Origin of the sequence: Nesterenkonia maliinae, from assembly GCF_051262655.1 — a bacterium.
In the GTDB taxonomy this organism is placed as follows: domain Bacteria; phylum Actinomycetota; class Actinomycetes; order Actinomycetales; family Micrococcaceae; genus Nesterenkonia.
The window spans coordinates 1-389,302 of record NZ_JBIMEY010000003.1 but is presented as its reverse complement, the minus strand read 5'-3'; the positions used below and the strand labels follow the sequence as shown (position 1 = coordinate 389,302).

General features: G+C 67.8%; 365 protein-coding genes, 12 tRNA genes, 1 other RNA gene and 2 riboswitches. Of the genes, 227 read left to right on the top strand and 151 right to left on the bottom strand.

Annotation, left to right across the window (positions count from 1 at the left end; translation table 11 throughout):
* Positions 1 to 89 precede the first annotated feature (89 nt).
* Positions 90 to 166 (top strand) — tRNA-Pro (locus tag ACHAA4_RS08775).
* 75 nt (positions 167 to 241) lie between these two features.
* On the opposite strand, the gene ACHAA4_RS08770 is transcribed toward ACHAA4_RS08775, so the two are convergent.
* Entirely contained in the window at positions 242 to 625 is a 384-nt protein-coding gene (locus ACHAA4_RS08770) for a hypothetical protein (protein ID WP_435773787.1), read from the bottom strand.
* A gap of 140 nt (positions 626 to 765) precedes the next feature.
* Here ACHAA4_RS08770 and ACHAA4_RS08765 point away from each other — a divergent pair, with 140 nt between their 5' ends.
* Positions 766 to 1,458 (top strand): hypothetical protein, encoded by a 693-nt coding sequence (locus tag ACHAA4_RS08765; RefSeq protein ID WP_435773786.1) that lies wholly within the window; start codon positions 766 to 768, stop codon positions 1,456 to 1,458.
* 83 nt (positions 1,459 to 1,541) lie between these two features.
* The gene (locus ACHAA4_RS08760) at positions 1,542 to 2,093 is read left to right on the top strand and encodes a TetR/AcrR family transcriptional regulator (RefSeq protein ID WP_435773785.1); all 552 of its coding nucleotides are present in this window, start codon (positions 1,542 to 1,544) and stop codon (positions 2,091 to 2,093) included.
* A gap of 42 nt (positions 2,094 to 2,135) precedes the next feature.
* Here ACHAA4_RS08760 and aceB read toward each other — a convergent pair whose 3' ends face one another.
* Positions 2,136 to 3,737, bottom strand: coding sequence for a malate synthase A (gene aceB, locus ACHAA4_RS08755; protein ID WP_435773784.1), 1,602 nt, complete (start codon positions 3,735 to 3,737; stop codon positions 2,136 to 2,138).
* A 129-nt stretch (positions 3,738 to 3,866) separates the two neighbouring features.
* On the opposite strand from aceB, the gene ACHAA4_RS08750 reads away from it, so the two are divergent.
* Positions 3,867 to 4,649 carry an IclR family transcriptional regulator gene (locus ACHAA4_RS08750; protein ID WP_435773783.1) on the top strand — a complete coding sequence of 261 codons (783 nt, stop codon included), beginning with the start codon at positions 3,867 to 3,869 and terminating at the stop codon, positions 4,647 to 4,649.
* Here the strand turns inward: ACHAA4_RS08750 and ACHAA4_RS08745 are convergent.
* The 3 genes from ACHAA4_RS08745 to ACHAA4_RS08735 are packed head-to-tail and all read right to left on the bottom strand — an operon-like array spanning position 4,630 to position 8,249.
* Positions 4,630 to 5,892, bottom strand: coding sequence for a DUF4032 domain-containing protein (locus ACHAA4_RS08745; RefSeq protein WP_435773782.1), 1,263 nt, complete (start codon positions 5,890 to 5,892; stop codon positions 4,630 to 4,632). The genes ACHAA4_RS08750 and ACHAA4_RS08745 overlap by 20 nt on opposite strands.
* Before the next feature lie 9 nt (positions 5,893 to 5,901).
* Complete coding sequence (otsB, locus tag ACHAA4_RS08740) at positions 5,902 to 6,711, bottom strand: trehalose-phosphatase (protein ID WP_435773781.1); 810 nt, start codon at positions 6,709 to 6,711, stop codon at positions 5,902 to 5,904.
* A gap of 2 nt (positions 6,712 to 6,713) precedes the next feature.
* Complete coding sequence (locus tag ACHAA4_RS08735) at positions 6,714 to 8,249, bottom strand: alpha,alpha-trehalose-phosphate synthase (UDP-forming) (RefSeq protein WP_435773780.1); 1,536 nt, start codon at positions 8,247 to 8,249, stop codon at positions 6,714 to 6,716.
* 212 nt (positions 8,250 to 8,461) lie between these two features.
* Between ACHAA4_RS08735 and ACHAA4_RS08730 the strand changes: the two genes are divergently transcribed.
* The 3 genes from ACHAA4_RS08730 (at position 8,462) to ACHAA4_RS08720 (ending at position 11,180) form a co-directional block, all read left to right on the top strand.
* The gene (locus tag ACHAA4_RS08730) at positions 8,462 to 9,313 is read left to right on the top strand and encodes a DsbA family protein (protein WP_435773779.1); all 852 of its coding nucleotides are present in this window, start codon (positions 8,462 to 8,464) and stop codon (positions 9,311 to 9,313) included.
* 53 nt (positions 9,314 to 9,366) lie between these two features.
* Positions 9,367 to 9,439: transfer RNA gene (locus tag ACHAA4_RS08725), tRNA-Thr, on the top strand.
* A gap of 73 nt (positions 9,440 to 9,512) precedes the next feature.
* Positions 9,513 to 11,180 carry an MDR family MFS transporter gene (locus ACHAA4_RS08720; protein WP_435773778.1) on the top strand — a complete coding sequence of 556 codons (1,668 nt, stop codon included), beginning with the start codon at positions 9,513 to 9,515 and terminating at the stop codon, positions 11,178 to 11,180.
* Between the two features lie 202 nt (positions 11,181 to 11,382).
* Here ACHAA4_RS08720 and ACHAA4_RS08715 read toward each other — a convergent pair whose 3' ends face one another.
* On the bottom strand, positions 11,383 to 11,688 hold the full coding sequence (locus ACHAA4_RS08715; protein WP_435773777.1) for an AzlD domain-containing protein: 306 nt from the start codon (positions 11,686 to 11,688) through the stop codon (positions 11,383 to 11,385).
* Positions 11,685 to 12,395 (bottom strand): AzlC family ABC transporter permease, encoded by a 711-nt coding sequence (locus tag ACHAA4_RS08710; protein WP_435773776.1) that lies wholly within the window; start codon positions 12,393 to 12,395, stop codon positions 11,685 to 11,687. Before ACHAA4_RS08710 ends, ACHAA4_RS08715 begins: the two co-directional genes overlap by 4 nt.
* A 121-nt stretch (positions 12,396 to 12,516) precedes the next feature.
* Between ACHAA4_RS08710 and ACHAA4_RS08705 the strand changes: the two genes are divergently transcribed.
* The 3 genes from ACHAA4_RS08705 to ACHAA4_RS08695 all read left to right on the top strand — a co-directional run bounded on the left by ACHAA4_RS08705 (position 12,517) and on the right by ACHAA4_RS08695 (position 15,507).
* The gene (locus ACHAA4_RS08705; protein ID WP_435773775.1) at positions 12,517 to 13,215 is read left to right on the top strand and encodes an SDR family oxidoreductase; all 699 of its coding nucleotides are present in this window, start codon (positions 12,517 to 12,519) and stop codon (positions 13,213 to 13,215) included.
* Positions 13,216 to 13,277: 62 nt separating this feature from the next.
* Positions 13,278 to 13,351: transfer RNA gene (locus ACHAA4_RS08700), tRNA-Val, on the top strand.
* A gap of 101 nt (positions 13,352 to 13,452) precedes the next feature.
* Positions 13,453 to 15,507 (top strand): threonine/serine exporter family protein, encoded by a 2,055-nt coding sequence (locus ACHAA4_RS08695; protein WP_435773774.1) that lies wholly within the window; start codon positions 13,453 to 13,455, stop codon positions 15,505 to 15,507.
* 83 nt (positions 15,508 to 15,590) lie between these two features.
* Here ACHAA4_RS08695 and ACHAA4_RS08690 read toward each other — a convergent pair whose 3' ends face one another.
* Entirely contained in the window at positions 15,591 to 16,289 is a 699-nt protein-coding gene (locus ACHAA4_RS08690) for a uracil-DNA glycosylase (RefSeq protein ID WP_435773773.1), read from the bottom strand.
* Positions 16,290 to 16,390: 101 nt separating this feature from the next.
* Between ACHAA4_RS08690 and ACHAA4_RS08685 the strand changes: the two genes are divergently transcribed.
* On the top strand, positions 16,391 to 16,624 hold the full coding sequence (locus ACHAA4_RS08685) for a DUF3263 domain-containing protein (RefSeq protein WP_435773772.1): 234 nt from the start codon (positions 16,391 to 16,393) through the stop codon (positions 16,622 to 16,624).
* Positions 16,625 to 16,680: 56 nt separating this feature from the next.
* Positions 16,681 to 17,307 carry a LytR C-terminal domain-containing protein gene (locus ACHAA4_RS08680; protein ID WP_435773771.1) on the top strand — a complete coding sequence of 209 codons (627 nt, stop codon included), beginning with the start codon at positions 16,681 to 16,683 and terminating at the stop codon, positions 17,305 to 17,307.
* Between the two features lie 27 nt (positions 17,308 to 17,334).
* On the opposite strand, the gene ACHAA4_RS08675 is transcribed toward ACHAA4_RS08680, so the two are convergent.
* Positions 17,335 to 18,528 carry an acyl-CoA dehydrogenase family protein gene (locus ACHAA4_RS08675; RefSeq protein ID WP_435773770.1) on the bottom strand — a complete coding sequence of 398 codons (1,194 nt, stop codon included), beginning with the start codon at positions 18,526 to 18,528 and terminating at the stop codon, positions 17,335 to 17,337.
* Between the two features lie 152 nt (positions 18,529 to 18,680).
* Between ACHAA4_RS08675 and ACHAA4_RS08670 the strand changes: the two genes are divergently transcribed.
* Complete coding sequence (locus ACHAA4_RS08670) at positions 18,681 to 20,432, top strand: AMP-binding protein (protein WP_435773769.1); 1,752 nt, start codon at positions 18,681 to 18,683, stop codon at positions 20,430 to 20,432.
* Between the two features lie 138 nt (positions 20,433 to 20,570).
* The gene (locus tag ACHAA4_RS08665) at positions 20,571 to 21,077 is read left to right on the top strand and encodes a MarR family winged helix-turn-helix transcriptional regulator (RefSeq protein ID WP_435773768.1); all 507 of its coding nucleotides are present in this window, start codon (positions 20,571 to 20,573) and stop codon (positions 21,075 to 21,077) included.
* A 9-nt stretch (positions 21,078 to 21,086) separates the two neighbouring features.
* On the opposite strand, the gene ACHAA4_RS08660 is transcribed toward ACHAA4_RS08665, so the two are convergent.
* From ACHAA4_RS08660 to ACHAA4_RS08650, 3 genes are read right to left on the bottom strand one after another with little or no spacing between them, the layout of a single operon-like run.
* Positions 21,087 to 21,863, bottom strand: a complete 777-nt coding sequence (locus ACHAA4_RS08660; RefSeq protein WP_435773767.1) for an enoyl-CoA hydratase-related protein — start codon at positions 21,861 to 21,863, stop codon at positions 21,087 to 21,089.
* Between the two features lie 3 nt (positions 21,864 to 21,866).
* Positions 21,867 to 22,820 (bottom strand): 3-hydroxyisobutyrate dehydrogenase, encoded by a 954-nt coding sequence (gene mmsB, locus ACHAA4_RS08655; protein WP_435773766.1) that lies wholly within the window; start codon positions 22,818 to 22,820, stop codon positions 21,867 to 21,869.
* A 3-nt stretch (positions 22,821 to 22,823) separates the two neighbouring features.
* Positions 22,824 to 24,320 (bottom strand): CoA-acylating methylmalonate-semialdehyde dehydrogenase, encoded by a 1,497-nt coding sequence (locus ACHAA4_RS08650; RefSeq protein WP_435773765.1) that lies wholly within the window; start codon positions 24,318 to 24,320, stop codon positions 22,824 to 22,826.
* Positions 24,321 to 24,487: 167 nt separating this feature from the next.
* Between ACHAA4_RS08650 and ACHAA4_RS08645 the strand changes: the two genes are divergently transcribed.
* Positions 24,488 to 25,261 carry an SDR family NAD(P)-dependent oxidoreductase gene (locus ACHAA4_RS08645; RefSeq protein WP_435773764.1) on the top strand — a complete coding sequence of 258 codons (774 nt, stop codon included), beginning with the start codon at positions 24,488 to 24,490 and terminating at the stop codon, positions 25,259 to 25,261.
* 62 nt (positions 25,262 to 25,323) lie between these two features.
* On the opposite strand, the gene ACHAA4_RS08640 is transcribed toward ACHAA4_RS08645, so the two are convergent.
* Complete coding sequence (locus ACHAA4_RS08640; protein ID WP_435773763.1) at positions 25,324 to 26,580, bottom strand: 4-hydroxybenzoate 3-monooxygenase; 1,257 nt, start codon at positions 26,578 to 26,580, stop codon at positions 25,324 to 25,326.
* Between the two features lie 137 nt (positions 26,581 to 26,717).
* On the bottom strand, positions 26,718 to 27,461 hold the full coding sequence (locus tag ACHAA4_RS08635) for an IclR family transcriptional regulator (protein WP_435773762.1): 744 nt from the start codon (positions 27,459 to 27,461) through the stop codon (positions 26,718 to 26,720).
* A 135-nt stretch (positions 27,462 to 27,596) separates the two neighbouring features.
* On the opposite strand from ACHAA4_RS08635, the gene ACHAA4_RS08630 reads away from it, so the two are divergent.
* The 6 genes from ACHAA4_RS08630 (at position 27,597) to pcaC (ending at position 32,588) form a co-directional block, all read left to right on the top strand.
* Positions 27,597 to 28,340 (top strand): IclR family transcriptional regulator, encoded by a 744-nt coding sequence (locus tag ACHAA4_RS08630; RefSeq protein WP_435773761.1) that lies wholly within the window; start codon positions 27,597 to 27,599, stop codon positions 28,338 to 28,340.
* Between the two features lie 107 nt (positions 28,341 to 28,447).
* Positions 28,448 to 29,245, top strand: coding sequence for a protocatechuate 3,4-dioxygenase subunit beta (gene pcaH, locus ACHAA4_RS08625; protein ID WP_435773760.1), 798 nt, complete (start codon positions 28,448 to 28,450; stop codon positions 29,243 to 29,245).
* 1 nt (position 29,246) lies between these two features.
* Complete coding sequence (gene pcaG / locus ACHAA4_RS08620; RefSeq protein WP_435773759.1) at positions 29,247 to 29,828, top strand: protocatechuate 3,4-dioxygenase subunit alpha; 582 nt, start codon at positions 29,247 to 29,249, stop codon at positions 29,826 to 29,828.
* Positions 29,829 to 29,865: 37 nt separating this feature from the next.
* Positions 29,866 to 31,305 carry a lyase family protein gene (locus ACHAA4_RS08615; protein ID WP_435773758.1) on the top strand — a complete coding sequence of 480 codons (1,440 nt, stop codon included), beginning with the start codon at positions 29,866 to 29,868 and terminating at the stop codon, positions 31,303 to 31,305.
* Positions 31,298 to 32,209 carry an alpha/beta fold hydrolase gene (locus tag ACHAA4_RS08610; RefSeq protein ID WP_435773757.1) on the top strand — a complete coding sequence of 304 codons (912 nt, stop codon included), beginning with the start codon at positions 31,298 to 31,300 and terminating at the stop codon, positions 32,207 to 32,209. Before ACHAA4_RS08615 ends, ACHAA4_RS08610 begins: the two co-directional genes overlap by 8 nt.
* Positions 32,202 to 32,588 carry a 4-carboxymuconolactone decarboxylase gene (gene pcaC, locus ACHAA4_RS08605; protein ID WP_435773756.1) on the top strand — a complete coding sequence of 129 codons (387 nt, stop codon included), beginning with the start codon at positions 32,202 to 32,204 and terminating at the stop codon, positions 32,586 to 32,588. The genes ACHAA4_RS08610 and pcaC overlap by 8 nt, the downstream gene beginning before the upstream one ends.
* A gap of 66 nt (positions 32,589 to 32,654) precedes the next feature.
* Here pcaC and ACHAA4_RS08600 read toward each other — a convergent pair whose 3' ends face one another.
* Positions 32,655 to 33,860: a lipid II:glycine glycyltransferase FemX gene (locus ACHAA4_RS08600; RefSeq protein WP_435773755.1), complete on the bottom strand. Its 1,206-nt coding sequence runs from the start codon at positions 33,858 to 33,860 to the stop codon at positions 32,655 to 32,657.
* A 317-nt stretch (positions 33,861 to 34,177) separates the two neighbouring features.
* Here ACHAA4_RS08600 and groL (ACHAA4_RS08595) point away from each other — a divergent pair, with 317 nt between their 5' ends.
* Entirely contained in the window at positions 34,178 to 35,815 is a 1,638-nt protein-coding gene (gene groL / locus ACHAA4_RS08595) for a chaperonin GroEL (RefSeq protein WP_435773754.1), read from the top strand.
* Positions 35,816 to 35,892: 77 nt separating this feature from the next.
* On the opposite strand, the gene ACHAA4_RS08590 is transcribed toward groL (ACHAA4_RS08595), so the two are convergent.
* The 6 genes from ACHAA4_RS08590 to ACHAA4_RS08565 form a co-directional block, all read right to left on the bottom strand.
* Positions 35,893 to 36,183, bottom strand: coding sequence for a WXG100 family type VII secretion target (locus ACHAA4_RS08590; protein WP_435773753.1), 291 nt, complete (start codon positions 36,181 to 36,183; stop codon positions 35,893 to 35,895).
* A 175-nt stretch (positions 36,184 to 36,358) separates the two neighbouring features.
* Entirely contained in the window at positions 36,359 to 37,921 is a 1,563-nt protein-coding gene (locus ACHAA4_RS08585) for a sensor histidine kinase (protein ID WP_435773752.1), read from the bottom strand.
* Between the two features lie 61 nt (positions 37,922 to 37,982).
* The gene (locus ACHAA4_RS08580) at positions 37,983 to 38,711 is read right to left on the bottom strand and encodes a response regulator transcription factor (RefSeq protein ID WP_106123625.1); all 729 of its coding nucleotides are present in this window, start codon (positions 38,709 to 38,711) and stop codon (positions 37,983 to 37,985) included.
* Between the two features lie 97 nt (positions 38,712 to 38,808).
* Positions 38,809 to 40,467: a DNA repair helicase XPB gene (locus tag ACHAA4_RS08575; protein ID WP_435773751.1), complete on the bottom strand. Its 1,659-nt coding sequence runs from the start codon at positions 40,465 to 40,467 to the stop codon at positions 38,809 to 38,811.
* Positions 40,460 to 42,718: a helicase-associated domain-containing protein gene (locus ACHAA4_RS08570; RefSeq protein ID WP_435773750.1), complete on the bottom strand. Its 2,259-nt coding sequence runs from the start codon at positions 42,716 to 42,718 to the stop codon at positions 40,460 to 40,462. The genes ACHAA4_RS08575 and ACHAA4_RS08570 overlap by 8 nt, the downstream gene beginning before the upstream one ends.
* A 1-nt stretch (position 42,719) precedes the next feature.
* Positions 42,720 to 42,986 (bottom strand): hypothetical protein, encoded by a 267-nt coding sequence (locus tag ACHAA4_RS08565; protein WP_435773749.1) that lies wholly within the window; start codon positions 42,984 to 42,986, stop codon positions 42,720 to 42,722.
* A 125-nt stretch (positions 42,987 to 43,111) separates the two neighbouring features.
* Here ACHAA4_RS08565 and ACHAA4_RS08560 point away from each other — a divergent pair, with 125 nt between their 5' ends.
* Positions 43,112 to 43,495 (top strand): cold-shock protein, encoded by a 384-nt coding sequence (locus ACHAA4_RS08560; protein ID WP_106123621.1) that lies wholly within the window; start codon positions 43,112 to 43,114, stop codon positions 43,493 to 43,495.
* A gap of 2 nt (positions 43,496 to 43,497) precedes the next feature.
* A complete protein-coding gene (locus ACHAA4_RS08555; RefSeq protein WP_435773748.1) occupies positions 43,498 to 43,980 on the top strand; it encodes a DUF3027 domain-containing protein in 483 nt (160 codons plus the stop codon).
* A 20-nt stretch (positions 43,981 to 44,000) separates the two neighbouring features.
* Here ACHAA4_RS08555 and serC read toward each other — a convergent pair whose 3' ends face one another.
* Positions 44,001 to 45,116 carry a phosphoserine transaminase gene (serC, locus tag ACHAA4_RS08550; RefSeq protein WP_435773747.1) on the bottom strand — a complete coding sequence of 372 codons (1,116 nt, stop codon included), beginning with the start codon at positions 45,114 to 45,116 and terminating at the stop codon, positions 44,001 to 44,003.
* 176 nt (positions 45,117 to 45,292) lie between these two features.
* Here serC and ACHAA4_RS08545 point away from each other — a divergent pair, with 176 nt between their 5' ends.
* From ACHAA4_RS08545 to ACHAA4_RS08490, 12 genes are all read left to right on the top strand, one after another.
* Complete coding sequence (locus ACHAA4_RS08545; RefSeq protein WP_435773746.1) at positions 45,293 to 46,021, top strand: iron-dependent transcriptional repressor DtxR; 729 nt, start codon at positions 45,293 to 45,295, stop codon at positions 46,019 to 46,021.
* A 460-nt stretch (positions 46,022 to 46,481) separates the two neighbouring features.
* A complete protein-coding gene (locus ACHAA4_RS08540; protein ID WP_435773745.1) occupies positions 46,482 to 47,477 on the top strand; it encodes a C40 family peptidase in 996 nt (331 codons plus the stop codon).
* Between the two features lie 251 nt (positions 47,478 to 47,728).
* Entirely contained in the window at positions 47,729 to 48,229 is a 501-nt protein-coding gene (locus tag ACHAA4_RS08535; RefSeq protein ID WP_435773744.1) for an HNH endonuclease, read from the top strand.
* A complete protein-coding gene (locus ACHAA4_RS08530; RefSeq protein ID WP_435773743.1) occupies positions 48,213 to 48,962 on the top strand; it encodes an NTP transferase domain-containing protein in 750 nt (249 codons plus the stop codon). Before ACHAA4_RS08535 ends, ACHAA4_RS08530 begins: the two co-directional genes overlap by 17 nt.
* Positions 48,963 to 49,010: 48 nt before the next feature.
* Entirely contained in the window at positions 49,011 to 49,325 is a 315-nt protein-coding gene (locus ACHAA4_RS08525; protein ID WP_435773742.1) for a DUF6457 domain-containing protein, read from the top strand.
* Between the two features lie 17 nt (positions 49,326 to 49,342).
* The gene (locus ACHAA4_RS08520) at positions 49,343 to 50,587 is read left to right on the top strand and encodes a molybdopterin molybdotransferase MoeA (RefSeq protein WP_435773741.1); all 1,245 of its coding nucleotides are present in this window, start codon (positions 49,343 to 49,345) and stop codon (positions 50,585 to 50,587) included.
* Positions 50,575 to 51,411, top strand: a complete 837-nt coding sequence (fdhD, locus tag ACHAA4_RS08515; protein ID WP_435773740.1) for a formate dehydrogenase accessory sulfurtransferase FdhD — start codon at positions 50,575 to 50,577, stop codon at positions 51,409 to 51,411. The genes ACHAA4_RS08520 and fdhD overlap by 13 nt, the downstream gene beginning before the upstream one ends.
* Complete coding sequence (locus tag ACHAA4_RS08510) at positions 51,408 to 53,801, top strand: FdhF/YdeP family oxidoreductase (RefSeq protein WP_435773739.1); 2,394 nt, start codon at positions 51,408 to 51,410, stop codon at positions 53,799 to 53,801. The genes fdhD and ACHAA4_RS08510 overlap by 4 nt, the downstream gene beginning before the upstream one ends.
* Before the next feature lie 180 nt (positions 53,802 to 53,981).
* The gene (locus tag ACHAA4_RS08505; protein ID WP_036473143.1) at positions 53,982 to 54,185 is read left to right on the top strand and encodes a cold-shock protein; all 204 of its coding nucleotides are present in this window, start codon (positions 53,982 to 53,984) and stop codon (positions 54,183 to 54,185) included.
* Positions 54,186 to 54,415: 230 nt separating this feature from the next.
* A complete protein-coding gene (locus tag ACHAA4_RS08500) occupies positions 54,416 to 55,765 on the top strand; it encodes a TrkH family potassium uptake protein (protein WP_435773738.1) in 1,350 nt (449 codons plus the stop codon).
* Positions 55,758 to 56,456: a potassium channel family protein gene (locus ACHAA4_RS08495; RefSeq protein ID WP_435773737.1), complete on the top strand. Its 699-nt coding sequence runs from the start codon at positions 55,758 to 55,760 to the stop codon at positions 56,454 to 56,456. Before ACHAA4_RS08500 ends, ACHAA4_RS08495 begins: the two co-directional genes overlap by 8 nt.
* A gap of 42 nt (positions 56,457 to 56,498) precedes the next feature.
* Positions 56,499 to 57,779, top strand: a complete 1,281-nt coding sequence (locus ACHAA4_RS08490; protein WP_435773736.1) for an endo-1,4-beta-xylanase — start codon at positions 56,499 to 56,501, stop codon at positions 57,777 to 57,779.
* 11 nt (positions 57,780 to 57,790) lie between these two features.
* Here ACHAA4_RS08490 and ACHAA4_RS08485 read toward each other — a convergent pair whose 3' ends face one another.
* On the bottom strand, positions 57,791 to 58,897 hold the full coding sequence (locus ACHAA4_RS08485) for an alkene reductase (RefSeq protein ID WP_435773735.1): 1,107 nt from the start codon (positions 58,895 to 58,897) through the stop codon (positions 57,791 to 57,793).
* 142 nt (positions 58,898 to 59,039) lie between these two features.
* Between ACHAA4_RS08485 and ACHAA4_RS08480 the strand changes: the two genes are divergently transcribed.
* Positions 59,040 to 59,561: a hypothetical protein gene (locus tag ACHAA4_RS08480; RefSeq protein WP_435773734.1), complete on the top strand. Its 522-nt coding sequence runs from the start codon at positions 59,040 to 59,042 to the stop codon at positions 59,559 to 59,561.
* Between the two features lie 73 nt (positions 59,562 to 59,634).
* Here ACHAA4_RS08480 and ACHAA4_RS08475 read toward each other — a convergent pair whose 3' ends face one another.
* Together ACHAA4_RS08475 and ACHAA4_RS08470 are read right to left on the bottom strand one after the other, a co-directional pair.
* Positions 59,635 to 59,784 (bottom strand): hypothetical protein, encoded by a 150-nt coding sequence (locus ACHAA4_RS08475; RefSeq protein ID WP_435773733.1) that lies wholly within the window; start codon positions 59,782 to 59,784, stop codon positions 59,635 to 59,637.
* Positions 59,785 to 59,951: 167 nt separating this feature from the next.
* Positions 59,952 to 60,027, bottom strand: a tRNA-Arg gene (locus ACHAA4_RS08470).
* A 195-nt stretch (positions 60,028 to 60,222) separates the two neighbouring features.
* Between ACHAA4_RS08470 and ACHAA4_RS08465 the strand changes: the two genes are divergently transcribed.
* A complete protein-coding gene (locus ACHAA4_RS08465) occupies positions 60,223 to 60,822 on the top strand; it encodes a TetR/AcrR family transcriptional regulator (RefSeq protein WP_435773732.1) in 600 nt (199 codons plus the stop codon).
* The gene (locus ACHAA4_RS08460; protein WP_435773731.1) at positions 60,819 to 62,015 is read left to right on the top strand and encodes an SGNH/GDSL hydrolase family protein; all 1,197 of its coding nucleotides are present in this window, start codon (positions 60,819 to 60,821) and stop codon (positions 62,013 to 62,015) included. The genes ACHAA4_RS08465 and ACHAA4_RS08460 overlap by 4 nt, the downstream gene beginning before the upstream one ends.
* Here the strand turns inward: ACHAA4_RS08460 and ACHAA4_RS08455 are convergent.
* Positions 61,971 to 62,699, bottom strand: a complete 729-nt coding sequence (locus tag ACHAA4_RS08455) for a hypothetical protein (RefSeq protein ID WP_435773730.1) — start codon at positions 62,697 to 62,699, stop codon at positions 61,971 to 61,973. The two genes, ACHAA4_RS08460 and ACHAA4_RS08455, sit on opposite strands and share 45 nt — an antisense overlap.
* Before the next feature lie 99 nt (positions 62,700 to 62,798).
* Here ACHAA4_RS08455 and ACHAA4_RS08450 point away from each other — a divergent pair, with 99 nt between their 5' ends.
* The 3 genes from ACHAA4_RS08450 (at position 62,799) to sucD (ending at position 67,675) form a co-directional block, all read left to right on the top strand.
* A complete protein-coding gene (locus ACHAA4_RS08450; RefSeq protein WP_435773729.1) occupies positions 62,799 to 65,492 on the top strand; it encodes an ATP-dependent helicase in 2,694 nt (897 codons plus the stop codon).
* Positions 65,493 to 65,566: 74 nt separating this feature from the next.
* Complete coding sequence (gene sucC, locus ACHAA4_RS08445) at positions 65,567 to 66,745, top strand: ADP-forming succinate--CoA ligase subunit beta (protein ID WP_435773728.1); 1,179 nt, start codon at positions 65,567 to 65,569, stop codon at positions 66,743 to 66,745.
* Positions 66,746 to 66,760: 15 nt separating this feature from the next.
* The gene (sucD, locus tag ACHAA4_RS08440; protein ID WP_435773727.1) at positions 66,761 to 67,675 is read left to right on the top strand and encodes a succinate--CoA ligase subunit alpha; all 915 of its coding nucleotides are present in this window, start codon (positions 66,761 to 66,763) and stop codon (positions 67,673 to 67,675) included.
* An 81-nt stretch (positions 67,676 to 67,756) separates the two neighbouring features.
* Here the strand turns inward: sucD and ACHAA4_RS08435 are convergent, their stop codons facing one another.
* The 3 genes from ACHAA4_RS08435 to ACHAA4_RS08425 form a co-directional block, all read right to left on the bottom strand.
* A complete protein-coding gene (locus ACHAA4_RS08435; RefSeq protein ID WP_435773726.1) occupies positions 67,757 to 68,209 on the bottom strand; it encodes a pyridoxamine 5'-phosphate oxidase family protein in 453 nt (150 codons plus the stop codon).
* 104 nt (positions 68,210 to 68,313) lie between these two features.
* Positions 68,314 to 69,450, bottom strand: a complete 1,137-nt coding sequence (locus ACHAA4_RS08430) for a VIT1/CCC1 transporter family protein (protein WP_435773725.1) — start codon at positions 69,448 to 69,450, stop codon at positions 68,314 to 68,316.
* Between the two features lie 59 nt (positions 69,451 to 69,509).
* Entirely contained in the window at positions 69,510 to 70,403 is an 894-nt protein-coding gene (locus ACHAA4_RS08425; RefSeq protein WP_435773724.1) for an inositol monophosphatase family protein, read from the bottom strand.
* 65 nt (positions 70,404 to 70,468) lie between these two features.
* On the opposite strand from ACHAA4_RS08425, the gene ACHAA4_RS08420 reads away from it, so the two are divergent.
* A complete protein-coding gene (locus ACHAA4_RS08420) occupies positions 70,469 to 71,608 on the top strand; it encodes an App1 family protein phosphatidate phosphatase (protein ID WP_435773723.1) in 1,140 nt (379 codons plus the stop codon).
* A gap of 83 nt (positions 71,609 to 71,691) precedes the next feature.
* Here ACHAA4_RS08420 and ACHAA4_RS08415 read toward each other — a convergent pair whose 3' ends face one another.
* Entirely contained in the window at positions 71,692 to 72,924 is a 1,233-nt protein-coding gene (locus tag ACHAA4_RS08415; RefSeq protein ID WP_435773722.1) for a glycosyltransferase family 4 protein, read from the bottom strand.
* 117 nt (positions 72,925 to 73,041) lie between these two features.
* Between ACHAA4_RS08415 and ACHAA4_RS08410 the strand changes: the two genes are divergently transcribed.
* Together ACHAA4_RS08410 and ACHAA4_RS08405 are read left to right on the top strand one after the other, a co-directional pair.
* The gene (locus ACHAA4_RS08410) at positions 73,042 to 73,794 is read left to right on the top strand and encodes a TSUP family transporter (RefSeq protein WP_435773721.1); all 753 of its coding nucleotides are present in this window, start codon (positions 73,042 to 73,044) and stop codon (positions 73,792 to 73,794) included.
* A 49-nt stretch (positions 73,795 to 73,843) separates the two neighbouring features.
* Positions 73,844 to 75,202, top strand: a complete 1,359-nt coding sequence (locus ACHAA4_RS08405) for a cell division protein PerM (protein ID WP_435773720.1) — start codon at positions 73,844 to 73,846, stop codon at positions 75,200 to 75,202.
* Between the two features lie 12 nt (positions 75,203 to 75,214).
* Here the strand turns inward: ACHAA4_RS08405 and ACHAA4_RS08400 are convergent, their stop codons facing one another.
* Positions 75,215 to 75,640 carry a hypothetical protein gene (locus tag ACHAA4_RS08400; RefSeq protein ID WP_435773719.1) on the bottom strand — a complete coding sequence of 142 codons (426 nt, stop codon included), beginning with the start codon at positions 75,638 to 75,640 and terminating at the stop codon, positions 75,215 to 75,217.
* Positions 75,641 to 75,714: 74 nt separating this feature from the next.
* On the opposite strand from ACHAA4_RS08400, the gene purN reads away from it, so the two are divergent.
* Positions 75,715 to 76,293 (top strand): phosphoribosylglycinamide formyltransferase, encoded by a 579-nt coding sequence (gene purN / locus ACHAA4_RS08395; RefSeq protein ID WP_435773718.1) that lies wholly within the window; start codon positions 75,715 to 75,717, stop codon positions 76,291 to 76,293.
* Here purN and ACHAA4_RS08390 read toward each other — a convergent pair.
* A complete protein-coding gene (locus tag ACHAA4_RS08390) occupies positions 76,280 to 77,347 on the bottom strand; it encodes a hypothetical protein (RefSeq protein ID WP_435773717.1) in 1,068 nt (355 codons plus the stop codon). The genes purN and ACHAA4_RS08390 overlap by 14 nt on opposite strands.
* A 169-nt stretch (positions 77,348 to 77,516) precedes the next feature.
* Between ACHAA4_RS08390 and ACHAA4_RS08385 the strand changes: the two genes are divergently transcribed.
* The 5 genes from ACHAA4_RS08385 to ccsB all read left to right on the top strand — a co-directional run bounded on the left by ACHAA4_RS08385 (position 77,517) and on the right by ccsB (position 82,634).
* Positions 77,517 to 78,218, top strand: coding sequence for a histidine phosphatase family protein (locus ACHAA4_RS08385; protein ID WP_435773716.1), 702 nt, complete (start codon positions 77,517 to 77,519; stop codon positions 78,216 to 78,218).
* Between the two features lie 204 nt (positions 78,219 to 78,422).
* Complete coding sequence (locus tag ACHAA4_RS08380) at positions 78,423 to 79,097, top strand: TlpA family protein disulfide reductase (protein ID WP_435773715.1); 675 nt, start codon at positions 78,423 to 78,425, stop codon at positions 79,095 to 79,097.
* Positions 79,097 to 79,888, top strand: a complete 792-nt coding sequence (locus ACHAA4_RS08375) for a cytochrome c biogenesis CcdA family protein (protein WP_435773714.1) — start codon at positions 79,097 to 79,099, stop codon at positions 79,886 to 79,888. Before ACHAA4_RS08380 ends, ACHAA4_RS08375 begins: the two co-directional genes overlap by 1 nt.
* Positions 79,888 to 81,570, top strand: coding sequence for a cytochrome c biogenesis protein ResB (gene resB / locus ACHAA4_RS08370; RefSeq protein WP_435773713.1), 1,683 nt, complete (start codon positions 79,888 to 79,890; stop codon positions 81,568 to 81,570). Before ACHAA4_RS08375 ends, resB begins: the two co-directional genes overlap by 1 nt.
* Positions 81,570 to 82,634, top strand: coding sequence for a c-type cytochrome biogenesis protein CcsB (gene ccsB, locus ACHAA4_RS08365; protein WP_435773712.1), 1,065 nt, complete (start codon positions 81,570 to 81,572; stop codon positions 82,632 to 82,634). Before resB ends, ccsB begins: the two co-directional genes overlap by 1 nt.
* Before the next feature lie 27 nt (positions 82,635 to 82,661).
* Here ccsB and ACHAA4_RS08360 read toward each other — a convergent pair whose 3' ends face one another.
* Positions 82,662 to 83,009: a DUF4229 domain-containing protein gene (locus tag ACHAA4_RS08360; protein WP_435773711.1), complete on the bottom strand. Its 348-nt coding sequence runs from the start codon at positions 83,007 to 83,009 to the stop codon at positions 82,662 to 82,664.
* A 61-nt stretch (positions 83,010 to 83,070) separates the two neighbouring features.
* Between ACHAA4_RS08360 and ACHAA4_RS08355 the strand changes: the two genes are divergently transcribed.
* Positions 83,071 to 83,613, top strand: a complete 543-nt coding sequence (locus tag ACHAA4_RS08355) for a PLD nuclease N-terminal domain-containing protein (RefSeq protein WP_435773710.1) — start codon at positions 83,071 to 83,073, stop codon at positions 83,611 to 83,613.
* Positions 83,614 to 83,643: 30 nt separating this feature from the next.
* Here the strand turns inward: ACHAA4_RS08355 and ACHAA4_RS08350 are convergent, their stop codons facing one another.
* From ACHAA4_RS08350 to ACHAA4_RS08335, 4 genes are all read right to left on the bottom strand, one after another.
* On the bottom strand, positions 83,644 to 84,519 hold the full coding sequence (locus ACHAA4_RS08350; RefSeq protein ID WP_435773709.1) for a 1,4-dihydroxy-2-naphthoate polyprenyltransferase: 876 nt from the start codon (positions 84,517 to 84,519) through the stop codon (positions 83,644 to 83,646).
* Positions 84,520 to 84,649: 130 nt separating this feature from the next.
* On the bottom strand, positions 84,650 to 85,963 hold the full coding sequence (locus ACHAA4_RS08345) for an AMP-binding protein (RefSeq protein WP_435773708.1): 1,314 nt from the start codon (positions 85,961 to 85,963) through the stop codon (positions 84,650 to 84,652).
* 1 nt (position 85,964) lies between these two features.
* The gene (locus tag ACHAA4_RS08340; protein WP_435773707.1) at positions 85,965 to 86,282 is read right to left on the bottom strand and encodes a hypothetical protein; all 318 of its coding nucleotides are present in this window, start codon (positions 86,280 to 86,282) and stop codon (positions 85,965 to 85,967) included.
* 73 nt (positions 86,283 to 86,355) lie between these two features.
* The gene (locus ACHAA4_RS08335; protein ID WP_435773706.1) at positions 86,356 to 86,631 is read right to left on the bottom strand and encodes a hypothetical protein; all 276 of its coding nucleotides are present in this window, start codon (positions 86,629 to 86,631) and stop codon (positions 86,356 to 86,358) included.
* Between the two features lie 380 nt (positions 86,632 to 87,011).
* Here ACHAA4_RS08335 and ACHAA4_RS08330 point away from each other — a divergent pair, with 380 nt between their 5' ends.
* Complete coding sequence (locus tag ACHAA4_RS08330; protein WP_435773705.1) at positions 87,012 to 90,017, top strand: FAD-binding and (Fe-S)-binding domain-containing protein; 3,006 nt, start codon at positions 87,012 to 87,014, stop codon at positions 90,015 to 90,017.
* 111 nt (positions 90,018 to 90,128) lie between these two features.
* Here the strand turns inward: ACHAA4_RS08330 and ACHAA4_RS08325 are convergent, their stop codons facing one another.
* From ACHAA4_RS08325 to ACHAA4_RS08315, 3 genes are all read right to left on the bottom strand, one after another.
* Positions 90,129 to 90,431: a histone-like nucleoid-structuring protein Lsr2 gene (locus ACHAA4_RS08325; protein ID WP_435773704.1), complete on the bottom strand. Its 303-nt coding sequence runs from the start codon at positions 90,429 to 90,431 to the stop codon at positions 90,129 to 90,131.
* A 405-nt stretch (positions 90,432 to 90,836) separates the two neighbouring features.
* Positions 90,837 to 91,799 carry an acyl-CoA thioesterase gene (locus ACHAA4_RS08320; protein WP_435773703.1) on the bottom strand — a complete coding sequence of 321 codons (963 nt, stop codon included), beginning with the start codon at positions 91,797 to 91,799 and terminating at the stop codon, positions 90,837 to 90,839.
* Positions 91,800 to 92,001: 202 nt separating this feature from the next.
* Positions 92,002 to 92,982 (bottom strand): 1,4-dihydroxy-2-naphthoyl-CoA synthase, encoded by a 981-nt coding sequence (locus ACHAA4_RS08315; RefSeq protein WP_435773702.1) that lies wholly within the window; start codon positions 92,980 to 92,982, stop codon positions 92,002 to 92,004.
* A gap of 167 nt (positions 92,983 to 93,149) precedes the next feature.
* Between ACHAA4_RS08315 and ACHAA4_RS08310 the strand changes: the two genes are divergently transcribed.
* Together ACHAA4_RS08310 and ACHAA4_RS08305 are read left to right on the top strand one after the other, a co-directional pair.
* Complete coding sequence (locus tag ACHAA4_RS08310; RefSeq protein WP_435773701.1) at positions 93,150 to 93,809, top strand: TenA family protein; 660 nt, start codon at positions 93,150 to 93,152, stop codon at positions 93,807 to 93,809.
* Between the two features lie 12 nt (positions 93,810 to 93,821).
* A complete protein-coding gene (locus ACHAA4_RS08305) occupies positions 93,822 to 94,856 on the top strand; it encodes a DUF2332 domain-containing protein (RefSeq protein ID WP_435773700.1) in 1,035 nt (344 codons plus the stop codon).
* A 69-nt stretch (positions 94,857 to 94,925) separates the two neighbouring features.
* On the opposite strand, the gene ACHAA4_RS08300 is transcribed toward ACHAA4_RS08305, so the two are convergent.
* The 3 genes from ACHAA4_RS08300 to ACHAA4_RS08290 are packed head-to-tail and all read right to left on the bottom strand — an operon-like array spanning position 94,926 to position 98,679.
* On the bottom strand, positions 94,926 to 95,753 hold the full coding sequence (locus ACHAA4_RS08300; protein ID WP_435773699.1) for a class I SAM-dependent methyltransferase: 828 nt from the start codon (positions 95,751 to 95,753) through the stop codon (positions 94,926 to 94,928).
* Positions 95,750 to 98,020, bottom strand: a complete 2,271-nt coding sequence (locus ACHAA4_RS08295) for a S9 family peptidase (protein ID WP_435773698.1) — start codon at positions 98,018 to 98,020, stop codon at positions 95,750 to 95,752. Before ACHAA4_RS08295 ends, ACHAA4_RS08300 begins: the two co-directional genes overlap by 4 nt.
* Positions 98,021 to 98,052: 32 nt before the next feature.
* A complete protein-coding gene (locus ACHAA4_RS08290; protein ID WP_435773793.1) occupies positions 98,053 to 98,679 on the bottom strand; it encodes a response regulator in 627 nt (208 codons plus the stop codon).
* Positions 98,680 to 98,867: 188 nt separating this feature from the next.
* Between ACHAA4_RS08290 and ACHAA4_RS08285 the strand changes: the two genes are divergently transcribed.
* Together ACHAA4_RS08285 and ACHAA4_RS08280 are read left to right on the top strand one after the other, a co-directional pair.
* Entirely contained in the window at positions 98,868 to 100,787 is a 1,920-nt protein-coding gene (locus ACHAA4_RS08285) for a sensor histidine kinase (RefSeq protein WP_435773697.1), read from the top strand.
* A gap of 86 nt (positions 100,788 to 100,873) precedes the next feature.
* Positions 100,874 to 101,977, top strand: a complete 1,104-nt coding sequence (locus tag ACHAA4_RS08280) for a fatty acid desaturase family protein (RefSeq protein ID WP_435773696.1) — start codon at positions 100,874 to 100,876, stop codon at positions 101,975 to 101,977.
* 186 nt (positions 101,978 to 102,163) lie between these two features.
* On the opposite strand, the gene ACHAA4_RS08275 is transcribed toward ACHAA4_RS08280, so the two are convergent.
* A complete protein-coding gene (locus ACHAA4_RS08275; RefSeq protein ID WP_435773695.1) occupies positions 102,164 to 103,081 on the bottom strand; it encodes a phosphatase PAP2 family protein in 918 nt (305 codons plus the stop codon).
* A 21-nt stretch (positions 103,082 to 103,102) separates the two neighbouring features.
* Positions 103,103 to 104,638 carry an alanine/glycine:cation symporter family protein gene (locus ACHAA4_RS08270; RefSeq protein ID WP_435773694.1) on the bottom strand — a complete coding sequence of 512 codons (1,536 nt, stop codon included), beginning with the start codon at positions 104,636 to 104,638 and terminating at the stop codon, positions 103,103 to 103,105.
* A gap of 105 nt (positions 104,639 to 104,743) precedes the next feature.
* On the opposite strand from ACHAA4_RS08270, the gene ACHAA4_RS08265 reads away from it, so the two are divergent.
* Positions 104,744 to 105,496 carry an MBL fold metallo-hydrolase gene (locus ACHAA4_RS08265; protein WP_435773693.1) on the top strand — a complete coding sequence of 251 codons (753 nt, stop codon included), beginning with the start codon at positions 104,744 to 104,746 and terminating at the stop codon, positions 105,494 to 105,496.
* A 39-nt stretch (positions 105,497 to 105,535) separates the two neighbouring features.
* On the opposite strand, the gene ACHAA4_RS08260 is transcribed toward ACHAA4_RS08265, so the two are convergent.
* Complete coding sequence (locus ACHAA4_RS08260; RefSeq protein WP_435773692.1) at positions 105,536 to 106,504, bottom strand: phosphatase PAP2 family protein; 969 nt, start codon at positions 106,502 to 106,504, stop codon at positions 105,536 to 105,538.
* 43 nt (positions 106,505 to 106,547) lie between these two features.
* Here ACHAA4_RS08260 and ACHAA4_RS08255 point away from each other — a divergent pair, with 43 nt between their 5' ends.
* The 3 genes from ACHAA4_RS08255 (at position 106,548) to ACHAA4_RS08245 (ending at position 110,177) form a co-directional block, all read left to right on the top strand.
* A complete protein-coding gene (locus ACHAA4_RS08255; protein ID WP_435773691.1) occupies positions 106,548 to 107,636 on the top strand; it encodes an o-succinylbenzoate synthase in 1,089 nt (362 codons plus the stop codon).
* Complete coding sequence (gene menD, locus ACHAA4_RS08250) at positions 107,633 to 109,552, top strand: 2-succinyl-5-enolpyruvyl-6-hydroxy-3-cyclohexene-1-carboxylic-acid synthase (RefSeq protein ID WP_435773690.1); 1,920 nt, start codon at positions 107,633 to 107,635, stop codon at positions 109,550 to 109,552. Before ACHAA4_RS08255 ends, menD begins: the two co-directional genes overlap by 4 nt.
* A gap of 184 nt (positions 109,553 to 109,736) precedes the next feature.
* Positions 109,737 to 110,177, top strand: a complete 441-nt coding sequence (locus ACHAA4_RS08245; protein WP_435773689.1) for an SRPBCC family protein — start codon at positions 109,737 to 109,739, stop codon at positions 110,175 to 110,177.
* Between the two features lie 24 nt (positions 110,178 to 110,201).
* On the opposite strand, the gene ACHAA4_RS08240 is transcribed toward ACHAA4_RS08245, so the two are convergent.
* The gene (locus ACHAA4_RS08240) at positions 110,202 to 111,578 is read right to left on the bottom strand and encodes an isochorismate synthase (RefSeq protein WP_435773688.1); all 1,377 of its coding nucleotides are present in this window, start codon (positions 111,576 to 111,578) and stop codon (positions 110,202 to 110,204) included.
* Between the two features lie 60 nt (positions 111,579 to 111,638).
* Between ACHAA4_RS08240 and ACHAA4_RS08235 the strand changes: the two genes are divergently transcribed.
* Both ACHAA4_RS08235 and ACHAA4_RS08230 read left to right on the top strand, forming a co-directional pair.
* Entirely contained in the window at positions 111,639 to 112,367 is a 729-nt protein-coding gene (locus ACHAA4_RS08235; RefSeq protein WP_435773687.1) for a demethylmenaquinone methyltransferase, read from the top strand.
* A 21-nt stretch (positions 112,368 to 112,388) separates the two neighbouring features.
* Positions 112,389 to 113,441, top strand: coding sequence for a polyprenyl synthetase family protein (locus ACHAA4_RS08230; RefSeq protein ID WP_435773686.1), 1,053 nt, complete (start codon positions 112,389 to 112,391; stop codon positions 113,439 to 113,441).
* A gap of 1 nt (position 113,442) precedes the next feature.
* Here ACHAA4_RS08230 and ACHAA4_RS08225 read toward each other — a convergent pair whose 3' ends face one another.
* Together ACHAA4_RS08225 and ACHAA4_RS08220 are read right to left on the bottom strand one after the other, a co-directional pair.
* Positions 113,443 to 113,952 (bottom strand): HIT family protein, encoded by a 510-nt coding sequence (locus tag ACHAA4_RS08225; protein ID WP_435773685.1) that lies wholly within the window; start codon positions 113,950 to 113,952, stop codon positions 113,443 to 113,445.
* Positions 113,949 to 114,401, bottom strand: a complete 453-nt coding sequence (locus ACHAA4_RS08220; RefSeq protein ID WP_435773684.1) for a hypothetical protein — start codon at positions 114,399 to 114,401, stop codon at positions 113,949 to 113,951. Before ACHAA4_RS08220 ends, ACHAA4_RS08225 begins: the two co-directional genes overlap by 4 nt.
* A gap of 99 nt (positions 114,402 to 114,500) precedes the next feature.
* Between ACHAA4_RS08220 and ACHAA4_RS08215 the strand changes: the two genes are divergently transcribed.
* On the top strand, positions 114,501 to 115,940 hold the full coding sequence (locus tag ACHAA4_RS08215) for an FAD-dependent oxidoreductase (RefSeq protein ID WP_435773683.1): 1,440 nt from the start codon (positions 114,501 to 114,503) through the stop codon (positions 115,938 to 115,940).
* A 93-nt stretch (positions 115,941 to 116,033) separates the two neighbouring features.
* Here ACHAA4_RS08215 and ACHAA4_RS08210 read toward each other — a convergent pair whose 3' ends face one another.
* Positions 116,034 to 116,915, bottom strand: coding sequence for a M48 family metalloprotease (locus tag ACHAA4_RS08210; protein WP_435773682.1), 882 nt, complete (start codon positions 116,913 to 116,915; stop codon positions 116,034 to 116,036).
* 275 nt (positions 116,916 to 117,190) lie between these two features.
* Between ACHAA4_RS08210 and ACHAA4_RS08205 the strand changes: the two genes are divergently transcribed.
* Positions 117,191 to 118,426, top strand: a complete 1,236-nt coding sequence (locus ACHAA4_RS08205; RefSeq protein ID WP_435773681.1) for a Na/Pi symporter — start codon at positions 117,191 to 117,193, stop codon at positions 118,424 to 118,426.
* A gap of 162 nt (positions 118,427 to 118,588) precedes the next feature.
* Positions 118,589 to 118,888, top strand: a complete 300-nt coding sequence (locus ACHAA4_RS08200) for a hypothetical protein (protein WP_435773680.1) — start codon at positions 118,589 to 118,591, stop codon at positions 118,886 to 118,888.
* 101 nt (positions 118,889 to 118,989) lie between these two features.
* Here ACHAA4_RS08200 and ACHAA4_RS08195 read toward each other — a convergent pair whose 3' ends face one another.
* On the bottom strand, positions 118,990 to 119,478 hold the full coding sequence (locus ACHAA4_RS08195) for a YajQ family cyclic di-GMP-binding protein (RefSeq protein ID WP_241465439.1): 489 nt from the start codon (positions 119,476 to 119,478) through the stop codon (positions 118,990 to 118,992).
* A 171-nt stretch (positions 119,479 to 119,649) separates the two neighbouring features.
* On the opposite strand from ACHAA4_RS08195, the gene ACHAA4_RS08190 reads away from it, so the two are divergent.
* A complete protein-coding gene (locus ACHAA4_RS08190; protein WP_435773679.1) occupies positions 119,650 to 120,867 on the top strand; it encodes a cobalamin-independent methionine synthase II family protein in 1,218 nt (405 codons plus the stop codon).
* Positions 120,868 to 120,945: 78 nt separating this feature from the next.
* On the opposite strand, the gene ACHAA4_RS08185 is transcribed toward ACHAA4_RS08190, so the two are convergent.
* On the bottom strand, positions 120,946 to 122,313 hold the full coding sequence (locus ACHAA4_RS08185) for a GntR family transcriptional regulator (protein ID WP_435773678.1): 1,368 nt from the start codon (positions 122,311 to 122,313) through the stop codon (positions 120,946 to 120,948).
* Between the two features lie 206 nt (positions 122,314 to 122,519).
* Between ACHAA4_RS08185 and ACHAA4_RS08180 the strand changes: the two genes are divergently transcribed.
* Positions 122,520 to 122,604: transfer RNA gene (locus ACHAA4_RS08180), tRNA-Tyr, on the top strand.
* Positions 122,605 to 122,771: 167 nt separating this feature from the next.
* Complete coding sequence (trxA, locus tag ACHAA4_RS08175; RefSeq protein WP_435773677.1) at positions 122,772 to 123,158, top strand: thioredoxin; 387 nt, start codon at positions 122,772 to 122,774, stop codon at positions 123,156 to 123,158.
* 77 nt (positions 123,159 to 123,235) lie between these two features.
* Here the strand turns inward: trxA and ACHAA4_RS08170 are convergent, their stop codons facing one another.
* Positions 123,236 to 124,330 (bottom strand): DNA-3-methyladenine glycosylase family protein, encoded by a 1,095-nt coding sequence (locus tag ACHAA4_RS08170; RefSeq protein ID WP_435773676.1) that lies wholly within the window; start codon positions 124,328 to 124,330, stop codon positions 123,236 to 123,238.
* A 139-nt stretch (positions 124,331 to 124,469) separates the two neighbouring features.
* Between ACHAA4_RS08170 and ACHAA4_RS08165 the strand changes: the two genes are divergently transcribed.
* From ACHAA4_RS08165 to ACHAA4_RS08140, 6 genes are all read left to right on the top strand, one after another.
* Positions 124,470 to 126,026: a pyridoxal-phosphate dependent enzyme gene (locus ACHAA4_RS08165; RefSeq protein WP_435773675.1), complete on the top strand. Its 1,557-nt coding sequence runs from the start codon at positions 124,470 to 124,472 to the stop codon at positions 126,024 to 126,026.
* Entirely contained in the window at positions 126,023 to 127,180 is a 1,158-nt protein-coding gene (locus tag ACHAA4_RS08160) for a cystathionine gamma-synthase (protein ID WP_435773674.1), read from the top strand. The genes ACHAA4_RS08165 and ACHAA4_RS08160 overlap by 4 nt, the downstream gene beginning before the upstream one ends.
* A 4-nt stretch (positions 127,181 to 127,184) precedes the next feature.
* Positions 127,185 to 127,811 carry an MOSC domain-containing protein gene (locus tag ACHAA4_RS08155; protein ID WP_435773673.1) on the top strand — a complete coding sequence of 209 codons (627 nt, stop codon included), beginning with the start codon at positions 127,185 to 127,187 and terminating at the stop codon, positions 127,809 to 127,811.
* Between the two features lie 405 nt (positions 127,812 to 128,216).
* Positions 128,217 to 130,289 carry a DEAD/DEAH box helicase gene (locus tag ACHAA4_RS08150; protein ID WP_435773672.1) on the top strand — a complete coding sequence of 691 codons (2,073 nt, stop codon included), beginning with the start codon at positions 128,217 to 128,219 and terminating at the stop codon, positions 130,287 to 130,289.
* Positions 130,290 to 130,430: 141 nt separating this feature from the next.
* Positions 130,431 to 130,502: transfer RNA gene (locus ACHAA4_RS08145), tRNA-Thr, on the top strand.
* A 99-nt stretch (positions 130,503 to 130,601) separates the two neighbouring features.
* Positions 130,602 to 130,678, top strand: a tRNA-Met gene (locus ACHAA4_RS08140).
* A 130-nt stretch (positions 130,679 to 130,808) separates the two neighbouring features.
* Here ACHAA4_RS08140 and ACHAA4_RS08135 read toward each other — a convergent pair.
* From ACHAA4_RS08135 to nirD, 3 genes are all read right to left on the bottom strand, one after another.
* Positions 130,809 to 132,935, bottom strand: coding sequence for a DEAD/DEAH box helicase (locus ACHAA4_RS08135; RefSeq protein ID WP_435773671.1), 2,127 nt, complete (start codon positions 132,933 to 132,935; stop codon positions 130,809 to 130,811).
* Positions 132,936 to 133,239: 304 nt separating this feature from the next.
* Positions 133,240 to 134,001, bottom strand: a complete 762-nt coding sequence (locus tag ACHAA4_RS08130) for a sirohydrochlorin chelatase (RefSeq protein WP_435773670.1) — start codon at positions 133,999 to 134,001, stop codon at positions 133,240 to 133,242.
* Between the two features lie 10 nt (positions 134,002 to 134,011).
* Entirely contained in the window at positions 134,012 to 134,407 is a 396-nt protein-coding gene (gene nirD / locus ACHAA4_RS08125; RefSeq protein WP_435773669.1) for a nitrite reductase small subunit NirD, read from the bottom strand.
* A 261-nt stretch (positions 134,408 to 134,668) separates the two neighbouring features.
* Between nirD and nirB the strand changes: the two genes are divergently transcribed.
* Genes nirB through ACHAA4_RS08110 form a run of 3 tightly spaced genes read left to right on the top strand, consistent with a single transcriptional unit; the run spans position 134,669 to position 139,397 of the window.
* Positions 134,669 to 137,422 (top strand): nitrite reductase large subunit NirB, encoded by a 2,754-nt coding sequence (nirB, locus tag ACHAA4_RS08120; RefSeq protein WP_435773668.1) that lies wholly within the window; start codon positions 134,669 to 134,671, stop codon positions 137,420 to 137,422.
* On the top strand, positions 137,419 to 138,234 hold the full coding sequence (gene cobA, locus ACHAA4_RS08115) for a uroporphyrinogen-III C-methyltransferase (RefSeq protein WP_435773667.1): 816 nt from the start codon (positions 137,419 to 137,421) through the stop codon (positions 138,232 to 138,234). Before nirB ends, cobA begins: the two co-directional genes overlap by 4 nt.
* Positions 138,234 to 139,397 (top strand): uroporphyrinogen-III synthase, encoded by a 1,164-nt coding sequence (locus tag ACHAA4_RS08110; protein WP_435773666.1) that lies wholly within the window; start codon positions 138,234 to 138,236, stop codon positions 139,395 to 139,397. Before cobA ends, ACHAA4_RS08110 begins: the two co-directional genes overlap by 1 nt.
* Before the next feature lie 25 nt (positions 139,398 to 139,422).
* Here ACHAA4_RS08110 and ACHAA4_RS08105 read toward each other — a convergent pair whose 3' ends face one another.
* The 3 genes from ACHAA4_RS08105 to ACHAA4_RS08095 are packed head-to-tail and all read right to left on the bottom strand — an operon-like array spanning position 139,423 to position 144,643.
* Positions 139,423 to 140,952, bottom strand: a complete 1,530-nt coding sequence (locus tag ACHAA4_RS08105; RefSeq protein WP_435773665.1) for an FAD-dependent oxidoreductase — start codon at positions 140,950 to 140,952, stop codon at positions 139,423 to 139,425.
* Positions 140,949 to 143,213 (bottom strand): molybdopterin oxidoreductase family protein, encoded by a 2,265-nt coding sequence (locus ACHAA4_RS08100; protein ID WP_435773664.1) that lies wholly within the window; start codon positions 143,211 to 143,213, stop codon positions 140,949 to 140,951. Before ACHAA4_RS08100 ends, ACHAA4_RS08105 begins: the two co-directional genes overlap by 4 nt.
* Positions 143,213 to 144,643 (bottom strand): MFS transporter, encoded by a 1,431-nt coding sequence (locus ACHAA4_RS08095; protein ID WP_435773663.1) that lies wholly within the window; start codon positions 144,641 to 144,643, stop codon positions 143,213 to 143,215. The genes ACHAA4_RS08100 and ACHAA4_RS08095 overlap by 1 nt, the downstream gene beginning before the upstream one ends.
* A gap of 205 nt (positions 144,644 to 144,848) precedes the next feature.
* Here ACHAA4_RS08095 and ACHAA4_RS08090 point away from each other — a divergent pair, with 205 nt between their 5' ends.
* The 7 genes from ACHAA4_RS08090 to ACHAA4_RS08060 all read left to right on the top strand — a co-directional run bounded on the left by ACHAA4_RS08090 (position 144,849) and on the right by ACHAA4_RS08060 (position 150,073).
* Entirely contained in the window at positions 144,849 to 145,109 is a 261-nt protein-coding gene (locus ACHAA4_RS08090; RefSeq protein WP_435773662.1) for a hypothetical protein, read from the top strand.
* A complete protein-coding gene (locus tag ACHAA4_RS08085) occupies positions 145,110 to 145,589 on the top strand; it encodes an FAS1-like dehydratase domain-containing protein (RefSeq protein ID WP_435773661.1) in 480 nt (159 codons plus the stop codon). It abuts the gene before it with no gap.
* A complete protein-coding gene (locus ACHAA4_RS08080; protein WP_435773660.1) occupies positions 145,586 to 146,089 on the top strand; it encodes a MaoC family dehydratase in 504 nt (167 codons plus the stop codon). The genes ACHAA4_RS08085 and ACHAA4_RS08080 overlap by 4 nt, the downstream gene beginning before the upstream one ends.
* A 164-nt stretch (positions 146,090 to 146,253) precedes the next feature.
* Positions 146,254 to 147,114, top strand: a complete 861-nt coding sequence (locus tag ACHAA4_RS08075) for an ABC transporter substrate-binding protein (protein ID WP_435773659.1) — start codon at positions 146,254 to 146,256, stop codon at positions 147,112 to 147,114.
* A 5-nt stretch (positions 147,115 to 147,119) separates the two neighbouring features.
* Positions 147,120 to 147,914 carry an amino acid ABC transporter permease gene (locus ACHAA4_RS08070; RefSeq protein WP_435773658.1) on the top strand — a complete coding sequence of 265 codons (795 nt, stop codon included), beginning with the start codon at positions 147,120 to 147,122 and terminating at the stop codon, positions 147,912 to 147,914.
* 14 nt (positions 147,915 to 147,928) lie between these two features.
* Complete coding sequence (locus ACHAA4_RS08065) at positions 147,929 to 148,765, top strand: amino acid ABC transporter ATP-binding protein (RefSeq protein WP_435773657.1); 837 nt, start codon at positions 147,929 to 147,931, stop codon at positions 148,763 to 148,765.
* A gap of 129 nt (positions 148,766 to 148,894) precedes the next feature.
* On the top strand, positions 148,895 to 150,073 hold the full coding sequence (locus ACHAA4_RS08060; protein WP_435773656.1) for a UDP-N-acetylmuramate dehydrogenase: 1,179 nt from the start codon (positions 148,895 to 148,897) through the stop codon (positions 150,071 to 150,073).
* Positions 150,074 to 150,211: 138 nt separating this feature from the next.
* On the opposite strand, the gene asd is transcribed toward ACHAA4_RS08060, so the two are convergent.
* The 7 genes from asd to ACHAA4_RS08025 all read right to left on the bottom strand — a co-directional run bounded on the left by asd (position 150,212) and on the right by ACHAA4_RS08025 (position 156,539).
* The gene (gene asd, locus ACHAA4_RS08055) at positions 150,212 to 151,420 is read right to left on the bottom strand and encodes an aspartate-semialdehyde dehydrogenase (RefSeq protein ID WP_435773655.1); all 1,209 of its coding nucleotides are present in this window, start codon (positions 151,418 to 151,420) and stop codon (positions 150,212 to 150,214) included.
* A 37-nt stretch (positions 151,421 to 151,457) separates the two neighbouring features.
* Positions 151,458 to 152,357 carry a dihydrofolate reductase gene (locus ACHAA4_RS08050; RefSeq protein ID WP_435773654.1) on the bottom strand — a complete coding sequence of 300 codons (900 nt, stop codon included), beginning with the start codon at positions 152,355 to 152,357 and terminating at the stop codon, positions 151,458 to 151,460.
* Positions 152,354 to 153,175, bottom strand: coding sequence for a thymidylate synthase (locus tag ACHAA4_RS08045; RefSeq protein ID WP_435773653.1), 822 nt, complete (start codon positions 153,173 to 153,175; stop codon positions 152,354 to 152,356). Before ACHAA4_RS08045 ends, ACHAA4_RS08050 begins: the two co-directional genes overlap by 4 nt.
* 106 nt (positions 153,176 to 153,281) lie before the next feature.
* The gene (locus ACHAA4_RS08040; RefSeq protein WP_106121773.1) at positions 153,282 to 153,617 is read right to left on the bottom strand and encodes a GNAT family N-acetyltransferase; all 336 of its coding nucleotides are present in this window, start codon (positions 153,615 to 153,617) and stop codon (positions 153,282 to 153,284) included.
* Between the two features lie 94 nt (positions 153,618 to 153,711).
* Positions 153,712 to 154,722 (bottom strand): NUDIX hydrolase, encoded by a 1,011-nt coding sequence (locus ACHAA4_RS08035; protein ID WP_435773652.1) that lies wholly within the window; start codon positions 154,720 to 154,722, stop codon positions 153,712 to 153,714.
* A 32-nt stretch (positions 154,723 to 154,754) separates the two neighbouring features.
* Positions 154,755 to 155,789 carry a mycothiol synthase gene (mshD, locus tag ACHAA4_RS08030; RefSeq protein ID WP_435773651.1) on the bottom strand — a complete coding sequence of 345 codons (1,035 nt, stop codon included), beginning with the start codon at positions 155,787 to 155,789 and terminating at the stop codon, positions 154,755 to 154,757.
* 39 nt (positions 155,790 to 155,828) lie between these two features.
* Positions 155,829 to 156,539, bottom strand: a complete 711-nt coding sequence (locus ACHAA4_RS08025; protein WP_435773650.1) for a response regulator transcription factor — start codon at positions 156,537 to 156,539, stop codon at positions 155,829 to 155,831.
* A 166-nt stretch (positions 156,540 to 156,705) separates the two neighbouring features.
* Here ACHAA4_RS08025 and ACHAA4_RS08020 point away from each other — a divergent pair, with 166 nt between their 5' ends.
* From ACHAA4_RS08020 to ygfZ, 4 genes are all read left to right on the top strand, one after another.
* On the top strand, positions 156,706 to 157,548 hold the full coding sequence (locus ACHAA4_RS08020; protein ID WP_435773649.1) for a hypothetical protein: 843 nt from the start codon (positions 156,706 to 156,708) through the stop codon (positions 157,546 to 157,548).
* Between the two features lie 17 nt (positions 157,549 to 157,565).
* On the top strand, positions 157,566 to 157,700 hold the full coding sequence (locus ACHAA4_RS08015; RefSeq protein WP_435773648.1) for a hypothetical protein: 135 nt from the start codon (positions 157,566 to 157,568) through the stop codon (positions 157,698 to 157,700).
* A 60-nt stretch (positions 157,701 to 157,760) separates the two neighbouring features.
* Entirely contained in the window at positions 157,761 to 158,396 is a 636-nt protein-coding gene (locus ACHAA4_RS08010) for a nitrobindin family protein (protein ID WP_435773647.1), read from the top strand.
* 85 nt (positions 158,397 to 158,481) lie between these two features.
* A complete protein-coding gene (gene ygfZ, locus ACHAA4_RS08005; RefSeq protein ID WP_435773646.1) occupies positions 158,482 to 159,645 on the top strand; it encodes a CAF17-like 4Fe-4S cluster assembly/insertion protein YgfZ in 1,164 nt (387 codons plus the stop codon).
* Between the two features lie 23 nt (positions 159,646 to 159,668).
* Here ygfZ and ACHAA4_RS08000 read toward each other — a convergent pair whose 3' ends face one another.
* The 3 genes from ACHAA4_RS08000 to ACHAA4_RS07990 all read right to left on the bottom strand — a co-directional run bounded on the left by ACHAA4_RS08000 (position 159,669) and on the right by ACHAA4_RS07990 (position 162,779).
* Positions 159,669 to 160,403, bottom strand: coding sequence for a hypothetical protein (locus tag ACHAA4_RS08000; RefSeq protein WP_435773645.1), 735 nt, complete (start codon positions 160,401 to 160,403; stop codon positions 159,669 to 159,671).
* Entirely contained in the window at positions 160,393 to 161,424 is a 1,032-nt protein-coding gene (locus tag ACHAA4_RS07995) for a 6-phosphofructokinase (RefSeq protein WP_435773644.1), read from the bottom strand. Before ACHAA4_RS07995 ends, ACHAA4_RS08000 begins: the two co-directional genes overlap by 11 nt.
* A 140-nt stretch (positions 161,425 to 161,564) precedes the next feature.
* Positions 161,565 to 162,779, bottom strand: a complete 1,215-nt coding sequence (locus ACHAA4_RS07990; protein ID WP_435773643.1) for a pyridoxal phosphate-dependent aminotransferase — start codon at positions 162,777 to 162,779, stop codon at positions 161,565 to 161,567.
* 175 nt (positions 162,780 to 162,954) lie between these two features.
* Between ACHAA4_RS07990 and ACHAA4_RS07985 the strand changes: the two genes are divergently transcribed.
* The 7 genes from ACHAA4_RS07985 (at position 162,955) to rplL (ending at position 167,185) form a co-directional block, all read left to right on the top strand.
* Positions 162,955 to 163,027 (top strand) — tRNA-Trp (locus tag ACHAA4_RS07985).
* A 38-nt stretch (positions 163,028 to 163,065) separates the two neighbouring features.
* The gene (secE, locus tag ACHAA4_RS07980) at positions 163,066 to 163,371 is read left to right on the top strand and encodes a preprotein translocase subunit SecE (protein ID WP_106121781.1); all 306 of its coding nucleotides are present in this window, start codon (positions 163,066 to 163,068) and stop codon (positions 163,369 to 163,371) included.
* Positions 163,372 to 163,477: 106 nt separating this feature from the next.
* On the top strand, positions 163,478 to 164,362 hold the full coding sequence (gene nusG / locus ACHAA4_RS07975) for a transcription termination/antitermination protein NusG (RefSeq protein ID WP_435773642.1): 885 nt from the start codon (positions 163,478 to 163,480) through the stop codon (positions 164,360 to 164,362).
* Positions 164,363 to 164,603: 241 nt separating this feature from the next.
* Entirely contained in the window at positions 164,604 to 165,035 is a 432-nt protein-coding gene (gene rplK, locus ACHAA4_RS07970; RefSeq protein ID WP_036473227.1) for a 50S ribosomal protein L11, read from the top strand.
* A gap of 109 nt (positions 165,036 to 165,144) precedes the next feature.
* Entirely contained in the window at positions 165,145 to 165,849 is a 705-nt protein-coding gene (rplA, locus tag ACHAA4_RS07965) for a 50S ribosomal protein L1 (protein WP_435773641.1), read from the top strand.
* 379 nt (positions 165,850 to 166,228) lie between these two features.
* Positions 166,229 to 166,747 carry a 50S ribosomal protein L10 gene (rplJ, locus tag ACHAA4_RS07960; protein ID WP_435773640.1) on the top strand — a complete coding sequence of 173 codons (519 nt, stop codon included), beginning with the start codon at positions 166,229 to 166,231 and terminating at the stop codon, positions 166,745 to 166,747.
* 60 nt (positions 166,748 to 166,807) lie between these two features.
* Positions 166,808 to 167,185 carry a 50S ribosomal protein L7/L12 gene (gene rplL / locus ACHAA4_RS07955; protein WP_435773639.1) on the top strand — a complete coding sequence of 126 codons (378 nt, stop codon included), beginning with the start codon at positions 166,808 to 166,810 and terminating at the stop codon, positions 167,183 to 167,185.
* A 108-nt stretch (positions 167,186 to 167,293) separates the two neighbouring features.
* Here rplL and ACHAA4_RS07950 read toward each other — a convergent pair whose 3' ends face one another.
* Together ACHAA4_RS07950 and ACHAA4_RS07945 are read right to left on the bottom strand one after the other, a co-directional pair.
* Entirely contained in the window at positions 167,294 to 167,761 is a 468-nt protein-coding gene (locus ACHAA4_RS07950) for a hypothetical protein (protein ID WP_435773638.1), read from the bottom strand.
* Complete coding sequence (locus tag ACHAA4_RS07945) at positions 167,758 to 169,137, bottom strand: PspC domain-containing protein (protein ID WP_435773637.1); 1,380 nt, start codon at positions 169,135 to 169,137, stop codon at positions 167,758 to 167,760. Before ACHAA4_RS07945 ends, ACHAA4_RS07950 begins: the two co-directional genes overlap by 4 nt.
* Before the next feature lie 137 nt (positions 169,138 to 169,274).
* Here ACHAA4_RS07945 and ACHAA4_RS07940 point away from each other — a divergent pair, with 137 nt between their 5' ends.
* The 42 genes from ACHAA4_RS07940 (at position 169,275) to glmM (ending at position 206,458) form a co-directional block, all read left to right on the top strand.
* The gene (locus tag ACHAA4_RS07940; protein WP_435773636.1) at positions 169,275 to 170,696 is read left to right on the top strand and encodes an ATP-binding protein; all 1,422 of its coding nucleotides are present in this window, start codon (positions 169,275 to 169,277) and stop codon (positions 170,694 to 170,696) included.
* Positions 170,689 to 171,354, top strand: coding sequence for a LuxR C-terminal-related transcriptional regulator (locus tag ACHAA4_RS07935; protein ID WP_435773635.1), 666 nt, complete (start codon positions 170,689 to 170,691; stop codon positions 171,352 to 171,354). Before ACHAA4_RS07940 ends, ACHAA4_RS07935 begins: the two co-directional genes overlap by 8 nt.
* A gap of 393 nt (positions 171,355 to 171,747) precedes the next feature.
* Positions 171,748 to 175,266 (top strand): DNA-directed RNA polymerase subunit beta, encoded by a 3,519-nt coding sequence (gene rpoB, locus ACHAA4_RS07930; RefSeq protein ID WP_435773634.1) that lies wholly within the window; start codon positions 171,748 to 171,750, stop codon positions 175,264 to 175,266.
* A gap of 62 nt (positions 175,267 to 175,328) precedes the next feature.
* Positions 175,329 to 179,216 (top strand): DNA-directed RNA polymerase subunit beta', encoded by a 3,888-nt coding sequence (locus tag ACHAA4_RS07925; protein WP_435773633.1) that lies wholly within the window; start codon positions 175,329 to 175,331, stop codon positions 179,214 to 179,216.
* 425 nt (positions 179,217 to 179,641) lie between these two features.
* Positions 179,642 to 180,016, top strand: a complete 375-nt coding sequence (gene rpsL / locus ACHAA4_RS07920) for a 30S ribosomal protein S12 (RefSeq protein ID WP_036473238.1) — start codon at positions 179,642 to 179,644, stop codon at positions 180,014 to 180,016.
* Positions 180,016 to 180,486 carry a 30S ribosomal protein S7 gene (gene rpsG, locus ACHAA4_RS07915; protein ID WP_106121792.1) on the top strand — a complete coding sequence of 157 codons (471 nt, stop codon included), beginning with the start codon at positions 180,016 to 180,018 and terminating at the stop codon, positions 180,484 to 180,486. The genes rpsL and rpsG overlap by 1 nt, the downstream gene beginning before the upstream one ends.
* An 18-nt stretch (positions 180,487 to 180,504) precedes the next feature.
* Positions 180,505 to 182,619: an elongation factor G gene (fusA, locus tag ACHAA4_RS07910; RefSeq protein WP_435773632.1), complete on the top strand. Its 2,115-nt coding sequence runs from the start codon at positions 180,505 to 180,507 to the stop codon at positions 182,617 to 182,619.
* A gap of 239 nt (positions 182,620 to 182,858) precedes the next feature.
* The gene (gene tuf / locus ACHAA4_RS07905) at positions 182,859 to 184,049 is read left to right on the top strand and encodes an elongation factor Tu (RefSeq protein WP_435773631.1); all 1,191 of its coding nucleotides are present in this window, start codon (positions 182,859 to 182,861) and stop codon (positions 184,047 to 184,049) included.
* Positions 184,050 to 184,629: 580 nt separating this feature from the next.
* The gene (gene rpsJ / locus ACHAA4_RS07900; protein ID WP_022871716.1) at positions 184,630 to 184,938 is read left to right on the top strand and encodes a 30S ribosomal protein S10; all 309 of its coding nucleotides are present in this window, start codon (positions 184,630 to 184,632) and stop codon (positions 184,936 to 184,938) included.
* 21 nt (positions 184,939 to 184,959) lie between these two features.
* On the top strand, positions 184,960 to 185,622 hold the full coding sequence (gene rplC / locus ACHAA4_RS07895; RefSeq protein ID WP_207169880.1) for a 50S ribosomal protein L3: 663 nt from the start codon (positions 184,960 to 184,962) through the stop codon (positions 185,620 to 185,622).
* A 5-nt stretch (positions 185,623 to 185,627) separates the two neighbouring features.
* On the top strand, positions 185,628 to 186,242 hold the full coding sequence (gene rplD, locus ACHAA4_RS07890; protein WP_106121922.1) for a 50S ribosomal protein L4: 615 nt from the start codon (positions 185,628 to 185,630) through the stop codon (positions 186,240 to 186,242).
* Positions 186,239 to 186,547 carry a 50S ribosomal protein L23 gene (rplW, locus tag ACHAA4_RS07885; RefSeq protein WP_106121796.1) on the top strand — a complete coding sequence of 103 codons (309 nt, stop codon included), beginning with the start codon at positions 186,239 to 186,241 and terminating at the stop codon, positions 186,545 to 186,547. Before rplD ends, rplW begins: the two co-directional genes overlap by 4 nt.
* Positions 186,548 to 186,585: 38 nt before the next feature.
* Positions 186,586 to 187,422, top strand: coding sequence for a 50S ribosomal protein L2 (gene rplB / locus ACHAA4_RS07880; protein WP_435773630.1), 837 nt, complete (start codon positions 186,586 to 186,588; stop codon positions 187,420 to 187,422).
* 12 nt (positions 187,423 to 187,434) lie between these two features.
* A complete protein-coding gene (rpsS, locus tag ACHAA4_RS07875; protein ID WP_036473245.1) occupies positions 187,435 to 187,716 on the top strand; it encodes a 30S ribosomal protein S19 in 282 nt (93 codons plus the stop codon).
* Positions 187,717 to 187,783: 67 nt separating this feature from the next.
* Positions 187,784 to 188,149, top strand: coding sequence for a 50S ribosomal protein L22 (gene rplV, locus ACHAA4_RS07870; RefSeq protein ID WP_036473246.1), 366 nt, complete (start codon positions 187,784 to 187,786; stop codon positions 188,147 to 188,149).
* Positions 188,149 to 188,967 (top strand): 30S ribosomal protein S3, encoded by an 819-nt coding sequence (rpsC, locus tag ACHAA4_RS07865; RefSeq protein WP_036473247.1) that lies wholly within the window; start codon positions 188,149 to 188,151, stop codon positions 188,965 to 188,967. Before rplV ends, rpsC begins: the two co-directional genes overlap by 1 nt.
* A complete protein-coding gene (rplP, locus tag ACHAA4_RS07860) occupies positions 188,967 to 189,383 on the top strand; it encodes a 50S ribosomal protein L16 (RefSeq protein ID WP_036473248.1) in 417 nt (138 codons plus the stop codon). Before rpsC ends, rplP begins: the two co-directional genes overlap by 1 nt.
* A 2-nt stretch (positions 189,384 to 189,385) precedes the next feature.
* Positions 189,386 to 189,673, top strand: coding sequence for a 50S ribosomal protein L29 (gene rpmC, locus ACHAA4_RS07855; RefSeq protein ID WP_106121797.1), 288 nt, complete (start codon positions 189,386 to 189,388; stop codon positions 189,671 to 189,673).
* A 2-nt stretch (positions 189,674 to 189,675) separates the two neighbouring features.
* Positions 189,676 to 189,948 (top strand): 30S ribosomal protein S17, encoded by a 273-nt coding sequence (gene rpsQ / locus ACHAA4_RS07850; protein ID WP_435773629.1) that lies wholly within the window; start codon positions 189,676 to 189,678, stop codon positions 189,946 to 189,948.
* A 412-nt stretch (positions 189,949 to 190,360) separates the two neighbouring features.
* Positions 190,361 to 190,732, top strand: a complete 372-nt coding sequence (gene rplN, locus ACHAA4_RS07845; RefSeq protein ID WP_106121799.1) for a 50S ribosomal protein L14 — start codon at positions 190,361 to 190,363, stop codon at positions 190,730 to 190,732.
* A gap of 3 nt (positions 190,733 to 190,735) precedes the next feature.
* Positions 190,736 to 191,071 carry a 50S ribosomal protein L24 gene (gene rplX, locus ACHAA4_RS07840; RefSeq protein WP_106121800.1) on the top strand — a complete coding sequence of 112 codons (336 nt, stop codon included), beginning with the start codon at positions 190,736 to 190,738 and terminating at the stop codon, positions 191,069 to 191,071.
* Complete coding sequence (rplE, locus tag ACHAA4_RS07835; protein ID WP_435773628.1) at positions 191,071 to 191,646, top strand: 50S ribosomal protein L5; 576 nt, start codon at positions 191,071 to 191,073, stop codon at positions 191,644 to 191,646. Before rplX ends, rplE begins: the two co-directional genes overlap by 1 nt.
* Before the next feature lie 114 nt (positions 191,647 to 191,760).
* Positions 191,761 to 192,159 (top strand): 30S ribosomal protein S8, encoded by a 399-nt coding sequence (gene rpsH / locus ACHAA4_RS07830; RefSeq protein WP_036473257.1) that lies wholly within the window; start codon positions 191,761 to 191,763, stop codon positions 192,157 to 192,159.
* A 20-nt stretch (positions 192,160 to 192,179) separates the two neighbouring features.
* A complete protein-coding gene (gene rplF, locus ACHAA4_RS07825; RefSeq protein WP_435773627.1) occupies positions 192,180 to 192,716 on the top strand; it encodes a 50S ribosomal protein L6 in 537 nt (178 codons plus the stop codon).
* A gap of 3 nt (positions 192,717 to 192,719) precedes the next feature.
* Positions 192,720 to 193,091 carry a 50S ribosomal protein L18 gene (gene rplR / locus ACHAA4_RS07820; RefSeq protein ID WP_106121803.1) on the top strand — a complete coding sequence of 124 codons (372 nt, stop codon included), beginning with the start codon at positions 192,720 to 192,722 and terminating at the stop codon, positions 193,089 to 193,091.
* Positions 193,088 to 193,849, top strand: a complete 762-nt coding sequence (gene rpsE / locus ACHAA4_RS07815) for a 30S ribosomal protein S5 (protein ID WP_435773626.1) — start codon at positions 193,088 to 193,090, stop codon at positions 193,847 to 193,849. The genes rplR and rpsE overlap by 4 nt, the downstream gene beginning before the upstream one ends.
* Positions 193,846 to 194,082, top strand: coding sequence for a 50S ribosomal protein L30 (rpmD, locus tag ACHAA4_RS07810; protein ID WP_435773625.1), 237 nt, complete (start codon positions 193,846 to 193,848; stop codon positions 194,080 to 194,082). The genes rpsE and rpmD overlap by 4 nt, the downstream gene beginning before the upstream one ends.
* Before the next feature lie 2 nt (positions 194,083 to 194,084).
* Positions 194,085 to 194,579, top strand: a complete 495-nt coding sequence (gene rplO / locus ACHAA4_RS07805; RefSeq protein ID WP_435773624.1) for a 50S ribosomal protein L15 — start codon at positions 194,085 to 194,087, stop codon at positions 194,577 to 194,579.
* 161 nt (positions 194,580 to 194,740) lie between these two features.
* Positions 194,741 to 196,048 carry a preprotein translocase subunit SecY gene (gene secY / locus ACHAA4_RS07800; RefSeq protein WP_435773623.1) on the top strand — a complete coding sequence of 436 codons (1,308 nt, stop codon included), beginning with the start codon at positions 194,741 to 194,743 and terminating at the stop codon, positions 196,046 to 196,048.
* Complete coding sequence (locus ACHAA4_RS07795; RefSeq protein ID WP_435773622.1) at positions 196,045 to 196,614, top strand: adenylate kinase; 570 nt, start codon at positions 196,045 to 196,047, stop codon at positions 196,612 to 196,614. The genes secY and ACHAA4_RS07795 overlap by 4 nt, the downstream gene beginning before the upstream one ends.
* Positions 196,611 to 197,453: a type I methionyl aminopeptidase gene (map, locus tag ACHAA4_RS07790; protein ID WP_435773792.1), complete on the top strand. Its 843-nt coding sequence runs from the start codon at positions 196,611 to 196,613 to the stop codon at positions 197,451 to 197,453. The genes ACHAA4_RS07795 and map overlap by 4 nt, the downstream gene beginning before the upstream one ends.
* A gap of 289 nt (positions 197,454 to 197,742) precedes the next feature.
* Entirely contained in the window at positions 197,743 to 197,964 is a 222-nt protein-coding gene (gene infA, locus ACHAA4_RS07785) for a translation initiation factor IF-1 (protein ID WP_036473267.1), read from the top strand.
* A 62-nt stretch (positions 197,965 to 198,026) separates the two neighbouring features.
* Positions 198,027 to 198,143 carry a 50S ribosomal protein L36 gene (gene rpmJ / locus ACHAA4_RS07780; RefSeq protein WP_036473268.1) on the top strand — a complete coding sequence of 39 codons (117 nt, stop codon included), beginning with the start codon at positions 198,027 to 198,029 and terminating at the stop codon, positions 198,141 to 198,143.
* Between the two features lie 215 nt (positions 198,144 to 198,358).
* Entirely contained in the window at positions 198,359 to 198,727 is a 369-nt protein-coding gene (gene rpsM / locus ACHAA4_RS07775) for a 30S ribosomal protein S13 (RefSeq protein WP_106121810.1), read from the top strand.
* A gap of 63 nt (positions 198,728 to 198,790) precedes the next feature.
* Positions 198,791 to 199,192, top strand: a complete 402-nt coding sequence (rpsK, locus tag ACHAA4_RS07770; RefSeq protein ID WP_036473271.1) for a 30S ribosomal protein S11 — start codon at positions 198,791 to 198,793, stop codon at positions 199,190 to 199,192.
* Positions 199,193 to 199,310: 118 nt separating this feature from the next.
* Positions 199,311 to 200,327: a DNA-directed RNA polymerase subunit alpha gene (locus ACHAA4_RS07765; protein ID WP_106121812.1), complete on the top strand. Its 1,017-nt coding sequence runs from the start codon at positions 199,311 to 199,313 to the stop codon at positions 200,325 to 200,327.
* Between the two features lie 77 nt (positions 200,328 to 200,404).
* Positions 200,405 to 200,971 (top strand): 50S ribosomal protein L17, encoded by a 567-nt coding sequence (rplQ, locus tag ACHAA4_RS07760; protein ID WP_435773621.1) that lies wholly within the window; start codon positions 200,405 to 200,407, stop codon positions 200,969 to 200,971.
* 83 nt (positions 200,972 to 201,054) lie between these two features.
* Positions 201,055 to 201,933, top strand: a complete 879-nt coding sequence (truA, locus tag ACHAA4_RS07755; RefSeq protein ID WP_435773620.1) for a tRNA pseudouridine(38-40) synthase TruA — start codon at positions 201,055 to 201,057, stop codon at positions 201,931 to 201,933.
* Between the two features lie 229 nt (positions 201,934 to 202,162).
* Positions 202,163 to 203,626 carry a sugar porter family MFS transporter gene (locus ACHAA4_RS07750; RefSeq protein WP_435773619.1) on the top strand — a complete coding sequence of 488 codons (1,464 nt, stop codon included), beginning with the start codon at positions 202,163 to 202,165 and terminating at the stop codon, positions 203,624 to 203,626.
* Between the two features lie 367 nt (positions 203,627 to 203,993).
* Complete coding sequence (gene rplM, locus ACHAA4_RS07745) at positions 203,994 to 204,437, top strand: 50S ribosomal protein L13 (RefSeq protein ID WP_106121816.1); 444 nt, start codon at positions 203,994 to 203,996, stop codon at positions 204,435 to 204,437.
* Positions 204,438 to 204,474: 37 nt separating this feature from the next.
* Positions 204,475 to 204,972 (top strand): 30S ribosomal protein S9, encoded by a 498-nt coding sequence (rpsI, locus tag ACHAA4_RS07740; RefSeq protein WP_435773618.1) that lies wholly within the window; start codon positions 204,475 to 204,477, stop codon positions 204,970 to 204,972.
* Between the two features lie 133 nt (positions 204,973 to 205,105).
* On the top strand, positions 205,106 to 206,458 hold the full coding sequence (gene glmM, locus ACHAA4_RS07735; protein ID WP_435773617.1) for a phosphoglucosamine mutase: 1,353 nt from the start codon (positions 205,106 to 205,108) through the stop codon (positions 206,456 to 206,458).
* Positions 206,459 to 206,580: 122 nt separating this feature from the next.
* On the opposite strand, the gene mscL is transcribed toward glmM, so the two are convergent.
* From mscL to coaA, 3 genes are all read right to left on the bottom strand, one after another.
* Positions 206,581 to 207,111, bottom strand: a complete 531-nt coding sequence (gene mscL / locus ACHAA4_RS07730) for a large conductance mechanosensitive channel protein MscL (RefSeq protein ID WP_435773616.1) — start codon at positions 207,109 to 207,111, stop codon at positions 206,581 to 206,583.
* Between the two features lie 85 nt (positions 207,112 to 207,196).
* Positions 207,197 to 208,132, bottom strand: a complete 936-nt coding sequence (locus ACHAA4_RS07725) for a M15 family metallopeptidase (RefSeq protein WP_435773615.1) — start codon at positions 208,130 to 208,132, stop codon at positions 207,197 to 207,199.
* 71 nt (positions 208,133 to 208,203) lie between these two features.
* Positions 208,204 to 209,256, bottom strand: a complete 1,053-nt coding sequence (gene coaA / locus ACHAA4_RS07720) for a type I pantothenate kinase (RefSeq protein ID WP_435773614.1) — start codon at positions 209,254 to 209,256, stop codon at positions 208,204 to 208,206.
* 23 nt (positions 209,257 to 209,279) lie between these two features.
* Between coaA and glmS the strand changes: the two genes are divergently transcribed.
* From glmS to tsaD, 8 genes are all read left to right on the top strand, one after another.
* Positions 209,280 to 211,151, top strand: coding sequence for a glutamine--fructose-6-phosphate transaminase (isomerizing) (gene glmS, locus ACHAA4_RS07715; RefSeq protein ID WP_435773613.1), 1,872 nt, complete (start codon positions 209,280 to 209,282; stop codon positions 211,149 to 211,151).
* Positions 211,152 to 211,254: 103 nt separating this feature from the next.
* Complete coding sequence (locus ACHAA4_RS07710) at positions 211,255 to 211,605, top strand: holo-ACP synthase (protein ID WP_241465366.1); 351 nt, start codon at positions 211,255 to 211,257, stop codon at positions 211,603 to 211,605.
* 2 nt (positions 211,606 to 211,607) lie between these two features.
* Positions 211,608 to 213,092, top strand: coding sequence for an NAD(P)H-hydrate dehydratase (locus ACHAA4_RS07705; RefSeq protein WP_435773612.1), 1,485 nt, complete (start codon positions 211,608 to 211,610; stop codon positions 213,090 to 213,092).
* A gap of 45 nt (positions 213,093 to 213,137) precedes the next feature.
* The gene (gene alr / locus ACHAA4_RS07700) at positions 213,138 to 214,400 is read left to right on the top strand and encodes an alanine racemase (protein WP_435773611.1); all 1,263 of its coding nucleotides are present in this window, start codon (positions 213,138 to 213,140) and stop codon (positions 214,398 to 214,400) included.
* Complete coding sequence (tsaE, locus tag ACHAA4_RS07695; RefSeq protein ID WP_435773610.1) at positions 214,397 to 214,999, top strand: tRNA (adenosine(37)-N6)-threonylcarbamoyltransferase complex ATPase subunit type 1 TsaE; 603 nt, start codon at positions 214,397 to 214,399, stop codon at positions 214,997 to 214,999. The genes alr and tsaE overlap by 4 nt, the downstream gene beginning before the upstream one ends.
* Before the next feature lie 17 nt (positions 215,000 to 215,016).
* Positions 215,017 to 215,784, top strand: a complete 768-nt coding sequence (gene tsaB / locus ACHAA4_RS07690) for a tRNA (adenosine(37)-N6)-threonylcarbamoyltransferase complex dimerization subunit type 1 TsaB (RefSeq protein WP_435773609.1) — start codon at positions 215,017 to 215,019, stop codon at positions 215,782 to 215,784.
* Positions 215,781 to 216,359 (top strand): ribosomal protein S18-alanine N-acetyltransferase, encoded by a 579-nt coding sequence (rimI, locus tag ACHAA4_RS07685; protein WP_435773608.1) that lies wholly within the window; start codon positions 215,781 to 215,783, stop codon positions 216,357 to 216,359. Before tsaB ends, rimI begins: the two co-directional genes overlap by 4 nt.
* The gene (gene tsaD, locus ACHAA4_RS07680) at positions 216,356 to 217,486 is read left to right on the top strand and encodes a tRNA (adenosine(37)-N6)-threonylcarbamoyltransferase complex transferase subunit TsaD (RefSeq protein WP_435773607.1); all 1,131 of its coding nucleotides are present in this window, start codon (positions 216,356 to 216,358) and stop codon (positions 217,484 to 217,486) included. The genes rimI and tsaD overlap by 4 nt, the downstream gene beginning before the upstream one ends.
* A gap of 54 nt (positions 217,487 to 217,540) precedes the next feature.
* Here the strand turns inward: tsaD and ACHAA4_RS07675 are convergent, their stop codons facing one another.
* Positions 217,541 to 218,704 (bottom strand): glutamate--cysteine ligase, encoded by a 1,164-nt coding sequence (locus ACHAA4_RS07675; protein ID WP_435773606.1) that lies wholly within the window; start codon positions 218,702 to 218,704, stop codon positions 217,541 to 217,543.
* Between the two features lie 171 nt (positions 218,705 to 218,875).
* Here ACHAA4_RS07675 and ACHAA4_RS07670 point away from each other — a divergent pair, with 171 nt between their 5' ends.
* Entirely contained in the window at positions 218,876 to 220,684 is a 1,809-nt protein-coding gene (locus ACHAA4_RS07670) for a glycoside hydrolase family 3 N-terminal domain-containing protein (RefSeq protein ID WP_435773605.1), read from the top strand.
* 4 nt (positions 220,685 to 220,688) lie between these two features.
* Here ACHAA4_RS07670 and ACHAA4_RS07665 read toward each other — a convergent pair whose 3' ends face one another.
* Complete coding sequence (locus ACHAA4_RS07665) at positions 220,689 to 221,978, bottom strand: class I SAM-dependent methyltransferase (RefSeq protein ID WP_435773604.1); 1,290 nt, start codon at positions 221,976 to 221,978, stop codon at positions 220,689 to 220,691.
* A 228-nt stretch (positions 221,979 to 222,206) separates the two neighbouring features.
* Here ACHAA4_RS07665 and ACHAA4_RS07660 point away from each other — a divergent pair, with 228 nt between their 5' ends.
* From ACHAA4_RS07660 to ACHAA4_RS07645, 4 genes are all read left to right on the top strand, one after another.
* The gene (locus tag ACHAA4_RS07660; protein WP_435773603.1) at positions 222,207 to 223,355 is read left to right on the top strand and encodes a siderophore ABC transporter substrate-binding protein; all 1,149 of its coding nucleotides are present in this window, start codon (positions 222,207 to 222,209) and stop codon (positions 223,353 to 223,355) included.
* A 179-nt stretch (positions 223,356 to 223,534) separates the two neighbouring features.
* A complete protein-coding gene (locus ACHAA4_RS07655) occupies positions 223,535 to 224,632 on the top strand; it encodes an ABC transporter permease (protein WP_435773602.1) in 1,098 nt (365 codons plus the stop codon).
* Positions 224,629 to 225,732, top strand: coding sequence for an iron chelate uptake ABC transporter family permease subunit (locus tag ACHAA4_RS07650; protein WP_435773601.1), 1,104 nt, complete (start codon positions 224,629 to 224,631; stop codon positions 225,730 to 225,732). Before ACHAA4_RS07655 ends, ACHAA4_RS07650 begins: the two co-directional genes overlap by 4 nt.
* Positions 225,729 to 226,499: an iron ABC transporter ATP-binding protein gene (locus ACHAA4_RS07645; RefSeq protein WP_435773600.1), complete on the top strand. Its 771-nt coding sequence runs from the start codon at positions 225,729 to 225,731 to the stop codon at positions 226,497 to 226,499. The genes ACHAA4_RS07650 and ACHAA4_RS07645 overlap by 4 nt, the downstream gene beginning before the upstream one ends.
* 161 nt (positions 226,500 to 226,660) lie before the next feature.
* Here the strand turns inward: ACHAA4_RS07645 and ACHAA4_RS07640 are convergent, their stop codons facing one another.
* The 8 genes from ACHAA4_RS07640 to ACHAA4_RS07605 all read right to left on the bottom strand — a co-directional run bounded on the left by ACHAA4_RS07640 (position 226,661) and on the right by ACHAA4_RS07605 (position 232,033).
* Positions 226,661 to 227,239: a DUF3618 domain-containing protein gene (locus tag ACHAA4_RS07640; protein ID WP_435773599.1), complete on the bottom strand. Its 579-nt coding sequence runs from the start codon at positions 227,237 to 227,239 to the stop codon at positions 226,661 to 226,663.
* Entirely contained in the window at positions 227,236 to 227,595 is a 360-nt protein-coding gene (locus ACHAA4_RS07635; protein WP_435773598.1) for a phage holin family protein, read from the bottom strand. The genes ACHAA4_RS07640 and ACHAA4_RS07635 overlap by 4 nt, the downstream gene beginning before the upstream one ends.
* Positions 227,596 to 227,696: 101 nt before the next feature.
* On the bottom strand, positions 227,697 to 228,467 hold the full coding sequence (locus ACHAA4_RS07630) for a hypothetical protein (protein ID WP_435773597.1): 771 nt from the start codon (positions 228,465 to 228,467) through the stop codon (positions 227,697 to 227,699).
* A 227-nt stretch (positions 228,468 to 228,694) separates the two neighbouring features.
* Positions 228,695 to 229,798, bottom strand: a complete 1,104-nt coding sequence (locus tag ACHAA4_RS07625; RefSeq protein WP_435773596.1) for a YihY/virulence factor BrkB family protein — start codon at positions 229,796 to 229,798, stop codon at positions 228,695 to 228,697.
* A gap of 61 nt (positions 229,799 to 229,859) precedes the next feature.
* Positions 229,860 to 230,156, bottom strand: a complete 297-nt coding sequence (locus ACHAA4_RS07620) for a DUF4235 domain-containing protein (RefSeq protein ID WP_435773595.1) — start codon at positions 230,154 to 230,156, stop codon at positions 229,860 to 229,862.
* Positions 230,157 to 230,200: 44 nt separating this feature from the next.
* Complete coding sequence (locus tag ACHAA4_RS07615; protein WP_435773594.1) at positions 230,201 to 230,593, bottom strand: DUF3618 domain-containing protein; 393 nt, start codon at positions 230,591 to 230,593, stop codon at positions 230,201 to 230,203.
* Positions 230,580 to 230,990: a phage holin family protein gene (locus ACHAA4_RS07610; protein ID WP_435773593.1), complete on the bottom strand. Its 411-nt coding sequence runs from the start codon at positions 230,988 to 230,990 to the stop codon at positions 230,580 to 230,582. The genes ACHAA4_RS07615 and ACHAA4_RS07610 overlap by 14 nt, the downstream gene beginning before the upstream one ends.
* Positions 230,991 to 231,271: 281 nt before the next feature.
* Positions 231,272 to 232,033, bottom strand: a complete 762-nt coding sequence (locus ACHAA4_RS07605; protein WP_435773592.1) for a DUF2382 domain-containing protein — start codon at positions 232,031 to 232,033, stop codon at positions 231,272 to 231,274.
* 755 nt (positions 232,034 to 232,788) lie between these two features.
* On the opposite strand from ACHAA4_RS07605, the gene ACHAA4_RS07600 reads away from it, so the two are divergent.
* Both ACHAA4_RS07600 and ACHAA4_RS07595 read left to right on the top strand, forming a co-directional pair.
* Positions 232,789 to 233,505, top strand: a complete 717-nt coding sequence (locus ACHAA4_RS07600; protein ID WP_435773591.1) for a TetR/AcrR family transcriptional regulator — start codon at positions 232,789 to 232,791, stop codon at positions 233,503 to 233,505.
* 519 nt (positions 233,506 to 234,024) lie between these two features.
* Complete coding sequence (locus ACHAA4_RS07595; protein WP_435773590.1) at positions 234,025 to 235,437, top strand: MFS transporter; 1,413 nt, start codon at positions 234,025 to 234,027, stop codon at positions 235,435 to 235,437.
* Between the two features lie 84 nt (positions 235,438 to 235,521).
* Here ACHAA4_RS07595 and ACHAA4_RS07590 read toward each other — a convergent pair whose 3' ends face one another.
* Entirely contained in the window at positions 235,522 to 237,453 is a 1,932-nt protein-coding gene (locus ACHAA4_RS07590; RefSeq protein WP_435773589.1) for a BglG family transcription antiterminator, read from the bottom strand.
* A 140-nt stretch (positions 237,454 to 237,593) separates the two neighbouring features.
* On the opposite strand from ACHAA4_RS07590, the gene ACHAA4_RS07585 reads away from it, so the two are divergent.
* The 5 genes from ACHAA4_RS07585 (at position 237,594) to ACHAA4_RS07565 (ending at position 243,341) form a co-directional block, all read left to right on the top strand.
* Positions 237,594 to 237,941, top strand: coding sequence for a PTS sugar transporter subunit IIB (locus ACHAA4_RS07585; RefSeq protein WP_435773588.1), 348 nt, complete (start codon positions 237,594 to 237,596; stop codon positions 237,939 to 237,941).
* Positions 237,938 to 238,210 carry an HPr family phosphocarrier protein gene (locus ACHAA4_RS07580; protein WP_435773587.1) on the top strand — a complete coding sequence of 91 codons (273 nt, stop codon included), beginning with the start codon at positions 237,938 to 237,940 and terminating at the stop codon, positions 238,208 to 238,210. Before ACHAA4_RS07585 ends, ACHAA4_RS07580 begins: the two co-directional genes overlap by 4 nt.
* Entirely contained in the window at positions 238,210 to 239,868 is a 1,659-nt protein-coding gene (gene ptsP / locus ACHAA4_RS07575) for a phosphoenolpyruvate--protein phosphotransferase (protein WP_435773586.1), read from the top strand. The genes ACHAA4_RS07580 and ptsP overlap by 1 nt, the downstream gene beginning before the upstream one ends.
* Positions 239,869 to 240,026: 158 nt before the next feature.
* On the top strand, positions 240,027 to 242,063 hold the full coding sequence (locus ACHAA4_RS07570; RefSeq protein ID WP_435773585.1) for a PTS mannitol transporter subunit IICBA: 2,037 nt from the start codon (positions 240,027 to 240,029) through the stop codon (positions 242,061 to 242,063).
* A 135-nt stretch (positions 242,064 to 242,198) separates the two neighbouring features.
* On the top strand, positions 242,199 to 243,341 hold the full coding sequence (locus ACHAA4_RS07565; protein ID WP_435773584.1) for a mannitol-1-phosphate 5-dehydrogenase: 1,143 nt from the start codon (positions 242,199 to 242,201) through the stop codon (positions 243,339 to 243,341).
* Between the two features lie 118 nt (positions 243,342 to 243,459).
* Here ACHAA4_RS07565 and ACHAA4_RS07560 read toward each other — a convergent pair whose 3' ends face one another.
* The 4 genes from ACHAA4_RS07560 to ACHAA4_RS07545 all read right to left on the bottom strand — a co-directional run bounded on the left by ACHAA4_RS07560 (position 243,460) and on the right by ACHAA4_RS07545 (position 248,105).
* Entirely contained in the window at positions 243,460 to 245,346 is a 1,887-nt protein-coding gene (locus ACHAA4_RS07560; protein ID WP_435773583.1) for an acetyl/propionyl/methylcrotonyl-CoA carboxylase subunit alpha, read from the bottom strand.
* Positions 245,347 to 245,437: 91 nt separating this feature from the next.
* On the bottom strand, positions 245,438 to 246,082 hold the full coding sequence (locus ACHAA4_RS07555; RefSeq protein WP_435773582.1) for a Maf family protein: 645 nt from the start codon (positions 246,080 to 246,082) through the stop codon (positions 245,438 to 245,440).
* Positions 246,079 to 246,507 carry an acyl-CoA carboxylase epsilon subunit gene (locus tag ACHAA4_RS07550; RefSeq protein ID WP_435773581.1) on the bottom strand — a complete coding sequence of 143 codons (429 nt, stop codon included), beginning with the start codon at positions 246,505 to 246,507 and terminating at the stop codon, positions 246,079 to 246,081. The genes ACHAA4_RS07555 and ACHAA4_RS07550 overlap by 4 nt, the downstream gene beginning before the upstream one ends.
* 14 nt (positions 246,508 to 246,521) lie before the next feature.
* Positions 246,522 to 248,105 (bottom strand): acyl-CoA carboxylase subunit beta, encoded by a 1,584-nt coding sequence (locus ACHAA4_RS07545; protein ID WP_435773580.1) that lies wholly within the window; start codon positions 248,103 to 248,105, stop codon positions 246,522 to 246,524.
* Positions 248,106 to 248,284: 179 nt separating this feature from the next.
* Between ACHAA4_RS07545 and ACHAA4_RS07540 the strand changes: the two genes are divergently transcribed.
* The 10 genes from ACHAA4_RS07540 (at position 248,285) to ACHAA4_RS07495 (ending at position 260,315) form a co-directional block, all read left to right on the top strand.
* Positions 248,285 to 249,316: an SDR family oxidoreductase gene (locus ACHAA4_RS07540; protein ID WP_435773579.1), complete on the top strand. Its 1,032-nt coding sequence runs from the start codon at positions 248,285 to 248,287 to the stop codon at positions 249,314 to 249,316.
* Positions 249,317 to 249,390: 74 nt separating this feature from the next.
* A complete protein-coding gene (locus ACHAA4_RS07535) occupies positions 249,391 to 250,464 on the top strand; it encodes a biotin--[acetyl-CoA-carboxylase] ligase (protein ID WP_435773578.1) in 1,074 nt (357 codons plus the stop codon).
* 200 nt (positions 250,465 to 250,664) lie between these two features.
* Positions 250,665 to 251,240 (top strand): PH domain-containing protein, encoded by a 576-nt coding sequence (locus ACHAA4_RS07530; protein ID WP_435773577.1) that lies wholly within the window; start codon positions 250,665 to 250,667, stop codon positions 251,238 to 251,240.
* Positions 251,233 to 252,780 (top strand): adenylate/guanylate cyclase domain-containing protein, encoded by a 1,548-nt coding sequence (locus tag ACHAA4_RS07525; protein WP_435773576.1) that lies wholly within the window; start codon positions 251,233 to 251,235, stop codon positions 252,778 to 252,780. Before ACHAA4_RS07530 ends, ACHAA4_RS07525 begins: the two co-directional genes overlap by 8 nt.
* Before the next feature lie 120 nt (positions 252,781 to 252,900).
* On the top strand, positions 252,901 to 253,680 hold the full coding sequence (locus ACHAA4_RS07520; protein WP_435773575.1) for a PP2C family protein-serine/threonine phosphatase: 780 nt from the start codon (positions 252,901 to 252,903) through the stop codon (positions 253,678 to 253,680).
* 116 nt (positions 253,681 to 253,796) lie between these two features.
* On the top strand, positions 253,797 to 254,855 hold the full coding sequence (locus tag ACHAA4_RS07515; protein ID WP_435773574.1) for a baeRF2 domain-containing protein: 1,059 nt from the start codon (positions 253,797 to 253,799) through the stop codon (positions 254,853 to 254,855).
* Positions 254,856 to 255,116: 261 nt separating this feature from the next.
* Positions 255,117 to 255,413 carry an Asp-tRNA(Asn)/Glu-tRNA(Gln) amidotransferase subunit GatC gene (gene gatC, locus ACHAA4_RS07510; RefSeq protein ID WP_435773573.1) on the top strand — a complete coding sequence of 99 codons (297 nt, stop codon included), beginning with the start codon at positions 255,117 to 255,119 and terminating at the stop codon, positions 255,411 to 255,413.
* Positions 255,414 to 255,421: 8 nt separating this feature from the next.
* On the top strand, positions 255,422 to 256,978 hold the full coding sequence (gatA, locus tag ACHAA4_RS07505) for an Asp-tRNA(Asn)/Glu-tRNA(Gln) amidotransferase subunit GatA (protein ID WP_435773572.1): 1,557 nt from the start codon (positions 255,422 to 255,424) through the stop codon (positions 256,976 to 256,978).
* 8 nt (positions 256,979 to 256,986) lie between these two features.
* The gene (gene gatB / locus ACHAA4_RS07500) at positions 256,987 to 258,507 is read left to right on the top strand and encodes an Asp-tRNA(Asn)/Glu-tRNA(Gln) amidotransferase subunit GatB (protein WP_435773571.1); all 1,521 of its coding nucleotides are present in this window, start codon (positions 256,987 to 256,989) and stop codon (positions 258,505 to 258,507) included.
* Between the two features lie 254 nt (positions 258,508 to 258,761).
* Positions 258,762 to 260,315 carry an alanine/glycine:cation symporter family protein gene (locus ACHAA4_RS07495; protein WP_435773570.1) on the top strand — a complete coding sequence of 518 codons (1,554 nt, stop codon included), beginning with the start codon at positions 258,762 to 258,764 and terminating at the stop codon, positions 260,313 to 260,315.
* A 173-nt stretch (positions 260,316 to 260,488) separates the two neighbouring features.
* Here ACHAA4_RS07495 and ACHAA4_RS07490 read toward each other — a convergent pair whose 3' ends face one another.
* The 3 genes from ACHAA4_RS07490 to ligA all read right to left on the bottom strand — a co-directional run bounded on the left by ACHAA4_RS07490 (position 260,489) and on the right by ligA (position 264,266).
* Positions 260,489 to 260,989, bottom strand: coding sequence for a GNAT family N-acetyltransferase (locus ACHAA4_RS07490; RefSeq protein WP_435773569.1), 501 nt, complete (start codon positions 260,987 to 260,989; stop codon positions 260,489 to 260,491).
* 71 nt (positions 260,990 to 261,060) lie between these two features.
* Positions 261,061 to 261,936, bottom strand: coding sequence for an inositol monophosphatase family protein (locus ACHAA4_RS07485; RefSeq protein WP_435773791.1), 876 nt, complete (start codon positions 261,934 to 261,936; stop codon positions 261,061 to 261,063).
* 2 nt (positions 261,937 to 261,938) lie between these two features.
* Positions 261,939 to 264,266, bottom strand: coding sequence for an NAD-dependent DNA ligase LigA (ligA, locus tag ACHAA4_RS07480; RefSeq protein WP_494337969.1), 2,328 nt, complete (start codon positions 264,264 to 264,266; stop codon positions 261,939 to 261,941).
* A 34-nt stretch (positions 264,267 to 264,300) separates the two neighbouring features.
* Between ligA and ACHAA4_RS07475 the strand changes: the two genes are divergently transcribed.
* Positions 264,301 to 265,227 (top strand): fructosamine kinase family protein, encoded by a 927-nt coding sequence (locus ACHAA4_RS07475; protein WP_435773568.1) that lies wholly within the window; start codon positions 264,301 to 264,303, stop codon positions 265,225 to 265,227.
* Positions 265,228 to 265,250: 23 nt separating this feature from the next.
* On the opposite strand, the gene ACHAA4_RS07470 is transcribed toward ACHAA4_RS07475, so the two are convergent.
* On the bottom strand, positions 265,251 to 265,838 hold the full coding sequence (locus ACHAA4_RS07470; RefSeq protein ID WP_435773567.1) for an arsenate reductase/protein-tyrosine-phosphatase family protein: 588 nt from the start codon (positions 265,836 to 265,838) through the stop codon (positions 265,251 to 265,253).
* Positions 265,839 to 265,881: 43 nt separating this feature from the next.
* Here ACHAA4_RS07470 and ACHAA4_RS07465 point away from each other — a divergent pair, with 43 nt between their 5' ends.
* Positions 265,882 to 266,760, top strand: a complete 879-nt coding sequence (locus ACHAA4_RS07465; RefSeq protein ID WP_435773566.1) for a CPBP family intramembrane glutamic endopeptidase — start codon at positions 265,882 to 265,884, stop codon at positions 266,758 to 266,760.
* 115 nt (positions 266,761 to 266,875) lie between these two features.
* Here ACHAA4_RS07465 and groL (ACHAA4_RS07460) read toward each other — a convergent pair whose 3' ends face one another.
* Complete coding sequence (gene groL, locus ACHAA4_RS07460) at positions 266,876 to 268,471, bottom strand: chaperonin GroEL (protein WP_435773565.1); 1,596 nt, start codon at positions 268,469 to 268,471, stop codon at positions 266,876 to 266,878.
* A 73-nt stretch (positions 268,472 to 268,544) separates the two neighbouring features.
* Positions 268,545 to 268,841 carry a co-chaperone GroES gene (gene groES, locus ACHAA4_RS07455; RefSeq protein ID WP_058887472.1) on the bottom strand — a complete coding sequence of 99 codons (297 nt, stop codon included), beginning with the start codon at positions 268,839 to 268,841 and terminating at the stop codon, positions 268,545 to 268,547.
* Between the two features lie 341 nt (positions 268,842 to 269,182).
* Between groES and guaB the strand changes: the two genes are divergently transcribed.
* Together guaB and ACHAA4_RS07445 are read left to right on the top strand one after the other, a co-directional pair.
* Positions 269,183 to 270,721: an IMP dehydrogenase gene (guaB, locus tag ACHAA4_RS07450; protein WP_435773564.1), complete on the top strand. Its 1,539-nt coding sequence runs from the start codon at positions 269,183 to 269,185 to the stop codon at positions 270,719 to 270,721.
* A 13-nt stretch (positions 270,722 to 270,734) separates the two neighbouring features.
* A complete protein-coding gene (locus ACHAA4_RS07445) occupies positions 270,735 to 271,877 on the top strand; it encodes a GuaB3 family IMP dehydrogenase-related protein (protein WP_435773563.1) in 1,143 nt (380 codons plus the stop codon).
* Between the two features lie 119 nt (positions 271,878 to 271,996).
* Here the strand turns inward: ACHAA4_RS07445 and ACHAA4_RS07440 are convergent, their stop codons facing one another.
* Positions 271,997 to 275,086: an ExeM/NucH family extracellular endonuclease gene (locus tag ACHAA4_RS07440; protein WP_435773562.1), complete on the bottom strand. Its 3,090-nt coding sequence runs from the start codon at positions 275,084 to 275,086 to the stop codon at positions 271,997 to 271,999.
* Positions 275,087 to 275,377: 291 nt separating this feature from the next.
* On the opposite strand from ACHAA4_RS07440, the gene ACHAA4_RS15370 reads away from it, so the two are divergent.
* Entirely contained in the window at positions 275,378 to 275,539 is a 162-nt protein-coding gene (locus tag ACHAA4_RS15370) for a DUF8730 family Cys-rich protein (RefSeq protein WP_494337968.1), read from the top strand.
* A gap of 81 nt (positions 275,540 to 275,620) precedes the next feature.
* Here ACHAA4_RS15370 and ACHAA4_RS07435 read toward each other — a convergent pair.
* A tRNA-Ser gene (locus ACHAA4_RS07435) sits at positions 275,621 to 275,705 on the bottom strand.
* A 141-nt stretch (positions 275,706 to 275,846) separates the two neighbouring features.
* Between ACHAA4_RS07435 and gluQRS the strand changes: the two genes are divergently transcribed.
* Positions 275,847 to 276,779: a tRNA glutamyl-Q(34) synthetase GluQRS gene (gene gluQRS / locus ACHAA4_RS07430; RefSeq protein WP_435773561.1), complete on the top strand. Its 933-nt coding sequence runs from the start codon at positions 275,847 to 275,849 to the stop codon at positions 276,777 to 276,779.
* Positions 276,780 to 276,843: 64 nt separating this feature from the next.
* On the opposite strand, the gene ACHAA4_RS07425 is transcribed toward gluQRS, so the two are convergent.
* A complete protein-coding gene (locus ACHAA4_RS07425) occupies positions 276,844 to 277,821 on the bottom strand; it encodes a zinc-binding dehydrogenase (RefSeq protein ID WP_435773560.1) in 978 nt (325 codons plus the stop codon).
* 214 nt (positions 277,822 to 278,035) lie between these two features.
* Between ACHAA4_RS07425 and ACHAA4_RS07420 the strand changes: the two genes are divergently transcribed.
* The 4 genes from ACHAA4_RS07420 to ACHAA4_RS07405 all read left to right on the top strand — a co-directional run bounded on the left by ACHAA4_RS07420 (position 278,036) and on the right by ACHAA4_RS07405 (position 281,150).
* Entirely contained in the window at positions 278,036 to 279,733 is a 1,698-nt protein-coding gene (locus tag ACHAA4_RS07420; protein ID WP_435773559.1) for an alpha-keto acid decarboxylase family protein, read from the top strand.
* A gap of 41 nt (positions 279,734 to 279,774) precedes the next feature.
* Positions 279,775 to 279,871: signal recognition particle sRNA small type (gene ffs, locus ACHAA4_RS07415), an RNA gene on the top strand.
* Between the two features lie 91 nt (positions 279,872 to 279,962).
* The gene (locus ACHAA4_RS07410; RefSeq protein WP_435773558.1) at positions 279,963 to 280,586 is read left to right on the top strand and encodes a hypothetical protein; all 624 of its coding nucleotides are present in this window, start codon (positions 279,963 to 279,965) and stop codon (positions 280,584 to 280,586) included.
* 36 nt (positions 280,587 to 280,622) lie between these two features.
* Positions 280,623 to 281,150, top strand: a complete 528-nt coding sequence (locus ACHAA4_RS07405; RefSeq protein ID WP_435773557.1) for a LytR C-terminal domain-containing protein — start codon at positions 280,623 to 280,625, stop codon at positions 281,148 to 281,150.
* Between the two features lie 60 nt (positions 281,151 to 281,210).
* Here ACHAA4_RS07405 and ACHAA4_RS07400 read toward each other — a convergent pair whose 3' ends face one another.
* Positions 281,211 to 281,666, bottom strand: coding sequence for a hypothetical protein (locus ACHAA4_RS07400; RefSeq protein ID WP_435773556.1), 456 nt, complete (start codon positions 281,664 to 281,666; stop codon positions 281,211 to 281,213).
* Positions 281,667 to 281,877: 211 nt separating this feature from the next.
* Between ACHAA4_RS07400 and aceA the strand changes: the two genes are divergently transcribed.
* Positions 281,878 to 283,245, top strand: a complete 1,368-nt coding sequence (aceA, locus tag ACHAA4_RS07395) for an isocitrate lyase (RefSeq protein ID WP_435773555.1) — start codon at positions 281,878 to 281,880, stop codon at positions 283,243 to 283,245.
* 28 nt (positions 283,246 to 283,273) lie between these two features.
* On the top strand, positions 283,274 to 283,933 hold the full coding sequence (locus ACHAA4_RS07390; RefSeq protein WP_435773554.1) for a hypothetical protein: 660 nt from the start codon (positions 283,274 to 283,276) through the stop codon (positions 283,931 to 283,933).
* Between the two features lie 120 nt (positions 283,934 to 284,053).
* Here ACHAA4_RS07390 and ACHAA4_RS07385 read toward each other — a convergent pair whose 3' ends face one another.
* The 3 genes from ACHAA4_RS07385 to ACHAA4_RS07375 are packed head-to-tail and all read right to left on the bottom strand — an operon-like array spanning position 284,054 to position 287,200.
* A complete protein-coding gene (locus ACHAA4_RS07385) occupies positions 284,054 to 284,974 on the bottom strand; it encodes a glycine betaine ABC transporter substrate-binding protein (RefSeq protein WP_435773553.1) in 921 nt (306 codons plus the stop codon).
* Positions 284,975 to 285,032: 58 nt separating this feature from the next.
* A complete protein-coding gene (locus ACHAA4_RS07380; RefSeq protein WP_435773552.1) occupies positions 285,033 to 285,980 on the bottom strand; it encodes an ABC transporter permease in 948 nt (315 codons plus the stop codon).
* Positions 285,977 to 287,200: a quaternary amine ABC transporter ATP-binding protein gene (locus tag ACHAA4_RS07375; RefSeq protein ID WP_435773551.1), complete on the bottom strand. Its 1,224-nt coding sequence runs from the start codon at positions 287,198 to 287,200 to the stop codon at positions 285,977 to 285,979. Before ACHAA4_RS07375 ends, ACHAA4_RS07380 begins: the two co-directional genes overlap by 4 nt.
* Before the next feature lie 183 nt (positions 287,201 to 287,383).
* Between ACHAA4_RS07375 and ACHAA4_RS07370 the strand changes: the two genes are divergently transcribed.
* The 5 genes from ACHAA4_RS07370 (at position 287,384) to ACHAA4_RS07350 (ending at position 294,137) form a co-directional block, all read left to right on the top strand.
* Positions 287,384 to 288,913 carry a helix-turn-helix domain-containing protein gene (locus ACHAA4_RS07370; protein ID WP_435773550.1) on the top strand — a complete coding sequence of 510 codons (1,530 nt, stop codon included), beginning with the start codon at positions 287,384 to 287,386 and terminating at the stop codon, positions 288,911 to 288,913.
* A gap of 123 nt (positions 288,914 to 289,036) precedes the next feature.
* Entirely contained in the window at positions 289,037 to 289,807 is a 771-nt protein-coding gene (locus ACHAA4_RS07365) for a LamB/YcsF family protein (RefSeq protein ID WP_435773549.1), read from the top strand.
* The gene (locus ACHAA4_RS07360) at positions 289,804 to 291,624 is read left to right on the top strand and encodes a 5-oxoprolinase subunit B/C family protein (RefSeq protein ID WP_435773548.1); all 1,821 of its coding nucleotides are present in this window, start codon (positions 289,804 to 289,806) and stop codon (positions 291,622 to 291,624) included. Before ACHAA4_RS07365 ends, ACHAA4_RS07360 begins: the two co-directional genes overlap by 4 nt.
* Positions 291,621 to 293,405: an acetyl/propionyl/methylcrotonyl-CoA carboxylase subunit alpha gene (locus ACHAA4_RS07355; RefSeq protein WP_435773547.1), complete on the top strand. Its 1,785-nt coding sequence runs from the start codon at positions 291,621 to 291,623 to the stop codon at positions 293,403 to 293,405. The genes ACHAA4_RS07360 and ACHAA4_RS07355 overlap by 4 nt, the downstream gene beginning before the upstream one ends.
* Before the next feature lie 54 nt (positions 293,406 to 293,459).
* The gene (locus ACHAA4_RS07350; RefSeq protein WP_435773546.1) at positions 293,460 to 294,137 is read left to right on the top strand and encodes a GntR family transcriptional regulator; all 678 of its coding nucleotides are present in this window, start codon (positions 293,460 to 293,462) and stop codon (positions 294,135 to 294,137) included.
* A 52-nt stretch (positions 294,138 to 294,189) separates the two neighbouring features.
* Here ACHAA4_RS07350 and ACHAA4_RS07345 read toward each other — a convergent pair whose 3' ends face one another.
* The 4 genes from ACHAA4_RS07345 to ACHAA4_RS07330 form a co-directional block, all read right to left on the bottom strand.
* A complete protein-coding gene (locus ACHAA4_RS07345) occupies positions 294,190 to 295,041 on the bottom strand; it encodes an FHA domain-containing protein (protein WP_435773545.1) in 852 nt (283 codons plus the stop codon).
* Between the two features lie 33 nt (positions 295,042 to 295,074).
* Positions 295,075 to 295,317 carry a hypothetical protein gene (locus ACHAA4_RS07340; RefSeq protein WP_106121881.1) on the bottom strand — a complete coding sequence of 81 codons (243 nt, stop codon included), beginning with the start codon at positions 295,315 to 295,317 and terminating at the stop codon, positions 295,075 to 295,077.
* A 137-nt stretch (positions 295,318 to 295,454) separates the two neighbouring features.
* On the bottom strand, positions 295,455 to 296,183 hold the full coding sequence (locus tag ACHAA4_RS07335) for a spermidine synthase (protein ID WP_435773544.1): 729 nt from the start codon (positions 296,181 to 296,183) through the stop codon (positions 295,455 to 295,457).
* A gap of 61 nt (positions 296,184 to 296,244) precedes the next feature.
* Positions 296,245 to 298,113: an ABC transporter ATP-binding protein gene (locus ACHAA4_RS07330; RefSeq protein WP_435773543.1), complete on the bottom strand. Its 1,869-nt coding sequence runs from the start codon at positions 298,111 to 298,113 to the stop codon at positions 296,245 to 296,247.
* Between the two features lie 521 nt (positions 298,114 to 298,634).
* Between ACHAA4_RS07330 and ACHAA4_RS07325 the strand changes: the two genes are divergently transcribed.
* The 3 genes from ACHAA4_RS07325 to ACHAA4_RS07315 all read left to right on the top strand — a co-directional run bounded on the left by ACHAA4_RS07325 (position 298,635) and on the right by ACHAA4_RS07315 (position 301,742).
* On the top strand, positions 298,635 to 299,831 hold the full coding sequence (locus ACHAA4_RS07325) for an NRAMP family divalent metal transporter (RefSeq protein ID WP_435773789.1): 1,197 nt from the start codon (positions 298,635 to 298,637) through the stop codon (positions 299,829 to 299,831).
* Positions 299,828 to 300,652: a putative hydro-lyase gene (locus tag ACHAA4_RS07320; RefSeq protein ID WP_435773542.1), complete on the top strand. Its 825-nt coding sequence runs from the start codon at positions 299,828 to 299,830 to the stop codon at positions 300,650 to 300,652. The genes ACHAA4_RS07325 and ACHAA4_RS07320 overlap by 4 nt, the downstream gene beginning before the upstream one ends.
* 148 nt (positions 300,653 to 300,800) lie before the next feature.
* Positions 300,801 to 301,742 (top strand): SDR family oxidoreductase, encoded by a 942-nt coding sequence (locus ACHAA4_RS07315; protein WP_435773541.1) that lies wholly within the window; start codon positions 300,801 to 300,803, stop codon positions 301,740 to 301,742.
* Between the two features lie 160 nt (positions 301,743 to 301,902).
* On the opposite strand, the gene ACHAA4_RS07310 is transcribed toward ACHAA4_RS07315, so the two are convergent.
* The gene (locus ACHAA4_RS07310) at positions 301,903 to 303,183 is read right to left on the bottom strand and encodes an MFS transporter (RefSeq protein WP_435773540.1); all 1,281 of its coding nucleotides are present in this window, start codon (positions 303,181 to 303,183) and stop codon (positions 301,903 to 301,905) included.
* A 104-nt stretch (positions 303,184 to 303,287) separates the two neighbouring features.
* On the opposite strand from ACHAA4_RS07310, the gene ACHAA4_RS07305 reads away from it, so the two are divergent.
* From ACHAA4_RS07305 to ACHAA4_RS07295, 3 genes are read left to right on the top strand one after another with little or no spacing between them, the layout of a single operon-like run.
* Positions 303,288 to 304,649 (top strand): 5-oxoprolinase subunit C family protein, encoded by a 1,362-nt coding sequence (locus tag ACHAA4_RS07305; protein ID WP_435773539.1) that lies wholly within the window; start codon positions 303,288 to 303,290, stop codon positions 304,647 to 304,649.
* Between the two features lie 60 nt (positions 304,650 to 304,709).
* The gene (locus ACHAA4_RS07300) at positions 304,710 to 305,717 is read left to right on the top strand and encodes a DUF368 domain-containing protein (protein WP_435773538.1); all 1,008 of its coding nucleotides are present in this window, start codon (positions 304,710 to 304,712) and stop codon (positions 305,715 to 305,717) included.
* 2 nt (positions 305,718 to 305,719) lie between these two features.
* On the top strand, positions 305,720 to 306,163 hold the full coding sequence (locus tag ACHAA4_RS07295) for a hypothetical protein (protein ID WP_435773537.1): 444 nt from the start codon (positions 305,720 to 305,722) through the stop codon (positions 306,161 to 306,163).
* On the opposite strand, the gene ACHAA4_RS07290 is transcribed toward ACHAA4_RS07295, so the two are convergent.
* The 5 genes from ACHAA4_RS07290 to ACHAA4_RS07270 form a co-directional block, all read right to left on the bottom strand.
* Positions 306,111 to 306,731, bottom strand: coding sequence for a hypothetical protein (locus ACHAA4_RS07290; RefSeq protein WP_435773536.1), 621 nt, complete (start codon positions 306,729 to 306,731; stop codon positions 306,111 to 306,113). The genes ACHAA4_RS07295 and ACHAA4_RS07290 overlap by 53 nt on opposite strands.
* A 38-nt stretch (positions 306,732 to 306,769) precedes the next feature.
* Entirely contained in the window at positions 306,770 to 307,009 is a 240-nt protein-coding gene (locus ACHAA4_RS07285) for a hypothetical protein (RefSeq protein ID WP_435773535.1), read from the bottom strand.
* A 121-nt stretch (positions 307,010 to 307,130) separates the two neighbouring features.
* Positions 307,131 to 307,313 (bottom strand): hypothetical protein, encoded by a 183-nt coding sequence (locus ACHAA4_RS07280; RefSeq protein WP_435773534.1) that lies wholly within the window; start codon positions 307,311 to 307,313, stop codon positions 307,131 to 307,133.
* Positions 307,314 to 307,328: 15 nt separating this feature from the next.
* Positions 307,329 to 308,390 carry a glycosyltransferase family 2 protein gene (locus ACHAA4_RS07275; RefSeq protein ID WP_435773533.1) on the bottom strand — a complete coding sequence of 354 codons (1,062 nt, stop codon included), beginning with the start codon at positions 308,388 to 308,390 and terminating at the stop codon, positions 307,329 to 307,331.
* A 204-nt stretch (positions 308,391 to 308,594) separates the two neighbouring features.
* Positions 308,595 to 309,299, bottom strand: a complete 705-nt coding sequence (locus ACHAA4_RS07270) for a class I SAM-dependent methyltransferase (RefSeq protein ID WP_435773532.1) — start codon at positions 309,297 to 309,299, stop codon at positions 308,595 to 308,597.
* Between the two features lie 116 nt (positions 309,300 to 309,415).
* Between ACHAA4_RS07270 and ACHAA4_RS07265 the strand changes: the two genes are divergently transcribed.
* From ACHAA4_RS07265 to ACHAA4_RS07245, 5 genes are all read left to right on the top strand, one after another.
* Entirely contained in the window at positions 309,416 to 310,126 is a 711-nt protein-coding gene (locus ACHAA4_RS07265; RefSeq protein WP_435773531.1) for a M23 family metallopeptidase, read from the top strand.
* Between the two features lie 24 nt (positions 310,127 to 310,150).
* Entirely contained in the window at positions 310,151 to 311,422 is a 1,272-nt protein-coding gene (locus tag ACHAA4_RS07260; protein ID WP_435773530.1) for an FAD-dependent oxidoreductase, read from the top strand.
* Positions 311,423 to 311,466: 44 nt separating this feature from the next.
* Positions 311,467 to 311,597: riboswitch (glycine riboswitch) on the top strand.
* A 1-nt stretch (position 311,598) separates the two neighbouring features.
* A riboswitch (glycine riboswitch) is annotated at positions 311,599 to 311,724 on the top strand.
* 36 nt (positions 311,725 to 311,760) lie between these two features.
* Positions 311,761 to 314,724, top strand: a complete 2,964-nt coding sequence (gene gcvP, locus ACHAA4_RS07255; RefSeq protein ID WP_435773529.1) for an aminomethyl-transferring glycine dehydrogenase — start codon at positions 311,761 to 311,763, stop codon at positions 314,722 to 314,724.
* The gene (gene gcvT, locus ACHAA4_RS07250) at positions 314,721 to 315,902 is read left to right on the top strand and encodes a glycine cleavage system aminomethyltransferase GcvT (RefSeq protein ID WP_435773528.1); all 1,182 of its coding nucleotides are present in this window, start codon (positions 314,721 to 314,723) and stop codon (positions 315,900 to 315,902) included. The genes gcvP and gcvT overlap by 4 nt, the downstream gene beginning before the upstream one ends.
* A 24-nt stretch (positions 315,903 to 315,926) precedes the next feature.
* On the top strand, positions 315,927 to 317,426 hold the full coding sequence (locus tag ACHAA4_RS07245) for an L-serine ammonia-lyase (protein ID WP_435773527.1): 1,500 nt from the start codon (positions 315,927 to 315,929) through the stop codon (positions 317,424 to 317,426).
* A 49-nt stretch (positions 317,427 to 317,475) separates the two neighbouring features.
* On the opposite strand, the gene ACHAA4_RS07240 is transcribed toward ACHAA4_RS07245, so the two are convergent.
* Both ACHAA4_RS07240 and ACHAA4_RS07235 read right to left on the bottom strand, forming a co-directional pair.
* The gene (locus tag ACHAA4_RS07240; protein ID WP_435773526.1) at positions 317,476 to 318,717 is read right to left on the bottom strand and encodes an acyl-CoA dehydrogenase family protein; all 1,242 of its coding nucleotides are present in this window, start codon (positions 318,715 to 318,717) and stop codon (positions 317,476 to 317,478) included.
* A gap of 262 nt (positions 318,718 to 318,979) precedes the next feature.
* Positions 318,980 to 319,657: a sensor histidine kinase gene (locus tag ACHAA4_RS07235; protein ID WP_435773525.1), complete on the bottom strand. Its 678-nt coding sequence runs from the start codon at positions 319,655 to 319,657 to the stop codon at positions 318,980 to 318,982.
* A gap of 73 nt (positions 319,658 to 319,730) precedes the next feature.
* On the opposite strand from ACHAA4_RS07235, the gene ACHAA4_RS07230 reads away from it, so the two are divergent.
* A complete protein-coding gene (locus tag ACHAA4_RS07230; protein WP_435773524.1) occupies positions 319,731 to 320,387 on the top strand; it encodes a hypothetical protein in 657 nt (218 codons plus the stop codon).
* A gap of 183 nt (positions 320,388 to 320,570) precedes the next feature.
* The gene (locus ACHAA4_RS07225; protein ID WP_435773523.1) at positions 320,571 to 321,266 is read left to right on the top strand and encodes a response regulator; all 696 of its coding nucleotides are present in this window, start codon (positions 320,571 to 320,573) and stop codon (positions 321,264 to 321,266) included.
* Positions 321,267 to 321,277: 11 nt separating this feature from the next.
* Here the strand turns inward: ACHAA4_RS07225 and thiD are convergent, their stop codons facing one another.
* From thiD to ACHAA4_RS07180, 9 genes are all read right to left on the bottom strand, one after another.
* Positions 321,278 to 322,102, bottom strand: a complete 825-nt coding sequence (gene thiD / locus ACHAA4_RS07220) for a bifunctional hydroxymethylpyrimidine kinase/phosphomethylpyrimidine kinase (RefSeq protein ID WP_435773522.1) — start codon at positions 322,100 to 322,102, stop codon at positions 321,278 to 321,280.
* A complete protein-coding gene (locus ACHAA4_RS07215) occupies positions 322,095 to 322,673 on the bottom strand; it encodes an MFS transporter (RefSeq protein WP_435773521.1) in 579 nt (192 codons plus the stop codon). Before ACHAA4_RS07215 ends, thiD begins: the two co-directional genes overlap by 8 nt.
* Positions 322,674 to 322,706: 33 nt before the next feature.
* A complete protein-coding gene (locus tag ACHAA4_RS07210) occupies positions 322,707 to 323,246 on the bottom strand; it encodes an NUDIX hydrolase family protein (protein WP_058887432.1) in 540 nt (179 codons plus the stop codon).
* Positions 323,247 to 323,300: 54 nt separating this feature from the next.
* A complete protein-coding gene (locus tag ACHAA4_RS07205; RefSeq protein ID WP_435773520.1) occupies positions 323,301 to 324,059 on the bottom strand; it encodes an AMIN-like domain-containing (lipo)protein in 759 nt (252 codons plus the stop codon).
* A gap of 35 nt (positions 324,060 to 324,094) precedes the next feature.
* Positions 324,095 to 325,924, bottom strand: a complete 1,830-nt coding sequence (locus ACHAA4_RS07200; protein ID WP_435773519.1) for a TspO-related membrane protein — start codon at positions 325,922 to 325,924, stop codon at positions 324,095 to 324,097.
* 52 nt (positions 325,925 to 325,976) lie between these two features.
* Positions 325,977 to 326,630, bottom strand: coding sequence for a DedA family protein (locus tag ACHAA4_RS07195; protein ID WP_435773518.1), 654 nt, complete (start codon positions 326,628 to 326,630; stop codon positions 325,977 to 325,979).
* Positions 326,627 to 327,646, bottom strand: a complete 1,020-nt coding sequence (locus tag ACHAA4_RS07190; RefSeq protein ID WP_435773517.1) for a pseudouridine synthase — start codon at positions 327,644 to 327,646, stop codon at positions 326,627 to 326,629. Before ACHAA4_RS07190 ends, ACHAA4_RS07195 begins: the two co-directional genes overlap by 4 nt.
* Before the next feature lie 34 nt (positions 327,647 to 327,680).
* A complete protein-coding gene (locus ACHAA4_RS07185) occupies positions 327,681 to 328,367 on the bottom strand; it encodes a VOC family protein (RefSeq protein WP_435773516.1) in 687 nt (228 codons plus the stop codon).
* A 79-nt stretch (positions 328,368 to 328,446) separates the two neighbouring features.
* Positions 328,447 to 333,423 (bottom strand): DNA glycosylase AlkZ-like family protein, encoded by a 4,977-nt coding sequence (locus tag ACHAA4_RS07180; RefSeq protein WP_435773515.1) that lies wholly within the window; start codon positions 333,421 to 333,423, stop codon positions 328,447 to 328,449.
* Positions 333,424 to 333,660: 237 nt separating this feature from the next.
* On the opposite strand from ACHAA4_RS07180, the gene ACHAA4_RS07175 reads away from it, so the two are divergent.
* Entirely contained in the window at positions 333,661 to 334,317 is a 657-nt protein-coding gene (locus ACHAA4_RS07175) for a dihydrofolate reductase family protein (protein WP_435773514.1), read from the top strand.
* A gap of 30 nt (positions 334,318 to 334,347) precedes the next feature.
* Here the strand turns inward: ACHAA4_RS07175 and ACHAA4_RS07170 are convergent, their stop codons facing one another.
* Both ACHAA4_RS07170 and ACHAA4_RS07165 read right to left on the bottom strand, forming a co-directional pair.
* Positions 334,348 to 335,037: an NADPH-dependent F420 reductase gene (locus ACHAA4_RS07170; protein ID WP_435773513.1), complete on the bottom strand. Its 690-nt coding sequence runs from the start codon at positions 335,035 to 335,037 to the stop codon at positions 334,348 to 334,350.
* Positions 335,030 to 335,488, bottom strand: coding sequence for a 23S rRNA (pseudouridine(1915)-N(3))-methyltransferase RlmH (locus ACHAA4_RS07165; RefSeq protein WP_435773512.1), 459 nt, complete (start codon positions 335,486 to 335,488; stop codon positions 335,030 to 335,032). Before ACHAA4_RS07165 ends, ACHAA4_RS07170 begins: the two co-directional genes overlap by 8 nt.
* A 36-nt stretch (positions 335,489 to 335,524) precedes the next feature.
* On the opposite strand from ACHAA4_RS07165, the gene ACHAA4_RS07160 reads away from it, so the two are divergent.
* Entirely contained in the window at positions 335,525 to 335,995 is a 471-nt protein-coding gene (locus ACHAA4_RS07160) for a GNAT family N-acetyltransferase (protein WP_435773511.1), read from the top strand.
* Between the two features lie 3 nt (positions 335,996 to 335,998).
* On the opposite strand, the gene ACHAA4_RS07155 is transcribed toward ACHAA4_RS07160, so the two are convergent.
* Complete coding sequence (locus tag ACHAA4_RS07155) at positions 335,999 to 336,133, bottom strand: hypothetical protein (protein ID WP_435773510.1); 135 nt, start codon at positions 336,131 to 336,133, stop codon at positions 335,999 to 336,001.
* Positions 336,134 to 336,273: 140 nt separating this feature from the next.
* Complete coding sequence (locus tag ACHAA4_RS07150) at positions 336,274 to 337,233, bottom strand: thermonuclease family protein (RefSeq protein ID WP_435773509.1); 960 nt, start codon at positions 337,231 to 337,233, stop codon at positions 336,274 to 336,276.
* A gap of 172 nt (positions 337,234 to 337,405) precedes the next feature.
* Between ACHAA4_RS07150 and ACHAA4_RS07145 the strand changes: the two genes are divergently transcribed.
* Together ACHAA4_RS07145 and ACHAA4_RS07140 are read left to right on the top strand one after the other, a co-directional pair.
* Positions 337,406 to 337,750 carry a hypothetical protein gene (locus ACHAA4_RS07145; protein WP_435773508.1) on the top strand — a complete coding sequence of 115 codons (345 nt, stop codon included), beginning with the start codon at positions 337,406 to 337,408 and terminating at the stop codon, positions 337,748 to 337,750.
* The gene (locus ACHAA4_RS07140; protein WP_435773507.1) at positions 337,750 to 338,394 is read left to right on the top strand and encodes a DedA family protein; all 645 of its coding nucleotides are present in this window, start codon (positions 337,750 to 337,752) and stop codon (positions 338,392 to 338,394) included. The genes ACHAA4_RS07145 and ACHAA4_RS07140 overlap by 1 nt, the downstream gene beginning before the upstream one ends.
* A 197-nt stretch (positions 338,395 to 338,591) precedes the next feature.
* Here ACHAA4_RS07140 and ACHAA4_RS07135 read toward each other — a convergent pair.
* The 3 genes from ACHAA4_RS07135 to tadA all read right to left on the bottom strand — a co-directional run bounded on the left by ACHAA4_RS07135 (position 338,592) and on the right by tadA (position 339,827).
* Positions 338,592 to 338,679, bottom strand: a tRNA-Ser gene (locus ACHAA4_RS07135).
* Between the two features lie 85 nt (positions 338,680 to 338,764).
* On the bottom strand, positions 338,765 to 339,316 hold the full coding sequence (locus ACHAA4_RS07130) for an adenine phosphoribosyltransferase (RefSeq protein WP_435773506.1): 552 nt from the start codon (positions 339,314 to 339,316) through the stop codon (positions 338,765 to 338,767).
* A gap of 10 nt (positions 339,317 to 339,326) precedes the next feature.
* Entirely contained in the window at positions 339,327 to 339,827 is a 501-nt protein-coding gene (gene tadA, locus ACHAA4_RS07125) for a tRNA adenosine(34) deaminase TadA (protein ID WP_435773505.1), read from the bottom strand.
* Between the two features lie 67 nt (positions 339,828 to 339,894).
* Between tadA and upp the strand changes: the two genes are divergently transcribed.
* The 3 genes from upp (at position 339,895) to ACHAA4_RS07110 (ending at position 342,084) form a co-directional block, all read left to right on the top strand.
* On the top strand, positions 339,895 to 340,530 hold the full coding sequence (gene upp / locus ACHAA4_RS07120; RefSeq protein WP_036473377.1) for a uracil phosphoribosyltransferase: 636 nt from the start codon (positions 339,895 to 339,897) through the stop codon (positions 340,528 to 340,530).
* A gap of 248 nt (positions 340,531 to 340,778) precedes the next feature.
* Positions 340,779 to 341,570 carry a winged helix-turn-helix domain-containing protein gene (locus tag ACHAA4_RS07115; RefSeq protein ID WP_435773504.1) on the top strand — a complete coding sequence of 264 codons (792 nt, stop codon included), beginning with the start codon at positions 340,779 to 340,781 and terminating at the stop codon, positions 341,568 to 341,570.
* A gap of 7 nt (positions 341,571 to 341,577) precedes the next feature.
* Positions 341,578 to 342,084: a SixA phosphatase family protein gene (locus ACHAA4_RS07110; protein WP_435773503.1), complete on the top strand. Its 507-nt coding sequence runs from the start codon at positions 341,578 to 341,580 to the stop codon at positions 342,082 to 342,084.
* Position 342,085: 1 nt separating this feature from the next.
* Here the strand turns inward: ACHAA4_RS07110 and ACHAA4_RS07105 are convergent, their stop codons facing one another.
* Genes ACHAA4_RS07105 through ACHAA4_RS07090 form a run of 4 tightly spaced genes read right to left on the bottom strand, consistent with a single transcriptional unit; the run spans position 342,086 to position 346,255 of the window.
* Positions 342,086 to 342,352, bottom strand: a complete 267-nt coding sequence (locus ACHAA4_RS07105; protein ID WP_435773502.1) for an HPr family phosphocarrier protein — start codon at positions 342,350 to 342,352, stop codon at positions 342,086 to 342,088.
* On the bottom strand, positions 342,349 to 344,409 hold the full coding sequence (locus ACHAA4_RS07100; RefSeq protein ID WP_435773501.1) for a PTS fructose transporter subunit IIABC: 2,061 nt from the start codon (positions 344,407 to 344,409) through the stop codon (positions 342,349 to 342,351). Before ACHAA4_RS07100 ends, ACHAA4_RS07105 begins: the two co-directional genes overlap by 4 nt.
* Entirely contained in the window at positions 344,406 to 345,461 is a 1,056-nt protein-coding gene (locus ACHAA4_RS07095; RefSeq protein WP_435773500.1) for a 1-phosphofructokinase family hexose kinase, read from the bottom strand. Before ACHAA4_RS07095 ends, ACHAA4_RS07100 begins: the two co-directional genes overlap by 4 nt.
* Complete coding sequence (locus ACHAA4_RS07090; protein WP_435773499.1) at positions 345,458 to 346,255, bottom strand: DeoR/GlpR family DNA-binding transcription regulator; 798 nt, start codon at positions 346,253 to 346,255, stop codon at positions 345,458 to 345,460. Before ACHAA4_RS07090 ends, ACHAA4_RS07095 begins: the two co-directional genes overlap by 4 nt.
* Positions 346,256 to 346,490: 235 nt before the next feature.
* On the opposite strand from ACHAA4_RS07090, the gene ACHAA4_RS07085 reads away from it, so the two are divergent.
* Positions 346,491 to 347,555 carry a universal stress protein gene (locus tag ACHAA4_RS07085; RefSeq protein ID WP_435773498.1) on the top strand — a complete coding sequence of 355 codons (1,065 nt, stop codon included), beginning with the start codon at positions 346,491 to 346,493 and terminating at the stop codon, positions 347,553 to 347,555.
* Between the two features lie 145 nt (positions 347,556 to 347,700).
* Here the strand turns inward: ACHAA4_RS07085 and ACHAA4_RS07080 are convergent, their stop codons facing one another.
* A complete protein-coding gene (locus tag ACHAA4_RS07080) occupies positions 347,701 to 348,900 on the bottom strand; it encodes a DUF4389 domain-containing protein (RefSeq protein WP_435773497.1) in 1,200 nt (399 codons plus the stop codon).
* 275 nt (positions 348,901 to 349,175) lie between these two features.
* A tRNA-Arg gene (locus ACHAA4_RS07075) sits at positions 349,176 to 349,249 on the bottom strand.
* A gap of 378 nt (positions 349,250 to 349,627) precedes the next feature.
* On the opposite strand from ACHAA4_RS07075, the gene ACHAA4_RS07070 reads away from it, so the two are divergent.
* Positions 349,628 to 351,502, top strand: coding sequence for a phosphoenolpyruvate carboxykinase (GTP) (locus ACHAA4_RS07070; RefSeq protein WP_435773496.1), 1,875 nt, complete (start codon positions 349,628 to 349,630; stop codon positions 351,500 to 351,502).
* A 63-nt stretch (positions 351,503 to 351,565) separates the two neighbouring features.
* Here the strand turns inward: ACHAA4_RS07070 and speB are convergent, their stop codons facing one another.
* Together speB and ACHAA4_RS07060 are read right to left on the bottom strand one after the other, a co-directional pair.
* A complete protein-coding gene (gene speB, locus ACHAA4_RS07065; RefSeq protein WP_435773495.1) occupies positions 351,566 to 352,582 on the bottom strand; it encodes an agmatinase in 1,017 nt (338 codons plus the stop codon).
* 46 nt (positions 352,583 to 352,628) lie between these two features.
* The gene (locus ACHAA4_RS07060) at positions 352,629 to 354,248 is read right to left on the bottom strand and encodes a BCCT family transporter (protein WP_435773788.1); all 1,620 of its coding nucleotides are present in this window, start codon (positions 354,246 to 354,248) and stop codon (positions 352,629 to 352,631) included.
* A gap of 261 nt (positions 354,249 to 354,509) precedes the next feature.
* On the opposite strand from ACHAA4_RS07060, the gene ACHAA4_RS07055 reads away from it, so the two are divergent.
* Both ACHAA4_RS07055 and ACHAA4_RS07050 read left to right on the top strand, forming a co-directional pair.
* A complete protein-coding gene (locus tag ACHAA4_RS07055) occupies positions 354,510 to 356,129 on the top strand; it encodes an SLC13 family permease (protein ID WP_435773494.1) in 1,620 nt (539 codons plus the stop codon).
* 56 nt (positions 356,130 to 356,185) lie between these two features.
* Complete coding sequence (locus ACHAA4_RS07050) at positions 356,186 to 356,947, top strand: SDR family NAD(P)-dependent oxidoreductase (RefSeq protein WP_435773493.1); 762 nt, start codon at positions 356,186 to 356,188, stop codon at positions 356,945 to 356,947.
* Here ACHAA4_RS07050 and ACHAA4_RS07045 read toward each other — a convergent pair.
* On the bottom strand, positions 356,930 to 357,487 hold the full coding sequence (locus ACHAA4_RS07045; RefSeq protein ID WP_435773492.1) for a TetR/AcrR family transcriptional regulator: 558 nt from the start codon (positions 357,485 to 357,487) through the stop codon (positions 356,930 to 356,932). The genes ACHAA4_RS07050 and ACHAA4_RS07045 overlap by 18 nt on opposite strands.
* Entirely contained in the window at positions 357,484 to 357,933 is a 450-nt protein-coding gene (locus ACHAA4_RS07040; protein ID WP_435773491.1) for an SRPBCC family protein, read from the bottom strand. Before ACHAA4_RS07040 ends, ACHAA4_RS07045 begins: the two co-directional genes overlap by 4 nt.
* 183 nt (positions 357,934 to 358,116) lie before the next feature.
* Between ACHAA4_RS07040 and ACHAA4_RS07035 the strand changes: the two genes are divergently transcribed.
* Positions 358,117 to 360,171 carry a threonine/serine exporter family protein gene (locus tag ACHAA4_RS07035; protein WP_435773490.1) on the top strand — a complete coding sequence of 685 codons (2,055 nt, stop codon included), beginning with the start codon at positions 358,117 to 358,119 and terminating at the stop codon, positions 360,169 to 360,171.
* A gap of 36 nt (positions 360,172 to 360,207) precedes the next feature.
* Positions 360,208 to 360,999, top strand: coding sequence for a carbon-nitrogen hydrolase family protein (locus ACHAA4_RS07030; RefSeq protein ID WP_435773489.1), 792 nt, complete (start codon positions 360,208 to 360,210; stop codon positions 360,997 to 360,999).
* Positions 361,000 to 361,007: 8 nt separating this feature from the next.
* Here ACHAA4_RS07030 and ACHAA4_RS07025 read toward each other — a convergent pair whose 3' ends face one another.
* On the bottom strand, positions 361,008 to 362,726 hold the full coding sequence (locus ACHAA4_RS07025; protein WP_435773488.1) for a flavin monoamine oxidase family protein: 1,719 nt from the start codon (positions 362,724 to 362,726) through the stop codon (positions 361,008 to 361,010).
* A 130-nt stretch (positions 362,727 to 362,856) separates the two neighbouring features.
* On the opposite strand from ACHAA4_RS07025, the gene ACHAA4_RS07020 reads away from it, so the two are divergent.
* The 4 genes from ACHAA4_RS07020 (at position 362,857) to ACHAA4_RS07005 (ending at position 367,959) form a co-directional block, all read left to right on the top strand.
* Positions 362,857 to 363,801, top strand: a complete 945-nt coding sequence (locus ACHAA4_RS07020) for an SDR family NAD(P)-dependent oxidoreductase (protein ID WP_435773487.1) — start codon at positions 362,857 to 362,859, stop codon at positions 363,799 to 363,801.
* Between the two features lie 34 nt (positions 363,802 to 363,835).
* Complete coding sequence (locus ACHAA4_RS07015; protein WP_435773486.1) at positions 363,836 to 364,684, top strand: ABC transporter ATP-binding protein; 849 nt, start codon at positions 363,836 to 363,838, stop codon at positions 364,682 to 364,684.
* A gap of 144 nt (positions 364,685 to 364,828) precedes the next feature.
* Positions 364,829 to 365,833 (top strand): ABC transporter substrate-binding protein, encoded by a 1,005-nt coding sequence (locus ACHAA4_RS07010; RefSeq protein WP_435773485.1) that lies wholly within the window; start codon positions 364,829 to 364,831, stop codon positions 365,831 to 365,833.
* Complete coding sequence (locus tag ACHAA4_RS07005) at positions 365,833 to 367,959, top strand: iron ABC transporter permease (protein WP_435773484.1); 2,127 nt, start codon at positions 365,833 to 365,835, stop codon at positions 367,957 to 367,959. Before ACHAA4_RS07010 ends, ACHAA4_RS07005 begins: the two co-directional genes overlap by 1 nt.
* A gap of 88 nt (positions 367,960 to 368,047) precedes the next feature.
* Here the strand turns inward: ACHAA4_RS07005 and ACHAA4_RS07000 are convergent, their stop codons facing one another.
* Positions 368,048 to 369,451, bottom strand: coding sequence for a phosphomannomutase/phosphoglucomutase (locus ACHAA4_RS07000; protein ID WP_435773483.1), 1,404 nt, complete (start codon positions 369,449 to 369,451; stop codon positions 368,048 to 368,050).
* Between the two features lie 66 nt (positions 369,452 to 369,517).
* On the opposite strand from ACHAA4_RS07000, the gene ACHAA4_RS06995 reads away from it, so the two are divergent.
* Positions 369,518 to 370,438, top strand: coding sequence for a hypothetical protein (locus ACHAA4_RS06995; RefSeq protein ID WP_435773482.1), 921 nt, complete (start codon positions 369,518 to 369,520; stop codon positions 370,436 to 370,438).
* Between the two features lie 36 nt (positions 370,439 to 370,474).
* A complete protein-coding gene (locus ACHAA4_RS06990; RefSeq protein WP_435773481.1) occupies positions 370,475 to 371,284 on the top strand; it encodes a DNA-formamidopyrimidine glycosylase family protein in 810 nt (269 codons plus the stop codon).
* Positions 371,285 to 371,363: 79 nt separating this feature from the next.
* Here ACHAA4_RS06990 and ACHAA4_RS06985 read toward each other — a convergent pair whose 3' ends face one another.
* Positions 371,364 to 371,975, bottom strand: coding sequence for a TetR/AcrR family transcriptional regulator (locus tag ACHAA4_RS06985; RefSeq protein ID WP_435773480.1), 612 nt, complete (start codon positions 371,973 to 371,975; stop codon positions 371,364 to 371,366).
* A gap of 74 nt (positions 371,976 to 372,049) precedes the next feature.
* On the opposite strand from ACHAA4_RS06985, the gene ACHAA4_RS06980 reads away from it, so the two are divergent.
* Positions 372,050 to 373,558, top strand: coding sequence for an MDR family MFS transporter (locus tag ACHAA4_RS06980; protein ID WP_435773479.1), 1,509 nt, complete (start codon positions 372,050 to 372,052; stop codon positions 373,556 to 373,558).
* 4 nt (positions 373,559 to 373,562) lie between these two features.
* Here ACHAA4_RS06980 and ACHAA4_RS06975 read toward each other — a convergent pair whose 3' ends face one another.
* From ACHAA4_RS06975 to ACHAA4_RS06960, 4 genes are all read right to left on the bottom strand, one after another.
* The gene (locus ACHAA4_RS06975; protein WP_435773478.1) at positions 373,563 to 373,766 is read right to left on the bottom strand and encodes a hypervirulence associated TUDOR domain-containing protein; all 204 of its coding nucleotides are present in this window, start codon (positions 373,764 to 373,766) and stop codon (positions 373,563 to 373,565) included.
* 32 nt (positions 373,767 to 373,798) lie between these two features.
* Positions 373,799 to 374,122, bottom strand: coding sequence for a hypothetical protein (locus ACHAA4_RS06970; RefSeq protein ID WP_435773477.1), 324 nt, complete (start codon positions 374,120 to 374,122; stop codon positions 373,799 to 373,801).
* Positions 374,123 to 374,230: 108 nt separating this feature from the next.
* Complete coding sequence (locus ACHAA4_RS06965; RefSeq protein WP_435773476.1) at positions 374,231 to 375,511, bottom strand: MFS transporter; 1,281 nt, start codon at positions 375,509 to 375,511, stop codon at positions 374,231 to 374,233.
* A gap of 65 nt (positions 375,512 to 375,576) precedes the next feature.
* A tRNA-Ser gene (locus tag ACHAA4_RS06960) sits at positions 375,577 to 375,664 on the bottom strand.
* Between the two features lie 102 nt (positions 375,665 to 375,766).
* On the opposite strand from ACHAA4_RS06960, the gene ACHAA4_RS06955 reads away from it, so the two are divergent.
* Together ACHAA4_RS06955 and ACHAA4_RS06950 are read left to right on the top strand one after the other, a co-directional pair.
* Complete coding sequence (locus ACHAA4_RS06955; RefSeq protein ID WP_435773475.1) at positions 375,767 to 376,756, top strand: NAD(P)H-quinone oxidoreductase; 990 nt, start codon at positions 375,767 to 375,769, stop codon at positions 376,754 to 376,756.
* Between the two features lie 118 nt (positions 376,757 to 376,874).
* A complete protein-coding gene (locus tag ACHAA4_RS06950) occupies positions 376,875 to 377,303 on the top strand; it encodes a hypothetical protein (protein ID WP_435773474.1) in 429 nt (142 codons plus the stop codon).
* Positions 377,304 to 377,375: 72 nt separating this feature from the next.
* Here the strand turns inward: ACHAA4_RS06950 and ACHAA4_RS06945 are convergent, their stop codons facing one another.
* Entirely contained in the window at positions 377,376 to 377,822 is a 447-nt protein-coding gene (locus ACHAA4_RS06945; protein ID WP_435773473.1) for an NUDIX hydrolase, read from the bottom strand.
* Between the two features lie 67 nt (positions 377,823 to 377,889).
* Between ACHAA4_RS06945 and ACHAA4_RS06940 the strand changes: the two genes are divergently transcribed.
* The 3 genes from ACHAA4_RS06940 to ACHAA4_RS06930 all read left to right on the top strand — a co-directional run bounded on the left by ACHAA4_RS06940 (position 377,890) and on the right by ACHAA4_RS06930 (position 379,883).
* On the top strand, positions 377,890 to 378,543 hold the full coding sequence (locus tag ACHAA4_RS06940; RefSeq protein ID WP_435773472.1) for a pentapeptide repeat-containing protein: 654 nt from the start codon (positions 377,890 to 377,892) through the stop codon (positions 378,541 to 378,543).
* Between the two features lie 189 nt (positions 378,544 to 378,732).
* Positions 378,733 to 379,674: an iron-containing redox enzyme family protein gene (locus ACHAA4_RS06935; RefSeq protein WP_435773471.1), complete on the top strand. Its 942-nt coding sequence runs from the start codon at positions 378,733 to 378,735 to the stop codon at positions 379,672 to 379,674.
* Complete coding sequence (locus ACHAA4_RS06930; protein WP_435773470.1) at positions 379,671 to 379,883, top strand: CDGSH iron-sulfur domain-containing protein; 213 nt, start codon at positions 379,671 to 379,673, stop codon at positions 379,881 to 379,883. Before ACHAA4_RS06935 ends, ACHAA4_RS06930 begins: the two co-directional genes overlap by 4 nt.
* A gap of 28 nt (positions 379,884 to 379,911) precedes the next feature.
* On the opposite strand, the gene ACHAA4_RS06925 is transcribed toward ACHAA4_RS06930, so the two are convergent.
* On the bottom strand, positions 379,912 to 380,526 hold the full coding sequence (locus tag ACHAA4_RS06925) for a methyltransferase (protein ID WP_435773469.1): 615 nt from the start codon (positions 380,524 to 380,526) through the stop codon (positions 379,912 to 379,914).
* A 17-nt stretch (positions 380,527 to 380,543) separates the two neighbouring features.
* Positions 380,544 to 381,740, bottom strand: coding sequence for an aminotransferase-like domain-containing protein (locus ACHAA4_RS06920; RefSeq protein ID WP_435773468.1), 1,197 nt, complete (start codon positions 381,738 to 381,740; stop codon positions 380,544 to 380,546).
* 228 nt (positions 381,741 to 381,968) lie between these two features.
* Here ACHAA4_RS06920 and ACHAA4_RS06915 point away from each other — a divergent pair, with 228 nt between their 5' ends.
* From ACHAA4_RS06915 to ACHAA4_RS06900, 4 genes are all read left to right on the top strand, one after another.
* On the top strand, positions 381,969 to 383,609 hold the full coding sequence (locus tag ACHAA4_RS06915) for a thiamine pyrophosphate-binding protein (RefSeq protein ID WP_435773467.1): 1,641 nt from the start codon (positions 381,969 to 381,971) through the stop codon (positions 383,607 to 383,609).
* 51 nt (positions 383,610 to 383,660) lie between these two features.
* Positions 383,661 to 384,443 carry a cyclase family protein gene (locus tag ACHAA4_RS06910; RefSeq protein WP_435773466.1) on the top strand — a complete coding sequence of 261 codons (783 nt, stop codon included), beginning with the start codon at positions 383,661 to 383,663 and terminating at the stop codon, positions 384,441 to 384,443.
* Between the two features lie 125 nt (positions 384,444 to 384,568).
* Positions 384,569 to 385,216, top strand: coding sequence for an isochorismatase family protein (locus ACHAA4_RS06905; RefSeq protein WP_435773465.1), 648 nt, complete (start codon positions 384,569 to 384,571; stop codon positions 385,214 to 385,216).
* A gap of 179 nt (positions 385,217 to 385,395) precedes the next feature.
* Positions 385,396 to 387,021, top strand: a complete 1,626-nt coding sequence (locus tag ACHAA4_RS06900; RefSeq protein ID WP_435773464.1) for a dihydroxyacetone kinase subunit DhaK — start codon at positions 385,396 to 385,398, stop codon at positions 387,019 to 387,021.
* A 398-nt stretch (positions 387,022 to 387,419) separates the two neighbouring features.
* Here the strand turns inward: ACHAA4_RS06900 and ACHAA4_RS06895 are convergent, their stop codons facing one another.
* Entirely contained in the window at positions 387,420 to 388,244 is an 825-nt protein-coding gene (locus ACHAA4_RS06895) for a tyrosine-type recombinase/integrase (RefSeq protein ID WP_435773463.1), read from the bottom strand.
* Positions 388,245 to 389,302 lie beyond the last annotated feature (1,058 nt).

The window sequence follows — 389,302 nt, the reverse complement described above, 5'->3', positions numbered from 1 at the left end:
GCTTTCACAGGTTTTGCCTGGGGAGCTCATTGCTGGATAGGATGAACGTCTGTGTGGAGGAACTTTTGGTCTCCTTCCACTCGGAACTACGGGGTGTGGCGCAGCTTGGTAGCGCGCGTCGTTCGGGACGACGAGGTCGCAGGTTCAAATCCTGTCACCCCGACCAAAGACACTCAGGGCCGTTGACCTACATCACGTAGGCCAGCGGCCCTTTGTCGTGCCCGCAGAAGTTCAGGCCCGATCACTGCCGTGCCTGAAAAGCCTGGGGCGCTGTCGACAGCTGGGCCTCCAGGGCGACTGATAGGTCCTCTCCTGCCACCGGGTACTGAGGGTCGAATTCGATCTCGATGGACTCCAGCTCGCGATCCACAGCGGAGCGCCGACGTGCTGCGCAGCTGGACACGAGGATTGCGGTCCTCTCCATCGCGAAGTACTGGAATCCCTCGATGACCCGTTCCAGCGGGAACTCGGGATCCTCCGAGAAGGACTCGACGGCGTTTAGCAGACCGCCATTGCTGGCGGTCCCGTCAAAGGTCAGTACATCGCGCAGCGCACGGTCTCCGGGGGCCGTCAGCTTCTGATCGTAGTCAAGTGCTCGGTGCCAGATGAAGTCCGCATCATTCATGCCCCCACAGTAGACACCTGTGAGGGGCACACGGGAACGACGCGCGGTCTTTCAGAAGGTGCCTCCTCAGTGTGGTCGGCTCAGGGTTCAACCTATGAGTGACCCCTTGTCCAGAGTCTGTCCACCAGCGCGGGTATCCTGTGGAGATACTTAAGCAGCATGAGCAGGAGGTCGTCATCGGCTCTGAACTCTCGCGCGGCGAACACCAGGGCACCGACGCCCAGCGCCGCACGCATATCGCCCTGCCCATGCTTGCCTTCCTGTTGGGTTTCGGTCTGATGCTGCTCGTGATGCTGCCAAACCTCTGGGCGCTGCTGGCCGGTGTCATGGTCGGTGGTGCTGCTGCCGCCGGGACCTACGGCGTGATCGCGGGTCAGACACAGAGTCAGCTGCGCAGGTCTGAACAGCTCGATGACGATCAGGAGCGGCTGCGGACCGAACTGGCCGCGATCAGTGCCACTGTGCGAACCCGCTCAGCCCAGCTGCCGCCCTCCACCCAGGGCCAGCTGCGGATGATGGTCGTGGGACTCGAAGAGATCGTGGAGCGCTGGGACGTGCTCTCCCGCTACCCCGACCATCTTGACGCCGTGAACAGGACGATCCAACGGCACCTCCCCCGTACCCTGGAGCTCTTCCTGGCCCTGCCCGACAGTGAGAAGCCGCGCCACGCCGCCGAGTTCAAGGCGCAGATCGGTCTGCTGGCCGAGGGAGTCGCCAAGACCCGAGACACCCTGGTCTCCAAAAACCTCCAGGCGCTGCAGACCAACCGGTGGCTGATTGAAGAGTCCATGACAGACCCCGATGAGAAGCTCTTCCGCGACAACGGCCTATAGGAGTCTCGGTCTCACCCCGAGCGCCCCAGACGCTGACTCGTCTGCCGTTCTGCCCCTGACCCCCCCCTGAGGAACGGACACCCTTGGCACTCTCCCTGGAGCTGATCACCGCGACGGCGCGGTCGCTGCTGGTCCAGTACGGCCTTCAGGATGTCTCGATGCGGCGTCTCGCCAAGGAGCTCGACGTGGCCCCGGGGGCGCTCTACTATCACGTGCCCAGCAAGCAGGAGCTGCTGCGCACCGTGGCCCATGAGATCCTGGCTCCGCTGCGCGCAGAGCCTGGAGACGCGCTGCACCTGATGCGCCGGTTCCGCGAGCTCGTGCTCCCGATGCGTGATGTGGGAGACCTGTTGCTGCTTGCCTATGCCCTGGATGCGAGCCTTCCCCCAGCCCAGCTGCTTCCTGAAAAGCTCGCCGCGGCAGGGTGGCCGGAGCAGGAGGCTCAAGACGCCACCGCGGTCGTGATGCGGTTCGCGCTGGGCGCTGTGGCCACCGAGCAGAACCAGTCGCTGCTGGAGCGCACCGAGCCCACAGACGAGCAGCCTCCGCGTTCGATCCTGGACACGCCGCAGGCCATGGCGGCTGAGCGTATCTACCTCCATGGCCTGCACCGGCTATTCGCCAGAGATGCCTGAATAGCCAAGACCCGACAGCCACTACTGCCCTGATCGGTGGAGTCAGGGCATGAGCTCATAGGCAGGCAGGGTGAGGAAGTCGATGTATTCCTCGTCCAGCACCAGTGCGCGCACGATCCCAGCAGCAGGCTCGAAGAACTTCGAGAACGTCTCGGGATCCGCGATCTCGCCCCGTAGTCGCTCCACCTCTTCGTCGAGCAGCGTCGAAACCAGGTCGTTGGTCACAGTCGCTCCGGTATCTGCGGTGACCGTGGCATTGTGGATCTGTTGCCAGACCTGCGAGCGAGAGATCTCCGCGGTCGCGGCGTCCTCCATCAGGTTATGGATCGCCACGGCACCGTTGCCGGAGAGCCAGATGGCGGTGTAGTAGACCGCGACGTAGAGGTTCATCCGCACGCCGGCCTCGGTGACGTCTCCCTCCGCTGCGGCGACGTCGAGCAGATCGGTGGCAGAGACCGTCACGTCCTCGCGCTGGCGAGAGAGCTGGTTCGGCTGGTCCTTCAACACGGCGGAGAACTCCTCGCTGCAGAGCTCGACCAGATCCGGGTGTGCGACCCAGGAGCCGTCGAATCCGTCAGCCGCTTCACGGGACTTGTCGTCGCGGACCTTCTCGATGGCCTTGGCCGTGACCTCCGGCTCGCGCCGGTTCGGGATGAAGGCCGCCATCCCACCCATGGCGAAGGCGCCTCGCTTATGGCAGGTCTTGACCAGCAGCTCGGTGTAGGCGCGCATGAACGGCTGAGTCATGGACACCTGGGCCCGGTCCGGCAGGACGAACTTATCGCCCGAGGCGCGGAAGTACTTGATCAGCGAGAACAGGTAGTCCCAGCGTCCGGCGTTGAGCCCGGAGGCATGATCGCGCAGCTCGTAGAGGATCTCCTCCATGTGGAACGCGGCGGGCAGCGTCTCGATCAGGACCGTGGCGCGCACGGTGCCATGGGGGATGCCGAGCTTCTCCTCGGCGAAGCTGAAGACCTCGTCCCAGAGTCGGGCCTCCTTGTAGTGCTCCAGCTTGGCCAGGTAGTAGAAGGGTCCGCGGCCCTGTTCGGTGAGCGTCTTTGCGTTGTGGAAGAAGTGCAGGCCGAAGTCGACCAGCGAAGCGACGGCGGGCGTCCCGTTGAGCTGGAGGTGCTTCTCCGGCAGGTGCCAGCCGCGCGGGCGCACGACGACGGTCGGTGTCTCCACGTCATCGCGGAGCCGGTACTGCTTGCCCTCCGGGGAGGTGAACTCGAGGGTCCCGGAGGCGGCGCCGGCGAGGTTGCGCTGGGCGTCGATCACGTTGAACCAGTTCGGCGCCAGCGCATCTTCGAGACAGGCGAGCCAGACCTTCGCGCCCGAGTTCAGCGCGTTGATGGCCATCTTGGCCGGGGCCGCCGGACCGGTGATCTCCACCCGCCTGTCCTGCAGCGCGGCCGGATGCTCGGCGACGGTCCAGTCCGAGTCCCGCACCTGCGCGGTCTCGTCGGGGAAGTCCACGGTGCCGGTGCTTGCAGCGTGGGCCTGTGCGGTGCGACGGTCCTCGAGCAGCTCGTTGCGGGTGCCGGCGAACCGGGTGTGCAGCTCTTCCAGGAACGCCAAGGCCTCGTCGGTGAGGATCTCCTCGGTGCCCGGGACCTCATAGGGGGCGTGGACGGTGATGCTCATGCGCTGCTCCTTTGCAGTGACGAAAACTGTGCCGCTGGGAAACACCCTGACGCCGAAAAGTGCGGGGCTGATGCACGACGGCGCCGCGGGTGCTCTCGCTCACACCATTCTTGGCATAGAGTTCGCATCATGGAAGCCAAGGTCCACGATGCGGACTCACCCCGGGTGCAGGTGGTGGAGCGTGCCTTCAGCCTGCTCAACGTGCTCGCCGGGCTCGGCGGGTCCGCGACGGCCGGGGAGCTGAAGACCGCGACCGGCCTCGCCGGGCCCACCGTGCACCGGCTGCTGCACACCCTCATCGGCCTCGGGATGGTGCATCAGCTCAGTGACCGACGCTACGCGCTGGGCGCGAACCTCGTGCCGCTGGGGGAGTCTGCCACCCGGCAGCTCGGCGGACCCGCCGTGCCGCAGATGCAGGCCCTGGTGGCCGAGCTGGGAGAGAGCGTGAACCTGGCGGCCATGGAGTCGGAGATGATCGTCTACATCGGGCAGGTCCCCTCCCCGCACACGATGCGGATGTTCACCGAGGTCGGTCGCCGAGCGCACCTGCACTCCACCGGAGTGGGCAAGGTGCTGCTGGCTGGGATGGATCCGGTACGGGTGCGGGAGATCCTCACGGCCACCGGCATGCCCTCGCTGACCGAGAAGACCCTGACCAGTCCTAAGGCGCTGTTGGATCAGCTGCCCCGGATCGCCGCCCAGGGCTACGCCCTGGACGACGAGGAGCAGGAGATGGGGGTGCGCTGCCTCGCCGTCGTCGTCCCGCATGGGCCCTCGCCCATGGGGCTCTCGGTCTCCGGGCCCACCGGTCGGATGCATGACGGGTTCGTCCGGCATGCGGTGCCGCTGATGCGCCGCACCGCAGTGGAGATCGGTCGCCGGATGAGCCGGCTCAGCCCTCGCCGCGGTTGAGCTGATCGATCACATCGCCGGGAGGATCGATCATCAGGGTGGCCTCATCGCGCAGCCCCTTGAGCTCCTCGTCGATGAAGGAGGGCAGCGACTCCTCCAGGCTGATGTCACGGTGCTCCCGCTCGGAGAGCCGCCACCGGTGATCGATGAGCTGGTGCATGATCTCGGCCGGTTCGAGCTTGTTGCGCAGCTCCTTGGGGATCTCGGAGATCAGCGGCTGGAATACCTGCTGGGTCCACATGTGCGCCGCCACCGCCTCATCGCCGTGCGGATCGGACTGCGCCCGGTAGGCGTCGATCGCGCCGAGCAGCCGCCGTGCCTGATTCTCCTGCACGTCGAGGCCGGTCAGGTTCATCAGCCGGCGCTGGTGGTGGCCGGGGTCGACCACCTTGGGGCGCAGCAGCAGCTTGGAGTCCTCGCGCATGGTGCGGATGTCGTACTCCTCGACGTCGAAGCCGAGCTCGTTGAGCCGTCGGATCCGCTCCTCGATGAGCCACCGCTGGTCCGGGTTGAACGCGGTGTCCCCGGTGAGCTCCTGCCAGAGTCCGCGGTAGGCGTCGATGAACTGGTGCGAGGTGGCGATCGGGTCCACGTCCTCATCGACCATGCCGCCCTCCATGAGGTCCATCAGCTCCCCGGCGATGTTCACCTGCGCCACGTCGAGGTCGTACTCGCGCTGCCCGGTGGAGAGCTTCGGGTGGATCTCCCCGGTCTCGGCGTCGACGAGGTAGGCGGCGAAGGCGCCGGCGTCGCGCCGGAAGAGCGTGTTGGACAGCGAGACGTCGCCCCAGTAGAAACCGATCAGGTGCAGCTCCACCATCAGCAGCGCCTGCGCGTGGATCAGCCGCAGCAGCGTCTCCTTGCGCATCATCTGGTTGAACACAGCACGGTAGGGCAGCGAGAAGCGCAGGTGCCGGGTGACCAGGGCGGGGGAGAGCTCCTCACCCTCCGGAGTGGTGCGACCGGTGACCTCGGCCACCGGCTTCACACACGGGGCTCCGAGCTTGCCCAGCTGGCGAAGCATCCGATACTCGTGCCGAGCCGCCCGCTCGGAGGTTTCCTTCACGGCGATCACCGATCCGCCCAGGTAGGCGAAGCGCACGATATGCCGGGAGATGCCGCGGGGGAGCGCGGCGATGACGTGTTCGGGCCAGTCCTCCAGCGGCAGGTGCCAGGGGAGGTCCAGCAGCTCCTGCGGAATGGTGCCTGAGGCGGTGAGTCCGAGACCGGGGATGGTCGTCATGGGCAGTCCTTACGGGGTCGGGCGGGTGTCCGAGCGGGAGGCGCTGCGGCGCTGTGCGATGAGGCGCAGCACGCCGGCGAGGTCCTTCGGCTCTGCGATCCGGTGGCCGGCGGCGGTCTCGCCGTCGCCCACCTTGATGCCGATGTCCTCACCGTCGAGGACCGCGAAGCCGTGTTCATCGGTGACGTCGTCTCCGGCGAAAAGCACCGCGTCCGGGGAGGTGTGCTCCCGCAGATCGGTGATCCCCTCGCCCTTGGTGGCGAGCACCACGACGGACTCCAGCACCTTCTTGCCGTTCTTCAGATAGGCGCCGTCGACCAGCGACAGCGCCGCCCGCCCGTGCTCGAGGACCTGCTCGCCCAGCTCGTCACCGGCGACGTTGCGCACATGCAGCGCCGCGCCGGCGGGCTTGTGCTCGACCCAGGCGCCCTCGGCGTCGGCGGCCACCTCTTCGAGGGTGGAGATGATCTGTCCGCGCGCCATGGTCTCGGTGGTGTTCAGCTCCAACCCGGGGGAGTCCTCGCCGAGATCCTTCTCCGCGCCGTGGGAGCCGACGAGCAGGACCCCCTGGGGCGGCTGCGCCAGCTCGCGCAGGGATTCCAGGGAACGCCCCGAGACATAGGCGACGTCGACTCCGTCGAGGTCTGCCAGGGCGGCGATGGCCTCGGCGTTCTCCGGGACCGGACGGGCTTCGGCGGCGTCGGAGACCAGCTCCGCGACGCATCCGTCGAAGTCCAGGGCGATGAGGATCTTGGGCTGGTCGGCGAAGCGCTCCAGCGCACTGCGCAGGGCCTCATCCGTCTCACGTGACTCCGCCATGGTCAGCCCTTCACGCTCGGGGAGCCGGTGAGCTCGCCCAGCCGGTCGAGGAAGTCGGTGGCCCAGCGTCGGACGTCGTGGTGGACCACCTGGCGGCGCAGATTCTCCATCCGCGCGCTGGCATCGTCGCTGTCCATGGTGGTGGCGCGCAGGATGGCGGCCTTGAGCTCATCCACATCGTGGGGGTTGATCAAGAGCGCCTGGCGCAGCTGATCGGCGGCCCCGGTGAACTCGGAGAGCACCAGGACGCCGTCGTCGCCGCGCCGGGCTGCCACGTACTCCTTGGCCACCAGGTTCATGCCGTCGCGCAGCGCGGTCACCAGCATGACGTCGGCGGCCATGTAGAGGGCCACCATCTCCTCGATCGGGTAGGAGTGGTGCAGGTAGCGGATCGCCGGGTGGGAGAGCGTGTCGTACTCGCCGCTGATCCGGCCCACGGTCTGTTCGATCTCCTCCTTGAGCAGCCGGTAGCTCTCGACTCCCTCACGGGAGGGGCTCGCGACCTGGACCAGACAGACCTGGCCCACGCTCAGCGACCCGTTCTGCAGCAGCTCCTCGTAGGCCTTCATCCGGTGCCGGATGCCCTTGGTGTAGTCCAGGCGGTCCACTCCGAGCAGCACCGTCTCCGGGTTGCCCAGCTCCTCGCGGATCTTCTGGGAGCGGGTGATGATGTCGTCACGCTGGGCCAGCGCGGTGATGGTGGCGGTGTCGATGGAGATCGGGAACTCTTTGGCCTCCACCAGGCGGGCCATCCCGGCGGGAGGGGCGGTGCTGACCCGCACCGCGGTCCCGCGGTCGGCATCGGCGTTGAAGCCGGCCAGCGGGGAGCCATGGTCTGGGGCGTTGGTATGCAGGGGCACGTGGATCATCTCGTCCTCCACGTAGTAGCCCATCCGGTTATGCACCGCCCGGCGGAAGTTCGAGGCGTCGGACGCGCGCTGGAAGCCGATCAGGTCGGCGCCGAGCAGTCCGCGCAGCACCGAGTGGCGCCAGGGAAGCTGGGCGAAGAGACCCGGGGGAGGGAACGGGATGTGGTTGAAGAAGCCGATGGTCAGATCCGGGCGGAGGTCGCGCAGCATCGCGGGCACCAGCTGCAGCTGGTAGTCCTGGACCCAGACGGTGGCTTTGTGCGCGGCGACCTGCGCTGTGTGCTCGGCGAAGCGCTGGTTAACCCGTCGGTAGGCCTCGAACCAGTGCCGGTGGAAGTCCGGGCGCGCAATGACGTCGTGGTAGAGCGGCCAGAGCGTGCCGTTGGAGAATCCTTCGTAATAATCCTCGATGTCGTCCCCGCTCAGCGGGACCGGGACCAGGTGCATGTCGCCGTGGTCGAAGGGCTCCAGGACGTCGTCGGCGGCGCCGTGCCATCCGACCCAGGCGCCCTCGGAGCTTTCCATCAGGGGTGCGAGTGCGGTGACCAGGCCGCCCGGGGATCGCTCCCAGCCGGTGGTCCCGTCCTCATTCGTGACGTGGTTGACGGCCAGACGGTTGGCCACCACCACGAAGTCATAGCCGTTGCCATTCTCGGTATTCTCTGGCACGTGACACACCTTCCATGCGTAGCTGCAGACACCCCCTGGCGACAGCGGTGCCGTCGTCATGAGCCTATACCCTGGTGATCCGGCCTAGCCTGACCCTGTATCTTGAGCACTGCCGGATCCCGATCACGGCAAGATCACGACCACAGCCCCACAGCGATCATCGTCCGAGGCATCAGTACGGACATGATCCACATCAGTCACCGGAGAACACCATGGCTCGCAGCTCAGAATCCACCCGCAGCGCGAACGCGCGCGAACAGGCCCGCAAGATGCAGCAGGAGCAGGAGCGCAAGCAGAAGCGCACCTCCGTGCTGCTGCGCGTCGGCGTCGTCGTGGTGGCGCTCGCCGTCATCGTGGGGCTGGTGCTCTTCGTGGTCAACCGTGATGACTCCGGTGCAGCACCCAGCGAGGGCCCGGCCCCGGCGGCTGCCAACGAGCAGGGCGGCTTCGTGCTGACCTCCTCCACCGAGCTGGCCGAGGGCGACGAGCTCGGCCAGATCGACGCCTCCGACATCGAGGACCCCGACTCCGAGATGCCTCCCGGCGTGGCGGAGCGCGAAGCCGGTGAGGTCCCGCACATCATCATCTACTCCGACGCCTACTGCATCCACTGCGCGAACTTCGAGGCTGAGCACTCGGCGCAGATGGATGAATGGCTCGATGAGGGACTCATCACGCTGGAGTACCGCTCGGTCTCCTACCTCTCCTCCTCCACGAACTATCCGGCACGCGCGGCGAACTCCTTCGCCTGCATGGCCGAGGAGTCCCCGGAGAACTACAGCTCATACGTCGCCCAGGTGACCGCGAACCGGGTCACCAACGATGAGATGTCCAACGATCAGCTCACCCAGCTGGCCAGCGAGACCTACAGCGCCGACATCGGGGAGTGCATCGAGGACGGCACCTACCGGGCCTTCGCCAGCTACACCACCCGCCACGCTCAGGCCGCCGGCATCGAAGGCACCCCGAGTGTCTACGTCGACGAAGTCTCCTGGGCCGACTCGGAGCGCCCGTTCCGTGAACTGGTCGAAGAGCACATCGAGGAATACCAGGCCGAGGGCTGATGTTGAGGAACTGATACCATCGATGACTGGCGCCCTGCCTGGCAGGGCGCCTTGCCTCCTTAGCTCAGCTGGTAGAGCAGCTGTCTTGTAAACAGCAGGTCGTCGGTTCGAACCCGGCAGGGGGCTCTCTCAACCCCAGAGTGGTATCACCCCAGCGGTGGACCGCTCTGGGGTTCTTTCGTGTTCTTTTGGAGGATCTGTGCCCGCTTCACCCAATACCCTCCCGCCGCAGGCGACGTCGCGCGGCGCTCGCCCGGCCCGCACTCCCGACGACGGACGGCTGCCCTCGGCGGACAAGCTCACCATCGGCGCGCTGCTGGTCTCCACCTTCGTGATGATCCTCAACGAGACCCTGATGAACGTGGCTCTGCAGCCGCTGATGGAGGAGTTCCAGGTCTCCGAGCCGACCATCCAGTGGCTCACCACAGCCTTCATGCTCACCCTGGCGACCGTGATTCCGATCACCGGCTTCCTGATGCAGCGCTACAGCCTGCGCGCGGTCTTCACCGCGGCCATGGGCCTGTTCATCCTCGGCACCGCCCTCGCGGCCGCCGCCCCCGGCTTCGAGGTCCTGCTCGCGGGACGCGTGGTCCAGGCCAGCGGCACCGCGATCATGCTGCCGCTGATGATGACCACCGTGCTCACGCTGGTTCCGCTGCACCGCCGCGGGGTGGTCATGGGCAACATCTCGATCGTAATCTCGGTGGCCCCTGCCACCGGACCCGCGCTCTCGGGCTTGATCCTGCACCTCGCCGACTGGCGCTGGCTCTTCCTGGTGATCCTGCCCATCGCGGTCATCGCCCTGTTCCTGGGCCGTCCTCGGCTGAACAAGGACCCCGGCACGGTCGGCAAGCGGCTCTCGATCCCCTCGCTGCTGCTGGCAGTCCCAGGGTTCGGCGGCGTCGTGTACGGCATCAGCCAGATCGGCGGTGGACACGGCACCGAGGACGTCTCCGCCGACAGTGCCCCGAGCGTGGACCCGGTCGCCATCGGCGTGCTGATCCTCGGCGTGATCTGCCTGGTCGCCTTCGCGCTGCTGCAGGTGAAGCTGCAGAAGACCGACTCAGCGCTGCTGAACCTGAAGCCCTTCGCGTTCACCATGTACACCCGCGCCCTGGGCATGATGCTGCTGATGATGATCGCGCTGTTCGGCGCGCTGATCCTGCTGCCGCTGTTCCTGCAGACGATCCGCGGCCTGGACACGCTGCAGACCGGCCTGATCATGCTCCCCGGCGGGCTGCTGATGGCGCTGATGGCTCCCTTCGTGGGACGCCTCTACGACCGCGTCGGACCGAAGCCGCTGGTGATCCCCGGTGCCTCGATCCTGATCATCGCGCTGTTCTGCATGAGCCTGCTCACCGCGACCACGCCGGTGCCGCTGGTGCTCGGCCTGCATCTGCTGCTCTCCTCCGGGCTGGCGCTGCTGTTCACCCCGGCCTTCACCACGGCACTGAATCCCCTGCCCAAGGCGCTGTACTCCCACGGCACCGCGGCGCTGAACACGCTGCAGCAGCTGGCCGCCGCCATCGGCACCGCCGCGCTGGTGGCCGCCGTCGGCCTGGGCACCGCCGCCGCAGTGAACTCGGGGATGAACCCCGACGACGCCGCCATCGAGGGCTTCAAGGTCGCGTTCCGGCTCGCCGCCGGACTCAGCGTGGGCACGCTGATCCTCGCCACGACGCTGCGGGCCACCCCTGCTCCCGAGGCTGAGGGTGCCGAGGGTGATGTCAGCGCGGGCGGAGACGTCGCTCTTCCCGACTCCGAGCACGCCGACTCCGACCGCGCCAACGCTGACCTTGCCGACTCCGAGCTTGGTGGCACGGACATCGAGGATCGCGCGCAGGCAGGGTCGGGCACCAAGGCCTGAATCTGCCCCGGACGTGATCAGTTCGGCCCTCCGTGGGCCGTACACAGCGAGCCATAGACAGCGAGCCCCGCACTACCTGCCTCCGCAGGAGGTTCGGGGCTCGCTGTGTGGAGGTCGCGGCCACCGCGCCAGCTCGGCATTAGCACCAGCACCGGGCGCGCCCTGCACCGACGCCCGGGTCACCCCAGTGCCAGCGGTCGCGTCAGCCCAGGGCGCGGATCCCCGCCGCGGCAGCTGCTCCGGTGAGCACCACCAGGATGAACGGTGCGCGCAGCATCAGCGCCACCGCGGCCGCCAGCAGCGCGCCGAGCCGGGCGTCTATGGTCACCGACTGCTCGGCCGAGAAGGTGTTCATCGCCACCAGGGCGGCGAGCAGCCCGATCGTGAGCATGGCCGAGACCCGCCCCACGGCGGGATGCTTCAGCCAGCTCTGCGGGACCAGATAGCCCAGCAGCTTGGTGGCGTAGACCGCCGCGCAGGCCGCCAGCACCCAGAACCACAGGCTCATGCGCGAGCCTGCTTGAACACGAGTCCCCAGACCACGGCGACGACGGCGGCAGCGAGCACCGGGATCCCAGGGGCCAGCAGCGGCATCGTGATCGTGGTGACCAGCGCGGCCAGCACCGCCAGCGCCCAGGCGTCCAGCGACTTCAGCCGCGGCCAGAGCAGACCCAGGAACGCAGCGACGACGGCGCCGTCGAGCCCCAGCGCCTCCGGTTCGGCGATCACGTCGCCCAGCAGCGCACCGAGCACCGTGGCCAGGTTCCAGAAGAGGTAGCAGGCGATGCCCGCGCCCCAGAAGCCGCGCCGCTGCTCCACCGGGTCCGGGGCGGACATCGCCACCGCCGCGGACTCATCGATGGTCACCTGAGCGGCCGCGAGGCGTCTGAACCCCCGAGGATTCAGCAGCGCCTTCATTTGCACCGCATAGATCGTGTTGCGTCCGCTCAGCAGCGTGGCCGCCCCCAGTGCGGCGACACCGGTGCCGCCCGAGGCCAGGATGCCGATGAAGGCGAACTGGGAGGCTCCGCTGAAGAGCAGCGCCGAGAGTGCCACTGTCTGCCACAGGCTCATCCCGGCGGCAGCGGAGAGCGCCCCGAAGGAGACCCCGTAGAGCGAGATCGCCGCAGCGATGGAGAGTCCCATCCGCAGGGCGGGGGATCGTCGCAGCGGAACGGGCGCAGAGATGCTCGCAGGCAGGGAAGGGGCTGGCACGCTCCACAGTCTAAGGAATAGTGCAGGCGTTCAGACGTTATGAGGAGTGAACCGTCGGGAGCATGTACATCCGGCGGACCCCCATTCGAGGAGGCAATCCCTGCTCGCGAAGGAGAACATCATGGCTGAATCTCAGCGCGTCGTCATCATCGGCGGCCACGGCAAGATCGCACTGCTGGCAGCACCGAAGCTGGTCGCCGCAGGCTTCAGCGTCGATTCCCTGATCCGGGACCCCGACCAGGCCCAGGACATCACCGACGCCGGCGCGACCCCGCGCGTCCTGGACATCGAGTCCGCGGGCTCGGCAGAGCTGGTTGAGGCCTTCACCGGCGCACACGCCGTGGTCTTCTCCGCCGGCGCCGGCGGCGGGAACCCCGCCCGCACCAAGGCCGTGGACCACGAGGCCGCAGTGCGCAGCATGGACGCCGCCGTCGAGGCCGGCGTGTCTCGCTACGTGATGGTCTCCTACGCACGCAGCGAGACCGACATCGACACTGTGGACCCGAAGAGCTCGTTCTACCCCTACGCGCTGGCGAAGCACCAGGCCGACAAGCACCTGCGCGGCACCAGCCTGGACTACACCATCCTGGGCCCCGGTTCGCTGACCCTGGAGCCGGCCAGCGAGAAGATCACCGTTCTGGACCCGGCCACCGCCGGCGAGGTCATGTCCAGTGAGAAAACCTCCGTGGACACCTCCCGGGAGAACGTCGCGGAGGTCATCACCGAGACCCTGCGCAGCGGCTCCGCCGTGCGCGCCACGGTGAACTTCCTCGACGGCGAGACCCCCATCCAGGAGGCGCTTGCCTCGGTTTCGTCCTGAGTCTGAACAGGTGGTAACCTTCTGAGGCACGTGAACGCGGAATGCCGCGCGCAGGTGCCTCAGGATCTGTAGCTCAGTTGGTTAGAGCGCTCGCCTCACACGCGAGAGGTCGATGGTTCGAGTCCATTCAGATCCACTTTCTTCGCCTGCGCTCCAGGCACCATCATTCACACACCCTTGAAGGCCCCGGCATCTGCCAGGGTCCTTTTGTGGTTCTGTTGCCTGCGAGGAGGGTTCATGGCACCGAAGAACATTGAACGGCACCCCACTGGGGGATACGTCGCCGAGGCGATCGACCCGGTGCGCACCGAGCCCAATGCCGATGTCACGCACATCCCGGTGGTCCACTCCACCCAGGAAGTCCTCGACGAGACCCCCACCGGCTTCGTGCAGACGCTGCGCAGCTCCTTCGCCTCCTCCTGGCATGCCTCCGCCGAGGCCGAGGCCGCGCTGGAGTGGGAGGAATACGACGCGGAGGCGGTGGCCCGCGCCGCAGATCAGGATGAGAACGACGCCGCTCGGCACGAGTATGTGGCAGACCCCCGCTTCGAGCAGTCCTACGCGGCGCCGCAGGGCACGACCGAGCCCACGGACCACTACGCCTTCCCCGTCACCGGCGACTGGCACCAGACCGACGCCCTGGGACCGCAGATCCCGACCGGACCGCAGGAGACCACGACCTCCTGGGCCCAGCGCGCCGGGGAGCCAGCACCGGGATCCTCGGGTCTGATCAGCCTGCCGCACAGCGCCCCGGGTGCCCCGCTGCGGCAATCGCCGATGAGCCACTCGCCGCGGCGCTCCGCGGCGCCGCGTGCTTCCTGGTTCAAGGACAGACTGCGCGGCTCCGCTCGGCGTGACCCCGAGTTCGACCCGAGCGTCTTCGATCGCAAGCCGCGCTCTCCGCAGGTGCTGCGCCGCATCATGCAGGCCGAGCGCGCCGCGACCGGTACCGTGCCGATCATCGACCGGCTCGCCGGCACCCCGTTCGAAAACCCCTACCAGGCCGAGCAGCACGTGGAGACCGACGAGCTGGCCACGATCGCCTTCGTGCTGGACCTCGGCGAGGCGTTGTTCCGCTACGGGGCCGGCGCGCTGGAGGTCGAGACCTCCATCATCGCGGTCACCGCCGCGTTCGGGATGAAGAACACCGATGCCGACATCACCAACCAGTCGATCAGCCTGAACTGGGCGCCCGACGGCAAGATCCCATATTCACGGGTGCGCGTCGTGCGCTCCTGGTCGAACAACTTCCGGGCGCTCGCCTCCGTGCACCAGCTGGTGACCGACATCATCGCCGGCCGGCTCACCCGCGGCGACGCCGAGGACCGGCTGCGCGAGATCATTCGAGAGCCCAAGCCCTACCCGCGCTGGATGGTGACCATCTGCGGCGCGATCTTCGCGAGCTTCTTCGCCTCTTTCCTCGGGGCGCCGCTGCTGGACGCCTCGCTGGGCTTCGCCGCGACGATCCTGGTGCTCTGGACCACCCGGCAGCTGGCCACCTGGCGGGTCCCGGAGTACTTCGGGCTCGCCGCGGGTGGGTTCGTCGCGACCTCCTTCGCGATGGGCGCGTTCGCGATGGATCTGCCGATCCGTCCGTCCATGGTGGTGGCCGGTGGGTTGATGATCCTGCTTCCGTCGGCGCGGATCGTCTCCGCGATCCAGGACGGGATCAACGGATTCCCGATCACCGCGGCCGGTCGCATGATGTCCTCGATGATCGCCTTCGCCGGGATGACCTCCGGCATCATGGCCGCAGTGGTGATCGCGAACATCCTCGGCGCCCCGCCGATCGAGGTCGCTGTCGGCCTGGAGCGGATCTACCACCCCGCCGTGCTGGTCGCGCTGGTCTTCCTCGCAGCGATGGCCGCCGCCGTCGTGGAGCAGGCGAGCTGGCGGATGCTGCTTCCCATCGGCGCCGTCTCTGCGCTGGGATTCTGTGCCTACTACGCCGCCGAGGTCATCGGTCTGGGCGAACGCATCACCCCGGTCTTCGGGGCGGTGGTGGTCGGTGCGCTGGGCCGGATCCTCGCCCTGCGGATGGGATCGCCTCAGCTGGTCGTCGCTGTGCCCGCGATGATGTTCATGCTTCCCGGACTGATGCTCTTCCGCGGCATGTACCAGATCGCCATGGACTCTTCCACCGTGGGCATGATGGGAGGGCTCACCGAGCTGTTCAACGCGCTGATCATCATCATGGCCATCGCCGCCGGAATCGTGCTCGGCGACGTGCTGATGCGACCGCTCACCGCCGGTCTGCAGTCCCACGAACGCTCACGCACCCGCCGCCGCTGAGCAAGCTCAGCCGACCGCCCGGCTGAGAGAGTTCGACTCACCGGGACGCTGGAGTTCAACCGCCTGGGCCCCACCGCCTGGGTTCAACTGACAGGGTTCAGCTGCCAGTCCACGGGTTCTGCGCCGAGCTGACGCAGCGCCTCATTCGCCTGCGAGAACGGCCGGGAGCCGAAGAAGCCGCGCCGGGCCGAGAGCGGTGAGGGATGCGGGCTGGTGATCACCGCCGTATGCGCGCCCTGATCGAGCAGCGGGGTCAGCTTGCGCGCGTCCGCGCCCCAGAGGATCGACACCAGCGGGATGCCCCGATCGACCAGCGCGCTCAGCGCCGCCTCGGTGATCTGCTCCCAGCCGATGCCGCGGTGGGAGCCCGGCGCCCCCGCGGCGACCGTCAGCACCCGGTTCAGCATCAACACGCCCTGGGCGGCCCAGGCCGTGAGATCCCCGTGGGGACTCTTGGGGATCCCGAGGTCCGACTCGAGCTCGGTGAAGATATTGCCCAGGCTGCGAGGCAGCGGGCGCACCTCGGGGTCCACGGCAAAGGACATGCCGATCGCGTGGCCCGGGGTCGGATAGGGGTCCTGACCCAGGATCAGCACCTTCAGCGCGTCGAAGGGCTGACGGAACCCGCGCAGCACCAGCTCGGGGGCGGGGAGCACCTGCTCTCCGGCCTCACGACGCCGGGTCAGCTCCCCGCGGACGGTCTCGAAGCGTGCAGACTCTCCGGCCAGGGCGTGGGCCCACCCTGATTCCAGGGGGGCGATCAGTTCAGGTTCAGTCGTCATCACCTCCACCATAGACAGCTCGGACCGCTGAACACACCGTCGCGTTCATCTGGCTCGATATTCCGGCAATGCCCCTCCCTCAGCCGTAGGATGACGGGGAGATGATCACTGAACCGGAGAAGAAGATGCTCGACCTGGAGCGCCAGTGGTGGAAGTACGCCGGCGCGAAGGACGAGGCCATCGCGCAGGCACTCCAGATGTCAGCCGTGGCGTACTACCAGGCGCTGAATCGGCTGATCGACACGGAGGCGGCACTTGCCCACGACCCGATGCTGGTGAAACGCCTGCGCCGACAGCGGGAGGCCCGGCACCGCGCCCGCGCGACCCGCCGCTGAGCAGCGCCGAGAACAGCACCACCGAGCATCGCCCCCGCACCTTGAGGACAGGACCTATGAGCCAGCACCCGCACGACGAGTTCGACGACGTCCCGCCGTATCAGACGGGGGAGGCCGGCAAGCACCGGGCTCCAGGCGCAGCCGGAACCGGCGGCGCCGGCGGCAGCGGCCTGCGTTGGATCGCTCTGCTGGCAGGATTCGTGCTGCTGGTCGGGGCGTTCGCCTACTTTATCGTGCCGACGTTCTCCGACTCCGACGCTGAGACCACCGCCGAGGACCAGGACGCTGCGGTGACCGAGGACGAGACGGAGGGCGGCGCCGAAGGCGAAGGCGAGGACGGCGCCGGGGAGGGCGAAGCAGAAGAGGCTGAGGAGCCCACTGAGCCGCAGCCGGCCAGCGACACCGAGACCCCGGTCCAGGTCGCGAACTACCAGGGTGCCGAGGGTGGAGAGACGGCGATGAGCGCCGAGCTCGAGGAGCTCGACTACAACGTGGTCTGGAACGGCAGCTGGAACTTCGAAGCGCGTGCCGAGACTCCCGCCGTCGTCTACCCCGCCGGTTCCGGTGAAGCTGAACAGGCGCTCGCCGAGGAGCTCGCGGAGAGCTTCGGAGCCGACACCGTCGAGGAGCACGACCAGGCCAGCTTCGTCACCCTGATCATCGGGTCCGAATACGAAGGCTGAACACCTGCCCCGCACTGCTTCTGCGAGCTAAGCGAAGGCGGAGACTCCGGTCAGTTCTCGCGCCGCGATCAGCAGATTGATGCCCTGGGAGCCCTCATAGGTGTAGATCGCCTCGATGTCTCCCGCGATCTTGGCCGCCTCATGGTCACTGAGGATTCCGTTGCCGCCGAGGATCTCCCGTGCGGCAGCTGCCGACTCGCGGGCCAGCCGGGTCAGCGTGGCCTTGCCCAGAGAGGCATGCATCATGGTCAGCTCGCGGTCGGCCTGCAGCCGCGTCAGCTCGGCCATGAACGAGGTCGAGACCGCCAGGTTTCCGGCGACCTTCGCCAGCGCGACCTGGATGAGCTGAAACGAGGCCAGCGGTGATCCGAACTGGTCCCGCTGCAACGCATAGGTCCGGGCGATGTCCAGAAGGGCCTGCTGGGCGCCGACGGCCTGCCATCCCACCCAGGCCCGCGAGCTGCGCAGGCCCCGGTTCGTCGCGGCGAACGAGGTGGCGCCCGGCAGCATGGCGTCCTCGTCGACGGTGACATCGAGCTCGATATCGGCGTTCGGCATGATCCGCAGGCCGGTCTTGTTGTTGATCTTCCGGGCCTGGTATCCCGGGGTCGAGGTGGGCACCAGAAAGCCCTTGACCTCCCCGTCGGCGGTGTCTCGCGCCCAGACCAGGGCGACGTCGGCCACGGTCCCCATGCCGATCCAGCGCTTGGATCCCTGGATGTGCCACTGTGAGCCGCGCAGCGTCGCCGAGGTGGCCAGTCCGCCGGCCACGTCGGACCCGTGGTCCGGTTCGGTCAGGCAGAAGGCTCCGAAGCTCCGGAACCGGCGCAGGCCTGGGAGCCACTGCTCCCGCTGCCGCTGGGAGCCCAGGGTGTCGATCATGCCGACGATGAGTTCGTTGTGGATGCCCACCACCGCGGAGATCGAGACGTCGGCCCGGGCGAGCGCCGTATGCGCAAGACCCCGGAACAGCGGTGACGATCCGTCCAGGTGCAGCTCGCCCAGCCCGATCTCGCCGAGCCCCTCGAGGATCTCCAGCGGGAGCCGACCCTCTTCCCAGGGCGCGAGGCACTGGCGCCGGATATTGCGCTGGGCGTACTCCTCGATCTGCGCGAGCCGGTCTCGCTCCGCGTCGTCGAGGTGACGGGCCAGGTTCATCAGGTCGGGATCCTCACCGGCCGACATGAGGTCTGCGGCGTCGTGTGTGGCCTGCTTCATCATCGAGCTCTCCCTTGTGGTCCGATGGCGCCGGGTCCGTGCAGTCATGTCGACGATGACACTGCACGTCAAACTGAATCTTTACCAACTATATGACTTCCAAGTATATTCTAGAGTGATCGGCATCACGTAGATCTCGAGGAGGACGTGGAGAAATGACAGTGACTGAAGAGTTCCGGGCAGCTCGTGACCAGCTTGTGGGCTCCCAGCAGGATTGGGAGCGCGCGCGCCGAGAGTTCGTCTGGCCGCGATTCACACACTTCAACTTCGGCTTCGACTGGTTCGATCAGGTGGCGAAGAGCCCTGAGCGCGCTGAACAGAACGCGCTGGTGATCCTCGAGGAGGACGGTTCACAGCTCACCCGCACCTTCGCGCAGCTGCGCGAAGCTTCCAACCGGGTGGCGAACTGGCTCAGCGGCATCGGGGTCGCGCGCGGAGACCGGATCATCCTGATCCTCGGGAACCAGGTGGAGCTCTGGGAGACCATGCTCGGCGCCATCAAGCTCGGTGCCGTGCTGGTCCCCACCACCACACAGATGGGCCCCGCCGACCTCCAGGACCGAGTGGTCCGCGCCGAAGCGAGCTGGGTGGTCGGAGACTCCGAGACGCTGCTCAAGTTCACCGAGGTCCACGGCGAGTACTCCCTCATCCACGTGCCCGGCGTCTACGCACACGGGCAGGCGACAGTCCGCCCCGAGGTGCCCGGCCGCACCGTCCACTCCTTCTCAGACGCGGATGCCGCCTCCCCGGAGCTGGAGCAGGTGGTGCGCACCGGCGCCGACGAGACGATGCTGCTCTACTTCACCTCTGGCACGACGTCGAAGCCGAAGCTGGTCGAGCATACGCATACCTCCTACCCCGTCGGGCACCTTTCCACGCTGTACTGGATCGGTCTCGAGCCCGGTGACGTCCACCTCAACGTCTCCTCGCCAGGCTGGGCCAAGCACGCCTGGTCGAACTTCTTCGCCCCCTGGATCGCCGAGGCGACGATCTTCCTGTACAACTTCAGCAGGTTCGACGCCGCGGCGCTGATGCGAAGCATGGACACCGCCGGGGTGACGAGCTTCTGCGCTCCGCCCACGGTCTGGCGGATGCTCATCAAGGCCGACCTCGCTCAGCTGAAGAATCCCCCGCGCGTCACCGTGTCCGCCGGGGAGCCGCTGAACCCGGAGGTCATCGAACAGGTACAGCGGGCGTGGGGGTGCACCATCCGTGATGGCTTCGGGCAGACCGAATCCTCGCTGCAGATCGCCAACACGCCAGGACGCCGAGTGAAGTTCGGGGCCATGGGACTGCCCCTTCCGGGCTTCGACGTCGCTCTGATCGACCCGGTGTCGGGGAAGGCCGCGGAGGAAGGGGAGATCTGCCTCGCTCTTGATCCGCGTCCGGTCGGTCTGATGAAGGGGTATTACGGCGACGCGGAGAAGAACGCCGAGGTGTTCAGCGATGGGTATTACCACACCGGAGACATCGCCTCCCGAGACGAGAACGGTGTGATCACCTATGTGGGCAGAGCTGATGACGTCTTCAAGTCCAGCGACTACAAGGTCTCGCCCTTCGAGCTGGAATCCGTGCTCATCGAGCATCCGGCCGTGATGGAGGCGGCCATCGTGCCTGCCCCGGATGAGCTGCGACTGGCGGTTCCCAAGGCGTATGTGACGCTGGCCTCCGGGTGGGAGCCGAACGAGGCGACCGCGACGGAGATCCTGCAGTTCGCCCTGAACAAGCTGGCACCTTATAAGCGGATCCGCCGCATCGAGTTCACCGAGCTGCCGAAGACCATCTCGGGGAAGATCCGGCGGGTCCAGCTGCGCCAGGCCGAGGAGAAGCGGGCCGCCGCGGGTGAGGGCGTCGACGGGTTCGGGGTGGAGTACCGCGAAGCCGATCTGGGCCTGAGGCGGAGTTGAGTCCAGCGGTCTCAGCACGGGGCCGGTGTGCGGCGGGACCCCTGCCCTTGTAGCACGTCCGACATTCGGCCATTCCCGGATACACTCCGGTGCAACCAGAGAATGCCTGGTCCGAGCCCTAAAGAGGAGACTCCCTACATGCACCCCCCGCTTGCGAAGGATCCGATCGCCGAGATTCAGAAGAACTGGGAGCGGCAGGGATGGACATCCGCGGCCGCCCCTGCCGCGGCGGTCACCGCGATCATGCGCACTCAGCAGATCCTGCTCGCTCGAGCGAGGGACGTGCTGAAGCCGTTCAAGCTCACCTTCGCGCGGTACGAGGTGCTCGCGCTGCTGGGGTTCTCCCGGGAAGAGCGGCTGCCGATGAACAAGGCCAGCAAGCTGCTGCAGGTCCATCCGACGTCGATCACCAATGCCGTGGACCGGTTGGAGTCCGCGGGGCTGGTGCGCCGCGAGCCGCATGACTCCGACCGGCGTGCGATGCTGCTTGTCCTCACCCCGGAGGGCAAGGATGTGGTCGAGAAAGCCACCAAGGCGCTCAACGAGCAGCTCTTCGAGCGCACCGGATTTCAGGAGCAGGAGATCGAGGAGCTCAACACCATCCTGGCGAACTTCCGCCAGCGCGCCGGAGACTTCCCCTCCTGAGCGGCCGGCTCAGCGGTGCTTCCACTCCGGATCCCGCTTCTGGGCGAACGCGCGCATCCCCTCGGACTGATCCTCGAGGGAGAACATCGAGTGGAACATCCGACGCTCGAACAGCAGTCCCTGGGCCAGCGTGGTGTCGAAGGCCGCGCCCACGGCCTCTTTGCACATCTGGGCAGCCGGCTTGGACTTCGAAGCGATCAGCTCCGCGACCTCGGTGGCCTCGGCGATCGTGTCCGCATCCGCGACGACCCGTGAGACCAGGCCGATGCGCTCGGCCTCCGCGGCGTCGATGCGTCGCCCGGTGAGGATCATGTCCATCGCCTTGGCCTTCCCGACCGCGCGGGTCAGCCGCTGCGAGGCGCCCATCCCCGGCATGACGCCGAGGTTGATCTCTGGCTGACCGAACTTCGCGCCGGCGCCGGCCACGACCACATCAGCCATCATCGCCAGTTCGCACCCGCCTCCCAGGGCGTAGCCGTTCACCGCCGCCACGATCGGTGTGCGCAGTCGTGTGAGGTCGTCCCAGCGGCGGAACCAGTCGGCGGCGTACATTCCCGGGTGGTCCTGATCGGCCATCTCGTTGATGTCTGCGCCAGCCGCAAACGCCTTGTCCGAGCCCGTGATGAGGATCGCTCCGATCTCGGAGCTGGCGTCGAAGTCTGTGGCCGCGCGCACGACCTCGTCCATCATCGTCGTGTTCAGCGCGTTGAGGGCCTGCGGTCGATTCAGCCGGATCGTGCCGACCCGCGCCTCGCTGGCGACCATGATCGTCAGATATTCAGACATGTTTCATGCTCCTGCGTCGTCGGAGTTCTCGCGGATGGTGTTGATGATGGCAGAGAAGTCCTGGCGCTCGCCGGGGCCCTGCGCGAACTCGGAGAAGATCGCCGCGGCGAGTCTCCCCAGCTGCGCATCGACCCCTTGTTCATCCAGCGCGTTGGAGGCGAGGGTGAGGTCCTTGGCCATCAGCGCCCCGGCGAACCCCGGCGTGAAGCCACGGTTGGCAGGGGAGGTCGGCACGGGCCCGGGCACCGGACAGTTGGTGGTCAGCGCCCAGCATTGCCCCGACGCGTTGGACACCACGTCGTAGAGCGCCTGATGGCTCAGTCCTAGCCGTTCGCCCAGGACGAAGGCCTCACCCACGGCGATCTGGGTGACGCCCAGGATCATGTTGTTACACAGCTTCGCGGCCTGGCCGAGACCGGTGCCGCCACAGTGAACGACGCGGCCGCCCATGATCTCCAGCAGCGGGAGGATCTCCTCGAACACCTCACGAGACCCGCCGGCCATGAAGGCCAGGCTGCCGGCCTCGGCGCCGACCACACCGCCGGAGACCGGCGCGTCGGCGGCGCGGAAGCCGGCACGTTCGGCGAGCTCGGCCGCCTCCTGCGCCTCGGATATGTTGATGGTGGAGCAGTCCAGGAAGATCGTGCCCGGCCTGGCGGCTGCGAGCAGCCCGGGTGAGTCCTGATAGGCCGAAAGCACGTGCCGCCCCGAGGGGAGCATCGTCAGCACCACCTCAGACTTCGCCACCGCCTCGAGCGGATCGGTGAGGATCTCGACGCCCTTGGACCGGGCCGTCTCCACGGCGTCTGCGCTGAGGTCGAAGCCATAGACCTGCACGCCGGCCTGGACCAGATTCGCAGCCATCGGGCCCCCCATGTTGCCGAGCCCGATGAACGCCACGGAGGGGTATGCGGATGCTTCACTGCTGGTGCTGCTGGTGCTGCTGGTGCTGCTCATGGTTCAGCTCCCCTCGGGCATGATGAAGCTCGCGCCCTCTTTGGTGCCGGAGGGCCAGCGGGTGCTGACCGTCTTGGTCTTGGAGTAGAACTTCAGCCCATCGACGCCGTGCTGGTTGAGGTCCCCGAAGCCTGAGGCCTTCCATCCGCCGAAGGTGTAGTACGCGATGGGCACCGGGATCGGCACGTTCACGCCGACCATGCCCACCTCCACTCGGGAGGTGAAGTCTCGCGCAGTGTCCCCGTCGCGGGTGAAGATCGCGACGCCGTTGCCGAACTCATGCTCTGTGGGCAGGCGCAGCGCCTCCTCGTAGTCCCGGGCGCGCGCGATGCAGAGCACCGGGCCGAAGATCTCCTCCTTGTAGATGCGCATGGACGGGGTGACGTGGTCGAAGAGGGTGGCGCCGATCCAGTACCCGTCCGGGTGACCCTCGACGACGACGCCGCGCCCGTCCACCACCAGCTCGGCACCCTCCTCGACACCGAGCCCGATATAGCCTTCGATCCGCTCCTTCGCGTCCGCGCCGACCACCGGGCCGAAATCGCTGGAAGGGTCCAGGGAGGGGCCGACGGTGAGCTTGGCGATGCGATCCAGCAGCTTCGTGCGCAGCGCCTCCGCCGTGGCCTCTCCGACGGGCACGGCCACGGAGATCGCCATGCACCGCTCGCCCGCGGAGCCGTAGCCGGCACCGATCAGGGCGTCGGCGGCCTGGTCGAGATCAGCGTCGGGCATGATCACCATGTGGTTCTTCGCACCGCCGAAGCACTGTGCGCGCTTTCCCTGGGCTGCGGCCGCGGTGTAGATGGCCTGGGCGATCGGGGTGGAGCCCACGAAGCCGATGGCCTTGACCCGGGGGTCCTCGATGAGCGTGTCCACCGCTTCCTTGTCCCCGTTGATCACGTTCAGCGTGCCGGGCGGCATCCCGGCCTCCAGTGCGAGCTCGGCCAGGCGCAGCGGCACGGAGGGATTGCGCTCGGAGGGTTTGAGCACGAAGGTGTTGCCCGCGGCCAGGGCGGTCCCGGCCTTCCAGAGCGGAATCATGGCGGGGAAGTTGAACGGCGTGATGCCGGCGACGACCCCCAGGGGCTGGCGCAGGCTGTGGACGTCCATCCCGGTGGCGGCATCGTGGGAGAACTCTCCCTTGAGCAGGTGGGGAGCGCCGGCACCGAACTCCACCACCTCCACCCCGCGCTGGATATCCCCCTTGGCGTCGTCGAAGGTCTTGCCGTGTTCGTTGGAGAGCGTCTCGGCAAGCTCATCGCGGTGGGTGTTGATCTTCTCCGCCCATCTGAGCAGGATGCGTCCGCGCTGCTGCGGGTTCATCGCCGACCACGCCCCGAAGGCCTCCTGGGCTGAGTCGATCGCGCGGGTCACCTCCTCGGAGCTTGCGAGGGGGACCTGGGCGGTGAGCTCGCCGCGGACCGGGTTGAAGATCTCTCGGCTCCGGCCGGAGGTGCCCTGTACGTGGCCGCCGTGGATGAAATGGGTCAGATCCGTCATGGACGAACTCCTTCGCGTCGAGATCAGACTCAGGGCTGCCTGCGAGGCACTGGTCCGCTCGGTCTCACATGTGATTCAACTCTCAGTGTGCTAGCCTAAGCTCAAGTTATTGGATGTGCAACTATCGCCCTTACGACCGCTATCTGAGGCCGATGAAGGAGACCCGGATGGAACTGCAGGGAGCCAGCGCGATCGTGACCGGGGGAGCATCCGGCCTGGGTCTCGCCACGGCGAAGGTGCTCGCCGCCGCCGGGGTGCAGGTGGTGGTCGTGGACCTCCCCGATGCCGTCGGCAGCACAGCGCGGGCCGACGCCGTGTCCTCCCTCGGCGGCACCGCTCTGTTCTGCCCGGGAGACATCGCGGACCCGGCCACCAGTCGGACGGCCGTGGCTGCCGCTGTGGCGCGCGGACCTCTGCGGGTGGCCGTGAGCTGCGCCGGCGTCGCGACCCCGGGGAAGCTGCTCGGCCGCGGCGGTCCGCTGTCCCAGGAGCAGTTCATGGGGGTCCTGGCCATCAACGTGGGAGGCACCGTGAACCTGATGACCCAGGCCGCCGCAGCGATGCAGGACAACGAGCCCATCCAGGGTGACCGCGGAGTGCTGATCAACACCGCCTCGGTCGCGGCCTTCGAAGGACAGATCGGACAGATCGCCTACGCGGCCTCCAAAGGAGCCGTGGCCTCGATGACGCTTCCGGCGGCGCGGGAGCTCTCCCGCCACGCGATCCGGGTGATGACGATCGCCCCTGGACTCTTCGAGACCCCCATGATGGCGGGTCTGCCGGAGGAGGCCAAAGAATCCCTGCGTGCCAAGACGCTGCATCCCGCCCGGCTCGGCGCGCCCGAGGACTACGCCCAGCTGGTCATGCAGATCGTGGCCAACCCGATGCTCAACGGGGAGACCATCCGCCTTGACGGAGCGATCCGGCTGGAGCCCCGATAGCCGAGCGCCGCGGCGTCCGGCCGCCGATGGAACCGGCGCTCAGCCGATGAGGGGAGGAGCGCTCAGTCGCTCCACCCGGTGTAGGAGTCCGCGAAGTAGGCCTGGCCGTGCACCGAGCCGGTGATCGCGTCGAACTCGCCGCGCCGGCGGCGGTGGGTGAAAGGATTCTCCTCGGGCTGACGGTGCAGCAGGTTCGTCGCCCAATAGGAGAAGTTCTGCGCCTTCCACACCCGGTCCAGCGCGGTGCGGGAGTACCGGCGCAGCGCCTCCGGCGTCTCCACGGTCGTCGCCTCGCGCTCAGAGGCGTGGCGGTGAGACGTGTCCCGGTCAGACCCGCCGGCGCGCAGCTCGGTGATGAACTCCTCGACCCGAGGAACCAGAGCCCGCACATCGGCGAAGGCCAGGTTCAGCCCCTTGGCGCCGGTCGGTGGGACCGTATGCCCGGCGTCGCCGGCCAGCACGAGCCGGCCGTGGCTGAGCGGGTCGCAGACATAGGAGCGGAACGGCAGCACGGTCTTTTCGATGATCGGCCCACGCTTGAGCTGGACGCCGCCCTCAGTGCCGAGCACCGCCTGGATGTGATCGAAGATCGCGTCCTCGGACCAGCTGTCCGGATCGGTGTCGGGGTCGCACTGGAAGTACATCCGCTGGACGCTCGCGTTGCGCTGGGAGATCAGCGCGAAGCCGAGCTCGGAGTTCGCGTAGATCAGCTCCGGGGCTGTGGGCGGGGCCTCACAGAGGATCCCGAACCAGGCGAAGGGATAGGAGATGAAGTGATCGGTGCGCACCGCCTCGGGGATCAGCCTGCGACACATCGAGCGGGACCCGTCGGAGCCCACGATCAGATCCGCCTCGATGCTGCGCGCCTGGCCTGACGCATCGGTGAAGCTGATCCGCGGGGCCGAGGTCTCCACGCCGTGCACCTGCGTGTCGGTGACCTGCCAGTGGATCTCCCCGCCCTCGCGCTCCCAGGCATTGGCGAGGTCGTAGAAGACCTCGTTCTGCGGGTAGAGCCAGACCGAGCGACCGACCAGGGCCTGGAAGTCGATGCGGTGCTGCTCGCCGTCGAAGCTGAGCACCGTGCCCTCATGTTCATGGCCGTCGGTGAGCACCCGTGATCCGACCTCGGCGTCGAGGAGCATGTTCACCGTGGCGGCCTCGAGGATCCCGGCGCGCTGGGTGTGGTGGATGGTGTCCTTGGTGCGGGTCTCGATCACGGCAGCGGAGATCCCGCGCCGCTTCAGCAGCAGCGCGGTCATCAGCCCTGCCGGTCCGCCCCCGACGATGCCGACGTCGACTCGGGTGGTGTGCTCGGTCATGTCTCTCCCTCGTGAGGGGCCGCTGCGGTCGAGCATCTGCCGCTTCCGCCGGACCGGCCCTGTGGGATCAGTCTGCTCAGCCGATGTGCCCGACGCCACACGAATCCCATTGAATGCGATCCTAGCCGCGGATCTGGTCAGCTCTTCCCGCTGATCTCGCGCTGGATGCCCCGGGCGGCGATCTGCAGCATCTGGACCCACGGCGCAGGGCGGCGAGCCACGTCGTCGTCGTCGGTGACCACGCCCAGGGCGGCCACCACGTTGCGTCCGCGCTGTCGGATCGGCACCGCGACGCCGGTGACCTCACGCTCGATCACCCCGGTCTGCGCGCAGTAGCCCTGCTGCCGGACCTGCTCCAGCCGATCCTCGGAGATGATCGGCCCGGGGGCGGCCTCTTGGTGGTGGGCCCGGTAGAACGTGCGGAACTCGGGGGAGGCGTGTGCCAGCAGCACGAGCCCGGTGGCTGAGACATGCAGCGGCAGCCGCCCGGCCACCCCGCCATGGATGCGCGGGGCCTCCCGCGCCGAGAGTCGGTCCACGAAGAGCACCTCGTGTCCCTCGATCACCCCGAGCTGCACGTGCTGGCCCATCACGGTGTGGACATCGGAGAGATAGGGCCGGGCGCGCACGGCGAGCTTCATCGTCGGCGCCGAGCGGTTGGTCATCTCCCAGAGCCGGGTGCCGACCATGTATCCCGCCGGCAGCGCCTCCAGCCAGCCCAGCTCGGCCATGTCCCGGCAGAGTCGGTGGGCGGTGGCCGGCGGCAGGCCGGTGCGCCGGGCGATCTCGGCCGCGCTGAGCAGGCTGTCGACCGCCGAGAAGGTCGAGAGCACCCGGTCCAGCCGGTCCAGGACCGAATCGCCGGTGGGGGAGTTCGCCATGGCTCACATGCTAACTTCCACGGCTGGCTGCGCAGGACGGCTGCGCAGACCGGATGTGCAGGACGAAGGGCGCAGGACGGTCCCGTCCGGCGACGACCGGGGGTCCGCGTCCAGACGGCGGCTAGGCTTGGGCCCATGGCAAACTCGCCCAGCGGTGACGCGGTGCTCGATCGCGCGATGCGGATCCTCGGCGCTCTCGAGACCCGGCCCAGCCTCCCCGCCGGGGAGCTGATCGACGCCGCCGGGCTGCCGCGGACCACCGGGTACCGGCTGGTGCGCACCATGCGGGCCCACGGCCTGCTCGCCACCTCAGCCTCCGGCGAGCTGGTCCTGGGGCAGCGGCTCTGGGAGATCGCGCAGAGCGCCCCGATCAGCCGCACTCTGCGCACCGCCGCGCTGCCGTTCATGCATGACGTCAACGCGGTGGTCCGGCAGACCACCCAGCTCTCGGTGCTCGATGAGCACGGGGTGCTGATCGTGGAGCGGCTCTCCCGCCACGGTGCGGTGGTCAACCCGGCCGAGGTGGCGACCACCATGCCGGCACACCTGACCTCGATGGGGCACGTGCTGCTGGCCCACTCCCCGGCCCACGTGGTGGAGAGCTGGTGGGACCCGCGCCGGGCGCTAATCCAGGAGTCTCAGCCGCAGCTGCGCCGCGAGCTCGCTGAGGCCCGGGCCCGTGGCCACGCCCAGCTGAGCGGGATGATCAACGCCGAGACCACCGGGGTCTCGGTGCCGGTGTTCGACGCCGGCGGACACGCCGTGGCCGCGCTGACGGTGGTGGTCCCGCGCGGTTCCAGCGAGATCCCCCAGTTCCTGATGGCGCTGCAGACCGCGGCCCGCGGAATCACCCGCGCACTGGAGGGGATGGGCCATTGAATGGCAATCGTGTGGCGGTCGCCGCGCGTCGGCGGGCAGACTGGGTGAGAACCACGTCACACCCCGGCGAAGCGTGCCGCCGATCCACTCCAAGGAGCGAGAGTCTCATGGCCGAGAAGAACACAGACCCGGACGCCGCCGTCCTCACTCAGGCGGAGATCGACGCCGAGATCGCCGCCATCCACGGGGAGTACCGAGCCCAGCGCGACGCCGGCGGTCAGGTGGAGACCAACGCCCGGCTGAACTTCGCCCCCTACCGGAGTTCGCTGCTGAGGCACCCGACGAAGTCTCTGCATCACGCGGACCCCGAGGACATCGAGCTCTACAGCCCGGCCTTCGGGCACCGCGACGTCTCCCCGCTGGAGGCGGACCTGACCATCCAGCACAACGGTGAGCCCATCGGGGAGCGGATCATCGTGACCGGCCGGGTGCTCGACGGTGACGGTCGCGCGGTCGCCGGGCAGCTGGTGGAGATGTGGCAGGCCAACGCCGCGGGACGCTACATGCACAAGCGCGACCAGCATCCCGCGCCGCTGGATCCCAACTTCACCGGCGTCGGACGCGCGCTCACCGGTCCCGACGGGGAGTACAGCTTCACCACCATCAAGCCGGCGCCGTATCCGTGGAAGAACCACCACAACGCCTGGCGCTCTGCGCACATCCACTTCTCGCTCTTCGGCACCGACTTCACCCAGCGGATCGTGACCCAGATGTACTTCCCCGGGGACCCGATCTTCGATCTGGACCCGATCTACCAGTCCATCACCGACCAGGCCGCCCGCGATCGCCTGGTCGCCAGCTACGACCACTCGGTCTCCCAGCACGAATGGAACACCGGCTACCGTTGGGACATCGTCCTTTCCGGAAGCAACCGCACCTGGGCCGAGCAGGAGGAGGAGCACTGATATGAAACTCACCCCTACCCCCGGCCAGACCGTAGGACCCTTCTTCGGCTACGCGCTGCCCTACGCCGGCGGCGAGGCCCTGGTGGACCGCTCCCACCCGGGTGCCGTGCGGCTGCACGGCACCGTCTACGACGGCGACGGCGTGCCGGTGCCCGACGCGCTGCTGGAGATCTGGCAGCCCGACGAGCACGGCGTGATCTCCCAGCAGCCAGGATCCCTGCACCGGGACGGATACACCTTCACCGGATGGGGCCGAGCCGCCGTCGACGGCGTCGGGCACTTCTCCTTCACCACGGTGGAACCGGGCAGCACCGAAGGTGGTGTGGCGCCGTACTTCCTGGTCACGGTCTTCGCCCGCGGGCTCATGGACCGGCTCTTCACCCGGGCCTACCTGCCGGGAGACCCCACCACGCTCGAACAGGACCCCCTGCTGAGCTCGGTGCCCGCGGATCGCCGCCAGACGCTGATCACGACCCGAGAGCCCGACGGCAGCCTGCGCTTCGACATCCACTTCCAGGGCGCGGACGAGACCGTGTTCCTCACCTATCCCAACACCCCACAATTCACCGGCCCCGTGGATTGATCGACAGGAGCGCCCCAGCCATGACCGGACCCTCAGCATGACCGGACCCTATGGAATCCTCAACCCGGTATGGGCCGGCACCCCGACGGCGCAGCTGATGTCCGAGGAGTCGATCCTGCGGGCGATGCTGCGCGTAGAGGCGTCTTGGGCGCAGGCGCTCGCCGATGCTGGCGAGGCCCCCTTAGAGAGTGCGGCGGCCATCGCAGCGATCAGCGAGGATCCCGCGCAGGCGGGAATCAGCGTCGCGGAGATTGCGGCGCAGAGCCCCGGCGGCGGCAACCCGGTGATCCCGATGCTCGCGGCCGTGCGGTACGCACTGGCGGAGACGGGTGAGTCCGACGCGGCGCTGCACCGCGGGGCCACCAGCCAGGACATCCTCGACACGGCGCTGATGCTGGTGTGCCGGGACGCCGCGGCTGTGGTCCTGACCGAGACGCGTCGAGCCGGCGCGGCGATGAGCAGGCTCAGCCGGGAACATCGGGACACCGTCTGTGTCGCCCGGTCGCTGACCCAGCACGCACTGCCGACGACCTTCGGGCTGCGCTGTGCAGGCTGGCTCGACGGGCTGACCCAGGCGATCCGACGGCTGGAGCTGGCCGCGGCGAAGCTGCCGCTGCAGTGGGGCGGAGCCGCAGGCACCCAGGCCTCGATGAGCGACGCCCTCGGCGCTCAGCAGACAGCGCAGCTGACCCATGATCTTGCGGCCCGACTGGGCCTGGACCCGATGGGCCGGCCCTGGCACACGCAGCGCCAGGTGGTCCTGGACCTCGGCTCCGCACTCGCCGGCGTCCTCGCGGCACTGGGGAAGGCCGCCGGAGATGTGCTCACGCTCCAGCGCCCCGAGATCGCCGAGCTGCGTGAACCCGCCGCGCCGGGCCGCGGTGGCTCCTCCGCGATGCCGCAGAAGCAGAACCCGGTGCTCGCCACGCTGATCCGCTCCGCGGCGCTGAGCGCGCCGGCTCAGCTGAGCACGCTCTACCTGGCGGCGGTTACCGCCGAGGATGAACGCCCGGCGGGAGCCTGGCACGCCGAATGGCCGAGTCTGGTCGAGCTGACCCGGCTCGGCGGCGGTGCCGCCACCCGCGCCGCAGAGCTCTTCGAGGGACTGGTGGTGCGCCCCGACGCAATGACGACGAACCTGCGGCTCAGCGGCGACGCCGTGCTGAGCGAACGGCTGATGGCGCGCCTGGGTGATTCCTTCCCCGGAGGACGCACGGCGCTGCAGGACGTGGTGAAGCGCAGCGCCCTCGAAGGTCTCGGGCTGCGCCCGCTGCTGGAGGATCAGCTCGGGGAGCAGGCCGGTGCCGCTGATCTCGACCGGCTGCTCGACCCGCGGCAGTACCTGGGCCGGACCCAGGAGTTCATCGATGCCGCGGTTCAAGACTTCGACCAGCCGGACCTCAACCAGCAGAACCTCGACCAGCAGAAGCTCAACAAGACCGCCGCCCAGCCGGAAGGATCCACTGATCATGCCTGAGCCAACAGAGTCTGAGCCCAACCTGTCTGAGCCCAACGTGTCTGAGCCGAACGTGTCTGAGCCCACCGGGACTGAGCCCACCGCGTCAGCACCAGGGGCCACCCTGACCCTGACGCCGCAGCTGCTCTCCGGGTCCGTGGAGGACCTGCGCGCCGGAACCCGCCCGCTGCTGGTGCTGGGCCCCTCCTTGGGGACCAGCGTGTCGGTCCTCTGGGAGAGCGCCCTGGCACACCTGCAGGAGACCTACACGCTGATCGGGTGGGACCTGCCCGGCCACGGCGACGCGGAGGCGTATACCGAGTCCTTCGAGATCTCTGACCTCGCGGACGCGGTGGAGGAGCTCGTCGCGGAGCTCAGCAGGAACCACGGTGTGCCCGCGGACCTGCCGATCTACGCCGCCGGAGTCTCGATCGCCGGAACCGTCAGCCTAACCCTGGCGCTGCGCCCCGACACACGATTCACCCGCCTCGCGGCCCTCTGCACGGCCGCGAAGATCGGTGACCCACAGATGTGGAGCGAACGCGCGGCCCTGGTCGCTCAGGCAGGAACCCCCACCATGGTCGAAGGCTCGGCGCAGCGCTGGTTCGCCCCGGGATTCATGGCCCGACAGCCCGCCGTGGTCACCGGGCTGCTGCGCTCCCTGCAGCACACCGACCGCCATTCCTATGCCGCGGCCTGCCGCGCCCTTGGCCGCTACGACCTCACCGGCGAGCTCGCCGGCGTGGCCCGGCCGCTGCTGGTGATCAGCGGGGAACAGGATCCGGTCTGCCCGCCGTCGGCGGTGCAGGACCTCGCTGCAGCCCCGCACACACAGACCGCAGTGCTCGACGGCGTCGCCCACCAGGCCCCGGCCGAAGCCCCCGAAGCCACCGCCCGACTGCTCAAGGAGTTCCTCGATGACTGATTCCAGCTACCAGGACGGCATGAAGGTGCGCCGCGAGGTGCTCTCGGACGCCCACGTGGACCGGGCGGAGGCGAAGAAAGACAGCTTCACCGAGGACTTCCAGGAGCTGATCACCAACTACGCGTGGGGATCGATCTGGACCCGGCCCGGCCTGGACCGGCCGACCCGCTCGGTCATCACGCTCACCGCCCTGATCGCCGGAGGCTACTGGGAGGAGCTTGAGATGCACGTCCGCGCGGCGCTGCGCAACGGGCTCACCGAGGACCAGATCAAGGAGGTCTTCCTGCAGTGCGCCATCTACTGCTCGGTCCCCGCGGCGAACACCGCCTTCAGCATCGGCCGACGCGTCCTCGAGGAAGAGCGCCGCAAGGACAGCTGACCGGCTGCGCCTGACTGGCAGGGCCTGACCAGCTCGGCGGATCAGCGACCCCGGCAGCCAGCCCGCTCAGCGCCGCGACATGTACAGGTTGAACGCCCTGGCCAGCAGCGGATTGACGGGGTAGTCCCATTCGCCGAGCGTCTGGACCACGTCGGCGCCCATGGTGGTCTTGAACCGCGTCAGCCCCGCCAGCGGGTACTCCGGATCGAGTGAGGGACTGAGCCCGCCCAGGTCATACCACTGGCAGCCAGCGGCCAGGGAGTCCTCGATCTGGCGCAGCTGCAGCGCGCGCGGGGCGTAGCGCTTGCGCTCCTCCGAGGAGGACGCGCCATAGACGTACCAGGCGAACTGGCCCTGCCGGACGTAGATCGCCGCGGCCAGCAGCTGCTCCTCGAAGTGAGCCAAGTAGAGCGTGCACTCGCTCAGCGGCGAGGCGTTGAGCTCTCGGTACATGTCCTGGAAGTAGGTGAGCGGGCGGCCGGTGAAGTCATCACGGTCGGCGGTCTCGGCGTAGAGCGCGTGCCAGGCCGGCAGATCCGATTCAGCACCGACGCTCACGGTCAGCTCCGAGCGGGTCGACTTCTTGGTCTGCCGGCGCGAGGACTGGTCCATGCGCGCCAGGACGTCGTCGATGGGCAGCGTGGCGCCGGCGTCGTCGGTGAGCGGGATGCGCGCCTGGAACTGCGGCTGGCCGGCCTCGAAGTCGGTGCTCGGTGCCGGAGCCGTGAAGCCCAGCGCCCGGAGCTGCTGCTGCCAGCGGCTGGTCTGAGCGGCGCTGGCCGGATCGACGTCGAGCGGCTCGAGCTCCTCGATGGAAGTGTTCTCCCCGGCGGCGAGAGCCCGGCGGACCTCCTTGGCCTCCCAGCGGCGCAGCACGGAGGGCAGACCCATGCGGATCAGGAAGGCTCCGGAGGACTTCAGGTGCGTCAGCAGCGGCGGCAGGATCTGCTCCAGCTCCGCCGCGGCAGGGTCCATGACCGGGCCCTCAGCCATATACGCGAGCTTCTTGCGTCCGAGCAGCGGAACGGCTGCCGGAATCGGAAGTCGGCGGAAGAGCACCAGCGCGGCGGCCACCGGCGCGGAACCGGCACCTGAGCCGGCGTCGAAGACTCCAAGGCTTTCGGCCTGCCATTCCTTCTTCACCGCGGGCCAGCGCGGGTTCTGCAGGAACGATGCGGTCGGCTGATCTGCGAGGAAGCGGGTGTGCTCCTCCAGGCTGATCGGACGGACCTCGTACACGGCGGAAACGCCTGAATCTCTATGCTCAATCACGCCTCAAGGGTACCGTCTGGTTCCTGCGCGGCTGGGAGGTCAGGTTCGGGGCCGGTTCCGTCTGCGGCGGCACAATCTGCCATCGGCGCAGAGGTTTGCACTCGGTAGGGGAGAGTGCTAAAAATTGGTTTAGCACTCTCGTGTCGAGACTGCTAGAGGAACCTGAGCAGGTGAGGCCATATAGATGTTCCCGGTGACGCGGGAACGGCCGTCCGTCGCGGGCACCTGGAATGGTTCGACCCAGCAGACGCGAACACGTCTGACAGTCACACACCACGGCTTGAGATAAGCCGAGTCCAGGAAGGACACGCGCCACTATGGCAAAGACTATTGCATTCGATGAAGAGGCCCGCCGCGGCCTCGAACGCGGACTGAACGTCCTCGCCGATGCCGTCAAGGTCACCTTGGGTCCCCGCGGCCGCAACGTCGTGCTGGAGAAGTCCTGGGGTGCACCCACGATCACCAACGACGGCGTCTCGATCGCCAAAGAGATCACCCTTGACGACCCCTACGAGAAGATCGGCGCTGAGCTGGTCAAGGAGGTCGCCAAGAAGACCGACGACGTCGCTGGCGACGGCACCACCACCGCCACCGTCCTCGCCCAGGCCCTGGTCAAGGAAGGCCTGCGCAACGTCGCGGCCGGCGCCGATCCGATGGCGCTCAAGCGCGGCATCGACATCGCCGTGGAATCCGTGACCGCGGAGCTGTTCAAGTCGGCCAAGGAGATCGAGACCACGGAGCAGATCGCTGCCACCGCCTCCATCTCTGCCGGCGACACCCAGATCGGTGAGCTGATCGCTCAGGCGCTGGACAAGGTCGGCAAGGAAGGCGTCATCACCGTCGAGGAGTCCAACACCTTCGGTCTTGAGCTCGAGCTCACCGAGGGCATGCGCTTCGACAAGGGCTACCTCTCCGGCTACTTCGTCACCGACGCAGAGCGCCAGGAAGCAGTCCTGGAGGATCCCTACATCCTCATCGCCAACTCCAAGATCTCCTCGGTCAAGGACGTCATCGGCGTCCTCGAGCAGGTCATGCAGTCCGGCAAGCCGCTGCTGGTCATCGCCGAGGACGTCGAAGGCGAGGCCCTGGCCGCGCTGGTGGTCAACAAGCTCAAGGGCACCTTCAAGTCCGTGGCCGTCAAGGCTCCCGGATTCGGTGACCGCCGCAAGGCCATGCTGGCCGACATCGCCATCCTCACCGGCGGTCAGGTCATCGCCGAAGAGGTCGGCCTGAAGCTGGAGAACACCACGCTGGAGCTGCTCGGCACCGCGCGCAAGGTCGTCGTGACCAAGGACGAGACCACCATCGTCGAAGGCGCCGGCGAGGCCGACGAGATCGCCGGTCGCGTGGCCCAGATCAAGGCCGAGATCGAGAACTCAGACTCGGACTACGATCGCGAGAAGCTCCAGGAGCGTCTGGCCAAGCTCGCCGGAGGCGTGGCAGTCATCAAGGCCGGCGCCGCCACCGAGGTCGAGCTCAAGGAGCGCAAGCACCGCATCGAAGATGCCGTGCGCAACGCCAAGGCCGCTGTGGATGAGGGAATCGTCGCCGGCGGCGGCGTGGCCCTGATCCAGGCCGGCGCCCGCGCCTTCGCCACCCTGCAGCTCAGCGGAGACGAGGCCACCGGCGCGAACATCGTGAAGTTCGCCGTGGAGGCCCCGCTGAAGCAGATCGCCATCAACGCCGGCATGGAAGCCGGCGTCGTGGCCGAGAAGGTCCGCGGACTCCCCGATGGTCACGGCCTCAACGCCGCCACCGGCGTCTACGAGAACCTGCTCGAGGCAGGCGTCAACGATCCGGTGAAGGTGACCCGCTCTGCTCTGCAGAACGCCGCCTCCATCGCCTCGCTGTTCCTCACCACCGAGGCCGTCGTCGCCGACAAGCCGGAGAAGCACGGTGCCGGCGCCGGTGCCGAGGGCATGGACCCGATGGGCGGCATGGGCGGCATGATGTGATCGCCTGATCACGGGCGCCCCGCCGCACTCTGGAGAACCCCGTCGCAGACCTGGTCTGCGGCGGGGTTCTCTGCTGTTCAGTGGCCGAACATCCTGGTGTTCGCCGATTCGGTCTCCTCGTACTGGCTGGAGGCCGAGGCCATCGCCTGGCGCACGCTGGCCAGGGACTGCTCGACCTGGACCTGAGTGGAGCGCCACTGGGTCAGGACATCCTGGAACGCCATGGAGGCCGAGCCCTTCCATGACTCCTGGAGCTGGCGCAGCTGAGACTCCATCGAGCTGACGTCGGTCTGGATACGGCCCAGCGTGGCCTCCACGGTCTGGCTCTTGGCCAGCAGCTCCGCAGTGTCGATCTGAAGAATCGCCATGTTCTCTCCTCGGGTGACCGGCGCAGCCGGTGCTGATCATTGGCCCGGAGGGACCCGCTGTCCCTGCCGGTGCTGAGCACAGTACGGGGCCTGCGGTGGGCACAGCGCCGGACCTGAAGGGCTGTGGAGGAGCAAGCCGCGACGGCTGGCAGCAGCCGGGTTGGGGAAGACCCGTCTACTCGGGAGTGTGGTGCTCCCGGGCCGCTGCACGGAGCTGGTCCAGCTCCTCCTCATCGATGTCGGCCTCGTGGTCGCTCTGGTCATCCAGGGCCACCATCGGCAGTCGCAGCGTCATCGTGGCGCCGCCGCCCTCGGTGGTGCTGTGTCGCACCGTTCCCTGGTGCTGCGCGGCGATCGCGGCGCAGATGGCCAGGCCCAGGCCGGTGCCTCCGGTCTCACGCTGCCGGGAGTTGTCTGCCCGGTAGAACCGGTCGAAGATCTTCGCGGCATCCTCTGCCGCGATCCCCTCGCCATGGTCCCGGACCTCCAGCACGGCATCGATCTCCCCGTCAGCACCCTCGCTGGTGCCGACTGCGATCTCCAGAGGGGTCCCCGGGGGCGTGTAGCGCAGCGCATTGGTGACCAGGTTCATCACGATCTGGCGAATCTTGCCCTCATCGCCCACCGCAGGGGCGGGAACCGGAGAGCCGCCCTCGAGGCCGATCACTCGGGTCTCACGATCCGGCGCGTTGACGGCCAGGTCCATGATGGAGTCATGGGCGATCAGGTTCAGATCCAGCGGCGCCTTCTGCAGCGGGCGCTGCTCGTCCAGGCGGGCGAGGGTAAGCATATCTTCGACGAGCTGGCCCATGCGCTTGGCCTCGGACTCGATCCGGCCCATGGCCATGCCCACGGCCTCGGGGCTGTCGCTGACCCCGCCCTGGCGGTAGAGCTCGGAGAATCCGCGGATGGTCACCAGGGGAGTGCGCAGCTCATGCGAGGCGTCCTGGATGAACCGCCGCATGTTCTCCTCCGAGGTGCTCTTGGCCTGGAAGGCGGTCTCGATCTGTTCCAGCATCACGTTGAGCGAGCGGGAGAGCCGGCCGATCTCGGTCTCTGGCGGGGCTGAGGTCTCGACGCGTTTGGAGAAGTCCCCGCCGGCAATCTCCGCGGCGGTCTTCTCCACGTGGAAGAGCGAACGGAACGCCCGGGTGACCAGGGCGTAGGCGATGGTGGAGGCGCCGAGCGTGGCCATCAACCCGATGGTCGCGACCAGGAAGGTGGCGCGCTCCACCGAGGTCTCGACCTGTTCGAGCGGCAGCGCGACGGCGAGGCTGTCCTCCCCGTTCTCCAGCGGCATCACGTGCACCCGCCAGCCGCGGGAGCCCTCCTGGGTGCCGGCGACGTCGAGGTGCTCGCCCTCCTGCCAGAGCTCGAAGACCTCGTCGAAGGTCATGCTCGGGATCTGTGGGATGTCTCCGCCGAAGCCGGCGGGGTGCGTGGAGTTGGCCTGCATCAGCTCCCCGTCCTCGTCGATCAGGATTCCGTAGAAGCGCAGGATCGACTGGGCGTCGCCGTATTCGGGGGCGCTGCGCCGGGTGAGGAACATCGAGACGTTGTTCGCGTTCGCGTAGATGTCCTCGTCCAGGTTCCGCAGCAGCTCCTGGCGGAACAGCGAGGCCGAGACGAAGGTGGTCACGAACAGCGTCAGGATCAGCAGCCCGGACATGATCAGCACGAGCTGGGTGCGCAATGAGGCTTTGCGCCAGGTCTGGGTCAGGGAGCTGAACGGGCGCATACGCAGACCTTACGTGCCGCAGGGGATCCGGGCGAGATCCCTCGCGGGGTCAGCCGGTCTGTTACAGGCCCTGCGAGCGCTGCCGGCGCTCCCAGGTCTGGAGCACGTAGCCGACGCCGCGCTTGGTCTGGATCATCGGAGCGCCCTCGGATCCGGAGTCGATCTTCCGGCGGAGGTAAGAGATGTAGGACTCCACGATGGAGGCGTCCCCGTTGAAGTTGTACTCCCAGACGTGATCGAGGATCTGCTGCTTGGAGAGGACCCGGTTGGGGTTCATCATCAGGTAGCGCAGGAGCTTGAACTCGGTGGGGGAGAGCTCCACCATCTCGCCTCCGCGGCGGACTTCATGGGCGTCGTCGTCGAGTTCCAGGTTGTCCACGACGATGACGGCGTCCTCATCCTCGAAGGGCGCGGTCCGGCGCAGCACGGCGCGGATGCGAGCGACGACCTCGTCCAGCGAGAAGGGTTTGGTGACGTAGTCGTCGCCGCCCACGGTGAGGCCGGTGATCTTGTCATCGGTGTCATCGCGTGCGGTGAGGAAGAGCACCGGGAAGTGCTTGCCGGCGGCACGCAGCCGGCGGGTGACGGTGAAGCCGTCCATGTCGGGAAGCATCACGTCGAGCACGGCGAGATCGGGCTGGAACTCCTCCGCGGTCTCCAGCGCTTCGCGACCGTTGCCGGCAGCGGCGACCTCGAATCCGGCGAACCGCAGCGAAGTGGCCAGCAGTTCTCGGATGTTGGGCTCGTCATCGACGACGAGCAGCTTGGCTTCAGGAGTTTTGTCAGTCACCCTTACAGCTTGATCCCCATTTCTGGTTGTTTCCTGGACATTTCCTGTCTGTCGGGTGGTCTGATGGTCCTCGCCCGCCGACGGGACTGGCGAGGATTCAGACGATGTCGTCGGCGTCGAGGATCGAGTAGCCGTAGCCCTGTTCGGAGAGGAAGCGCTGACGGCGCGCGGCGTACTCCATGTCGACGGTGTCGCGGGTCACCACGGAGTAGAAGTGGGCACGCTTCGGGTCCTCGCCCTCCGCGGCGGTGCCGGGGCGCAGCAGCCGACCCAGGCGCTGGGCCTCCTCCTGACGGGACCCGAAGGTGCCGGAGACCTGGATCGCCACCGAGGCCTGGGGCAGGTCGATGGAGAAGTTCGCGATCTTCGAGACCACCAGCACCTCCAACTCACCCGCGCGGAAGGCGTCGAACTGCTTCTGCCGGGCGGTGACCGAAGCCGAGCCGGTGAGCACCGGGGCGCCGAGCTGTTCACCCAGACGTTCCAGCTGGTCCACGAACTGACCGATCACCAGGACCTGTTCGCCCAGATGGCGGTGCCGGGCGACCAGCCGGGCCACCACGGCATCCTTGACCTCGGCCCCGGCGGCGAGCCGGTGCCGCTCCTTGTCCGCGGCGGAGGCGTACTCCATCCGCAGGCCGCGCGGCAGGTCGGTGCGCACCTCGATGCAGGTCGCCGGGGCGATCCAGCCCTGGGCCTCCATCTGCTTCCAGGGCGTGTCATAGCGCTTGGGCCCGATCAGGGAGAACACCTCGCGCTCCCGGCCGTCCTCGCGGACCAGCGTCGCGGTCAGCCCGAGCCTGCGCCGAGCCTGCAGATCAGCGGTCATCCGGAAGATCGGGGCCGGCAGCAGGTGGACCTCGTCATAGATGATCAGGCCCCAGTCGTGGCCGTTGAGCAGCTCGAGGTGGGTGAACAGCTCGTTGCGCCGGGCGGCGAGCACCTGGTAGGTCGCGATGGTCACCGGTCGGACCTCCTTCTTGGCCCCGGAGTATTCGCCGATCTCCTCCTCGGTCAACGAGGTGCGCTTGAGCAGCTCGTCCTTCCACTGCCGCGCCGAGACGGTGGAGTTCACCAGGATCAACGTGATCGTGCCGGAGGTCGCCATCGCGGCCGCGCCGACCAGCGTCTTGCCGGCGCCGCAGGGCAGCACGACGACGCCGGAGCCCGCCTGCCAGAAGTTGTCCACCGCCTCCTGCTGATATCCGCGCAGCGCCCAGCCGTCCTGGCGCAGCGCGATCGGGTGAGCGGTGCCGTCGACGAACCCGGCCAGATCCTCGGCGGGCCAGCCGAGGCGCAGCAGCTGCTGCTTCAGCTCGCCGCGGGCCTGTCCGTGCACGGCCACGGTGTTCTCATCGATCTCGGGTCCGAGCAGCGGGGTCAGCGTCTTGGCGTGGAGGACCTCACTCAGGATCCCGGGCTCCTGGCTGCGCAGCACCAGTCCGTGCACCGGGTCCTTCTCCAGCCGCAGCCGCCCGTAGCGGCTCATCGTCTCAGCGATGTCCACCAGCAGCGAGTGCGGGACCGGGAACCGGGAGTGGTTGAGCAGGGTGTCCACCACGTACTCGGCGTCGAATCCGGCGGCACGGGCGTTCCAGAGCCCCAGCGGGGTGATCCGATAGGTGTGGATGTGCTCCGGTGCGCGCTCGAGGTCCGCGAAGGCCGCGACCGCGCGCCGGGCGGCGTCGGCCTGGGGGTGATCGACCTCCAGCAGCACGGTCTTGTCCGACTGCACGATCAGCGGTCCATCAGCCATTGCTCTCCTCTATGGTGCTCGGTTGCTCCGCAGGTGCCGGCACGGTGGGCTCCTGAAAGGGGCTCTCCCGCGCCGGGTTCTCCTCGACGGCGGCGATGCGGTGCAGCATCACGGTAGCCTCCCCTTCGTCGTCGCGCACCCTGATCCGGACCCGCCCGGCGTTCATCCCGGTGGGAACGCCGCTGAGCTGATGCGTGCTGCCCTGCGGGGAGACCCGGGTCAGCGTGACCTCACGTCGGGCCGCCAGCGCCGAGCGCAGCGTGCCGATGACGTCGTGGGCCGCGGCGGACGGTGAGGACGACGACGGCGCCGCCCGTCCGGCCTGCCGCAGCGCGGCCGCAGCGGCGTTCAGCAGGGTCTCATCCAGGTCCTCCGGCTCCGCGCTGGTGATCCGCACCGGGGACTGCTCCCATGGGGAGGACTCCAGCGACCAGGAGGCGGTGTGTTCCGGGGAGGTGCCCGCCGCGGGGCTGGGACCGCGGTCTTCTTCGGCCTCGGTGCTGCGCGCGGAGTTGAACCCGGCCTCGGTCAGCGCCTGTTCCAGCGCTGCCATCGGGGCCCGCGCGATCAGGATGTCCTCGGCGAGCACCCGCAGTCCCAGTCCGCCGAGCACCGGGTCGTCCAGCAGCGCCTCGCGCTGCTCAGAGTCGGTGACCCGCAGCCAGGCGCCGGCCTCGCCGATCTGCACCCCGCGCCAGGTGCGTGCGGCGTCCTCGACCTGGGTCGTGAGGGACGCCGGGAGGCCGGTGAGGCTGTGCGCCTCGAGCCAGGCGAGCATCGAATCACCGGTCCAGCCGCGCGTGAGTCCGCGGTGCAGCGAGTCGGGGCTGAACCGATAGGTGGGCACCGATCCGTGACCTTCGCGCTGGCCGAAGTCCGCCAGCGCCGCGGCACTGGCGGGGGAGAGGGCGCCGGTGGCGATCGCGGTGAGGTCCGACTGGACCAGGATGGTGTCGACCTGGGCCGGCATCGAGGAGGCCAGCTGTTCGGCCAGGCGGCTCAAGCCCGGCCGCCAGCCTGCCCCGGGGTTCGACGCACGTCCCAGCTGAGCTCCCTCGAGCAGCGCAGCACCGGCGGCGCTCAGCGCACCCACCGCGAAGAGGCCCAGCCGTTCGGCTTCGCGCGCCAGCCAGGGCAGCAGGTGGAGCACCCGTGCGCTCATCAGCGGCCGTTCCCAGGCCAGCCGCAGGGGAAGGGCGCCGGTCAGCGCATCGGGACCGGGGAGATCCTCGTCGGGAAGGTTCAACGCATAGAGCTGGACCCGCTCCCCGGCCGCTTCGGCGCTGAGCGCGCCGGCGGTGTGCAGCAGCGCGCGGCGCAGCCGTTCGGCATCTCCGCGCTGGCGGTCGAGGCCCAGCGTCGGGGCGATCCGGCTGCTGGGGTGGGGTCCGCGCAGCAGCATCGGGGCCCGGGGTGCCAAAAGCCACCCGGAGACCAGCAGCTGGTGCCGATGGTGACGTGCCGCGGCGCCCCACTGCTGAGCCAGGCGACTCGGCGCCCACGCCTGGCCGTCGGAGAGCTCGATCAGCCCGCTGGCGGCGCTGAGCTCCAAGAGCCATCCGATCTCGCCGACGCTGGCATCGGAGCCGAATCCTGCGCCGAGCCCGGACGTGGCAGGGCGTCCCCTCCGGGCGCCGCTGGTCGCCGCGGACCCCCAGCGCGCCGAGGCGGCGGCGATCCGGCGCAGCTCGCGCATGCCCACCCCGCCGGTGCGCAGCGTCATGGCGGGAGAGTCGGCCAGCAGCGCGAGCACCTCCGCCACGTCGTCGAGCAGCTCCGAGATCGCCGCCACCGAGGCGTTCTCGAGCATCGCGGCCGAGGCTCCGGCGGGTGTCGGAGCCGGCGGAGTCTGAATGGTCAGCGAATCGGCGAGCTGCGGCAGATGCGCCGTGAGCGAATCGAAGATGTGGGGGAGCCGGGCAGGCGTGGAGACGGCCGGGGCGGACCCGGTCTCGGCGAAGAAGAGCCCCGCCGCCTGCAGAGCCTCGAGGGCGACCGGGTCCGGATCCTCCGCCGAGGACCCCTGTGCGGCCGCGCGGGAGAGCTGGGTGGCCGCGTGCAGGGTCGGGGCGTCGAGGCGCTGCAGGTGCTGACGGATGCTGGCCTCTGAGCCCACCCGCACGGCCAGCGTGGTCAGATCTCCTGGGCTGGGCTGCAGCAGGTCGGGACGCAGCCTCAGCAGCGTGACCAGTCGGGGCTCGTCCCAGGTCTCGAGGTGTTCAAGCAGGGCTTCCAGGCTGAGCAGAGACACTTCAGCCGATGCCGGTGCCGCGGCGGCGCCGGTTCACCGAAAGCAGCAGAAACGCGATCAGCAGCGCGAACCCGAGGGGGAAGCCCCAGAGGGCGGCGACATAGAACGCCGGGTGCGGATCGGTCGCCATGAAATACAGGCTCAGGATGACCAGCAGCGCGATCCCGGACAGCGCGGTGATCACCACTCCTGACCACAGCAGCGCCTGCGCAGGACGCGAGCCGCTGCGTCGGGGCACGCCGTGGACGGCGGTCGTCATGGGGGACATGCTGCGATTCTAGCGCGCAGCCTGGGAGCTCCGGCGTCGGAGTTCGGGCTCCGGCGCCGACGGCGGTACTCTAGAGGCCTTGATCATCAGCATCCGTCTCCAGCGATTCATGAGGTAAGAACACCGTGCCAACCGGGAAAGTGAAGTGGTTCGACGCCGAGAAGGGCTTCGGATTCCTGACTTCAGATGACGGCCAGGAAGTGTTCCTGCACTCTTCTGCCCTGCCGGCGGGAGTGCCCAGCGTCAAAGCAGGCACACGCATGGAATATGGCATCGCCGACGGCCGGCGAGGCAAGCAGGCGCTCTCCGTCCGGCTGCTCGAGGAAGCTCCCTCGGTCGCCCGCGCCACCCGCAAGCCTGCCGACGAGATGGCAGAGCTGGTCCAGGACCTGGTCAACGTCTTGGACAACTCCACCGGGGCGCTGCGCAACGGGCACTACCCGCAGACCGCACAGTCGAAGAAGATCGCCGCGATGCTGCGTCGCGTGGCCGATGAGTTCGACGCCTGACCATGACTGAACAGACCCCCGAACAGAGCGCTGTGCAGACCTCCGGCGAGAATGCCGACTCGACGACTGCGGTTGCTGAGAAGACCGACGCCGGGAAGGTCCGCGCTGAGCCGGCCGCGCGCACCCGTCGTCCCGGCAAGCCCAAGGTGGACCCGGTCCTGGCCGCGGCTGTGGCGCTCGCCCACGACGCGCTCTACGAGATCGCCGACCCCGCCCAGGTGGGAGACCACCTCGGAGTCTCCGCGGAGGAGGACCGGCTGCTCACGCACCGGTTCGCCGCGGACAAGCCCGGTTACCGCGGCTGGGAATGGTTCGTCACCGTTGCCCGCGCGCCCCGGGCTAAACTGGTCACGGTCTGCGAGATCGGCCTGCTCCCCGGCGAGGATGCGCTGATCGCGCCGCCGTGGGTGCCCTGGCTCGAGCGGATGAACGACGAGGAGCGCGAGGCCCACAAGGCGGAGCAGGCCGAAGCCGACGAAGGCTGAGCCCGCTCCGCCCCGGCGGATCAGCTGCCCAGCACGTGGTCGATGCAGTTGAGCAGCCGGGTGACATCCTCGGGCTCGATCGCAGTGAACGTCGCGATGCGCAGCTGGTTGCGGCCGAGCTTGCGGTAGGGCTCGACGTCGACGATTCCGTTGGCGCGCAGCGTCTTGGCCAGGTCGGTGGCATCCACCTCATCGGCGAAGTCCACCGTGGTGATCACATTCGAGCGCTCGGCCGGCTCGGCGACGAACGGCTGGGCCAGCTCATGGGCCTCGGCCCAGGCATAGACCCGACCTGCGGAGTCCGCGGTGCGCGCCGCGGCGAAGTCCATGCCGCCGTTTCCGTTGAGCCAGCGGACCTGTTCGTTGAGTGTGACCAGCGTCGCCAGCGCCGGGGTGTTGTAGGTCTGGTTCTTGCGGGAATTCTCGATCGCCGTGGTCAGCTGCAGGAAGTCCGGGACCCAGCGGGCCGCGGCAAGCTTCTCGGCCCGCTCCAGAGCGGCCGGGGACATCATGGCCAGCCACAGCCCGCCGTCGGAGGCGAAGTTCTTCTGCGGACCGAAGTAGTAGGCGTCGGTCTCGGTGACGTCCACGGCGAGCCCGCCGGCCGCGGAGGTCCCGTCGATCAGGACCAGGGCGCCGTCGTCGGCCCCCTCGACCCGCTTGACCGGCGCCGCCACACCGGTGGAGGTCTCGTTGTGCGGCCAGGCATAGGCGTCGACCCCGGCTTCTGCCGCGGGCGCCGGCAGCGTGCCCGCCTCGGAGGTCAGGATGCTGGAGGGGTCGAGGAAGGGAGCCTTGTCCGTGGCCTTGGCGAACTTGGACCCGAATTCACCGAAGGAGAGGTGCTGGGCCTTCTTCTCCACCAGGCAGAAGGACGCGATGTCCCAGAACGCGGTGGAGCCGCCCACGCCGAGGATCAGCTCGTAGCCCTCCGGAGCGCCGAAGAAGGTGTGCAGCCCCTCGCGCACCTCACCGACCAGATTCTTCACCGGTGCCTGCCGGTGGGAGGTGCCCAGCAGCGCCCGCCCCGCGGCAGAGAGTGCCTCGATCTGCTCGACACGCACCTTCGAAGGACCGGCGCCGAAGCGACCGTCCTGCGGGAGCAGCTCTTGCGGAATGGTGACGCGCTGGGACATGGAGACTCCTAGATCAGTGTGAGGCGGTGCCCACGGGGTTCTTCACGGTCGCATCGGTCAGCGTCGTTGCCGAAGGGTTCCGGTGCGGAACTATGCTGTACAGGAGCTGTTTCCACCAGGACGAACAGCGCCGAGGCTCACGTTATCAAGGCACGGCGCAGGAGAGTGAGTCATACGTGACCGATCTGATCGACACTACTGAGATGTACCTGCGCACCATCCTTGATCTGGAAGAGGAAGGGATCGTGCCGCTGCGCGCGCGCATCGCCGAGCGTCTCGAGCACTCAGGTCCGACGGTGTCCCAGACGGTGGCCCGCATGGAGCGCGACGGCCTCTTGGTGCTCACCTCGGACCGGCGGCTCCAGTTCACCGAATCCGGGCGGGACCTCGCCGTGCAGGTGATGCGCAAGCATCGTCTTGCCGAGCGGCTGCTCTCGGACGTCATCGGGCTGGAATGGCAGTACATCCACGAGGAGGCCTGCCGCTGGGAGCACGTGATGAGCGAGCGGGTCGAGCGCCGACTGGTGGAGATCCTGCAGTCCCCGGTGGAGTCTCCCTACGGCAACCCCATCCCCGGACTGGACAAGCTCGGCGTGGTCCTCGCCGAACAGCCCGGCATCCCCACGAAGACCACGCTGCGCCAGGCCGCAGAGGCGGACCCCACGGGCCAGAGCCCGCAGCTGTGGATCGTGAAGCGGCTCGCGGAGTCCATCCAGATGGAGCCCGAGGTGCTCGAGCAGCTGCTCGAGGCAGGACTGCGACCCGGCGGGGCCCTGCGGCTGCGCGGGGTCAATCAGGCCTATGTGATGTTGGAGGTCGCGATCTCGACGGAGGAACAGCTGGAGGTCGAGCTGCCGCTCGAGGTCGCTCAGCACCTCTTCGTGGAAGAGGCTCCCGCGTCCTGAGAGCCTCTCGGGGGCACCCGCACGGGCCAATGTCACGGTGAGATGACGCACATGGTCACGGAGTTTCTCGGGCTCCGTGACCATTGCTTTGTCCAGAAAATGCCACAGCAAATGCCGCTGACAAGGCGTTATGTGGTTCTCCGTGACGTTCGACAGGCGGGGCGACCGGGTCCTGATCAGCTCATTCCCAGGCATCTTTACATCGACCGTGACCTGAGCGTGACAATTTTATCGATCTGTTATAACGTCGGAGTCGTGCTCGCGGCCGACGTCCGAAGTTGCAGCACCTCTAGTCAGATCCTTTCCTGCCGCTGACCGGAGCCGTTCCATGAAAACTACCGCAAGGCAGGGTGTGGGGCATCGCGGTCGATCAAGACCTGAAGAACGTGAGCTTCCCGGCTCGCACTTCACGTAGGCGGCCCCGCAACTACAGGGAGAGGTTTCCAGAGAAGTGACAGACATGACTTTCGTCTCACGCCGTGACCGGCGCCGCCAGGCCAAGCCTTCACTGGCAAAGGCCGTGGCATCCAACGCCGGCATCGTCGGACGAGGTGCGGCAGCCGCCGTCGCCGCATCCGGCCTCGTGATCTCCTCCGGAGTCGCCGCGAACGCCGGCACCGACATCAACACCCCAGAGGTCACCACCCTGGACGTGCCCGCATCGGGTCTCAGCGTGGAGCGCGCCAGCGCCACTTCTGCGGTGGCCGTGAGCGCATCCACCGACGTCGAGCTCTCCTTTGACCGTGCCATGGTGACCTCCACCCCCGCCCCGGAGCCCGCTCCCGTGGTCGAAGCGGTCGAGCCCGCTCCTGCGCCCGAGCCCGCACCGGAGCCAGCTCCTGCTCCGGAGCCCGAGCCAGCTCCCGCACCGGAGCCGGCACCCGAGCCAGCTCCCGCACCGGAGCCCGAGCCAGCTCCCGCGCAGCAGGCAGCTTTCGCGCCGCAGCCCGCTCCCGCGCCGGCTCCTGCACCGGAGCCAGCTCCCGCACCGCAGCCCGAGCCAGCTCCCCAGGAGCAGACATGGCAGGCGAACACCGGTCAGCAGGCCCAGGGCAACACCCAGGTCGCCTCCACCGCTCCTGCGCAGGAACAGACTCAGGCCTCCACCGGCGGCGGCAACGGCTCCGTCGTGGGCGCAGCCTACTCCGGCCTCGGCAACCCCTACTCCCTCGGCGGCACCTCACCTTCGGGCTGGGACTGCTCCGGCTTCATCAACTGGGCCTACAACCAGGCCGGCGTCTCCCTGCCTCGCACCACTTACGGCATGATGGCTTCGATGCGCCAGGTCGATTCGCCCTCCCCGGGTGACATCGTCATCCAGAACGGTGGCGGCCACGCCGCCATCTACGTTGGCAACGGCCAGCTCATCGGCGCCAACAACCCCCGCGTCGGCACCGTGCAGTACCCGCTGAACTCCCCGTACTGGTCCAACACGATGTACCTCAGCGTCAACTGATGCTCCCGCCGCCTCGGCGGTGAAACAAACCTCGGCCGCAGGGCGCGATCCTCATTGGGATCGCGCCCTGCGGCTTTTGTCTGCCCTGGTGCCATGTCATCAAGTGGGCATGATCCTCCGCACGGTCTATATTGAGCCTGTACAGGCAGAGCAGAACGCTGTGGAACCCTGTGAGGACCGCACCAGGACGCGCCGTGAGGCGTCGACACCGGCCGCTCGACGAGCAGGGGTGAACGCACGGGAGCCCCGAAATGCGCACACTGGTGCTCAACGCAGGCTATGAGCCGCTGAGCGTGGTCACCTCACGCCGCGCCGCCGTGCTGGTGATGCACGGCAAGGCCAGCGTGCTCGCCGAGGACCACACGCCGATCGCCACGCCTTCCGCGCTGGTCCCGCGTCCGGCCGTGATCCTGCTCCACCACTACGTCCGGGTGGCACGCCGACGGCCGGCGGCACCGTCTCGGCGCAGCATCCTGCGCCGCGACGGCCGGCTGTGCACCTACTGCGACCGGCCGGCCGCCACCGTGGACCATGTCATTCCGCGCGCCCGCGGCGGAGACTCCAGCTGGGAGAACCTCGTCGCCTGCTGCGGGGCCTGCAACGCCCGCAAAGGGAGCAAGACCCTCGACGAGCTCGGCTGGACGCTGGGCATGACCCCTCAAGCACCCCCTCACCACGTCTGGATGCCGGTGGAGCTCGATGCGCCTCGGGAGGTCTGGATGCCATTCTTGACCCATGTCTCCTCCCACTGACCACGAGCTCACCGCGATCCTGCTGGCCGGAGGACGCGGACGCAGGATGGGCGGGGTGGAGAAGGCGCTGCTGCGCCGAGACGGGCAGACCCAGATCCGACGCTGGCTTCAGGAGCTCCACGCCCGAGGCGTCCGCACGGTGGTGGTGGGACCGGCGACGCTGAGCAGCGAGATCCCGAGTTCGGTCCCGCTGGTCCAAGAGACCCCCGCCTTCGCCGGACCTGCTGCGGGCGTCCTCTCCGGCGCCGCAGAGCTGCATCGTGATCGTCGCGATCTCGTGGGTCTCCAGAACTTCCATGACCTCCAGAACCTCCGGGACGATCCCGACGGCGGCACCATCCTCGCTCCCAGCGGATGGACCCTGCTGTTCGCGGTGGATCTGGCCCAGCCTGCTGCGCTGCTGGACTGGCTCCTGGAGGAGCTGGGCAAGATCCAGGAGCGGGGGATGTGCGCGGAGCGAGCGGAGCTCGAACAGCGCGGCGAGCCGGCCGCGGTGATCCCCCTTGACGACAGCGGGCGGCACCAGTACCTGAGCGCGGCCGTGCCGAGCGACTGGCTGCTGCGCCGGGTTCGAGAGCTGCGCCCTGAACAGGTCGAGGATCGACCGCTGCGCCGGCTCCTGCAGGGACTCGACGAGTCGACGGCGCTGCACCACCCGGTTCTGCCACGCGGCCTCAGCGACGACGTGGACACCCTCGAGGACGCCCACCGGCTCGGGATCAGTCTGCCCTGATCAGCCGGGCTGTGAGATTCTAAAGGCAGCGCCAACGAAGGAGCCGGAATGACTGCAGAACCCACTGACCCGCAGGAATCAGCATCGAGTGACCCGCATGAATCCATCGAGATCTGGATCCAGGAGCTCGCCCACCACCTTGAGGTCGACGGCGTCGAGATCGACATCGACGCCGTGCTTGCCCTCGCCGGTCAGGCGGCGCACACCGTGGTCCGTCCCGCGGCACCGGTGACCACCTACCTCATCGGCTACGTCGCCGGGCTCGCCGAGGCCACCGGACAGGCAGACTTCCAGACGGCCTCCCGCGCCGCATCGCGGGTGGCCGAACAGCTGCTCGAGCGCCGCTCCGAAGCCGCAGGCTGAGCGCGAGCCGCCCCGAGATGCTGACACTGACCCAGGCCCGAGAACGGGCCGCCGCTCTCGACGCGCTGCCACCTGCCCAGATGAGCCTTCGTGAGGCGATCGGGAGCGTGCTCGTGGACCCGGTCCAGGCCCAGCAGGACATCCCGCACGTCTCGACGTCCGCGATGGACGGGTGGGCGCTGGCCGCGGACCCGCTGCCGCACCCCGACGGCGTCCGGCGCTGGTCGCTGCGGTCCGAAAGCGCAGTCAGCCCCGCGACTCGGCCGGCCCCGCTGCGCCCCGGTGAAGCCACCGAGGTGCTCACCGGATCCCCCGTGCCCGAAGGCACGCATGCGGTGCTGCGCACCGAGCACGGCGTCGCCGACGGCGCCGAGCTGCAGGCCATCAGCGCCAGCCCGGACACCGCACCCCAGCGCAACGTCCGCCACGCCGGAGCCGAATGCCGCGCCCGGGACCAGCTGGTGCCGGCAGGCGCGGTGCTCACGCCGGCGCGAGCCGGCGTGGCCGCCGTCGCCGGACACGACCACCTCCGGGTGATCCCCCGACCGCGTGTGCAGCTGCTGCTCACCGGCACGGAGGTCATCACCCGCGGGACCCCTGCGCCGGGCCAGGTGCGCGACGTCTTCGGTCTGGCACTGCCGCCGATGCTCCTCGAGATGGGCGCCGGAACCGTGGAGTCCCGGCGGCTGGGAGATGACCCCGAGGAGCTCACCGAGACGCTCCGGCAGCTCTCGGCCACCGGGGCTGCGGATCTGATCATCACCAGCGGAGGGACCGCCCACTCACGCGCCGATGCGCTCAGACCAGCCCTGGGGCTGCTCGGCGCCGAGCTGGAGGTGGATTCCGTGGACATGCGCCCGGGGCACCCGGTGCTGCTCGCCCGGCTGCCTCGCCCGGAGAGGCCCCTGTATCTGCTCGGCCTGCCGGGGAACCCGCTCGCAGGGTTCTCAGCGCTCACCGCGCTCGGAGTGCCGCTGCTGCGCGCGCTGCGCGGGATCGACCACGGCTCACGCACCCCCACGCTGCCTCGCACCGCGGGGGCGCAGCTGAGCGGCGCCCGCCGCGGCACCCGGCTGCTTCCCGTGCGCCAGGGCCCGCAGGGAGTCATCCCCGCTGGGCACAGCAGCTCGCACATGATGCGCGGACTCGCCGAGGCCGACGCGCTCGCGATCGTGCCCGAGGCGGGACTGGCCCCCGGAGATCCAGTGACATGCCTCCCGGTGCCCGGACAGCAGAAGGAGGACATGGCATGGGACGTCTGACCGAACGCCGCCGCGTGGTCACCCTGCGCCCGGACGGATCCCGGAGCAAGGGTGATCTGCTCGCCGTCGAAGAGCCGCTGGAGCTGCGCCTGGCGGGGGAGTCCTTCACCGTGACCATGCGCACCCCGGGCCACGACTTTGAACTCGTCGCCGGCTTCCTGGTCGCCGAAGGGATCATCAGCTCCCAGGATCACCTGCGCAGCCTGCGCTACTGCGCCGGCACCGACGAACAGGGAAACCAGACCTACAACGTGATCGACGCCGAGCTGGACCCCCGACTTCCGGCGACGTCCCTGCTGCGCACCCGCAACGTGCTCACCACTTCCGCCTGTGGGATCTGTGGAACCACCTCCATCGACGCCGTGGAGAAGACCCTGCCCCCGCACCGGACCGAGGTGCTGCGCCTGAACTCGAGCGTGCTGATGCAGCTCCCCGAGCGGATGCGCGAGCGGCAGACGCTGTTCTCCAAGACCGGGGGAGTCCACGCCGCCGGACTCTTCGACGCCGACGGCGCGCTGCTGTGTCTGCGTGAAGATGTCGGGCGGCACAATGCCGTGGACAAGGTGGTCGGCTGGGCGCTGACCCAGGGTCGGCTTCCGTTGCGCGGCACGGTGCTGCAGGTCTCCGGCCGAGCCTCGTTCGAGCTCGTGCAGAAGGCGGCCCTGGCGGGGATCGAGATGCTCAGCGCGGTGGGGGCGCCGTCGTCGTTGGCGGTGGACCTCGCCGAGCGCTCCGGGCTCACCCTGGCCGGATTCTCCCGGGGCGGCTCCATCAACCTCTACACTCACCTTCAACGCGTCGAGACGGAGGACGAACAGTCATGACCAAGGTGCGCGATGAGTCAGTCCGCGGCCACGCCGCGCAGTTCGAGGACATCGATGAGGACTCGCTGCAGGTGAGCGAGCCGAAGACCCACGCGGCCGGACTCAAAGCGGTGGAGGTGTCCTTCTCCCGCGGGATGGCCCAGGGTGGACTCTCGCGCACCGTGCGCTCCATGTACCGGGTCAACCAGTCCGGCGGAGTGGACTGCCCCGGATGCGCCTGGCCCGAACCGACCGAGACCAGGCGCAAGCCGGTGGAGTTCTGCGAGAACGGCGCCAAGGCGCTCGCCGAGGAGTCCACCACCCGCGTGGTGACCCCGCAGTGGTGGGCGGAGCACTCGATCGCTGAGCTGGAGACCAAGACCGAATACTGGCTCGGCCAGTCAGGCCGGATCACTCACCCCATGGTGATCCGCGCCGGAGAGACCCACTACCAGCCCATCGGCTGGGCAGAGGCCTTTGAGACGATCGGCGACCACGTGCGCGCGACGACCCCGGAGCGGTGCATGTTCTACACCTCCGGGCGCACCGCGAACGAGACGGCGTTCCTCTACCAGCTGCTGGCACGTTCGCTGGGCACCAACAACCTCCCCGACTGTTCCAACATGTGCCATGAATCCTCCGGGACCGCGCTGAACCCCACCATCGGCATCGGCAAGGGCACCGTCTCGCTCAAGGACCTCGAGCACTCTGAGCTGATCTTCGTGGTCGGGCAGAACCCCGGCACGAACCACCCACGGATGCTCGGCTCTCTGGCCCAGGCGCGGAAGAACGGCGGCAAGGTGGTCTCGGTGAACCCGCTCCCCGAGGCGGGGCTGCTCCGGTTCAAGGATCCACAGACCGCGAAGGGGATCATCGGAGACGGGGAGCGGATCAGCGATGAGTTCCTGCAGATCAAGGTCGGCGGAGACCAGGCGCTGTTCCAGGCACTGGGGCACCTGCTGCTGCGCAAGGAGCAGGAGAATCCCGGATCCGTGGTGGACCGGGAGTTCGTGGAGTCCAAGACCAAGGGCTTCACCGAGTACAGCCAGGCCCGCGCCACGCTGGACTGGGCCGAGATCGAGTCGGCCACCGGGCTTCAGCGCGCCGAGATCGAACACATCGCCGACCTGATGGCGGCGTCGAAGGCGACGATCTTCTGCTGGGCGCTGGGTCTGACTCAGCAGCCCCATTCGGTGGACACGATCAAAGAGATCGTCAACCTGCTGCTGCTCCAGGGCAACTTCGGCAAGCCGGGAGCCGGCGCCTGCCCGGTGCGCGGGCACTCCAACGTCCAAGGCGACAGGACCTTCGGCATCTGGGAGAAGCCCACGGAGCCCTTCCTGCGCCGGCTCGACGCCGAGTTCGGCATCCGCTCCCCGCGCGCCCACGGCTTCGACTCCACCAACGGCATGTCCGCGATGGACGCCGGAGACATCGACGTGTTCGTCTCCATGGGTGGCAACCTCGCCGCGGCGAACTCCGACACCGCGGTGATGGAGGCCGGGCTCAAGCGCACCGGGCTCACCGTGCACATCTCCACCAAGCCCAACCGCTCCCACGTGGTCCACGGCCAGACCTCCATCATCCTTCCCACGCTGGGCCGGTCCGACAGGGACGACAAGCACCCCGGCGGCGCCCAGTTCCTCTCGGTGGAGAACTCCATGTCGGTGGTCAGCTCCACCCGGGGTCGTCTCGAACCGGTCTCAGATCACCTGCTCGCCGAGCCGGTCATCATTGCGCGGATGGCCGAGGCCATCTTCGGACCCGAGCATGTCGTCGACTGGCAGGCCATGGCCGAGGACTACGACGTCATCCGCGACCACGCCTCACGGGTGATCGAGGGGACCGAGGACTTCAACCGCAGGATCCGGGACAAGCTGGGATTCGTGCTGCCCAACCCGCCCCGGGACCACCGCTCCTTCGCCACGGCCGACGGCAAGGCCGGATTCACGGTGCGTGCGCTGGAGTACCTGACCCCGCCGGCGGGGCACCTGGTGCTGCAGACGATGCGTTCCCACGACCAGTACAACACCACCTTCTACGGCCTCGATGACCGCTATCGCGGAGTCTCCGGAGGCCGCCGCGTGATTCTGATCCATCCGGAGGACCTCGAGGAGACCGGGTTCGCCGACCGTGAGCTCGTCGACGTGATCTCGGTGTTCCAGTCAGAGGAGCGACGCGCGGAGCGGTTCCACCTGGTGGCATACCCCACGGCCCGTGGCTGTGTGGCGGCCTACTACCCCGAGGCGAACGCGCTGACCCACCGCAACCTCGTGGCTCGAGAGTCCAACACCCCCGGTTTCAAGGCGATGATGGTCAGATTCGAGGCCCACACCCCGGCACCAGGCGCAGAGCCCGCGGCGGCAGGTGCAGGGGAGGGTGCGTCTGCGGGGTCAGATGGCGCCGAATGACGCATCATCCAGACCAGTAGTGACCCCAGCGGATTATTAGCGTAGGCTGGCGGAGTACCACACGGGCGTCCACACTTATGTTGTCGTCCAGTGGTCACCGCAGTCGGCCTGCCAGGTCGGTCGCGGCACATGCATCGTGAGATCGATGCGTAGCAAGAGCAAGTATATTAAGGAAACATCATGGCTACAGGCACAGTTAAATGGTTCAACGCTGAAAAGGGCTATGGTTTCATTGCCCCCGAAGACGGTTCAGACGATGTCTTCGTGCACTTCAGCGCGATCACCACTTCCGGCTTCCGTTCCCTCGAGGAGAACCAGAAGGTTGAGTTCGAGACCGCCCGCGGCCCCAAGGGTCTTCAGGCTGAGAACGTCAACCCTCTCTGAGCTTCACTGAGTTCGCCGAAGGCGGCTGCATAGCCGTCGGACGCTGAGCATCTCGGGTTCGATGAACAGAACCTCAAAAGACCGGCCCCCAGGAATCGCTTCGGCGAGACCAGGGGGCCGGTTTCTTTGCATGCCCTCCAGCTGAGGCGTCGGCGTGACCAGCATCACTTGCTGCCAGTGCTTGTCGCGGGGCCGCCCCAGGTCTACAGTTCAGCTTTGTGAATCAACCTATGCCCGCTGGTCAGCGGGTTTTGCTTCGCCGGATCCAACCGGTGCAGCTCATCTTCCTCGGCTTCCTGCTGGCGACCGCCGCCGGAACCGGGCTTCTGCTCCTCCCCGCCGCCACCGCGCCGGGCCAGGAGACCGACCTCATCCACGCGCTCTTCACCGCGACCTTAGCCCTGTGCGTCACCGGGCTGACCGTGGTGGACACCGGCACCCACTTCTCCACGTTCGGGCAGATCGTCATCCTGGTGCTGATCCAGCTCGGCGGCTTCGGCGTGATGACCTTCGCGACCGTGGTGGGGCTGATGGTGCTGGGCCGGCTCTCGCTGCGCTCCAAGCTTCTCGCCGCCGCGGAGGCCAAGAGCCTCGGACTGGCAGATCTGCGCTCGCTGATCCTGGGCATCATCAAGATCTCGCTGATCATCGAGATCACGCTGGCGGTCATCCTGTCGCTGCGGTTCCACCTCAGCTACGAGATGAGCCCGGGAGAGGCGATCTGGCACGGCGTCTTCCACTCCGTCTCCGCCTTCAACAACGCCGGGTTCGCGCTCTACAGCGACTCCATGATGGGCTTCGTCACCGACCCCGTCGTCGGGCTCGGCCTGTGCGCGGCGATCATCCTCGGCGGACTCGGCTTCCCGGTGATCATGCAGCTGCGGCGCCGGTTCCGGACCCCGCGGCTATGGTCGATGCACACCCGGATCGTGCTCTGGGCGACCAGTGTGCTCCTGGTGCTGGGCACCGGGATGGTCCTGGCGCTGGAATGGTCCAATCCCGCGACCCTGGGTCCGCTCTCGGCGCCGGAGAAGCTGCTCGCCAGCTTCTTCCAGTCGGTGCAGACCCGCACAGCGGGCTTCAACAGCCTCGACATCTCAGCGATGGAACCGACCACCTGGCTGGGAATGGACCTGCTGATGTTCATCGGCGGCGCACCTGCCGGGACCGCGGGCGGGATCAAGGTCACCACCTTCGCGGTGCTGCTCTTCATCGTCTACACCGAGCTGCGCGGCGACACCGCCGTGAACATCTTCGGCAAGCGCCTCTCACGAGCCGTGCACCGGCAGGCCATCGCCGTCGTGATGCTCGCCGGCGGACTGATCAGTGTGGTCACCGGCGCACTGATGCACCTGAGCGGGCTGCCCCTGGACCAGGTCCTCTTCGAGACCGTCTCGGCGTTCTCCACGGTGGGTCTCTCCACCGGGATCACGGCCGAGCTCCCGCTGGCCGGGCAGCTGCTGCTGGTGCTGCTGATGTTCATCGGTCGTGTCGGCCCGATCACCTTCGCCTCGGCGCTCGCGCTGCGTGAGCGCCGCACCATGTACGAACTTCCCAAGGAAAGGCCCATCATTGGCTAACTTCAAGCTCTTCGGAGGAACCGATCCCGGCGACGTCGCGGGACCCGACTCGGTGGCAGTGATCGGGCTGGGCCGGTTCGGCCGTGCGCTGGCCCTGGAGCTGATGGCCCACGGCACCGAGGTGCTCGGGGTCGACCGCGACGAGTCCGTGGTGCAGTCGCTCAACGGACGGCTCACCCATGTGGCCGCCGCCGACGTCACCAGCGAGGAGGCGATGCGTCAGCTCGCCGTGGACGAGTTCGACCACGTGGTCGTCGCCATCGCCTCCAACCTGGAGGCCAGCATCCTGACCACCTCCCTGATGCTGCAGTTCAAGATTCCTGAGCTGTGGGCCAAAGCGGTCAGCGAGCCGCACCGGGCCATCCTCGAACAGCTCGGAGTGCGCCACATCGTCTTCCCGGAGCAGGACATGGGCCGCCGGGTGGCGCATATGGTGCGCGGCAGCCTGCAGGACTACATCCTGATCGACGAGGACTACGCCCTGGCCAAGACCACCCCGCACCAGGGGATCCTGGGCCGGGAACTGGGCGTGCTCGACGTGCGCCGCCGCCATGGGGTCACGATCACCGCCGTGAAGCATGCCCAGGGAGGCTGGGAGCCGGCGACGGCGCAGACGGTGCTGGCCGCCGACGACATCATCCTGGTCTCCGGGCCCGCAAAGAAGACCGAGGGGTTCAGGCGGATCCGATGAGCCGCCATGTGCTGGATCACACGCACATGGCAGACTTCAGCCATGACCTCGCTCTTCAGCTCGCCAGGACCCTTCCGCAGCCATGACCCCAGCCTCGCGCACCGGCGGGCCCAGGCCACGCTCACGCTGACCGGGTCAGACGGCGCCCCGCTCGCGGGTCGGGACGTGCTGGTGCGGCAGCGGGATCACGCCTTCGGCTTCGGCTGCATCGGGTTCGAGCTCATCGACTGGATCAACGGTCGCTCCCAGGACGAGGCGGCCGACGCCGAGTTCGCGCAGCGCTGGATGGCGCTGTTCAACAAGGCCACGCTGCCCTTCTACTGGGGCCAGTTCGAACCGGTCCGCGGCGAGCCGAAGACCGCAGAGCTGCTCGCCGCCGCGCACTGGTTCAAGGATCACGGAGTGAGCGTCAAGGGGCACCCGCTGCTCTGGCACACGCTGACCGCGCCGTGGCTGCGTGACATGGAGGTCGAGGAGATCGACCGGGCGCTTCGTGCGCGGATCCGCCGTGAGGTGCGGGACTTCTCCGGGGTGATCGACACCTGGGACGCCATCAACGAGGTCGTCATCATGCCGGTGTTCACGGCGGAGCCCAACGGGGTCACCACGCTGGCCCGGCAGAAGGGGCGGATCGCGATGATGCGACTGGCCTTCGAGGAGGCGCGAGCGGCGAACCCGAACGTCACGCTGCTGCTCAACGACTTCGACATGTCCACCGCCTACGAATGCCTCATCGAGGCCGCGCTGGAGGCGGGGATCCAGATCGACCGTCTGGGTCTGCAGTCCCATATGCACCAGGGCGCCTGGGGCGAGGAGAAGACGCTGAACGTGCTCGAGCGCTTTTCGCGCTACAACATCCCGATCCACTTCACCGAGACCACGATTCTCTCCGGCACCCCGGTGCCCGGGCATATCTCGGACCTCAACGACTGGCAGGTCTCGGCCGAGCAGTGGCCCTCCACCGAGAAGGGCGAGGCGCGCCAGGCCGAAGAGGTCGAGGCCCACTACCGGCGGCTGTTCGGTCACCCCGCGGTGGAGTCGCTGACCTACTGGGGTCTGCCGGACAAGGACATGTGGCTCAATGCTCCCGGCGGCCTGCTGCGCCGCGACGGCAGTCCCAAGCCCGCCTACGATCGGCTGCATGAGCTGATCAAGGGCGAATGGTGGACCCCGGAGACTCCGCTGCGCACCGACGAGTCAGGGAGCCTGAACCTCGAGGGATTCCTCGGCGGCTACGAGGTGGAACTCGACGGCGTGACCGCCGAGTTCCACCTCGATGCGCCCGGAGCGGCCCACCTGGAGCTGCGCGTGCCTCAGGCCTGACCCGGCCGTGATCAGTTCCGCAGCGCCGGGTAATCGGTGTAGCCGCGCTCGCCGCCGACGTAGAACGTCGAGGGATCGGGCTCGTTCTCCTCGAGTCCCTGCTCCCAGCGCAGAGCCAGGTCCGGGTTCGCGATGACCGAGCGACCGACGCCCACGGCCTCGGCCAGGTCCTGCTCGATGAGCCGGACGGCCTCCTCGCGGGTGGTCTGCACGCCGAAGCCGGAGTTGGCGACCAGCGGGGCGGCGGAGACGGTGCGGATCAACTGCACGATCTCGCTCGCCGGGTCCGCGTTGAGCACATCGATGTGCGCCAGCCCCAGCGGCGCGAAGCCCTCCGCCATGGCGCGGTAGGTGGCCAGCGCGTCGTCGTGGTCCTCCTCCATCGCGCCCTGGATGTTGTGCTGTGGGGAGAGCCGGATGCCGGTGCGGTCAGCGCCGATCGCCTCGGAGACCGACGCCGCGACCTCCACTGAGAGCCGTGCCCGGTTCTCCGGGGAGCCGCCGTAGCCGTCGGTGCGGGTGTTCGAGCCCGGGGCGGTGAACTCATGGAGCAGGTAGCCGTTGGCGCCGTGGAGCTGCACGCCGTCGAAGCCTGCCTCGATCGCGTTGCGTGAGGCCTGGGTGAAGTCGGCGATGGTCTGCGCGACCTCCTCGGTGGTCAGCGCATGCGGCACCGGGTGGGCCGTCTTGCCCTCAGGGGTGCGGATCTCACCGGGAGCGGCGAGCGCACTGGGAGCGACGACGCGGCCGGTGCCGGAGATCAGCCCATGACCGATCCGGCCGCCGTGCATGATCTGGGCGACGATCTTTCCGCCGGCGGCGTGCACCGAATCGGTGACCTTCCGCCAGCCGGCGACCTGCTCGGCGGTCTCCAGCCCGGGCTGACCGATCCAGGTGCGACCCTCCATCACCGGGAAGGTGCCCTCGGTGACGATCAGTCCGAGCGACGCGCGCTGGGTGTAGTACTGGACCATCATCTCGTTGGGCACCCCGTCCTCCTCGGCGCGGATGCGGGTGAGCGGGGCCATCACGAGCCGATTGCGCATCTCGATGGCACCGAGGGAGAGCGGCGAGAAGAGCTTGTCCTGCACCTGGCTGGCCTGGGCGGAAGAAGTCATAGAAGAAGTCCTTGTCTGCGTGGTGGTCGGAGCGTCCCACGGGAGAGACGCCCCCTCCGTTCTGCACAGGCCAACCGCGCGGGGACGGCTTAGATTCCTGATCAGGGCCAAGGTCACACTCCCCGGCGGATATCGTGGCGCCATGGAGGTCTCTTCTGAACGTGCTGTCCCAGCGATCCCGCCGCTGCAGACCGTGACCCTGCTTCAGGACTCGCTGCGCGACGCCGGCATCGACAGCGTGGTCGGCGGGTCCGGGCTGCTCGCGAGCCTGGGACTCATCCAGGAGGTCCGCGACTGGGACCTGGTGATCGATGCGGCACCCGCTGGGGCGGATCCGGCAGCGGAGCCGGACCAGGTGGTGCGAGCCGTGGAGCAGGTGCTGGACACCCTTGGTCTGCCGCATCAGCGCCGGGAACGTTCCGGGATCTTCCACACCGCCGCGGCGTTCCTGGTCGACGCCGGTGATCACAGCATCGACGTGCTGGTGGGCTTCGCGCTGGGGTCGGCGGATCGAGTCGTGAGCATTCCGGCGAGACCGGGCCATCTCTGGCGGGGCCTGCAGATGGCACGACCCGAGGAGTGGTGCCAGGCCTACCGGCTGATGGGGCGCGAGGAGCGGGCCGAGTCGCTGCAACGCCATCCGGGCCTCTGGGCCGGGGTGTGAGAGGGCCCGTGATCAGGGCCGACCCTCTCACAAGTCCCGCAGCAGCACATCTCTATGCGAGCTTCTGCCTGATTCAGCCTCGCGTTGTGTAGTCCGTGTGTTCGTCTTCAACGCCTTGCGGGTCGTTCTTGGTGAGACGTAGTTCGTCCTCGATTCTCTGGACCGACTGTTCCAGGGACCGAAGCTTCCGCAGAACCTCATCCTGGAAATTGATCTCGGACATGTCACTCTCCTCTAGGTAGCCCCGGTCCGGAGAGGGCCGGCTAGGTTCACTGTAGATGTGTTCTACGACACTGCGCCCCGTCTGATGTCTCCGAACGGTCCTTGCGCCATCCGTGAGGTTTCCTGGCCAGGCGAATCCGTGACCTGGAAGCTGCTCTGTGGTTCGTCTGGTCCCCCCGGCAGGATTCGAACCTGCGACACCCGCTTTAGGAGAGCGGTGCTCTATCCCCTGAGCTACGGAGGGTTGGACGGTGATGATCACCGCGCATGCCGTGAGTCCCGCGCGGCACCGGACCATCCTACCTGGGTCGCCGCGGACCGAAGCCACCCGGCCGGGCAGGGCGCAGGCCCTGAGGGATTGACTCTCCAATATGTGTAGGCATTAGCCTATGCCCAATAGCTTCGATGGTGTCAGGCGGCGGACACGGGAGGGAGAGCCATGGCGCGGGCAGGAATAACCCGAGAACGTCTCGCGCGCACCGCGGCCGAACTGGCCGATGAGATCGGCTTCGCCCGAGTCACCCTCGCCGAGGTCGCGAGGCGCTGCGGCGTCCAGACGCCGAGCCTGTACTCCCACGTCGGCGGCACCGCAGAGCTGCGCCGCAGCGTCAGCGTGCTGGCGCTGGCCGAGATGGCCGACCGTGCCGCCGAGGCGATCGCAGGCCTGTCCCGCCGGGAGGCTCTGGAAGGACTCGCGAACGCGTACCGCGACTACGCACGCGAGCATCCGGGCCGTTTCGAGGCCTCCTCGGAGCCCCTCGACCCCGAGGTCGCAGCGGCCAGTGCCGGACCCCGCCACGCGCGATTCAGCGAGGCAGTCCTTCGCGGCTACAAGCTGGACGCCGAGGCGCAGGTGCATGCGGTGCGAATGCTGGGCAGCACCCTGCGCGGATTCATCCTGCTGGAGCTCAACGGCAGCTTCGACCACAGTTCGCCTGCGGCGGACGAGAGCTGGCCGCGGATCATCGACGCCCTCGATGCCGTGCTGAGCAGCTGGCCGCTCGATTCCCCCTCCCCTCGACACGAAGGATCCCGATGACACACCCGGCTCTCGCAGCTGTCCGGCTGACCCCGGCGCTCATCCACGGTGCGGTGGAGCTCGAGCGGACCGAACGCGGCATCCGGGCCCACCGGCTGCCCGGCTGGGCCCGAGAACAGAACATCGATGCACAGATGGCGATGGTGGAGGCCCAGTCCTCCGGAGTTCGAGTGGTCCTGCGCAGCGCCGCGACCGCGATCGAACTGGACACCAGGCGCTCGCGCACCCATTATGCAGGAACTCCAGCACGTCCCGACGGGGTCGTCGAGCTCATCCTGGCCGGTGAGGTGATCGGGCATTCCACGACCTCGGGCGGAACCACGACAGTGGTGGACATGACCACCGGGGCCACGGAGCGGCAGGCCGGCCCGCCGCACACCGCCAGCTTCACGGGGCTCGTACCGGGGATGAAGACGCTCGAGCTCTGGCTGCCGCACCAGGAGATCACGGAGGTCCTCGCGCTGCGCGCCGACGCCCCGGTCGAACCGGTCCAGGCCTCACGTCCGCGCTGGGTGCACCATGGCAGCTCGATCAGCCACGGCTCCAACGCGACCCGTCCCACCGGAACATGGCCGGTGGTGGCGGCGCGGGCGGCGCAGCTGGATCTGGTCAACCTGGGCTTCGGCGGCAGCGCCCTGCTGGACCCCTTCGTGGCGCGCACCATCCGCGACCTCCCGGCGGACGTGATCAGCCTCAAGCTGGGGATCAACCTGGTCAATCGGGATCTGATGCGGCTGCGCGCGCTGGGTCCTGCGGTCCATGGATTTCTGGACACCATCCGGGAGGGTCACCCCGGCACCCCGCTGATGCTGATCTCCCCGATCTATTGCGCCATCCATGAGCACACTCCGGGACCGGGTGCGTTCGACCTCGAGGCCCTTGCGCAGGGGACCGTGCGGTTCACCGCCACCGGAGACCCTGCCGAGAGTGCGGCGGGCAAGCTCACCCTGGACGTGATTCGAGCCGAACTCGCCCGGGTGGTGCAGCAGCGCAGCGCCACGGACCCGAACCTGTACCACCTCGACGGCCGCGTCCTCTACTCCGAGCAGGACAGCGCGGAGCACCCGCTGCCGGACGCTCTGCATCCGGACGCGACGGCGCATCGGATCATGGGAGAACGGTTCGCCGCGGCGGCCGCCGGGCTGCGACTAGGGCCGTTCCACGCCCTGGCGGATGAGGCCCATCACCACTGACCCGATCACCGCCGCACCCAGGATGATCAGCAGCGCCCAGCTGGCGACGGTGAACCCCGAGGAGAGCGTGACGAGGCCCTCGTCCAGGGGCTCCATGGTGAGGATCCGGTCGATCAGGAAGTTCTCGGTGATGTCCACGGCCGCGAAGAGCACGGCGCCGGCGAGCACGATCCAGCGGAAGATCCCGCGGCGCATCACCAGCCCGACCACCGCCCAGCTCGAGAACAGGAAGGACAGCGGGAACAGGATCCCGGCGGTGCGGTGCAGGAAGCTGAGCTGGCCGGTGCCGTCGGAGTCCATGACATTGCGCAGCCGCTCGATGTCCTCCACCGAGTAGCCCAGCAGCCGGCTGTCCGGCATCGAGAATCCGCCCGCGAAATAGTTCATCTGCGGCAGCGCGTACAGATGCAGGTACGCGAAGAGGAACGCCATCAGTCCCAGGAGCGCGTAGAGCAGCAGGTGCGGATTGGAATCGGTGCCCTCCCCGGCGCGCTGGCTGGCCTCGTTGAGGTATCCGTCACGCACGTCGTCGCGGCGCTTGGGCGTCGTGGAGGGGTTCAGGCCCTCGCGGCGCGCTCGACGGAACGCCCGGAGCCCACCCGGAGCCCCTGGGACCCCTGAGGACTCCGGCTCTGTGGCCTCGCGCGCAGGGTTGCCTCGCACCTTCTTGCGCCGCTTGGACATGACCCTCCTGGATAGATCCGTGTCCCTCCAGTCTGGCAGAGGTTCGGCCGCCCCATGCGCCGTGTGAGTGTCAGCTCCGGCGCTTAGACTGAGCCCACCATGGATTTCCTCTTCACCCCGCCGAAAGCCGCACCCGCCGAGCAGTCCCGCAAGCCCGCCAGCGCGGCTGGCCGTGCGGTTCACCACGACGACGGCGGGCCAGCCGTCCTGCAGCAGGGTCAGCCTCCTGCGGCAGAGGCCTCCGCGGACGCCGTCGCCGAGCTGAACCCCGAGCAGCAGGCGGCCGTGCTGCACACCGGCTCCCCGCTGCTGATCGTGGCCGGGGCGGGCTCCGGCAAGACCCGGGTGCTGACCCGGCGAGTGGTGCACCTGCTGCGCAGCGGCGCCGCCCGTCCGCACGAGGTCCTGGCGATCACCTTCACCAACAAGGCCGCCCGAGAGATGAAGGACCGCATCGCCGAGATGATCGGTCCCTCCGCGGAGCGCATGTGGATCTCCACCTTTCACTCCTCCTGCGTACGGATCCTGCGCGCCGAGGCCGCCCACCTGGGGCGCCGCTCGACGTTCACCATCTACGACAGCGCGGACTCGCTGCGACTGATCACCACCATCGCGAAGTCCCATGACCTGGACCCGAAGCGGTTCGCCCCGCGGGCGCTGAAGAACAAGATCTCCGCGCTGAAGAATGAACTCGTCGACGCGGATCAGTTCCAGTCCACCGCCGCCCATGAGCCGTTCTCCGAGGCGGTCGCCACGGTCTACCGGGAGTACACCGAGCGGCTGCGCGCGGCCAATGCCTACGACTTCGACGACCTGCTCGCCGAGACCGTCTACATGTTCGACGCCTTCCCGCGGATCCTGGACAGCTACCGGCGGCGTTTCCGGCACGTGCTGGTCGATGAGTACCAGGACACCAACCACGCCCAGTACCGGCTGGTCCGTCAGCTGACCGGCCCGACCGAGACCAGCGGGGACGCGATGACTCAGGTCCCCACGCCCGGGGCGGAGCTGACCGTGGTGGGTGACTCGGATCAGTCCATCTACGCCTTCCGCGGCGCCGATATCCGCAACATCGTCGAGTTCGCGCGGGACTACCCCGACGCCACCACCATCAAGCTGGAGCAGAACTACCGCTCCACGCAGACGATCCTCAACGCCGCGAACGCGGTGATCTCACAGAACCCCAACCGGACCGAGAAGAAGCTCTGGACCGCGCTCGGCGAGGGCTCCCCAGTGGTGCTGCACGTGGCTCCCTCGGAGAACGACGAGGCCGAGTGGATCGCGCGCACCATCGACTCACTCGGCGACGCCGAGGGCATCAGGCCCTCCGACGTCGCCGTGTTCTACCGGACCAACGCCCAGTCGCGCTCGCTGGAGGAGCGGCTGATCAACCGGGGCATCCCCTACCGGGTCATCGGCGGCACCCGGTTCTACGACCGCAAGGAGATCAAGGACGCGCTGGCCTATCTGCGGGTGGTCAACAACCCCGACGACGACGTCAACCTGCGCCGGATCCTCAACGAGCCCAAACGGGGGATCGGCGAGCGAGCTGAGGGAGCCGTGGCCACCCTAGCCACCCGTGACCGGACCACCTTCCTGGAGGCGCTGCGCCGGGCCGAGGAGGCCCCCGGGATCGCGACCCGCTCGCTCAAGGCCATCGCCTCCTTCGTGCGGATGATCGATGACCTGATCCAGCTCAACCAGGACGGCAGGCCCTCGGTGGTGCTCGAAGCCGTGCTGGAACAGTCCGGCATGCTCGAGGCGCTGCGCCAGTCCAAGGACCTGCAGGACGAGTCCCGCGCCGACAACCTCGGGGAACTGGTGGCGGTGGTCAAGGAGTACGAGACCGAGGCCGCCGCGGCAGACTCCGCCCGAGACACCGGCTCCGGGGGAGTCGTCCAGGGCGAGGACTTCCTCGAGACCGAGACCGGGTCGTCCGCCGACGCCGGCGCCGACGCCGGTCTCGGCGGAGCCGACCTGCAGGAGGGTCCCGGCGCGCTGGCGAACTTCCTGGAACAGGTCTCCCTGGTCGCCGACGCGGACGCCATACCGGCGGCCGGTGACGAGGAGTCCCAGCGGCTGGCCGTGGAGCAGGGACAGGTCACCCTGATGACCCTGCACACCGCCAAGGGCCTGGAGTTCCCGGTGGTCTTCCTCACCGGGATGGAGCACGGCATCTTCCCGCACTCGCGCTCGATGTCCGATCCCGAGGAGCTCGCAGAGGAGCGCCGGCTCGCCTACGTGGGCCTGACCCGCGCCCGGCAGCGGCTCTACCTCTCTCGCGCGGAGTCGCGCCACCTCTGGGGGCAGCACCAGTTCAACCCGCCCAGCCAGTTCCTCGGGGAGATCCCCGAAGAGCTCATCGAGGTCAGCGCCGCATCTTCCACCTCCTCCCGCGGCCCGCGCTTCGGCTCGGCAGGCTTCGGGTCCTCCGGATTCGGCGGCTCCAGCCAGGGCGGGGCGGGCAGCCTCAGCGGGGGCTGGGGCTCCGGCTCGACCTCCTACGGCTCAGGCGCGCCGCGGTCCGGCGCGACCATCTACGGCGCGGCCGACAGCAAGAAGACCTCCGCCTCACTGCCCGGAGCCACCCGCGGCGCGGCGCCGAGCCAGGTGGATCCGGATCGTGAGATCCCCAGCCTGAACCCCGGCGACCGGGTCAGCCATCAGCGCTTCGGGGTCGGGGAGGTGCTCGCCGTCGAGGGAACCGGCGCCAAGACCGTGGCCAAGGTGAGCTTCGCCGGGTCCGAGAAGCGACTGCTCCTGCGATATGCTCCACTGGAGAAGGTCGGCTGAGCGCTGCGCGTCAAGCGCGCGACGCCCTCGACCTTCAACATGTAGAGATGACTTCGACGTAGAAGGACACACACGTGGACCTGTATGAGTACCAGGCGCGCGATCTCTTCGAGGCACACGGCGTTCCCGTGCTGGCCGGAATCGTAGCGCAGACCCCGGAAGAAGCGAAGGCGGCCGCCGAGAAGATCGGTGGCGTCGTCGTCGTCAAGGCTCAGGTCAAGGTCGGAGGCCGCGGCAAAGCCGGCGGCGTCAAACTTGCCAAGAGCGCCGATGAAGCACAGCAGCATGCTGAAGCCATTCTGGGCATGGACATCAAGGGGCACACCGTGCACCGCGTGATGATCGCCCAGGGTGCAGACATTGCAGATGAGTACTACTTCTCGATCCTGCTGGACCGCGCCAACCGCGACTACCTCGTGATGTGTTCCAAGGAGGGCGGCGTCGAGATCGAGCAGCTCGCCGTCGAGCGGCCCGAGGCGCTGGCCCGGGTGAGCGTCGATCCGAACACCGGCATCGATGCGGCCAAGGCCAAAGAGATCGCCGAGCAGGCCGGATTCCCGGAAGAGCAGCATGAGCAGCTGGCTCACGCCTTCATCCAGCTGTGGGAAGTCTTCTCCAAGGAGGACGCCACGCTGGTCGAGGTGAACCCGCTGGTCAAGACCGGCGACGGGCAGATCATCGCCCTCGACGGCAAGGTCACCATCGACGAGAACGCCGAGTTCCGCCAGCCGGCGCACTCGGAGCTCGTGGACGAGCAGACCGAAGACCCGCTGGAGGCCAAGGCCAAGGCCAACGACCTGAACTACGTCAAGCTTGACGGTCAGGTCGGCATCATCGGCAACGGCGCCGGTCTGGTCATGTCCACCCTGGACGTCGTCGCGTACGCAGGCGAGGCCCACGGCGGCGTGAAGCCCGCAAACTTCCTCGACATCGGCGGCGGCGCCTCGGCCGAGGTCATGGCCAACGGCCTCGACGTCATCCTGGGTGACGAGCAGGTCAAGTCCGTCTTCGTCAACGTCTTCGGCGGCATCACCTCCTGCGACGCCGTGGCCAATGGCATCGTCAAGGCCCTGGAGATCCTCGGGGACTCCGCCACCAAGCCGCTCGTGGTCCGCCTCGACGGCAACAACGTGGAGGAGGGGCGCCGCATTCTGGAAGCGGCGAACCACCCGCTGGTCACCACCGCTGACACCATGGACGCCGGCGCCGACAAGGCTGCCGAACTTGCGCACTCCGCGCGGACTGACAAGTAAGGACCTGCTCACACAATGTCTATCTACCTGAACAAGGACTCCAAGGTCATCGTCCAGGGCATCACCGGCGGCGAGGGCACCAAGCACACCGCCCTGATGCTCAAAGCAGGCACCAACATCGTCGGCGGCGTGAATGCTCGCAAGGCCGGCACGGCCGTGTCCCACAGGGACAAGGCCGGCAACGATGTCGAGCTGCCCGTGTTCGCCTCCGTGTCCGAGGCCATGGAGAAGACCGGCGCCGACGTCTCGGTGGCCTTCGTGCCGCCGAAGTTTGCCAAGGATGCCGCAGTCGAGGCCATCGAGGCCGGCATCGGCCTGCTGGTGGTCATCACCGAGGGCATCCCGGTGCAGGACTCCGCGGAGTTCTTCAACCTGTCGCTGACCAAGACCGGAGCCGACGGCAAGCCCGTCACCCGGATCATCGGCCCGAACTGCCCCGGCATCATCACCCCGGGCCAGGCTCTGGCAGGCATCACCCCGGCGAACATCACCGAAGCAGGGCCCATCGGCCTGGTCTCGAAGTCCGGGACGCTGACCTACCAGATGATGTACGAGCTGCGCGACATCGGCTTCTCCACCTCCATCGGCATCGGCGGCGACCCGGTCATCGGGACCACGCACATCGATGCGCTGGAGGCCTTCGAGAACGATCCGGAGACCAAGGCCATCGTGATGATCGGTGAGATCGGCGGCGACGCTGAAGAGCGCGCAGCCGACTACATCAAGGCACACGTCACCAAGCCTGTCGTGGGCTACGTGGCCGGCTTCACCGCACCCGAGGGCAAGACCATGGGCCACGCAGGCGCCATCGTCTCCGGCGGTTCGGGCACGGCTGAAGGCAAGAAGGAGGCCCTCGAGGCCGCAGGGGTCAAGGTCGGCAAGACGCCGTCCGAGACCGCAGCGCTGCTTCGCGAGGTCTTCAAGGGCTGACGCTCACTCCACGTCGCAGTCTGGAGATCGCAGCACGGGGCCGTTCCTGATCATCAGGGGCGGCCCCGTTCTCGTCTGTGCTCAGCCGCCCTCGGATCCCTCGCCCAGCTCTCGCTCCGGGTGCTCGCCGAAGCGGAAGTGGCGCCCGCTGACCTCCTCGGGGACGATCCGCACGAAGTAGTCCTTGACCGTCGGCACCCATGGCCTGAGGTTGAGCTCCTCGGCGGCCTCGCGCTCGGCGGAGGTCTCCAGCCGGGCGGCTGTGCCGCGCAGTACCACCGACCAGGCCTGATCGGAGAGGATCCCGTCGGCCTCGAAGAGCACGTTCTCATTGACGGCCATCTCGGCGAGCTTGGAGCCCGGAGCGGTGCGCAGCACGATCGACCTGTCCTGGGCCGCGCAGTTGACCGGGAAGATGTCTGCCCGTCCGCCGACCACGGTGACCAGTCGGCCGTGCTGGACGCCTTCCAACAGGCTCCAGCACTGGTCCTGGCTCAGCACCAGGACCGGTTCTCCCTCAGAGTGTTCGAACATGCTCGCCGCCTCTCAGTCGGTGGTGCACTTCGTTGTGCACCACCGAGTCTAGACCTTTTCTACAGCGTGTAGAAGAGTTGCTCGAGGCGAGATCCACTTGCTGGTCAGGCCACCGTGCCGCCGAACAGCGTGCCCAGGACGTAGGTGACCCCGGCAGCGCCGAGGCCGATGCCCAGCTGGCGCAACCCGCGCTTGAGCGGGGAAGCCCCCGAGAGCAGGCCCACCGCTGCGCCGGTGGCCAGCAGCGCGATCCCGACCAGTGAGCCGGCGATGATGATCGCGGTGGTGCCTTCGCTGCCCAGCAGGTAGGGCAGCACCGGGATCAGCGCGCCGATGGCGAAGAACACGAAGCTGGAGCCGGCCGCGGTCCAGGCCGAGCCCACGATCTCATGCGAATCGGCGGGCTCCTCCGGGTCGTGGGAGAGCTCCGGCCTGCAGTCGCAGGTGAAGACGTTGAGCCGCTCCAGCGCGCGATGCTCCGCGTCGGCCTTGCTCATGCCGCGGGCCCGATAGACCAGGATCAGCTCGTTGTGGTCGAAGTCCAGATCGGGGGCGGCGCGCAGGGTGACCTGGGTGGGTCGGGTGGCGTCGAGCAGCTCGCGCTGGCTGCGCACCGAGACGAACTCCCCGGCGGCCATCGACAGCGCTCCGGCCAGCAGTCCGGCGAGGCCGGTGAGCAGGATCACTCCGGCGCCGACGCCGGTGCCGCCCATGCCCACGATCAGGGCCAGGTTCGAGACCAGACCGTCGTTGGCGCCGAAGACCGCCGCACGGAACCCTCCGGAGAGCTTCTCCCGGCCGCGCGTGGCCAGGGCCCGGACGACCTCTTCGTGGATGGCCTCGTCGGCGGCCATCCGTGCCGTCGCGTCGTCGTCATCGTCATAGGGAGACCCGCCCTCGGCGCGCTGTGCCAGCGCCAGGATGAACACCGACCCGAAGATCCGCGCCATCCAGCCCAGCAGGACCCGGTGGGCCGAGGGGGCGGGCAGCTTCTCGGCGTCGGCGCCCAGGAGATCCCGCCAGTGCTGCTCATGGCGCTTCTCCGCAGCGGCCAGACCGAGCAGGATCTGACGCTCCTCGCCCTGCTTGCGCTCCGCCAGGGCGGTGTAGAGCCGTCCTTCGGCCTGCTCATCGGCCAGGTACTTGCGCCAGCGGCGGATCTGCCGTGAGCTGGGCGCGGCGGTCTGCGTGCGCGACGCGCTCGGGTCAGCCGAGGAGTCTGCGGGGTCTGTGGAGCTCATTGAGCTCAGTCTTCCCGATCTCCGGTCGTCGCGGACCTCTGGACGGCCTGTGACGAAGTTCAGGAATGGCTAAACCGACGACGCCGGTCGCTGGCCTCGCGGAAGAGGCGGCGCGCCTCGGGGGAGTCCACTCCGGGGCCCAGGCCCAGATAGTCCGGCGCCAGGTGATCCGGGCGCTTCCCGAGACCGTCGCCGTCCCCGCGGGAGGCGAGGTAGGTGCCGCCGGCTCGGCGCAGGATCAGCATCCCGGCCGCGATGTCCCAGGGCTTGGTGTCCACACCGAGCACCACGTCGTTCCATCCGGCGGCTGCGTGGCAGAGCTCCAGAGCCCCGGACACCACCCGGCGCACTGTGGAGAATCCGGTCACCATCTCGCCGAAGGCCTGCAGCGCCAGCGGACCCTCCTGGGCGAGCACCTCTGCGGAGGGATAGCTGGTCATCAGGTTCAGCTGCGCGCCCGAGCGCGAGGCCCCGCGAGAGGCTTCCAGACGGGTCGCAGGCCGCTGGGAGGAGGAGAGGTAGGCGCCGTCGTCGTCGGCGGAGAAGCTGAGCCGGTTGACCGGGTCATGGACCACCCCGGCGATGACCTCCCCGGCGAAGACCGCGGCGATGGAGATCGAGAACATCGCGAAGCCGTGCGCGAAGTTGCTGGTCCCGTCGATGGGGTCCACGATCCATTCCAGCGAGCCGCGGCCGCGCGCGCCCGATTCCTCCCCGGTGATCCAGGAGTCCGGGACCGCGCTGGTCAGCGCGGCGGCCAGGGCGTCCTCGGTGGCGCCGTCGTGGACGGTGACCAGGTCGTGGCTGCTGGTCTTGGTCGTGACTCCCATTCCCGCAGGCTCGGGGGCTGAGCGGAAGGCCTGGACCAGCGGGGTCCCGGCCGTCTGTGCGGCCTCTAGGGCGATGCGTCGGAGCTGGTGCGGGTCAGGGCGGGAAGCGGTGGTGTTCGGCACACGTTCACCCTACCCACGCAGGACAGCGCCAGTGGCCTGGCGCACAAGCCGGTATGATCGAGCCGATGACGAACCCAGAGCCCACTGAGGTTATTCAGGACAACGCCGCCGTGCGGTCCCACTACAGCGACCGCACCCGGAATCGGGTGATGAAGACCGAGGACGGCTGGCACCAGTTCCGTCTGGGGCTGGCGCGGCGACGCGGGCTCAACGTCACGATGCTCTCGATGACCGGCTACGGCTGCCGGCGCTGGGTGCGGGTGTTCTCCCGGGTGGTGATGGCCCCGGACTCCGACTTCGAGAACGGCCTCCGGGTGGCCAAGGTCATCGCCGACGGCGTCCGCGGCTGGCGCAACTTCATCTCCGCGCCGGTGCCCTTCGCGGAGATCACGGTGGAGATCGCCGGCCGCCAGTTCGAGGTGGTCGCTGATCGCGGCGGGATCGTGGACGCGGTGGTCGAGACCGACCTGGAGCCCGGCTGGCAGCAGGTCACCCTGCACGCCCCGGGCAGCGAGCCCACCACCGCCGAGGTGCACATCATCGATGATTCCACCGTGACCGGTGTGGTCTGCGACATCGATGACACCGTGGTGGTCACCACGCTGCCGCGGCCGCTGCTGGCGGCCTACAACTCCTTCGTGCTCGACGAGCACGCCCGCACCCCGACCCCCGGCATGGCGGTGATGATGGAGCGGCTGATGGTCAGCTTCCCCGGCTCGCCGGTCATCTACATCTCCACCGGCGCCTGGAATGTGGCGCAGACGCTGACCCGGTTCCTGACCCGCAACCTCTATCCCCAGGGACCGCTGCTGCTCACCGACTGGGGCCCCACAGCGGACCGCTGGTTCCGGTCCGGACGCGAGCACAAGGTCCGGCAGCTGGAACGCCTGGCCCAGGACTTCCCGGAGATGTCCTGGGTCTTGATCGGCGACGACGGCCAGCACGACCCGAGCATCTACGCCGACTTCGTCCGCCGCCACCCCGAACACGTCACCGCAGTGATCATCCGTGAGCTGACCTACTCCGAGGCGATGCTCGCCGGTGGTCGCGCGGAGGATCCGGTGGGCAACGACCTGCTCAACTACGGCGATCCGGCCGAGCCAACCGACGCGGTCCAGCTCGCCGGGGATCGCCGGATCCCCTGGATCTACGGTCCCGACGGCAAGGACATCGCCGCGAAGCTCTCCCAGCACGGGCTGCTCTAGGGCCTCGGCCGGGACCGAGTGTCGGCCTGGACTGGGTGTCGGCTTGGACCGAGACCGGCCGGCCGGGGCCAGCCGGTCGGCCGTCAGTGGTTCGAGGTCGCCTCTGCGGTCCAGGTCTCGGAGCGGCGCGGCCGGGTGTGCATGGTGCGGACCCGGCGGTTGACCTCCACTGCGCGGGCATAGTGCCCGATCAGCTCGTTGGACAGCGCCTCCCAGGTCCGGCCCTGCACGCTCTCGTGCGCGCGCCGCCCGAAGTCGCGGCGGGCCGCGTCGTCGCCGATGAGGTGCTCCACCGCGGAGCGCAGCCCCTGCAGGTCCCCCGGCCGGTAGAGCCAGCCGGTGCGGCCGACGTCGACGAGGTCCAGCGGACCGCCCCGACCCACCGCGACCACCGGCACCGCCGCGGCCATGGCTTCCTGGATGGTCTGGCAGAACGTCTCGGCCTCCCCGGGGTGGACGAAGACATCCAGGCTCGCGACATGGGTGCCGAGGTCATCGCCTGACTGGAATCCGGCGAAGTGCGAGCGGGGCAGCCGGCGGCGCAGCGCATCCTCCTGCGGGCCGGAGCCGATGATCACCAGCCGCGTGCCGGGCAGAGCGTCGAGCACGGCGAGGTCTTCGATCTGCTTCTCCGAGGCCAGCCGCCCGACGAAGCCGATCAGCAGCTCCTCGGGATCCCCGCGGCCGGGGCCGCCGGCCGCGCTGTCACGGATCTGGGCGCGCAGCTCCTGGCTGCGCCGTGCGGGGGTGAATCGCGTGGTGTCCACGCCCCGGCGCCAGGTCTTGAGCCGCTTGATGCCGCGCCGGGTGAGCTGCTCCCGGCAGAAGGAGGACGGCACCAGGGTGAGCGTGGACGCGGTGTGCATCCGATCCACGTGCTGCCAGAGCAGCTCCGTGGCCCAGGGAATCCGGTAGCGCGCCGCGTAGGTGGGCACCTCGGTCTGGTAGATCGACACGGTGGGCAGCCCCAGCGCGGCCGCCGCCTGGATCGCCCGCCAGCCCAGCACGAAGGGTGAGGCCACGTGGACCACATCGGGGCGGATCAGCTCGAGCAGGTGACGGATCGGGGTCACGAAGCCCGCAGCCACCCGAACCTTCGGATAGTCCGGCAGCGGCAGCGAGGGAACCCGGATGACCGGGAAGCCCTCACAGAGCTCCCCGCCGGGACTGGACGGATCGACCCGCTGGCCGGGGTCGAACATGGTGTCGGCGGGGGCGATGACGGTGACGTCATCGCCGCGGCGACGGAGGTGGGCGAGTACATGAAGCACGGAGTTCGTCACGCCGTTCATGTGGGGCAGGAATGATTCGGTCACCACGACAACTCTCACGCTCTCAGGCTAGGCAGGCCGGGCCAGCGCAGGCCGTCGTCGTCGTGACCGCACTGTGAACGCTGCTCAAACGTTTCCTGCACCAGCGGATAAGGTGACCAGGTGGAGTTCCTGATCCCTCTCGCCGTGGTCGGCCTGGTCCTGCTCGCCTCCGTCATCCAGCGTCTGGTGGGGCTCGGCTTCGGCATGGTGATGGCACCCTTCCTGGTCGTGCTCATCGGCGCGCACGAGGGCGTGATGTTGGTGAACTTCCTGAGCATCTTCGCGCCGATGCTGGTGCTCCCGCGCATCTGGAACGACATCGAGTGGCGCAAGGTGCTCTGGTTGGGCCTGCCGGCGCTTGCGGTGATGCCCGCCGCGGCGTGGATCTCGGTGAACTCGTCCCCCGGGCCGCTCTACGTGGTGGTCGCGGGGCTGGTGATCATCGGACTGATCACCTCGATGCTGTTGACCCGGATCACCTTCGAGGCCGACGGCGCCACCACCCGGGTGATCGCAGGGATCGGATCAGGGGCCGGCACGGTCATCGCCGGGGTCGGCGGCCCCGCGGTGACGATCTATGCAGTGGTCTCGCGCTGGCCGGTCATGTCCATGATCGCCACTTTGCAGCCGATCTGGATCCTGCTCTCACTGGGCTCCTTCGGGATCAAGTGGTCCTTCGACGACGGCGCCCTCCCCGGTCTGCCCTGGTGGGCCTGGACCGGCTCGGTGGTCGCGATCGTGCTCGGGATCGTGATCGGGGAGTGGCTGCAGCGCCGCATCGACGAGACGCTGGTCCGTCGGCTGGTGCTGATCCTCGCGTTCATCGGCTCGATCATGGCCCTGATAACAGGTCTGCGGATGATGTTCGGCTGAGGCCTGTTGCTCCAGCTGAAGACCAGCACCTGCTGGCACGATAGGACCGATGGCCACCACCGACACCGAACCCAGCGCCGCCGCGCGTGCAGCCGCCGGCGCCCCCGAGCGCACCCGCCGCCGATTCCGCCTGCCCGCCCCTCCGCTGTGGCTCATCGGCCTGATCGAGGCGGCGCAGATCCTGCTGATCACCATGCTGCTGGTGGGGATCCCGGTGCTCGCGATGAGCCTCGCGGGGGGCGTCTCCGCGTTCGACCTGGACTCCGTGCTCTCCCTGGCGGCGCAGGTGTGGTTGGTGCTGCACGGGACCCCGGTGGAACTGGTGGTCCCCCTTGACCCCGGTGCTCTGGGCGGCGCCCTCGACGTGCCCGGCGGCGGCTGGTTCCACCTCGTGCCGCTGGGTCTGACGCTGATCCCGCTGTGGCTGGGCTGGCGCGCCGGCAGTCGGATCGCCCGCGGCTCCTATTCCGATCAGCTCTGGCAGGGACTGCTTCCCATGGTCCTGGGCTACGCGGCCGGCGCGGCCGGAATCGCGCGGGTGGCTCAGGCCGAGGCCTTCCAGGTGATGCCCTGGCTGGCTGCGGTCTGCGCGGCCGTGCTGATGAGCCTCGCATCCCTCGTCGGCTGCTACGCCGAGGCGCGCAGCGCGGCTCGGATGATCGGCACGGACCTCGAGGCGCGGATCGACGATCTCTCCCAGCGGCTGCGCTGGGCAGGGTCCTACGCCTGGGCCGTGGCCCGGGCCGGGATGGTCGGCTTCGTGGCCGCCTGCGGACTGGCCTCGTTGCTGCTGGCCGGTCAGCTGGGCGCGCAGTGGATGGAGATCGCCAACGTCTATGAGCAGCTGAACCCGGGGATCATCGGTGTCCTGGGATTGACCGTGCTGCACCTGGGACTGGTTCCGAACCTCATCCTGTGGGCACTGGCCTACTCCACCGGGTCCGGCTTCGCGCTCGGCTCCGGCACGGTGGTCTCCCCGCTGGGCACCGAGCTGGGCGCCGTTCCTGCTGTGCCGGTGCTGGCGGCGCTGCCGGATCAGGCCCATCCCTTTGCGCTCCTCGTGCTGGCCCTGCCGGTGCTTGCCGGCGTGGTGGCCGGCTGGTGGCTCATGCGGGAGGGGGAGAACCACCTGGACGACTGGTTCACACTGCGGATCTCCTGGCGTCCCCTGGCCGCAGGCCTCTCCACCTTGTCGCTGGGGGTCTTCACCGGTCTGGTCGCCGCGCTGCTGGCGCTGGGGCCGCTGTGGCTCTCGCACATCTCACTGGGGGTCGGGCGGATGACCGACGTCGGTCCGAACGCGCTGCTCAGCGCCGGGATGCTCGGCGCCTGGGTCGCCCTCGGTGCGATCCTGGGCTACAGCGTCTCGCTGGCGGCGCAGCGGCTGCGCCGTCGCACCACGGGCTGAGCGGATCCAGCCTCAGCGTCCGAGACCGGGGATCGAGCTCATCATGCCGTCCTCGTAGTCGAGCAGGCACCGGTCCATCGACCGCTCGGTGAGCGCACTGGCGCGACATTCTTCGAAGTCGACCGTGGCCTGCCAGAAGATCACCTGCGAGGTGGCGGTGAAGGTGAAGATACCGCAGCACAGCAGCGCCGCGATCGCGCTGATGTGCATCATCACCGGGAGCTTCTTGCGGAAGCACTGGACCAGCAGGATCACCCCGCCGACGACGCCGAGAAGACCCGCCACCACCGCGAGCAGCCTCCAGGGCAGCGGCAGCTGCAGGCCCAGATAGCTCAGCAGCAGCGCCAGCACGAGCCACCCGGTGAAGCGGCCGTAGAAGCGGAACGTCTTCTCATCGAGGTCAGTGGCGCGGCTGCGGCCTGGTGATGTCATGCTCATGGTCCACCACCCTATCGGGGCGCCTCCTGGAGCCGGGACTGCTCAGCCGCAGAACCCGCAGTAGGCTGGCGGTCATGCGAACAGTGGTCCTGGTCTCCGGTTCGGGGACGAATCTCCAAGCCGTCATCGATGCTGTGCAGGGCGGTGAGCTGGACCTAGAGCTCGCCGCGGTGGGCTCCGACGTCCCCGACTGCGGCGGGATCGCCCGGGCGACCGCGGCGGGGATCCCGACCTTCGCGGTGCCCCTGGTCAAGGGCGGGGACCGGTCGGCGTGGAACGTCGCACTGGCCGACGCGGTGCGCGCCCACGCCCCTGACCTGGTGGTCTCCAGCGGGTTCATGCGGATCTTGGGCGTAGAGTTCCTCGAGCAGGTGGGTGCGGCGATCATCAACACGCACCCGGCGCTGCTGCCGAGCTTCCCCGGCGCACATGCGGTGCGCGACGCCCTGGCCCACGGGGTCAAGATCAGCGGCTGCACCGTGCATCAGGTCGACGCCGGGGTGGACACCGGTCCGATCCTCGCCCAGGAGGCCGTGCGCGTCCGCGAGGACGACGATCAGGACTCGCTGCACGAGCGGATCAAGATCGAGGAGCGTCGCCTGCTGGTGAACACGCTCGCAGGCATCAGCTCCGGTGCGATCACCGTGGGCTAGATCCCCCATAGGGGTTGTCCCGCTGGGACGGATTCTGCTGCCCCGGACCGGTCTGCCCCGCATGGCCGGATTGACCCTGTTGGTATGGACCCTGCTGATGCGGGCCCTGCTGGTAGGGGTTCTGCTGCTGCGGCGCCCAGCCCTGCGGATTCTGCGGGCCCGGCTGCCCCGGACCTTGGGAGGCAGCGCTGCCGTAGGGGTTCCCGGTTCGTGCGAACTCCTTCCAGGCCTTGCGATCGCGCACATAGGTGTTGCTGGCGGGCAGCCAGAGCGCCACGATCGCGGCGAGGCTCAGCCCGGTCACGATGAGGTTCTCGGCGCCGAAGAAGATCATGAACACGCTGCCGGCGAGGAAGATGGTGGCCAGGATCCGCCCTACATTGCCGGTCATGGTGCCCACGAAAGCGAACATCGCGTAGAGCGACGCCAGGATGATCCCGCCCAGCAGCACCAGGACCCCGAGTCCCAGCATCAGCTCCTGGACCGAGAGCTCCTCCGCGCCGGGGGGCTGCTGGGCCTGGGACTCCGCTGCCACCTCGGTCCAGAACGGATCGACGTCCTGGGGGTCGACGGAGGCGAAGCTGCTGAAGCTCAGAATGCTCAGCGTGAGCGCCGCGGCGCCCGCGAGCAGCATCAGCACCATGGCCAGGATCAACGTCATCGGTCGCTTCGGCTTCTGGGCCGGGGCCGCTCCCGGTCCATAGCCGCCCTGCCCATAGCTGCCCTGCCCGTAACCGGGCTGCCCGTAGCCGGGCTGCAGCTGGCCCTGTGGCGCCCCATAGCCGACCTGGCCGCCACCGTGCTGGACCTGGCCCGGCTGCTGGCCGTCACCCTGACCTGAGCCGTAGGACTGATGGGAGCCGGAGTGCTGGCCGGTACTCGGAGGCTGTCCATAGCCCGCAGACTCGCCGTAGCCGGCTGACCGGCCGTAGCCCGAGGGCTGGTCCTGTGGCGCTCCCTGGCCGGGCTGCTGATTTGGGGTTGAGCCCTCGGGCCGGCGCTGCCCCCAGCGGGGCTGCTCCGGGGTGCGGTTCTCTTCAGGTGTGCTGCTCATCTGTCCCTCCTCTGCGCCCGGGGCCTCTCGGCACGGGAGGCGCCTCCAAGACCCGCGGCGCGGCCACGGTCCGATCTCAGCACTACTGTATCGGCGTGCAGGTTCGCGCCCCACCTGCCTGCGCTTCAAGAGTGGGGCGGCCGCGCCGATCTCTGCAAGACTGTGCTCCATGAAACCTCGGGACATCACGGATCGACTCAACGCGCCGCGGGCAGGCTCCACCGTGCACCTGGTGCGCCACGGCGAGGTCCACAATCCGCAGCGGGTGCTCTACGGTCGGCTGCCCGGATTCGGACTCTCCGAGCTGGGCCAACAGATGGCCGTCGGCATCGCCGACTACTTCCAGGAACGCACCGAGGCCGGCCGACCTGTGCACATGCTGGCCGCCTCCCCGCTGCAGCGCGCGCAGGAGACGGTGGCTCCGATCTCCGCACGCCTGGGACTGCCGGTCACCGTGGAGAATCGAGTGCTCGAGGCCGAGAATGCCTTCGAGGGCCTCTCCGATGTGAAGCAGCAGCTGAAGAACCCCCGCTGGTGGCCGCTGCTGATCAACCCGCTGCGCCCCTCCTGGGGTGAGCCGTACAAGTCCCAGGTCGCTCGGGTGCTGGCCGCGGTGAAGGACCTCTCCGACGAGGCGCTCGCGACCCACGGCGACGGCGCGGAAGTCGTCGTCGTCTCCCATCAGCTGCCGATCTGGGTGACCCGGCTCTGGGCCGAAGGCCGCCCGCTCTTCCACGACCCCCGTGACCGCGCCTGCTCACTGACCTCGGTGACCTCCCTGCACATCGGACCCGAGGGAGTGGAATCGGTGAGCTACGCCGAGCCCAACCAGGAGCTCCTCAAGGACGCCACGAACCTCCCCGGCGCCTGACCGCGCCTGACCCGGCGCCGGGTCAGCCCGCTGTTCCATGCCTGTTCCACGCTCGCGCGAGTGCAGGTTCCTGGGACCCATCCGGGACCGATATGTTGCTCCGGCATCCCCATGTGACTTCTGGCTCCGGCAGCACTTCTACGGACTGTAGAATTGGTGCTCGGCTGACCCTGACTCCCTCTTCAGATCTGGACACCGCAGCGCATGACCGTCTTCGACAAGCGAACCTCCCGGACATCCCGCCTCCGCGCCCTGGCAGCGGTGGGCCTGGCCTCTGCCCTGGCGCTGGCCGGGTGCAGCTCCGCCAACGATGAGCTGAGCCAGCGCGCGCAGAACGACGGCACCAACTACGTCGCCGGCGACGGATCGGTCCAGGAGCTGGCCGCCGAGGACCGCGGCGAGCCCGTGCAGTTCGAATCCACGCTCTTCGACGGCTCCGCGGTGGGTCCCGAGCGCTGGGAGGGCGAGGTCACCGTGATCAACTTCTGGTACGCCGCCTGCGCCCCCTGCCGTGTCGAGGCCCCCGACCTGGCCGATCTCCACGCGGAGTTCGAGGGGGAGGGCGTGCAGTTCTACGGGGTCAACACCCGCGACACCCAGCCCACCGCCGAGGCCTTCGAACGCACCTTCGGGATCGAATACCCCTCCATGGAGGACCGCAGCGGTGAGGTGATGCTCGCCATGACCGACTACGTCCCGCCCTCCGCCGTGCCCACCACTCTGGTGCTGGACAAGCAGGGCCGCGTCTCCGCACGGATCCTGGGCATCGCCGAGCCCAGCACCCTGCGCGCCCTGATCGACACCGCTCTGGACGAGGACGACGACGCCGCTTCGGCCTCCGGCCTCGGCGCTGCCGCGGTGGAGCCAGCTCAGCGGTGATGGACACACTCCTCCTTGCGGCGCCGCTGGCAGGCGTTGCCGACAACCGCTTCGCCGAGATCGTCTTCGACGGCTCGCTGCTGATCTCTGCCCCGGTGGCGCTGCTCGCCGGACTGGTCTCCTTCCTCTCGCCGTGCGTGCTTCCGCTGGTGCCCGGCTACCTGGGCTACGTCACCGGACTCTCCGGCGTGGAGCTGCATGAGCGGCGCCGCTCCCGGATGGTCCTCGGCGCCTCGCTCTTCGTGCTGGGATTCTCCGTGGTCTTCGTGCTCATCGGCGTGGTCTTCACCCAGGCCATGGTCTGGCTCCGGGTGGAGGGAGGCTGGCTGACGCAGGTGCTGGGCGCCGTCGTCGTCGTCATGGGCCTGGTCTTCATGGGCGCCTTCACCTTCTTCCAGCGCGAGCGCAAGATCGAGCGCCGTCCGCCCGACGGCCTGCTCGGTGCGCCGCTGCTGGGCGCGACCTTCGGCATCGGCTGGGCGCCGTGCATCGGCCCGACGCTGGCCGCGGTGCTCGCCCTGGCCACTCCGATGGGCGGAGATCCGGGCCGCGGGGTCTTTTTGATGTTCATCTACTGCCTGGGACTGGGCATCCCGTTCATCCTGATCAGCCTGGGACTCAAGCGCGGGATGACCACCTTGGCGTTCTTCACGCGACACAAGGTCGCCGTGATGCGCTTCGGCGGTGCCGTGCTGATCGTCGTCGGACTGCTGATGCTCTCCGGGGTCTGGAACATCTGGGTCTATGCTCTGCAGGACTGGTTCGCCAATGAAGTGAGGCTGCCCATCTGATGGCCGAAAAACGCGAGAACACCTATATGCCGGCCGGGCACCGCGACGCACCCGAGGCCGCCGAGAACGACCCGCGCAGCGCCGGCGGCAAGCCCGAGGTCACCGCCCCGGCGCTGGGCGTCAAGGGCATGCTGCGCTGGGCCTGGACCCAGCTGACCTCCATGCGCACCGCGCTGATGCTGCTGCTTCTGCTGGCCGTGGCCGCCGTGCCCGGATCGATCTTCCCGCAGCGCGTCCAGGACTCCTTCGCGGTGAACACCTGGATCGAGGACAACCCTGGGGTCGGCGAGGTGCTGGACTTCCTGCAGTTCTTCGACGTCTACTCCTCCATCTGGTTCTCCGCGATCTACCTGCTGCTCTTCATCTCGCTGATCGGCTGCATCCTGCCGCGCGCGAAGAAGCACTGGCAGCAGATCACCTCTGCCCCGCCGCGCACCCCGCGCCGGCTCGAGCGGCTGCCTGAATCCGGCGCGCTGGAGCTGCAGTCCGAAGCCGCCGGCGATGCTCAGGACGGGCCCGGCGCCGAGACGGCGCTTCACGACGCCGCGGCGATCCTGAAGGCCCGGCGCTACCGGGTGGAGGTCCGGGAGACCTCCGTGGGAGCCGAACGCGGCTACCTCAAGGAGACCGGCAACCTGCTCTTCCACGTCTCCCTGGTCGGTGTGCTGATCTGCGTGGCGCTGGGCTCGATGTTCAGCTACCGCGGACAGAAGATCCTGGTCGAGGACGAGAGCTTCGTCAACGCGCTGGTCGCCTATGACAACTTCTACCCCGGGGCGTACTTCAGCGAGGACCAGATGCAGCCCTTCTCGGTGAGCCTCGACGCCTTCGAGCGGGTCTTCGACCGGGAGTCGACCACCCACTTCGGCCAGGCCCTGGACTTCACCGCTGACGTCACCACCCGACTCGGCGCCGACGGGGAGCCGCAGACCGAGGAGCTGAAGGTCAACCAGCCGCTGACCATGGACGGCGCGCGCGTCTTCCTGGTCGGCAACGGCTACGCCCCGGAGGTCACGGTGCGCGACGGCGACGGCGAGGTCGCCTTCTCCGGTCCGGTGGTCACCCGCCCGGAGGACGAGGTCTACACCTCTATGGCGGTGATCAAGGCGCCCGACGCCTCACCGGAGCAGCTCGGCTTCGTGGGCCTGTTCCTGCCCACCTCCCAGGATGCCGGCGACGGCCTGGCCGTGTCGGTGGACCCCGAGCTGGGCAACCCGGAGCTGCAGCTGAACTCCTACTACGGCGACCTCGGCCTCGACGACGGGCTCGCCCAGAACGTCTATGTGCTCGACACCGAATCCCTCGAGACGCTGAACTCCCGAGAGCTCGACGCCGGCGGCATCGTGCTCTCCCCGGGCGAGACCTACGACCTGCCCGAAGACATGGGCTCGATCAGCTTCGACGGGGTCAAGGACTACATCGCCATCGACATCCACTACAACCCTGCGCAGCAGGGAGTGCTGATCTTCGCGCTGACCGCACTCGGTGGTCTGGTGCTCTCGCTCTTCCTGCGCCGTCGTCGCGCCTGGGTCACCGTGGAGACCACACCGGCCGGACGCACCCTGGTGCGCTACGGCCTGCTGTCCCGCGGCGAGGACTTCCGGCTGCGAGATGAGAACATTGCCCTGCGTGCCCAGTTCGAGAAGAAGTGGCCGGTGCGCGCCCCAGAGAAGGAATCCTGATGCCATCCATCAATATGGAGCTGGTCCAGTACAGCGAACTGTTCATGCTCATCGCCGGGTTCATCTACACCGGCGCCTTCATGCTCTTCGCGGTCGACATGATCCGCAGCTCGGCGACCATCCGCAGGGTGGAGGCTGAGCTGGCGGCGGAGAACGCCGCCGAACGAGAGCTGGTCGGGGCGGGAGCCGTCTCCGGCGGCTCGGCCGCCGCGGACAGCGACCCCGGCCGGCCGGCCGCCGCCCCCGCTGAGGAGCTGGTCGACGAGGAGATGGCCTACCTGGGCACTTCCCGGCCCTTCGCCAACGTCGCCGTGGCGCTGGCAGTGCTCGGCGTCGCCGCGCACGCCTTCGCCGTGGCAGCCCGCGGGATCGCCGCGAACCGGGTGCCCTGGGCGAACATGTATGAGTTCCTCGCCACCGGCGCGCTGGTCGTCGCCGCGGTCTACCTGCTGGTGCTCACCCGCAAGGACGTCCGCTTCCTGGGCACCTTCGCGCTCGGCCTCGTGGTCACCATGATGGCCGCCGCCACCATGGGGTTCCCCACCCCGGTGGCCCACGTCCAGCCTGCCCTGCAGAGCCCCTGGATCGCGATCCACGTCTCGCTCGCCGTGCTGGCGATCTCGCTGTTCACGCTGACCTTCGCGATGAACGTGCTGCAGCTGATCCAGCACCGGCGCGAGCTCTCCCAGGCTGCGGGGGAGACCACCCGGCGCAGCGGCTGGCAGTTCCTGCGGCTGGTGCCCTCGGCGACCTCCCTGGAGAACTGGGCCTACCGGATGAACGCCGTGGGCTTCGTCTTCTGGACCCTCGGGCCGCTGATCACCGGTGCGATCTGGGCCGAAGAAGCCTGGGGTCGGTACTGGGGCTGGGACGTCAAGGAGGTCTGGACCTTCGTGATCTGGACGGTCTACGCCGGCTACCTCCACGCCCGCGCCACTCGCGGCTGGACCGGCAACCGCGCCGCCTGGCTCTCGATCATCGGCTACGGCTGCATCATCTTCAACTACGCCGTGGTCAACGTCTACTTCCCGGGGCTGCACTCCTACGCGGGCCTGCCGGAGTAAACCTCCGCGGCTCGGCCGGTCGCCCGACTAGCGGGGCGACTCGGTCTGCGGTCCGTGGTCCTCGGCTCCGCGCTGCTGCTGCGCGCGCAGCTGCTCCTGGGTGAGGTGGAAGTCCTCAGCGAGGGCGTCTTCAGCCGCATTGTCATCGAGCTCCGAGCTGCCCAGCCTGCGGCCTCCGCCGAAGCGCCGGGCGAGCTCCTGGCCCGCCTCGAGGCGCAACCGGTTGAAGAAGAGGTAGCCCAGCGCCCAGGACACGATCAGTCCCACGATCAGCGCGAAGAAGATCGTGTATTCGCCAAGATCCAGCATCAGGCAGGCGGCGAACACGATGAAGAAGGCACCCAGGCGGATCAGCGAGTATTTCAGCACAGACATGCCCCCAGTGTAGGTCTGCCCGCTGGTGAATCCGAGCTGACGAATCAACTACGCTGGAGGGATGTTGAGGATCATTATCGGCTTGGGAATCGTAGGGCTGGGGCTGTTGATCTACAGCCTGATCGAATGCCTGCAGACCCCGCGCCATCGGATCCGCGTCATGCCGAAGGTGGCATGGATTGCGGTGATCGTGCTGCTGCCGATCATCGGTGCCAGCCTCTGGCTGGGTTTCGGTCGTGTCCGCGCACCGAAGAAGGGTGCGGCGGCTTCGCGCCGGCCGCGCTCACCCGATGACGACCCGGATTTCCTGCGTCAGGTCGAGATCCAGCGCCGCCAGCGGCAGCGCGCGGAGGAACAGCGCCAGCGCGATGCCGAGGCACGGCGCAAAGAGCGCGAGCTCGACGCCCGCACCCGGGACGAACGTGAGAAGGAGCTCGGCGACGCCGCAGACGCGGCGGTCTCTGGCGACTCCGCTGCGCAGGACGTCGACCCGCTGGGCGACTCGCCGAGCAACGGCCGGCCCGCAGGCCGTGACGCCGAGGAGACTCCCCAGAAGTCCTCAGATGACGACGACGAGGGACCTCAGCCCGCACCGCGGAGCTGACTCGGCCGCAGGGCAGGGCCTGACCGCGGGTCAGCTGAGGATCAGCGCCGCCGAATAGGTCAGCGCGAAGGCCATGCCGATCAGGCTGGTCAGCTGCAGCACCTTGATCAGTGCGGGGCCCTTCTTCGTGGGTGAGAGCATGATCCGCGCCGGTCCCAGGGCCAGCGGCCAGGCCAGCAGGACGAGCAGGAACCACCAGCTGTGCACCAGAAGCGCCAGCGGCAGCACCAGGGCGACGCCCACCATGGCCACGTAGCTGAACCGGGCGCGGCGTTCACCCAGCCGCACCGCCAGAGTCACCTTCCCCGCCTCGCGGTCGGTGGGGATGTCGCGCACGTTGTTCGCCATCAGCAGCGCAGACGCGATCAGTCCCGAGCCCACCGCGCCGATGCCGGCGCCTGTGCTGAGCTCGGCCGCCATGGCCCAGGTGGTGCCCAGAGTTGCCACCAGCCCGAAGAAGACGAAGACCATGATCTCGCCCAGCCCGCGGTAGCCGTAGGGCCTGGACCCTCCGGTGTACCACCAGGCGGCGAGCACACAGGCCGCGCCGACGGCGAGCATCCACCACATGCCGGTGAGGATCACGATGATCAGCCCGGCCAGCGAGGCGAGCCCGAAGCTGAAGAACGCGGCGTCCTTGACCTGCCGGGGCTTCGCCGCCTTGGAACCGGTCAGCCGCATCGGGCCTACTCGGACGTCGTCGGTGCCCCGGATGCCGTCGGAGTAGTCATTGGCATAGTTCACCCCGACCTGCAGAGCCAGCGCCACGACCAGCGCGAGCAGAGCGATCAGCGGATCGAAGCGCTCAAGCGCATGGGCGGCGGCAGCGCCGATGATCACCGGGGCCACAGCCAGCGGCAGGGTCCGCGGCCTCGCACCCGCGACCCATTCCTTCACAGTTGCCACGTCGTGTCCTCTCGTTGCTGTCTTCTTACGCGTCATGCGTGAGTATGTCGGTATTTCAGGATGAGCGGTCCCGTGTCGGGCAGGCACACCAGCTCCACTCTGCCCGGTGCTGGCTCTGTGACTGCCCGGTCTACGGCACCGGAGCGTCGAGCAGCCGCAGCAGCTCCTGACGATCAGGCTTACCGCTGGTCAGCGTCGGAAGCGCGCGGAGGACCAGCAGGCGCTTGGGCGCAGCGGCGCGGCCCAGGGAGCCACGGACCAGCTGCTGCAGCTCCCGCTCGATTCCTCCGGCTCGGGGTTCCTCAGCGGCTGCGCTCGGCACGTCGGGGGCGGCGTCCGATGCCGGTCTGAGCTGACCCGGATCAGCCGGCTCGGTGAGCACGACGGCGGCGCAGACCTTCTGTCCCCATTCCAGGTCCGGGACCGGCGCCACGAAGGCCTCCCGGACCCGTGGGTGGCTGAGCAGAACGGCGCGGACGCCCTCGGCGGAGATCTTGACCCCTCCGGTGTTGATGACGTCATCGGCGCGCCCGGCGATGCGCAGCAGCTGGCCCTCGGCGTCGGTCTGGACCTCGCCCAGATCATCGGTCAGGAAACGGCGCTCCGCGGAGTCGGGGTCGAGGCTGAAATGCGCCTCGGTGAGGTTCGGGTCCTCCAGATATCCGTGGGCGACCATCGGCCCGGTGATCCGGACCCTCCGGGACGTCCCGTCCGCGGCGCTCAGGGTCTCCAGGCGTACGCCCGGCAGCGGTCGTCCGTCATAGACGCAGCCGCCTCCGGTCTCGCTCATCCCGTAGGTGCGCACGACGTGCAGCCCATGAGCAGCCGAGAGGTCCAACAGCTCGGCAGAGGAGGCGCCGCCGCCCAGGAGGATCGCATCGAACCTGGCGAGCGCAGCTGCCAGCGCGGCATCCTGGGGGACGTGGTCCAGCAGGCGCTGCAGCTGGGTGGGCACGAGGGAGACGAACCGGCGATCCGCCGTCAGCCGCTGTGCGGCCTCGGTGAAGGCTTGCGGGTCGGTGGTGTGCTGCAGCAGGGCCACCGGAGTGGTGCCGGCACCGAGGCTGCGCGCGAGCACGGCGAGGCCTGCCACGTAGCTGGGCTGCAGTGTGAGCAGCCATTGACCGTGCCCACCGAGCGCCTGCGCGGTGGCGGAGACCGAGGCGTTGATGGCAGCGGCGGGCAGCAGCGTCTGCTTTGGGGTGCCGGTGGAGCCGGAGGTGCGCACGATCACTGCCGCCATCTCCGCCGGGACCTCGTGCCGGGAGGTCCAGGTGGGAATGCCGGTGGCATCAGCGGGATGAAATTCCAGCGGGGGAGCGGTGTCTGACGCTCGCTCGGAGGAGATGTGTAGGTCGGCTGCGGGGTCCGGACCCAGGACGGCGCGGAGCGCGGAGAGCGCCGCGGGGACCCAGTCGTCGGTCGGGGAGGTCGTCTCTGGCACCTCAGCTGCCGCCGTCGTCCTTTGTGTCCCGGTCATCACGTCTGCGCTGCTCCAGCTCCTCGAGGCGGGCCTCGAGCATGTCCAGACGCCACCGGTCTTCGGCAGACATGTTCTCCTCAGCCTTGGTGGGAATAGCGGGGCCCTCGAGTTCTCCCTTGTGTTCCTTCTCCAGCTTCTTCAGCCGTTTCCGGAGTGCCTCGATCTCTTCCTCGGAATCCGAGCCCCAGGGAAGCGGTCGCCCGGTGGCCATGCTCACGATCTGGGTGAGGCCGAACACAACGATGGCGATAATGGCGATCCACGCGAACCAAGGCAACATGCGCCAAGATTAGCAACTGAGCTCCTCAGCCCGGCAGAGGCAGGTTCTCGCGAGTGTGCCCGGGGCCGGAGACCTAACCGCGGCCCTGACGCCACCAGCGGCCATACGGGTCCCCCGCGGTGAGCTCGCTGCGGCGATCCTCAAGCTGAGAGGCATTTTCGCTGGCCAGCGGCTGACCTGCGGGCTTCTCGAACTTGTTCCGCGCGCCGACGGTGATGCCCAGGAGAGCGGCGAGCACGGCGAAGACGGTCACCGTCTGGTCATCCGCGCCCAGGACGCTCAGGGTGAATCCGGTCATCCCGAGCAGGAGCACCGCTGCCGTCCAGAACTTCTTGCTGGTCTCTCCCATTCCGGGAGTCTAATGATTGCCATAGACTGCCGCTACCCAGGGTGATTCGATTGGGATTTATTGGGACGTCATGAATAGCGAATAGACCGGTGCTGGTCTTCAGTGCGATCAGGAGAATCGCCATCCCGAGCGCGAAGATGACGAACGCAAGCGCGAGCAGCGTCGCCTCCGCAGACGTTCCCGGGCATCCCGCTGAGCTGTCATCGATCTCGGGACAGGATCGCCAGGGCTTCAGGAACATCGTGAAGCCGGATTTCACAGAAGTGCTCTTCAGGGGGTGACGGTGGCGTGTTCGTCGGACACAATGCAGGTACCCGGTTGAGACGGGCAACTGCCTGCTCGGTGCGCGCCGGATGATTCGTGGGACGGAAGGTGACGCAGTGACGCTGGAGACCGACACCGCTCAGGACCTCGTGCAGGAGCTGACCCGCGCGGGCGTCTCCCAGGTCGATCCCTCGGTGCTGGCGCGAGGCATGTACTCCTCCGACGCGAGTCTGTACCGGGTGGTGCCCGAGGTAGTCGTCCGCCCGCAGCACGTCGACGAGCTCCACGCCGTACATTCGGTCTCACGATCCTTGGCCGTTCCGGTCACGATGCGCGGCGCCGGCACCTCGATCGCCGGCAACGCGGTGGGCGAGGGGATCGTCGTCGACACTCGGGACCTGAAGCGGATCATCGCCATCGACGCGGACGCCCGGACCGCCACCGTGGAGCCCGGGGTCGTGCACGCCGATCTGCAGCGGGCGGCAGCGCCCCACGGGCTGCGCTTCGGCCCCGACCCGTCGACCCACTCGCGGTGCACCATCGGCGGGATGATCGGCAACAACGCCTGCGGCTCCCGCGCACTGGGCTACGGACGCACGGCGGACAACGTCGAGGCGGCCACCGTGCTCTTCGGCAACGGCGAGGTCGGCAGCTTCGACTCCCGCAGCGGCAACGCACAGGGCGCGACGGCCAGGCAGCTGCTCGGGCTCGCCCAGGGCAACCTGGCTCATGTCCGCACCCGGTTCGGGCAGTTCAGCCGGCAGGTCTCCGGCTACAGCTTCGAGCATCTGCTGCCGGAGAACCGCGGACGCATCGAGCGCTTCCTGGTGGGCAGCGAGGGCACGCTCGCCACCGTGCTCGAAGCCGAGGTCCGCCTCGTCGTCGACGACCCCCGCAGGCTCCTGCTGGTGCTCGGATACGACACCGTCAGCGAAGCCGCCGACGCCGTCCCGCACATCCTCGACGCGGTCCACGGGGAATTCGGGCCCAACAGCCTCATCGCCTGCGAGGGAATGGACTCCCGCCTGGTGGCACTCGTCCGTTCGGCCGGCAAGCCCGTCCCGCAGCTTCCCCAAGGACAGAGCTGGCTGTTCGTGGAGGCCGCCGGCGAAGCGGCGAGCTCGGTCATCGAGCGGGTCAAGACCGCCTCCTCCGCCGTGGATACCCGCTTCATCGAGAGCGCCGCCGAGGCCGCCGCGCTGTGGAAGATCCGGGAGGACGGAGCCGGGCTGGCCGGGATCAGCCTGGACACGCCGGCACATTCCGGATGGGAGGATTCTGCGGTGCCCCCGAAGCACCTCGGCGCCTGGATGCGTGACTTCGAGTCCCTGCTGAAGGAGTTCGGCCTGCAGGGCTACCCCTACGGCCACTTCGGCGACGGCTGCATCCACTGCCGGATCGACTTCCCCTTCAAGCATGGGGACCCGGCCAGCACCGGAGTGTTCCGGGAGTTCATGCTGGCCTGCGCCGAACGGCTCGCGGTCTACGGCGGATCGCTCTCCGGAGAGCACGGTGACGGCCGGGTGCGCTCTGAGCTGCTGCCCTTCATGTATGACGAGACCTCTCTGGATCTCTTCGCCCAGGCGAAGCGGATCTGTGACCCGCAGAACCTGCTCAACCCGGGGATCATCACCGGTCCGCAGACCGACGGCGCGCGCGCCGGTCAGCCCGGCGGCACCGGCGCGCGGGTCAACACCGAGGACATCCGGCCGACCCGGCCGAAGCAGACCCTGCCCTGGCCCGGACTGCTGATGGTGCACGACGACGGCGAATATGGTGCCGCTGTGCACCGATGCTCCGGCGTCGGACGCTGTGTGGCGCCGAAGACCACCGGGGTGATGTGCCCGTCCTACCTGGCGACCACCCAGGAGAAGGACTCCACCCGGGGCAGGGCGCGTGTTCTCCAGGAAGCCATGGACGGGACGCTGGTGCAGGGGCTGAGCGATCCTGCGGTGCACGAAGCCCTGGACCTGTGCCTGTCCTGCAAGGGCTGCGCCTCGGACTGCCCCGCCGGGGTGGACATGGCGGCGTATAAGGCGGAGGCGCTGCACCAGAAGTACGACCGCGACGCGGAAGGTCTCCCGCGGCGTCGGCTGCGGCCGCGCAGCCACTATGTCCTGGGCCGGCTCCCGGTCTGGGCGAAGCTGGCTGCACCCGTGGCGCCGGTGGCCAATGTGATGATGCGACTGACCCCGCTCGCCGCGGCGGCGAAATGGGTCGCCGGCATCGATCAGCGTCGGTCGGTGCCGACGTTCGCGCGTCGGACGCTGCGCCGCGCGGCGCAGAAGCGGGATGACCTCCGCGCCTCGGGCGGTCCGGCTGGGCGGATTGCTGCCAGCGCGTCTGGTCTCACCCGCGCCGCCCGTGCCGGCGAGCCGGATGTGTGGGTCTGGGCGGATTCGTTCACGAACCACTTCTTCCCGGAGTCCGGGCTGGCGGCGATCGAATACCTCCAGTCGCAGGGGCTGGAGGTGCGGCTGATCCAGAAGGAAGGGTGCTGCGGACTGCCGTGGATCTCGACCGGTCAGCTCGACCAGGCCCGGCGACGCATCACCCAGGCCGTCGAGGTGCTCGCACCCTATGTCAGCTCGGGGGTGCCGGTGATCGGGCTGGAACCGAGCTGTCTGGCCACGCTGCGCAGCGATGCGCTCGAGCTCTCCGACAGCGAGCAGGCCAGAATCGTGGCCTCGGGGGTGCTCACCTTCGCGGAGCTGCTCACACGTCTGGAGGGGGAGAGCCGCGTGCAGCTGCCCGACCTCAGCGGGGTCGACGTCGTCGCTCAGCCGCACTGTCACCAGTCAGCGATCATCGGGTGGGAAGCGGACCGCGCCCTGCTGGAGAAGGCCGGCGCCGCCGTGACCAAGGTCGCGGGATGCTGCGGGCTCGCCGGGAACTTCGGCGTGGAGAAGGGTCATTACGAGACCTCCGTCGCGGTGGCCGAGACCTATCTGATGCCGGCCGTGCGGGACCAGCGCCAGCGGGGCGGGGACACCGTGGTGCTCGCGGACGGCATGTCCTGCCGGATCCAGCTCGATGACCTCGCCGACGTCCCCGCAATGCACCTCGCCGAGCTCCTGAACTCACGAGAACGTGCCGCCAGACCCTCCCGGACCTCGCTCTAGTCGAGCAGCGAGACCATCGATGCGTGCTCCAGGTTCACGAGTCCGCTGACGGTGGGTGGAGCCTGCGCGCGGAGGCGTGCAGGCTCCACCCACCGACGTGGTCGGCGCCGCCTAGCGCTTCTTCGCATTCCGATACGCATCAACGACATCTCGATGCAGCCGGCCCCTCGACGCGACCTTGTATCCGTTGTTCACCGCCCACTCGCGAACCTGCTGAGCCTCGTTCTGCGGTGACGGAGGGGCCGTGACCCGACCCTTCCGAATGTATTGCTTGAGCGTCTCACGCAGCTCCTTGATGTGCTCTTCGCTGAGGTCAATCTCGTAATACCGAGCATCTAGACCAAAAGAGACGGTCTCTTTCGCTTCGCTGCCGTCAAGATCGTCGACGAGCACCACTTCCACCCGCTGAGCCATATCTAACCCCTTGCTGCTTCATCGAGGAGGAGGCAGGGTTTGCCTCATCTCTCGTCTCGAGTTCTGCACGCAACCGTCGTGCAGAAGTGTTTTCCATTAGTGGTTACTCGAGAAATATGCCCAGCGTTCACTCTCGTCCAAAATAAATACAATTCCCAGAAAGGTGGGCGAGTAGAAGTCTGACCATGAACAGCAGAAGCCCAGCCGTGCGCAGGCTTGAGCAGGGAAGGATTGAGCCGCAGAATCGGCTGATTCACGAAGCAGCTTTCGTGCGGCACGATAGGCCGGACGGGGCGCGTCGTGTGTCGGCCCGGGCTGCGGACAGCTCCTCAGCTGTGGGCGGTGCTGCGGCTCTTCGGCATTGCCCGCACTGCGCTGCGGAACGCTGAACCATCCGAGAGAGTTCTACGGAACTTCGTTCAGGAGGTGGTCAGGGAGCCGACTGCCGGGAGCGCGGCTCCGGATCTCCAGCAGCGTGCGGGTATGTGACCAGAGCTCGCGGTCCTCCGCACTGACCGGCTCCCACGGAGGAACGGGGACAGAGGTCCCATTCTCGTCGCGGGCGACCATGACGGTGATGCAATTCGTCGTCGGGGTCAGCTCCTCGCCCTTGGGGTCTCCAGAGCGGACCTCGACAGCGATATGCATGCCTTTGTTGCCGGTGTAGATCAGTCGGGCTTCGACTTCGACGAGGTCCCCGATGCGCAGCGGGCGGGTGAAGCGAATCCCGCCGGAGAACACCGCCACAGTGTCTCGGCCGCAATAGCGGGACGAGCAGAGATAGGCGGCGGTGTCGATCCATTCCATAACGACGCCGCCGTGGACCTTGCCGCCCCAATTCACGTCCGTGGGTTCTGCCAAGAAACGCAGCGTGACGCGTTCTGCGGTGCCTGCATCCGTGTAGCGCTGGTTCTTCAACGCCGCCGTGATGGCGTTGCGGATGGGGATGCGAGACATGGCGTAATCGCGGTCGCGCTCTTGCTCAGGGGTGTGGGGGACGAGTTCCGGCACCGGCGTGGCGTGGCCGTCCGCGTCCACGGCCACGAAGATGACGAGGCAACGGGCACGCTCCTCGAGGCGGCCCGTCTTGGGGTCGCCTGAGCGGACCACCGTCTGGATGTGCATCGAGGTCCGGCCTGTGTAGAGCACGGTGCCGGTGACCTCCACCATCTCGCCGACCTGGACCGGATCGTGGAAGTGGATGTTGCCGACGTAGGCGGTGACACAGTAGCTGCCGGACCATCCGGTGGCCGCAGCGAAGGCCGACTTGTCCACCCATTCCAGGACCCGGCCGGCGTCGACGGTCCCGGCCTTGCCGCGGTCCGTGGGTGCGGCGAGAAAACGCAGAGTGACTTCGTTCGAGTTCATCCCAGGCCAGTGTCCTATCCGCGCGTCAACGCATTGCAGGCCATGACATCAGCGTCCATAGCTCTGATCGGGAGTCTATTCGTCGCGGGTTCGGTCGTCTCCGGTCTTCGGCGCCCGGTGTGCCCCCAGTGGAGAGATCACCAGCTGCTGCGATGCGGAGAGTCTCCGGATCGGCAGCAGTCCGGATCGGCAGTCGTCCGGATCAGTAGTAGTACGGGAATTCAGACCAGTCGGGCTCGCGCTTGGCCAGGAAGGCATCCCGGCCCTCCACGGCTTCATCGGTCATGTACCCCATCCTGGTGGCTTCCCCGGCGAAGACCTGCTGGCCGGCGAGACCGTCGTCGGGGGCGTTGAAGGCGAACTTCAGCATCCGGATGGCCTGCGGGGACTGCCGGGCGATGTCGGTGGCGTAGCCGAGCGCCACCTCTTCGAGACGCTCATGGTCGACTGCCTCGTTGACGGCGCCGACGGCGACCATGTCCTGGGCGGAGTGCTCACGGGCGAGGAAGAAGATCTCGCGGGCCTTCTTCTGGCCCACCTGTCGGGCCAGCAGCGCCGAGCCGTATCCGGCGTCGAAGGAGCCCACGGTGGCATCGGTTTGCTTGAACTTCCCGTGCTGCAGCGAGGCGATGCTCAGATCGGCGACCACGTGCAGCGAGTGTCCGCCGCCGGCGGCCCAGCCGTTGACCACGGCGATGACGACCTTGGGCATGGTGCGGATGAGCCGCTGGACCTCGAGGATGTGCAGCCGGCCGGCCCGTGCCGGGTCGATGGTCTCGGCGGTGTCGCCCTCGGCGTAGCGGTACCCGTCACGGCCGCGGATCCGCTGGTCTCCGCCGGAGCAGAAGCTGTGCCCGCCGTCCTTCGGCGAGGGGCCGTTGCCGGTCAGCAGCACCGCGCCCACGTCCGGGGTCATCCGGGCATGGTCCAGCGCCCGGTAGAGCTCGTCCACGGTGCCGGGTCGGAACGCGTTGCGCACCTCGGGGCGGTCGAACGCGATGCGCACGGCCGGCAGATCGGCGGTGATCGTGCCGGCCTCGTCGCGCTGCACGCGCCGGTGATAGGTGACGTCGGTGAAGTCGAAGCCCTCCACGGTGCGCCACTGCCACGGGTCGAAGATGTCGGAGACCTTCGCGGGCAGGCTGGGGACGGTCGGGCTGCTGGGGGTATCGGATCCGGTCACAGGGGGAGTCTACCGAGGAGCACGGGTGCGTCGTCGTTGGGCACCGCAGGGGTGTCGCCCCTGGTCGCATTGTCGTAGCGCTGTGGCAGATCGTAGAGCTGGAGCCCTACGATCTTCGGAAAGCTCTACGATAATTTGAAAAGTACCGGACGCCGGAGAGGGAGAGCATGAGCGCGAGACGTTTCACCGACCAGGCCTGGGCCAGCACCGAGTCGATCCGCGCCGCGATCGACGAGTTGCCGTTCCTGCAGCAGCTCGAAGACGGGTCGCTGCCGCGGGAGATCTTCGAGAACTACATGGGCCAGGACGCGCTGTACCTCACCGACTACGCCCGGGCGCTCGCCGCCTGCGCCGCGCAGTCCACCGACCCGGAGCACATCATCTTCTGGTCCCGGGCCGCCGCCGGCGCGATCGAGGAGGAGCGCGCGCTGCACGCCACCCACGTGGTCGACTTCTCCGCGGTCGAGCCCGCACCGACCACCGTGGCCTACACCTCCTATGAGCTCGCCCTGGCCTCGGCCGGCTCGTTGCCGGTGCTCGCGGCCTCGGTGCTGCCCTGCTTCTGGATCTACGACGACGTCGGCACCCGGCTCAAGGCGCGCGTCGGGGACCTCGCCGGGCACCCCTATGCGGACTGGATCAGCGCCTACGGCGACCCGGAGTTCCACGAGCTCACCGAGGCCGCCAAGCGGATCCTCGATGAGCTCGCCACGACCGCCAGCGAAGAGACCCTGACCGCGATGCACGCCGCCTACCGTCGGGCCAGCCAGTTCGAGTGGATGTTCTGGGACTCGGCCCACCGGCAGGAACGCTGGCCGGTCGGCTGAGCGGCTACCCCGATGCGTGAACTGCCCGGGCTGAACGCCTCTGACCAGGCCTCCATCGAGGAGCTGCGGACCTACTACCTCCACTTCGCCCAGGTGGAGGCAGCCGGGGTCTCGGCTCGCTACGCCGCCTGGGCCCTCGGAGTGGCGGAAGACGAGGCGATGCTTCAGCGGCTCCTCGGGCTGCCACCCGCCAAGCGGCAGGCGAACCTGCTCTTCGCCGCGGCCCGGCTGCACGATGTCGAGGCGGCGGAGTGGGCCGAGGCCAGCGCCCAGATCGAAGCCCGCTGGACGCAGATCGAGGCCACCATGCTCGAACGCGCCACCCAGACCAACGAACCCGGGCGGATCGCCACGCTGAATCTCGCCTTCGCGCAGATCCAGGCGCAGGAGCGGGCCCCGCTGGCACTGATCGAGGTCGGCGCCTCTGCCGGGCTCTGTCTCTACCCCGACGCGTGGCCGGTGCGCTACCGCCGCCAGGACGACGCCGACGTGCTGCTGGCCCCCGCTGCGGGTGAGCTGTGCAGCGCCGTGGAGCTCTCCTGCGAACTCCACGGATTGGCGGCCCCACAGGCGCTTCCGCAGGTCGGTCATCGCGCCGGCATCGACCTGAACCCGCTGGACGTCACCGCGCCGCAGGATCTGCGCTGGCTGGAAGCGCTGATCTGGCCCGGCATGGAGCACCGGATCCCACGGATCTCCGCAGGAGCGGCCCTGGTGGCCGAGTCACCGCCGATCCTGCACGCCGGCGACCTCAACGAGCGGCTCGCCGAGGTCCTCGACCAGGTGCCGGCCGGCATGACTCCGGTGGTCTTCCACACCGCCGTCCTGGCCTACCTCAGCCGGGAGGACCGGCTGCGGTTCCGTGAGCAGGCCGAAGCCTCCGGTGCACGCTGGGTCAGCAACGAGGGGCTCCATGTCGTGGAGGGCATCGGCGAGCAACTACCGCTCGAGAACGATTCCGAATCAGGTTTCGTGCTCAGTCTCGACGGTGAGCCGATCGCGCGCACAGCACCTCATGGGCAGTCCGCCCGGGCGCTGCGGCAGTGACCGGGTCGTTGGCTGGCTGCCGCTGACCAGGTGCCTGCCGGTCGAGGGCTTTCACCGCTGCACCACGGATCAGGCGGGCTTCTGGACCAGGAAGATCATCTCGGGGGAGTCCTCGGTGAGCTCCTCGCGGTCCCAATCGCCCCAGATCTGCACCGGCAGGAACCCGGCGGCGCTCAGCGTCTCGCGCAGCACCTTCAGCGGGCGGTAGCGCAGCGTCTCCTCGGCGATGATCTCGCGGGAACCCGGCAGCAGATTATGCGCCCGGGCGGTGATCAGCGTCCCTTCGTCAGGGTCCTCGGTGACCTTGGCGATCTCCATCCATGAGGTGAACTCGCCGCCGTCGGGGTGCGGCTGGGTCTCGCGGGTGGAGTCCGGGTCCCAGGCGTCGAGCTCCAGCGCGGACGGATTGCGCGCCTCGAAGGCCAGATGCCCGCCGGGCTTCAACGCCCGGAAAGCATGGCCCAGCACGGACTCCCAGTCCGCGCGGGACAGGAAGTACTGCGCCACATGGCCCTCCATGACGGCGAGGTCCGCAGACTCCGCGGGAAGCTGATCGGCGAAGCCATGGATCCAGCGCGGCGTCGGGTTCATCGGCGCGGCGGTGGCGTCGGCATCTGCGGCTGCCTCAGCGGCGGCCGCTTCGGTCCGGGTGCGGGCGACGTCGATCATCGCCGCCGAAGGGTCCACCCCGGTCACCGCGATGCCGTGCTCGGCCAGCAGGATCCCGAAGACCCCGGTGCCGCAGCCGATGTCAGCCACATGCCCGGCCCCGAGCTCTTCGGCCAGCTCCAGGTAGAACTCGTGGTCCCAGCCGCCGGAGTTCTCCACGTCGTAGATCGCCACCAGCTCCGGGTCGCTCACCCAGGCGAACGCCGGGTCGACCTCGGGCGCGCTCATCGACGCGGCTCGCTCGCGCCGAGATTCTGGTCGGCGCCGAGGTCATGCCCAACACCCAGGTGGTGCGCGATGAACGCGTAGTCCCAGGCACGTTCCTTCCAGGTCTCATACCGACCCGAGGCGCCGCCGTGGCCGCCGTCCATCTCGATCTTCATCACCACCGGCGCCTCACCGCGCTGGGCCTCGCGCAGCACCTGCACCCATTTCGCGGGCTCCACGTAGAGCACCCGGGTGTCGTTGAGGCTGGTCACGGCGGCGATCGCCGGGTAGGCCACCTCGCGGACGTTCTCGTAGGGCGCGTAGGACTTCATGTAGTGGTAGACCTCGGGGTCGGTGATCGGGTTGCCCCACTCCTCCCACTCCAGCGCCGAGAGCGGCAGCTCCGGATCCAGGATGGTGGTCAGGTTGTCCACGAAGGGCACCTGGGCCAGGATCGCCACGTACTTCTCCGGGGCCATATTGGCCACCGCGCCCATCAGCAGTCCGCCCGCGGAGCCGCCGAGCGCCGCGATCCGGGCCGGGTCCGCCCACCCCTGATCGATCAGGTGGTCGGTGGCGGCGATGAAGTCGCTGAAGGTGTTGGTCTTCTTCAGCTTCTTGCCGTCCTCGTACCAGCCGCGGCCCAGCTCGCCGCCGCCGCGGACGTGCGCGATCGCGAAGACGATGCCGCGATCCAGCAGCGAGAGCCGCGGGATCCCGAAGCTGGGATCCATGCTCATCTCATAGGAGCCGTAGCCGTAGACCAGCGTCGGGTTGGTGCCGTCGGCGACGACGTCGCGGTGGTGCAGCACGGTGACCGGAACCTCGATCGCGGAGCCGTCCGCGCGGGTGTCCCCGCTCGGTGCCCAGATCCGGGTGGCGCGGTAGGCCTCGAGATCCACCTCGTTGACCGGAGTCTCCCGGCGCAGCACCGGCTCCGCGGTGGCATGGTCGATGTCATAGATCCGGGTCGGGGTCATCCAGGACTCGTACGCCACCCGGAACAGCGGCGCCTCGTACTCCGCGGCGATCACCGCGCAGGTGTAGAGCTCGTCGTCGAAGGCCGGACCGGGCAGGGTGGAGGTCAGCACCGGATCGGCGCCGGCGCGCGCCGCCCGCAGCGCATCCAGACTCAGCAGCTGGATGGACTCGATGGTGTCTCGGCGGGCGGCCACGATGATCTGCGCGGCCGTGACGCTGACGCCTTCGAGCTTGACCGTCACCTCATGCGGCAGCACCTCTCGGCCCAGGTCCAGCGCCGCGTCGGAGGTCGCGTCTGACCCGGTGTCCGTGTCTGAGCCGGTGGTCGCGGCCTGGGCGGTCAGCGCTGCGGCGGTGGTCACCGAGAGGGCGTTGTTCGGCCCGGACTGGTTGTGCGTGATCAGCAGCAGGCGCTCGCCGTCGACCTCGAGGGGGTCGATGCTGTGCAGCAGCCGACGCTCGGCGCTGATCAGGAGCACCGGCTCCGCCTGCGGGTCGGTGACGTCGAGCAGCCGTGACTCGTCGTACTCGGAGTTCCCGGAGATGATCACCAGTTCGCGCTTGTCGGCGGAGAGCCCGACGCCGGTCCAGAGCTGCTCGTCGGCGATCTCCAGGATCAGCCGATCCCGCTCGGCAGGAGTGCCCAGGGTGTGCATATAGAGCCGGTAGGGCCGCCAGGCGGCGTCGGCCACCATGTAGTAGGCGCGCGCGCCGGTGGGCTCCAGCACGGGTCCGCCGTGGACGTTGCTGATCTGCTCGGGGTGGTTCTGTCCGCTGGTGAGGTCCCGGAAGCGCACGGTGTAGTGCTCGTCCCCGGAGGTGTCCTCGGAGTACGCCAGCAGGGTCCCCTCGGCGTTCAGCGACATCCCGCCGAGCTGGTAGAACGGGTGCTTCGCCGCCTCGGCGTTGGTGTCGAAGAAGGTCTCCTCCCCGGGGAGCACGACGCCGGCCTCGACCTGCGGCGGGGTCCAGGACCCGCGCTCGCCGTCGTCGGCCGCGACCCGGCAGTACACCGGATGCTGCTCACCTTCGATGGTGCGGGTGAAGTACCACCAGTCTCCGCGCCGGGAGGGGACCGAGAGGTCGGTCTCCACGGTGCGGTGCTTGATCTCGTTGAAGATCGCCTCGCGCAGCGGCTTCTGCGGCGCGGTCACCGCCTCGGCGTAGCTGTTCTCGGCACGCAGGTGCTCCAGCACCTCGGGGGAGTCCTTCTCGCGCAGCCATTCGTAGTGATCCACGAAGGTGTCTCCGTGATGGGTGCGTTCGGTGGGGACCTTTTTCGCCTGCGGAGCAGTTGATTCAGACATGCGGCCATTCAATCAGACCGCCGAAGTCCGGTTCATTCCCCGGCGCGCACCAGCCCGCACTCGTAGGCGTAGACCACCATCTGCGTGCGGTCGCGCAGCGCCAGCTTCGTGAGGACCCGCGACACGTGGGTCTTCACGGTCTGCTCGGCGAGGTAGAGGTCAGCGGCGATCTCCGCGTTCGAGCGTCCCCGGGCGACGGCGGTCATCACCTCCGCCTCCCGATCGGTCAGCTCAGAGAGCAGCCGGGCCTGGACCGGGGTGGCGGTGGGACGGGCCGCATAGTCGGCGATCAGGGTGCGGGTGATCTTGGGGGAGAGCAGCGCGTCGCCGTCGGCCACCACCCGGACGGCCTGGACCAGCTCCTCGGGGGTGGCGTCCTTGAGCAGGAAGCCGCTGGCTCCGGCGCGCAGCGCATCGAAGACGTACTCGTCGGCGTCGAAGGTGGTCAGCATGAGGATCCGTGGCGGAGTCCCGTCCATGCTGAGGATCTGCCGCGTGGCCTCGAGGCCGTTGACCTTGGGCATGCGGATGTCCATCAGCACGACGTCCGGGGTGGTGCTGCGCACCACGTCCTCGATGCCGTCACCGTCGGCGGCGGTGCCGGTCACGGTGATGTCCACCTGCGCGTCGAGCAGAGCGGCGAAGCCGGCGCGGATCATGGACTGGTCATCGACGATCAGCACCCGGATGGACGGGCCGGAGATCGAGACGGGCGAATCGGCAGGAGAGTCGGCCGAGGAGTGGGCGGAGACGGCGGGGGGCATGCCTCAACGCTACCCCGGTACCGCGCTCCCGGATGCCTGTGATGTGATGAGTTCACCATGCCTTTCAGCCCAGGATCACCCCCGTGCACAGCACCCGCCCCGAATCGCTGACCCGCCGGCTCCTGCGGGACAGCGCCTACGTGCTCCCGGGACTGCCGATCGCGCTCTTCGGCGCCAGCCTGCTGCTGACCCTGCTGGCGGTCTCGATCGCGACGGCGCCGCTGTGGGTGGGCGCCCTGGTGCTCCCGCTCACGCTGGTCACGGCCTCGGAGTTCGCCGAGCTCTCCCGCCGCCGGCTACAGATCTGGGGTGCCGAGCTGGCGCCGGTGACCTATCGGCCCAGGGATCCGGGGCTCTCCGGGCGGCTGCGCCCGGTGGCAGACCCGCGCCGCTGGCTCGACCTGATCTTCGAGATGATCCTCGCGCTGCCGGTGCGGCTGGTGACCTTCGTGGTGGCGATCCTGTGGATCCTGATGGGCCCGGTCGGGCTCACCTATTTCTTCTGGTCCCGTTTCATTCCCGGCGAGCGCGGCCTGATCCGGCTTCTGGAGCTCATCGGTCCGGCGCTGGTGCCGGCGACCGCGTTCTGGCAGTACGTGCTGGACTCGGCGGTGTTCTTCATCCTCGGCGTGGTCTTCCTGGTCACGCTGCCCGCCGTGATGCGCGGCCTCGCGGCGCTGGATGCGCTGCTGGCCACCAGCCTGCTCGGCGCCGGCGGCCGGGGTCGGCTGATCCCGCTGGAACACCCGCAGGCACACCCGCTGGAGCGCACGCTCTCCCGCGCCGCGGTGGGCCGCCCCGAGGCCCGGATCGCGGAGTCCTCGGCCTCGTTCAGCGCCGCCGCCTGGTCCTGGATCGGCATCTGCTTCGCGGCGGTCGTGCTCTTCGCCGTGGCCTGGCCGCTGACCACCACCGTCTACGAAATCCACCCGGCCCTCGCCCTGATCCTGACCCTGGCGCACTGCCTGAGCCTGGTGCTCACGCTGAAGCTCCCCTGGGCGGGCATCGGAGCCTCCGTGATGGTCTCGGCCGCGCTGATGGGCGCCACCGCCGAGGCCGGGGTGGGGATCTGGCCCTGGCCGGTCACCGCCATGCTGATCCAGTGCGGCGTCATCCTGGTCGCGGCGCTCCGTGAGCCCTGGTACTGCGCGGCCAGCGGATGGGCCGCCAGCGCGCTGCTGACCGCCGCGGCCATCGTCATGGCGGCACCGGAGCTTCCCGACGGCGCCGTCGGCACCGGGATCGTCTTCGCCTCAGTGGGGGTGGCGGTCGCGGTGCTGGGCAGCCTGACTCGGCAGTGGATCCGCGACGCCGACCGGCTCGAGGTCTCCGAACGCACCAGCGCCCAGCAGAGCCGACGCCGACGGGAGCTCGAGGAGCGCAACCGGATCGCCCGCGAGCTCCACGACGTGGTCGCGCATTCCATGTCGGTGATCAGTGTGCAGGCCGCCACCGCCCGCTACCGGCTGAACTCGATCTCGCCCGAGGCGCAGCAGGAGTTCGAGGAGATCGCCCGATCCTCGCGTCAGGCGCTGAGCGAGATGCGGATGCTGCTGGGCACCCTGCGCAGCGAGGAGGAGGCCCCGACCGGGCCGACCCCGGGGCTCGCGGAGATCCACTCCCTGGTCGAGGCCACCCGCGCCTCCGGGACCCCGATCAGGGTGACCGGGCTCGACGTCGTCGAGGCCTCTTCCGCGGTGGGGCTCGCCGCCTACCGGATGGTCCAGGAGGGGCTGAGCAACGCGCTGCGCCACGCGCCGTCTTCCACCATCGAGGTCAGCGCCGAGCTGACCGGGGAAGGCCCCGGGGACTTCGCAGACACCCGGCACCTGCTGATCCAGGTGCGCAACACCGCGCCGCCGCATCCGGTGTCTGTGCCCGCACCGGGCGCCGGCCTGGGGCTGGAGGGGATCCGGGAGCGGGTCAGCGCCGTCGGCGGCACCGTGGAGACCGGGGAGACCCCGGACGGCGGCTACTTCATCCGTGCCGCCTTCCCGCTGTGAGCAGATACGACCCCCTACCCGCGTAGGGGGTCAAGATGGCTCCGCCGGGTGACGCGCTCCAGGTCTCAGCTGGATAACGTGGAAGCATGACAATCACTGAGACACGCTCGGAGGCCGTGCAGGGCCGCCCCGAGCGGGTGCGCCCAGCCGGTAACAAGCAGGTCAACGAATTCTTCGAGCTCGCCCAGCGGGTCAAGGACGAGGGCCTGATGGACCGCGGCGCCTCCGCGTACGTGACCCGAGTGATCGTGCTGACCCTGGCGTTCGCCGGCGCCTTCGTGGCCATGTTCACCCTCGGTGACAGCCTCTGGCAGCTCGCCGTCGCCGCCTTCTTCGGAATCCTGCTCACCCAGGTCGCCTTCCTGTCCCACGACGGCGCCCACCAGCAGGTCTTCCGCACCGGCAAGCGCAACGAGTGGTTCGGCCGGGTCACCGGCAACCTCATCGTAGGTCTCTCCTACGCCTGGTGGACCAAGAAGCACGGCAAGCACCACGCCAACCCCAACACCATCGGCAAGGACGGCGACATCGCCCCCGGCGCCCTGGTCTTCGTCGCCGAAGACGCAGCCAAGCGCACAGGATTCATGGGCTGGCTCGCCCGCCGGCAGGGCTGGATGTTCTTCCCGCTGCTGACCCTCTTCGCCCTCGCGCTGCACTACAACGCGCTCAAGACCGTGTTCACCGCCCCGAAGCTCAAGCGTCGCAAGACCGAGCTGGCCATGCTGGCCGTGCGCCTCATCGGCTTCCCCGTGCTGATCTTCATGGCCATGAGCCCCGGCCTGGCGCTGGGCTTCCTCGCCATTCAGCTGCTGGTCTTCGGCGTCTACATGGGCGGCAGCTTCGCCCCCAACCACAAGGGCATGCCGATCATCCCCAAGGACTCCGACATGGACTTCCTGCGCCGCCAGGTGCTGACCTCGCGCAACATCAAGGGCGGACGCGCCATGGACGTCGCCATGGGCGGGCTGAACCTGCAGGTCGAGCACCACCTCTTCCCGCGGATGCCCAGCCCCAACCTGCACAAGGTCAAGCCGATCGTCGAGGAGTTCTGCGCCGAGAAGGGCATCAGCTACACCGCCACCGGACTGGTCCAGTCCTACGGCATGGTCGTGACATACCTGAACCGTGTGGGCCTCGGCTACGCCGACCCGATGGACTGCCCGATCATGAACCAGTACCGCCCCCGCTGAGACCCGCCGCGGTCCCACCCCAGTCCTGACACGGGGTCTGCTCACCCCGTCGTCTGCCGCCCGGTCCACCTGTGGACCGGGCGGTTCTGTCTGCCCAGCCGTGCAGAGGTCTCTTCATGCCTGGCACCGCTCAGGCGCTGGCATCTCTCATGCCTGGCACCTGGCACCTCGCAGGCGCTGTAGTGGTCAGCGCGTGCGGGCCGTTCGGGCCAGATGCTTGGTCTCGCTGGAGAACAGCGGGATCAGCACCGCGCTGAGCAGGAAGGCCGGGGCGCTGGAGAGCGCCGCTCCGGCCATGAACAGCCACGGCGACGGTGCGGCCGTCGCCTCGTGGAGACCGTGACGCGCCACCGGACCCAGCAGCGCCGCCAGCCCGATGACCGTGCCCATCACCCCGACGGTCAGGCAGAGCCCCGCCTGTTGTCCGCCGGGCATTCCCGGTTCCGCCGGCAGCGGCGCCAGCTGCGGGTCCTTGGCCTCGATGTGATGCACCACGGCCCCGCCGATCAGCGTCCAGGCCGCCACCACCAGGTAGGCCGCCATCATGTCGCTGGGCAGATGCCAGCCCTCGATGAAGATGTAGCCGCCCCAGCCGGCGGACCAGATCCCGGCCAGGACGCCCCAGAGGGCGCGGTCCCGGGGCCGACAGATCAGGAACGCCGCTGCCGCGGCCCCCGCCGCCATGGTGGTGTGCCCGCTGGGCAGCGAGTTCGCCGGCCATTGCTCACTCAGACCCACCAGAACGGGACGCCCTGACCAGATCAGTTTGATCACCTGCGTGGTGATGTTCGAGCCCAGCGCGACCACCGCCCCGCAGAGCAGGACGATCCAGCGCTGGTGGGGTCCGCGCTGATGCGCGAGCGCCGCGCAGGCCAGCGCGGGCGGCAGCAGGATCCACACGGCGGCCCACTCCCGATGGGCGCTGAGCTCGGGCAGCGGGTTCCAGGTGCCGACGGCGGTGCGCTGCATCATCTGGTCCAGCAGCTGACCCGGCCCGGTGCGCACCGCGCCGAGGTAGAGCACCCCGAAGAGCGCGACACACAGCAGAAACCCGGCCACCCACCGCTCAAGGTGGAAGGCCGGGTTTCTCTGGTGTCGGGGCATGCGGCTATTCTGCCGCACCGCTCAGCGGGAGGTGCGCGTGCGCCGCGTCTCTGAACCTGATGTCGACCCGGGTGCAGCGCCGGTCCCCGGTGCGACCCGGTGATCGGCCATGTCCGCTTCGGTCCAGCACTCGATGTTGCGCAGATCCGGCATGTCAGAGGCGAGGAACAGCGGCTCGAGGCCCTGTCGCTTCTGCGCCTCGTAGTGCTTCAGCAGCCGCACCGCGGTGCCGCCCAGCAGGGTGATCACCACCAGGTTGTAGAGCGCGATGATGACCATTGTCACACCGGCGATCGCCCAGGCGAGGTCCACCGGGATGATCGCGCCGAGGAAGACGACGACGGTCAGCGCCACCGCGTAGATCTTGCGGCTGGTCTCGGTGTTTGAGATGAAGAGCACGTTCATCTCGCCGTAGGAGTAGTTGCCCAGGATCGAGGTGAAGGCGAGCAGCAGTATGATCACCGCCAGTGCGATCGCTCCGAAGGCCCCGAAGTTCGAGACCAGCGCCGCCTGGGTCAGCTCGCCGCCGACGTTGGTCTCCGCGCGGACCGCAGCGTCGGGGAAGGTCACCAGGATGATGAAGGCAGTGACCGAGCAGATGATCAGCGTGTCCAGGTAGACGCCCAGGGTCTGCACCAGTCCCTGCTTGACCGGATGTGAGACATCGGCCGTGGCCGCGACGTTGGGCACCGAACCCATCCCGGCCTCGTTCGAGAACATGCCGCGCTGGACCCCGGCCATGATCATCGCGCCGAAGGCGCCTCCCGCGGCAGAGGTGAAGTTGAACGCTTCGCCGAAGATCATCCCGAACACGGCGGGGATCGCTTCGATGTTGAAGGCCACCACGACCAGGCCCAGCAGGATGTAGGCCATGGCCATGATCGGCACGACCCGCTGACTGACCTGGGCCACCCGGCGCAGTCCGGCGAGGACCACGAGCCCGGTGAGTCCGGCCAGCACCACGGCCAGGATCCAGACCATGCCGGTGGTGTCGTCCATGCCCAGCTCGGTGGCCGCGCCGGTGGCGGCGTCGACGATGGTGTTGGACTGCAGCGAGGTGAAGGAGAGTGCGAAGCAGAAGATGAAGATCACCGCGAAGACGATGCCGCCGGAGCGCGAACCCAGCCCGCGCTCGATGTAGTAGGCGGGCCCACCCTTGAAGGTGTCGAAGCGACGAACCTTGTAGAGCTGGGCCAGGGTCGACTCCACGAAGGAGGCCGCCGAGGTGAAGATGGCCATCAGCCACATCCAGAACACAGCACCGGGGCCGCCCATGGCGATCGCGCCCGCCACACCGGCGATGTTGCCGGTGCCCACGCGGGCGGAGGCGGTGATGGTGAAGGTCTGGAAGGCAGAGAGCGACCGGGTCCGGCCGCTCTCGTCGCTGGTGGCCTTGTCCGTGATGGCCCGGAACATGTCGGGGATGTGCCGCAGCTGGACCAGCCGGGTGCGGAAGCCGAGATAGAGACCCACCGCGATGATGACGGGAATCCCGAGCCACGTCCATGCGGTGTCCTCGATCAGGCTGATCGATGAGACGAGATCTTCGTTAGTCATAAGAGCCTGACTCTACCGCCCACGGCACCCCAAGCATCCTCCCAGGCTCTGTACGGATGGTGAGGCAGAATGGGGGCACCTACGGTTTCACAGAAGGTGATCACGATGGACCACGCTCCCGAATCCGCGATCTTCCGCCGCTTGGACGACCACGTCTTCCTCGCCGAGCTGGGGGGTCCCACACCGTTGAACGTCGGGCTGATCCTGGGAGAGGACACCGCAGTCCTCGTCGACCCGGGTCCGGCCGACGGCGACCATGAGGCCCTGCTGGCAGCGGTGCGTGAGCTCAGCTCCGCCGAGCTGGTGGTGGTCAACACCCACGGCCACCCCGACCACATCGGGGCCAACGCGCTCCTGCTCCGCGAGGGGGTCCGGCGTATCCTCGCTCACGCCGACGCCGAGGTGGAGACCGCGACCGAGCTGGTCTCCGCAGACCCGGTGACCCTGCCGCTGGGAGGCGGCATCGACGTCGTCGTCGAACATCTCGGCCGTGGCCACACCCAGGGCGACCTGGTGGTCGGCGTCCGCGCCGAGGGCTCCACCGGGATCATCTTCTGCGGCGACCTGGTTCGCGAGGGCGATGACCCGGAGTTCCACGACTCCTACCCCAAGGAATGGGTCCGCTCGCTGGGTCGGCTGGGGTCCTTGTCAGGCACCTACAGCCGGTTCATCCCCGGCCACGGCCACGAGGTCGACGCCGACTTCATCGGATCGATGCGCCGACGGATGCAGCAGGGCTGCAACGTCTCCTCCCAGGCCATCCGAGACGCGGTCAACGACGCCACCAAGGCGATCCCGATCGTGCCGTACGGGCCGGGGGAGTCCCGGGAGCTGATCACGCGGCTGCGCGGACGCTGAGCAGAGCCCAGAGTCTGTGAGGCTCAGACCCGGTAAGGCTCAGACCCGGTAGAGCTCGCTGAACTCGGGCGGGATCGGGTACTGCACGGCCTCGCCCTTCGGGGAGGGGACCGGGGCGCCGCGCTGGCGTCGGCCGGTCTCTGCGCTGAAGAGGTTGATCCCGGCGGCGGCCATCAGGAAGCCGGGACCGATGGAGAACAGCAGCCCCGCGAACCAGTGCCAGAGGCTGGGCTCCTCCCCGGCGAGGGCGACCCCGCTCCAGCCCCCGGAGAAGAGGAAGCACAGCACCGCCACCACGGTCAGGGCCACGCCGAGGAACCAGGCGAGTCCAGCCAGCGGCGCACTCTCGGGCTCGTAGTCGATGACGGCGGTGTTCCACTCGGGGCCGGTGCGCATGACCAGCCAGCCGCCGATCAGTGCCCAGGCGGCCACGACCAGGTAGGCCGCCATCACGTCGGCCGGGCGATGCCAGGTCTCGGTGAAGGTGTAGGCGCCCACCAGCCCGGCGTAGAAGGCCGCCAGGACTGCCACGAACGGGCGCCGCCGCGGAGAGCTGACCAGGAACACCGCGACCGCCATCGAGGCGGCCATGGTGGTGTGCCCCGAGGGCAGGGAGTTTCCGGTCCAGAAGGGGACGCCGTTGTCCAGATCGGGGCGGTCCAGCCAGACGTTCTTGAGCACCTGGGTGGAGAGGTTCGCCCCCACCACCGAGACGGCCGCGATCAGTCCTGCCAGGAAGCGCTGCCTGGCCAGCACGATCACCAGGAAGACCACTGCCGGCAGCGCGACGATCACCGGGCTCAGCCACCACAGGTCGAAGCCGCGCGCCGAGAGCGGGCGGACCCGTTCCGCCGCGGCGTCGAGCATCGCGTACTCCACCCACTGCCCCGAGGTGGAGCGGACGAAGTACTCGTAGACGGCGATGAAGACCGCGCAGCAGAGAAGGATTCCGATGACCCACAGGCCTGTGCGTCGGGCCGGGGGACGAAGCGCGCGGGCAGCTGACATGTGAATCAGTATCGCAGGTTCGCCTCTGCCTACACTGAACGTCATGGATCACCACACCCCGCACCCCGCCGGGCTCCCCGCCCGCTGGCAGCTCCCCGAGCTCGACGAGATCCTCGCCGAGGCGCATGTGGTGTCGCTGCCGCTGCGCACCCGCTTCCGCGGCCAGACCCGGCGCGAGGCGATGCTGTTCCGCGGGCCGGTCGGCTGGGGAGAGTTCGCCCCGTTCCCGGAGTATGCGGCCACCGAGTCCGCCCAGTGGCTGCGCGCCGGCCTCGAAGCCGGCTGGCAGGGCTGGGGGGAGCCCAGACGCACCCGGATCCCGATCAACGCCACCATGCCGGCGGTGTCCCCGGACCAGGTCGAGTCGGTGCTGTCCCGCTTCGGTGCGGTGGATTCCATCCCGGCCGTGAAGATCAAGGTCGCCGAGCCAGGCCAGACCCTCGACGACGACGTCGCCCGGTTCCGCGAGGTGCGCCGGCTCGCGCCGCGGGCGGGGCTGCGTGCCGACGCGAACGGCGGATGGAGCATCGCCGAGGCGGTCCCGGCGCTGGCGCGTCTGGCCGAGGTCTCCGGTGGGAACTTCGAATACGCCGAACAGCCGGTGGCCGGGGTGGAGCCGCTGGCGGAGCTGCGTGAGGCGCTCGCCGCCGCAGGAGTCAGCTCCGCCGACGGCGCGCCGCTGCGGATCGCCGCCGACGAGGCGGTGCGCAAGGCCGAGGACCCGCTGCGGGTGGCCAGGCTCGGTGCCGCGGACCTGATCGTGGTGAAGGTGCCCCCGCTGGGCGGGGTGGAACGAGCGCTGCAGATCGTGGAGCAGGCCGGTCTCGACGCCGTGGTCTCCTCAGCCCTGGACACCTCCGTGGGCCTTGCCGCGGGCCTCGCGCTGGCCGCGCGGCTGCCCAGCCTGCCCTACGCCTGCGGACTCGGCACGGCCGCACTGTTCGAACACGACGTGCTGGACGCGCCGCTGCTCCCGTCCGCGGGGGTGCTGGCGGTCCCCGGTGCGGTGGCGCCGTCCCCGGCTCTGCTGCAGCACCACCGAGTCAGTGCTGACCGGGAGCAATGGTGGGTCCAGCGGCTGCGCGCCGCCCACCGGGTGCTCGCCGGAGAGCTTCTAGGATTGACCCCATGACCACACCCCGGCGCCCGTTCCGCGAGTTCGACGACGCCTATGACGTGGAGTCCCTGCGGCTGGCCCGCCGGGTGATCCGCGGGCTGACCATGAGCATGCGCCATATCGTGCTGGCCCCTGGCTCCCGCTCGGCCCCCATGGCGTATGCGCTGCGCGAGGCCGAGGAGCTCGGCGCGATCACCGTGCACGTGCGCATCGACGAGCGCTCCGCGGCCTTCACCGCACTCGGGATCGCGATGGCCACGAAGTCTCCCGCCGGGATCGTGACCACCTCCGGCACCGCGGCGGGAAACCTGCTGCCGGCGATGATGGAGGCCGATCTCTCCGGAATCCCGCTGGTGGCGATCACCGCAGACCGGCCCGAGGAGCTGCACGGCACCGGCGCCAACCAGACCACCTGGCAGCAGGGCATGTTCGCCGGTCGGGTGCGCGATGAGATCCATCTGGAACAGGGGGAGGCCCGGCTGGAGCCGGAATCCCGAGACGACATCCTCGCCGCCGAGACCCAGGTGGGACTGCTGCTGCGGGTCGCCACCGGGTCCGCCCCCGGACCGGTGCACCTGAACATCGGATTCCGGGATCCGCTGGTCCCGGCCGCCCCGGGTGAGGGTCATCAGGGCGGGGCCCAGCGCTGGGCTCGGACGCCCTTCATCCCGCGCAGCCGGGGCACCGACTCCGCCGAGCAGCTGCGCGCCGAGATCATCGGCAGCGAGATCCTGGGGGACGAGTCCCAGCAGGGCCTCGCGGCTCAGACGTCCGCTGGGGCAGCCGAGTCACCGGCGGAGTCCCCCGCAGAGGCCGCCGCCAGGTTCGAGGCCGGCCTGGGCGTGGCCCGGACCGTCTTCGTCATGGGCGCCGACGCCCCGGCCGAGGCTCGCGAGCTGGCCCGCCGGCTCGGGCACCCGCTGCTCTCCGAGCCCAGCAGCGATGCGCGCTGGAGCGATCTGGGCACCATCCAGGGCTACCGGCTGATCCTGCAGGCGCCGGAGGGTTCCCCGGCCAGCGTCCTGGCGGGGAGCATCGAACGCGTCGTCGTCGCCGGTCGGCCCACGCTGACCCGACCGGTGCAGCAGCTGATCAACCGGGACGACGTCGAAGCGGTCCAGTACGCACCCGGCGGAGAAGCCTGGTTCGATCACCGGCTCGCCCGTCGTCAGCTGCCCGACGTGCTCACGCTGGCGCAGTTCGCCAAGATGGCCCCTCCTGGGTGGCACGACTCCTGGACCGAGCGTGGACTCGCGGCGCAGCGGCTCATCGACGCGGCGCTGACCGAACAGGAGGCCCTCGCCCAGGGGGAGCTCTCCTCGGTGCGGGTGGCGCAGTTCGTGGCGGAGACCGTGAAGACCCCGCTGCTGCTGGGGTCCTCCTCCGTGATCCGCGATGTGGACCTGGCCGCGGTGCTCAACCGCACCGTGCTGGGCACCCGCGACGACGCCCGCAGGGTCTACGCGATGCGCGGCCTGGCCGGCATCGACGGCAACCTCTCGGCCGCCTCCGGCATCGCGCTGGCGCGCAACACCCGGGTCACCGCGCTGGTGGGGGACCTGACCTTCCTGCACGACGTCAACGCGCTGCTGCTTCCGGCCACCGAACGCGAGCCTGACCTGGACATCGTGGTGGTCAACGACTCCGGCGGCGCGATCTTCGACCAGCTTGAGCACGGGGCGGTCGGGCGCCGGGAGGGCCAGGCGGACGCGGTGGAACGGTTCTTCGGCACACCGCAGACCGTGGACATCGAGGCGCTCGCCGATGCCTACGGCCACGAGTACCACTACGCGGAGGATCTCGACTCCCTGGGAGAGGGGCTGGCGGGCCTCGAGGACCGCGTGGGCATCCGGATCATCGAGGTGCGCACCGACCGCACCGTGCTGCGCGACTTCCACGCCAGGCTCCGCGCCGCCGCCGCCAACCTCTGATCCGCAGACCCCTGTTCCCGGCTTCGCAGTCGGGGTCGGCGCCGGGGTCGAACCGGGCGTGGGTCACGGTTGGTGGACCCTTGCACGAGGCCGCTCGGCGGGTCACGCTGGATCCAGATCACAGACGCGGACGCCGCCGCGGGGACTGTGGTCAGGTGGAAGCAGTCGTGTCGAGGAGGCCGTTATGTCTGAGTTCCATTCAACAGTGACCATCGACCGACCGCCGGAGGAGGTCTTCGCGTACCTGGTGAACCCTCAGACGCAGGAGATCTGGCAGTCGGGACTTCAGGAGTTTGAGGCGGACTGGGCTGAACAACCCGCGGTGGGTGATCACTCCCGAGGGACCGTCAAGGTGGCAGGGAAGAAGCTGCAGTGGGAGGTGGAGATCACCGAGGTGAAGCGCCCCGAGAAGTACGCCTTCCGCACCGTCAGGGCGCCCTTCTCGTTCGAAGTGGCCTATTCGCTCCAGCAGGTGGGCGACTCGACGGAGGTCCACTACGACGGGACCGCCGAGGCGACGGGTGGCTTCTTCGGCAGATTCGCCGACCCGCTGGTGGCGCTCATGTACCAGCGCGATACCAACAGCAACCTCGCGAACCTCAAGGCCATCCTCGAAGAGAGATGACGGCTCTCCCCGAAGATCGACGGGTCAGGGCTGGCGGACGCCGAGGGCGCCGAGCATCGGGCGCATCTTTGCCCAGGTCTCGGCGAGCTCCTCCTCGGGGTCCGAGCCTGCCACGATCCCGCAGCCCGCGAAGAGCCTGATCTGGGTGCCCTGCTCCTCGAGGATCCCGCCGCGCAGCGCGATCCCGAAGTCCGCGTTGCCGGAGGCGTCGATCCAGCCCACCGGACCGGAGAACGCTCCGCGATCGAGGCCTTCCAGGGTGGAGATCAGCTCGGCGGCGGTCGCGGTCGGGGTGCCGCAGATCGCGGCGGTCGGGTGGGCGCGCTCGGCCACCAGCAGCGCAGGGGTCCGCGCGGTCAGCCGACCGGTGACATCGGTGGAGAGATGAAAGACGTTGGGCAGCTGGAGCACCGCCGGGGGATCCTGCGCGCGCAGGTGCTGCGCGACCGGCGCCAGCTGGTCCAGCAGCGACTGGGCGGCCAGCCGGTGCTCATCGCGCTGCTTGGGGTCCTCCAGCAGCATGGCGCGGGCCCGCTGCAGTCCGGTGCTGCCATCCACGGTGCCGGCCAGCACCCGGGCGGAGAGCTCCTGGCCGCGGATCTTGACCAGCATCTCGGGGGTCGCTCCGAGCACGTCGCCGGCGAGATAGGTCCAGCACTCGGTGTAGTCGGCCGCCAGCGCGGCAAGCACCGGGCCGGTGGCCAGCGGGGCATCGGCGGCGACGACGACGTCGCGGGCCAGCACCAGCTTCTCCAGCCGGCGGTGCCCGATCGCCTGGACTCCGGCGCGGACCGCGCGCAGATAGTGCTGCTCCGAATGGGTGCCCTGGATCAGCGAGGTCGCCGCGGTGCCGCCGGATCGGCTGGCCGTCGCCTCGGTGCCCGGAGCGAGAAGGCTCAGCCGGCGGTCCTTGAGCTGCAGGGAATGCTTGGCCAGCACCCCGTGCACCCGACGCCGCATCGCGGCGTCGTCGTCCTCGGCCTCGAAGGTCTCATCCAACGCGGACGCGCGCACCACGGCGGTGATCCACGCGGTGCCCTCGAAAGAGCCGAGGATCAGCTCCGGAAGGATCAGGTGCGAGTCCGCGGCCGAGGTCGAGGAATACGTGATCGAGGTCAGCGCCACCGGACCGGCGCCGGGGATCCCGGTCAGCTCCTCGGGCAGCTGTGACTCCTGTGCCAGCGGGGCCAGGTGCTGCTCGTGCCACTCCGCCAGCTCCGCGAAGCGTTCGGCGCCGCGGGTGCGGACATGGGCCGCGGTGCCCAGACCGATCAGTCCCTCACCGCGCAGCAGCCAGACCCCGCTGGGGTCCAGCGCCGGGAGCATGTCCGCCAGCGTGGTTCCTTCGGGAAGATCCACCACCAGTGTGGTGACGTCGAGGGAACCCGGGAGCGCTGTCATGGCTGGACAAGTCTAGGACATGGCGGCGGGAGCGATCCGCGCATGTGGGAGAATGCCAAGGTGAATCGCCCCACCGCTGGAAGCCGCGCAAGCCTCGCGAAGAAGCCCGAGGACGTCGCCTCGATGTTCGATGAGGTCGCCGACCGCTACGACATCACCAACGACGTGCTCTCGATGGGCCAGACCAAGCGCTGGCGCAAGAAGCTCGTCGCCGCGCTCGCTGTCGCCCCAGGTGAGCGTGTCCTCGACCTCGCCGCCGGTACCGGAAGCTCCACCGAGCCCTTCCACGACGCCGGTGCCGACGCCGTGGCCTGTGACTTCTCCCTGGGCATGCTCCAGGTGGGCAAGCGGCGCCGCCCGGACATGACGTTCATCGCCGGAGACGCGATGAACCTGCCCTTCGCCGATGACACCTTCGACGCCGTCACGATCTCCTTCGGACTGCGTAACATCGTGGACCCGCTGGCCGGTCTGCGCGAGATGCTGCGCGTCACCAAGCCCGGCGGACGCCTCGCCGTGATGGAGTTCTCCGACCCCACGAACAAGGTCTTCAACACCGTCTACAACGAATACCTGATGCGGGCGCTGCCGCCGACCGCCCGCGCCGTGTCCTCGAACCCGGAGGCCTACGTGTATCTCGCCGAGTCCATCCGGGCCTGGCCCGATCAGGACCACCTGGCCGCAGAGATCTCCGCCGCCGGGTACGACGCAGTGAAGTACCGCAACCTCAGCGGCGGAATCGTCGCGATTCATCACGCCACCAAGCCCCGCGCCCTCCCCGCGTCCTGACCCTGGATAGGCTAGACACCGATGACTGAATCCGCAGCTGATCCCCTGACCACCAAGCTTCCGGCAGGGTTCGACGTGCTGGCCGACGATGAGGCGCTCGCCTCCGAGGTCGCCGAGGCCCTGTCCCAGGTCGAGGAGGATCTCCTCGGCTCCCTGGCCAGCGCCGATGAGCTGGTCAACGCCTCCGCGCGCTACCTCGCCCAGGCCGGCGGCAAGCGGGTCCGCCCGCTGCTGACCGTGCTGACCTCGATGCTCGGCAACGGTGTCGACGAGCGCGTCCGGCGGGCCGCCGCGGTCATGGAGATGACGCATCTGGCCACGCTCTATCACGACGACGTGATGGACTCCGCGCCGGTGCGCCGCGGCGCTCCCGCCGCCCACCAGGTGTGGGGCAACTCCGTGGCGATCCTCACCGGGGACCTGATCCTGGCCCGGGCCTCCCGGCTGATGTCCGAGCTCGGGCTCGAGGCCTCGGAGATCCAGGCGCAGACCTTCGAGCGTCTCGTCATGGGGCAGCTCCACGAGACCGTCGGCCCGCAGGAGGGTGAGGACGCCTACGCCCACTACCTGCGCGTGATCGGGGACAAGACCGGTTCGCTCGTCGCGGCCGCCTCCCGTCTCGGAGCGCTCTTCGGGGGCTGCTCCGCACAGACCATCACGATGCTGCAGAACTACGGCGAGGCGGTCGGCGTGGCCTTCCAGCTCGCCGACGACGTCATCGACCTCACCGCGGACCCCGCGTCCTCCGGTAAGACCCCGGGGACCGATCTGCGCGAAGGCGTGGCCACGCTTCCGGTGCTGCTGCTGCGTCAGCAGGCGCAGGACGGCTCCTCGCGGCAGACCCAGCGGGACGCGACCGAGCTGCTCACCCTGATCGACGCCGACCTCAGCTCGGACGCGGCGCTGGCACAGACCGTGGCCGCCGTCGTCGCCCATCCGGTGACCGAGCAGTCCTGGCAGGTGGCGCACAGCTGGGCCGAGAAGGCGAAGGACTCCATCCAGGAGCTGCCGGAGAGCACGGTGAAGTCCGCGCTGGTCTCCTTCGCCGATGCCGTGGTCGAGCGCGAGGGCTGAGTCAGCTGCCGCCGGCGAGCACCTGTTCCAGCGCCGCGCGCAGCTGGAGCGCCTTCTCGGCACGGACCTCGACGTCGACCGGGTGCCGGACCTGCCGGTAGAGCATGTCATCGGCATAGCGGGGAAACACATGCAGGTGGTAGTGCCACACGTGCTGGTTCCCGGCCGGCTCGTTGTGCTGCCGCACCGAGGTGCCCTCCGGGTCCCAGGCCAGCTTCATCGCCTTGGAGACCTCGCGGGACATGATCGCGATCTTCCCCAGCAGCTCGTCGTCGAGGTCATAGAGCGCCTCGCGGTGCTGCACCGGGGAGATCATCGCATGACCCTCATGCGGACCGAACCCGTCACAGGCCATGAAGACCATCAGGTCGGTGTCCTGGTAGACCAGGTCGCTGAGTTCACAGCGGTTCTTCGGGTCCTCGACGTCGCCGCGAGCCAGCCCGCAGAACGGACAGGTGTACCCCGGCGGGGCGTGGGAGCTCCAGAGCTGGGCCAGATCCGGGGCGCTCACGGTGCGTCCTCCTCCTCCTCGAAGGAGAACTCCAGGAGGTCAAAGATGAACTCGCTGACCGTGGCCCCCTCATCGTTCCACATGCCGGAGTTGCTGCTGCGCCGCACGATCAGCGGATCCGGGACATCGAGGGTGTCCACATCGACGCCCCAGGCCCAGCGCTCCTCCTCGTCTTCGAGAAAGAGCAGGTGTCCGTCCTCGACGACGAGCTCATCGGGATCGAAGAAGAAGTGATAGGCCTCCATGATCTCCTCGCAGCGGCCCAGCGCCAGGTAGAACTCCTCGAGCACCTGGGGCAGCCGCGGCCGCGCCTTCAGGTCATCGGGCAGCTCGGAATCGGCGATCATCTGGCGCAGCTCCTCGACGGTGAGACCCTCGGCAGGGGTCCACTTCGCGTCGAGATAGGCCGGCACCAGGGCGCGGAACTTGTCGAGGAACATATCAGCCATGGCTTCAGTCTAGAAGACCGGGAACAGAGTCATTCGCCGCCGACGTTCACCCCAATACGGCATACTGTGCTGAGTTAATCGATCGATAGGAACCTATCCGTGTCCCAGAATTCCTCGCAGCGGCCAACAGACCGGGCCATCCGCGTCGCCGTCGTCGGCGCCGGCCCCGCAGGCGTCTACGCCTCCGACATCCTGGCCAAGGCGCAGAAGAAGAGCGACTTTGAGTTCAGCATCGATCTCTACGACCGGTATCCCGCCCCGTTCGGACTGATCCGCTACGGCGTCGCTCCTGACCACCCGCGGATCAAGGGGATCGTCAAGGCGCTGCACAAGGTGCTCGACCGCGGCGACATCCGGCTCATCGGCAATGTCGAGATCGGCAAGGACCTCAGCCTCGAGGACCTGCGTCGGCACTATGACGCCGTGATCTTCGCCACCGGTGCGATCAAGGACGCCGAGCTGAACATCCCCGGGATCGAGCTCGAGGGCAGCTTCGGCGCCGCCGACTTCGTCTCCTGGTACGACGGCCACCCCGACTACCCCCGGGACTGGCCGCTCACCGCCGAGCGCGTGGCCGTCATCGGCAACGGCAACGTCGCCCTGGACGTCGCCCGGGTGCTCTCCAAGCACGCCGAGGACATGCTCACCACCGAGATCCCGGAGAACGTCTACTCCGGTCTCAAGACCTCCCCGGTCACCGATGTGCACGTCTTCGGACGGCGCGGCCCGGCCCAGGTGAAGTTCACCCCGCTGGAGCTGCGCGAGCTCTCCCACAGCCGCGACGTCGACATCGTCCTCTACGAGGAGGACTTCGACTTCGACGCCGGCTCCGACGAGGCGATCAAGACCAACAACCAGGTCAAGACGATGGTCAACACGCTGGGCAACTGGCTGGTGGAGCAGGAGGAGCGCGAGGCCGAGGCCTCCCGCAGGCTCCACCTGCACTTCCTGCTGCAGCCGGTGGAGATCCTCGAGGGCACCGATGAGGCCGGCAACGGCACCGGGGCCGTCGCAGGAGTCCGCTTCGAGCGCATGGAGCTCGACGGCACCGGCAACGTGCGCGGCACCGGGGAGTTCCAGGTCTTCGACGTCCAGGCGGTCTACCGGGCGGTGGGCTACCTCGGCTCCGGGATCCCCGGGCTGCCCTTCGACGAAAAGCGCGGCGTGCTGGTCAACGAGGCCGGACGGCTCAAGGACGAGGCCGGCTCCCACGTTCCCGGCACCTACGCGACCGGATGGATCAAGCGCGGCCCCGTGGGGCTGATCGGCCACACCAAGGGCGACGCGCTGGAGACCATCGGCTGCCTGCTCGAGGACCTGCACCACCTGCCCGTGGCGCCCGAGCCGACCGCGGACGCCGTGATCGAGCTGCTCGAGTCCCGCGGGGTCGAATACACCACCTGGGACGGCTGGCAGAAGCTGGACGCGCACGAGATCTCCCTGGGGGAGTCCTACGGCCCGCTGCCCGACGGCGGCGCCCGGGAACGCGTCAAGGTCGTCGAGCGCGAGGACATGATCCGCATCTCCCGCGAGGGCTGAACCCCGCTGCGGAGGCTTCCGCACAGAGCAATGCCCCCGAGCCGTCCGGCGCGGGGGCATTGCTCTGTGCGGGGTGCGTCAGTCGGGACCCGGTCAGCTCGGGTTGTGGCCTGCCATGGCTTCGAGCCGGGCGATGCGCTCAGGCATCGGCGGGTGGGTGCTGAAGAGCTTCTTGGCCCGGGCGCCGAAGGGGTTGGCGATCATCATGTGGGCGTGCGCGTCGTGCTTGGGATCTTCCTTGAGCGGGTAGCGCGAGATCCCGCGCTCGAGCTTGTCCAGGGCCGAGGCCAGCGCCAGCGGGTCCCCGGTGAGCGCGGCGCCGTCGGCATCGGCGTCGTACTCGCGGGTGCGGCTGACCGCCATCTGGATCAGGCTGGCCGCGATCGGCATCAGGAACACCGCGACGATCGCACCGACCAGGGCCAACGGGTTGCCGCCCTGGTTGTTGCCGCGGCCGCCGCCGAAGAGCAGGAAGAACTGGCTGATCGTGGTGAGGAAGCCGGCCACCGCCGCGGCCACCGAGGAGATCAGGATGTCGCGGTTGTAGACGTGCATCAGCTCGTGTCCGGTGACACCGCGCAGCTCGCGCTCATTGAGCAGGTTCAGGATGCCCTCGGTGAAGCAGACCACGCCGTTCTCCGGGTTGCGGCCGGTGGCGAAGGCGTTGGGCGTGGGCGACGGGGCGATGAAGATCCGCGGTGCCGGCTGCTGGGCCCGCTGGGCCAGGTCTTCGACCATCTGGTAGAGCTGGGGCGCCTGCTCCCGGGTCACCGGGTAGGCCTTCATCGCCTTCAGCGCGATCTTGTCCGAGTTCCAATAGGAGTAGGCCACGGAGACCAGGCCGATCAGACCGAAGACGAAGATCAGTCCGGGAGTCTGGGTGGCATAGGCGATCACGGCGCCGACGAGCAGGAGCATCGCGAAGAGGAACGCGAGCAGACCTGCTGTGCGCAGCCGTCCGTGGTGCTGGTGCATTGACTCTCCTAGGAGGGGATCAGGGGAAGAGATGGTCCGCTTGTGACCAAGGACATCCTACTCTCGCCGGGTTTCGACGGATCGTTCACCTGCAGTTCACCTTCCCGTGTGAGTCTCGTCGGGCAAACGGTGCACAGTGTTCTACGGCCCTTCATCCGGCAGTGATATCACCCCCTGTGATTCACCTCGCATCAGCTGCGAGGACCGGTTCAGGGAAGTGCCAGCGCCAACACTCAACAGGGCTCATCCACGCTCGTGTTCCAAGAGGAGATTGCATGTCCGCACCGTCGATGGAGGCCCCGCAGCGGGTCGCCGGCACTGTAGACGAAGCACCCGCCCAGCGACCCTTCAGCCCGTTCGAACGGTTCGGCCTCTCCGGGCGTCTGCTCGACGTCGCCAACTGGCTGTCTGTGGCGTTGGCCGTCTACGTGCTGATCACCGCGGTCAACGTGATCGGCACCGGTTTCGGCATCGCCACCGGGGATCAGGCCGAGAGCCTGTTCGCCTTCGCGACCAACCCGATCATCGGATTGATGATCGGCATCTCCGCGACCGCCCTGACCCAGTCCTCCTCCACCACCACCTCGGTGACGGTGGGCCTGGTCGCCGGCGGACTTCCGCTGGGCGTCGCGATCCCGATCATCCTGGGTGCCAACATCGGCACCACCCTGACCAACACCCTGGTCAGCCTCGGCATGGTGCGCGAGCAGGAGTCCTTCCGCCGCGGGTTCGCCGCCGCGACCGTGCATGACTTCTTCAACCTCATCGCCGTGGTGATCTTCCTGCCGCTGGAGATGATGTTCAGCCTGCTCGAGCGGCTCTCCACCTTCTTCGCCGGACTGGCCATGGGCACCGACGGCGGCCCCGTCGCCTACGTGCTCGAAGCCGTCGGCTCCACGATCAAGGCCGGCACCAAGCCGCTGGCGAACCTGATCGAAGACTCGTTGAGCTTCATCCCAGGCAGCTGGCACGGAGTGGCGATGATCGCCGTCGCCATCGTGCTGATCCTGCTGGTGATCAACTTCATCGGCAAGCTGCTGAAGGTGCTGCTGGTGGGCAGGGCCAAGCAGGTTCTGCATGCGGCCATCGGTCGCGGACCGATCGCTGGCATCGGCTCGGGGGCAGCGGTCACCGTGATGGTTCAGTCCTCCTCGACCTCCACCGCCCTGATCGTGCCGCTGGCCGGCTCGGGCGCCTTCACGCTCAAGCAGCTCTATCCCTTCACCCTGGGTGCGAACATCGGCACCACGATCACCGCGCTGATCGCGGCCTTCGCCTTCGACGGCCCGGCAGGTCAGGTCGCGCTGACCGCGGCGCTGGCCCATCTGCTGTTCAACGTGCTGGCCACCCTGATCATCTTCTGCACCCCGTGGCTGCGGGACCTCCCGCCGCGCGGCGCCACCTGGCTGGCCGATCTGGCCGCCGAGAAGAAGGTGTGGGCCTTCGCCTGGGTGCTGGGTGTCTTCGTGGTCATCCCGCTCGCGCTGATCGGTCTGAGCATCATCTTCTGATCCCCGCTCTCCCCAAAAACCCCGCTGGTTGCAGTTTCCGGTCGATACGTATCGACCGGAAACTGCAACCAGCGGGGTTTTTTCGTGGGCCGAGTCGCGCTAACGTGACGCTGGACGTTGTGCGTGCAGGTCAGCGCCCTGACATCGACCCGAAGGAGTCCTATGACGACTACCGTGCTGCGCAGTGCCGGTGAAGCGAACCCGATGGTGCCCGACGCGATGGAGGTGATGGGGCTGGGGTTCTTTCTGGTCTTCCTGATCCTGCCGCTGCTCGCGCTGATCCTCACGATCTGGGCGGTGGTGCTGGTCATGCGCACGGCCACCCTGGATATCACCGCCAAGGGCGTGCTGCTTCTCCTGGCGCTGATGGCTCCGATCCTCGGACCGATCCTCGTGCTGTTCCTGTGCCGTCAGAGTCGCCGTGGAGGTGCCGTTGACGCCGACGTCGCGTGGCGCCGATAGTCCCACGCTGACACGAAGAAACCCCGCTGGCTGCGGTTTCCGGTGGATACGTGTCCACCGGAAACCGCAACCAGCGGGGTTTTTGGTGTGTGGGGTGCGGGTCAGCGCATGTTGACGAACTGCAGGTCGGCGTCGTCGAAGTTCTTCAGCATCGCGATGACCTCCTGGAGGTCGTCGCGAGACTTCGAGGTCACGCGCAGCTCGTCGCCCTGGATGGTGGCCTTCACGGTCTTCGGGCCCTCGTCGCGGATCAGCTTCGTGATCTTCTTCGCCGTGGGCTGGTCGATGCCTTCTTTGATGGTGCCCTCGATCCGGAACTCCTTGCCCGAGGCGTAGGGCTCTCCGGAGTCGAAGGACTTCAGCGAGATGCCGCGCTTGACCAGCTTGGAGCCGAAGACGTCCTCCACGGCCTTCGCGCGCTCCTCGGAGTTGGCCTTGATCAGAAGCTTCTCCCCGGAGTAGTCGATCTCCGCGCCGGTGCCCTTGAAGTCATAGCGCTGGGCGATCTCCTTCTGCGCCTGGTTCAGCGCATTGGCGACCTCCTGCTTGTCCACCTTCGAGACGACGTCGAACGTCGAGTCCTTAGCCATGTGTACCTCCTGATCGGCATGGATATGTGCCGCCGAGTCTAATCGCGATGCACCCTCGCGTGGAGGTGAGCGGAGGCCGACGACGACGCGGCACCTGTCGTACTGGACGCGGCAGCCTCCGCGGGCACTACACTTTGGCTTGAAGATATGAACAAAATAAGGAGAGTGAAGATGTCCAGGACGTTCGTTCCAGTCACACACGCCGGATCCCTGCCGCGCACCGCCGAGCTCATCGCCGCCAACGGCGCGCGAGAGCTCGAGGCCGACGGGTTCACCCTGCGTCGCACCGAGGAGTTCGAGCAGCTGCTCACCGACGCGGTGACCGACCTGGTCGCACGGCAGAAGCAGGCCGGCGTCACCGTGCCCGGGGACGGCGAGTACGGCCATGCCATGACCTCCGCGGTGGACTACGGCGCCTGGTGGTCCTACGTCTTCCAGCGGGTCGGAGGACTCGAGCTGACCGGCGAGGACCTCTTCAACTGGCCCCACGTGGAGTCCAGCCCCGGGAACATCCGACTGACCAACATGCTCAACAGGCGCGACTGGGTGCGCTTCCGCGAGGCCTACTCCGATCCCAGCTCCGGGATCGGCACCGGGACGAACGCCACCGCCTTCCCCTCGACCACCGCAGAGCTCACCTGGCGCGGACAGGGCGCGATCGACTCCGACATCGCGAACCTGCGCGCCGGGCTCGATGCGGCAGGGCTGGAGACCGGCTTCCTGACCTCGCTCTCTCCGGGCTCCGGAGCGCGGATCCCCAACCGGCACTACGCCACCGAGGAGGAGCACATCTGGGCCTGGGCGGCGGTGATGCGACACGAGTACAAGGCCATCACCGATGCTGGCCTGATCGTGCAGATCGATGATCCCTCCGTCGCCGAGAACTGGGACCAGATCTCCCCGGAGCCCAGCCTCGAGGACTACCGACGGTTCACCCAGATCCGGATCGACGCGCTTAACTGGGCGCTGGAGGGGATCCCCGAGGAGCAGGTGCGGTTCCACCTGTGCTGGGGTTCCTGGCACGGCCCGCACACCACGGACATCGAGTTCCGGCACATCGTCGATCTGATGCTCCAGGTCAATGCGAAGTACTACCTCTTCGAAGCAGGCAACGTGCGCCACGAGCACGAATACATCGTCTGGGACGAGGTGGCGCTGCCAGCCGGGAAGGTGATCGTGCCCGGGGTGGTCTCCCATGCGACCAACGTCGTGGAGCACCCCGAGCTGGTCGCGCAGCGGATCCAGCGGTTCGCCGACCGGGTCGGTGCCGAGAACGTCATCGCCTCCACCGACTGCGGGCTCGGCGGCCGGCTGCATCCCCAGATCGCCCACGCGAAGCTCGAGACCCTCGGTCTGGGCGCCGCGCGGGCCGGGGAGCGGCTCTTCTGAGGGCGCCGTGCAGACGCGGCGACGCCAGGGCCGGGTCTTCACGGGCCGCCCCTGGCGTCGAGGGGTCGAACGGGTCCCTCAGACGAAGGTCGAGTTCAGCCCGTCCTCGGTGGCGTGGAGCACCAGCTGGGCCAGTCCGCCCAGCAGCTCCTTGTCCTCCGGCAGCTGGGCGCAGGAGATGCGCAGCAGCCCGGTGGGCTGCTCGGTCATATGGGAGCTGGTTCCGACGTCGGTGATGATCCCCTGCGCGCTGAGAGTCAGCGCCGCGGCGCGCTCGTCGGGGACCTGGACCCAGATCGCCCAGCTCGCCGGACCGGACTGCGCCGTGAGTCCGACCTCGGTGAAGGCCTCCAGGGCCATCCGTCGGCGGTTCGCGTAGCGGGTCTTGGCGCTGTTGAGCCTCCGCCCGGCGCCGGGATCGCGCAGCAGGAAGGCGAGCGTGTTCTGCAGGATCCGGCTGTTGGAGCTGACCCCGCCTGAGCGCTCTGCGATGGCCCCGTTGATGAGCTGCTTGGGCCCTGCCATGACCGCGGTCCGCAGGTCCATGCCGTAGGCGCGCTCGAAGCCGATGACGCGCAGCGTGCGCTCGGGCAGCAGCGTGTCCAGGGAATGGGTGAAAGGGTCCACCTCCGCGAGCGGCCCCAGCGGGTCCTCTTCGATGACGACGGTCTCGGGGGAGGACTCCAGCACGGCCGCGAGCTCCTGGGCGCGCTCGTCGCTCAGGACGTGGCGCGGGGAGAAGGCTCCCGAAGGGCTGTGCACGAACGCGCCGGCGCCGGCGTCGAGCGCCTCCCGCAGCGACTCGGGGATCGGACCGTGCTCATCCACCGACACTCCGACGGTGCGCAGGCCAAGGCTCTTGGGGACCGAGAGATAGCCGGGGGAGGCGGGCTCCTCCACGGCGATCAGGTCACCGCTGCTGGTGACGGACTTGGTCGCGAGCCAGAGCCCCTCGGTGGCGGAGGAGACCGCGGCGAAGCTTCGCGCCCGGGCACCCTCGGCCTGGGCTCCGAGCTTCTTCTCCACGGCGCGCTGCAGCTCGGGCAGGATGTGCTCCCGACTCCAGCTGTGCAGCTGCGGCTGCTTGAGGCTTCGCACGATGCCTTCCTCCAGGGAGGGCAGGAGCCGCGGATCGGGGCTGCAGTGCAGCAGATCGACACCGGACCAGCTGCGGAAGCTGGGCCCGCCGACGTCGCCGGGCTCCACGATGCGCGTCCCGCCGCGACGGCGGGTCTCGACCAGGTTTGATTCACGCAGCAGACTCCAGGCCTGGGCGATGGTGCCGACGCTGACCCCGATCTCGGTGGCGAGGTCACGGACGGTGGGCAGGCGCATGCCGCCGCTGAGCGTGCCAGCACTGATGAGCTCGCGCACCTGCTCCGCGATGCCATTGGGGCTGCGTTCACTCAGGTGTCGAGCCAGTGTCTCGGCCTCGATATCGGCCACGTTGCTCCTTGAAGGTGGGTGCTGGGAATGTCCATGCCTCATTGCGGTCGACCTGAACGGGATCGTGGCGCACGCATGGATGGTGTGTTCAACCCTACTCCCTGTGATGCATTCGGATTCGAAAATTTCCAGTGTTGTCGCTAAAGTAATGGGGTGCCTCTTACGGGGCGCCGAAAACTCCTTCGGGAGGGTTCGTGTGGTTGCACGGCAGATTACCCGAGCGGCCAAAGGGGGCTGACTGTAAATCAGCTGGCATCGCCTACGGGGGTTCGAATCCCTCATCTGCCACCACATCGAAACGGGACGGTTCGGATCTGAAGAGATCCGGACCGTCCTTTTTCGTGGACCCGGTCTGATGCGGCTCAGACATCGCTCTGGTTGCGCTGGGCGCTTAAGTGGTCCCATGCCAGCAGGGGGTGGGCCGACAAGGCGGAGCCGCTCGCGTAAGGTGGCGAGGCATGGCTACCACTGATCTGACCACTGCAGACTTCCAGCAGACCCTTGAGGACAGCGACATCCTGCTCGTCGACTTCTGGGCCGACTGGTGCGGACCGTGCAAGCAGTTCGCCCCGGTGTACTCCCAGGTCTCCGAACAGCACCCCGACGTGACCTTCGCAAAGGTCGACACCGAGGCCGAGCGCGAGCTTGCCGCCGCCGCGAACATCACCTCCATCCCCACTCTGATGGCTTTCCGCGAGAAGGTCCTGGTCTTCTCCCAGCCCGGCGCGCTGAACGCCGAGCAGCTCACCGAGGTCATCACCGCGGTGAAGGACCTCGACATGGCCGAGGTGCACAAGCAGATCGCCGAGGACGCGGCCGAGCAGGACACCAAGCCGCAGGGCTGATCTCCCCACCGTCGCGGCGACTCAGCCGCCGTCCCGCGCAGTGACTCAACTGCCCACCGGCGCAGCGACTCAGCCGCTCAGCGGCCCCGGTGATCGGCCGGGGTCAGCTTCGGCCCGTATTTCTGGTCCTGGAATCCGGAGAGCTTCAACAGCCGGATGACCCGCTGCCGGTGCGGCGCATAGGGCGCGAGCAGGCGAAGCATGCCGGCGTCGTCCGTGCGCGCACCGGTCATGGCGGCTCCGACGAAGTTGCTCAGGTGGTAATCCCCGACTGAGGGAAGATCGGCAGCCCCATGGGAGCGCTGCAACGCCTCGGCCACCGTCCACTCCCCGATCCCGGGGATCGAGCGCAGACGCAGCCCCAGCTCGGCCACCGACTCCGTCTCCACTCCGGTCCGCGCACTGAGCAGGTGGATCGTGGTGGCGCGCTCGGCCACCCGTTGGATGGTCTTGGACAGCGCCGGCTGGACCCAGAGCTGGTGCCACTCCCATGACGGAATCCGGCGCAGCGCCGGACCGGTCAGCGGCAGCCGCATCCATGGCGGCGTCGGCACCAGGGCCGATGCCGGCGCGGGCTCCCCGTGGCGGCGCAGCAGCTGTCGCCACCCTGTGCGCGCCTGATCGTGGGTGACCTTCTGCTCGAAGGTCGCCGTCACCAGCTGATCGAAGAGCCCGCCGGTGGCGGGCAGCCGGACGCCCGGATGGCGTCGACGCACCCTGACCAGCGCCGCAGAGAGCTGATCTCCGAGCGCATCGAGCAGCAGCTCGGTCTCCTGCCAGCTGTCCTGGGCCCCGAGGATCTGCGCGCCGCGCCGCGCCGCCAGACCGGACACCAGCTCGGCGCTGATCCCGGGCCCCGCCGCGGCCACCCGCACGCGCACCGTGGACGCGGTGCGCTGATCAAAGCGCAGCGTCGCCGCCCCGAGCGGCGCGCCGTTGTGGTCATAGATCCGCTGACACATCCACGCCCCGGCCCCGGGCGTCCCGCGCGGACCTCCGGTCATCGAGGCCGCGCCGGGGTCGAGCCGGATGCTCGGGTCTCCCGCGCCGCGCTGGAGCACCGAGAGCGTGCGGGGAAGATCGATCGGCCCGCCGAGATCCACAAGCCCCTCGTCCTCGTGCGCCGCCGGGGTCGACGCCGGGGTCGCTGCCGTCGTCGGTCCCAAGGTCATGGTTCCACTCTGGCACAGGGCAGGGACATCGCCCGGCTGCAGACGATCGCGAACCTCGCCGGCCCAGATCAGCGCGGTGACGTGTCGAAAGAAGACCGGAGCTGACTGATCCGCCGCCGAGGTCGGTAGAGTTGGCCGCATGAAATATGCCCAGTCCGTCGTCGAACTGATCGGCCGCACCCCCCTGGTGAAGCTGAATCGGATCACTGAGGGCGTCTCCGCCACTGTCCTTGTGAAGCTCGAATACCTCAACCCCGGTGGATCCATCAAGGATCGCATCGCGCTGAAGATGATCGAGGAGGCCGAGTCCGCGGGTCTGCTCAAGCCCGGGGGAGTGGTGGTGGAGCCGACCTCCGGCAACACCGGCGTCGGCCTGGCCCTGGTGGCCCAGCAGAAGGGCTACCGGGCGGTCTTCGTCACGGTGCCCAAGGTGGCCCAGGAGAAGCGCGACGTGCTGCGCGCATACGGCGCCGACGTCGTCGTAGGTCCTGCAGGGGTCCCTGCGGAGTCCCCGCTGTCCTACTACGGGATCTCTGACCAGCTCGCGGGGGAGATCAAGGGCGGCTACAAGCCGGATCAGTTCTCCAACCCGGCCGCGCCGAACTCCCACTACGAGACCACCGGCCCCGAGATCTGGGACGACACCGACGGCAAGGTCACCCACCTGGTGGTCGGCGCCGGCACCGGCGGCACCGTCACCGGCTCCGGGCGCTACCTCAAAGAGGTCTCCGCCGATCGCCCCGGCGGCCCGGTGCGCGTGGTGGTCGCCGATCCCGACGGGTCCATCTACTCCGGCGGCGAAGGCCGCCCCTACTTCGTCGAAGGCGTCGGCGAGGACATCTGGGTGAAGAACTACGACGCCTCGATCCCTGACGAGCATCACGCCATCTCCGACGCCGAGTCTTTCGCCATGGCGCGCCGGCTCGCCACCGAAGAGGGCCTGCTGGTCGGCGGATCCTCCGGCACCGCGGTCGCCGCGGCGCTGAAGATCGCCAGGGACCTCGGCCCCGAGGATGTGGTCGTCGCGGTGCTCCCGGACTCCGGTCGCGGCTACCTGGGCAAGATCTTCAACGACCAGTGGATGATCGACCACGGCTTCGGCGCAGTGGTCTCGAACTCCACCGGCGTGGAGATCAGCGTGAAGAGCTCCGCCGAGCTCAGCGAAGCCGTGACCAGCGGAATGATCGGCGCGGATCCGAGAGAAGACGACGCCGAGGGTGCGGCCACGAAGAAGGGGGACTCGGGCAGGGACGCCGAGCACGTCACCGCTTCCGACGTGCTGCTCGCGAAGACCTCGCTGTTCTCCGCCGCGATGCCCGAGGTGGTCTCGATCTCCCGGCAGACCACCCTGCGTGAAGCCGTCTCGGTGATGAACCGCTACGGCATCGACATCGTCCCGGTGATCGACCAGCCCGGACGGGTCGCCCGGATCGGCGAGGTCTACGGCGTCGTCGACGTCGCGCACCTCTCCGAAGACCTGATCATCGGCCACGCCACCCCCGATGAGCTGGTCACAGACCACCTGGACATCGACCTGCCGCTGGTCGGGATCACCGAGACCCTGCCGCAGATCCTGAAGAAGCTCAGAAGCAACCCCACCCTGCTGGTCGCCGAGAACGGCGACATCGTCGGGGTGCTCACCCGCAATGACCTGCTTGCGCACCTCTCTGGTGCCCAGGAGAAGGAGACCCGATGACCGAGAAACGCCACGGATTCGCCACCGACGCCATCCACGCCGGACAGGAGGTCGACGAGGTCTTCGGCGCAGTGGTGCCGCCGCTGCACTTCTCCACCACCTACGCCCCCGATGGGATCGGCAACCTGCGTCGCGGCTACGACTACGGCCGCGCCGGCAACCCCACCCGCACCTCGCTGCAGACCCAGCTGGCGGCGCTGGAGGGTGGGCGCCACGCCTTCAGCTTCGGCTCCGGCCTGGCCGCCGAGGACGCCATCATCCGCGCGGTGACCCGCCCCGGACAGCGGATCGTGATGGGCAACGACGCCTACGGCGGCTCTTACCGGCTGATCAGCCGGATCCACGGGGACTGGGGGATCGCGAACACTCCGCTGGACCTCACCGATCTGGACCGGGTCGAGGCCGAGCTCTCGGCTCCGGAGGCCACGCTGCTCTGGGTGGAGACCCCGTCGAACCCGCTGATGGCCATCACCGACATCGCCGCCCTGGCGAAGATCGCCCACGCGAACAACGCGCTGCTGCTGGTGGACAACACCTTCGCCAGCCCCTACCTGCAGCAGCCGCTGGCGCTGGGCGCTGACATCGTGGTGCACTCCACCACCAAGTACATCGGCGGACACTCCGACGTCGTCGGCGGCGCCGTGATCACCTCCGACGACGAGCTGGCCGCCTCCATCGGCTTCCAGCAGTTCGCCGTGGGCGCGGTCTCCGGCCCGCTGGACGCCTACCTGACCACGCGCGGACTCAAGACCCTGGCAGTGCGCATGGACCGGCACTGCAGCAACGCCCAGGCCATCGCCGAGCACCTGGTGGACCACCCCGCCGTCGAGCGTGTGCTCTACCCGGGGCTGCCCGACCACCCCGGCCACGAGCTGGCCAAGGCGCAGATGAGCGGCTTCGGCGGGATGGTCTCGATCCAGCTCGCCGGCGGAGAGGCCGCCGCACGCAAGGTCGCAGAAGGCACCCGGCTCTTCATCCTCGCGGAGTCCCTGGGCGGCATCGAGTCGCTGATGAACTACCCGCATGAGATGACCCACGCCTCGGTGCGCGGCACCGAGCTCGCCGTTCCGGAGAACCTGCTGCGGCTCTCCGTGGGCATCGAGGATGTGGCTGACCTGATCGCGGACCTCGACACCGCCCTCGCCGGGCTCTAGTCCGGTGTCCGAAGCCTCGCCGACCTGCCTGGCCGGCGCCGCGGACCGGCTGGGACTCACCGGTTCGGTGGACGCCGTCTGCGTGGTGCACCAGCTGGTCCCCGATGAGGTCGGCCAGGTCGGGATCAGCGGGATCGACAAGCGCCCGGTCCCCGGCCCGGTCCGCGTGCGCACCCTGGGGCTGCACGGGGATGTCCAGGCCGACCGCAAGCACCACGGCGGCACGGAGAAGGCCGTCTACGCCTACACCGCCGAGGATGCGGACTGGTGGGCCCAGGAGCTGGGCCGGGAGATCCCGGCCGGCAGCTTCGGGGAGAACCTGCGGATCTCCGGGATCGACCTCGACGGTGCCCACCCCGGTGAGCGCTGGCAGATCGGGGACCGGGTGGTGCTCGAAGCCACGGTCCCACGCATCCCCTGCGCCACCTTCGGCCGGTGGCTGGATCAGCCCAGCTGGGTGAAGCGGTTCATCGCGGCAGGACGGCCCGGGACCTACTTCAAGGTGATCACCCCCGGCACGGTGCAGGCGGGAGACCAAGCTGCCGTGATCGCCGTCGCGGAGGCCCCCGGCGCCACGATCCGCGAGACGGCGCTGCGCCGCGGCCCGGCGCAGTCCCGTCCCGACGACTGAAGCTCCGCGACTGGAACCCCCAGCTCAGGGACGCTGAGGGTGACGTTCGTCTCCAAAGGCGACAGTCACGGCTCGGCTGGGCTAGACTAAACAGGCATTCTCCGGATATTCCCGTTTTCTCTTGCTGACTCCGAGCGTGCCTCATCCACATGAGGCCGGACGCTCGTTGAGGGTTGTGTGTATCCACGGGTCGACTCCGGAGCCGACAAAGCGGCCGAGTCCCTGTGACTGATCCAGTCCCTTCCTAGAACCCTGAGCAACCTGTCCTGCCCATGCAGAGGCTGTGTGCCATGCCTACCGGCATGCCCAGCTTCTTCGAGCAGCGATGGTTGATTGCGCAAGGTCTTCTGGGACTGGATCTTCAGCGGGTTCACTCGATCGCATGACATGTGACGAGGAGTCAACATGACGATCCAGGACCATAACTCCCCAGAGCCCACTCCGGCCGAGGCCGAGACTGCCGCTGCGGCGCAGACCGCAGCGACCACCGAGTCCGGCGCGACAGAGACGCCGGAGACTGCCACCCCTTCTGAAGCAGCCCCCGCTGCCGATGAATCCACCCCGGCCGCCGAGTCCACCCCGGCCGCTGAGTCCACCCCGGCCGCTGAGGCGTCCGCCGCGGCGGCTCCCAAGGCCGCCGAAGAGTCCACCGGCCCGAAGTTCTCTGAGCTTGGCCTGGACCCGCGCGTGCTGCAGTCGGTGACCAAGCTCGGCTACGAGACCCCGTCCCCGATCCAGGCGCAGACCATCCCGCTGCTGAGCCAGGGTCGCGACGTCGTCGGCCTGGCCCAGACCGGCACCGGCAAGACCGCGGCGTTCGCGCTGCCGGCCCTGTCCCACATGGCTCGGGCCAACGACGCCGGAGAGCTGGGGAACTCCCCCTCGACTCTGGTGCTCGCCCCCACCCGTGAGCTGGCGATCCAGGTCGCCGAGGCGTTCTCCACCTACGCCCAGGGAGTCCCCGGCATCACCGTGCTGCCGATCTACGGCGGCTCCCCCTACGGCCCGCAGCTCGAGGGCCTGCGCCGCGGCGCCCACGTCGTCGTCGGCACCCCCGGTCGTGTCATCGACCACATGACCCGCGGTTCGCTGAACCTCTCCACGATCAAGCACCTGGTGCTCGATGAGGCCGACGAGATGCTGCGCATGGGCTTCGCCGAGGAGGTGGACCAGATCCTGGCCCGCACTCCGAAGACCAAGCAGGTCGCGCTGTTCTCCGCCACAATGCCCAAGGCGATCCGCCGGATCTCCGCGGACTACCTCAACGATCCGGTCGAGGTCTCGGTCAAGTCCAAGACCTCCACCGGCACCAACACCCGCCAGCGCTTCGTGCTGATCAAGCATTCGGCGAAGAACGAGGCGCTGACCCGGATCCTCGAGACCGAGCCGCACGACGCCGCGATCGTCTTCGTGCGCACCCGCTCGGCGACTGAAGAGGTCTCGAACAAGCTCGCCGCCCGCGGATTCCGCACCGCGGCGATCAACGGTGACATCCCGCAGAACCTGCGTGAGAAGACCGTGGAGAACCTCAAGTCCGGCCGCATCGACATCCTCGTCGCCACCGACGTCGCCGCCCGCGGTCTCGACGTCGAGCGCATCACCCACGTCTTCAACTACGACATCCCGCTGGACACCGAGTCCTACGTGCACCGCATCGGACGCACCGGCCGCGCCGGACGCTCCGGCGACGCCGTGCTGTTCGTGACTCCTCGTGAGAAGCGGATGCTGCGGTCCATCGAGAAGGCCACCCGCCAGCCGGTCGAGCAGATGTCCATGCCGACCATCGCGGATGTGAACTCCTCGCGGCTGGAGCGCTTCTCGGAGCGGATCACCGAGACCCTGGCCTCGGAGGAGCTCGAGGAGTACCGCGGTCTCGTGGCCTCCTACACCCAGGAGCACAACACTCCCGCCGAAGACGTGGCAGCCGCGCTGGTCGCCATGGTCCACGACGGACGCCCGCTGCTGCTCGACGAGAAGCGCGACGACGAGCTCGTCCGCGAGTCCAAGCGCGAGGTCGGCGAGGACCGCGCAGGCGGCGATCGTTCCGAGCGCCCGCAGCGTGATCGCGGACCGCGCACCGCCGGTCCGGGCAACGCGATGTACAAGATCGCTGTCGGTCGCCGCAACGGCGTGAACCCCGGACACATCGTCGGGGCCATCGCCAACGAGGCCGGACTGAGTGCCCGCGAGATCGGCGGCATCGACATCCGACCCACGCACTCCCTGGTGGAGCTTCCCGAGAAGCTCTCCTCCGAACAGTGGGCCGCCCTGGCGAAGACCCGCATCGGTGGCGAGCTGCTGAAGATGGAGCGCGACACCGGCGCTCCCTCCGGCGGCACCGAGTCCCGCGGCAGCTACGGCGAGTCCCGCGGCGGCTACGCCGGCAAGCGTGAGGGTGGCTCGAGCGATCGAGGCGGCCGCTCAGGCTCCGGCGACAGCCGATTCGGCAACAAGGATCGCAAGCCCCGCTGGAAGTGATCTCGCCCCCGAGAGGGGGTCCGGTCTTCACCGTCGCAGGTCTCGATCTGCGGCGGTGAAGACCCCCGGTCAGAGGAGACGCAGCTCACCTCGGATCGGTTTTTGAACGGTGCTGGACTGATGGTAGAGTTCAATGCTGTTGCCCCAATAGCTCAGTGGTAGAGCGCAGTCTTGGTAAGACTGAGGTCGCGGGATCGATTCCCGCTTGGGGCTCTGAATGAGAGCCCGCGCAGCGCAGAACATTGCGCGGCGCGGGTGTTTCTCATTCAAGCCGTTTCTTCTCCTCCGCAGCGGGGTGGGGGAACGGGGTTTGGCGGTGTAGCTCAGCTGGTTAGAGCGCACGACTCATAATCGTGAGGTCGGGGGATCGAGCCCCCCCACCGCTACCAAGACGCCGCACAGGCGAGAGAAACACCCCGGGCCCCACGCTTCACAGCGTCGGGGCCCGAGGTGTGTCACGGGCCGGGGGCCCGGCTCTCGCCGGGCCCTCGGCCGTTGAAGCTCATTCCTCGCGCGCAGTCAGGATGACGGGCCGCGCTCTTCCAGAGCCGCTTCGAGAAGCGTGACGAGCGCCTCGAGCTGCACGTCGGCTGAGTCGGGGATCTCCTCGTCGTTCCCGTCCAGCGCCCGTGCGGCCAGCCCGGCCTTGCTGTCGATGAGCTCGGCGATCTTCGTGTCCAGGGTCTGGGCGGCGATGATCCGCCACGCCGTGACAGGCTCCGCCTGCCCGATCCGGTGGATGCGGTCGATGGCCTGGGTCTGCTCGGCGTGGGTCCAGGACAGCTCCGCGAGCACCATGTTCGAGGCGACCTGCAGGTTGATGCCGACGCCGGCGGCCGTCAACGAGCACACGGCCACGGAGACATCCGGGTCGTTGGTGAACGCGTCGATGTGCTTCTGCCGGGCTGAGGCCGTCTGGTCGCCGCGGATGGAGGCGTACCGGATGCCCTGCTTGGCGAAGGTCGCCTCGGCGGTGTCCATGACATCGATGTGCTTGGCGAAGAAGACGACCTTGCCGGCGCTGCGGGCCAGCTGTGCGGCGTAGTCCGCCGCGAGGCCGGCCTTGGCCTGGCCGATGCGCCGCGTCATGGTGAACACGTTCTCGTTGGACTTCGTGGCCTTGCTCGCGCGCTCCTGTGCGGCGACCTGGCGGACCAGGGCGTGGTCTATGCCCTCGAGGACCTCGCCCGAGACCCGGGCCGCCACCGCACGGTCATAGCGTGTGAGGAGGCGACGGGCGAGGCTCTGCTCGGCGGCCCGGATGGACCGCCCGGCCTCGCCGTCGATCTCGACCGGGACGTCGGCCACTCGGCGAGCGGGCAGGTCGGCGGCGACATCCGCCTTGCGTCGGCGCACGATGCCGCGCTCGACCACGGCCGCGCGAGCGGCGGTGGAGAAGCCGCGGTCCGCCGGTGTCAGACCTGTCCGCTCCAGCGCGCCCATCAGCTCACCGATCGGCTTGGTCTCGTCGACCCAGCCGAGGAACTGCCAGATCGCCCGGAAGTCCTCGATGTCGTTGATCAGCGGGGTGCCGGTGAGGGCGATGAGCAGCGGGTCGGCGATCCGGGTGCGGATGCGCTCGGAGAGCTGCAGCACGTTCTGGGACCGCTGCGACTTCCGGTTCTTGATGTAGTGCGCCTCATCCACCACCATCCCGCGCAGACCCAGCTCGCGGAGCCAGCCCGCGTGCCGATCCAGCACCTCGTAGTTGACGATGATGATGTCCGCGAAGCCGTCGATCCGGTCGCCGTCGCCGTGGACCACCGTCGCGGGGCGGCGGGGCGTCCACAGCGCGGCCTCCCGCGCCCAGTTCATCTTCACGACGTTGGGCACGACGACGAGCAGCGGGTAGGCGTCGGCTGCCTGGGCGGCGAGCAGCGCCTGCGCCGTCTTGCCCAGCCCGGGCTCGTCGGCGAGCAGGAATGTCCGGTGTCCCGACGCCGCGGCGGCGACCAGCCGTGCCTGGTGCGGCATCAGGTCCAGCCCACGGGTCGCCCGGGTGGCGGACGGATCCGGCAGGTCCATGCAGGAGAGTGTGCCGCCCTCGGTGAAGGACTTCATCAGCGGCTCGATGAGCTCCCAGCCGACGAGGCGGCGGGGCGCGGCGGTGCGCTTGGCGACCGCGGCGTAGTCAGGTTCCAGGAACGGGTTCGCGAGCTGGCGAGACTCCACCGACACCGGGACCACCCGGCGCTGCGTGTCTGCCTTGGGTGCGACCGGTTCGGCGCGTCGGGCCGGTTCTTTCGGCACCTCGATGCCGGCCGACTCCAGGAGCTCTCGGCGCAGGGCGCGTGCACGGTCGGAGACGACGGCGTCGTCGGCGAGCAGCCCGAGCAGGGAGGGATCGCGGGCGGCAGTGGTCGCCAGGATGGTGGCGATGCCGTCGAGCCGCTTCAGCTCCTCGGCGCCCCGGGCCCCCGGCTTCGTCTCGGCCGCCTTGATGCGGGCGCGCTCCTCGCGCATGAGCAGCGCCACGACCTGGAACTTGGTCCGGGTCGAGGGGAGGTCGAGACCTTGCTTGACCGAGGACTCGACCTCGCGGACGACCTTGGCGAGCAGGTGGATGATGCCGCCGTCGTTGTTCTTGCGGGGCTGCCGGCGGGTGCGCGTGCGTGCGCCGTTCTGGCGCTGGGCTCCTCGAGCCACGGAGTCCTCCTAGGAGCGATGGGTCATTCGTGCCGGCGGGACGTGCCCGCGCGGCACCCGCGGCGGGGCGAGGGACGTCCGAGCAGCCTCGGCAGAGACGTCCCGGTGCGCAAGCTGGTCCACCGGATCCTGAGAAGAGATCGACGCGTGGAACGTGCCCCGCCGGGAGGGCCCCGCCAGCGTACCGCGTGCAGGGCGAATCTCAGCCCTCGGGAGAGCCTTCATGACGCGGATGAAGCCCGGACAGCGCTGCGACGTGGGCGAACACCGACGAGATTCATGGGGTCGCGCGCGGGCGGACGGGTCAGCGCGCCGCCTGCACTGCTGGGGTCAGTTCTGCCAGTCCTGCGCTGAACCGGTCCAGGATGATCTCCACCAGCTCCGTCGGGGCCTGCGTCGAGTCCTGCGGCAGCAGCGAGCTGGTCACTACGTCGGCGCCGGAGCGTTCGAGCATCTTCTGGAAGTAGCCCGGTGCCAGCAGGTAGCTGATCAAGACGACCCGGCCCTGTGCGGCCTGCCGCGCGTGCGCCACCGCGGTCTTCACCGCAGGCTCCGCGAAGGAGAGGTAGGCGTCCTGGACCGGGCGGCCCAGTCGGGCCTGGATCCGAGCCGCCATGTCCTGGCAGTCCCGGACGGCCGAGTGGTCGGAGGAGCCGGCGGCGGCGAAGATCAGGGTGTCCCGCGCGGAGTCCACTCCGGCCTCGCGCATCCGGGAAAGCAGCAGATCCACCAGCCGGTCATCCGGGCCCAGCGCGCCGCCCACGGTCACCGGGCGGTCCAGATCGGCGGTGTCCTCCTTGAGGTCCACGTTGACGTGGAAGCCGGCGGAGAGCAGCAGCGGCACGACGACGGCGGCCATCGCTTCCGGCAGGGCGGCCAGGCTGGCGGGGACATCGGGCTGCTGGACATCCACGTGCCCGAGCCTGACCAGATCTTCGAGGCCCCGCTCGGCGGCGACCTCGCGGACCCGGTCGGCCAGCTGGGTGACCAGCCGCTGACCTTCGGGGTTGGAGGTGCCGTGGGAGATGGCGAGCAGCGCTGCCGGATCCGCGGCGGTGCGGGTCATCAGAGACACCTCAGACTTTCACCTCGACGATTCCGGCCTGTACGCGCACCGGGTAGGACTTCAGCTGCAGAGCCTCGTCGCTGAGACACCGTCCGGTGGCCAGGTCGTAGGGCTGCTTGTGGATCGGTGACGCCAATGTGGGCCTGCCAGCCTTGGAGCCGACGATACCGCGAGACATCACATTCGCGCAGGCATAGGGATCCCACTGGGACACCGCGTGGATGGTCTCGCCCTGCAGCCGGATCAGCGCGATCTGCGTGCCCTCGACCAGCGCGGCCTCACCCCACATCGGCTCCAGGTCCTCCACCTGACACACCTGATGCCAGGTCGGCTCGACCGCCTCGGGACCGGAAGCGGTACCGGCAGCGGGGCTGGAAGTGGGCGTGGATGTGGTCGCGGTGCTCATGCCGCCAGCCTAGGCAGGCGCAGTTTCCGCGGGAACGCCAGCGTGTAAAGCCCTGATGACGCTGATCTCACCACCGCCCAGATCAAGATGAGGACCTTGTCATATTGGCTTTACAAACGCGACACCGCGTAGAAATCGGTTGTTCCTAGGCTGAGGCCAACCCTCGACGGTCCGGCGCACCCCTTTTCGAGCACGGAGGACCTCCGCCAGATCGACGTGAAGGCTCATCGCACTCATCGTCTACCGCGAAGGTGAACTCCCATGGACGCATCCACACACCCGGCCCCGGCCGAGGCCGAGCGGCACATCGCCGTCGTCGGCGGCGGCCCTGCCGCCCACCGGCTGACCGAGGCGCTCATCTCCCGGGACCCGGCTGGTCTTCGGATCAGCGTGTTCACCGAGGAGTCCTCCGCCCCCTATGACCGGGTGGCGCTGTCCCGACGCTTCGCGCAGGTCGACGACGAGCTGCTGCTGGGAGATCCGGCGCTCTGGGAAGACCCCCGGGTCGAGCTGCACACCGCCACCGCGGTGACCGCACTGGACGTGGAGGCCAAGACGCTGCGCACCGCCCACGGCGAGGTTCTCGGGTTCGACGAGCTGGTGCTGGCCACCGGCTCCTCGGCACCCCGACCGCCGATCGAGGGCAGCGAGCACATCGCGGTCTACCGCACCCTCGACGACGTCGACTGGCTGCGGCGGCGTGCCGCCGAGCTCAGCGAGGAACTGGGCCGACCGGCTCGCTGCACGGTGATCGGCGGCGGCCTGCTGGGACTGGAGGCGGCCGGAGGGCTCAAGGGCCTCGGCGCGGAGGTCACCGTGGTGCACTCGCGTCCCTGGCTGATGAACGCCCAGGTGGACGAGTACGGCGGCCGCACGCTGAACCGGCTCCTGGAGCAGGAGGGATACCGACTCCAGCTCGGTCACCGGCCCAGCCGGATGGCAGTGGACCTCGAGGCTCCCGCTGAGCGCAGCCGCTACACGCTGGAGTTCATCCAGTCTCCCGACCTCCCGGCCGACCTGGTCGTGGCCGCGATCGGCATCACCGCCCGGGACGAGCTCGCCGCCGCGGCAGGCCTCGACTGCGCCGAGCGCGGCGGGGTCGTCATCGACGAGACCTGCGCCACCTCGGCGCCGAACATCTGGGCCATCGGGGAGGTCGCGAGCTACCAGGGCATCTCCATGGGCCTGGTCGCCCCGGCCAACGCGATGGCCGAGGTCGTCGCCGACCGGCTCAGCGGGGGCGCAGCGTCCTTCATCGGCTTCGACACCGCTGCGAAGCTCAAGCTCGCCGGCATGGACGTGGCCTCCTTCGGCGACGCCTTCGCCGAGACCCCCGGGGCGCTGGAGGTGGTCTACGCCGACGCCGTCGGCGGGATCTATCAGAAGATCGTGGTCACCGACGACGCCACCACCCTGCTCGGCGGGGTCTTCGTCGGCGACGCCAGCCCGTATTCCTCGCTGCGCCCGCTGCTGGGCCGGGAGCTGCCTGCCGCCCCCGGCGCCTTCCTCTCCGCCGCCGGCGGCGGAGAGCTGGATCTGGAGCTGCCCGACGACGCCCAGGTCTGCTCCTGCAAGGACATCTGCGCGGGGCAGATCCGCTCCGCCGTGGCAGGGGACGAGACCACTCCCGCATGCACCGACATGGCCGCGATGAAGAGCTGCACCAAGGTCGGCACCCAGTGCGGCTCCTGCATCCCGATGGCGAAGAAGATCATGGAGGCGCAGATGCTCTCCCTGGGTCTCGACGTCTCCAAGGCGCTGTGCGAACATTTCGGGCACTCCCGCGCCGAGCTCTTCGAAGCCGTCCGCGCCACCCAGCTCACCAGCTTCACCGAGATCGTCTCCCGGTTCGGCACCCCCGCGGATGCGCGGCTCAACCTCGGCTGCGACATCTGCAAGCCGGTCGTGGCCTCGATCCTGGCCGCCCAGCACGGCGCCGAGTACATCCTCGAGGCCGGGCGCGGCACGCTGCAGGACACCAACGACCGGGCGCTGGCGAACATGCAAAAGGACGGCACCTATTCGGTGATGCCGCGGATCCCCGGCGGGGAGATCACTCCGCAGAAGCTCAAGGTGATCGCCGAGGTCGCGGCCGACTTCGACCTCTACACGAAGATCTCCGCCGCCCAACGGGTCGACATGTTCGGCGCCCGGCTCGAGCAGCTGCCGCAGATCTGGCGCCGGCTGGTCGACGCCGGCTTCGAGTCAGGGCAGGCCTACGGCAAGGCGCTGCGCAACGTGAAGTCCTGCGTGGGCTCCAGCTGGTGCCGCTACGGGGTCCAGGATTCGGTGGCCATGGGCATCCGTCTGGAGAACCGGTACCGCGGACTGCGCTCCCCGCACAAGATGAAGTTCGGCGTCTCGGGATGCGCCCGCGAATGCGCCGAGGCCCGGGCGAAGGACGTCGGGGTGATCGCCACCAGCGAGGGCTGGAACATGTATGTGGGCGGCAACGGCGGCGCCACCCCGGCCCACGGACAGCTGCTGGCCAAGGACCTCGACGACGCGACGCTGCTGCGCTACATCGACCGCTACGTCATGTACTACGTGCGCACCGCAGACCGGCTCCAGCGCACCGCGCGCTGGATGGAGGAGCTGCCTGGCGGCGTCGACCACGTCTATGACGTGGTGGTCAAAGACTCCCTGGGCATCGGGGAGGACCTCGAAGCGGCCATGGCCAAGCACGTGGACGGCTACGAGGACGAATGGGCCGCCACGCTGCGCGATCCGGAACGGCTGCGTCGCTTCCGCAGCTTCGTCAACGCGCCGGACGCCCCGGACACCGGACTGTCCTACGTGATCGAGCGTGGACAGCGTCGCCCGGCCACCGAGGAGGAGAAGGCCGACGCCGCCGCCGGGGAGGGTCCGGTGCTGCTGACCGGGCCGCGGATCCCGGTGCGCGAGGAGATGGCCCGCGAAGACGCCGCCCGAGCCGGCGGACACCTGGATCCGGAGCAGGCCCGCGAGGGCGCACCGGTTCCGAACAATCTGGCAACCGTGGAGGGAAGGTCATGATGGGTCTGGGAGAGGTGACACTGATCGGAGGCGGCCCCGGTGCCGCCGACCTGATGACCGTGCGAGCCCGTGACGCGCTGGCGATCGCCGACGTCGTCTTCTACGACCGGCTCGCGCCCACCGAGGGGCTGCGCGAGTGGGCCCCGGCGGCGGAGCTCTACGACGTCGGCAAGCGCCCCGGACATCACCGGGTGACTCAGGAGAACATCCAGGCGATGATGACCGACGCCGCGCGCAGCGGCCGACGCGTCGTCCGGCTCAAGGGCGGTGACCCGTTCGTCTTCGGACGCGGCTGCGAGGAGGTCGCCGCCTGCCGCGACGCCGGCATCCCGGTGACCGTGGTCCCGGGCATCACCTCGGCGATCGCCGTGCCCGCCGCGGCAGGGATCCCGGTGACAGCGCGCAACGTCTCGAAGTCCTTCACCGTGATCTCCGGACACGACCCGCTCAGCGAGCAGGAGCTCTCGGGCCTGGCCGCGCTGGGCGGCACCGCGGTGATCCTGATGGGCGTGGGCACGCTGGGACACACCATGGCCGGGCTGCAGCGCCACGGGCTCGCCGGGGAGACCCCGGTGGGGATCGTGGAACGCGGCTTCAGCCCCGACCAGCGGGTGCTCATCGCCCCGCTCGGTGAGATCCTCGGGGTCGCAGCCGAGGCCCGGCTGCGCTCGCCGGCCGTGCTGGTGATCGGGGAGGTGGTCCGGCTCGCCGCGACCGAGCCCTGCTCCGGTGAGGCCCGCAGCGACACCGACTCCTCCCCGGCGGTCGCCGGGGAACAGGTGATCCGCGCGATGGCCGGGGCGGTGCTCTGATGACTGCAGTCACCTCCTCCGGCGCCGGGTCGGCCGCTGCTCCAGAGTCGGCGGCCGCCGTCCCGCAGACCCTGGCCGGCTTCCGGATCGGGGTCACCTCTGACCGGCGCAGCGAAGATCTCATCTGCGCGTTCCAACGCCGTGGGGCCGAGGTGATGCATGCCCCGGCGCTGCGGATCGTCGCGCTGACCGAGTCCGTGACGCTGCAGCAGGACACCCGCCGGGTCATCGAGGCCGCGCCGGACTTCGCGATCATCACCACCGCCTACGGGATGCGCCGCTGGTTCGAGGCCGCCGACGCCTACGGGCTGGGCACGGAGCTCTTGGAGGCCTTGGAGCAGGCGACCATCCTGGTGCGCGGACCCAAGGCCCGCGGGGCGGTGCGAGCCGCAGGACTCGACGACGACGGCTCCGCCGAGGATGAGCGCACCGCCACCGTGGTGGACATGCTGCTGACCCGGGAGGTCCGCGGCAAGACGGTGGCCCTGCAGCAGCACGGTGCCAGCGATGATTCGCAGATCGAGCGGCTCCAGGCCGCCGGCGCCACAGTGGTCACCGTGCTGCCCTACACCTGGACCAAGCCCGATGAGGATTCGGACCTGCTGCGCATGATCGACGCGGTGATCGAGCGTCAGCTCGACCTGATCACCTTCACCGCCGCTCCCGCCGTGGAGGCGTTCCTCTCCGTGGCGCGCCAGTACGGCAGGTCCGAGGCGCTGGTCGGGGCGCTGCGCGGGGACGTGGTCTCCGTGGCAGTGGGCGCGGTGACCGCAGGCCCGCTCTACGACGCCGGGCTCAGCCCGATCATCCCCTCCCGCTGGCGGCTGGGCGCGATGATCAAGCTGGTCTGCGACCACTTGGAGGAACACCAGACGCTGCGCATCACCACTCGGCACGGGCCGGTGGAGATGCGCGGCGCCGAGGTGCGCCTCCCGCAGATCACCGATGAAGCCGTACGTCTGCCTCCGGGGCCGCTGTCGCTGATGCGGGCGCTGGTCAAGGCCGAGGGGGCGGTGCTCTCCCGCGAGCACCTGATGCAGCTGCTGGTCCAGTGCGATTCCGAGCATGCCCTGGAGATGTGGGTCTCCCGGCTGCGCAAATCGCTGCCGGTCAACGGACTCGTGAGCACGGTGGTCAAACGCGGATACCGGATAGCCGTCTGAGCTGCTCAGGCGTTCGCCCACGAACTCAGGCGTTCGCCGCCGCCGGGAGCTGCTCCTCGGCGCGCAGCAGCTTCTCGATCCGCACATGACAAGTGCCGCAGCCTGTGCCGGCCTTGCAGGCCGTCCCGACCTCGGCCACGGTGGAGGAGCAGGCGGCCGCGTCCTGCACCTGGGCCAGGGTCGTCCCGGCGCACCGGCACAGGACGTCCTGCGGGCCGAGCTGCGCCTCGCGGGTCGCGTGCTCGGCGGCCAGCAGCGCGGTCCGATCGGTCACCGGGATCGTCCCGCGGCCAGCATGCATCGCCAGCTCAGCGGCCGAGCGAGGCATCCCGACCGAGACGAAGCCGAGCAGCCGGTCCTCGTCCGAGACGATGCGGAGGTACTGTCCGCCCTTGGGATCTGACCAGGTGGAGACGGTGGGCGAGTCGGGGTTCCAGGGGTCCACGTCGGTGGTCCCGGCGCAGGCGATGTTCAACGTGTGTGACTTCAGCAGGATGACGTCCAGGCCGGTGGCCGCCGCAAGGTCGACAGGGGCCCCGGAGGCATCGCGTTCCAGGGTCTGCTCCAGCCCCAGGTCCTCCCGCAGCGCCTGCGCGACGGTGCCGGCGTGCTCCCAGCCCGGGGCGATCAGCCCCGCGGAGACCTTTCCGGCCACCGTCGCGCAGTCGCCGACCGCGAAGATCCGCGGGTCGCTGACGCTGCGGCAGACCTCATCGGTCATCACGCCCCACCGGGTGGCCAGCCCGGACGCGGCGGCCAGCTGATCCCGGGCGCGGACGCCGGTGCAGGTGACCAGCAGCGCGGCGGGCAGCTTCTCGTCCAGCGAGGTGCGCACCGCGCACAGGCTGCCGGACTCTGAGATCACCGTGGTGATGTCGGCGGCCGCCCGCACCTGGACCCCGGCACGGATCAGCTCGCGGCGCAGCAGCATCCCGGCGTCGGTGTCGATCTGCCGGTTCATCGGCACATTGCCGCGGTGCACCAGGGTCACCGGGGCGCCGACCTCGGCGATCGCCAGCGCGGCCTCGACGCCGAGCACGCCTCCGCCGAGGACGATCACCGGCTCGCCGCGCAGTACGACCTCGGCGAGGCGCAGCGCGTCACCCATCTCGCGCATCGCCAGAATCCCATCGGGGAGCCCGCTGGGCCGCACTTCGGCGTCGATGGCCCCGCCGCGGCGGGACTCCACCTCGAAGTTGGGCGTCATGGGTTCTGCACCGGTGGCCAGCACCAGCCGGTCATAGTGGATCGTTCCGCCGTCGTCGAGCGTGACCTGCCGGGTCTCACGGTCGATCGCGGTCGCGGTCACCCCGGTGCGCACCTCCACGCCGGCCTCACGCAGCGATGCCGGGTCACTCAGGGCGAGGTCGGAGGGCTGGATCCGGCCCACCGAGACATCTCCGATGCGGATCCGCTGATAGGCAGGCTCGGCCTCGGAGCCGATCACGGTCAGCCGCAGAGCGCCGCCGGAGACCTCTTCGAGGAGCTCATCGATCAGCCGGGCGGCGACCGGGCCGAATCCGAGCATCAGCACGTGGGGGACGGAGCGGGTCATACGGCTGCCTCCAGGGACGTGGCGGGACGGATCCGGACGGGGGTGTTCTTGAACTCCGGCATCTTCGAATGCGGATCGGTCAGACCTCGGGTGAGCAGGTTCGCGGCGCTGCGGCCGGCGAAGTGGAAGGGAGAGAAGATCGTGTCTGCGCGGATCCCGGCGTCGAGGACGACCTTTGCGGTGAGTGCGCCCTGCGCGTTCTCGACCACCGCGAATCCGTCCTCGACCAGCCCGAACTGACGCGCGGTGGCTGGGTGGACCTGCACCGTGACCTGCGGGTGCGCGGCGTCCAGGGCCGGCACGCGTCGGGTCTGGTTGCCCGACTGGTAGTGCTCCATCAGCCGTCCGGTGGTGAAGGTCAGCTCCTCGGCCCGCGGCGCCGCCTGGGCGCGCGGCCGGATCGCGCGCAGCACCGCCCGACCGTCGGGGTGGGCGAAGCGTGAGGCGAACATCCGCGGGGTCCCGATGATCGGCTCCCCGGTGCTGGTCAGCTCGTCGGAATGGTCGGTGCCAGAGGCGCTGAGCTCAGAAGCGCTCAGCCCGGCGTGGTCCGCCCCGGCAGCAGGTGCCGCAACGGCGGGGTGCGGCCAGTAGCCGGCGTGACCGGCGTCGAGCAGCTCCCAGCTCATCGCGGAGTAGTCGGCCGCCGCTCCTGCGGTGGCCCGGCGGATCTCCTCGAAGACCTCCGCCGGGTCGGTGGAGAAGCCGGTGGGGGTGCCCAGTCGGCGGGCCAGCTCGGCGAAGATCCACAGCTCGGAGCGGCAGCCCGAGGGCGGGTCCACCGCGCGACGGCGGCGCAGCAGCCGACCTTCCAGGCTGGTCATGGTGCCGTCCTCCTCGGCCCACTGCAGGACCGGCAGGACGACGTCGGCTTCGGCGGCGGTCTCGGAGAGGAAGAAGTCAGCCACCACCAGCAGGTCCAGGGCGCGCAGGTTCTCCAGCACCCGGGAGGTGTCGGGCGCGGAGACCGCCACGTTGGAGCCGTGCACCAGCAGCGCTCGGACCCCCTCCGGGCCGTGCTCGGTCCGGGTGCCCATGGTGTGCAGCAGCTGGGTGGCGGCGATGCCGGGACCCGGAATCGCCTCGGGCGCCACGTCCCAGACCTCGGCGATGTGCGCCCGATCGGTGGGGGAGGTGATCGAGCGCAGCCCGGGGAGCTGGTCCGACTTCTGTCCCATCTCGCGTCCGCCCTGCCCGTTGCCCTGCCCGGTGAGGGTGCCGTAGCCGCCGTGAGCTCCGGGGAGTCCCAGGATCAGCGCCAGGCTGATCGCGGCCCGGGCGGTGTCGGTGCCGTCGCGGTGCTGCTCCACCCCGCGTCCGGTGAGGATGAACACCGGATCCCCGCCCTGGCGGGCTTCCGCGGCGGCGGACCCCAGGCGGCGGGCGATGAAACGGATCTGATCCGCCCCGACTCCGGTGTCGGCCTGGGCCCGTTCGGGCCACCAGGCCGCGGCGGACCGACGGAAGTCCTCGGCGCCGCGGACCCGCTGCGCCAGATAGTCCTGATCGGTGTAGCCCTCGTCGAAGAGCACGTTGGCCAGCGCCAGCAGCAGCACCAGATCCCCGCCGGGGGCAGGGGCCACGTGGAATCCGGCGCCATCGGCGGTGAGCTCCGCGGTGGCGCTGCTGCGCGGGTCCACCACGATCAGCCCACCCTTGGACCGGGCTCCCTCGAGGTGCTGCACGAAAGGAGGCATGGTGTCTGCCACATTCGAGCCCAGCAGCAGCACGGTGCAGGCGGCGTCGAGATCGGTGAGCGGGAACGGCAGGCCGCGGTCCAGTCCGAAGACCTCGGTGGAGGCCTTGGCCGCCGAAGACATGCAGAACCTGCCGTTGTAGTCGATCTGTGAGGTGCCCAGCGCGACCCTGGCGAACTTCCCCAGCGCATAGGTCTTCTCATTGGTCAGGCTGCCCGAGCCGAACACCCCGACGGCGTCCCGGCCATGGGCGGCCTGGATGCTGCGCAGCCGCCCCGCGATCAGGTCCAGCGCCTCCTCCCAGGAGGCCTCGCGGAAGCTGCGCGCGCCGTCGTCGTCGGTCTCGGCGATCATCGGGGAACGGAGCCGGTCGCTGCGTGAGGTGAGCAGCTCCGCCGCGGTGCTGCCCTTCCGGCACAGCCGCCCGCGGTTGGTCGGGAACTGGGCGCCTTCCACGGTGATGCCGGGCTCGGGCGCCTCGTTGATCTGCAGGGTCATCGCGCACTGCAGTGCGCAGTAGGGGCAGTGGGTGGTGACCTCTCGGGTCTTCGCGGGGGTCGGCATCAGACGTTGGCGCGGGCGAAGACGGTGCCGGGGCGCATGTAGACCACCCAGGTGAGCCCGGCCAGGGCGATGTAGCAGGCGGCGAAGACCCAGAACGCGGTGTCGAAGGAGCCGGTGGACTCGTTGGAGACCCGCAGGATCTGCGGAATCGCGAAGCCGCCGTAGGCGCCGATCGCGCCGATCAGGCCCAGCGCTGAGGAGGCCTTGCGCTCGTGCCCGACCCGATCGGCAGGGTCCACCGAGAGTCTGAAGACCACCGGGATCATCCGGTAGCTGGACCCGTTCGCGACCCCCGTGAGGGTGAACAGCGCCAGGAACAGCAGCAGGTAGATCCAGAAGTTCGCCATCGAGAGCGTCAGCACGACGGCGGCGGTGATGCCCGCCATGGCCAGGAAGCTGGCGATCGTCACCCGGGCACCGCCGACCCGGTCGGCGAGCTTGCCTCCGAAGGGACGGGCGAGCGAGCCGACCAGGGGACCGAGGAAGGCCAGCGACAGCGCCGCGCCGAGGACCTGGAAGCTGGAGAACTCCGGGAACTGGATGTTGATCAGGGTCGGGAAGACCGAGCCGAAGCCCATGAAGGAGCCGAAGGTGCCGATGTAGATCAGCGAGATGATCCACAGGTGCTTCTCCTTCAGCGCCGAGAGCGAGCCCTTGATGTCGTTCTTGGCGTGAGAGAGGTTGTGCATGTACTTCCGCGCGCCCCAGGCGGCGAGCAGGATGAAGGGGATCCAGAAGAGCCCGGCGGCCGGCAGGTTCGGCTGCAGCGCGCCGAAGGCGAACGCGGTCACCACGATCGGCACGGTGAACTGGGCGACGGCGACGCCGAGGTTGCCGCCGGCGGCATTGACGCCCAGCGCCGCGCCCTTCTCCCTGGCCGGGTAGAAGTAGGTGATGTTGGCCATCGAGGAGGAGAAGTTGCCGCCGCCGAAACCGGCGGCCGCGGCGATGACGAACAGCGCCCAGTTCGGAGTATCCGGATTCCCCAGGGTCAGCGCCATCGCGACGGTGGGGATCAGCAGCAGCAGCGCGGAGATGATGGTCCAGTTGCGACCGCCGATCATCGCCACCATGAAGCTGTAGGGCACGCGCAGGGTCGCGCCGACCAGGGGCGGCAGCGAGACCAGCCAGAACTGCTCGGAGGTGGTCAGATCGAAGCCGACCATGGGCAGGAAGACCACGGTCACCGACCAGAGCTGCCAGACCGCGAACCCGAGGAACTCGCAGAACACGCTCCAGATCAGGTTGCGCCGCGCGGTCGGCCGTCCCGGGCCCTCCCAGAACTCGGCGTTCTCGGGCTGCCAGTTGGTGATCCAGCGGCCGTCCTCGACCAGGAGCCGATCGGTGGGAGCGGCGGCCGTGGTCTCGACCGCAGCCTCGGCGGCCAGACCGGTGGGTGGAGCCTCGGTGGTGGAGATCTGGGGGTTCATCGCGATGTCCTGCTTCCTGGGGTCTCGCGGGGCGGGGCCGCACGGTGGACCATTCAGGTCCGGTGGGGAGGGTTCCACTCTGACAAGACCGTGTTTCCGCGAGTGGAGCGGCGAGTTTCGGTCGCGATAAACCAGCCTCATAGTCCGCTCGGCCGGGTGTGAGGTTTTTCGAGATGGCCGCGCCGCGGCCTGTAAGCTCACCCACGTGAACACTCAGTCCTTCGACCCGTGGAGCAGCGGGACGCGCGCGTACCGGGTCACCCTGGTCCTGGGCATGGCCTCCACTGCCGTGGGCGTGATCCTGGTGGTGCTCGCGGCCCTGCTCGACGCCGCCGAGACGACCGCTGCGCTGCGCAGCACGGGTCTGGTCTTCCTCGGCGTCGGGATCCTGAGTCACCTGATCTCCATCGGACTGCGTCGCCGCCAGGCGGTCCAGATCCTCTCCCGGCGAGCGAAAGACGACTGAATGATCAACCCAGACCGGCAGGGCCACCAGTACCCGCCCGCCGCGCCGTACCAGGTCAGCCGGGAGGCGGTCCGCGAGTTCGCGCTCGCCGTCCAGGCCGAGCACCCCGCACACCACGACGTCGACGCCGCCCAGGCGCTGGGTCACCGCGATCTGATCGCGCCGCCGAGCTTCGCCGTGGTCATCGCCCAGCGCGCGGAGGCCGCAGTGGTCAACGACGACGAGGCCGGGATCGACTTCTCCCGCGTGGTCCACGCCGAGGAGCGCTTCACCCATCACAGCCCCATCCAGGCCGGAGACACGCTGACCTCCCAGGTCACGCTGGAGCGAATCCGCACCATGGGCGCCGGCGCGATGGTCACCACCGTGGTGCAGATCAGCGCCCAGGACGGCACCGCCCGAAGCACCGTGACCTCCACCCTGCTGGTCCGCGATGATCCCGCCGGCGCGCCGGCCCGCACTGAGGAGGATGCCGCATGAGCACGCCGGTCTTCGAAGAGCTCGAGAAGGGTCAGCAGATCGGGACCCGCGAGCTGAGCTTCTCTCGCGCCGACCTGATCCGCTACGCCGCCGCCTCCGGGGATCACAACCCGATCCACTGGAATGACCGCTTCGCCCGGGAGGTCGGCCTCGAGGGGGTCATCGCCCACGGCATGCTCACCATGGGGTCCGCGGTCGACCTGGTGAGCGTCTGGGCAGGCGACCCGGGCGCCGTCGTCGACTATCAGGCTCGGTTCACCAAGCCCGTCCCGGTGCCGGACGCGGAGTCCGGCTCTCCCGAGACCACCACCGCCCGGCTCGAGATCAGCGGCAAGATCGGCGCGGTGGACACGGAGCGGCGCAGCGTGCGGGTGGACCTGAGTGTGGAGCTTCTCAGCCAGCCTGTCGCCGAGACATCCGCCACGGCAGGAGCGCACCAGCCTGCGCAGGCCATCCGCACCAAGGTGCTCGCGAAGTCCCAGGCTGTGGTGCAGTTCTAGTTCGTGCGCGGGTGCAGGCCTCGGGCAGCTCAGCGCGCCGAACCCCACTGCAACACGCCGTCAAGCTCGCGCCGGGCTGACATAGGGCCGAAACACAGCTTCACCGTATAATCGCGGACACCGTCTGACTTCGGTTTCCGCCGATCAACCCAAAGGATCCCACTATGGCTATGCACAAGACCGCGGCCAAGGCCGTCGGCGCCTCCGCGCTGGCAGCGCTTGTCCTCACCGCCTGTGGCGGCGGCGACGAGAGCGAGTCCAGCGACGATGGCTCGGAGATGCTCAACAGCGCCGGCACCCTCCAGGTCTGCTCCGACGCTACCTACCCGCCCTTCGAGTACCGCGACGAGACCGGCGAACTCGTCGGCTTCGACATCGACCTGGCCGAGGTGCTTGCGGAGTCCATGGACGCAGAGCTGGAGGTCGTGGAGACCGGCTTCGAAGGAATCCAGTCCGGCGTCGCCCTCGACTCCAACACCTGTGATCTCTCGATCTCCGGCATGACCATCACCGAGGAGCGGGCCGGCAACATGCTCTTCTCCGAGCCCTACCTCGACGACAACCTCGGTCTTCTCGCCGCCACCGAGGCGAACGTCAGCTCGCTGGACGACCTCGACGGTCTCACCGTGGGCGTGCAGAGCGAGACGACCGGCGCGACCTACGCCGAGGAGAACGGCTACGAGGTGCGCGCGTACACCGACTCCGGTCTGCTGATCCAGGGCATCGAGTCTGGCCAGGTCGACGCCGCCATCGGCAACATCTCCATCCTGGGCTACCAGGCCGGGGAATCCGACACTGCGGAGTTCGTCGAAGAGATCGACACCGGAGAGCAGCTGGGCATCGCCGCCCAGAGCGAGAACACCGAGCTGATCGACGCGGTCAACGAGGCGCTCGCCGAGATGGAATCCTCCGGCGAGCTGCAAGAGATCGAAGACCGCTGGTTCCGCGACGGCGACACGCCTGAAGAGGCTGCTGACGATGAGGCTGCCGACGACGAGCCCGCCGAAGACGAGGGTGACGAATAACTCTCATGGCAATGACAACCCGTGACCGAGCGCGAGTGAGCCTCGGGATCCAGGCCGGGATCTTCCTTGCGGTCGTGATCGTGCTGGCCGTGGTGGTCGACTGGTCTGCGATCCGCAACAGCTTCTTCTCCATCGAGAATCTGGGACCGATGTTCCCGGAGATCATCACCGTGGGACTGTTCAACACCGTCCAGTACACGGTGGTGGGCTTCGTCTTCGGTCTGCTCGGCGGAACGCTGCTGGCGCTGATGCGCATGTCCTCCTTCCCGGTCTACCGGTGGGTGGCCACCGCGTACATCGAGTTCTTCCGAGGAATCCCTGCGATCCTGGTGTTCATCGCGCTCGGTTTCGGTGCGTCGCTGGCGTTCGGGTGGAACCTCTCCACCCTGCAGATCGCCGGTTCGGCGCTGGCCATCGTGGCCAGCGCGTACATCGCGGAGACGCTGCGCGCAGGCCTCCAGGCCGTGCCCAAGGGCCAGCTTGAGGCCGCCCGCGCGCTGGGCATGCCCGCCTGGCGCGCGATGGTGACCATCCAGATCCCGCAGGCCTTCCGGATCGTGCTGCCGCCGCTGACCAATGAGGCGATCCTGCTCACCAAGGACTCCTCGCTGATCTTCGTCGTCGGCATGGCCGGCGGCGCCGCCGAGCTGACCAAGATGGGCCGTGACGGCATCAACATCTACCAGGCGGGCCTGACCCCGCTGGTGGTGGCCGGCTTCTGCTACCTGCTGCTGACCGTGCCGCTGTCACTGCTGGCCCGCCGCATGGAGCACCGCACTCCCCGGACGGGGAAGAAGTAGAGATGGACGCGAACATGAGCCAGAGTCACACGCCGGGGGAGACGACGCCGAACCCCTCCACAGCCAGAGCCTCAGCCGAAGGCGTGTCCGGCGGGCACGGCACGTCGGCCGCCGGGGTGACCATCACCGGGCTGCACAAGTCCTTCGGGGACAACGAGGTGCTCAAGGGCATCGACATGAGTGTGGCGCCCGGTGAGGTGGTCTGCCTGATCGGCGCGTCCGGCTCCGGGAAGTCCACGCTGCTGCGCTGCGTGAACCGGCTGGAGACCCCCAACGCGGGGACCATCACCGTGGGCGAGCACGAGGCGACCCACCCGGACGTCAATCTCGACGCGATGCGTCGGCAGATCGGCATGGTCTTCCAGCAGTTCAACCTCTTCCCCCATCTGAGCGTGCTGGAGAACTGCACCATCACCCCGCGCCGGGTGCTGGGACAGTCCGAGGCCGAGGCCGAGACCGAGGCGCTGGCCCAGCTCGACGCCGTCGGGCTCAAGCACCTCTCCGAGCGTCGCCCCGATCAGCTCTCGGGCGGTCAGCAGCAGCGGGTGGCCATCGCCCGGGCGCTGACCATGAAGCCGCAGCTGATGCTCTTCGACGAGCCCACCTCCGCCCTGGACCCCGAGACCGTCGGCGACGTGCTCGCCAGCATGCGCAAGCTGGCCGAGGCCGGGATGACCATGCTCGTGGTCACCCACGAGATGGGCTTCGCCCGCGAGGTCGCGGACCGCGTCGTGTTCATGGATCAGGGCCTCGTGGTCGAGGAGGGTCCGGCGACCGAGGTCATCGGTGCCCCCCAGCAGCCGCGCACCCAGGACTTCCTGCGCCGGGTGCTGAACCCGCTGGGCGAGTAGCACCGACCGGGCCTGCTGTCGTCTCCGCCCCGGTGGAGCCCCGACCTCTCCGGCTGTTCATGGGTCCGCAACCCTGAGTACACGCCGCGCAGATGCCCATTCCAGCCACTCCAGGTAGGCTTCTGCGCTGTGACCAGTGTTGACAGTTCTCCCCTCGCATCCACCGGCCGATTCAGCGATCACACCACGGCACGCGTCGGCGGCCCCGCCGGCCGATGGATCCGAGCGGACACCCAGGAACAGGCGCTGCAGGTGCTCCGAGAGCACCCGCTGCCGGACCAGGCAGCGCGTGAGCGCGGCGAAGATACCCTGATCGTCCTGGGCGGCGGATCGAATCTGCTGGTGACCGAGGACGGGTTCCCCGGCACCGTGCTGCAGCTGGCGTTCCACGGGATCAGCACCGAGGTCCACGGTGCCCGTGATGTGCTGCTGAGCGTCGCGGCGGGTCACGACTGGGACGACGTCGTCCGGTTCAGCGTGGCACGCGGCCTCACCGGGCTGGAGGCGCTCTCCGGGATCCCCGGCGCCACCGGGGCCGTGCCGGTGCAGAACGTGGGCGCCTATGGCGCAGACGTGGCCCACACCCTCAAGGACATCCAGGCCTGGGACCGGGGGCGTGGGGAGCTGGTGCGCTTCACCAATGCGCAGCTGCAGTTCGGCTACCGGAACTCGGTGCTGAAGCAGACCACCGTGCACGGCTCACCCCGCTATGTGGTGCTCCAGGTGCGCTTCATGCTGCAGAACCGGCCCGACGGGCTCTCGGCTCCGGTGCGCTACGGCGAGCTCGCCCGGACTCTCGGCCTGGATGCTGAGAGCGCCGACCACGAGCGCCGCGCACCGCTCAAACAGGTCCGCAGCACGGTGCTGCGGCTGCGGCAGGGCAAAGGCATGGTGCTCAGCGAGGGCGACCACGACACCTGGTCCACCGGATCCTTCTTCACCAACCCGATCGTCCCGCGCGAGGTCGCCGCTTCGCTTCCGGACGGGGCGCCCCAGTTCTCCGCCGGTGTTGACGGCGCCGGAAGCCCGCTGGTGAAGCTCTCCGCCGCCTGGCTGATCGACAACGCCGGCTGCGGCAAGGGATTCGGACTGCCCGATGGACCGGCGGCCGGACGCGGGACGCAGGGCACCGGGATCGCCGGAGGCCGCGCCTCGCTCTCCACCAAGCACACGCTTGCGGTGACCAACAGGGGCTCCGCGACGACCGACGACCTGCTCGCCGTCGCCCGGGCCGCCCGTGACCAGGTCAACACGGCCTTCGGCATCACGATGCACGAAGAGCCCGTGCTGATCGGACACGCGCTGTAGTCGCCCCGAAGATCGTCACGCCTCGGGTCGTCACGCCTCAGGTCTTCACGCCTCGGGTCTGGGGAACCGGCTCAGGGTGTTCTCGGAGCCGGTTCCCCAGACTCTGAGCGCTGGGCTCGAGGCTTCAGGGAGCGACGCTCAGAGCTTGCCGACGCTGATCAGCAGCATCCGGCGCAGCGGCTCCGCGGCGCCCCAGAGCAGCTGATCTCCCACCGTGAACGCGGAGATGTACTCCGGGCCCATTTCGAGCTTGCGGATGCGTCCCACCGGGATGTCCAGCGAGCCGGTGGCGGCCACGGGGGTCAGCTGGGACACGGTGGCCTCCTTCTCATTGGGGACGAAGGTGGACCACTCGGTGCCGGCGGCCACGATCGATTCGATCTCGGCCAGCGGCAGGTCCTCGCGCAGCTTCAGGGTCAGCGCCTGGGAGTGCGAGCGCAGCGCGCCCACCCGGACGCAGAGCGAGTCGAAGGGCACAGCCGCGCCGCGGGAGGTCACGCCGGGGGCGAGGTTGTCGCCGCGTCCCAGGATCTTGTTCGTCTCCACGCCGGCCTTCCACTCCTCCTTGGCCACACCGTTGCCCAGATCGGCGTCGATCCAGGGGATCAGCGAGCCGGCCAGCGGGACCCCGAACTGGGTGGCGTCGAGGTCGTTGCGCTGGGCGTGCAGCACGGCCCGGTCGATGTCCAGGATCGCGGCCGCGGGGTCGCTGAGGTCCTCGGCCACGGCGGAGTGCAGGGTGCCGAACTGGTTCAACAGCTCGCGCATGTGCTTGGCGCCGCCGCCGGAGGCCGCCTGGTAGGTCATGGCGGTGCCCCACTCGACCAGGTCATTGGTGAAGAGCCCGCCCAGGCCCATCAGCATGTTCGAGACCGTGCAGTTGCCGCCGATGAACTCCTTCACGCCTGCCGCGAGTCCGGCGTCGATGACGTCGCGGTTGATCGGGTCCAGCGCGATGATCGAGGTCTCGGCCATGCGCAGGGTGGAGGCGGCGTCGATCCAGATTCCGTTCCAACCGGCCTGGCGCAGCTTCGGGTAGACCTCGGAGGTGTAGTCCCCGCCCTGGGCGGTGACGATGATCGGCAGCTTCAGCAGGGTCTCCAGGTCAAAGGCGTCCTGCAGGGTGGTCTCCTCGGGGGTGACCCCTTCGAAGCTCGGGGCCTGGCCGCCGGCGTTGGAGGTCGAGAAGAAGACCGGGTTGATGTGGGCGAAGTCACCCTCCTCGAGCATGCGCGTGATCAGCACCGAGCCGACCATGCCGCGCCAACCGACGAGACCCACCGAGGGAGTCTCGCCGGGGACGGCGGAGAGGGCAGGGGACACTGAGGATTTCACTGCAGAAGTCATGCCTCCAGGGTAGCGGAGTCGGCTCAGCGAGTCAGAGTCAGCCCGCGACGCCGGGTGCTTCTGGGGTCTCGTCGGTACCCCGGGCGTCCTTGATCTCCTGCAGCAGACGACGACGCGACAGATGCGCCCACAGCCCGCCGGCCACCCAGATCTGCGCGACGAACAGGAAGGCGAGACCGGGCAGGATCCGGTCATTGAGCACCAGGACGAAGCCCAGGGTCACCGTGAAGAGGGCCAGGAACGGGAGGATCAGGTAGCCGCCGAGTCCCAGCATCATGAGATTGGTGGAGGTCGCCTGTGAGGCCTGGTCCGTCTTGCTGGCAGCGCTCTGGTCAGCGCTGTGGTCCGTCTTGCTGGCGGCGCCCTGGCTGGCGCGGGTGGTCTCGGTCAGCTCAGGCCTGCGTCGGTGTGTCTCGATGTGGTACTCCAGCCCGTTGGCGCCCTGATGGGTTCCGGCGGTGGGGTCTCGCTGGGTGAGCTCCCACTGCTCGGTCAGCGCCGGAGCCGAGGTATCACCGGAGGCGGAGCTCTTGATCACGGTGATCACCGCGAGGTCGGCGATAGAGCGCTGGACGGTCTCGGCATAGACCTGACCGCCGCCGATGATCCAGATCTTCTCGGCCGCGGAGGCCGCGGCAAGCTCGAGCCCCTCGTCCAGGCTGGCCACGGGGTGGCCGCCCAGCCCGCGGATCTGCTCTGCGGCGTGCTGATCAGAGGTGATCACGATGTTCTGTCGGCCGGGGAGCGGGCGGTACTTCGCCGGGAAGGACTCCCAGGTCCGTCGTCCCATGACCACCGGGGCGCCGCGGGTGGTGGCCGTGAAATGCGCCAGGTCCTCGGGCAGATGCCAGGGCATGGCCCCGGCGTCGCCGATGACCCCGGTGTGGGTCTGGGCCCAGATCATGCCGATCTCTGCCGTTTTGGGGTGGTCGCTCATACGGCGACGGCGGCCTTGATGGCGGGGTGGTGCTGGTAGTCGCGGACATCGAAGTCCTCGAACTGGTAGTCGAAGATCGAGTCCGGGGTCCGGGTGATCGCCAGGGCGGGCGCCGGGTAGGGGGCGCGGGAGAGCTGTTCGCGCACCTGGTCCACGTGGTTGTCATAGATGTGGCAGTCCCCGCCGGTCCAGATGAATTCCCCGGGCTCGAGTCCGACCTGCTGGGCGACCATCCGGGTGAGCAGCGCGTAGGAGGCGATGTTGAAGGGCACGCCGAGGAACATGTCGGCGCTGCGCTGGTAGAGCTGGCAGGAGAGCCGCCCGTCGGCCACGTAGAACTGGAACATGATGTGGCAGGGGGGCAGCGCCATGTCATCGATCTGAGCCGGGTTCCAGGCGCTCACCACGTGGCGTCGCGAATCGGGGTTCGTCTTCAGCGAGCTGATCAGCTGCTCAATCTGGTCGATGTTCTTCCCGTCCGGGGTCGGCCAGGAGCGCCACTGCACGCCGTAGATCGGGCCGAGCTCGCCGTCCTCGCCGGCCCATTCGTTCCAGATCCGCACGCCGCGCTCCTGCAGCCAGCGGGCGTTGGAGTCCCCGCGCAGGAACCAGAGCAGCTCCAGCGCCACCGATTTGAAGTGCACTCGCTTGGTCGTGATCAGAGGGAAGGACTCTGCGAGATCGAACCGAATCTGCCGCCCGAAGACACTTCTGGTGCCGGTTCCGGTGCGGTCAGACTTGGCGGTGCCGGTGTTCAGCACGTCTGCGAGCAGGTCCTCGTACGGGGTGGGGATCGTCGAGTTCACGCCCCACAGCATACCGGTGGGGCCTGGGCGCCAGGGCGCTGCCCCGACGGGTGTGCGCCTGCCCGCTTCGACGCGCGTGCGACCCGTCCGTCCAAGCTGCGGGCCTCCGGGCTGCGGGTCAGGAGAAGGTGGCCTGCAGTGACCGATATTCGGGATAGCGGTGCAGGTAGGCGTCCACATAGGTGCACTCGGAGGCGAAGAGCCGGCCCTCGGCCTGCAGCTGGTCCAGCAGCAGGGTCACCAGGCAGCGGGCGTAGCCCTGTCGGCCATACTGCGGGTGGACGATGGTGTGCTGCAGGAGGGTGACCTCCTGACCGCGCAACGTCTCGGGGGTGAAGCCGATGAACCCGATGAAGGTGCGACGCCCGTTGATGGTGTCCCAGAGCTCGGCCCGGCCCCGGTCCTCGTCGATGTTGAGCTCGGCGGTGGGATGGACGTTCTTCGGCGCACTCATGCATTGAGAGTACCGTCACAGTCCACCATTGTCAGCGGTCCGGCGGGGACGCTCACAGCCCGGGCGAGTTCAGCCCGGGCCCCGAGGGGACAGTTCAGTCCTCGAAGGGCTCGTAGACCTCGATCGAGACGATCTCGCCGCCGCGATCCATGGCCTGCTGGGCCACCAGCACGGCGCCGGGGCGCAGATACGGATCTTCATCAGGGATCGCCTGCAGAAGCCGCGGATCCTGCAGCCAGGCGCTCATGGTGTCCAGGATCAGAGGAAGGACCGGACGATGGGTACAGATCAGCGTGGGCAGCAGCAGCTCCAGGCAGCGTCGGACCCGGGCCCGGGAGCGTCCCGGGTGGGCCTCCGCGCGCTTCTCCGTGAGCGACTTGCGGTAGGTGGCGCGGTTGCGATGGGCCTTGACGTAGGGCGCGATGGTCTCGGCGCAGCGCTTCCAGGGGCTGGACTCCAGGTGGCGGGGGCGCCAGCAGATCAGCAGCCGCTCCACCGCGCGGGCCTGGCGCTTGCCCGTGGCCGCAAGCGGCCGCTCCGACTCGGCCCGGGACCAGGAGGAGCGCGGCTTGGCCTTGGCGTGGCGCAGCACGATGAAGGGCAGGGTGTGCAGCCGCCGGTCCTCGTGGAGACGCTCCAGCTCGTCCAGCGGCAGCACGTCGCCTCGATTGGTCAGCAGCTCGCGGGCCCGCTCGACGCTGACCCAGGCGGTCTCATCGACCTCGTCGCCATCCGGGACGGGAGTGCCTTCGGCGACCTGGGCGGCCCAGTACCAGACGGCCTTGTCCTTGCTGCCGTTCCCGTTCCCGTTCCGGGCGCCGCGCGCCTTGCCCACGGAGTAGCGGGTGATCGGCAGCGGCATGCCGAGCCGGACCTTGAGTCCGATCTCCTCGCGGACCTCACGGACCGCGCACTCAGGCAGCGTCTCGCCCTCGTCGAGCTTGCCCTTGGGGAAGGACCAGTCGTCGTAGCGGGGCCGGTGGATCACCAGCACCTCGAGCTCGGCACGACGGATGCGCCAGCACAGCGCGCCGGCGGCGAGGATCTCGGCATCGAGCCCGTCATCGGAGACCGTGACAGTTCTGCGGCGGGGGACCTTGCTCATGGTCTCGGGGGAGCTCACGAGAGACCAAGATATCAGGCTGGTTCCACGGCGGCTTCCTCGGTCGGGGCGTACATGGTGTCAGCGTCCCATTTGGTGAATCCAAGCTTCTTGTAGAGCTTCACCGCGGCAGTGTTGTCGGCGTCCACGTAGAGCATGATGGCGGCCAGACCGCTCCGGTGCAGGTGTTCGATCCCGGCAAGGGTGAGGCTGCGGCCCAGGCCGCGACCCTGCGCGGTGGGCACGACGCCGACCACGTAGACCTCACCGAGGTCCGGATCCGCGACCTTGGTCCAGTGGAACCCGACGAGCTGCTCGCCCTCCCAGGCCAGCAGGACCCCCTCGGGGTCGAACCAGTCCTCGGCCATTCGGGCATGCAGGTCCTCGAGGGTGAGCCGGCCCTGCTCGGGGTGATCGGCGAAGGCCGCGGCGTTCGCCGCCAGCCAGGCCTCGTCGTCGACGCCCGGGCGGAAGCTGCGCATCGTGATGCTCTCGGGCAGCTCGGGCGAGGGCGCCTCGTCGAGGTCGGTGAGCCGCATCCGCCAGAGCTCGCGCACCGGGTTCCAGCCGTAGCGTCGGGCGAGCCGCGCCGCGGCGTCGTGCTCGCCATGGGCCCAGGCGCGCTGCACCCGGCCCGAGGTGGGGGAGAGCACGTTCTCGGTGAGCGCCTCCACCAGGGCGGTGCCGATGCCGCGCTGGCGGCAGTCAGGTCGGACCACCAGCTCCAACACGTCGGGCGTCCCGTGTGCACCCTCGACGACGACGCCGGCCCCGGCGAGCAGCCGGGAATCCGGCCGCGCATCGGTCCAGGCGTAGGCGATCCTCAGCGGGCTGCGCTGACCTTCTGCGGAGGTGCCTGAGGCCGTCTCCGACGTCGCGGCCTCAGGCCGGTCAGCAGCCCGGTGCAGCTCCACCAGCGTCTGTTCCGAGAACGGCGGGTTTGCGTCAGCCTCGGCGGAGACGGCTGCCAGCTCGAGCAGCGCGTGGTGCAGGTCGGCATCGGGTGCGCCGTCGCTGAGCTCGACCACTGCGAGCTCGGTGTCTTCTGGGGTGCCATCTCCTGGGTTCATGGGCTCACTGTATCGGAGCTGAACCCTCAGGTCACCGGCTCAGGCGGCGTCTGCGCCGTCGTCGCGCCGGTCGTCGTCCGGTGGGGTCGCGGTGTCCGACCCGCTGATCACCAGGCGGTATCCGACATTGCGGACGGTGCCGATCAGTGATTCGTGATCGGGCCCCAGCTTGGCGCGCAGACGTCGGATGTGGACGTCCACGGTGCGGGTGCCGCCGAAGTAGTCGTAGCCCCAGACGTCGTGGAGCAGCCGGTCGCGGGTGAAGACCTGGCCCGGGTGCAGCGCGAGGTGCTTGAGCAGCTCGAACTCCTTATAGGTCAGGTTCAGCAGGCGTCCGTTGATGGTCGCCATATAGGTGGTCTCGTCGATGGTGATTCCACCGGCGCGGATCTCGCCGACCGGGGTCTCCTCCTCGGTCTCCACTGCTGCCAGCCTGATCCGGGCGTCGATCTCGCCGGGGCTGGCCTCGCCGAGGATGAAGTCATCGGCCTGCCAGGACTCGTTCAGCGTGGCCAGGCCGGCTTCGGTGACGATGACGAGCACCGGTGAGAGCATCGAGGACTTCACCAGCTGGCACAGCGACCGGGCGTGGGCGAGCTTGGTGCGCGCATCGATCAGCGTGACGTCCACATTGGGAGCCCGCACGATCGAGGAGGCTTCAGCGGGGAAGGTGCGGATTCGGTGGGTGAGCAGCTCCAGTGACGGTAGTGCGTCGTCCGGGGTGTCTGAGAGCAGCAGAACTTGAGCCATGCATGACTCCTTCCCCTTGGGTCACTGTCTTCACCGGGTCCCGCAGGGTCGTCAACGGTGATTACGGTCTTAAACGCCAGTGATTTCACAATGCGAAAACGTGATTCAGCGATCTGCAGATGAGTATATGCGACGTGTGAAGCGCCGACCTCTAGGATGGCCTGTTGTGAAGTACATCCCAGTCGCAGCCTCCGCCCTGCTCGCCGCGACAGCGCTCGCCCTGGCTTCCTGGGCCGGGACCGTCGCGATGACGCTGGTGGTCTGCGGGCTGTCGATCCTCATCGCGCTGGGGTGGCCCCAGCTGATGGGCGTCTCAGCCCGGCGCTCGCTCTCGACCGTGATCGCCTGCGCCGGTGTCATCGCTGCCCTGGGCGCCGGAGTCGTCGGTGCCGCAGATGATCTCTTCTTCTGGTCCTCGGTGGCGCTGGCCTTCGGTGTGATGAGCATCTTCCTGATCCAGGTGCTGCGCGGGACCGGAAGGCCGCACCGGCTGGAGTCGACCATCGGAGCCTGCGCCGGAGTGCTGATCGCGACCACCGGCGCCGGGTGGGTGGCCGGTCTGCGCTACCCCGTGGAGCTCGCCGACGCGACCGGCGACGACGCCCGCGGGATCCTCGCGGTGCGCGGGCTGCTGCCGGTGGAGGACACCACCCTGCTCGCCGTCACCGGGACCTCCGGGGAGCTGACCGTGGTGGCGCTGGCCGCAGGCACGCTGATCGTCGGGACCCTGCTGGCCGCGGTTCCGCTGCCCAACGCATGGGCGATGCTGCTGGTGGTCCTGGGCAGCGTGGCGGCCGGCATCGGCATGACGTTGGCCTGGGGAGAACTGACCCTGCTCTTCGCCGGGACGCTCGGACTGGTGGCCGGACTCCTGCTGGCATCCTTCCGCCGGTTCCTCCTGGCGCAGGGCCCGCCGCAGGGGATCCTCTCCGGGATCGCGGTCGGTGCGGCCCCGATCGCGGCGATGGGCGCGCTGACCTACTTCACGGAGCGTCTTCTGCTGGTGTGAAGTTGTACACTTCAGCCATGAACTTAGCATTGCAGAACGTCTCACTGTTGGCACTGGAGATCTTCTTCATCGGGCTGCTGCTCCTGGTGACGCTGATGATCGCCGGCATCTCCTGGACCGTCATCTCCCGGCTGTACAAGGGTCAGCGCTGATCCGCCTGCACCGCACCGAGGCACACGCCTGTGGCACCCGCGCGCTGAGGAGCTGAGCCGATGGCCCCGATGGAGCTTCCCACCGACCTGACGCCCGAGCTCGCCCCGCTGTACTGGCTGCTCGGCAGCTGGCGCGGCCAGGGCCGACTGGGCTCGGGCGAGCAGGACGACCCGATCTTCACCCAGGACGTGACCTTCAGGGACACCGGCCTGGAGTTCGTCGAATATCGCGCCGAGACCTGGCTCGCCGACGAGGCCGGTGCACGGCTGCGACCCCTCTCGGTGGAGACCGGCTTCTGGTCGCTGGATCGTGCCCGCACCGACGCCGACGTCGGCCCCGGCCTCGACCCCGCAGACGTGGTCCCGGCCTATAAGAGCGCCGCCGAGGTCGACCGGCTCGCCGAGCAGGACGGATCCTTCGCCATCACCGCGACCATCACCCATCCGGGAAGCATCTCGGAGCTCTACTACGGCAAGATCAAGGGTCCGCAGCTGCAGCTGGCCACCGACGCCGTGATGCGCGGCGAGCACGCTGCGGAATATCCCGGTGCCTCCCGCATGTTCGGACTGGTGAACAGTCAGCTGTTCTGGCGCTGGGATCTCCGCGCCGCCGACGGCGAGATGGTCCCGCACGCCTCGGCGATCCTGGACCGCACCGCCTCGGCCGAAGAGGTCAGCGCCAAGAGCACTGCCTGAGCCTCGCTCTCGCCTGCCCGATGTGGCAGGCACCCCGCGCCGTGCGCACCTCGCGCGCCCGCCGCACCGATGAAGGAGTCCGCCCGTGGATGAGAACTCGAAGTCGCCCCTGCTGAACCGCGCCGGCGCCGTCCCCGACGGCGGAGACGACGCCGCGGTGGCCGCCCACTACGGGGACCCCACCCGTGAGCAGCGGGCACTGGCCCGCGGCGCCGCCGTCGTCGACCTCTCCCACCGCAGCGTGGTGACGGTCACCGGCCCAGACCGGCTGACCTGGCTGACCACCCTGTCCTCCCAGCAGGTCGCCGGGCTCAAGCCGGGGGAGTCCACCGAGCTGCTGCTGCTCGACATCTCCGGACGCATCGAACACGACGCCGCGGTGGTGGACGACGGCGAGACCGTCTGGCTGATCACCGAGAACACCCACGGCGGGGTGCTGGCCCAGTGGCTGGACTCGATGAAGTTCATGCTCCGGGTGGAGATCACCGATCGCACCGCCGACTACGCGGTGCTCGGCTCCACCGCCGCGCTGCCGGCTTCCGCGGTCGCCGAGCTCGTCATCGGCTGGGACGACCCCTGGCCGCAGCTCGGCCCCGGCGCGGCCAGCTACGCCCAGGTCGCCGAGGAGGAGCACCCCGGAGCGGACTGGTCCTGGCACCTGAACGTGGTCCCGCGGACCACGCTGGAGACCACGGTCACCGGACTGGAGCAGGCCGGATGGAGCGTCGCCGGGACCATGGCGGCCGAGGCGCTGCGCGTCGCCGCCTGGCGCCCCCGCCTGGCCCGTGAGGTCGACGAGAAGACGATCCCGCACGAGCTGGACCTGATCCGCACCGCCGTGCATCTGAGCAAGGGCTGCTATAAGGGCCAGGAGACCGTGGCGCGGGTGCACAATCTCGGCCATCCGCCGCGCCGTCTGGTCTTCCTCCACCTCGACGGCAGCGAACACACGCTCCCGGCCATCGGCGCCGACATCCTCGCGGCCAGCCCCGAGGCCACCGCCGCCGAGCTGGCCCAGGAGCGACCGGTGGGGAAGGTGACTTCGGTGGCCCGCCACCACGAGATGGGACCGATCGCGCTGGCCCTGGTCAAGCGCAAGGTGGACCCCACGCTGCAGCTGGTGGTGCGCGACGGCGACGCTGACTCGGCGACCTTCTATGCCGCTGCGCAGGAGGTCATCGTCCGCCCGGACGCCGGCCAGGCCGTGGGCCGTCCGCAGGGAGACTTCCTGCGCGGCCAGCGCCGCTGATCCTCTGCCGCTGGGTCAACGACTCAGTCGAAGACCACGGTGGTCTGTGAGCCGGACGGGCTGAATCCCAGCGCGGCCGCGATCCGCAGCGAACCGATGGACTCGGTGCGGGCCCGCCACTGCGGGATGAGCCCCTCGGTGAAGGCCTCCTCGGCCTCGACCGCCGCCAGCGCTCTCCCGACCCCGCTACGACGCTGATCCGGCACGGTGAGGATGCCGAGGTGGGCGAGCATCCCGGCCCAGAGCTCGCGTCCGGCCGCGCCGAGCACCGTCGCGGTGTCCTCGTGGACCAGCGCCGCCCGCCAGGGGGCGTCCGCGATCCCAGCGGCCTGGACGTCGTCGGCGGGGGAGGCGGCGAGGACCGCCTGCACGTGGGCCGGATCGAAGGAGACCGCCCCGCGCTGGGCGGCGTCCAGGACGGGCGGCTCCTCGGCGTAGAGCAGCTGGGCCGCACCGAGGCTCCGTGCGCCTTCCGCGTGTCGACGCGAGATCTCCAGGAGCCGGCGTTCATCGGCGAGCTCGTCGTCCTCGAAGCGGCGGGCATCGCGCAGCACCTGGGCGGGTCCGCTGAGCACGGTGTGCTCGAAGATCCGCACAAAGGTCACCGCGGAGCCGTCTTCGGTGCTGACCTCGCGGCGCGGCCCCGCGCCGCCGAGCAGCTCCTCATCGTCGAGGCCGAGCATGCGGGACCAGGCCAGCGCGATGATGCTGCGCGTATGGTCCCCGAGACTCGTCCCGAGTCCCGGATCAGCGGCCAAAGAGGATCTGCGCTTCTTCGTAGCGCTCCGGCGGGACGGTCTTGAGCCCGTCCAGCGCCTCGGTGAGATCGACCTTGACGATCTCGGTGCCGCGCAGCGCGGCCATATGGCCCCAGGCCTGCTCGTGCACCAGGTCCAGGGCGCGGATGCCGAAGCGGGTGGCGAGCACCCGGTCATAGCCGGTGGGGTTGCCGCCGCGCTGGATGTGCCCCAGCGTCGTGTGGCGGGACTCGATGCCGGTCTTGGACTCGATCTGGTGCGTCACCCACTCACCGATACCACCCAGCCGGGGGCGCCCGTCGGACTCCTCCCCCTTGCCGGCCAGTGCGGCCTCGGCGTCCTCGGGGATGAACCCCTCGGCGACGACCACCAGCGGTGAGCGTCCGCGCGAGTGGACCTGCTCGACCCATTCGCAGACCTGGTCCATGGAGACCTTGTGCTCCGGGATCAGGATCGCGTGGGCGCCGGCCGCCATGCCGGAATGCAGCGCGATCCAGCCGACGTGGCGACCCATGACCTCGGCGACCATGCAGCGGTGATGGGACTCTCCGGTGGTGCGCAGCCGGTCCATCGCGTCGGTCGCGATGGAGATCGCGGTGTCGAACCCGAAGGTGTAGTCAGTGGCCTTGAGATCGTTGTCGATCGTCTTCGGGACGCCCACCACAGGGATCCCGTCGTCGGCGAGCCGCTTGGCCCCGGCGAGGGTGCCCTCGCCGCCGATGGCGATGACCGCGTCGATGTCGTGGCGCTTGAGCTGCTTGGCGATGTTCTCCGGACCACCCTGGGGGTGGTTGTACGGATGGGTGCGGGAGGTCCCGAGGATCGTGCCGCCCTCGCGGGAGAGTCCGCGCACGGACTGCCGGGGAAGGTCGATGTAGTCGCCCTCGATGAGTCCTCGCCAGCCGCCCTTGAAGCCGACGAACTCGTCGCCGTAGCTCTTGATCCCGTGGAGCACGGAGGAGCGGATGACGGCGTTGAGGCCGGGGCAGTCGCCGCCGGAGGTGAGCAGTCCGATGCGCATGGTGATTCAGCTCGTCCCTTCATGGATTTCAGGAAAAATCTCAGGCCTGACTTCCTCGGCAGGTTGCTGCGCCTAAGTCTATGGGGTCGAGCGGAATCCGCAGAGGCCCGGCTCGGCCGGGCCTCTGCGCCGACGGGGGATCAGCCGAGCAGGTCCTGGAGCCGGCGCAGTCCCTTGGCCAGATCCTCGTCGCCCAGGGCGTAGGAGAGCCGCAGGAACCCGCTGGGGCCGAAGGCCTCGCCCGGGACCACGGCGACCTTCGCCTCCTCCAGGATCAGCTCGGCGAGCTCCGCAGAGGTCTGCGGCGTGCGTCCGGCGATCTCGCGGCCCAGCGCCTCGCGGACATCGACGTAGGCATAGAAGGCGCCCTCGGGGGTCGGGCAGGAGAACCCGGTGATCTCATTGAGCCCGGCCACGATGGCGCGGCGTCGTCGGTCGAAGGCGGTCTTCATCTTCTCGACCGCGTCCAGCGGACCTTCCACGGCTGCGAGTGCGGCCATCTGCGAGACGTTGGCGACGTTGCTCGTGGCGTGGGACTGGAGGTTCGCGGCGGCCTTGATCACGTCGGTCGGGCCCACCATCCAGCCCACCCGCCAGCCGGTCATCGCATAGGTCTTGGCGACGCCGTTGAGGATGACGACCTGGTCGGTGAGCTCCTCGACGGCGGCGATGGAGCTGAACTCGGCGTCGTCGTAGGTGAGATGCTCGTAGATCTCATCGGTGACCACCCAGAGGCCCTTCTCCGCCGCCCAGCGGCCGATCTCGCGCACCTCCTCGGCGGAGTAGACCGCACCGGTGGGGTTGGAGGGGGAGACGAAGACCAGCACCTTGGTGGCCTCGGTGAGCGTCTGCTCCAGCTGCTCGAGGGTGACCTTGTAGCCCTGCTCGGGTCCGGCGAAGACGTCCACCGGCACGCCGCCGGCGAGCTTGATCGCCTCGGGGTAGGTGGTCCAGAACGGAGCCGGCAGGATGACCTCGTCGCCGGGGTTCAACAGGGTGGCGAAGGTGTTGTACACGGCCTGCTTGCCGCCGTTGGTGATCAGGACGTTCGCCGCGGCCAGCGCCTCGCCGTCGATCCGGTACCCGGAGTCTCGGGTCGTCTTCTCCGCGACGGCCGCGCGAAGCTCGGGCAGACCGGCGGCGGGGGAGTAGCGGTGGAAGCGGGGGTTCAGCGCCGCCTCACGGGCCGCCTCGACGATGTAGTCCGGGGTGGGAAAGTCCGGCTCACCCGCACCGAATCCGATGACATCCTCACCCGCCGCCTTCAGGGCCTTGGCCTTCGCGTCCACCGCGAGGGTGGCGGACTCGGCGATGGAGCCGATACGGTCGGAGATGCGGGAGTTCGGAGCAGTCATGTCTGAGGGATCCTTTCGGGATTCATGGACTGATTCAAGCCTACCGGTTTGTCCTGCACCGGGCCGAGGGCGTAGAGTGATCGTTCGGTGTCTCAGGCACCTCCGATCCATCGTGCCCCGAAACCGGAGCTCCGGTTCCCGATACGGTAGCGTGGTGGAGGGTCAGTTACCCCCTAGGGCAGTGGCGCAATTGGTAGCGCAACGGTCTCCAAAACCGTAGGTTGCAGGTTCGAGTCCTGTCTGCCCTGCTAGGCACCCGCCTTAACCGTGAACAGATGGAGTCTTCGTGTCCCAGTCGCCTTCGACGCATGATCAGGGCTCCACGCCTGCCGGCGGCGATCCGAAGGGCCCGTTCGGGAAGCTGTGGCTGTTCCTCCGCCAGGTCGTCGACGAGCTCCGCAAGGTGGTCGTACCGACCCGCCGCGAGCTGACCAACTACACGCTGGTCGTGCTGGTCTTCGTGGTCATCGTGATCGGAATCGTCACCGGCTTCGACGCCGTGTTCAGCCGGGGTGCGGAGGCGCTCTTCGGCTCGACCGGGGGAGGCGTCGAGCAGCCGGTCGAGCCGCCCGCCGGCGGCGCCGAGGACTGAGCTGGGCCGCCCAGATGACCATGACGTGATGTCGCAGTCCCGGGCATCCACCACGTGAACGAGAGCTCGCCGTGTGGCGGTGAGCACCACGGAAAGCAGGAGAACAGTGTCTGAACAGGATCTTTCGCAGCAGACCGAAGAGGTCGACGCCGCCCAGGATGCCGCTGTCGATTCAGCAGCCGGCATCGACGCGGCCGATGACGCCTCAGCCGCTGACGAGACGGCCGCGCAGACCGACGCCGTGACCGACGAGGACACCGAGGCTGCGCAGGACGCATCCGAGGAGACCGACGTCGACGCCGAGGCCCAGGCCGAGACCACGTCCGATGAGGGCGAGGCCGCCGAGGTCGAGGTTCCCGAGGAGGAGAAGTCCTACGAGGAGCGCGCCGCGGCACTGAAGTCCACGCTGCGCCGCCAGCTCGGCGACTGGTATGTGGTGCATACCTACGCGGGCTACGAGAAGCGCGTGAAGTCCAACCTGGAGACCCGCATCCAGACCCAGGACATGGAGGACCACATCTTCGAGATCGAGGTCCCCATGGAAGAGGTCGTGGAGATCAAGGGCACCCAGCGCAAGGTCGTCAGCCGAGTCCGCATCCCGGGCTACGTCATCGTCCGCATGGAGCTCACCGACGCCTCCTGGGGCGTGGTGCGCCACACCCCCGGTGTCACCGGATTCGTCGGCAATGCCCACGACCCGCACCCGCTGAGCTCCGACGAGGTCTTCGACATGCTCTCGGATCACCTCCTCGGCAAGCCGGATGCGCCCAAGCTCAGCGAGGACGGCACCCCCGCTCCTGCGGCGTCGGACATCAAGGTCGACTTCGAGGTCGGCGAGTCGGTCACCGTCACCGACGGCCCCTTCGCCACCCTGCCGGCCTCCATCTCGGAGATCCACGCAGATTCGCGTCAGCTCGTGGTGCTCGTCTCGATCTTCGAGCGCGAGACCCCGGTGACGCTGAACTTCAACCAGGTCGAAAAGATCTACTGAGGTTCACCTGCATGGTCCGGGACGACGACGTCGTCGTCCCAGGCCATGTGAGAACTCAAGACTTTCGACGCGGCAGGTGGCTTTGGCCGGCGGCGTCGAACCGGTCATCACGCCATGATGGCCACCCCCCTGCGTCACGCTCCTGTGGCACAGGGACACCAGGTGAGGGTTCAGGCCCCGTGCGCCGCCTCCAGCGGCAACGAGCGCAGGAACCCACCACGCAAGCAAAGGACGCTTAAACATGGCCCCGAAGAAGAGAGTCTCCGGCCTGATCAAGCTGCAGATCAAGGCAGGCGCCGCTAACCCGGCCCCGCCGATCGGTCCTGCACTCGGTCAGCACGGTGTCAACATCATGGAGTTCTGCAAGGCTTACAACGCCGCGACTGAGGCTCAGCGCGGCAATGTGATCCCTGTGGAGATCACGGTCTACGAAGACCGCTCCTTCACCTTCGTCACCAAGACCCCGCCGGCCGCCGAGCTGATCAAGAAGGCAGCAGGCGTGGCCAAGGGCTCCGGCGTGCCGCACACCGAGAAGGTCGGCAAGCTCAGCCAGTCACAGGTCGAAGAGATCGCTCAGACCAAGATGGAGGACCTCAACGCGAACGACCTCGCGTCGGCCTCCAAGATCGTCGCCGGAACTGCCCGCTCCATGGGCATCACGGTCGAAGGCTGAACCGGGCTCACGCCCAACATCAACTGATCATTTTGTCCGGCCATGAGCCGGACGGTGGGAAGGGTCGAGCGCGACCCGCGTACCACGACTGCTAAGGAGAACAACGCAGATGGCAAAGCGCAGCAAAGCTTATGAAGCAGCGGCACAGAAGGTCAACGAAGATGCCCTGTACTCCCCGGCCGAGGCACTAGCCCTGGCCAAGGAGATCAACCCCTCCAAGTCGGACGCCACCGTCGAGGTCGCCATGCGGCTCTCGGTGGATCCGCGAAAGGCGGACCAGATGGTCCGCGGCACGGTCATCCTGCCCAACGGCACCGGCAAGACCTCCCGCGTCGTCGTCTTCACCCAGGGCGACAACATCGCCAAGGCCGAAGAGGCCGGGGCTGACTACGTCGGCGGCGACGAGCTCATCGCCAAGGTCGCCGACGGCTGGACCGACTTCGACGCCGCCGTCGCCTCGCCCGACATGATGGGCAAGGTCGGTCGCCTGGGCAAGGTGCTGGGTCCGCGTAACCTGATGCCGAACCCCAAGACCGGCACCGTCACCCCCGACGTCGCCAAGGCTGTCAACGAGCTCAAGGGCGGCAAGATCACCTTCCGCGTGGACAAGCACTCGAACCTGCACTTCATCGTGGGCAAGACCAGCTTCGATGCCGAGGCGCTGGCGGAGAACTACGCCGCCGCCCTGGAAGAGGTCCTTCGTCTGAAGCCTTCGGCTTCGAAGGGTCGCTACATCGCCAAGGCCACCGTGACCACCACCTTCGGCCCCGGCATTCCGGTGGACCCGAACGTGACCAAGGTGATCGCTGACTGAGTCCTCCCGAGCGTCACCAGCTGAGGCCCTCGTCCGATGGACGGGGGCCTCAGCTGCGCCCTGGTGCCTGCGTTTTGCGCAGGAGTGGATCCGTGTGTAGAGTGAGGGCTGACCAAAGACCGCCGGTCGTTGTCGTCGTGCGCAGATCAGTGGCTGTTCTGCGTGGTCAGCAGACATCATGTCTGTGAGGCGATGCAACGTAAAGACCCGATTCGGGCGACCTGCGCAGGACACGATCAGCTCTTCACTCCAGAGGCTGCCCGCGGTGATACGCGATCAGCCCCACGCTTGAAGTCATGCCCCGTGCCTTGCGCAGCGGGGCATTTTTTATGCCCCAGCTCGAGGGTGGTGACCGGCTTACATGATCGGAAGGAGTGCCATGGCGAATCCTGAGAAGGCTGCCGCCGTCGATGAGTTGAAGGAACTCTTCAACAACTCGACTGCCGCAGTGCTCACGGAATACCGCGGCCTCTCCGTGGGCCAGCTGCAGACTCTGCGCCGGTCCGTGCGAGAGAACGCACACTACGCTGTGGTGAAGAACACGCTCACCGAGATTGCGGCCCGGGAAGTCGGCATCGACGCCTTTGAAGGCAAGATGTCCGGACCCTCCGCAATCGCCTTCGTCCACGGGGACCCCGTGGACGTGGCCAAGGCGCTGCGTGACTTCGCCAAGAGCAACCCTGCGCTGATCGTCAAGGGCGGCTACATGGATGGCGTCGCCCTCGATGAGGCAGGTATGAAGAAGCTCGCGGATCTTGAATCCCGTGAGGTTCTGCTCGGCAAGATGGCTGGTGCCCTCATCGGCGTCCAGTCCAAGGCCGCTGCCCTGTTCCAGGCGCCGCTGTCGAAGGCCGTTCGCACGGTCGAGGCACTGCGCGAGAAGCAGGAAGCTGCCTGAGCTCGAGCTCACCACAGATCCGCAAGCAACACCCCCTAAACATTTAGAAGGAGCGCCCCCATGGCGAAGATGAGCAACGAAGAACTGATCGAACAGTTCAAGGACATGTCCCTGATCGAGCTCTCCGAGTTCGTCAAGGTCTTCGAAGAGACCTTCGACGTCACTGCAGCTGCTCCCGCAGCAGCCGCAGCGGCTCCCGCAGCAGCAGCTGAGGAAGAAGAAGAGCAGACCGAGTTCGACGTGGTCCTCGAGTCCGCAGGCGAGAAGAAGATCGGCGTCATCAAGGAGGTGCGCGGTCTGACTTCCCTCGGTCTCAAGGAGGCAAAGGACGTCGTCGACAGCGCCCCCAAGGCTGTTCTCGAAGGTGTCGACAAGGCAACCGCCGAGAAGGCCAAGGAGACCCTGGAAGGCGCAGGCGCCACCGTCACCCTCAAGTGATCGGAGCGGCGACAGCCGCATCCAGGCAGTCTTGACTGCTGATATAGAAATCCCCCGGAAGGCTTCCTTCCGGGGGATTTCTGTATTCCTGAGGCTCTGAAGAGCTGATCAGAGCCGGCTGCCAGGCTTGGGCATCAGCCCGGTCGCCACCAGGGCCAGCCCGGCCAGGGCGAAGACCCCGAGGGCCACGATGAGCCAGTCGATGTAGATCCCCAGCACGGTGCTCGCCAGGACCCACAGCGCCAGCGCCACCGCGATCGCGGCGTAGATGACGCCTGAGATGCGAGGTCCGCTCACCGACCGCGGGTCCGAGCTGCCGGGAGTTCCCGCGAGCGGGCCCTTCCCGGCGGGGGCCGCCACTGCGTCGGTCGCCGGCGCGGTCCCGGCGCTGAGCGCCGCCTCCTGCTCGGCGCGCTCGAACCAGCGGGGACCGCGCTCGGGCTCCTTCCAGGTGAAGTCTCGCTCGCTCTGGGCCCGCAGCGACTCGGCCAGCAGTTCGTCGACGTCGGCCGGCTCGGGTGGAAGCGGCCGGGTGGGGTGGGTGCGCGCGTCCTGCTCGGGGTGCTCGGCGGTCATCGCTGCTCACCTTCCTGCTCGTAGGTGGTGGAGTCATAGATCGTGGTGTTGCCGAAGGCCGAGTTCAGCTCCAGATGGAGCTCCTCCTCGGCGTCTTCGGGCCCGATCACCAGGTCATCGCCGGAGATCCCTGAGCGCTCCAGGCTGTCCTCCTGGGTGGCGATCTCGAGGTTGCTCAGCGCCTGGCCGTTGCTGATGGTCACCCGAGTTTCGTCGGGGATGATCACTGTGGTGTTGCCGAAGGCCTGGTTGAGCTGGGCCTCCGGGACGGATGACGCGAAACCAGGGGCCTGGTTCTCGGCCAGCTCGCGCAGGTCCATCGTGGTGTTTGAGAAGACGCTCTGCACCTGGTTCTCCGAGGTCTCGTAGTTGCCGAAGGCGTGGTTCGTGCCGCTGCCGAAGCCGGAGGCGCTCTGTCCGGCGAAGAGCACCAGCATGACCGCGGTGCTCAGCGCGAGCAGCCCCGGGGTGCCCGGGCGGCCTCGAAGCGCTGCGGTGAAGTGGGTCAGTCCGAGGATCAGCACCAGACCGGCGGTGGCCGCGATGGCCACGGTGGCGCCGGAGATCCCGAATCCTCCGCCCAGCCACGCGAGTCCCACGATGACCGGCACCGCCAGCGTCGCCAGCCCCCAGCTCAGCTGACGGCGACGACGCCGGGCGGCCTGCTCGCGGGGCGAGCACTGCGGGCGGGGCTCGCGGGTCCTGGCGGACACAGAGCTCGCAGGGGCGGCAGCCTGGGCAGCGGGGGAGGCGTGAGCGGAGGAGCTCGGCGTCGTCGACTCCTCCTTGGGATACCAGGCCGGTTTCCCGTCCGCACGCGGCGGCTTCGAGCTCCCGGCCTCAGCTTTTCCCGCGGCGCCCCGTCCCGAGCCGTCGAAGCGGCCCGGCGTGGAACCTGCCGCGCCGCTCGAGGGGACTGCCCCGTCCGGGCCTGCGGCGCCGGAGCTGCGCCGGTGATTCCGGACCATCACGTAGACCAGCCAGCCCACTGCACCGAGGATGACCAGGTTCAGCAGCACGGCGAGCGGTCCAGCGACGCTGACCGGGGTGAAGATGTTCAGCGCACCGATGACCGTGAGGACCGCACCTCCGATGAAGCCGGAGGTGTAGTCCCCACGCACGGCCTGCTGCGCATGGATCCTTCCCTCGCGATCCGGGATGAGGATCCACGCCAGCCCGTAGAGCAGTGCCGCGGGGGAGAAGAAGATGATGAAAGCGACGACGCCGAGCCCACGCACCAGGGCGGCGTCCCATCCCACCTTGAGTGAGATTCCGGCGAAGATTCCTCCGAGCCAGCCTTCTTCGGGACGGCTGAGCCCCGTGGTGCGGATCCAGTCGAAGAAGCGGCGGCCTGTCTCAGGCTTCTGATTGTCCATGAATCCAGTCTCCGCCGGGCCCGCGTCTCCCCGCTATTGGGGGACACCCTGATTGAACCCTGAATCCCGGCCCTCAGGCCCCCGATATCGGGCTTGGACCATCGAAGTGCACGTGTGAGCGTGGCAGTATGGAGAATATGGACAGCGCCCGTCAGACGCCCCCGGCGCAGAACAGCGCAGGCCCGCAGCGGCCTCCGTTGCTGCGCGCCGCGCAGACCCCCCTGGCCGGGGTCTGCCTGGGACTCTCCCGGCATCTGGGGATCTCGGTGACCTCGGTGCGGACCGTCATGATCGGACTCAGCATCGCCGGCGGGATCGGCCTGCTGCTCTACTGCTGGCTCTGGATCTTCGTTCCTCGAGAGGACGAGCCGCGACCTGATGCGGGGGCCCGGGGACTCAGCGGGCCCGCGGTCGAGGGTGACGACACCGAGGATCCGGCGAGCACCGGAGCGCAGGCGAGTGCCGCCAGCGGCATCGATCCCAAGGCAGAGCCCGTCCAGTACTGGAGCGCCCGGGGACGCGAGCTGCTCCATTCTCTGACCAGCTCTCCGCAGGTGCTTCTGGGCGGAGCGCTGCTGGGCGGGGCCGGACTGATCGGGCTGCAGCTGCTGGGCGCACAGATCAACTGGTGGCTCATCGGGCCTCCGCTGATCCTGGGCGTCGGGGTGCTGCTCGCCTGGTCCCAGGTGGATGCCATCGGACTCAGCACCGCTGACCCGGCGCCAGGTCAGCGCGCCCACGGGGCTCGTTCCCGGCGCGCGATCCTCTGGCAGTTCTCCATCGGCGTGCTGCTGGTGATCCTCGCCCTGCTGCTCCTGGCCGGGGGATTCCTGCCGGCGGCGGACCTGCTGCTGGGACTGATGGTGGCGGCGATGCTGCTGGCCGGCGTCGCCCTGGTCACCGCACCGTGGCTCATCCGGCTCTACCGCACCTCCAACACCGAACGCGCCCGCGCCGCCGCCGAGGCCGAGCGTGCCGACATCGCGGCCCACCTGCATGACTCGGTGCTCCAGACCCTGGCCATGATCCAGAAGCACCGGCACGACCCCGCCTCCGTGGAACGGCTGGCGCGGCGACAGGAGCGGCAGCTGCGCGGCTGGCTCTACAGCCGGGACAGCGTCGAGACCGGCACCTTGAAGGAGCAGCTGACCAGCATCGCCGCCGAGCTCGAGGAGATGCACAGCGCGCCGGTGGAGGTCATCGCAGTCGGGGAGTCCCGACGCAGCGACCACCGGGTCCTGGTGGCGGCGGCCCGCGAGGGGATCGTCAACGCGCTCAAGCACGCCGGGCCCGCCTCCGTGTACTTGGAGTCATCGCCCGCCGAGGATGCCGTGTTCATCCGCGACCGCGGGACCGGCTTCGACCCTGCCGGCATCGAGTCCGACCGGCTCGGAGTGCGCGAATCGATCATCGGCCGGATGAACCGGGCCGGCGGCTCCGCCCGGATCCGCTCGGGCGAGACCGGCACCGAGGTCCAGCTCCGCATGCCCGTCGCGGCGACGACCGGACCCGAGGCCGCCACCGAGCCGTCGCGTGAGCGCGAGGAGACCTATGGGTGAGCAGCCTGTCAGCAGCCTGCGCCGGGTGGTCATCGTCGACGACCATGGGATCTTCCGCGCCGGGCTGAAGGCGGAGCTCTCGGGCCGGGTCGAGGTCGTCGGCGAGGGCCACGACGTCGAGTCCGCGATCGCCGCCGTCCGGGTCGGACTCCCCGAGGTGGTGCTGCTCGACGTCCATCTCCCCGGCGGGACCGGCGGGGGAGGCGCTGAGGTCGTGCGCGCCTGCCGCGATCTCCCCGAGGTGCGGTTCCTCGCGATCAGCGTCTCCGACCAGGCCGAAGACGTGGTCTCGGTGATCCGCGCCGGGGCCCGCGGCTACGTCACCAAGACCATCAGCACCGCCGACCTGGTCGAGGCCGTCAAAGACGTCGCCACCGGGGACGCGGTGTTCTCCCCGCGCCTGGCCGGCTTCGTGCTCGATGCCTTCGGCACCGGGGTAGTCGAGGACGTGCGCGACGAGGAGCTGGACCGGCTCTCAGCACGAGAGGTGGAGGTGATGCGGCTGATCGCCCGCGGCTACACCTATCGGGAGATCGCCGGCGAGCTGTTCATCTCGATCAAGACCGTGGAGACCCACGTCTCCAAGGTGCTGCGCAAGCTGCAGCTCTCCTCGCGCCACGAGCTCACCCGCTGGGCCGAACGGCGCCGAATCGTCTGAGACGACCGGCGTCGGTCCCGCACGGACCGGCGTCGATCCCGACCCGCTCGGCGTCGCCCCTCTGCCGACCTGGGTCGATGCCGGAGCGACCCGGCGCTCAGCTGGACGCGCCAGGGGTGTGTCCCATCGCACGCCTCGGTCCCGGGGGCTGGTACAGTTACTGCCCAGAAAGCCCGGAGACCCATCTGCACTCTTCGCCGGCCTTCCTGTTCGGCGCCAGGCACCGTCCTCGCGTCTCTCGCCCCGGCGACCTCGTCTTGCCTTGGGCTGCCTTCGTAGTCTATTCTGTACTTTTGCGCATCTTCTCTACATCAGTGCCTTCAAATAGCGGTGGGCAGTTGAATTTATGCGTGATTCCTACGGAAGCTACGAAGGTCTGTGGAAGGATCCAACTTGGTCGCCTCGAGCACCTCAACGACTCAAACCGCTGCCTCGGCCCGCACTGCTGAATACGCAGGCCGACTCTCATTCGCAAAGATTCACGAACCCCTCGATGTCCCGGAGCTTCTGGCTCTGCAGATCGACTCCTTCGACCGCCTCATCGGCAACGACAGCTGGGCTGCTCGTGTCGAGGAGGCCCGGCAGAAGGGCATCAAGGGCGTTTCCGAAACCTCCGGACTCTCCGACATCTTCGAAGAGATGTCACCGATCGAGGACTTCCAGGGCACCATGTCCCTGAGCTTCTCCGATCCTGAGTTCGCCGACCCCAAGATGCCGGTCGCTGAGTGCAAGGAACGGGACACTACGTATTCCGCTCCGCTGTACGTCAAGGCCGAGTTCATGAACCACAACACCGGTGAGATCAAGCAGCAGACCGTGTTCATGGGCGATTTCCCGCTCATGACCGACCGCGGCACGTTCATCATCAACGGCACCGAGCGTGTCGTCGTCTCCCAGCTGGTCCGCTCCCCAGGTGCCTACTTCGAGCGCACCCCGGACAAGACCAGCGACAAGGACATCTACACCGCGAAGGTCATCCCCTCACGCGGTGCATGGTTCGAGCTGGAGATCGACAAGCGCGATCAGGTCGGCGTGCGCCTCGACCGCCGCCGCAAGCAGCCGGTCACCGCGCTGCTGAAGGCACTGGGCTGGAGCGAGTCCCGCATCCTGGAAGAGTTCGGCGAGTACGACTCGATCCGCGCCACCATGGAGAAGGACGCCTTCGAGACCCAGGCCGATGCGCTGATCGACATCTACCGCAAGCTGCGTCCGGGCGAGCCGCCGACCGTGGAGGCCGCCGAGTCGCTGCTGCGCGGGCTGTACTTCACCCCGAAGCGCTATGACCTGGCCAAGGTGGGCCGTTACAAGCTCAACCGCAAGCTCGGCGTGGACAAGGCGTTCACCGACGCTGACGCCTCGGTGCTCAACGAGCAGGACATCGTCGCGATGATCCACTACCTCGCCGCGCTGCACGCCGGCAAGGAGACCATCAAGGGCATCCGCGACGGTTCAGAGATCGACGTCCACATCACCGTCGATGACATCGATCACTTCGGCAACCGCCGCATCCGTGCGGTCGGCGAGCTCATCGAGAACCAGGTCCGCACGGGCCTGTCCCGCATGGAGCGCGTGGTCCGCGAGCGGATGACGACTCAGGACGTCGAGGCCATCACGCCGCAGACGCTGATCAACATCCGCCCCGTCGTCGCCTCCATCAAGGAGTTCTTCGGCACCTCGCAGCTCTCGCAGTTCATGGATCAGAACAACCCGCTGGCCGGACTGACGCACAAGCGTCGCCTCTCCGCGCTGGGCCCGGGCGGTCTCTCCCGTGATCGCGCCGGCATGGAGGTCCGTGACGTCCACCCGTCGCACTACGGCCGCATGTGCCCCATCGAGACCCCGGAAGGCCCGAACATCGGCCTGATCGGCTCGCTGGCCACCTACGGGCGGATCAATGCCTTCGGCTTCATCGAGACCCCGTACCGCAAGGTCGTCAAGGGTGTCGTCACCGATCAGATCGACTACCTCACCGCCGACGACGAGCTGGTCTCCCAGATCGCCCAGGCCAACGCGCCGCTGAACGAGGACGGGACCTTCGCTGAAGCCACCGTCCTGTGCCGTGGCCGTGCAGACGGCACCGGTGAGCAGGGCGAGCCCGTGCTGACCATCCCGGATGAGATCGACTACATGGACGTCTCGCCGCGCCAGATGGTGTCAGTCGCCACCGCGCTGATCCCGTTCCTGGAGCACGACGACGCCAACCGCGCCCTCATGGGCGCGAACATGCAGCGCCAGGCTGTGCCGCTGCTGGAGTCGGAGTCCCCGCTGGTCGGCACCGGCATGGAGAAGTTCGCCGCCATCGACGCCGGAGACTCGGTCACCGCCGAGAAGCCCGGCGTGGTCACCCGCGTGGCCGCCGACATGGTCACCGTGCTCAACGATGACGGCACGCAGATCCACTACCCGATCATGAAGTTCCAGCGCTCGAACCAGGGCAACGCCTACAACCAGCGTGTGCGGGTCTCCGAGGGGGATCGGCTGGAGCGCCAGTCGATCATCGCCGACGGACCCTCCACCGAGGCCGGCGAGCTGGCCCTGGGCAAGAACCTGCTGGTCGCGTTCATGTCCTGGGAGGGTCACAACTTCGAGGATGCGATCATCCTCTCCCAGCGGATGATCCAGGACGATGTGCTCACCTCGATCCACATCGAGGAGCACGAGGTCGACGCTCGCGACACCAAGCTCGGTGCCGAGGAGGTCACTCGTGACATCCCCAACGTCTCCGAGGAGATGCTCGCCCAGCTCGACGAGCGCGGCATCATCCACATCGGCGCCGAGGTCTCAGCAGGCGACATCCTGGTCGGTCGCGTCACGCCCAAGGGCGAGACCGAGCTGACCCCGGAAGAGCGTCTGCTGCGCGCCATCTTCGGCGAGAAGTCCCGCGAAGTGCGTGACACCTCGCTGAAGGTTCCCCACGGCGAGTCCGGCACCGTCATCGGCGTCCGGATCTTCGACGCGGAGGAGGGCGACGATCTGCCCCCCGGCGTGAACCAGCTGGTCCGCGTCTACGTGGCTCAGAAGCGCAAGATCACCGACGGCGACAAGCTCGCCGGCCGTCACGGCAACAAGGGCGTCATCTCCAGGATCCTTCCTGTGGAGGACATGCCCTTCCTGCCCGACGGCACCGCGGTGGACATCGTGCTGAACCCGCTGGGCGTGCCCGGTCGTATGAACATCGGACAGGTCATGGAGGTCCACCTCGGGTGGGCCGCCAAGCAGGGCTGGAAGATCGAGGGCGAGCCTGACTGGATCAAGAAGCTCCCGAACCTGCCCCGCGAGACCGGACCCACCAAGGTCTCCACCCCGGTGTTCGACGGCGCCGAGCCGGCCGAGCTGACCGGCATCCTGGAGTCTGTGAACCCGTCACGCGACGGCGAGCAGCTCGTGGGCGCCAACGGCAAGGCGCAGCTCTTCGACGGTCGCTCCGGCGAGCCGTTCCCCGAGGGCGTCGCGGTCGGCTACATGTACATCCTGAAGCTGCACCACCTCGTCGATGACAAGATCCACGCACGCTCCACCGGACCGTACTCGATGATCACCCAGCAGCCCCTGGGCGGCAAGGCACAGTTCGGCGGACAGCGCTTCGGTGAGATGGAGGTCTGGGCCCTGGAGGCCTACGGCTCCGCCTACACCCTGCAGGAGCTGCTGACGATCAAGTCGGATGACATCCACGGTCGTGTGAAGGTCTACGAGGCCATCGTGAAGGGCGAGAACATCCCGGAGCCAGGCGTTCCGGAGTCGTTCAAGGTGCTCATCAAGGAGATGCAGTCGCTCTGCCTCAACGTGGAGGTCCTCTCCGCAGACGGCAGCAAGGTCGAGATGCGTGACTCCGAGGAAACCGGGTTCAGCGCTGCGGAGGAGCTCGGCATCGATCTCTCCCGCGCAGAGCCCAGCTCGGTCGAAGAGGTCTGAGGGCCTCACCGATGCACCTTCACTCCGTCACGAATCTTTAGAGAAAAGAGAGATACCGGACTATGTCCCAAGAATCCTCATTCGGCACAATGCGTATCGGGCTTGCCACCGGTGACGAAATCCGTGGTTGGTCATATGGTGAGGTCAAGAAGCCTGAAACCATCAACTACCGCACCCTGAAGCCCGAGAAGGACGGACTCTTCTGCGAGAAGATCTTCGGCCCCTCCCGGGACTGGGAGTGCTACTGCGGCAAGTACAAGCGGGTCCGCTTCAAGGGCATCATCTGTGAGCGCTGCGGCGTCGAGGTCACTCGCGCCAAGGTGCGTCGTGAGCGGATGGGTCACATCCAGCTCGCCGCCCCGGTGACTCACATCTGGTACTTCAAGGGCGTCCCCTCGCGCTTGGGCTACCTGTTGGACCTGGCGCCGAAGGACCTCGAGAAGGTCATCTACTTCGCCGCATACATGATCACCGAGGTCGACACCGACCGACGCCACGACGACCTGCCGAACCTGCAGGCCGAGATCGACCAGGAGCTCAAGCACCTGGCCGATCAGCGTGACTCGGACATCGCCGCGATCTCCAAGGACCTCGAGGGCGACCTCGAGCGACTGGAGGGCGAGGGTGCCAAGGCTGCCGAGAAGAAGAAGGCACGCGACACCTCCGACAAGCAGATGTCGCAGGTGCGCAAGCGCGCCGACGCCGAGATCGAGCAGCTCGAGCGGGTCTGGGACCGCTTCAAGAACCTCAAGGTCTCCGACCTCGAGGGCGATGAGGCGCTCTTCCGCGAGATGCGCACCCGGTACGGCCAGTACTTCGAAGGTGCCATGGGCGCCGAGGCGATCCAGCGTCGCCTGGCGAGCTACGACATGGAGGCCGAGGCAGAGCGGCTGCGCGAGATCATCGCCACCGGCAAGGGTCAGCGCAAGACCCGCGCTCTGAAGCGGCTGAAGGTGCTCAACGCGTTCCTCGCCAACGGCACCACTCCGCGCGGCATGGTCCTCGAGGCCGTCCCGGTGATCCCCCCGGAGATCCGTCCGATGGTCCAGCTCGACGGCGGTCGCTTCGCGACCTCCGATCTGAACGATCTGTACCGTCGCGTGATCAACCGCAACAACCGTCTGAAGCGCCTGCTCGATCTCGGCGCGCCCGAGATCATCGTGAACAACGAGAAGCGCATGCTTCAGGAGTCCGTGGACTCGCTCTTCGACAACGGTCGTCGCGGTCGCCCCGTCACCGGACCGGGCAACCGGCCGCTGAAGTCGCTCTCCGACATGCTCAAGGGCAAGCAGGGACGCTTCCGGCAGAACCTGCTCGGCAAGCGCGTGGACTACTCGGGCCGTTCGGTCATCGTGGTGGGCCCGCAGCTGCAGCTGCACCAGTGTGGTCTGCCCAAGCAGATGGCGCTGGAGCTGTTCAAGCCCTTCGTGATGAAGCGCCTGGTTGATCTCAACCACGCGCAGAACATCAAGTCGGCCAAGCGCATGGTGGAGCGTCAGCGTCCCCAGGTGTGGGATGTTCTCGAAGAGATCATCACCGAGCACCCGGTGCTGCTGAACCGCGCACCCACCCTGCACCGTCTGGGCATCCAGGCCTTCGAGCCGCAGCTGGTGGAGGGCAAGGCTCTTCAGCTGCACCCGCTGGTCTGCTCGGCGTTCAACGCTGACTTCGACGGCGACCAGATGGCCGTGCACCTCCCGCTGTCCCCCGAGGCTCAGGCCGAGGCGCGCATCTTGATGCTCTCCTCGAACAACATCCTGAAGCCTTCGGACGGACGCCCGGTGGCTCTGCCCTCGCAGGACATGATCATCGGTCTGCACCACCTGACCACGCAGCGTGAGGACGAGACCGGCGCAGGCCGTGCCTTCTCCTCCATCGGTGAGGCTCAGATGGCCTTTGACCTGCGCGAGCTGCACATCAACGCGCCGGTCAAGATCACCGTCGAGGGCTACACCCCCTCGGCGGCGGTTCCTGCTCCCGAAGGCTGGGAGGCCGGAACTCCGGCCACGCTGACCACCACCATGGGCAAGGTGCTCTTCAACCAGTTGCTGCCAGAGGGATACCCCTGGCAGGACTCGGTGGCGGACAAGGGCCAGCTCTCGAGCCTGATCAACGATCTGGCCGAGCGCTACCCGAACAACGTCACTGCGCGCACCCTGGACAACCTCAAGGATGCCGGGTTCTACTGGTCCACCCGCTCGGGCGTCACCGTCGCCATCTCCGACGTGACCTCGAACATGGACAAGAAGAAGATCATGGATGTCTACGAGGACCAGGCCGCCAAGGTCCAGTCGCAGTACGACATGGGTCTGATCGGCGACGATGAGCGCCACGCAGAGCTGGTCGAGATCTGGACCAAGGCCACCGACGAGGTCGCCGCCGCGATGCAGGCCGGTATGGATGAGCACAACAACATCAACCGGATGGTCACCTCCGGCGCCCGAGGCAACTGGCTTCAGGTCCGACAGATCGCGGGCATCCGTGGTCTGGTGACCAACCCCAAGGGTGAGATCATCCCGCGGCCGATCAAGTCCTCCTACCGCGAGGGCCTCTCGGTCCTCGAGTACTTCATCGCCACCCACGGCGCCCGCAAGGGCCTGGCGGATACGGCGCTGAAGACGGCGAACTCGGGCTACCTGACCCGTCGTCTGGTGGACGTCTCGCAGGACGTCATCGTGCGCGAACAGGACTGCGGGACCTCCCGCGGCCTGACCGTGACGATCGCGGTCGCGGATGAGAACGGCGAGCTGAAGCTGCATGACGAGGTGGAGAACTCCGCCTACGCCCGCACGCTGGCCGTCGACGTCCAGGACGCCGAGGGCAACCTCCTGGCTGAAGGCGGCTCCGACGTCGGCGACGTGCTGATCGACAAGCTCTTCGCCGCAGGCGTCTCCGAGATCAAGATCCGCTCGGTGCTCACCTGTGAGTCCGCCGTGGGTACCTGTACCCGCTGCTACGGCCGCTCGCTGGCCACCGGACAGACCGTGGACATCGGCGAGGCTGTCGGCATCATCGCCGCACAGTCCATCGGTGAGCCCGGCACGCAGCTGACCATGCGTACCTTCCACACCGGCGGCATCGCCTCCGCGGATGACATCACCCAGGGTCTGCCCCGTATCCAGGAGCTCTTCGAGGCTCGTACGCCCAAGGGCGTCGCGCCGATCGCGGAGGTCGCCGGACGGGTGCACCTGGATGACTCAGAGAAGCAGCTCCGACTGGTGCTGACTCCTGATGATGGGTCCGAGGAGCACGCCTACCCGATCCTGCGCCGTGCGCGTCTGCTCGTCTCCGACGGTGAAGCCGTCGAGGTCGGTCAGCAGCTGGTGGCAGGCGCCGTTGACCCCAAGCAGGTGCTTCGAGTGCTCGGCCCCCGCGCCGCGCAGAAGTTCCTCGTCTCCGAGGTCCAGGACGTCTACCAGTCCCAGGGCGTGGGCATCCACGACAAGCACGTGGAGGTCATCGTCCGGCAGATGCTGCGCCGGATCACCGTCATCGATTCCGGGGGCACGAAGCTGCTGCCGGGCGAGCTGGCGGACCGGTTCCGCTTCACTGCCGCCAACCGCAAGGCTGTGGCAGAGGGCGCCCAGCCGGCGTCGGGTCGTGACGAGCTGATGGGCATCACCAAGGCCTCACTGGCCACGGATTCCTGGCTCTCGGCGGCCTCCTTCCAGGAGACCACCCGGGTGCTGACCCAGGCAGCGATGGAGTCGAAGTCTGACCCGCTGCTGGGTCTGAAGGAGAACGTGATCATCGGCAAGCTGATCCCGGCCGGAACCGGTCTGGATCGGTACACGCAGTCCACGGTCGAGCCGACCGAGGAGGCCAAGGCCAATCTGTTCACCGGCCCCAGCCTCTACGGCTCGAGCTTCGACTATGCAGGAGCCGAGGGCGACGGCGAGTTCCATGCCATCCCGCTCGACGACTACAACACCGATGTCGACTTCCGCTGAGCGGAGCTGACGTCTCAGTCTGCTGAACCTGACACGGTCGGGTTCAGCGGCTGAACACCAGGAAGGGCCCGGGGGAGCGATGCTCACCCGGGCCCTTCCTCGTCACGACAGGGCCTTGACCGCGGCTTGGTCCCGACCGGGACCCGGTCTGGCCGCCGGGCCCGACGTCGGCATCCGCGCTGGTCGAGGGAGCAGGACCGGTCATCGTCGGCCCCCGTTAGCTGATCGGGGGTGCAGCTGGTAGTGTTAACCTGATTGTTTCTGATGTGGCAGAGGGACTCGGTCCGGGTTGCGGGGAAGGTGCGCAACACATGCCACATTTTTGCACGCCTGGGGACCAGAGCCCGCGGACCGTGTGTAGAACTCTCGACCGCGGGCAGACCTCAATCCTCTGCTTCCCTCACTACACGTATGGAGAACGCATAGTGCCTACTATTCAGCAGCTTGTGCGCAAGGGGCGTCATCCCAAGCGCACCAAGAACAACACCCCTGCACTGCAGGGCAGCCCGATGCGTCGTGGCGTGTGCACCCGTGTGTACACCACGACCCCGAAGAAGCCGAACTCCGCCCTTCGCAAGGTGGCCCGTGTTCGCCTCGGCGGCGGCGTCGAAGTCACCGCCTACATTCCGGGCGAGGGCCACAACCTGCAGGAGCACTCGATCGTGCTCGTGCGCGGCGGCCGTGTGAAGGACCTTCCCGGTGTCCGTTACAAGATCGTCCGCGGCGCCCTCGACACCCAGGGTGTCAAGGGTCGCGGTCAGGCTCGCTCCCGCTACGGGGCCAAGAAGGAGAAGAAGTAATGCCACGTAAGGGACCCGCACCTAAGCGCCCTCTCGTCCAGGATCCGGTCCACGGATCACCCTTGGTCACACAGCTGATCAACAAGGTCCTGGTCGACGGCAAGAAGTCCACCGCAGAGCGCATCGTCTACGGCGCGCTCGACGGCGTCGCGAAGAAGTCCGGCGATGACCCGGTGACCACGCTCAAGAAGGCCATGGACAACGTCCGCCCGGCACTTGAGGTCCGCTCCCGCCGCGTCGGCGGCGCGACCTACCAGGTCCCCGTCGAGGTCAAGCCCGGTCGCTCGACCGCGCTGGCGCTGCGCTGGCTGGTCGGCTACTCCAAGGATCGCCGCGAGAAGAGCATGACGGATCGCCTGATGAACGAGATCCTCGACGCCTCCAACGGCCTCGGTGCCGCTGTGAAGCGCCGCGAGGACACTCACAAGATGGCAGAGTCCAACAAGGCCTTCGCCCACTACCGCTGGTAATAGAAAAGGGGAATCACCGTGGCACAAGACGTGCTCACTGACCTCAAGAAGGTCCGCAACATCGGCATCATGGCCCACATCGATGCCGGTAAGACCACCGCAACCGAACGCATCCTGTTCTACACCGGCATGAACCACAAGATCGGTGAAACCCACGACGGTGCGTCCACGACGGACTGGATGGAGCAGGAGAAAGAGCGCGGCATCACCATCACCTCCGCCGCGGTGACCTGCTTCTGGGGCGACAACCAGATCAACATCATCGACACCCCCGGTCACGTCGACTTCACCGTTGAGGTGGAGCGCGCGCTCCGCGTCCTCGACGGTGCCGTCGCCGTCTTCGACGGCAAGGAAGGCGTGGAGCCGCAGTCTGAGACTGTCTGGCGCCAGGCCGACAAGTACAACGTCCCGCGCATCTGCTTCGTCAACAAGATGGACAAGCTCGGCGCCGACTTCTACTACACCGTGGACACCATCAAGTCCCGGCTGGGTGCAACACCTCTGGTGATGCAGCTGCCGATCGGCTCGGAGAGCGAATTCGTCGGCGTCGTCGACCTGCTCCAGATGAAGGCCCTGGTGTGGCCCGGTGACTCCAAGGGCGATGTGACCATGGGTGCTCAGTACGAGACCCGGGAGATCCCCGAGGACATGCAGGAGCAGGCCGAGGAGTACCGCAACACGCTCATCGAGCAGGTTGCCGAAGCCGACGACGTGCTGATGAACAAGTACCTCGAAGGCGAAGAGATCTCCAACGACGAGCTCAAGGAAGGCGTGCGCAAGCTCACCGTGGCCTCCGCCGCCTACCCGGTCTTCTGCGGCTCCGCATTCAAGAACCGCGGCGTGCAGCCGATGCTCGACGCTGTCATCGACTACCTGCCCACCCCGGCAGACGTCGAGGCCATGGAGGGCCACAAGCCCAACCATGAGGATCAGATCCTGACCCGTCGCCCGAGCAAGGACGAGCCGTTCTCCGCTCTGGCGTTCAAGATCGCTTCCCACCCGTTCTTCGGGCAGCTCACCTTCATCCGCGTCTACTCCGGCAAGCTCAACGCCGGCGCGCAGATCGTGAACTCCACGAAGGGCAAGAAGGAGCGCATCGGCAAGCTGTTCCAGATGCACGCCAACAAGGAGAACCCGGTCGACGAGATCCAGGCCGGCCACATCTACGCGGTCATCGGACTCAAGGACACCACCACCGGTGACACCCTGTGCGATCCGAACGACCAGATCGTGCTCGAGTCGATGACCTTCCCGGAGCCGGTGATCTCCGTGGCCATCGAGCCCAAGTCCAAGAGTGACCAGGAGAAGCTCTCCACGGCCATTCAGAAGCTTGCCGCCGAGGACCCGACCTTCACCGTCACCCAGAACGACGAGACCGGCCAGACCGAGATCGGCGGAATGGGCGAGCTCCACCTGGACATCCTGGTGGACCGCATGCGTCGCGAGTTCAACGTCGAGGCCAACGTGGGCAAGCCCCAGGTGGCCTACCGCGAGACCATCAAGAAGCGTGTGGAGAAGGTCGACTACACCCACAAGAAGCAGACCGGTGGTTCCGGCCAGTTCGCCAAGGTGCTCATGAACTTCGAGCCCCTGGACACCGCGGAGGGCGAGATGTACGAATTCGCCAACCTGGTGACCGGTGGACGCATCCCCCGCGAGTACATCCCCTCGGTGGACGCAGGCATCCAGGACGCCATGGGTCTCGGCGTCCTCGCCGGCTACCCGATGGTCGGCGTCCGCGCGGAGCTGACCGACGGCGCCTACCACGACGTCGACTCCTCGGAGATGGCGTTCAAGCTCGCCGGCTCCCAGGTCTTCAAGGAAGGCGCACGTCGGGCCAACCCGGTGCTGCTCGAGCCGATGATGTCGGTCGAAGTCCGTACTCCCGAGGAGTACATGGGCGAGGTCATCGGTGACCTGAACTCCCGCCGCGGTCAGATCCAGTCGATGGATGACGCAGCAGGCGTGAAGGTCATCAAGGCACTCGTGCCGCTTTCCGAGATGTTCGGCTACATCGGTGAGCTGCGCTCGCGCACTCAGGGCCGCGCAGTCTTCACCATGTCCTTCAACTCTTACGCAGAGGTTCCGAAGGCCGTGGCCGAAGAGATCATCGAGAAGAACCGCGGCGCCTGATCCCCAACTCGACTCCTCGGGCCGCTGAGTCCGCTCAGCGGCCCGGGATCGAGCCGGGCGGCACGGCAATGCTTCGAGGAAGCGAGGTCTCCGAATGACCTCCACCGCTCCTCACGCACCACCATTCGGGAAATTTCACCAAATACCTAGCGATTAGTAGACTTGCATGAGTTTCAGCCTCGTTGACAGTGCGGCTGGAGTAAGTCTTCTGACCTGTTCAAGTTCTATAGGAGGAACCTGTGGCCAAGGCAAAGTTCGAGCGTAACAAGCCGCACCTTAACATCGGCACCATCGGTCACGTCGACCATGGCAAGACCACCCTGACCGCCGCGATCTCAAAGGTCCTGGCAGAGAAGTTCCCGGACCTGAACCAGGGCCGCGACTTCGCCTCGATCGACAACGCTCCCGAGGAGCGCGAGCGCGGCATCACGATCAACGTCTCCCACGTGGAGTACCAGACCGACAAGCGCCACTATGCACACGTGGACGCCCCCGGTCACGCTGACTACGTGAAGAACATGATCACCGGTGCTGCACAGATGGACGGCGCGATCCTGGTCGTCGCCGCCACTGACGGTCCGATGGCACAGACTCGCGAGCACGTCCTGCTCGCCCGCCAGGTTGGTGTCCCCTCCCTGCTGGTCGCACTGAACAAGTCCGACATGGTCGAGGACGAAGAGCTCCTGGACCTCGTCGAGATGGAGGTCCGCGAGCTCCTGGATTCACAGGGCTACGACGGCGACAACGCACCGGTCATCCGCACCTCAGGCCTGAAGGCTCTCGAGGGCGACGCCGAGTGGGTCAAGACCGTCGAAGAGCTGATGGAAGCCGTGGATACCTTCATCCCGGAGCCAGAGCGCGACAAGGACAAGCCGTTCCTGATGCCCATCGAGGACGTCTTCACCATCACCGGCCGCGGCACCGTGGTCACCGGTCGCGCCGAGCGCGGCACGCTGAAGATCAACTCCGAGATCGAGATCCTCGGAATTCGTCCGAAGCAGAAGACCACCGTCACGGGTATCGAGATGTTCCACAAGCAGCTCGACGAGGCATGGGCCGGCGAGAACTGTGGTCTGCTGCTTCGCGGTCTGAAGCGCGATGACGTTGAGCGCGGCCAGGTTGTGGCTGCCCCCAACTCCATCACCCCGCACACCCAGTTTGAGGCCAACGTCTACATCCTCTCCAAGGATGAGGGCGGTCGCCACAACCCCTTCTACACCAACTACCGTCCGCAGTTCTACTTCCGGACCACCGACGTCACCGGCGTCATCTCGCTGCCCGAGGGCACCGAGATGGTCATGCCCGGTGACAACACTGAGATGACCGTTGAGCTCATCCAGGAGATCGCCATGGAAGAGGGCCTCGGCTTCGCCATCCGCGAGGGTGGACGCACCGTTGGGTCAGGTCGAGTCGTCAAGATCCTGAAGTAAACAACTCGATCATGATGGGTGCTCAGATCTGAGCTGAGATTCACCACTGCTCAGACTCAGGGCTGAGCGGCTCGATGAACACGAGACCCCGGTGGCTTAGGCCACCGGGGTCTCGTGTTTGTCATGGGTGTAGATCTATGTGAGAATAGACAGGTTGCTCACGGGCGCCATGCCCCGGTGTGCCCTCGGGTCCACCGTGTGGAGCGAATAACAGAACTTCAATATCGATGCCCGCGAACTGTTTCGCTGTGCGCAGTTTTCCTGCTCATATAAGCGACACGCCCGACCGCGGGGGTCGGATACCCGTCAGTCCGAGGAACCCGTAGAGATCTGCTTCACGCAGAGCTCGCAGGCACGGATTCGGACTGATCGGGTCGTGCATCTTCTCCACGCATCATCAGACTCGGGAGACCGAGCGGATGCCGGTGAACATGCGCAGCCCATAACTGCAGAAGGTCAGCACCGCCTGCCCCGCGAGGGAGCCAGCGCTGAATGCCTCTCTGGGAGCCCCTATGGCTCCGTCACAGTCTTGGGCTGCGACGTAAGACGAATGTCAGAACATCAGAAAGAGGCTCAACGCATGGCGGGACAGAAAATCCGCATCCGGCTGAAGTCGTATGACCACGAAGTCATCGACACCTCGGCCCGGAAGATCGTCGACACGGTCACACGTGCTGGTGCAACGGTTGTCGGCCCAGTGCCGCTGCCCACCGAGAAGAACGTGTATGCCGTGATCCGTTCTCCCCACAAGTACAAAGACTCTCGCGAGCACTTCGAGATGCGCACTCACAAGCGCTTGATCGACATCGTGGACCCGACGCCCAAGGCCGTCGACTCCCTGATGCGACTCGACCTGCCTGCAGACGTCAATATCGAGATCAAGCTCTAGCAGGGAGGTGCTGAGAACACTATGACCAATATTTCCCGCGTTGAACTGAACGTCAAGGGACTGCTGGGCACGAAGCTCGGCATGACCCAGGTCTGGGACGAGAACAACGTTCTCATCCCAGTCACTGTTGTCCAGGCCGACTCCAACGTCGTGACCCAGGTCCGCACCACCGACAGCGACGGATACAACTCCGTCCAGATCGGTTTCGGACGCATCGATCCCCGCAAGGTGACCAAGCCGCTGGCAGGCCACTTTGAGAAGGCCGGCGTGACCCCACGCCGCCACGTCGTGGAGATCCGCACCGGTGACTCCGGCTCTTACGAGCTCGGACAGGACCTCACCGTCGAGTCTTTCGAGACCGGCCAGAAGGTCGATGTCATCGGCAAGACCAAGGGCAAAGGCTTCGCCGGCGTCATGAAGCGTCACGGCTTTGCCGGTGTGGGCGCCTCGCACGGTTCGCACAAGAACCACCGCAAGCCAGGCTCCATCGGCGGCGCATCCACTCCGGGCCGCGTCTTCAAGGGTCTGCGCATGGCAGGTCGGATGGGCGGCGTCCGTCAGACCACCCATAACCTGACCGTCCACGCAGTGGACCCCGAGAAGAACCTGCTGCTCATCAAGGGTGCCCTTCCGGGTGCTCGCGGCCAGGTCGTCCTGGTCCGCACTGCAGTGAAGGGAGCATGATCCACATGGCCAACAAGGTTTCTGTCGACTTCCCCGCCGAAGTATTCGACGCCAAGACCAATGTCGCGCTGATCCACCAGGTGGTCGTCGCTCAGCGGGCCGCGGCTCGCCAGGGCACCCACAAGACCAAGACCCGTGCAGAGGTCTCCGGCACCGGCGCCAAGCCGTTCCGGCAGAAGGGCACCGGTCGTGCTCGTCAGGGCTCGCTGCGCGGCCCTCACATGGTCGGCGGCGGCGTGGTCCACGGACCGCAGCCCCGCGACTACTCCCAGCGCACGCCCAAGAAGATGAAGGCCGCCGCCCTGCGCGGTGCCCTCTCGGACCGGGCACGCAACGACCGCATCATCGTCGTGGACGCACTGGTCACCGACCAGGCCTCGACGAAGGCGGCCAAGGCTGCGCTGGCAGGTCTCGGTGGAGCGAACCGCAACTGGCTGGTCGTGCTCGATCGCAGCGATGACATCGCCGCGCTCTCGACCCGCAACCTGCCGCACGTCCACACCCTGTACGCCGATCAGCTGAACACCTACGACGTCATCGTCTCTGATGACATCGTGTTCACGCAGGCCGGCTATGACGCCTTCCTGGCACAGGGAACTGCGAAGGAGGAGACCAAGTGAGCGTCCTGACAAGCAAGGACCCGCGCGACGTCGTCATCGCACCCGTCGTGTCAGAGAAGTCCTACAGCCTGATCGATGAGGGCAAGTTCACCTTCCTGGTGGACCCCCGGGCCACGAAGTCCGAGATCAAGTACGCCGTGGAGAAGATCTTCTCCGTGCGCGTCGACTCGGTCAACACCATCAACCGAGCTGGCAAGCGCAAGCGCACCAAGTTCGGATGGGGCTCACGCACCGGTACCAAGCGTGCGATCATCACCCTCAAAGAGGGACACAACATTGACATCTTCGGAGGATCCGCAGCCTGATTGGGCTGATCGGAACCACTTGATCGAGGAAGAAGAATATGGCTATCCGTAACCTCAAGCCGAACACACCGGGCCAACGCGGCTCGTCTGTGGCCGACTTTGCAGAGATCACCCGGGACACCCCGGAGAAGTCCCTGCTGCGTCCGCTGTCCAAAACCGGCGGCCGAAACAGCTCGGGCAAGATCACCACTCGTCACAAGGGTGGTGGCCACAAGCGCCAGTACCGTGTGATCGATTTCCGTCGTGCAGACAAAGACGGCGTGCCGGCGAAGGTCGCTCACATCGAGTACGACCCGAACCGCACCGCCCGTATCGCTCTGCTGCACTTCATCGATGGCACCAAGCGCTACATCTTGGCTCCGGCCAAGCTGGAGCAGGGTGCTGCCGTGGAGTCCGGCGCCAACGCTGACATCAAGCCAGGCAACAACCTGCCGCTGCGCAACATCCCACTCGGCACCGTGGTGCACGCAGTGGAGCTGCGGCCAGCAGGCGGCGCCAAGCTCGGCCGTTCCGCAGGTGCAGGCATCCAGCTGGTGGCCCGCGAGGGCAAGTTCGCCCAGCTGCGTCTGCCCTCCGGCGAAGTCCGCAACGTCGATGTTCGCTGCCGCGCGACCATCGGTCAGGTGGGCAACGCCGAGCAGTCCAACATCAACTGGGGCAAGGCTGGACGCATGCGCTGGAAGGGCGTTCGTCCGACCGTCCGCGGTGTTGTGATGAACCCGGTCGACCACCCGCACGGTGGTGGCGAGGGCAAGACCTCCGGCGGTCGTCATCCGGTCAACCCGAATGGCAAGCCGGAAGGGCGCACCCGCCGTCCGAACAAGGAAAGCGACAAGCTCATCGTGCGTCGCCGTCGTACCAAGAACAAGCGATAGGAGCCTGGAGACATGCCACGCAGCTTGAAGAAGGGCCCCTTCGTAGATCAGCACCTGTACCTCAAGGTCGTCGCTGAGAACGAAAAGGGCACCAAGAATGTCATCAAGACATGGTCCCGCCGTTCCATGATCATCCCCGACATGCTCGGCCACACCTTGGCCGTGCACGACGGACGCAAGCACATCCCCGTGTTCATCACTGAGTCGATGGTCGGGCACAAGCTCGGCGAGTTCGCTCCGACGCGTACATTCCGCGGCCATGTGAAGGACGACAAGAAGGGCAAGCGCCGCTGATCGCTTCCTCATCCGAGGAACGATCGCGAGCTTGTACTTCGTGTCACAAGACGAGAGAAGGAAAGCAATGGAAGCCAAGGCAATTGCGCGCTACCTGCGTGTGACGCCTATGAAGGCCCGGCGCGTCGTCGACCTTGTCCGCGGCAAGCAGGCCAACGAAGCACTGGCAATTCTGAAGTTCGCCCCCCAGGGCGCTACAGAGCCGGTGGCCAAGGTGGTCGCTTCTGCGCTGGCGAATGCTCGCCAGCACGCAGACAAGGAAGGAGTCGCCTTTAACGAGGACGCCTTCTTCATCACCGAGGCACGCGTCGACGAAGGTCCGACCATGAAGCGGTTCCGTCCCAGGGCTCAAGGCCGGGCGTTCCGCATCAACAAGCGCACCAGCCACGTCACCATCGTGGTCGGCGCCGAAGAGAAAGGTGGGGATCAGTAGTGGGACAGAAGATCAACCCCAATGGTTTCCGTCTGGGCATCACCACTGACCACGTTTCGCACTGGTACGCCGACTCGACCAAGGCCGGGCAGCGTTACAAGGACTTCGTGAAAGAGGATGTCCAGATTCGTGAACTGCTGGCCAAGTCCGTGGAGCGCGCCGGCATCTCGAAGGTTGAGATCGAGCGCACCCGCGATCGCGTCCGTGTGGATATCCACACTGCGCGGCCAGGCATCGTCATCGGTCGCCGCGGCGCCGAGGCGGACCGGATCCGCAGCGAGCTGGAGAAGCTCACCGCCAAGCAGATCCAGCTGAACATCCTCGAGGTCAAGAGCCCCGAGACCGATGCTCAGCTGGTCGCCCAGGGTGTGGCAGAGCAGCTCGCCGCTCGCGTGGCGTTCCGCCGCGCGATGAAGAAGGCCATCACCTCCGCGATGCGTTCAGGAGCAAAGGGTATTCGTATCCAGTGCGCTGGCCGCCTCGGCGGTGCAGAGATGTCCCGCTCCGAGTTCTACCGAGAAGGTCGCGTTCCGCTGCACACCCTGCGCGCGAACATCGACTTCGGCAAGCACGAGGCCAAGACCACCTTCGGCCGCATCGGCGTGAAGGTCTGGGTCTACAAGGGCGATCTCACCGCCAAGGAACTCGCCGCGCAGCAGGCTGCACAGCCTTCCGGCCGCGGTGGAGCCCGTGGTGGTCGTGGTGGACCCCGTGGTGGAGGCGAAGAGCGTCGTCGTCGTGGCCCAGGCCGCGGACGCGAAGCTGGTGCCCAGGCACCCGCCGAAGCCGGATCTGGTGCTGAAGGAGGGCAGAACTGATGTTGATGCCCCGTCGAGTCAAGTACCGCAAGCCGCACCGGCCCAAGCGCCGCGGGCGGGCCAAGGGTGGAACCGAGCTCGCCTTCGGCGAGTACGGCATCCAGGCCCTTGATCCTGCCTACGTGACGAACCGCCAGATCGAATCTGCGCGTATCGCCATGACCCGCCACATCAAGCGTGGCGGCAAGGTCTGGATCAACATCTACCCGGACCAGCCGCTCACGAAGAAGCCTGCCGAGGTCCGCATGGGCTCCGGTAAGGGTTCCCCGGAGTGGTGGATCGCCAACGTCAAGCCCGGACGCATCATGTTCGAGCTGTCCGGTGTCACGGAGGAAGTCGCCAAAGAGGCGCTCCGCCTGGCAATCCACAAGCTGCCCATGAGGGCACGCGTGATCAGCCGAGAGAGTGGTGAGTGACAATGGCAGTTGGAACCAAAGAGCTGACCGTTGAGAAGCTCGCAGAGATGGACTCAGCAGGCCTGTCAGAGGCGCTGCGCTCTTCCAAGGAAGAGCTGTTCAACCTCCGCTTCCAGTCCGCCACCGGCCAGCTGGAGAGCTCCAGCCGGCTGAAGGACATCAAGCGCGACATCGCCCGGATCTACACCGTGGTGCGTGAGCGTGAGCTGGGCATTCGTGAGAATGTCGATGCCGCCGCGGACTCCTCGGATTCGGCTGATGAGCAGAACGAGAAGAAGACTGAGGACTGAGCATGAGTGAAGCAACTGCAGAGACCCGCAACGACCGTAAGACCCTGCGCGGCGTCGTCGTCTCCGACAAGATGAATAAAACCATCGTCGTCGAGGTCGAGGACCGTCGTAAGCACGGCCTGTACGGCAAGATCATGAAGCGGCACACCAAATTCATGGCACACGATGAGAACGAGCAGGCAGGTGTGGGCGACACTGTGGTGATCGCCGAGACCCGTCCGCTGTCGGCGTCCAAGCGCTGGCGGCTGGCCGAGATCGTCGAAAAGGCAGAGTGATCCTGGTGCTTCGGGGTCGGCGCAGCAGCTGCGCCTGATCCCGAAGCACTGCTCATCCTGCGTGCCTCCGAAGGCCCGACTCTCACACCTGCGGGTGTGGAAGTTGGGCCTTCGGTGTATCTCGTGTAGGATATTGAGGCTGTGCGCCCTTATAGATGAGGCTATCCACCTCAAAGGACAGCGCACGTCCCCGAAAGGGCCTCCAGGGGCCCCGGGAAACGCCGCCTCGGCCATGCATTCAACTGCCCGTCCTGTACAGGGATGGAGAGTGTGTGGGTAAGCGGCCAGGGGACTTGTCAGGTAAGTCGGAACACCGGGCGGCGTGATCGCCGCACAGGTGTCCGACTCAGGCTAGAAGTTCCACAAGGCTCGACACGAGTGCGAGAACCAGTGAGACGACAGGAGAAAACAAGTGATTCAACAGGAATCGCGGCTCAAGATCGCCGATAACACCGGTGCCAAGGAAGTCCTTGTCATCCGTGTCCTCGGTGGATCCGGACGCCGCTATGCAGGTATCGGCGACACATTCGTCGCCACCGTCAAGGACGCAATTCCGGGCGGAAACGTCAAGAAGGGCGACGTCATCAAGGCTGTTGTCGTGCGCACCAAGAAGAAGATCCGTCGCAACGACGGGTCCTACATCAGCTTCGATGAGAACGCTGCTGTGATCCTCAAGGGTGAGACTCCAGAACCGCGCGGAACCCGTATCTTCGGTCCCGTCGGTCGCGAGCTGCGCGACAAGAAGTTCATGAAGATCGTCTCGCTCGCCCCGGAGGTGCTCTGACTCATGGCCAAGATCAAGAAGGACGACCTCGTCCAGATCCTCACCGGCAAAGACAAGGGCAAGCAGGGCAAAGTCCTGCAGGTCCTCCCAGCCAAGGAACGCGTCATCGTCGAAGGCGTGAACCGCATGAAGCGCCACCTCCGTGCAGGCCAGTTCGGCAGCACCGAGGGCGGCATCGTGGAGTCTGAGGCTGCTATCCACATCTCCAACGTCGCTGTGGTCGACCCCGAGACGGGCAAGCCCACTCGCGTCGGCTACCGGCAGGAGACCGTGGAGCGTGATGGCGTCAGCAAGACCGTGCGCATCCGCTTCGCCAAAGCTTCCGGAAAGGACCTGTGATGACTGAGGTTCAGAGCCAGACTGAGCAGACCACGCCCCGGCTCAAGGGCAAATACCGCGCGGAGATCCGCTCCACGCTGCAGGAAGAGTTTGGATACTCCAACGTCATGGAGATCCCCGGCCTGGTCAAGGTCGTGGTCAACATGGGCGTCGGCGAGGCAGCTCGCGACTCCAAGCTCATCCAGGGCGCCGTCGAGGACCTGACCAAGATCACCGGTCAGAAGCCCAAGGTGACGCGCGCTCGGAAGTCCATCGCCCAGTTCAAGCTGCGCGAAGGACAGCCGATCGGCACGCACACCACGCTGCGCGGCGACCGCATGTGGGAGTTTGTGGACCGCCTGGTGACCCTCGCGCTGCCCCGTATCCGCGATTTCCGCGGACTCAGCGGCAAGCAGTTCGACGGCAACGGCAACTACACCTTCGGTCTGACCGAACAGTCGGTGTTCCACGAGATCGATCAGGACAAGATCGATCGCCCTCGCGGCATGGACATCACTGTGGTGACCACCGCGAAGACTGATGAGGAAGGCCGCGCGCTGCTCAAGGCGCTGGGCTTCCCCTTCAAGACCGAATAACAGTATCTACGCCGCAGGTCCTTTCACCAGAGGTTCCGAACCCTCCGACTCACCTCGGAGGATCGAGTTCCTTCGGAGATCTGAAACCACGGCGAGGAAGGGCAGAAGCCCCTCATGACAATGACTGACCCAGTTGCAGACATGCTGACACGTCTGCGCAATGCCAACTCGGCTTTCCACGATCAGGTCTCAATGCCCAGCTCCAAGCTGAAGGTTCGCTTGGCTGACATCCTGAAGGCGGAAGGCTACATCTCTGAATGGCGCGAGGAAGAGGCCGAGGTCGGAAAGACCCTGGCCATCGACCTCAAGTTCGGCCCGAACCGTGAGCGTTCGATCGCCGGCCTGCGCCGCATCTCCAAGCCCGGTCTCCGGGTCTACGCGAAGTCCACCAACCTCCCTCACGTTCTGGGCGGCCTCGGCATCGCAATTCTGTCCACGTCCTCCGGTCTCCTCACTGACCGGCAGGCAGCCAAGAAGGGTGTAGGTGGGGAAGTCCTCGCCTACGTCTGGTAACCGGAAGGAGTCGAAGCACTATGTCACGCATCGGTCGTCTTCCGATCACCATCCCTGCCGGCGTCGAGGTCAAGCTGGAAGGTCGCGAGGTCTCTGTCAAGGGACCTAAGGGCGAACTCTCCCGCACGCTTGCCGAAGGCATCACCGTCTCAGAAGAGGACGGCACCCTTACGGTGTCCCGTCCCAACGATGAGCGCGAATCGCGTTCACTCCACGGCCTCAGCCGCACCCTGGTCCAGAACATGATCATCGGTGTCACCGAGGGCTACTCCAAGAAGCTCGAGATCGTCGGCACCGGTTACCGTGTGCTGGCCAAGGGCTCCGATCTGGAGTTCGCACTCGGCTACTCACACCCGGTTCCGGTGAAGGCCCCCCAGGGCATCACCTTCGAGGTTGCGAGCGCCACCAAGCTGTCTGTCAGCGGTATCGACAAGCAGCAGGTCGGCGAGGTCGCCGCCAACATCCGTAAACTGCGCCGTCCCGACCCGTACAAGGGCAAGGGCGTGCGTTACGAGGGCGAGCAGGTTCGCCGCAAGGCCGGAAAGGCAGGTAAGTAAACCATGGCTATTGGTATCAAGGGCAAATCCAAATCCGCTGCCCGCGGCCGCCGCCACCTCCGCCTGCGCAAGAAGCTCAACGGATCCGCTGAGCGTCCGCGCCTGGTGGTCAACCGTTCCGCTCGCCACATGGTCGCTCAAGTCGTCAACGACCTCGAGGGAACGACCCTGGTCTCCGCCACCACTATGGAGGCAGACCTGCGCAGCTTCGACGGCGACAAGACCGCCAAGGCGAAGAAGGTCGGCGAAATGGTCGCCGAGCGCGCCAAGGCAGCCGGCATCGACGCTGTGGTCTTCGACCGCGGCGGCAACAAGTACCACGGTCGCGTGGCCGCTGTCGCCGACGGCGCCCGGGAAGGTGGTCTGAAGCTGTGAGTGAGAACGCAAACAACCCTGAGAAGGACTCGTCTGTGACTGAGGCCAAGGAAACCGCCGCTCCCGAGACTGCACCGCAGACTCAGGCCGCCGGCGAGAACAGCAATGCTGCTCGCGGTGACCGCGGCGGCCGCGGTGACAACCGTGGCGGTCGTGGTGGTCGCAGCGAAAGCGGCGGCCGCGGCGGTCGTGGCGGTCGTGGCGGCCGCGAAGAGGAGAAGGACAAGTTCCTCGAGCGCGTCGTGACCATCAACCGCGTCTCCAAGGTCGTCAAGGGTGGTCGTCGCTTCAGCTTCACCGCCCTCGTCATCGTCGGTGACGGCGACGGCCTGGTCGGCGTCGGCTACGGCAAGGCCAAGGAAGTTCCGGCAGCCATCGCCAAGGGTGTGGAGGAGGCCAAGAAGAGCTTCTTCCGCGTCCCCCGCGTCGGCTCCACCATCCCGCACCTGGTCAAGGGTGAGGATGCAGCCGGTGTCGTCCTGCTTCGTCCCGCCGCACCGGGTACCGGTGTGATCGCCGGCGGTCCGGTCCGTGCAGTCCTGGAATGCGCAGGCATCCACGACGTGCTGACCAAGTCCATGGGCTCGGTGAACGCCATCAACATCGTTCACGGCACCATCGACGCCCTCAAGCAGCTCGAAGAGCCCGAAGCCGTGGCAGCACGCCGCGGCAAGGCTCTCGACGAGATCGCACCGGCCCGGATGCTGCGTACCATGGCGGCTGACCGCGAAGCCCGTGCACAGAAGGCAGGTGCATGACTTTGCGCAGTACCGTCAACTACAACACCGTGCGCAACCTGAAGGTCGGCGAGCACAAGCTCACCGTCACTCAGGTGAAGTCCCTGATCGGCGCCAACCCCAAGCACCGCGAGACTGTTCGCTCGCTTGGTCTGAAGCGAATCGGCCACACCGTGGTCCGTGACGCCGACGCCGTGACCGTGGGCATGCTCAACAGTGTGAAGCATCTAGTGAAGGCTGAGGAGGCGAACTAAGGATGCCAGAGAACACCGCTGAAGATTCCAACGTCCTCAAGGTCCACGATCTGCGTCCAGCACGCGGCTCCAAGAAGTCCCGCATCCGTGTGGGACGTGGTGAAGCCTCCAAGGGCAAGACCGCAGGCCGTGGTACCAAGGGCACGAAGGCTCGTTACCAGGTCCGCGCGGGCTTCGAGGGTGGTCAGCTTCCGCTGCACATGCGCCTTCCGAAGCTTCGCGGCTTCAAGAACCCGTTCCGCGTGGAGTACTCGCCGGTCAACCTGACCAAGCTTGGCGAGATGTTCCCCGAGGGCGGCACCGTGCATGCCGATGACCTGATCGCCAAGGGGGCTGCTCGCAAGGGCCGCCCGGTGAAGGTCCTCGGCTCCGGAGACATCTCCGTCGCCGTGACCGTGAAGGCTCACGCCTTCTCGGCCAGCGCCGAAGACAAGATCAAGGCTGCCGGTGGTTCTACCGAGCAGCTGCCGATGAAGGCTGCTTCCAAGCAGGCCTGATCGGCTCTCCATGATCAAGACCCCCGTGGTTCCCACGGGGGTCTTGTCATATCCTGACCGATCCCGGTCGCAGGATTCTTTCCCCGTGCGCACCGCGCGTTAGTATGACTGACTGTGCGGCCGAAGGCCGCGCAACGGCAATTCACGCATCAGGAGGCCGCTTGTTCAGCGCGATCGCAAGGGTGTTCAAGACACCCGACCTGCGTCGAAAGATCTGGTTCACCATCGCGATCATCGCGATCTACCGCATCGGCGCATTCATCCCGGCACCCGGGGTGGACTACTCAGCAGTGCAGCAGTGCCTGGCACTGGGAACCACTGAGGGCGGCCTCTATTCCTTCGTGAACATGTTCTCCGGCGGAGCCTTGCTCCAGGTGTCCATCTTCGCGCTCGGCATCATGCCCTACATCACCGCGGCGATCATCGTGCAGCTGCTGCGCGTGGTCATCCCGCGCTTCGAGAACCTCCAGCGGGAGGGGCCTCAGGGCCAGTCCAAGCTGACCCAGTACACGCGGTACCTCACCATCGCCCTGGCGACGCTGAACGCCACCACGCTGGTGTCCACAGCGCGCACCGGCACGCTGCTGGGCTGCGACATCCCGATCATCACCAGTGACGCCCTTCCGGTCGTGCTGCTGATGATCCTCGCCCTGGTCACCGGTGTCGCGCTGATCATGTGGCTCGGCGAGCAGATCACCGAACGCGGCGTCGGCAACGGCATGTCCATCCTGATCTTCGTCTCCATCGCCGCCGGATTCCCTGGCGCCATGGGCGAGATCTGGAACACCCAGGGCTGGCGGACCTTCGGCCTGGTGATGCTGATCGGTCTGGTCACCATCGCGGCCGTCGTCTTCGTGGAGCAGTCCCAGCGTCGCGTGCCGGTCCAGTACGCCAAGCGCCAGGTTGGCCGTCGCACTGTCGGCGGAACCTCGACCTACATCCCGATCAAGGTCAACATGGCCGGTGTCATCCCGGTCATCTTCGCCTCCTCGGTGCTGATGCTCCCCTCCGTGCTGGCGCAGTTCAACCAGCCCGGACCGGGCGAAGAGCCCTCCGCCTTCATCCAGTTCATCCAGACGTACTTCGTCGGCGGAACACACCCGCTCTATATGGCGGTGTTCTTCCTGATGACCATCTTCTTCACCTACTTCTACGTCACGATCACGTTCAACCCGAACGAGGTCGCCGAGAACATGCGCAAGTTCGGCGGGTTCATCCCCGGGATCCGAGCAGGCAAGCCCACCGAGAGCTATCTGGCCTATGTGATCTCCCGGATCACCTTCCCCGGTGCGCTCTACCTGGGTCTGATCGCCCTGATCCCGTTGATCGCCTTCGTGCTGATCGGCGCGAACCAGAACTTCCCGTTCGGCGGCACTTCGATCCTGATCATGGTCGGCGTCGGCCTGACCACGGTGAAACAGATCAACGCACAGATGGAACAACGGAACTATGAAGGGTTGCTGCGATGACGCGCATGTTGATAGTCGGGCCTGCCGGTTCAGGCAAGGGCACCCAGTCGAAGCGGATCTCCGAGGACCTAGGCATCGTCGCCATCTCCACCGGTGACATCTTCCGGGTGAACATCAAGGAACAGACCGAACTCGGACGCGAGGCTCAGGGCTACGTGGACGCCGGGGACCTGGTTCCGGACTCCGTCACCAACCGGATGGTCGAAGACCGACTCACCTGGGAGGACGCCAAGAACGGCTTCCTGCTCGACGGCTACCCGCGCAACCGCACGCAGGTCGCGGCGCTCGATGAGATGCTGTCTCGCCTCGACGTGAGCCTCGACGTGGTGCTGGAGCTCACCGCTGACCGCGAGGAGCTCATCATGCGGCTGAAGAAGCGGGCCGAGATCGAGGGCCGGGAGGACGACGCCGACGAGGGCGCCATCCGCCGCCGGCTGGAGATCTTCGAATCCGAGACCGCCCCGATGATCGCAGAGTACGACGCCCGCGGGCTGGTCCGCCGCGTCGACGGACTGGGCCCGATGGACCAGGTCAACACGCGCATCATGGAAGCACTGAAGTCCTGATGTTCTCGCGCAGCCGGATCGAGCTCAAGTCAGAGGAACAGCTGCGCCACATGGGTGCCGCAGGAACGATCCTCAACGAGGCCCTGGAGGCCACGCTCGCAGCCGCCGCACCCGGAGTGAGCACCGGCGAGCTCAACGATGTGTTCGCCGAGATCATCACCGCCCGCGGCGCCAAACCCAACTTCCTGAACTACCACGGGTTCCCCGGCTACATCTGTGCCTCGGTCAACGACGAGGTCGTCCACGGCATCCCGGGGGAGCGGGTCCTGAGCGCCGGCGACGTGATCAAGATCGATGGCGGCTGCATCATCGAAGGCTGGCACTCCGATTCGGCGCGCACCCTGGTCCTGGGCTCCTCCCAGGACGGCACCGCGGACCCTGAGGACGAACGGCTCTCCCGGATCACCGAGGCGGCCATGTGGCGGGGGATCGCGGCCTTCGCGACCGCCAAGAGCACCGGCGAGATCGGCGAGGCCATCGAAGACTACGTCTCCGCGCAGCCCGGCAAGAAGCTCGGCATCCTGGAGGACTACGTGGGCCACGGCATCGGGTCACAGATGCACATGCCTCCAGATGTGTTCAACTACGCCACCGGTATGAAGGGCGCGAAGATCCGCCCCGGCATGGCACTGGCCATCGAGCCGATGCTCACCCGCGGCGGCATCGAGACCAAGGTCCTCGAAGACGACTGGACCGTGGTCACCAGCGACGGCTCCCGGGCCAGCCAGTGGGAGCACTCCGTGGCCCGCCACGAAGGCGGCATCTGGGTGCTAACCGCCGCCGACGGCGGGGCCGCCGCGCTCGCGCCCCTGGGCGTCACCCCGGTACCGCTGCCCTAGCGTCGGATCGGGCACCGAACCCTAGCGGGGATCGAGCACTGCACCAGGGTCCGCGTCGGCACGACCGCTGCGTCGTCGGGCCCTTGCAAGAGAAGTTGTCCAGGGCGGAACCGTCCTGTAGGCTGTACTGCTGGTTGTCTCTGCGGTTCTGCATGCCTGCATACTGTGCCTGCATGTCCGATCCAGAGGCGCCGCAGCAATCGAATCAGACCCTTCGGTCATCCGGAACCACACTGCGCCGCAGTGTCGGCGACGGAGGGCAGGGGGTCGCGAACGGTATGTGGAGCATATGGGTAAAAAAGAAGGCGTCATCGAAGTAGAGGGCCGGGTTTCTGAAGCTCTGCCGAATGCAATGTTCCGCGTGCGTCTGGAGAACGAGCACGTCGTCCTCGCGACCATTTCGGGCAAGATGCGCCAGCACTACATTCGCATCCTCCCCGAGGATCGCGTAGTGGTGGAGATGAGCCCGTATGACCTCAACCGTGGGCGCATCGTCTACCGCTATAAGTGAGTCGACGAACGCGTCGGTCAACGTAAAAACCTGTCGCACGCGACCGAATAAGAGGAGAACCCATGAAGGTTCAGCCGAGCGTGAAGCAGATCTGCACTGACTGCAAAGTCATCCGCCGCAGCGGCGTGATCCGTGTGATCTGCAAGAGCAACCCACGCCACAAGCAGCGCCAGGGCTGAGTCCTCCACTTACTACACGTAAGTGAGGGCGCACCCGCGCTGGACAGCTCACATCATATGCAGTGCAGCCCGTCACTGAGCTGGACGAGCACACCCCCGGTTTCCGAAGGCCGGGGACCCGCTGATGACATCACCTCCGATGTCGGGTCCGAGAGGGTCCCAGAGGGAATTGCACTGCTGAAGACCTTCGGAAGAGAACAAGGAGGACTGCCACTGTGGCACGTCTGGCAGGTGTAGACATCCCGCGCGAAAAGCGCACGGTGATCGCACTCACTTATATCTATGGCGTTGGGCGCACGAGCGCCGAAGCAGCCCTGCAAGCAACCGGTATCGAAGCTGGTACCCGCGTGAAGGATCTGACTGACGATCAGCTGATCTCTCTGCGTGACTACATCGAGAGCAATCTCACCGTCGAGGGTGACCTTCGTCGTGAGGTCGCTGCTGACATCCGCCGCAAGGTCGAGATCGGCTCTTACGAAGGTATCCGCCACCGTCGCGGCCTTCCGGTCCGCGGTCAGCGCACCAAGACCAACGCTCGTACCCGTAAGGGCTCGAAGAAGACCGTCGCAGGTAAGAAGAAGTAGTTCAGCAGCGCCGGCTCACACCGAGTCAGCAGTTGATCCGAAGAACTCAGTCACGGAGAAGAAATGCCACCAAAGTCACGCGCAGCGGCCCGCAAGCCGCGCCGCAAAGTCAGCAAGAACATCACTCAGGGTCAGGCTCACATCAAGTCGACCTTCAACAACACCATCGTCTCCATCACCGACCCGCAGGGCGCAGTCGTGTCCTGGGCGTCCTCCGGTGAAGTGGGATTCAAGGGTTCACGCAAGTCGACTCCTTTCGCCGCGCAGCTGGCCGCCGAGCAGGCCGCCAAGCGCGCACAGGAGCACGGGATGAAGAAGGTCGAGGTCTTCGTCAAGGGACCCGGCTCGGGCCGCGAAACCGCGATCCGCTCGCTGCAGGCCGCAGGCCTCGAGGTCGGCTCCATCTCGGACGTCACCCCGAGCGCGCACAATGGCTGCCGCCCGCCCAAGCGCCGCCGCGTCTGAGCAACTTCTTTAACAAGACATTAGAACCTGCCCCCGGCCGCAGCGCCGGGGGTGGGTCGAGCATCATTACTCAGTGAGAATGCGTCATATAGCGGACGCACTCTGAAAGGAACAATCAGTGCTCATTGCACAGCGCCCCACGCTGACCGAAGAAGTTGTCGCCGACAATCGCTCCCGCTTCGTCATCGAGCCCCTCGAGCCGGGCTTCGGCTACACCCTCGGCAACTCCATGCGTCGCACCCTGCTCTCATCCATTCCCGGTGCGGCCGTCACCAGCGTCCGCATCGATGGTGTGCTCCACGAGTTCACCACCATCGCGGGCACCAAGGAAGACGTCACCGAGCTCATCCTGAACGTGAAGCGGCTCTCCGTCTCTTCCGAGCATGACGAGCCCGTGGTGGCCTACCTCCGCAAGGAGGGCCCCGGTCCCGTCACCGCCGCCGACATCACTCCGCCAGCAGGCGTGGAGTTCCACAACCCGGATCTCCACCTCGCCACGCTGAACGAGCACGGCAAGCTCGACATGGAGCTGACCGTGGAACGCGGTCGCGGCTACGTCTCAGCTGCACAGAACAAGATGGCTGATGCCGAGATCGGCCGCATCCCGGTCGACTCCATCTACTCCCCGGTCCTGAAGGTCTCCTTCAAGGTCGAGGCGACTCGTGTGGAGCAGCGCACCGACTTCGACAAGCTCACCGTCGACGTCGAGACCAAGCCGTCCATGGAGCCCCGCGATGCCCTGGCATCCGCAGGCACCACCCTGGTCGAGCTGTTCTCGCTGGCTCGCGAGCTCAACGTCGCAGCCGAGGGCATCGAGATCGGCCCATCGCCGACCGACGCCGCCCTGGCTGCCGACATGGCTCTGCCGATCGAGGATCTCGAACTGACCGTGCGGTCGTACAACTGCCTCAAGCGCGAGGGCATCCACAGCGTGGGTGAGCTCGTGGCACGTTCCGAGGCCGACCTGATGGACATTCGCAACTTCGGTGCGAAGTCCATCGACGAGGTCAAGGACAAGCTCGTCGAGCTTGGCCTGAGCCTCAAGGATTCCCCGGCAGGCTTCGACCCGACCGCGGCTCGCTTCCAGGAAGCTGGCGACGAGGACTACGTCGAAGAAGAGCAGCAGCGGTTCTGAAGAACTGCGGCCCACGACAACTATTCGCGCTGACGTTCAACTGAACTGACTGCGCACCACTCAAGGAGAACCAGACCATGCCTACCCCCACCAAGGGTCCGCGCCTGGGCGGCAGCCCGTCGCACGAGAAGATGATGTTGGCGAACCTTTCCGCCAACCTGTTCGAGCACCGCGCGATCACCACCACGCTGACCAAGGCCAAGCGCCTGCGCCCCTACGCAGAGCGTCTGATCACCATGGCGAAGCAGGGCGACATCGCTGCTCGCCGCCGCGTCGTCGGCAAGATCAGCGCCAACAGCGCGACCAACCAGGCGATCGTCCACGAGCTGTTCACCGTGATCGCCCCGGCCATGGCCGAGCGCGAAGGCGGATACACCCGCATCGTGAAGATCGGCAACCGCAAGGGCGACAATGCCCCGATGGCTGTCATCGAGCTCGTCATGGAGCCCGTCTCGCCCAAGCAGGCAGTCGTCAAGGAGGCCGAGCAGGCCACCGCGACCCCCGCCGCGCAGCCGGCACAGGAAGAGACCACCGAGGTCGAGTCCACCGAGGCTCAGACCACCGAGGCTGCTTCCGCTGACGCCGCGACCACCGAGTCGGAGTCCGCTCAGGCGGAGTCCACCGAGGCCGAGGGTCAGAAGTAGACCTCTCAGCACGCACCACTCAGGCGCCCCCGATCTCACCGATCGCGGGCGCCTGAGGTGTCTGTACCGAAAGGTGGGAGCGCATGAGCATCCGCGAGGACCCCTCCGCCCCTTCTCTGCGGGTGCGCCTGGACCTGGCCTACGACGGCAGCGCCTTCCACGGCTGGGCCGCCCAGCCGGGCCTGCGCACCGTGGAGGGGGCTCTGCGCGAGGGACTCGCCACGCTCTTCCGCCGCGAGGTCCCGATGATCGTGGCCGGACGCACCGACGCCGGGGTCCACGCCCGCGGGCAGGTCGTGCATCTGGACCTGAGCGAAGCCGAGTACACCGGGCTCGGCCGAGGCCGGGGGATCACCCCGGAGAGGGCGCTCATCCGCCGTCTTGGCGGAGTGCTGCACCGGGAGCGCGGCGCCGTCGTCGTCTACGCCGCCTCCATCGTGCCGCGGGACTTCGACGCGAGGTTCTCCGCGCTGAGCCGCACCTACCGCTATCGCATCGCCGACGCGCCGGCGATGCAGGACCCGCTGCGCCACTCGGACACCGCCTGGCACCGGGTTCCCCTGGATGCCGAGCTGATGCGCCTGGAGGCCGCCTCCGTGGCCGGACTGCAGGACTTCGGCAGCTTCTGCCGGCCTCGGGAGCGCAACAGCACCATCCGCGAGCTCCACGACTTCAGCATCCGCCGCGACGCGGAGGGCGTCATCGTTGCCGCGCTCACCGCGGACGCGTTCTGCCACCACATGGTGCGTGCGCTCATGGGGGCGTGCCTGGATGTGGGGGAGGGGCGCCGTGCACCTGGCTGGCTCCTGCGCCGCCTGGAGGAGCCGGCCTGGGACCAGCGGGTCCGCCTGGCCGCGCCCGGGGGACTGGTCCTGGAGTCTGTGCAGTACCCGGCGCCGGAGCAGCTGGGTGCTCGCGCCGAGCAGACCAGAGCACTCCGGCAGCCCGCTGAGCAGGGATGACAGCCGAGTCTTGCTGTGATCTCAGCCACAGCGCATGGGCCGGTGGAATCGGGCGGTCAACGCGCGATGCCCCGTCAGCACTGGGCGGGAGACCCGTGTCACCTCTGAGCGGACTGTGTCCTGCGGGGTCGCGGGGGTGGCGTGGTTCACGCCCAAGGACCATACTCGTTCGGGCTTGCCTTCACTGACGAAGGCCCTCATCCCTGACCTGTTAAGGAACCAACCACTGATGAGCACCACCTCTCGCTCGCAGGAATCCGGCATCGGCGGCGTCGCGTGGGTCGTCCTGGTCGCCGCGTTCGGCGGCTTCCTCTTCGGCTTCGACACCGCCGTGATCAACGGGGCGGTCGGCCCCATCCAGGCCCAGTTCGGCCTCTCCGACCTCGCCATCGGATTCACCGTCTCCTCGGCCCTGCTCGGTTGCATGGTCGGCGCCTGGGCCGGCGGCAGCCTCTCCGACCGCATCGGTCGCCAGCGCGCCATGATGGTCGCCGCCGCGCTGTTCTTCATCTCCGCCATCGGATCCGGCCTGGCCTTCGGCGCCGTGGACCTGGTGCTCTGGCGAGTGCTCGGCGGCATCGGCGTGGGCATGGCCTCGGTCATCGCCCCGGCCTACATCGCCGAGGTCGCGCCCACGCGCCTGCGTGGACGCCTCGGCTCCACCTGGCAGCTCGCCATCGTGATCGGCATCTTCATGGCCGCCTCCTCCAACGCCTTCGTCGCCAACGTCGCCGGCGGCGCGGCGGATGAGCTGTGGTTCGGCCTGGAGGCCTGGCGCTGGATGTTCCTGCTCGAAGCCGGCCCGGCACTGCTCTACGCCCTGCTGGCCTCCTCGATCCCTGAGTCGCCGCGCTACCTGGTCTCCCGCGGTCGGGACAAGCAGGCCGCGAAGGTGCTCGAGGAGATCGTGGGCATCCGTGGTGAGTCTGCCATCGCGCAGAAGATCAAGGAGGTCCGCGAGACCATCAACATGGAGGCGCGGCAGAAGTTCCGCGATCTGATCGTCAGCGGCAAGCTGACCCCGATCGTCTGGGTGGGCCTGGGCCTGGCCGTGTTCCAGCAGTTCGTCGGCATCAACGTGATCTTCTACTACTCCAACACGCTGTGGCAGGCGGTGGGCATCGCCGAGGACCAGGCCTTCCTGGTCCAGATCATCACCACGAGCGTGAACATCGTCGCCACCGTCATCGGCATCATCATCGTGGACAGGGTGGGCCGCCGGATCCCGCTGGCCGTCGGCTCCGCGGGCATGGCGCTCGGGCTGGGCATGATGGCCGTGGCCTTCAGCCAGGCGATCGTCAACGTGGGTGCCGACGGCGAGGAGCTCGTCTCCCTGCCCGGCGCATGGGGCATGATTGCGCTGGTATCCGCGAACGTGTTCGTGCTCTTCTTCGGCGCCACCTGGGGGCCGTTCATGTGGGTCCTGCTGGGGGAGATGTTCCCCAACCGGGTCCGCGCCGTCGCGCTGGGTGTGACCGCCTCGGCGAACTGGGCCGCGAACTTCCTGATCTCGATGCTCTTCCCCGAGATGGCGGCGTTCTCGCTGGTCTTCGCCTACGGCTTCTACGCCGCCTCGGCGCTGCTGTCGATGTTCTTCGTGCTCAAGTGGGTCCCAGAGACCAATGGACGCGAACTGGAGGACATGTCCGACGGCGCCTACGAGAAGGCCCCACGGGCCGCCAAAAGCCACTGAGTCACCCCTGAGATCTCAGCCCCGATCGGGGCTGAGGCCCCGATGACACAGCACCGCCCCCGACCTGAGAACGGGTCACCGCCAGGCGTTCCGGCGAGTGACTTTGCTCAAAGGCGGGGGCGCTCTGTATAGTTGTTGGTTGTTGTGCGTGTCCACCCCTGCGTGGGTCCGTGTCGAGGCGGCTCAGTTGCATGGTCGTCAGCCTCCGCGGACTGTAGGGGAACTCACGGGCCCGGTCTTTTCCCAGTCCTCACCTGGGAATCCGGATGTCGCACTCGCGAAGAAACAGTCACTGATCCTCAGTGGTTCTCACACACCAGAGAATCAGTGCACTGAACCGTAGAACATCGACCGAAGGCATACCAACGTGCGTACGTACACCCCGAAGCCTGGCGACGCCGACGCCCAGTGGCACGTCATCGACGCGACTGACGTCGTGCTGGGCCGTCTCGCCTCCCAGACTGCCGCGCTGCTGCGCGGCAAGCACAAGCCGACCTTCGTCCCACACCAGGACATGGGCGACTTCGTCATCATCATCAACGCCGAGAAGGTCGCCATGACTGGCGACAAGGCCGAGAAGAAGCGCTACTGGCGCCACTCCGGCTTTCCCGGCGGCATCAAGTCGCTGACCTTCAACGAGATGGTCTCGCGCTACCCGACCCGCGCTGTCTACCAGGCGGTCAAGGGCATGTTGCCTCACAACAAGCTCGGAACGGCACAGCTGAAGAAGCTGCGCGTCTACGCAGGTGCTGAGCACCCGCACGTCGCACAGCAGCCTAAGCCGTTCGACATCTCCCAGGTCACTCAGTAGTCCTGGCCACCCGACACTAGAATTTTCAAGGAGAATCGTGGCTCAGAACACTGAAGAGCTCACCGAAACCGAGGAGCTTTCAAGCTACACCTCGGAATCAACCCCCACCGAGGAGACCGCCGGCGAGTCCGAGCGTGCACCGTTGACCGTCGGCGGAGCCGCCATCGGTCGACGCAAGCGCGCGCGTGCCCGCGTCCGGATCACCCCGGGCACCGGCCAGTGGACCCTCAACGGTCGCAGCCTGGAGGAGTACTTCCCCAACAAGCTGCACCAGCAGGAAGTGAATGATCCCTTCACCCTGCTGGGTCTCAAGGGCGCCTACGACGTCATCGCCCGCATCGACGGCGGCGGCCCCTCGGGCCAGTCCGGCGCCCTGCGGCTCGGCATCTCCCGCGCGCTCAACGAGATCGACCGCGACCACAACCGTGCGGCGCTGAAGAAGGCCGGATTCCTGACTCGCGACGCCCGTGCGGTGGAGCGCAAGAAGGCCGGTCTCAAGAAGGCCCGTAAGGCACCGCAGTACTCCAAGCGCTGATCGGTCACTGCTCGGGACGGCGCCAGTCGCCGTCCTGATCCGGACCCCCAGCTGCTCGAAGAACCCCGTCGGAGACTCTCCGGCGGGGTTCTTCGCGTCTGCGGGGGCCTTGCCCAGTAGACTGGGCGTCATCATGGCACGACTTTTCGGCACTGACGGCGTGCGCGGTGTGGCCAACGAGCTGCTCACCGCTGAACTCGCCCTCACCCTCTCCCAGTCAGCAGCAACCGTCCTCGGCCACCGGCAGGTGACCCCCGGCACCCGACCCACAGCAGTGGTGGCGCGGGACCCGCGCATCTCCGGAGAGTTCATCTCCGCCGCGGTCCAGGCCGGCATCGCCAGCAGCGGAGTCGACGTCTTCGATGCCGGGGTGCTCCCCACTCCCGCCGCGGCCTTCCTGGTCGCCGACATCGACGCGGACTTCGGCGTGATGATCTCCGCCTCGCACAATCCCGCCCCCGACAACGGGATCAAGTTCCTGGCCCGCGGCGGTCACAAGCTCGACGACGCGGCCGAGGACGCCATCGAGACCGAGATGGGGCTGACGCCGCCGCGGCCCACAGGCGCCGACGTCGGACGGGTCAGCCGCTTTGCCGACGCGGAGGACCGCTACCTGGTGCACCTGCTGCGCTCGCTCAACGGCATCAGCCTAAAGGGGCTCAAGATCGTGCTCGACTGCGCCCACGGCGCCGCCGCCGGAGTCTCCCCGCAGGCCTTCACCGACGCCGGAGCCGAGGTGATCGTCATCGGCGCCGAGCCCGACGGGCTGAACATCAACGAGGGCTACGGCTCCACCCACCTGGGCCCGCTGCAGGACGCGGTGCGCGAGCACCGGGCAGACCTGGGCATCGCCCACGACGGCGACGCCGACCGCTGCCTGGCCGTGGACCACACCGGCGAGATCATCGACGGTGACCAGATCATGGGGATCCTCGCGATCGCGCAGAAGGAAGCCGGGACCCTGGTCGATGACACCCTGGTCGTCACCGTGATGTCCAACCTCGGCCTGAAGCTCGGGATGGAAGCCGCAGGGGTCAAGCTCGTGGAGACCGCGGTGGGTGACCGGTATGTGCTCGCCGCGATGCGCGCAGCCGGGTACAACCTCGGCGGGGAACAGTCGGGTCACCTGATCTTCGCGGACTACGCCACCACCGGCGATGGTCTGCTCACCGGGCTGCAGCTGGCCGCACGGGTCGCCGCCACGGGGAAATCCGTCCAGACGCTCGCCGCGGAGGCCATGACTCGGCTCCCGCAGGTGCTGATCAACGTCAAGGGCGTGGACCGCACCCGGGTCAAGACGCACCAGCCGGTCCAGCATGCAGTGGCCGAGGTGGAGGCCCGCCTGGGCGCCACCGGTCGGGTTCTGCTGCGCCCGTCGGGGACCGAACCAGTGGTCCGCGTCATGGTGGAAGCACCCACGGCCGAGCTGGCTCGAGCCGAGTCAGAAGCTTTGGCGGACGTTGTCAAGGCCGAACTAGCGCTCTGACCCACCCACCTCCAGTTCGTCGATGGGCGGATTCTGCCGTCGAGGGGCGGATTCTGCGACTATCTGAGGCCTGGAAGGGCCCCGAACGGTCGCAGAATCCGCCCCTCAACGCATGGTGGGGTCTAGTCCTTGCCCCAGACCACGTCTTTGGCCTTGCCCAGCACCGGGTGGCGCCTGGGCCCCGGGCTGCTCTGCTGATCCGCGTCCTCGGCCGCCTGCCGCTGGGCCTCGGCCAGTGAAGCCAGGAACGCCGGATTGGTGACCTCGGTCTGCGCCTTGAGCTGGTCGCGGATCTCCCGAAGCAGCGTGATGTTCTGCTCCTCCGCCGCTGGGGGAGCGGCCTTGGAGCGGCGTTCCCGCGCCTCGACCATGCGGGTCATCGGCGCGATGATCACGAAGTACACGGCCCCGGCGATCAGCAGGAAGTTCACGACTGCGGTCAGCAGCACGCCGAAGCGGATCGGGGTGTCGTTGAGCACCACCACTGCGAAGTCGTCGAAGTCGGGGGTGCCGACCAGCGCGGAGATCAGCGGCATCAGCACGCCCTCCACCAGTGCGGTGACCACCGCGGTGAACGCGGTGCCGATGACCACCGCAGTGGCCAGGTCCACGACGTTTCCGCGCGTGATGAAATGTCTGAATCCCTTGAGCATTCAAGCAGTCTAGGACACCGACGATCCTGTCCCGGCACTGGTCAGCGGGAGGCTCGGGGTGGTCATCAGGGGGCCGCGGCGGAGATCAGGGCAGGGCTGGCTCGGCGTCGTCGTACTCCGCCGCCGCGGGCTGGTCCCAGTACTCCTCCAGGGTGAGCCCCTCCGCGGCGACCTCCTGTGCGGTGTCCTGACCGACGTAGCGCAGGTGCCAGGGCTCGAAGTCGTAGCCGGTGATCTCCTGGGCGCCCTCGAGGTAGCGGATCACGAACCCGTGGTCCGCGGCGTGCTCCGCCACCCATGCACCCTCCGGGGTGTCGGCGAAGCAGTCGCCTTGGATGCAGTCGGGGTTCTCGATACTGATCACATCGGCGGCCAGCCCCGTCTGGTGCTCCGAGTAGCCGGGGCGGGCGACGAGCTCGTCGGTCTCCTCGGTGCCCACCGCGGCGTGCCGGTTCGCATAGATCCCGGCCTGCGCGTCATAGGACCGGTAGCCGCTGGTCATGGCCAGGACCTGCCCGTCCGCGCCCGCGGCATCGATGAGCTGCGCGAGTGCCTCCGCCGCAGGTTCACGCAGCAGCAGCTGATTATCAGCGGTCGTGCGCACCTCCGGGGCCACCAGGTCAGCGGGGGCGTGATCCTTCGGCTCCAACGGGTTCTGCGCGTTCACCAGCACGTGGACGGAGTCCGGATCCCAGGAGGGATCGCGGGCGCGCTCCGGCGTGGGCGCCGGGGTGGGTTCCGGAGACGGCTCAGCGGAGTTCCCGGGAGTGTGCGCGGAGTCCGACGACGTGTCCGTCTCGCCCGGGGGCTGGTCCCCGGGCACCTCAGAGAGCCTCTGATCCTCGCCCAGCGCCGCGTGCATCGCGTCCCAGGTGCGGGGCGCGAGGTAGCCGATGAGCACCAGCACGCCAAGCATCAGCAGCGCCGCCACGGCCCGGCGTCTTCGGTAGATCCGGGCGCGCCGAGCATGCTGCTCCTGCCCTTGGCGACGCCCCGCCTCGCTCATCCGCACCTGGCCCATCAGGCGCCCCCTGAGCAGGGAGTGGGGAGGCTGCGGGGGCGGGCGTTGCGGGGCAGAACCATCGTCGAGGGTCAGACCTTGCGCAGCAGGACGCGGGAGACCGAGTGATCCTCACCTTTGGCCATCACCAGACGAGCCCGGGAACGGGTCGGGGCGATGTTCGCGCGCAGGTTCGGGCCGTTGATCCGGTTCCAGATGTCAGTGGCACGGGCCTGGGCCTGTTCATCGTCGAGGAAGGAGTACTGGTGGAAGTAGCTCTGCGAATCTGCGAAGGCGCCGTCGCGCCAGCGCATGAACCGGTCCACGTACCACTGCTCGATGTGCTTGGGCTTGGCGTCGACGTAGATCGAGAAGTCGAAGAAGTCGCTCAGCGCGAGACCGGTGGTTCCGTCCTCTCGCACCCGCGCGGGCTGCAGGACGTTGAGCCCCTCCACGATGAGCACATCGGGCTGGCGGATCACCACTTCACGATCCGGGACGATGTCGTAGACCAGGTGGGAGTACCAGGGCGCCCGGACCTCGGGCTTTCCCGACTTCACCTCCGAGACCATCCGCAGCAGCGCCCTGCGGTCATAGGCCTCCGGGAAGCCCTTGCGGTCCATCAGGCCACGGCGCTGCAGCTCGGCGTTGGGGTAGAGGAAGCCGTCGGTGGTGACCAGCTCCACCCGCGGAGTCGAGGGCCAGCGGCGCAGCATCTCCTGGAGCACGCGGGCGGTGGTGGACTTGCCCACCGCCACCGATCCCGCCACCCCGATCACGAAGGGGGTGCGCAGCGTCTGCTCGCCGAGGAACTCATTGGCCGCGGAGCGAAGCTGTGCGGCGGACTCCACGTAGATCGAGAGCAGCCGGCTCAGCGGCAGGTAGATCTGTTCGACCTCGTTGAGCGAGAGATGCTCCCCGATGCCGCGCAGCCGGTCGACGTCGTCCTGGTTCAACGGCTGCTCGATGGTGTCGGCCAGCCGGGCCCAGGCCTGACGGTCCAGCTCCGCGAAGGGGGAGTGGGAGGTGTGCGGCTGGTCGGGCTTGAACGGGGATCCCGCCCAGGGTGCGGTGCCCGCCACGAGGGCAGGAAGCGGACCCGTGGAGGCGCGCGGATGAGGATCTTCGGATGGGCGTTCAGACACGTTGACACGATACGCTATCCCTCATGTGTGGAATCGTCGGCTATATAGGCCTGCCCGAGAAGACCAGTCAGCACTCAGCCCTCGACGTGCTCTTAGAAGGACTTCGTCGTCTGGAGTACCGGGGCTATGACTCCGCCGGAGTGGCGACCGTGGCGGCCGGGACCGTCTCGACGCGGAAGAAGTCCGGCAAGCTCGCGAACCTCCTGGCGGAGATCGAAGCGGCCCCGATGGCTGAGGCCTCGGTGGGCATCGGACACACCCGCTGGGCCACCCACGGGGCGCCCAACGACCAGAACGCGCATCCGCACCTGGCCGACGACGGCAAGCTCGCCGTCATCCACAACGGCATCATCGAGAACTTCGCCCAGCTCAAGGCCAAGCTCGTCGCGACCGGCGAGGAGTTCAGCTCACAGACCGACACCGAGGTGGCCGCGAAGCTGATCGGCCAGTACTTCGTGGGGTCCGCCGCAGGCGACCTGACCGAGGCGATGCGTCTGGCCGCGAGCGAGCTCGAGGGTGCCTTCACCCTGCTCGCCGTCCACGCCGACCAGCCCGACCGTGTGGTCGCCTCCCGGCGCAACTCCCCCCTGGTGGTGGGCCTCGGCGAGGGCGAGAACTTCCTCGGCTCCGACGTCTCCGGATTCATCGACTTCACCCGCGAGGCCGTGGAGCTGGAACAGGACCAGGTCGTGACCATCACCACCGACGACGTGGCCATCATCAACTTCGACGGCACTCCCGCCGAGGGCAAGCGCTTCTCGGTGAACTGGGACGCCGCCGCCGCCGAGAAGGGCGGCTTCGGCACCTTCATGGAGAAGGAGATCCACGACCAGCCCAAGGCGGTGGAGGACACCCTGCTGGGCCGCACCGACGCCTCCGGCCGACTGGTGCTCGACGAGCTGCGCATCGACCCCGACGAGCTCAAGGGCATCTCCAAGATCATCGTGCTGGCCTGCGGCACCTCCGCCTACGCCGGCATGGTCGCGAAGTACGCCATCGAGCACTGGGTGCGCGTGCCCGTGGAGGTGGAGCTCTCCCATGAGTTCCGCTACCGCGATCCGATCATCGATGACTCCACCCTGATCGTCTCCCTCTCCCAGTCCGGGGAGACCATGGACACCCTGATGGCGGTCCGCTACGCCAAGGAGCAGGGCGCCCGCACCCTCGCGATCTGCAACACCAACGGGTCCACGATCCCGCGCGAATCCGACGCGGTGCTCTACACCCACGCGGGCCCGGAGATCGCGGTGGCCTCCACCAAGGCGTTCCTCGCCCAGATCACCGCCTCCTACCTGCTGGGCCTCTACATGGCGCAGCTGCGCGGAAAGCTCTTCCAGGGTGAGATCGAGGACATCCTCGCGGACCTGCACAAGATCCCCGCCAAGATCCAGGAAGTCCTGGACGGCGCGGACGACATCCGCCAGCTCGCCCGTGAGATGGCCCAGGCCCCCTCGGTACTCTTCCTCGGTCGCCACGTCGGCTACCCGGTGGCGATGGAGGGCGCGCTCAAGCTCAAGGAGATCGCCTACATCCACGCCGAGGGCTTCGCCGCCGGCGAGCTCAAGCACGGACCGATCGCGCTGATCGACGAGGGCCAGCCGGTCTTCGTAGTCGTGCCCTCACCGCACGGCCGTGACTCGCTCCACGCCAAGGTGGTCTCGAACATCCAGGAGGTCCGCGCACGCGGCGCCAAGACCATCACCGTGGCAGAGGTCGGCGACGCCGACGTCGTGGACTACTCCGAGACGGTGTTCTACGTCCCGGAGACCCAGCCGCTGCTGATGCCGCTGCTGACCACCGTCCCGCTGCAGATCTTCGCCTGTGCACTGGCTGCCGAGAAGGGCTACGACGTCGACCAGCCGCGCAACCTGGCCAAGTCTGTAACGGTGGAGTGACCATCTCTGTGGAGCGGTCGTTCCCTGCGACTCTCCAGACAGTGTGACTCTCGGTATGGTGTGACCCGTTTCTCAGCGTGACCCTCGCAAGAAGGAGCAGCACATGATCGTCGGAATCGGCGTCGACGTCGTCCTGGTGACGCGGTTCGAGCACCAGCTGCGCCGCACTCCGGCGCTGCGGCAGCGACTCTTCGTCCCGGCCGAACGTGAGCTCAACACCCGCTCGCTCGCCGCACGCTTCGCGGCGAAGGAGGCGGTGGCCAAGGCGCTGGGCGCCCCGGCGGGCATGAACTGGCAGGACTGCCAGGTGGTCATGGACTCTGCGGGCGCCCCGCACGTCGAGGTGTCGGGGACCGTGGCGCAGGTCGCGGAGTCCAAGGGGGTCAAGCGCTGGCACCTCTCGCTCTCCCACGACGGTGACGTGGCCACCGCCATGGTGGTCGCAGAGGGCTGACCATGACTGCTGCCTCGCTTCCGGTCTACTCCGGCACCCAGATCCGGAACGCTGAAAAACCCCTGGTCGACGCCGGGGAAGGTCCCGCGCTGATGCGCCGCGCCGCCTACGGACTGGCCAGCCGGGTGCTGGACCTGCTTCGGAGAGCCGGCGGCAGCTACGGCGCCCGGGTCGTGGGTCTCATCGGTTCCGGCAACAACGGCGGCGACGGGCTCTACGCCCTGGCCGAGCTGCGCTCCCGCGGGGTCGATGCGCGCGCGGTGCTGGTCGCCGACCGTGCCCACCCGCAGGCGCTGGAGGAGTTCCTCCGAGCCGGCGGTCGCGTGATCGCCGAAGTTCCTGCCGGCACGACCGTGCTCATCGACGCGATCCTCGGCACCGGAGCCCGGGGAGCGTTCACGCTCCCCGAGGTGCCCGGTCTGATCGAGTCCGCCCGTACCAGCACCGTCGTGGCCTGCGACATCCCCTCCGGGGTCCACGCCGACACGGGACGATGTCCCGGCGACGCCCTGGCCGCCCAGCACACCGTCACCTTCGGAGCCGCCAAGCTGGGACTGCTGCTGGGCCAGGGAGGCCTGCTCAGCGGTGAGATCCACAGAGTGGACATCGGCCTGGCGGACCAGCTGCCCGCCCCGGCGGCGTGGGAGCTGACCGGACCCGAGCTCAGCGCCCCGAGGCCCCGCCCGGGGGACCATAAGTACACCCGCGGGATCCTGCAGGTGGTGGCCGGCTCCGCCCAGTTCCCCGGAGCCGCCGAACTGACCGTGGGCGCCGCGATCACCTCCGGCGTGGGAATGGTGCGGCTGCAGGCCGAGCCCAGCGTCTCCTCCTCGGTGCTGCAGTCCTGGCCGGAGGCGGTGACGAGCCAGGGCCGCGCGGAAAAAGCCCTGGAGGGCGCCACCGCCGCCGCCATCGGACCCGGTCTCGGACGGGAGCGCTCCCGTCAGGTCGAGGCCGAGACCATCCTGCGTGCCACCGTGGAGGCCCAGATGCCCTGCGTGCTCGACGCCACCGGACTGGAGCTGCTCCGCGGGGACCTGCTCAGCGCCGGCGACCTTGGTGCGGCGCTGATCCTGACTCCACACCTGGGCGAAGCACGACGGATCGCAGACGCGCTTCAGGATGAGGCCCTGCAGGGCCTCTTCGCCGGGGAGCCGGACACCCTCGAGGCCGCCCGCGCGCTGGCCCAGACGCTCGGCGCCACGGTCCTGCTCAAGGGGCCGAGCACCGTGGTGGCCGGGCCGGACGGGACCGCGCCGCTGATCGTGCGCTCAGCAACCCCCGGGCTGGCCACCGCCGGCACCGGTGACGTGCTGACCGGGATCATCGGGGCGCTGCTGGCCACGGCGGGCAGCACACAGAACCTTGACTTCTCCCGGATCGCCGCCGAGGGGGCCCGGCTGCACGCCGCCGCCGCCCAGCGGCTTGACCCCCATGGACGCGGCCACTTCGGAGCCAGCGCCCTCATCGGCGCGCTGCGCGAGTAGCGGGCGCATCGCAAGTGTGTCCCTGGCTCTCGATAGGGTGGTTCTATGAGCATCATCGGCGACCCCAGCGCCACCACCCATCCCGCCACCCCCCATCTCGAGGCCGCCGAGCGCGCGGCCGTGATCGACCCCGCCGCGATCAGGCACAACGTGCGCACCATCGCCTCCTACGTGCACCCGGCGAAGGTGCTGGTGGCCGTGAAGGCCGAGGGCTACGGGCACGGCGCGGTCACCGCGTCCCGGGCCGCGCTCGACGGTGGAGCGGACTGGCTGGGCACCGCTCATGTCAGCGAGGCGCTGGTGCTGCGCGACGCAGGAATCCAGGCGCCGATCCTGGCCTGGCTGCATACCCGTGCCACCGACTTCTCTGCGGCGATCACCGAACACATCGACCTGGGCATCTCCGGCTGGGAGATCCACCACGTGGCCCGCGAGGCAGAATCGCTGCAGAAGCCGGCTCGAGTGCACCTGAAGATCGACACCGGGCTGGGCCGCAACGGCTGCACCATCGAGGACTGGCCCGAGCTGCTCCGCATCGCCGCCCAGTACCAGGAGCGTGGCCTGCTCAGCGTGGAGGGCATCTTCACCCATCTCGCCGTGGCTGACGAGCCCGACCGCCGAGAGACCGATGACCAGCTGCAGGTGTACCGTCGCGCGCTGGAGCTCGCCGAGGAGCAGCGGATCGTGCCAGACCTGCGCCATGTGGCGAACACCCCGGCCGCTTTCTCCCGCCCGGACGCCCACTTCGACATGGTGCGCGTCGGGGTCGGGGTCTACGGACACAGCCCCTTCGCCGACCGCACCGCGGAGGACCTGGGACTGCGCCCGGCCATGGAGCTGCGCACCACGGTGGCCAACGTGAAGCAGGTGCCGACGGGACAGGGCATCAGCTACGGACTGACACACCGGGTGGACCGCCCCACCAGCCTGGCACTGATCCCCCTGGGCTACGCCGACGGGATTCCGCGCGTGGCGGTCCACGGTCCGGTCTGGATCAACGGCCGGGGCTACCGGTCGGTGGGCCGGGTTGCCATGGACCAGTTCGTGGTGGACCTCGGTGAACTCGACACCGATGTCCAGGTCGGGGACGAGGTGGTGATCTTCGGAGGCGACTCCGGGATCGAGGCAGCCGACTGGGGAACCGCCGCGGGCACCATCAACTACGAGATCATCACCCGGATCGGGGAACGGGTCCCGCGCGTCGTGGTGGACTCTGACCCGGATGCGGGGCTCGCCTCCGGCGCGGTGGGCACCGCGGTTTCTCCCACGTCAGCCGCCTCATCCAGGCCGCCGAGGGATCCGGCGTGAGCGGAAGTCAGGGCCCGGCCGCACCGTTTGAAGGTGAGCGGTGGAGCGTCGAGCTTGTCCTGGATGATCTCGACGCCACCGCCGATTTCGCGCAAGCCATCGCTGAGCTGCTGGAACCCGGCGCGCTGCTGGTGCTCACCGGAGGTCTGGGTGCGGGCAAGACCACCTTCACCCAGTCCCTAGGTCGGGCGCTGGGCGTCAGCGGGATGGTGAGCTCGCCGACCTTCATCCTCAGCCGGATCCACCGATCCCAGGCTCAGGGTCCGGACCTGGTCCATGTGGACGCCTACCGCACCGACCCGGAGGGCCTGGAATCTCTGGATCTGACCTCCACCCTTCCCGATTCGGTGACCGTGGTGGAGTGGGGCCGAGGGATGGTCGAAGCTGCGCTGGTGGGAGTCGAGGGATCATGGCTTGATCTGGAGCTGATCAGAGATCCGGAACCTGAGTCGAGGCCGCAGGAGTCGCAGGGGGTGAACGCGGGGGAGCCCGAGATCATCACCGACTTCTCCGAGACCGAGGCCGAGGTCCTCGGAGCCCGACGGCGCGCCGTCCTGCGCGGCTACGGGCCTGCCTGGGCGCAGCCGCCGCAGCTGTGACGAACTACGATGGAGGGGTGATTCTCGCGATCGATTCCTCCGCCGGGGCCTCTGTGGCCGTGCTCGACGACGGCCAGGTGCGCGCCCGATGGAGCACCGCCGAGACGACGACTCACGCCGAGGTGCTCGCCGCAGCGGTCGCCCAGACCATGCGCGACGCCGATGTGACCGGGGCCAGGCTCCGCAGCGTCGTCGTCGGAGTCGGCCCTGGCCCCTTCACCGGACTGCGGGTCGGTCTCGCGCTGGCGCACTCGCTCGCTGAGGTGTGGGGCGTCCCGATCCATGGCGTCTGCAGCCTGGACTCGCTCGCCCAGCGTGCCGTGAACCATCCGGCGGAGGCTCCCACTCCGGCGGACGGAGAGTTCCTCGCGGCCAGCGACGCGCGCCGCCGCGAGGTGTACTGGGCCCGGTACCGCGCCGATGCGCAGGGATTCGCTGAACTGCTCGACGGGCCCCAGGTCAGCGCGGCGACTGAGCTGCCGGATCTGCCGGTGGTCGGCGTCGGCGCGAGCCTGTATCCGCAGGTCCTCACCGCCCGCTCGGAGGCGGAATCGCACTGGCTGCCCGATGCGGTGGAGCTCGGCCAGCTCGCGCAGCGCGAACTCCGGCGCAGCGGAGTCCTGGGCGAGCCCGTGACGGAGCCGTCGGCGCAGCCGGACATCAGCACCGGCTCCAGACAGCCTGCCACCACCACCGGCTCGGTGCTGCGCGATCCGCTCCCGCTGTACCTGCGCGACTCCGACGCCAAGGTGCCTGCCCAGATGCGCGCGAAGCAGGCCTCATGAGCGCACACGATGCCCCGCGCCCGGACAACCATGGGACACCCGCGACCCCAGGCTCCGAGCCCTTCCCGGTGACCCCGATGACGGCCCTTGACGTGCCCGAGGTGCTCGCCCTGGAGAACCGGCTCTTCCCGCACGACGCCTGGCCCGAGAGCTTCTTCTACGACGAACTGGCACACACCGCCGCCCACCCCGACGAGGTGCCGACCCGACGTTACTGGGTCGCCCGGGACGCCTCCGGTCAGCTCGCCGGCTATGCCGGGATGATGTGCGTGCTGCCGCTGGCCGATGTGCAGACCCTGGCCGTCGCCCCCGAGGCGCAGGGCCACGGACTCGGCACCCGGCTGCTGCGCCTGCTCATCGACGCCGCCCGGGAACAGTCCGCCGAGCAGATCCTGCTCGAGGTCCGCGCCGACAACCCTGGGGCGCAGGCCCTGTACCGGCGTGAGGGCTTCACCCATATCCATACCCGGGCGCAGTACTACCCGGACGGGCAGGATGCGCTGATCATGCAGAAGCCGCTGACCGACCTCGACGCGCCGAGCTCAGCGTCAGACCTCAGGAGCCCTACCCCATGACCGACGCACCCTCGGCCCGCCGCGTCCCGCTGGTGCTCGGCATCGAGACCTCCTGCGACGAGACCGGCATCGGGATCGTCCGCGGCACCCAGTTGCTGGCGAACACCGTCTCGTCCTCGATGGAGGAACACGTGCGCTTCGGCGGCGTCATCCCGGAGATCGCCGCCCGCGCCCACCTCGAGGCCTTCGTGCCGACGCTGCGCCAGGCGCTGGACACCGCCGGGATCGAGCTGCGCGACGTCGACGCGATCGCCGTCACCGCCGGTCCCGGACTCGCTGGCGCGCTGATGGTCGGGCTCTCCGCCGCCAAGGGACTCGCCCTGGCCGCGGACAAGCCGCTCTACGGGGTCAACCACCTGGTCGCCCACGTCGGCGTCGGCCTGCTGGACCCCGCGGCGGAGGACGGTGCCGGTGAGGACGGCGCCGGGCCTGCGGGCATGCTCGCGCTGCCGGAGAACACCGGTGCGCTGCTGGTCTCCGGCGGGCACACCGAGATCCTGCGGGTCGGCTCGCTCACCAGCGACGTGCAGCTGCTGGGCTCCACGATCGACGACGCCGCCGGTGAGGCCTTCGACAAGACCGCCCGACTGCTGGGCCTGGGCTACCCGGGCGGACCTGCGATCGACGCCGCGGCGGCCACCGGGGACCCGCGCGCTTTCCGCTTCCCGCGCGGGCTGACCATGCCGAAGTTTGAAGGCTCTGCCGAGGCCCCGGGGAAGCATCGGCACAACTGGTCCTTCTCCGGATTGAAGACCGCGGTGGCACGCGCGGTGGAGCAGTTCGAGACCGCCGGCCGGCCGGTCCCGGTCGCGGACATCGCCGCCAGCTTCCAGGAAGCCGTGGTGGACGTCATCACGGCCAAGGCGGTGCGCGCCGCCGGCGAGCACGGCATCACCACGCTGATGCTGGGCGGGGGAGTCGCGGCGAACAAGCGGCTGCGCGAGCTGTTGGCCCAGCGCTGCGCCGCGGCCGGCATCGAGCTGCGGATCCCGCCGGTGAGCCTGTGCACCGACAACGGGGCGATGGTCGCGGCGCTGGGCGCACAGCTCGTCGCCGCAGGAGTCGCACCCTCCTCGCTGCAGATCCCGGCAGACTCCTCCCAGCCGGTGCAGCTGATCAGCGTCTGAACCGCCCAGTCAGTGTCGGAGCCGCCCAGTCAGTGTTTGAGTCAGCCCGGGTGCTCAGACCCGGCGCGGACCGTTGATCGACATCCGGGTCCGTGCGGCCGCATCGAGCACCACCTGCCGCAGATCTCCCTGATGGGTCTCCGCGACCTGGCGCTGACGCTGGTAGCCGGCGCCGTCGCGCATCATCTGCTCGACCAGGGCGAGCTCATCGGCGCAGCCCAGCTCCTTCGCCACGGGTTCGAGCCGGTTCAGCTCCTGCTGGAGGTGGTCGGTCACGAGCATCTCGTCACCCTCGGCGTTGAGGATGATCTCGGCGTCCAGACCGTAGCGCGCCGCGCGCCACTTGTTCTCCTGCACGAACCAGGGCGGCATCGAGACCACCTTGCCGCCGTTCTCGTGGTCCTTGACCGTGGAATGCACGATGCACTGGGTGAGGGCCGCAACCCCGGCGATCTCCTCGAGTGTGGCCAGTCCGTCGCAGACGCGCAGCTCCACGGTGCCCAGCCGTGGCACGGCGCGGACGTCCCAGCGGACCTCGGTGACATCGTTGATCACCCCGGTGTGCTCCAGGTCGCTGACTGCCTTCTCATAGCCGGACCATTCCTCGAACTGGAAGGACGCGCCGGCGGTGGGCAGCTGCTGGAAGACCAGCGCGCGCTGCGAGGCGTAACCGGTGTCCTCACCGGACCAGTAGGGCGAGGAGGCGGTCAGAGCCTGGAAGTGGGCGTTGTAGTTGCACAGGGCGTTGACCGCCGGCATCGCCTGGGCCACGTCATCGAGGCCCACGTGCACATGCACTCCGTAGATCACCATCTGGCGGCCCCACCACTGGGTGCGCCGGATCAGCTCCGCATAGCGCTCCTTGTCCGTCACCTCCTGCTCGGTAGGGGCGGCGAAGGGATGGGAACCCTGGCAGTAGAGCTCGACGTCGAGCGGCTCGCAGTGACGCATCACGTTGCGGGCGGTCTCGCGCAGCTGGTCCACACCGGTGTTCACGTCCGGGCAGACGTCGGTGACCAGCTCCACCGTGTTGGTCAGCAGCTCCTGCTTCACATAGGGGTGTTCGTCCTCCGGGCGCAGATCCGGCATGTCCTGATGGCAGGCACTGAGAATCCGGTCCGCCACAGACCGGAGATCTCCGCTCTGCCGATCCACCAGGGCCAGCTCCCACTCCAGGCCCAGGGTGGAACGTCGTGATTCAGCGAAGGGTAGTTCCAACGTGGCTCCTCAGTGTGTCAGGGCCGGCGGCCGCATCATCAGACAGAATACTGCCCAGACCGGGCGATGCCCGATGTCTGGGCCGAAGTTCCTTTCTCGGGCGGGGATTCATCGGTCTCGCGTCTGGTGCTCCGGTTCGGCTGTTCAGGCGGCGAGGATATCCTGACTGACATGTCTTCTGCCGGTTCTTCGCGCCGCCGCCCACTCATCGCTGCGGCGCTGCTCTCCTGCCTGCTGCTCAGCTCCTGCGCCGGGGACGCCGATCCGGAGGCCTCGCAGGACAGCTCCGCGCCCAGCGAGCCGAGCGCGGAAGAGTCCGCCGAAGCCGCTGAGGCCGCCGAGGAGCAGCGTCGCGCCGACGCCGAGCAGGCCGAGGAGGCCGCGCTCGCAGGTCCCGGAGAGGAGCATCAGGAGCGCGCCGCGGAGATCGTCGCCGAGTACTCGCTCGACCAGCTGGCCGGGTCGGTGCTGGTGGGGGAGTATGCGAACACCGATGCCTCGCCGATGGTTGACCTGATCGAGGAGCTGCACCTGGGCGGATCCATCATCATGGGCGCCAACGTCCCAGCCTCCGAGGGAGGGGTCGACACCGAAGAGCTGGCCGCCCAGCTGAACACCTTGCGCGATGCCGGAGGCGAGCGTGAGGTGCCCCCGATGATCAGCGTGGACCAGGAGGGCGGCCTGGTCACCCGGGTCGGCGCCCCGCTCACCGAATGGCCCACCCCGATGGCCTACGGAGCGGCCGCAGCCGGTCAGGAAGAGTCCGGGCAGGACGAGTCTGAAGGCGACGACGACGGCGCGCTCACCCGCTCCGGTCATCGCTTCCTCGCCGCTGACCTCGCCGAGCTGGGATTCACCACCAGCTTCGCGCCCAACGGCGACGTCACGGTGGGCGCCTCCGATCCGACCATCGGCTCGCGCTCCTTCGGCTCCGACGCCGAGGCCGTCACCACCCTCACCATGGACGGCATCCGCGGCCTCGCCGACGGCGGCCTCGCGGGATCGGTCAAGCACTTCCCCGGACACGGATCGGTCACTGAAGATTCCCACCAGACCCTGCCGGTCCAGGACGCCAGCCTCGAGGAGCTGCGCACCCGCGACTGGGCGCCCTTCGCCGAGGCCGCCGAGGCCGGTGTCCCGATGATCATGATGGGCCACATCGAGGTGCCCGCACTGGAAGCAGGGGTCCCGTCTTCGCTCTCCACCGCCGCCTACACCGAGCTGCGCGAGCTCGGCCACGACGGCGTGGTCGTCACCGACGCGCTGAACATGGGCGCCATCGTCCAGGGCTACGGCGGCGACCAGGCCGCGGTGACGGCCCTGGCCGCAGGTGCGGACCTGCTGCTGATGCCCTCCGACGTCCGCGGCGCCCACGCCGGGATCGTTGCGGCCGTGGAGTCGGGCGAGCTTGACCGCTCCCGCCTCGAGGAGGCGTCTGAACGGGTCGCCGCGCTGCAGCTCTGGCAGGCCGAACTGGCCGCCGGAGAGCTCGCCGCCGGCCCCGGTGCCCAGCTGCCCGAGGAGCTGCGCAGCGACGAGGCAGTGGAGGACGAAGGCGCGGATGACGAGGCGGCCGAGGAGACGGCAGAAGAGACTGCGGCGGAGCTCAGCGACTCCGCAGTGACCCTTGTCGCTGGAGAATGCGAGGCCGATCTGGCAGCGGCGGGCATCACCATCCTCGGAGGTACCGAGCAGGACCGCTCCCGGCTGACCACGGCCGCTGCGGAGGAAGGACTCACCGTGGGGGGCGGGACGGTGGTGAACCTCATCGGCGAGTCTTCCGCCGCCGGCGGAGACGTCGCAGTGGCCCTGGACCGTCCCGAGGTCCTGGCTGCAGCCGACGCCCCCACCCAGATCGCGCTCTATGGCCGCACACAGGAATCCTTCGAGGCGCTCGCCGCGGTGCTCGCCGGAAATCAGGCGCCAGGAGGGCTTCCTGTGGAGGTGGGGGAGCTGCCGCGCGGCCACTCCGCCTGCTGAGCGTTCAGAGCGGTTCCACGACGGCGAAGACCCGGTCCTCGCCGAGTCGGGTGATCACCAGCGTTCCGTGGCGCTTCGGTCCCTTGGTCCGCTTCTTCGGCAGGATCTGCTGACGGAGCTGCTCCGGGACGACGTCGACGCCGCGCTTCTTGATCTCCAGGCTCGTCAGCCCTGCATCGGCCACCCAGGTCTTGAGCGTCTTGACGTTGAAGGGTTTGACCTCAAGCACCCGGAACTGCCGCGAGAGGCGGTAGTCAAGGTCGGTCACGGGCTTCTCGGTGCAGAAGTAGGCGATGCGCTCATCGAGCAGATGAGCGTCCAGCGAGTCCGCGAGCTCCGCGACGAGCCCTGAGCGGATCACCGCAGGGCCCGGTTCATGCAGCACCCCGGCGAGCCCGGCCTGCCCCTGAGGTTCGAGCTCCATGCCTGCACCGAAATCAGCCGAGCTCACGAGCTCGACGGGCGCGGCGCCATTGCTGGGCAGCAGGGTCGCCGCGCGTCGCACCCCGGGACGGGCCAGAGCGTTGAACCAGAGCACCACCTCCACCAGATCTCCGTCCACAGAGACCCATTCGGCCTCACAGTCGGAGGGGATCAGCTCATGCGGCAGCCCCGGCCCGAGCTTGACCCCCATCGGGATGCCGGTGCGCGCCAGCGCGGTCACGAAGCTCAGCGGCGGCGAGAAGGATTCGGGGTCCCAGAGTCGTGACGGTCCGGTCGAGGCGGCGTCCTGGGCCGCGTGCGGATCGCGGCGCGCCGGATCCATCCACAGGCCCCAGCCAGGGGGAGCCCCGGAGCCGAACAGGTCGAAGGTCTCGGCGAAGTCCTCGGCCGTGCCGTGCTGGACCGCAGCCTCCGGGAAGGGATGCAGGTTCATGGTGGCGGCCGCGGCGATGCCCTCATCCGCCTCCACCGCCGTCACCGCCAGCCCCAGTGATGCCGCGGCCAGCGCATCACCGCCCAGACCGCAGCCGAGATCGACCACCCGGTCCAGACCGGCGGTGCGAAAGCGCTGGGCATGGCGCGCCGCGACCGGAAGACGTGTCGACTGCTGAAGACCGTCATGGGTGAAGAGCATCCGTTCGGCAAACTCGCCGAACTTCTTCCGCGCCGCCGTGCGCAGCCGGGACTGCGTGAGTGCGGCCGCCACCCGATCCGCTGGGTGGCCGGCCTCACGAAGCCGCAGATTCAACCCGAACGCCGCCTCTTCGTCATAGGGCGGCAGCGAGTTCAACAGCTCCCACCCCTCCGGGGTGAGAACTGGGGAGAGCGCATCAGCGGCGGGAGATGACATCGCTTCTACGGTACCGGCAGCCCTCGTCCATCCGGGCCGCGTCGCCCCGTGGGCATGTGATGTCGGTCAATACATCACGAACCTCTCATCGAATCGGCCGTCGGTGACATATTCTGCACGTCATTTGCGCTCAATTAGTTAACTATGTAGGTTCTATTTAGATTAGGGGACACTAAGTATCGATCTCTTCCCGGAACACCCGGAATCATCACCGTGAAAGGCAGGGTCATGCCCACTGAAGACTTCGCACCCGAGGGTGTCGCACCCACCGGCACTCAAGACGGCGCCACAGGCCCCGAGCGCGCAGCGCGCTTCTCCGTCTCGACGTCCCGCTCCCGGATCACCGGCGCACTCTCGCTCGGCGTCATCGCGATGTTCGCGCTCAGTGCCTGCGGATCACAGGCCGAGGCCGAAGGGGCGGAAGCAGGTGAGCCGGAGGCCAGTGAAGCAGAGGCCAGTGAGGCGGAGGTCAGCGAGACTGAGGGTGAAGGCTCGGCCACGGTCACCATCGAGGACGACCACGGCACTCACGAGGTCTCCACCGATCCACAGAGCGTCGTCGTCACGGACAACAGGTCCTACCGGACCTTGGAAGCTTTCGGGGTCGAGCCCACCGCCGCCGCGCGCAGCCTGATGGACGCGCAGACCCACGCCTACGCCGAGGATGAATCCATCCTGGACCTAGGCAACCACCGGGAGCCTGACCTGGAGAACGTCGTCGCGGCAGAGCCCGATCTGATCATCAACGGGCAGCGCTTCCAGCAGTACTACCAGGACCTCAGTGGACTGGCCCCCGATGCCACCGTCCTGGAGTTCGAGCCCCAGCCCGAGGCTGACCTGGTCGAAGAGCTGGTCCGCAAGACCGAGTCACTCGGCGAGGTCTTCGGCCAGGAAGACATCGCGGCGGATCTCGTCGAGGAGCTGGAAGTCGAGATCGCTCGCGTCCAGGACGCCTACGACGGCGAGTCCACGGTGATGGGCCTGCTCACCTCCGGTGGTGCCATGAGCTACGTAGCGCCAGGTCCTGACGGTCGCGCCATCGGGCCGGTCTTCGACACGTTCGACCTTGCTCCCGCCCTGGAGCAGGAGGGTGAGAACGAGTCCCATGGCGACGACATCTCCGTGGAGGCCATCGCCGCCGCGAATCCAGACTGGCTGCTCGTGCTGGATCGCGATGCCCGACTCACCCTGGACGAGGGTGAGCAGTACACACCTGCCGCCGAGGTCGTCGAAGAGTCGGCCGCATTGGCCAATGTCTCCGCGGTGGAGAACGACCAGGTCGTGTATCTGCCGGAGAACTTCTACCTCACCGAAGACATCCAGGCCTACACCGAATTCTTCCGCGACTTCGCAGACGCACTCGAAGCCGCGGAATGACCGCAGTTCACTTTCTTGCCAGTCGGTGAATGATGGTCGCCCGACGGTCCCGCGCAGGCCTGGACAACCTGCGCGGGATCGTCCCTAATATCACTATATTGATATTCGCTATTTCGCAATAAACCCGGCAGACTATGCATGACCTCGCATAGTCATACCTCCGCTCTCGGAAAGTCCCCATGCCTGACACCCCTACCGCGGCGCTGAACCGCGACGGACGCGCGTCTTCGGAGACTGCGCCGGAGACCCCGCCGGACGCTCCGTCCGCGCCCGTACCTGGGTCCGCGCCGACATCACAGGAGAACCGAGCGACCCGCCGGCAGCGACTGTTCACGCCGGCCCTGGTGATCGGGATCCTGATCACGCTGGGACTGCTGGTGCTCTCGCTGACCACCGGGCAGTACGACGTCTTCTCAGAGGATGGGTTCTGGATGTTCGGCATCACCCGGGTCCCGCGCACCATCGCGCTGATCCTGGCGGGCGCCTCAATGGCCATGTGTGGGCTGATCATGCAGCTGCTCACGCAGAACCGTTTTGTGGAGCCCACCACCACCGGCACCACCGAGTGGGCGGGCCTGGGACTGATCCTCGTGCTGTGGCTCTTCCCCGGCGCCTCGATGCTGGCCCGGATGGGCGGCGCCGTGACGATGGCCTTCATCGGCACCGTCATCTTCTTCCTGTTCCTGCAGCGGGTGACCCTGAAGTCCTCGCTGATCGTGCCGATCATCGGCATCATGCTCGGTGCGGTGGTCAGCTCCTTCACCACCTATATCGCGCTGATGACCGACCATCTGCAGACCCTGGGCATATGGTTCGCCGGATCCTTCACCCGCGTGGTCGAAGGCCGCTACGAGCTGATGTTCCTGGTGCTGGCGGTGACCATCCTGGTCTTCATCACCGCCGACCAGTTCACCGTGGCCGGCCTCGGCAAGGACATGGCCACCAATGTGGGCCTGAACTACACCGCAGTGCTCTTCATGGGCACCGCCATGGTCGCGGTGGCCACCGGAGTCACGGCCACCGTGGTGGGCACGCTGCCCTTCCTGGGGCTCGTGGTGCCCAACATCGTCTCGCTCTTCCGCGGTGATGACCTGCGCAGCAACCTGCCATGGGTCGCGCTGCTCGGGATCGCGACCGTGACCGTCTGTGACCTGATCGGGCGCACCATCCGCGCACCCTTCGAGATCCCGGTGGGCCTGGTGCTGGGCCTGGTCGGGGCCGTGGTGTTCATCGGGCTGCTCCTGCGGCAGCGCAGGAGAGGCGGGCTCCTGACATGACCACACAGCTCGATCACCAGCGCAGCACCCGACCGGTCTCCTCCGGCACCGCCACGACCTCCGCCGACACCACCGCGAGCAACACCTCGGCGCAGCAGAGCCGACACTCTGGGGCGATCACCACCCGTCGCCACGGGCTGCGCTATTGGGGCGTGATGGTGCTGCTGGGCGGGCTCTCGATCTTCTTCACCGCAGGGATCCTCAGCTACGACAACCCGATGCCCTTCGGCTCCGACGGATATTGGCTGATCGCGAGGATGCGCGTCGAGACCGTGGTGGTCATCGGCGTCGTCGTCTTCTGTCAGGCGATGGCCACGGTGTCGTTCCAGACGGCGACCAACAACCGGATCATCACGCCCTCGATCATGGGATTCGAGTCGCTGTATGTGGCGATCCAGACCGGGGCGGTGTTCTTCTTCGGCATCGCCGGGATCACCCTGGTCACCGGACTGCCACAGTTCCTGATGCAGGCCGGCGCGATGGTGCTCTTCGCGACCATCCTCTATTCCTGGCTGCTGAGCGGGAGGTTCTCCAACATCCACATCATGCTGCTGGTGGGCGTGGTGATCGGCGGGGGACTCGGCTCGCTCTCGACCTTCATGCAGCGGGTGCTGACTCCGAGCGAGTTCGACGTGCTCACCGCACGGCTCTTCGGCAACATCGGCAACGCCCGCGGCGAGTACCTGCCCTATGCGATCCCGATCGCGCTGGCGGCCGCGGGAGTGCTGTGGTGGCGGGCGCGTCGGCTCAATGTGATCGCCCTGGGACGCGACACCGCAGACAACCTCGGGGTGGACCACAAGCGCGAGGTGTTGATCATCCTGGCGCTGGTCTCGGTGCTGATGGCGATGAGCACCTCGCTGGTCGGCCCGATGACCTTCCTCGGCTTCCTGGTGGCCACCCTGGCGTATCAGTTCGCGGACACCTACTCCCATCGGATGCTCTTCCCGATGGCCATGCTGATCGGGTACACCGTGCTGGCCGGGGCGTATTTCATCATGCGCAACATCTTCTACGCCCAGGGCGCGGTGACCCTGATCATCGAGCTGATCGGCGGAATCGTCTTCCTGATAGTCCTGATGCGAAAGGGTCGCCTGTGATCAGCCTCACCGAGGTCGCCAAGAACTACGGCTCCAAGGGGGCCGCCGACGCCGTCGGGATCGGCCCGGTCAGCGTGGACATCGCCGCCGGCGGGATCACCGCTCTGGTGGGGCCCAACGGCGCCGGAAAATCCACGATCCTGACCATGATCGGACGGCTGCTCGACGTGGACGCCGGGCGGATCGAGGTGGCCGGGCACGAGGTCGTGAACTCGCCCTCGAAGACCATCGCCAAGATCCTCTCCATCCTGCGCCAGGAGAACCACTTCGTCACCCGGCTCACGGTGCGTCAGCTCGTGGGCTTCGGCCGGTTCCCGCATTCGCAGGGCCGACTCACCCGCCAGGACGAGCGACACATCTCCGAGGCCATCGACTTCCTGGACCTGACCGCGCTCGAGGGGCGCTACCTCGACCAGCTCTCGGGTGGTCAGCGCCAGCGCGCCTATGTGGCCATGGTCCTGGCCCAGGACACCGACTATGTGCTGCTCGATGAGCCGCTGAACAACCTGGACATGCAGCATGCGGTGCAGATGATGCAGCAGCTGCGCCGCGCCGCCGACGAGCTGGGCCGCACCGTGGTCATCGTGCTCCATGACATCAACTTCGCCGCCCGCTACTCGGACAAGATCCTCGCCATGAAGGACGGCGTGGTGGTCGAACACGGGACACCGGCGGAGATCATGCAGGACGCCGTACTGACCCGCGTCTTCGACACCGAGGTCACCGTGATCGAGGGACCCCGCGGTCCGCTCGCGGTGTACTACTGATCCGCTGATCCCCGAACTGACTGAACTCAGCAGGCCCCGTCCGCGATCGGAGAACAGCTCCAGGGGTGTCCGGGACGATGGTGGGACTCATCTTCACGAGCCATCGATGACCAGGGTGGGTCCGAAGCCGATGCCGCAGGCCCGCCCTGGCGCTCGAAGTGTCAGCTGCCGCGGACGTCCTGGGCTGAGGACTGCGCAGAGTCGGTGACCGTGTCCTTCTGCTCCTGTCCTTCAGACTTGACGTTCTGGGCACTCTCAGCGGCCGAGTCTCGGACCCGCTGCACAGACTCCTGTGCCGGCTCCTTGAGCTCCTCGGCCATCGACTTCGCCTGGCTCTTCGCGTCATCGACCAAGGGCTGGGCCCGGTCTTCGAGCTTCGCCGCCGCTCTCTTCTCCGGCTCGGAGGCTGGCACGATCGACGCCGCGAGCCAACCAGCGCCCAGGGCGATCAGCCCGGCCGCCAGCGGGTTCCCGCGGGTCTTCTGCTTCGCCGCACCGGGTGCTTGCTGGACACCATCGGCTGCGTGGTGCGCCTGATCTGAGACCTTGGTCGAAGCATCATCGGCTGAGCCCATCACATGATCCTTCCATCCGCCCACGGTGCTGCGGATCTTCTCGGTCTGTCGCTGAGCGACCTTGGAGGGGGAGACCTTGTCGGCGACGGCGTCGACGTCAAGGGAGAGGCTGCTTCTGGTCCGCTCGATATCTGCGCGGATCTCTTCGGGGCTCTGCTGTGTCATCGGGTCTCCTTGGAGGGGGTGAGAGCGTCAGGGATTTCCTTGAGGGTCTCCGTGGTGTGCGGGGCCCCCTTGACCTGCTCGAGGTTCTTCTTTCCGAGCATCGCCAGGACGGCGGCGATGATCGCCCAGATCACGGCGACGATGACTGCGGACCAGGCTGATCCCAGGTCGGTGGAACTGATCCCGGCCCAGAGTGCGATGGAGAGGAAGAGCAGCACGAAGTGCCCGGCGATTCCAGCGCCGCCGAGCATGCCGGCACCCTTTCCTGCGTTCTTCGCCGTCTCGCGCAGCTCGGCCTTGGCGAGGGCAATCTCCTGCCGAATCAGGGTGGAGAGGTCGCTGCTGACGTTGGACATGAGCGAACCCAGCGAGTCCTTCTCGGCTCTGTGCTCCGACCCAGGCATCGGTCCTGCCCCTGATCTGGGTTCTGGATCAGTGGGGCGACGGGCATGGCTGCTCATCGGCCAGCACTTCCAGCGTAGGGATCGGTGCCGCCCGTGTAGCCCGGGGTGGGGTTCGCGGGACCAGTCTCATAGGCCGGTGCACCAGTGCTCTGATTTCCTGCCACCGGAGCTGCAGTCCCTGCGCCGGATCCGGCAGGGGTCGTCCCTGATCCTGCCTGAGGAGTGCCTGAGTCGGTGTCACCCGCGGCAGGCCCGGTTGCGACAGCACCTGCATCATCGGCGTGGTGCTGCTTGAGCCCACGCGTCACCCGGCCAGCGGCGAAACCGACACCGGCCGCGATCGCCAAGAACGCCACCGGACGACGACGTGCGAAGCTCTGGACCTCCTGGAGAACCTCCTTGGGGTCATGACCCTCAAGCCAGGTCGCAGTCGCCTCCGCCCGTGAGTTCACCTGATCCAGGAGGTCCTTCGCGACCCCGGGCTCAGGCTTCTCACCACGCGCGATGCGCGCGACGTCGTCGCTGAAGGTCCGCACCGTGCCGGCTGCGCGGTCCAGCTGCTCGGACGCCTGAGACTCGAGCATCGTGCCCGCCTCACCGCCCAGGCGCTTGGCCTCACGCACAGCGTCATCCTTGACCCCCGCGGCTTCCTGGGCCGCGGTGTCCTTGACCGCCCGACCGGCATCCTTGGCGTCACCGGCGACATCCTGAGCCGCGCCCTTGGCCTGATCCGACGTCTTCTGGGTCTGAGACTCAGAATCGGACGTGGAGTCAGACCCTGAGCCGGGCCGCCCCGAGTGCTGTCGCTGCCCGGAGATCGGCATGGTCCCCAGGGGGAGATCGTTCGCTGCAGGACCCGTCTCCGTGCCGGGTGAAGTCGACGGAGGCGTCGGGATCGTCGTGGCTCGTGACGCGTCCTCTCCGCCGAAATTGTCATCAGGGGTGTTATGTGGGTCTACCATGGTTGCCTTTCGTGGTGTCCTCGGATTCGCGACGAACCGAGGGTGGATGGAGCGTTTGGAATTCAACGAAACGGGTGACGCCGGACATCTCAGCGCCGGACAGCCTCTTCCGAGCCGCCTGCTGGTGCGTCTTGGCTGCGTCCTGCGGATCGGCGCAGATTACGTGCGCGCTCGACGTCCTCCTGGTGCTTCTTCGCCTTCTTGTCGCTGGCCTTGGTGTCTCGGGCGGGCAGCTGGAGGTTCTCCTCTGCGGGCATTCCAGCCTGGAGCTCACGGCCGCGCTCGACTTCGCTGTCGACCTCCGCACCGAAGAGCAGGATCGCATTGACGATGTAGATCCACAGCAGCAAGATGATGACCCCGGCCAGCGCACCGTAGGTGGCGTTGTAGTTGCTGAAGTTCGACACGTAGAAGAAGAAGCCCACAGAGGCCAGTACCGCGACCACGATGGCGATGAGGGCACCGACGCTCACCCAGCGGAACTTCGGCTGCTTCACGTTGGGAGTGGCGTAGTAGAGCAGAGCAACGACGAGCACGACGACGAACGCCAGGATGAACCACTTGGCGATGCTCCACACGGTGATCGCCACCGAGCCCAGTCCGATCGCGTTGCCCGCTGCTTCTGCGATCGGTCCCGACAATACGAAGATCATCAGGGCAATCGCTCCCAGAACGAGGATCAAGGCTGTCAGGAGATACATCTGCACATTGAGCTTGATCCCACCGCGACCTTCAGGAACCTCGTGGATGATGTTCATCGCCCGGCCGAAGGCCTTCACGTAGCCCGAGGCGGACCACAGCGCGATCAGCAATCCGAGGATGAGCCCCAGCCCCGGAGCAGGGGCTGTCAGGACAGACTCCAGGGCAGGTCGGACGGTGCCCCATGTGTCGGAGGGAACAATGCCCTCCGCCTGATCCAGTACCGTCGTGACGGTTCCTCCTCCCTGACCAAACAGGCTCAGCACCGAGACCACGGCGATCAGCGCCGGGAAGATGGAAAGGACCGTGCGGTAGGTGAGGCCGGCGGCGAGATCGGTGCAGCCGTCGTCCGAGAATTCGCGGATCGTGGTCCTGAGGATGTACTTCCAGGTGGGCTTGGTGATCTCAGCAGGAGAGTCAGGTTTGCGGTCATCTTCGGGGTGAGGAGCGTCCGCCGGATCATCTTTGGTGTCGTCGCGGGAGCTGTGGGACATGAAACGTGCCTTTCTCAGGGTGTAGGGAGCACGAGCTCCGGGACATGGTGAAGGTCTGGGTTCAGTCGCCCGGCCACTCACCGGTGAGCCGCTGAAACGCCCTGGCCCCGCCGCGGTCGACCAACGCCTTGACGAAGGCGAAGAGCGCGCCCTGAAGGGCCGCGGCTGAGAGCACCTCGCCAAGGTTGAAGTCGGACTGCATCGCTTTGGGAGCATCGTCGCGGTGTTCCCATGGAAGCCGCTTCCATATCTGTTTGAACACCATGCCAGCGACAGCCCCGCTGATCAGGCTGTTGACCAGTCCGATGGGGCGATAGAGCAGCTTTGCCGAGGTGTTGCTAGATTCCTTATTGGTCATCGTGATGTCCCTTCCCTAGCTGTGCTGCCATCATGAGGTTCCGCTCACCTACTAGTGCGGCTGGCCAAGACGAGGGCTGCGGTCGCAGCAACAGTCGCCACGCCGATCCACCCGTTCCGGTTCGGCTTGCCCTGTTCGTCGGTGACGAAGTCTCTTGCGCGCCCGAAGTATGTGACGGCGTGCTGGCGGGCGCCGTGAATCTCAGCGGCGACGCGATGCTTCGCCTCCTTGAGCTGCACCTGCGCCTGTGATTTCACATCGAACTTCTCAACAAGTAGCTCGACCGTCTCACCGAGCTCGCGACGAGTGCGCGCAAGGTCGGCCTCGATCTGCTCTGGGGAGGCGCCCTTCTCCGGCTCTGGCAGGGCAGCGGAGTGGTGTGCTTTGCCTGCGTTCGGGCGGGGAAGCTCAGCGTTCACATTGCTAGCGGGTGTCATGGCGGCTGTGTTCCTTAATCTCGGCAACGTCGCGGTTGACATTGGCGATCGTTCGTTCCGGCGCCAGAGAGAGCTTTTCCATCTTTTTCTTGCCGAGCAGGGCGGCGATGGCGGCGGCGATGAAGAGAATGACCGTGACGATCAGTGCTGCGGCCCAGGCCGGTAGAACGACCGCCAGGCCAAGAATTGCTGTGGCGATGAGCGCCCCGGAACCGAACCAGGCCAGGATGCCTCCGGCCCCTAAGAACCCTGCGCTGATCCCGCCCTGCTTGGCGGTCGCGGTCAACTCCACCTGGACGAGTCTCAGCTCGTCGCGGACCAACCGTGACGTCTGCTCCGAGAGGCGACTCAACAACTCTGGAACTGATGGTTCCGACGGTCTTGCGGGGTGACTCATGATGTGTGCCCTTTGCGTTGAAACGACGTACAACCTGGTTGTTGCTGACGTTGGACGATGAAGCTGCCACCTGTGGTCAGTCGAGTGGACAGATAGGACAGAGAGCTGGCTATTGCGGTCTTGCCGCTCTGCAGAAGTCCCTGCATGTCGCGAGAGTGCACTTCACGCAACCGGGCCCCGTTCCTGATGACACCTGCCAGGGGTCCGATCGCGCTCTCGGACCCGACCCCTGGCAGACGCTCGACGTCAAACCCTGGATGAGCGAGTCACCGGGACGTCACTCAGTGCTTCGCACCGGGCTCGGCGTCACCTTCGACGTCGATCTGTTCCTTACGGACCTCGCCGGAGACGGTTTCGGTCTCTTGTACAGTGCGTTTGCCGATATTGACCTTCTCCGTCGCCACGGTCTCCTTCTCGACCACGGGACGCTCCTCGCGCAGCGTCACCACCTCATCCTCGTGGTTCGCGTCATCGATCGCGCCTCCGGGACGCGCCTCCGCAGAATTCGGGTCGACCTGCTCCCGTTCCACGACGAGCTCCTCGCGCTGGACCGGCACTTCGATGCTCTGGTTCTCGGTGCGAACCCGCTTGCGCAGACGCACCTGGCCTGCCTCGCGCTGCTCGGTGTCCACCTTGAGCCGCTCCTCATGGGCGACCATGTTGTCGGCATCTGAGGTCTGAGTGCCAACACCGGGGCCGCCGGCCTCTGTCCCATGACGTCCCGTTCCGTGACCGGAGCTGTAGTAGTCCCAGAGACGTTGTTCCTCTTCAGCACTGAGGTGTCCGTCAACGTCGATGTTGGGGGCATCCTTGATGTAGGCCTTGCTGAACGGCACCCTGAGACCTTCGGGGGAGAAGTTCGTCGCGCCGAAGGGGATGAACGTCTCTCTGGAGCCGAAGAGACCGATGTTGACGGTGACGAACTCGGGTTCTTGTGTCTGAGCATCGATGTATACCTGACCGACCGAGCCAATTTTGGCTCCCTCGCTGTCGTATACGTCTGCGTTCTCAATCGAGTCGATGTCGAAGTTGCTGTTGACCATGGTCGTTCACTCGCTTTCCCATGCCCCGGGCTTCGGGGTCAAGATTTTTGGAACGAATATTTATGCACCAAACTAATCAAAATTTATAACTACTTTAATCGTTCGCAGAGTATTAGTTAGCATACTTTTTACAGGGTCCTGGGTTGGACTGTGAGGTCGATGCCCGCCGGAACTCTCGGGTGGACCTTGCCTCACTCGTGTTCCTCGTCGGCTTCTGCGCTGAGTCGCTCCTTGATCGTCTCTGCTGCTCACTTCCAGGGCGTTCTTCGGGCTGTTCATTCGGTCGCCTTCGGCGCACGCAGGCCACGTGGTCATGGCGCTGTTGCGTCTTGAAGATGTCAACCTGCGTTGAAGATTACACTGTAAACACAGCCCTGGGCAATAGTCTTGCCGGAGGCAATCTGACGCCTGTCTGGCACCTTGTCGCGTCATGACGCTGGTGTCCCACCAGGGCGTGATTCCTGCTGACGTGAGGGGCGTGGGTTGCGGGTGGGCTTCAAGCCGGGCGGCGTGATGCGATCTGCCCGGGCCCGGGCCCGGGCCCGGGCCCGGGCCTGAGCCTGCCGATGGTGTATAGCCTGGGGATTCGAGACCGTGACCGAGACTCTCGATTCCGCGTGTGCGGCCTCCATGGCAAAGATGACTGAAGCTGTGGAGAAACTCCGTCGGAGTACCATAGATGGGCGCACGCAGAAGCGTTCATCAGGTGCGCGTCTTTCGAAGAAGTCGCCTATTCGGTATCGAGGTAAATGCACATGGATCGAACATCTGACGCTGCAGGTCCGGATAGGGCACGAGCCGGGCTCAGTCGTGAATTGGTGGTGAAGTCGGCCCTGTCGTTCATCGACGCTCATGGCGCACAGAAGCTTACGATGCGCGCGCTCGGTGCCAGTCTGGATGTCGAGGCCATGGCGTTGTACAGGCATGTCTCAGGGCGTGAAGACCTGCTCGAGTCGGTGGTCGAGGAGCTCCTGCGAGGTCTGGAAGAAGATCTCGATAAGCAGCTCAGTGAGACATGGCAGGGGTACCTTCAGACATTTGCCCATCACGTTCGACAGATTGCGGTGGAGCACCCTCTGGTCTTCCCGCTCGTCGCGACCCGCCACCCCGCGGCGCCGTGGCTCCGTCCCCCATTGCGCAGCCTCTCCCTGGTGGAAGGCTTCCTGCGCGCGCTCATCGAGCATGGTTTCAGCGACTCTGCCGCAGTTCACACCTACCGAATAATCAGCAGCTTCCTTCTGGGGCACCTGCTGTTGGAATCAGTCGTCCGGGGCGCTGAGGTCTCATCCGTAGAAGTGCCCTTGGATGAGGGGAATGCGATTGTTCCTGGGAGTGATTCCGGCCTCGACCTCAGTGATTTCCCGGAGGTGATGCGCTTGAAGGGCGCCCTCAGTGAGGATCACTCTAAGAGAGAATTTGAAATCGGTCTTGAGGCGCTAATTGATAGAATAGAATTTTACGTAAGCCAGTAATTGTGCTAACAGTCTATTAAAATACAACTGCTCTAAGGGTAGTCCTTTCCTGCGATATTAACTCTTGACTATATACCCTCATGGGTCCAATATTTATATCTTTCAGTGGGTCAGATAGAAGTCTCGCCGAACTCATTCGGGGCGCCGCGTGGTGGATATCTGACGGTCTCGATCCCACACGACCTTTCGCCTCGGAGCGCTCTCAGTCAGGGAGATTCGCACCTCAGATCCCAATGGACGCGCCAGGTGGCATCGGCATCGGCGCCACGACGACATCGATCGACAGAATCGCCACGAGTGAGGCACGAGCAGGGGCCCGAAGAGAATGCTGCAGATTAACGGGAAAGGGACGTTCTGCGGAGAGATCGGCATTGGACCTCGGAAGGTGCTCGGTCCAGTCTCAGCTGATGAGACTGCCTCCGCCGGGGTACAGCGCCCCGCGGGCCCCGTCCTATCATTTTGGGTCTGCGCCGCACTCGGCGCCGCTCACCATCAATCCTTCTGTGGAGATGCCCAGCAATGTCTACCTCTGTTGACCCCTCAGTGCCCGGCGCCTCGAAGCGAAAAGCCGACGACGTGGCCGATGAGAACCTGACAGTCCCGCGCCGCCGGATCATCATGGCCTCGCTGATCGGGACCACGATCGAGTTCTACGACTTCTACATCTACGCCACCGCGGCCGTCTCGATCTTCCCGCTGCTCTTCTTCTACGGCGATGAAGGCTCCGCACTGCTGGCCTCGATGGCCACCTTCGGTGCCGCTTTCGTCGCGCGACCGCTGGGCGCGATCATCTTCGGCCACTACGGCGACAAGGTCGGCCGCAAGGCCACCCTGGTCGGTGCGCTGCTGACCATGGGCATCGCGACCTTCCTGATCGGAACACTTCCCACCTATCAGCAGATCGGCCTGTGGGCGCCGGCGATGCTGACCATCCTGCGCTTCTGCCAGGGCCTCGGCCTGGGTGGAGAATGGTCCGGCGCCGCGCTGCTCGCCTCGGAGACCGCCCGACCAGGCAAGCGCGCGCAGGCGGCGATGTGGCCGCAGCTCGGTGCACCCTTCGGCTTCATGCTCGCCAACGGACTCTTCCTGCTGCTGGCCACCCTGTTCTCCTACGACTCCACCGCGACCGACCTCAACGACCCCTTCCTGGTCTGGGGCTGGCGCCTGCCGTTCCTGCTCTCGGTGATCATGGTCGCCGTCGGGCTCTACGTCCGGCTGCGCATCGAGGAGACCCCGGTCTTCGCCAAGGCCATGGCCGGCAACGAGCGGGTCAAGGCCCCCATCGGAGAGGTCTTCCGGCGCAACTGGTGGGAGATCATCCTTGGCACCTTCATCATGCTGGCCACCTACGGACTGTTCTACCTGATGACCACCTGGGTCCTGTCCTACGCCATCGGCAGCGCCGAGGTCGGCGGGCTGGGCTACGGCTATCAGGACTTCCTGGTGCTGCAGATCGTCGCGATCACCTTCTTCGCGATCTTCGTTCCGGTGGCAGGCCGACTGGCCGACCGCTTCGGCCGACGCCCGATGCTGATCGTGGTCACGATCGCGATCATGATCTTCGGTCTGACCTTCCGCTACTGGCTCTCCGCGAGCTCCATGGGCACCGGCGAGGACCTCAACGTCTGGCAGATGCTGGCCTTCCTCGCCGTCGGCATGACCCTGATGGGGCTCACCTTCGGCCCGATGTCCGCCGTGCTGCCGGAGCTGTTCCCCACGAACACCCGCTACACCGGGTCCGGCGTGGCCTACAACGCCGCCTCCATCCTGGGCGCCGCGCTGACCCCCTTCGTGGCCGCCTGGCTGGTCCAGGCCTACGGGGTGGGCGCCGTCGGGCTCTACCTGGCCGGCCTGGGCGTGCTCACGCTCATCGCGCTGATCCTGGCTCCGGAGACCTCGAAGAAGTCGCTCTACACCGAGGCTGCCAAGTAGTCAGCCGACCCCCGCTGCCTCGTCCCCGGTCTATGAGCCAGGGGCGGGGCAGCTCTTTGTCTGAGGAGAAGCACCGCGCTCGGCTCAGCCGTCGATCACGGCGACCAGCTCGTCGAGGAACCCGCCGAAGTCGGTGCCTCTGCGCAAGATCCGCTGCAGCGACTCGCGTTCGCTGAGCACCTCGATGAGCTGTTCGAAGATGGTCTGGAACGCGTCGCGCTCGGACTCGGAGAACGCGGCCAGGGCCACGACCTGGATGCGACCCTCTCCCCAGCGGATCGACCCCTCGGCGATCCCGATGGAGAGCGTGGTGCGCCGGGCCGTCATGGTCAGCGCGTGGGGGACCGCGAGCGATTCGGTGAAGGCGGTGGAGGAGAGGCGCTCGCGCTCGATGGTGCCCAGCACATAGTCCTCGTCGATGATGCCCTGGGCCAGCAGCGGAGCGCTGAGCTGGCGGATCGCATCCTCCTCGTCCTTGGCCTTGAGCGGGCGGATGAAGGCCTCGGGGCTGAAGTACCGCTCGAGCTCCCCGCGCAGCCGGGTGAGCCGACGGGCGCGACGACGCTTCGACGCCACCGCGGCGATGCGCTGCATATCGGCGTCGGTGATGAACGGGGCCAGCTGCACCGTGCGCTCATCGGGCACCGGCGGTTCGATCGTGGTCAGCACCAGATCGGTGTCCATTCCGGCCCAGTCAGGATCGGTCCGGGTCTCCACCGCGGTGACCTCGATCCCCGGGCCGAGGGATTCATCCAGCCGCGAGCGCAGCAGGTCGTGCAGCTCGTAGTAGCCGGGACAGACGATGGTGGCGGTCAGCGCGGCATCCGCGCGGCGGCTGCGTTCGAGCCGGCCGCCCACATGCATGGCGATATAGGCGATCTCATCCTCACGCATCAACACGTCCAGCTGCTCGGAGACGTCGCTGGCGATGGAGACCGCAACCTGGAAGATCATCGGATACGTCGACTTCAGCGACTTCGTCAGCGGGTTGCGTGAGAACGCCTGCTCCCGTGCCCGGTGGACCAGGTTCTGCACGTGAAGGCTCAGTCGGCGGATGAAGTCCGCGTGCGCGATGTCGACCAGATACTCCTCCGCGGCGTGGCCCACGGCGCGGATCACCGCTCGCTCCACCTCGGGGTCCAGCGGCACCTCGGTGCCCGCGCTGCCGTCCGAGGCGACCACCCGGGTCAGCACCAGGGAGGCCAGATGCTGCAGATCACCTTGGCCCAGGCTCACCCCGAAATGCTCCGAGGTCAGCTTCCCGACGACGCCGGCCAGTCGCTCCTGCTGGGCGCTGGGCTGCAGATGGGTGCCCTCCAGAGGGTGACCGTGGCTGACCCGATCGGCGGCGATGGCCACATGCAGGACCACATCGGCGGAGGCGAACTCGTTGACGTAATAGCCCTGCTCGGCCAGCTGGGTCGCCAGCTCGCGCTTGAACGGGCCGAAGGCCTCCGCCTCCAGAGACCCCAGCCCCGCGGCGCGGCGCAGGCCCTCGCCGTCGAAGGAGCCGTGCTCCATCTCCTCATGGGCGAGCTTGGAGACCAGCCGCCGCTGGGCGAGCTCCTCTCCGACCAGCAGCGCACGCGAGCCTGAGCGTTGAATGGTGTTGCCGGTGTCCGCCAGCAGCTCGCGGACCCGGACCAGATCGGCCTCCACCGTGGCCATGGAGACATAGAGGCGCTCCGCGGTGCGGCGCAGGTCGACCCCGTTCTGGGCCTCGAGCAGCTCGTGCACCAGGCCGTGGAGCCGGTCCCGGGTCGACGCGCGGCCGGAGTCGCTGCGCAGCGTCGCCAGCGCGGCCCGGTCTGCCCGATACCCGGCGGGCCCGGACTCGATCAGGGTCGTCTGCGAGTCAGCGGCCGTCGCTCCGAGCGGGACGCGTGCATTGAGCTGCGCGATGTAGGACCTGACGCTGCGCGGGGTCACGCCGAGCAGGTCCGCCAAAGAGCCTGCGGTGATCCACCCGGGCTCACGCAGGAGCAGGTTGATCAGCTGCTCCTGGCGTCTACTCATCCGGTCCACGCTCAAACCTTACCGGGCGGCCACATCGCCCGGGTGATTTTTCCTCCCCGGCGGAAAGAACTCTCGGCCCCAGGCCAGTGCGATGTGCCCTGAATCACTGCACAATCGAGGAGGAAGGAAGTGTGAGATCAATGGAGATCCTGGTGGTCTGTGGTGCTGGCGCGTCCAGCACCTTCGTGGCGCAGCGCGTGCAGAAGGCGATGCGCCTCGCCGGCGTGCCCTACGCAGTGCGCGCAGGAAATCAGGCCTCCCTCCTGCATGATCTCGACTCCGCAGATCTGATCCTCCTGGGCCCGCATCTGGCGGACTCGCTGGAGGACATCGAAGGACTCACCGCGCCGGCAGGCACCACGGTGAGACTGCTTCCCGAAGACATCTATACCGACCTCGAGGGCACCAGCGCCTTGGCGCTGATCCTCGAGGCCCTCCCCATGCCCGACGCGGCTGCCGCCGCATCAACCCGAAAGGGACTCTCATGAGCTCAACTCGCACTGTCACAGTCGCCTCCTCCCAGGGACTGCACGCACGTCCGGCCAAGCTGTTCGTGGAGGCCGCCCAGGCCTCCGGCGCGCAGGTGACGATCGCCAAAGGCGAGAAGTCCGTCAACGCGGCCAGCATCCTCGGGGTGCTCTCCCTGGGTGTGGAGAAGGACGACCAGGTGCTGCTCACCGCCGAGGGCGAGAACGAGGAGCAGACCCTGGACAGCCTGGAGCAGTTCCTCACCACCGACCATGACGGGGCCTCCTGATGTCGGAGCTCTCCGGAATCGGCGTCGGAAGGGGCATCGCCGCGGGTCCCGTGGCCCGGATGTCCCCTCCGCCGCCAGCACCTGTCGATGAAGCCTCCGCACGCAGCGTGGAGGAAGAGACGCAGCGTGTGCAGGTGGCAGTCGCCGAAGTGGCCGCCGAGCTCGAAGCTCGCGGTCGCACGGCCGGCGGCATGGCGCGCGATGTGCTGGAGGCCCAGGCCATGATGGCCCAGGACCCGACGCTGCACGAAGCCGTGGCGACCCGGCTGAAGGCGGGCAAGACCGGCGAGTACGCCGTGCACGAGGCCTTCGCCGAGTTCCGCGCCACGCTCGAAGAGCTCGGCGGCTACCTCGGCGAGCGCGCCTCGGACCTCTCTGACGTCTCCCAGCGCGTGATCGCCAGCCTGCGCGGGCTGCCCGCTCCCGGCGTCCCGGATCCGGGCCACCCGTTCATCCTGGTGGCCGAGGATCTGGCACCGGCGGACACTGCGCTGCTGAACCTGGACCAGGTCCAGGCTCTGGTGACCATCCAGGGCGGACCCACCTCGCACACCGCGATCCTGGCTCGGGAGAAGTCCATCACCGCCATCGTCGGCGTCGCCGAGGCCGAGAGCCTGACCGAGGGCCAGCAGGTCATCGTCGACGCCGGAGCCGGTTCGGTCATCACGGACCCCACCCAGGAGCAGCTCGACGAGGCCCAGTCCCGTCGCGCGGCACACGAGGCCGAGGCCGCCGCGCCGATCACCCCCGGCGCGCTGGCGGACGGTACCGCGGTGCCGCTGCTGGCGAACCTCGGCTCGGCCAAGAGCACCGACAAGGCCGTGGCGCTGGGCGCCGAAGGCGTGGGACTCTTCCGCACCGAGTTCCTCTTCCTCAGCGCCGACGAGGCGCCGTCAGTGGAGGAACAGCGTGAGGCCTACCAGTCGGTGCTCGAGGCCTTCCCCGGCCAGAAGGTCGTGGTCCGGGCACTCGACGCCGGCGCCGACAAGCCGCTGAGCTTCCTCAACGACGCACCCGAGGAGAACCCGGCACTGGGCCTGCGCGGACTGCGCGCACTGATGGCCAATGAGCAGATCCTCCGTGATCAGCTCACGGCCCTGGCCCAGGCTCAGGAGAACACCGAGGCCGACGTCTGGGTGATGGCTCCGATGGTCTCCACAGTGGAGGAGGCCGAGGCGTTCACCGCACTGGCCAAGGAGCACGGGCTCGCGACAGCAGGGGTCATGGTGGAGGTCCCCTCCATCGCGCTGATGGCCGATGAGCTGCTCTCGCGCACCGACTTCGCCTCCATCGGCACCAACGACCTCACCCAGTACACGATGGCGGCCGACCGACTGCTCGGTTCCGTGGCGTCCCTGCAGGATCCCTGGCACCCCGCGGTGCTGCGGCTGATCCGTGAAGTCGGCGCCGCCGGGATCGCCTCAGGCAAGCCGGTCGGAGTCTGTGGCGAGGCCGCCGCGGACCCGCTGCTCGCCGTCGTCCTGGTCGGGCTCGGTGTGAACACGCTGTCCATGTCTCCCGCCGCGCTCGCCGAGGTGCGCGCGGAGCTGAAGCTGCACACCTTGGAAGAGGCGCGCAGCATCGCGGCCGCCGCGCTGACTGCGGCCACCGCGACCCAGGCCCGCGAGGCCGCGCAGGGAGCGGCGCAGAAGTCCTGAGCGGCGCCTGAAGCAGAGCTGAAGCAACGCGAAGAAGTGGAATCCACACCACAACTGAATCACCGACTGAATCACTCAGACAGGTCTCCCTTCCGGGACCGCCACCTTCGACGCACCCGCTGAGGGGCGCCGCACCATCACAAGAAAGAGGCTCCGTCATGACAACGGTGTCAGCTGAGACGAAGAATCAGGGCGGCGCGCGCGTAGCCGTCCAGCGATTCGGCTCGTTCCTATCGGGCATGATCATGCCCAACATCCCGGCCCTGATCGCCTGGGGCATCATCACCGCGCTGTTCATCGAGGTCGGTCCATTCCCGAACGAGGGTCTTGCCACGATCGTCGGACCGATGATCCACTACCTGCTCCCGATCCTGATCGCCATGCAGGGCGGGCGGATGATCTACGAGACCCGTGGCGCCGTGGTCGGCGCGATCGCGACCATCGGTGTCATCGCCGGCTCCGACTTCATCGTCGCGCAGTTCAACGCGACGCTGCCCGAGGGCACCGATCCGCTCGGTGAGGTGCACATGTTCATCGGTGCGATGATCATGGGCCCGCTGGGCGCCTACGCGATCAAGGCGCTCGACGGCCTGTGGGAGGGCAAGATCAAGTCCGGCTTCGAGATGCTGGTCAACATGTTCTCCGCCGGCATCGGCGGATTCCTGCTCGCCCTCGCCGGCTTCTACTGGCTCGCCCCGGTCATCAACGCGCTGATGGACGTCATGGGCACCGCAGTGCGCTGGCTCATCGAGACCAACCTGCTGCCGCTGACCTCGATCATCATCGAACCCGCGAAGGTCTTCTTCCTCAACAACGCCATCAACCACGGCGTGCTGACCCCGCTGGGCATCGCCGACGCCGCCGAGAACGGCAAGTCGATCCTGTTCCTGCTCGAAGCCAACCCCGGTCCCGGCCTGGGCGTGCTGCTGGCGTTCACCGTCTTCGGCACCGGCGTCGCGCGGGCCACGGCTCCGGGCGCGATCCTCATCCAGTTCCTCGGCGGCATCCACGAGGTCTACTTCCCCTACGTGCTGATGAAGCCGGCTCTGCTGCTGGCCGTCGTCGCCGGCGGCGCCACCGGCGTCGGCACCAACATGGTCTTCGACGCCGGTCTGCGCGCCCCTGCGGCGCCAGGCTCCATCTTCGCAGTGCTGCTGCAGACGGCGTCGGACTCCTATGTGGGCGTCATCCTCTCCGTGATCCTCTCCGCAGGCGTGACGTTCGCTGTGGCCGCGGTCATCCTGCTCTCCAGCCGCAAGCGCGACCTCGCCGCGACCGAGGACAGCTTCTCCGCCGCGGTGGCGAAGACCGAGGCCAACAAGGGCAAGTCCTCCTCACACCTGGCGAACCTCTCCTCCGCGACCCAGGTCCCGGCGCAGAAGATCACCAACGTGATCTTCGCCTGCGACGCCGGCATGGGCTCCTCCGCGATGGGCGCCTCGGTGCTGCGCAAGAAGATCGTCGGCGCAGGCATCGAGGGTGTCACGGTCACCAACAAGGCCGTCGCCTCGCTGCCCGGCAACGCTGATCTGGTCATCACGCAGCAGCAGCTCACGGATCGGGCCCGGGCCAAGGAGCCGCAGGCGGTGCACGTCTCCGTGGACAGCTTCATGAACGCCCCGGAGTACGACGACGTCGTGACGCTGATCCGGGAGAGCGAATCCAAGGCCGCGGGCTCCGGTTCCGGCGCCGACGGAGCCACGGATTCCAGGGACTCCTCCGCCGGGGGCGTCTCCACCGACACCCGGGTGCGCAGCGACTCGCAGATCCTCACCCGCTCACAGGTCCGGATCCACTCCGGCTCGGCCACCCAGGATGATGCGCTCACCGAAGCCGCTGAGATCCTCGGCGCGGCCGGTGCGGTCACCGGGGAGTACCTCTCCGCCATGAAGGAGCGCGAGGCCACGGTCTCCACCTACATGGGCAACGAGCTGGCCATCCCGCACGGCACCAACGACGCGAAGTCGGCTGTTCTGGCCTCGGCGCTGTCGGTGACCCGCTACGACGGCGGCGTGGACTGGTCCGGTGAGAAGGTCACCTTCGTGATCGGCATCGCAGGGGTCGGAGACGAGCACCTGGAGATCCTCTCCAAGATCGCCGAGCTCTTCTCCGACGAGGCAGAGGTCGCCAAGCTCAAGCGGGCCTCCTCGGAGGAGGAGCTGCTGCGACTGCTCTCCGCGGTCAACGCCGGCTGAGCCTGAGCCCACACTGGTGCCCTCGGGCACGAGCTGAGCCAGAGGGGGTGCGTCACGCGGGATCACCCGGTGGCGCACCCCCTTCGCATCTGTACACACCACATACGTCTGAACACTCAATCTTCGGGAGTCAACATGCTGGCAGTTCATTTCGGCGCGGGAAACATCGGCCGCGGCTTCGTGGGAACCCTCCTGCACGAGGGAGGCTACGAGGTGGTGTTCTCCGATGTCGCCGCACCCCTGGTGGACGCGCTCACGTCAGCGGGCAGCTACACCGTCCACGAGGTCGGAGCCGGCGGCGTCGACCGGGAGGTCACGAACTTCCGGGCGATCAACAGTGCGGAGGACCCACAGGCGGTCGCCGCGGAGGTCGCGTCGGCCGATGTTGTCACCACCGCGGTGGGCCCCGCCATCTTGAGGTTCATCGCCCCGCACGTCCTCGCCGGCCTGCTCCAGCGCCCGGCCGAGGCGAAGCCGCTGCAGGTGATGGCGTGTGAGAACGCACTGGGCGCCACCGACACGCTGCGCGGGCACGTGCGGGAGCTGGCCGGGGAGCAGTGGGAGGAGCTCTCCGCCCGGGCGGTCTTCGCCAACACCGCGGTGGACCGGATCGTCCCGGGACAGCCCGCCGACGGGGGAGTCGACGTCACCGTGGAGCCGTTCTATGAATGGGCCATCGAGGCAGGCCCCTTCGGCGCGGACCGGCCCAACATTCCGGGCGCCCACTTCGTGGAGGACCTCGGACCGTATATCGAGCGCAAGCTCTTCACCGTGAACACCGGTCACGCGGCGGCGGCCTACCTGGGCTTCCGTGCCGGGCGCAGCAAGATCGCCGAGGCGCTGGCCGATGAGACCGTCTTCGCCGGCGTCCGGGCCGCGCTGGAGGAGACCTCCGCGCTGCTGGTGGCCAAGCACGGCTTCGCGGCCGAGGAGATGGCCGGCTACCGCGAGACCATCCTGGAGCGCTTCCGCAATCCGGAGCTGCCCGACACCGTGGACCGGGTGGGCCGGCAGCCGCTGCGCAAGCTCTCCCGGAACGAGCGCCTCGTCGGTCCGGCCGTGGAGGCGCACGAACGCGGGCTGAGCGTGGAGGGGCTGCTCGCCGTGGTCGAGGCGGCGCTGTACTTCGAGTCTGCCGCGGATGAGCAGACCCAGCAGCTGCAGCAGCAGCTGAGCGAGCTCGACGCCGACGCACTGACCGCCCAGGTCACCGGGCTGCAGCCGGCGGACCCGCTCTACAGCAGGATCCGCGACATGGTCGCCGCCCGCCAGGGCTGAACGGGCTCCGGCGAGAGCCTCACCGGGGCAGCGTCACGCTCGCAGGCTCTGCGGGCCCCGCTCGCGACAGATGGCCGGGGAGGGGTCGATGAACCAGCCCCGGCCCGGCCGACGGGGTTCAGTCGATGATGCTGGCCACGACCTGGCCGGCCGTCACGGTGGAGCCTGCCTTGGCCTTGAGGCCCTTGATCCGGCCGGACTTGTGCGCGGTGATCGGCTGTTCCATCTTCATCGCCTCCAGCACCAGCACCAGGTCCCCTTCGGCGACCTTCGACCCGTCCTTCGCAGCCACCTTCACGATGGTGCCCTGCATCGGTGAGGTCAGGTCATCGCCGGAGATCGCGGCGGCGGAGGTGCTGCGCGCCTTGCGCCGCTTCTTGCCTCCGGCCGGCTTGCCGCCGAGCTTGCCGCCGGCGAGCGCCGCGGGCAGGTTCACCGTGATGCGCTTGCCGTTGACCTCCATCACGACGGACTCGCGCGGGTCCTCGTGGTCATGCGCCGGGTGGGCCATCAGCGCGTTGTACGGCGGGATCTTGTTGTCAAACTCGGTCTCGATCCACCGCGTGTGCACATGGAAGCTCTCCGGGGCCGGCGCCCGGCGTCGTGCCAGTCGATCGGCCGCCTGAGAGACCGCATTGCCCTGGCCTGCGGCCGCTGTGGAGCCGGACCCGCCGGCGGCGGGACTCGGAGTGCCGGCGGCCAGCTCGGGAGCGAAGGCGGGGTCTTCGAGCACCGCGCGGTGGAAGGGCAGCACGGTGGGCATGCCCTCGACCTTCATCTCCTTGAGCGCACGCCGGGCCCGGCGCAGCGCCTGCTCGCGGGAGGCTCCGGTGATGATGACCTTCGCGATCATCGAGTCGAAGGCTCCGGAGATGGTCTCTCCGGCGTGGACGCCGGAGTCCACCCGGACCCCGGGCCCGTGCGGCAGATCGAAGGTCTCCAGGGTGCCCGGTGCGGGCATGAAGTTCCGTCCCGGGTCCTCGCCGTTGATCCGGAACTCGATGCTGTGTCCGCGGATCTCGGGATCCTCGTAGCCCAGCCGCTCGCCGCGGGCGATCCGGAACTGTTCGCGGACCAGGTCGAGGCCGGTGACCTCCTCGGAGACCGGGTGCTCCACCTGCAGGCGGGTATTGACCTCCAGGAAGCTGATGGTGCCGTCCTGACCGATGAGGAACTCACAGGTGCCGGCGCCGACGTAGCCGGCCTCCTTCATGATGGCTTTGGAGGAGCGGTAGAGCTGCCGATTCTGCGCCCGGGTCAGGAACGGTGCGGGTGCCTCCTCGACGAGCTTCTGGTTGCGCCGCTGCAGCGAGCAGTCGCGGGTGGAGACGACGACGACATTGCCGTGCTCGTCCGCCAGGCACTGGGTCTCGACGTGGCGCGGGGAGTCCAGGAAGCGTTCGATGAAGCATTCGCCGCGTCCGAAGGCGGAGACCGCCTCGCGCACCGCAGACTCGAAGAGCTCAGCGATCTCGTCGTGTTCGCGGACCACCTTGATGCCACGCCCGCCACCGCCGTAGGCGGCCTTGATGGCCAGCGGGAGGCCCTGCTTCTCGGCGAAGCGCATGACCTCTTTGGCGTCCTTGACCGGTTCCTTGGTCCCCGGTGCCAGCGGTGCGCCGACCCGTTCAGCGAGCTGCCGTGCCGAGACCTTGTCTCCTAGGGTCTCGATGGCCTTCGGCGAGGGTCCGATCCAGGTCAGGCGCGCGTCGATCACGGCCTGGGCGAACTCCGCATTCTCGGAGAGGAACCCGTACCCCGGATGCACGGCGTCGGCGCCGGTGGCGCGGGCTGCGGCGAGGATCTTGGGGATGCTCAGGTAGCTGTCCGCGGCGGTGGCGCCGCCGAGGGCGTAGGCCTCGTCGGCCATGCGCACATGCACCGAGTCACGGTCGGGGTCGGCATAGACGGCGACGGCGGCCAGCCCCTCATCCTGGGCGGCACGGATCACGCGGACGGCGATCTCGCCGCGGTTTGCGATCAGGACCTTGGTGAACTCGGTCATGGTTCCTCTCTCTGCTTTCGCTGTCACCCACCTTGGCTCGGTGGGTCTGCAGGCGCGGGTGGTGCCGCCCCTGGGATGTCTCAGGTGTGGCTCACCGCGGGGGCGGGGACCACAGGTCGGTGATGGAATGTCCGAGCTCGGCGAGCATCGAGTGCAGCGCCGCGGGGGAGACCCCGATGACGGAGAGGTGGTCTCCCTCGATGGATTCGATGAAGGCGGAGCCGCGACCGTCGATGGTGAAGCCTCCGGCACAGTTCAGCGGTTCCCCGGACTGGGCGTAGCGCCGGATCTCGGCGTCGCTGGGCTCACCGAAGTTCACCCGGGTGGAGACCGTGCGCTGGGCGCGAGTCCCGGTGGCGGCGTCGACCAGGGCGTGGCCTGTGTGGAGCACTCCGGTGCGTCCGCGCATCTGCTTCCAGCGTTGCACCGCGACGTCGACCTCATGGGGTTTGCCGTAGCTGGCCCCGTCGAGCTCGAAGACCGAGTCGCAGCCCAGCACCAGGACCGTGGGGCGGCTGTTGATGCCGGGCAGGTTCGCGACTGCCGAGGCCTTCATGTCGGCGAGCAGCTGGGCCTCCATGGCGGGGGTGAGCTGCTCGTCGTCGAGCTTCTCCCGAGCGGCTGCCACGGCTGCGGGCTCGTCGACGTCGGAGACGCGCACAGTGAAGGCGATGTCGGCCTGGTTCAGGATCCGGGCGCGGCTGGTCGAGGCGGAGCCGAGGATCAGGCGGGTCATCGCAGGCCCGCCGCATGCTTCCAGGAGTCCGGCCCGGGTCGACCCCAGAGGCCGAGCCGACGTCGGCGCTGGAGGGTGCGATCGGTGGGTCCGGCGCTGCCGGCCCCGTTGCCCTCCGTCCCGGAGGCTCCGGCCAGGGTGCCCAGCAGGGCGGTCACCGCGGCGAGCTCCTCATCGCTGAGCGTCCCGCCGGCCATCTGCAGGTCCGCGCCGTCCGCAGCCTCCGGATCCTGCTCCGCCTCCGCCTCCGCGTCAAAATCAGAGTCCGACCCAGCCTCGGAACCCTGCTCGAGGTCGATGCCCTCAGTGACAGCCGCCGACCGAGGTGCTTCGGCGGTCGACTCGGAGCCGGGACCGGCGTCGCTCGGGGCAGCCGCCGCGGGGCTCGCGGCGAGCTCCTCGGCGCTCATGGTTGCATCGGTCATGGTCTGAAGCCCTCCTAGAGCGGAATGTTCCCGTGCTTCTTGGCCGGCAGCGCCTCACGCTTGTGCTGAGTGGCGCGCAGGGCGTTGGCGATCTGCCAGCGGGTCTCCGCCGGTTCGATCACCGCATCGATATAGCCGAGTTCAGCGGCCTGGTATGGATTCAGCAGCTCCGCCTCGTAGTCGGCGATCAGCGACCTGCGGCGCCCCTCGACGTCCCCGCCGGACTTCTCCACCGCGGCGAGGTCGCGCCGGTAGAGGATGTTCACCGCGCCCTGAGCGCCCATCACACCGATCTGCGCCGTGGGCCAGGCCAGGTTCACATCCGCGCCGAGCTTCTTGGAGCCCATCACGATGTAGGCGCCGCCGAAGGCCTTGCGCGTGATCACCGTGATCTTCGGGACCGTGGCCTCGGCGTAGGCGTAGAGCAGCTTCGCGCCGCGCCGGATGATCCCGTTGAACTCCTGGTCGGTGCCCGGCAGGAAGCCCGGGACGTCGACCAGGGTCAGGATCGGGATGTTGAAGGAGTCGCAGAAGCGGACGAATCGCGCGGCCTTCTCCGAGGCGGCGATGTCCAGGGTCCCGGCGAACTGGGTGGGCTGGTTCGCCACGACGCCGACCGAGCGGCCCTCCACCCGGCCGAAGCCGATGGTGACGTTCGGGGCGTAGAGGCTCTGCAGCTCCAGGAAGTGACCATCATCGAGGATCTGCTCGATGAGGGTGCGCATGTCGTAGGGCGCCGAGGATGAATCCGGGATCAGCGCGTTGAGCGCCTCGTCTCCGGCCTCGATCTTGGGCCGCTCCTCGAAGTCCTCGATGGGCGCCTCAGCCAGGTTGTTCAGCGGCAGGAACTCCAGCAGCTCCTTGGCGAACTCCACGGCGTCGGCCTCGTCGGTGGCCATGTAGGCGGCGGTTCCGGTGACCGTGGAGTGGGAGCGTGCTCCGCCGAGGGTCTCCATGTCGACGTCCTCACCGGTGACCGACTTGATGACGTCGGGTCCGGTGATGAACATGTGCGAGGTCTTGTCCACCATGATCACGAAGTCGTTCAGGGCGGGGGAGTAGGCGGCGCCGCCGGCGGCCGGGCCCATGATCAGCGTGATCTGTGGGACCACGCCCGAGGCGTGGACGTTGTTCCGGAAGATATCGGCGAACATGGCCAGCGAGGCCACACCCTCCTGGATGCGCGCGCCGCCGCCGTCGTTGATCCCGATCACCGGGCAGCCGTTGCGCGCGGCGAACTCCTGGACCTTGACGATCTTCTCGCCGTTGACCTTCGAGAGCGAGCCGCCGAAGACCGTGAAGTCCTGGGAGTAGACGGCGACGAGCCGGCCATCGATGGTGCCGTAGCCCGAGACCAGGCCGTCACCCAGCGGGTGGCGGGTCTCCATCCCGAAGGAGGTGGAGCGGTGCACCGCCAGGGCGTCGAGCTCGACGAAGGAGTCCGGGTCCAGAAGCATGTCGATGCGCTCCCGGGCGGTGTTCTTCCCGCGGCTGTGCTGCTTGGCCACGGCTTCCTCCCCGGCGGGGGCATGGGTCTTGTCGCGTCGCCGGCGGAAGTCTGCCAGTTTGCCGGCGGTGGTGGTGAGGTCTGACGTCATGGCTGCGCGGGGGTACCTTTCCGATCGCAGGCTGGAGGAAGTCCACAATTCAGCGGCCAGTCTATCCAGGTGAGGGTGCCATTCCGCTGTGGACTCTCTACAAAAAGCCAGGCGGGACTTGCGCGCATCGACGGAGCCGTCCGCTTCCACCCATGGTTACCCACCGGTAGGGTGATTCTATGACCCAGTTCACATCACCTGACCCCGCCCCTGCCGTGGAGACCACCCAGGCTGGCGAACTCACCGGACGGACCGTCCTGATCTCCGGCGGATCCCGGGGCATCGGACACGCCATCGCCGTCGCGCTGGCCGCCCGCGGTGCCAACGTCGCGCTCCTGGCGAAGACCGACACCCCGCACCCGAAGCTCGCCGGCACCGTGCACACCGCCGTGGAGGACATCCGTGCCGCCGGAGGCCAGGGACTCGCGGTGGTCGGCGACGTGCGCCGCGACGAGGACGTGCTCTCGGCGGTGGAGCAGACCGTGGAGACCTTCGGCGGCATCGACATCGTCATCAACAATGCCTCGGCGATCGATCTCTCACCCACCGAGGTGCTGGACATGAAGCGCTACGACCTGATGCACGACATCAATGTCCGGGGCACCTTCCTGCTGTCCAAGACCGCCGCCCCGCACCTGCGCACCAGCGCCGCCAAACACCAGACCTCCCTCGACGACGACGCCGCGGGCTCGGCTGCCGGAGCGGCCGGTTCAGCCGGGGGAGCGCCCGGGCCTTCTGCGCAGACCGGCTTCACCCCGCAGATTCTGACGCTCTCCCCGCCGCTGGCGCTGAGCGAGTCCGGTCTGGACCCCGTCTGGCTCGGCCGGCATCTGGCCTACACGATGTCCAAGTATGGGATGTCGATGACCACCGTGGGCCTGGCGGCAGAGCTGGCGCCTGACGGCGTGGCCGTGAACTCGCTGTGGCCGGCCACCTATATTGACACCGCGGCGATCCGGAACCTGGCGGCGCTCGCCGGCGAGCAGGGCGAGACCATGATCCGCGGCGCCCGCCGGGTGGACATCGTCGCCGACGCGGCCGTGGCGCTGCTCTCCGGACAGGTGACCAGCCCCGCGCCCGACGGCACGCTGCGTCCGATCAGCGGGGCCTTCCTCACCGATGAACAGGTCCTGCGCCAGCTGGGCGTCGAGGACTTCACCGACTACGCGGTGGATCCCGAGGCCGAGCTGATCCCCGACGCCTTCCTCTGACGCGTCCTCACCCCGGCGGTCCACCCGCGCGGCGTCACCCCGGCGGTCCGATCCCGGTGACCTAATCTGGGCTCATGACTGCCGCGCTGCCACCGCTCGACGAGGCCATGCTCGCCCGACGACTGCTCACCGATGCCGGGGGCTCCTATTCTCGTATCACCCGGGTCGAGTCCGTCGGGTCCACGAATCAGTGGCTGATCGACGCGCTCACCGCCGAGTCACGGGCGCATCGGCCTGGCCAGGGTCAGACGAGGACGGAGTGGCCTCACCTCTCGGTGCTCACGGCTGAGGAGCAGACCGGTGGTCGGGGTCGGCTCGGACGGGTCTGGAGCTCGCCGAAGGGGGCGTCGCTCTCGACCTCGATCGTGCTGCGCCCGCAGTTTGACCCGTCGTATCTGGGCTGGCTCTCGATGCTCGCCGGTCGGGCTCTTGTGGACACGCTGCGTCACGACGTCGGACTCGACACCGAGGGTCAGCGTGCGGTGCTCAAGTGGCCCAATGACGTGCAGGTGACCCAGCCCGAGGGGCCGGCGCGGAAGATCAGCGGGATCCTTGCCTCGGTCGTGGCTGGCGCTCCGGGGACCGGACCGGCCGCCGTCGTCGTCCTGGGGGCCGGAATCAACGTGCTGCTCACGCCCGAGCAGCTGCCCATCGAGAATTCCACCTCTGTGCTGATCGAGCTCCACCGCAGGCGGACGGATCCGCGCGCCGAGTCATCCGATGAGCCGGACCACAGGGTCAATCAAGCCGTCGAGCCGTTGAGCGACGCTGGGTCGCTCAGTGATGTCGAGTCGGACAGCGATGGCGCCGGGCGGCTGCGCTCCGAGCTGCTGTGCTGCTATCTGGAGCGCTTCGCGGATCTGCTCGGCGTCGTCGAAGCTGCCGCGCGGGACGCTCCGGAGACGGTGCCTCAGGTGCTGATCCGGCTGGTGGGGGAGGTGCTGACCACCCTCGGGCACGAGGTCCGCGTGGAGCTGCCCGACGGCAGCGCCGAGCGCGGCGTCGCCCAGGGACTCACCTCCCAGGGTGCGCTCGACGTGAAGGTCGCCGCCCGGCGCACCGCACCCGAGCAGGACTGGACGCCCCTGGTCCCGCAGCTGAAATCCTTCTCGGCCGGTGACGTGACGCATCTTCGCCCCACCTCCTAGCGTTTTACCGGGGCTTGCGCGGAACACCGGCGGGACCGTCGGGCCGGTACTCCACGTGATGCCCGGTAAAACGCCGCAGGAGGACGGGCCAAGCTGGTGCTCAGCCACCCCCGGTAGACTCATGTCCCAGAACGCATGTGAACTTGCGCGCCCTGGCCCGGGGAGCGTGGACGAGGACCGGCAGGAGGCTGTGGCTCACGATGAAGCTCAAGCTGGTCGACGGCGAGCAGGTGGTCATCCGCACCCGCGCCCATCACCGCGCGCTGCTCCCTGCACTGCTGAACCTCCTCATCACCGTGATGGTGATGAGCTTCCTGCTGGGCTACCTCTCCCGCGCAGACCAGCCCGAGTTCGTGGAGCACTACCAGCACATCGGGGTCTTCCTGGTGTGGGCCGGCGGGCTCCTCGCGCTCGCCTTCGGGACGCTCAAGCCGTTGCTGACCTGGGGCAACCGGATGACCTATCTGACCAGCCACCGGGTGGTGCAGAAGAACCTGCTCGGCGCCGCCCAGGCGAGCGTCGTCCCGCTGGGTCTGCTCTCCGAGGTGCAGCTCAAGCAGTCCCGGATCCAGTCCATGTCCGAGGCCGGTGACCTGATCCTGCTCCACGGCGCCTACGGCCAGCATCAGCGCACCCGGCTGAGCAACATGCCCGACGCCGCGCACTTCCAGACCGTCATCGCCGAGGAGCTGGGCGAATACCGACGCCAGGTCGCCGCCCAGTACGCGAGCCAGGCCCCCGCTCCCGGCGGATACGGAGAGGCGCACTATGCCTGAGACACCGGCAGCCCGCGACCCGAGACCGGTCTACCTTGGAGGCGAGGACACCGACGCCTCCTGGCGGGCCGTGCGCTACACGCCCCCGGGCGCCAGCAGCGGAATCGAGCTCAGCGGCGAACCGACCAGGCTCTCCCCGGAGGCCGCGGGGTCCGCCGAGGCGGCCGGCCTCGACGGCCCGCCGCGCGGAGTCTCCGCCAACTACTCCGCGGCTGAGCTCGAAGCGGCCCGCCAGGACTGGTCCGACTTCAACTCCCCGCGACTCCAGGGCAAGGTGCGCAAGACCGTGCTGCAGGAGGCTGGGGAGGGGCGGCTCACCACCGACCCTGCCTTCACCGTTCCTCAGGAAGGATTGGCGGACCGCAGCCTCGGCCTCACTGCCGGGCAGGTGCAGGCGGCGCGCCACGCCGGCGCGGACACGCCCACCTCGGCGTTCAACGGGCATGAACGCTCCCCGGAGACCGCGGCCATCCCGATCCCGACCATGGAACAGCGCGAATGGCACCGGACCATCCGCGACCTGGAGCACCGGCTGCTCGGCGCCGAACGCACCCTGACCTACCGCGAGATGGCGCACCAGCTGGGCGTCTCCACGCGCTCGGCCCGGCGTCTCTGGCGCGCGCTGGGATTCCCTAACCTTGACGACGACGTCAAAGCCTTCACCAAGACCGACGTCGAGGCGCTGGCCACCATGATCGAACTGGTCCGCGACGGTCACCTGAATGAGGAGACCGCCATCTCGATGACCCGCTCGGTGGGGCAGATGACCGACCGGATGGTGGTCTGGCAGATCGAGGCCCTGGTGGAGGACAAGATCGCCAACGGCCAGCTCTCCGACGCGGTGGCGCGCACCCAGGTCGTCGAGACGCTGCCCCAGCTGATCGAGCCCATCCAGAAGCTCATGGGCTACACCTGGCGACGCCAGCTCTCGGCGGCCCTGCAGCGGCTCACCGTCCGGGTCGAGTCCGGCCTGGCCGCCACGGCACACGGGCGCACCGGCGCTGAGGACGACGCCGCCCTCCCGCTGGCCCGCGCCGTCGGCTTCGCCGACCTGGTCTCCTACACCTCGCTCTCGCGGCAGATGAACGAGCGCACCCTGGCCCACATGGTCCAGCACTTCGAGTCCAAATGCGCCGAGATCATCTCCATCGGCGGAGGCCGGCTGGTGAAGACCGTCGGAGACGAGGTGCTCTACAACGCCGAGACCCCCGAGGCCGGCGCCGAGATCGCGCTCGCCCTGGCCGAGTCCATCGCGGCCGACGGCGTCCTGCCCGAAGCGCGGGTATCGGTGGTGTGGGGGCGCGTGCTCTCCCGGATGGGGGACATCTACGGACCCACCGTGAACCTGGCCGCCCGACTGACCTCGCTGGCGGACCCGGGCACGATCTTGGTGGACCAGGTCACCGCCCAGACGCTGGAGTCCAATCCGGATTACCTGCTGGTCCCGCAGCCGCCCCGGATCGTGCGCGGCTTCGGTGAAGTCCAGCCGAACATGCTCCTGCGCGGCCAGGGTGCCGGGATCATCACCGAGAACCGCTGACCCTCGACGCCTCCACAGCAGGTCCGGAATCACACCCTGCCTCCGCCACGTCTGCGGCCGCGCGGCGCGAAAAGCGCCGCACCGTCACCACATCCACCGGCACCGTGACAAGATGGTGATGTGGCAGCGAGCGCAGAAAGTCCAGAGGAGCCCCGGGAGCAGCAGACTCAGTCCGCAGGCCTCTACCTCGACTATGGATACGGGTCCCATGTGGGCCTGCGCCGTGAACTCAACGAGGACTCCTCGGTGATCACCGATACGCTCTTCGCCGTGGCCGACGGAATGGGCGGACACGAGGCCGGCGAGGTCGCCTCGGCGCTCGCCGTGCAGACCCTCGCCGATGGCTGGAACCGGGCCGAGGGCCGCGTCTCGCGAGACGAGATCCAGACCTTCCTGGGCGAAGCAGACCAGCGGATCCGGGAGGCGACAGACTCCAAGGCCGGCACCACGGTCTCCGGCGCGCTGCTCGCCGACCAGGGCGATGGGCTGAACTGGCTCGTCTTCAACATCGGCGACTCCCGCACCTATCTCTTCGAAGACGCCCGGCTGCAGCAGCTGAGCCGGGACCACTCCCAGGTCCAGGACATGTTCGAATCCGGAATCATCAGCGCCGAGGAGCTGCACACCCACCCGCAGCGCAATGTCATCACTCGGGCCCTGGGCGCCGGGGACATGTGGGACGCGGACTACTTCGAATCCCCGGTGCGGTCGGGCCAGCGGCTGATGATCTGCTCCGACGGACTCAGCGGAGAGCTGAACGACTCCGAGATCGAACGCATCCTTGGCGCCGGACGCAACGCCCAGGACACCGTGGATTGGCTCATCCACCAGGCCCTGCGCGCCGGTGGCCGCGACAACGTCACCGTCGTCGTCGTAGATGTGCAGGAACAGGTCGCTTGACCCCACCTCTGCGTCCTCGATAGCGTCCAAGTCAGTCACCTGTTGCCACCAACAGCTCGCGTCGGGTGGTCGGGGAGCCCAGCTCCCACCGCCGTCGGACGCAGGAAGGAGCACAGTTGCAGCTGACCAATCTACGAGGCGTCTACGAGGCCCAGGGCCCGTTCGCCACCGTCTACCTCGAAGCTCGTTCCCCCGCCGCCGATGCCGAGGATCAGCTCCGGCTCCGCTGGCAGGATCTCCGAGGCCAGCTCGCCGAGGCGGGAACCCCTGATGCGGCACTGACCGCGCTGGACGAGTCCGTCACCGGACCCGCAGCCACCGAGGTCCACAATGAAGGCCGCGTCCTCGTGGCCGACCAGACCCGAGTCATCCTCGAAGAGCACTTCGACGCCGCCCAGGGATCCGGGGACCTCGCCACTGTCGGCGAGCCCGCGCAGCTCGGTGACTACGTGCGTCACCGTCTCGGCGCCGCCCGGATGCTCCTGGTCATCGCTGACCAGCAGCAGGCCGTGATCCGCCGGCTGGTCGTCTCCGGCGACGAGCTGCTCGACTCCGGGGCCGAAGAATCGGTCCAGGGCTCGAGCAACGAGTCGGTGCACAAGCCCCGCCAGGGCGCGCTGAGCCACAAGCAGATCCAGCGCTCCGCCGACGAGGCCGCCACTCAGAACATCCGCGACATCTCGGAGCGAGTCGCGAAGATCGCTGACTCCTGGAACCCCGACGTGATCGTCGTCGCCGGCGAGGCCCAGGGTCGACGTGGACTGCACGAGGAGCTGCCCAAGGCGCTCCAGGAGCTCACCGTCGAGGCCGAGACCGGAGGCGGCATCCCCTCCGGCAGCGCCGATGAAGGCACCGAAGAGGCGCTGCGCGATGAGCTCACCGTGATCGCTCGCCGCGTCGTCATCGCACGCGGCAAGGACGCGACCGATCGCTACGGCGAGGCCACCGGACACGGTCGCTCCGCCGAGGGCACCGAAGAGATCCAGGCCGCGCTGCGGCTGGGCGCGGTCGACACCCTGCTGCTGCGCCAGGACGAGCGCGCCGAGGGCGAGGACCAGCTGCTGGCCGACGCCGCCGGCGTCGGCGCCTCCGTCGGGCTGATCAATTCCCCCGTCTCCGGCGCCGTGGCCGCGGTCCTGCGCTACGAGGCTCCGGTCCAGGACGTGGCCGACTGAGCCTCCACGCACCACCGGGCTGACCAGCTTGACCGAGACATCGGTCGAATCGACTGATCACCCCAGCACGACGACGGCGGCCGCTCACCTGTGAAGGTGGGCGGCCGCCGTCGTCGTGTCCGGCTCTGCGATCCGCCGGGCTTCGTGCCGTCGGAGGGTGCGGTCCGTTCCGGGGTGCGCCCCGGTCGGACCCGCCGCCCGCCGTCGTCCTGGCCGATAGACTGGACCGAGTTCATCCACCACCGATCCCGAGGGAGCTGCATGTCTGAGATCTCACGCGCAGACGTTGAGCATCTTGCCAAACTGGCGCACATCAGCATGACTGAGCAGGAGCTGGAGAAGATGGCGCAGGAGCTGGCCGTCATCGTGGATTCCGTGGCGACCGTCTCTGAGGCCGTCTCCGGCGATGTCCACGCCACCAGCCACCCGCTGCCCCTGACCAACGTCTTCCGTGAGGACGAGGTCGGGCATGTCTTCACCGCTGAACAGTCGCTGCTCAATGCACCTGACGCTGAAGCCGGCCGGTTCAAGGTCCCGGCGATCCTGGACGAGGAGTGACCCCCGATATGACCACCCACACCCATGAGCTGATCCGGCTCACCGCCGCCGAGATGGCCGCGAAGCTGCGCGCCGGGGAGATCACCTCCGTGGCGCTGACCCAGGCCCACCTGGATCGGATCGCCGCCGTCGACGGCGGTGAGCGCGGCATCAATGCCTTCCTGCACGTCGCAGAAGAGGAGGCGCTGCGCACCGCCGCCGAGGTCGACGCGATCCGCGCCGCCGGCGGGCCTGAGGCCGAGGCGCTGCACCCGCTGGCCGGCGTCCCGATCGCGGTCAAGGACCTGATCGTCACCGAAGGCCAGCCCACCACCGCCGGCTCCAGGATGCTCGACGGCTGGATGAGCCCCTACGACGCCACCGTGGTGACCAAGCTGCGCGCCGCGAAGCTGCCGATCCTGGGCAAGACCAACCTGGACGAGTTCGCGATGGGCTCCTCCACCGAGCACTCCGCCTACGGCGTGACCCGCAACCCCTGGGACGTCACCCGCATCCCCGGCGGCTCCGGGGGAGGCTCCGCGGCCGCGGTCGCCGCCTTCGAAGCCCCGCTGGCGCTGGGCACCGACACCGGAGGCTCCATCCGCCAGCCCGGCGCGATGACCGGCACCGTGGGCGGCAAGCCCACCTATGGCGCGGTCTCCCGCTACGGAGCCATCGCGATGGCCTCCTCGCTGGACCAGATCGGCCCGGTGGCCCGCACCACAGAGGACGCCGCGCTGCTCCACGAGCTGATCGCCGGACACGACCCCAGGGACTCCACCTCGCTCACCGGAGAGGTCCCGGCCCTGGCTGAGACCGTCCGCGGTGCCGATGTGGCCGGCCTGCGGATCGGAGTGATCAAGCAGCTCCAGGGCGAGGGATACCAGGAGGGCGTGCTCGCCCGCTTCCACGAGTCCCTGGACGCGCTTCGCGCCGCCGGGGCCGAGATCGTCGAGGTCGACTGCCCCAGCTTCGACTACGCGCTGGGCGCCTACTACCTGATCATGCCCTCTGAGGCCTCCTCCAACCTCGCGAAGTTCGACGGCGTGCGCTACGGCACCCGGGTGCTGCCCGAGGACGGGTCGCTGACCATCGAACGCGTCATGGGCTCGACCCGGGCCGCCGGGTTCGGCGATGAGGTCAAGCGCCGCATCATCCTGGGCACCTACGCGCTCTCGGCCGGATACTACGACGCCTACTACGGCTCCGCGCAGAAGGTCCGGACGCTCATCCAGCAGGACTTCGACGCCGCGTTCGAGAAGGCCGACGTGCTGATCTCCCCGACCTCGCCCACCGTGGCGTTCCCGCTGGGCGAGAACGACGACGACCCGCTGGCGATGTACCTCAACGATGTCGCCACGATCCCGGCGAACCTCGCCGGGATCCCGGGACTCTCGGTGCCGGGGGGACTCTCCGAGGGCCTGCCCGTGGGCATCCAGTTCCTGGCCCCGATCCGCGAGGACGCCCGGGTCTACAGGGCCGGCGCGGCGCTGGAGAAGCTGCTCACCCAGGACGCCGAGCCGCTCTGGGCCCAGGCGCCGGAGCTGGCGGAGACGGAAGCGGCGGCTCACCCCGCCGGGAAGTGAAGGAAGAGATGACTGACACGCTCACAGAGGCGTCCCCGCTGAGCTTCGAGGAGGCGCTGGAGAAGTTCGATCCGGTCCTCGGCTTCGAGGTCCACGTGGAGCTCAACACCAAGACCAAGATGTTCTCCTCGGCGCCCAACGCCTTCGGCGACGAGCCCAACACCAACGTCAACGAGGTCTGCCTCGGGCTGCCTGGCACCCTGCCCGTGGTCAACGGCAAGGCTGTGGAATACGCGGTCAAACTCGGCCTCGCGCTGAACTGCGAGATCGCCGAGTACTGCCGCTTCGCCCGCAAGCAGTACTTCTACCCGGACACCCCGAAGAACTGGCAGACCTCGCAGTACGACGAGCCGATCGCCTTCGACGGCTACCTCGACATCGAGCTCGACGACGGGGAGATCTTCCGCGTGGAGATCGAACGCGCCCACATGGAGGAGGACGCGGGCAAGCTGACCCACGCCGGCACCTCCGGACGGATCCAGGGCGCGGACTACTCCCTGGTGGACTACAACCGCTCCGGGATCCCGCTGGTGGAGATCGTGACCAAGCCCATCGTCGGCGCCGGGGCCCGTGCTCCGGAGCTCGCGCGAGCCTACGTCTCCGCGGTGCGCGACATCGTCAAGGGTCTCGACATCTCCGACGCGAAGATGGAGCGCGGCAACGTCCGCTGCGACGCCAACGTCTCGATGATGCCCAAGGGCACCACGACCTTCGGCACCCGCTCGGAGACCAAGAACGTGAACTCGCTGCGCGCCGTGGAGCACGCGGTGACCTTCGAGATGCGCCGCCATGCAGGCATCCTCGACGCCGGCGGGACCATCGTGCAGGAGACCCGGCACTGGCAGGAGGGCACCCGCACCACCAGCTCGGGCCGCCCGAAGTCCGACGCCGATGACTACCGCTATTTCCCGGAGCCGGACCTGGTCCCGATCGTCACCACCGCCGCATGGGTCGAGGAGCTGCGCTCCCAGCTGCCGGAGCCCCCGGCGGATCGCAAGCGTCGGCTGCTCGCCGCCTGGGGCTTCTCGGAGCAGGAGTTCCGTGACGTGGTCGCGGCCGGGCTGCTCGACGAGATCGACGAGACCGTGGCGACCGGGGTGTCCCCGAGCGTGGCGCGCAAATGGTGGATGGGGGAGATCTCCCGGCTGGCCAACGCACGGGACGTCGAACCAGCCGCCCTCGGTGTGGAGCCCGCCACGATCAGCGCGCTCAACGCGCTCATCGAGGAGGGCCGGATCAATGACAAGATCGCCCGCCAGGTCCTGGAGCACGTGATCGCCGGGGAAGGCACCCCGGAAGAGATTGTGACCGCCCGCGGCCTGGAGGTCGTCTCTGATGACTCCGGAGCACTCACCGCAGCGGTGGAGAAGGCCATGGCCGAGAACCCCGACGTGGTGGAGAAGATCGCCGCGGGAAAGCTCAAGGCCATCGGCGCGCTCATCGGCCCGGTCATGAAGGAGACCCGAGGCCAGGCCGATGCCGGCAAGGTCCGCGAGATCGTGCTGGCCAAGCTGGGGATCGACGGCTGACCCACTCCCACTGAGTGTCCGACAGACGGCCCAGAATCCGCTCACCGAGCGTGATTCTGGGCCGTTTCTGTGTTCTATGGCACAATTCTCTCTTGTGCAATATTCCACCACCTGGAAACATGCCTGATACACAATCATTGCGTGTCGCAAACTGGCGGTAACAGTAGGGGAGTAGATTATTGCGCAACCCGAGGTCAGGCCCCGGATTGCAGGATCACACGCGCTTTGCATCGATCATCGAGTGAGGGAATCACATGAGCACCACGAGTGCATACATCATGGCGGCTGCCGCGGAGGAATCCGTTCTGCAGCAGACCGCCACCACCGTTGACGGGTGGTTCGCGGGAATCGCAGACGGATTCGCCGCCATCATCTTCGCCACCATCCCGCTGGGCGGCTATGACGCACCGATCGTGGTGCTCTGGTCGATCCTTGCGGCGATCGGCTTCTCCATCTATTTCGGCTTCGTGCAGTTCCGCACCTTGCACGTCAGCCTCGAGGTGCTGCGCGGGAAGTGGACCACTGAGAAGGATCCCGGTGAGGTCTCACACTTCCAGGCGCTGACCTCTGCGGTCTCGGCGACGGTGGGCCTGGGCAACATCGCCGGCGTCGCGGCAGCCGTCTCCATGGGCGGCCCGGGAGCCACCTTCTGGATGATCATCGCCGGCCTCTTCGGCATGTGCACCAAGTTCGTCGAGTGCACCCTCGGCGTGAAGTATCGCTACATCGACGAGAACGGCGTGGTCCACGGCGGACCCTTCCAGTACCTCAAGGTGGCCTACCACAAGCTGGGTCGCATTCCGGTGGCCATCATCACCGGCCTCTTCGCCATCGCCATCATGCTCTTCGGCGTGGTCGGCGGCGGCATGTTCCAGGCCAACCAGGCCTTCGGCCAGCTGCGGGCAGCCACCGGCGGCGAAGATGGCATGTTCGGCTCTGATCTTGCGGCCCTGATCTTCGGCATCGTGTTCGCAGCCCTGGTCGGCGTCGTCGTCATCGGCGGCATCAAGTCCATCGGTTCTGTCACCGCCAAGCTCGTGCCCGCCATGGCCATCATCTACGTCGGTGCCTGCCTGATCGTCATCGCCGTGAACTTCGCCAACATCGGCGACGCCTTCGGCGCGATCATCGATGGAGCCTTCTCGCCTGAGGGCATCTCCGGCGGCGTGCTCGGTGTCATCATCATCGGTGTCACCCGCGCAGCCTTCTCCAACGAGGCCGGCATCGGCTCTGCTCCGATCGCCCACTCGGCAGTGAAGACTCGCCGCCCGATCTCCGAGGGCTTCAACGCGGCGCTCGAGCCCTTCATCGACACCGTCGTGATCTGCACCATGACCGCACTGGTCATCATCTTCGCCTGGACCCCCGAGTACCAGGAGGCCCTGGATGCAGGCTCCGCCGAAAACCCGGTGGCACTGACCTCCGCGGCCTTCGACTCCTTCCTGCCCGGCTTCAACATCGTGCTGACGGTGGCAGTGCTGCTGTTCGCCTACTCCACGCTGATCACCTGGTCCTACTACGGCATCCAGGCCTGGCGCCACCTCTTCGGGACCACCAAGGTCGGTGACGCGATCTTCCGCAGCATCGCGCTGCTCCTGGTCGTCATCGGCTGCCTGGTCTCGACCAACAACATCTTCAGCTTCGCCGACTCGGCGCTGTTCATGTGTATCTTCATCAACGTCATCGGCCTGGTCATCCTTGCCCCGAAGGTCAAGGAAGAGATGAAGCAGTACCTGGCAGATCGCAAGGCCGGTCGTCTGCTGGAGGATCCGGAGCCGCTTCCTCACGAGCTGGCGGAGCGCCGCTGATCCTGACACCACAGCGCGAGAGATCGCGCTGAGCAGCGAAGAAGCCCGGTGACACCTCTCGAGGGGAGAGGAGTCGCCGGGCTTCTTCGTGCCCATGGCCTGTTCCTGGACCAGACCGGGAGTCAGCGTGCGCACGGGCCGCCGCGGACGCCGTCGCGGTCATCTTCGAGGTGTCAGACCTCGCGCAGGAAGAACGGGAATTGTGCGGACTTCTCGGGCAGGAAGAAGTCCCGCTCGGGCATCGCGCGGAAACCCTCCGAGCGATAGAGCGCGTGCGCGTTGGTCATCGAGGTCAGGCTGCACAAGGTCAGCGCCCGGATCTCCGGCCGCGACTCGGCGACCCCGATGATGTGGCGCACCATCGCCCGGGCGATGCCGCGGCCCTGATACTCCGGCGCCACGGCCAGCATCCGAAACTCCATCTCACCGGCCCGGGCCACCTCGGCCATCGGCCCACCGGCATCGGTGACCGCCACCGAGGCGGCCACCGCCGCGCCGTCGTCGGTGGGGACCTCAGCGACGAGCAGCTGGGAGGCTCTCGCGCGGGTCTCGACGTCGCTCAGATGCGCGATGTAGGAGTCCCCGGCGGTGAGGAAGCCGCCGTCGACATAGGCCGCGACGGTCAGCTCGGCGATCCGGTCCCAGTCGGCCTCGGTGGCGGGACGGACCCGCATCGGGGCAGCGCTTCGCAGGAGAGGGCTTCGTGGGGCAGGGCTGTGCTGGCCTGAAGGCTGGTCCACGGCGCTCAGCGGGTCAGCGGAGCTGGTGAGAGCTCGCTGGGGTCGATGCCGATGTCCCCGATCACGGTCCAATCCGGGGTCTCGCTGCTGTCCGCCGCGATCGGGCGGCGCACGAAGACGCCGGCCTCTTCCGCGATGAGTGCTCCGGCGGCCCAGTCGTGCTCCCAGATGCCGTACTCGGCGTAGGCGTTCTGGGTGCCGTCGGCCACCATGCAGATGTCCAGGGCGGCGGCCCCGAGTCGGCGCATGTTCCCGAAGTGGGGCAGCATCGCGGTGACCGCGCGGGTCTGTTCGGCGCGTCGGTCCGGGTCATAGCCGAAGCCGGTCGAGAGCAGACCTGCGTCGAGCCCGCCGGTGGGTCCGCTCAGCCGCGTCGGCTCGGAGTCGCCGTGGGTGCTCCAGGCACCGGCTCCAACGCTGGCCCACCAGATCCGCGAGAGCGCCGGAGCCACGACGACGCCGGCCAGCCAAGTGCCATCGGGGCCCTGCAGGCCCACCGAGGTGCCGTAGTAGACGATCCCACGGACGAAGTTCGTGGTGCCGTCGAGCGGGTCGATGGACCAGCGGTAGCCGCTGGGCTCCGCCGGTGTGGTGGTGCCGTACTCCTCACCCGAGACCTCGTCGGAGGGGCGACGCCGGTTGATCACCTCGCGCACGGCCTGCTCGGCGCGCCGGTCGAAGTCGGTGACCAGGTCGGAGGCGGAGGACTTCGTCTGCACCCCGGAGTGCTCCTGGCCCAGGACCAGTCCCGAGGGGGACACGTCTTCACGTTCGGCCAGAACGCCGGCGCCGGCGGCGGCCGCTTCGTGGGCGATCTCCAGCAGGTCCTGCAGCTTCTGCGGACTCAGCTTCTGTGGATTCACATTCTCAGGCTTCGGCATCGTCATGCATCGTCCAATCCGTCGGGACCCTTGTTCAGCAGTACAGTGAACGCTTCTTCATCGAGGACCGGGACGCCCAGCGCCTCGGCCTTCTCGAGCTTGGTGCCGGCGTTGGCACCGGCCACCACGTAGTCGGTCTTCTTCGACACCGATCCGGCGGCTCGTCCGCCGCGGGTGATGATCGCTTCCTTGGACTCATCCCGGGAGTACCCCTCCAGGGATCCGGTGACGACCACGCTGAGTCCCTCCAGGGTGCGCGGGGCGGACTCGTCGATCTCATCGACCGTCCGGACCCCGGCCTCGGTCCAGCGATCCACGATCTGGCAGTGCCAGTCGGTGCTGAACCAATCGCGCAGCGTGGTCGCCATCCGCGGGCCGACCCCGTCGATCCCGGCGAGCTCCTCCTCACTGGCGGCGCGGATCTTCGCCATGGAGCCGTAGGCGTTGGCCAGCGCCCGCGAGGCGCTGGGGCCCACATGCCGGATCGAAAGCGCGACCAGCACCCGCCACAGCGGCTGGGCCTTGGCCTTCTCGAGCTCGGCGAAGAGCTGGACGGTGTTGGCGGTGGGCTCGGAGGCCTTCTTCACCGTCCCATCCTTGGCCAGCTGCGCCTTGGTGAAGAAGTACAGTGCGGGCGCCCACTTCCCGGTGGACTCGCGCTGGCCGGTCTGCTCATTCTTGCGCCGGGTCTCTCGCCAGACGTAGACGTCCTTGAGGTCCTCGACCCGCAGGTCGAAGAGCCCGGCCTCGCCGTGGAGCACCGGCTCCTGGGGAACGGGGGCGCGGTCCCCGTCGAGGTCCAGGCTGATGCCCGAGGCATCGGTCTCCTCCCAGTCGATGAGTTCCGGGATGGGGCGGCGCAGGTCCGGGTTGGTCAGCGCCAGCCCGGCCTCCTCGCCGAGGGCCTCGATGTCCAGGGCGCCGCGTGAACCGATGTGGATGACCCGCTCACTGACCTGGGCGGGGCAGCTCTCGGCGTTGGGGCAGCGGTAGTCGACGTCGCCCTCCTTGGCCGGAGCGAGCTCGGTGCCGCAGATCGGGCAGTGCGTGGGGAAGCTGAACTCGACCAGCTCCTGCTCTCGGTCCTTCCGCGCCGCCAGCACCGGCCCGACCACCTCGGGGATCACGTCCCCGGCCTTGCGCACGATCACGTCGTCGCCGATCAGCACGCCCTTGGCCTTGACCACATCACGGTTGTGCAGGGTGGCGCGGGAGACCACCGAACCGGCGACCTTCTTGGGCTCCAGGACGGCGAAGGGGGTGACCCGGCCGGTGCGCCCGACGTGGACCATGATGTCGAGCAGCCGGGTGTGCACCTCCTCCGGCGGGTACTTATACGCCGCGGCCCAGCGCGGCACCCGGGAGGTATGTCCCAGTCCGCGCTGCTGGGCAAAGTCATCGACCTTGATGACCACCCCGTCGATCTCGTGGACCAGCGCGTGGCGCTTCTTCTCGTGCTCGTCGAGGTACGCCTGGATCTGGTCGTAGTCATCGAGCAGCGCGGTGTAGGGGCTGACCGGCAGCCCCCAGGCGGCGAGCTGCTCATAGGCGGCGTGCTGGCTGCCGGGTTCGAAGCCGGTGCGCGCGCCGATGCCGTGGACGAACATCGACAGCGGCCGCTCGGCGGTCTTGGCGGGGTCCTTCTGCCGCAGCGATCCGGCCGCGGCGTTGCGCGGGTTCGCCAGCGGGGCCTTGCCAGCCTCGGTGAGCCCGGCGTTGAAGGCGTGGAACTCCGCGGTGGGCATGAAGATCTCCCCACGGACCTCCAGCTCCTCCGGGTGGTCGGTCCCGGCGAGCTCGGCCGGGATGTCCTCGATGGTGAGCACGTTATGGGTGACGTCCTCCCCGGTGGTGCCGTCGCCGCGGGTGGCGGCGCGGATCAGCTTGCCGTCGCGGTAGAGCAGGTTGATCGCCAGGCCGTCGATCTTGACCTCGACCAGCCACTTCACGGTCTCCTCGGGGCGCTGGGTCGCCAAGGAGGCGCTCGCCCGGTCATACCAGGTGCGCAGTTCGGATGGAGTGAACACGTCTTCGAGGGAGTAGAGCCGCTGCAGGTGCTGCACCGGGGAGAAGGCCTCGGCCACCTCGCCGCCGACCTCCTGGGTGGGGGAGTCCACGGCGACGATCTCGGGGTGCTCGGCCTCGATCTTCTCGAGGCGTTCGAAGAGGACGTCGAACTCGGCGTCGGAGATGACCGGATCGTTGTCCTGGTAGTAGGCGATCCGATGCTTGCGCACCTCCTCGACCAGCTGCATGTATTCCTCACGCACCGCGTGGGAGGGGACGGCCTCGGAAGAGTCAACGACGGGGTTCTCGGTTGATTCGCTCACTCGAATGAGTCTAGTCCTGACTAGGGTGTGACACATGGCTTTCATCAAGCACGCTCCTGCCGATCACCCGCAGGCCACCATGGTCGAGGCCGCCGGACTGCGCTGGCTCACCCAGGCCGCCCGCGACGGCGGGGCACCAGTGGTATCAGTCATCACTGCGAGGCCCGGCACCGGCTCAGACCTCGGTCAGCTGGTACTGGAGGAGCTTAGCTCCGCGAGCCCGGACGCCGCTGCGGGTCGACGCTTCGGCGCCGCGCTGGCCCGGACCCACGACTGGCTGGCCTCCCAGGCTCCGGCCGCCGACCAGGCGGGTCCCGACCGGGCTCGCTCCGACCAGGCGCGTGCCGACCAGGTCGGCTCCGACCCGGCGCGTTCCGACCAGGCCGGCCGCGGGGAGGAGATCGGCTTCGGGGTGCTGCCCCCGGAGCATCCGACGGCGACTCCGGCCTATTTCGGGCCCGCCGAGCAGCCGCTGGCACTGGGTGTTCGGGTGCACAGCTCCTGGGGCGCCTTCACTGCGGCAGAGCGTCTGGACCCGGTGCTGGAAGCGCTGGAGCCCAACATCGAGTCAGCAGATGCGAAGCTGCTGCGCGCGGCGCGAGACCTGATCGGCTCCGGCGCGCTCGACGACGAGGAGCCCCCGGCGCTGATCCACGGGGATCTCTGGGCGGGAAACGTGCTCTGGACCCCCACTGGGGCGGGAGAGGTGGAGGGAGTGCTCATCGACCCGGCCGCCCATGCCGGACACCGGGAGACCGACCTCGCGCTGCTGCACCTCTTCGGGCTGCCGCAGCTCGACGCGGTGATCAGCGGGTATCAGCAGGAGCACCCGCTGCGCGCGGGCTGGCAGGAGCGGGTCCCGCTGCATCAGTTCTTCTGCCTCGCCGTGCACTGGCTGCTGTTCGGTTCCAGCTATCGCGGGCCCACGGTGAGCGCCGCGGAGTCGGTGCTGCGGCTCTGAGCGGGGCTGTTCGCGCTGGCCGGTCAGCGCTGCAGGGTGTCGCGCAGCGCCTCGATCGGTCCGCGGACCTGGGCGAAGGACTCGTCGAAGACCTCATCGGGCATCATGTACGGGTCCACCACGTCGTCCGAGGACGTGGGCGACTGCGCGTGCTCACGCTGCTCAGCGACCAGCGGCACCAGTGCTGCGAGCTTCTCCGCCGTGGTCTCCGCGGACACCAGGGCCTCGGTCAGGGCAGCCTCGTCGAGGGACTCGAGCAGCCGCGCGAACTCGCGCAGCGTGAAGACCTTCTGTGCACTGTCCGGAACATCACTGAGGATGTCGCGCACGTGCCCCCGGGTGGCGGTCAGCACGAGATCGGAGCGGCGGATCATCTCCGGCTCCAGCTGTTCCGCGACGAAGTCAGCTGTGTCGGCGCCGTAGTGGGCCAGCCGATCCTTCATCTGGGCCTCCATGTCATCTCCGACATGAGCGTGCGTGCCGGCCGAGAGCACCGCGATGTCGTCCTGGGTCGCAAAGACATGCGCCAGCAGGCGATCCATGGCGGGGGAGCGGCAGATGTTGCCGGTGCAGACGGCGAGCAGGGTGTAGGTCTCAGTCATACCTTCCATCTGACCACACCCACCGGCTCCCAGCAGACCTAGACTCTTGAGCGTGAAGCCAACGACGCCGGAGGTCTCCGGTCCACAGCCAGCCAGCGCCCCCGGGCCTGACGCCGCGCCCGCTGCCCGCCACGCTGCCGGCCCGACCGCCGGCTCTGCCGCCCCGTCGGGAGCGGGCCTGCCGGTGTCGCGGCGCTTCCTGGGCTGGGAGCTCGCCATCGTGCTGGGTCTCTCGCTGGGCCGATCCGCCGTCTACGCGGTGCTGCAGCTGGCCGAACGGCTGAGCCTGGCGCCGCTGGCCGAGCAGAGCGCCACCGTACAGACCTCGCGGTCCCGCGCGGAGTTCTTCGATCTCAGCTATCAGGTGCTGGACTCGCTGTTCGCACTCTTCCCGGTGGCGCTGGTCTTCTATCTGTTCTTCCTGCATGGGATGAACCCGTTTCGGCGCTTCGGACTGGACCTGCGCCGACCCATGCGGGACCTGAGCCTCGGCGTCGGGCTCTTCCTGATCATCGGGCTGGGCACCCTGGTGGTCTACGGAGCAGGACGGGCGGCGGGGATCACCACCGAGATCATCCCGGCCGACGTCGGGGAGCATTGGTGGACCTCCCCGGTGCTGATCCTGGCAGCGCTGCGGCATTCGCTGCTCGAAGAGGTGATCATGGTGGCCTACCTCTTCGACCGCGCCCGCAGGATCTGGCCCCGGGTGAGCATCTGGATGATCATCCTCGCCGCAGCGGTGCTGCGCGGGGCCTATCACCTCTACCAGGGCTTCGGACCGGGCATCGGGAACCTGCTCATGGGGGTCATCTTCGGGTGGCTCTATCACCGCTACGGACGAGTCATGCCGCTGGTGGTCGCCCACCTGCTGCTCGACTTGGTCGCCTTCCTCGCCTTCCCGCTGGTGCTGCAGCTCGCCCAGCTGGAGTAGTCGCCGGGAGGCGAGGTCTTCGCACCGGCGGCCGCGGCCGAATCGGCCGCTGCAGACACACGTGGGGCCCTGACCGAGAACGGTCAGGGCCCCACGTGTGAGGAGTCAGACGAGATCAGTGATCCTCGTCCTCGTCCTTCTTCTCGACCACGAGGGTCTCGGTGGTCAGCACCAGGGCCGCGATGGAGGCGGCGTTCTGCAGAGCAGAGCGCGTGACCTTCACCGGGTCGATGACGCCGTCGGCGATCAGATCGCCGTAGACACCGGTCTTGGCGTTGAAGCCGTGGTTCGGCTCAAGCTCAGAGACCTTGGAGGCGACGACGAAGCCGTCCTCGCCGGCGTTCTGAGCGATCCAGCGCAGCGGCTGGACCAGCGCTCGGCGGACGATGCCCACAGCGGCTGCGGCGTCTCCGGAGAGCGCCTGAACGTCCTCGTCCTCATCCAGCACGGAGAGGGCGTTGATCAGCGCCGTGCCGCCGCCGGCCACGATGCCCTCTTCCAGAGCCGCACGGGTGGAGGAGACGGCATCTTCGATGCGGTGCTTGCGCTCCTTGAGCTCCACCTCGGTGGCAGCGCCGACCTTGATGACGCCGATGCCGCCGGAGAGCTTCGCGAGACGCTCCTGGAGCTTCTCGCGATCCCACTCGGAGTCAGAGGCGTCGGCCTGGGCCTTGATGGTGGCCGCGCGAGCGTCCACATCTTCCTTGGACCCGGCGCCGTCGACGATGGTGGTCGCATCCTTGGTCACGGTCACCCGACGTGCGGTGCCCAGTGATTCCAGATCGACCTGATCGAGCTTCAGGCCCAGATCAGGAGAGATGACCTGTCCACCGGTGAGCACTGCGATGTCCTCAAGCATGGCCTTGCGGCGGTCCCCGAAGCCGGGAGCCTTCACCGCGACCACGTTGAGCGTGCCGCGCAGCTTGTTGACCACCAGGGTGGAGAGGGCCTCGCCCTCGACATCCTCGGCGATGATGAACAGCGGGCGCTTGGCCTGCAGGACCTTCTCCAGCACCGGCAGGAACTCTGCCATGTTGGAGATCTTGCCCTGGTTGATCAGGATCAGCGGATCTTCGATGACCGCTTCCTGGCGCTCAGGATCGGTGACGAAGTGCGGGGACAGGTAGCCCTTGTCGAACTGCATGCCCTCGGTGATCTCCAGCTCGGTGGAGGTCGAGGACCCCTCTTCGATGGTGATCACGCCGTCGGTGCCCACTGCGTCGAATGCACGAGCCAGGAGTTCACCGACCTCGTCGTTCTGCGCGGAGATCGCGGCCACGTTGGCGACCTGCTGGCCCTCGACGTCGCGAGCGTTCTCGCGCAGACGGCGGGTCACAGCGGCGACCGAGGTCTCGATGCCGCGCTTGATCTCGCTGGGTGCCGCACCGGCCGCGACGTTGCGCAGGCCTTCCTTGACCAGGGCCTGGGCCAGGACCGTTGCGGTGGTGGTGCCGTCGCCAGCGACGTCGTTGGTCTTGGTGGCGACTTCCTTGGCCAGCTGCACGCCAAGGTTCTCATAGGGGTCCTCGACCTCCACCTCACGGGCGATGGTGACGCCGTCGTTGGTGATGGTCGGTGCGCCCCAGGACTTGTCCAGGACTACATTGCGGCCTTTCGGGCCGAGCGTGACCTTGACCGTGTCTGCAAGCTTATCGATGCCGGCTTCCAGAGCGCGGCGTGCAGCATCACTGAATTCAAGCTGCTTTGCCATGGGTTACTGCTCCTTTGAGAGGGTGAGAATCGGATCGTGATGAGGTCCGTGAAGAGCCTTCAGCGGTCCGTTCTTACTTCTCGATGATGGCGAGGACGTCGCGGGCGTTGAGCACGAGGTACTCTTCGCCGCTGACCTTGACCTCGGTGCCGCCGAACTTGGAGTAGATGACGACGTCGCCCTCGGAGACGTCAACCGGGATGCGCTTGCCCTTCTCGTCGAAGCGACCTGGGCCCACGGCGACGACCTTGCCCTCCTGGGGCTTCTCCTTGGCGGTGTCGGGGATGACCAGACCGGAAGCGGTGGTCTGCTCTGCTTCCAGGGGGCGAACAACGATGCGATCCTCGAGAGGCTTGATGGAGACTGACACGTCAGTACTCTCCTTTGCGTGGTGTGGATTCGGTTTATCAGCACAGGCCCGTGCTGAGCCTCCCGGTGCGTCCGGGGTGCTCGACGAGCCGAAATCTGTCGCACGCCTTGGGAGTGGCCAACCGTCGTCGCGGTGCCGGATGGTGCCCCGTCAGGCTGATATCCGCGGGTTGACGACCCGCAGACAAGCTGGCACCCGAGGGTCTCGAGTGCTAGGTGAAACTTTATAGACGGGCTTAGCACTCGGTCAAGCAGAGTGCTAAAGCTTTGGCTCCGGGCGGACGCGGACGGGACGTAGACTTGACGCTGAGCCAAACGCTTTCGACCTCGAGAGGCACCACCGTGACTGAACCTCATCAGCAGCCGAGCGCGGCCGGCGCCGCGGAGCACGATCCCTTCGGCTTCGTCGGACTGACCTACGACGACGTCCTGCTGCTCCCCGGCGCGACCGACGTCATCCCCTCCGAAGCAGACACCGCGACCCGGTTCTCCCGGAACATCGTGCTGCAGTCCCCGGTCGCCTCGGCCGCGATGGACACCGTCACTGAGGCGCCGATGGCCATCGCCATGGCCCGCCAGGGTGGGATCGGCATCCTGCACCGCAACCTCTCCATCGAGGATCAGGCCCGCCAGGTGGACAAGGTCAAGCGGTCCGAGTCAGGCATGATCAGCGACCCGGTGACGATCACCCCGGACGCGACCATCGCTGACCTCGACGAGCTCTGCGCCCACTACCGGGTCTCCGGCCTCCCCGTGGTCGACGGCGAGTCCAAGCTGCTGGGCATCATCACCAACCGCGACACCCGGTTCATCCCGCATGAGCAGTACCTGACCACCAAGGTCTACGAGAAGATGACCCCGCAGCCGCTGATCACCGCCCACGTCGGGATCCCCAACGAAGAGGTGCTGCGGATCTTCTCCGAGCACCGCGTGGAGAAGCTGCCGCTGGTCGATGACCACGGCGTGCTCCAGGGACTCATCACCATCAAGGACTTCGACAAGGCCGACCGCTACCCCCAGGCCACCAAGGACGAAGAGGGCAGACTGCGCGTCGGCGCCGCCGTGGGCTTCTTCGGCGAGGGCTTCGAGCGCGCCATGACCCTGATCGACGCCGGGGTGGATGCTCTGGTGGTGGACACCGCCAACGGCCACACCCGCGGCGTGCTGGACATGATCGCCCGGCTCAAGGCCGAACCCGCTGCGGCCGGGGTCGATGTCATCGGCGGCCAGGCGGCCACCCGCGAGGGGGCCCAGGCGATCATCGACGCTGGAGCCGACGCGGTCAAGGTCGGCGTCGGACCGGGCTCCATCTGCACCACGCGCATCGTCGCCGGCGTCGGCGTGCCCCAGGTCACCGCCATCTACGAAGCATCCAAGGCGGCCATCCCCGCCGGGGTTCCGTTGATCGCCGACGGCGGCCTGCAGCACTCCGGTGACATCGGCAAGGCGCTGGTCGCCGGTGCCGACTCGGTGATGCTCGGCTCGCTGCTGGCAGGCTCCGCCGAGTCCCCCGGGGACCTGGTGTTCTACAACGGCAAGCAGTTCAAGGCCTACCGCGGCATGGGCTCCATGGGTGCGATGCAGACCCGAGGAAAGAACACCTCCTTCTCCAAGGACCGGTACTTCCAGGCGGATGTGCCCACCGATGAGAAGCTCATCCCCGAGGGCATCGAGGGCCAGGTGCCATACCGCGGCCCGCTCGAGGTGGTGTTCCACCAGCTCACCGGAGGCCTGCGGCAGACCATGTTCTACGTGGGCGCGCACACCATCGACGAGCTGAAGTACAAGGGCAAGTTCGTGCGGATCACCTCTGCCGGACTCAAGGAATCGCACCCGCATGACATCATGATGACGGTGGAAGCGCCGAACTACCGGCGCTAGTAAAGGAGCAGCTTTGAGCAACGAGATCCCCATCGGCCTGGCGAAGAACGGTCGCCGGGCCTGGGCTCTGGACGATGTCGCCATCGTCCCGAACCGACGCACTCGCAGCCCCGCAGACGTGAGTCTGGACTGGCGCATCGACGCGTACAACTTCTCCATGCCCGTGATCGGTGCGCCGATGGACTCGGTCATGTCACCGGCCACGGCCATCGAGCTGGGCCGGCAGGGCGGTCTCGGGGTCCTCAACCTCGAGGGTCTCTGGACCCGCTACGAGGACCCGGAGCCGGTGCTTGCGGAGATCGCGGCACTGGGCGCCGACGAGGTCTCCGCGGAGAACACCCGTCGGCTGCAGCAGCTCTACTCCGAGCCGATCAAGGCCGAGCTGATCACCGCACGGCTGGCCGAGATCCGTGAGGCCGGCGTCGTCGTCTCGGGCTCGCTGACACCTCAGCGCACCCAGGAGTTCTACCGCACGGTCATCGAGGCCGGCGTGGACATGTTCGTCATCCGCGGCACCACCGTCTCGGCCGAGCACGTCGCCCAGAACGGTGACCCGCTGAACCTCAAGGAGTTCATCTACGAGCTCGACGTGCCGGTGATCGTCGGAGGGGCGGCCGGGTACACGCCCGCCCTGCACCTGATGCGCACCGGTGCCGCCGGCGTGCTGGTGGGCTTCGGGGGCGGCGCGGCCACCACCACCCGCCGCGCGATGGGCATCCGCGTGCCGATGGCGACCGCGATCAGCGACATCGCCGCCGCCCGACGGGACTACCTGGACGAATCCGGCGGCCGCTACGTCCATGTCATCGCCGACGGCGGGATGGGCTCCTCCGGGGACCTGGTCAAGGCCCTCGCGATGGGCGCCGACGCCGTGATGCTCGGCACCACCCTGGCCCGCGCCGAAGAGGCACCCGGCCAGGGCTGGCACTGGGGCCTCGAAGCGGTGCACCCGGACTTCCCCCGCGGCCACCGCACCCGGGTCGGGACCGTGGCGCCGCTGCAGGAGGTGCTCTGGGGCCCCGCCCACCACACCGACGGGTCCTCGAACCTGATGGGCGGCCTGCGCCACGCGATGGCCTCCACCGGGTACGTGGACCTGAAGTCCTTCCAACGCGTGGACGCGATCGTCTCCCCGATGGGCCAGCAGACCCGCTGAGGCGCTCTCCCTGAGGCAACCCTGCGGCAAAAAAATCGTAGGGCTGTGGGATGTCGTAGAGCTTAAGCCCTACGACATCCCAACAGCCCTACGATTTTTTCGTAGAGGGAGGGGCTGGTTCAGCAGCTGCCGGACTTCTCCCAGGGGCCGTAGCGGTTTCCGGGCTCCTGATTCCGGGTGTACCACTTCGCGGTGTAGCTGACTCCTTCGTGCACGATGGTCTCGCCGCCGTCGAACTGTGAGCTCGGGGCCCACTGCGGCAGCGTCTCATCGCCGCACGCGGTCGGCGTGCCGACCTGCGACCAGGCGCTCCAGGGAGAGGCTCCGGGCTCCTGGCGCTGCGTGTACCAGAGCGCCCGGTAGACGCCTCCGTCATGGCTCACGGTGTCACCCTGGGTGTAGACCGTTCCGGAGTCCCAGGCCTGGTGCTCGGGAGTCTCGTCGTCCCCTTCGCCCGGCGTTGAAGGTCCGGAGAGCGCCAGGTCAGCGAGGATCGGGTCGTGGTCGGAGGAGCGCCACTGGTCCGGAGTGTAAAGCAGGGTGCCCACCGAGTTGTACCGGCTGTACTCCAGCGCCAGCGGCTCTACGGCGTTGATGTTCCAGATCTCGGTCTGGGCGACGTCGGCCGCGGCGGCCTCAGAGGCGAAGAGGTGATCCAGGGATCCCACCGCGCCGTCGAACATGTAGCTGTACCCGCCGGTCTCGGCGGAGAGGTTCGCGTAGCCAGCCTCGGCGATGACCTGTACCGGGTCCTCCATCTCATAGGAGTTGAAGTCGCCCATCAGGAAGACCTTCTCGGTCTCGGCGTCCTCTTCGAGCGCCTCGGCGAAGGCCACCAGCGCCTCCGCCTGACGGACCCGGTCCCCGTTGAAGGAGCCCTGCCCGTTGGTGTCGGCGTTGTCTCCGCTGCCGCTGCCGCCCTTGGACTTGAAATGGTTGACGATCGCGAGGAAGCTCTCGTCGTCCTCAGCCGCGCTGCCCTCGGTCCCGCCGTCCACCGGGGTGAACTCCTGGGCCAGAGGTTCGCGGGCGTTGGAGAAGATCGCGTCCAGATCGAGCTCCCCGAGGGTCTCCTGGTCCAGGTCCGCGACCCCGTCCTGGAAGAGGATCCGGGAATCGCCCACGGGCGCCACACGATCGGTGCGGTAGATGAATCCATTGCGGATCACGTCCTCCACGGCGGGCACCTGCTCCGGGGACTCCACGTAGTCCCAGGTGCCGGCGCTGCCTTCGGCGTCGTTCAGCGCCTCGACCAGCGCGGCCAGCGCCCGGTCGCGATCACCGTCTTCGAAGAAGTGCCGGGTGTTCTCGATCTCCTGGAGCGCGACGACGTCGGCGTCGAGCCCGGAGATCGCCGCGACGATCTTGGACTCCTGACGATCGAAGCTCGCCTGGCTGTACGCGCCGCGGGCATCGCAGAAGTCGTTCGTGGTGGGTTCGCCGTCGATGTCGGTGTAGAACTCACAGCCCGGCTCGTCCTCGCCGAGCGAGATGAAGTAGTTGAGCACGTTGAATCCGGCGATGCGCACGTCTCCCTCGCGCTCGGCCGGGGACTCGTTGCCTTCGCGGGTGTTCTCGAAATCCGCGGGCTGGAACTGCTCGGCAGTCTCGGGAGTCAGCTTCGAGCGCGGCTGCAACCTCCATTCCTCGAAGCGGTAGTCCATGATCACGTCGGTCTGCCAGAGCACCTCGGCGCCGACCCGGATCGGGTCCTCGATGGTCAGGTACGGAAGGGGCAGTGCGCGGTCGGTGCTCCAGGCCTGCCAGGAGATCGACGCCGCGTCATCGAGGTAGATGACCCGCTCGGCGTTCTCCGCGGCCAGCGCCTCGGCCTCGGGACCTGGTCGCACGGCCGAGGTGGGGTTCACCAGCGGCTCCTCGCCGAGCACGATCCCGATCTCCCCGTACTGGTTCAGCGTGTAGTGGTCGGTGACCGTGTAGGTGCCCTGCGGGTCCAGCAGCATGCCCAACAGCGATTCACGCTGCTGCGCATCCTCCGGGACCTCGAGGGAGGCCGGCTTGACCGCTTCGAAGGGCTCGTCCTCGATCACGGCAAGCTCATGATGCGGAGTCTGCGTGGACCCGGGGTAGAGCGCGATCTGCGGGTTGTCGAAGTAGACGGTTGCGTCGCCGGTGATCTCCACAAAGTCACCGATCTGCACCAGGTGCTCGGAGACCGCCGTGGGGGAGTAGACGAAGATCGCGTCGGAGGTCTCGTGGCTGCGCAGGTCGACGTCGCCGCCGGAGCCTGCGGTCTGGATGTAGAAACCGTTGAAGCTCTGCTCGGCGGGGTAGACCGCGGTGACCACGCCGCGGGTGGTCACCGCGAGGTCATCGTCCTCGGAGTCCAGGGTCGCGTTGATGTCCGCGATCTCAAGCTCACTGGGCTCGACCGGAGTCGGGGGCTCGGTCGGCTCCGGCTCGGTCGGCTCCGGCTCCGTCGGCTCCGGCTCGGTCGGCTCGGGATCAGTAGGTTCTGGGTCCGTGGCCTCCGGCTCGCTCGGCTCACCGGCGGTGTCCCCGGCGGCATTGGTCGGGGAGGGCTCGGCGCGGGTGAAGTCTGCCGAGTTGTCATCGGTGTCCACGCCCTGAGTCCGGGTGATCGAGGTCGTGTTCGTGGCGGCGGTGGCCGGCGCCGTCTCGAAGGTGTTGGTGGTGCCGAAGCCCAGCAGGTCCGCGACCTGGTCATGGTCCACCACCGACTCCAGCGGCAGATCGCTCAGCGTCTCCGAGGTGGAGGCGAGGACGTAGGTGCCGCCGGCCGCAGCGCCGATCGCAGCACCCGTCTGGGCATCCGGGGTGGGCAGTGCGGCGCCGTCGCCGTTGTTGCCGCCGCCCTGGATGAGGTAGTGGCCCCCGGGGGCGATCTCGCCGCTGAGCTCGATGGTCGAGCTGGGCGAGCCCGTCGTCGTCCTGGCGCGGTACTGCAGCGACCACTCGCTGAGGTCCACGGCCGCTTCGCAGGTGTTCAGCAGCTCCACGAACCGGTGGGAGAGCGCGGCTGATCCGCTGCCGCCGTTCGGGAAGGCCTCGTTGATGACGACGCAGTCGGCACCGGTGGGGCTTCCCGCCTCCTCGGGGGCAGGTGTCGCGGTGGAGCCGAAGGCGGGCGCCGGAGCGAGCAGGGCTGCACTGAGCCCGAGAGCGGCTAGTGCGCGGGGGAGCGGTCGTCGCCGCCCAGGCGGGGCGGTCTGCCGGGGGATGCTCATCAAGGGGAAATCCTCTTCCATTGATGGTGAACGTCTCATGCGCTCACCGATGGTCACGTCAGTGCTGCATCTTCAGACCAGAGTGTGGCTGCGCGAGCGCGGCCGACCGGGTCTACGCCGCATCCAAGCAGGGTCATGTGAACGGCGTGCTACAGACAGGGAAACCGGCGGACCGAGGTGACCTGCGGGAATGCGTAAACCCGACGAAGAGGACGACGACGCCGCCGGCTCGCCACGTATACCCCCTGGGGTATTATGGAGATATCGTTCACCCGAAAAAGAGGAGTCACCATGTGCCGAGCCGTGACCTGTAAGACCTGCGGAAAGACCACCTGGGCGGGATGCGGCCAGCATGTGGATCAGGTGATGCGCGGAGTCAGCGCGGCGCAGCGCTGCCCGGGACACGAGCCTGCGCACTCGAGAGGGTTCTTCAGTCGGCTCTTCGGCCGCTGATGATCCGTCGCTGATCCGACTACGGGTGGGGACACGAAGAAGCCCGCCAGTCTGTGATCCAGACTGACGGGCTTCCGTCGGCGGAGGATGGGGGATTTGAACCCCCGAGGGCGTGAACCCAACACGCGTTCCAAGCGTGCGCCATAGGCCGCTAGGCGAATCCTCCTGGCTGCTTCCCGCTGGCCTGCCTGATCGGCGCGGCCCTCGAGAGCAGACTTCATACTAGCGGAGAACCGACGCATAATGCACATCGAGCCCCCGTAGGATGGATCACTGCCGTGATCTGACCTGAGGAAAGGGGTCGACGATGCCCGCTGGACGCTATGCGCCTAGCCCTTCCGGAGAGTTGCATCTGGGCAACCTGCGCACCGGGATGCTGGCCTGGCTCTTCGCCCGCGCCAGCGGACGCGACTTCCTGCTGCGCTTCGAAGATCTGGATCTGGACCGCACTGTGGCGGGCGCGGAGAATCAGCAGTCTCAGGATCTCCACGCGATGGGTCTGACCTTCGACGCGCTGGACGGTGCCCGCCTGTTCCGGCAGTCCGAGCGGATGGAGCTCTACGCGGACGCCATTGCGCGGCTCCAGCAGGACGGGCTGACCTACGAGTGCTTCTGTTCGCGGCGCGAGATCCGTGAGGCTGCCCGGGCTCCCCACGCACCCACCGGCGCCTATCCCGGCACCTGCCGAGATCTGACCGAGGAGCAGCGGGCACGGCGCCGAGCGGAGCGCCCGGCTGCGCTGCGGCTGCGCGCGCCCCGGTCAGCTGCCGGGACTGCCGAGCAGTCCTCCGTGGAGGACGTGCTGCTGGGCCGGATCACCACGGAGGTCGATGACTTCGTGATCCAGCGCAATGACGGCACCCCCGCCTACAACCTGGCCGTGGTCGTCGACGATCATCTGACCGGAGTGGATCAGGTGGTCCGCGGAGATGACCTGGCCTCCTCCACGCCGAACCAGGCCTACCTGCGCGGACTGCTCTACGGCTGGCACGCAGCCGCGGAGGTTCAGTACGCCCATGTGCCGCTGGTGCTCAACACCGAGGGGCAGCGCCTGGCGAAGCGGGACGGCGCTGTGACCCGTGCCGCCCTGCAGGAACAGGGGATCGACGCCGCGTCGCTGCGTGATCTGCTGCTGGTCTCGCTGGGACTCCCGCCCGGTCCGCTGGCCCAGGCGCTGGAGTCCTTCGACCCGACCGCGCTGCCCACCGAGCCCTGGGTCTTCCAACCTCCGGGCAGCTGAGACGCCCGGAGGTTGAAACACCCAGACAGGTGAAGCGCCCGGCGGCGGGAACAAGGTCTCCAGGCTATGGGCGCAGCAGGATCTTGCCCTTGCGGCCCGCGACGAAGTTCGCCTTCGCGGCCTCGCGCACCTGATCGAAGGGGTAGGTCGCTTCGGCGGTGAGCGAGAGGGTCCCGTCCTTCACCCGAGTGAGCAGCTCGGTGAAGAGCTCCCCGCGACGCTGGGGCGCGAGATCGCTCATCACCCGGGAGCCCCAGAAGCCCTTGATCGTGACGTTCTTGAAGATGATGGCACCGGAGTCCAGCGCCATCGTGCCTCCGGCCATGGCGCCGAAGATCACCAGCGTGCCGTCCTCCCCCAGCTGGGAGAGCACCTGGTTGCTGGCCTCTCCGCCGACGGAGTCGATGCCCGCGACGATCTTTGCCCCGCCGGTGATCTCGGCGACGCGGTCCTGCCAGCCAGCCGACTCCGTGGAGACGACCTGCTCGATGCCCTGGGCGCCGAGCTCCTCGACGCCCTCGTCGCGACGCACCAGGCCCAGCACGTTGATGCCCCGGCTCGGTGCCAGCTGGGCGAGCATCCGGCCCACTGCGCCGTTGGCGGCGTTCTGGATGATCCAGTCGCCCTCGTTCAGATCCAGCCAGTCCAGCAGGGCGATGGTGGAGAAGGGCATGGCGACCAGCTGGGAGGCGACCTCATCTGGGGCGTCCTCGTCCACCGGGATCAGGCCCCCGGCTTGGGCGATGAAGTACTCCGCCCAGGCGCCGAAGACCCCGCCGATGGCGACCCGCTGGCCCACCGTGAGCTGCTCGACGCCCTCGCCGAGCGCGTCGATGACCCCGACGGCCTCGGACCCGGTGCGGGCCGGCAGCTCCGGCTTGAAGCCGTATGACCCGCGGATGGTCCAGAGGTCATGGTTGTGGATGGGGGAGAGCAGGGTCCGCACCCGGACCTCTCCGGCGCCGGGATCCGGGGTGGGGACCTCTTCGACGTCCAGGACGTCCCAGGGCTCGCCGAATGTCTGTTGGGTGACTGCGCGCATGATGCTCTGCCTTCCGTTGGGTGCTGCTGCGTGATGCTGGGGACGCCGATGCTGCGTGGGCGTCACGCGTGGAGGAACGGCTTGGCGTCCAGCGCTATTCCGTTCGGACCGGCTGTGACGGCTCCCACGTAGACTGAACGCACCGTAGACCGTTGGCCGCCCAGTTGAACCACCCGCATCGCTGGAGCCGGCCACGACCATGAAGGCGAGACCCATGCCCGAAGAAAAAAAGTCCGAAGCCACCCAGGATGAGTCCCTCGAGAACTACACGATCGGTGACTACCTGCTGGACCGGCTGGCCGAGCTCGGCCTGACCGAACTGTTCGGCGTCCCCGGAGACTTCAACCTCCATTTCCTGGACCACGTCGTGGCCCACCGCAGCATCCGCTGGGTCGGCTCCGCGAACGAGCTCAACGCCGGCTACAGCGCCGACGGCTATGCCCGTATCCGCGGCATCGGCGCATTCCTGACCACCTACGGAGTCGGCGAGCTCTCCGCGATCAACGCCGTCGCCGGCTCCTACGCCGAGTCCGTGCCGGTGGTCCAGATCGTCGGCGCCCCGCCGAAGGAGACCCAGGCCTCGGGTCGCAAGATCCACCACTCCCTGGGCGACGGCGACTTCAAGCACTTCCTGCGCATGGCCGAAGAGGTCACCTGCGCCCACGCCGACCTCGACGCCCCCACCGCCACCTGGGAGATCGACCGCGTCCTGCGCGACGTCGTCTTCCGTCGTCGCCCCGGCTACCTGATGCTGGCCGCCGACGTCGCCGAAGTGGCCGCCTACCCGCCCTCGGAGCCGCTGGCCACCGACCTCCCGGTGACCACGCCGCGCGCCGTCGCCGCCTTCGAAGAAGCCGTGCGCCGCTTCCTGCCCGGGCGTCGCACCGCCGTGCTGGCCGATCTGCTCGTCCACCGACTCGGCGCCACCGAGGAGCTGGCCTCGTTCCTCACCGACTCCCAGCTGCCCTTCGCCACCCTGGCCTGGGGAAAGACCCTGGTCGACGAGTCGGACCCGAACTTCGTGGGCATCTACGCCGGAGCAGCCTCCCAGGACCGGGTGCGCGACGTCATCGAGGGTGCGGATGCGCTGATCACCCTCGGGGTCGAGTACACCGACAACACCACCGCCGGGTTCTCCATGAACCTCGATCCCGCCCGGATGATCGACGTCTCCCGCTTCGGCGCTCGGGTCGGCGATGAGGTCTTCACGCCCATCTCGCTGCAGGACGCGCTCGCAGTCCTGCACCGGGTCACCACCGAGCTCGACGACGTCGCCCCCATGCCCGCGGCGGCGGCCCCGCCCACGGAAACGCCGCGGGAGCCCTCCGAGGGTCCGCTGACCCAGGACGGCCTCTGGTCCGTGCTGGCCTCGCAGCTGGAATCGGCGAACATCGTCGCCGCCGACCAGGGGACCAGCTACTTCGGCATGGCCTCCCACCGGTTCCCGGCGAAATCCACGTTCATCGGACAGCCCATGTGGGGCTCCATCGGCTACACCCTGCCCGCGATCATCGGAGCCGGGCTCGCAGACCCCAGCCGCCGACCGGTGCTGCTCATCGGCGACGGCTCCGCCCAGCTGACCATCCAGGAGATGGGGGTGATGATCCGCGAGAAGCTGCCCGTGGTGGTGGTGCTGGTCAACAACGACGGCTACACCGTCGAGCGCGCGATCCACGGACCCGACGAGGTGTACAACGACATCGCGCCCTGGCGCTGGGAGCTGGTGCCCCGCCTCTTCGGCGCCGCCGAGGAGGACTACCTCTACCGCCGGGTCACCACCGAGGCCGAGCTGCTCGCAGCCTGCAAGGACACCATGAGCAACCGCGAGAAGCTGGTGTTCATCGAGGCGATCACCGACCGCGATGACATCCCGCAGCTGCTTCAAGATGTGGCCAACGCGCTCAAGCGATGAGCTCCATTGGCCTTGAACCCTGAGGCCGAGATACGATGATCCCTGGCCCCACGTGCGGTGCCATCCTGCTGAACTCCCCCAGGACCGGAAGGTAGCAAGGGTAAGTGGGCTCTGGCAGGTGCACGTGGGGCTCTTAACGTCTCCAGCCGCTTGTCGTCCGCGGGGAGTTCCCGCGGGAATCAGCCTCTAGACTGATGCCGCGCCGCCGCCGAGTTCCTAATCTCGGAGCATGACTTCTTCACCAAGCGCTCTCTCGCCGACTGCCGTCTCGGCAGCTGCCCCCTCACCTTCTCAAATCCCCGCCTGGATCCAGAACCGGTGGGTCCAGGGGACTGCTGCCGGCGTCCTCACCCTAGTGCCGGTGCGCCGATACCCGGAATGGCTGCGTCAGGCCATCATGTGGGTCCCTGCGGCGAGCATCACCACGATCCTGGTCACTCCACGAGTCTGGGAGGCCATGGCCGAGGCTGGCCGGACGTCGGCCGAGCATGGGCCGGACCAGCTGCACGAGCCAGGCGAGCGGGACCCGGTGGAGCAGCAGGAGTCGCCGCCGCTGGTGGAGGACGATTCAGCGCAGGATCAAAAACCGCCCCTGAGCCCTCGGCGCCGGGTAGCGCTGTGGGGCATCGGGGTCGCCGCCGGGGCTTCGGTCTACGGGTACATGCGCTTCTCGCTGTGGCTGGATGGAGCCATCGAGGACAAGCTGCGAGAGCACGGCATCGCGCGGCCACGGATCGCGATGGCCGTTCTCGGCGGCCTGGTCACCACAGCAACCGGCAGCGCCGGTGGGCAGCAGAGGTCACGCGTCGACTCCCCAGAGGCTGGGCCTCGGCTCGCCGCGTCTGGCGGCTGACTCTCCAAGGCCCCGGTGAGCTTCTAGAATCGAGCCATGGATCACCGGCCCGCGAGCACCCGCACCCAACGGCTCCTGCTCTGGCTCGGGACCCTGGCCGTGATCGGAGCGATCAGCGGCGCCAGCTGGCTGATGATCAACGGGACGATTCCGCTGAGCGTCTTCGGCCGCGGATCCATCCCGACCGCAGAGCAGTGCCCCTCCAGCACGCAGCAGCCGGTGGTGCCCGAGCGGGTCCGGATCTCAGTGTTCAACACGACCAACTCCGCGGGGCTCGCACAAGAGGTAGCCGAGGATCTGCGCGACCGTCGCTTCCGGGTGGCTGAAGTGGACAACGACTACTTCGCCGACACCGGCTTCGCCGGGATCATCCGCGTCGGGGATCGGGGTCTGCGGCAGGCCTACACGCTGCAGCAGCACATCCCCGGCTCGATGGTCGACTTCGACGATCGCGACGACTACAGGGTGGATCTCATCCTGGGGTCGGAGTTCTCGGCCCAGGACATGGAAGAGGCCGGGGACCTCCAGATGGTCCCCGGCCTGCTGCGCTGCGCCACCGACTAGTCGATCGGCTCAGCCCAGTTCCGTTCAGCCCAGTTCAGCTGTGGTTCGGTCCAGTGGAGCTCAGCGCGCGTTCTTCCAGCGCCGGGCGGCGATGAAGCTGCGGACCCCCAGGACGATGTAGACCACCAGCACGATCACGGTGACCAGTGCGGAGATCACCGCTCCGGGGTTGTCTGACTCGCCGGCGAAGAGCTCGGGCAGGCTCATCAGCGGCATGATCATGCCCAGCGCGCCCAGAAGTGCGACCGCCAGGGCGATGTGGACGCCGAGCTTGCGGTTCTTCATCGCGATGCCGCCGCTGATCAGCAGCAGCACGCCCACCACCGAGGGGATCAGCGCGGTCATGCTGGCGAACTCGGTGGCCACGTAGCCGACGATGCCGATGACGACGAGCAGCCCGCCGACGATCAGGGTCAGCTGCGGCATCGGGCTGGCCGGCGCGGCAGGCGACGTCGTCGTCGGGTTGGTGGAGGTCCTAGTGTTCGGGGCGTTCGTGGGGGAGGTGGGGTTCGTCATGGTGCTCCTCTTCGGTGATCTGCGGCGGGAATCGGGCGGACTTTCCTCTTCTACACAGTGTAGAAGATCAGGTTCGGTCGAATCTTCCAGCGTTTCTTCGATTGCGCAAAGAAACGCAGATCTTTGATGAGAAAAGTCTGGTGCGGGGGGTTCACAGGGGATGAACTGGGGTTGTCCCCGAAAGACGGTCCACGATTCAAAGGAGATTCAGATGACCGACACACTTACCTCGCAGCCAGAGACATCGCAGACCTCGCAGCCCGAGGCCACGCTTCGCCCCGAGACCAAAGAGGTCTTCCAGCAGAAGGTCGACGCGCTGCAGCAGGACTGGGACACCAACCCGCGCTGGGAGCGCACCACCCGCGACTACTCCGCGGCCGAGGTCATCAAGCTGCAGGGCAACGTCCAGGAAGAGCGCACGCTGGCCAAGCGCGGCTCCGAGAAGCTGTGGAGCCAGCTCACCGCAGAGCACGCCGAGGGCAAGTACACGAATTCCCTGGGTGCGCTGACCGGAAACATGGCCGTCCAGCAGGTCAAGGCAGGTCTGCGCGCCATCTACCTCTCCGGCTGGCAGGTCGCCGGCGACGCGAACCTCTCGGGCCATACCTACCCGGACCAGTCGCTCTACCCGGCCAACTCGGTGCCTTCCGTGGTGCGCCGGATCAACAACGCGCTGCTCCGCGCCGACCAGATCGACTACCTGGAGGGCACCCGCACGGTCGAGGACTACATGGTCCCGATCATCGCCGACGCCGAGGCCGGCTTCGGCGGACCGCTGAACGCCTACGAGCTGATGAAGTCCATGATCGCCTCCGGCGCGGCCGGCGTGCACTGGGAGGATCAGCTCGCCTCGGAGAAGAAGTGTGGACACCTCGGCGGCAAGGTGCTGATCCCGACCGGTCAGCATGTGCGCACGCTGCAGTCGGCCCGTCTGGCTGCCGATGTGCACAACACCCCCAGCGTGGTCATCGCCCGCACTGATGCTGAGGCCGCCACCCTGATCACCTCCGACGTCGACGAGCGAGACCAGCCCTTCATCACCGGAGAGCGGACCGCCGAGGGCTTCTATAAGGTGCGCAACGGCATCGAGCCCTGCATCGCCCGGGCCAAGGCCTATGCCCCCTACGCGGATCTGATCTGGATGGAGACCGGCACCCCGGACCTGGAGTACGCCAAGCAGTTCGCCGAGGCGGTCAAGGCCGAGTACCCGGATCAGATGCTCGCCTACAACTGCTCGCCCTCGTTCAACTGGAAGAAGCACCTCGACGACGAGACCATCGCGAAGTTCCAGCGTGAGCTGGGTGCCATGGGCTTCACGTTCCAGTTCATCACCCTGGCCGGCTTCCACGCGCTGAACTACTCGATGTTCGAGCTGGCGCGCGGATACAAGGACAACCAGATGAAGGCCTACGTGGAGCTGCAGGAGAAGGAATTCGCAGCAGAAGCGGATGGCTACACCGCCACGAAGCACCAGCGCGAGGTCGGCACCGGCTACTTCGATGCCATCTCGACCACCTTGAACCCCGAGTCCTCGACGGTGGCCTACAAGGGTTCCACCGAAGCAGGACAATTCCACTGATCCACCGGCATTGACAAAGGAGTCAGCCATGAACGCCCAGACCAGCACATCCATCCGCTCCAGCACCACGCCCCGGAACCAGGCCACCACCGCTGCCGCCGAGGCGACCTCGAGCAACGGCATCACGATCAACGGCATCACACTCAGCGCGCCGCGGGCACCGCGGCAGAATGAGGTGTTCACCGCGGATGCGCTGACCTTCCTGAGCACCCTGCACCGCGAGTTCGGCAGCCGCATCGCCGAGCTCGAGGGGCCGGAGCTGCAGCCGCAGCGGAATTTCGCGCCCAGCCCCGTGGGGCGGAGCGGAAGCGCGGAGGAGGCTGAGGCCTCTTGGAAGGCGCTGGTTGAGCGGTATCTGGTGGAACCACCTTCGGCCTTCGCCACCCCCCGGCGGCTGACCCGGTCCGAGGACCGGATCTTCGCCAAGGGGGAGGCGCTGTCGGCAGGACTGGTTGACTTCGCGCTGCATATCCAGCGCCGAGCACGCCGCCTGGTCTCTGAGGGCAGGGCTCCGTTCATCTCGCTGCTCGGCATCGAGAGCGAGGATGAGCTGGAGATCTGGCAGGAGATGTTCACCCGGGCCGAAGAGCTGGTCGGTCTTCCGGCAGGCACCATCCGTGCGATCACCTTCAGCGCAGAGCAGGACGACGCCGGCGGCGCCGTCCTGCTGCAGAAGCGGGCCCGCTGACGAAGCAGCTGAGCTCACGACAGAGACCCCCGATCCCTGAGCCGAGTCTTTGACTCGCCACGGTATCGGGGGTCTCTGTCGTGAGGCACTGAGCAGCTGGACCCGATCAGGGTCGAATGATCACTCCTTGAGTGAGTCGATCATCTCCGCGTTGTCTTCCAGCCAGACCTGAGCAGCCTCTTCCTCGTTGTCCGCGTACTCGTTGACCATCATGTTCTCCAGCTCCGCGTACTCCTCGTCGGTGAGCGTGAACCCGCTCATCCACTCGGCGACGTCGGGGAACTCTTCGGAGAAGCCGGAGTTGGCGATGAAGTTCAGCGTCTCCGGCTCGCCCAGCGCGCCGGCGGGATCTTCGAGGTCCTTCAGGTCGTAGTCGCCGTAGGCGTAGAAGGGCCTCCACAGGGTGACGACGATGTCTTCCTCGCTGTCGATGGCGGAGCCGAGCTCGGCCAGCATGGCGCTGGTCGAGGACTCCACGAGCTCGAAGTTCTCATCCAGCTCGTATTCCGGGAAGACCGAGTCGGCGGTGACGCCCATGTGACCGGACCCGGGCTCGATGCCGACGACCCGGTTTTCGAAGTCCTCGGCGTTGTCGTTGAGCTCTTCGATGGAGTCGATGTCGCTGTAGGTCGGCACGGCGAAGGTCAGCACGGCGCCCTCGTAGTAGGCCCCGAGGTCCTCGAGGTCGTCCCCGTACTGGTCCATGTAGTCGGCGTGGGTGACTTCCGGCCATGCCGAGGGGTAGACGTCGATGTCTCCCTCGGCGACACCGGTGTAGAGCAGGGCGGCGTCGTTGATCTCCTCGATCTCGACCTCATAGCCCTCATCCTCGAGGATGCCCTGCCAGAGGTAGGCCATGCTCAGCCCATCGGTCCACGAGGGGATGATGCCCAGAGTGACCGTTCCGCCGCCTTCGCCAGCGCCGGTCTCATCCGCGGCGTCACCGGCGGTGTCGTCGCCTCCGCCGCAGGCGGTCAGCGCCAGGGCGGCGGCAGCGGTCAGCCCGATGAACTTGGATGTGGTTCCAGTGCGTGTACTCATCATCTTCCTCATTCCATGTCGGTGGTGCAGTGCGAAAATGTGGTGAGCAGGAGGGGTCTCAGGGCGTCTGTCCCATGGCCCGGCTTCGGGTGGCGGAGCGCTCGGCGTCGTGGCCGCGACGGGTCAGCTTTGAGATGCGCCCGGAGAGGACGCCGCCGCTGCCGACGGCGGCGGTGACGCGGTCCAGGAAGATCGCGAGCACCACCACGGAGAGGCCTGCTTCGAAGCCGAGCCCGATGTCCAGGCTGCCGATCGACCGGGTGACCTCGCCGCCGAGCCCACCGGCACCGACGAACCCGGCGATCACCGCCATGGAGAGCGCGAGCATGATCACCTGGTTGACGCCGGCCATGATGGTCTGCAGCGCCAGCGGCAGCTGGATCTTCAACAGGATCTGCCAGGGAGTGCTGCCAAAGGCCTGCCCCGCTTCGACGACCTCGGAGTCGACCTGCCGGACGCCCAGCTCCGCGAAGCGGAGTCCGGGTGGAAGGGCGAAGATCACCGTGGCAATCACGGCCCCTGCGACGCCGATGCTGAACAAGGTCACCACCGGGACCAGCCAGACCAGCGCCGGCATCGTCTGCATCAGGTCCATCACGGGTCTCACGATGTTGCTGACGCGCTGGGAGCGGGCGGCAGCAATGCCCAGCGGTATCCCGATGAGCAGGGCGACTGCGGCCGCCACGATCACCAGGGCCAGTGTGGCCATAGCCTGCTCCCACTGGTCCACACTGATGATGAAGACCAGCAGCACGAAGGAGAGCAGCCCGAGCTTCCAGTTGCTGACCAGCCAGGCGAACAGGGCGAAAAGGACGACGAGCAGCATCGCGTCGGGGGCGTTGAGCAGCCCCTCCAGGGTATCGACCAGGGCCGTCAGGAAATCCCGGATCAGGTCCAGGAGGACCCCGAGATTGGCGTTCACCCAGTCGAATCCGGATTCGATCCACGTCCCTACATTGAGGCGGGGGACACCCGCGCCCTCGGTCTCCTCGGCTGTTGCGATCATCGGGACACCTCGGTCTTCATTGGCTGCTCGTGCTTCGGCTCGGCCAGGGCGTTCAGAAGCGTCACCCTCGCGATGATTCCCTCGAGTCGGCCAGCATCGTCGATCACTGCCAAGCCTGTCTCATGTTCGGCCGCCTGAGTCATGAGCTCGGCGAGCGGGGTGTCTGCATGGACCGCGGGAGCAGGCTGCAGCAGCCCCTCGAGCGTGTCGGTGCCGCGGGTCACGGCCTCGGCGACGGCTGCCTCGTGGACGAAGCCGTGCAGCTTCTTGCTGCGATCGACCACGGCGAGCACGTTGGTCTGGTGTTCGCGCATCAGCTTGTGGGCGGTGCGAGGGCCCTGTTCCATGCCGAGGACCGCCACGGGAGGCTCCATGATGGCGCCGGCCGTGAGCACCCTTGATCGGTCTACGTCCTGGACGAACTGGGCGACGTAGTCGTTGGCCGGATCATTGAGGATCTGCTCCGAGGTGCCGACCTGCACGGTGCGTCCGTCACGCATCATCGCGATCCGATCTCCCAGCCTCATGGCCTCGTTGAGGTCGTGGGTGATGAACAGGATGGTCTTGCCGAGCTGCTCCTGAAGCTCCACGAGCTGGTCCTGCATCTCCCGACGGATGAGGGGATCCAACGCGCTGAATGCCTCGTCCATGAGCATCACCTCGGTGCCCGCCGCCAGGGCGCGGGCAAGACCGACTCGCTGACGCATCCCTCCGGAGAGCTCGTCCGGCATGGAGCCGCCCCAGCCTTTGAGCCCCACCATGTTCAGCGCCTCTTCGGCTCTGCGTTCACGGTCGGAGCGGTTGAGCCCCTGGATCTCCAGGGCGTAGGCGGCGTTCTGGCCGACGGTGCGGTGCGGCAGGAGTGCGAAGTGCTGAAAGACCATGGAGACCTTCTCTCGGCGGATCCGGCGCAGGTCTCGGTCGGAGAGCTTGGCGATGTCCTCTCCGCCGACCTCAATGCTGCCCGCAGTGGCAGGCAGCAGGCCGTTGACCATGCGGATGAGCGTGGACTTTCCTGAGCCGGAGAGGCCCATCACGACGAAGACCTCACCGGGCTGCACGTCGAAGCTCGCGTCGATCACGGCTGCTGTGCCGAGATCTTTCACGTCCTCGCGATCAGCTCCGTCCTTGATGCGCCGGACGATTTCCTCGGGTCGCTTTCCGAAGGCCTTGAACACGTTCTGTGCTCTGACCGCAGGCTCGCTCGTGCTGGAGTTCAAGATCATTCCCCCGTTGAAGTGATGGTGTCCGACCATATCAGGAGCTGTGCATAACCTGTTTACAACCTGTTAACACTTGATTTCGATATTCCAATGGTTGTGGTGACCCTCACGGTACTCGCGAGATGTGGACTGTGGTGCTCGTCACCGGCCGGGCGGTGACGAGCGGTATGCTCCAGTGATATGCGGACAGCACGAGAGACCTCATCGTCGAGGGAGTCGTCCCGGCGCACCCAGCTTCGCTCCCTGGAGCGCGCCTCAGTCGATGCTCAGGACGAGGGCTTCGACCTGATCGCGCTCGGTCGACGCGTGCGACATCTGCGCAAGCAGGCGGGAATGACCCTCGACGCGCTCGCGGAAGCGCTGGGGACCGCGCCCAGTCAGCTCTCGCTGCTGGAGAACGGCCGCCGCGAGCCCAAGCTCTCCCAGCTCCAGCAGCTGGCCAAGGCGCTGGAGGTCAGCTTCGACGACCTCTTCGGGGCGGAGCCCCCCTCGAAGCGGGCGGCCTTGGAGATCGAGCTCGAGAAGACCCAGCGCGGTCCGCTCTACGCGGCGCTGAACCTTCCCAGCGTCCGGATCAGCAGTCGGCTGCCCATGGATGTGTTGGAGTCGCTGGTGGCGCTGCAGGGTGAGCTGCGTCGTCGTCTGGAGGAGCAGGCCGCCACTCCGGAGGAGGCCCGGCGGGCCAACACCGAGCTGCGCGAGGAGATGCGCGCCAAGAACAACTACTACCCCGAGATCGAAGCGGCAGCCCAAGAGCTGCTGGACGCCGTGGACCACCGCGAGGGACCGCTGTCGCACCACGTGGCCGCCGACATCGCAGCGCATCTCGGATTCTCGCTGCGCTTCGTGAAGAACCTGCCTGAATCGACCCGCTCGGTGACGGATCAGAAGAATCGGATCATCTACCTGACCCAGGGCACCTCGCGGCAGTGGGACGCCCGCTCGGTGCTGCTCCAGGCCCTCGGGCACCAGGTGCTCGGTCACACCGAGCCGGATGACTACTCCGAGTTCCTGCGCCAGCGGGTCTACACCAATTATTTCGCCGCGAGCCTGCTGATGCCGCAGGCCACCACGGTGCGCTTCCTGAAGGAGTCCAAGGCGCGCAAGGAGATTGCGATCGAGGATCTGCGCGACGCCTTCGCGGTCTCCTATGAGTCAGCCGCTCACCGGTTCACCAATCTCGCCACCGAGCACCTGGGCATCACGTGTCACTTCCAGAAGGTCCACGAGTCGGGGATCCTGCACAAGGCCTACGAGAACGACGGGGTGAACTTCCCGGCTGATCACTCTGGAGCCATCGAGGGGCAGACGATCTGCCGGCAGTGGACCTCCCGGCAGGTCTTCGAGGTGGACGACAAGTTCCGGTCCTTCCACCAGTACACCGACACCACTGTCGGCACGTTCTGGTGCACCGCCCGGACCGAGGCGCACTCTTCGGGGCTGTACTCGCTCTCCATCGGAGTGCCCTTCGAGCATGTGAAATGGTTCCGCGGCTCCGACACCACCTCGCGCTCCTCCTCCCGCTGTCCCGACGATCCGACCTGCTGCCGGCAGCCCCCGGCTGCGCTCGCCGCCCGCTGGGAAGGACAGGCCTGGCCGGCTGCGCGTGCCAACAGCCACCTGCTCGCCGCGATGCCACAGGGCGCGTTCCCCGGAGTCGACACCACCGAGGTCTACGAGTTCCTGGAGCGCCACTCGCGTCAGGACTGAGCGCCGCGTGGCTCAAGACGTGAACGTCAGTTTCGCGCAGATTGTTGAACAATCCTCCGGAGTCAGGCATCCTTGATTCAGCTCACACTGAGACGTGGGCAACACCGGCACAAGGAGGATCACGTGGCACAGATCGACCTGAACAGCGATGTCGGAGAGTCCTTCGGCAACTGGACCATCGGTGACGACGCCGCCATCCTGCGCACCGTCTCCAGCGCGAACATCGCCTGCGGCTTCCACGCCGGTGACCCGCTGACCATCCGGGCCACCGCCGCCGAGGCTGTGAGCAGCGACGTCGTCATCGGCGCCCACATCGGCTACCGCGACCTCGCCGGATTCGGTCGTCGGCATCTGGAATGTTCCCCCGATGAGCTCGCCGCCGATGTGCTCTACCAGCTCGGCGCGCTGGAGGGGATCGCCGGCGCGGTCGGCTCCCAGATCCGCTACGTGAAGCCGCACGGCGCCCTCTACCACTCGATGGTCTCTCACACCGGGCACGCCCACGCGGTCATCGACACCATCGCGGCCTATGGCGAGAGCACCGGCCGGGACCTCCCGGTGCTGCTGCTGCCCGGCTCGATCGCCCTGGACTACGCCGCCGAAGCCGGTCTGCGCGGGATCTCCGAGGCCTTCGCCGATCGCGCCTACAACCCGGACGGCACCCTGGTCTCCCGGCGGGAGCCCGACGCGGTCCTCCACGACACCGAGCAGATCGTGGAGAACATGCTGCGCCTGGCCGAGGAGTCGGTGCTGATCGCCCGCGACGGCACCCGGATCGAGACCCAGGCCGAGTCCATCTGCACCCACGGCGACACCGCCGGCGCGGTGGCGATGGCGCAGGCGGTGCGCACCGCCCTGGAGGGTGCCGGAGTCGAGATCCGCAGCTTCGCATGATCAGCGCCATCCACGAGGCGGGTCCCCGCGCGCTCCTGCTCGAGTTCGAGACTCTGGATCAGGTGCTGGCCTGCCATCAGCAGCTGCGCCGTGACCCGCTGCCCGGTCAGGTCGAGGCGGTGGCCGCGGCACGCACGATCCTGCTGCGCTTCACCGCACGGCCCGCACTGCACGAGGCACGCACCCGTCTGCCCGACCTTGAGCTGGGGGAGTTCTCAGCAGCGGACTCCCGCCACGTGGAGCTGGAGGTGATCTACGACGGCGAGGACCTCGAGGAGCTGGCCGCACACCTGGGAATGAGCGTCGAGGCGCTGATCAACTGGCACAGCAACGCATCCTGGACCGGCGCCTTCGGCGGGTTCGCACCCGGATTCACCTACTGCGTCCCCAGCCCTGCACCGGGGGAGACCGTACCGGAGGGCACGGAGAACTCCAGTACCTCCGGTCCGCTGGACGTGCCGCGCCGGAGCAGCCCGCGCACCGCCGTGCCCGCCGGCTCGGTCGCCCTGGCCGGGGAGTTCTCTGCCGTGTACCCGCGGGTCTCGCCGGGCGGCTGGCAGCTGATCGGTCACACCCCGGCCATCATGTGGGACCTCTCCCGCGAGGCCGATGGCGAGTCCCCGGCCCTGGTCCGCCCGGGGGACCTGGTGCGGTACAGGCCCGTGTCCGCCCGCTCGGTGACCACCGAATCCACAGCCGAATCTGAAGCCCCGAGCCAGCAGGACCCCCAGCCCGCTCCGCGGCATGGACAGGACCCTCACCAAGACGACGACGCCGCGCTCACCGTGCTCGATCCCGGCCTGCAGACCCTGATCCAGGACCTCGGCCGCGACGGACTCAGCGATCTCGGGGTCTCCCGCGCCGGAGTCTCCGATGAGGCCGCTGCCCGACACGTCAACCGGCTCCTCGGCAATGGGCCCCAGGCCGCGGTGCTCGAAGCGCTCCACGGCGGACTCAGCCTCCGGGCCGAGACCACCGTGGTGCTCGCCGCCGCCGGCGCGCAGACCCCGCTGGACGTCACCGCGCCCGACGGATCCAGCCGACGCGCCCCGCTGCGCGCCCCCTTCGCCCTCGTCGCGGGGGAGACCCTGACGCTCGGAGCCCCCGAGCGCGGGATGCGCAGCGTGATCGGCCTGCGCGGAGGCATCGCCGCGACCCCGGTGCTCGGAAGCGTCTCCGCCGACACCATGTCCGGACTGGGTCCCGCGCCGCTTGCGGCCGGAGACCTGCTGCGCACCGCCGGTGCCGCACTCGGCGCCGTGGAGCCGCAGCCGAACTCGTCGGCCGCTGAGACGGCCGGCGTTGAATCCGTGAGTGCCGCGACCCCGACCGCGCTGCGCTTCACCTACGGGCCGCGCGCGGACTGGTTCAGTCCCGAGGAGGCGGTCCGGCTGGCCGACCAGCCCTGGGTGGTATCCCAGTCCTCGAACCGGATCGGGATCCGGCTCGAGGTCCCCAAGCCCCCTGGGAGCGCCGCCACCAACACCGCAGGCGGCCCCGAGACTACCGAGACCGCCGAGACGACCGAGACCGCCGACGCCCCGCGCCCGCTGCGCCGACTCAAGGAGGGCGAGCTGCCCAGCGAGGGCGTGGTGCGCGGTTCGCTGCAGATGCCGCCCGCCGGCACCCCGGTGCTCTTCCTCAACGACCACCCGGTCACCGGGGGATACCCCGTGATCGGCGTCGTCATCGATGAAGACCTGCCGCTTGCGGCCCAGCTCGCCCCCGCAGACCAGATCACCCTGGTCCCGGTGGACCCCGACACGCTGACCCCGACCTCCGCGACCCCCGACGCAGAAGAGAAGACCTCACCATGAAGCGCATCCTGATCGCCAACCGCGGGGAGATCGCCGTCCGCATCATCCGCAGCGCCCGCGAATCCGGCTACGCCGCCGCAGCGGTCTATGCCGACCAGGATGCCGACTCGCTCCACGTCCAGCTCGCCGATACCGCTGTGGCGCTGCAGGGCACCACCCCGGCGCAGACCTACCTGGACCAGCAGAAGCTCCTCGACGCGGCCCGCGAGGTCGACGCCGACGCGATCCACCCCGGCTACGGCTTCCTCTCCGAGAACGCCGACTTCGCCCGCGCCGTGATCGCCGCCGGCCTCACCTGGATCGGTCCCAACCCCGAGACCATCGAATCGCTGGGGAACAAGGTCACCGCCCGGGCGCTCGCGGTCAAGGTTGGCGCCCCGCTGGTCCCGGGCACCGACGGCCCGGTCGCCGACGGCGAGGAGATCCGCGCGTTCGTGGCCGAGCACGGACTCCCGGTGGCGATCAAGGCCGCCCACGGCGGCGGCGGTCGCGGCATGCGCATCGTCCGCGAGGAGTCCGAGATCGACGAGGCCTTCGCCTCCGCTGTGCGCGAGGCCGAAGCCGCCTTCGGCCGCGGGGAATGCTTCGTGGAACGGTTCCTGGACCGGCCCCGGCACGTGGAGGCCCAGGTCCTCGCGGACACCCACGGCAACGTCGTCGTCGTCGGCACCCGAGACTGCTCGCTGCAGCGGCGGAACCAGAAGCTGGTGGAAGAGGCGCCCGCGCCGTTCCTCAGCGAGGATCAGCGCGCGGACATCCACCGCTCCGCCCGGGCGATCTGCGCCGAGGCCGGCTACGTCGGGGCCGGCACCGTGGAGTACCTGCTCAGTCCCGGCAGGGACGAGCAGCCCGGTCTGCTGAGCTTCCTGGAGGTCAACACCCGGCTGCAGGTGGAGCACCCGGTCACCGAAGAGACCTCCGGGGTGGACCTGGTGGCCGAACAGCTGCGCATCGCCGAGGGGGAGCCATTGCGCCTCACCGAAGACCCGCAGCCGCGCGGCCACTCGGTGGAGTTCCGGCTCAACGCCGAGGAACCTGCCCACGGGTTTCTGCCCACCCCCGGCCCGGTGACGCTCTTCGCCCCGCCCACCGGCCCCGGCATCCGGGTCGACACCGGGGTGCGCAGCGGCGACGAGATCTCCGGTGCCTTCGATTCGATGCTGGCCAAGCTCGTGGTCACCGGACCTGACCGCAGCACCACGCTGCGCCGCGCCCGCATGGCGCTGGAGGAGATGCGCATCGAAGGCCTGCCTACGGTGCTGCCCTTCCACCGCCAGGTGCTCGAGGCGCAGGACTTCCTCGCCGCCGAGGGCCCCGACAGCTTCAGAGTCCACACCCGCTGGATCGAGACCGAGTTCGAGGCCGCCTATGGCGAGTCCATGGTCGACTCCGAGCACCTCGCCGCCGCGCTGCGTCACCGAGAGCACCGGATGCGCCGCACCACCGTGGAGATCGACGGTCGCGCGGTGAGCCTGGGGATCCCCGCCGCCCTGCTGAACCTGCTCGGCAACGGCAACGGCGCTGGAACCTCCGAGGACGACGCCGCCGGCGCGCCCGCAGAGACCGCACCCGGGGCCGTGGTGTCGAAGCTGGCGGGCAGTCTGGTCAACTTCGCGGTCGAGGACGGCGCCCAGGTCTCCGCCGGAGATCCGATCGCGGTCCTGGAGGCGATGAAGATGGAGTCCACCGTGGCCGCACCGCGCGACGGGCGCTTCCGCCGCGAGAACCTCGCGCCAGGCGCGGCGCTGCAGGCCGGCCAGGTGCTGGGCACCCTCGAGTGACGGCGGCGATGTGACGTTGACGTGCGGGTGGAGCGTCTCGGATAGATTGATGTCATGACCGATGTGATGTGGAGCTCCTTGTCCCCCGAGGGCCTCAGCGAGCATGCTCAGGTCCCCGAGCGGGTCGCGGAGCTTCTGCGCGGGGCGATCTCGGCCGGCACGATTCGTCCCGGCACCAAACTCCCGGAGGTCGAGCTGACCCGGCAGCTGGACATCTCGCGGCACACGTTGCGCAGCGGATTCCAGATCCTGGCCTCAGAGGGCCTGGTGGAACGTCATCCGAACCGCGGGGTGTTCGTGCACCAGCCCACGGCCGAAGACATCGCCGAGGTCTACCGAGTCCGTCGGGTGCTGGAGGTCGGCGCGGTGCGCACCGGGGAGTTCCCCGCCGAGGAGCTGGAGCAGCTGCATCGGATCGTTTCAGCCGCCGAGGTCGCCCGGGAGCGCGGTGACATCCCTGCGATGGCCCAGGCCAATCAGGTCTTCCACCGAACCATTGCGGCGCAGGTGCGCAGCGCGATGATCGATGCGCTCATGGAGCAGGTGCTGGCCCGGATGCGCCTGGCGTTCCATGCCAAGTCCCAACAGCCCAGCTTCCACCACAGCTATATCGAGCGGAACCGGGAGCTGGCCGGGCTGCTCAGCGAGGGGGACCGGCAGGCCGCCGAGGACTACCTGCTGGAGTATCTTGACGCCGCCGAGGCCGAGCTGCTGGAACACCTCAGCGCCTGAGCCGGGATGGTCTCTCGGAGCCAGGCTCGACCGAGCCCGGCTCCCAGATGCATCAGCTCTGCTGCCGGTACGGGTCGAACTGCGGCTTCTGATAGGCGAACTCGCCACCCTGACGACCCCCGAAGGGCCGACCATGATCGGCGTACTCCTCGCGCAGGAACACCAGCCGCCAGAGACCCAGGTCGATCCGGGACCCCGTGCGCAGCGTGATCGATGCGCCGGGCTCCGCACTGCCGCTGCCCCCGATCGCCCCGTGGCGGACGATCACATACTCATCGACCGAGTCATGCAGGATCTCGGCGTGAACCGGGTCCAGCCCGTCCAGCATCAGGTCCGAAGACTCGTCGCTGCCGATCAGCGTGCGATCAGCGACCAGATTGAACTCCAGCGGTCTGGCGCTGGGCTGGTCCGTGCGGCTCATGATCAGCCGCGGACGCCCGGCCCCACGCGGAGCATGGGTGGTGGTGACCCGGCGACGGATCCTGCGGTTGAACGTCGGGGCCGGCGGCCAAGGAGTCTCCGGAGGGATCAATGAGGAGGGACTCTCCGCATCTCCCGATCCGGTGCCGGCGAAGCGGGGCAGGGATTTCAGCGAGCCCAGCCGAATATGCTTTGACCGGGTCAGCACCCGGCTCATCACCGTGGTCTTCACCGCCCCCAGGCTGACGATCTCACCAGCAGGACCGATCACCGAGAGGGTCAGACCCTGCTCCGCGAGCTGGGCTGCGAACGCATCGGCGGCTCGAGTGATCGAGCGTGGCATGCCGTCGAGCAGCGAGGAGTCCTCGGTGCGCACCTCGATATGCCGGCCCGCCGCCGTGATGGTGGCGTTGATCGGGTCAGCCGGGCTGCCGTCGGCCTCGACCTGGGTGACGCTGACGGCGAGGTCGATGTCTAGGCGCACGACGCCTCCTGCCTCAGTCGCGGCCGATCATGGTCAGCTCGCTTCATCACTGGTGGTCACCCGGAGGGTGCCGTTGAACTTCCAGACCGCCCGCGGAGCATCGGGTCCGATGTCTCGGGGGACCTCCACGGTCATGTCTTGCAGCGTGTAGTTCACCGCGGCGCCTCGGCCGGTGAGATAGGACCACATCTCTTGGCCGAGATCAGCCCAGTCCCCGATCTGATGGGGCTGGTTGCCTTGCGGGTTCACGCTCTCGGTTCGGGTGCTCTCAGTCATTGCCGCGTCTCCTGAACAGTGTCAGCCCCGCATCGCTGCGGTGCAGAGGATGGGTGAGCTTTCGCTCATCGTCATCTTGACCCGGAAAAGTCCCTGATGGAAGAGCTGAAGGGCCGCTGACCTCACATTACTTCGTATTACGCGGCGCTCGGCCCTTCGCCCGTGCGCTTGATCCCGACGTAGACGGTGTTCGAAGAAGTGCCCCCCGTGAGGTGGTTGGCGAAGTCCACGACGTGGGCCTGGCAGTCGTCGAAGACGCTCGAGAGTGTGGCCATGAACTCCTCGTCCGGCGGATCATCGGACCACAGCGTGAAGACCCCATGGTCGGCGAGGTGCCGTGCCAGGGCGGTCAGTCCCGCAGTGGTGTAGAGGTCGGCGTGGCTGGGGTCCAGGGTGTGCCGCGGTGAATGGTCGACGTCGAGCAGGATGACGTCGTGGCGCGGCGCGTCATCCGTCGGCGGTGTTCGCATCACGGCGAAGAAGTCATCGTGGCGCAGCGTGGTCCGCGGATCCTCGACCAGCTGGCTCGAGACGGGCAGCAGCTTGCGCTGGTGCCAATCGATGACGGCCGGGAGCGCGTCGATGACCTGCAGTCGGGACACCCGCTCATCGGCGAGCGCGGTGACCGCGGTGTATCCCAGGCCGAGACCGCCGACGACGACATCGAGCTGCTCGCCCTTCGCCGCGGCCAGGCCCAGGATCGACATCTGCTCCTCCGCGACGGTGAACAGGCTCGACATGAGGAACTCCTCGCCGAGCTTCACCTCATAGATCTGCGTGCCGGTGCCGGGCTCGGTGCGCCGGCGCAGCATCAGCTCGCCCATCGGCGTCTGCAGCCAGTCGAGCTCTTCGAACCGTGCGATCATGCGGGTGCCTCTCCTCGATTGCGGGTCCATCCTACGCAGGGCGCCGTCGGGGGGAGCGGGCTCAGGAATCCTCGGTCGCGAACTGGGTGCGGTAGAGCTCCGCGTAGCGCCCGTCGGCCGCGAGCAGCTCGGTATGGGTGCCGCGTTCCACGATCGTCCCGGCCTCGACCACCAGGATCGCGTCGGCGGCGCGCACGGTGGAGAGCCGGTGCGCGATCACCAGCGCAGTGCGCCCCACCAGGGCTTCGGTCAGCGCGGCCTGCACCGCGGCCTCAGAGGTGGAGTCCAGCGCGGCCGTGGCCTCATCGAGGATGACCACCTGGGGCTGGGCCAGCAGCAGTCGGGCCAGGGTCATGCGCTGACGCTCACCGCCGGAGAGCCGGTAGCCGCGTTCACCGACTACGGTGTCCAGGCCGTCGGGCATGGAGTGCACGACCGATTCCAGCCGGGCCCGGCGGATCGCGTCCCAGACCTGCTCGTCGGTGGCGCCCGGTGCCGGGAGGGTGAGGTTGGCCCGGATGGTGTCGTGGAACAGGTGCCCGTCCTGGGTGACCACGCCGAGGGTGGCGCGCAGCGAGGCGAACGTGGTGTCGCGCAGGTCCACCCCGGCCATCCGCACCGAGCCGGAGTCCACGTCGTAGAGCCGCGCCAGGAGTGCGGCGATGGTGGACTTGCCGGCCCCCGAGGAGCCCACGATGGCCACGGTCTGGCCCGGTTCCACGCGCAGGCTGATCCCGTGGAGCACCTCCTCGCCGCCGCGCTGGTCCAGGGTCGCGACCTCTTCGAGGGAGGCCAGCGAGACCTTCTCCGCAGAGGGGTAGGAGAAGGTGACGTTCTCGAACTCGACCCCTGCCGGACCTTCGGGCAGCGGCTCGGCATCGGGCTTCTCGGTGATCAGCGGCTTCAGGTCCAGGACCTCGAAGACCCGCTCGAAGCTGACCAGCGCGCTCATGACCTCGACCCGGGCGCTGGCCAGGGCGGTCAGCGGTGCGTAGAGCCGGGTGAGCAGCAGGGCCAGGGAGACCACGGCGCCGGCCTCGAGTTCGCCGACGATCGCGTAGAAGCCGCCCAGGCCGTAGACCAGCGCCAGCGCCAGCGCGGAGACCAGGGTCAGCGCGGTGATGAAGGTCGACTGCAGCATCGCCGTCCTGACCCCGATGTCTTGGACGCGACGGGCACGCCGCTCGAACTCCGCGGATTCCTCATCGGGACGGCCGAAGAGCTTGATCAGCGTGGCGCCCGGAGCGGAGAAGCGCTCGGTCATCTGGGTGCCCATGGTGGCGTTGTGGTTCGCCGCCTCGCGCTGCAGCGCGGCGAGCCGGCTGCCCATCAGGCGGGCCGGGACCACGAACACCGGCAGCAGCACCAGGGCCAGCAGGGTGACCTGCCAGGACAGCGAGAGCATCGCGATGATGGTCAGGATGACCATCACCAGGTTCCCGACGACGCCGGAGAGGGTGCCGCTGAAGGCGCGCTGCGCGCCGATGACGTCGTTGTTCAGCCGGCTCACCAGCGCGCCGGTGCGAGTGCGGGTGAAGAAGGCGATCGGCATCTTCTGCACGTGATCGAACACGGCGGTGCGCAGATCAAGGATCAGCCCCTCACCGATCCGCGAGGAGAGCCAGCGGCTGAGGATGTTGAACCCGGCGTCGGCCACTGCGATGATCGCGATCAGCACGGCCAGCCGGATGACCACCTCCACCGCCTCGGAGCCGGTGATCGCGTTGACCACCTGACCGGCCAGCAACGGGGTCGCCACCGCCAGTGCCGCAGTGACCACCGAAAGGATCAGGAACCAGATCAGCCGGGTCCGGTGGGGGCGAGCGAACCGGCCGATGCGGGTCAGCGTCTCCCGGTTGAACGGCCGGTAGTCCTTCTTCGCGTGGGTCATGCTGTACAGCGAGCCCCATGCCGCGCGTTCCATGCTCACGCACAAACCCCCAAGATCTCCAGTGATGCCGCGCTGGATGCAGCGGCGCCGTCGAGCGCACAGGCCACAACCGATATAACGCTACTCGCATTCCGGTGGGCTTCTTCACTCCAGGTCAACGAACCGGGCACAGCATCAACCAACGGATCCTCGCCGGCACCTGAGTCCGCCGCATGTGAAGAGCATGTAAAACGTGGGTCGATTGTTCCACAATCTCTTGCTTGGATTGTTGAACAACAGTACTGTGAGCTGTGATCCACGGAATAGACGTACGTCACATGTGCACTGCGCACGGTGTCTGCGGTGTTCTCCCTACTCACCCACGGAGGCCTCCTGTGGCTGACGCCCCAACTCCCAGATCGTCTTCAGCGGATGCACCCCGCACACCGAAGACCGACGACTCCCCACTGAGCGGCGACACCGCACGTGCTGACACCGCACACGGCGACGCCACGGTGCGTGCCGGACGCTCCAACCAGTCCGGGCTCACCGAGACCGACAGTCCCGATTCCAGCGGTCCGATGCTGATCCGCACCCGGCGCACCGCGCTGCTCGGGGCGATGTTCCTGATGGCCACCAGCGCGGTCGGCCCGGGCTTCATCACCCAGACCGCCACCTTCACCTATCAGCTCGGCGCCGCCTTCGGCTTCGCGATCCTGATCTCGGTGCTGGTGGACATCGCCGTGCAGCTCAACGTCTGGCGGGTGCTCGGGGTCTCCGGGCTCTACGCCCAGACCCTGGGCAACCGGATCCTGCCCGGACTCGGCTGGGCGCTCGCGGCGCTGATCTTCTTCGGCGGCATCGTCTTCAACATCGGCAACATCGCCGGCGCCGGCCTGGGGCTCAACGCCATGTCCGGCATGGACGCCCGCATCGGCGGCGGACTCTCGGTGATCCTGGCGCTGCTGATCTTCCTCTCCAAGAAGGCCGGCGTCGCGCTGGACCGGATCGTCGTCGCCTGTGGCGCCGTGCTGATCCTGCTGATGATCTTCATGGCCGTCACCACCGCCCCGCCGCTGGGCGAGGCGCTGCGCCAGACCTTCGTGCCGGACCAGGTGGAGTTCCTGGTGATCACCACCCTGATCGGCGGCACCGTCGGCGGCTACATCACCTACGCCGGTGCCCACCGGCTGATCGCCTCGGGCAACACCGGCGTCGAGAACGTCAAGGCGATCTCGCAGACCTCGGTGCTCGGGATCATGGTGGCCACGCTCATCCGCTTCCTGCTCTTCCTGGCCATCCTCGGGGTCGTCTCCACCGGTGTGGTCCTCGCCGAGGACAACGTCGCGGCGGATGCATTCTCTGTGGCCCTCGGCGAGATCGGGCTGCGCGTCTTCGGAGCGGTCTTCTGGGTCGCGGCGATCACCTCGATCCTGGGCTGCACCTACACCACGGTCTCCTTCCTGACCACGAAGAACACCAAGGACCGCACCAAGAACTGGTACTTCCTGGGCTTCCTGGTCATCACCACCGTCGTGTTCCTGATGCTGGGCCAGGCGCCGCAGACCCTGCTGATCATGGCCGGCGCCTTCAACGGCACCGTGCTCCCGCTGGGCTTCGCCGTGATCCTCTACGCCGCCTGGCGCCGCCGGGACCTGCTGCAGGGCTATAAGTACCCCAAATGGCTGCTCATCCTCGGCGTCCTGGTCTGGCTGCTGACCATCTACATGGGCTACAGCTCGCTGGGCGGTCTGGCCAGTCTCTGGACCGAAGGATGACCGAGAGCACTGAGCGCACCGGGCGCACCCCGGGGCGGCTAAGTCCCGCCGCGGCCCGCGCGCAGTTCCGTGCCGGGCTGCGCCGGCCCACCAGCGGGATCAGTCCCGGCTTCGCCCAGGTCAACCTGCTCGCCCTGCCCCGCGATCTTGCCTTCGACATGCTGCTCTTCGCCCAGCGCAACCCGAAGTCATGCCCGGTGCTCGGCGTCTTCGAAGCGGGCCAGTTCCACGATGCCGACGCGGTGAATCCGCTGCTGGCCGAGGGTGATCTGCGCACCGACATCCCTGCCTACCGGGTCTACCGCGACGGGGAGCTCGTCGCCGAACCCGAGGATGCGCTCGAGCACTGGCGTGAGGACCTGGTGGCCTTCCTGATCGGGTGCAGCTTCACCTTCGAGGCCCCGCTGCTCGAGGCCGGGATCCCGATCGCGCACATCGAACAGGGCGTGAACGTGCCGATGTACAAGACCGCGCGGCGCTGCGCGCCAGCCGGAGAACTCAGCGGACCCCTGGTGGTCTCGATGCGCCCGCTGCCGGCAGGCCAGATCGCCGACGCGGTGCGAATCACCTCGCGCTATCCCGGCGTGCACGGCGCCCCCGTGCATATCGGCAGCCCCGCAGAGCTTGGAATCGCTGACCTCGGCGCACCGGACTTCGGAGATCCCGTGGAGATCCCCACCGGCTGGACCCCGGTCTTCTGGGCCTGCGGGGTCACCCCACAGGCGGCGGTGATGGAGTCCCGGCCGGAGCTCGCAATCAGCCACGCCCCGGGACACATGCTGATCACCGACCTGCCCAACGCGACTCTCCAGGTGCCCTGAGCTTCGGCTGACCCGAGGGCCGGACGTCACGCGCGCAACGGTCTGCGTGCAGTGGTTTCATTCCCGGTTCGGGGTGTGTGAAACCTCATGGGCTTAGACGCTCGACGGTCCTTGCGGGCCGTCTGGCTGCGGCCATACAGTCGAACTCATGAGCACCGAATCAACCCATACACCTTTCCCCGCCATCAGCGAGCTGCAGGGCACGCAGCTGGCCTTCGACGATCCGACCACCCGGCACAGCAAGATCTCCCCGCCGAAGCAGGATCAGGCCGAGCCGGGTCTGGAGGTGGACGCAGAGCCGACGCCCGACATCGGTCTGGACTCTTACCGCGGACTGGGTCGACTGCAGGGGCGCAAGGCGCTGGTGACCGGTGGTGACTCGGGGATCGGCGCGGCCACCGCAGTGGCCTTCGCCCGTGAGGGCGCTGACGTGGCCATCGCCTACCTGCCCGCCGAGGGCAAGGACGCCGAACGCGTCATCGCCGCGATCGAAGCCGCCGGGCGCACCGCCGTCGCGCTGCCCGGTGACCTGATGGACCAGCAGTACCGCGAGAGCCTGGCCGATTCGGCCGCCGAGCAGCTTGGCGGTCTCGACATCCTGGTCAACAACGCCGGCAAGCAGATCGTCAACGACTCCCTCGAGGAGCTGACCGACGAGCAGGTCGACGAGGCCTTCCAGATCAACATCAAGTCGATGTACACGCTCACCCGCGCCGCGCTGAAGCACATGGGCCCGGGCTCCACGATCGTGAACTCCACCTCGATCCAGGCCTACCAGCCCAACCCGATGCTGCTGGACTACGCGGCCACCAAGGCCGCGATCAACAACTTCACCAAGGGCCTGGCGCAGCAGCTGGCGCCCCGCGGCATCCGGGTCAACGCCGTGGCTCCCGGCCCGGTCTGGACGATCATCCAGCCCACTCAGGGTCAGCCCAAGGAGAAGCTCCCCGAATTCGGCCACGACACCCCGCTGGGCCGCCCAGGGCAGCCCGTGGAGATGGCACCGGCCTTCGTGTTCCTGGCCTCCCCGGAGTCCAGCTACGTCACCGGCGAGACGCTCAACGCCAACGGCGGCACACCGACGCCGTAGTGGTCACTGAGACCAGAGCAGCTTCATGACACACACAGATGGGGCGACGCAGAGGCGTCGCCCCATCTGTGTGCGCAGTGACTGCCCATCGAGCGCTGACCAGGCGCCGTGACCTCGGCGTCAGCCGCCGGGACCCCGCGTCAGCCGCCGTGTCACCGCGTCAGCCGACCTCTGGACTGGATGCGGCGCCGTCGTCGTCCTTGCGCCGGGGACCGGAGCGTGGGATCCGACGTGCCACGCCCTGGTGCACGTCGTGGCGGCCATGGACCAGCCAGTAGAGCACCAGCGAGAGCACGACGACGCCGGCGCACATCGCGTACATGAAGCGGTAGTCCGCGAAGCCCACCAGCGGGCCCAGCAGCAGCGGGGAGAAGCCGAACCCGGCGTCGAGCATGATGAAGAAGGTCGAGATCCCGATGCTGGTGCGGTGCGCGGGCAGGTCCGAGGCGATGATCGCCTGCAGCACCGGCAGCAGCGAGCCGAAGCCGAACCCGGCCAGCACTCCCGCGGTGAGCAGCACGCCCTGGTTCGGGGCCCAGGCGAGCAGCCCCATGGCGACGATGTAGAAGATCACCGCCGGGTACACCGCCCAGTTGTCCCCGAAGCGGTCCTGGACCCGGCCCATGAACAGCCTCGAGACCAGCACCGCCCCGGCGTAGATCACGAAGAAGAGCGAGGCCGCGTCCACCATGTCCAGGCTTCGCGCATAACCGTTGAGGAAGGTCATCACCGAGGCGAAGCCGATGCCCAGCAGCATCGCCACCAGCGAGATCTTGAACGCCCGGGGCTCGATGATGTCCCGCGGGCGCAGGGTCAGCTTCTCGCGCAGACTGGTGCGCCACGGCTTGTCCTCGGGCAGACGCAGGAACAGCGAGAAGATCAGAGCGATCACCGAGACGATGGTGACCGCGACGAACATCGCCCAGAAGTCATAGCGCTGGGTCAGCTGGATCGCGGCCAGCGGGCCGATCGCCGGGGGCAGTGAGTTTGCCAGCAGGTAATAGCCCGCGCCCTCCCCACGGCGGGTGCGCGGAATCATCGCGAAGACCCCGGCGTTGAGCGCGGTCTGTCCGAAGCCGAAGGAGATCCCGTGGACCGCGCGCAGTGCGATGAGCATCTCGTAGCTGTCGACCACCAGGTAGGCGAGTCCGGCGAGCACATAGACGACCAGACAGGCCAGCACGGTGCGGCGCCGGCCCAGGAAGTTCACGTACTTCCCGGCGAAGATGCGGGCAGCCAGCGCCCCGACGACGAAGGCCGAGGCGGCGAAGCCGGCGGCGGTCTCCCCGGCGGAGAACTCCTCCGCGGCATAGACCGCCAGGCCGGTGACCAGGACGAAGAACACGATGGCCAGGAAGAGATTGATCACGATCGCCAGCAGGAAGTCCTTGGTGAAGAGCGGCTCCTTCGGAGCGGCGGAGGTCCTCTTGGCGGCGATCACAGCCCGATTGTTTCATGGTTCGCAGGGGTAACGACCCCTGGCGGCCGTGTTCTCGCTTCCCACGGGGTCAGGAGATGAACACCCTGGTGTGGCACGCTTGGGGGATGATTCACAGCGTCCGGGAAGTGGGGCAGCGGGCCCTCCTCATCGAGGTCACCGCCGAGAAGGATCACCCCGCCCTGATGGCGCAGCTGACCGAGCAGCCCTTCACCGGCCAGATCGATGCGATTCCCGGGGTCAAGACCGCCCTGGTGGACTTCCGTCGGCGCCGCGACGCCCAGGCGGCGCTCAAGCAGGCCAAGCGGCTCAAGCTGCGCCGGCGCAAGGTCGCCCCGGCGGACGAGGCCGCGGGGGACGAGGCTTTTGCGGGGGAGCGAGCTGGCGCGACGAACCCAGCCGTGGATCGCCCGACTCCGGTGCGGCCCGAGGCGCAGATCCCCCAGGCTTACGCTCCGGCCCTGGCGCTGCAGCCGCGCGAGGCGGTGGTGGAGGTGCTGCCCGCCCCGGACGGTGAGGCGTATGGGCAGATCCTGGTCCAGGACATGGGTCGCTATGGCCTCGGCGCACGTGGTGTGGGCCGGGCGGGCCCCGCCGACTTCTCCGCCGCGCGCCAGGCGAACCGGCTCATCGGCAACGACGATTCCGCCGCGGTCTTCGAGATCTTCGGCGGTGGCCTCAGCGTGCGCCTCTGCCATACCTCGATCCTCGCCGTCACCGGCGCCGAGGTGTCCCTGGAGGTCATCACCCGGGAAGCGGCGCCGACCTCCCGCGGCGGCACCGAGGTCGCCCAGACCACCGAACGCACCCGCACCGCACCGGGCCGTGCGCCGTTCTGGGTCTTCCCCGGAGAGGTGCTGCACCTCGGCCCGCAGCAGCGCGGGGTCTACAGCTACCTGGGCATCTCCGGCGGACTCGAGGCGCCCGTCGTCCTGGGCAGCGCCTCCACGGACACCGACGCAGGGATCGGTCCGGCCCCGGTCCAGGTGGGGGACCGCTTCGGACTGGCCGGCGCGGCGTCGCGCTTCGTGGGCATCGCCTCGGTGGCGCCCACCCCGCTGCCGCTGCCGCAGGAGGCCACCATGCTGCGCTACGTGCCGGGCCCGAGGGTCGAGTACTTCGGCACCCGCCGAGCCAGCACTGCCGGGCTTGCCCGGCTCGAGGGGCAGCCCTGGGAGGTCATGGCCGAGTCCAGCCGGGCGAGCCTGGTGCTCGACGGCGACGATCCGATTCGGCGGACCCAGCCCGAGGCCCTGCCGGCGGAACCGCTGATGCGCGGATCCATCTGCATCACCGACTCCGGTCAGCCCGCCGTGGCGCTGGCCGAACACCCGGTGACCAGCTCCGCCCCGGTGCTCGGAGTCGTGGTGCGGGAGGACCTCTCACTGGCGGCACAGCTGCCGCGCGGCGCCGAGGTGCGATTCCAGGCCGTGGACCCCGAGACGCTGGGACCAGTCCGAACTCGATGAGATAATGGCCGACGTCGCGGTGCCCGAGTGCGAGCGCCACCTCAGCTTTCCCCTATTTTCGTGACCGAGGAGTCCATCATCTCTGCCGAGTCTTCTGCCTCCCAGACCAGCCCGCAGGGCGACCTCGCGTCCCCGGCCTCCTCCCAGGACGCCGACGCGCCGATCCCGGTGCGCCGGACCTCCCTGCCGGGGAACCTGATCCGCGGAGCGATGATCGGCACCGTGGAGACGGTCCCCGGGGTCTCCGGCGGCACCGTCGCGCTGGTGGTCGGGATCTACCGGCAGCTCATCGACTCGGCCTCCCACGTGGTCTCTGCCGGACGGGTGCTGATCACCGGTCCGGACCGCGGCGCCGGCTTCATGCACCACCTGCGCCTGGTCGACTGGAAGGTGATCCTCCCGGTCATGGTGGGGATGATCATCGCCGTGTTCACCGTGGCCGGTCCCATGGCCAGTGCCGTGGAGACCTACCCCGAGCTGACTCGCGCGACCTTCTTCGGGATGGTGCTCGCGTCGATCTTCGTGCCGCTGCAGATGGCCTGGCAGGACCGCTCGGGCCCGCTGAAGGTCTCGCACCTGCTGGCGGGCATCCTCGCCGCGGCGCTGACCTTCTGGCTGGTCTCGCTGCCGGCGACCGCCGTGGAGCCCACCTGGTACGTGATCCTGCCTGCGGCTGCGATCGCGGTCTCGGCGCTGCTGCTGCCTGGGCTCTCCGGATCCTTCCTGCTGCTGACCTTCGGCCTGTATGAGCCCACGCTGCGCGCCGCAGCGGATTTCGACCTCGCCTACCTGAGCATCTTCGCACTGGGCCTTGCCCTGGGCATGATCTGCATCGTCAAGGGTCTGAAGTGGCTGCTGGATCACCGGCACCGGATCACCATGGTGGTGCTCGCCGGCGTCATGGTGGGCGCCCTGCGCACGCTGTGGCCTTGGCAGGATGCGGCCCGCGGCCTCCAGGGTCCCGGGGAGAACCTCGGGGTGGCCTTGGGACTGGGAGCCGCCGGGTTCGCCGTCGTCCTGGTGCTGGTGCTCCTGGACTACCGGCTCTCCCAGCGCCAGATGCGGTAGCGATGGCGAGCCCCGGGACAGGCCCGAGGACGAGGCCGCCGCGGCGACTGCGTGCGCTGCTCCTGGTCTCCGCGGCGTTGAACCTCGTGCCGCCGGTCGGCTTCGCACTGTCCATGCTCCAGGTGCTCGACCTGGAGCAGTTCAGCTTGATGGCCGGGACCGGGTCCCTCGCCGCGGCGCTGTGCACGCTCTACGCGCTGCACCTCGCCTCGCGGCCCCCGGTCCTGCTGCCGCGAGGCATCAGACTGGTCCTCGGAGCGGTGGCGCTGCTGGCCGCGGTGCTCTTCACCGGCGGCGACGCCCTGGTCCGCGCGCTGACCGATGAGAGCGCCGGACCCGGGCTGATTCCTTTCATGGGGATGCTGCTGCACCTCTCCGCCGCTGCCACCCTGCTCACCCTGGCCATGGTGCATCGGCGTCCGAGAACCGCAGCGCCGTGGCGCTGAGGAAGAACGGAGCCGGAACCGGGGGCTTCCTGAACCGGCGCGGCCGCTCGAGGGTGAGCGAGCTCCAGCCCCGGCACGCGCGGGTCCCCGAGACGAAGACCGTGAGCGCCCCCTTCGGCGGATAGGGCGAGGTGCCGTGCAGGTTCGTGCCGCGCGCCAGCACCATCGCCCAGGTCTCTCCGGTGCGCACCGGCGCGACGTCGAAGAATCCCTCCGCGGACAACGCGAACACCTCAGGCGTGGTCCATCCGGACATGCCGTTCGCGCTGGTGCTCGAGCGCAGCTCGTAATCAGGCTGCTCGTCGGGAGCGACCTCGTGCGGCGCTGCCAAGAACCACATGATGTAGCGGTCACCGTGACGGAGCACCCTGGGTTCCAGGACCCTGGGCCGATGCGCGCGGCCGGTGAGGATCGGTGCAGCCCGGCGGACCCAGCGGCCCTGATGCTCTTCAAGCACGCCGATGGCGTAGCTGCTCCCAGCACCCTCACGACGGCGGGCCGCTCGGCCGGCGTAGTAGATCCGCGCCGGAGCATCCGCCGAGGCAGGCACGTAGTACGGACTGTGCATCCCGCCGCGGTCCCAGGCGTCGGGGGCGGCGTCCTCGATCAGCGCCGCCGCGCGGCCCCGGGAGTCGCTGTCGAGGGTCCATCGCGCAGTCGCCGGGTCTGTGCCCCGCGGCGCCCGGGCCGTGTAGAGCCGGTTCGGAAGGTGGTCGAGAACCCGCCCAGGAACAGCGTCCACTGCTCGTCGTCGGCGTGGAGGTCTCCGATCCCGACGCCCAGCAGGCCACGCGGCATCGGTCCGTCGACCATGTCCCAGAGCACCCGCGTCGAGGTGAGCTTCATCGCCTCAGAATAGCCGTGGCCCGGCGCTGGTTCGAGGGATCGATCAGATCGGGCATCGTCTGGCACGCCGGGTCGGTCCTGTGTCCAGCGCCGAGACCATCAGGCGCTGCGTTTCGCGCGATCAGTCCCGGATCCTCCGCGGGGCCTGCTCGACAGCCGCGGTCCGGCGCATCCGGTGGACGAGCACCGATACGATCGTGCCCAGGGTCAGCGTCGCCATGAACAGCACGCCCACGGCGAGGAAGCTCCAGCCCACGCCGAAGGCGACGAATCCCGAGAGGGCGAGCTGAGAGGCCTGTGTCATATCTGCTCCGTACATCTACACCTCTTCCGTGGTCTTGTGGGGTGTGCCGAGGTGGGCCCACTCTCCCTGTGAGGAATTGAGCTTCTGCCAGACGGCGCCGACGTAGGCGCTCTGCAGGATCAGCGCGTAGATCAGCTCAGGGATCACCAGTGCCGCGAAGAGTCGCCGAGGCCAGGGCTGGTCCCAGACGGTGACCACGCGTTCCGCGGCGAACACTGCCCCGATGACGAGCCAGAAGGGCTGCACGCCGAGGAATCCGTTGACCGCGTAGGAAGCCACAGTCAGCCCGATCAGCGTGGTCATCAGGATCACCGAGAGGGCCAACATGACCTGTTGGCCGATATAGCGCCGGGTCACCCGGTTCCAGCCCATCTCGGTGATGTTCTGCAGCGCACCGAGGTACCACCGCCGCCGTTGGCGCCAGAGCGTCGGAACATTCGGCATCGTCTCAGTGGTGCTCTGACACTCGACGGGGGACCGGACCTGCCACCCGCAGGCTCTGAGGGTCATGGTCAGTCGCATGTCCTCAGTGATGGTCTGCTCGTCGTAGATCGAGCCGAACCGTGACTCGACGTCTTTGAGCGCCTGCCAGCGGATGAGGGCGGCGGTGCCTGACATGACGAAGGTCTTGCCCGTGCGCTCGATCTGCTCGGCATACCGCGCCCACTCGAGGTACTGGCAGAGCTCGAGGTACCCGGTGGGCGGATCTGCGCGGAAGACGGCGCCGACGCCGCCGACGTCGGGATCCTGGAACTCCTGGAGTGCTCGTTCGATGAACCGAGGGACGATCTGGGTGTCTGCATCCATGATCAGCACGAACCCTTCGGGCTCGAGAATCTCCAGTGCCTGGTTCAGCGCTCCGGCCTTGCGAGCCGCGTTGTCCACGGTCTCCATGGCCTCGACGCCGAAGGCCTCGGCGATCTCGACCGTGTGGTCCGTGGAACGGTCCGAGACCACGATGATCCGGTCAGGCGGGATGGTCTGGGCCCGGAGCGATGCGATGGTGGCAGGCAGAGCGCCTACCTCGTTATGGGCAGGCAGGACCGCGGTGATCCTTGACCGTGCAGGGGTGTTCATGGCGTGACGATTCCTTCGTTGCGCCAGCCTGGATCTGGTGCAAGGAGACCCGACTGGACACGTGATTACTTCAACTTTGAAGCACTTTACGTAGACAATCTAACGCACTGAAGTTCTATGTCCAGTAAACATGAGTGGAATCACAGCACCACGTCTGCGCACCTCAGGGGCTGGACCGGGGTCGAGGGCCGCAGATCGAAGGCGCTACGGCTTGGTCCAGATGTGCAGCAGATACCCATAGGAGAGACCGAGCCGGTCCGGGTGGCTGTTCAGCCAGTCCTCGGCGACATCGTCCGGGAACTCCAGGTGCAGGACCCGCTCAAGGTCGCTGCGGCTGTCGAACTGCCAGCCGCTCATCACCGCCGCGGTCCGGGCACCCTTCTCCCGCCACCAGTCGGAGGGGTAGCTGCCCCGACCCTGCGCAGCGGCCGGGGCGCTGGCCTGCAGCAGCGCAGCGAACTCGCCGAGCACGTGGTCGTTGTCGATCACCACGAGCCTGCCCCCGGGACGCAGCACCCGAGCGACCTCCTCCAGACCCGCCGACGGATCGAAGCTCTCGGAGGGGAAGAAATAGGCGAAGCGCGCATGGACGACGTCGACGCTGGCATCGGCGAGCGGAATATGCTCGGCCGAGCCGTGGAAGACCTCGGCCCTGCGAGTGCGACCACGGGCCGCGTCCAGGAGTCGCTCGTCGGGTTCGATCCCGATGGTCTTCTCCGCCTCGGAGTACTTCTGCAGCCAATAGCCCGAGCCGCAGCCAAGGTCCACCAGCACCTTGCGCCGCCAGTCGGCGGCCTGGCGAAGGGCGGCCCACAGCACGCCCTCAGGGTCAATCGCCTCATTCTCGATCTCGTAGACCGCCGGATCATCGCCCTGGTTCGCCGCCGGGACGAAGTCGTGGAGAGTCATGACGTGATTCTTGCAGAGTTCGACGCGCTGACAAGGGGTGGCGTGGCGGAACCCGCGCGTTGACGCGGGGGACAGGTGCCGGAGACTTCAGCGGCGCGCCGTCCTAAACTTTGACCATGCCCTCACGGCTCCCCTCCTCCGGAGTGCGCCCGCTGGATCTCTCCCTGCCCTTCAGGGGTCCCTGGAAGGTGCAGAACAGCCCGGCCAACCGCGTCCCGAGCCACGGCACCGATCTCTTCGGCATCCGCTACGCCATCGACTTCATCGCCGTTGACGCCCATGGTCGGACCGCCCGGTCGAGAAGCTGGCGCAGCACCCTGGCCACGGAGCCGCCGCAGCTGTTCTTCGCCTATGGCCAAGAGGTGCTGGCACCGTGTCCAGGGACCGTCCGAGTGGTCCACGACGGCGAAGATGACCATGCGGCCCGCCGATCGCAGGTGAACCTGATCGGCTACATGCTCGGACAGCCCGCCCGGATCCGTGAGGGACCGGCGGCCATCGCCGGGAACCATGTGATCCTCGAGGAGCCGGTGAGCGGATGCTTCATCGCCGTAGTGCATCTGCAGCGCGGATCGATTCGAGTCTCTCCGGGTCAGCAGGTCTCCACGGGAGACGTGCTGGCACGGTGCGGGAACAGCGGCAACTCCACCCAGCCGCACCTTCATCTCCAGGCGATGGACGGCCTGCACCTGCCCCGCGCTCATGGCACGCCGATCGCGTTCCGAAACTTCTGTGAACAGATCCGCAGCGGCGAGACAGCTCTGATCCGGCGCGGCGTCCCGGCCAACTCCTCTGTGGTGCAGCCCGTGCGGCTGGTGGGGCCCTGACGTCGTGCCGAGGAGGCGATACCGATGACCGACCCGCAGCGTGACTGCGTCATCGCCGGAGGCGGCCCCGCCGGGATGATGCTGGGATATCTGCTGGCCCGCGCCGGACTGGAGGTCACCGTGCTGGAGAAGCACCCCGACTTCCTGCGGGACTTCCGCGGCGACACCGTCCATCCCTCCACGATCACGCTCCTGGGCGAGCTCGGGCTGCGCGAGAAGTTTCTGGCCCTGCCCGTCACTCGACTCTCCACGCTCGACGCTGTCATCGAGGATGAACGTCTCACGCTGGTCGACTTCGGTGCGCTCCGGGCGCCGGACAACTTCCTGGTCCTCGCCCCGCAGTGGGACCTCCTGAACTTCCTGGCCCACGAGGCGCAGGCGCTGCCCGGTTTCGACCTGCGGATGGACACCGAGGCCACAGACCTGCTGCACGATCGCCCGAGGCCCGGCGAAAGCGACGACGACGCCGCCGTCCTCGGAGTGCGCGTCCGCGCTGCCGCCGGGGAGCACGAGATCCGGGCGCGGCTCACGGTCGCCGCCGACGGGCGGTCCTCGACCCTGCGTGCCGCCGCAGGGCTGATCCCGGTGGAGACCGGAGTGCCCATCGACGTGCTCTGGTTCAGCCTCCCGCAGCCCTCCGATCCGGGTGCGCCCACGCTGGGCCACCTCTCCTCGGCAGGGATGGTGCTGACCATCGACCGCGGCGACACCTACCAATCAGGCCTGATCATCCGCAAAGGTGGGTTCCGGGACCTGCAGCACGACGGGCTGCCGGCGTTCCGGGCCCGGCTCGTCCGGGCGGCCCCAAAGCTGCTCGAGGTCGTCCATACGCTCACCGATTGGGAGCAGATCAAGCTGCTCACCGTGCAGATCAACCGGCTCCCGCGATGGCACCGACCAGGATTCATCGCCATCGGGGACGCGGCCCACGCGATGTCCCCGATGTTCGGGGTGGGCGTGAACTACGCCATCCAGGACGCGGTGGCCCTCGCCAACGCGATCAGCGCAGAACTGCGGCAGGGAGTCGTGACCGAGCAGACGCTGGCGGCCGTGCAGACCAGGCGGCAGCGGCCGGTGAAGCTGATGCAGAGCATCCAGGCGCGGGGGCATAAGGTGATCGCGCGCTCCACCGAGGGCCGCCGGGTCGTCCCGCGGGCCGGGGCGAGGCTGCTGCGCCTCAGCTCACCCGTGCTGCGCCGAATCACGGCCCGCGTGATCGGTGTGGGCCTGCTCCCGGAACACGTGCGCACCCCTGCTGAGCCGGGGCCCCGTGAGCGCATCGTGAAACGTGGCTGAAAACACTGCTGTGGCACAATGAGGGGAAACTGAATCATCGCCACGTCCCCTGTGTGGGAGAGTCCGGCTGGCGCCCAGAGCAGTGTCCTCACTGCAGACCTGGGCGCGGATCCGGCGCCGAAGGAGCAATATCCTCCCCGGGAACCTCTCAGGCACTCAGTACCGTGCAGGGGTGGCAACTCTGGAAAGCAGCACGTCAGGCAATGGTTCTGGCGCGCTCACCGAAGGTGCAAGCCGGCTCTGCCCCGTCTGACGGGTGCGGTGACCGGTGAATCTCTCAGGTCCATCACAGAGCGGGGGAGGAACCCGCGCTATCTCCATGCCTGGAAGGTTCCTCTATGACCGTCACATCCGTCCGTCGCAGCTCCACGCTCGCCCCCGACGCCACCGAGTTCTCCGCCCGGCACATCGGGCCCACCTCCGAGACCGCCGCCACGATGCTGGAGACGCTCGGCTACGACTCGCTCGCCGACCTCGTCGACGCCGCGGTCCCCGAGGCGATCCGCCAGCCCGAGCCGCTGAACCTTCCCGAGGCGCTCACCGAGGCCGAGACGCTGCAGGCGCTGCGCGGCTATGCGGAGAAGAACCAGCCCCGTGCGCAGATGATCGGTCAGGGCTTCTACGACACCCACACCCCACAGGTGATCCTGCGCAACGTGCTGCAGAACCCCGCCTGGTACACCGCCTATACCCCGTACCAGCCTGAGATCTCCCAGGGCCGGCTCGAAGCGCTGCTGAACTTCCAGACCATGGTCGCTGATCTCACCGGCCTCGACATCGCCAACGCCTCACTGCTGGACGAAGCCTCCGCCGTGGCCGAGGCCATCCTGCTGATGCGCCGCGGCAACAAGAAGCGCGCCACCGCGAAGATCGTGCTCGACGCCGACATCTTCCCGCAGACCCTCGCCGTGGTGGGCGGCCGGGCCGACGCGCTGGGCATCGAGATCGAGACCGTGGACATCGCCGCTCACGGTCTTCCCGAGGGTGAGATCTGCGGACTGGTGCTGCAGCAGCCGGCAAACTCTGGCGCCGTCGTCGACCACCGCGCGGTGATCGCCGAGGCCAAGGAGCGCGGCGCGATGGTCACCATCGCCGCGGACCTGCTCGCCCTGACCCTGATCACTTCACCCGGCGAGCAGGGTGCTGATATCGCGGTGGGAAGCTCCCAGCGCTTCGGCGTCCCGCTGTTCTTCGGCGGCCCGCACGCGGCCTTCATGGCCGTGAAGTCCGGGCTGCAGCGCCAGCTCCCAGGCCGACTCGTCGGAGTCTCCAAGGACGCCGAGGGTCGCCCCGCCTACCGGCTCGCCCTGCAGACCCGCGAGCAGCACATCCGCCGCGAGAAGGCCACCTCCAACATCTGCACCGCCCAGGCGCTGCTGGCCGTGGCCGCCTCGATGTACGCGGTCTATCACGGCCCCGAGGGGCTCACCCGGATCGCGAAGCGGGTCCATGGCCACGCCCGCACCCTGGCGGCCGCGCTGCGCGACGCCGGCCACGAGCTCATCGCCGAGTCCTTCTTCGACACGGTTCAGATCCGGCTGGACTCCCACGATCAGGCCGAGAAGGTCATCGCTGCGGCCGAGGCCGCGGGGGTGAACCTGCGCCGGGTCAGCGAAGACGTCGTCGGGATGTCCACCGATGAGACGACGACGCCGGCGCAGCTCACCGCCGTCGCCCAGGTCTTCGGCGTCAAGGAGCCCCTCCCGGTCGCGGATCCCACCAGGTCCGCCGCGCAGTCTGAGTCCGCCGCGCAGGACCAGGGCTTCGCGTTCCCCGAGTCCCTGACCCGCACCTCGGAGTTCATGACCCACCCGATCTTCCACGAGGTCCGCTCCGAGACGCAGATGATGCGCTACCTGCGCCGCCTTTCGGACCGCGACCTCGCCCTGGACCGGACCATGATCCCGCTGGGCTCGTGCACCATGAAGCTCAACGCGGCCACCGAAATGGAAGCCATCTCCTGGCCCGAGTTCGCCGGGATCCACCCCTACGCCCCGGCCGCGCAGACCACCGGTTGGCGCGAAATGATCGCGGATCTGGAGTCCCGCCTCGCCGAGGTCACCGGATATGCGGCGGTCTCCATCCAGCCCAACGCCGGCTCCCAGGGTGAGTACGCCGGACTGCTGGCCATCCGCCAGTACCACCTCGCCCAGGGCGACGCCGCCCGGGACATCTGCCTGATCCCGGCCTCCGCCCACGGCACCAACGCCTCCTCGGCGGTGCTCGCCGGACTGCAGGTCGTCGTCGTCGCCACTGCGGAGGACGGCACCATCGACATGGCCGATATGGAGGCCAAGATCGCCGCGCACCCGGACCGGATCGCCGCGATCATGCTGACCTACCCCTCCACCCACGGCGTCTATGAGACCGAGGTGCGCGAGGTCTGCGCGAAGATCCACGCCACCGGCGGGCAGGTCTACATCGACGGCGCGAATCTCAACGCACTGGTCGGCCTCGCCCAGCCCGGCGAGTTCGGCGGCGATGTCTCGCACCTGAACCTGCACAAGACCTTCTGCATCCCCCACGGCGGCGGCGGACCCGGCGTCGGCCCGGTGGCCGTGGCCGAGCACCTCCAGCCATTCCTGCCGAGCACCTCCGTGGGTGCCTCCTGGGCCACCGGGGAGCACGAGGGCGAGGGTCGCGACGGCGCCCCCGTCACAGCCACTCCCTTCGGATCCGCCGGAGTGCTGCCGATCTCCTGGGCCTATCTCGCGATGATGGGCTCCGAGGGCCTCACCAGCGCCACCGCCCACGCCCTGCTGAGCGCGAACTACATCGCCGCGAAGCTCAAGGAGCACTTCCCGACCCTCTACACGGGGGAGCACGGGCTGATCGCGCACGAATGCATCCTGGACCTGCGCGAGCTCACCAAGGCCTCCGGGATCACCGCCGAGGACGTCTGCAAGCGGCTCATCGACTACGGCTTCCACGCCCCCACTCTGGCGTTCCCAGTGAACGGGACGCTGATGGTGGAGCCCACCGAGTCCGAGGATCTGGCCGAGATCGACCGGTTCATCGCCGCGATGATCGGGGTCCGCGCCGAGATCCAGGACATCATCGAGGAGCGGATCAGCGCCGCGGAGTCCCCGCTGCGCCTGGCCCCGCATCCGGCCGCCGTCGTCGCCGGCGATGCCTGGGACCGGGCCTACCCGCGTGAGCAGGCGGCCTTCCCGGTGCGCAACCTGCTTCAGGACAAGTACTTCCCGCCGGTGAGCCGGATCGACGGCGCCCACGGCGACCGCAACCTGATCTGCTCCTGCCCACCGCCGGAGGCCTTCGAGCTCGAGGAGAGCACCGCATGAGAGAGACCGCGCTGAGCGCCGCCCACGCAGACCTGGGTGCCAGCTTCACCGACTTCGGCGGCTGGAAGATGCCGCTGAAGTACACCTCGGAGCTTCAGGAGCACCGTGCGGTGCGCACCACCGCCGGACTCTTCGACCTTTCACATATGGGCGAGATCCGGATCGTCGGCCCCGACGCCGCGACCTTCCTGAACACCGCGCTGGTGGGCAACCTCGCCGCGGTCAAGATCGGCAAGGCGAAATACTCGCTGATCTGCCGGGAGGACGGCGGAATCCTCGATGACCTGATCGCCTACCGGATCGATGAGAACGAGTACCTGCTGGTCCCCAACGCGTCGAACCGCGAGGTGGTCGCCGCGGCGCTCACCGAGCGCGCCGCCGCCGGCCCGGTCCGCGACGGCGCACCCGCCGACGGCGACTCCTCCAGCAGTGCCGGCTTCGACGTCGAGGTCTGGGACGAATCGGAAGGCATCAGCCTGATCGCGGTCCAGGGACCCGCGGCGCAGAAGATCATCAGCTCCGTGGTCCGCGGCAATGAGACCTTCCTGGTCGAAGAACTGGGCTACTACGCGTTCACCACGGTGAGCATCGGCGGCGACGAGATCCTGCTCGCCCGCACCGGCTACACCGGCGAGGACGGGTTCGAGCTGTTCCTGCCCAATGACAAGGCCCACGCCCTGTGGTTGGCGCTACTGGAGGCCGGGTCCGACGACGGCCTGGTCCCCTGCGGTCTGGCCTGCCGGGACTCGCTGCGCCTGGAGGCCGGGATGCCGCTCTACGGCAACGAGCTCTCCACCGAACGGGTCAGCTTCGAAGCGGGCCTGCCGGTGGTCTCTCTCAGCAAGGAGGAGAACTTCGTCGGCCGCGCCGCTCTGGAGGCGGCTAAGGCCGAGGGACGCGGCAAGACCACAGGGCAGCGGCTCGTCGGGCTCAAGGGGCTGGGCAAGCGCGCCGGCCGCGGCGGCTACCCGGTGCTCGCTGCGGAGGGGGAGAATGCCGGTGAGACCGTGGGTGCGGTGACCTCCGGGCTGCCCAGCCCCACCCTGGGCTACCCGATCGCGATGGCCTACGTCGACATCGCCCACACTGAACCGGGCACACGGCTCGATGTCGATCTGCGCGGCAAGCCGCAGCCTTTCGAAGTGGTCCCGCTGCCCTTCTACCGCCGCGAACGCTGACCGGACCAGGATTCGAGACTCTCCATGACCATCAGCATCTTCGATCTCCTCCGGGTCGGCATCGGGCCATCCTCCTCCCACACGGTGGGACCGATGCGTGCCGCCCGACGGTTCGTGACCGAGCAGCTTGCCAGTCCCGAGGCGCTGGCGCGGACCGAGTCGGTGCAGGTGGACCTCTACGGCTCGCTCTCGGCCACCGGACGCGGGCATGCCACCTTCACTGCAGTGCTGCTGGGGCTGGAGGGCTGGGACCCGGAGACGATCCTGCCCGAGCAGGTCGACTCCCGACTCGCCGCCATGGAGGCCACCGGCAGGATCCAGCTGGCTGCCCAATCGGGCGCCCCGCAGCAGGATCAGCAGCAGGACGACGCCGACGCGCAGGAGGCCGGTAAGGAGATCCCGCTGCGGGTGGAGGACTTCATCCAGCGTCCGCTGACCGTGATGGACCGGCACACCAATGCGATGACGCTCACCGCGCTCGACGCCGGAGGAGAGCAGGTGGCCAAGGAGATCTACTACTCGATCGGGGGAGGGTTCGTACTCTCGGAATCCGATGCGGTGGCCTCCGACGCCTCGCTGGGGGAGGCGCTGGCCACCCCGGACGCCGAGGTGCCCTATCCGTTCACCACCGCCGCCGTGCTCATGGAGCACTGCGCCCGCTCCGGCCTGCCGGTCTCCCGGGTGATGCTGGCCAATGAGCGTGCGCTGCACCTCGCCCGGCACGGCGGCACCGAGGAGGAGGCCGACGCGGAGATCACCGCCAAGGTGCTGCACCTCTGGCAGGTCATGGAGGACTGCAAGAACTCAGCCCTGGAGCGCGAGGGGCACCTGCCCGGAGGGCTCAAGGTCCGGCGTCGTGCGCCCGACTGGCACGCCCGGATGTGGAAGGACGATCCGGGCCGCACCCACGCCTACTGGCAGGAGTGGGTGAACCTCGTGGCGCTGGCGGTCAATGAGGAGAACGCCTCCGGCGGACGGGTGGTCACCGCGCCGACCAACGGTGCCGCCGGGATCATTCCCGCCGTCGGGTTCTACGCCACCCACTACGGGCCCGGCGCGAGCTACTGCGGGGAGGAAGAGCGCGAGGACATCGCCGTGCGGTTCCTGCTCACCGCCGCCGCGGTCGGGGTGCTCTACAAGGAGCAGGCGTCGATCTCCGGCGCCGAGGTCGGCTGTCAGGGTGAGGTCGGCTCGGCCTCCTCGATGGCCGCCGCCGGGCTCTGCGAGGTCCTCGGCGGGACCGCCAAACAGGTGGAGAACGCCGCCGAGATCGCGATGGAGCACAACCTGGGACTCACCTGCGATCCGATCGCCGGACTCGTTCAGGTGCCCTGCATCGAGCGCAACGCCATGGCAGCAACTAAGGCGGTCAACGCCGCCCGGATGGCGCTGATGGGCGACGGCGATCACCGGGTCTCCCTGGACGAGGTCATCGTCACGATGCGCGAGACCGGCAAGGACATGTCCTCGAAGTACAAGGAGACCGCACTGGGCGGGCTGGCGGTCAACGTCGTCGAGTGCTGAGTGCTGAGTGCTGAGTGACGACGGTTCGCCCCGGCGCCCAGCGCTCCCGCTAGGCGAAGGCGGAGTACCCGGTCAGGTCGCGCCCGATGATCAGGCTCTGCACGGACTCGGTGCCCTCATAGGTGTGGATCGCCTCGATGTCGGCCATGTGGCGCGGGACCTTGTTCTTCAGGAGGATCCCGTTGCCGCCGAGCATGTCCCGGGCGACCTGGGCGATCGCCCGGGCCTTGCGGGTGTTGTGGTACTTCGCCAGCGAGGCCTGCGGGCCGGTGAGGGTGCCGGCAATATCCCGTTCGGTCACCTGGCGCACGTGCAGCTGCATCGAGGTCAGCTCCGAGACCATCCAAGTCAGGCGCTCCTGGACCAGCTGGAAGCTGGCCAGCGGGCGGCTGAACTGCTCGCGCTGCTTCGAATAGCTCAGGGCCGCCTCCACCAGCGCGGAGGCATGCCCGACGGCGGACCAGGCGACTCCCAGCCGGGTCGCGAAGAGCACCTTAGAGGCGTCCTTGAAGGTCCTAGATCCCGGCAGCACGGCGTGGGCGGGGACCTCGACGTCCTCGTACTGGATCAGCGCCTGGTGGATCGCGCGCAACGACGCTTTGCCCTGGATCACCTCGGCTCGATAGCCGCGAGTGTCCTGATCGACCAGGAAGCAGCGCACGTTGCCGTCGTGGACGCCGCCGACGACCCGGGCCCACGTGAAGGTCAGGCCGCCGGATGCACCGTTGCCGATCCACTTCTTGGCACCATTGATCACGTAGTAGCCGGAGTCCTCATCGCCGACCAGCCGGGCAGTGGTCTCCAGCGAGACCGAGTCCGAGCCATGCGTAGGCTCGGTGAGCGCGAAGGACCCCAGCGTCTCGGCGGTGGCCAGCTTGGTCAGATGCTCCGCCTTCTGGTCCGCGGAGCCGAAGTAGGCCAGGGTGCGCAGCGCGAGCCCGCCCTGGACGGCCAAGGCGGTGCCCAGAGAGCCGTCGGCTCGAGAGGTCTCCATGTTTACCAGTCCGGCTGCCATTGGGGAGAGGGTCTCCATGGAGGCCTCGGAGACGTCGACGCCGTCGGTCAGCAGTCCCAGCCCGCCAGCCTTCCGGACCAGGTCCACAGGGTACTCGGCGTGCTCCCAATGCTGGGCCATCCGGGTCTCGAGCCCGGCGGAGAACTCGCGGGCGCGAGCCCACCACTGCCGGTCTGCCTCGGGGAGGTCGTCGAAGACCCCGTAGTAGTCGAGGTCCTGCGCGGTGGAGACGTCATAGATCGGGTCAACCGAGGCATCGGGGGCATGATGTGTCATGGCACACATGTTACTCGATAGTCACTATGAAGTGGAGCACAGGTCTACCTTCAAGTTGGAGACGAAAGTCCACTAGTCAGAAGCTCGCGACTCCCGAATACTTACTAGTGGACGTGCATCAGCGATGCACGATTCAGGGAGAAGCATTGGCCTTGAGGCGTTCCGAGTTACGGTGCAAGGGTTCGGAGCAGGACCTCGGCTGGTGTTAGTGCTCGGGCGGTGGGAACGGCACCGTCCGAGCCTCTCTGTCTCAGGGCTGCTTTCAGCGCAGGCGGAGTTTGATGCCGGAGACCTGCACGCTCCATATGCCCTCAGCGGGTGAACCTGCCTCGATGGTGCCGCCATAGGTCGCGGCTCGGTCCTTCATGCTGATCAGCCCGGTTCCTGACGTTGCGTGCTTCGGGGCTGGGGCCTGGTGGGCATCGGTCCGGTTCGTCACGGCGAGGTCCACGGTGGCCTCCTTGACCTCGAGTTCGATGGCGCAGTCATTGATGCCTTGACCGCGTGCCCCGTGCTTGACCACGTTCGTGGTGCACTCCTGCAGAATCCGGTACAGACAGGCCTCTACGGATTGAGAGATCGAGCTGAGGTCCCCGTGCACCGAGGTCTCCACCGTGAATCCCAGGTCTTCGAGGCGCTCGGTGAAGCGCTGCAGGCCCGACTCCAGATCCAGCTCCGGGGCATCGCCGGGGGCTGCGCCGATGATGTTCTCACGCTGCAGCACTAGCAGCACGCGTCGGAGATCGTGAAGCGCGGCGCCGGCGGACTGGGAGATCTGCGACAGTGCCGCGGCTCGCGACTCCGGTGTCCCGGTGGCCGCAGCGACTTGGGTCTGCATTGAAATCACCGTGAGGTCATGGGCGAGGATGTCGTGGAGGTCCCGCGCGATCGAACGGCGCTCTCCGGCGAGCGCGTCTTGATGGACGGCTCGCAGATGCATGAGCTCACGATCGGCCGTCAGGCGAGAGACGAGATGTCTTCGAGTAGCTCGACCTGCGAAGTACGACAGGCACATGACTGCAGCTGTGGTCACGCCGAACCCCACGACGAGCAGAGGCACGGGCTGTGCCAGGCCCACGCTGATGGCGACGCCAATGGCGAGCATGAGGTACAGCCGCCGGAACCATTTCGAGCAGTACAGTGCGGACAGGCCGCTGAACAGGACGACCAGCAAGGCAGTCTCAAACTGGGAGTCCACTATCCCGCCGACGGCCGCGCCGAGCAGGGCGGCGGTAGCTCCCGCAGCTGGATGGAGCCACAGTAGGCATACCGCGAGGATCCAGATCAAGTACCCGTACTGGAACGTCCTGCTGGTGTACTCCGCTGCAATCGTCATGCCGAGAACGATGTCTGCAGATATTCCGGCGACGGTAATCAGAGTGAGGCTGCCAAGAACACGACGGCTTGGTGCTAGATCGTTCGAAAAGGTCACTCTCAAGGATACGCCTTACTGCCCAATACTAGCGAGGGGTCAGCAGGCTGAAGACCTTGGGAAGGCTGCACAGATGAATGAGCGGAAGAAACCCTCAACTTCGAATCCTGTAATATCGAAGAAACCAAGAACTAAAGTTGCAACAAAGGTGATAGCAACGGCGATTTGGTATGCAAACAAAGACAGGGACATTATTTTGTTCCTTTCGGGGGTATGCCTCAGAAGTTTTAGCGTGTAAACTTAGAATATGGTGTGCCTAGATTTAGGTATAGTGGACTTAAGTACCTAATTTAGACAGAACTCCCCGGTTTCGGTACCCGCCCGGGCTTCGAGGGGTCCGATCCTCGCGGGCCGATGATCGGGTCCGATACTGTAGGACACCGCGCCAGGTGTCACAGGCCGAGAAAGAACAGGTTCAGCCATGCTTCGTCTTGTCGTTGCAGACGACCACCCGATCATGCGTGCGGCTCTGCGCGCTTACGTGGACTCCGCCCCCGATATGGTCTGTGTAGGCGAAGCTCAGAACGGCGTCGAGGTCATCGAGCGGGTGCGTGAAGAGAAGCCCGACGTCGTGATCATGGATCTCAAGATGCCCGTCATGGGCGGGGTCGAGGCGACGGCCGCGGTCATGGCGATCGCCCCGGAGACCTCAGTCCTGGCCGTCACCACGTTCAGCTCGGAGGGGCACGCGCTGCAGGCGCTGAAAGCCGGGGCCAAGGGGTATATCGTCAAGGACGCCACAGCGGAGCAGGTGCTGGAGGCCATTCGCCAGGTCCACGGCAGCTCGGTGCCGATCTCGCCCGACGTGGCGCGCAGACTGGAATTCAACGCGGTCAACGAGGCCGAGGAGTTCTCCGTCGCGCTCGCGGGATCGGACTACCTCCCACGGATACCGCCCCGCGAGTCAGAGGTCTTGAACCTCCTCGCCAGGGGCTTCAGCAATCGCGAGATCGCCACGCGGATGGTCTTGACCGAAGGAGCTGTGAAGGCGCACCTCGGACGGCTCTGCGCTCGATTCGGCGTGCGGGACCGGGTCCAGCTGCTCATTCGTGCCACCCAGCTGGGCCTGATCGAACCGCAGCTCGAGGACATGGCCGCGGAGGCAGACGACACCTGATCAGTCGCGGGTCAGTCGCGGAGACCGCCCTGCCACAGCGCATCAAACGGGGTGTTGCCTGTGACGCGCTGACGGATGCCTGCGGTGACGAACTCCTTTGCCCGGCGAGCCGCCTCGCGGGGCGCGCGTCCCTTGGCCAGCTCCGCCGCGACCGCAGCGGCCAGTGAGCAGCCAGCCCCGGAGACCGCATGCTCGCCGATTTTCGGCGCGCTGAGCACCTCGATGCCCTCCGCGTCGACGAAGACGTCAACGGCCTCGCTGCCCGGGAGTCGTACTCCGCCCTTGGCGAGCACTGCAGCCCCGGAGAGCCGGTGGATCTCTGCGGCGGCGGCCTGCAGGTCCTGCAGGGTCTCGACCTTCATCCCGGAGAGCTGTTCGGTCTCAAAATGATTCGGCGTGACAAAGGTGGCCAGCGGGAGCAGCTCGGCCTTGAGTGCATTGTCGGTGTCCTGCGCGTGACCGGGCTCCTGGCCCTTGCAGATGAGCACCGGGTCCAGCACCAGGTTCTTGGGTTTCCGGGCGGCGATCGCGGCGGCCACTGTCGAGATCGTGGCGGGGGAGCCCATCATGCCCAGCTTCACGGTGTCCAGCACCTCTGGCCCGTAGTTGCCGAAGATCGCTTCGATCTGGTCCTCGATCACCTGAGTCTCCACCGGAACGAAGCGGTGGTTCCACTCATCCTTGGGGTTGAAGGACACGATGCAGGTCAAGGCGACCATGCCGAAGGTGCCGAGTTCCTGGAAGGTCTTCAGGTCTGCCTGCGCCCCGGCGCCCCCGGTGGCTTCGGATCCCGCGATGGTCAATGTCATGGCAGGAGTTGAAGTGGTCTCAGGCATTCTCAGGGTCCTTCTGGTCGGAGGTCGTCGCGGGGGAGGGGTTCCCGACCGGGTTCCGGGTCGGGCTTTTGTCCGGGCTCGATGTGAGGGCCTCGGCGTCGTCCTCTGTCGGGTCTGTGACACGCGCCAGCGGTTGCGCCATCCAGCGGCCGATCCCGAGCAGGATGCCGGCCGGGAAGCCGATCAGCGGGATGAGCATGGGAACCAGTCCACCGGCGCCGACCACGAGCACCACGGGGCCGTAGAGCAGGCCCACGAGCACGTAGCCGAGGATATGCACGGTGGGTCGCAGCTGGTGCCGGTAGAGCCAGTTGACCAGCAGGGTCCCGGGGATGCCGACGACGACGGCCGCCGCAGCGATCAGCGGGATCAGCGGCGCCAGGAATCCGTCCTCGTTCAGACCGGGGATGAAGCTCAGCGCGATCAGCAGACCGCCCATCACCGCCGTGGGGATGAGCCAGGAGACGATCCAGCCGGCCAGTCCGAGCCGGAGCACCGGACGGGGTCCGGCGTCCTGCTGCCGGGATGGTCTTCTGCGGCGGACGGACTTCTCGGGGGCGGGAGTGGTCATTGGCCTGATTCTACCGGCCGGAGCTGGTGACGCTCAGCCGGTGTGACCCAGGTGAGCCAGGGCCTGGCGGATCAGCTTCTCCCGGCCACCGAGGAACTCGGCCTGCACCTCGGGGCTGAGCACCTGGTCTGGCGTCATCCAGCTCAGCTCCAAGGCATCCTGGCGTGGAGAGCAGTCCCCGGAGACGGGCACGATGTAGGCCATCGAGACCGCGTGCTGCCGGTCGTCGACGAGTCCGGTCTCAGAGGGGTAGGGGAAGTACTCGGCCACCGCGAAGGGCACGGGGGAGGCGGGGATCTGGGGCATCACCATCGACCCGAGGTCCTTCTCGATGTTGCGCAGCAGCGCCGCCCGGATGGTCTCCCGGTAGATCACTCGGCCGGAGACGACGGTCCGGTAGAAGTGTCCTTCGGCGTCTGCGGTGTAGAGAAGTCCCAGCTCGGTGATGCAGCCGAGGGGATCGAGCCGCACCGGGATCGCTTCGACGTAGACCATCGGAAGTCGACGCCGAGCCTCATAGAGGTCATCCTCGTTCAACCATCCGGGGTTCGGATCTGGGGTTCGAATGCTCATAGTCCCATCATGCACCACAACCGAGCCCGTCGCCGGTCAGGGCGACGCTGCGGGTCACTCCTCGGTCGCGAAGTCCACCACGAGCCGGGTCGGCTCTTCGAGCAACTGCATCTGGAAGGGCAGCTCCTGGTCAAGCCCGATCAGGTACTGGGAATGCGCTTCGAAGGGGCCCTGGATGAAGATCTCCTCGAATACACCGCCGCGGTCGCGTTCGTAGTACTCCTGCGCGGGAAGGGCCTCAGAAGATTCCTCTCCCGGGGCCCAGGACGGCCCGTTCACGTTGATCTCAAGGATGTGATCCCCGGCGACCTCGATGGGTTCCCCGCGGCCAAGCTCAGCCGCCGAGTCGGTGTACTCTCCGCGCCAGCTAGGGACCCCGTCCCCGCTGAACTCGAAGACCACCCGTTCGAAGCCCTCATGGACGCCGGAGCGGATGTCGACCAGGTGGTAGGGCTCGTCACCGACGGTGAACTCACCGGGGAACCCGGCAGACTCCTGCACTTCGGTGCTGAAGTCTGATGAGGCGCCGGCGTCGTCCCGGTCTTCGGGCGCCGACGAGGTCTCAGGGTCCTCTGGCGGCTCGGTCTCGGTGGGCTCCGCAGAGCCTGCTGACTCCGCGGAATCCTCCGGCTCGGCAGACTCCGTTGGCTCCTCCGATTCCTGCGCGCCGTCGGCGGCCTCGGGGGTGTCCGTCACGGCGGAGTCCTCCGAGGCGGCGGCATCCTGGCCCTCCTCGGGGGACCCGCAGGAGGACATGAGCAGCAGCATGGCTGCTCCGAGTGCGGTGATTTGGCTCTTGCGCTGGTCCCTCATCGTGCCTCCTGTGCGGTGGTCCAGATGGTGCTGGGTCAGATGATGTCTTCGAGCGGGCGCCCCATAGCCGCGCGTCGCTCCGCGTGGTTGATCTTGTGTCGGCGAGATTCGGTCGCCAGGATGACCACGAAGGCTCCCATCGCGGCGCAGATGGCGACCCAGACCGAGGTCACGTCGGAGAGCAGCCGGGGGAAGATCAGCCAGAACATGCCCCAGCCCATACCCAGTGCCACGGCGATCCTGCCGCGTTCGGTCATCGCGTAGTAGGCGGCGGCCCAGATGCAGATCCCTAGGCCGATCAGTGCCCAAATCACCGCAGGGATGCCGGGGACGCGCCATCCCATGGCGGTCAGCCAGATCGAGAGCGAGGACATGGCCGCGACCATCGCCCAGCCGGTGAAGAGGCCGGTGGTGGTGTCGGCGAAGCGGCGCTCGGCGCCGGTGCGGGCGGTGCGGAAGGTGAACTGCCGGATCGCGTCGATCAGCGCCAGGGACGCGGCGAGAGAGGCGAGGACTGAGAGCGTGAGCATCCCCTGATGGACGCCGAAGGTCCAGATCAACATGAACAGCGACGCCGAGCCCACCTGCCAGCCCGAGCGGCGCTGCCGAGGAGTCGAGATCTGCGTGGTGGTCCACTGGTGGACAGCGTGCGCGAGGAGGCCCAGCACGATGATGGGCCAGAGCCAGTAGAAGTTCGCGAGCGGAGAGAGCAGGGCCTGTTCGCCGGAGTACCAGCCGCCCGCGAGTTCGTCGAGCCCGTTGCCGCCCAGAATCGCCGGTGAGGCGGGGAAGATGCCGAACATCCAGATCAGCGAGGCCAACGCCGCCAGGGCACCCACCGTCACGAAGATCTGCCGGTAGAGATCCGTGCGCACCGGTGCCGGGTCGGGATCCCGGGAGGGCAGGTTGTAGGGCGGGATGTAGGTGAAGAGATCTTCCTCCTCGTCGGCGAACTCGACGACCTCCCGTCCTGTGGGCCGGTAGTTCGAGGCGGTGGCAGCCTCGATTGCCGCGGCCTTCTTCAGGATCACGTCGCGCTGGCGCTGTTGATCCAGCGAGCGGCGCGGACGGGGCAGACTCAGCGGAGCCGGCTCGGATGCAGCCTCTGGACCCTCCAGGTCGGGGGTGGAGCCGTTGCGGCTGCCCGCGCGTGCCGAGGCGGAGTGCCCCCAGGAGCTTGGACCCCGGGGAGCGGGGGCGGATGGGGTCGTGCCATTGGAACGCCCTGTTGCAGGTGACTCAGCTGCACCGGGGGACTCCTCAGAGGGCGTGCGGCGGAACGCGGCACCGAGGCGCTGGGCGGCGCGTAGGAACTTCTCGTCAAGGTTGTCGAAGAAGCTGCTGAGGTCGGCCTCTCCCGCCTTGGCCTCTCCCGAAGTCGGCCGCGCCGGAGTGGGTCGACTCCACCGCACAGTGGGCTCAGAGGTGCCCGGGGTGGGTGTGGGGGATCCGGGCGTGGATGACTTCGGTGCTGCTGAACCGGTTGGCGGGGTCTCGGGGGCGGAGGTCTCGGGCTTGGGTGACTCTGGTGCAGAGGTCTCGGGTTTGGTGGACTCAGCGGCGGATGACTTTTCCGGCTGAGATGGCTCACTGACCGGCGGCTCGGTCCTGGCCGGTGTGTCCGCAGCCGGTGTCCCCGCAGTCTCGGGGCCCTCTGCTGGCGCGTCGGCTGCTGGGGCGTCCGCCGGTGCCTTCTGCGGCTGGGCAGGAGAATCTGGCTCGGCCGCAGTGGTGACGGCCGAGCTGTCCTCGGTGGACGCAGGCGAGGTCTCGGTGCCCGCGCCGTATTTCTCGGCGGCGGAGAGCGTCTCGGCGGACTCGTCCTGGGACTTCTCGGTCAAGCCCGGGTTCCCCCTCTTGGTCATAGCTGGCATGTGTAGTAGCTGCCGGAACGTCGTGCCCGGACATCGTTGCTGGTCAGCCGGCTGCCGACTCTCGTTCGGATCCCCGACGCGAACGCTGCCGGGTCATCAGCACGGTGACTCCCAACCCCACCAGGGTACCCACAACGATGGCGGCCGCCGTGCTGGCCCAGGGTGGGAGCCCTGTAGTTGTTCCCGTAATGTAACCCAAACCGACCAGCCACAGGGTCCAGGTGAGTGCGCCCAGCAGGCACAGCCCCACGATCGAGCGCCCGCCCAGGCGCATGATCCCTGCGGTGGCCATCGAGGCGGAACGGCCGCCTGGAATTCCACGGATCAGAAGCAGCCCCGTCCAGGTGGAGGCGTCTCCGGCTCGCAGCGAGATCCGCAGCATCTTCCGGTGCAGCCGCCGTCCCCACCTCCAGCGATAGAGCAGCCGGATGAGTTTATAGCGGAACAAGAGGTAGACCCCGATGTCGCCGGCGAGACACCCGAGGAAAGTGACCGCGAGCACCAGCAGCAGCGGGAAGATGTCCTCAGCCGCCATCGTGCCGGAGGCGATCACCATGACTTCAGAGGGGAACGGCGGCACGAGTGCGGTGAACGCGACTGCTACGGCCAGGACCACGAAGTAGTAGAGCCCCCACTCCTGATACAGCGCCGGATCGCCGAGGTCGTTGAGGCCGATGGCGATCGCGGGGTTGATCACTGCGGAGACTCCTGAAGGGTTCGAGACGAGATGAAGCTGCGGCGCACCCCGGTCAGCGGATCGGTGAAAGCGAGCGTCTTGGCCAGCAGTTGGAGCGGCTTGTCGAATTCATCAGGCGCATCATCGAGAAGTTCCGGATAGAAACGATCATTCAGAATACCTAAACCGAGAAGCGCCATGTGAATGCGTAACTGATGAGTCTTTCCTGTGTGCGGATTGAGTCGGAAGTGGCCGACGTCGTGACCCGACGGGCTGCGGCCTGTGGACAGCAGCTCGATCTGGGAGGAGGAGTTCGCTCCGGGGATGGCCTCGGTCCGGCGCTTGCCCTGCCGAGCGGTGCGGTCATGGGGGCGCTTGCCCGAATGCTCCGGGTCGTAGGAGGCCAGCTGTGAGACCACTACGCCCTTGGTCTTCTCGATCTTGTTGCGCACGGTGAGCGGGAACCGCGCCGCCATCGTCTCGGGGCTCATTCCCGCCGGGGTGGCGCTGACGCATTCGTAGGACTTCTCCACCACACGGTTCTCGAAGAGCAGCTGATATGCCCCTCGGGTCTCCGGCTGTTTGGAGAACAGCACGACGCCGGCGGTGCCTCGATCCAGCCGATGGATCGGCACCAGGTCGGGAAGCTCCAGGGTGTTGCGCAGCCGGACGAGGAGGGACTCCTGGACATAGCGTCCGGCCGGGGTGGTGGGCAGGAAGTGCGGCTTGTCCACCACCACCAGGTGCTCATCCTCGTAGATGAGCTCCTCGGTCACCGGCAGCGGGACCTCCTGGCTGACTGAGCGGTAGTACCAGAGGAACTCGAGGTCCCCCAGCGGGGTGGAGGTGCTCAGCGGTGTGCCGTGGACATCGACGACGTCGCCATCGTCGAAGCGTCGGGTGATCCCGCCGTGGTCGATGTGTCCGAAGGTCTCCAGCACGTAGTCATGGACGGTGGGCCAGGGTCCGGTGAGCGGGACCCGTAGGCGCGTGGCATTGACGCCGTTGCGCACGGGGAGAGGAGACTTCTGTGTCACAGCGCGGTGTCTAGGGAGGTCAGCGGGGCGGGGCTCAGCCCCAGACCGGCGCCTCGGCGGTGGCGGTGGGCTCGGGGTGTCCCAGGGGCTGGTTGACCTGCCAGGACATGCCGAAACGGTCCTTGATCCAGGCGAAGTTGGTGGCGAAGTCGTAGTCGCCGGGCTCCATGAGGAACTCTCCTCCGGGGGCGAGGCTGTCCACGATCTGGTTGAACTCCGCGGTGGAGTCCACGACCACGGCCACCGAGATCGAGGGCGTGAAGCTGAACGGGTGCTTCATCAGGCTGTCCTGGATCATCAGGACCTGCCCGCCGATCTTCAGCTGGGCGGTGGCGACCAGCGGGACTGGGATGGTGATGACCTCTTCCTGATCATCGGCGTCTTCGCTGTGCTCGACTGTGATCAGGGTGGTGTCCGTGGACTCCGCGTCGGTGGGCTCAGGTGCGCTGGACTCCTGCGCGATCTGCGCGGCGCCTTCTGCACCGGCGAGGTCTTCCTGGCGCGCGGAATCCTCCGGGACCTCCGTGTCGGCGGCGTCCACGGACGAAGCCTCGACGGACTCCGCTTCGACGGAGGACGGCGGGGTGGGGTCGTAGATCTCAGTGCCCGCGGGGTGATGCACGATCTCCAGCAGTTCGGCGTCAGGGAAGACGTCGAGATAGTGGTCGATCGCTTCTTGGGCCTGACCCTGGAACATCAGAAACGGAATGCAAAGAGTCATGACCTCAGCCTAGCCGGAAACTCTGGGTGCGCCGTGACTGTGCGCGGCGCTGAGCTGGTGCGGTGATCAGGTGTGGCGATCACGGCGCGAACCTCAGCCCCGAGGGAGAGGAGTTGAATCCGGCGTCGCGCAGCAGCTGTCCCAGCGGGTGGGTGAGGATCCGGTCACCGTTGACCCGTTCCACCGCGATCCGTCCGGTCTTGGCCGCACGCAGGGCTGGCACCAGCGCGCGCGAGATCAGGTCCATGGTGGCCTCGTCCTCGGTGAAGAGCAGCAGGGTCCTGCCGCCACGTTCCATGTAGAGCACCAGCTTTCCGCGGTAGAGCACGACGACGGCGCCGGCTTTGCGTCCGGGGCGGTGCGTGGAGCTCTCCAGCTCGGGCCAGTCCAGGGCCGCGCCATAGGGATTGGCCGGGTCTGTGGCGGCGAGCACCACCGCGGCGTCCTGCTTCCTGCCTGCACCAGAAGGCCGCGCACCGGAGATCTCTGTTCCGGAGGTCGCCGCCCCCGAACCGGGCGCCCTGGAGGTTCCGGGACCTGATTCGGCGCTGTCCTGTTCGGCGGCGTCCTCGAGGCGTTCGGAGATCCAACGGAGCTGGTCGATGGTCGCCGAGGAGGTGAACTGGGCGGCGCCGAGCTGTTCAATGAAGTAGCCGCGCCGGATCTGCCCCGAGTCCTCCGCCGCGGAGAGTACCTTGTACACCGCTGCGAACCCACCCTTGGCGGAGGCCCCGAGTCCCGACTGCTGCTCGGACATCACCGAGCCGCGGGTGACCACCCCGTAGCGGTCCAGCAGGATCTCAGCGCGGGTGTGCGCGGCGACGGTGGCGTCCACGGAGCCGTGGGGGACCAGCTGCCAGCGCCCTCCGGCGCCGCCGCCCGTAGGTCCGGAGGCAGAGCTGGCGCCGGTCCGGGCGCGGTGTGATTCGGTGGCCCGGCGCAGCGCCATGCGGCGTGAGGTGTGCCGCGGCCGCGCTGGGGTGGGCTGCTTCTTGTGTGCGGTGGTCCCGGTGGACATGAACCGGCGCATCGCGGCAAAGCTGTCGGGGGCGACCCGTCCGGCCCAGAAAAGCTCCCAGAGTGCGTTCTTCGTGGTCTCTCGAGAGGTGGTGAGATCGGGGTCGAGCTGATCGTGCAGCGCCTCGATGAACCAGGCGCCGCCGCGGGCCAGGACCTCGAGGATGGCGTCCTGCAGCGCGGTCGGGGTGAAGTCTTCGCCGTTGCTGCTGAGTCCGGCAGTGCCGGGCTGGTTCAGCAGGGCTTCGGCGTCCTCGCGGGGGTAGAAGGCGAGCCAGCCGTCGTGGCCGCTGAGCGCGCCCTTCCCCACAGCGAGGAATTCCCCGGCGGAAAGCAGCTCATCGAGCATCCCGGGGCGGTAGTCGGGGATCCGGGCGGGAAGGATGTAGGACTCCCAGGCGCTGGCGGGTGCCGCCGCCCCGGAAAGCTGCGCCAAAGACTCCGCCACGGCGGAGACTCCCGAGGAGGAGGAGCCCTTGCCGCGGGCCGCGGTGATGCCCTGCCATTCCAGCAGGAACTGGGCGTAGGCGGGGGTGGGCACCGGTTCCACCTGGGCGCGCAGCGCGGCAAGGGACCGGCGGCGGATCCTGCGCAGCATCTCGGCGTCGCAGTACTCCACGGTGCCGGGGCGGGCATCGGAGGGGATCACCCGGTCGGGTCGGAACAGGCCCTCGACCACCCGGTGCTCGCGGACCAGCCTGGTGAGCGTGTCCACGACGACGGCGCGGCTGAGTCCCAGCTCGGCCGCCGCCTCGTCCACCAGGAAGGGGCCGTGGGTGCGGGCATAGCGTCCGACGAGGTCACCGAGCGGGTCGTCCACCGGGTCGAGGAACGCGTAAGGGATGCCGACCGGGATGGGGGTGCCCAGGCCGTCGCGCAGCCGGGAGGCGTCCTCGATCGCTGCGTAGCGCTCCTCGACCTGATCCTGCTCGCCGGGGGAGCCAGACGGGGAAGAGGTCGTGCCGGAGCGCCACATCACCCGGAAGGCGCGCTGATGCGAGACGAGGGCCTCGGCGTGGTCTTTGGCGGGTTCGCCCTCCTCGAGCCGGGCGGCGAGCTGCTCCGCGGTGAGCGGACCGAGCAGGCGCAGCAGGTCCGCGACGCCTTCTTGCCCGCGCAGGTGCCGGGAGGGAAGCAGCCGTTGGGCGTAGGCCTCGGAATCGGCGATGATCGCGGCGTCGAGGAACTCGCGCAGCTCCACCCGTCCCAGCAGCTCACCGAGCAGGGCCGGGTCCACCGAGAGTGCGGCGGCGCGCCGCTCCGCCAGCGGGGAGTCTCCTTCGTAGAGGAACTGAGCGATGTAGCCGAAGAGGATCGACTGGGCGAAGGGGGAGGGCTTCGGGGTGGTGGTCTCCACGATCTTGAGCTTGCGCTGGGTGATGCTGCGCAGCAGCTCCAGCAGCGCGGGCATGTCATAGACGTCCTGGAGGACCTCCCGCATCGCCTCCATGATGACCGGGAAGTCCGGGTAGCCGGAGGCGACCTCCAGCAGTTGGGAGGACCGCTGGCGCTGTTGCCACAGCGGGGTGCGCTGGCCTGGATTCTGCTTAGGCAGCAGCAGGGCCCGTGCCGCGGCCTCACGGAACCGACCCGCGAACAGCGCCGAGGAGCTCACCTGCCCGGTGACCAGGTCCTCGAGCTCGTCCGGGTCGAACGCGAAGAGCTCCGCGCCGGGCGGATCCTCATCCATCATCGGCACGCGCAGCACGATCCCGTCGTCGCTGGCCATTGCGGAGCCGTCGAGGCCGAAGCGGTCGTGCAGGCGCTCGCCGACCGCCAGCGCCCACGGGGCATGCACCTGCAGTCCGTAGGGGGAGAGCAGCACGATCCGCCAGTCCCCGAGCTCGTCCTTGGTCTGCTCCACCACCAGCGTGGTGTCGCTGGGAAGCACCCCGGCGGCCTCCTGCTGCTCGGTGAAGTAGCGCAGCAGATTCTCCTGGGCCCAGGTGTCCATGCCCAGCGCGGTGAGCCGCTCGGCGGTGGGCTCGGCGGCGCCGGCGTGGACCTCCCGGGTGAAGCGACCCAGCGCCCGGCCGAGCTCGGCGGGACGGCCGAAGCCGTCCCCACGCCAGAACGGCAGCGAGGCGGGCTGCCCGAAGGCCGGGACGACCAGCACCCGGTCGAACGTGATCTCCTGGATCCGCCAGCTGGTGGCGCCCAGCGCGAAGACGTCACCCACCCTGGACTCGTAGACCATCTCCTCATCGAGCTCACCGACCCGACGGCCCCCGGAGCGGGCAGAGCCTGAGTCTTCCCCACCGGCGAGGTAGACCCCGAAGAGTCCGCGGTCCGGGATGGTGCCGCCAGAGGTGACCGCGATTCGCTGGGCGCCGGGGCGTCCGGTGATGGTGCCGGCGTCGCGGTCCCAGATCACTCGGGGGCGCAGCTCGGCGAATCGGTCGGAGGGGTATTTGCCGGCCAACAGGTCCAGGGTGGCCTCGTAGGCAGAGCGCGGCAGGGTCGCGAAAGGGGCGCTGCGGCGCAGGGTCTCGAACCAGGACTCCACATCCAGCGGGTCCATCGCGGAGGCGGCCACGGTCTGCTGGGCGAGGATGTCCAGCGGGTTGCGCGGAATGTGCAGCGCTTCGATCTGCCCGGCGAGCATCCGTTCGACGATGACGGCGGTGCTCACCAGGTCCCCCCGGTGCTTCGGGAAGAACCAGCCCACCGAGACCTCACCGACCTGGTGCCCGGCGCGCCCGATCCGCTGCAGGCCGGCAGAGACCGCGAAGGGGGCCTCCACCTGGATGACGAGGTCCACGGCGCCCATATCGATGCCCAACTCCAGGGAGGAGGTGGCGACCACGCAGCGCAGCTGGCCCGATTTCAGTGCCTCCTCGGTGAGCTTGCGCTGTTCCTTCGAGACCGAACCGTGGTGGGATCGGGCCAGCGGGGCAGGCTCGCCGGTCTCAGGGTCAGCCCCGGCGGTCGTCGCGTCGTCGTCGTCGGAGGTGTTCTGAGGGGCGGGCGGCTGGCGCTCTGACCAGATCTCGTTGATCCGCCCGGTGAGCTTCTCCGCCAGTCGGCGCGAGTTCACGAACACGATGGTGGAGCGGTTCTCGGTGACCAGGTCCACGATCCGGTGCTCCACATGAGGCCAGATGCTGGGCTGCAGCGGCTGGTCGCTGAGCAGCGGATCGCCCAGCAGATGGTCATCCGCAGGGAACGCGTCGGGCGGTGAATCCAGGGCTGAGGTGTTCGCAGGGATGGACGGCGTGTCGGGTTCGGCCCTGCCGTTGGAGGCGGCGTGGATCGGGGTCGCGCTCGCGGGCGGGCTGGCGCTGACGGGCGGGGCGGTGGTGGGCGAGGCGAGGTCTTCGACCGGCACCGAGACGGTGATGTCCCACTTCTTCTCCGACTTCGGGGCGACGATCTCCACCGTCGCCGAGCCGCCCAGGAATCGGGCGACCTCCTCGCGGGGCTCTACGGTCGCGGAGAGCCCGATCCGCTGGGCCGGGGACTCCAGCAGGTTGTTCAGCCGCTCCAGCGAGACCGCCAGGTGGGCGCCGCGTTTGGTGCCGGCCAGGGCGTGGACCTCATCGATGATCACGGTCTTGATCCCGGCCAGGGTGCTGCGGGCTTGGGAGGTGAGCATCAGGTAGAGGGACTCGGGCGTGGTGATCAGGATCTGCGGGGGCTTCCGGACCAGGTCCCGACGCTCCTTGGGTGTGGAGTCGCCGGTGCGCACCCCCACGGTGATCTCTGCCGGCTCCGCGGCGGCGCCCTCGGCGGCGAGCCGGCGGGCGGTGTGCGCGATTCCGACCAGCGGGCTGCGCAGGTTGCGTTCGATGTCCACGCCGAGTGCCTTCAGCGGGGAGATGTAGAGCACCGAGGTGCCCGCGGTGGGCTCGGCGAAGAGCCGGTCGATGGACCAGAGGAAGGCCGAGAGCGTCTTGCCCGAACCGGTGGGCGCCACCACCAGCGCGTTCTTCCCGCGCGCGACGGCGTCCCAGGCGCCGGCCTGCGCGGCGGTGGGCTGCCCGAAGGATGCCTGGAACCAGCGCCGGGTCGGCTCGGTGAAAGGTTCCAAGGCGGTCATGGTCTTATTCTAGAGGCCGCTACGGACATGTCTTGACGCGTCTGGCACCAGATCGAGTGGGCAGCTTGCGGTGGAATACTCGCTCGTAGGAGCCTCCATTCCGCCGCGAACTGCCCACGAGGTGCCAGGCCTCGGAGCATGGCGGTCCACGCCGCGTCAGGAGTACCCTGAGCCTCGGTCAGCGGAGCATCGAGCACAGCCGGGTGAGCCTCCGCGACTGACACCTCGGGAGATGCGATGTCCCTGGTCCGCGTGCACAACTTCTCGATCTCCCTCGATGGCTTCGGCGCCGGCGAGGGCCAGACGCTCGAGGCGCCCTTCGGTCATGCCGGGATGCGCCTGATGGAGTGGGCCTTCGAGACCCGCACCTTCCGCGAGATGGGTCTGCCGGGGAAGACCCTGGGATCCCGCGGCGTCGACGAGGCGTTCGCCAGCCAGTGGGGGAGCGGGATCGGCGCGGAGATCATGGGACGGCACAAGTTCGGTCCGCAGCGCGGCCCCTGGGAGGACGAGGAATGGCGGGGCTGGTGGGGTGAGAACCCTGTCTTCCATACCCCGGTGGTAGTGCTGACCCACCACCGGCGGCCGCTGCTCGAGATGGACGGCGGCACGACCTTCCACTTCGTGGACGCCGACCCGGTCTCCGCGCTGGCCCACGCCCGCGACCTCGCCGGAGATCTGGATGTGCGGATCGGTGGCGGGGTCGCCACGCTGCGGCAGTTCCTCGAGGCGGACCTGGTCGACGTCATGCACCTGGTCCTGGTGCCGATCCTCCTGGGTCGGGGCGAACGCCTCTGGGACGGGCTCGAAGGCATCGAGGGTCGCTTCGACGTCGAGGCGACACCCTCGCCGAGCGGAGTCGTGCACCTGGTCTTCACCCGACGCGCGGGCTGAGGATCTGCTCCACGCTCAGCAGCCGGCAGCTCAGCGGGCGAAGCGCAGGACGTCCTCGCGGCGCAGCGGCCGGTTGAACAGCGGCCCATCGGGCTCCATGATCCGTCCTGCCGCAAGCGCGCCGAGGGAGACCGGGTCGAAGCCCATCCGGACCAGCAGCCCCATGACGAGTCCGCGGGCGGCGTCGTCGTCTCCGGCCACGGCCAGCGCTCGCCGCTGAGACAGGTCGGCGGCGGGCTGGGCGGCGTCGTCGATCTCGGAGTGGGCGATGTGGTTCAGCGCCTTGACCACCCGCGCGGAGCCGAACCGGCCGGCCAAGGCCATCGAGGTGGGCAGCTGTTCGTCCACCGCGGCCTGCAGCCAGCCCGGCAGCAGCTCATCCTGCCAGGTGTTGGTCGCGTCGATCAGCACGGTCCCAGCCACCCAGGCCGGGTCAACCTCGTCGAGCTCCTCCTGGGGCACGGCGAGGATCACCAGGCCACTGGAGTCCCGCGCACGCTCGGCGATGTCCGCACCCACCACCGGCACCGCACCCGGGGCGTAGATCTTCAGATGATGCTGCAGCGCGCGGGGCGGCCGGGTGGAGGCGATGTCCACGGAGATTCCGGCGCGCAGCAGAGCCCGCGCGAAGGCAGTGCCGGCGCGGCCGGCGCCGAGGATCCCCACCACGGGAGCCAAGGAGGCCACGGGAGCCGCGGGCGCGGTGCTGGTCTCAGACATGGTGATACGAGCGCCCGCCGGAGATCTCCTGAGCGCGGTAGACCTGTTCGGCCAGGAGCATGCGCACCAGCTGATGGGGGAACACGAGTTTGGACAGGGACCAGACGAAGTCGGCCCGGTGCTGCAGCTCATCGGTGACCCCATAGGCGCCGCCGATGATCACCACGATGTGTTCCCCCTTGTCGAAGCTGCTCTGGAGGTGCTCGGCCAAGCCGGTCGAGCTGATGTTCTTGCCGCGCTCATCGAGCAGGATGACGTGGTCCTTGGGCTTCAGGGAGGCGAGGATCCGCTCGGACTCCTCCTGCCGGGCCGCGTCGTGCTCGCGAGAGGAATGGGGGAGCAGCTTCCAGTCGAGGTCATAGGGTTTGCGCAGCCGCTTGGTATAGCGCTCGATCCCCTCCACGGCCCATTTCTCATGCTTCTTGCCGATGGCCAGGGCAGTGATGCTCATACGCTCGAGACTACCGGCAACCCTAGGATGGAGCCCATGCCTGCCCAGTTTCACGCCGCTCCGGTGGCCCAGATGGATCCCGTCATGCTCTACCGCATCCTGCAGCTGCGCATCGACGTCTTCGTGGTCGAGCAGCAGTGCCCGTATCCCGAGCTCGACGGCCGGGATCTGGAGCCCGGCGCGGTGATGCTCTGGGCCGTGGGCGGCGCAGGCGATCAGCGAGCCGACGACGACGGCGCGCCCACCGCCACGCTGCGGGTGCTCCGTGAGCCGGAGGGTTTTCGGATCGGACGCGTCGTGGCGAGCCCCGAGGTGCGCGGGACGAAGGTGGCTGGTGAGCTGATGCGCCGCGGAGTGGAGTTCTGCGCTGCACAGTCGGCCGAGTCTCCCGTGGTGCTTGACGCGCAGGCGCCGCTCCAGGGCTGGTATGAGTCCTTCGGGTTCGCCCGGTCGGGGGAGACGTTCATGGAAGACGGGATTCCCCACGTCCCGATGCGGCGGGGCTGACGCTCATAAGCGACGGTGCACCCGGCCGGCCACCGTGGCGATGACGAAGATCGCCACCCAGGAGACCAGGTACCAGATGGGCGTCAGCTGCAGTTCCGCCGGGGCGAGGTACATCCACGCGATGAGCGGGACGCCCATGACCGCGACCGCGCTCTGCCAGCCGGTCCAGAACTTCCAACCGGACGCCCACTACAGCACGGCCGGATCAGCGGTGAACTCCTCCACGGCCCCATCCTCGCCGGACCTGGACTGTTCACCCATGTCAGCACGGTAGCGCCTTAGCCATTCGCCTCGCATCCGAAACCGTCGCCATCGCCGTCCAGGCCATGGACATCGACACCGATGACCCGGACCGAGACGTCGAGATCGCCGCAGTTGATGTCCGGCGGGAACACCGGGATGCAGGGTGTGTAGTTAGGGTCGCAATTCGCTCCCTGTTGGCCGGGCGCGGGGGCCGGTGCCGGGGCTGGGGCAGGCTCGGGAGCTGGTGCCGGCTCCGGCGCGCAGGTCTGCAACGGGTTGCCGTCGTCGGCGGTGATGTAATCCGGTTCCCGGGTATGGAACCCGTAGCCGTCCCGGGAGTCGTAGCGGGCGGTTGCGAGACCCTCTTCGATCAGGGTGATGCCGGCGTCCCTGCCGCCCACATCGATGTAGCGCAGGATCCGGTCATAACGATCCGTGTCCTCGCCGTCGCGGGTCAGTGTCACGGTCTTGCCGAGCACCAGCTCGCTCATCCGGGTAGAGGCGGTGTCGAAGTGACATTCCCCACGTTCAGGTGTGTCGATTCCGCTGACCCGCACGGTGTCCCCGGAGTCCAGCTCCACGGTGTCCCCGTCGATGATGCGCACCACCACCGCGGAGTGCTCATTCGGATCCGTACTCGGGGTCGGCGTCGGCGTCGGCGTGGGTGAAGGAGACGGTGTCGGGGTGGGGGTGGGCGTAGGGGTCGGACTCGCAGACGGCGTCTCCGATTCCGTCGGTTCCTCTGAGGGCTCGTCGGATTCTTCCCGTTCCTCAGACGCCTCGGGTTCCGCCGGTTCCTCGACGACGAGCTCCTGCTCATTCGGCTTGGGGGCGCGCTCTTCAGCGGCCTCGGGGTTCACCATGACGGCGATGACGCCGACGATCATCAGCAGCACGAAAAGCGCGATCAGCCCGCCACAGCCGAGAGTCGCGACGCGCAGGACCACGGGCCAACGCTTGAACCTCTGCCAGGCGGAGAGCTTTTGTGCGCCCACGCCGGGAGAGCGAGCGGGCAGAGGGTATTGCCCCGGGGAGCGCTGTGACATCAAGGGAACCTCATCAAGTTCGAGTGACCGACTCGCGCGGGGAGCGCGAGTCTGTGCTCACAGTAGCCTGACCTGGGCTTCGAGCCTGGTCGCGACAGGGACCCGGAGCTAGTGTTCTGCCATGGAGTTCACCATCCCCGAGAACTGCGGCAACTCACCGCGGATGACGATCGTCGCCGAGCTGGCTCGCGCCTGGGGCGCGGACGATCAGCAGCACCTGGACGAATGGCTTGAGGCGGATGCCTCCTGGGACGTGCACCCGGGGAAGGAGACGCGGGGCTTCACGAGACTGTGGCTGGAGAACGTGGTGACCCACGGCCGCGTCGGCTCCTGCGACGGCGTCGCGGTGCGCCTCGACGGATCCCGGGTCCACTTCGCCCATTTCTTTACGTTCGCCTCGACCGTGAAGACCGCGAGGGTCCGCAGCGTCACCTCTTATGTGGTGCCTTCCGGGGCAGCTCTCTGATGGCCGCCCAGCCGAGCGGTGACTATCAGGGATTCATCGGATGGGTCCTCAGCCTCATGGATCGCTTCGGTGAGCCCGGAGTCGGTCTGGCGATCTTCCTGGAGAACTTCATCCCGCCGATCCCCTCCGAAGCGATTCTCCCCGGGGCAGGCTTCCTCGCCTATGCAGGCCTGATGAGCCCTTGGGGTGCCTGGATCTGGGCCAACCTGGGCTCGCTGGTCGGCGCCGTGCTCTGGTATGCGGTGGGCGCGGCCCTGGGTGCGGAGCGGACGAGGGGCATCATGGACCGGTTTCCGCTGCTGAAGGTGGAGGACTTCGACAAGGCTGAACGCTGGTTCCACCGCTGGGGACCCTGGGCGGTGCTCCTGGGGCGATGCGTGCCGATCGTCCGGTCCTTCATCTCGATCCCTGCGGGCATCACCCGGATGCGGGTGACCACTTTCCTGTTCTTCACCCTGATCGGTTCAGCGATCTGGAACGCCATCTGGATCGGCCTGGGATTCGGTTTTGGGCCCACCATCGAACCTGTCCTCGAGGAATGGAGCGGGGTGCTCTCGAACATCGTGGTCGCGCTCGCGGTCCTCGCGGTGCTGATCTTCGTGGTGCAGCGGCTGCTGAGGGTGCTGCGCCGAGGCGCGGTGTGACGGGTCCTGAGGTTGAGTCGACTTCAGAATCGGGGTCGTAGCGTTGGGAACGAGGAGAGCCTCCCGTGCTACCTCCCCTCACGTGGACTACCGGGCCGACGGCGACCTCGGTATCCCTCGTAAGGTCAGGTAAAACGCAGGGGGTGCAGAAAACCCCGCTGACTGCATGACTGCAGATCAACGGGGTTCTCATTCGGCGGTGACGGTGGGATTTGAACCCACGGTGCGGGGTAACCGCACACAGCATTTCGAGTGCTGCACCTTCGGCCGCTCGGACACGTCACCAGGCCCGTTGAGTATACGCAAACATCTCGCGCTGACCCAAAAACGGCCGAGATGTTCCTGGCCGAGCGGCGCCACGCAGGCCGGCTCAGCTCGTGAAGAGCGCGTGCACCTCGCCGCAGAGCTCGCGTCCGCCCAGCGCCTCGATCTCCAGGACGACGGCGGCGCCGGCCACCTGGCAGTCCAGCTGGCCGATCAGCTTCCGGGTGGCGGCGAGGGTGCCGCCGGTGGCCAGCACGTCATCGACGATCAGCACGCGATGTTCGGGCCTGAGCACGTCGGGGGCCTCGATCACCGCGGTGCCGTATTCCAAGGTGTACTCCACTCGACCGGCAGGGGCGGGCAGCTTCCCGGCCTTGCGAATGGGCATGAACCCGGTGCCGGTCAGTGCGGCGATCATCCCCGCCAGGGTGAAGCCGCGCGCCTCGATCCCGGCGACCATGTCGAAGGTTCCAGCAAAGGGGGCCAACAGGCCTTCCGCAACGGTGCGCAGCGCCGCGGGATCGGCCAGCACGGGGGAGATGTCCTGGAAGAGGATGCCGGGTTCAGGGAAGTCGGGGGTCACCGCGAAGAGCGACTGTGCATGTGCGAGCTGTGCGGCGGAGGGCGTGGACAGCTTCGGTGAAGTGGGTGTGGACACGACGGCAAGCCTATCCGCGGAACTGCCCGAAGAAGGAGCGCAGCTGTGCGGCGCACTCCTCAGCCCTCACGCCGGGATGGACCTCCACCCAGTGGTTGAGCCGGGGTTCTCGCAGGATGTCGAACACCGATCCGGCCGCCCCGGCCTTCTCGTCCCAGGCGCCGAAGATCACCTGACCGATTCGGGACTGGTAGATCGCCCCCGCACACATCGGACAGGGCTCCAGCGTCACCGCAAGGACACAGCCGTCCAGCCGCCAAGTCCCCAGTGTGCCTGCGGCGGCGCGCAGCGCGGTGATCTCCGCGTGCCCGGCAGGGTCGCCGTCGCGCTCCCGGGTGTTGAACCCTTCACCGAGGACCTTTCCCGCAGCGGAGAAGACGACGGCGCCCACGGGCACGTCTGCAGACGCACGGGCCTCGTCGGCCAGCTCGAGACAGCGTCCGACGGCGCTCTCCTGATCCTCGCGTGTCCGAGGGGACCACGCGGCAGGGGGCTTCAGGTTCTCGGTCACCACCCAAGACTATTAGGGATGGTCCTTGCGAGGTCTGAGCTGGAGGCGTGCTGGTAGTTTTGAGTCCATGCGCGTACAGGTTGTGGAACACCCACTGATCTCCCATAAGCTCACCCAGCTGCGACGGGTGGAGACCGCTTCGAACCAGTTCCGTGAACTGACTCGTGAGCTGGTCATGCTGCTCTCCTACGAGGCCAGTGGCTCCATCGCCACCGAACCGGTGGAGATCCAGACACCGGTGGCCACGATGACCGGCACCCAGCTGGCGGACCCCAAGCCGCTCGTCGTGCCGATCCTGCGCGCAGGGCTCGGCATGCTCGACGGGATGACTGCGATGGTTCCCACCGCAGAGGTCGGATTCCTCGGGATGGCCCGCAACGAAGAGACCCTCGACATCATCACCTACGCCGAGCGGCTCCCCGACGACCTCACCGGACGCCACGTCTTCGTGCTGGACCCGATGCTGGCCACCGGCGGCACCCTCGCCGAGGCCATCCGGTTCCTGAAGAAGGCCAATGCCGCGAAGATCACCTGCATCTGCCTCCTCGCCGCCCCTGAGGGCATCGAGCGGCTGCGCGAGAAGGTGGGCGACATCGAGGTGGAGCTCTACCTTGCGGCCATCGACGAGAAGCTCAACGAGAAGTCATACATCGTCCCGGGGCTCGGCGACGCCGGCGATCGCCTCTACGGCCTCGCCCAGTAGCTCCCGCAGCACGGCCTTCTGAGGCGTGCTAGCAGCCTCGACGCCGACGCCGAGGTCGACACTCCACTGCATCCTTCAAGGGGACGGTCAACCATCACACTTGGCTGATTTCTGTGATCCCGGTCACAAAATGATCTCTCCATCTCATTATGTGGAAGATCCCCCCTTTTATTACTTGCGGATTCAAATTGTGACGGACAGGCTGTACTGGATACCACCGTCCACCTGCAGCGGGGGAGTTGCCCACCATGTCCGCACATCTGAGTCAGCCACAGAATCCCGGCTACGTCCATGTCTCCGTGCGCAATGCAGCTCGCCGCGCCGAGATGGCCCGTCGGATCCGCGCTGCCAACGCCACCGATGAGTCTCGAGAGGGCCACCCGCGCACCGCACCGGTGCCGGTGGTCGCACAGAACGGCGGAGGGCCGCAGATGGTCCAGCCCGACATCGTGACCCGCGGCTTCGTCGTCTACGTAGGCCTCGATGAAGATGCCGCCAGTGCGGCGGGAACCTCGCTGCACAAGATCGCCACCGAGCTGCGCGACTACGTGGAGCACATCGCCTCCGACTCCCAGGTGCACATCGCCATGGCCTTGGCCTCCGCGGCCCATGAGGGCAGCGATCTCGAGGTCGTGCGGCAGGCGCTGGGCGATCCCACCGTCACCCACCGCGGTGTGGAGGTGCCCATCAACACCCCGCCGGCGCCCACCAGCTCCGGCGTGCTGATCGACCTCTCCCGCCGCGAGGTCCGGCTCGACGGCGAGGGCCTGAACCTGACCTTCAAGGAGTTCGAGCTGCTGAACTACCTGGTCGACAACGGGTCTCGCACCGTGGGACGCGAAGAGCTGCTCAATACCCTGTGGCGCAACGTGGACCCGGATCAGATGCCCAACGAGCGCACCATCGACGTGCACATCCGCCGACTGCGCTCCAAGCTGGGCCGCCTGGCCAACACGGTGCGCACCGTGCGCGGGCAGGGCTACCGCTTCTACGAGCACCCCGAGGTCACCGTCTGGGCGGCCCCGGAGTACTCGATCTGAGCCCGTCGTGCCTGAACTGCTGATCCTGCGTCACGGCCAAGCCGGACATTCCTTCTCCGGGGATGACCATGGCCGCACGCTCACCCGCCACGGTCAGGAGCAGGCGCGCGCCGTCGGACGCTGGCTCGTGAGTTCCGGGAATCTGCCGGACAACACGGTGTGCTCGGACGCGATGCGCACCCGGCAGACCTGCATCTGGGTCAACCACGAGCTGGGGGAGAAGGCGCCGACGCCGTACCTGGATTCGCGGCTCTATCTCGCCGCGCCTGGTTCGATGCTCTCAATCATCAATGAGGTCCCCGAGACGGTGCGCACGCTGCTGGTGGTCGCCCACATGCCCGGGGTCCAGGAGCTCAGCATGGATCTGGCCTCCGCGCACTCGCAGGAGGATCCGGTGATCCAGATGGCGGCCTCCTGGCCGCCGGCTGGTCTCGCCCGGTTCCAGGTGCACAAGCCCTGGGCCGAGCTCGATGGACGCGATGCGGAGCTCACGGACTTCTTCACCGCCGGCTGAGTCAGGCTGCCGTCTCCAGCAGCTGTACCAGGGTCTCCAGGGCCTGCTCAGCGCCTGCTCCGCGGGCCCGCAGGATCACCTGGTCTCCCTGTGCCACGTCCAGGCTCATCACGCCCAGCAGGCTGTCCGCCTGCACCGAGAGCTCCGGCGCTCCGGCCTTCGCGATCTCGATCGGGACCGGCTGTTCTGCGGCCGCATACGCGAACGCCGCGGCAGGCCGGGCGTGAAGCCCGGCCGCCGCGGCGATCACCGCAGTGCGTTCAATCATGCAGCAGAGGTTACACCCTTACGTGCCCAGCGCTTCAGCGCGATCACGGAGAACGCGGTGACGAGGGAGCCCACCAGCACCGAGACCAGGAAGAGCCAGAAGTTCTCGATGGCGAACGGCACGAAGATGCCGCCGTGGGGCGCGTAGGAGGTGATGCCGAAGGCCATGGTCATGGCGCCGGTCACGGCACCACCGATCATCGAGGCCGGGAGCACGCGCAGCGGGTCGGCTGCGGCGAACGGGATGGCGCCTTCGGAGATGAATGCCGCACCGAGGAGCACGGCGGTCTTGCCGTTCTCCCGCTCGGCGGGGCTGAACAGACGGGAATCGATGAAGGTCGCGAACGCCATGCCCAGCGGTGGCACCATGCCGGCGGCCATGACCGTGGCCATGATCATCAGCGGACCTGCGTTGCCATCGGCGACCGCCGCCGAGAGGCCGGCCACCGCGAAGGAGTAGGCCACCTTGTTGACCGGACCACCGAGGTCGAAGCACATCATGAGACCAAGGATGATGCCCAGCAGGATCGCGGCCGAGCCGGTCATCCCGTTGAGCCAGCCCTCGAGGGCCGCGGTCAGCGCGGCGATCGGTCCGCCGAGCACCAGCAGCATCAGACCACCGGCGACCAGCGTCGCCAGCAGCGGGATGATCACCACAGGCATCAGCCCGGAGAGCCAGCGGGGAACGTTGAGCTTGCGGAACCACAGGGCCACCGCACCGGCGAGGACACCGCCGACGATGCCGCCGATGAAGCCTGCATCCATGGTCAGCGCGATCGCACCGGCGGTGAAGCCGGGGGCGATTCCGGGACGGTCGGCCATGCCGAACGCGATGTAGCCTGCCAGCGCCGGGACCAGGAAGCCCATGGCTGCTCCACCGAGGGTGAAGAAGACCGCACCCAGGTAGCCACCCAGTGCCCCGAGGCCGAGGAACTCCTCGGGAAGCTGATCAGGGGTCGGCAGGTTCCACAGCGAGTTGCCCAGGGCCACGTCGTTGGCGACCTCGGTGATGTTGTACCCGCCGAGCAGGAAGCCCAGCGCGATCAGCAGGCCACCTGCGGCGACGAAGGGGATCATGTAGCTGACGCCGGTCATCAGGACCCGCTGGGTCGCGCGGCCGAAGCCTTCGCGCTCCCCGCTGGCACCGGTGCTGCCGTCGGAGTCCCCGGATCCGCCCGAGGCGACGACGGCGGCGTTGGGATCCTTCGCCGCGGCGAGTGCCTCGGCGATCATCTTGGCCGGCTCGTCGATGCCGCGCTTGACCCGCGAGGCGATGACGGGCTTGCCGGCGAAGCGGTGACGGTCCCGAACGTCGACGTCGGTGGCGAAGATGACGGCGTCGGCCGCGGCGATGGTGTCGGCACCCAGCGGCGTCGCACCCGAGGAGCCCTGGGTCTCCACGTGGAGCTCCACGCCGGCTTCCTTCGCGGCCTTCTTCAGCGAGTCGGCTGCCATATAGGTGTGCGCGATGCCGGTGGGGCAGGCGGTGACGGCGACGAGCCGACCGACCGTGGTCGTGGTCTGGCCGGTGGTGCCTCCGGTCCCGGCGGTGGACGCGGCGGTGCTCGACGAGGAGCTGCGGCCCCCGGCGTTGGCGGTCACCGGTGCCGGCTGGACGGCCTCGGCCACGAGGTCGACCACACGCTGCTCGGAGTCGGCGCTGCGCAGATCGGCGAGGAACTCGTCATTGATCAGCGAGGTCGCCAGGGCCGAGAGGATCTTCAGGTGAGCCTGGTCGGCGCCGTCGGGGGCGGCGATCATGAAGACCAGGTCAGCCGGACCGTCGGTGGACCCGAAGTCCACCGGCTGCGCCAGGCGGGCGAAGGCCAGCGTGGCCTCGGTGACCGCGCCGGTGCGGCAGTGCGGGATGGCGATGCCTCCGGGCATGCCGGTCTCGGAGGTCTCCTCCCGAGCCCACACGTCGGCGGCGAGCTCTGAGACGGCGGTGCTGCGTCCGGCAGAGCCGACGAGTGCGGCGAGGGCGTCGATGACCTCGCGCTTGCTGCCGGCGGTGAGCTTGTCGAGGCTCACCAGGTCCGGCGTGATGATGGTATTCATGATGTCTCCACATTCACGGTAGCGGTCGTTCTCGGGTTGAGGATGAGGTGTTCGGTGCTGAGTTCTGCGGTGCTGAGGTGTTCCGGTGTCGGCATGATGGAGCCGGGCAGACTTGCCGCGGCTCGTCCCATGGCCATGGCGTGCTTGAGTGAATCGGTCTCTGAGGCTCCGGTCTGGGCGGCGGCGATGAACCCCGCGAGCGAGGCATCACCGGCTCCCACGGTGGAGCGCGGCACGATCGGTGGCCCCCAGGCGCGCAGCGCGACGGGTGCACCGTCACGCGAGCTCGCCGTCAGCTGGGGGATGAGCACCGCGCCATGGGCACCGAGGGTGATCAGGGCGGCGCGTGCGCCGTGGTGCTGCAGCTCGGTGGCGAGCTGCACGGCGCGGGCTGGGTCGTTCTCAAGCTCATCGGCGAGACGCTGCGCGGCGGCCGGGTCGGCGGTCACGGAGCCTGTGAAGGCGGCGTGCAGCTCGAGGAGTTCTTCGGCATTGGGCTTGATCAGATCCGGCTGGGCCGGCAGTGCGGCCGCCATCGGTTCCCCGGAGGTGTCCAGGGCGATCTTCGGCGCCTGGTCCCCGAAGGTCTCGCGGAGCACCGTGATGGCCTGGGCGTAGAAGTCCACCGGGACTCCCGGGGGCAGCGATCCGGCCAGGGCGACCCATGACGCGCCCGCTGAGGCCTCCAGCAGGAGCTGAAGCAGAGCGCCGGTGAGTGCGGCGTCGAACGCCGGTCCGGGTTCGTTGATCTTGGTGGTGATCCCCTGCGGGTCGGTGATCGCGGTGTTGGTGCGCAGCGGGGCGCCCAGCGGCAGCGCCCGTGCTTGAACGCCGAGCTCCTGCAGGGCGAGCAGCACCGGATCTCCGGGGTCGCCGGGGAGCACCGCCACCGAGGGGGTGCCGGCCGCAGTGAGCGCCCGGGAGATGTTGACTCCCTTGCCGCCCGGTTCAGCGGTATGACCGATCGCGCGCTGGACGGCCCCGGTGCGCAGCGGAGCATCGAGCTCGAGCGTCTTGTCCAGGCTCGGGTTGGGTGTGAAGGTGACGATCATGGGGTGACCGCCACGATGACTCGGACGTCGGCCTCGTGAAGCGCGTGGGCGAGCTCAGGGTGCGGTGCGGCATCGGTGATCAGCACATCGATCTCCTCCAGGGTTGCGAACTGTACAAGGGTGCGTTGGCCGAGCTTGCTGGAATCTGCGAGCAGCACGACCTGGCGGGCGGCGTGGACCAGTCCGGACTTCACCGCGGCCTCGGCGGTGTCGGGGGTGGAGAGGCCGAAGCCGGCGTCCACCCCGTTGGTGCCGATGAACGCGACGTCGGCCTGGCGCCGGGACAGGGTGGCCACGGCCTGGGCGCCTACGACGGTGCCGGTGATGCCGCGGACCTTGCCGCCGAGCACCTCCACGTCCAGGGAGCTGACCTCGGCGAGCTTCTGCGCGATCGGGACCGAGCTGGTGGTCACGAACCGGGTGTGCCGCTGTGCCTCATCTGCGCCCAGCAGATCGGCGAGCGCCTCGGTCGTGGTGCCAGCGTCGAGCAGCAGGGAGGCGTCGGGGGAGGAGGGGACGAAGCTGAGCGCCTCCCGGGCGATCGCTCGCTTCTGCTGGGAATGTTCGCTCTGCCGCTGTCGAAGCGAAGTCTCTCGCCGCGACGGTGCGGAGCTGGCGACGGCGCCGCCGTGGACCCGCTGCAGCGAGCCTGCGATCTCGAGCTGGTCCAGGTCACGACGGACGGTCTCTTTGGTCACCTTCAGGTCGCGGGCGATCTCCTGGACCGTGATCGTGCCGGTGCGGCGCAGTCGGTCGAGGATCCGCTCGTGCCGCTCGGGGGCGAGCAACGTCATGCTGAGCTCCTTTTCAGTGACCCAGACCACTTTCGTGTGGGTTTAGACACACTTTATCTGTGTTTGCCTGTGTATGCAACAGGTTTCACCCGACTCACAGTCTGCCTGTCTGTGGCTCGTTGCGGCGCAGTCCACGCAGACTCGTGCGGTCTGTGATTCTGAGTGCGCCATGAAAGTGATCTGATCGTGAAAACAATCCTCACAAGAGAGTCGAAACAAGGCGTAAAATTGAGCTATGGCTCATGCACACGAAGCCACCAGCAGCGGCGTCCCAGGCGTGCTGGTGGGCTTAGACGGGTCGGCGGGCAGCGAGCGCGCCTTCAAAGTGGGACTGATGATCGCCAAGCAGCGGGAGTGGCCGTTGCGTCTTGTCGGAACATTCGTTCGACCAGTCGTGACCGACGACTATTACGTGAGACAGCTGGACCAGTACCGGACCGAGGCGGCCTACCCCGTGCAGGACCTCCTCGACGAATATTCCGGCCGTGCGGCCGAGGCGGGCGTCGTGGTCACCACTCGCACCGCCGAAGGCGACGCCGGAGCAACCCTGGTGGATGAGAGCAGTGAGGCGCGCATCGCCGTGGTCGGCAAGCGTGGCCGCAACCGCTTCGCCGGGCGTTTCCTGGGCAGCGTGTCCGGGAAGCTGGCCGCGCACGCACACTGCCCCACCCTGGTGGTCCCGGAGCGATGGGAGTCCGACTCCGAGTCCGAGCTGATGGCGCCCGAGCAGGACCGGCCGAACGCCGAGGCCGCCCATGACGAGCCGGTGAGCCTGATGGAGGAGTCCGCGGCCAGGGAACACGGACGCCGTTCCTTCGCGAACGTCACCGATGAGCTCAACTTCGACTCCGAGATCGTGGTCGGGGTCGACGTCGGTGACCGCGCCTCTGACGTCGTACACCTGGCCGCCGAGGCGGCGGACCTGGTCAAGGCTCCGCTGACGCTGGTCTCCGCGGCCCCGCTGAACGCGCAGGGTCACTGGTACCCCAACACCGTGGAGCACAACCTCGAGCTGCCTAATCTGCGCCGGCGCTACACCGACCACCTTGAAGCGATGACCCAGGAGGTCGCTGCGAAGTCCACCGGGGTTCCGGTGCGCTGGCAGTTCTTCGACGGCTCCCCGGCGGGGGTGCTCTCTGAGGCCTCGCGCACCGCGACGCTGCTGGTCATCGGTACCCGCGGGCATGGAGGATTCGCCGGGCTGCTGCTGGGCTCGGTGAGTCAGGCGGTGCTCAACCGGGCTGTCTGCCCGGTGCTGGTGATCCCGACGCATAAGCCACGGAAGTCGCACAGGCGCTGATCTGGCACAGGCGCTGACGTCGCGCACCGAGCCGGTCCCTGGTCAGGGGGGTGTCACCTGTTCCGGCTCGGGTATGGCAAGGGGGAGCCCTGTCCGTTCGCAGGTGCAGCTGCTCGAGCTGGTAGACCAGGCTTTCGCGGCACTCCTATGCCCAGTCGGTCCAGGTGGCGGGGTCGGTGCGGGTGCGTTCCGGGGTGCGCCCGGTTCCGCTGTCGGCGTTCCACTCCGGTTCGACCGGCCCCTGGTCGAGCCGGAAGGGCGGGTACTCGTCGCGCATCAGCAAGACGTAGGCGGCGACCCGGTGCCCCCATCGGTTCAGGCCCATCACGAAGTCGAAGATGCCGGGCCGGTAGCGCCCGGTGAAGAGCAGGATGATGCCCGTGATCAGCAGCAACAGGCCCAGCAGCGAGAAGCCGCCGCCAGAACCGGTGGCGTGGCCGGATTCCTCCCAGGTGCTCTGCCAGCGGGTGCCAGACGGGCTGGTGAAGATCCCGATCAGCAGCAGGTGGGGGATCGCCAGCAGCCAGGACTTCACCAGCACCAGTCCGTGGGAGAGCCGCTCCGGGTAGGCGATGCTCAGGTCCGCCGGATAGCCCGCGGGGGCCAGCGTGAACGGAGGATAGCGATCTGTCGCCAACGCGGAGTAGCCGTAGAACGCCACCCGCCAGGACCAGCGCAGCACGCCCACGTTGAAGCAGAACCACGCGCGGGGGTATTTCCCGGTGAAGAGGATGACCAGTCCCGCGGCGATGGTCGTGACGAACGTGGCGAGCCAGAGCAGCGCCAGCACGATGTAGTGCGGGATCGCCAGCAGCCACTTCACCAGCCATAGGCCGCGGGAGGGTGGGGCGTCGAGAAACCCGGTGAGTCGGACCGGATAGATCGGCGTCATCTGCGCTGGCCGGGACGAGGCCTGGCCGGACGCGCCTGGGTGAGCCGGTCCTCGGTCGACGTCGGTCGTTCCGGAGCCGGGGCGGGTGTTGATCATGCGCTGCGGATCGATGTCGCGACCGAGCCCGGCCGCACCGAAGAGCAGGGCGACGACGCCGACCGCGAATGCCGCCGCGCCGATGATCAGCAGTGTGGGGATGGTGTCCTGCAGCTGCTCCCACCACTGCGTGGCCTGCTGGGTGTCCCATTCGGTCATGGACTCGACCCGGTAGTAGGGCCTGAATCTCCATTCGCCCGGTTCGGGGATCAGCGTCGCCACGGCCGCGGTGAGCAGCAGGGCGGACCCGGCGCCGTGCAGGAGTGCGCCGACGATGAGCAGACTCCATTGGCCCGGTCTCATCTTCGGGGACGTGGGTGAGTCCTGGTGCGGCCTGGGTGAAGGTGTCTCTGCCATCACGAGCCCTCTCGGCTGGATCTCCCGCTGGATCTGATCCAAGGATAGGACTGGGAAAAGTCCGGGGGAACCTTTGGGATCAGGCCGATGTCTGCTGGACCAGACGCCTCGTTGTGGACCCGGCGTGGACGCGGTGAGTTCTTATTCGCACCGGCGTCACGGGTTGCCGGATGCACCGGCGCGGAGAGCAGTCTGGGAGCGGAGATCTGTCGGCACAGACAGAAGCACCCCTGCGAATCATCAGATTCTCAGGGGTGCTTCTAGTCGATCGTCGGTGCGCCCAAAGGGATTCGAACCCCTGACCTTCGGTTCCGTAGACCGACGCTCTATCCAGCTGAGCTATAGGCGCATCTTTAATTTTCACTGCCTGACCGCTGGGCGATCGCGACCTAGAAGACTATACACGGACCCATCTGGGCCGACAAATCAGCCCCGGATCTCCTTCGGCTCGGGACGACGCGACTATGCCGGGCCCAGCTCAGCCCAGAGTCTCGACCGCGACGGCTGTCAGAGGGGAGCCGCGCCGTCGTCGTCGTTTACAGTCCCGTCATCTGGGGACGCTACAGTGGTGTACAGCTGGTCCCCATCGGTGTTGACGGGGATGCAGGGAGGAGTGCGCACAGTGCTGTGGGCACCTGAGGGCATCGATGATGTCCCACTTCCTTGGGTCCTGGTCTCACCAACCAGGAGGGGGTCAGAACGAACCTGTACCCAATGGAGGGAAACAATGGTCAACACCGTTGCAACGGCGCCCGGTGCGAATGGATCGACCGGATCGAGGACCACAGATCCTGAGATCACGGCTGATGCTCCCACAACATATGCCCCGCTGCTGAGCTTCGTCCAGGAGATCGCAGCCCTCACCACTCCCGACCGGATCCACTGGGTGGACGGATCCGAGACCGAGCACCGGAGACTGACCGACGAACTGGTCGAGTCCGGAACCTTCACGCGGCTCACCAGCCCAGATTTTCCCAACTCCTTCGCCGCGTTCTCCGATCCGGCCGATGTGGCCCGCGTGGAGTCGCGCACCTTCATCTGCTCCGAGAACGAGCGCGACGCCGGCTTCACCAACAACTGGGTAGACCCTGCCGAGATGCGCGAGAAGCTGCGCGGCGTCTTCGACGGCGCGATGCGCGGCCGCACCATGTACGTGATCCCCTTCGTGATGGGCCACCTCGACGCCGAGGATCCGAAGTTCGGCGTCGAGATCACCGATTCGGCCTACGTGGTCACCAGCATGCGCATCATGGCCCGGATCGGCACCGATGTGCTGCACAAGATCGAGGAGCTCGACGCGTTCTTCGTCCCCGCGGTCCACTCCGTGGGCGCACCCCTGGAGCCCGGTCAGCAGGACGTCGCCTGGCCGTGCAACGAGGAGAAGTACATCGTGCACTACCCGGAGACCCGGGAGATCTGGTCCTACGGCTCCGGATACGGCGGCAACGCCCTGCTGGGGAAGAAGTGCTACGCGCTGCGCATCGCCTCGGTGATGGCCCGCGACGAGGGCTGGCTCGCCGAGCACATGCTCATCCTGAAGCTCACCAGCCCCGCGAACCGCAGCTACTTCATCGCAGGAGCCTTCCCCTCGGCCTGCGGCAAGACCAACCTCGCGCTGATCGACCCGACCCTCGACGGGTGGAAGGCCGAGACCCTCGGTGATGACATCACCTGGATCCGCCCGGGTCACGACGGCGAGTTCCGCGTTGTCAATCCGGAGTCCGGCTACTTCGGGGTCGCCCCGGGCACCGGCTGGCACACCAACGCCAACGCGATGCGCGCCATCGCGAAGGGCAACTCGGTGTTCACCAACTGCGCGCTCACCGACGACGGCGGTGTGTGGTGGGAGGGCATGACCCCGGAGGCCCCGGCGCACCTGACCGACTGGCGCGGCGAGGAGTGGACACCGGACTCCGATGAACCGGCGGCGCACCCCAATGCCCGGTTCTGCACCCCGATCGACCAGACCGACATGCTGGCCCCGGAGTACTTCGAGCCCAACGGGGTGAAGCTGGACGCGATCCTCTTCGGCGGACGGCGCAAGACCACCGTCCCGCTGGTCACCCAGGCCCGCGACTGGGAACACGGCATCTTCTTCGGCGCCACGCTCTCCTCAGAGACCACCGCCGCAGCCGAGGGCGCGGTGGGCAATGTGCGCCGCGATCCGATGGCCATGCTTCCCTTCATCGGCTACGACGCCGGGGACTACCTCAGGCACTGGGTGGAGGTCTCCGGTCAGGCCGATCAGTCCAAGCTGCCCGAGATCTTCCTGGTGAACTGGTTCCGCAAGGGGCGCGACGGGAAGATCTCCTGGCCCGGGTTCTCCGAGAACTCGCGGGTGCTCAAGTGGGTCACCGAACGCCTCGAGGGCGGGGGCAAAGCCGTGGAGACCCCGATCGGCTTCACGCCCACGATGGATGGACTGGACCTCACCGGGCTCGACATCACTCCCGAGGCGCTCGAGGACTCCATCACCGTCCGCCGTGACGAGTGGGTCACCGAGCTCGAAGGCATCGACGAGTGGTTCGCCCAGTTCGGCGATTCCCTGCCGGAGTCCATCGCGGCCGAGAGCGAGGAGCTGCGTCGTCGTCTGACCCCCTGAGCTGCACCGGGGTCCCGAGCTGCCGGGACGGCCTGACCTGAGCAGAAGGCTCGGCCCGCGCGTTCAGCGCGCTGGCCGGGCCTTCTCCGCGCTGCCTTCCGCGCCCATCGCAGAGATCAGCTCGTAGAGCACGTGCGCGGCCGCGATCCCGGTCAGCTGCGCATGATCATAGGCGGGGGCGACCTCCACCACGTCCACGCCGACGATCTGCTGATCACTCAGCGCTCGGATGATCCGCAGCAGCTCCCGGCTGGTCAGCCCTCCGGCTTCGGGGGTGCCGGTGCCCGGGGCGTGGGCCGGATCCAGCACGTCGATGTCGATCGAGATGTAGACCGGCTTCCCCGCCAGGCGCTGCTTGAGCCGGTCGATCGCCGCTGCGACTCCGTGCTCCTCGATGAACTCGCTGGTGGTGATCTGGAATCCCAGCCGCGCGTCGTCGGCCAGATCTGCCTTGCCGTAGAGCGGTCCGCGGATGCCCAGGTGGGCGCTGGCGCTGAGATCGATGAACCCGTCCTCGGAGGCGCGGCGGAACGGCGTGCCGTGGGTCAGCGGCGCCCCGAAGTAGGTGTCCCACGTGTCGAGATGCGCATCGGCATGCAGCACCGCCACGGGGCCGTGCTCCTCGGCGGCCGCGCGCAGCAGCGGATACGCGATCGTATGGTCCCCGCCGATCACCGCGAGCCGGCCCGCGCGGGTCAGCAGGTCCTTCGCGCCCTGGTACACCTGCTCCATCGCCTCATCCAGATCGAACGGGTTCGCGACGATGTCTCCAGCGTCGGCCACCTGCTGCACCGCGAAGGGAGCGATGTCCTGGGCAGGGTTGTACGGGCGCAGCAGCCGCGAGGATTCCCGCACGTGCGCGGGGCCGAACCGGGCCCCCGGCCGGTAGCTGACGCCGGAGTCGAAGGGCACCCCGGCCACCGCAATGTCGGCGGTGCCCACTGCGTCCAGCAGCGGCAGCAGCGCGAAGCTCGCCGCCCCGGCAAAGCGCGGGGTCCGCGAACTGTCGCGGGGCCCCACCGGAGCCGCTGGCCGGGCAGGGGTCTGTGGGGGCGGTGTCGAGGCGTCGTGGGTGTCCATACGCCTCATTGTTGCGCAGAAGGCGCCCCGAGCGGGGGAGCGGGAGCTAGGTGCGCGGCTCCGCCTCGACCGGGGGGCGCGGTGCGTCCTGGCCGGCTGCGGTGTCAGTGAAGCGGGCGTCGCCGCGCAGCTGTTTGATCAGCGAGATGCCCAGCAGGGTCACGATGATCGTGAACGGCACCGCCGAGAGCAGCGCGGTCTGCTGCAGGGCCTGCAGCCCGCCGGCGATCAGCAGGACGACGGCGCACAGCCCGGTGAGCAGCCCCCAGGTGCCGAGCATCGGTCGGCTGGGGTGCATCGACCCCCGGGAGGAGAGCACGCTGAGCACGAAGGTGTTCGAGTCGGCGCTGGAGACGAAGAACAGGACCACCATCAGCACCGTGAGCACCGAGGTGATGGCCGTGAGCGGCAGCTCGCCGAGCAGCGCGAAGAAGGTCACGTTGGTGTCCTCCAGGGTGGCCTCGCCGATGCTGGTCCCGGAGAACATGTCGAGGTGGATCGCCGTTCCGCCGAAGATCGTGAACCATAGGCTGAAGACCAAGGTCGGCACGCCCAGCACCGCGACCACGAAACCGCGGATGGTGCGTCCCTTAGAGATCTTCGCCAGGAAGATCCCGACGAAGGCTCCCCAGCTGAGCCACCAGGCCATCATGAAGTACGTCCACCACTGCATCCACTGCAGGTCCTCGGGCGTGCTCGGGGTGAGCAGCGCGACCATCGGGAACTCCGCGATGAACTGTCCCATGGAGCGGAAGTAAAGGTTGCTGATGAAGCCCGTCGGGCCCACGATCAGCACGAAGAGGCCCAGAGCGGCGGCCGCGAGCATGGTGGCCTTGCTGATCCACTTGATGCCCCGGGTCACCCCGGACATCGCGGAGAGGGTGAAGACCACCGTGATCCCCGCGATGATGACGACCTGCACGAACAGGTCCGAAGGGATGCCGGTGAGGCTGTTGACCCCTTCGGCGATCTGCGCCGCGCCGAGTCCCAGCGAGGTGGTGGTGCCGAAGAGCGTCGCGATGATGGTGAAGATGTCGATGAGCTGACCGGCCCAGCCGTCCATGCTCTTGCCGAGCACCGGACGCAGCATCGGGGAGATCAGTCCCGTGTTGTGCAGGCGATGGGTGGAGTAGGCGATGGCGAGGCCGAACACGCCGAACAGCGCCCAGGCGTTGGGGCCCCAGTTGAAGTAGGAGAACTGCATCGCCCGGACGGCGGCGTCCATGGTCTCGGGTTCGGCGAGCCCGTGCGGAGGCACCATGAAGTGACTCATCGGCTCGGCCGCGCCGTAGCTGATCAGACCGATGCCCATCACGGTGCCGCAGATCATCGCGATCCAGGACCAGTTGCTGAACTCCGGACGATCAGTGTCCTCGCCGAGCCGGATCTTCCCGAACCGGCTCAGTCCGAGGTAGACCATCAGCACGATGCAGCCCGCGGTGACGACCAGATAGGCCCACCCGATGTTCTGCGAGGACCAGTTCGAGGCTGCCGTCATCACCAGATTCAGGTGTTCCGGGGCGAATGCCGCCCAGAGCACGAAGCTCAGCAGCGCGGCCACCGAGATGAGGAAGACTCCGTTGGGGCGGGCGCGTCGTGCGGGCGTGCTGACACCGTTCTGCTCGGCATCTGGCACGGTTCGGGGTGCCTTGTCCTGGCTCGTCATCTGTGTCACGCGTCCTTGGCTCAGCGATCAGAGCCAACAGCCCGCCGCGACGAATGCACAGGCGGCTGCCAGAACATCGGGGACAAGCATACGCAACCACGTCCGACCGGTTGGACCGTGGCGAGGCTGACCTGGCTGAGGCCGGGGTGCTCCGGGCCCGTGGCCCTAGTCAGCTCACCGGGGGTGCTCTACATTGTGAGCCACACGTGAGACGTGTCACATGATGCGCCAGAGGGGCCAGCAGAAGGCGGGGACAATGCGATGAGCGAGCAGTCCGGGGGCGCAAGGCCTGAGCAGGCCCGGCGCGAGGACGACATCGATACCGCCGGTCCTGCGCGTTCGCCCGGGAAGACCTGGGCCTTCCGCGGCCTGGGCATCGTCCTCGCGATCCTGGTCTGGGCACTGCTGGGCGCCGCTGACATGTCCGCCGACGCCCGACTCGTCGCCGGGGTCGCGATCCTCATGGCCGTGTGGTGGATGACCGAATCCATGCCCCTCTCGGTCACCTCCTTGCTGCCCATCGTGCTCTTCCCCGTCCTGACCGCCCTCGAGATCGCAGAGGTCACCGCACCGTATGCGAACCCGATCGTGTTCCTCTTCCTGGGCGGGTTCCTCATCGCGATCGCGATGCAGAAATGGAACCTCCACCGCCGCATCGCGTTGCTGACCCTGCAACGAGTCGGCACCCACCCCCGCCAGATCATCCTGGGCATGATGATCGCCACCGCGTTTCTCTCCATGTGGGTCTCCAACACCGCCACCACCCTGATGATGCTGCCCATCGGACTCAGCGTGCTCACCCTGGTCATCGAAAACAGCCGCAACACCGGCACTCAGGCCGAGACCGCATCGATGAGTGAAGAGATCCGTGCCGGCAGAGCCATCAGCGACGTCATCGAGAACCGCGAAGTCCGGATCTTCGGGGTCGCCCTGGTGCTCTCCATCGCCTGGGCCGCGACCATCGGAGGACTCGGCACCCTGCTGGGCTCCCCACCCAACGCGATCGTGGCCGGCTACATCAGCGATGAACTCGGCCAGACCGTCGGCTTCGCTCAATGGATGATGCTCGGCGTCCCGATCGTGATCGTGTTCATCGGGCTGTCCTGGCTGTTGATCACCCGGGTGATGTTCCGGTTCCAGCTCGAGGAGATCCCCGGCGGCAAGAAGCTCATCGACCAGGAGATCGCCGGTCTGGGCCGGATGAGCCAGGGCGAGAAGGTCGTGCTCGGGGTCTTCATCCTGGCCGCGTTCTGCTGGATCGTGCCCGGAGTGCTCTCCGGGATCGGCGACATCGGCGAACAGCTGCCCTGGCTGGAACTCTTCGATGACACCGTGATCGCCATCGGCGCCGGAGTCCTGCTGTTCCTGATCCCTGGAGACAAGCACGGGAACATGACCCTGCAGTGGAAAGACGCCGAAGAAGGCCTGCCCTGGGGCGTGCTGCTGCTCTTCGGCGGTGGCCTCTCCCTGGCCGCGGCCGTGGCGTCCACCGGGCTCGATGCCTGGTTCGGTGAACAGGTCAGCGGCCTGGGTGCGCTGCCGATCGTGTTGCTGCTCGCGGTGGTGGTGACCATCGTGTTGCTGCTGACTGAGATCACCAGCAACACCGCGACCGCGGCGACGTTCATCCCGATCCTCGGTGGTGTCGCGGTCGGGATCGGGGTGGACCCGATCACGCTGCTGATCCCGGCCGCGCTGGCCGCGACGTGCGCGTTCATGCTGCCGGTGGGGACCCCGCCGAACGCGATCGTCTACGCGACCGGGTATGTGAAGATCACCGAGATGGTCCGTGGTGGGCTGGTCCTCAACGTGGTCGGGGTCATCTTGATCACGATCTTCACCGTGCTCATCGGACCGTTCGCCTTCGACATGGTCTTCTGATCCGGTCCACGCGTCTTCGGCAGAGATCTGGCGAGACTCGCCAGGAGGGAGAAGTCGTGGCGAATGTCCTGGTGACCGGTGGCTCACGGGGCATCGGCGGTGCGATCAGCAGGGTGCTGGCCGCACGCGGCGATGCTGTCGCGGTCCATTTCGGCTCCGACAGATCGGCCGCTGAGCAGGTCATCGGAGAGCTCGACGGCGACGGGCACATGGCGGTTCGCGGCGATCTCCGCGACCCCCAGGCGGCCGCCGACATCGTCGACGCAGCCGTGACCGGTCTCGGCAGCATTGACATTCTGGTCAACAACGCGGCGATCGCCCCGAGCGACGCGACCGCTCATCGGGTCGACGCCGTCGACTATGAGTCCTGGCAGCGAGTCTGGAACGAGATGCTCGCGGTGAACCTTCTGGGGGCGGCGAACCTGAGCTATCTGGTGGCCCGGCACCTGATCGATCGGGGCGCACCGGGTTCGATCGTGAACATCGGATCCAGGGGCGCCTTCCGAGGCGAGCCGGACTTCCCGGCATATGGCGCAGGCAAGGCCGGTCTCCACGCACTTGGGCAGTCTCTGGCTCTCGCGCTGGCACCGCACGGCATCTCTGTGACCTCGATCGCCCCCGGGTTCATCAGCTCCGAGCGTCAGTCGTCGAAGCTCTCCGGAGAAGCCGGCGACGCCCTGCGGTCCCAAAGCCCCTTCGGGCGGGTCGGAACTCCCGAAGAGGTGGCCCACGCCGTGGCATACCTGACCTCTCCCGAAGCGGTCTGGGCGTCCGGCACCATTCTTGATTTCAACGGCGCGTCACACCTGCGCACCTGAGGCGTCTCCGACGCCGGCCCCATAGGCTCGGGCAGCCGCCGCGTAGATTGCTGGAACATCCGTCCCGGCCGGGAATCGCCCGGCCAGCTCCAGATCGACCAGCCCCTTGATCGTGGCCCACGCCGCAAGCGCCAAAGGCACATCGCCTCCGCAGGCGGCGACCAGCGGAGCCCCCGCGCGCCGCTCCAGTCCGTCGGGAAGTCGGGCACGGTCGATGGGGCGGTCATGGAGGAGACGGTGCGCATGCGGATGGCGCAAAGCCCAGCGGCGGTAGGCGGCGGCTATCGCATCGAAGGTGGCGGCGGGGACATCGAGCGCGTCCACCTGTTCTGTGAAGCACAGCAGGACCAGTTCAGCCTCAACCGCCGCCTTGTCCGGGAAATGCTTGTAGACCGAAGGGCCCTTGATGCCGACGGCGGCGCCCAGTCGCCTGATGGTGATCGCCTCCAGACCCTCGGTCTCCAGAAGGTCTCGCGCCGCCCGAGCCAGCTCGGTGCGGCGGTCCCTTCTGGGCTCTGCCGGATCGCCGTTCATCGTCATCGGGCAGACCCTGTCTCGACTCGGTGCTTGAGTGACTCGTTGAAGGCTGCGAACCCGGCTTCGCCGCGGTCGGTGGTGCCCTTCATCAAGGAGGCGAGGATCCCCGTGAAGCGCTCACTGTGCACCAGGTGCGTCGTGCCGTCGTCGTTCGAGGTGAGGAAGAACGAGTGCTCACCGTCGAGGATCCCGCCGAGACCCAGCTTGCCGATCCAGCGCAGCTCCCGGCCAGGCTCCGCAGCCAGAAGAGTGGGTGTGAATCTCATTCCCCGTCCTCCGTTGCCTCTCAGGTGCACCACGAGTCTGTTGCCGACCTCAGGGGTCCCCTCGATGGACCTGATGAAGGGGTTCCAGCCATCCTTCTGGTAGGAGCGGAAGTCTGTCAGGGTCTCCCAGACGGCCATAGGTGGCGCATCGATGGTGATCGACGTTGAGACGGTGGTGCTCATGATGCTCCTGTCTTCCGATAATGTGGCTATCAACGTTAGCCTCTGCTGGAGTCAACGACGATGAGCAGAGATCTATGCCCGGTGGCCGGGGCGCTCAGGGGGGTTTTCTCAGCTGTTCCCCGCATGGCAGAATCGCAGGACAGATCAGGGTTCTTCCCAGATGCTCCACGTCGCGGAGGCCCCATGCAGCCCCATGATTCAACGCAGTCGCACACCGGGTTCGTGCCGGTAGCCCCTGACGCTGTCCGAGGTTCCGAGCGGGACTCGGCAGAGACGGATGCGGCCACCGTCGGGCAGGAGGCTGTTCCCGCCGCCGTCCCGGAGACCGTGGGCGCTTCTGTCCATACGGGCGTTCACACGGCCATCGATCCGCGCATCGACCGTGATGAGCACGAAGCCCTGCTGCGGCCGATCGTTCGTCCCGCCGAGGAGCCTGAGGACGACGTCGGCTTCGCGCGCAGCCTGACCCTGCACGTCCTGGACTCCTGGCACCACTCGGCAGCGGAGGAGACGCTGCATGACTGGCCCGAGGCGGTCCATGATCCGGAGGTCCAGGGCAGCCCGGAGTCTTATCGGTTCGAGGACCTGACGTCCGCGCCGCAGTTTCCGACCACGACGTATTTTCCTCCCGATGCGGGAGGCGGAGCGAGGCCGTGGTCTGAGTCCCCGTCCGATCCCCCGTCCGATCCCCTGTCTGATCATTCGCTGTCTGCGGACCGTCGTGCCTCCCGATGGCCCGTGCAGTCCGGTGTGGACACCCCGGTGGAACCGGGCTTGGGGGAGCAGGACTCGGCAGGCGTAGGGACGGCGCCGCGGCAGTCCGGGCGCAGGAGCATCTTCCCCGGACGGCTCCTGGCGCAGAAGCTGATCCGTCCCGTCTCGCAGGCCACGGGTCAGATGTCGACGCTGGACTGGCTCTCCGGGACTCCCTTCGAGAACCCGCATCAGGCCCAGGAGCCGGGGGAGGCCGATGAGCTGGTCACGATCAACCTGGTCCTCGACCTCGGGGAGGCACTCTTCCGGTATGGCGCAGGCGCGCTGGAGGTGGAGACCTCGATCCTTGCGGTCACCTCGGCCTTCGGGATGAAGAACACCGATGTGGACATCACCAATCAGTCGATCATCCTGAACTGGTCACCGCCGGGGAAGATCCCCTACTCGCGGGTGCGGGTGGTGCGTTCCTGGTCGGCGAATTTCCGGGCGCTCTCCGAGGTGCACACCCTGGTGACCGATATCGCGTTCGGCCGGATCACCCGCGCGGAGGCGGAAGAGACTCTGCAGGACATCATCGGCGACCCCAAGCCGTACCCGCGCTGGGTCGTCGCGACGGCGGGGGCGCTCTTCGCGGGGCTGTTCGCCAGCTATACGGGGGCACCGCTGCTGGATGCATCCCTGGGGTTCCTGGCCACGCTTCTGGTCCTCGCGGTCACCCGCCAGCTCACGATCTGGCGGGTGCCGGAGATCTTCACGCTGGCGGTGGGCGGCTTCCTGGCCACCGCCGTGGCGCTCTGCGCGCTCACCCTTGGCGCACCGATCACCACCTCGATGGTGGTGGCCGGGGGACTGATGATCCTGCTGCCCAGCGTGCGGATCGTCTCGGCCATCCAAGATGCGATCAACGCGTTCCCCATCACTGCGGCAGGCAGGCTGGTCTCCTCGCTGGTCGCGTTCTCCGGACTGACTGCGGGGATCATGGTCGGCGTCGTGCTCACCGGACGGGCCGGTGCCCCGGAGCTGGACGTCACCCAGGAGATCATGCGGATCTACCATCCTGGGGTCCTTGCCGCCCTGGTGTTCCTGACCGCGATCACGGCCTCGGTGGTGCAGCAGGCTCCCTACCGTCTGCTGCTGCCCACCGGAGCCGTCGCGGCGCTCGGGTTCGCCGGTGTCTCGGCGGGCGAGATCATGGGCTTCGGGGGGTGGTTCACCCCGATCCTGGGCGCCACCGTGGTCGGTGCGCTGGCCAGGGTCGTGGCACTGCGACTGCGTGCCCCGCAGCTGGTCGTGGCGGTTCCCGCGATGATGTTCATGCTCCCGGGCCTCATCGTCTTCCGCGGGATGTATCAGATCGCGATCAGTGAGTCTTCGGTCAGCCGGACCGCAGGTCTCTATGAGATCTTCGATGCGCTGATCATCATCATGGCCATCGCCGCCGGGATCGTGCTCGGAGACGTCTTGATGCGGCCGCTGACGAAACGCCTGCAGTCCAACGAGCGCACCAAGGGACGACGACGCTGACGCCCGCCAGGCCGCAGCGCGGGGGATACTGGGTCCATGCGAATCGCGCTGATGCAGCACACCGCCCGCCCGCTGGAGTCCGAGCACAATCTTGAGCTGATCGACGACGCCGCAGCCCGGGCCCGCGCTCAGGGAGCGAAGCTGCTGCTCACGCCTGAGCTGTTCGGCTTCGGCTATGTCCCGGAGCAGATCCGGACCCAGGTCAGCGCGGAGCAGGTCCAGGCGGCCCGGACCAGGCTGCGGGGCATCGCCCGGGACCGGGGGATCGCGATGGTGTGGTCCCTGCCGGGTGTGCAGGCTCCAGATCGTCGCGGCATCACCGCCGAGCTCGCCGACGAACACGGAGAGGTGCTCGCCAGCTACCAGAAGGTCCAGCTCTACGGGCCCGAGGAGAAGGCGGCCTTCGCCCCGGGGGACCAGCCCCCGCCCGTGGTCGGCTGGGGCGGAGCGCAGGTGGGACTGCTGGTCTGTTACGACGTGGAGTTCCCTGAGATGGTCCGCGCCGCCGCGGTGCGTGGAGCTCAGCTGGTGCTCGTGCCCACGGCTCTGGCCGGGGACGAGACCTCGGTGCCGGGGATCCTGCTGCCCGCGCGCGCGGTGGAGAATCGGATCACCCTGGCCTATGCCAATCACTGCGGCGCCGAGGGCGGGCTGGTGTTCGATGGGCGCAGCGTCGTCGTCGGACCTGCCGGGAGGATCCTGGGGGAGCTGGGTGCGGAACCGGGTCTGCTGGTCGTGGATCTGCCCGAGCCGACCGAGGGATCGGGTGCTGGCGGCGCAGACTACCTGCAGGACCGGCGCGCAGAGCTCCACCGGAGCTGGCTCTAGAGCACCGCTCAGTCCAGCCGCACCGGGGCGAGGTCCTCCCAGAGGTCGCCCGGGCCCGGGTTCTCACGCGCCGCCGCACCGCCGAGGTGGTGGAGCACGCCCCAGACTGCGTTCAGCGCCGTGGTCACCGCGCCGTCGGCCCAGCCGGCGGTGAAGGAGATGTCGTCTCCGGCGAGGAAGACCCCGCGCTGATGCTCCGGCAGTCGGTCCTGGACGAAGTGCCCGAACAGCCGCTCCTGATAGCGGTAGTGCCCCGGCAGATTGTTCTTGAAGGCGCCCATGAAGTTCGGGTCCGCCTCCCAGGAGACGGTGATCGGCTCGCCGATCATGTGCGCGCCGATGTCCACCCCGGGGTAGATCTTCGCCAGCGAGTGCAGCATCAGCCGGGTCCGCTCGGCGGCGTCCAGCGGCAGCCACTTCAGTGCGTCGTCGTTCCAGGTGTAGCTGAGCAGGATCGCGGCGGGTCGGTCCGGGCCCTCGTCCAGCAGGTAGGTGGCGCGGGGGAGTCGGTCGGTCAGGGTCATGGACATCACCGGGCGCCCCGTCTCCGGGTCGATGTCCCGCCAGAACGGTCGGTCCACCATCACGAAGGTCTTTGAGGAGAGCATGTAGTGGCTCTTCTCGATCGCGGTCCACATCGAGGGGGCGAAGAGGTTCTCGTCGGTGTCGATGCGCGCCGAGAGCAGCCAGGACTGGCAGGTCACCACGGCGGCCGCGAACTCCTGGGTGCGGCCCCATTTCTCGGTGACCCGCACCCCGCCTCCGGGCAGCGCCGGATTGGTGCCGCGGTGGATCCCGGAGACCGCTCCGCGCGGCGCCCCGCCATGCAGCGATTCCAACGAGGTGCCGGCCGCCCAGTACTCCAGCTGCTCCGGGCGGTGCTTCCAGAGCTGGACCGGCAGCCGCTGGGCACCGCCGACGATGCTGCGGTGGTGATCGTCGGCGCCGGTGAACACCACGCGCAGCACCTCGAGGATCGAGTTGGTGAAGTCGGTGTCCCAGCCGCCGCTGCCGAAGCCGACCTGCCCGAAGGCCTCCAGGTGTTCGAAGCTCAGCTCCTTGAACGCCTGCGTGGAGGAGAGGAATCCGTAGAAGGACTCGTCGTCGAAGCGCTCCACCAGCTGGTTCCAGAGCCGCTTCAGCGTAGACACGTCGCGGTCACAGATGGCCTGCTGCACCGCCTCGAGGTCCGCGTCCTCGGTGAGGGCGCGCTGCCAGGCGCGGGCCACCTCCGCGAAGAACGGCGGCAGATGGGTCGCGTCCTCGGCGTAGTGAGACTGGCCCTTCAGCTCGATCACCGTGGAAGGTGCCGCCGCGGTGAGCGGGTTCGGGAACTCGCGGGTGGGCAGCTCGAGCAGATCCACATAGTGGTAGAACGCCTTGCCCGAGGTGGGGAAGCGCATCCCACCCAGATCGGCGACCACCTCCGGGGCCGCGGCGAAGGACTGGGTCTTCAGCCGACCACCGATCTCCCCGGCCTCGAAGATCACCGGTTTCAGTCCCAGCTTCATCAGCTCATAGGCGGCGACGACGCCGGCCAGCCCGGCTCCGATCACCGCGACTTCGGTGCCCTGCGCCTGCTCCGGAATGCTGCCGAGCCCCGCCGGGTGCTGCAGGTAGTGGTCATAGCTGAAGGGGAAGTCCGGATTCAGCATGGTGAGCGTGTCCTCTCCGGGTGCGGCGTCCGCCGGATCCGGAGTCTCGGGCAGCGGGCTGGAGAGCGTCATGAAGACCAGCTTATGGGGCCGAGGAGGGAGTTCGTGTGACCTTCGGCGGGAGACCCCTCCTCCCGGCGAGCGTCCAGACTGCCGGTGGAAGGTGGGAGCTCACGCGACCCAAGACCAAAGGACCATCGCCATGGCGCGCTTCACCTCTGGCTTCACCGCGACCAGCACCGCCTCCGAGGTTCTCGAAGGGATTGATCTGCGCGGGAAGTCCGCGGTCGTGACCGGAGCCTCCTCGGGGGTCGGGGTGGAGACCGCCCGAGCTCTGGCCGGGGCAGGAGCCCACGTGGTGCTGGCGGTGCGCGACGTGCCCGCGGGCCGCCGAGTCGCCGATGACATCGCCCGCACCCATCCAGAGGCCTCCACTCAGGTCAGACCGCTCGACCTGGCCGACCTCCCCTCGGTGCAGCGGTTCACGGACAGCTGGTCAGGTCCACTGCACCTGTTGATCAACAATGCAGGCATCATGATGACCCCCGAGCTGCGGACCCCGCAGGGGTGGGAGCTGCAGTTCGCCACCAATCACCTGGGACACTTCGCTCTGGCGCTGGGACTCCAGGCAGGGCTTCTCGAGGCCGGCGGCGCCCGGATCGTCTCGGTCAGCTCCAGCGGACACGGAATGTCAGACATCGTCTACGAGGACCTGTTCTTCGAACGCAGGCCCTATGACCCGGGTCAGGCCTACGGCCAGTCCAAGACCGCGAACGTGCTCTTCGCCGTGGAGGCCTCCCGGCGGTGGGCCGCGGAGGGCATCGCCGCCAACGCGGTCATGCCGGGAGGCATCTGGACCAACCTGCAGCGCCACTGGGACCCGCAGGCACTCGCCGACACCAAGGCCTATGTGGCCGACGCCGGCATCGCCATGAAGACCCCTGCCCAGGGCGCCGCGACATCGGTCCTCGCCGCCGCCTCCCCGCTGCTCGAGGGTGTCGGCGGGCTCTATCTCGAAGATTGCCAGGAGGCCGAGACGGTCCCGGAGATCATCAACGGCACTCACGGGGTGAGGGGATATGCGTTGGATCCCGAGAACGCCGCACGGCTCTGGGCTGCGTCTACGGAACTTCTGCACTCGAGTTAGGCTCACCTTCCCAATAATTTGCTAACATGCAGATGTGCCAATCAAACGAACCCCCGCCACGCTGCGAACAGAGTCAGTCTCGGTCTCCTACGGAGCCTCCCCGGTGGTTCTCGACGCGGACGTCGAGCTGCTCCCCGGCGGGGTCACAGCCCTGATCGGTCCCAATGGCAGCGGCAAGTCCACTCTGCTGCGGGGCATCTGCCGACTCGCCCACACCACGGGACGCGTCACCCTGGACGGGTCGGACAGTGCGGCGCTCTCTCCGCGGGCCTTCGCCAAACGACTGACCATTCTGGCGCAGCAGCGCCCCACCCCCGGCGGGCTGACCGTGACCGAAGTGGTCGAGCTCGGCCGGCATCCGCACCGGAAGCGCTTCAGCCGCACCGATGAGGCATGCGCGAAAGCGGTCGAGCGCGCCATCGTGCTGACCGGACTCGAGGAATTGCGTCATCGTCCCGTCGCGGAACTTTCCGGCGGACAGCTCCAGCGGGTCTGGCTCGCCACCTGCCTGGCCCAGGAGACCGATGTCCTCCTGCTCGATGAACCCACCACGTTCCTGGATCTCAAGCACCAGATGAGCCTGCTGGACCTGATCCGGGACCTCGCCGACACCCACGGGCTGACCATCGGGGTCGTGCTCCATGACCTGGAGCAGGCCGCCGATATCGCCGACCGGGTCATCCTGGTCTCCGAGGGCAGGATCACCGCCGCCGGGACCCCGGCCGAGGTGATGACCGCTGAGCGGCTCAGCGCCACCTTCGGCGTGAACATCCACGTGGCCACGCTGCCCTTCGGCGGACTCGCCGTGCGCGCCCAGCGGTCCGGGCGACGCTCCGCCGCCCGCGTCGAAGAGCTGGCCGAACCGGTGCTGCTCTCCGCCTAGCTGCTGAGTCCACCTCGTTTGGTCGCGCCGCATCCACGCTGAACGCGTCCCAGCGGTCGCCTGCCCTCTTCACCCCTGCCCGACCCACAGTTTTCACTCCGTGTTCGACCTGTTAGACCCCTACCGAAAGGAACTCCTCTCACCATGAACTTCTCTCCCCGCCTCGGCAGGACGTCAGCGGCCGCCGCCGTCGTCCTGATGGCGCTGACCGCCTGTGGCACCACCGATGTCGAAGACACCGAGGAGGACGCGGCCGCCGCCGAGTCCGGGCCGATCACCGTGACCGACTACCGCGGGGAAGAGATCACCCTGGAGGCACCGGCAGAACGCGTGGTGACCCTGGAGTGGGCGCAGACAGAGAATGTCGAGGTCCTCGGCGGGAACCAGGTCGGCGTCGCAGACCTGGAGGGTTACGGAATGTGGAACTCTGCAGCTCCGTTGGATGAGGACACCACCCACGTCGGGCTGCGCACTGAGCCGAGCCTGGAGGCCATCGGCCAGGCCGATCCGGACCTGATCCTCGGCGTGGACGTCTCGGTCCCGGAGGGTCTGCTGGAGGATCTCGAAGAGATCGCTCCCGTGGTGCTGCAGCCCGGAGCTGACGCCTCGGATCCACTGGGCAACATGGAGGACAACTTCCGGATGACCGCGGAGCTGCTCGGCGCCGAGGACCGCGCCGACGAGGTCTGGGCCGAGTTCGAAGAGACCCGCGACGCCGGGGCCGAGACCATCGAGGCGGCCGGCGCCGCCGGCACCCCCTTCGTGCTGGTCTACCCGACCGTCGAGGGCAACACCGCCACCTTCCGGATGCACGGCCCCGGCGCCCTCGCGCAGACCCTGGGCGAGGAGATCGGACTGGAATCGGCATGGGAGGACGAGGGCGATGAGGCCTTTGCGATCAGCCAGTCCGACATCGAGGGCCTGACCGCGCTCGAGGACGACACGATCCTGTACTGGTGGACCGCCGAGACCGAGCCCGAGGATCCCTTCTCCGCGCTCGAGGAAAACTCCGTCTGGAACTCGCTGGGCTTCGTCGAGAATGAGGCCACCCACCCGGTGGAAGAGATCTGGATCTATGGCGGCCCCGCCTCGGCCGGTCAGTGGATCGACTACCTCGCCGAGACCGCAGCCGAGACTGCCGGCCAGTAGTGACTGAACTGAAGAGTGTCGCCGAGGCGCCGACGCCGCTCCCCGGTGACCACAAGAGGTCCCCGGCGAAGGCGCGGGCCACTGCATTGGGCGCCCTGGTCATCGCCGGTGTGCTGCTGGGGCTGCTCTCGGTGGTCCATCTGACCCAGGGCACCTCCGCCACCTCGCCGGGGGACCTCCTGGCGGCACTCTTTAGCTCCGACGACGGCGAGTCCGCCTCCCAGCTGCGGGCCCTCGCGCTCGATTCGCGGCTTCCGCGACTGGTGGGCGGGCTCGTGGTCGGGGCGGCGCTGGGCATCGCCGGGTGCGCGCTGCAGGCGATGACGCGCAACCCGCTGGCCTCCCCGGACACCCTGGCGGTCAACGCGGGGGCGCACCTGGCACTGACCGCGGCGGCGGCCTTCGGGATCTCGCTGCCGCTGCTGAGCTCCGCGGCGCTGGCCTTCCTCGGCGGCGGCGTGGCGGCCGGCGTCGTGCTGCTGCTCGCCGGGTTCTCCGAACATGCTCCGATCCGACTGGTGCTCGCCGGCACCGTGGTGGCCATGGGCCTGGCCTCGGTGACCGCCGCGCTGCTGATGCTCTACGCCCAGTCCACCCAGGGGCTCTTCCTCTGGGGCGCCGGCACGTTGAACCTCGCCGGACTCTCCGGGCTGCTGCCCCTGCTGCCGGTGGTCATCGCCGCGACCATCGGCCTGGTGCTGCTCGCGCGCAGCACCGATGTGCTGTCCCTGGGCGCGGACACCGCCCAGTCCATGGGCGTCAACGTGGCCTTCCTGCGCGCAGGCCTGCTGATCTGCGCCGTCGCGCTCTCGGCGGCCGCGGTGACCATGGTGGGTCCGCTGGGCTTCGTGGGCCTGTGCGCACCGGCGATCGTGCGCCTGCTCAGCTCCCGGATCACCCGGCTGGGCCGCTTCACCTGGGCGCTGAGCGCCTCCGCGCTGCTCGGTGCGCTGATCGTCATCGGCGCCGACGTCGCGGTCCGCGCCCTGGTCTTCGCGGTGGCCGGCCCCAATCTGGCCGTGGCCATCCCGACCGGAGTGGTCACCTCCCTGGTCGGCGCGGTGTTCCTCGTGGTCCTGGCGCTGCGGATGCGCAGCGCCGGAGGAAACCAGGAGATCTCCGCGATGCCGCTGCCGCACGGGATCACGCTGAGCCGCAGGGTCACGCTCACCATCGCCGCCGCTGTGCTGCTGATGCTGCTCGCCGGGATCGGCATGCTGTTGGGGGACTGGTGGCTGCGCCTGGGCGACCTCCAGCTCTGGCTCTCCGGAGAAGCAGCACGCGCCATTGAGATCACTCTGGACTTCCGCGGCCCCCGCGTCGCCGCGGCGGTGCTGGCCGGAGCCGTGCTGGCGATCGCCGGCGCGCTGGTGCAGACCGTGACCCGCAACCCGCTCGCGGACCCCGGCATCCTCGGGGTGGCCGCCTCCGGCGGCGCGGGTGCGGTGATCGCGCTGATCCTGTTCAACACCTCGGCCTGGACCATGTCCGCCGGGGCCGCCGTGGGCGCGGTGCTCGCCGGACTGGTGGTGTTCCTGCTCGCCGGTTCGCGCGGAAGCTCCCCCGAGAAGGTGGTGCTGGTCGGGATCGGCGTGATGACCGCCGCGCAGGCGATCACCCAGCTGCTGATCTCCTCCACGAACCCCTATAACCAGGCGATGGCGATCTCGTTCCTGGGCGGCTCGACCTTCGGCACCACCTGGAGCGACCTCACCCCGATCCTGCTGATGCTGCTGCTCTCCATCCCGGTGCTGATCTTCCTGCGCCGGGAACTGGACCTGATCAGCATCGATGACCTGACGCCGCGGATCCTCGGGGTGCGGCTGTCGGGGGTGCGCGCCACCGCGCTGATCATCGGGGTGCTGCTCTCCGCAGTGGCCGTGGTCGGCGTCGGGGTGATCAGCTTCGTCGGCCTGGCCGCCCCCCATATGGCGCGGATGCTGGTCGGCCGGGAGCACCGCTGGTTCCTGCCCGTCGCCGCGCTGCTGGGCGCCGTGCTGGTCTCGGTCTCCGACACCTTCGGGCGCACCGTGATCGCGCCGGATCAGCTGCCTGCCGGGCTGGTCGTGGCGGTGCTCGGTCCGCCGTACCTGCTGTGGCTGCTCAAGCGCTCCACCCGCAGCTGAGCGGGATCAGACGACGCGGGGCCCGGCACCAGGTGCCGGGCCCCGCTGTCGAGCAGGTGATCAGAGCTGTGTGAACGGCCCTGGGTGATCAGCCCTGGGTGACCAGGCCGAGGACCTCGTCGCGCACGGATTCCATCTGCTCCTGGCTGTGCGCCTCACCGTTGAACCGAAGGAACGGCTCGGTGTTGGACGGACGCAGGTTGAACCACCAGGTGCCGTCCGTGGCGCGCACGGTGAGCCCGTCCATGTGGGAGATCTCGGTGTCACGGTCGGTGAACGCGGCTTCGACGCGCTCCGCGGCGCCGGCCTTGTCCTCGACCTCTGAGTTGATCTCCCCGGAGGCCGCGTAGGGGTTGAACTCGGCGGCCAGTTCGCTCAGCGGCAGCTCCTGGTGGCCCAGTGAGGCGAGCACGTGCATCGCGGCGAGCATGCCGGTGTCGGCGTTGAAGAACTCGCGAAAGTAGTAGTGCGCGGAGTGCTCTCCGCCGAAGATCGCCTGTTCCTCGGCCATGACGGCCTTGATGTAGGAGTGGCCCACTCGGGTCTCCACGGCCCGGCCGCCGGCCTGCTCCACGACCTCGGGGACCGCGCGGGAGGTGATCAGGTTGTGGATGACCACGGGGGTCTCTTCACCCTCGGCCTGGGCGCGGGTGATCTCGCGGCGGGCCACCAGGGCGGTCACCGCGGAGGGAGAGACGGGTTCGCCGAGTTCGTCGATCACGAAGCAGCGGTCCGCGTCGCCGTCGAACGCCAGACCGATGTCTGCGCCGGTCTCGCGCACCTTGGCCTGCAGATCGCGAAGGTTCTCCGACTCCAGCGGGTTCGCCGGGTGGTTGGGGAAGGTGCCGTCGAGCTCGAAGAACAACGGGGTGATCTCCAGCGCCAGGGCGGCCAGCAGGTCATCGCCGAGCACCGCGCCGGTGGTCAGCCCGGACATGCCGTTGGCGGCGTCGACCACGACCTTCAGCGGCTTGATCCCGGAGAGGTCCACCAGGGAGCGCAGGTATTCGGAGTACTGGGCGAGGATGTTGATCAGCTCCACCGAGCCGGGCTCCTCAACTGCGGGGATCTCTTCGGCGTCGAGGTAGGCCTGGGCGGCGTCGCGGATGTCTTCCAGTCCGGTCTCCGCCGAGAGCGGCACAGCGCCGGCCTTGGACATCTTCATCCCGTTGTACTGCGCGGGGTTGTGGCTGGCGGTGAAGACCACGCCCGGGGCTTCCATGGTGCCGGATGCGAAGTAGAGCATGTCGGTGGAGATCAGGCCCAGCTGGGTGACGTTCGCCCCGCGGGAGGTGGCCCCCTGGGTGAAGGCTGCAGTGAAGTCCGCGGAGGATGCGCGCATGTCACCGCCCACCAGCACGGTCTGCCCGGCGAGACCGAGGACGTCGACGAATGCGGCGCCCACGGCGCGCACCGACTCTTCGGTGATGGTCTCGTCCACGAGTCCGCGGACGTCGTATGCCTTAAAGGAGGCTGAAAGATCAATAGTCACGGGATGATCCTACGTGAGCGGGGGTCATCTAGCTCATGCCCAGGAGAACCGACGTAGACTGGCAGTGTGGAAATTCTGGTAGTACTCGCAGTCGGTGTCCTCTTGTTCCTGGGTATTCGCATGCTCATGCAGCGGCAGGCCCAGAAGCTCAACGACGGCATCAAGGTGGCGGTGACGCCGGAGAACGCGCGCAAGGCCGCGCTGGCCCTCTCCGACGAGCAACACCGCGAGCTCTACCGCGCCATCGGCGCCGAGGACGGCCGGCGCGCGCTGGCCATATTCAAGCAGTCCACCGGCGCACCGATCAAGGACTGCATCATCGCGGTCCAGGCCCTCCACGTCTACCCCCAGCAGGCTCCCTCCGAGCTGCGTGTCGAGGATGAACTGGGCGGCTCCGACGACGACGGGGCGGTCTCGAGCCCGGTCGATGCCCGCGACCGCCCTGCGCCCGAGGACGAGGTCCTCGACGGCGAGCTGGTCGAAGACGTCATCGACGGAGTCCGCGACGACGCCGGCACCTCGGACCGCGGCCCCTCGGATCGCGGCACCTCGGACCGGGACCCCTCCAAGCCCCTCGGCGAGGCCGACCCGCAGACCGGCGAGATCATCGGGGAGAACTCCCAGCAGCTCCCCAACGTCCCCGGCGGCGACAAGCCCAGCAACGACGCCGAGACTCCCCACGATGTGGACGCCCGGGCCAAGCGCCTGATGGCAGAGTCAGGGTTCAACCCCGAGGACGAGCTCACCATCCCCGAGGACTGGGACACCGAAGAGGAAGAGATGGCGGGCTTCCACCTCGAGGTCCAGCGCGGCGAGGAGAAGATCACCCTCTCCCACGATGACCTGGAGCCCTGGGTCCACGACCAGCTCTACGCGCTGCTGCGCGACGACCGGGTGGACCAGGCGGCCGAGCTGCTCTCCGCGCACTCGCCGCTGACCAAAGAGGAAGCCCGCAAGTTTCTCGTGGTCTTCAAGAACCAGACCTGACCCGGATCTCGCCCGAGTCGCTGACGGAGACCTGACGTGCCCGAGGGAGATACCGTGTTCCGGCAGGCGGCCGTGCTGCACGCCGCTCTCGGCGGGAAGATGCTGGCCTCCAGCGACTTCCGGGTGCCCAGCTACGCGACGGTGGATCTCTCCGGCCGGACCGTTCAGCGGGTGATCGCCCGCGGCAAACACCTGCTGATGCAGTTCGGTGACCTCACGGTGCAGTCGCATCTGAAGATGGAGGGCACCTGGCACGTCTACCCCTGCGACCCCCAGGGTGGACGCCCGCAGTGGCGACGCCCGGCCCACACCGCGCGCTGCGTGCTGCGCACCCAGGACCAGGAAGCCGTGGGCTTCTCGCTGGGGGAGCTGAGCATCCTCTCCCCGGCGGAGGAGGGTGAGAAGCTCGCACACCTAGGACCCGACCTGCTCGGCCCAGACTGGGATCCCGCAGAGGCGACGCGGCGGCTGCTCTCTGCGCCGCAGCGCAGCATCGGCGTGGCGCTGCTGGACCAGCGCAACCTCGCCGGCATCGGCAACGTCTTCCGCAGCGAGATCTGCTTCCTCGCGGGCATCCTGCCCACCAGACCCGTGGCCGAGGTGGACAATCTGGCTCGGGTGATCGAACTCAGCGAGAAGCTGCTGACGGTGAACCGGCTGCGCATCCGCCGGTGCACCACCGCCAACCCCACGGCCGGACCGCCGTACTGGGTCTACGGGCGCGGTGGCAAGCCCTGCATGCGCTGCGGGACCCGGCTGCGCAAGAGCGAACTCGGCGAGGCGGAGCTGCGCAAGGCCGCTGTTGCCGACCGGGTGATCTACTTCTGCCCGTCCTGCCAGAGCTGAGCTCGACCCAGATGCCCGGATCCCTCCCGTCCTGATCGCCCGGAGCTCGGGAGTGCCGGGATACGGGACTGCCCGACACTCAGGACTTGACTGAGTCCACGGTGGAGAACGTCGTGAACGCGATGTCCAGGGCCTCGAGCATCTCGATGTCTCCGTCGCGCTCGGCCCAGTGCGAGAACGCAGTGTCGAAGCAGGTCAGCGCCGCGTGGACCAGCACGCGGGCGCGCAGGTCGCTCCAGCCCGCGGGTCCCTCCACCGCGGGGATCAGCGTGGGGATCAGGGACTGCGCCAGGTTCATCTGCTGTTCGAGATGTCCGGCGCGCAGGGTGTCACTGGTGTTGACCACTCGCAGCAGCCGCGACCAGCGCACGCGCTCGGTGCCGATGTTCTCGGCGACGTGGCGCATCGTCTGATGCAGCGCCTCCCAGGGGTCCACCTGAGTGAGGTGGTCGCTGAGCAGTGCGGGCAGATCCACGCTGGTCGTCGGCAGGTCACCGAAGAGGACCTCCTCTTTGGTGCCGAAGTAACGGTAGAACGTGCGCGGCGAGATGCCGGCCGCGGAGGCGATGTCATCCACGGGTGTCTGGTCGTAGCCGCGCTCTTCGAAGAGCCCAAGCGCGACATCCGCGAGCTCTCCGCGCAGTGCGCCGCGCGCTCGTTCACGTATGCCGATCGCCGGTGATTCGTCCATGTGTTCAGTCTAACTGTCGGTTTTGGCAGACTCTGCCACGATAGTCATATAGTGTCTCTCCGGTGAGGTTACGCATGCCCGCGTCCGTCCCTCGCGTGATTTTTCTTTCAAGGAGTTCAACAGTGTCCGTGAGCACAGAGGCCGAGACCCGGCCAGAAGCGATCGATCCTCGGGGAATGCGCGTCATCTGGCTGCTGCTGATCTCGGCCTTCGTCGCGATCCTCAATGAGACGACGATGGGCATCGCGATCCCGCAGCTCAACGTGGAACTGGGCATCGCACCCTCGCTCGGACAGTGGCTGACCAGCGCGTTCATGCTCACCATGGCAGTGGTCATTCCGATCACCGGCCTTGTCCTGCAGCGCTTCAGCACCCGGGGCGTCTACCTGACCGCGATGACGCTCTTCACCCTCGGCACGCTCATCTGTCTCGTGGCCCCCGGGTTCACGGTGCTGCTGCTGGGGCGCATCGTGCAGGCCTCGGGCACCGCGATCATGATGCCGCTGCTGATGACCACCGTGATGAACGTGGTGCCGGAGCACTCCCGCGGTCGGATCATGGGTCGCGCCGGCATCGTGATGGCGCTTGCCCCCGCCATCGGCCCCACCCTCTCCGGTCTGATCCTGGACTCGCTGAGCTGGCGCTGGATCTTCGGACTGATCCTGCCCATCGCGGTGGTCGCTCTGCTGATCGGCGCGAAATGGATGCTGAACCTGGGGGAGTCCCAGTACCGGCGCATCGACGTCGCCTCGGTCATCCTCTCGGCCCTCGGCTTCGGCGGTGCGGTCTTCGCGCTGAGCCAGCTCGGCAGCGCCCACGGCACGGAATCCGCAGACACCCCGACCAGCGTGATCGCCCTGATGCTCGGCGCCGCAGTGTTGTCCCTCGCGCTGTTCGTGTGGCGCCAGCTGCGGCTGCAGCGTCGCGAGCAGGCCCTGCTCGACCTGCGGGTCTTCCGCTCGGTGAACTTCACGATGGCCGTCGTGGTCATGACCATCCTGGCGCTGTCGATGTTCGGCAGCCTGACGCTGCTGCCGCTCTACCTGCAGAACGTCGTCGGTCTCTCAGCCACCCAGGCCGGACTCATCGTCCTGCCCGGCTCCGTGGTGATGGGCATCCTCGGCCCCATCGTCGGTCGCATCTACGACGCCCGTGGCCCCCGTCCGCTGCTCATCCCAGGCACCATCCTGGTCTCCGGCGGCCTCTGGTCCTACAGCCTGGTCGGTGAGAACACCTCGGCCGCCCTGCTCGCGAGCATCCAGATCGCGATGTCCATCGGCCTGGCGATGTCCTTCACCCCGCTGTTCTCAGCCTCGCTGAGCTCACTGCGGCCCAGTCTCTACTCCCACGGCTCCGCGGTGCTGAACACGCTGCAGCAGGTGGGCGGGGCTGTCGGCGTGGCAGTGCTGATCACCACGATGTCCCGGGTCGCGGCCCAGGAGTCGGGCTCGCTCGGGGAGATCGCGGCACAGGCCTCCGGGGCGCAGTCGGCGTTCATGGTCGCCGGAATCATGTCTCTCGCCGCCGTGGCCGGAGCGTTCTTCGTGCGGTCACCGTCGCGGATCGCGGCACAGCAGCCCTGATCAGCTAGCGCTTGTCGAGCGCCTTCTCGTGGTGCGCGGCCTCGGCACCGGTCTTCTCGGACTCCACGACATAGACCGGGTCCTCCGAGGAGGCGCGGAACGTCTGGCCCTGGTGCTCGAGGTCCTTGGTGTGCTTGCTCTTGATGGTGCCATGGGTCTTGCCCTGCGGGGTGTTCCAGGAGACCTTGTCGCCCTTGGTGAATGCCATGATCGGTGCCTGCTCTCTGCTGCGGTGGATGCTCAGTCGGCGTCGTCGAACTTCTCCCGGTTCGCCCAGGTCTCACCGGGGTCTCCGCCCCAGGCGTCCCAGGCGACCCGGCCCGGGCTGGGATAGCCATGCTGCCCGTGGTGGAAGCCCTCGGCGTCGCGGTCCACGGTGTGCCGGGCGAAGTACTGGCGCATCTTGTGGATGTGCTCCAGCGGGACCTCGGCGCCCTCGGCCAGCTCTTGTGCCCGGTGGCGCCCGGTGTCGGTGAAGCCCTTCCCGGCCTTGCCCTCATCGATCCAGGTCAAGGCGCGCTGGGCGGCGTGCTGGACGTCCTGCGGGGGAGTGTGGCCGGTCATGGGTGACCTCCTGGGTAGGGTCTGTTCACGCTTTACTGTACTGGGCGTGTGAACCCTGCCACCGGCATGTTGCGGCGGTGTCGGCACAGGGCCGCACGGTGTTGCGACTCAGTGGTTCCGAGGCCGACGACGGCGGCTGACCAGGAGCACGGCCAGCAGCGTGGAGAGCAGATAGATCCCTGCCACGGCCATCCAGCCCAGCGTGAAGCCCCCGCCGGAGCCGATCAGGAGGCCCATGCCCAGCGGGCCGATCGCGAAGCCGGTGAACATCCCGGCGGTGACGACTCCGGAGGCAGACGCCATCTTGGCCGAGGGGATGCTGCGCAGCAGCACGCTCATCAGCACCACCGAGACGCCCAGGGCCGAGGCGCCGTGGAGCACCACCGCGGTCCACAGCAGCGCGGGCCAGCCGGTCGCGTCGGCGCCGAGGAAAGCCCCGACGCCGGTCAGTGCGGTCAGCGCGAGGATCAGCAGCAGCAGCGGCCCCGAGGTGCCTCTCGCCATCACCCGGGCCCACCCGATCCGGGCGGTCACCCCGACCACACCGGCGACGGCGGCCGTCGCGCCGCCGAGGACCAGAGAGAAGTCCAGCTCCCGGACGGCGAAGAGCGGGAGGTAGACATTCGTCGCCTGCACGCCGATCCCGTTGAGGCAGCCGAACGCCGCCAGCGCCCAGACCGCACCCGAGCGACTGCCGGAGCGAGCGGGTGTCGGGTCCGGTGACCGGTCCTGCGACGAATCTGGCGACGGGGCGGCGTCGCGCCGCGGGTGCAGCAGCGGGACCCTGCGCAGGATGCGCCAGGTGAAGGCCAGCAGCACCAGTGGGACCAGGGCGGCGAGCAGCGCGGTGCCGCGCCAGCCGATCAGGACCGCCAACAGTGGAAAGCTCAGGCTCGCGATCAGCTGGCTGACCTGGACCCCGGACTGCTTGACTCCGACCCAGCCGATGCGTTTGTTCGCCGGGACCCGTTCCAGCAGAATCCGGTTCGTGACCCCGTTGGGGAAGGACTGGGCGACGCCGGAGAGTCCCGCGGCGATCACCAGCACCAGATACCCGCCGGGAACTCCGGCGAGTCCCAGCGCCAGGGAGGCGATCAGGAAGATCACGGTCATCAGGGTGAGATCGGAGTGGCGGTCCGCCAGTCGTCCCAGGGTGGCGTTGCCCACGGCGGCGCAGGCGAAGCAGATGGTGGCGAGCAGGCCGAACTGGGCCTCGTTGATCTCGAGGTCGGTGATGATCGCTTCGCTGGTGGCGCTGAGCCCGTAGAGCAGCAGCGGGCCCACTGCCACGGCGCCGAGCAGGATGCTCAGCAGACCTGGTCCAGCCATGTCCTTGCGCATCCGCACCTCCGCTTCACCACCGGTGTCCGCGTGGTCGGTGCGGGACATTCTCTCGAGACCTGGTTCGCAGAGCTATGTGGGGTCCCGGCCGCGGGACCCCACACCTCAGTGAGCGGAGCGCGTGGGATTCGAACCCACGGTGCGGGGTTGCCGCACACTGGTTTTCAAGACCAGCTCCTTCGGCCGCTCGGACAGCGCTCCTCGACTTCTCAGCCGGCGTGGAGCTCTCCGGTGTTTCGTGGAAAACTCCAGACACAGACTATACGTGAGTCGCAGGTGCGGATCGAGTTGAGGAGCGCGAGCATGCGAGCAGTGCAGTACAGCGACGCCGGTGGGCCAGAGGTCATCACCGTTGCCGAGCAGGCCGACCCCACTCCCGCCACCGGGCAGGTGCTGATCCAGGTCGCGGCCGCAGGACTGAACCGGGCCGACGTGATGCAGCGTCTCGGGGTGTACCCGCCGCCGAAGGGCGCCTCCGAGATCCCCGGGCTGGAGGTCTCCGGCCGGGTCATCGCCGCAGGCCAGGGCAGTGGCGTCGCCGTGGAGGAGCTGATCGGCAAGGAGGTCGTGGCGCTGCTGGCCGGGGGCGGCTACGCCGAGCAGGTCCTCGTCGATGCGCGCCACGTGCTGCCGGTCCCGGCAGGGGTCAGCCTCACCGATGCCGCCGGGCTGATCGAAGTGGCCGCCACCGTGCATTCGAACCTGCGCGGTGAGGCGCACGTGCAGCCCGGGGACACGGTGCTGGTCCACGGCGGGACCGGCGGGATCGGGTCCTTCGCGCTGCAGTACCTGCACGAACTCGGCGCCGAGGTGCTGACCACTGTCGGCTCCGCGGAGAAGGCGAGCCTCGCCGTCGAACTGGGGGCCGACCACGTGATCAACTACCGCGAGGAGGACCTTGGGTCACGGGTCCAGGAGCTCACCGAGGGCCGCGGGGTGGACGTGATCTTCGACGTCGTCGGCGCGAAGTACCTGGACGCCAATCTGCGCTCGCTGGCGACCGCCGGGCGCCTGGTGATCATCGGACTGCAGGGTGGACGCACCGCTGAGCTGGACCTCGGCCTGATGCTGGCCAAGCGGCTGCGCATCATCGCGACCACCCTGCGGGCCCGCGACGCCGAGGCCAAGGCCGAGATCGTGCAGGCCGTGGGGGAGGAGATCTGGCCGCTGATCGAATCCGGGCAGATCAAGGTCCAGACCGACAAGACCTTCCCGCTGGAGGAGGCCGCCGAGGCGCATCGGTATTTCGACTCCGGGAACCACACCGGCAAGATTCTGCTCACCATGGTGTGACCCCTGGCGTTGAGGGGCAGAACCTGCGAGCAGTGGACGCGGTCTTCGGGCGCAACAAGTCGTGGAATGCGCCCTCCAGCAGATCGGGAGGGCGCGATTCGATAGACTTTTGCGCATCATGATGAAGCTCTTTCCCCGCCGCCGCCGCGCCCGTCGCCTCGACAAAGAGCTGGGCAAGGGACTGTGGCGCCAGGCCCACGACCGTTACGTGCGCGGGCTGGACCGGTATCACCAGGTGATCGACGGGGTGAAGGATGACGCGACCTACAGCCAGCTGGTGCTGATCGGCGACGAGCTGGCCGAGCAGCTGGACACCGTCTACGAGCTCTGCCGCAGGGCGCAGATCAGCCACTTCAGCGACGGCCTGCAGGTGCCCGGGGGAGTCACCAAGCTGCATTCCTCACTCTCCCGAGCGGCCAATCACCTGGCCACCACCGCCGAGGCGGCTGCCATGGTGCGGCTGGGACACGGTGAGCTGCTGGCGGTGCGACGCCGCGCCGACCAGGTCAAGCAAGCGCTGCAAGACGCCTCCGAAGCCGCGGTCTGAGCGGAGCGCCGACCGGCCGTCGGTGTTGAACCAGTGCGGCTGGGTCAGTGCCCGTGAATCAGTGCTGGAAGGTCAGCGCGCGGCGTCGGTCAGCAGACCGGCGAACCGTCGGCCGACGTCGACCAGCGAGACCCGGTGCAGTCCGTCGATCTCCGCATGGGTGAACCAGCGCACAGCGTCGGTGGACCCATCCGGCTCCACGGTCAGGGAGCCTCTGGTGACCCGGGCGCGGTAGATGATGCGCAGGTTCTGCAAGGCCGTTCCGCGCTCGCTCTCATGGATCCGACGGTCCCCGGGGATGATGAAGTTATCAATGCCCAGCAGCTGCTCGACCTCCGCCTCATAACCGGATTCCTCGAAGACCTCCCGGACGACGCCGTCCGCCGGGTCCTCACCCGGGTTCAGCCCGCCGCCGGGAAGAGTCCATCCCTTGGCGGTGCCGCTGACATGCCAGTGCGGCAGCAGCATCCGCCCGTCGTGGTCCGTGATGACGGCATAGGCAGCTACTCGGAGATCCATCTTTGCACTGTAACACCGGGCCATGTCCGCCCGCGGGGCTAGGCTGGGCCCGACTGAGAGGCAGACGATGCGACCGATTCAAGGACCCAAGCTCCGCACGTCCCGGAGGGGTGAACTGGAGCTCGGCAGCGTGGAGGCGCTCGAGCGCACCGGACAGGCTGACCGCATCCGCTTGGAGGATGCCGACCTGACCGGCATGGATCTCTCCGGCGGAAGACTCACCGAATGCCTGCTGCGCTCCGTGACGCTCATGGACGCAGACTTCTCTGCGGCCTCGGTGGTGGAATCCACCTGGGAACGAGTCAGTTCGCCACATCTGAAGGCTCCACGGTCCACCTGGCGAGATGTCTCGATCGAGGGCAGTCGCTTCGGCGTCGCGGAGCTCTACGACGCTGGGATCAGCGGGCTGGTGCTGCGCGGATGCAAGCTGGACCTGGTGAATCTGCGCAATGCCGTGCTTGCGGACGTGTCGTTCGAACACTGCACCATCGCGGAGCTGGACATCTCCGGCGCGCGTGCCACCCGGGTGAGGTTCTCTGACTGCACCGTCGGCTCGCTGGAGTCCAGCGGAGCCCGGCTCAAGGATGTCGACCTGCGCGGCGCCCAGCTGAGCCGGATCGTCGGGCTCGCCGGACTGAAGGGCGCGGTGATCAGCGAGGAGCAGCTGGTGGAGCTGGCCCCATCCTTGGCGCAGCACCTTGGCCTGGTCGTGACGGGATGAGTGCCATCCACACTGCGGCCGGCCAAGACGCTCTCCAACAGAAACTGCGGACCCATTATTCGCGCCGCCCCGCGTTTGGGGTCACACTGGGATGGACGCCGAGTGTGGAGATCCTTCGAGATCGAGAGACGAGAACCCGATGTGCAGCTTCCGTAGTTGTTCTGGAACGTGCGACATGTGGATGCCCTCATGTTGAGTCCGGAAAGTCGCGGCTCGCTGAGCCATGCTGTGTTGGGTGCGATGCGCGCCGGGCAGACCGCAGACCTGGCGAGGGCACCTGCTCCAGATGGTCCTGAAGATGCGCAGCTCGCGCTCTGGGTGCTCTACGAGCAGCACTACCGGGGATTCGAGGACGTCAGCGGAGACCTGGAGTGGGACCCGCAGCTGATCGGCGTCCGGCGCAGCCTGGAGGATGAGTTTGAACAAACCCTGCGGGCACGCGTCCCTGAACTGCCTACGTCGGACGGGTTCGCGGAGAAGTTCTTCGACTTCGTCGAGGCGCACGACGGCGCCTCCCTGGCTCAGCACGTGCAGCGCAACGCCACCGAGGACGAGGTGACAGAGCTGCTCCGGCACCGCTCCATCTATCACCTGAAAGAGTCAGACCACACGACCTGGGTGATCCCCCGCCTGTCTGACCGGGTCAAGGCAGCGGTCATGGAGGTGCAGTTCGACGAATATGGCAGCGGCGATCCCAGCCGTCTCCACGCGCACCTGTTCAGCCGCGGCCTGGCGGAGAGCGGCTTGGACTCCAGGTATGGCGCCTACATCGACGAAGTGCCGCTGGAGGTCCTCGAGGAGAACAACGCCATGTCCCTCTTCGGACTCAACCGCCGGCTGCGCGGCGCCTCCCTGGGTTTTCTGGCCGCCTTCGAGGCGACCAGCTCCCTGCCCTCGCGCCAGATGGCCCAGGGACTGGACCGGCTCGGGTTCCCCGCGTCCATGAGCGGCTACTACACCGAACACATCGAGGCGGATGCGGTGCACGAGCAGCTAGCAGTGCGCACCATCTGTGGCACCCTCCTCGAGGAGGAGCCCGACCTGCACGACGACGTCTACTTCGGCGCCTGGACCTCTTTGGACCTCGAGGATCGCTACGCGACCCGGATGCTCAAGCAGTGGGCGGCATGAGCGGGGCCCAGGAGTCGTCCCCTCCCGACGTGGTGCTCTGCCCCGGAGGACCGATGCTGCTCCGAGGAGATCACCTGGTCCAGGACGAAGAGGGCAACGAACACCCCACGACGCGCCCGGTGAGCGCCGTGTGCCGGTGTGGCGGATCTAAGATCAAGCCCTGGTGCGACGGCACGCACAAACTGCTGCGCAAGCGGTCTCGCGACTGAGCGGGCGGTGGATCAGCGGTGGACCTGGTCAGTGGACAAACAGGATCAGCACGCCGCGCTCATAGGCCCGGGAGTCGACGACGCTGAGCGAGCCTGAGCGGCGATCCGCGGCGTAGGCGGTGATCGCCTCAGCCTGCGCCAGGGTCCCGATCTGGAGCAGCCCGGACCCGCCGGGACTGAGGTGCAGATCGAAGAGATCCACGCACGTGCGTGCGAGGTCGAGTCCGTCGTCGCCGCCGTCGATGGCGCGCACCGGATCCTCGGGGAACAGCGAGGTGTCAGCCGACCGCACCCATGGTGGGTCCGCCACGATCAGGCTGAAGCGCTCATCGGCGTCCAGCGCAGTCTCCATCTGGTTCAGCCGGAACTCGACCTGGGAGTCCAGACCATTGAGCGCCGCATTCTCCAGCGCCAGCACCCGCGCTGCGGGGTTGATGTCCACCATGATGAGGTTGCGGTCTGACTCGCACACGGCGCCCAGCCCGATATGCCCGACGCCGGCGCAGAGCTCCAGCACCGGTCCGGGTGGTGCATCCACGAGAAGCTCGGCCGCCCACTCCGACTGCGCCTCCGTCCAGGGACGGGGCTCCAGCACTCGGTGATCGAAGGAGATCTCCAGTCCGCAAAAGGTCAGTTGCTGCATGGACACCATTCTGCCTCTCAGGACCCGGCCAACAGGTCGCCTAGGCGATGGATCCCGGCGACCATCTCCTCCTGCGGGACGCCTGCGTAACTGAATCGCGCGTAGTGCGAGGCCTGCGTGGCAGGGGACGTGGTCGGGAAGAACGTCTCACCAGGGACGTAGGCCACCCGGGCCTCGGGCAACGCCTGTTCGACCATAAATCCGGCGGCGTCGAAGCCTGGCGAGAAGGTCACCCAGGTGAACAGCCCACCCTCGGGTCGGGTGTACTGCACATCGGCGGGGAAGCTCTCCTCCATGGCGCCCAGCATCGCGTCGCGCTTGGCCCGGTAGACCGGGCGGACGGACTCGAGGTGTGCGTCGAGGTCGAACTCGGTCAGGAACCGGGCTACAGCCGTCATGTTCAGCGTGGACGACTGGGTGTCGGCCGCCAGTTTGAGCAGCTCGAGCTTCGCCAGAATCCCCCGATTCGCCACCGCGTAGCCCATCCTCAGCCCGGGCGCGAGCGTTTTGGAGAAGCTACCAAGATGGATGACGCGGCCCTCGGTGTCCAGCGAATGCAACGTCGGGAGCTGCTCGCCTTCGAACCGCAGTTCCCGATAGGGGGTGTCTTCCAGGACGATGAGGTCGTGCTGGTTGGCCAGCTCGAGCAGGCGGTGGCGGCGCGCAGCGCTCAGCGTGACGCCGGTGGGGTTTTGGAAATCGGGGATGACGTAGATGAACTTCGCCCGCGGCGTGCCTGCCAGCACCTGCTCCAGCGCGTCCATGTCCATGCCGCCCTCGTCGAGGGCCACAGGGGCATAGTCCGGTTCGTAGGGATTGAAGGCCACAAGCGCCCCCAGAAAGGTGGGGTTCTCCGTGACGATCACGTCGCCGGGGTTGATCAATAGTTTCGCGACCAGGTCGAGGCCCTGCTGGGCGCCCTGGAGCACCAGAACGTCGTCGGCGGCGCAGGTCGAGCCGTCGCGGAGCATCCGCTCGGCGATCTGTGCACGCAGGGCGGGGATGCCCGCGGTGCCCGTGTACTGCAGAGCAGTGCGGCCCTGTTGACTCAGGACGTGGTCGTAGACCTCACGAAGCTGCTCGACGGGGAACAGGCTGGGGTCTGGGTAGCCGCCCCCGAACGACGTGATCGAGGGGTCATCACCGAGCTGCAGCAGCTGGCGGATGGCCGAGGGTCGGACCCGTTGGATCCGTTGCGCGAAGTGGTGTTCCATGACGTCCTCTCAAGGGCGGAGCCCGAGAGTCGAGACTAACGGAAGACGCGCGTCATCTCATCGATGCGCTCTGTTCGGTGATCGACTCAGTCTTGTTGCGGCGCGGCGGTGCTGTAAGGGTCAGCTTCAACGGACGCGGACTGGGGAACTCCGGGACCTGCCCGCCAGAGATCACTGCTGGCATGGTCGAATAGGCATGTCGGCGATTCAACGATCCAGGGAGAGCAGATGACCACCGTCGCAGAGCAGATCGGCGCCTATCTGGCCCGTCTCGGTGTCGGGCACGCCTTCGGCGTCGTCGGCAGCGGCAATTTCGTCGTAACCAACGCCTTGCGTCACGCTGGCGTCCCATTCACGGCGTCCCGGCATGAGGGCGGTGCTGCGACGATGGCGGACGCGTACTCCCGGATGAGCGGGGAGGTCAGTGTCCTGAGCCTCCACCAGGGATGCGGCCTGACCAATGCCGGCACCGGCATCACCGAAGCCGCAAAGTCCCGCACTCCCATGATCGTGCTGGCCGCGGAATCTGCCGCCCACCAGGTCCATTCGAACTTCGCCATGGACCAGGGCGGCTTCGCCCGCGCTCTGGGCGCCGATGCCGACCGCGTCCACTCCGCGGAGTCGGCGCTCGCAGACACCCTCAGGGCATACCGAAAAGCCCTCCGAGATCGGCGCACCGTGGTGTTGAACCTGCCCCTGGATGTGCAGGCCGCAGAGGCGGTCGGAGAGATCCCACAGCTCGGAGTGGAACCCCGACCCGAGAGCACGCCGTCCCAGGATGAGCTCGTCCCGCTCATCGAGGCGCTGTCGCGCAGCCAACGGCCGGTCTTCGTGGCCGGGCGCGGCGGACGCGGCGCCAAAGCGGAGATCGTGGCGCTGGCCCAGGCGACCGGCGCTCTGCTGGCCACCAGCGCTGTGGCGAAGGGGCTGTTCAATGACGAGGACTTTAACCTCGGCATCTCAGGCGGCTTCGCCTCGCCGCTGAGCGCAGAACTGATCCGTGATGCCGACCTGATCGTCGCGTTCGGCTGCGCCCTGAACATGTGGACCACGCGGCATGGGAAGCTCATCGGCCCCAATGCCGTGGTTGCCCAGATCGACGTGGCGGACTCGGCACTGGGGGCGCATCGGCCGGTGGATATCTCGGTCCTGGGCAGTGCGGCCAGCGTGGCCGGGGCTCTGCTGGAGTCGTTTGAGGGTCGGGAGCGGACCGGGTACCGCACCGCTGAGGTGCGCGAGCGCATCGCCACCGGCTCCCGCTGGGACCAGACGCCGACCGAGGTCTTAGGCGCTCCGGGGCAGAGCGTGGATCCGCGGGAGCTCTCCAAGGCGATCAACCGCATTCTCCCAGCCGAGCGCATCGTCAGCATCGACTCCGGAAACTTCATGGGATACCCCAGTCAGTACTTCGACGTCCCGGACGAGTTCGGCTTCTGCTTCACCCAGGCGTTCCAATCGATAGGGCTCGGCCTCTACACCGCCATCGGTTCGGCGCTGGCGCAGCCTGGGCGGATGCCCGTGTTGGGAACGGGCGACGGCGGCTTCCTAATGTCCGTCCAGGAGTTGGAGACAGCGGTGCGGCTGAAGCTGCCGTTGGTCGTGGTGGTCTACAACGACGCCGCCTACTCCGCTGAGGTGCACCACTTCGGTGAGGATCAGGATCTGGCGACGGTGACGTTCCCCGATACGGACATCGCTGCGGTTGCCCGAGGATTCGGTGCCGAAGGATTCACCGTCCGCTCCACCGAGGACCTTGAACAATTGCGGGCATGGGTGGCGTCTGAGCCCACCGGCCCGGTGGTGATCGATGCGAAGATCGCAGACGATGGAGGTTCCTGGTGGCTGGCGGAGGCTTTCAAGGGGCACTGACGCTCCGATATCCTCACCAGAAATCTCCTGACCAGAAAAGGGTGGAATCACATGACCGCAGTGAATGCGCTGATCGCTGGCCTGTCTGACAACTCCGTGCGCATCGTCGACCTGACCAATCCGCTCTCGGCCTCGACGCCGACGCTGAAGCTGCCGGAGCCCTTCGTCAACCTGATCGATTTCAGCTTGGACAAGGTCGCCGAATACGACGCCCCGGGTCCTTTCTGGAAGCACCACAACATCCACACCGGTGAACACGTGGGCACCCACATCGATGCCCCGGTCCACTGGGTCTCAGGACGCGAGGGCCACGACGTGTCCTCCATCCCGCCTGAACGGTTGATCGGACCTGCCGCGGTACTGGATGTCCGGGCGCAGGTCGAGAAGGATCCGGACTTCCTGCTTCAGATCGAGGACATCCGTGCCTGGGAGTCCGAGCATGGTCCACTGCCGGAGAATGGCTGGCTGCTCCTGCGCACCGGTTGGGATCGTTTCGCCCAGGATCAGGAGGCATTCCTCAACGTCGACGAGACCGGCTCGCACACGCCTGGCATTTCGGCAGAGGCGGCCCTGTGGATCGCGGAGGAGACCGCGCTCTCCGGCATCGGGGTGGAGACCGTCGGGATCGACGCCGGCCGCGGCGCCGAGCTGGACCCTCCCTTCCCGGTCCACTATCACCTGCTGGGCAACGACAAGTACGGGATCACCTCGCTGCAGAACTTGGACAAGCTTCCCGCCGTCGGAGCGATGCTGGTGGTGGCGCCGCTGCCGATCGTGGACGGGACAGCGAGCCCATCCCGGGTGTATGCGCTGGTCCAGGCGCAGGAGCTCTAGCGAGGTCGCGGCTCACACGTCAAACCTATGCCTGCGAGCCAGTTGTGGGGATGCTCTCCGGGTTGAAGGATGAGATGGTGTCGTCTCTGGACGTGCCCCTCGCCCCTTAGATCAAGGAGATCCCCATGAGTGCTCCCCGTCGCGCCCTGGTCGTCATCGATGTTCAGCAGCAGTACTTCTCCGGCCCGCTGGAGATCCAGTACCCGCCCCACGCTGAATCGCTGCCCCGAATCACCCAGGCCATCGATGCTGCACAGACAGCGGATATTCCGGTCCTTGCCATTCAGCACACGGCTGGGGAGGGGGCGCCGGTCTTCGACCCGACTCAGCCAGGTTTCCAGCTGCACCCCGATGTTGCTCAGCGTGAGACCCAGGACTGGAAGTCCGTCGTCAAGGAGTATGGCTCGATCTACGCCGACACGGATGTTGCGTCATGGCTTCGGGAGCACGACATCGACACCGTCACCCTGGTCGGTTACATGACCAACAACTGCGTCCTTGCCTCCGCCGTGGAAGGTGAAGGTCTGGGCTTCAGCACCGAGGTCCTCTCGGACGCGACAGGAGCGGTGAACCTCGCGAACGAGGCAGGTGCTGCCGATGCCAAGACCATTCACACCACGCTGATGACGCTGTTGAATTCGAACTGGGCGTCGGTGGCCACCACGCAGGAGTGGAGCGTCGCACTGTCCGGGCTAGAGCGCCTGACCGGAAGCGACCTGGGCAGCTCCGCCGTCGCGGGAGCGGAGAGCTTCCGGAGGAAGCCCCGACGCTGACGAATCCACCCTCGAGCAGGACTCCACGCTCACGTGTGAAGAGCCGCGTTACCTGCTTCACGGTTTCCTCTGTGTGTCTGAAACTTGGAGCGTATAGTGTGATACGGTTCACAGCCCGTCGCACGTACATCACGTCCAAGCGCCTGACGCAGGACCAATGACACTAATGGGGGAGCGCGATGCCGTTCTATAACTCTCGTGAGACTTTGGTGCCCGAGATGCTTTCGGCCATGACGCAGACTCTTGCGTTGGAAGAACTTGAGACCTCTGAAGGAACAACAGTTGTCGTAGGAGCCGCGTCAGAGCGCGACCCATCTCGAGTCGCCATCATCTCGGGTGGTGGGTCAGGTCACGAGCCTGCGCATGCCGGGTTTATCGGTGAGGGAATGTTGGAGGCGGCCATACCTGGCGAGATCTTCTCCTCTCCGTCGGTCACCGCTGTGCTTGAGGGCATTCGACATGTTTCCGGTCCGGCTGGGTGCCTGCTGGTGATCAAGAACTACACCGGTGATCGACTGAACTTCGGGCTTGCTGCCGAGCGGGCGCGTCACGAGGGCTACAAGGTCGAAACCGTCCTCGTTGCAGACGATGTAGCACTCCCTGGCTTCGAGCAGCCGCGCGGGATAGCCGGCACGATATTGGTGCACAAGGTGGCGGGAGCCGCTGCGTCGTCGGGCAAGAGTCTCAGTGAAGTAGCAGAAGCTGCGCGCCACGCGGCCGGGTCGATTCGCACCATCGGGCTGGCGCTTGGCCCGGTTCAGCTGCCAGGTGATGCACCTGATCTCGAGCGTGGAACCGAACTGGGAATGGGGATCCACAACGAACCTGGCGCAAAGACCATCTCTATCGAAAGTGCTGCCGACGCGGTCGCACAGGTCGTCGAGTCTCTGGAGATCGACGCTGAGCACCAGAAGATGGTGATCATGCTCAACGACCTAGGAGGATGTTCCGTCCAGGAGGGCCTTGTTCTTACTCACGAGCTGATTCGCCAGATCGGTCCGTCCCGAATCGCACGCTTCATCGGCCCGGTGAGGGCCATGACATCTCTTGGAATGCAAGGCTTCTCCGTCACAGTCATGCCTGCAGAGGATGCCCTGGTAGCTGCACTGGATACACCGACCGCTGCCCCTGCCTGGATAGCGCCGAGGAAAGTCAAGGAATCGCCTCCGCGGACCAAAAGCAGGCAAACGGATCAACGAGATACAGCTATGGATGTTTCCTCAGGAAACCACATCGAAGAGAGGGTCAGACAGGGGTGCTTGACGCTTATCGACCTGAAGGCTGATCTCGACGATCTTGACAGGTCCACCGGAGACGGCGATGCAGGAACGACGTTCCGCGCCGGGGCCGAAGCGGTACTCGCGGACCTCGACGCGGGCACTCTGGGATTCGCCGACCCTGCCGCAGGCATGAACCGCGTAGCAAGAATCCTTGAAACACGAATGGGCGGCTCATCGGGAGTTCTTCTTGCGATACTCACGACTGCCATGTCAGAGGTACTGGCTCGAGACTCCAACTGGGCAGACGCCTTGGGTGCTGGGCTCAACGCGATGATGCACCATGGCGGTGCTGAGGAAGGCCACTCAACGATGGTCGACGCTCTTGCCCCAGCGTTCAGGACCCTGGACGCGGGCGGAAGCCTGGGAGAAGCTGCCCGAGACGCAGAAACGGGTGCACGCGAAACGGCCAAAGTCGCAGCCCGGGCCGGTCGAGCCGCCTATGTTCCTGACGCTGCCTCTATTGGCGCTGAAGACCCTGGAGCCAAAGCGGTTGCCGCACTTCTCACAGCTATCAGCAGAGACTAAACCGGCTCTTCACACTTGAGCGCGAAGTCCTGCTCGAGGGCGGATTCGTCGGCGTCGAGGTGTCCTCCGAAAGCTCCTGAGCAAGATGCCTGATGGGTCGCTGGCGTGGTTGCCGCAGCCACGCCCGGTCCGCTTGATGGCCGTAGTTGAAGCGCCCCCGTGAAGTTTCCCCGTGGAGAGCATGCTTTAGGTGGGAGTAAAGTCCAGTTCAGAGGAATTCGTGGAGCCGCCTGCCGGAATCGAACCGGCGACCTATTCATTACAGGTGTTATATTCTTTTCCTGCTGGTCAGGCCCTCCTAAAGCCCCTGATCAAGCGGACTCTTGAGGAATCCGTATGCCCAGAGATATCCGTCCATGCCTCAGGATTCCCGATCTAGACCGTAGTCTTGCGCGTAGTTAGACCGTCCGGAGTTCTTGAGCGGCGGCACGCATTCCGGACGTGTCAGAAAGGTCGGTGTAGTGCGCGCGGGACGTCGCGGCGTTGTGGCCGAAGAAGGCCGTCCGGACAACCTCGGGGACGGAGTCCAGTAGAAGGCTGTTCAACGTCGCCCGCCACACATGTGATCGTGCGGTCTTCAGGAGTGGGATATCGAGTTGTTCCGCGAGTGAGAGGTAGAGATCGGCGACAGAGGCAGTGCAATTGCGTCCGTCCCATGCAGCTGCCGGATGTGCTGGGGAGCCTATGACCCGCTCGCCCTGGTGCTGGGATGAATTTCGGCGTTCGAGGATCCTTGCCGCCACCCTGCCGTCCAAGACTGGGACATGGCGGCCCCGGTGAGTTTTCGAGATCGCTGCAGTGACCTCCACATGCATCGCCCCGTCATCCGAAATCCCAACTTCGCGCCACGTGATGCTAGTAGCTTCGCCGATGCGGAGACCGGTGGCAGCCTGTAGCAGTGTTAGATCGATGGCGTTCCGCCGCTTGGCGACTCGGTCTTCAAGTTTCCAGCGACCGCGTTTCGGGCTCTCGACCCCCTCCGACGGGTCAAGGCTCAGTAGATGATCCACGACGCGGTTGTACTCCTCGCGGCTAAGTGACTTCCCTCCCCGCTGCGGGAGCTGCTTGGGCCCAAGGTCTAGGGACTCACCCTTGATGGGGTCTGCACTGACGAGATTGTCGCGCTTGAGCTGCGCCAGGACGTATTTCGATAGCACGCTTCGTGCTTGGTGTGCGGTCTCCGGTCCGTGGAGTTCTGCGATCTCGCGCAGGGCGTTCTCCATCGCTCGGAAGGTGGTCCCAGACGCGATGCTGTGGCCTCGAAGGCTGTCACGGTGGCGGTGAGTTTTGCAGTCGCCGACGAGTTGCTTGAGGACGAGGGAGTATCGCTTTTGGCTGCTTTCTCGCAGACGGGCGTTATCGATAGCCGGTTTCGAAACTGCGGCAATGTAATCGACCAGAGAGTCTGTGGTCTTCCAGGTGCTGTCCGCGCTGCTGAGGAGTTCGCTCGAAGTCTGACGCGCGCGCCGTCGGACCTCACCCTTGCTGGATCCCTGTGTGCGCTTAGTGACCAGCCTTCCGTCCGGGAGGCGAAGACTCCAGTCAAGCAGCCACACGCCATCCTTCATCCTGGGCTGGACACGATCGATCGAATGCTGTCCCGGGTCCAGTCTCGTCGTGGCTGCGCGCACTCTACTCACGCTTAGAACGTATTTCTTACTTGTGGTGCAAGTCAAGCAGACATCTAGATCTGCCGCACGCATAGGTGGCGGCTATCTGGTCCCAGCCCATCTCCGACGCGGTCGTCAACGTATGGTTTCCCGCGAGAACCTCATTGGTTCCGGCGCGGACCATGATCGGCTTATATTGCCCGTTGTGCTTGAGTCTCGCGATGATCGCTGGCACGTTACCTCGGCGCGGGTTCCGGCCGGAGTGGACCAGCCCGTCGGTCGGGACCCGCGAGCTTCTCGATCGGGCTGTGAATGTTTGGGGCCGTCATGTCGTGTCTGGCTCTCCTGGGGCGGGGACGATGCTGCGTGCGGTGGGCACAAAAAAGGGCCCGCCGGACGAATCCGAGGGGCCCGTGTCACGGGGATATCCACGTTTTGAGATATCGCACGGAAAACTACCGCAGCGCGGCTCCGGCCTTCGAACCCACAAATCCGAACTCCCCTCCCGGGGGGTGCTCATTGAGGGCCCCGGGTGTGGCGCCCGGTGGCCCAAGCCTGCCTGGTTTTCGTGGATCTGTTGGCGTTGGTGTCGGGCGAGTGTGTTGGTGTTGCTGCTGGGGTTGGCGCAGGGTTTCCGCTTGTGGGTATCGCATCTGCCTTGGTGGGTGGCG

Bases quoted from the DNA above. Each gene is read 5' to 3' on its own strand.
- ACHAA4_RS07655 (WP_435773602.1), top strand. From the start codon at position 223,535: ATGCCTGACACCCCTACCGCGGCGCTGAACCGCGACGGACGCGCGTCT.
- ACHAA4_RS08325 (WP_435773704.1), bottom strand. From the start codon at position 90,431: ATGGCTCAGCGGGTGGAAGTGGTGCTCGTCGACGATCTTGACGGCAGC.
- rpmC (WP_106121797.1), top strand. From the start codon at position 189,386: ATGGCAGTTGGAACCAAAGAGCTGACCGTTGAGAAGCTCGCAGAGATG.
- ACHAA4_RS07270 (WP_435773532.1), bottom strand. From the start codon at position 309,299: ATGACTCTCCACGACTTCGTCCCGGCGGCGAACCAGGGCGATGATCCG.
- ACHAA4_RS08295 (WP_435773698.1), bottom strand. From the start codon at position 98,020: ATGTCTGAATCAACTGCTCCGCAGGCGAAAAAGGTCCCCACCGAACGC.
- ACHAA4_RS07370 (WP_435773550.1), top strand. From the start codon at position 287,384: ATGCGGACAGCACGAGAGACCTCATCGTCGAGGGAGTCGTCCCGGCGC.
- ACHAA4_RS08240 (WP_435773688.1), bottom strand. From the start codon at position 111,578: ATGACAGCGCTCCCGGGTTCCCTCGACGTCACCACACTGGTGGTGGAT.
- ACHAA4_RS08165 (WP_435773675.1), top strand. From the start codon at position 124,470: ATGAAATATGCCCAGTCCGTCGTCGAACTGATCGGCCGCACCCCCCTG.
- pcaH (WP_435773760.1), top strand. From the start codon at position 28,448: ATGGCCGAGAAGAACACAGACCCGGACGCCGCCGTCCTCACTCAGGCG.
- ACHAA4_RS08575 (WP_435773751.1), bottom strand. From the start codon at position 40,467: ATGGCTGATGGACCGCTGATCGTGCAGTCGGACAAGACCGTGCTGCTG.
- ACHAA4_RS08535 (WP_435773744.1), top strand. From the start codon at position 47,729: ATGCGCACACTGGTGCTCAACGCAGGCTATGAGCCGCTGAGCGTGGTC.
- ACHAA4_RS08360 (WP_435773711.1), bottom strand. From the start codon at position 83,009: ATGTCTGTGCTGAAATACTCGCTGATCCGCCTGGGTGCCTTCTTCATC.
- ACHAA4_RS08355 (WP_435773710.1), top strand. From the start codon at position 83,071: ATGTTGAGGATCATTATCGGCTTGGGAATCGTAGGGCTGGGGCTGTTG.
- ACHAA4_RS08160 (WP_435773674.1), top strand. From the start codon at position 126,023: ATGACCGAGAAACGCCACGGATTCGCCACCGACGCCATCCACGCCGGA.
- ACHAA4_RS08075 (WP_435773659.1), top strand. From the start codon at position 146,254: ATGGCTATGCACAAGACCGCGGCCAAGGCCGTCGGCGCCTCCGCGCTG.
- ACHAA4_RS08525 (WP_435773742.1), top strand. From the start codon at position 49,011: ATGACTGCAGAACCCACTGACCCGCAGGAATCAGCATCGAGTGACCCG.
- ACHAA4_RS07945 (WP_435773637.1), bottom strand. From the start codon at position 169,137: ATGGACAATCAGAAGCCTGAGACAGGCCGCCGCTTCTTCGACTGGATC.
- ACHAA4_RS08340 (WP_435773707.1), bottom strand. From the start codon at position 86,282: ATGTTGCCTTGGTTCGCGTGGATCGCCATTATCGCCATCGTTGTGTTC.
- ACHAA4_RS08685 (WP_435773772.1), top strand. From the start codon at position 16,391: ATGATCACTGAACCGGAGAAGAAGATGCTCGACCTGGAGCGCCAGTGG.
- rplX (WP_106121800.1), top strand. From the start codon at position 190,736: ATGGCCAAGATCAAGAAGGACGACCTCGTCCAGATCCTCACCGGCAAA.
- ACHAA4_RS07105 (WP_435773502.1), bottom strand. From the start codon at position 342,352: ATGATTGAACGCACTGCGGTGATCGCCGCGGCGGCCGGGCTTCACGCC.
- rpmJ (WP_036473268.1), top strand. From the start codon at position 198,027: ATGAAGGTTCAGCCGAGCGTGAAGCAGATCTGCACTGACTGCAAAGTC.
- ACHAA4_RS08420 (WP_435773723.1), top strand. From the start codon at position 70,469: ATGACGAACCCAGAGCCCACTGAGGTTATTCAGGACAACGCCGCCGTG.
- ACHAA4_RS08650 (WP_435773765.1), bottom strand. From the start codon at position 24,320: ATGACGGATCTGACCCATTTCATCCACGGCGGCCACGTACAGGGCACC.
- ACHAA4_RS06925 (WP_435773469.1), bottom strand. From the start codon at position 380,526: ATGCAGCAACTGACCTTTTGCGGACTGGAGATCTCCTTCGATCACCGA.
- ACHAA4_RS08610 (WP_435773757.1), top strand. From the start codon at position 31,298: ATGCCTGAGCCAACAGAGTCTGAGCCCAACCTGTCTGAGCCCAACGTG.
- ACHAA4_RS08245 (WP_435773689.1), top strand. From the start codon at position 109,737: ATGTCTGAGTTCCATTCAACAGTGACCATCGACCGACCGCCGGAGGAG.
- ACHAA4_RS07475 (WP_435773568.1), top strand. From the start codon at position 264,301: ATGGCTTTCATCAAGCACGCTCCTGCCGATCACCCGCAGGCCACCATG.
- ACHAA4_RS08635 (WP_435773762.1), bottom strand. From the start codon at position 27,461: ATGGCGAACTCCCCCACCGGCGATTCGGTCCTGGACCGGCTGGACCGG.
- ACHAA4_RS08380 (WP_435773715.1), top strand. From the start codon at position 78,423: ATGACCGTCTTCGACAAGCGAACCTCCCGGACATCCCGCCTCCGCGCC.
- groL (WP_435773565.1), bottom strand. From the start codon at position 268,471: ATGGCAAAGCAGCTTGAATTCAGTGATGCTGCACGCCGCGCTCTGGAA.
- ACHAA4_RS08630 (WP_435773761.1), top strand. From the start codon at position 27,597: ATGGCAAACTCGCCCAGCGGTGACGCGGTGCTCGATCGCGCGATGCGG.
- alr (WP_435773611.1), top strand. From the start codon at position 213,138: ATGAGCATCATCGGCGACCCCAGCGCCACCACCCATCCCGCCACCCCC.
- ACHAA4_RS07990 (WP_435773643.1), bottom strand. From the start codon at position 162,779: ATGACTGCTCCGAACTCCCGCATCTCCGACCGTATCGGCTCCATCGCC.
- gluQRS (WP_435773561.1), top strand. From the start codon at position 275,847: ATGCCCGCTGGACGCTATGCGCCTAGCCCTTCCGGAGAGTTGCATCTG.
- ACHAA4_RS08110 (WP_435773666.1), top strand. From the start codon at position 138,234: ATGACTGCAGTCACCTCCTCCGGCGCCGGGTCGGCCGCTGCTCCAGAG.
- ACHAA4_RS07025 (WP_435773488.1), bottom strand. From the start codon at position 362,726: ATGACGCTCTCCAGCCCGCTGCCCGAGACTCCGGATCCGGCGGACGCC.
- ACHAA4_RS08305 (WP_435773700.1), top strand. From the start codon at position 93,822: ATGCGTGAACTGCCCGGGCTGAACGCCTCTGACCAGGCCTCCATCGAG.
- trxA (WP_435773677.1), top strand. From the start codon at position 122,772: ATGGCTACCACTGATCTGACCACTGCAGACTTCCAGCAGACCCTTGAG.
- ACHAA4_RS06970 (WP_435773477.1), bottom strand. From the start codon at position 374,122: ATGACCGGCCACACTCCCCCGCAGGACGTCCAGCACGCCGCCCAGCGC.
- ACHAA4_RS08400 (WP_435773719.1), bottom strand. From the start codon at position 75,640: ATGAGCATGACATCACCAGGCCGCAGCCGCGCCACTGACCTCGATGAG.
- groL (WP_435773754.1), top strand. From the start codon at position 34,178: ATGGCAAAGACTATTGCATTCGATGAAGAGGCCCGCCGCGGCCTCGAA.
- ACHAA4_RS08065 (WP_435773657.1), top strand. From the start codon at position 147,929: ATGAGCCAGAGTCACACGCCGGGGGAGACGACGCCGAACCCCTCCACA.
- ACHAA4_RS08640 (WP_435773763.1), bottom strand. From the start codon at position 26,580: ATGACCGAGCACACCACCCGAGTCGACGTCGGCATCGTCGGGGGCGGA.
- ACHAA4_RS07640 (WP_435773599.1), bottom strand. From the start codon at position 227,239: ATGACACAGCAGAGCCCCGAAGAGATCCGCGCAGATATCGAGCGGACC.
- ACHAA4_RS08490 (WP_435773736.1), top strand. From the start codon at position 56,499: ATGACCTCGCTCTTCAGCTCGCCAGGACCCTTCCGCAGCCATGACCCC.
- ACHAA4_RS07080 (WP_435773497.1), bottom strand. From the start codon at position 348,900: ATGGCAGAGACACCTTCACCCAGGCCGCACCAGGACTCACCCACGTCC.
- ACHAA4_RS08665 (WP_435773768.1), top strand. From the start codon at position 20,571: ATGCACCCCCCGCTTGCGAAGGATCCGATCGCCGAGATTCAGAAGAAC.
- ACHAA4_RS08455 (WP_435773730.1), bottom strand. From the start codon at position 62,699: ATGTCCAAGCGGCGCAAGAAGGTGCGAGGCAACCCTGCGCGCGAGGCC.
- ACHAA4_RS07565 (WP_435773584.1), top strand. From the start codon at position 242,199: ATGCTGGCAGTTCATTTCGGCGCGGGAAACATCGGCCGCGGCTTCGTG.
- ACHAA4_RS08540 (WP_435773745.1), top strand. From the start codon at position 46,482: ATGACTTTCGTCTCACGCCGTGACCGGCGCCGCCAGGCCAAGCCTTCA.
- ACHAA4_RS08280 (WP_435773696.1), top strand. From the start codon at position 100,874: ATGACAATCACTGAGACACGCTCGGAGGCCGTGCAGGGCCGCCCCGAG.
- ACHAA4_RS07600 (WP_435773591.1), top strand. From the start codon at position 232,789: ATGGATCGAACATCTGACGCTGCAGGTCCGGATAGGGCACGAGCCGGG.
- ACHAA4_RS08080 (WP_435773660.1), top strand. From the start codon at position 145,586: ATGAGCACGCCGGTCTTCGAAGAGCTCGAGAAGGGTCAGCAGATCGGG.
- ACHAA4_RS08205 (WP_435773681.1), top strand. From the start codon at position 117,191: ATGTCCGCACCGTCGATGGAGGCCCCGCAGCGGGTCGCCGGCACTGTA.
- ACHAA4_RS08150 (WP_435773672.1), top strand. From the start codon at position 128,217: ATGACGATCCAGGACCATAACTCCCCAGAGCCCACTCCGGCCGAGGCC.
- ptsP (WP_435773586.1), top strand. From the start codon at position 238,210: ATGTCGGAGCTCTCCGGAATCGGCGTCGGAAGGGGCATCGCCGCGGGT.
- ACHAA4_RS07275 (WP_435773533.1), bottom strand. From the start codon at position 308,390: ATGAACACCCCTGCACGGTCAAGGATCACCGCGGTCCTGCCTGCCCAT.
- ACHAA4_RS15370 (WP_494337968.1), top strand. From the start codon at position 275,378: ATGTGCCGAGCCGTGACCTGTAAGACCTGCGGAAAGACCACCTGGGCG.
- ACHAA4_RS07165 (WP_435773512.1), bottom strand. From the start codon at position 335,488: ATGAGCATCACTGCCCTGGCCATCGGCAAGAAGCATGAGAAATGGGCC.
- ACHAA4_RS07705 (WP_435773612.1), top strand. From the start codon at position 211,608: ATGACTGCTGCCTCGCTTCCGGTCTACTCCGGCACCCAGATCCGGAAC.
- speB (WP_435773495.1), bottom strand. From the start codon at position 352,582: ATGGACACCCACGACGCCTCGACACCGCCCCCACAGACCCCTGCCCGG.
- ACHAA4_RS08390 (WP_435773717.1), bottom strand. From the start codon at position 77,347: ATGAGCAGCACACCTGAAGAGAACCGCACCCCGGAGCAGCCCCGCTGG.
- ACHAA4_RS07140 (WP_435773507.1), top strand. From the start codon at position 337,750: ATGGCCGCCCAGCCGAGCGGTGACTATCAGGGATTCATCGGATGGGTC.
- ACHAA4_RS07425 (WP_435773560.1), bottom strand. From the start codon at position 277,821: ATGCGCGCAGTCACCCAACAGACATTCGGCGAGCCCTGGGACGTCCTG.
- rplB (WP_435773630.1), top strand. From the start codon at position 186,586: ATGGCTATCCGTAACCTCAAGCCGAACACACCGGGCCAACGCGGCTCG.
- gatA (WP_435773572.1), top strand. From the start codon at position 255,422: ATGACCACCCACACCCATGAGCTGATCCGGCTCACCGCCGCCGAGATG.
- ACHAA4_RS08435 (WP_435773726.1), bottom strand. From the start codon at position 68,209: ATGTTCGAACACTCTGAGGGAGAACCGGTCCTGGTGCTGAGCCAGGAC.
- ACHAA4_RS07725 (WP_435773615.1), bottom strand. From the start codon at position 208,132: ATGGGCCAGGTGCGGATGAGCGAGGCGGGGCGTCGCCAAGGGCAGGAG.
- ACHAA4_RS08585 (WP_435773752.1), bottom strand. From the start codon at position 37,921: ATGCGCCCGTTCAGCTCCCTGACCCAGACCTGGCGCAAAGCCTCATTG.
- ACHAA4_RS08505 (WP_036473143.1), top strand. From the start codon at position 53,982: ATGGCTACAGGCACAGTTAAATGGTTCAACGCTGAAAAGGGCTATGGT.
- ACHAA4_RS08270 (WP_435773694.1), bottom strand. From the start codon at position 104,638: ATGACTAACGAAGATCTCGTCTCATCGATCAGCCTGATCGAGGACACC.
- ACHAA4_RS07585 (WP_435773588.1), top strand. From the start codon at position 237,594: ATGGAGATCCTGGTGGTCTGTGGTGCTGGCGCGTCCAGCACCTTCGTG.
- ACHAA4_RS07570 (WP_435773585.1), top strand. From the start codon at position 240,027: ATGACAACGGTGTCAGCTGAGACGAAGAATCAGGGCGGCGCGCGCGTA.
- rplJ (WP_435773640.1), top strand. From the start codon at position 166,229: ATGGCGAATCCTGAGAAGGCTGCCGCCGTCGATGAGTTGAAGGAACTC.
- ACHAA4_RS07070 (WP_435773496.1), top strand. From the start codon at position 349,628: ATGGTCAACACCGTTGCAACGGCGCCCGGTGCGAATGGATCGACCGGA.
- ACHAA4_RS07390 (WP_435773554.1), top strand. From the start codon at position 283,274: ATGAACGCCCAGACCAGCACATCCATCCGCTCCAGCACCACGCCCCGG.
- ACHAA4_RS07495 (WP_435773570.1), top strand. From the start codon at position 258,762: ATGAGCACCACGAGTGCATACATCATGGCGGCTGCCGCGGAGGAATCC.
- asd (WP_435773655.1), bottom strand. From the start codon at position 151,420: ATGACTTCTGCAGTGAAATCCTCAGTGTCCCCTGCCCTCTCCGCCGTC.
- ACHAA4_RS08520 (WP_435773741.1), top strand. From the start codon at position 49,343: ATGCTGACACTGACCCAGGCCCGAGAACGGGCCGCCGCTCTCGACGCG.
- ACHAA4_RS07115 (WP_435773504.1), top strand. From the start codon at position 340,779: ATGTCCGCACATCTGAGTCAGCCACAGAATCCCGGCTACGTCCATGTC.
- ACHAA4_RS06950 (WP_435773474.1), top strand. From the start codon at position 376,875: ATGATGAAGCTCTTTCCCCGCCGCCGCCGCGCCCGTCGCCTCGACAAA.
- pcaC (WP_435773756.1), top strand. From the start codon at position 32,202: ATGACTGATTCCAGCTACCAGGACGGCATGAAGGTGCGCCGCGAGGTG.
- tsaD (WP_435773607.1), top strand. From the start codon at position 216,356: ATGACCGACGCACCCTCGGCCCGCCGCGTCCCGCTGGTGCTCGGCATC.
- ACHAA4_RS07055 (WP_435773494.1), top strand. From the start codon at position 354,510: ATGAGCGAGCAGTCCGGGGGCGCAAGGCCTGAGCAGGCCCGGCGCGAG.
- ACHAA4_RS07230 (WP_435773524.1), top strand. From the start codon at position 319,731: ATGACTGCAGCTGTGGTCACGCCGAACCCCACGACGAGCAGAGGCACG.
- ACHAA4_RS07630 (WP_435773597.1), bottom strand. From the start codon at position 228,467: ATGCCGATCTCCGGGCAGCGACAGCACTCGGGGCGGCCCGGCTCAGGG.
- ACHAA4_RS07560 (WP_435773583.1), bottom strand. From the start codon at position 245,346: ATGACCGAGTTCACCAAGGTCCTGATCGCAAACCGCGGCGAGATCGCC.
- ACHAA4_RS07180 (WP_435773515.1), bottom strand. From the start codon at position 333,423: ATGACCGCCTTGGAACCTTTCACCGAGCCGACCCGGCGCTGGTTCCAG.
- mmsB (WP_435773766.1), bottom strand. From the start codon at position 22,820: ATGAGCAGCACCAGCAGCACCAGCAGCACCAGCAGTGAAGCATCCGCA.
- ACHAA4_RS06975 (WP_435773478.1), bottom strand. From the start codon at position 373,766: ATGGCATTCACCAAGGGCGACAAGGTCTCCTGGAACACCCCGCAGGGC.
- ACHAA4_RS08040 (WP_106121773.1), bottom strand. From the start codon at position 153,617: ATGAGTGCGCCGAAGAACGTCCATCCCACCGCCGAGCTCAACATCGAC.
- ACHAA4_RS08645 (WP_435773764.1), top strand. From the start codon at position 24,488: ATGGAACTGCAGGGAGCCAGCGCGATCGTGACCGGGGGAGCATCCGGC.
- ACHAA4_RS07090 (WP_435773499.1), bottom strand. From the start codon at position 346,255: ATGACGTTGCTCGCCCCCGAGCGGCACGAGCGGATCCTCGACCGACTG.
- aceB (WP_435773784.1), bottom strand. From the start codon at position 3,737: ATGAGCATCACCGTCCACGCCCCCTATGAGGTCCCGGGCACCGAGGAG.
- ACHAA4_RS08555 (WP_435773748.1), top strand. From the start codon at position 43,498: ATGACTGAACAGACCCCCGAACAGAGCGCTGTGCAGACCTCCGGCGAG.
- purN (WP_435773718.1), top strand. From the start codon at position 75,715: ATGCGAACAGTGGTCCTGGTCTCCGGTTCGGGGACGAATCTCCAAGCC.
- sucD (WP_435773727.1), top strand. From the start codon at position 66,761: ATGTCTATCTACCTGAACAAGGACTCCAAGGTCATCGTCCAGGGCATC.
- ACHAA4_RS08695 (WP_435773774.1), top strand. From the start codon at position 13,453: ATGGCACCGAAGAACATTGAACGGCACCCCACTGGGGGATACGTCGCC.
- ACHAA4_RS08715 (WP_435773777.1), bottom strand. From the start codon at position 11,688: ATGAGCCTGTGGTTCTGGGTGCTGGCGGCCTGCGCGGCGGTCTACGCC.
- ACHAA4_RS06900 (WP_435773464.1), top strand. From the start codon at position 385,396: ATGCCGTTCTATAACTCTCGTGAGACTTTGGTGCCCGAGATGCTTTCG.
- ACHAA4_RS07095 (WP_435773500.1), bottom strand. From the start codon at position 345,461: ATGATCGTCACCTTCACACCCAACCCGAGCCTGGACAAGACGCTCGAG.
- rplR (WP_106121803.1), top strand. From the start codon at position 192,720: ATGGCTATTGGTATCAAGGGCAAATCCAAATCCGCTGCCCGCGGCCGC.
- rplO (WP_435773624.1), top strand. From the start codon at position 194,085: ATGCCAGAGAACACCGCTGAAGATTCCAACGTCCTCAAGGTCCACGAT.
- rplK (WP_036473227.1), top strand. From the start codon at position 164,604: ATGGCCCCGAAGAAGAGAGTCTCCGGCCTGATCAAGCTGCAGATCAAG.
- ccsB (WP_435773712.1), top strand. From the start codon at position 81,570: ATGCCATCCATCAATATGGAGCTGGTCCAGTACAGCGAACTGTTCATG.
- ACHAA4_RS08530 (WP_435773743.1), top strand. From the start codon at position 48,213: ATGTCTCCTCCCACTGACCACGAGCTCACCGCGATCCTGCTGGCCGGA.
- ACHAA4_RS06940 (WP_435773472.1), top strand. From the start codon at position 377,890: ATGCGACCGATTCAAGGACCCAAGCTCCGCACGTCCCGGAGGGGTGAA.
- ACHAA4_RS08500 (WP_435773738.1), top strand. From the start codon at position 54,416: ATGCCCGCTGGTCAGCGGGTTTTGCTTCGCCGGATCCAACCGGTGCAG.
- ACHAA4_RS08615 (WP_435773758.1), top strand. From the start codon at position 29,866: ATGACCGGACCCTATGGAATCCTCAACCCGGTATGGGCCGGCACCCCG.
- ACHAA4_RS07650 (WP_435773601.1), top strand. From the start codon at position 224,629: ATGACCACACAGCTCGATCACCAGCGCAGCACCCGACCGGTCTCCTCC.
- ACHAA4_RS08745 (WP_435773782.1), bottom strand. From the start codon at position 5,892: ATGACGACCATCCCCGGTCTCGGACTCACCGCCTCAGGCACCATTCCG.
- ACHAA4_RS06905 (WP_435773465.1), top strand. From the start codon at position 384,569: ATGAGTGCTCCCCGTCGCGCCCTGGTCGTCATCGATGTTCAGCAGCAG.
- ACHAA4_RS07185 (WP_435773516.1), bottom strand. From the start codon at position 328,367: ATGACTCTTTGCATTCCGTTTCTGATGTTCCAGGGTCAGGCCCAAGAA.
- ACHAA4_RS07925 (WP_435773633.1), top strand. From the start codon at position 175,329: ATGTCCCAAGAATCCTCATTCGGCACAATGCGTATCGGGCTTGCCACC.
- ACHAA4_RS06945 (WP_435773473.1), bottom strand. From the start codon at position 377,822: ATGGATCTCCGAGTAGCTGCCTATGCCGTCATCACGGACCACGACGGG.
- ACHAA4_RS07155 (WP_435773510.1), bottom strand. From the start codon at position 336,133: ATGGGCGTCCCGCTCATCGCGTGGATGTACCTCGCCCCGGCGGAACTG.
- ACHAA4_RS07940 (WP_435773636.1), top strand. From the start codon at position 169,275: ATGGACAGCGCCCGTCAGACGCCCCCGGCGCAGAACAGCGCAGGCCCG.
- rplL (WP_435773639.1), top strand. From the start codon at position 166,808: ATGGCGAAGATGAGCAACGAAGAACTGATCGAACAGTTCAAGGACATG.
- ACHAA4_RS07315 (WP_435773541.1), top strand. From the start codon at position 300,801: ATGAGCACCGAATCAACCCATACACCTTTCCCCGCCATCAGCGAGCTG.
- ACHAA4_RS07210 (WP_058887432.1), bottom strand. From the start codon at position 323,246: ATGAGCATTCGAACCCCAGATCCGAACCCCGGATGGTTGAACGAGGAT.
- ACHAA4_RS08310 (WP_435773701.1), top strand. From the start codon at position 93,150: ATGAGCGCGAGACGTTTCACCGACCAGGCCTGGGCCAGCACCGAGTCG.
- ACHAA4_RS07535 (WP_435773578.1), top strand. From the start codon at position 249,391: ATGACTGCCGCGCTGCCACCGCTCGACGAGGCCATGCTCGCCCGACGA.
- ACHAA4_RS07555 (WP_435773582.1), bottom strand. From the start codon at position 246,082: ATGACCCGCCTGATCCTCGGCTCCGCCTCGACCAGCCGCGCCCGGATC.
- ACHAA4_RS07245 (WP_435773527.1), top strand. From the start codon at position 315,927: ATGACCATCAGCATCTTCGATCTCCTCCGGGTCGGCATCGGGCCATCC.
- ACHAA4_RS07660 (WP_435773603.1), top strand. From the start codon at position 222,207: ATGCCCACTGAAGACTTCGCACCCGAGGGTGTCGCACCCACCGGCACT.
- ACHAA4_RS08670 (WP_435773769.1), top strand. From the start codon at position 18,681: ATGACAGTGACTGAAGAGTTCCGGGCAGCTCGTGACCAGCTTGTGGGC.
- ACHAA4_RS07380 (WP_435773552.1), bottom strand. From the start codon at position 285,980: ATGATCGCAACAGCCGAGGAGACCGAGGGCGCGGGTGTCCCCCGCCTC.
- ACHAA4_RS07010 (WP_435773485.1), top strand. From the start codon at position 364,829: ATGAACTTCTCTCCCCGCCTCGGCAGGACGTCAGCGGCCGCCGCCGTC.
- ACHAA4_RS08195 (WP_241465439.1), bottom strand. From the start codon at position 119,478: ATGGCTAAGGACTCGACGTTCGACGTCGTCTCGAAGGTGGACAAGCAG.
- rplD (WP_106121922.1), top strand. From the start codon at position 185,628: ATGGCCAACAAGGTTTCTGTCGACTTCCCCGCCGAAGTATTCGACGCC.
- ACHAA4_RS07175 (WP_435773514.1), top strand. From the start codon at position 333,661: ATGTCCCTGGTCCGCGTGCACAACTTCTCGATCTCCCTCGATGGCTTC.
- aceA (WP_435773555.1), top strand. From the start codon at position 281,878: ATGACCGACACACTTACCTCGCAGCCAGAGACATCGCAGACCTCGCAG.
- otsB (WP_435773781.1), bottom strand. From the start codon at position 6,711: ATGGCGGAGTCACGTGAGACGGATGAGGCCCTGCGCAGTGCGCTGGAG.
- ACHAA4_RS08375 (WP_435773714.1), top strand. From the start codon at position 79,097: ATGGACACACTCCTCCTTGCGGCGCCGCTGGCAGGCGTTGCCGACAAC.
- ACHAA4_RS07100 (WP_435773501.1), bottom strand. From the start codon at position 344,409: ATGAATACCATCATCACGCCGGACCTGGTGAGCCTCGACAAGCTCACC.
- infA (WP_036473267.1), top strand. From the start codon at position 197,743: ATGGGTAAAAAAGAAGGCGTCATCGAAGTAGAGGGCCGGGTTTCTGAA.
- ACHAA4_RS07540 (WP_435773579.1), top strand. From the start codon at position 248,285: ATGACCCAGTTCACATCACCTGACCCCGCCCCTGCCGTGGAGACCACC.
- ACHAA4_RS07280 (WP_435773534.1), bottom strand. From the start codon at position 307,313: ATGACACAGGCCTCTCAGCTCGCCCTCTCGGGATTCGTCGCCTTCGGC.
- rpsQ (WP_435773629.1), top strand. From the start codon at position 189,676: ATGAGTGAAGCAACTGCAGAGACCCGCAACGACCGTAAGACCCTGCGC.
- ACHAA4_RS08200 (WP_435773680.1), top strand. From the start codon at position 118,589: ATGACGACTACCGTGCTGCGCAGTGCCGGTGAAGCGAACCCGATGGTG.
- rpsJ (WP_022871716.1), top strand. From the start codon at position 184,630: ATGGCGGGACAGAAAATCCGCATCCGGCTGAAGTCGTATGACCACGAA.
- ACHAA4_RS06930 (WP_435773470.1), top strand. From the start codon at position 379,671: ATGAGCGGGGCCCAGGAGTCGTCCCCTCCCGACGTGGTGCTCTGCCCC.
- rplA (WP_435773641.1), top strand. From the start codon at position 165,145: ATGGCAAAGCGCAGCAAAGCTTATGAAGCAGCGGCACAGAAGGTCAAC.
- ACHAA4_RS08025 (WP_435773650.1), bottom strand. From the start codon at position 156,539: ATGGCTCAAGTTCTGCTGCTCTCAGACACCCCGGACGACGCACTACCG.
- ACHAA4_RS08460 (WP_435773731.1), top strand. From the start codon at position 60,819: ATGACACACCCGGCTCTCGCAGCTGTCCGGCTGACCCCGGCGCTCATC.
- nirD (WP_435773669.1), bottom strand. From the start codon at position 134,407: ATGAGCACCGCGACCACATCCACGCCCACTTCCAGCCCCGCTGCCGGT.
- ACHAA4_RS07360 (WP_435773548.1), top strand. From the start codon at position 289,804: ATGATCAGCGCCATCCACGAGGCGGGTCCCCGCGCGCTCCTGCTCGAG.
- ACHAA4_RS06920 (WP_435773468.1), bottom strand. From the start codon at position 381,740: ATGGAACACCACTTCGCGCAACGGATCCAACGGGTCCGACCCTCGGCC.
- ACHAA4_RS07305 (WP_435773539.1), top strand. From the start codon at position 303,288: ATGATTCACAGCGTCCGGGAAGTGGGGCAGCGGGCCCTCCTCATCGAG.
- ACHAA4_RS07550 (WP_435773581.1), bottom strand. From the start codon at position 246,507: ATGACCGATGCAACCATGAGCGCCGAGGAGCTCGCCGCGAGCCCCGCG.
- ACHAA4_RS07580 (WP_435773587.1), top strand. From the start codon at position 237,938: ATGAGCTCAACTCGCACTGTCACAGTCGCCTCCTCCCAGGGACTGCAC.
- ACHAA4_RS06985 (WP_435773480.1), bottom strand. From the start codon at position 371,975: ATGGACGAATCACCGGCGATCGGCATACGTGAACGAGCGCGCGGCGCA.
- ACHAA4_RS06935 (WP_435773471.1), top strand. From the start codon at position 378,733: ATGTTGAGTCCGGAAAGTCGCGGCTCGCTGAGCCATGCTGTGTTGGGT.
- ACHAA4_RS07485 (WP_435773791.1), bottom strand. From the start codon at position 261,936: ATGCCGAAGCCTGAGAATGTGAATCCACAGAAGCTGAGTCCGCAGAAG.
- ACHAA4_RS07995 (WP_435773644.1), bottom strand. From the start codon at position 161,424: ATGCGCATCGGACTGCTCACCTCCGGCGGCGACTGCCCCGGCCTCAAC.
- gcvT (WP_435773528.1), top strand. From the start codon at position 314,721: ATGAGAGAGACCGCGCTGAGCGCCGCCCACGCAGACCTGGGTGCCAGC.
- gatB (WP_435773571.1), top strand. From the start codon at position 256,987: ATGACTGACACGCTCACAGAGGCGTCCCCGCTGAGCTTCGAGGAGGCG.
- rpsK (WP_036473271.1), top strand. From the start codon at position 198,791: ATGCCACCAAAGTCACGCGCAGCGGCCCGCAAGCCGCGCCGCAAAGTC.
- ACHAA4_RS08085 (WP_435773661.1), top strand. From the start codon at position 145,110: ATGATCAACCCAGACCGGCAGGGCCACCAGTACCCGCCCGCCGCGCCG.
- ACHAA4_RS06915 (WP_435773467.1), top strand. From the start codon at position 381,969: ATGACCACCGTCGCAGAGCAGATCGGCGCCTATCTGGCCCGTCTCGGT.
- ACHAA4_RS08320 (WP_435773703.1), bottom strand. From the start codon at position 91,799: ATGAACTCGAACGAAGTCACTCTGCGTTTTCTCGCCGCACCCACGGAC.
- ACHAA4_RS08485 (WP_435773735.1), bottom strand. From the start codon at position 58,897: ATGACTTCTTCCGCCCAGGCCAGCCAGGTGCAGGACAAGCTCTTCTCG.
- ACHAA4_RS08450 (WP_435773729.1), top strand. From the start codon at position 62,799: ATGGATTTCCTCTTCACCCCGCCGAAAGCCGCACCCGCCGAGCAGTCC.
- fdhD (WP_435773740.1), top strand. From the start codon at position 50,575: ATGGGACGTCTGACCGAACGCCGCCGCGTGGTCACCCTGCGCCCGGAC.
- ACHAA4_RS06965 (WP_435773476.1), bottom strand. From the start codon at position 375,511: ATGTCCCGCACCGACCACGCGGACACCGGTGGTGAAGCGGAGGTGCGG.
- ACHAA4_RS08405 (WP_435773720.1), top strand. From the start codon at position 73,844: ATGGCCACCACCGACACCGAACCCAGCGCCGCCGCGCGTGCAGCCGCC.
- ACHAA4_RS07620 (WP_435773595.1), bottom strand. From the start codon at position 230,156: ATGACCAATAAGGAATCTAGCAACACCTCGGCAAAGCTGCTCTATCGC.
- ACHAA4_RS08465 (WP_435773732.1), top strand. From the start codon at position 60,223: ATGGCGCGGGCAGGAATAACCCGAGAACGTCTCGCGCGCACCGCGGCC.
- ACHAA4_RS07525 (WP_435773576.1), top strand. From the start codon at position 251,233: ATGCCTGAGACACCGGCAGCCCGCGACCCGAGACCGGTCTACCTTGGA.
- menD (WP_435773690.1), top strand. From the start codon at position 107,633: ATGACCACACCCCGGCGCCCGTTCCGCGAGTTCGACGACGCCTATGAC.
- ACHAA4_RS07170 (WP_435773513.1), bottom strand. From the start codon at position 335,037: ATGTCTGAGACCAGCACCGCGCCCGCGGCTCCCGTGGCCTCCTTGGCT.
- rimI (WP_435773608.1), top strand. From the start codon at position 215,781: ATGAGCGCACACGATGCCCCGCGCCCGGACAACCATGGGACACCCGCG.
- ACHAA4_RS07320 (WP_435773542.1), top strand. From the start codon at position 299,828: ATGACCGAGAGCACTGAGCGCACCGGGCGCACCCCGGGGCGGCTAAGT.
- ACHAA4_RS07610 (WP_435773593.1), bottom strand. From the start codon at position 230,990: ATGAGTCACCCCGCAAGACCGTCGGAACCATCAGTTCCAGAGTTGTTG.
- rpsG (WP_106121792.1), top strand. From the start codon at position 180,016: ATGCCACGTAAGGGACCCGCACCTAAGCGCCCTCTCGTCCAGGATCCG.
- ACHAA4_RS08100 (WP_435773664.1), bottom strand. From the start codon at position 143,213: ATGCCGACCCCCGCGAAGACCCGAGAGGTCACCACCCACTGCCCCTAC.
- gatC (WP_435773573.1), top strand. From the start codon at position 255,117: ATGTCTGAGATCTCACGCGCAGACGTTGAGCATCTTGCCAAACTGGCG.
- ACHAA4_RS07085 (WP_435773498.1), top strand. From the start codon at position 346,491: ATGGCTCATGCACACGAAGCCACCAGCAGCGGCGTCCCAGGCGTGCTG.
- rpsH (WP_036473257.1), top strand. From the start codon at position 191,761: ATGACAATGACTGACCCAGTTGCAGACATGCTGACACGTCTGCGCAAT.
- ACHAA4_RS07710 (WP_241465366.1), top strand. From the start codon at position 211,255: ATGATCGTCGGAATCGGCGTCGACGTCGTCCTGGTGACGCGGTTCGAG.
- ACHAA4_RS07400 (WP_435773556.1), bottom strand. From the start codon at position 281,666: ATGACGAACCCCACCTCCCCCACGAACGCCCCGAACACTAGGACCTCC.
- ACHAA4_RS08510 (WP_435773739.1), top strand. From the start codon at position 51,408: ATGACCAAGGTGCGCGATGAGTCAGTCCGCGGCCACGCCGCGCAGTTC.
- ACHAA4_RS07035 (WP_435773490.1), top strand. From the start codon at position 358,117: ATGCAGCCCCATGATTCAACGCAGTCGCACACCGGGTTCGTGCCGGTA.
- ACHAA4_RS08335 (WP_435773706.1), bottom strand. From the start codon at position 86,631: ATGGGAGAGACCAGCAAGAAGTTCTGGACGGCAGCGGTGCTCCTGCTC.
- ACHAA4_RS08430 (WP_435773725.1), bottom strand. From the start codon at position 69,450: ATGAGCTCCACAGACCCCGCAGACTCCTCGGCTGACCCGAGCGCGTCG.
- cobA (WP_435773667.1), top strand. From the start codon at position 137,419: ATGATGGGTCTGGGAGAGGTGACACTGATCGGAGGCGGCCCCGGTGCC.
- ACHAA4_RS07410 (WP_435773558.1), top strand. From the start codon at position 279,963: ATGACTTCTTCACCAAGCGCTCTCTCGCCGACTGCCGTCTCGGCAGCT.
- ACHAA4_RS07405 (WP_435773557.1), top strand. From the start codon at position 280,623: ATGGATCACCGGCCCGCGAGCACCCGCACCCAACGGCTCCTGCTCTGG.
- ACHAA4_RS07385 (WP_435773553.1), bottom strand. From the start codon at position 284,974: ATGAGTACACGCACTGGAACCACATCCAAGTTCATCGGGCTGACCGCT.
- ACHAA4_RS08705 (WP_435773775.1), top strand. From the start codon at position 12,517: ATGGCTGAATCTCAGCGCGTCGTCATCATCGGCGGCCACGGCAAGATC.
- rplF (WP_435773627.1), top strand. From the start codon at position 192,180: ATGTCACGCATCGGTCGTCTTCCGATCACCATCCCTGCCGGCGTCGAG.
- ACHAA4_RS07420 (WP_435773559.1), top strand. From the start codon at position 278,036: ATGCCCGAAGAAAAAAAGTCCGAAGCCACCCAGGATGAGTCCCTCGAG.
- ACHAA4_RS08230 (WP_435773686.1), top strand. From the start codon at position 112,389: ATGACTGAATCCGCAGCTGATCCCCTGACCACCAAGCTTCCGGCAGGG.
- ACHAA4_RS07795 (WP_435773622.1), top strand. From the start codon at position 196,045: ATGACGCGCATGTTGATAGTCGGGCCTGCCGGTTCAGGCAAGGGCACC.
- ACHAA4_RS07355 (WP_435773547.1), top strand. From the start codon at position 291,621: ATGAAGCGCATCCTGATCGCCAACCGCGGGGAGATCGCCGTCCGCATC.
- ACHAA4_RS07490 (WP_435773569.1), bottom strand. From the start codon at position 260,989: ATGCGGGTCCGTCCCGCCACCGAGGCCGACTGGGACCGGATCGCCGAG.
- ACHAA4_RS07935 (WP_435773635.1), top strand. From the start codon at position 170,689: ATGGGTGAGCAGCCTGTCAGCAGCCTGCGCCGGGTGGTCATCGTCGAC.
- ACHAA4_RS06955 (WP_435773475.1), top strand. From the start codon at position 375,767: ATGCGAGCAGTGCAGTACAGCGACGCCGGTGGGCCAGAGGTCATCACC.
- ACHAA4_RS08265 (WP_435773693.1), top strand. From the start codon at position 104,744: ATGGACCACGCTCCCGAATCCGCGATCTTCCGCCGCTTGGACGACCAC.
- ACHAA4_RS08015 (WP_435773648.1), top strand. From the start codon at position 157,566: ATGAACTTAGCATTGCAGAACGTCTCACTGTTGGCACTGGAGATCTTC.
- truA (WP_435773620.1), top strand. From the start codon at position 201,055: ATGAGCATCCGCGAGGACCCCTCCGCCCCTTCTCTGCGGGTGCGCCTG.
- ACHAA4_RS08010 (WP_435773647.1), top strand. From the start codon at position 157,761: ATGGCCCCGATGGAGCTTCCCACCGACCTGACGCCCGAGCTCGCCCCG.
- ACHAA4_RS08675 (WP_435773770.1), bottom strand. From the start codon at position 18,528: ATGATGAAGCAGGCCACACACGACGCCGCAGACCTCATGTCGGCCGGT.
- ACHAA4_RS08680 (WP_435773771.1), top strand. From the start codon at position 16,681: ATGAGCCAGCACCCGCACGACGAGTTCGACGACGTCCCGCCGTATCAG.
- glmS (WP_435773613.1), top strand. From the start codon at position 209,280: ATGTGTGGAATCGTCGGCTATATAGGCCTGCCCGAGAAGACCAGTCAG.
- ACHAA4_RS07200 (WP_435773519.1), bottom strand. From the start codon at position 325,924: ATGACCAAGAGGGGGAACCCGGGCTTGACCGAGAAGTCCCAGGACGAG.
- upp (WP_036473377.1), top strand. From the start codon at position 339,895: ATGCGCGTACAGGTTGTGGAACACCCACTGATCTCCCATAAGCTCACC.
- ACHAA4_RS08300 (WP_435773699.1), bottom strand. From the start codon at position 95,753: ATGAGCGCGCCCGAGGTCGACCCGGCGTTCGCCTGGGTGAGCGACCCG.
- ACHAA4_RS08385 (WP_435773716.1), top strand. From the start codon at position 77,517: ATGAAACCTCGGGACATCACGGATCGACTCAACGCGCCGCGGGCAGGC.
- ACHAA4_RS07295 (WP_435773537.1), top strand. From the start codon at position 305,720: ATGGCGAGCCCCGGGACAGGCCCGAGGACGAGGCCGCCGCGGCGACTG.
- ACHAA4_RS08255 (WP_435773691.1), top strand. From the start codon at position 106,548: ATGGATCACCACACCCCGCACCCCGCCGGGCTCCCCGCCCGCTGGCAG.
- ACHAA4_RS07160 (WP_435773511.1), top strand. From the start codon at position 335,525: ATGCCTGCCCAGTTTCACGCCGCTCCGGTGGCCCAGATGGATCCCGTC.
- ACHAA4_RS07750 (WP_435773619.1), top strand. From the start codon at position 202,163: ATGAGCACCACCTCTCGCTCGCAGGAATCCGGCATCGGCGGCGTCGCG.
- ACHAA4_RS07325 (WP_435773789.1), top strand. From the start codon at position 298,635: ATGCTGATCCGCACCCGGCGCACCGCGCTGCTCGGGGCGATGTTCCTG.
- ACHAA4_RS08290 (WP_435773793.1), bottom strand. From the start codon at position 98,679: ATGATCCGCGCCGGCTTCGCCGCTCTGCTCGACGCGCAGGTGGACATC.
- ACHAA4_RS08170 (WP_435773676.1), bottom strand. From the start codon at position 124,330: ATGACCTTGGGACCGACGACGGCAGCGACCCCGGCGTCGACCCCGGCG.
- ACHAA4_RS08475 (WP_435773733.1), bottom strand. From the start codon at position 59,784: ATGTCCGAGATCAATTTCCAGGATGAGGTTCTGCGGAAGCTTCGGTCC.
- rplP (WP_036473248.1), top strand. From the start codon at position 188,967: ATGTTGATGCCCCGTCGAGTCAAGTACCGCAAGCCGCACCGGCCCAAG.
- ACHAA4_RS08105 (WP_435773665.1), bottom strand. From the start codon at position 140,952: ATGACCCGCTCCGTCCCCCACGTGCTGATGCTCGGATTCGGCCCGGTC.
- ACHAA4_RS08070 (WP_435773658.1), top strand. From the start codon at position 147,120: ATGGCAATGACAACCCGTGACCGAGCGCGAGTGAGCCTCGGGATCCAG.
- ACHAA4_RS08130 (WP_435773670.1), bottom strand. From the start codon at position 134,001: ATGACCCGCACCGCCGCGGATCCGGCAGCGCTGCTCGCCATCTCCCAC.
- ACHAA4_RS07060 (WP_435773788.1), bottom strand. From the start codon at position 354,248: ATGACGAGCCAGGACAAGGCACCCCGAACCGTGCCAGATGCCGAGCAG.
- ACHAA4_RS08050 (WP_435773654.1), bottom strand. From the start codon at position 152,357: ATGAGCGACCACCCCAAAACGGCAGAGATCGGCATGATCTGGGCCCAG.
- ACHAA4_RS07595 (WP_435773590.1), top strand. From the start codon at position 234,025: ATGTCTACCTCTGTTGACCCCTCAGTGCCCGGCGCCTCGAAGCGAAAA.
- ACHAA4_RS08095 (WP_435773663.1), bottom strand. From the start codon at position 144,643: ATGAACCCCCAGATCTCCACCACCGAGGCTCCACCCACCGGTCTGGCC.
- mshD (WP_435773651.1), bottom strand. From the start codon at position 155,789: ATGAACCCAGGAGATGGCACCCCAGAAGACACCGAGCTCGCAGTGGTC.
- gcvP (WP_435773529.1), top strand. From the start codon at position 311,761: ATGACCGTCACATCCGTCCGTCGCAGCTCCACGCTCGCCCCCGACGCC.
- ACHAA4_RS08590 (WP_435773753.1), bottom strand. From the start codon at position 36,183: ATGGCGATTCTTCAGATCGACACTGCGGAGCTGCTGGCCAAGAGCCAG.
- ACHAA4_RS07665 (WP_435773604.1), bottom strand. From the start codon at position 221,978: ATGTCATCTCCCGCCGCTGATGCGCTCTCCCCAGTTCTCACCCCGGAG.
- ACHAA4_RS08565 (WP_435773749.1), bottom strand. From the start codon at position 42,986: ATGTCCCCCATGACGACCGCCGTCCACGGCGTGCCCCGACGCAGCGGC.
- ACHAA4_RS07950 (WP_435773638.1), bottom strand. From the start codon at position 167,761: ATGACCGCCGAGCACCCCGAGCAGGACGCGCGCACCCACCCCACCCGG.
- ACHAA4_RS07530 (WP_435773577.1), top strand. From the start codon at position 250,665: ATGAAGCTCAAGCTGGTCGACGGCGAGCAGGTGGTCATCCGCACCCGC.
- ACHAA4_RS07240 (WP_435773526.1), bottom strand. From the start codon at position 318,717: ATGACACATCATGCCCCCGATGCCTCGGTTGACCCGATCTATGACGTC.
- ACHAA4_RS08750 (WP_435773783.1), top strand. From the start codon at position 3,867: ATGGAAGCCAAGGTCCACGATGCGGACTCACCCCGGGTGCAGGTGGTG.
- glmM (WP_435773617.1), top strand. From the start codon at position 205,106: ATGGCACGACTTTTCGGCACTGACGGCGTGCGCGGTGTGGCCAACGAG.
- ACHAA4_RS07040 (WP_435773491.1), bottom strand. From the start codon at position 357,933: ATGAGCACCACCGTCTCAACGTCGATCACCATCGATGCGCCACCTATG.
- ACHAA4_RS07225 (WP_435773523.1), top strand. From the start codon at position 320,571: ATGCTTCGTCTTGTCGTTGCAGACGACCACCCGATCATGCGTGCGGCT.
- ACHAA4_RS07635 (WP_435773598.1), bottom strand. From the start codon at position 227,595: ATGTCCAACGTCAGCAGCGACCTCTCCACCCTGATTCGGCAGGAGATT.
- resB (WP_435773713.1), top strand. From the start codon at position 79,888: ATGGCCGAAAAACGCGAGAACACCTATATGCCGGCCGGGCACCGCGAC.
- rplE (WP_435773628.1), top strand. From the start codon at position 191,071: ATGACTGAGGTTCAGAGCCAGACTGAGCAGACCACGCCCCGGCTCAAG.
- ACHAA4_RS08210 (WP_435773682.1), bottom strand. From the start codon at position 116,915: ATGCACCAGCACCACGGACGGCTGCGCACAGCAGGTCTGCTCGCGTTC.
- ACHAA4_RS07020 (WP_435773487.1), top strand. From the start codon at position 362,857: ATGGCGCGCTTCACCTCTGGCTTCACCGCGACCAGCACCGCCTCCGAG.
- ACHAA4_RS07215 (WP_435773521.1), bottom strand. From the start codon at position 322,673: ATGACCACTCCCGCCCCCGAGAAGTCCGTCCGCCGCAGAAGACCATCC.
- ACHAA4_RS08730 (WP_435773779.1), top strand. From the start codon at position 8,462: ATGGCTCGCAGCTCAGAATCCACCCGCAGCGCGAACGCGCGCGAACAG.
- ACHAA4_RS08690 (WP_435773773.1), bottom strand. From the start codon at position 16,289: ATGACGACTGAACCTGAACTGATCGCCCCCCTGGAATCAGGGTGGGCC.
- rpsS (WP_036473245.1), top strand. From the start codon at position 187,435: ATGCCACGCAGCTTGAAGAAGGGCCCCTTCGTAGATCAGCACCTGTAC.
- ACHAA4_RS08770 (WP_435773787.1), bottom strand. From the start codon at position 625: ATGAATGATGCGGACTTCATCTGGCACCGAGCACTTGACTACGATCAG.
- serC (WP_435773747.1), bottom strand. From the start codon at position 45,116: ATGTCCCAGCGCGTCACCATTCCGCAAGAGCTGCTCCCGCAGGACGGT.
- ACHAA4_RS08660 (WP_435773767.1), bottom strand. From the start codon at position 21,863: ATGTCTGAATATCTGACGATCATGGTCGCCAGCGAGGCGCGGGTCGGC.
- ACHAA4_RS06895 (WP_435773463.1), bottom strand. From the start codon at position 388,244: ATGGAGAACGCCCTGCGCGAGATCGCAGAACTCCACGGACCGGAGACC.
- ACHAA4_RS08260 (WP_435773692.1), bottom strand. From the start codon at position 106,504: ATGTCAGCTGCCCGCGCGCTTCGTCCCCCGGCCCGACGCACAGGCCTG.
- ACHAA4_RS07235 (WP_435773525.1), bottom strand. From the start codon at position 319,657: ATGCATCTGCGAGCCGTCCATCAAGACGCGCTCGCCGGAGAGCGCCGT.
- ACHAA4_RS08220 (WP_435773684.1), bottom strand. From the start codon at position 114,401: ATGGCTGATATGTTCCTCGACAAGTTCCGCGCCCTGGTGCCGGCCTAT.
- ACHAA4_RS07265 (WP_435773531.1), top strand. From the start codon at position 309,416: ATGCCCTCACGGCTCCCCTCCTCCGGAGTGCGCCCGCTGGATCTCTCC.
- ACHAA4_RS06980 (WP_435773479.1), top strand. From the start codon at position 372,050: ATGCCCGCGTCCGTCCCTCGCGTGATTTTTCTTTCAAGGAGTTCAACA.
- rpmD (WP_435773625.1), top strand. From the start codon at position 193,846: ATGACTTTGCGCAGTACCGTCAACTACAACACCGTGCGCAACCTGAAG.
- ACHAA4_RS08480 (WP_435773734.1), top strand. From the start codon at position 59,040: ATGGAGGTCTCTTCTGAACGTGCTGTCCCAGCGATCCCGCCGCTGCAG.
- ACHAA4_RS07605 (WP_435773592.1), bottom strand. From the start codon at position 232,033: ATGGTCAACAGCAACTTCGACATCGACTCGATTGAGAACGCAGACGTA.
- ACHAA4_RS07205 (WP_435773520.1), bottom strand. From the start codon at position 324,059: ATGAGGGACCAGCGCAAGAGCCAAATCACCGCACTCGGAGCAGCCATG.
- nirB (WP_435773668.1), top strand. From the start codon at position 134,669: ATGGACGCATCCACACACCCGGCCCCGGCCGAGGCCGAGCGGCACATC.
- ACHAA4_RS07350 (WP_435773546.1), top strand. From the start codon at position 293,460: ATGACCGATGTGATGTGGAGCTCCTTGTCCCCCGAGGGCCTCAGCGAG.
- ACHAA4_RS07470 (WP_435773567.1), bottom strand. From the start codon at position 265,838: ATGGAAGGTATGACTGAGACCTACACCCTGCTCGCCGTCTGCACCGGC.
- ACHAA4_RS07615 (WP_435773594.1), bottom strand. From the start codon at position 230,593: ATGACACCCGCTAGCAATGTGAACGCTGAGCTTCCCCGCCCGAACGCA.
- rplQ (WP_435773621.1), top strand. From the start codon at position 200,405: ATGCCTACCCCCACCAAGGGTCCGCGCCTGGGCGGCAGCCCGTCGCAC.
- mscL (WP_435773616.1), bottom strand. From the start codon at position 207,111: ATGCTCAAGGGATTCAGACATTTCATCACGCGCGGAAACGTCGTGGAC.
- ACHAA4_RS07335 (WP_435773544.1), bottom strand. From the start codon at position 296,183: ATGATCGCACGGTTCGAAGAGCTCGACTGGCTGCAGACGCCGATGGGC.
- ACHAA4_RS07340 (WP_106121881.1), bottom strand. From the start codon at position 295,317: ATGACTGAGAGCACCCGAACCGAGAGCGTGAACCCGCAAGGCAACCAG.
- ACHAA4_RS07670 (WP_435773605.1), top strand. From the start codon at position 218,876: ATGTCTTCTGCCGGTTCTTCGCGCCGCCGCCCACTCATCGCTGCGGCG.
- ACHAA4_RS07440 (WP_435773562.1), bottom strand. From the start codon at position 275,086: ATGAGCATCCCCCGGCAGACCGCCCCGCCTGGGCGGCGACGACCGCTC.
- ACHAA4_RS07260 (WP_435773530.1), top strand. From the start codon at position 310,151: ATGACCGACCCGCAGCGTGACTGCGTCATCGCCGGAGGCGGCCCCGCC.
- ACHAA4_RS06910 (WP_435773466.1), top strand. From the start codon at position 383,661: ATGACCGCAGTGAATGCGCTGATCGCTGGCCTGTCTGACAACTCCGTG.
- ACHAA4_RS07285 (WP_435773535.1), bottom strand. From the start codon at position 307,009: ATGAAGCTCACCTCGACGCGGGTGCTCTGGGACATGGTCGACGGACCG.
- ACHAA4_RS08045 (WP_435773653.1), bottom strand. From the start codon at position 153,175: ATGCTGTGGGGCGTGAACTCGACGATCCCCACCCCGTACGAGGACCTG.
- ACHAA4_RS08035 (WP_435773652.1), bottom strand. From the start codon at position 154,722: ATGAGCAAGGTCCCCCGCCGCAGAACTGTCACGGTCTCCGATGACGGG.
- rplV (WP_036473246.1), top strand. From the start codon at position 187,784: ATGGAAGCCAAGGCAATTGCGCGCTACCTGCGTGTGACGCCTATGAAG.
- ACHAA4_RS07045 (WP_435773492.1), bottom strand. From the start codon at position 357,487: ATGACGATGAACGGCGATCCGGCAGAGCCCAGAAGGGACCGCCGCACC.
- ACHAA4_RS07625 (WP_435773596.1), bottom strand. From the start codon at position 229,798: ATGTCCCACAGCTCCCGCGACGACACCAAAGATGATCCGGCGGACGCT.
- rplC (WP_207169880.1), top strand. From the start codon at position 184,960: ATGACCAATATTTCCCGCGTTGAACTGAACGTCAAGGGACTGCTGGGC.
- ACHAA4_RS07145 (WP_435773508.1), top strand. From the start codon at position 337,406: ATGGAGTTCACCATCCCCGAGAACTGCGGCAACTCACCGCGGATGACG.
- ACHAA4_RS07545 (WP_435773580.1), bottom strand. From the start codon at position 248,105: ATGACGTCAGACCTCACCACCACCGCCGGCAAACTGGCAGACTTCCGC.
- ACHAA4_RS07290 (WP_435773536.1), bottom strand. From the start codon at position 306,731: ATGCACAGTCCGTACTACGTGCCTGCCTCGGCGGATGCTCCGGCGCGG.
- ACHAA4_RS07590 (WP_435773589.1), bottom strand. From the start codon at position 237,453: ATGAGTAGACGCCAGGAGCAGCTGATCAACCTGCTCCTGCGTGAGCCC.
- ACHAA4_RS08275 (WP_435773695.1), bottom strand. From the start codon at position 103,081: ATGCCCCGACACCAGAGAAACCCGGCCTTCCACCTTGAGCGGTGGGTG.
- pcaG (WP_435773759.1), top strand. From the start codon at position 29,247: ATGAAACTCACCCCTACCCCCGGCCAGACCGTAGGACCCTTCTTCGGC.
- thiD (WP_435773522.1), bottom strand. From the start codon at position 322,102: ATGCCTGAGACCACTTCAACTCCTGCCATGACATTGACCATCGCGGGA.
- ACHAA4_RS08190 (WP_435773679.1), top strand. From the start codon at position 119,650: ATGTCCAGGACGTTCGTTCCAGTCACACACGCCGGATCCCTGCCGCGC.
- ACHAA4_RS07030 (WP_435773489.1), top strand. From the start codon at position 360,208: ATGCGAATCGCGCTGATGCAGCACACCGCCCGCCCGCTGGAGTCCGAG.